Origin of the sequence: Pseudomonas sp. TMW22080 (genome assembly GCF_022496745.1) — a bacterium.
GTDB classification, from domain to species: Bacteria; Pseudomonadota; Gammaproteobacteria; order Pseudomonadales; family Pseudomonadaceae; genus Aquipseudomonas; species Aquipseudomonas bubulae.
This window is the reverse complement of the sequence record NZ_SCFF01000001.1, coordinates 630,533-1,088,241: the sequence shown is the minus strand read 5'-3', so window position 1 is coordinate 1,088,241 and position 457,709 is coordinate 630,533. Positions and strand designations below refer to the sequence as shown.

Genomic DNA, 457,709 nt, shown 5'->3' with positions numbered 1-457,709 from the left:
CCGGTGTGCGGCTCCCACGTTGAGCGCACGCAGCTGATCAAGCGCAGCAAGGGCCGTGAAACCGTCAGCGAAGGTGCGGTGTACCGCTGTGTCGGCCGGCTGGCCTGTGGTGCCCAGCTTAAACAGGCGATCATTCATTTTGTTTCGCGCCGGGCGATGGACATTGAAGGCCTGGGGGAAAAAAGTGTCGAGCAGTTGGTCGATGAGGGCCTGGTGAGTTCGCCGGCAGACCTCTATACCCTGCAGTTCGAGCAGATCGTCGATCTCGAAGGCTTTGCCGAGCTGTCGAGCAAGAACTTGCTGCAGGCCATCGCCGACAGCAAGCGTCCGACGTTGGCGCGTTTTATCTACGCATTGGGCATTCCCGATGTGGGCGAAGAGACTGCCAAGGTGCTGGCGCGTTCATTGGCCTCCCTGGAGCGTGTGCAGCGGGCCTTGCCGCAAGTGCTTACCTACCTGCCGGACGTGGGGCTGGAAGTGGCGCACGAGATTCATAGTTTCTTCAGTGACGCACACAACCAGCAGGTGATTGATCAACTGCTGGAGCGTGGTCTTGAGTTGCAGGATCAAGGTGAGCTGGGTGCCGAGTTTGCCGCCAGCACAACCTTGGGCGGGTTGATCGACAAGTTGCATATTCCTTCGGTGGGGCCGGGCGGGGCGCAAAAACTGGCCGACAGGTTTGGCTCCCTTGAAGGGGTGATCACTGCAGACTGGCTCGATATGCGCCAGGCCTTGCCGGAAAAACAGGCCAAGGCGGTACGCGAGTTCTTCGATAACCCTGAAAATGCCCGTATGGCGCTGGCAATCGAAGCGCAACTGCGTGATTTCGGCATGCACTGGCACAGCGAGAAAAAGGCCGTGGAAGGTTTACCGCTGGCAGGCCAGACCTGGGTGTTGACCGGCTCGCTGGAATTAATGAGTCGCGATGTGGCCAAGGACAAGCTGGAAAGTCTGGGGGCCAAGGTTTCGGGCTCGGTGTCGGGCAAGACCCATTGCGTCGTAGCGGGGCCGGGAGCAGGCTCCAAGCTGGCCAAGGCCAACGAGCTGGGGCTCAAGGTGCTGGATGAAGAAGCCTTTGTCGCGTTTTTGAGCGAACAGGGTATTTCGATTCCGTAATGGCTGTGGCAGCGGGCTTGCTCGCGATGCAGGCGACGCGGTGTCTCAGTTGAGCCGCGCAGAAGCCATCGCGAGCAAGCCCGCTCCCACAAATGACCTGTGCCGGGTTGCGAGGCGGTGTTTCAACCCGAATCCAAGTGCTTGAGCCCATTCATTTTTTTATTCTTGCCGCAGCGGTTGTAAGTTTTTCTCAGACAGGTACAATGGCGCCGTTCGCTGCTAAGCGGATGTTGTTATGGTGACCCTATCGGTCCCCCCGCAACGATTACCCGTGAACCTGGTCAGATCCGGAAGGAAGCAGCCACAGCGGGAACATTGTGTGCCGGGGTGTGGCTGGTGGGGTTGCCTCCATTTTAAACCCGCAGTTCTGTCGGGTTCGAACCAAACTCCAAATCTTGCAGTCAAGCCTTGTTCGACGGTCAAAAGACCGGGCGATGATTTTCTGTGCGTGGGTAAAAAGGTCTATGCCAAGGCTGCGCGCAGTTAAACGTGCGCATCGGATGCAATTTTGCCCTTGCTCCGCTAGCATTAGCCCCCTCCGCTTTTCTGACGCGACGGTTATCAATGAGTTATCAGGTTCTTGCACGTAAATGGCGTCCGCGCTCGTTCCGCGAAATGGTCGGCCAGACCCATGTGCTCAAGGCTCTGATCAATGCCCTGGACAGTCAGCGCCTGCACCACGCTTACCTTTTCACCGGTACCCGTGGCGTCGGCAAGACCACCATTGCGCGGATCATCGCCAAATGCCTGAACTGTGAAACAGGTATCACCTCGACTCCCTGTGGCGAGTGCTCCGTGTGCCGTGAAATCGATGAGGGGCGCTTTGTCGACCTGATCGAAATCGACGCCGCCAGCCGCACCAAGGTCGAGGACACCCGCGAACTGCTCGACAACGTGCAGTACGCGCCGAGCCGCGGGCGCTTCAAGGTCTACCTGATCGACGAAGTGCACATGCTCTCCAGCCATTCGTTCAATGCGCTGCTCAAGACCCTTGAAGAGCCGCCGCCTTACGTCAAGTTCATCCTCGCGACCACCGACCCGCAGAAATTGCCGGCCACGATCCTGTCGCGCTGCCTGCAGTTTTCGCTGAAGAACATGACACCCGAGCGCGTGGTCGAGCATTTGACCCACGTTCTCAGTGTCGAAAACGTGCCGTTTGAAGATGATGCGCTGTGGCTGCTCGGTCGCGCCGCCGATGGCTCGATGCGTGATGCCATGAGCCTCACCGATCAGGCCATTGCCTTCGGTGAGGGCAAGGTACTGGCGGGTGATGTGCGGGCGATGCTTGGTACGCTGGATCACGGTCAGGTGTTCGACCTGTTGCACGCCTTGATCGAAGGTGATGCCAGGGCCATGCTCGAGGCCGTTCGCCATCTGGCCGAGCAGGGCCCGGACTGGAATGGCGTGCTGTCCGAGATCCTCAACGTCTTCCATCGCGTGGCCATTGCCCAGGCGCTGCCCGAAGGCGTCGATAATGGTCACGGCGACCGCGATCGCGTCTTGGCCCTGGCCAAGGCATTGCCTGCCGAAGATGTGCAATTTTATTACCAGATGGGCCTGATTGGCCGGCGCGATTTGCCGCTGGCGCCAGACCCGCGTGGTGGCTTTGAAATGGTCCTGCTGCGAATGCTGGCCTTCCGCCCGGCAGACACCGGCAACGCGCCGAGTCAGCCGCTAAAGCCAGTGGGGATCAGCCAGGCCACAGTTGATTCCGCCCCAACCGTGGCGGCCACGTCCCCTGTCGAGCCAGTGCTGGCCGCGCCGGCACCGGTTGCAGTGCAACCGGTACCGCCTGTGGTCGAAGCGGTTGCCGAGCCTGTGCAGGCGCCCAAGGCTCCGTCAGTGGCGGAAAAGGACTTGCCCTGGAACGAGCCGGCTGCCCCGGTGATCGAGGTCAAGGTTGCGCCCGAGTCGGTACTGGACACCGTTGGCGAGCCTCCTGAGTTGCCGCCGATGCCGCTGCCGACGCCGGACAGTGTGGTGCCGGATGCGCCGGAGTGGATCGCGGCGCCGCTTCCAGAGCCGACCGTCGAGCAGGTGGACGCAGCGGTGTCGGGCATGGATCGTGACGACGAGCCGCCCCTGGACGAAGACTACATTGAGCCGGACATGGATTCGGCGGCCTACAGCTACCTCGACGAGCTGGCCAGTGAGCATGCCAGCGAGCCTGCGCCTGCGCCCGAACCGCTGCCTGCGGCGATGCCGGCGACCGGTCTGGCCCTTGAATGGCTGGAGATGTTCCCCAAATTACCGGTGTCGGGCATGACCGCCAGCATTGGCGCCAACTGCACGCTGATTGCGGTTGACGGTGATGACTGGCTGTTGCATCTGGACCCGGCCCACAGCGCGTTGTTCAACCTGACCCAGCAGCGTCGACTCAACGATGCACTGAACCAGTTCACTCAGCGTACACTCAAAGTCACGATTGAGCTGGTCAAGCCGGAGCAGGAAACCCCGGCCCAGGCGGCTTCGCGTTTTCGCGCAGAGCGCCAGCGTCTGGCCGAAGAGTCGATCCATGCCGACCCGGTGGTCCGGCAGATGGTCGAGCAGTTCGGTGCGGCCGTACGCGAAGATACGATTCAACCTTTAGAGGTGGCTCAGGCTCAAGTGTCGTAACGCCAGAGCAGAAACTTACAGCCCGCAGTCGTTTTGATTGCGGGTGCATTGTCCAAATAACGTTTGAGGTGATTCCCATGATGAAAGGTGGCATGGCCGGCCTGATGAAGCAGGCGCAGCAGATGCAGGAAAAAATGGCCAAGATGCAGGAAGAGCTGGCCAATGCTGAAGTCACCGGCAAGGCGGGTGGCGATATGGTCACTGTGGTCATGACCGGCCGTCATGACGTCAAGCGGGTGAGCATTGACCCGACTTTGCTGGAAGGTGTGAGCGAAGACGACCGCGAAGTGCTGGAAGACCTGTTCGCCGCAGCGGTCAACGACGCCGTGCGCAAGATCGAAGCCAACAGCCAGGACAAAATGTCTGGTGTGACCGCCGGCATGCAACTGCCGCCGGGCATGAAGATGCCGTTCTAAGGCATGCTGAAATGCCAGGCCATGAGCCTGGCATTTTTTTGCCTGTTTTACGGGTATTTGACGCTAGCTCACACCGAGGGTATAAACCGCGTCTCGTTGTTTTGTCGGACCTTTCCTTATGAGCTTTAGCCCTCTGATTCGCCAACTGATCGATGCCTTGCGTACCTTGCCGGGCGTGGGTCAAAAGACCGCCCAGCGCATGGCGTTGCAATTGCTTGAGCGTGATCGCAGTGGCGGCTCGCGCCTGGCCCTGGCGCTGACTCAGGCGATGGAAGGCGTGGGGCATTGCCGTTTGTGCAGAACCCTGACCGAAGATGATCTGTGCCCGCAGTGTGCCGATGTGCGCCGGGATGACACCTTGCTGTGCGTGGTCGAGGGGCCGATGGACGTGTATGCCGTGGAACAGACCGGTTATCGCGGCCGTTACTTTGTGCTCAAGGGGCATTTGTCGCCGCTCGATGGTTTAGGCCCTGAGGCGATAGGCATTCCGCAATTGATGGCGCGTATTGCAGAGCAGGGTACGTTTGCGGAGGTGATCCTGGCCACCAATCCAACGGTTGAGGGCGAGGCCACTGCGCATTACATCGCCCAGTTGCTGAGCAACAAAGGCCTGATAGCGTCGCGTATCGCCCACGGTGTGCCGCTGGGTGGCGAGCTGGAACTGGTGGATGGCGGTACTTTGGCGCACTCGTTCTCGGGGCGTCGGCCGATTACGCTCTGATTGCGATTGCAGGGGAGAGGGGACTCCTGTGGGAGCGGGCTTGCTCGCGATGCAGGCACCGCGGTATTCAGTTGAACCGCGCTGATGCCATCGCGAGCAAGCCCGCTCCCACGTGTCGGTATTACTCGGTCAACGAAAATTCCGTCAGACAGAAAGTAGGCACACCCAAATCCTGCAAGCGCTGCGAACCGCCCAGTTCGGGCAGGTCGATAATGGCCGCTGCTTCAAACACCTGCGCACCCATGCGTCGCACCAGGTTAGCTGCCGCAATCAGCGTGCCGCCCGTAGCAATCAGGTCATCGACGATCAGCAGCGAGTCGCCCTCGCACAGGCTGTCGGCGTGAACCTCCAGAAACGCTTCGCCATATTCCGTCTGATAGCCTTCGGCCAAAACGTCTGCGGGCAATTTGCCCTGTTTGCGAAACAGGATCAGCGGTTTATTGAGCTGGTGGGCCAGTACCGAGCCGATCAGGAAGCCGCGGGCATCCATGGCGCCGATATGGCTGAAGTCAGCCTCGACGTAGCGCTCGATAAAGCTGTCGGCGATCACGCGCATGGCGCGGGGCGACTGGTAGAGGGGGGTGATGTCGCGAAAGATGACGCCCGGCTTGGGGAAATCAATAACCGGGCGAATCAGGGTTTTGAGGCAAAAATCGTCGGAGACCATATCGGGCTGTCCTGGGGAGCGTTAAGCGCGCCAGTATAACCCGTCAGGCCGTGTCAAACCTCCAGCGAACCACCGGCCAGGGCACACAGCTTGATCGGGTCAAGAATATGCACTTCCTTGCCTTCGGCAGTGATCAACTGGTTTTCCTGCAGGCGGGTAAACACGCGGGACACGGTTTCAACGGCCAGGCCCAGGTAATTGCCGATTTCGTTGCGCGACATGCTCAGGCGGAACTGATTGGCCGAGAAGCCGCGAGCACGAAAACGCGCTGACAGGTTGACCAGGAACGTGGCGATACGTTCGTCGGCGGTTTTTTTCGACAGCAGCAACATCATTTGCTGATCGTCGCGGATTTCGCGGCTCATTACACGCATCAGCTGGCGACGCAGTTGCGGCAGTTGCACGGAGAGTTCGTCGAGACGTTCGAAAGGGATTTCGCATACCGGTGTAGTCTCTAGCGCCTGGGCCGATACCGGGTAGGTTTCAGTGTCCATACCCGACAGGCCGACCAGTTCGCTGGGCAGGTGGAAGCCGGTAATTTGCTCTTCACCGTTGTCGCTCAGGCTAAAGGTTTTCAGTGCGCCGGAACGTACCGCGTAAACCGAGCCAAACGTGTCGCCCTGGCGGAACAGGAACTCGCCTTTTTTCAGTGGGCGGCCGCGCTTGACGATTTCTTCCAGCGCATCCATGTCTTCCAGGTTCAACGAAAGTGGCAAACAGAGTGGGGCCAGGCTGCAATCCTTGCACTGTGCCTGAGTGTGAGCGCGCACTTTTACTGGCTCGGACATTTCTTAAATCCTTGTAGGAAAACACACATAAGATGCAAGGGTAACCCAGCGTGGGGGGGCTAGACCAGCCGCACCATGCCAGGGCACTCATCTCATGCTGTAGAGGTCGTGTTTGCGACCTTAGATCACCCGCGAATAGCGCTGACGGGTTTGTTGCTCAAGGTAAGCGTCGAACACCATGCACACCGAGCGCACCAGCAGCCTGCCAGCAGGCAGCACAGTCAGTTGCTGGTCGTCCAGGGCGATCAGGCCGTCGGCGGCCATGGTCTTGAGCGTCGGCCACTGAGGGGCAAAATAGCCGCGAAAGTCGATATTGAACGCCTGCTCCACGGTCGCGAACGGCAGGTGCAAATTGCAGATGATCTGCTGGATGACCTCGCGACGGATACGGTCATCCTGATTGCATACCAGGCCACGGCTGGTGGCGAGCTGGCCGCTGGCCAGGGTGTGCTGGTATTTGGCCAGGTCGCTGTCATTTTGGCAGTACAGGTCGCCGATCTGGCTGATGGCGGAGACACCAAGCCCGATCAGGTCGCAATGGCCGTGGGTGGTATAACCCTGGAAGTTGCGTTGCAGGGTTGATTCTTCCTGGGCGATGGCCAGTTCATCGTCTGGCAGGGCGAAATGATCCATGCCGATATAGCGGTAGCCGGCGCCGGTCAGTTGCTCGATGGTGCGCTCCAGCATCTGTAGCTTGGCGGCAGGCGAGGGCAGGTCGCTGGTGTTGATGCGTCGTTGGGGCATGAAGCGTTCAGGCAAGTGCGCGTAGTTGAACACCGACAGGCGATCGGGCTGCAGGCTGATCACTTCTTCAACGGTGCGGGCAAAGGCTTCCGGGGTCTGCTTGGGCAGGCCGTAGATCAGGTCGATATTGATCGAGCGAAATTGCAGCGTGCGTGCAGCGTCGATCACTGCCCGGGTCTCTTCCAGGCTTTGCAGGCGATTGACCGCCCTTTGCACGTCCGGGTCGAGGTCTTGCAGGCCGATGCTGACACGGTTGAAGCCCAGTTCACGCAACAGGCCCATGGTCGACCAGTCGGCTTCGCGGGGGTCGATTTCGATGCCGTAGTCGCCGGAGTCGTCGTCCAGCAGATTGAATTGCTGACGCAGCTTGGCCATCAGTTGGCGCAATTCGTCGTGGCTAAGAAAAGTCGGGGTGCCGCCGCCAAAGTGCAGTTGCTCGACCTTCTGCCTGGGGTCGAGGTGGCAGGCGATCATCTGGATTTCCTGCTCGAGTTTCTGCAGGTAGGGCTGGGCCCGGCCACGGTCTTTGGTAATGACCTTGTTGCAGGCGCAGTAATAGCAAATATTGGCGCAAAACGGCACGTGCACATACAACGACAGCGGGCGCAGAGCCTTGCGGCTTTCGCGCAGGGCGTGCAGCAGGTCGAACGGGCTGACCTGGCTGTTGAACTGCATGGCTGTCGGGTATGAGGTGTAGCGCGGTCCGGCAAGATCGTAGCGGCGGATCAATTCTGGGTCCCAACGAATGGCGTCGAGCATGCGGGCATTCCCCTGGGATGGCTGGCAATGCTGCGGATTCTAGGGGGTGGGTCGTTGTAGCATCTTGATTTGCATCAACAGCTGTGATTGGCAAGTGCACCTGTGGGAGCGAGCTTGCTCGCGATACCGGCGACGCAATGTGTCAGGCAAATCGCGGTGATGCCATCGCGAGCAAGCTCGCTCCCACGGGTTCTGTCTAATGCCCCATCAACCAGTGCTGATGCGGGCCGGGCAGGGTCCAGATACCGAACAGGATCACCAGTAATCCTCCAGCCATGCGCACGCTGCGTTTGCGCAGCACTGCGGTAACACGTTCTGCGGCAAGGCCGGTGGCCAGCAGTACGGGCCAGGTGCCCAGCCCGAACCCCAGCATCAGTAATGCACTGTCGACTGCGCTGCCCTGGCTGGCGGACCAGATCAGCGTGCTGTACACCAGCCCGCAGGGCAGCCAGCCCCACAGTGCCCCCAGCAGCAAGGCGCGCGGCAGGCTGGTGACCGGCAACAAGCGGCTGGCCACGGGCTGGATATGCCGCCACAGGCCGCGGCCCAGGCTTTCAATGCGGGTCAGGCCGCTCCACCAGCCGGCGAGGTACAGGCCCATGCAAATCAGCAGCAAACCGGCGAGGATGCGCATAAACATGGCCGCCGGGCTGTTGGCCACAGCCCAGCCTGCCAGCCCCAGCAGTAGTCCTGCTGTGGCATAGCTGAGAATTCTGCCAAGGTTGTAGGCCAGCAGCAGCCTGAAGCGTCGGCTGCGTTGCTCTTTGGGGATGGCCAGCGTCAGTGCGCCCATCAGACCGCCGCACATGCCCAGGCAGTGTCCGCCCCCAAGCAGGCCCAGGATAACGGCCGATACCAGCAGCGGGGCCAGCTCAAGCATGGGGCGGGGCTTTTTTGTCGGTGTCGCTGGCCGACTCCGGGTGCAGGTTTTTGGCTTCTTCGACGGCAGCGGTATGCTGCGGATCCTGGTCATCGAACAGGATGCTGTGGGCTGGGCTGTCCAGGTCATCATACTGGCCGCTGTCGACTGCCCAGAAGAAGATAAAGATACAGATGGCGACAATCAGCAGGGCCGCCGGAATCATGATGTAAAGCGCTGGCATAAGGGCTCCAGGTGACCGGGTCAAGCCGGTAGCGGGCGAGAGTGTGGCATGGCTGGAGTATGCGCCTGGGCGGGCATGCGCGTCAGGCGCAAGGCGTTGAGCACCACGGTCAGTGAGCTGATCGACATGCCGATGGCGGCCCAGATCGGAGTAATCCAGCCCAGTGCGGCGAATGGCAGCATCAGGCCATTATAGAGTCCGGCCCACAACAGGTTTTCGATGATCACCCGTCGGGTCCTTCGCGCCAGGCTGAACGCTTGCACCAGCGCGTCCAGGCGGTTGGACAGCAGCACCGCATCGGCGCTGGTTTTCGCCAGGTCGGTCGCCGAGCCCATGGCCACGCTGATATCGGCAGCGGCGAGCACAGGTACATCGTTGACACCATCCCCCAGCATCAGCACCTTGCGGCCTTGGGCGTGCAGTTTTTGCAAGACCTGCAATTTGTCATCCGGGCGCAAGCCGCCCTGAGCTTCATCGATCCCCAGTTCGGCGGCCACGCTGGCGACCATCGGCGAACTGTCCCCCGACAGCAGCAGCGTGTGCCAGCCGCGGGCCTTGCACGCTGCCAGCAATGCCGGGGCATCGTCCCGCAGGCGGTCGTCCAGAACAAACCAGGCCAGCACGCCTTGGGTGTCGCCCAGCAGCAGCCATTGGCCCGGTTCGTCCGGCATGTCCGGGATCGGGCACTGGCTCAGCTCACAGGCAAATCCTGGCTGGCCTATGCGCAAGCGCTGCTCGCCGACCAGCCCTTCAAGGCCCAGTCCAGGCACGCTGCGTACTTCTTCAGCGGCTTGCGCAGCGCGGCCAAACGCACGGGCAATCGGGTGCTCGGAGCGGTTTTCCAGAGCGGCCGCAAGGGCCAGGCAGTGGTCGCTGTCCAGCTCGCGCAAAGGGCGAATGGCCCGCAGCGCCAGGCGTCCTTCAGTCAGGGTGCCGGTCTTGTCGAAAATCACTGTGTCGATCTGGTTCAGGCCTTCGATTACATGGCCACGGGTCAGTAGCAGGCCCAGCTTGTGCAGGGTGCCGGTAGCGGCGGTGAGTGCGGTCGGCGTCGCCAGCGACAAAGCGCAAGGGCAGGTGGCGACCAGCATCGCCAGGACAATCCAGAAGGCCCGTGATGCATCAAGTTGCCACCACCACAGGCCGATACCCGCAGCAGCGATCAATGAGAACAGCAGGAACCACTGCGCGGCCTTGTCGGCAATCTCCGCAAGGCGAGGTTTTTCGCTTTGAGCGCGATCAAGCAGGCGCACGATGGCGGACAGGCGCGTGTCCTGGCCCAGCGCCATGACTTCAACGGTCAGCGCGCCTTCCACATTGAGGGTGCCGGCCGTGACGGCGTCGCCAATCTGCCGTGGTTGTGGCAGGTATTCGCCAGTCAGCAGGGATTCGTCGATGCTGGACTGACCATCCAGGATCTTGCCGTCAGCCGGCATGATTGAGCCGGGGTGCACCAGCACCCGGTCGCCGACCTTGAGTTCAGTCAGCAGAATGCGTTCGCTTTGCCCGTCAGCGCTCAGGCGCAGGCATGAGGCTGGCAGCAGGTTGACCAATTGCGCAGTGGCGGCGGCGGTGCGCTCGCGGGCGCGGCGCTCCAGATAGCGGCCGGCCAGCAAAAACAGGGCAAACATGCCCACAGCATCGAAATACAGCTCGCCGACGCCGGTGATGGCCGTCCAGATCCCGGCGATATAAGCACCGCCGATGGCCAGGGAGACTGACACATCCATGGTCAGGTGGCGGGTGCGCAGGTCGCGCATGGCGCCTTTGAAAAAGGGGGCGCAACTGTAGAACACGATAGGTGTTGTCAGAAACAACGCTACCCAGCGCAGGATGGTGTGCATCTCGGGGCTGAGGTCGATATTGAACTCTGGCCAGGTGGCCATGGTAGCCATCATGGCCTGAAACCACAGCAGCCCGGCGACACCGAGCTGGCGCAAGGCCAGGCGGTTTTCGCTGGCCAATTGTTCGGTGGCACGGTCGGCCTGGTACGGGTGCGCGGCATAGCCGATATGGCGCAGTTCGCTGAGGACTTCACTCAATGGCAATTGGCTATCGTCCCAGCGTACCTGCAGGCGATGGTTGGACAAGTTGAGTCGCGCTTCACTGACGGCTGGCAGATGGCGCAGGTGCTTTTCGATCAGCCAGCCACAGGCGGCGCAGCTGATGCCTTCGATCAGCAGGGTGGTTTCGGCTTGCTCGCCCTCATGTCGGACAAAGGGTTTTTGCACGTCGGGGCGGTCATACAGCGCCAACTCTTCAACCAGTTGCACGGGCAGGGCTTGAGGGTTGGCGGATGCTTCACTGCGGTGCTGGTAATAGCTTTCGAGACCGCCAGCGACGATAGCCTCGGCCACTGCCTGGCAGCCGGGGCAGCAGAACTCGCGAACTTCGCCCAGAACAACGGCGTTAAACCGGCTGCCGGGGGGGACGGGCAGGGCGCAGTGATAGCAGGGAACGGGAGTGGTCATGGTGCTCTATCGCGATATTGTGTCACCAGAAAATACGTCATCGCGGACAAGACCGCTCCCACAGGGTCGCGCATCCCTGTGGGAGCGGGCTTGCCCGCGATGGGGTTATTTCGACTTGTGGTCTTCAGCGCCTTGAATGGGCTCGTCGCCCAGCAGCAGGTCCTTGTCGTGGCCGACCAGTTCTTCTTCGAACAGGCGCCATGTCTTGCCATCTTCAACACCCAGCAGCTCAACAAAGCGGCGACCTTCAATCTTGTCATCCAGTTGGCCGATATAGCGACCCGGTTCCGTTGCGCTCTGGCTCAGGCTGACCTTGCGGTCTTTTTCCGGCTGGGTCGGTGAAATCAGGTTCAGTTCCAGCACTTGCGGCTTGCTGTTGCCCTCAAGCAGCAGCACGACTTCGCCGGTCATTTCATCCAGGCGCAACTTGGCTTTGAGTTGCAGGGTCTGGCCCAGCAGCTCACGGTCCAGTGCCCGATTGATGCCTTTGCCCGCCTCGTAGTAATTATCGTTGACCAGGTTGTCCGGGTTGTTCACGGCAATGGTGACCATCGACAGGGTCAGGGTTACCGAGCAGGCCAGGATGGCAATGATGATCCATGGCCAGATGTGCTTGTACCAGGGGCTGGAAGCATTTGCTGCGGGCATGTCGAGTTCTCTTATCTGATTTGTGGGCCGATGAATCGGCTCTTGGCTTTAACGTTGACGTCGTTGTTGTCGGCGTCCTTGAGGATAAAGAACACCTCGTTGGTACTCGACGGCAGCTTCTCGGGGGCAATTGACAGCTCGACCGGCAGGCTGACGATATCGCCGGCCGCGACCTTGATTTCGCGTTTGCCCTGCAGCTTGAGATCCGGCAGGCCGGTGGCCTCCAGCACGTAGGTGTGGTCGTGCTGGTCCTTGTTCATGATCTTCAGGCTGTAGACGTTTTCGATCCGCCCTTCGGCGTTCTCGCGATACAGCACGCGGTCTTTGCTCACGTCGAAGCCTACCAGCGTGCGGGTAAAGAACGCAGCGGCCAGCAGACCCATCATGGTCAGCAATACCAGGGCATAGCCGATCAGGCGCGGACGCAGCTTATGGGTTTTCTGGCCGGAGAGGTTGTGCTCGGTGGTGTAGCTGATCAAGCCGCGGGGGTAGTTCATCTTGTCCATGATGCTGTCGCAGGCATCGATACAGGCCGCGCAGCCGATGCACTCGATCTGCAAGCCATCGCGGATATCAATCCCGGTCGGGCATACCTGCACGCACATGGTGCAGTCGATGCAGTCGCCCAGGCCCATGGCCTTGTAGTCGGCGTCCTTTTTGCGCGGGCCACGGACTTCACCACGGCGCGGGTCGTAGGAAACGATCAGGGTGTCTTTATCAAACATCACGCTCTGGAAGCGCGCATACGGGCACATATAGATGCACACCTGCTCGCGCAGCCAGCCGGCGTTGCCATAGGTGGCGAGGGTGAAGAAGCCGACCCAGAAATACGCCCAGCCATCAGCCTGACCAGTGAAGAAGTCGATCACCAGTTCGCGGATGGGTGAGAAGTAGCCGACAAAGGTCATGCCGGTGACAAAGCCGATCAATAGCCAGAGTGTGTGCTTGCTGAACTTGCGCACAAACTTGTTGGCGCTCATCGGTGCCTTGTCGAGCTTGATGCGCTGGTTGCGGTCGCCTTCAGTGACCTTCTCGCACCACATGAACACCCACGTCCAAACGCTTTGCGGGCAGGTGTAGCCGCACCACACGCGCCCGGCGTAAACCGTAATAAAGAACAGGCCAAAGGCCGCGACGATCAGCAGCCCCGAGAGCAGGATGAAATCCTGTGGCCAGAAAGTGGCGCCAAAAATAAAGAATTTGCGTTCGGGCAGGTTCCACCACACCGCCTGGTGACCGCCCCAGTTGAGCCATACCGTACCGAAATACAGCAGGAACAACAGCGCTCCGCCACCAATGCGCAGATTGCGGAAAAGCCCGGTAAAGGCGCGGGTGTAGATTTTCTCCCTGGCCGCGTACAGATCAGTGCTTTCAGCGGGTTTTTTGGCAGGTGGAGTGACGTTGTGTACAGGAATCTGATTGCTCATTAGTGCGTCCCACGGCAGTGGAAAATGCCTCGGTCAGTACGTGCCGACCGCGGTCAGAAGGTGTTGCGATAGCGTAATGATACCCCTGTGACTCTAGCTCAAGGGTGCGACCTTTGGTCGCGTTCCGGAAAATGGCAAGTTGGTATAGGAGTTGTAACAACTCATGACATGGATCAATTGACTTACACCTGCAGGTGAGTTGCGTTCTGGCCGAGTCAAAGCTCCCAAGGGTTGAGTACAGGGGCGCCGCTAAAGGCAAAGTCCCGGGTATTGCGGGTAACCACGGTCATGTCATGCACCAGTGCGGTGGCCGCGATCAGGGCGTCGCATTCATTGCTGCGGTCAGGCACATGCAGGCGGGCGCAGCGTCTGGCAACGGCGCCATCGACTGACAGCACGCGCCCGGCAAAAGCAGACATAACATGTACTTCAAGCCAGTTGCGCAAGGGGGCTGCCTGCTCCGGGTCGCGGCGCTCCAGGCGCAAGATGCCAGTTTCGATTTCCAGCAGGGTAATGGCCGAGATATACAGTTTGTAAGCCGGGACGCTGCGGGCCCAGGCCACCACTGCAGGGTCGGCCTGGGTTTTGCGCAGTTCAGAAACTACGTTGGTATCGAGCAGGAACATTAGAAATCCACTGGGCGCGGCGTGATGACTGCGCGTTCGGGTTCGAATTCAACCGGCGTTGTTTCGGGCATCACCAGCAGGTCGACAATGCTGGTGTCCAGGCCGGTTAGCCGTTGGTACTCCTCCATGCATAGCAGTACATGGGCGGGGCGGCCACGGTCAGTGATGTAAACAGGCCCTTGTTGCGATGCTTTTTTGGCACCGCTTGTGTCCTGGTTGAATTCGCGGCTTGAAATGGTGGTGATGGTCATGGGCTGATCCTCCCCAAAAATACAATGTAGAAACGTTACTACCTTGTGGGTGCGTACGGCAATAGCTGCTGCAGCCCTGAAACAAAACGGCCCCGCCAACTGTCGTTGGCGGGGCCATTTTTTGCAGCGTTCAAACTAACGCGTTACTCGTCTGTCTTGGCTTCATCACCATGGGACAGGCTGTACACGTAGGCGGCCAGCAAGTGAACCTTGTCGTTCCCTTGCAGGTCAGCCTGGGCAGGCATCTGGCCCTGACGGCCGTAGCGGATGGTCTGCTGCAGTTGAGCAAAGCTCGAACCGTAGATAAACGCCCCCGGGTGAGTCAGGTTGGGTGCGCCCATCAGCGGGTTGCCCTTGCCCTCCGGCCCGTGGCAAACCGCACAGTTGGTCGCGTAGATTTCCTTGCCTTTGGCAGGGTCGGCTTTCGCACCTTCCGGCAGCTTGCGCCCGTCGAGACTGGTCAGCACGTAGGCGGCCACGTCGCTGACGCCTTGCTCACCGATCACTTCGGACCAGCCCGGCATGACCGCGTGACGGCCGGCCATAATGGTGGTCTTGATGTCGGCAGGCGTCCCGCCCCAGCGCCAGTCGGCGTCGGTCAGGTTGGGGAAGCCATAGGCGCCTTTGGCGTCGGAGCCGTGGCACACCGAACAGTTGGAGGCGAACAGGCGGCCACCCATTTTCAGTGCTTGCGGGTCCTTGGCCACTTCTTCAATGGGCATGGCGGCGAATTTGGCGAAGATCGGCCCAAACTTGGCGTCCGATTTGGCCATTTCCTTTTCCCACTCGTGTACACCGGTCCAGCCGGTCTGACCATTGGCAAACGGCGTCTGCTCTTTGGTGTCCAGGTACTGGTAGCCCGGCAGCAGGCCTTTCCAGTTACCCAGGCCCGGGTACAGCACAAGGTAGCCGAGGGCGAAAATGACGGTGCCCACAAACAGCATGAACCACCATTTCGGCATTGGGTTGTCGTACTCTTCGATGCCGTCGAACGCGTGGCCGACTTTCTCGTCGGTCTGCTCGCTGCGCTGGCCCTTGCGGGTGGCCAGCAACAACCAGGTCAGGGCGAAGATGGTACCCAGAGTGAGGACTGTAACGTACAGACTCCAGAACGTAGTCATTCTTTGTTACTCCTAGAAGCTTGCTCTTGCTCGACGTGCTTGATGGCTTCGGGATCATCCTTGAACGGCAACAGGGTCGCGTCGTCAAATTCTGACTTGCGTCGCGGGCTGAATACCCACAATGCCAAACCGATAAAAGCCACCATCACGACGACAGTGCCCAGGCCACGAATCATCCCGATATCCATTCAGATCACCGTTTGCTTTTGATGATGGTGCCCAAGCCCTGGAGGTAAGCCACCAGTGCGTCCATTTCGGTTTTGCCCTTCACTGCATCCTTGGCCCCGGCGATGTCTTCGTCGGTGTAAGGGACGCCGAGCGTGCGCAAGACTTCCATTTTTTTCGCGGTGTCCTTGCCGTCCAGCTTGCGCTCAACGAGGAATGGATAAGCCGGCATGATCGATTCGGGCACGACGTTGCGCGGGTTGTACAAGTGCGCGCGCTGCCAGTCATCGGAGTAACGCCCGCCCACTCGGGCCAGGTCCGGCCCGGTGCGTTTGGAGCCCCACAGGAACGGGTGGTCCCACACGCTTTCACCGGCAACCGAATAGTGGCCATAGCGTTCGGTTTCGGCACGGAACGGACGGATCATCTGCGAGTGGCAGCCGACACAGCCGTTGGCGATATAAATGTCACGGCCTTCAAGTTCCAGCGCGCTACGCGGCTTCATGCCCTCGACCGGGGTGTTGGTCACGTCCTGGAAGAACAGCGGAACGATTTGGGTAAGGCCGCCGATGCTCACGGCGATAACCATGAAGAAGGCCATCAGGCCGATGTTCTTCTCGATTGTTTCGTGCTTGATCATCAGTGCGCTCCAACTACAGCGATCTTGGTCGCCGCTTCAGCTTCTACCGGGTTCGAGGCACGCACGGTGCGGAACACGTTGTAGGCCATGAACAGCATACCGCTGGCGAAAATGGCACCGCCAAGGGCGCGAACAATAAAGCCCGGGTGGCTGGCTTGCAGTGCTTCGACAAACGAGTAGGTCAGAGTGCCGTCGTCGTTGATCGCACGCCACATCAGGCCCTGGGTGATGCCGTTGACCCACATCGAGGCGATGTAGAGCACGGTACCGATAGTCGCCAGCCAGAAGTGAACGTTGATCAGGCCGGTGCTGTACATCTGCTTCTGGCCATAGACTTTGGGGATCATGTGGTACATGGCACCGATCGAAATCATCGCCACCCAGCCCAGAGCGCCGGCGTGTACGTGGCCGATGGTCCAGTCGGTGTAGTGCGACAGCGCGTTGACGGTCTTGATCGCCATCATCGGGCCTTCGAAGGTCGACATGCCGTAGAAGGCCAGGGATACCACGAGGAAGCGCAGGATCGGGTCGGTGCGCAGCTTATGCCAGGCGCCCGAGAGGGTCATCATGCCGTTGATCATGCCGCCCCAGCTGGGTGCCAGCAGGATGATCGACATCGCCATGCCCAAAGACTGGGCCCAGTCCGGCAGTGCGGTGTAGTGCAAGTGGTGCGGACCGGCCCAGATATACAGGGTGATCAGCGCCCAGAAGTGCACGATGGACAGGCGATAGGAGTAGATCGGACGTTCGGCCTGCTTGGGCACGAAGTAGTACATCATCCCCAAAAAGCCGGTAGTCAGGAAGAAACCTACCGCGTTATGGCCGTACCACCACTGAATCATGGCGTCAGTCGCACCGGCATAAGCCGAGTAGGACTTGAAGAAGCTCACCGGCAGGGACGCGTGGTTGACGATATGCAGCATTGCCGTCACGACAATGAATGCACCGTAGAACCAGTTACCGACATAGATATGCTTGGTTTTACGCTTGGTGATGGTGCCGAAGAACACAATGCCGTAGGTCACCCAGACAATCGCCAGCAAAATAGCCAAAGGCCATTCCAGCTCGGCGTATTCTTTGGTGGTGGTGTAACCCAGTGGCAGGGTGATGATCGCGCCGACGATAACCGCCTGCCAACCCCAGAAGGTAAACGAGGCCAGCGAATCGGAGATCAGTCGTGTCTGGCAGGTTCGCTGCACGACGTAGTAGGAGGTGCCAAACAATGCACAGCCACCAAAGGCAAAGATCACAAGGTTGGTATGCAGGGGACGCAGACGGCCGAAGGTCGTCCACTCGAGGCCAAGGTTCAATTCAGGCCACACAAGCTGTGACGCGATGAAAACCCCGAGCCCCATGCCAAGGATCCCCCAGACCACCGTCATGATGGCGAACTGGCGGACTACCTTATAGTTATAAGCAGTCGGGCTGATTGCTGTGCTCATTCTAAGGTTCCACGGTTTAGGTATTTTATTAGGATAAAAATCGGTCGCAAGTATGTATAAAGCGTAGGGCTATTGCAACGAACCATGACCCCGGTCAATGCTTTCCAAGGCTTGTTCTGCGGCCTTTCCATGCGCGGAGTAAGGTCAAAGTGACCTCGCCAAAAACGCCGCATGCAGGGCAAAAGTGGAGGGGTCGAGGCGGGCGGGTTGAGGTGGGGGCAAGGCGCGGCAAACATCGTAATGCACGATAGCCGGTGCAAACCCACCATTGTGGCCCGTAACGCTGCCCTTCAACTTACCGGTTAGTTTCACTTGACGTGGCGCTGCACAGATCCGGCTCACACAAGCGTTGAGCTTAGTCCTGAATGGCGGGAGAGCAATGGCGGGGCTGAAAGAGGTGCGACACTTGGTCGCGCTTTGAGGCGGGAACTGCCGCACCAAAATGATGCGGCAGGAAATGTCCGGTAATTATTCGGCTGTTTTTTCCTCTTGATTACCGTGTGACAAGCTGAACACGTAGGCCGCCAGCAGCTGTACCTTGTCGTTGCCCAACAAATCGTTTTGCGCAGGCATGTGGCCCTGACGGCCGTGGCGAATGGTTTGTTGCAATTGCGCCAGGCTGGTGCCGTAGATAAAACCGGCAGGTTGGGTCAGGTCTGGCGCGCCCATCAGCGGCATGCCTTTACCGTTTGCCCCGTGGCAGGCCACGCAAGTGGTTTCGTAGGCTTGCTTGCCAGCCGTCAGATCGACAGTGGCGCCTTCAGGGAGGGGCAGGCCCGCCAGGTCGTGGCGTACATAGGCGGCGACGTTTTTGACTCCGTTTTCACCCAGTACTTCACCCCAGGCCGGCATTGCCGCGATGCGACCGCCCATGATGGTGGCCTTGATCGTGTCGGCGTCGCCGCCCCAGCGCCAGGTGTTGTCGGCCAGGTTAGGGAAGCCGAAAGCGCCCTTGGCATCCGAGCCGTGGCACACCGAGCAGTTGGAAGCAAACAGGCGCCCGCCCATTTTCAGTGCTGCCGGATCCTGAGCGACTTGTTCAACGGGCATGGAGGCATATTTGGCGTAGATGGGCCCAAATTTGGCGTCCGCCTTGTCCATTTCCTTTTCCCACTCATGTACACCGGTCCAGCCATTCTCATAGCCGGGCAGCAGGCCTTTCCAGTTGCCCAGGCCCGGGTACAGGATCAGGTAGCCCACGGCAAATACCAGCGTGCCGACGAACAACATGAACCACCATTGTGGCAGCGGGTTGTCGTACTCCTCGATGCCGTCAAAGCTGTGGCCCATGGTTTCGACCGTATCGCTTTTGGTCTCGCCCTTGCGCGTGCTGACCAGCAGCCAGGTCAGGCCGATCAGCGTGCCGATAGTCAGCACGCATATGTACAGACTCCAGAAGGTGGTCATGCTTTTTTACTCCTAGACGCTTGTTCTTTCTCGACGTGTTGAATCGCCTCTGGATCGTCCTTGAATGGCAGTAAGGTCGCGTCTTCAAACTCCGATTTGCGTCGCGGGCTGAACACCCACAGCGCCAGGCCTATAAACGCCACGGCCACCACCACGGTGCCCAGGCCGCGAATCATTCCACTACTCATCTCCAAGACCATGGCTCACCTCTTGCTCTTGATGGCAGTGCCCAGCACTTGCAGGTAGGCGACCAGAGCGTCCATCTCGGTCTTGCCCTGCACGGACTGCTTGGCGTTGGCGATGTCTTCGTCGGTGTAAGGCACGCCCAGGGTGCGCATCACTTCGAGTTTTTTCTCGGTATGGCTGCTGTCTACCGGCGAGGCCACCAGCCATGGGTAAGCTGGCATTTTTGATTCGGGCACGACGTTGCGCGGGTTGTACAAGTGCGCGCGGTGCCAGTCATCCGAATAGCGGCCACCGACGCGGGCCAGGTCCGGCCCGGTGCGCTTGGAACCCCACAGGAAGGGGTGATCCCACACGCTCTCACCGGCTACCGAGTAGTGACCATAACGCTCGGTCTCGGCACGGAACGGACGGATCATCTGCGAGTGGCACTGCACGCAGCCTTCACGGATGTAGATGTCGCGACCTTCCAGTTGCAGTGCGGTGTAAGGCTTCATGCCCTCCACCGGGGTGTTGGTCACGTCTTCAAAGAACAGCGGGACGATTTGCGTCAGGCCGCCCACGCTTACGCACAGGATCATCAGCAACAGCATCAGGCCGATATTTTTTTCAACGACTTCGTGTTTCATTGCCAACTCCTCAGGCCATCTGCGCGGCGGCTACGACTTCAGCGGGCTCGGCGTTACGCACGGTGCGCCAAGTGTTGTAAGCCATCAGCAACATGCCGCTGAAGAAGATTGCACCACCGACCAGTCGCACGACATAACCCGGGTGGCTGGCCACCAGAGTTTCGACGAAGGAGTAAGTCAGCGTGCCGTCTTCGTTGACTGCGCGCCACATCAGGCCCTGGGCAATGCCGTTGACCCACATCGAGGCGATGTAGAGCACGGTGCCGATGGTGGCCAGCCAGAAGTGCGCGTTGATCAGGCCCAGGCTGTACATCTGCGGGCGGCCGAAGATTTTCGGGATCATGTGGTACAGCGCGCCGATCGAAATCATCGCCACCCAGCCCAGGGCACCGGCGTGTACGTGGCCGATGGTCCAGTCGGTGTAGTGGGAGAGGGCGTTGACGGTCTTGATTGCCATCATCGGGCCTTCGAAGGTCGACATGCCGTAGAAGGCCAGGGACACCACGAGGAAGCGCAGGATCGGATCGCTGCGCAGCTTATGCCAGGCGCCCGAGAGGGTCATCATGCCGTTGATCATGCCGCCCCAGCTCGGTGCGAGCAGAATCAGCGACATCACCATGCCCAGCGACTGCGCCCAGTCCGGCAGCGCGGTGTAGTGCAGGTGGTGGGGGCCCGCCCAGATGTACAGGGTGATCAATGCCCAGAAGTGCACGATGGACAGGCGATAGGAGTAGATCGGACGTTCGGCCTGTTTAGGCACGAAGTAGTACATCATCCCCAAGAAGCCAGCTGTCAGGAAAAAACCCACAGCGTTATGCCCGTACCACCACTGCACCATGGCGTCAGTGGCGCCACCGTAGAGCGAGTAGGACTTGGTGAAACTGACCGGAATTTCCAGGTTATTGACGATGTGCAAAATCGCCACGGTCACGATAAACGCGCCGAAGAACCAGTTGCCCACGTAAATATGCTTGGTCTTGCGCTTCATGATCGTGCCGAAGAACACGATGGCGTAGGCCACCCAGACAATGGTGATCAAAATGTCGATCGGCCATTCCAGCTCGGCGTATTCCTTGGAACTGGTGTAACCCAGTGGCAGGCTGATGGCCGCCAGGACGATGACCAGCTGCCAGCCCCAGAAGGTAAACGCCGCGATTTTCGGCGAAAACAGGGTGGCCTGGCAGGTGCGTTGCACCGAGTAGAATGAAGCCGCGAACAGCGCGCAGCCGCCGAAAGCGAAAATCACCGCGTTGGTGTGCAATGGGCGCAGGCGCCCGAAACTGGTCCAAGGCAAATTGAAGTTAAGTTCTGGCCAAACCAATTGCGCGGCGAGAAAAACGCCGAGCCCCATACCGACGATGCCCCAAACCACCGTCATAATGGCAAATTGGCGGACCACCTTGTAGTTATAGGCGGTACTTGTAGAAGTGTTCATGGTTCCCCATCCACGGTTCAGGCGCGTCAAACGCACGCCTGGAGTTATAGGCAGACTAAAAGCGAGGCAAGCATGGTCGTAGCGGGCAAGGCCGGTATTGACGGGGATCAATGGGCGCAGTGCGTGCAGGACAGGGGCTGGCTGTGGAATGGCGCGTCAGCGGGTTCAACCGCGACCCTTATCCTGGCCCACGGCGCGGGTGCGCCGATGGACAGCAGCTGGATGAACGGCATGGCTGCACGCCTTGCTGCACGCGGGGTGAGCGTGTTGCGCTTCGAGTTCCCGTATATGGCGCAGCGCCGTCTCGATAATGGCAAAAGGCCTCCTAATCAGCAGGCGAAACTGCTCGAAAGCTGGCGTGAAGTTTTTACCGAGGTGCGACGGCATGTCGCTGGGCCATTAGCCATTGGCGGCAAGTCAATGGGTGGGCGTATGGCCAGTCTGCTGGCCGATGAGCTGCAAGTGGACGCGCTGGTGTGCCTGGGTTATCCGTTCTATGCCGCAGGCAAGCCGGAAAAACCCCGGGTGGCGCACCTGGCTGAATTGGCAACGCCGACGTTGATCGTACAAGGCGAGCGCGATGCCTTGGGCAACCGCGAAGCGGTAGAGGCCTACACGCTGGCGCCGGGCATTGAAGTGTCGTGGCTGCTATCGGGGGATCACGACCTTAAGCCGTTGAAGGCCTCCGGGTTTACCCATGAGCAGCATCTGGATGCGGCGGCGGACCGGATTGCGCGGTGGTTGCAGCAACCTTGAACAATTTGTGGGAGCGAGCCTGCTCGCGATTGGATCGCTCCCACAAGGCTTAGCGGTTAAACCGCTCCACCAGCGAATACTGGGTGTTGACGGTCTGGGTCAGTTCTTCGCTGAGCAGCGCCGAATGCTGCGCCTGCTCTGAGGTCTGGTCAGCCAGGTCGGCAATGGTGCTGATATTGCGGCTGATTTCTTCAGCCACGGCGCTTTGCTCTTCGGTCGCTGCCGCGATCTGGGTGGTCATGTCGGTGATATTGGCCACCGCTTCGCTGATGCCCACCAGTGCCTGATCTGCTTCCAGTACCCGCGCTACGCCTTCTTCCGCCTGACGATGGCCAGCGTCCATGGTTTGCACCGCGGTGGCTGCTGTCTGCTGCAGCTTGGCGATCAGGCTGTGAATCTGCCCGGTCGAAGCGCTGGTGCGTTGCGCCAGCTGGCGCACTTCGTCAGCCACCACGGCGAAGCCCCGGCCCATTTCTCCAGCCCGTGCCGCTTCGATGGCGGCGTTCAGGGCCAGCAGGTTGGTCTGGTCGGCAATGCCCTTGATCACATCGACCACGCCGCCGATCTCGTCACTGTCCTTGGCCAGTTGCGTTACCGTGGCCCCGGTTTCACCCACCACAACCGACAGGCGCTGGATCGCTTCGCGGGTTTCGCCGGCAATGTCGCGACCGCGACTGGTCAGACGGTTGGCTTCCTGGGTCGCGTCGGCAGTGCGCTGCACATGGCTGGCCACTTCCTGGGTGGTGGCAGCCATCTGGTTGACGGCGGTGGCCACTTGCTCGGTCTCGACGCGCTGGCGCTCCAGTCCGGTCGAGCTTTTGTGCGCCAGAATGTCGGACTGACGGGCCTGGCCGCTGAGGTGTTCGGCGGTATCCTGCAGGCGTGTCAGGCAGGTCTTCAGGCGCGCTTCCTGGCTCAGGATGGACATTTCCAGACGCGCTTGCGGGCCACGGCTGTCGGTGTACATCTGGGCAATCAACGGGTCGGAGGTGGTCTGCTCGGCCAGACGCAGCAGGCGTTTGACCCCGCGCTGTTGCCAGCTCAGGCCCAGCAGCCCCAACGGTATCGACAGCAGGGCTGCCAGGGCAAAACCCCAGCTCGAATTGAGCATGGCGCCAATCATGAAGCTCAATTGGCTGACCAGGATAAAGGGCAGCCAGTCCTGCAGCACCGGCAGCCACTTATCGCGCTGAGGCACCGCGGATTTGCCGCGGTTGAGGCGTGTGTACAGGGCTTCGGCGCGGCGGATCTGTTCGGCCGTTGGCTTGACCCGCACCGACTCGTAACCCACGACCTGCTCATTCTCGAAAACCGGCGTTACATAGGCGTTAACCCAGTAATGGTCGCCGTTTTTGCAGCGGTTTTTGACGATGCCCATCCACGGCGAACCCTTTTTCAGGGTGCTCCACATATGCTCGAAGACTGCTGAGGGCACGTCCGGGTGGCGCACCAGATTGTGCGGCGCGCGTATCAGCTCCTCACGCGAAAACCCGCTGATTTCCCTGAACGCATCGTTGCAGTAGGTGATCACGCCTTTGGCATCGGTCGTGGAAATCAACCGTTGTTGCGCGGGGAATGTGCGTTCGCGTTGAGTGATGGGCTGGTTGTTACGCATGTCGTTTCAATCCGCAAGACTTTGACAGGCTGTCGGCATGCTCAAGGAATTGTTTAATTTATATTTCAGGCCCCTGGCCGTCAGGGGGCGAGCATCGGGTAGGTAAAAAACAGGAAATGCAGCACATTGAGGCCGAAGTGGGTGGCGATCGCTGCACCCAGCCCGCCAAAGCGGTAGGCCAGGCCGTAACCGACACCGGCCAGCCCGGCCAGTAGCATCCATTGCCAGCCGGCGGGTGCATGGGCCAGGCCAAACAGTATCGAGGCCAGCACCAGCGCAATGCTCTGCCCATGGGGCAGCAACTTGAACTTGCGGCTCAGTCCGCCCTGGATGTAACCGCGAAACAGCGCTTCTTCAACCAGGGTGACCAGCAGTAGATTATTCAGCAGCCAGAGGGTGCTCTGATGAGGCCATTTCGGTGCCCAGGCAATCATGCCCAACAGCATTGCTCCGCCCAGCGCTGCAATGGCGGCCAGGGCCAGACCCATTGCAGTGGCCCCCAGGGATACCCGCCAGGCAAAGCGCGGTGCTATCCAGGGGCATACCAGCAGCAGCCAGAAGCCAATCAGCGGTTTGTCCAGATTGAAGTACATCGAGAAGGGCACGGCATCAGGGGTCAGTCGCGTGGGGGTGATGGCGCGACCGTTATGGAAACCTGGCAGCCAGTGCAAGGCCAGCGCCAGCGCCAGCAGCACAAACAAGGCATGCCCGGCATAGCGCAGCAAATGGCTTTTGTTCTGCACAACGGCAAACCCGCTGACAGTCAACAAGGCTAGCGCGATGAGGGTTTGAGCGCCTAATTGCCCGTAGCTGAGGGCAAGGCCGTAGCCCAGGGTCAGTAGTGCCAGATAAGGCCAGGGCAAAGCAATCATGTGAATCCTTGCAATCGTTAAAAAACACCCCGGATCCAGTCCGGGGTGCGCAAGTATAACGATTCGTGGCCCTGTGGGAGCGGGCTCTGGCTGACAGACCGTGTAGTCCGAATCGCGAGCAAGCCCGCTCCCACAAGGTTGAGGTGCGTCTATGAAGCAATCAGCTGACGCAGCACATAGTGCAAAATCCCTCCGGCCTTGAAGTATTCCACCTCGTTAAGGGTATCGATCCTGCAGAGCACTTCGACTTTTTCCTGGCTGCCGTCCTCGCGGGTGATGACCAGGGTCAGGTTCATTCGCGGTTGCAGTTCGGTACCGGTCAACCCGAGGATATCCAGGGTTTCCTTGCCTGTAATGTTCAGGCTTTTGCGGTTCTGATCGAGCTTGAACTGCAAGGGCAGCACGCCCATGCCCACCAGGTTGGAGCGGTGGATGCGCTCGAAACTCTCGGCAATCACCGCCTTGACCCCCAACAGGTTGGTGCCCTTGGCCGCCCAGTCGCGGCTTGAGCCAGTACCGTATTCCTGGCCGGCTATCACCACCAGCGGAGTGCCTGAGGCCTGGTAACGCATGGCCGCGTCAAAGATCGGCAGTTTTTCACCGGTGGGGATGTAGATCGTATTGCCGCCTTCTTCGCCGCCGAGCATTTCGTTGCGAATGCGAATATTGGCGAAGGTACCGCGCATCATCACTTCATGGTTGCCACGCCGCGAGCCGTAAGAGTTGAAGTCCCGTGGTTCTACGCCCTTGTCGCGCAAATAGCGCCCGGCGGGGCTGTCAGCCTTGATATTGCCGGCCGGGGAAATATGGTCGGTGGTGACCGAGTCGCCCAGCAACGCAAGGATGTTTGCGCCTTTGACGTCGGCAATCACCGGTAGTGGCCCGCTGATTTCGTCGAAGAACGGCGGATGCTGGATGTAGGTTGAGTCCTCTTGCCAGACATAAGTTGCGGCTTGCGGTACTTCGATGGCTTGCCACTGTTCGTCGCCGGCAAACACCTCGGCGTATTCCTTGTGGAACATGCCTGTGGTCACCTGGGCCACGGCGTCGGCGATTTCTTTCTGGCTGGGCCAGATATCGCGCAGGTACACCGGTTTGCCGTCTTTTCCGGTCCCCAGCGGTTCACGGCTGATATCAATGCGTACTGTGCCCGCAAGGGCATAGGCCACCACCAGGGGTGGCGAGGCCAGCCAGTTGGTTTTCACCAGCGGATGCACGCGCCCCTCAAAGTTGCGGTTGCCCGACAGCACTGAAGCCACGGTCAGGTCGGACTGGGTAATGGCCTTTTCGATCGGCTCGGGCAGTGGCCCGGAATTGCCGATACAGGTGGTGCAGCCGTAGCCCACCAGGGCAAAGCCCAACTGGTCGAGGTACGGGGTCAGGCCGGCGGCCGCGTAGTAATCGGTGACTACCTTGGAGCCCGGTGCCAGCGACGTCTTGACCCACGGTTGGCGTGTCAGGCCTTTTTCGACGGCTTTTTTTGCCACCAGGCCTGCAGCCATCATCACACTGGGGTTCGAGGTGTTGGTGCAGGAAGTAATGGCGGCAATCACCACAGCGCCGTTTTTCAGGCGATAGGTATGGCCTTCGTAACTGTAGTCCGCTTCACCGATCAAGTCGGCATTGCCCACGGCAACACCGCCGCCACCTTCGCTTTCGAGGCGACCTTCCTCTTTTTTAGTGGCCGGCTTGAATTGCAGGCTGAGAAAGTCGTCGAAAGCTTGCCCGACATCGGGCAGTGCAACCCGGTCTTGCGGTCGTTTTGGCCCGGCCAGGCTGGCTTCGACGGTGCCCATGTCCAGAGCCAGGGTTTCGCTGAAAACCGGCTCCTGGCCTGCGACCCGCCATAGCCCTTGGGCCTTGCAGTAAGCCTCGACCAGTTTGACTGTGGCCTCTGGGCGGCCTGAAAGACGCAGGTAATCCAGGGTGATCTCATCCACCGGGAAAAACCCGCAGGTGGCGCCGTATTCCGGGGCCATATTGGCAAGCGTGGCACGGTCGGCCAGCGGCAGATCCGCCAGGCCATCGCCATAGAATTCTACGAACTTGCCGACCACACCCTTGCTGCGCAGCATTTGCGTCACGGTCAGCACCAGGTCGGTGGCGGTGATGCCTTCTTTGAGCTTGCCGCTGAGCTTGAAGCCCACGACTTCGGGGATCAGCATCGACACGGGCTGGCCCAGCATGGCCGCTTCGGCTTCAATGCCGCCCACGCCCCAGCCCAGCACACCCAGGCCATTGATCATGGTGGTATGGGAGTCGGTGCCTACCAGGGTGTCGGGGAAGGCGTAGGTGCGGCCGTCTTCATCCTTGGTCCAGACCGTGCGGCCCAGGTATTCCAGGTTCACCTGATGGCAAATCCCGGTACCGGGTGGGACCACGCTGAAATTATCGAAGGCATTTTGACCCCAGCGTAAAAACGCATAGCGTTCGCCGTTGCGCTCCATCTCTATATCGACGTTTTGCTCGAAGGCGCTGGCGCTGGCAAACCGGTCGACCATCACCGAGTGGTCAATTACCAGGTCCACGGGGGACAGCGGGTTGATACGTTGCGGATCACCCCCGGCTTTGGCCATGGCGGCGCGCATGGCGGCCAGGTCGACCACTGCCGGTACGCCGGTGAAGTCCTGCATCAGCACCCGCGCAGGGCGGTACTGGATTTCCCGGTCGCTGCGCCGTGCCTTGAGCCAGGCGGCCAGAGCTTTGAGGTCGGGCTCGGTGACGGTTTTACCGTCTTCCCAGCGCAGCAGGTTTTCCAGCAGCACTTTGAGTGACATGGGTAGCCTGCTCAAATCGCCGAGTGATTTGGCGGCGAGGGCAAGGCTGAAATAGTGATAAGTCTTATCGTCGACTTTTAGTGTGGCTAGGGTGTTCAGGCTATCGAGGGAGGACATGAAATGACTCCTTTAGACGGATCACGTGGCACAAGCAGAGCTTCTAACCTAGCTCTGATTAGGGGCTGTGGCTAATAACTGGACTGTCTATGCGGGTTCAAGGTTCCGAACTCGGCTATCATGCCGACCTTTTCGTGACAGTCCTTGCGCCAAATCAAGGATGCGCAGCCGGGCAATTCCTGCCCGCTGCCCAGGAGTAATTCAATGAACACCGTTTTTATGCACTGCCGGCCCGGGTTTGAAGGCGAAGTCTGCTCGGAAATCGCCGAGCACGCCGCCCGCCTTAATGTGGCTGGCTACGCCAAGGCCAAGCCTGGCACTGCCTGTGCCGAGTTTGTGTGCACTGAAGAGGGCGGCGCTGAACGGCTGATGAACAGCTTGCGTTTTGCCGAACTGATTTTCCCGCGTCAATGGGCTCGTGGCGGCTTTGTCGAGCTGCCGGAGACCGACCGGATCAGCGTGATCCTCGAACACATGGCCGACTTCCCGGTGTGTGGCAGCCTGTGGCTGGAAATCGTCGACACCAATGACGGCAAGGAACTGTCCAACTTCTGCAAAAAGTTCGACGGTCATCTGCGCAAAGCGCTGATCAAGGCCGGCAAACTGACTGAAGAAGAGGACGGGAGCAAACCGCGCCTGCTGCTGACGTTTAAAAGTGGTCGTGAAGTGTTTCTTGGCCTGGCCCCGGCCAACAACTCGGCCATGTGGCCCATGGGCATCCCGCGCCTGAAATTCCCCCGCGAAGCGCCTAGCCGTTCAACCCTCAAGCTTGAAGAGGCCTGGCACCATTTTATCCCCCGCGACCAGTGGGACGAGCGCCTGCACAGCGACATGACCGGTGTTGACCTTGGCGCTGCGCCGGGTGGCTGGACCTGGCAACTGGTCAACCGTGGCATGATCGTGACTGCCATCGACAATGGCCCTATGGCTGAAAGCCTGATGGATACCGGTCTGGTGCAGCACTTGATGGCCGATGGCTTTACCTTCAAGCCCAAGCAGCCGGTGGACTGGATGGTCTGCGATATTGTGGAGAAACCGGCGCGCAATGCGGCCATGCTCGAAGAGTGGATTGGTGAAGGTCATTGCCGTGAAGCGGTAGTCAACTTGAAGCTGCCGATGAAACAGCGTTACGCCGAAGTACGCCGTTTGCTCGACCGTATTGCAGACGGTTTCAAGGCACGCGGCATTCAGGTTGAAATCGGCTGCAAGCAGCTGTACCACGACCGTGAAGAAGTGACCTGCCATTTGCGTCGACTGGACGTTAAAAAAACCAAATCTCGCTGATCTGGGAGTAAGTGATGAGTTTTACCGACCTGCCGGTTGACGGCACCCTGGACGCTACCGGCCTGAACTGCCCGGAGCCGGTGATGATGCTGCACCAATATATTCGCGACCTGGCGCCGGGTGGCTTGTTGAAAGTCATTGCGACGGATCCTTCGACCCGCCGCGACATTCCCAAGTTCTGCGTGTTTCTGGACCATGAACTGGTGGGCCAGCAGGAAGAGGCGGGCACGTACCTGTACTGGATCCGCAAGAAGCAGGATTGACGGCGCCCATAGCAATTGCGCCGGTCTTGTGGGAGCGGGCTTACTCGCGATGCAGGCGCCACGGTCTGTCAGGCAAGCCACGCTGATGCCATCGCGGGCAAGCCCGCTGCCACCGCATTTATGTGCGGCGGCGGATATGTTTTTTCGCACTGCGCGCCAACCGCACACCCAGCATCAGTGCCGCGCAGGTCAGGCCAACGATCAAGCCCTGCCATAGCCCGCTCGGGCCATTGGCCGGGCCGAACCAGTCGGTCAGCCCCAGGGCGTAGCCCACCGGCAAACCAATCCCCCAGTAGGCAAACAGGGTCAGGATCATCGTCACTCGTGTGTCCTGATAACCACGCAGGGCACCGGCAGCGGTGACCTGGATCACGTCCGAAAACTGATACAGCGCAGCAAACATCAACAGCATGGTCGCCACCTCGATCACCATGGGATCGGCGGTGTAGACGGTGGCAATCTGCTCACGCAACAACAGAATCAGACTGGCGGAAATCGCTGCCCAGACCAGTGCGGTGCCCATGCCCACGCCCGCTACAAAGCGTGCCTCGCGCGGTTGCTGGCGGCCCAGGGCCTGACCCACGCGCACGGTAATCGCCATACCCAGTGAGTATGGAATCATAAAGACCAGCGAACTGAAGTTCAGGGCGATTTGATGGCCCGCCACCACCGTGGCCCCCAAACTGCCGATCAACAGCGCAATCACCGCAAAAATGTTTGATTCAGCAAAGACCGCGATGCCAATCGGCAAGCCCACACTGAGCAAACGCTTGAGGATCGCCCATTTTGGCCATTCAAAATGGCTGTAGACCTTACTCGACTGGTAGATGGCCCCTCTGAACGTCCAGACCACCATGCCCAGAGCCATAAACCACATCACAATGGCCGTGGCCCAGCCGCAGCCCACGCCGCCCATGGCCGGGACGCCAAAGTGGCCATAGATGAAGATGTAGTTGATCGGGATATTCAGTGCCAGGGCACTGAGCCCCAGGATCATGCTTGGCCGGGTTTTTCCCAGGCCATCGCTGAAATTACGCAACACGCAATACAGCCCCACGGCGGGCATGCCGCTGGCGATCCCGTGCAGGTAACCCATGCTGGGGGTGATCAGCTCAGGGTCGACCTTCATCAGATGCAATAGCGGCTCGGCCGCGATCAGGATCAACGCTGCGCACAGGCCGGTAATCAGTGCCAGCCACAGTGCCTGGCGTACGATGGGGCCGATTTCGCCGTGTGCATTGGCGCCAAACCGCTGGGCGACCTTGGGCGTGGTCGCCAGCAGAATGCCGGACATCAACAAAAACACCGGAACCCAGATCGAGTTGCCCAGTGCCACGGCGGCCAGATCCCGAGGGCCTACGCGCCCGGCCATCACGGCATCGACAAAACCCATGGCCGTGGTTGCGATCTGCGAAATGATGATGGGAAATGCCAGCGCCAACAGCGCGCGCACCTCGGTGCGTACCCGGGCCGGGCGGCTGACAGGGAGGGAAGAGGGGGGGTGAGTCACAGAGTTCACTGGCTTGTATCCACAGGGTTAAACGCGCAAAGCCGGGGATTGTACGCCTGACCATGTGGTCAGTTAATAGCGAGTTGTAGGCCCTTTGTAAGCGTGCCCGCAAGTACCTGCACACCCGGCTGGCCCATTGCGCGTAACAACGCCTACACTGCCACTCCGCGAAAGGAGCCTGCCATGTTGATTGTTGCTGATGAAAATATTCCGCTGATCGAAGAATTTTTTGCTGACTTCGGTGAAATACGCCGCTTGCCGGGGCGCCAGATCAACCGTGCAGACGTTCACGATGCCGATGTTTTGCTGGTGCGCTCGGTGACCAAAGTGGACCGCGAACTGCTCGAAGGCAGTGCAGTGCGGTTTGTCGGAACCTGCACCATCGGCACTGATCACCTGGCGCTGGACTACTTCCAGCAGTCTGGTATCCACTGGTCCAGTGCTCCTGGCTGCAATGCCCGTGGCGTCGTGGACTACGTGCTTGGCAGCCTGCTGACGCTTGCTGAAATCGAAGGCGCCGACTTGACCCAGCGCACCTACGGCGTGATTGGTGCCGGTGAAGTGGGCGGTCGCCTGGTCAACGTCTTGCGTTCACTGGGCTTCAATGTGCTGGTTTGCGACCCGGTGCGGGCGGCGGCCGAGGGCGGTGACTATGTCAGCCTTGAGCACGTGATCGAGCAGTGCGATGTACTCAGCCTGCATACGCCGCTGGACAGGACCGGCGATTACCCGACCTGGCATCTGCTTGATCAGCAGCGGCTGGAACAGCTGAAACCGGGTACCTGGTTGATCAACGCCAGCCGCGGCCCGGTGGTGGACAATGCCGCGCTGCGTGAAGTTTTGACCCGCCGGGATGATCTGCAAGCGGTACTGGATGTATGGGAGGGTGAGCCGCAAGTAGACCGCGAACTGGCGGATCTGTGCGTGCTGGCCACCCCGCATATTGCCGGCTACAGCCTGGATGGCAAACAGCGGGGTACGGCACAGATTTATCAGGCATTGTGCGATTTTCTGGGGCATAGCCCTGAAGTCAAACTGGCCGACCTGCTGCCGTCCCCCTGGCTGGCCAAGGTTGAACTGAGTGCTGATAGCGACCCGGCATGGGCCCTGGCCATGCTCTGTCGCGGTGTGTACGACCCGCGCCGTGACGATGCCGACTTTCGCCGCAGTTTGAGTGGAACCGTCCAGGAGCAAAAGCTGGCATTCGACGGACTGCGCAAAAACTACCCGATTCGCCGCGAAATTGAAGGCTTGCCGGTGCATATCGCGGGTGATTCAGTGGCCCTGAAGCAACTGGTAAAAGCCTTGGGCGCCGTGCCGGTCTGAATGTGCAGGCCTAAAAAAACCGGCCCTACGCAGTAAGGCCGGTCAGTGACGCGAATGCTGTTTAATCATGTACAGGGTCTTGTTGGCAAGGATCAGCCCTTGCGTGATGGCGTGACCAGGCGTTGCTCCAGCTCATGGCAGGCGTCCTGAATCATCGCCTCGGTGATCAGGATCTCCTGACCATTTTCGTCGATAAACGCGCACCCCAGAGATTGCTGTGGCTGGGTACGAATCACCGGTACGGCTTGAGCGTTCTGTTGCAAATCCATGGCCTGTCTCCTCATCAGGGTGTAGCGCTACTTTAGATCCGTTTAATGACCAAGCTGTTACAAACTTGGCGACCACCCCAGTCCAACAGAAATATCCTGAAACTTCCAGCCCGACTTTAGAACATTACTGTCTAGGGTTTGTGGTGACAGGTCATATTCAAAACGAGTGAGAAAGATTTACCGGTTTTAGGCGAACTTCGTTGTAGGCTGTGTAAGGCTTTTTACGCTGATCCTCACTGCGGATACCCTCCCATGCTTTCTTCCCGTCATCGCCGCGCCATTCGTCTGGCAGCGCATTTTATTGCACCCTATCGTTGGCAGGCTCTTGGCGCCCTGCTGGCGCTGATTGTTACGGCGGGTATTACCTTGTCGATGGGGCAGGGCATCCGTCTATTGGTCGACAAGGGTTTCATGACCCAGTCAGCGCATTTGCTAAACCAGTCCATCGGCTTTTTTCTGTTGCTGGTGCTGGGCTTGTCAGTGGGCACTTTCGTGCGCTTTTACCTGGTGTCATGGATCGGTGAGCGGGTGGTCGCCGATATTCGGCGCCAGGTGTTCAATCACCTGATCGGTCTGCACCCGGGGTTCTACGAGAACAACCGCAGCTCGGAAATCCAGTCGCGGCTGACCACGGATACGACCTTGCTGCAGTCGGTGATCGGTTCATCGCTGTCGTTGTTCCTGCGCAACAGCCTGATGGTGATCGGCGGCGTGGTGCTGTTGTTTGTCACCAACCCCAAGCTCACCAGTATCGTGGTGGTGGCCTTGCCACTGGTGCTGGTGCCCATCCTGTTTTTTGGTCGCCGGGTGCGCAGCCTGTCGCGCCAGAGCCAGGACCGTATCGCTGATGTCGGCAGTTATGTCGCCGAGGCCCTGGGCCAGATCAAGACGGTGCAGGCTTATAACCATCAACAGCAAGACCAGCAACGCTTTGCCAGTACCGTGGAGCAGGCGTTTGCCACTGCCCGCAAACGCATCCTGCAACGGGCGTGGTTGATCACGCTGGTGATCTTGCTGGTGCTGGGCGCCGTGGGGGTGATGCTGTGGGTCGGCGGCATGGACGTGATCGCCGGGCGCATCACCGGCGGCGAGCTGGCCGCCTTTGTGTTTTACAGCCTGGTGGTGGGCAGCGCATTCGGCACCCTGAGCGAAGTGATTGGCGAGTTGCAACAGGCGGCGGGCGCGGCCGAGCGAATTGCCGAGCTGTTGCAGGCGAAAAGCTTGATCCTGCCACCGAGCACGGATTTGCGCGTGTTACCCGCACGGGTGAAGGGCAATTTGCAGCTTGAAAACTTGCGCTTTTCTTACCCTTCACGGCCCGAAAGCCATGCGATCGATGGCCTGAGCCTGACGATCAATGCGGGAGAAACCCTGGCGCTGGTCGGCCCTTCCGGGGCGGGCAAGTCAACATTGTTCGACTTGTTGCTGCGCTTTTACGATCCGCAACAAGGGCAAATCCTGCTTGAAGGGCAGCCGATCACTCAGCTTGACCCGCAAGACCTGCGTCGTTGTTTTGCCCTGGTGTCGCAAACACCTGCGCTGTTTTTCGGCACCATTGAAGACAACATCCGGTATGGCAATGCCGGGGCCAGCGATGAGCAGGTCCAGGCTGCGGCGCGAATTGCCCACGCCCACGACTTTATCCTGCAAATGCCCGAGGGTTACAAAACCCACTTGGGTGATGGCGGCCTGGGCTTGTCGGGCGGTCAACGCCAGCGTCTGGCGATTGCCCGGGCGTTGCTGGTGGATGCGCCGATCCTGTTGCTGGATGAGGCCACCAGTGCCCTGGATGCCCAAAGCGAGCATCTGATCCAGCAGGCTTTGCCGAGCCTGATGCAAGGCCGTACCACGCTGGTGATTGCCCACCGTCTGGCCACCGTGCAAAACGCTGATCGTATCGCGGTAATGGATCAGGGCAAGCTGGTCGCCATCGGCACCCATGCCCAATTAATCGCCGCCAACCCGCTGTATGCACGGTTGGCGGCGTTGCAGTTCAACGTAGGGGTGTAGCTGTGGGAGCGGGCTTGCTCGCGATGGCATCAACGCGATTCAACAGACAGACCGGGTCGTCTGTATCGCGAGCAAGCCCGCTCCCACATGGCAGCATCAAGACAGTTGCTGCCAGAGGGAGATTTAGCGGTACTCACACAGGTAGGCGGTATCCACTGCGACCTTGAGCTGAAACTTGCTGTTGGCCGGCACGTTGAACTGGCTGCCGGTCTTGAAGGTTTCATATTCGCTGCTGCCCGGCAACTTGACGCTCAGCTCGCCCGAGACCACGTGCATGATTTCACGCTCGGCGGTGCCGAACTCGTATTCACCTGCAGCCATGACGCCAATGGTGGCCTTGCCTTCGGTTTGGGCGAAGGCAATCGACTTGACGGTGCCGTCGAAGTATTCGTTGACTTTAAACATGGCGATTCCTCGGAATGGGCTAAAAAGGGCTGGCCAGTATGCAGAAGCGGTTTTATCCCGTCACGCCCTTTTATGGCCGTCACCCCTTGAGCACCAGGGGCAATAAACGCGCAGTATTACGGGCATCTTCCAGGGCCCGGTGCTGTTGACCATTGAATTGCATTCCGGCCAGTTGCAACGCGCTGTTCAGGCCCAGCGGCTGCTTTAACTGGCGGGCCCTGGCAAATTGCTGCTTGAGGTTCATATGCGGCAATTGCTGCAGGGCGCTGTGCAGTTGTTTGTGCTGCCATTCCTGTTCCAGTTGTTTTCGGTCGTACTCGCCCCAGCTGGCCCAGCCTTCAAGCTTGGGCAGGTGCTGGCCGAGCCAGCGTTCAAATTGCTCCCAAACCAAAGGCATCGATGCAGCGGCATCAATCTTGGCCTGTGTGATGCGGGTCAGTTGCCGACAGAAAGGGGTCAACAGCGGACGACGTTGCGGGCGAATAAATCGCTGAAAATGATCCACCTCACGACCTGCGCGGGTGACCACGCTGGCGCCGATTTCGATCACTTCCATTTCCTCCAGGGGCCAGCCGCCATCATCGGTAGTGGCTTCCAGGTCAATTACCAGCCAGTGAGGCATGTGCAGCTTCCTTTAACAGCATCGGCGTTGAAGTTGGAGCGTAGCTAAAACACTGAGCACGGTGCTTATTTTGTAGTGGGCCAGTCGACCCCTTGCTTGCTAGTCTATATGCGCTTTAATGGTGTGCGTGCCCGATCTCAGGTCGTGTGTCGATCAATAAGTTCCAGCCATGAACGGCGTCAGGTGTGTATGGTTTTCAAGTGTTCGCCAATTCAATTGGCCCACAGCCTGTTGCTGACCCTGGGAATGGGCTGGCTGGCACCGGTGTGGGCGATTCAGGAAATCAGGGTTGGAGCTGCGCACTTTCCGCCTTATATCGTACGTCCCGAGCGCGGCACCGACACGGGCCTGTTGTCGCAACTGCTTGCAGCCCTCAACCAGTTGCAAGGCGACTACCGCTTTGTCCTTGTGCCCAGTTCCATTGCCCGGCGTGTGCGTGACTTCGAGCGTGGGCGGGTGGACATGCTGATGTTCGAGAACCCGGCCTGGGGCTGGCAGGCGTTCTCCTATGCTGCAGTTGATATGGGCCTGGAAGACGCTGAAGTGTTTGTTGCCCGGCAGCATCCTGACCGTGAACAAAGCTATTTTGATGACCTCAAGGGCAAGCGCCTCGCCCTGTATAGCGGCTATCACTATGCTTTTGCCGGGTTCAACGCCTCGCCGAAATTTCTCACCGAGACCTTCGGCGCAACCCTGACCTATTCCCACGAAAGCAATTTATTGATGGTCTTGAGGGGGCGGGCGGATATTGCCTTGATGACACGTTCCAACCTGATCGACATGCTGGGCTGCGACCCGCAGGCCAAGGCGCAGGTGATGGTGTCAGAGCGTATCGACCAGACTTATCGTCACTTCGCCCTGCTGCGGCCACAGGCACCGATCCAGAGTCAGCAGTTTGCACAAATGCTGCAAAAGCTGCGCGACAACGGCCAGTTGAAGGCGATTTTTGCGCCTTACAAAATTGCCGTGGTTGAGATGTAGGAAGGTGCAAGCCCGGTTGTATCAACGCCGCGCGTAGGTATCTGCGTGGGTGCCCGACACTGCGCGGCAATGGATCAGGGCATCGCGGATCATGAAGTTGACCAGGGTGGGAGATACGCCCAGTTCCTTGGCAATATCTTTTTGCTGTACGCCATGCAGGCGATACATCTCGAAGGCATAACGGGTACGGCTTGGCAGCTCGGTGAGTGCCACCGCGATATGTTCCAGAGTCGAGAAATTGATCAGCGAGGTTTCCGGGGAGGCGCCGTGGATCACCACGTTCATGCCTTCTTCTTCGGTGCCGGAGTATTTTTGCTCCAGCGCCTGCTTGCGGTAGTGGTCAATTGCCAGGTTACGCACGATCTGGAACAGGTAGCTCAGTTGTGCCTTGAACGATGAAGTGATCTGCGGCGCGGACTGCAAACGGAAGAAAGCATCCTGAACCACATCTTCAGCCCGGTATCGGCAGCCCGTTATGCGGGCTGCGATTTTGACCAGGACCAGTCGGTTATCAACAAAGGCTTGAAGTAGGGGTGAGTCGCACTTGCCTGTGGACATTGGTTCCGTCATGGAGATCACCTGCTGCGAATGAGTGAGTGAGGACCTCTTCGTGGGAAGCGTCCTACACAGCTGTTCACAAGCTAGGCTTAATGATAATGATTGTCAATTGAGAAATAGAATTAATAGCGCTGCAGGTGGTGAACTGAGACATGGCTCACGCCAGCATCGGCGTGGGCTGCGAACGCTTTGTAGCGCGATCGCAGCCCTCGGGTTTTACTTGGGCCCCAGGATCTGGACCAGTTTCTCCGGCGATGGCGCGCCTTGCTGCTGTTGCAGGTTGCCTTGTGCGTCCTGGTAGAAAATGGCCGGGGTGGCGGCCACGTCCAGCTCTTCCATCAACTTGGCATTGGCATCGAGCTTGGCTTGAATGTCAGCCGGGATTTTGGCCAGGGGCTTGAGGCTACTGGCCTTGCCGGCTTTTTCGTGTTCGTGCAGGGCTTGCTGCGGGTCCTTGGCGGCCAGCAGGGCGGCAGATTTGGCCGGGCTGTCTTCGCGGATGATGCCCACCATGATATGGCGCAATTGCACTTTGCCCGAGTCAACCCAAGGGCGGGCCTGCTCCCAGAACATGTTGCAGTACGGGCAGTTGGGGTCGCTGAACAAGTACACGATACGCGGTGCATCCGCCTTGCCGTCGGCAATCCAGTTGCTCTTCTCCATTTCGCCCCAGACCTGCTTGGCCATCGGCTCGTACACCAGCTTTTGCAGGGGCGCCAGGCTCAGGTCTTTGCCGTCGGCATCATATAGATTACCCACCAGAACGTTACCGTCCTGGGTCAGGTACAGCGCCATGCCACGGTTCTGGTACTGGGCGGCATAGCCACGCAAGCCGCCGGGAGCATCGAAGCTGCCAATGATTTTTGCACCCTTGGCTTCAATCTTCTTGATCGCCGGCGGCAGCTCTTCTGCCTGCAATACAGGCGATTGCAGGAGCGCAGCTCCCAGCAGGGAGGCCATGCCCAGGGTTAGCAGTTTGCGGTTAAACATTTTTGCTCATTCCTTGCAGGGTCGACCTGTTGGGCCGACATTGAATGGTTCAGATTGAAAGGCTCCATGGCCCGGGCCAGACTGGCTTTTGACAGCTCGCCCAAATGACTGCCCAGCAGTCGACCATCAGCGCTGTAGAACAGCGTAGTCGGCAGGGCCATCGAACCGACTTTTTGTGCCAACTGGCCGCCGCTGTCGAACAGCACGTTGCTGAGGTTCAGACCCTGGGTTTCAAGGAAGGTGCTGACGCTCTGCATGCTCTCGCCCTGATTGACGAACAGGAAGGTCACGTTTTGATGTTGATGCTGGGCGTTTTGCAGCACCGGCATTTCGCGCCGGCACGGCGGGCACCAGGTGGCCCACAGATTGATCACCAGCGGGCCGCCCTGATAGCTGCTCAACTGCACCGACTCGCCATTGGCATTGCGCAATACCATTTCCGGCAGGCGCGTGCCTTTTTCGTAAAGGCTGGACGACAGGCTGGCCAGCAGCCAGAACGCCAGCCCGCTGGCCAGCCCCCAACCCAGCGGGCGACGCAAACCGGCGCGGCGCCAGCCCCAGATAAGCCCACCCAGCAGTACCGCCACCAACCCCGGCCACAGTAAAAAACCGCCATCGCGCAGGTCGAGAATTTGCAGCGGGTCGTCCTTGAAGTAGCGCCAGTAGCTGAGCACAAAGCCGATGCGTGCGCTTAGCAAACCCAGTAAGAACAGGCTGAACAGCACTGATTCGGGGTTTTCACCACCGCGTTTGGCCACACGCCACCCCACCAGTGTCGCCAGGGCAAGGGCCAGTATCAGCAGCAAGTGGTTGATGGCCAGCGCAAACGAACCGATGGTCAGGGTCAGCATTTAGAGGAGTTCCCGAGTGGCGTTCCAGTTATTCAAAAAGGTCTGGGCGTTGACTTCGCCAGTGATGCGTTGTCCGCGCCGCTCAACACCATTGGGGCCGATCCAGACAAAACTGGGCGGGCCGGGTACTTGATAGCGGCTGAGCAGCTCGCGGCTGGCGACATTATCGGCGGTCACGTCAAGACGCAACAGGCGCACGCCTTGCAGGGCATCCATCACCTGGGGTTTGGCAAATACCTGCTTCTCCATGACCTTGCATGACACGCACCAGTCGGCGTAGTAGTCGAGCATCACCCATTGGCCTGCTGCCTTGGCATCTGCCAGCTCGCGGTCCAGGCTGGTAGGGTCCTTGAGGGTGATAAAGGCGTCATGGACGGAGTTTGTCGTGCTCCCCGCCACGGTTGTGGCGGTATACACCTGCAGCGGTTGCCACAGCTCGGTCCCGCCCCCGGCCGCTCCCACCAGCAACAGGCTGCCCCACAGGCCGGCCAGCAGGCTGAGCGGGCGGAACAGCGGTTTGGCGCGAAGGAATGCCTGTGCCTGTTGCCACAGGCTGGACGCCAGAACGACCAGCAGCACGCCCCACAAACCGACCCACAAGGATTCATCGAGGACCGGGCGTACCAGCAACAGCGCAGTACCCAGGAACAAAAAGCCGAACAGGCCTTTCATCAGGTTCATCCACGCACCGGGCTTGGGCAGGAAACGGCTGCCCACGGTGACCAGCAGCAACAACGGCACGCCAATGCCCAGGCCCATCACAAACAGCACCAGGCCACCTTCAACGGCGTTGCCGCTTTGCGCGATATACAACAGGGCACCGGCCAGCGGTGCGGTCATGCAGGGGCCCACCAGCAGGCCAGAGAGAGCACCCAGAATACCCGCACCCAGCAAGCTGCCGCCCTTGCGGCCACGCCCGGCGCTTTCCAGGCGGTCACGCAGGCCGGCAGGCAGTTGCAGTTCAAAAAAACCGAACATTGGCAGTGCCAGCACTACGAAAAGGGCAGCAAAACTACCCAGCAACCAGGGTTGTTGCAGCAACGCCTGCAAGTTGGCGCCGAGCAGGGCCGCCAGCACGCCCAGCCCGGCATACACCAGCGCCATGCTGATCACATAACTGCCGGCCACGGCAAAACCGCGCCCGGCCGTGGCGCCACTGCCCACCACCAGCCCGGCCAGAATCGGCAGCATGGGCAGCGAGCAAGGCGTAAAGGCCAGCAGTAGGCCCAGGCCGAAGAACAGCAGCAGGCTCCAGCCCAGGGAGCGCTGCTGCAAGGTGGCCGCCAGCGACTGGTCCTGGGCCTGACCCTGCGCTGCGGCAGACTGCATGCCGCCCAAATCGATGGTCCGGCTTTGTGGCGGATAGCACAGGCCGGCATCGGCGCAGCCTTGCCAGCTGACCTTGACCTGACCGCTGGCACCTGCCGGAATCACTAGCGCAACGTTGTCGCGATACACCTCTGTGGCGCCAAAAAACTCATCGCTGTGTTCCAGCCCTTTAGGCAACTCGGGTGTGTGTGCGGCATCCAGCCCGTCAAACTTGAAGCGTTTTTGATACAAATAGTACTTGTCGGCTATTTTCCACTGCAGGCGGGTTTCACCAGAGGGCAGATCTTCGCTGCTGAACACAAACGCCTTGGCGACCGGAAGGAAGTCCGGCTTTTGTGCAAACGGATCTTCACTGGCATGCGCCTGGCTAAAACCGGCGACCAGCAGCAGGAGAAAGATAAACAAACGAGACATGCGCCCAACCTTGGAGTGTACGGATACGCCACACCTTGGCGGGCGTTGATTAACCGAGTGTTAATACGCGAGAGGTTCAAGCCGGTTGAGGGCTTAGAGCAAGCAGGCGCGCAGGCGGAATTCGGACAGCAGCGGGTAGTGCTCACGCCACTCATGGGCAATCTCTTTGGCGGTAATGACTTGGGCCGGGCCCAGCTCCGACTCAAGATGATGGAGTTTGTCCTGGATATTATAGGGATTGCTCCCCCGGCCCTTTACCTGGTTGACCAGCCATAACAGGGCATACCCCCCTGTGTAATCGGCTTCGAAACCGCTGACGGTATCGTTATGGGTGCCATCGCTGTTCATGCCGGTCAGGGCCAGGCCATATTGCTGGACAGCATTGATGCTGCCGGCCTGGGCTTCCTTGAGTATCCAGTGTTGAATAAGCGCAAAGTTCCGGCGGTTTTCAATGCGGTTCGCAAACCAGTTCATGGCAGGAGGATATCCACCATAGGCTGAGCTGCTGATCAGCTCATAGATGACTTCTTGGGGATCTTCGGTGCTGGCCAGCATTGTTGGGTTTTTATCGTAGAGGGTTGCCAGCAAGTATTGAGCGATGGCATGTCCTGATGCCGCCGAATGCTTTAGCCAGTTCAAATCCCTGGTCAAGGCATACATGTCCAGCAGTGCTTCGGGGGTATGGACTCGCAAGCCGCTTTCGAGCTGTACGCGCACTTTTGCGTTCCACGCATCACCACCCAGACGCAGCATCGCGTCAATATTGCCGTGCTCCGCGGCAGCCTCGTAGAGGGGCATATACTGCGCCTTGAGGGTGATCTGCAGTCTTTCGATCATCTGTGAGGCCTGTGTTACCAGGTGCCAGTGATGCTCTTTCTGGCGACTGATTTGCGTTATCCCTGCAATTTGTCGCCTGAGCGTGGTGATCTGGGACGAGATTTCAGTAGGGCTATGCTCGATGATGCTGGCCAGTGCAAACTGAGCCTCGGCATCGCCCACCGTCGCGGGTAATTGCAAAAACTGCCGGGCATGTTCAAAGGCGCCAAGGTCGTAAAGACGCATGCCTTTTTGATGAAGTGTGGTGTAGGTGGGGAGCCCTTCGAAGAGCCACGAAAACTCATCACTGGGTGCCAGCATGTGAAGTTCCTTCAGGTTGTTGGCGAGGCGATCTCCAGCTTAGGGATGGATTGGAGTGCGAGTGCGTTACATAAATAGGCACTATCCGCACCGCGCACAGTGCCACGAGCCACGGTTTGCCCAGGCATAATCGGGCCTTAATCCCATGACCTTTTAATCGGCTTATTTACGCGGGTATCAGCATGCATGTACTGGTTTGCGAAGACGACGAACTGATTGCCAGCGGCATCAAGGCCGGGCTGACGGCACAGGGGCTGACGGTTGAGCATGTGAGTACCGCCGCCGCAGCACGGGCCATGCTCAAGGCTGCCGAGTTCGACGTCATGGTGCTCGACCTGGGCCTGCCCGATGAAGATGGCCTCAAGCTGCTGCAGCAGTTGCGCCAGCAGGGCCTTGAATTGCCGGTGCTGATCCTGACCGCCCGTGACTCGGTCACCGACCGTGTCGACGGCCTGCAGGCCGGTGCCGATGACTACCTGCTCAAGCCCTTCGACCTGCGTGAACTCGCTGCCCGCCTGCATACCTTGTTGCGCAGGGTGGCCGGGCGCAGCGTCAACCTGATCGAGCACGGCAGCCTGACCTACGACCCCAGCAGCCGCGTGACCCTTCTGGGCGGCCAGCCGGTGGACTTGTCCCGTCGCGAGCAGGCGCTGCTGCAAGCCTTGCTGCACAACCGTGGACGGGTGCTGTCCAGCGAGCAACTCAAGGACAGCATCTATGGTTTTGGCGACGAGCTGGAAAGCAACGCCTTGAACGTGCATATCCATCATCTGCGACGCAAATTGGGTAACGGTATCGTTGAGACCGTGCGTGGCCTGGGCTATCGCCTGGGCCCGGCCGACAGCGCAGAGTCCGAAGCACGATGAGCTTGCGTCTGCGTCTGAGCCTGACCATCGGTTCGGCGTTTGTGCTGGTGTGGGCTCTGGCTGCAGCCTGGATGCTCAGCGACCTGCGTCAGCAGATGATGTTCTCCCTCGACCAGCGCCTGGTGGCCTCGGCTCGCATGGTCGCCGGGTTGCTGGAGCAGCTGCCGCAATTGCCGGTCAAGGGCGAGGGCACCCATTTCAGTGCCGAGCAACTGACCATCCCCGGCGGCATGGCCTGCCAGGTCAGTTCGCTGCGCGGCGAGGTTCTGGCCCGCAGCCACAACAACCCTGACCAGCCGATGCAATCCCAGGCGGCGGGTTTTCATGATCAGGTCATCGATGGCGCGACCTGGCGTACTTTCACCCTGGACCGTGGCGATGTGCGTATCACCACGGCCGATCGCCAGGTCGAGCGCGAGGCCTTGAACCTGTCGGTGCTGCTGGCGGCCTCGGTGCCGGTGGGCATGGCATTGATCGTCTGTTTGCTGCTGCTGTGGCTGGGGATCGGCCAGGGGCTGGCGCCACTCAACCGCATGCGCGATGCCCTGATGCGGCGTGATGCCGATTCGTTGCAGCCGTTGCACATTTCACCGTTGCCCGGCGAACTGAAACCGCTGCTCGATTCACAGAACCAGCTGTTTGCCCGTATCGCCAAGACCATCGAGCGTGAACGCCGCCTGACCGGCGATGCGGCCCACGAGCTGCGCAGCCCGCTGACCGCGATCAAGACCCACCTGCAAGTGGCGCGCATGACCGACGGCGAGGCCCGCGAACAGTCACTGGCCCATGCCGAGGCCGGTGCCGACCGTCTGCACCGCACCCTGGAGCAATTGCTGTTGCTGGCGCGGGTCGAGGGCAGCCTGTCGTTTGACGACGGGGTCAATTGTTCGGCCGCACAGGTGGCGCATTTCGCGGTGCACGATGCGGCGGCTGGCGATGGTGAGCGTATCTGCCTGCAGCTGCCGCCCGACCTGCCGGACACGGCGCTTGAAGTGCCTTCGGTACTGGCCATCGCTGCGCTGCGCAACTTGCTGGACAACGCCTTGCGTCATACCCCGGCGGGCACCCGGGTGGAGTTGACCGTGGCCGTTGAAGGTTCACAGGTTAAATACCAGGTCCGTGACCACGGCCCCGGTATCCCTGCCGAAACCCTGCAACACATGACCCAGCGCTTCTGGCGCAATGGCAACAGCAACGGCTGCGGCCTGGGCCTGGCGATTGTTCAGGCGATTGTCGAGCGTTGCCGCTGTGAACTGAGATTCGACAGCCAGCCCGATGGTTTGCGGGTTGAATTGCGCATGCCGTTGAAAAGGAGCGCTTGAGGCGCATCCTCTGTGGGAGCGGGCTTGCTCGCGATACAGGCAACGGGGCCTTGCAGGTCGTTTGAGGTGATGCCATCGCGAGTAAGCCCGCTCCCACAATAAAAGCGACTTTCGGCCGCCCACGGTACGAATACGCTCCAATGTACTGATTTCGTTACAACTTCAGTCGGACCATGGTTTACAGTACCCGCGCTCCAATGAACCACCCGCAAACGCTTATTTGTGGAGTGATTCCATTACACACAAACAGACTCCACGGCGCATAAACGGCCCGCTTGACCTCTTGTACGGTGCTGGCACAGAACGTGCTCATGTCCCTTTGTCCGCTCTGGGTAAACATGATGTTTATCTGGTCCAGGGACCCCGTACAAGAACAATAAAGAGGATGATTCATGCAAAATCACCGACCTGATACCCAGGAACCGGAGCTGCAACGCAGCCTGTCCAATCGCCATATCCAGCTGATCGCCATTGGCGGTGCCATCGGTACCGGTCTGTTCATGGGCTCGGGCAAGACCATCAGCCTCGCCGGTCCCTCGATCATCTTCGTCTACATGATCATCGGCTTTATGTTGTTTTTCGTGATGCGTGCCATGGGCGAGCTGTTGCTGTCCAACCTCAAGTACAAATCCTTTATCGACTTCTCCGCAGACCTGCTGGGCCCCATGGCCGGATACTTCACCGGCTGGACCTACTGGTTCTGCTGGATTGTGACCGGCATTGCCGATGTGATCGCGATCTCCGGCTATACCCATTTCTGGTTCCCCGATATCCCGTTATGGCTGCCTGCCATCGGCTGCGTCGCGTTGCTGCTGTCACTGAACCTGATCACGGTGAAGATGTTCGGCGAACTGGAGTTCTGGTTTGCCATGATCAAGATCGTGGCCATTTGCGCACTGGTCTGCACCGGGCTGTATATGGTGACCACGGCGTTTCAGTCACCCACCGGCAATTCGGCATCGCTGGCCAACCTGTGGAATGACGGCGGCATGTTCCCCCATGGGCTGATGGGCTTTTTCGCCGGTTTCCAGATTGCCGTGTTTGCCTTTGTCGGCATCGAGCTGGTGGGCACCACGGCGGCGGAGACCAAAAACCCGGAGCGCAACCTGCCGCGGGCGATCAACTCGATTCCGCTGCGTATCATCATGTTCTACGTGTTTGCGCTGATTGCGATCCTGGCGGTCACCCCGTGGCGTGATGTGGTGGCTGACAAAAGCCCGTTCGTTGAGCTGTTCATGCTCGCCGGTTTGCCCGCAGCCGCAGGCATCATCAATTTCGTGGTGTTGACCTCGGCAGCGTCTTCGGCCAACAGCGGTGTGTTCTCCACCAGCCGCATGCTGTTCGGTCTGGCAATGGATGGCGACGCGCCGAGCAAGTTCAAGAACCTGTCGAGCCGTGCGGTACCGTCCAATGGCCTGATCTTCTCCTGCATCTGTCTGCTGGCGGGCGCGCTGGTGATTTATGTGGTGCCCAACCTGATGGAGGCCTTCACCCTGATCACCACGGTATCGGCCACCTTGTTCATGTTTGTGTGGACCATGATCCTGCTGTCCTACCTGGCCTATCGTAAAAAGCGCGATCACCTGCACCGTGCCTCGAAGTACAAAATGCCGGGTGGCAAGTTCATGGTCTGGGTGTGCCTGACCTTCTTCGTGTTTATCCTGACTTTGCTGGCGCTGGAAGATGACACTCGCCAGGCGCTGTACATGGTGCCGGTGTGGTTTGTGGTGCTGGGCCTGGGCTATCGCACGGTGCTGCGCAACAAGCAGGAGGCTGCGGACCTGGCTTGCCAGACCGACTGATGGCCGCTTCACGACATTGATTCTGCCCGAGGGGCGGCACAGGGCGTGCCGCCCCTCGTTGTTTGCTGTCAGGGAGTGCCAGGCCATGCGAATTCACGTTACCTTCAAAGACCGCGTCGGCATCACCCAGGAAATCCTGATGCTGCTGGGCGCGCGCAATCTCAACCTGGACGCGGTGGAGATGAGCCCGCCGAATGTCTATATCGATGCACCCACTCTGTCGCAAAAAGTGCTGGAGGAACTCCACCACGCCTTGCTGGGGGTAGCAGGGGTGCAGGCTGTGGACCTGGTGGACATCCTCCCGGGCCAGCGCCGCCGCCTGCAACTGGAGGCCTTGCTGGCCGCCATGAGCGACCCGGTGATGGCGGTGGATCCCGACGGCTGCGTGCTGCTGGCCAACCCCGGGCTGACGGATCTTTATGGCAGCGACCCCACCGGTGAGCCGTTGTCGAATCTGTTCGCGGCCCCTGACCTGGCCCGTACCCTGATCGATAAAGGCTTTCGCCTGCCCATGTGCGAAGTGAATTTCAAGGGTCGCGACCTGCTGCTCGATGCCACGCCCATCAGCGGCGGCAGGGATGTTCTGGTGGGCGGGCTGTTGACCCTGTATCCGCCGAGCCGTATCGGCGAGCGGCTGGCGTCCTTGTTGCGCGACCCGGCTGAAGGGCTGGAGGCATTGCTCGGCAAGTCACTTGTGCTGGAAGAACTCAAGACGCGGCTGCACAAAGTGGCGAGCCTGGATGCGCCGCTGCTGATCCAGGGCGAAACCGGCACCGGCAAGGAACTGGTGGCCCACGCCTGTCATGCCATGAGCGCCCGCCGCGATGCGTCGTTCCTGGCCTTGAACTGTGCAGCGCTGCCCGAGAGCCTGGCCGAAAGCGAGTTGTTCGGCTATGCCGCCGGGGCCTTTACCGGTGCCCAGCGTGGCGGCAAACCGGGGCTGCTGGAGTTGGCAGACCGTGGCACGGTGTTTCTCGATGAGGTGGGGGAGATGTCTCCGTACCTGCAAGCCAAGCTGCTGCGGTTTCTCAGCGACGGCTGCTTTCGACGTATCGGCGGCGAGCGCGAAGTGAGGGTCAATGTGCGGGTGCTCTGCGCGACCCACCGCGACCTGGAGCGCATGGTGAGGGAGGGGACTTTCCGTGAGGATCTGTATTACCGTCTTAACGTCCTCAATTTGCTGGTGCCACCGTTGCGCGACCGTGGCATGGACATTCTGCTGTTGGCCGAACACTTTCTGCGCCAGGCCTGCGAACAGATTCACCGCTCGCCCTGTCAACTGGCTGTGGCGACCCATCCGCTGTTGCTGGGCAATCGCTGGGCGGGCAATGTTCGGCAACTGCAAAACGTCATCTTCCGCGCGGCAGCCACCAGCGAGGGCGATGTGATTGATTGTGGGGATCTGGAACTGGCGGGTACCGAGCTGACCGGCCAAAAGGCGGCCAGCGAAGAAGTGACCAGCCTGGAAGCGGCGGTGCAAGGCTTTGAAAAAACCTTGCTGGAGCGTTACTACGTGGCCTATCCATCGACCCGGCAGTTGGCCTCCAGGCTGCAGACGTCGCATACCGCCATTGGCCAGCGGTTGCGTAAATACGGCATAACCTCGCGTTCGTAACCCGCACCGCTGAACGGTAGATACTCTGTTGGAGATCAAGCCCTATTGTGGGAGCGAGCCTGCTCGCGAACGACCTTCGCGAGCAGGCTCGCTCCCACAGTTGCAGTTTTTCCTGTAGCCGCTGAGCTCCTCAGCGGCTGCATTCAGTGCGCGCAGCGTACGTTGGTTCGAGTGGTGTGATTCTGCTCCAGTGGAATGATTTCGCTCCGTACCCATCCTGACCCCGCCCTTGCGGGATCAACCCGCCAGACCCTCTCCAGAGCTGGAGCAGTTTCACTCCACTGCTTTCGTCACAATTCGTTCATTTTTATTTAAGTTATTGATTTTAAAGGTTTTTTAAAACTTGGCATCGCCTTTGCTCTTGTCCTGTCAGTTGCGCCTGTTCGTCCTGCACCAGGACACATTGATAACAAGAGAAAAGTCCATGAGCACTCTGCGTTTTACTCCTGAACACGAATGGCTGCGCCTGGAAGCATCGGGCCATTTGACCGTTGGCATTACCGACTTTGCCCAGCAGGCACTGGGTGATGTGGTGTTTGTGCAGGTACCCGAGCTGGGGGCGTTCGAGGCAGGTCACGAAGTGGCCGTGCTGGAGTCGGTCAAGGCAGCCAGCACTATCACCATGCCGCTCACCGGAGAGGTGGTGGCCGTTAACCAGGCTCTGGCCGATGACCCGGCACTGGTCAATGCCTCACCCATGGGCGAAGGCTGGTTCTTTCGTATTTGCATCGAAGACATGTCGGCTTTCAACGATCTGCTCGACCAGCAGGCCTATGACGCCTTTGTTGCCGAAAACGGCTGATATCGCCGCGCAGGCATTGCTTGAATCTCTAATAAAAAGGAAATCCCTCATGTTCCATAAAAGCCTGACCCTGTCCGATTTCGACCCCGCCCTGTTCGACGCCATTACCCGCGAGGCGCAACGTCAGGAAGAGCATATCGAGCTGATCGCCTCGGAGAACTACACCAGCCCGCAAGTAATGCAGGCCCAGGGCACCGAGCTGACCAACAAATACGCCGAAGGCTACCCGGGCAAGCGTTATTACGGCGGCTGTGAGCACGTGGATGTGGTCGAACAACTGGCCATCGATCGCGCCAAACAACTATTCGGCGCAGGCTATGCCAACGTCCAGCCGCACTCCGGCTCACAAGCCAACGCGGCGGTGTACCTGGCGTTGCTGCAAGCAGGCGACACTCTTCTGGGCATGAGCCTGGCTCACGGCGGCCACCTGACTCATGGAGCCAAAGTCAGTTCATCGGGCAAACTGTACAACGCGGTGCAATACGGCACCGACGCCAATGGCCTGATCGACTATGACGAGGTCGAACGCCTGGCCCTGGAGCATCGGCCCAAAATGATCGTGGCCGGGTTCTCGGCCTACTCCAAGACCCTGGATTTCCCGCGTTTTCGTGCCATTGCCGATAAGGTCGGGGCGTATCTGTTTGTGGACATGGCCCATGTCGCCGGGCTGGTGGCAGTCGGTTTGTACCCCAACCCGCTGCCTTACGCCGATGTGGTCACCACCACCACCCACAAGACCCTGCGCGGGCCGCGGGGCGGGCTGATTCTGGCCAGGGCTGATGCCGATCTGGAGAAAAAACTCAACTCGGCAGTATTCCCCGGCGGGCAGGGCGGCCCTCTGATGCATGTAATCGCTGCCAAGGCGGTGTGCTTCAAGGAGGCGCTGGAGCCAGGCTTCAGGGACTACCAGTTCCAGGTGATCAAGAATGCCCAGGCCATGGCTGAAGTGTTCAAGCAGCGCGGCTATGACGTGGTTTCCGGCGGCACCGACAACCACCTGTTTCTGGTCAGCTTGATCCGCCAGGGCATTACCGGCAAGGATGCCGACGCAGCACTGGGCCGTGCCCATATCACTGTCAACAAAAACGCTGTGCCCAACGATCCGCAGTCACCGTTCGTGACCTCGGGCCTGCGTATCGGCACCCCGGCAGTGACCACCCGTGGCTTGCAGATTCCCGAGTGCCGTGCGCTGGCCACCTGGATCTGCGACATCCTCGACCATCCGGGCGATGCGGCGATCGAGGCCCGGGTTGCCCGTCAGGTCGGTGAGCTGTGCGCACTGTTTCCAGTGTATTCGGCCTGAATGCATACCCGTGTGGAGCCAAGCCATGAATGCACCATTGCCTGTTACCGGCCGCCCGCAGCCCTTGCAGACCGGGGTAAAACTGCGGGGAGCCGAGAAGGTGGCGCGTATCCCGGTGAAGATCCTGCCCACCGAAGAAATCCCGCGCAAGCCAGAGTGGATCCGCGTGCCCATTGCCACCTCGCCCGAGGTGGCACGGGTCAAGGCGCTGCTGCGTAAGCACAAGCTGCACAGTGTGTGCGAAGAAGCGGCCTGTCCAAACCTGGGCGAGTGTTTTTCGGGCGGTACAGCGACCTTTATGATCATGGGTGATATCTGCACCCGGCGCTGCCCGTTCTGCGACGTGGGGCACGGCCGGCCCAAACCTCTGGACAGGGACGAGCCGAAAAACCTGGCGATTGCCATTGCCGACCTGGGCCTCAAGTATGTGGTGATCACTTCGGTGGACCGTGATGACTTGCGCGACGGCGGCGCGCAGCACTTTGTCGATTGCCTGCGTGAAATCCGCAAGCTGTCGCCCGGTGTGCAACTGGAAACCCTGGTGCCCGACTATCGCGGGCGCATGGATGTGGCGCTGGCGATCACTGCGCAGGAGCCCCCCGATGTGTTCAACCACAACCTGGAAACCGTACCGCGACTGTATAAAGCCGCACGCCCGGGGTCGGATTTCGGGTGGTCACTGGATTTGCTGCAGAACTTCAAACACCGGGTGCCCCATGTACCGACGAAGTCGGGGCTGATGCTGGGGCTGGGTGAGACGGACGAAGAGGTGATCGAAGTGATGCGGTGCATGCGCGAGCATGAGGTCGACATGCTGACCCTGGGCCAGTACCTGCAACCTTCGCGCAGCCACCTGGCGGTACAGAGGTTTGTGCACCCTGGCACCTTCGCCTGGCTTGCCGAAGAAGGGTTGCGCATGGGCTTCAAAAACGTCGCCTCGGGGCCGTTGGTGCGCTCGTCCTATCATGCGGATAAACAGGTACAGGGGGGCACATCGGCTTAGCCGGGTGCCACAAGCCCGCTCCCACAAGTACAGGGTTTACTTCTGAACAAGAGCCTTGATGATCGCTTCAAAGTTGCCCTGCAACTCAGTCACGGGATCGGTGCCATCGGCACCGATCACCACCAGCGTGCTGCCACCCTCGGCAATGGCTTTTTGTACTTCGGCTGAAGGCTGGCGATGGTCCAGCACCAACGCCACTTCATTGTTTTTCAGGGTTTGGGTCAACCCTTGCAGTGATTCAGGTGTCCAGGTTTCATCACCCTTGTGATTGACCTCGACCCGCTCCAGATTCAACCCGCCAATCAGGTAATCCAATCGGTCGGACAGGCTCACCACACTCAAGTTGTCCGCCTGGGCCAACTGCGCTTCGCTGTCGGCGCTGAGCTTGAGCAGGCGCTGCTTGAGGCTCGCCAGATTGGCTTCGATCCGCGGCTTGGCATCCGGTGCCAAGCGCACCAGATCGGCAGCGATCACATCCGCCATGCGCCCCATATTGTTGCTGGTCAGCCACGGTTGGCTATTGAGGCCATCGACATGAACACCTGGTTGCACGGCAATGCCCGGCAGGCTGCCGTCCACCGGCCGCGCCGCGTCCACTTCAACAATGCGGATATTGCTGCGCCGCGCCATCGGGTACAGCGGATCGTCGCTCCACACGGAGCGCAGGCCGATCACCGCATCGGCTTTTGTGGCCAGCGAGTGCAGGGCCTGGGCACCACGGCTGCTGAAATAGGCACTCTGGCGGCTGCCCGGCAGGTTGGCCGGTGCTGCCCGTTGCAGTTTCACGCCGCTGTCCTTGAGCAGCAGTTCGCTCAACCCAAAGGTAATCGGCAGGCTGGCCAGTACGGTGGTTTCGGCCAGCACCGGGGTGCTCAACAGACCGGTGAGGGCCAGGGCGAGGGTCAGTTTGCGCAGAGTGAACATTTATCCAATATTCCCTTTCAGGCTGGGCACCACGCCACGGGCGATGGCGGCGAGGGCGAAGGCGATGCCGGCCATCAGAATGATCGCGGCACCGGACGGGATCGGCAGGTCAAACACGATGGGCAGCAGAATGCCGCACAGGGTGCTGACGGTGGCGATCAGCACCGAGATCCAGAAAAACCCCTTCAGCGACTGGCTGAGCAATCGTGCCGCCGCCGCAGGAATCACCAGCAGGGCGCCGACCAGAATCGCGCCGATAACTTTAACGGCGGCGACGGTGATCAGCGTCACCAGAATCACGAACAGGTAGTCCAGCGCCTTCACGGCCACCCCGCGTACAGCGGCCAGTTGCGGGTTGAAGCTGGCCAGCATGATGCGGTTGTACAGCGGCAAGCTGAGGCCCAGCACCAGCGCGCCGACCACGGCCAGTACCAGCAGGTCGTTACCGTTGACCGTCAATACCGAACCGAACAGCACGTTTTCGAGGATATGCACGTTGATCTTGCCGGCCAGAATCAGCAGCAGGCTCGCGCCCAGGGCCAGCGACACCGAGAGGAACACTCCGATCAGCGTATCCGGTGCCAGCCCGGTGCGGTTGCGCAGGTAATTGAGCGAAATCCCGAACAGCAGGCAGTAGCCGAACAAGCTGCCATAGGGGCCGGTGTAGGGTTCGCCGAGCAGGATGCCGATGGCCACGCCGGTCAGTGCGGCATGGCCCACGGCCTCGGAAAAAAACGCAAAACGCTTGACCACTACCAGGGTGCCCAGGCCACCCAGCACGGGGCCGATCAGCAAGCCTGCGAGCAGGGCGTTGACCACAAAGCCATACGCCAGTACTTCTGGCAGATAACCGGCAGACGCCCAGCCCTGGACTAGCAAGCGGAAGGCTTCGTAACTCATGAAAGGGCGCTCCCGTGAGCCTTGGGATGGGTCGAAAACAGCGTGAGCAAACGTTCCGGGCTCAGGGTTTGCTCCGGCGGCCCGTCGAACAGCACCTGGCGGTTGAGCCCGGTGACACGCTCGGCCAGGCGCTTGACGGCGGCCAGGTCGTGTTCGATCCACACCACCGTGACCCCGGCCCGGCGCCAGTCTGTCAGCAGCCGCTCAAACACCTGGGCACCGGCTTCGTCCAGGGCTGACATGGGTTCATCCAGCACCAGCAATTGCGGTGCCGGGATCAGCCCCTGGGCCAGCAGCACCCGCTGGCGTTCACCACCGGACAGCGCGCCCATGCGCCGCTTGCGTTTGTCTTGCATGCCCACCCGTTCCAGCGCTTCGCCGATGGCCGGGGCGACCTTGCGCGACAACCCCATAAAGGCCGGGCGACGCTGGCACATGGCGGCCATAAAGTCATCGACGGTCATCGGCAGGCCACGGTCGAATTCCAGTGCCTGGGGCACATAACCGATCAGCCCCGGCTCACCGGGCCAGTTCAGGCACAGGCGACCCTGATGGGGCATTTGCCCCAGTAGCGTCTTGATTAGCGAACTTTTACCGCCGCCGTTGGGCCCTACCAGGGCATGCACACTGCCGGGGCGGATGCTGAAGCTGACATGATCGAGAATGGGCGTGCGCCCCAGGGTCAGCGACACTTGGTCAAACTCCACCCCCGGCCCGCAGGCCGTGACGCAGAGGCGTTCGGCGGCGGTCATGCGCCGGCCTCCTGGATTGCCCGGACCACGGTATTGAGGTTGCCGGTCATTTCTTTTTCGTACTTGTCGGCGCTGTAGTCACCGTAGGAAATATGCGACAGCGGGTACAGCCTGACCCCTGACTCGCGCTGAATGGTGTCGACGTAAGTGGACGGGAAATCCATCTCGGAGAAGATCACCTTCACATCCAGTTCGCGCAATTGGTCGATGGTTTTCTTCAGTTGGCTGGGGCTGGGCTCGATACCGTGGGCAGGTTCAACCACAGCGGTGACTTCCAGGCCGAATTCCCGTAGCAGGTAGTCATAGGCCGCGTGCACCGTGGCCACGCGCAGGTCGGCATTGGGTGCCTGGGTCAGCTTGGCCAGGGCATCTGCGCGCATCTGGCGCAGGCGTTTGCCGTAGGCGCGGGCATTGGCGGTGTAAGCCTTGGCGTTGGCCGGGTCGAGCTTGCCCAGTTCGCGGGCAATGTTGTTGACCTGAGCGATCGAGGCGCTGATGGACAGAAAGGTATGCGGGTTGACCACCTTGCCTGCACCCCGTGCCGCGTTACCCGTGGCGGCCAGCAGCGGTACGTTCTGGTTGGCCTCGATCACCGGGATCTGCGGTTTTTCGCTGGCCTCGATCATGCGGTCGGCGAAGTCATCATGGCCCACACCATTGAGCACGATGACATCCAGGGTGCCGATGCGCTTGATGTCTTCAGCGCGGGGCTCGTAGGCGTGCGGGTTGAACCCGGCCGGAATCAGCGGCACCACTTCAGCCCTGTCACCGACGATGTTTTTCACATAGCTGTAGTAAGGGTGCAGGGTGATGCCGATACGCAGCGGCTTCGCCAGGGGCGCGGGCGCGGTGTCGGCGCTGACCAGGGGAGACAGGCAAAGGGCGAACAGGCTGGCCAGCAACAAGGTGCGGCGGCGCAATACAGATGAAATCGACATGGCGAGCAGTCTTCTCTCAGGGCAAGCGGTGGGTTCAGTGGCGGTGCTGACGGGTAACCCCGGCATCGAATTGCGCGATCACTTGTTGCCAGCCACTCTGGTTGAGGGCGGCATCGTCAAGGTCGGCAGGGACACTGGCGCCGGGATTGCGGTTAAGCCACACGTCCGGTTGATCGCCAATGCGCAGCAGAAACGAGCCTGCCACTTCAGGGCTGGGGCTCAGGCCCAGGTACGCCTGCTCACCGAGCAACTGCCAGGCGTGGTTGCCACGGCTCACCGAACTGGCGTCTTGGGCAAAGGGCGCGAAGCCTTCTTCGGCCAGTTGCGCGGGTTGGGGCAGGGCGGCGGACTCTTCGCGCAGCAGCAGGATTTCGTCCAGGGTGACCCGCAGGTCGGCATAGATCCCTTGTTCGGCGGCATTCAGGTCGCGGCGCGCATCCAGCTGATGGGCCGCCACCGACGTCACCTCGCTGGATTCATGACGCCAGGCCACCACCGAGCCGGCCACGGTCACAATCAGCAGGCACAACAGCAGCACATACAGGGTTTCATGCCCCGCCCCGGCCGGGCGTACGACTTGAGTACTCATGGGGCCTCGATATCGGCTTGGTCGATTTCAACGATATGGCCGGGGCCGGCGTCGAAGAGCACATAAAACTCGGCATCCGGACGTTTGAAGGTCAGGGTCGAATCGGCCCCCAGCTTGCCGGGTACCAGGATGGTTTCGTCGTAGCCGATCACGTCCAGGGTCACCCCCGGTGCGCCGCTGCCATCAGAAAACCCGCCGGTGCAGCGGATTTGTCCGTCTTCAATGGCCTTGCATTCGCACATCGGGTTGTGGGCCTGTGCCTGGCTGCAAACGCCGATCAAGGCGATCAGGGCCGTTGCCAGGGCAGGTGTTTTAAACAGGCGCGCATGCATTATTTCGCTCCTCGTTGGGCCAGCCAGGCGAGGGTTGCCGGTGAGGCCTGGCTCAGGGGAATGGCGGCCTGGTGCATGGAGCCGTCCCACCCTTCGAGGGTGATCCACAGCTCGGCATCGGCCTTGGTGCGTTCCGGGATGGGCAGGGTGGCGCCCATGCGATAAGGCGTGCCGAAGAAAATCACCCCGGCGGCGCGCAGGCTGCGCGGTTTGCCGATACGCAGGTAGGCGGCCTTGACCTGATCGATGCAGGTGTCACACAGGGCCGCGTTAAAACTTTTCATATAACCTGCCGGGCCATCGGGGCGCGGGGCCTCGTTGCGCAGCTCGGCCAGTTGCAGGCTCCAGGGGCCGACCTGCACGGTGCCGATGTCGCGCTCGCCCAGGCCGCTGTCGCCGCGAAACAGGGAAGCGTCGGCAAAGTACTTGGGCATAAAGCCCAGCGGCACCAGTAACAGCAGGACATTGATGTGAAAGCGCCATTTGTGCCACAGCCGGCTCAGGGTGGACGCAGGCTGTGCAGCCGCTGCCTTGCTCATACATTGGCCTCTTCGTGCTGTGGTTTATGCGCCGAGACGGCGGCTGCCCGCCGGGGTTTTTCGCTGCGTTTGAGGGCATTGGCGGTGGCCAGGGCCGTACGTTTGGTCCAGATCAACAGGCCGCTCAACACCATCATGCTGAGAATCAGGCCGAAGAAGAACCAGATCAGCTTGACCCACAACCCGCCAAAATCGCCGGTGTGCAGCGGGCGCATGGACTCGGTCACCAGCTCCAGCCCGGAGCGGTCGGCAATCATCCGTGAGCCTTCGATTGCGCCGTTGTACGGGTTGATGTCGGCAGTCTGGAACAGCAGCGGGTACCAGCCCGGGCCGCCCACCTCGATATGCCCGTAGGCATTGCTCGGCAGGCTGACAAAGCTGGCTTCCAGCCCCGGGATGTTGTCGGCGGCAATCTTGACCGCCTGATCGAGGCTGATCTGCGGTGCTGGCTTGCCGTCCGGCATAATCGGCACATCCTGGCGGGCCACAACCGGCGGGTTGCCTGCGGTCGAGATGGAGATCTGGTTATCGAACATGAAAGCCTGGATCAGGAACCACAGGCCGGTGATGGAAATCACCGCAATAAACCAAATCGACCAGATGCCGCACAGGCGATGAAAATCCCCCCAAAAAATCCGCGCCCCGTGTTTGAAGCGCAGGTTGGGCTTGAAAAAGCCTTTCCAGAACTTCTTGTAGACCACCAGCCCGGTGATCAGCGATGCCAGCAGCGGCAGGCCGAGGAATGACACCAGGTACCAGCCCCAGCTATAGCCGTTGGTAAAGGGCACCAGCCACCAGCCGTGGAGGGCGCGGGTAAAGGCCTTGAAGTCAAAGCTGGGGCTTTCGCCCTGGATCACCCCGGTATAGGGACTGATATACAACGATGGCGAGCGGCCGTCCGGGTACACCACGCTGGCCACCAGGGCAAAGTGCGACTCGTCCGGGCGGCTGATCGACTGTACGGCCAGCGTCGGTTCGGCCTTGTGAATAGCGCTCAGTACCTGCTCGTAAGTCAGCAGGGGTGCATCATCGGCCGGTTGTGTGGCACGGGCCTCGGGGGTGGCCAGCCAGACGATCTCCTGGCTGACCACAGCCAGCGTGCCGGTCACGCAGACAATCAGCACAAAGAACCAGATGGGCAGGGTCATCCAGCTGTGAACCAGGAACCAGAGTTTTGAACGGGATTTTTTGGACATGGGAAACGGCAAACTCGCGGCGGGGCGGGTGTGTAATCGCCATTGAGAAGCGACTGCTTATCCATGTAGGACGGATGAGAAGAGCAAAACCCGAAGCTAGATATGTAAAAAATTGTTTCTTGTTCTCATTCGCCTGTAGCAGCTGCCGAAGGAACTAGGCTGCGTTCGGCAGCTGCTACAAGGGCCAGTATCACCCTAGCGACCGACCCTGCTTCCAATACCCCATCAAGGTCAGGCCCGAACGGTCCATGCCGCACTCGTGGACGAAAAACCGCCTGATCGCCATCACCGCCATCGATTCCCCGGCTACCCAGGCATAAAACTCATTGTGTTTGGCGCTGGCCCGATCCCACAGGCGCTGGTTATCCAGATCCAGCTCTTGCAGTTCAGCGCACGCCCGGGCCTGCATGCGTCTGGGCGGCAGGCTGGCCAGTTCGCGGGCGGCCAGGAGCATGCCATCGCCATGCTGTTTGCCCAGGCTGGCACGCGGCAACCAGTGCACCTTGGTGTTCGGGCCACAGAGCAAGGGCTGGCAGTCGGCTTCTTGAGGAACTTCAATAAAGGCCTGGACCTGGGGGGTGTCGGGGTGCAGGGCAAGTTCTTCAAGGATGCCGGCAATGGCTGGCAGCGCAGTTTCGTCGCCGATCAGCAACAGTTTGCGCATGCCTTGCGGTGGCTGCCATTCATAGCCACCGGGGTCGTCGGTGCAGGCTGCATTGGGCGCTGCGATCTGCAGGCGATCCCCCGCCCTGGCCTGGCTAGCCCAGCGTGTGGCGGGGCCGGTAACGCCGTGGAGGACGAAGTCGATATCCAGTTCGCCGGCCTCAGCGCGCAGGTTGCGAAGGGTGTAGGAGCGCATGGGTGGCACTGACTCGGGGCTCATATCCCGCAGGGGCGCTCGCCAGTCGCTCTGTTTGGGCAGGTTGGCGGTGGCGCCGTTGGCGCTGGGAAACAGTAGCTTGACCCGTTGGTCGGGTGCCAGGGTGCGCATCAGCGCCACATCGCTACCGCTGAACACAAAGCGCGTCAGTGACGGGCTCAAGGTGATGCGGTGCTTGAGCTGGATATCGAACAGACGATATCCCGCAGGCTTGCTCAGACGATTGCGCAGGTTTTGCACCAGGGTGGCAGCGGTGGACATAACAGCACCTCAATAGCAGGAGTCGTCTTGTATAACGAGCCATTGCGCGCCGAATTTAAGGAGCTGGGGGTTAGGCGCCGAACCCGATCTGTGCAATCAGCCACAGGTTGGCGCAACTGATGACTGCAAACAGAAACCACGCCAGCAGCCGCGTCGGCAGTCGGTTGGCGAACGGGCCCATAAGTCGTTTGTCGCTGGTCATGCGGATCAGCGGGTACAGGGCAAAGGGCAGTTGCAGGCTGAGTACCACCTGGCTGAGGATCAGCAGCTTGCCCACCGCATCGTCGCCCATCAGCCACACGCCCAGGAATGCAGGCACCAGCGCCAGCCCGCGGGTGATCAGGCGCCGTTGCCAGCAGGGAATCTTCAGGTTCAGATAGCCCTCCATGATCACTTGCCCGGCAATGGTGCCGGTGAATGTCGAGCTTTGCCCCGAGGCCAGCAATGCCACGCCGAACAGGATGCTGGCCATGGCCCCGCCCACCAGCGGGTCGAGCATGCGGTAGGCGTCCTGGATCTCGACCACGTCGGTATTGCCGGTCTGGTGGAAAGCGGCCGCAGCGAGGATCAGGATGGCGGCATTGACCAGCAGCGCCAGGGTCAGGGAGCCGATGGTGTCGATGCGCGACAGGCGTACGGCATCCAGTTTGCTGGCGTAGTCGCTGCCGGTCAGGCGTGTCTGGACGATGGAGCTGTGCAGGTACAGGTTGTGCGGCATCACGGTGGCGCCAATGATGCCGATGGCGATGTACAGCGGTGCAGCGTCGCTGATGGCCGACAGTGACGGTTTGAAGCCCTCGAACACGTCGGGCCAGTAAGGTTTGATCAGTACCAGTTCGACAAAAAAACAACCGACGATAGTCATCACCAGCGCCAGCATGATCGCTTCCAGGCGGCGAAATCCCCGGCCTTGCAAGGCCAGCACCAGCAAGGTGTCGAAGGCAGTGAGGGCGATGCCGGTGGTCAGCGAGCAGCCCAGCAGCAGATGGAACGCCAGCGCGCAGCCGAGTACTTCGGCCAGGTCGGTGGCGATGATCGAGATTTCCGCCAGCAGCCATTGCACCCGCGCCGAGCGCTTGCTGTAGCGCTCACGGCACAGCTGCGCCAGATCGCGGCCGGTGGCGATGCCAAGGCGCGAACACAGGCATTGCACGGCCATACCCGCGAGGCTGGCGAGCAGTACCACAAACAGCAGGTGGTAGCCGTAACGTGAGCCGGCTTCGATGGCGGTGGCCCAGTTGCCGGGGTCCATATAGCCGATGCTGATCAGCAGGCCGGGCCCGGCAAAGCGCAGCACGCGCCTGAAAAACGGCGCGCTGGCGTCGACGGGCACGCTGCCACTGACTTCGGAGGGGCAGAAGGGCGCAGTGGCGGTTGTTGGCAGGCGGAATTTCAAGCGCAGGCTCCGGGTCAGGCAGGGTGGGGCAATGGCACCGGGGTGAGAACGGGTTTGCCGGCAAAAAACGCCCGCAGGTTATCGACCACCAATTGCACCGTGGCTTCGACCGCATCGGGTGACTGGCCCGCTACATGCGGGGTCATGACCACGTTGCCGAGGGTCTTGAGCGGGTCGGGTACCCGCGGTTCGTCTTCAAACACATCCAGCCCGGCCCCGGCGATTTTGCCGGCGGTCAGGGCGCTGATCAGCGCCTGGGTATCGACCACACTGCCGCGGGCAATATTGATCAGGTAGCCCTCGCTGCCCAGGGCGTCCAGCACACGGGCGTTGATCAGGTGATGGGTGGCGCTGCCACCGGGGGTGGCGATCATCAGGAAATCCACCGCAGCGGCCAGTTCCAGCACGCTGGCACAGTAGGTGTAGGGCGAGTCGGGGTGCGGCTGGCGGCTGTGGTAGCGGATGCTCATGTCAAAGCCGTGGGCCGCACGTTTGGCGATGGCAGCGCCGATGGCGCCGAGGCCGATAATGCCCATGCGTTTGCCCGACAGTGACGGCTGGCGCACCTTGACCCATTCATTGCGGCGGATGCTGGCGTCGGCCTGGGGGATGCCGCGCACCACGGACAACAGCAGCGCCATGGCGTGGTCGGCAACCGATGAAGCATTGGCCCCGGCGCCAAAGGTCACGGTAATGCCCTGGTTGCTGGCGGCCTGCAAATCGACCTGTTCGAAGCCGGCGCCGATCACGCAGATGATTCGGAGCTGGGGCAGGGCGGCCATTTCATCGGCTTGCAAGCCCAGCGGGCCGCGAGTCAGCACGGCGTCGATGCGGGCGCCGTGTCGGGCTATGGCTTCGGCGCGGCTGGCGGGGGTGGGCGCAAGGATCAGCTCGTAGCCCTGGTTCTCCAGCATATGCAGGTAATCGTTAACGCTCTCTACCAGCACCAGCACAACGTGGGGCATAGGTCTCTCCAGCCAGGGGATGTCGGGAATGAGCCGAGATTAACACCGGTATAGGCTGTTTTTCCCTGTATCAACTCGATACAAACGCTCTATTACAGCTTTTTTCAACCGTGTGGCGGCCGGGCTGAGTCCTGTACTGGAGCCGGGCCGGGTCGGCCTGTTACCATTCGCCCTTTGTATTATCTTCACTTCGAGACCGCCCATGACCACCGTTCGCACGCGCATTGCGCCATCGCCTACCGGCGACCCCCACGTCGGCACCGCTTACATTGCTTTGTTCAACTACTGCTTTGCCAAGCAGCATGGCGGCGAATTTATCCTGCGGATCGAAGATACCGACCAACTGCGCTCGACCCGCGAGTCCGAGCAGCAGATCTACGATGCCCTGCGCTGGCTGGGTATCACCTGGAGTGAAGGCCCGGACGTCGGCGGCCCGCACGGCCCGTACCGTCAGAGCGAACGTAGCGACATTTACAAGAAATACACCCAGCAACTGGTGGATATGGGCCATGCGTTCCCGTGCTTCTGCACCAGCGAAGAACTGGACCAGATGCGCGCCGAGCAAATGGCCAAGGGCGAGACCCCGCGCTACGACGGTCGTGCGCTGCTGTTGTCCAAGGAAGAAGTGGCTGAACGCCTGGCCGCTGGCGAACCTCACGTAATCCGCATGAAAGTGCCGACCGAGGGCGTCTGCGTGGTGCCGGACCTGCTGCGCGGTGACGTTGAAATCCCGTGGGACCGCATGGACATGCAAGTCCTGATGAAAACCGATGGCCTGCCGACCTACTTCCTGGCTAACGTGGTCGACGATCACTTGATGGGCATCACCCACGTACTGCGTGGCGAAGAGTGGCTGCCATCGGCACCCAAACTGATCCTGCTGTATGAATACTTCGGCTGGGAACAACCGCAGCTGTGCTACATGCCGCTGCTGCGCAACCCGGACAAGAGCAAGCTGTCCAAGCGCAAGAACCCGACTTCGGTGACGTTCTACGAGCGCATGGGCTTTATGCCTGAAGCGATGCTCAACTACCTGGGCCGCATGGGCTGGTCGATGCCGGACGAGCGCGAGAAGTTCTCGCTGCAGGAAATGGTCGACAACTTCGACTTGAGCCGTGTATCGCTGGGCGGGCCGATTTTCGACGTTGAAAAGCTGTCCTGGCTCAATGGCCAATGGCTGCGTGATTTGCCGCTGGACGAGTTCGCCAGCCGCGTACAGCAATGGGCGCTGAACCCCGAGTACATGATGAAAATCGCGCCGCTGGTGCAGGGCCGTGTCGAGACGTTCAGCCAGATTGCACCGCTGGCCGGGTTCTTCTTCTCGGGCGGCCTGCAACTGGATGCCAAGCTGTTTGAGCACAAGAAACTGTCCAACGAGCAAGTGCGTCAATTGATGCAGTTGATCCTGTGGAAGCTGGAAAGCCTGCGTCAGTGGGAAAAGGACGCCATCACCGGCAGCATCCAGGCCGTGGTTGAAAGCCTGGAGTTGAAGCTGCGTGATGCCATGCCGCTGATGTTTGCCTCGATCACGGGGCAGGCCAGCTCTGTGTCGGTGCTGGACGCCATGGAAATCCTGGGGCCGGACCTGACCCGTTTCCGTCTGCGTCAGGCGCTGGACCTGCTGGGTGGCGTGTCCAAGAAAGAAAACAAAGAGTGGGAAAAGCTGTTTAACGCGATTGGTTAACAGGGCGTAAAAAACCGTAGCAGCTGCCGAAGGAACGAGGCTGGGTTCGATTGCGAAGCAATCGTAAAATCTAAATGCACGGTTTTTCAGTCAAATCGAGCATTCTGCATTTACGACGGCTATGCCGCCGGACGCAGCCTTCGGCAGCTGCTACAAGGTTTTGGTTGGGGTTTGGCCCCGTATTTACGGGGTATGAAGGGTAAGTGGTTGTTCTCACGGCAAATTTTTTTAAAAAAGTTTAAAAATAAGTTTGACAGCCTACCGATCCAGTCTTAATATGCGCCCCGTCAACACAGCAACACGAAACAAGCAGAACGCAACACGGCAACACCCAAGACTGAAAGTTTGGGGCTATAGCTCAGCTGGGAGAGCGCTTGCATGGCATGCAAGAGGTCAACGGTTCGATCCCGTTTAGCTCCACCAAATTTACTGTTCAATGCCTGGCCACACCGGCATTGAATCGACCAGCACTCAGTGCTGGTCAAGTTAGAAGGTTTGTGTCCCCTTCGTCTAGTGGCCTAGGACACCGCCCTTTCACGGCGGTAACAGGGGTTCGAGTCCCCTAGGGGACGCCAGTTTTACAGAAGCAGCACTTCGGTGATGCTCCGCCGCCAGGCGATAAATCGGGGCTATAGCTCAGCTGGGAGAGCGCTTGCATGGCATGCAAGAGGTCAACGGTTCGATCCCGTTTAGCTCCACCAATTTACAGTTCAATGTCGGGCCACACTGGCATTGGATCGATCAGCACTCAGCGCTGATCACTGTTAGAAGGGTTTGTGTCCCCTTCGTCTAGTGGCCTAGGACACCGCCCTTTCACGGCGGTAACAGGGGTTCGAGTCCCCTAGGGGACGCCACGATTACCCGCTTTGCGGGATTTATAAGGGTCATTCGATTATTGAATGACCCTTTTGTTTGTCTGCAGTTTTTTAATTCCAGCTCTTCAAGTTTCCCGTCGCCTCCTCTGCGTTACACTGCGCTCCTTATTTATGTACAGGGAGACAAGGCATGAGTTGGGATTTGGCAGCGCCGTTTATCATTGACCTGCAGGTGCAGGCCGAAGACATTGACGGGTTTGGTCATGCCAATAACGCGTCCTATGTGGTCTGGCTGGAACGCTGCGCCTGGCGCCACTCGCAGCGCCTGGGGCTGGACCTCACCGAGTACCGTCGCCTCGACCGCGCCATGGCGGTCTCCCGTCATGAAATCGACTATCTTGCCAGCGCCTACGAAGGCGATGAGCTGCAGCTAGCCACCTGGATTGTCGATTGTGACCAGCGCCTACGCATGACCCGTCATTTTCAATTGGTGCGCCCCTGCGATGGTGTGACCCTGTTGCGTGCCCAAACCACCTTTGTCTGCATCGAACTGTCCACGGGCAAGGCCAGGCGCCTGCCGCCCGAGTTCCTTGACGGTTATGGCCCGGCTGTCGTGACGGCCTGACCGTCAGCGCCTGCGCATACCGATTGCCCGCAGAACCGCGTAAACTGCCGCACGTTTTTCATGAGAGTCACCCATGCAAATTGCTTTGGCGCCGATGGAGGGGTTGGTCGACAACATCCTGCGTGATGTCCTGACCCGCACCGGCGGTATTGATTGGTGCGTGACCGAATTTATTCGGGTCACCGAACGGCTTTTGCCCGAAGCCTACTTCCATAAACTCGCTCCCGAGTTGCAGCACGGTGCGCAAACGCGTTCCGGCGTGCCGCTGCGCGTGCAGTTGCTGGGCTCGGACCCGGCGTGCCTGGCCGATAACGCGGCATTGGCCTGTGAGCTGGGCAGCGGAGTGATCGACCTCAATTTTGGTTGTCCGGCCAAGACCGTGAACAAGTCCCGTGGCGGGGCGGTGTTGCTCAAGGAGCCCGAACTGCTGCACGCCATCTTGCTGCAAGTGCGTCGCACCGTGCCTGCGCATATTCCGGTCACCGCCAAGATGCGCCTGGGCTTCGACACGCCCGACAGCGCCAATGAGTGCGCAATCGCCCTGGCCGAAGGCGGCGCCAGCCAGATCGTGGTGCATGCGCGGACCAAGATGGATGGCTACAAGCCGCCTGCGCATTGGGAATACATTGCCCAGGTGCAGGAAGCGGTCAAGGTGCCGGTGTTTGCCAATGGCGATATCTGGTCGGTTGAAGATTGGCGTCGTTGCCGCGAAATCAGTGGCGCTGAAGACATCATGCTCGGCCGTGGCCTGGTGTCGCGCCCCGATCTCGCCGCGCAAATTGCCGCTGCCCGCGCCGGTGTTGAGGTAGTGCCGATGACCTGGGCCGATTTGCAGCCCATGATCCGCGACTTCTGGGCTCAGGCCGAGGCCCAACTGACCCCGCGCTCGGCACCGGGGCGGCTCAAGCAGTGGCTGGCAATGTTGACCCGCAACTATCCTGAAGCGGTGGTGTTGTTCAATGCCATGCGTCGTGAAACAGACTGTGAGAAGGTCCGGCACATGGTCAACAACCCGCCTGTCGATGTAGCTTGAAGCGTCTGAAAAAAATTTCAAAAAAAGCCTTGAAATGGTTTTGACGGTCCCTATCTAAGGGGTACGCGATGCCGAAACCGGGTCGCGTAACAAAGTCTCGCTGAAATCAGGAGGATGAAATTATGAGCAACGCTTTTTCAATGGCGCCACTGTTCCGTAATTCTGTCGGCTTTGACCGTTTTAGTGATTTGTTTGAAACCGCACTGCGCAACGATTCAAGCGGCGGCTACCCACCTTACAACGTTGAAAAACGGGGTGAAGACAGCTACCGCATCGTGGTAGCAGCTGCAGGCTTCCAGCAAGATGATCTGGACCTGCAAGTAGAGAAAGGTGTGCTGAGCGTCAGCGGCAGCAAACGCGAAAGCACCAGCGAAGAAGGCGTGACCTTCTTGCATCAAGGTATTGCACAGCGGGCATTCAAATTGTCCTTCCGCCTTGATGATCATATCGAGATCAAAGGCGCAAACCTGAGCAATGGTTTGCTGAGCATCGACCTGCAGCGGGTGGTGCCGGAAGAGGCAAAAGCCAAACGCATCCCGATCAATGGGGATTCGCAGCCTGCTCTGCAAAACTGATCTGAGCATGTGCCAGGCAAGAACCCCGTCCAGGTGACGGGGTTCTTTCTATCCGCAGTTTGTAACGAGCAGTACGCAGGCATTTGTCCCCGATCCTCTCCCCGGGGCAAGTGCCTGCATTTCATCTCACCCGTACTTCTTCACTTACCCGCCTGACCTGCTGTCAGCTGGTTTTTCTGCAGGTTTTTTTCGGCTTTGTAGCGCAGGGCTACGTCGGGCACACCGCCACTTTTACCGGTTTCCACCCAGTTGCGAATTCGACCGGCATCGGCGAAGTGGGTGTACTTGCCAAAGGCATCCAGAATGACCAGGGACACCGGGCGCCCACCCATTTCAGTGACCAGCACCAGGCAATGACCGGCCTGATTGGTAAAGCCGGTCTTGGTGATCTTGATATTCCATTTGTCTTTTCTGACCAGGTGATCGGTGTTGCTGAAACCCAGGCTGTAGTTGGGTTTGCGGAACGCCACGGTCTTTTCCTTGGTGGTGCTCAACTGGCTGAGCATCGGGTAATGCCGCGCCGCTGCCAGCAGCTTGCTCAGGTCGCGGGCAGTGGATACGTTGTGGATCGACAACCCGGTCGGCTCAACATAGTGAGTGCTCATCATGCCCAGGCTTTTGGCCTTGGCATTCATCGCCGCGATAAAGGCTACATAACCCCCCGGATAGTGGTGGGCAAGGCTGGCGGCTGCCCGGTTTTCCGAAGACATCAGGGTGATCAGCATCATTTCGTGACGCGACAGCTCGCTGCCGATTTTTACCCGCGAAAACACGCCCTTCATCTCCGGGGTGTCGCTGATATTGACCGAAATGGATTCGTCCATCGACTGCTTGGCATCCAGCACTACCATGGCGGTCATCAATTTGGTGACGGAGGCAATTGGCACGATGGCGTCAGGGTTGCTGGCAAAAATCACTTTGTTGGTTTGCAGGTCGATCAGCAGCGCACTGCCTGAGGCGATGTGCAGTTGCGAGGTATCCCGTGGGGCCGAAGTGCTTTCAGCCGCTGCGGCGATTGAAGAAGCACTGGTGCCTGCCAGAACTAAACACAGGCTCAAAATGGAAAGATGAATTTTCACGCAGAATGACTCAAGAAGGGTTGGGAAGTACCGGGCTGCAACGGCTGTTATACACATGACGTTACATTTAGTCAGTATGGATCAGTGGCGGCAGAAATGCCTGATTTTGCAGAGGTTTGTCAGAGAAAATCCGAATATACCGGTAAAAAGGTTGGGTGCCGCGGCGAGCCTAGCAGGAGGATGCTGTTGGTTGGCTGAACGGACTGGAGGCTTTGAAGTGCAGGCAGGCAGAGCCTGGTGCGCCGCCTGCGAGGGCTTGGCCTCGCAGGCGTGCGTGCTTACGATTCCGGTTGATAATGCAGCAAGTCCCCCGGCTGACAATCCAGTGCGATGCAAATGGCTTCCAGGGTTGCCAGCCTGATGCCCTTTACTTTCCCTTGCTTGAGCAGTGACAGGTTCTGCTCGGTAATGCCCACCCTGTGCGCCAGGTCCTTGGATTTGACCTTGCGCATGGCCAGCATGACGTCCAGCTTGATCTCGATCGGCATTTTGGCCTCTTAAACGAACTGCTGATTTTCCCGCGCCAACGAACACGCCTTGTACAGGCTGCGGGCGATGATCATAAGGGAAGCCGAGAGGAACAAGGCAACAAGATGCGACGGCTCGAAGCTGATCGTGAGCAAGCGCTCGCCCGCAGGCCGCAAAATGGTGACCCAGACACTCATGACCGGGGTTAACAGGAGGCTGGCCAGCACCCATATAGAAACGCTTTTACCCACTTTACCCAGCAACTCGGCAGATTCGGTCGAGAAATACTCGCCCTTGCTGTAGGCCAGAAACAGGCTGCGCAGGGCCAGCAAGCCTTTGGCGAGTATCAGCAGGGGGATGCTGGACAGGGTTATGGCACCAGCAACCTGCCACCAGGGCATCAACGGGATGTCGGCCTGCAGTGTTTCGGTCATGGCGCTCAGGTTGAACCCGCCCACATAAGTGCCTATGGCGTTGGGGAAAATCCAGTAAGCGATATTGGCCAGCAACATACCCGCGACAAGTGCCAGCGTGGTTGTGGCCAGGATGCGGCTGCGATTGGCAAGGGGATCGGTTTTCATCGAACAGTCCTTCTGGTTCTGCTTGTGGTTGTAAAAAGCCCGGAATCTGCCCAGGGAAAGCGTATTGCCCTGCGCAGTGAAACTATCGTATTGCGATAAAAAATTACTGTAAAACGATAATATCACCCTCTGTATTAACAAATATTTCCACTGTGCCGATTAGGCAGGGCAGTGCAATTGTGTAAAATGCCGGCCCCTTGAAATTGACCGGTCGGCCTGATGACTCCTGAAGCGTTAACCACCCTGCACCAGCACTTATTGACTGCACTGCAGGCTGTGCCTGCTGAAACCCGGCGTTTGTTCCATGGGCGTGGACGTTGCTGGCCCGGGCTTGAGCAGTTGACGGTGGACTGGTTGCAAGGCGTGGTGCTGGTTTCTCTGTTCAAGGAGCCCGAGGCCCTGCAACTGGCTGCACTCAAGCAACTGCTGCAGGCCATTGTTCAGTCAGCCGCGTGGCAGGCCAGCGGTGCACACACACTGGTGCTGCAACATCGCTATACGCTGCAAAGCGACACCGAATGGCTGGTGGGCGAGGCAATTGACGAATGGACGCTGACTGAAGGCGGATTGCGCTATCGCGTGGACCTGGGCCGCAAACAGAACAACGGCCTGTTCCTGGACATGCGTTATGGTCGTGACTGGGTAAGGGCCAATGCCGGGGGCAAGCGAGTGTTGAACCTGTTTGCCTATACCTGCGGTTTTTCAGTGGCCGCCATAGAAGGCGGCGCCCAGCATGTGGTCAACCTCGACATGTCCCGTGCGGCCCTGAGCCGTGGCCGCGACAACCATCGCCTGAACGGGCATGACATGAGCAAGGTGACGTTTCTGGGTCATGAGCTGTTCAAGTCCTGGGGCAAGGTGAAAAGCACCGGGCCTTACGATCTGGTGATCATCGATCCGCCGTCATTTCAGAAAGGCAGCTTTTTGCTGACCAAGGACTACCAGCGCGTGGTGCGCCGCCTGCCGGAGTTGCTCGGTGAAAACGGCACAGTACTGGCGTGCATGAATGACCCGGCACTGGGTTCGGATTTTTTGATCGATGGCGTGACCCGTGATGCGCCGAGCCTGCGTTTTGTTCAGCGCCTGGACAACCCGCCGGAGTTCCCGGACGCCGATGTCGAGTGCGGCCTCAAGGCGCTGGTGTTCAGGCAGGGCGTTTGACAGGCGAAAAAAAGCCCGCAGGGGAGGTGCGGGCAAGGGGTTCATTGAATGAGCAATGAGCGCAGCGAATATACCGCTCGTTGCGTTCGAAGACTGTGAAACAAAATTCATGGTTCTGCGGGTGCTCGTGACCGTAGCAGCTGGCGCAGGAACAAGGCTGCGTCCGGCGGCGAAGCCGTTGTAAAGTCAGAACACAGGTTTTTACAGATAAACCGCATGCTCAGGTTTTACGATCGCTTCGCAATCGAACGCAGCCTCGTTCCTTCGGCAGCTGCTACGCAGGGGTTATTTGGTACGCGACGACTCAAACAGGAACCACACGCGGCGCTCGGCCTCGTCGATCCAGTTTTCCAGCAGGCTGGTAGTCGCCACATCGCCCAGCTCGGAGCACATGTCGTGAGTCTCACGCATATAGGCGGCCAGCTGGATATTGTCTTCGCGCAGTTCTGCCAGCATGTCTTCCGGCGTCACGAAGTCGGCGTCGTTGTCCAGCAGGCGTTGCAGCTTCTTGATGTGGCCGATGGAGCGGATTGTGGTGCGCCCCAGCTTGCGCACACGCTCGGCGATGGCATCGGTGGTCGCGTAGATCTGGTCAGCCTGCTCGTCGAGCAGCAGGTGGAAATCACGGAAGTGCGGGCCGGACATGTGCCAGTGGAAATTCTTGGTCTTCATGTAGATGGCGAAGGTGTCTGCGAGCAGCGCGTTCACTTCGGCTGCGATATCGATACAGGCTTTTTCGCTCAGTGCCGTAGGTGTCCGCAGATCGGCCTTTCTGCTTTCCTTGGCGGATTTCAGGTCTTTCATGGTGGTTCCTCGTGGCAGCGGTTGATCGGAATTAACGTCTCTTGAATGCGGCTGACTAAAGACCAGGTTTGCTCTCTCGTCAAACGCGGCGGGCTGTTTTCACGCAGGCCGCGTCAAGTTATGAGGGCAGCAGAGCAAGATCGTTCAAGACTTTTTACCTTGATGTTGCGACCCTTTGCCGCTGCTTACTGCCGGAATGTTTTTGATGCCTGATGCCCTTGCTCGAACCGCGTTTATGCGCGGCGCAATTGCCTGCCTGCCGCTGACCCTGGCGTGTGCCCCCTGGGGGCTGCTGGCCGGTTCCACCGCAATCGATGCCCAGCTGACCCCCGCGCAAAGCCAGGGGCTGTCACTGTTTGTGTTTGCCGGTGCGGCGCAACTGGTTGCCATTGGCATGATCAAGGGCGGTGCCAGTGCGATTTCGATTCTGGTCACCACCTTGCTGCTGACCTCGCAACACTTGCTCTATGCCATGCACTTGCGCCCACTGGTGGCGCCGCTCGAGCCCAAATGGCGCTTCGGGCTGGGTTTTTTGCTCACCGATGAGTTCTTTGCCCTGGTCAGCCCCTTCGACCAGAACACCTTCAATCGCTGGTATGCCCTGGGTGTGGGGCTGTGCATGTATGTGGGCTGGAATATTTTCACCCTGCTGGGCGTGGTGCTGGGCAAGAGCATCCCGGGGCTGGATCAGCTAGGGCTGGAGTTCTCGATCGCGGCCACCTTTATCGCGTTGATTACCCCGGTGGTGCGCAATATCCCGACCGTGGTCTGCGTGGCGGTCTCTTTGTTCACGGTGGTGGTGTTCAGTCACTGGCAGTGGGAGTCGGCGATTGTGCTGGCCGGGTTGGCGGGTATGGTCGCGGGCTATGCCTGCAAGCGGCTGGGAGGGTACTGGGCATGATCTGGGCAATTATTGGCGGGATGACGCTGATCCTGTTTTTCAACCGCTACCTGTTTCTGGAGCCACGCTTGCCGATTCGCCTGAATCGCGGGGTGAAGGAGTTTTTGGGCTTTGCCGTACCGGGGATGCTGACGGCGATTTGCGGGCCGATCATTTTCGTCAAGGACCATCAGTTGGATCTGAGCCTGGCCAACCCCTACCTGCTGGCCGGGTTGTGCGCCATCGGGCTGATGCTGTGGAGCCGCAATGTGCTGCTCAGTGTCGCGTTGAGTGTGGCGCTGTTTTATCTGTTTCGCTGGTGGCTTTGAGCTGGGCGGCGGCGCGCGAGGTAAACGGGCCGCTGACGGCAACGCCGTCACTGACCACATACCAGCATGCCAGCAGGCCGTCGGCACGCAGCGGGGCGGGAACGGCACTGCCGATCACCGACATGACATGAATCTTGGGCATACAGACCTCCTTCAACAATGGCGCTACCTTACGGGCTGTGCCGCTGCGCAAGAAATCATTGCGCGTGATAGTGGTCATTGATGTCGATGAGGTGTCAGTCAACCACCTGATCGAGCATGTGCATCACTTCCTGATCACTCAGCAGCCCTTCGCGAACCAGGTGCTGGGTCAGCAGGGAGAGCAGTTTGGCGGTGCGGTGACCTTCGAGCTGCTTGAGCTCGGTCAGAGTGTTGTACACCTTGCTGGAGGTGCAGAGCCCGACGATATGGTGCGGGTTTTGTGTAGGCATAAAGGTCGTCCTTGTTTTTATGAATGTGCCGATTGTTGCGCCAGCCAAGCTGCATGATGCCGCAGTCCGGGGCGTTACGGTGTCTTGTCCGCGACATTCACATGATCTATCCGGACCTGCCGGCAGCTGTCCAAGCCTGCCGGCTGCCAGCACCGGTTACCAGCGCGGCGGGCCGTAGTAACCCCGTGGCGGACCGTAGTACACCGGTTGCGGTCGACCGTAGTAACCCTGATAGTAAACGGGCTGGGGCGGCTGGACATACACCGGTTGCGGTTGGTAATAAACAGGTGGGGCCTGTACGTAAACCGGCTGTGGCTGCACATACACCGGTTGCTGCACATACACCGGGCGCTGTTCGTGGCCAGCGATAACCGAGCCAACCACCGCGGCACCCACCACCGCGCCAAAAATTGCAGGCCCGGGGCCCCAGCCACCATGGGCCGATGCCTGCCCTGCAACAGCCAGGGTGCCGATAAGCAAAGCGATTTTGGGGATGCTACGCATCATGACGATTCCTCGAATTCCCGCCCCGACGATTCGGCCTGCACCAGACCGCAGTTAAACCCGGGGATAACATTAAGACCGTATTTATTTTAAAAACTGCGAAGCGTCCGGGTAAATTTTGTGTAAGGTCTGCGGGCGCTGAGACGATTCAGCGTTGGCGCTCCACTATGATCCAACAAAACTCCCGGTACGGCTTGTGCCGTCCATCTAAAAGCATTCAGCAAGGAGATGAGCATGCAAATGAATCCGGACAAAGACACCCGACTGTGCATATCGTTGTCGGGTCGACCGGGTAATTTCGGGCTGCGTTTTCATAATCATCTATACGAACAACTGGGCTTGAACTTTTACTACAAGGCCTTCAGCAGCAAGGATCTGGCGGGCGCAGTGACCGGTATCCGGGCATTGGGCATTCGTGGTTGCGGCGTGTCGATGCCGTTCAAGGAGGCCTGCATCGAGCTGGTGGACGAACTGGACACGTCAGCCCGGGCCATTGCCTCGATCAACACCATCGTCAACACCGACGGCCACCTCAAGGCCTATAACACCGACTACATAGCCATTGCCCAACTGCTGGGCAGCCATAAAGTACCCAAAGACACGACCTTTGCCCTGCGCGGCAGTGGCGGCATGGCCAAGGCGGTGGCATCGGCCCTGCGCGATGGCGGTTATCGCAATGGCCTGATCGTTGCGCGCAACGAGGCAACAGGGGCGGCGCTGGCAGCAAGTTGCGGTTATGAATGGCAGCCTGAGCTGGGCGAGCGCAGGCCGCACATGCTGATCAATGTTACACCTGTCGGCATGGCGGGCGGGGCCGAGGCCGATGATCTGGCTTTCGAGGCAGATGCCATTGATCGTGCGGATATTATCTTCGACGTGGTGGCGATCCCGGTTGAAACACCCCTGATCGTGCGCGGTCGTGCCCAGGGCAAGCAGGTCATCACCGGACTTGAGGTTATTGCCATTCAGGCCCTGGAGCAGTTTGTGCTGTACACCGGTGTGCGGCCCACCGCCGAGCAGTTCCAGGCGGCCGTGGCATTCGCGCGCAGCTGATGGCGATTGGGGGCGAGTGAGCTCGCCCCCAAAACGCTTTTACTCCAGCTCTGCCAGACGGGCTTCGAGGGCTGCAATGCGCGCCTCAAGGGCTTCGAAACGCTCTATCGAGACTGCCTGCGCGCTTGAGCGTTCTGCAGGTTGCTGGCGTGCAGTCATGATGGTTTCGATATCGGCCGGGTCGCCCAGGGCGTGCATGTAACGGTCTTCTCGCTGGCCGCTCTGACGCGGTACCAGCAGGGCCAGGTCGCGGGCAATCAGGCGTTCCAGCTGATGCTGGACCTGTTCGGTGTCTTCAAAGTCGTGCATGCGCGAACTGCGGGTCAGCAACTCGTTGAGGGTTTGCGGACCGCGCAGAAAAAGCAGGCCCAGCAACACCACTTGCGCAGGCACCAGCTCCAGCGCCTTGTCGACCTTGTGTTCCCAGCGATCAGCGCGGCTGCCCATCACCAGGCGGGTAAAGCCACGCCCTTCGAGGGCGCGCAGGCTTTGCCCGACCTGGCCCTGGGTCAGGTTGAGCACCGGCTCGCGGCTGGTTTTCTGGTTGCACGCCAGCACCAGGGCATTGAGCGTCAGCGGGTAGGTTTCCGGGTTGGTGGCCTGTTTCTCGATTAGGGAGCCGAGAATACGGATCTCGGTACTGTTGAGCAGAGGTCCTGCGTCAGCATCGTTTGGTACCTGTTCTGAGAACTGATCAGCGGGAACGTCCATTTTCATCTCCAATTTGAGTAACCGTTGCCAGCGACCATTGTGGTGTTTTTTGCGCGGTAGAGCGACTGGCATGTCGCCCCGTCTGTGGCAGAGAGTCTTTTTGCGTGTCAGCGGTTAACCACTTTGGCAGGCAGCGCGATCACCAGCAGGCAGCTCACTAGCAGGCAACTGGCGAAGAACCACAACGCGCCGGAACTGCTGCCCGTTACGTCGATGGCGATACCCATCAGGGAATTGCTCACCAGCCCTGCGATATTGGCCAGCGAACACGCGAGGGCGAAGCCGGTAGCGGCAGCACGGCCCTTGAGAAAGGTGGCCGGCAAGCTGAAAAACACCGGTACGGCGCCAATGATGGCGGCCGAGGCAATGGCAAACAGCAAAACGATCACAAGCAGGTTGTCGCTGAAAAAAGTGCTGGCTGCCATCGCGGCCGCGCCAATCACAAAGGGCACAATGATATGCCAGCGGCGTTCTCGATGGTGGTCGCTGCTGGCGCCAATCATCAGCATGCCGATCAGGGCGGCAACGCTGGGCAGGGCGGTGAGCAGGCCAATATGGAAGTTGTCGGCCACACCGGCGTTACGGATAAACGTCGGCATCCAGAATGCCATTGCGTAGGCGCTAAGCAGGATGGAGAAGTCGATACCCCCCAGCATCCAGATCTTGAGGTTAAAGAACCCGTCGCGAAAACTGTGCTTGCTGTTCTGGCCTTCGGCGTTGTCCTGGTGCAGTTGCTGTTCCAGTAACGCTTTTTCGTCGGCGTTCAGCCATTTTGCCGTGTGATGGCTGTCTGGCAGAACCCAGAAGGTCAGGATGCCCAGCAATACGCTGGGGATCGCCTCAAGCACAAACAGCCACTGCCAGCCGCGCAGCCCCGCCGTATTGTCGAAGGCGACCATGATCCAGCCCGACAGTGGCCCGCCGACGACACTGGACAGCGGCATGCCGATCATAAACAGGGCAATGATGCGGCCCCGTCGCTGGGTCGGGAACCAGGTGGTCAGGTAATACAGCACCCCGGGCAGAAAACCGGCTTCGGCCACCCCCAGCAGAAAGCGTACAACATAGAACTGGGCAGGCGTGGTGACCAGCAGGGTGCAGGCCGAAAGCAGGCCCCAGCTGATCATGATCCGGGCTATCCAGACCCTGGCGCCGACTTTCTCCAGAAGCAGATTGCTGGGTACCTCGAACAGGATATAGCCGACAAAAAACAGCCCCGCCCCCAGGCCAAATGCCGTTTCGCTGAACTGCAGGTCACCTAGCATCTGCAATTTAGCGAAGCCGATATTGATCCGGTCCAGATAAGCGGCCAGATAACAGAAGCAGAGAAAGGGAATGAGTTTGCGGGTGATTTTGCGATAGAGCGCCTGGGTCGGGTCCGCTGCTGGAACTGTAGAGGGATGAGCAGAGGGCATATGGGTGTCCAGGGGCTGAGCTTGGGGTTGATCTTCATACACCAGATGGGCGCTGGCGTGTCTATAATCGGCGCACATTGCATTCCTGCCCACAGACTGTCGAGACTTCCATGACTATCTCTCTGTACGCCGCTTCCGTTCCCGTGTTCAAACAAATGCTCAACGCCCTGAGCGGTGTGCTGGCCAAGGCTGAAGCTCACGCAACGGCCAAGAACATCGACCCGAGCGTGTTTTTGCAAGCACGCCTGGCCCCGGACATGTTCCCGCTGGTGCGTCAGGTGCAAATCGCAGTTGATTTCACCAAGGGTGTTTCGGGCCGTCTGGCTGAAATCGAATTGCCAAAATATGACGACAGCGAAGTGACCTTTGCCGACCTGCAAGCCTTGATCAGCAAAGTGCTGGCGTTTGTCGACGGGATCAAGCCAGAGCAAATCGATGGCAAGGAAGGCATCGAAATCATCACCCGTCAGGGCACGCCTAAAGAAAAACGCTTCACTGGCCAGGCTTACCTGCTGACCTACGGCCTGCCGCAGTTCTTCTTCCATGTGACCACGGCTTACGCGATCCTGCGCCACAATGGTGTTGAGATCGGCAAGCGTGACTACATGGGCGCGTTCTAATCAAGCGCACTGTGTCAGCGCCTTGGTCATTCAGACCTACCGGGTTGCAAGCATCGCAGGCAAGCGAGCTCCCACAGGTTCATTGGCACCCTCAGCGTCAGGTGCTGGCCTGATCCACTGTGGGAGCGGGCTTGCTCGCGATGGCAGCGCCCCGGTTATTTAGACAGACCGGGTTGTAAGCATCGCAGGCAAGCCAGCTCCCACAGGTTCATTGGCACCCTCAACGTCAGGTGCTGGCCTGACCTACTGTGGGAGCGGGCTTGCTCGCGATGGTAGCGCCCCGGTTATTTAGACAGACCGAGTTGTAAGCATCGCAGGCTTGCCCGCCCACATGGCCTCAGCCCTGTTGCAGGGGCTTGTCTTCCTGGGCCATACAGGCCGCCGCAGTAAAGAGTACGTCGGTGGAGGAGTTGAGCGCGGTTTCCGCCGAGTCCTGCAGGATGCCGATAATGAAGCCCACGGCCACCACCTGCATGGCAATCTCGCTCGGGATGCCGAACAGGCTGCACGCCAGCGGAATCAACAGCAGCGAACCGCCCGCCACACCCGATGCGCCGCAGGCGCAAATGGCTGCAACCACACTCAGCAAAATAGCAGTCGGAATATCGACCGCAATCCCCAGTGTATGCACGGCAGCCAGGCTCAACACGGTGATGGTAATCGCCGCGCCCGCCATATTGATGGTGGCCCCCAGCGGGATGGACACCGAGTAGGTGTCTTCATGCAGGCCCAGACGCTCGCTCAACGCCATGTTCACCGGAATGTTGGCCGCCGAACTGCGGGTGAAAAACGCGGTAATCCCGCTTTCGCGCAGGCACAGAAATACCAGCGGATACGGGTTGCGACGCAACTTCCAGAACACGATCAGCGGGTTGACCACCAGCGCCACAAACAGCATGCAGCCAATCAACACTGTGAGCAGGTGCAGATAACCCAGCAGGGCACCGAAGCCCGAAGAGGCGAGGGTGGCAGCCACCAGGCCGAAAATGCCCAGCGGTGCAAAGCGGATAACTACGCGCACGATCAGGGTGACACCGTTGGACAGGTCATTGAGTACGGTGCGGGTAGTGTCGCCGGCATGACGAATGGCAATGCCCATGCCGATGGCCCACGCCAGGATGCCGATAAAGTTGGCATTCATCAGTGCGCTGACCGGGTTGTCGACCACACTCAACATCAGGCTTTGCAGTACCTCGCTGATACCCCCGGGGGCGGTAATGGCGATGTTCTCGGTGGCCAGTACCAGATTCGACGGGAACAGCATGCTGGCGATAACGGCCACGACAGCAGCAGCAAAGGTGCCGAACAGGTACAGAACCAGAATCGGGCGGATATGGGTTTCCTGGCCGTGCTTGTGGTTGGCAATCGAGGCCATGACCAGTACAAACACGAGAATCGGCGCAACGGCTTTCAAGGCGCTGACGAACACCTTGCCGATAAAGGCCACCGAAAGCGCTGCCGAGGGCGCAAGCCATGCCAGCAAAATACCTGCAATCAGACCGATCACAATCTGGGTTACCAGGCTGGTGCGCATGAGCTTTTGCAGCAGGGTAGGTGGAGCGTCAGTCATAAAGGTTTCTCTAGTTGTTCTGGGTAGCGCATTGAAAAACTGTGGGGCGATCGGCGGCAAACGGGCAGGCTGATCGACGCAAGTCGGCGGGATACGAACTTTATCATAGACGTGTAGGTGCTTTCCTACGCAGGGGCAATCTGCCACATCCGTGGTTGAACTTGTTTCGGGTTACATCGCTTCAAGGTGAAGCATTCTGTTACCATTGCTCATCCCCCACTTTTCTTCAAATCAGCGGGCCTTTCGGGCTTTCGCTGGCCTCGTTGTCTCTGGAGTTATTCATGCTGTTGCCCATCCTGCTGCTGTCTGCGGCCGGCTTTACCGTGCTCACCACCGAATTTGTCATCGTCGGCCTGCTGCCTTCGATAGCCCGCGACTTGGAGGTCAGCGTGCCCCAGGCCGGTTTGCTGGTGACCTTGTTCGCCTTTACGGTCGCTGCCCTCGGGCCGTTTTTGACCGCCTACTTTGCGCGTTTTCAGCGCAAGCGCCTGTTTATCTCGATTTTGCTGATGTTCGCCTTCGCCAACACCGTGGCGGCGCTGGCGCCGAACATTTGGGTGATGGCTTTTGCGCGGCTGCTGCCGGCATTGGGGTTGCCGGTGTTTTGGGCTCTGGCTAGCGAAACGGCGGTGGATATCGTAGGCCCGGATTACGCCGGGCGGGCGATTGCCAAAATCGGGTTCGGCATCGTTTGTGCGACGGTATTTGGCATTCCTGTAGGCACCCTGATCTCGGATGCTTGGGGCTGGCGCAGTGCCTTCGGTATTCTGGCGGTGGTCGCCCTGGCCAAGGCGCTGTTGCTGTGGATCTATTTACCTGTCACCCGGGCAGTGAAAGAAAGCGTCACCCTGAGTTCGCAGTTTGCCCTGCTGCGCAGCCCATTGATGATTGGCCATATCGTGTTGTCCGTTCTGGTGTTCAGCGGCATGTTTACGGCCTACACCTATCTGGCCGATATTCTTGAGCGCCTGGCAGGCTTTGACGGCACGCTGGTGGGGTGGTGCCTGATGGGCTTTGGCGCCGTAGGCCTGATCGGCAACTCGTTGGGCGGGCGCATGGTGGATCGCCATCCGCTGATCGCCTCGATGGTGTTTTGTGCCTTTATGATCGGCGGCCTGGTGGCGCTGGTGCCGAGCATTCACTCAACCCTGGGCCTGGCGGCGGCCATGGGCATATGGGGGGTGACCCAGGCGGCCATGTTTCTGGTCAGCCATGTGCGGCTGATGAAAGTTGCCCCCCATGCCCCGGCATTTGCCGCGTCGCTGAACATTGCCGGGGCCAATCTGGGGATCGGCCTGGGTGCGATGGTGGGGGGGCGGGTAATCGATAGCTATGGCCTGGGTAACCTGGGGTTTGCTGCCGCCGGGTTTATCCTGGTATCGATTCTGCTGGCGCTGGTGCTGATGACTGCCAAGGCGCCGCCAGTGTGTGCTAGCGCGGGGTAAACAACTCGCGGCGTGCCCCCTCGGTAATCGCAACGATGCCGGGGTGGCGGATCTTGCGCTCCACGGTAATGGCGTAGAAGGATTCGGTGACAGCCTCGGTGTGGCCGATCAATTCAACATCAAACTGACGCATCACTTCCTGGGCAATCACGCTGGGTGCGATAAAGACGCCGATCCCCGACTGACCAAAAGCCTGCATCAGCGCGCTGTCATCAAATTCCCCCACGATTCGCGGCTGGATCTGCTGCTCGGCCAGCCAGCGCAACAAGCGGCTGCGCAGCATGGTTTCGGGCCCGGGGATCAGTAGCGGCGCGCCTTGCAGGCAATGCGGAAAGTTTTCGGCATAGTCTTGGGCCAGCGTCGCAGTAGCAAAAAAACTGATGCCGCACTCGCCCAGTTTTTGACTGAAACCCTTGATATCCAGGTGCGAAGGCATAGGGCTGTCGGAAATTACCAAATCAAGACGCTGAATAGCGAGGTCCGCGAGTAGCCGGTCAAGCTTGTCTTCGCGACAGGTGATGCGAATCGGTTTATCCAGCTCCATGGTCGGAGCAATCAGGCGGTACACAATCGACTTGGGCACCACGTCGGCCACACCCACTCGAAACAAGATCTGTTGTTCCTTGGGCGCCATGCGCAGCATGCTTTCCAGTTCACTGCCGACCTGAAAGATCTGCTCGGCATAAGGCAGCACCTGGCGTCCGGTCTCGGTCAGCTCCAGTTGGCGTCCGACCCGGCGAAACAACGGCAGGCCATAGGTGTCTTCGAGCAGGCTGATTTGCCCGCTGATCGTCTGCGGCGTGAGGTTAAGTTGCTCGCAAGCGCGAACAATGCTGCCGGTCTTGGCCACGACCCAGAAGTAATGCAATTGGCGGTAATTAAGCATCAGCGTCGCAACACTTCGTAAAAACCGAAGTATAGCGTTTAAAAATACGAATTTTCCTGAAGTGTTAGATTCTCTAGAATCCCGCGTTATGCGCAAGCCACTTTGGTGGCCGCCGGTTTAGAGAGGGAAATGACCATGAACATGAAAAAAGCAGCAGTAGCCGTACTGTTATCGGCAGGTTTGCTGACGATTGCGGGTTGCGACCAGGCTGAAAAAGCCGCGCAACAGGTGCTGAGCAAAACCGCTGAATCCGCTAAACAGGCAATTGATGACACTCACAGGGCTGCGGAGCAAGCGCTCAGCGAAGCCACCGGTGGGCTGATTGAAAAAGAAAAGCCTGAGCAAGAAAAGCAAGATTCATCTAAAGCTATTTAACTGGTCTTACTGCAGAGTCCGAACACACCTATGGAATATCTTTTACAACTGGCTGCCAGCCCCGCAGCCTGGGTCGCTTTAGCCACGTTGATCGTGATGGAAATCGTGCTGGGTATCGATAACCTGATCTTTATCTCGATTTTGACCAACAAACTGCCTGAGCAATACCGCACCAAGGCACGCCGTATTGGTATCGGCATGGCACTGATCCTGCGTCTGGGCTTGCTGGGTACCATTGCCTACATCGTGCAACTGACCACGCCGGTATTTGAAGTGCTGGGCAAGGCCTTCTCGTGGAAGGACATGATCCTGATTGCCGGTGGTCTGTTTCTGGTGTGGAAGGCCACCAGCGAAATCCACCACAGCATGACTCCGCAAGTGGAAGAAAAAGCCGACAGCGTGTCGTCGAAAGTCACCTTGGGCTTTGCCGCTGCCATCGGCCAGATCCTCATGCTTGACCTGGTGTTTTCCATCGACAGCATCATTACGGCGGTGGGCATGACCGAGCACTTGCCGATCATGGTGATTGCAGTGGTGGTGGCGGTGATGGTGATGTTGCTGGCTTCGGAGCCTCTGGCCAAGTTCATCAACGACAACCCGACCGTAGTGATGCTGGCCCTGGCCTTCCTGATCATGATCGGCATGACCTTGATCGCTGAAGGGTTCGGTGCCCATGTGCCGAAAGGTTACGTGTATGCAGCGATGGCGTTCTCGGCCACGGTTGAAACACTCAACATTGTGGCGCGTCAGATCCGGGAAAGGCGTCAGGCTGCGCTGATCAAGTAAACGCAGGTTGATGTTAAAAAGCCGTCCACTCTCTTTGGGGTGGACGGCTTTTTTGTGGGTTCAATGTGCGCTTGCTGCGCCAGCTACCGGTTTTTCAGGGATATCTTGCGGTTTTGCCTGCACCTGCGGGTGATGATGGCGGCTAATACGCATCAGGCCCCAGAGCATGGCGCCAGCAACGGCCAGCCAACCGGCGATCAGCAGAAAAATAGTGAGTATCGGGCTCATCAGTGCCTCCTTTGCCCCCTACGGGCTCAAACACACGCTAAGCAGATGACAGTCTAGCCTGTGCGATGTTGCAGTCTATTGACCGAAGGTCGTGTAGGGCTAATCGATTCGCTCTATATCAGCCATTGGGCTGTGGCTTAAGGCTATACCTCGCATTATTGGCGCCCTATGATTGACGGTCATGGCGGACTTTGAGGTCTGGCGTTTATTAAGGGCGAGGCAATATGCGGGCAGTGACAGGGGCAAAATCGGCGCGGCTGTGGCTGATGGGGGTGTTTGCGTTGGCGATGGTGGGCTGCGCCAGTGTCGAACCCCCTGAGTTTCGACGCTTGCCAGAACGGGTAGAGCTCAATGGCGTGCCGTTTTTCCGCGGCAATGCCAACCAGGGTGCCCCGCAAATATTGGCGGGCATGCTCAGTGAGCAAAGAGTCCGCATCACCCCCGGACTTTTGGTCAAACCGCTGCAGTTACCGGGTGCCGAAGCCTCATTGCAATCTAATATCGAGCAGCTTGCGGCGGGTTACGGGCTGATGGTGTACCCGCTGGACAAATCCCTGTCTGCGTTGCTGACTCAAGTGGCAGCCGGCTACCCGGTGATGCTGCGATTTAGCGACGGCACCCTGTGGTCCGAGCCGCGCTACGCGATGCTGGTGGGTTACAACCGCGCCAAAGGCACGGTGTTGCTGCGTTCAGGTATGGAGCGTCGGCGGTTGATGGACTTCAGCAAATTCGAGTCGGCGTGGAAGGATGCTGGCGGCTGGGCCGTGCTGATCCTGTCGCCAACCCAGTTGCCGGCCAACGTCGACAAGACCCGCTGGCTGAAAATTGCCAATGAACTGTCCCGCTCGGGCCAGGAACAGGCCGGGGCTACAGCGATCAAGACTCTGGAGTCCCAAAAGTAAGCGTTGGCATCACCCTGTGGGAGCTGGCTTGCCTGCGATGCAAGCGACGCGGTGTGACTGGCACAACGCAGTGATGCCATCGTGAGCAAGCCCGCTCCCACATAGCCACCACAAGAGTTAAAAGCCGAACTTGTCCCGCAAGCTGTAATACCAGGCACCCAAAGCAGTCAGCGGTGTACGCAACAGCTGTCCGCCGGGGAAAGGGTAGTGGGGCAGATCGGCAAACGCATCAAAACGCTCTGCCTGCCCGCGCAGGGCTTCAGCCAGCACCTTGCCAGCCAGATGGGTATAGGTCACGCCATGCCCGCTGCAACCTTGTGAGTAATAGATGTTGTCACCGATACGACCGACCTGAGGCAGGCGTGACAGCGTCAGCAGGAAATTGCCCGTCCATGCATAGTCAATTTTCACATCCTTGAGCTGCGGGAAAGCCTTGAGCATTTTCGGCCGGATAATCGCCTCGATATTGGCAGGGTCCCGTGCGCCATACACCACGCCGCCCCCGAAAATCAGACGCTTGTCACCGGACAGGCGATAGTAGTCGAGCAAGTAGTTACAGTCCTCAACGCAATAGTCCTGTGGCAACAGAGTCTTGGCCAGCTCATCACCCAGGGGCTCGGTGGTGATTACCTGTGTACCGCAGGGCATGGACTTGGAAGCCAGTTCCGGTACCAGATTGCCCAGATAGGCATTGCCTGCGACGATAATGAACTTGGCTCGCACCTTGCCCTGGGGGGTATGCACCACAGGATTGGCGCCGCGTTCAATGCGAACAGCGGGGGACTGCTCATAAATGGTGCCGCCCAACGACTCCACGGCAGCGGCTTCGCCCAGCGCCAGATTGAGCGGGTGAATATGCCCGCCGCTCATATCCAGCAGCCCGCCCTGATACTGATCACAGGCAACCACTTCACGAATCCGGCGCTGATCCAGCAGCTCCAGTGACGTATTGCCATAACGCTCCCAGAGCTTTTTCTGCGCTTCCAGATGGCCCATCTGCTTGGCGGTGATGGCGGCAAACACGCCGCCGTCTTTCAAATCGCACTGGATCTGATACTTGGCCACACGCTCACGAATGATCTTGCCGCCTTCAAAGGCCATCTGCCCCAGCAACTGAGCCTGCTTGGCGCCGACAGTGCGTTCGATCACATCGATATCGCGGCTGTAACTGTTAACGATCTGGCCGCCATTGCGTCCGGAAGCACCGAACCCCACCTTCGCTGCTTCCAGGACCGTGACCTTGAAGCCGGCCTCCAGCAAAAACAGCGCACTCGACAGCCCGGTATAACCGGCGCCGATAACACACACATCCGTCTCCACCTCGCCCTGCAGGGCAGGGCGCCCAGGGGCTGGATTGGCTGAAGCCGCATAGTAGGACTGGGGATAGGGAGTGTTCGACATTCTGCAGCCTCTGTTTTATATTTTTTACGAGTGAAGCCGATGCTACCTGAGTTGAAAACCGCCCGCCAGCCACTGGCGGCTAAGTGTTTTCGGGTTAAAAATAAAAAATTCGACTATTCATAGGGTTAGCTGCAAAAAAGGTGTTGACACCCCTCCGCAAATCTATAGAATGCGACCCCACAGCAGGCACGTAGCTCAGTTGGTTAGAGCACCACCTTGACATGGTGGGGGTCGTTGGTTCGAGTCCAATCGCGCCTACCAAACAAAATCCGCTCTGCTGGGCGGTCTAGAAGGGCTCACCGAAAGGTGGGCCCTTTTTTGTTGTTCTCGTTTGGCCAATCATTGGGCAAACCACCAACGGCAGCAGTTTCAGATCGGCTTTGACCTTGTGATAGATCACTGCCTCCGGCCCATGCCCGGAATGATAATGCGCCGTCATTTTCACATCGGCATGCCCCATCAAGCCCTGAATGTCATCCTGAGCAAATCCCTGTTGCTCATATAGCCAGGCAGCCAACGCTCGAGTCTCATGAAAGGTTGACCGCTCATTCGCCGGAATGTGGTCATAGGCCTTCGCTTGCCCAAAGCGAGCGAGTCGCTACTTGATTTGTTATTCAGCAGTTGAATACCGGTGCGTAGCGTTCTTCGCGCTTCTTGAAGTGGACAGGTGCCATCGGGACTTTCTCACCGTTCACGAAAATATCCGGAAAGGTTACGGTGAAGTCATCCATATCCCCTTTGCCCAAGGGTGTTCCCTTGAAGCCCGCGTGGAAGATTTTCCTCGGATCAAAACCGGTTTCCAGCTGTTCAACGCTGACCTGATAAGACTGCCCTGTAGCCAGTTGCACGGTGACCATGGGCGATGCGGCACTCACCCAAAGGACGGGCGGGGTCTGTTTGAGCGCCGCGCTGCGTTGTTCCGGGGTGTTCAGGTTGAGCAGGTAAGGCGGTTTGTACAGGCGACCGAAGAGGCGCAGTTCCGTGTCAGTTGAGCGCTTGTTGCTTGGCCAACTGGATGTACCCGGCGGTGCTGCATAAACCAGCACATGAACCCAGTCGAGTTCTTCAGAAAGAGGTGTATAGCTCATCGCCGCCTTTGGCCCGGGGCAGGTACGCTCGAGGAGGGCGTTTTGGCCCACGGCTGATTCTGGATGCAGATAGGGCCCTGTACTGCATCCCGCCAGCAGTACCAACAGCGCATACAAGGTGTGTTTTTTCATAGGGGCAACTCCATTTGCTGCGCGATAAGCCGCTAGTTCGACGTCTGGGCTGCTTGATTCAAGCTAAGAATTTATTTCGAAATTTCAAAATTGAATGCCGGCTCTTGTAGGCTCGCTTTGATCAATGCTGCGAGTTCACGCGTGGCGGGTGTGGGAGCCTCAGTACAGCTATGAATCATGTAACCAAGGTGTGGTACAGGGGGCAAGCCTGAAACGATGTCGAGATGGCCCGGTAGCCCGATGCGGGTTCTTAGCGTCAAGCCTAATCCAGCAGCAACGGCGGCCCATATACCGGCAACGCTGGGGCTGGTCAGGGCGATTCGCCAGGGGATATTCGCGGCATCCAGTGCCTGGGTGGCGGCACTGCGCAACACGCACGGCGCATCAAACAGGATCAATGGCAGCGGTGAGTCATCCATCATGGTTGACAGTCGTGTGTTACGAGCCCCGATCCAGTGCATCGGCGTTTCACCCAGTCTCGTCGCAAGCGGCGAATTGCGCTCCGTGTCCCATGTTAGGGCCAAGTCCAGGCCGGCGCTTTCTACCATTGAAAGTAATTCAGCGTTTCGCGCAATCCTGACTTCAAGATTCACCATTGGGTAGGCTTGAACGAAGCGTCGCAGGATGTCGCTGAGGAAATGCTCCCCAAAATCTTCTTGAACTCCGAAGCGAACGGTTCCGGTCGTCTGGCTTTCATGCAGGCTCAAGAAGATCCCGTCGTTGAGCTCCAGTAGCCGGCGGGCGTGGCTGAGCAGGATTTCTCCCACAGGTGTCAAGACCAGGCCACGTCCTGATCTGGCCAACACCGGGGTGCCCATCTGCTCTTCAAGTTTCTTCAATTGAGCGCTCACTGCGGACGTAGATCGATCGAGGCAATCCGCAGCCTTGGCAAAGCTGTTGAACTCAACGCCGGTAACGAAGGTGCGCAATACATCGAGATCGAAAGTTGGACGGCGCATCGGATAATCCACAAATTTGGAACAGTTGATCCTATTAAATCTGATATTCGCAATTACCGCGACTTGATAGTTTTGTCCGATTGACAAGGTAATTCGGGGATTAAGGTCGTGAATACATTAAAGGATAGCGGGCGAGAGCACGTGGGCAGATTCCCGCAAAAGTTTGCCGATTTAACTGATCAAACCCTGTTTGGTGATATGTGGAAGCGAACGCAATTGACACCCCGTGAGCGCAGCCTGGTGACGGTGGCTGCCCTGGTGGCGCTGTACCGGCTGGAGCAACTGCCGTTCCATTTGAGTCGAGCGCTGGACAACGGTTTGAGTAATGACGAATTGGAGGAAGTCATGACTCATCTGGCGTTCTATTCAGGCTGGCCGACGGCTGCTTCTGGCCTGAAGCAGCTCAGCGATGTGCAAGCCAGTCGTGCTCCCAGCCAAGGGTAACTATTTATGCCATTTGCACGTATTTCACTGCATCGCGGAAAGTCCGCTGCGTATCTGCAGGCGCTATCCCAAGGGGTGCATGACGCTCTGGTCGAGAGTTTTGAGGTGCCTGGCGCAGATCGCTTCCAGGTCATCCATCAGCATGATGTCGGTGAGCTGATTTTCAATCCCGAGTACCTGGGCGGGCCGCGCAGTCATGATTTTGTGTTGATTGCTATCACCGCTGGCCGTTCACGAAGCGTCGAAACGAAACAGCATTTCTACCGCACTCTGGTCGAGAAACTTAACGAGGCTACTGGGCTCAGCGAGGAAGATGTCATGGTGGTAATTACCACCACAGGCAGTGAGGATTGGTCGTTTGCTGGCGGTCGGGGTAACTAGCTCCCGCGCTCTTGATAAAGAAAACAGGTCGGCCCAAATTATCTACGTGTACCAGAGGCCAGAACTTGCATGATTGAGTGGTAGTAAATACGAGTCTGTACGGCTTTTAACAATGTTCTTTAGCTACCTGCTTCTATCGCTCCGCCACCGAGCGAGCCTGCTCTGTGCAAGAACCCATTGGTTGCTGCGTAATGACTGAAGTGGCCCGGTTTCTGCGTATAACGGGCAGTCACCAGACCCATTCAAGGACATAAAATGCTTATCGTCTTCAGCGGCCTTCCAGGCACCGGAAAAACGACTATCGCAAGCGAGCTTGCCGGCAGAACGGGTGCCGTCTACCTAAGGGTCGATACCATCGAACAGGCGATTCGAAACGCCGGCGTTCTTGCAAAAGAGGTGGGCAAGAGCGGTTACATGGTCGCCAATGAGCTTGCTCTGAGCAATCTTCGTTTTGGCCACACGGTTATAGTCGACTGTGTAAACCCGGTCGATGAAAGCCGACAGGCATGGAGTGATATTGCTCAGCGCGCTGATGTGCCCTTGGTCAACATTCAGGTGATCTGTTCTGACAGGCGCGAGCACCAGCGTCGGGTGGAAACCAGGGAGGTCGATATTCCCGGGCTGACGCCCCCAACCTGGCAGTCTGTTCTCGATCATGAATATGAGGCGTGGGGCACTGCTCCATTCAGCATCGACACGGCCTTGACTTCTAAGGCGCAGGCTGTGGCGCTGATCACTGAAACGCTTTTATCCAGGGCGCGTCTGCTCTGAAGGCGTTCAATGCGCCCCCGGTTCTCCTGGAGCCGGTTATCTGTCCGCATCGGAGTGCGATCTGCCTGATGCTTGTCAGCTGCGCTTGTGCGCTGGCCGGCAGCCCCGGATCACACTCCGATGCGACCTCCCGTGAGGGATCGGGCAGTTAGCGACAGGCTGTCGTTGGCGCTGGTTGTTCGGTGCGGTTCTATACCTGTAATTGAAGCTTGATCAGGTCAACTTGCACTGCTTTTTGCAGATTTATTGACCGTCGGTTGTCATTCTGCTCCCCAATTAACCAACACCAGGCAGGCGAAAGTGGTTGGGTCAGGTAGGGCGTGTGCCCCAGTACGCAGTCTTTGCGAGGGCGGGAGCAGCCGCGGGTGTCGAGGAATCATTGGTCGTTTTTATTGTCATATTTATGACCTTTTCTTTCAGGACGCTCAAATGAAGCGCACAACCCTATTGATCCTGGCCGTCTCAGGCGCTTTTCTGCTGGGCGGCTGCGCGCCTGTCTGGTACGACGGGGGGCGGCATGGTCACGATCGAGGTTACGACTCGGGCCGTGGATACGATCGCGGGCATGATGATCGGGGTTATGACCGCGGCTACGATCGTCGCGACAATGATCGCCGTTATGACCGCAATCGCGATCGTGATGACAGGGACGACTGATCCTCTGGTGCTTTAACTGCGCAGCGTGTCATCCACGCTGCGCTTTAGGTTATTAACTGCTGGCTCAATCAATTCCCGCCATTTGTTTCACCTCTGCAATATCCCTGCTTCGCGGAAACAAACCGGACATCTGCCAGCAATTGCGTTCAGGCAAGCTGTGCGCAATTAGTCCCGCCGCGCTCGTTCTGGCACCCGGGGCTGATGAGAACCCTCCTGTAAAACATCGTCCCGGGAATTCCTGCTTCATGCGAACCAGTCTTTCGCTGCCGCTGCTGGCTGCCTTGTCCATTTTGCTTGCGGCCTGTGCCAGCAAGACCATCCCGCCCGAAGAGTTTTCGGGCTATCTGTCCGATTACAGCCAGTTGGCGCAAAAGCAGTTGCCTTCCGGGCAGGCCGTACTGTCCTGGGTAAGCCCTGATCTGGATATCAGCCATTACACCGGCGTCTATATCCAGCCAAGCCAGTTTTACCCGTGGGTGCTACCGACCGGGCGGGGGCCACAGTCCACGCTGTCGGCCGTAACCGGTTATTACGATGCTGCGCTCAAGCGCGAACTGGGCAAGGTCATGACGGTTGTCGCGGCCCCGGGCCCTGGCACGCTGATTGTCAGGCCGGCCATAGTCTCGCTCTCGGCTAGTACCCAGGGCCTGCGGTTTTATGAGTATTTGCCCGTGACCCTGCTCGCCGCTGGGGTCAGCACGGCGGTCGGGATGCGTGATCAGGACAGTGAAATCAGCACCGAGATCGCCGTGATCGATGCCGCTGACCAGCAGGTGGTCGCGCAAGTGGTGCGCAAGGGGACAGGGCTGGCGCTGGAAAATGATTCTCAGGTCATGACGCTGGATGATTTCAAGCTGGTGCTCGATGGCTGGGCGCTTGATATGCGCCGCGAATACTTGTCCAGCCGCCATTGAGAGCCGGTCAAGGGTTGGTCCGGGGCTCGCCGAAAGGCGGGCTTTTTTTTGTCTGCGATTTGTCTGGCTCCTTCACTCGACTTCAAGTGCCGCCTGAATCTGATCGGCGTACTTGCTCAGGTTATTCATCTCTGTCTGTAACTGACCGGAGCTGGCTGAATTCAGCACCTTGGACTGGATCAAGGTCAAAGCCGCCGCGACGGCCAGTTCACGTTTGCCTTCCGGGCTGGCAGCACCAAAGGGGGTATCGCCCCGGAGGTTTTTGAAGTGCTCAGACATGATGCTCTCCTTATCGTTGCGGGTTTGAAACCTGTTATTACCGGTAACCGGTAATAACTAAAGTTTAGGGCAGGATTGATGGCGCGCATCGAAAAGGGCCTGTAAACAGCCCGGTAGACATGGTTGTGCCCGAAAGTACCGGCATGAATCTGAGGATCCGATCAGAGTGACCAGCGGTGCACCGTTAGTCGCTGCGTAACGTTCAACTTTGTTCATAATGGCGCGGTAATTGCTGTCTGTCGGTCCGCCAATGGATCACTCGTCTAATTGATGTGCATTTCCCACGTATTCCCCACTTTCTCCTGTCTCCGCATTCAAGCCCTTTTATTACAAAGGATTGGGTTGATTATTTGAGAGCGATGCGAGCAGCGCCAAATAAAAAAATGCCGAATTCGTCAATAAAATGGCTAATAAGCTAATTGTCTGTGCTTGTAATTACGATATTAATGCAATTTTGTTCAATTTATTGACGATGGCATTGTGATGGCTTATTTTGGCGCCCCAGTTGCTGGCCATGCGTCGTGAATACTCAGTGCGGAAGGAACCTACTTATGAGTCGTACAGACGACATATCGAACTTGTTCAGCAGGTTCGGCGCCACTTCGGACAGTTATCACGAGTTCGACAGTCAGTTCGATTACCCCAATACACCGCAAGTGCAGGATAAGCCCCCTGTGCCTGCTCAGGTCCCGGCCCCGCTACTCGCTGGCCTGTCGCCAGTTGCCCCAGTGCCCCTGTCATCGCTGGCCAACGATCATGCACCGCTGATGAGCACTGCCGACGTTGCCATCCCGCTGCGTAATTTGCTCGCTGAAGTAGCGCTTGCTCGTCAGGCCGAAACCGAGGCCCTGCAGGCACAATTGCGCACGCCGCAGTGCAAGGCTCGTGTCGTGGTGCTGGTCTCGGCCAAGGGCGGCGTTGGCAAGACCACGCTGGCCGCCAGCCTGGCAAGCAGCCTGCGTCTGGAGGGTGGCAAGACCCTGGCCATTGACCTTGATCCGCAAAATGCCCTGCACCATCACCTCGGCGTTGAATCCGGCGTGACCGGCATCGGCAGCGCCTGCTGGAGCAGCAATCTGCAGCAGGGATTCAACGATGTACAAGTGCTGCCCTACGGCGTGTTGAGCGATGACCAGCGCTGTGCCCTGGAGCGCGAAGTAAGCCAGGACCGCCACTGGCTGGCACGGCAACTGGAACGCATGGACCTGGATACACATGACCTGGTGATTGTCGATACGCCCACCGGCCGCTCGGCCTTTCTGCAGCAGGCGCTGGACGTGGCCGATCAGGTGCTGGTGGTCACTGCTGCCGACGCGGCCAGCTTTATTGCCCTGGAGCATATGGACCGTCTACTGGGAGCCGACGTTGCGCGCAGCTATGTGGTCAATCAATTTGAGCCCGGGCGCGAGTTTTCCCGCGACATGCTCGAAGTGCTCAAGCGCCGTCTGGGTGCGCAGTTGATGGGGGTGGTAGTGCAGGATCACGGTTTTGGCGAGGCCTTGGCTTACGGCCGCAATCCGTTGACGGTGCCCGCCCGGTCTGCAGGTGGTGAAGGGGTTTTACTGCTTGGCGAGCAACTCAAAACCGGCTTGCAAAATGCCCGTTCTACAGGGATATCAGCCCCATGAACCCGTCAGGCAGCGCCCCCGGGGTTGCGCAAACTCGTTTCCAGCGTTGGGCCCAGTCGCTGTCTGATCGCCTTGATCAGTTGCCGGTTGCGGCACGCCGTGCAGTGCTTGCCTGTACCGCTGGGGTTTGTGCGGTTTTGGGCCTGCTGATTATCACGGCGCCGTTCGATTTATATGCGCAGTGCATCTTTGCCATTGGCTGCTTTGTTGCGGCACTGGTGCTACGCAGAATTCCAGGGCGCATGACCATCCTGATCATGATCGGCCTCTCACTGACCGCTTCGCTGCGCTACATGTACTGGCGCCTGACCGAAACCCTGGGGTTCGACGACTGGGTCGACATGGCATTCGGTTACGGCCTGGTGCTGGCCGAAATCTATGCCCTGGTGGTGCTGGTGTTTGGCTACCTGCAAACGGCCTGGCCGCTTCGGCGCCAGCCGGTATTGCTCAAGAGCCCGCCAAGCGAATGGCCGGTGGTTGACGTATTTATTCCGTCATACAACGAAGCCCTCGATATCGTGAAGCTGACCATCTTTGCCGCCCAGGCGATGGACTGGCCCAGGGACAAGTTGCGCGTGCATGTGCTCGATGACGGTCGCCGCGAAGACTTTCGCGAGTTCTGTGAGCAGATCAACGTCAACTACATCACCCGCGACAACAACCGTCATGCCAAGGCTGGCAACCTCAACGAAGCCTTGAAGGTCACCAGCGGCGAGTTTGTGGCGTTTTTCGATGCCGACCATGTACCAACCCGATCCTTTTTGCAGGTCAGTATTGGCTGGTTTCTGAAAGACCCGAAGCTGGCGATGCTGCAAACGCCGCACTTTTTCTTTTCACCCGACCCGTTCGAAAAAAATCTCGACACCTTCCGTTCGGTGCCCAACGAAGGTGAGCTGTTCTATGGCCTGGTGCAGGACGGCAACGACCTGTGGAACGCCACGTTTTTCTGTGGCTCCTGCGCGGTGATCCGCCGCAAGCCGCTGATGGAAGTCGGCGGGGTGGCGGTCGAAACCGTGACCGAAGATGCCCATACCGCACTCAAGCTCAACCGCGCCGGTTACAACACCGCTTACCTGGCGATCCCCCAGGCTGCGGGACTGGCCACCGAAAGCCTGTCGAGCCATATCAGCCAGCGGATCCGCTGGGCGCGGGGCATGGCGCAAATTTTCCGTACCGACAATCCGCTGTTTGGCAAAGGCCTGAACCTGGGGCAGCGGCTGTGCTATCTCAATGCGATGCTGCACTTTTTCTACGGTCTGCCACGCCTGGTGTTTTTGACCGCACCGCTGGCCTTTCTGTTTTTTGACGCGCAAATCTTCCACGCCGCCGGGTTGATGATCACGGCCTATGCTTTGCCGCATATCTTCCATGCCAGCCTGACCAACTCCACTATCCAGGGGCGCTTTCGCCATTCCTTCTGGAACGAGGTCTACGAGACCGTACTGGCCTGGTACATCATGGGTCCGGTGCTGGTGGCGCTGGTCAACCCCAGGCTTGGTGGCTTCAACGTTACTAACAAGGGCGGGATCATCGACGAGAAATTCTTCGACTGGAAGCTCGCCCGCCCGTATATCGTGCTGCTGACCCTCAACATGGCGGGCCTTGCGTACGGGCTCGCGCGCCTGGCCATGGGCGAGGAGGGTGCCACCACTACGTTGCTGATCAATCTGGTGTGGACGCTTTACAACGTCATTATCACCAGCGCCGCCGTGGCAGTTGCCAGTGAGACCCGGCAAATCCGTGCCGAGCCCCGGGTTGCCGCGCAATTGGCAGCGCACCTGACCCGTGCCGATGGCAGCGTGATCGAGGGCGTGACCCAGGACTTCTCGCAAAAAGGCGTGGGCTTGCGCTTGCCCGATGGGGTCAGTGTGCCCCAGGGCGAGCGGGTGCAGATTTCACTGTTTCGCAACCAGCACCTGAGCGTGTTCCCGGCGGTAATCGTATTTAGCCGTGGCGAGTTGCTCGGCGCCCAGTTCGATGTCTTGAGCCTGCGCCAGCAAAGCGATCTGGTTCGCCTGACGTTCTCCCGTGCTGACACTTGGGCCAAGACCTGGGGCAGCGGGCAGGTCGACACCCCGATGGTGGCCTTGCGCGAAGTCAGCCGCATCGGCCTGCGCGGTATTCACGAACTCTTCAAAGCCTCGGCCATGGAAGTGCGCAGCTTGCTGCGCCGTCGCCGCGTCACCCCATCCACGCTAGAAAATGTCCTGGACAAGTGATGAACCCTATAACTTCAGCCTTCGCGAATTTACGCGAACCGCGCGGCGCGTTGGCCCGCCTGGCGTGCACCTTGCTGGCTGTTTTGGCTGGCACCGCCAGTGCCGACAATACCCCGGCAGCCGTAGCACCCGGCGCTAAAAGCTACACCGTGACACTCAAGCAATTGGGCCGCAATTACCCGATGAGCCTGCGCGGGGTAGAGTCTACTGACAGCGTCAGTTTCGATGTACGCGCAGACTCGATCGTTACCGGTGCCCGACTCAACCTGCAGTACACCTATTCCCCGGCGCTGCTGGCGGAGCTGTCGCAAATCAACGTGCTGGTCAACGATGAAGTGGCCGCCAGCCTGCCGTTGTCCAAGGACAAGGCCGGGCAACTGCAGCAGCAGGTAGTGCAGATTCCGGCGCATCTGATTACCGAGTTCAACCGCCTGAGCCTGCAGTTTATCGGGCACTACACCATGAGTTGCGAGGACCCTCAGCACTCCAGCCTGTGGGCCAAGATCAGCAACGCCAGCGAACTGGGCATTGATGTGTCCCCCCTGGCCTTGCCTGACGATCTGGCGATCATGCCGCTGCCGTTCTTTGACCGGCGCGATGCCCGAGCCCTGGACTTGCCGTTTGTATTTGCGGCATCGCCCGACAATGCCACGCTGGAAGCGGCCGGTGCGCTGTCGTCCTGGTTTGGTGCCCAGGCCAGTTATCGCGGTGCGCGATTCTCCTCTGCGTTCAACCAGATCCCTGCAAGCGGTAATGCTGTGGTTTTAGTCAGTGGCCCTGATGCTTTGCAGGTGGGCAGCCTGAGCCTGCCGCCCGCCAAAGGGCCGACCCTGACCGTCATGACCAATCCCAACGACGCCAATGGCAAGTTACTGGTGCTCAGCGGTCGCGACGGCACCGAACTCAAGCGCGCTGCGACCGCTCTGGTGCTGGGCAACCAGGCCTTGTCGGGCAATAGCGTGGTCATTGAGCGGATGGAGGTGGTGCAACCGCGCAAACCTTATGACGCACCGAACTGGCTGCCCAGTGATCGCCCGGTAAAACTGGGTGAGTTGTTGCCAGCCAAGGAGTTGAGCGTCGCGGGCTACAACCCGGGCGATATTATCGTGCCGCTGAACTTTGCCCCTGACTTGTTTACCTGGCGCGATGAAGGTGCGCCACTGCACCTCAAGTATCGCTACACGCCGCAAGAACGGTCCAATAATTCGTCGCTGATCATCAGTTTCAACGAGGCCCTGATTCAGTCGCAGAACCTGCTGTCCCAGGAAAAACTCGACGGCGGTGTGCTCAGTGCGCTGAAATCCGATGACAGCCTTGGCCGTGAAACCACGGTGTTGCTGCCGTTGAATTCGGCAGCACTGGAGTCGCGCCTGCAGCTGCGCTACATGTTTGATTACCTCAAGCAGGGCGAATGCAACGACATCATCATCGACAACATGCGCGGTGCTATTGACCCCGAGTCGACCCTCGATGTCAGTGGCTACGACCACTTTATAGCCATGCCCAACCTCGGCGTGTTCAAGGGCGCCGGTTTCCCGTTCACGCGCCTGGCTGACTTGTCGCAGACCGCCGTGGTATTGCCGGAAAACGCCGGTACTGCGGAGCTGGCTGCCTACCTGACGGTACTCGGCCGCTTCGGCCACGCCACCGGGTATCCGGCTACCGGGGTGCAGGTGCTCCAGGCCGCGCAGGTAGCCAGCGCTGCGGACAAGGACTTGCTGGTGCTGGCGTCCGGCAACAATCAGCCGTTGCTTGCGCAATGGGCCGATCGTCTGCCTGCCAGTAATGCCGAAGGGCAACTGCGGTTCCACCTGTCTGATCTGCCGATGCGTGTGCGTGACTGGCTCAGTCCGGACCCTGAAGCCAACCTGCGCAGAACGCGCATGGCCATGGCGTTCTCCGGGGGCACGCACAGCACCTACCTGACCGGTTTCGAGTCGCCGCTCAAAAGCGGGCGCAGTGTGGTGCTTATAGCCAGCGGCCAGCCGCAAGGTCTGGCCGATGTGACCAATGCCCTGATTGGCGGCGAGGATTACACCGAGTCGATCCAGGGCAGTCTGGTGGTGGTGCGTGGCAAAAATATCGAGCCGCTGGTGGCTGATGAACAGTATTACGTTGGCAGCCTGGGGCCGATCAAATACCTGCAGTGGCTGATCTCGCGCCATTTGGTGCTGGCACTGGTGCTCACCGGCCTGGGCCTGATCCTGCTCAGCGGGCTGGCGTATCTGCTGTTGCGTGCGCGGGCCAACAAGCGCTTGCAGGGCGAGCCCGAGCGTGAAATCCATGACTCGAAACCTGACGCCTGATGTGGGCTGGGGGGGATCCCCCACTGTTACTTTTGTGAGCCAGGCCTGATTTTGCTGGGTTTTATGGACAAGTACTTCCCCGTGCAGGGGAAGTAACAATCGATGTGGGAATAAAAATGTCAGCTCGCCGCCACGCCCTAGCGTTCGGGATATTTGCAAGCCTGATGCACAGCGCCAGCCACGCCGCCCTCGACGACGCGGGCAAGGCGCTGTTGCAACAGGGCCAATACTGGCAGGCCCAGGATGATCAGGCGCGGGCCACCGAAGTCTGGAAAAAGCTGTTGCTGATCGACCCCAAGCAGGCCGATGCCTTGTATGGCCTGGGCATGCTCGAGCTCAAGGGAAAACGCATCGACGGTGCCAGCAATTATCTTGGGCAACTGCGGCGCGCCCATCCGGGCGAACGCCCTACCTTGTTGCTGGAGCAAGCCATTGCCCTGCAGACGGGCAACAACGCTGAACAATTGGACACGGCGCGCTTGCTGGTGACCAATGGCGAGCTTGAAAAGGCGGTGCCGATTTACCGCAAGATTTTTGCGGGCAAGGCGCCCCAGGGTGATTTGGCGCTGGAATACTACAATGCCCTGGGCTACACGCCAGGTGGATGGAGCGAGGCACGTCAGGGGCTGGAGCGTTTGCAGCAGCAGACGCCGGACAACGCACGGGTGCGCCTGGCGCTGGCCAAGCTGCTGGTGCGCAACGAAACTACCCGTTCCGAAGGCCTGCGCCGACTGGCGCAATTGTCGACGGTACCGGAATTGGGCGGCCAGGCTACCGAAAGCTGGCGCGAAGGGCTGGTTTGGGTAGGCACGCCACGGCCTGTGGACAAGCCGTTGTTCGAGGCCTATCTCAAGGCCAATCCGGACGATACGGCCATTCGCACGCAAATGAACAGCCGCGGTACCGCGGGTGTGGCGGCGCCGCAGAATCCTCAAATTGCCCGTGGCTTCAAGGCTTTGCAGAGCGATCAACTGGAGGTTGCCGAGCAGGAATTTCTGGCGCGGCTCAAGGAGCAGGCCAGCGACAGCGATGCTTTGGGTGGCCTGGGCGTGGTACGCCAACGGCAGGGGCGTTTTGACGATGCCAATGAACTGCTGCGCCGGGCCATCGGCCGTGGCGGCAACCCGCGCTGGCAAGCAGCGCTGGACGGCAACCGTTATTGGAGCCTGCTCGATCAGGCCGAAAAGGCCCGCGCCGACAATGACCTGGCCAAAGCCCGCAGGCTCTTGCAGCAAGCCATCTCAAGCAAGCCACGGCAGGCCGACGGTTACCTCGCCCTCGCCGGGGTGCAGGCCGAACAGAACCAGCTTGACAGTGCCGAGGCCAGCTACCGTCAGGCCCTGGCCCTGGACACTGACAACCCGGATGCGATGCTGGGACTGATCACCGTGATGGCACAAAACGGCCTGGCCAACCGGGCACTGAAGATGGTCGAAGCCTTGACTGCGGCTCAGCAGCAACGCCTTGGCGATTTGCGCCCGTTGCACGCGGCAGTGGCGGCGGGGCAGGCGAAAAACGCCGAGCGCAGTGGCGACCTCAAGGGCGCGATTACCGCCCAGAAAGAAGCGGTCCGCAACGACCCGCAGGGTGTGTGGACCCGTTATGATCTGGCGCTGTATTACCTGCAGGGCAAAACCCCGCAGTTGGCCCGCCAGACCATGGATGAACTGCTCAAAGCCAGCCCGCAGCGCCCCGAGGCCCTGTTTGCCAGTGCCTTGCTGGCGAGTCAGATGGGGGAGTGGTCGAGCGCACAGAGCACGCTCGAGCGTATACCTGTCAGCCAGCGCACCACGGCCATGCAGCAATTGGCCAGCGAGGTGCAACTGCAATCGCTGGTCAGCCAGGCCACGGCTTTGGCCAAACAGGGCAATGGCGCCCAGGCCCTGACCCTGCTGCGCCGTGCCGAGTTGCTGGCGAACGGCAAGCCGCAGTCGCTGGGTATGTTGGCGCTGGCCTATGTCGATATCGGCGACTCCGAGCATGCTTTGTCCATGCTGCGCAACGCCATCGCGCAAAGCAGCAACCCGCCGCCGGCCTTACGCCTGGCCTATGCAGGGGTGCTGCTGAAAACCGGAGACGATGAACAGGTCAACCAGCTCCTGCATGAGTTGCAGCGCCAGCCGTTGACCCCGGCCGATCAGCGCAGCTACGACGAAGTGCTGTACCTGTACACCGTGCGCCAGGCAGACTTGCTGCGGGAGAAGGGCGATCTGGTGGCCGCCTATGACACCCTTGCCCCGGCCCTGGCCCAGCGCCCCGATGACCCTGTGGCGGTCGGTGCCCTGGCGCGCATGTACCTGGCCAATGGTAACAGCGCCAAGGCCATTGAGCTGTATAAGCCGCTACTGGCCAAAGCCCCGGATGATGCGCAATTGCAGATCGGCTTGGCCCAGGCACTGAGCAAGTCCGGCGACAGGCGCGGGGCTGAAACCGCCACCGAAAGAGCCCTTGCGCTGGCCCCGAACGATGCTCAAGTGTTGGCCAGTGCGGCAGGTATTTTCCGTGCCCAGGGCAAGAACGCCAAGGCCGGCGAGCTTTACGCCCGTGCCCTTGCCCTGCAGTCACCGGTCAAGGCCCAGGCCAATCCGTTTGCCGGAGCGGTTGCCGACAACCCCTTTGTCGGCAAGTCCGGCCAGCGCACTCACTCGCGATTGTCCGAGGCCGATCTTTCACAAATCCCGGAACCGGCCCAGGTGCAGATTGCGGCATTGGTTGACGACATCACACCCGCGGAGCAGGAGTACCACGTTCAGCCATTGCGTCGTGGCCTGGATAACGCCCGCGATGTGACAGTGGCCCGCCCGCTGGATCCCCAGGAGGAAGCGCGCAAGTCGATGCAGAGTGCCCTGGATCAGATCAATCAGGAGCGCAGCCCCCGCATTACCCAGGGCGTGACCATTCGCACCAACGACAGCGAATCGGGCCTGAGCAAAATCACCGATGTTGAAACCCCGCTGGAAATCAGTTTGCCAGTGGGGGATGACCGTATCGCCCTGCGCGTAACCCCGGTGTCACTCAATGCCGGCGCCGTGAAGGACTCGGCCAAGACCCGCTTTGGCGGGCCGAACGATGCACAAATGACGGCCGTGCAAAACCTGCTGGCAACGGCCCCTGATGCTGACCAGCTGAATACGGCCTTGGGTGATCTCAATGGCTCGGCCGGGCGCCAGAAAGACAGCGGCGTCGGTCTGGCGTTGGGCTATGAAATGCCGGCGCTGGGCCTCAAGGCCGATCTGGGTGCAAGTCCCATGGGCTTCCTTTACAGCACGGCGGTGGGTGGCGTGAGCATTGATCGCCCGTTTCGCGAGGGCAGCAACTTCCGTTACGGGGTGAGCCTGTCGCGGCGTGCGGTCAACGACAGTCTGGTGTCCTTTGCCGGCGCCGAGGACGCCCGCAGCGGCCTCAAGTGGGGCGGCGTGACCGCCAATGGCGGGCGCCTGCAGCTGGGGTACGACAACGGAGATTACGGCGTGTACGGCTACGCCGGCCTGTACAGGCTGCTGGGCCATAACGTCGAAGACAACACCCGCGTCGAAGCTGGTAGCGGTATCTACTGGTACCTGCTCAACGACGACACCCGCCAGCTGACCACCGGCCTGGGAGTCACGGCCATCCGCTATGACAACAACCAGGGCAACTTCACCTACGGTAATGGCGGTTACTTCAGCCCGCAGAACTTCTTTTCAATCGGCGTGCCGTTCAGTTGGTCGCAACGTACCGACCGTCTGAGCTACACCCTGCGGGGCTCGGTGGGCCTGCAGCATATCGAGCAGGACTCGTCCCCGTACTTTCCCGGCGACAGCGCCATGCAGGCCCAACTGGAACAGGTCTCGCAGGTGTTTGCCGCGTCCGGCAGCAGCCTGGCTACCCAGTATGCGGGCCAGAACAAAACCGGCATTGGTTACAACCTTGGCGCGGCAGCGGAATACCGCCTTGGCAACAACTACTTCCTGGGGGGCAGCTTCGGCATGGACAACGCTCAGGACTACAAGCAATGGACCGGCGGTTTATACCTGCGGTACATGTTTGAAGATTTCACCGGGCGCATGCCGATGCCGGTCAGTCCTTATCTTTCCCCATATTCTTCGAATTAAGCAGCAGGAGCTTTCACTGTGGCAGCATCGATTCTCGCAGGCATGACCATTTTGATGATTGGCGACAGCCATCTGGCGACGCCTGATTACTTGATAGCCACTCTGCACAACGATCTGGTTGCTCAGGGTGCAAACGTTCACACGCTGGGCGTTTGCGGCGCCAACGCCGGTGACTGGCTCAAGGCAACACCGGGCACCTGTGGCGGTGCAGAACGCCGCGGCAGCGAAAAGGCCGTGGTGCTCGGCGGCAAGGCCGCGACCGTGCCGATCAGCCAGTTGCTGGCCACCGACAAGCCGGACCTGGTGCTGATCGTGATGGGCGACACCATGGCCAGCTACACCAAGCCGGCCTTTCCCAAGGCCTGGCTGTGGCAGCAAACCACCGGGCTGACCAAGGCAATCGCCGCCAATGGCACTCGTTGCGTGTGGGTCGGGCCGAACTGGGGCACGGAAGGTGGCAAGTACGGCAAGAACTTTGCCCGCGTCGAAATGACGTCGAAGTTCCTCGCCGCCAACGTTGCACCGTGCAGCTATATCGACTCGCTGGCTTTCTCTAAACCCGGGCAGTGGGCCACGATTGACGGCCAGCACATGACCGCCACGGGTTACAGGACCTGGAGCAACGAGATCAACAAAGCATTGCTGCAAACCGCGGTCATCAAGGATGCCAAAAAATGAGTAAAGTGTTCGCGGCCCTCGCAGGTGCTCATGCGTTGTCGTTCTGTGTACTGGCAAGCGCGCAGGTGGCGCTGTACCCCACTGGCCCCGATCAGGACGCCGCCTTTATCCGCTTCGTCAACGCCACCGCTGCCCCTCTGGACGTAATGGGCCAGCCCGGGCAACCACCGTTGCGCCTTGAAACGGCAGCGCCTGCTTCATTGTTGTTCCCGGTGGATTCGGGCAAGGCCGTCAAGGGCTCGCTGGCCAGTGGTGCGCACCAGTTGGCCCTGGACCTCAAGGTCGAGCCCGGTGAGTTCGCGACCATTGTGGTGGTGCCGCAAGGCGACGGGATCGAACAAGTCGCGGTGCGCGAAACACCGGATGACTTCAACGGCCTCAAGGCTTCGCTGGCGTTTGTCAATGTCGACAAGTCCTGCAGCGATGCCAGTCTGCGTCCTGCCGGGCGCACGGGCGATCTGTTCAAGGCGGTACCGTTCGCCAGTCTGCAGCGACGTTCAATCAACCCGGTAAACCTGTCAGTGCAACTGGTATGTGCCAACGCCAACACCGGTGCGCCGCTGGACCTGGGCGCACTCAAGGCTGGCGAACGCTACAGCGTGCTGTTGCTGCCATCTGCCAGCGGGCCGCGTTTGTTGAGTACCACGGACACGCTGTCCCACTGATCGGATTCTGCTGCCACCATGGTCTTCGCCTCACTCGAGTTCCTGACGCTGTTTTTACCGGCCTTTATGCTGGTCTACGCCCTGGGCAAGCCGCAGTGGCGCAACGTGATTCTGTTGATCGGCAGCTGGCTGTTCTATGGCTGGTTGAACCCGATGTTCCTCGCGTTGCATGTGGCTTTGACGGTCGTGGCATGGCTTGGCGGGTTGCTCATCGATCGCAGTCGTGAGGACTCCCGGGGCAGGGTGCGGCTGTTGATTGCGTTGATTGTGTTCAACACGGCGGTGCTGTGCTGGTACAAGTACGCCAATATCCTGGCCGCGACCTGGATTGACTGGATCACGTATCCGGGGGCGATGCCGCTGGAATGGCAGCGGGTGGCGCTGCCCGCCGGGCTTTCGTTTATCGTGCTGCAGGCGATTTCCTATCTGGTGGATGTACATCGCCACACCGTGCCGGTGGAGCGCAGCTTCATCAATTACGCCACCTATATCTCGATGTTCGGCCACTCGATTGCGGGGCCGATCATTCGTTATGACTGGGTGCGTCGCGAACTCACCCAACGTTATTTCGACTGGCAGAATTTCTCCCTGGGTGCGCGCCGTTTCATGATCGGCATGTGCATGAAAGTGCTGGTTGCCGACACCCTGTCGCCGCTGGTGGATGTTGCGTTTCACCTCGACAACCCCTCTTTTGTCGACGCCTGGATCGGCTGCCTGGCCTACTCGCTGCAACTGTTTTTCGACTTTGCAGGCTATAGCGCCATGGCCATTGGCCTGGGCCTGATGCTGGGTTTTCATTTCCCGGAAAACTTCAACCAGCCGTATCTGGCCTGCAGCATTCAGGACTTCTGGCGGCGCTGGCACATGTCGTTGTCCAGCTGGCTGCGGGACTATCTTTATATCGCCCTGGGCGGCAACCGCAACGGTGCCTGGAAAACCTATCGCAACCTGTTCCTGACCATGGCCATTGCGGGGCTGTGGCATGGCGGTGACAGCTGGAACTACCTGCTATGGGGCGCGGCCCACGGTATTGCGCTGTGTGTGGACCGGTTGTGGTCGCGTTCCAGCCTGCCGAGCATTCCGTCATGGTTGTCACATACATTGACGCTGCTGTTTGTGTTTATGGCCTGGACCTTGTTCCGCGCTCAGGATTTTGCTTCGGCCCTGAATATGTACGCCGCTCAGTTGGGTTTGCACGAGTTTGCCCTGGGCGACGCGCTGGCCGTGACCCTGCGCTCGGCTCACGGCCTGGCGGCATTGCTGGGGGTGGCGTGCATCATCGCGCCGCTGTTCAAGCGCCGGTATGAAGAGCGTTTTGGTGCGCAATTCTGGTTTGCGCCGATGGCGGCGCTGTGGCCAGTCGCGGGTTTTCTGCTGTCGTTCGCCTTGATAGCGAGCCGTGAAGCGGTGCCCTTTCTGTACTTCCAGTTCTAATGGTCGCGCCCATGTCCTCGTCATCGCCCAAACCGGCTGTAGCCACTGAATTCACTGCCAGTGTGAGCAGATTTGGCGGCGCAGTGTTTGTGCTGTTTCTGGCGGCGAGCTTTGCCTCGTCCCTGTGGTTGTTTGCCAGCGGCAAAATACAGATGCTTGCCCCTGACCTGAGCCGTGATGCGGTGCTGCATGGCGAGGTGACCCACAGAATTGCCAAGCAGTTGTCCGAGTCCGGCGTTGCACAAAAGGCGGCCGATCTGGAGCGTGGCGCCAGCTGGTTGCTGTTCCACGACACCGGCGCGCGGGTGCGTCCGGGCTGTACGGGCTGGCTGTTCTTGACCGATGAAATGCGCATCAATCGTCATGCTCAGGTTAATGCTCAAACCAAGGCAGCAGCGGTGCGTCAAATCCAGCAGCAGTTAGCCGGGCGTGGTATCCGCTTGCTGGTGGCCGTGGTGCCGGACAAGAGCCGGATTGCCAGTGCGCAACTCTGTGATTTACGCCGCCCGGTACAGTTGCAACATCGCGCCGAAGCCTGGGTTGAGGGATTGAACAAGGCAGGGGTGAGCGCTGTGGATCTCGCGCCAGTTCTTCAGTCTGTGGGCAGCGATGCCTATCTGCGCACTGATACCCACTGGAGTGAAGCCGGGGCCTCGGCGGCAGCCAGGGCCATTGCCGTGCAGGTACAGGCAATGGGGATCAGCGCCACGCCGCACAAGCTTTATGAAATTGCCCGGCAAGACCCGGCGCGTCGCCCGGGAGATCTGGTGCGACTGGCCGGTCTTGAATGGTTGCCAGTGGGGTTGCAACCCGCAGTAGAATCGGTGGCGGCCAGCCGGTTCAGTGAGAAAGCCGATTTATCCCAAAGGGATGCTGACAACCTGGATGATCTGTTTGGCGATGACAACCTGCCCAACGTTGCCTTGATCGGCACATCGTTTTCGCGCAACTCCAACTTTGCCGGTTTTTTGCAGCAGGCCCTGGGTGCGCCTATAGGTGACTTTTCCAAGGACGGTGGCGAGTTCTGCGGTGGTGCCAATGGCTACTTCAGCAACCCTGCATTCGTGCAGACACCGCCAAAACTGGTGATCTGGGAAATCCCCGAGCGTGATTTGCAGACGCCTTACAGCGAGCCAATAAAACTGTAACCCGTAGCAGCTGCCGCAGGAACGAGGCTGCGTCCGGCGACGCAGTCGCCGCAAAATCAGGCACTGCGGTGTGCCAGGTAAACCCGACTCGCAGGGTTTACGGTCGCTTCGCAACCGAACGCAGCCTCGTTCCTGCGGCAGCTGCTACGGACGGTCAGCCAAGGTGCTAGTCTGGTGATCAGACACCTGCCCATCACGGTCACGCTACCATGCCCGCAAGCCCGTCAACACACTGCGCTACACCCCGGTTCTGGCGGGACGCGCAGTTGCCCTTTATCGAAGCGCGCTCCATCGCCGATGGCCGTAAGGTCTGCTATGCCCGACACTCCCACGAGATTTTCTCCATCGGCGCCATCACCTCCGGCTGCTGCACTTACCTGCATGAGAAAACCAGTCACGGTATCAGCGCCGGCACCGTGGTGTTGATGAACCCGGGAGATGTCCACGCCTGTAATCCGCTGGACGACCAGCCATGGTCCTATGTGATGCTGTATGTCGATGCGCAGTGGCTGGCAGGCATTCAACAGGCGTTTGACGGTCAGGCCAGCGGGGTGTACCAGCCCCTGGCAGCCACCCACACCCGCTCGCCGGGGTTGTTCAATGGCCTGACCGCCCTGTATGCGCAGCTGGTCGACCCGCACCTCGAGGGGCTGGCCAAGCACGAGTCGGCGGTCAAGTTCTTTTCAGCGATGCAACAGGAACTGGGCGGCCCGCTGGTGCTTCGCAAGAGCGCCAATGCACGGGTGGAGCGCGCCGCCAAATTTATCGACGAGCGTTTCCTGCACACCATTCGCCTGCAGGATATCTGTGCCGCCGCCAGCCTGTCGGAGGCTTACCTGATCCGTGCCTTCGAGCAGCGTTACCATATGACGCCCCACGCCTATCTGATCAATCGGCGCATTCAACATGCCCAGGCGCAACTGCGCGAAGGGGCGTTGATCGCCGATATCGCCCAGCAAACCGGTTTTGCCGATCAGGCGCATTTCCAGCGGGTGTTCAAAAAACACCTCGCGGCCACGCCCGGGCAGTACAAGGGCTAAAACCACAGCAAGGACACCGCGCAGCCCGCCAGCATGGCCGCCATGCCGCGATTGAACAGGCGGATGCGCCGGGTGCTGTGCAGGTAACGGCTCAGAAAGGCGCCGGTGTAGGCCCAGCAGGCCACTGACAGGTAGCAGACTACAAAGTAGATCAGTGCAAATGCCCAGATCAGCGTGGCTTCGCCCCCCGAAACAAACGCGCCCATACCTGCAACCGCCGCCAGCCAGGCTTTGGGGTTGAGCCATTGCATGGCGGCGCCGGTAAAAAACGATGGCTGCCGGGCGTCCCCGCCAAACTCGATGCGGCCGTTATCCATCGCCAGTTTCCAGGCCAGGTACAACAAAAATGCCATGCCGGCCCAGCGGATCAGGTCGGTGAGGATCGGCCACTGCTTGAGCACTTCATGCAGGCCAAAACCGGTAAACAGCAGCAACACCACAAAACCGACGGTGGCCCCCAGCACATGGCGCAGACTGGGCCCCAGGCCGAACTGCATACCCGAACTCAGGGCCACCACATTCACCGGCCCCGGTGAGATGGAGGCTGCCAGGGCGAACGCCGCCATTGAAATCAGCACGCTCATCGTTATTGTTCTCCGCTCCAAGGTTGAGCCCTGAGGTTATGGGGCGCGGACCCAAGCGTATTGAACAAAACTCCCCTGTACGGAGGCATCTTGCGTTTATGAAATTTAATCTGTATTTTTTCATGAAAATAAATGATTTAAATTTCATGGCGGCCCGGGATGAACAAGCAAGAAGAGATGGCCGCCCTGGCCATCCTTATCCACGACCTGCGCAAGCACAAGAAGTACACGCTCAAGGAACTGGCCGATAAAATTGGCCGCTCCGTGGGTTTTTTGTCCCAGGTCGAGCGCGGCCTGTCCCAGCCCACGGTGGCCGACCTGACGGCCATCAGTGAAACCCTGGGTGTGCCCACCACCTATTTCTACAGTTTGCCCAAGCCCAAGCAGTTGCCCTGGGTGACCCGCCCGGACGAGCGACGCACGCTGTACCTGGGCAACGGCATCACCGATATCCTGGTCTCGCCACAAATCCGTGCGTCGTTCTCCATGCTCGAAAGCCTGCTGGAAGCGGGCGCCAGCAGCGGCGAACGGCTTATGACCGACAGCTCGGAGCAGGGCGGCTATGTCATTGAAGGGCAATTGACCCTGTGGCTGGGCGACGACGCTGAGCCTGCCACCCTCAATGCCGGTGACAGTTTCCAGTTCGACAGCCATACGCGCTGTCGCTACGCCAACCTGACACAGCAGCTTGCCCGCGTGCTGTGGGTTTACACCTGATAACAACAAAGGAACCTTGAAGATGGATGCTGCCTGCTCTGATCTGCTGGCCGAAGTGCGTGCGTTTCGTCAGCGCAACCCCGAGGTGCGTTATGTCGACCTGATCTCCCTGGATATCCCCGGGCATTTCTACGGCAAGCGTTACCCCATCGACATGCTGGAAAAAGTCGCGGCCGGCAGCGTCCTGAAACTGCCGCAGAACTGTGTGTTGCTAGGGGTGCAGGGCGGATTGTTCAAGATAGGCGACTATTGTTTCAACGATGGCGACCCGGATGCCGTGCGGCGTCTGGTACCGGGCACGCTCAAGCCGGTGACCTGGGAAGACAAGCCCCTGGGCCAGATGCTGATCACTTCTGACGGCACTGAACAGCCGATCGTCTTTGAGCCCCGCGAAGTCCTGGCCCGGGTGCTGGCCCGGCTGGCGCGCAAAGGCATTCGCCCGGTGGTGGCGTTCGAGCTGGAGTTCTACCTGTTCGACAAGAAGCTGCGCGATGGCTTGCCGCAGTTCCCCCGTGATCACTTGAGCGATGATGCCGACGATCAGCCCACTATGCATATCGAGCGGTTGTCGCGCTTTGCCCCGGTGCTGGATGACATGGTCGATGCGGCCCAGGCCCAAGGGATTGATGCCACCGTGATTACGGCCGAGCTGGGCCCGGGGCAGTTCGAAATCAATTTCGCTCACCTCGATGACGGTTTGCGTGCCGCGGACTGGGCGGCGCTGTTCTGTCGCAGCACCCGCGGGGTGGCGCTCAAGCATGGCTATCGCGCCAGCTTTATGGCCAAACCCTACCTGGAGCACCCGGGCAGCGGCATGCATGTGCATGTCAGTCTGTACGACGCGGGCGGCAACAACTTGCTGGCGGCCAACCAGCAGCAGCCCTTGCGCCACGCTATCGGCGGTTGCCTGGAATTACTGCCGGCGTGCATGCCGATATTTGCACCTAACCACAATGCTTTTCGCCGCCTGGGCGGTACGACCAATATCGCCACCCAGGCCAGTTGGGGGTATGAGGACCGCGATGCGTGCTTGCGTATCCCGGAATCGGACAGTAAAAACCTGCGGGTCGAGTATCGCCTTGCGGGCGCTGATGCCAATCCGTATCTGGTATTGGCGGCGATTCTGGTGGGGCTCGAACACGGGCTGGAAGCGGGCAAGGAGCCGATCCTGCCCCTGAACGAAGACCGCAGCAGCGGCATCGCCTTCCCGCTGGACATGCTTGAGGCCGTGCGCGCCATGCAGCACCAGCCGCAGCTGCGTGAAGGGCTGGGCGGCGAATTTGTCGATGTGTACTGCGAGAACAAGCGCCAGGATCATCTGGCCTTTATGCAGGAAATCAGTGCCCGGGAATATCGCTGGTTTATGTAAAAACCCATACAAGAGTTTTTGATCGCAACAATGCCTACTCCTGACAGCAGGTTTTCAGGTGAGAGCTGCTATACCTAATGATCAAATCAGATGCTGGTCAGTCAGGGCGATGAAAAATACAAGGTTCAATAGAGCTGCAACGGCTTTGCCGCTGTTGCTGTTCGTGCAGGTGGCACATGCTGATCAGCCTGCGGACTCACAATGGTTATTGCTGGCCAGCCCCTTTGTCTGGGCGCCCTCCATGAGCGGGCAGGCGGCGCTTGGCGGGGTCAATACCAAGGTTGATGTTCCGTTTGCGGATGTCTGGGAAAACCTGAGCACGGTATTTATGGGCAATCTGGAATTGACCAATCGCACACTGGGTTTTTATATCGACGGCGTCCACGCTAAAACCGATTAGTCCGAACGGGTGTACGGGCGCAAGGTGGGCCTGGCGATCACCCAGAGCACCCTGGCTGTCGGCACCTATTACCGGGCCTATGAGTATGAGTTGGGTGGTCAAACGATTTTTGGCGAGCCGCGCACCTGGCGTGTCGAACCTACGATCGGTGTGCGCTGGACCAAGCTGTCAACCAAGCTGGACATTGACTCGCTGGGGTTCAGCACCAAGAAAAAAACCGAGTGGACCGACCCGTTCGTAGGGCTGCGCATGCAGGCTGACCTGACCGACCGCTGGACCCTGTCCGGTGAAACCGACACCGGCGGGCTGGATACCTCCTCAAAGAAAACCTGGAACGCCCAGGGCTACCTGGGTTATCGCATGTACCTGGCCGATCACCCCACGATCATCCGCGTCGGCTATCGGGTTCTGGCGCAAAATTACCGCACCACCGACTTTACCGGCAACAAGTTCAAGTACGACGTGACCCAGCGCGGCCCGGTACTGGGCCTGTCCATGCGCTTCTGACAAGTACCGAGGAGACAAGGGAATGCAACTGCTCAAACACACCCGCAACCTGACGCTGGCCCTGGCGGGCTTTATGCTGGCGCTGCCGGTGGCTACTGCCTGTACCCGCCTGGTGTATCTGGGGGACAACGACAGGGTGATTACGGCGCGTTCGATGGACTGGAAAACCGACGTGGCCACCAACCTGTGGATCTTCCCCCAGGGCATGCAGCGCACAGGTGAAGTAGGGCCGGGGTCGCTGAAGTGGACATCAAAGTACGGCAGCGTGATTGCCAGCGGCTATGACATTTCCACCACCGACGGCGTCAACGAAGCGGGGCTGTCGGCTAACCTGCTGTGGCTGGTCGAGTCCGAGTACCCGCCGGTCAATCAGGGTAAACCGGGGCTGAGCATTGCCGCCTGGGCCCAGTATGTACTGGACAATTTCAGCAGCGTTGCCGAAGCGGTGGCGGTGCTCAAGACTGAACCCTTTACCGTGGTTACCGCCAATGTGCCCGGTGAAAGTCGCCTGGCGACCTTGCATCTTTCAATGTCCGATGCATCGGGTGACAGCGCCATCATTGAGTTTATCGATGGAAAGCAGGTGATCCACCATGATCGCAGCTATCAGGTCATGACCAACTCCCCGGCGTTCGATGCCCAACTGGCCATGAACGCCTACTGGCAAGCCATCGGCGGGACGGTAATGCTACCGGGTACCAATCGCTCGGCGGACCGTTTTGCCCGGGCCTCGTTTTACGTCAATGCGGTGCCGAAAAACCAGGACTCGCGCTTGTCGCTGGCCAGTGTATTCAGCGTGATCCGCAACGTTTCAGTGCCGTATGGCATCACCACTCCCGGCGAGCCGAATATTTCCTCGACGCGCTGGCGCTCGGTAATCGACCACAAGCAGGGGCTGTACTTTTTCGAGTCGGCCATTACACCAAACACCTTCTGGGTGGACTTGAACAAGATCGATTTCACCAGGGCTACAGGCGCGGTCAAAAAACTGGATCTGGGCCCGGACCAAAGCACCATTTACTCCGGGGAGGTTTCAAGCCGCTTCAAGGCCACTCCGGCCTTCAAGTTTGAAGGGGCGTAAGGGGTTAACCCTGTTCGGCTGTGTGCTCCGGAACCAGACGAATTTCTACGCGTTGGCCTAATGCCCGTGCGGCGCTGGCCAGGGTGGCCAGGGTCATGCCTGGGTCATTCTGGTCGAGCGCCCGATCCACCGCCGTGCGGCTGGTATGCATGCGGTCGGCCAGGTTTTTTTTGCTGACGTGCTGCTCTTTCATGGCCTGGGTTATCTGCCAGGCAATAACGCGTTTGAGTGCGGCGGCCGAAACCTCTTCTGCAAGGCCTTGTTCCGAGAGAAAGTCGTCAAAGTCGGAGCCGATATGGTTATTCATGCGCTGTACCTCGTAGTTTTGCATGGCGCTGCCTGGCGGTTTGCAGATCCACCGCCGGGGCTTTCTGACTTTTCTTGATAAATCCGTGAAGCAGGATCATCTGTGAGCCGATTACCGTAAAGATTATACGGGCAATGACGCCATCCAGATCAGAGCGAACTTCCCACAGTTTTGGCTCCAGTTTGCGAACAACCGGCATGCCAATCGGCCAGCCAAGTTGCACGGTCTTAATATCGGTGCCAATCAGTCGTCTTTGCTCGCGCCCAAGGCCGATTAACCATTCGCGAACGGGTTCGTTACCGGCTTCGGTGCGAAAAAATGCAACCGTCAGGATGGGAGGGATTCCAGTCATGAACTTGAGTGTACCTAAAATGGTACATCTATCAAGCGCGCCTGATCTCCAGATGACCAGTGGCTCAAGCCCGTGCGATCACCTGTCGTGCTTTTAAAACGTCTGCCCCATGGAGAACTGGAACACCTGTGTTTCTGCATCATCAGGTTTGCGGATGGGCAGAGCGAGGTTGACGCTCAGCGGGCCCATCGGGCTGTACCAGGTCACGCCCACCCCTACGGAACTGGCCATCTGGCTGAGGTCCACGCCGTCACAGCCGGTGGTGGTGCTCAGGTAGCATTTGTCCGAGTACACGCTGCCCACATCCCAGAACAGCGAGGTGCGCAGGGATTTGTTGTCCTTGATAAAGGGCATCGGGAACAGGTACTCGACCCCGCCGGTGATCATGATATTGCCGCCTAGCGCCTCGGTGTCGCGGTCGGAGTAGTACGCCTGCCCGGCGCTGCTATAGGTGCCGGTGGCCGGGGTGTTGCGCGGGCCCAGGGTGCCGCTTTCAAAACCGCGCACCGTGCCTTCACCGCCCGCAGTGTAGTTTTCATAGAATGGCAGGCCATCGGTGGAGCCATAGCCGTTGCCGTAGCCCAGCTTGGTGTGAAAGCGCAGTGAGGTGGATGCACTGACGGGCAGGAAGGTCTGGCCGGTGTAGTCGATCTTGTAGAAGCTCAGGTCGCTGCCGGGCACCGTGACCATCAGGTTAAGGTTTTGCGCATAGCCGCGGGTAGCCAGGATGCCCTTGTTCAGGGTCGATTCCGACCAGCCCAGGTTGGCCTTGAAATTGGTAAATTCCTTGCCTTCGCGGTCGATAAAATCATAGATCTCGTCGGCACTGTAGGTGCCGGGCTCGATGCTGTCGTGCTGCGCGGTGAGGCCGAAACTGATCCGTGAGGTTTCATTGATCGGGTAGCCCAGGGTGGCACCGGCGCCATAACTGTTGATCGAGTAGTACGACACGCCATCGTCGTAGTAATCGTTGTAGTCGGTCTTGTTGTAGAACGCGTTGTAGCCAAGGCTGACGCCATCCTTGGTGAAGTACGGATCGGTAAAACCGATGTTGTACTTGCTCTGGTACTCGGAGCGGGTCAGGCCCAGGCTGGCGGAGTTGCCCGTGCCCAGAAAGTTGTTCTGGGTGATAGAACCACCAAGAATCAGGCCGGCACTCTGGGCAAAGCCGACGCTGGCAGTGATCGAGCCGGAAGACTGCTCTTCAACGCTGTAATTGACGTCAACCTGATCGTCGACTCCCGCCACCGCCGGGGTCTCGACGTTGACTTCCTTGAAGTAACCCAGGCGCTCAAGCCGCGTTTTGGACTGGTCGATCAGGTAGGTCGAAGCCCAGCCGCCTTCCATCTGGCGCATCTCTCGGCGCAAGACCTGGTCTTCGGTCTTGGTATTGCCGCGAAAGTTGATGCGGTTGGCATAGGCGCGCTTGCCCGGGTCGACCACGAATTCGATATCTACCGTGTTGCCGTCCTTGCTCGGGACCGGCACCGCGTTGACGTTGGCAAAGGTATAGCCTTCGTTGCCCAGGCGGCGGGTGATCAGGTCCGAGGTGGAGGTCATCAGCTTGCGCGAAAATACCTGGCCCTTTTGTACCAGCAGCAAGGCGTGGATCTGATCTTCGGGTACTTTAAGGTCACCGCGCAACGTAATGTCGCGCACGGTGTATTTGGCGCCTTCGCTGATATTGACGGTAATGAAGACCTGCTTTTTGTCCGGGCTGATCGACACCTGGGTCGACACGATTTCCATATTGATATAGCCGCGGTCCATGTAGTACGAGCGCAAACGCTCCAGATCACCGGACAGCTTTTCCCGGGCATACTTGTCATCATTCTTGAAGAACGACAGCCAGTTGCTGGTCTTGAGGGTGAACTGATCGTCCAGCTCGGCCTGGTCGAAGACGGTATTGCCCACCACATTGATGTGCTTGATCGCGGCCACTTCGCCTTCGTCGATCCTGATCTTGAGGCCGACGCGGTTGCGCGGCTGGGCCACCACCTCGGCGTCCACCGCGGCCGAGTAACGCCCCTGGGCTACGTACTGACGCAGCAGCTCATTGCGTACACCTTCGAGTGTGGCGCGCTGGAACACTTCGCCTTCGGCCAGCCCCGATTGCTTGAGGCCTTTCATCAGGTCATCGGTGGAGATCGCCTTGTTGCCCTCGATGTCGATACTGGCAATGGACGGCCGCTCGACTACGGTGATCACCAGGACGTCGCCGTCGCGGCCCAGCTGAATATCTTGAAAGAATCCGGTCTTGAACAGTGCGCGTGTGGATTCCACCAGTTGCTGGTCATCGACCTGTTCGCCAACGTTCAAGGGCAGGGCACCGAACACGCTGCCGGCGGACACCCGCTGCAGGCCGTTGATACGGATATCGGCAATCTTGAAGCCCTGGGCGTGGGCCAGTGAGGCATTGAGCAGCAGTGCAACCGAGCAGAGCAGGCGCGCAAAATTCATGTAGATCATTTATCCAGGACACATCGACAAACAGCACAAGCAGGCTGGTGGAGGTCCAGCATAAAAGCTCGGGGCGTATGGTGCGGTTAACCGAGTGTCAAGTTAGGTAAAGGTTGGCTGCAGGCAATGACGCTGCGGGCCGCAAGGACGATAATGGGCAGATCCCCCCTTCAAGAGTTCGCCATGATCCGTGTATTGCTCGTCGACGATGACCAGGAACTGACCGGTTTGCTCAGTGAGTATCTGGAGCGCGAAGGCTTTGAAGCGACTGCGGTGCATACCGGCGAAGAGGGCGAGGTGCAGGCTTTGTCCGGGCAATTCAGCATTGTGGTGCTGGATGTGATGCTGCCGCGACTGTCGGGGATCGAAGTGCTGCGGCGCATTCGCGCGCGCAGTCAGGTGCCGGTGGTGTTGCTCACTGCCCGTGGCGACAACATCGACCGCATCACCGGCCTGGAGCTGGGTGCCGATGACTATGTGCCCAAACCCAGCTCGCCGGGGGAGCTGGTGGCGCGTTTGCGCGCCATCATGCGCCGGGTGCAGCCGGTGGAGCAGGCCACCACCGAGGTGATCAAGACCGGCCCGCTGGTGTTGTGGCCCGGCAAGCGCCAGGCGCTGTGGCAGGGGCGGGAGCTGGGAGTGACCAGCACCGAGTTCAGCCTGCTCGAAGAGCTGGCCCGCAGTGCCGGGCAAGTGGTGAGCAAGCAGGACTTGTCGCTCAATGCCCTGGGCTGCCCGTTGACCCGCTATGACCGGCGTATCGACGTCCATATCAGCAGCATCCGCCAGAAGCTCGGCCCGCGACCAGATGCCAAGGCGTGGATCCAGAGCGTGCGTGGGCTCGGCTATCTGTTGATCGCGGAATGATGAAACCCAGCCGGCTGTTCTGGAAACTGTTCCTGGCCTTCTGGCTGGCTACCAGCCTGACGTTTTTTGTCGGTATCGGCATTATTACCTTGAGCCGCCAGGGCCCTGGCAACCCGCATCTGGATACCATTCTTGAAAGCGAGGAACAGTTGCTCAGCCAGTTTGGTGTCGAGGCTGGCAAGCAGTTGCTGCAGGTATGGCACCACCCCGATGACGAGGCCATTGCGGTGTATGACAGTGGCGGGCAACTGCTGGCCGGGTTGCCGATTGTGCGCCCGGCGTTCGAGCGCACGGTGATCAGCAAGGAAGGCCTCACGCTGTCGCTCAGGTCGACGCGGGTGCCCGGCAATGGCGGTGGTGGGGAGGGCGGACCGGGGCTGATGCCATTGCTTATCGGCACCGTGATGAGCGCGCTGTTCAGCAGCTTTATGGCGTTTTACCTGGCCTGGCCGTTGGCCTATTTGCGTCGGGCGATGAGCGATGTGGCCCAAGGGCGATTCGAAACCCGGGTAAAGCCGTTTATGGGCGCGCGGCGTGATGAAATTGTCGACCTGGCCGAAGACTGCGACCGTATGGCCAACCAACTCAAGCTGCTGGTTGATGCCCAGCAACACTTGTTGCATGACATCTCCCATGAATTGCGTTCGCCCCTGACACGCATGCAGGCCGCCATCGGGTTGTTGCATCAAAACCCGTCCCGCGCCGATATGGTCGAACGCATCGAGCGCGAATCGCAGCGCATGGACACCCTGATCGAAGCCCTGCTGACCCTGGCCCGGGTGCAAGGGCGGCCCGAGAGCATCGCACGCGAGCCGGTGGACATCATCGAGTTGCTGCACTTGATAGTCGAAGACGCGCAGTTCGAAGCGGGCATCAAGGGTTGTCGGGTGATCCTGGAAGGGTGCCCGTCCTTTGTCAGCCGGGTCAGTGGCGAACTGTTGTATCGCTGCTTTGAGAACGTGATCCGCAATGCAGTGCGCCATACCCGTGCCGACAGCACGGTGCTGGTAATGGCTGAAGCCAGCCCGGCGGGCCACTGCCTGACAGTACGGATCAGCGATCAGGGTCCGGGTGTTGAAGAATCGCGGTTGCAGCGGATTTTCGACCCGTTTGAGCGGGGTGTCAGTGAGACGGGTAGCGGTTTTGGCCTGGGTCTGGCGATTGCTTCAAGGGCGGTGGAAATGCACGGCGGCAGCATCAAGGCGAGCAACCTTGCGAGCGGCGGCTTGAGTGTGACAATTACCTTGCCGCTGTAGATACTCTGTTGCAGGTCAAGCCCTATTGTGGGAGCGAGCCTGCTCGCGAACGACCTTCGCGAGCAGGCTCGCTCCCACAGTTGCAGTGTTCCTGTAGATACTACGGGATCGCCGGGGATCTTTACACGAAATTACATTGCCTTGACGGCCCTGTACGCCATGCCCCCGTAGACTTTACCGCTCAATATCGAGCGGAGTTGGGCATGTTTCTGGTGCATAAAAAAGGGTTCGTTGCCGGCAAGAAAATGGTTGATGGCCTGGTGCCTTATGACTTTTTTTGCGAGGACAATCCGGCCATCAATCTGTTTGTGTTTACCGGTGCCGGCGCGTTGGGCAAACCGGTAGAAGAGCAGACGCTATGGGGCTTTACCCGCCTTGAACGCTTTGAAGCGCTGAGCAGTACCCTGGTCGCCAACAAAAAGAACCAGGGCTGGTTTCAAAGCGTCAATGTGCTCACCGGGCCCGCACAGAACGGCACCCAGACAGTGAAGTTCCAGCGGGTGCTGAAGATCATCAAGCATGTCAGCGTCAACAATCGCGTAGCCAGCAAGGCGGGCTACGAGATCCTGACCGAAGAGGGCGACACCTACTTCACCCTCAGGCATGCAGCCGGGCATAGCGCCCAGACCGTGATTTACGCCGCCGATCAGTGATCCAGCGGATTGCGGCTGTGGCTGCCGTTGACCAGACGCTCGATACCCAGCGGGTTGGCGTTTTTCAGCGCATCCGGCAGCAGGCTGTCAAGGTAGTTCTGGTAGCACACCGGGCGCAGGAAACGGTCGATGGCCAGGGTGCCGACCGAGGTGCCACGGGCATCTGACGTCGCCGGGTAAGGCCCGCCATGCACCATCGCGTCACACACCTCGACACCGGTAGGGTAGCCATTGAGCAGCAGGCGCCCGGCCTTGTGCTCCAGCACGGGCACCACCTCGGCGAAGGCTTCAAGGTCGCCAGGTTCAGCAATCAGCGTAGCTGTCAGCTGCCCATGCAGGCTGTGCAGCGCTTGCAGCAACTGCGCCTTGTCCGCGATCTCGACCACCAGGGTGGTTGGCCCGAAGACTTCCTCCTGCAACACCTCGGCACCACCGATCAACAGGCTGGCACTGGCCTGGAACAACTGCGGGCTGGCCTGGTTGCCCTGTTGCGGCGCACCGGCAAGGTGGCGGATGCCATCGACCTGGGCCAGACGCTGGATGCCTTTGCTGTAACTGGCCAGGCCCCCGGCGTTGAGCAGTGTTTGCGCCGGTTGAGCACTGAAGAACTGGCCAAGCGCGGCGACAAAGGCGCTGAATTCGGGGGAGCGGATACCCAGTACCAGACCGGGACTGGTACAGAACTGCCCGGCGCCAAGCATCACCGAACTGCCCAGCTCCTGTGCGATCTGCTCGCCACGCTTGAGCAGTGCCTGGGGTAATACCAGCACCGGGTTGATGCTCGACATCTCGGCAAACACCGGGATTGGCTGGGGTCTGGCGGCGGCCATATCGCACAGGGCGCGACCACCGGACAACGAACCGGTAAAGCCGACGGCCTGAATCGCCGGGTGCTTGACCAGCGCTGCGCCCACACCCGCGCCGAAGATCATATTGAATACACCGGCGGGCATGTCGGTGCGCTCGGCAGCGCGAACTATGGCCAGGGCAACTTGTTCAGCAGTTGCCATATGCCCGCTGTGTGCCTTGAACACCACCGGGCAACCTGCGGCCAGTGCCGAAGCGGTATCACCGCCAGCGGTGGAGAACGCCAGCGGGAAGTTGCTGGCGCCAAACACGGCCACCGGGCCCACGCCGATGCGGCATTGACGCAGATCTGCGCGCGGCAGGGGCTGACGGTCCGGTAGCGCCTGATCGATGCGTGCGCCATAAAAATCGCCGCGCCGCAGTACGTTGGCGAACAGACGCATCTGCCCGCTGGTGCGTCCCCGCTCGCCCTGGATCCGGGCGGCAGGCAGGGCGGTTTCGCGACAGACGATGGCAACAAAGTCGTCACCCAGCGCGTCTATTTCTTCGGCGATAGCTTCCAGAAACTCGGCCCGGCGTGTGGCCGGCAAACTGCGAAAGGCCGGGAAGGCGGTATTGGCCGCGCTGACAGCGGCATCCACTTCGGTTTCGGTGGCCTGCACAAACGCGTATGGCAATGCCTCGCCAGTACTGGCATCCACGCTGTACAGGTGAACGGTGCCGGCGCCGCTGCGCTGACCGCCAATAAAGTTCTGGCCGGTGATGGGGAACATAGGGATTTCCTTTAGGTGGGAAGGCAGAGACGCGCTGTTGCGAGACGAATCATGTCGCCGCTGACGAGCGCAGCGAGGCTGCGGCAAGGCCCGAAGGGCCTTGAACAGGCAGGGGCCGCTAGCAGCCTCGCTGCGCTCGTCAGCGGCTACAGGGGATTGCCACCCAAGTACAGGCAGTGGCAGCGTTTTCGCCGCCTATTGTCGTTATAAGTTGCACCGCAGTTATCCCGATAGCGAGCCATAAGGGCTCTTTCAGGCGACCACTGTAGGTTTTGTCGGGGGCACTGCCCAATGACGAATATTGATTGGCCGATAACCAGCGCTCATCCCTCAGGCGCGCGCGGCATCCCAAGTGCTCATCACCTGGGTGATCGCAGCGTCCAGTACGGCATGGGCTACACCATCCCGGGCCAGGGTGGTCAGGCCCAGCAGAAAACTCTCGAACACCGTGGCCAGCGTTCGCGGATCAGTCTGGGCGGCAAGCTCACCCTCGCAGATGGCGCGCTCGACACAAGCCATAAACCCGGCCCGGTTACGCGCCCTCGCTTCGGCCAGAGGGGCGCTTATCGCCACCGCTTGAGCTGAACTGGCACTCATCAGCCCCAGAGCGACCAGACAACCCCGTGGGTGACCCGGCTCACATTGCATTTTGGCGGAGCTGCGCAACGTTCGCTCGATCGCTTCGCGTGGGGGCAGGTGAGTGTCGAACAGGCTTTCGGTGACCCTGCCATGGCTGTTCAGGTAGCGCGTCATGACCTCTTTGAACAGCGCCTCCTTGGAGCCGAAAGCTGCGTAAAAGCTGGGCGCGGAAATGCCTGAGCCCATATTGGCCTTGAGCTGGCTCAGCGATGTCGAGTCATAACCGTGCTCCCAGAACAGGTGCATGGCCTGGGTGATTGCCGCGTCCCGATCAAATGTGCGCGGGCGTCCCATCTGTGCCATTTGAGTCTCCTTCGTAGCGAGATATAAATACTAGTCGATACAAAAGTCATTGACCAATATTTCCCGTCGCCCTACATTTGTACCTATCGATACATAACTAGCAGGAGCAGGGCATCCATGGGCAAAGAGCAAAACACCACTGAGCGATTACCCATGGGCGCGCTGCTGGCGCTGGCCATGACCGGTTTTATTTGCATTGTTACCGAGACCTTACCCGCAGGCCTGTTGCCGCAAATCAGCAGCGGCCTGCAAGTGTCATCGGCGCTGGCGGGGCAGATGGTTACGGTCTACGCGCTGGGCTCCCTGCTGGCGGCGATCCCGTTGACCATCGCGACCCAGGGCTGGCGGCGTCGCAACGTACTGCTGCTGACGATTGTCGGGTTTCTGCTGTTCAATTCGATTACCGCGTGGTCGTCTCAGTACGGCGTGACCCTGATTGCACGTTTTTTTGCCGGCGCATCAGCCGGGTTGGCCTGGAGCCTGCTGGCAGGTTATGCGCGGCGCATGGTTGCCCCGCAGTTGCAGGGCCGGGCCATGGCGGTGGCGATGGTGGGCACGCCGATTGCCCTGTCACTGGGTGTGCCATTGGGCACCTGGCTGGGTGCGCTGGTAGGGTGGCGTACGGCATTTGGCCTGATGTCGGCCTTGACCCTGGTGCTGATGGCCTGGGTAGTGCTCAAGGTGCCTGATTACCCAGGGCAGTCTGCTTCGCAACGTATCGGCTTGCGACAGGTGCTGCTGACACCGGGAGTGCGCTCCGTGCTTGCCGTGGTACTGACCTGGATGCTGGCGCACAACATGCTCTACACCTATATCGCGCCTTTCGTGGCATCGGCGGGCCTTGCCGATAAGGTCGATATTGTGTTGCTGGTCTTCGGATTGGCGGCGCTGCTGGGAATCTGGCTGACCGGGCGACTGGTAGACCGGCATCTGCGCAAGGCAGTCATGGCTTGCCTGGCGACATTTGCTGCGATTTCGCTGCTGTTCGGTTTCTTCTCGCAGTCGGTGGCTGTCGTATATGCAGGGATTTTTGTTTGGGGGTTGTCCTTCGGCGGTGCCGCCACCCTGCTGCAAACCGCTCTGGCCGATGCGGCAGGCGAGGGCGCCGATGTTGCGTTGTCGATGAACGTGGTGGTGTGGAACAGCGCCATTGCCGCGGGGGCATTGACCGGTGGCATATTGCTCGATCAATTCGGGGTGAACGTCTTCCCCTGGGTGTTGCTGGTGTTGTTGCTGGTCGGGCTGGGGATCGTGTTCAGTGCCCGTGCCCATGGTTTCCCGCAAGGGCACCGGCAGGCGGGGGCGGCGGTTGTCGGTCATTAGGCCGATAGCCGTGTTGGTCAGGCAGCGACTACCAATCGTGCCCGGTTTCCAACGCGTTATCAGCTGACCTGGCCACCACCTTCAAGTACATCATCTTCGGTATTCAGGGCCGTGATTACGGCGATGCGCAACCCTTCCACCTGGGTGGCCAGTGCCATGGACGGGCCACCAGCCACCACCGCCTGTTGCGGCAGAGGCGGGACGTGGATAAAACCACCGCGTACGCCGGTCCCGGCCAATGCATGCTGTAGGCAATAGAACACCTGATTGCAGACAAAGGTGCCCGCCGTATGGGAAACCGACGCGGGAATCCCGCCGGCCCTGATCGCCCGCACCATTGCCTTGAGCGGCAAGGTACTGAAATACGCCGCTGGCCCTTGCGCCACCACGGGTGTATCGATCGGCTGATAGCCAAGGTTGTCAGGGATGCGGGCGTCGTTGATATTGATCGCTACCCGCTCGATACAGATGTCCGTGCGACCGGGGCCAAGCCCGACGGCGATCACCAGCGTCGGGGTGAACTCCTGCAGAAGTTGGCTCAGTCGCTCGGGCGCTCCGGCAAACGTACAGGGCAACTGACGGGCGATGATCTGCGTATCGTCCTGCAAGGTGCCGTCCAGAAGGCGTACGGCCTCCCAGGACGGGTTGACGGTGTCTTGGTCGAACGGCTCAAAACCGGTCAGCAGTACAGTGCGCATGCTGTTCTCACATCAGTACGTAAAGAAGCACGATATTGACCACTAGCATCATCAGAGCGGTGGGCATTTGAGCCTTGATCACGGCGTATTTGTCCGGCAGCTCCAACAGGGCCACGGGCACGATATTGAAGTTGGCTGCCATTGGCGTCATCAGCGTGCCGCAGTAGCCGGAAAACATGCCGATTGCCGCCATGACAGCCGGGTTGGCATCGTAGATGCCGACCAGTACCGGCACGCCGACCCCGCCGGTCATGACCGGGAATGCAGCAAAACCGTTGCCCATGATGACCGTGAACAGCGCCATGCCCAGCACGTAGACCATCACCGCTACCAGGCGATAGTCCATGTTGATATAGGCGGTGGTGACATGAGCAACGGCGGTACCGACCCCGGCGTCATTGAACAGCAGGCCAAGCATGGCCAGCATTTGCGGCAGCACCATGGTCCAGCCCAGGGCTTCGGTCAGGCGGCGCGATTCACGCAGGCCTTGCAGCGGCGTATCACGGGTCAGGATGCAGGCCAGAACCAGGGCCACCATGCAGCCGATGCCCAGGGACACGAACGTGGTGTTTTTCGGGTCAAGCAGCGGTACGCCACCGATCTGGGTGTTTTTCAGCAGGATCGAACCGATCACGGTCACCAGCGGAATCGACAGGGCCGGGATAAACAGCTTGTGCCCCAGACGGCCAGCACTGGCCCGTGCAGCCTTGACATGCAACTCGGCGTGGGTGCCTCGGCCAACACCGCCAACACCGCCAATGCCGGCAATGCCGGCCATGACCAGCACGCCAATACCTACCACGAACGGCGAAAGGCGATCGCCAATCAGGAACACCATGGCGAACAACGCCCAGAACAGGCCACTGGTCCAGCGTTTGGGGTGGGTGCGGTCTGTCAGGATCATGCCCGCGGTGATCAGCAGCAGCACACCGGCCAGCCAGTAGAAGTACTCAATGGAAATAATCATCGTGCCAGCTCCTGAGCTGCGTCAACTTCTTCCCGGGCAACTTCGGCCATGCTGCGCTCCAGCATCAGGTCAAAGCGATACAGGCGCAGGGCATGCACGATAAAGGCGCAAATCGCCGTCGGAATTCCCCAGAAAGCGATGTGCAGCGGCTCGACATCAAGCCCCGAACCCAGCAGGAAGGTGTGCATCAGTGCGATTGCGCCGAAGGCCACAAACACGTCTTCACCAAAAAACAAGCCGATGTTGTCGGTGGCGGCACACATGGCCAGGACTTTCTGCCGCACAGGAGCAGGCAGCTTGCCGTACTTGTTCTCGGCTGCGCCCTCGGCCATCGGGGCCAGCAGCGGGCGGACCATTTGCGGATGCCCGCCCAGACTGGTCAGGCCTACAGCAGCGGTGGTCTCACGCACGAACAGGTACATAATCAGCAACCGGCCGACCGTTGCGCGCTGGAAGCTGGCGATCCAGTTTTGCGCGTGCAGGCGCAGGCCGTGACGCTCCAGCAAGCCGATCACGGCCAGGGGCAGCAGCAGAATCAATTGCAGGGCGCGGGTTTGCAGGAAGCCTTCACCCATTTCACTGATGATTTTTTCCAGCGGGAAGTTGGCAGCAAGGCCGGTGACGATAGCCGCCGCGCTGACCACCAACAGTGGGTTAAAGCGCAGCACAAAGCCGATGATGATGACGAACACGCCAATCAAGGGCCAAAGGTTTACGACGGTTTGCATGAGGGGGCAATCCCTTTAGCTGATTGCCGCAGCACCAGGGCAGGCTGGTGAGGGCAAGTCGAAAGCGGTCAGGCACACTTTCGAAAAATCGGTACGCTGCCGGACTCAGCGTGTTTTTTTATTGTTGAGGCCCTATGGGCCTCATTGCCCGATATGGTTGGTGGCTTTGGGTTGTGCGTCCAGTCAATAAAAGTTGTCACCACCGAACAGAAAAGTTTTATCAATCACCGACTTAAGCCGACTGGCCTGTCCCTGCGGCAAGGGTTTACAGTGCTGCCCTGGTTTTGATTGGGTGGGGCGTCCTGTATGAACATGCGATTTCTTCTGACATTCGTCTGGGTAGCGCGCCTTGGCAGTTTTCGGCTGACCGCCGAAAAGTTATCCAGTACCCAGGCAGCCATTTCGAGCCGTATTTCAGTCCTCGAAACCGAGCTTGGCGTGCAGTTGTTCCAGCGCGATTCCCGTGGTGTCAACCTCACCCGTGAAGGCCATCAGGTGCTGGGTTACGCCGAAGAAATGCTGGCCACCCAGCAACGCCTTCTGCAATCGCTGGGGCAGGCGGACAGGTTTGCCGGGCGCCTGCGCATCGGCGTGATGGACACGGTTATCCATAGCTGGCTGAGCGATCTGATCAGTGCGCTGAGCCGCGACTACCCCCAGGTAGAGGTTGAACTGACCGCCGATACGGCGCTGAACCTTAATGAACAATTGCTTAAAGGTCAGCTGGACCTGATTTTTCAGACGGATTTATTGCGTGCCGACGGCGTGCGCAATGTACAACTGGCCAGTTACCCGTTGAGTTGGATTGTGGCCAGGGACGCAGCTCTGAACCGCAGCTACCGTGACCTGGCGGATCTTTGCGAGGAGCGCTTGCTGACCTTTTCACGCTTGTCGCGGCCGCATCAGGACATGCTCAATTTTCTGCACCAGCACGATATTGCCGCGCCACGCATCAGTTGCATCAACTCGGTGGCGGCGATTATCAAACTGGTGGCGGACGGCTTTGGCATCGGTGCCCTGCCGCCGGTACTGGTCAGTCGCGAATTGCAGAGCGGGGCCATGATTGCGTTGCCGATCGAGACTGCACCGGGCTTTGCGGTATACGCCAGTTGGCGCACGGGGGCGGGGCTGGAGCTGAATGAGGCGGTGGTCAACCTGAGTCAGGCGGTTGTTGCCGAGTACCAACACAGCGTTGAGCCTGGGCATTTTGTGCTGCCGGGCATCTGATCCGTATTTTTTCGCGTTATCTGCACCTGTTATGTGTGCAGTTTGCGGCGCAAAATTTCCTCCAACCTTCCGAGACAGACGAGGACGCGACTACACAGCAGCACCTGTGTGTGGTCGGCAGCTGTTCTGCGCCTGTTTTATGACGAACGACTGACGGGGAAACATCATGAACAAGATGGCTTGGTTTTTGGGCGGTTTTTTGGTGCTGACCATCGGCATCGGTATTTTGGCGACAATTCCGCCGGGTTGATATTTCATCCTGTCCTCCACACGGCTTGTAGCAGCTGACGAACGCAGCCTCGTTCCTCGGCAGCTGCTAGGTCTGAAGGGAATTTTAACTGTGGGAGCGAGCCTGCTCGCGAAAGTCGTTCGCGAGCAGGCTCGCTCCCACAGGGAGGGTTGACCGGCAACAGAGTATCTACAGGGGAGGCTGGCGCTGCCCCCCTATAATGCCTGCTCTATATCCGCCAGCAAATCGGCGACATCCTCCAGCCCCACCGCCAGACGCACCAATCCTTCACTTATTCCGTGTCGTGCCCGTTCCTCCAGGGTGTAGGTAGAGTGGGTCATGCTCGCGGGATGCTGCGCCAGTGACTCGGCCCCCCCCAGGCTGACCGCACGGCTGAACAATTGCAGGGCATTCATAAAGCGCTGTCCTGCAGCCATGCCGCCCTTGAGCTCAAAGGCAATCATGCCCCCCGGCAGTTTCATCTGCCGGGACGCCAGCTCGTATTGCGGGAAAGAGGGCAGGCCCGGGTAGGCCACCCATTCCACGGCAGGGTGATCCTGCAACATATGCGCAATGGCCTGGGCGCTGCTGCAATGGCGATCCATGCGCAGGGCCAGGGTCTTGATACCGCGCATCAGCAAATGCGCATCATGGGGCGACAAGACAGCCCCGGTCAGGTCCTTCAAGCCTTGCAGACGGATCCGGTCAGCCAGGAGCTGGCTGGTGACCACCATGCCAGCGGTGATATCACTGTGCCCGCTCAGGTACTTGGTGGCCGAATGCACCACCACGTCGGCGCCCAGTTCCAGTGGACGCTGCAGATAGGGCGTGCAGTAGGTGTTGTCGATCACCACGAGCAGGTTGTCATGTGTGTGGGCAATCCGCGCTACGGCAGGGATGTCCACCAGTTGCATATTCGGATTGGCCGGCGTCTCGAAGTAGATCATGCGGGTTGCAGGGCTGATCGCGGCTTGCAGTTCGGTCGGGTTGGCCATGTCCACATGTTTGACTACCACCCCGAATTCACCGATGCCGTGGTGCAGCAGGGCAAAGGTGCAGCCATACAAGGTGCGGTTGACGATGATTTCATCGCCGGGCCGCAGCAGGGTCCAGAATGTTGCGGCGATCGCGCCCATGCCGGAACTGAACGCCACACCCGCTTCGCCGTTTTCCAGCGCCGCCATGCGTGCTTCCAGCAGGGCCAGGGTGGGGTTGGAAATGCGGGTGTAAAAATGCCCGTGCTCTTCACCGGAAAAACAGCCTGCGCCGTATTCGGCCGTGGCAAAGGCAAAGGTTGAGGTCATATAAACAGGGGGGATTACCGCGCCGTTGTGTTCCAGCGGGTTATAACCGTAGTGGATGGCGCGAGTAGAAAAGCCGAAGTTGTTGTTCTTATCGTTCATGGTGAACTCTCCGATATTTCCTACAATGCTATGCTTTAAATGAACGTGGAAAATTCCAAATTTACCTGTAAATACACCACTTACCAGAACAAAAAACCGCCACGCTGACCGCTAGGGGCAAAACATGCCAAACGCTCTGGACAGAACCGATAAAGCCTTGCTTTGCGCACTGCAGGGCAATGCCCGACTTACCGTTGCAGAGTTGGCCGAGAGTGTCTCACTGACCACCTCGCCGTGTTGGCGACGGGTCAGAATGCTGGAAGAGAGCGGGATCATTACGGGCTATCAGGCGGTTCTTTCGCCAAAGGAACTGGGATACGGGGTCACGGCGTTTGTCAGCATCATGATGGCCTCTCACTCGCAAGAACTGGCCAGAAGCTTTGAACAACGGTTATTGGAAATTCCCGAAATCGTCGCGTGTCACAACGTGTCGGGTCGTTACGACTTTTTATTGGAAGTCGTGGCCAGGGATCTCGAATCCTTCGGCGAATTTGCCCGTGAAGTCCTGCAGACATTGCCCGCGGTCAAAGAGATTTACTCGAGTTTTTCGTATAAGTCGGTCAAGCCAAGGCGAGAGGTGCCTGTTGAAGGTTGAGTGCATCAAGGGTGCATTCAAGTCGTATCTGTAAAATAACTTTTCGATGAGTTGTAAGTGTTTTCTTTGAGTAGAGTAGTTCTGGCCTGATTACTCTTTTGGTGACGGCAGGTGCGTGGCTTTAGTGCTTGGCTTTTACTTTTAATTACATTGATTAAGAGTAAATCCCCATGTTGAGCCGCGAAGTAATGCTCCAGCTGTTCCCCAAAAGTACGGCCTGCGTCGATCTGTATTTGCCCCTTGTGCAGGCCGTTAGCCGTCAAGTGTTGATCAATACCCCCCGACGCCTTGCTGCATTTCTAGCTCAGGTAGGCCATGAAAGTGCAGGGTTCACGGTACTTGTCGAAAACCTTAATTACAGTGCCGGTGGCCTCGCGGCTACCTGGGGCTCCCGCTTTGCGCAGAAGGATGGCGAAGGTCAATACATTACCGTAACGGACGGCAATCGCTCCCGGCGCGTACCCAATGCTGACGCGCTTATGCTTCAGCGCCGGCCGCAGGCGATTGCAAACCGGGTCTACAGCAACCGCCTGGGCAATGGCTCAGAGGCGTCGGGGGAAGGCTGGTTATATCGGGGCAGGGGATTGATTCAAGTCACCGGTAAAACAAACTACTGCCAGTGCAGCCAGGGGTTGTTCGGGGATGAGCGCTTGCTCACCAGCCCGCAACTGCTGCAAGAGTGGCAATGGGCAGTGGCGTCGGCGGGCTGGTACTGGAACTCGCGCAGTATAAATACCCTGGCAGACGGGGAGGATTTCGAACGCGTGACAAGGGCTATCAATGGTGGTCTCAATGGTCACGCCCAGCGTGCGGCGCTATACCGCAAGGCACTGGTTTTATTGCACGCCTGAGCGGTTCAATCAGGCCATAATGCCCGCGCAGTTTGTTCGCAGCCATCAGGAGCCATAGATCAGTGATGTTCGAGATAAAGCCGATTAACCCCGAGACATATCGTCAGCAAACTCGCCGCAGTACGCTGTATATCGCGTTGACGTTTGTCTTGCTGGCGCTGCTGTTGTCAGGTGTGCTGGTCATGGTTTTGGGTGTCGCCGGTGGCGACAATTTTCGCCTGAATCTGGCCGGGGTCATTGTTGCCCTGATCACGACCTTCCTGCTGGTGCGCTACGTGTTCTGGTCTCAACCCTGGATGGCGCCCGCAGTCTACGGCTGGCAACTCAAGCGTAGCCTGATGAAGGTCACCAATGTCATGCATCACGTAACGGCGGGAGTCATGGCGGGGGATGTGGCGGCGATGAAGCTGCTGCGCTTCTATCATCTGGGCGTGACCCAGATGTACCAGCTGGACGCCAATTCCAGCGCGTTAAGCCAAATGGTTCGCGAGATCGATTTGCACAAGGCACGTCTTGAAGCACTGGGCATCGACACCGGGCAGACCCGGCTCGATCCGCAGTGGATTGATGCGGTGAAAAAGTTTGCGCCGCTGAAGTAATGCTGCTCACCGGACCTGCTGTGTTTGTGTGGGAGCGAGCCTGCTCGCGAAGTTCGTAAGTGATAGCCTGTTTTTACGGGATAAATGCGACGATCTGGAGCTCTTCGCGAGCAGGCTCGCTCCCACCGTCGGGGCATGCGAGCCTTATGGGTGGGGTTCAGCTTACGACGCGATAGCACGGCTCATAGGCCGCACCGCCTGGCAGTTTCATACGGTGCTGCTCAACAAATGCCTGCAGCAGTTTGTCCAGAGGTTTCATCACGGCAGCGTCACCGTGGATCTCGTAAGGCCCGTATTGCTCGATCAGATGGATGCCTTTCTCTTTTACGTTACCCGACACAATCCCGGAGAAGGCCTGACGCAGGTTGATGGCCAATTCATGTGCTGGCATGTCGCTGCGCAGTTTCAGGCTGGCCATGTTGGCGTGGGTCGGGTCGAACGGGCGCTGAAAGCCTTCGTCGATTTTCAGTAACCAGTTGAAGTGGAAAGCGTCGTTGCGCTCGCGGCGGAATTGTTTAACCGCCTTGAGCCCGGCGGTCATATGACGGGCCACTTCGGCCGGGTTGTCGATGATGATCTGATACTGCTGTTGCGCTTCTTCACCCAGGGTAGCGCCGACAAACTCATGCAGTTGCTGCAGATAGGGTTCGGCTTCCTTGGGGCCGGTCAGGACAACCGGGAACGGCACATCTTTGTTCTCCGGGTGCATCAGAATGCCCAGCAGGTACAGGAATTCTTCTGCCGTGCCAGCACCGCCCGGGAAGATAATCACCCCGTGACCGACCCGCACAAAGGCCTCAAGACGCTTTTCGATATCCGGCAGAATGACCAGTTCATTGACGATGGGATTCGGCGCTTCGGCAGCAATGATGCCCGGCTCGGTCAGGCCCAGATAGCGGCCCCCGGTCAGACGCTGTTTGGCGTGGGAAATGGTGGCGCCCTTCATTGGCCCTTTCATCACACCGGGACCGCAGCCGGTACAGATATCCAGGCTGCGCAGGCCCAGTTCGTGGCCGACCTTTTTGGTGTATTTGTACTCTTCGGTATTGATGGAGTGGCCACCCCAGCACACCACGATTTTCGGTTCGACGCCCGGGCGCAACGTGCGGGCATTGCGCAGCAGATGGAACACGTAGTCGGTGATGCCCGCCGAGCTGCTCAGGTCAATGCGTGGGCTGTCCAGGCCGCTCTGGGTATAGACGATGTCGCGCAGGGCGCTGAAGAGCATTTCACGGGTACTGGCGATCATTTCGCCATCCACAAATGCATCGGCAGGGGCGTTGAGCAGTTCAAGCCGCACGCCGCGGTCTTGCTGGTGAATCCGCACCTCGAAGTCCTGATAGGCCTCAAGGATGGTCTTGGCGTTATCGACGTGAGCGCCGGTGTTGAGGATAGCCAGTACGCACTGGCGGAAAAGCGTGTAACTGGTGCCTGAGCCAACCTCGCTCAGCTGTTGTACTTCACGTTGGGAAAGTGTTTCCAGGCTGCCTTTCGGGCTGACCGAGGCGTTGATGACTTGTCTTTGGACCATTGCGAGCTTCCTTGAGCGGGGTCGAAAAATTGCTTGGCGCAGCTTTTGAATTCATGTCATCAGTGCGAGCGAGGCGTCCCGACTCTTGCGTCTTTGGATTGCATTTCTGTAAGCATAGTAGCCTTGGTCCTGTAATTAAAAGAGCCGCAGTTAACTCCAGTTACAGTACCAGCAGTGAGCACGGCAGCGATAAGGTAACCTCGCAAGTCACTGAAACAGAAAATGGACGGGCAGATGATCATCACCACCACACACAGCATTGACGGCAGAAAAGCCACTGAATACCTGGGGATTGTCAGTGCCGAATCGGTTCACGGCATCAATGTGGTACGAGATTTTTTTACCGGAGTACGCGACTTTTTTGGTGGACGCTCTCAGACGCTGGAGCGAGCACTGAAAGAAGCGCGAGCAGAGGTCACGGACGAGATTCGAGACAGGGCCAAAGCCATGGGAGCGGATGCGATTATGGGGCTGGGGTTTGAAATCAGCATGCCGTCAGGGCGTGGCGGCATGCTGGTGGTGTTTGCCACGGGCACGGCTGTGCGCTTGAACTGAGGCACCAGGATTCGACCGCACAGGGCGGTCGAATGGGCTTTACGAATTAAACCGTTTTCGCCAAAGGTACGCCTGCAGTGGTTTTGGACAGCGCGTCCTGCAGTTTTTGCTCTTGTTCCGGGGACAGGGAGGTACGCAGGACCTTGCCCTTGAAGTCCGAGTCTTCCAGTTCCTTCAGCACTTTTTCCGGCTGGAATTTGCGCAGCAGAACGAACAGGGCCGAGGAATCATTCGGAATGGTCTCGCTCAATGACTTGATGAAATCATCATCGATCCCGTAATCGCTCAATGAGCCCGACAAAGCGCCGGTACCGGCACCCAGTGCGCCGCCGATGGCAAAGCCTGCCAGCGGGTTGAGAAACAGCAGCCCGACCAGTGCGCCCCACAGGCCGCCGGTGACCAGGCCTGAAGTAGCCCCGATCGCTGTCAGGTTAACGCTTTGCTTGATATGGATCTTGCCTTCGGCATTACGCACCACAATCACCGCATCTTCCAGCTCGACCAGATGCTCCTTGCTCAGCGAAACCATCTTGGTGAGGGCACGATCTGCTTTTTCGGTGTCTGAAAATCCCACTACGATTAAATCGGACATGTCTTTCATTCCTTGACGGTACAGGTCCAGCCCGGCGAAGGGCTGAAGGGTGGAGGGGTTTCTCAAGGCGGCACAATGCAAACACCCTGGCGCGCAGTGGTTCAGCTTTCTGGAGCCTGCTGCGAGGAATGAGCGTGGTCGCTAACCTTGAAACGGTCAAGTCGACGAGACATATCTCTTGATAAAGAGAGGGGTGCGGCAAGGGGATAATGCCGTGGCAGGTGCAGTGTGCAAATGATTTGAGGAGGGCTGGCTGAGCAGCCCTGACCTCAAGCCTTGGGCTGATACCTCACAGGCTTATGGCTGTTCGTTCTTTTCAGGTGCATTCAGGCCGGCCTGGATACGTTGGTAAATTTCTTCACGGTGAACGGCTACATCCTTCGGCGCATTGATGCCGATTCTGACCTGTTGTCCGCTGACACCTAAAATAGTGATCGTAATATCGTCACCGATGTTTATGCTTTCACCAACTTTGCGGGTGAGTATCAGCATTTTTTTCTCCTTGATGGCTTTGTAAGGCACGTCTCTGAGACGGTGCGGCTTCGGTCATGACTACAGAATACTGCTAAGTACGTATTATTGCGCCGCTCATTACAGACGACATGGCCAGAGGTTTAATTCCCTTTACGGGGAAAATTCTCGCGCATAAGCCTTAAATTGGGGCACTTTGGATTTGTTCAAGGAGAGCAAGGCCGCTGCCCCAGTGATAAAATCTACCCATTCAAACAGACAGGGGAAACGCAGTGCGTATAGTCATCGTGATGACAGCAATATTGGCCTTGACGGCTTGCGGTCAGGAGTCTAACGATAAAATCCAGCGGGCTAAAGCAGCTTCTGAAGCAACGATGGCCCAGGCCCCTGTTGCTCACTGGGCTTTGGAGATCACTGAAGGCCAGAGAGCGACCATTCCGGACACGACCGGCAGGCTTCTTGACAACGGTTTTACTCCTTACATTTACGAGAGTGGCGGGGTTCAGCACTTCCTGATCGGACCATTCACCACCCAGGCTCAAGCGCTTGAGGCCCAGCAAAAGATGAAACTCAAGCCCAAGCTGGACGGTATTGAAACCAACGTGATCGAACTGCCCGCCGCGAAATAGTCTGATACAGCGTCGGGTACCCGCCTGAGCTTAGCTGCCGCTGGCGTTATTCGACGCTTTGTGCAGGAAATATTTGTTCACTCGGCGCACATCAGAGCAACACGACGGCAAGGGCCATCGCCATGAGCAATCACAAGATCGCAATTCGACGCAGCAATGTCGAAAAAATCCTTCTGGGGGCTGAAAAGGTTTTTGCCGAAAAAGGCTTTGCCGGTACGGCGATGGCGGACATTGCGGCGCAAGTCCAGTTGCCACGTTCCAACCTGCATTACTACTTCAGCACCAAGACGGATCTTTACAGCGCGGTATTGCTGGGGTTGCTGGAAGTGTGGAAACAGGATGCGCTGTGTTTCGAGACCTACGACGATCCTCGTCTGGTATTGAGCAGTTACATTCGTGCCAAAATGCACCACTCACGTACCCGGCCCCATGGCTCCAAAGTCTGGGCCAATGAAATGATCCATGGCGCCCCGACCCTGGGTCTTGCGCTTGATGCCAGTTTGTATGACTGGGCCAAGATCAAGGAGGCGAAAATTCGCCAATGGGTGCAAGACAAGCGAATCCTGCCTGTTGAGCCGTCCAGCCTGCTGTATATGATCTGGGCATCAACTCAGCATTACGCTGACTTTGACCATCAAGTGATGATCATCAACGATCACCAGCCGTTGTCCGATATCCAGTTTGAACGTGCGGTGCAGACCGTCACCAGCGTGATCCTGCGCGGGATCGGGCTGGAGCCGTAAGCAACCCTGCTTATCGATCGTGTGGGAGCGGGCTTGCTCGCGATGGCATCACCCCGGTGTACCTGACACACCGCATTGCCTGCATCGCGAGCAAGTCCGCTCCCACAGGGTTGATTTACGAAGCCACGCAGTACGGGTTACGTGGGTCGTGGTTCCAGTCCAGAAATGGCAGGCCATTGTTGTGTGGCACCATCTCGATACAGTCCTCCACCGGGCAGGTTATCTGGCACAGATTGCAACCCACACATTCATCGTCGATCACTTCATACCGATGTGTGCCGTCGGCCTGCTTCAAGCTGGCGATGGCCTGGTGCGAAGTATCTTCGCAGGCAATATGGCAGCGCCCGCAACCAATACAGGCGTCCTGATCGATCCTGGCGATAACCTGATAATTGATATCCAGATATTTCCAGTCAGTAGTATTGGCCACTGCACGGCCGGAAAAGTCCTCCAGGCTGGTATAGCCTTGACTGTCCATCCAACGCGACAAACCGTCTTTCATTTCTTCAACAATTCGAAATCCGTGAAGCATCGCTGCGGTGCATACCTGTACCGAGCCACAGCCCAGGGCAATAAACTCTGCAGCATCACGCCAACTGCCAATGCCGCCTATCCCGCTGATAGGCAAGCCTTTGGTCAGCGGGTCGCGGGCAATTTCCGCCACCATATTCAGGGCTATCGGCTTGACTGCCGAACCGCAATAGCCACCGTGGGTGCTCTGGCTGCCCACTACGGGTAGCGCCACCATGCGTTCAAGGTCGACACTGGTGATCGAGTTGATGGTGTTGATCAATGACACCGCATCGGCGCCGCCACGATGGGCCGCCCGGGCGCTAAGGCGCACATCGGTGATATTGGGCGTCAGTTTGACGATCACCGGCAATGAACAGTAGGTCTTGCACCAGCGTGTGACCATTTCCACGTACTCGGGCACCTGGCCCACGGCCGCGCCCATGCCGCGCTCCGGCATGCCGTGGGGGCATCCGAAATTCAGCTCGATGCCATCGGCACCGGTGGCCTCCACCAGTGGCAGGATGTATTTCCAGGACTCTTCTTCGCAGGGCACCATCAGCGACACGATAAGGGCCCGATCCGGCCAGTCCTTCTTGACCTGGGTGATCTCGCGCAAGTTGATTTCAAGGGAGCGATCGGTGATCAGCTCGATATTGTTGATGCCCATGACTTCGCGGTTGGGGCCGTAGTGTGCCGAGTAACGCGAGGACACGTTAACCGCGGCCGGGTCTTCACCCAGGGTTTTCCAGACCACGCCACCCCAGCCTGCCTCGTAGGCTCGTACCACGTTGTAGGCTTTGTCGGTAGGTGGCGCAGACGCCAGCCAGAACGGGTTGGGGGCCTTGATACCGGCGAAAACAATCGAGAGATCGGCCATTTATGCAGCCTCCTGATCAAGCATGAGTTGGGCATGCATGGCTTCTGCGGCCAGCTTGCCGTGTTGCACGGCCTGTACGGTCAGGTCTTGCCCCAGGGAGGTGCAATCGCCTCCGGCATAGACCCCGGGAATATTGGTGCGCAGGTGTTCGTCGACTTCGATGCGATCGCCCGCGCGCTTGAGTGTTTGCGCCAGCGGATCGCTCAGGGCTGCATCATCAAAGGCCTGGCCTATGGCCTTGAACACCGCGTCTGCGGCCAGCTCGAAGGTTTCACCGGTGGTCACCAGGCGCCCGTCTTCCAGGCGTGTGCGGGCAAAGCGCATGCCGCGCACCTTGCCGGTGTTGTCCAGCAACACGTCCTGTGGCTGTGCCCAGGTCATTAGTCGCACCTGATTGGCCTTGGCAATGTCCTGCTCGTGCCCGGTGGCACCCATGTCCTGCAGCCCGCGGCGATACACCAGATTCACTTCGCGAGCGCCAAGACGGGCCATTTGCACGGCCATATCGATCGCGGTGTTGCCAGCGCCCAGCACAATGCAGCGCTCGGCCAGGGGTAATCGGGTCAGGTCGTCGCTCTGGCGCAACTCGCGGATGTAGTCGGTGGCAGCCAGCAGCCCCGGAGCATTTTCATGGGGCAAACCCAGCTGGCGACTGGCAGCCAGACCCAGCCCGAGAAATACCGCATCGAATTGCTGGTGCAGTTCGCTCAGGCTCAGGTTGTCGCCCAAGCGCTGGCCGTGGCGCACTTCAATGCCGCCAACCTGCAGGACGAAATCCACTTCGCGCTGGGCAAAATCGTCCACCAACTTGTATTTGGCAATCCCGTACTCGTTAAGCCCGCCGGATTTCTCCCGCGCTTCGAAAATCACCACCTCATGCCCGTGCAGTGCCAGGCGATGGGCGCAAGCCAGCCCCGCAGGTCCGGCGCCGACCACCGCGATGCGTTTGCCGGTGGGCGCGGCACGCTTGAACGGATGCTCGCTGAACTGTGCATGATCGACCGCATAGCGCTGTAACAAACCGATCAGTACAGGCGCGCATTCCTGGCTGTTGTTGCGCACGCAGGCTTGCTCGCACAGTACCTCGGTAGGGCACACCCGGGCACAACTGCCGCCGAGGATATTGGCCGAAAGAATTTTCTGTGCTGCGCCCTGGATGTTTTCCTGTTGGATATTGCGAATAAACGACGGGATATCTATATCGCTGGGGCAGGCATTGACGCAGGGGGCGTCGTAGCAATACAGGCAACGTGAGCTTTCCAGCACGGCCTGGCGAGCATTGAGGGGCGGCGCCAGATCGGTAAAGTGGCTGGCCAGGACCTGCGCAGATTCATGGGGGTGGGGTAAATGGTTCAAGGACTTGATCACGGTGCTTACCTCAGGGGTGAGGAGATCTTTGTGCCTCTGTCGGGCAGTGTTTTTATGCTCAGCGTTTAACAGCCACCGGTTGCTGATGCTCGGCGCGCTTTTTCAGCAAGTCGAACACCGCAGGGTAGGCCGGGCGTTCGATATAGCGACCGGCTCCGCGTTCGGCCCGCAGGTCACCGTCAACCCACACCAGGCGACCCTGACTGATGGTATGACTGGGCACACCGCGTACGGTCTTGCCTTCAAAGATGTTGAAGTCGACATTTTGATGGTGGGTTTTGGCGGAAATGGTGCGGGTGCCCTGGGGATCCCATAGCACCAGGTCGGCATCGGCACCGGCCCGGATCGTGCCTTTGCGCGGGTAGATATTGAAGATCTTCGCGGTGTTGGTGGAGGTCAGCGCTACAAACTCCTGCATCGACAGGCGCCCGGTATTCACGCCTTCATCCCACAGCAGCGCCATGCGGTCTTCGATACCCGCCGTGCCGTTGGGGATCTTGCTGAAATCGTCACGCCCGGCGGCCTTTTGTTCGGCGCAAAAGCAGCAGTGGTCGGTGGCGGTAGTGTGCAGGTTGCCCGATTGCAGGCCGTGCCACAGTGCCTCCTGATGCCCGCGAGGGCGGAAGGGCGGGCTCATCACGTAGCCTGCTGCCGTTTGCCAGTCGGGATGCTGGTACACGCTGTCATCCAGCAGCAAATGCCCGGCCAGTACTTCGCCATATACCGGTTGGCCCTGACTGCGGGCGTAGGTGATTTCGTCGAGTGCTTCACGGGTCGAAACATGCACCAGGTACAACGGCGTACCGAGGGTCTGAGCGATGCGGATCGCCCGGCTGGCAGCTTCGCCTTCCACCTGGGAGGGACGTGACAGCGGATGGGCTTCCGGCCCCGTCATGCCCTGGGCCATAAGTTTGCGTTGCAGGTGGTACACCAGTTCGCCATTTTCGGCATGCACGGTGGGCACTGCGCCCAGCTCCAGGCAACGCTCGAAGCTGGCCACCAGGGTGTCGTCTGCGGCCATGATCGCGTTCTTGTAGGCCATGAAATGCTTGAAGCTGTTGATGCCGTGATGGCTGACCAATTCGGCCATTTCTTCACGTACCTGCTCGCTCCACCAAGTGATTGCGACATGAAAGCCATAGTCTGCTGCCGACTTTTCGGCCCAGCCCCGCCACTGATGAAAAGCCTCAAGCAGGGACTGCTGCGGGTTGGGAATGACAAAGTCGATAATCGATGTTGTACCGCCTGCCAGACCGGCCGCGGTGCCACTGAAAAAGTCTTCGCTGGCGACGGTGCCCATAAACGGCAATTGCATATGCGTGTGGGGGTCGATACCACCGGGCATCAGATATTGGCCGCGACCATCGACAACTTCGCAGCCTGGGGGAACATCAAGATCAGTGCCAATCGCGCGGACCAGACCGTCAGCGCAATATACATCCGCACAATAACTTTCATCATGGGTCACAAGCGTAGCGCCACGGATTAACAGCGACATACGGAGTTCCTCGAAGGCTGACCGGCTAGAGCCGGTTCTAACTGTTGTTATTGAAATTTAGTGGGAAGTTTGCATTCCTGCCACTGGTGACAGGAATAAAATCTAGAGGGTTGTTGAAGAATGATCAAACTTTATTTTTAACGAGGTTAGATATGTATAACTATATGATTTTTAAAGTTAATTATTTTAAATCACCAAAATGATGCACGGCCTCACCATTTTGACGCACTTGACAGGATTCAAATATAAGCGAACTTTCTTATGCGAAATCAGGTGCTTGAGCTTGCGGATGAAGGGAGGTGAGTCGATTAAGTTAATAAGCACGCACCGAAGTGTTTCGTTTGGCGATATAAAAAAACTGATAAAGGCCTTTAACGGGAATGAGAGTCATTTGGCTGGTGTTTAAAACGGTTTTAAAAGCAGCGTGTTGCCAGACATGCAGGACGGTTTTAGCAGGCGAGGGAAGTAACACGGCACAGTTCTTGATTGTTGCTGCCATGACCGGGCGGGATAGGCAAGTAAGTGTCCAGGCAAAGGAGCGCTTTGTGTCCATACGCAGCGCCAGGCAGTTCAACCAGGAGCAGCACAACAAGAGAGTGATCGACTATGCAACCGAGCAGATCAAAAGTCACCGAACGTAACGGTTTGTACGAACTGGATGCCGGGCCTGAAGTCCTCGATAGCCCCCGGTACAACCACGATATCGCCCCCACCAAAGTTCATGAGCGCACCTGGAACAAGTGGCATATCACTGCCTTGTGGGTCGGCATGTCCATTTGCGTACCCACCTATACCCTGGGCGGGGTTCTGACAGCCTATTTCGGACTTTCAGTGGGTGAGGCGCTGCTGGCGATTCTTCTGGCAAATATCGTGGTATTGATCCCGCTAACCCTCAATGCCTTTGCGGGCACCAAATACGGCATTCCCTTTCCGGTGTTGCTGCGTTCTTCCTTCGGCATTATCGGCTCCAACGTACCGTGTCTGATCCGTGCTCTGGTGGCCTGCGGCTGGTTCGGGATCCAGACTCTGTTCGGCGGTCTGGCCATTCACCTGTTTCTGGGCTCGGTGTTCGAGGGCTGGAAAAGCCTGGGCGGTACGGGTGAAGTGATCGGCTTCATGATTTTCTGGGCGCTGAACCTGTGGGTGGTATTGCGCGGTGCCGAGTCGATCAAGTGGCTGGAAACCCTTTCAGCGCCCTTGCTGGTGCTGGTCGGTCTGGGCCTGCTGGTGTGGGCACTGCCCAACGTGTCGATGAGCGAACTGCTGGCCCAGCCGCCCAAGCGCCCTGAAGGGGCCAGCGTGTATGGCTACTTTTTTGCCGGCCTGACTGCGATGGTCGGTTTTTGGGCAACATTGTCACTGAATATTCCGGACTTCAGCCGTTACGCAAAAAGCCAGAAAGACCAGATTCAGGGGCAGATTTTTGGCCTGCCGCTGACCATGTTCCTGTTCGCTGCCCTGGGCGTGGTGATGACAGCCGCGTCGGAAAAACTGGTAGGCGTTACCGTGTCCGACCCGGTCAGCCTGATCGGCCATATCCAGAGCCCGGGCTGGGTGGCACTGGCCATGGCGCTGATCATCATCGCCACGCTGTCGACCAATACGGCGGCCAATATTGTGTCGCCCACCAATGACTTCCAGAACATCGCTCCCAAGTTGATCAACCGCACCACGGCAGTGATCTTGACCGGCCTGGTGGGCTTGGCGCTGATGGCTCATGAATTGCTGAAGAAACTCGGCCTGCTGGTCTCGGATGTGAGCCTGGAAACCGTGTACTCCAACTGGTTGCTGGGTTACTCCAGCCTGCTTGGGCCGATTGCCGGGATCATGGTGGTCGACTATTTCGTTATCCGTCAGCAAAAACTCGACCTTGCCGGGCTGTACCGTGACGGGGTGTACCCGGCCTGGAACTGGAAGGGTTTTATCGCTTTTGGTGTACCTGTGGCGCTGACGTTGCTGTCGTTGGGCAGCAGTGCCTTCAGCTGGTTCTATGACTTCGGCTGGTTTACCGGGTCGTTGCTCGGGGCCGTGATTTATTACGGGTTGTATCGCCTGAACAGTCAGCAAGCAGAAGCCGTCAAAGGCACGGTTTGAAGCGCCTTCCTATAAAAACTGCCTGAGGAAACTATCATGAACGCCGCACACGACCTTCAGCAGCACCGCGCGCCATTGATCAACGGCGAGCGCCTGTGGGCCTCGTTAATGGAACTGGCCCAGCTGGGTGCCACGGTAAAGGGCGGTGTATGCCGCCTGGCCCTGACCGACCTGGACCGCCAGGCCCGGGATATTTTTGTACGCTGGTGTGAGGACGCCGGTTGCACCGTCAGCGTGGACGCCGTGGGCAATATCTTTGCCCGCCGCCCGGGGCGTAATCCAGACTTGCCGCCGGTGATGACCGGCAGCCATATCGACACCCAGCCCACCGGCGGCAAGTTCGACGGCTGCTTTGGCGTACTGGCCGGGGTTGAAGTACTGCGCACCCTCAACGACCTCAATATCGAGACTGACGCGCCGCTGGAAGTGGTGGTGTGGACCAATGAAGAAGGCTCACGCTTTGCGCCTTGCATGATGGGTTCCGGGGTTTTTGCAGACAAGTTTACCCTTGAAGAAACCCTGGCCAAAACCGATGCCCAGGGCGTGACCGTGGGTGAGGCCCTGAATGCAATTGGCTATGCTGGCAGCCGCCAGGTCAACGGCCACCCGGTGGGGGCCTACTTTGAAGCTCACATCGAACAGGGGCCGATTCTGGAGGACGAGCGCAAAACCATCGGCGTCGTACTTGGCGCCCTGGGGCAGAAATGGTTCGACCTCAACCTGCGCGGTGTAGAAGCCCATGCCGGGCCTACGCCCATGCACCTGCGCAAGGATGCATTGGTCGGGGCGGCGGCCGTGGTTGCCGCCGTCAACAAGGCAGCTCTTGGCCATCAACCCCACGCCTGCGGGACCGTGGGTTGCCTGCAAGCCTATCCGGGCTCGCGCAATGTTATCCCCGGTGAAGTACGCATGACCCTGGACTTCCGGCATTTGCTGCCCGAGCGGCTGGACTCGATGATCGAGCAAGTGCGTGGGGTGATTGAAGCCACCTGCGAGGAGCATGGCCTGAGTTTCGAACTGACTCCCACAGCAGACTTTCCGCCGCTGTACTTCAACCCTGATTGCGTCAACGCCGTGCGGGATGCGGCCAATGAGTTGGGCTTGTCGAACATGGATATCGTCAGCGGGGCAGGGCACGATGCTATCTTCCTGGCCGAGTTGGGTCCGGCAGGGATGATATTTGTGCCCTGTGAAGGCGGCATCAGCCACAACGAAATCGAAAACGCCGATCCCAAGGATCTGGCAGCGGGATGCGCGGTATTGCTTAAGGCAATGTTGGCGGCGTCGAAAAATGTAGCGCATTGATGCTTATTTAAAGATCCAGCACTTTCTCCTGTCTATGGGAGCGGTAAAAGCCGCTCCTGTTCCCATATTTTCTTGTTCTTTAGATGCCCGCGAGATCGAATATTTGTTTCGTGATGTTTCTTTTCGCCTGCTGTGTCGGCATTTTTGTATTTTAAGTTTGCGCAATAACAATGGCTTAGTTTTGTCCTAAAGATGATTCTGTAAGATGGTGTAGGATCTTTCTATGTATATTTGTTTGCGGCTATGGTCTCTTGAGGGTAATGTTTATTTGAGAGTTTGTTGAATTATTAATAACTGGGAAGTTATCAGGCTTAAGGTTGTGGGGGTTTTATGAATCTGGACGATATTGGCAATACACCACTCGTTGAGCTGATGCGATTTGCCTGCAATGGAGGTCGCTTGTTTTCGAAGTGTGAATATATGAATCCTTCTGGCAGTCATAAAGATCGAACTTATTTGAATATCATCACTTCGCTAGAGCGTGAGGGTGTCATTCGTAAAGGTATGACGCTGGTTGACTGCTCGACCGGTAACGGTGGGGCGGCGCTAGCCTGGATTGGAAAGAAGAAAGGTTATTCCATCAAAATATTCATGCCGGAAGGGATGACATGTGAACGTAAAGAGCAAATAAGAGCGTATGGAGCACATGTGGTCGAAACCCCCAAAGAAAGCTTTTTGGTAGGGGCCGTTGATGCAGCTAAAGAGTATGTGAAAAGTAAAAATTCTAGTGAGGTCTATTTCTTGGATCAGTCGAGCACGCTACTTAATAAGTTGGCCTGGCATACCTGCGGAGAGGAGATTGTCAAAGCGCTTGGTGAGTACAAAGTTGTACCGGATTATTTTGTGTGTTCTTTAGGTACTGGAGGCACGTTCTCGGGTATTGCTGAAGTCTTGAAGCGGCATTATAGAGATATTAAAACAGTCGGTATTGAGGTGGATGCTTCTGCTCCATTGTATGCCGCAAGGCAAGGGCTTGAGTTTGAGCATCGGTCGCATAATCTTATGGGGCTGGGAGCAGGTGTGTTGTCGATTAATACAATCCCTAACTTGATCGACGAAGTGGTTGTCGTGGATGGTGATGAAGCCTGGGAGCAGATGAGGTTGTTTGTGTCAAAAAATGAATATGGCATAGGGCCGACGTGTGGTGCCAACTTGTTAGTGTGTGAAAAGATAGCGGCTATGCAAAGAGGTTTAAATATCGTCACGCTTTTTTTTGATAGTGCGTGGAAGTACAAGAGCTGTTGGGATGGGGTTTATCCAACGTATACGGAGGTCAAATTATGCTGCTGAAAGAGGTATATGAGAGAGCTAAAGTAGTTAGTGTGGGGGCAACAAGAATTACAGTAAATGAATTTACGGATCAGCTGCCGGCTTTGAGGCCGGAGGTGCTCCTCGAAGCGGCACGTGGTGTCATTGAGGTCATGGATTGGCATGTTGATAAAATAGTGACGGAGGAAGATAAGGGCGCACCGCTGGCGACAGCAGTCTCCATATTGACGGGTATTCCAATGGCTATTGCACGATGGTACACATATAGCCTTGAAGATGTGAATGATGTGTGTGTGGATCTTGAATCAGAATATTATCAAGGGAAGCTTTACCTTAATGGAGTTGTTGCGGGTGATAGAGTGGTCATTGTCGATGATACTCTGAGTACGGGAGGTGCTGTTATATCGTTGGTGGAGGCTGTTCGGCGTAGTGGGGCTGAAGTGGTCGATGTCGTGTGTGCAGTAGAGAAAGTACAAAATAATGGTAGGGAGCAGGTTTTGAATAGTACGGGTGTTGCAGTTAAAACGCTCGTTAGGATTGTGTTGTCTGAAGATAGGGTTCGGGTGTTGGACTGATCCAGAAAAGCTCGCTAGGCGTGAGGGGAAGTAAGTAGGAAGGGTTGTCTATGAAGCCTGAAAACTTGGGTGTTATATTAGGGTTGTTCTTTTGTTTTATCAGCGCCGCCTTTGACGTGTATGTCGCGTTTATAACGCAGGTACTTGATACCCTGGTGGTTGTTTTCTATTGCTTTGTTTCGTCTGCTGCATTGTTTATGATGTACAGCCTCCGTGCAGGCAGGCATAGCTTGATGGACAAGATCCGGCAAGACTGGCCATTGGTGGTATGGATCAATCTGTCGGTATTGTTGAATTGGGGCGGTCTTTTTTATGCCCTGCGATTTCTGGAACCAGCGGTAGTAGGGGTAGCCTCAGTAGCCTGCGGCCCAGCATTGACTTTGCTGGTGTCGAGCTTTGTAAAAGGTGCTGGCAAGGCCACTGCACTCGAAACCCTGATTGCCGGATTGGTATTGCTCTCGGTTGCCATAATGCTGTTTCAGTCTTTGGTCGGGGAAAGTGGTATTTCTTCGACTTCCATAGAACAGAGAATTATCGGTATTGTCAGTGTAGTGCTGTGTGCAATGGGCACGGTATTTTATACGATTGTTTCCAAAAAGATGTTTTATTGTCGTTGGAAAACTTATGACATTCTGGCTGTGAGGAGCGTCATGATGGTAGTTGTTTGCAGCCTATTTATCAGCTTCAGCGACACCTCATTCAGTCTCGCCCCCCAGTGGATCTTGCCGCTGTCAGTTCTGGTTGTCGTCGGCCATCTGTTGCCTGTCTACCTTATTCAAAAAACCATTTTTCATCTCAGTCCAATAGCGGTGTCATTTGTATTGCTGACGTTGCCGGTTTTTACCTTGCTACTTCAATACCTGGATTCGCGGGTGGCGATTTCAATGCCGAGCATCCTGGCCGTCTGTCTTATTGTTGGACTGCTGGCCTGGCTGGCTATATCAAACAGGCGAGGTGCGAAATGATAAGAGTTGTAGTGGTTGACGGATTTTCGTCGGGTAAATTCCTGGCAAAGAAATTGTACGAAAATGAATGTGCTTTATTTCATGTTGCGTCCAGTTCTGATCTCGATGGCTATTATTATGCCGGATTTGATTCGTCTATTTACGAGCGATCCATCGTTCATACGGATACGACGTTCACGTTGGCGGAGCTCAGGCATTTTAATCCCGATGTTATTATTGCTGGGGCAGAAAGCGGGGTGTTATTGGCCGATCTGTTGAATGAACAGTTGGGGCTGGATTACGCCAATGAGTTTTTCAGGAGCAGGGCTCGCAGAAACAAATACGAGATGATTCAGTGCGTTACCGAAGCCGGTTTATCCGCCCCTGCCCAGTGCGCAGTGGATACGTGGAGCGACGGTAAAGACTGGGTGGCTGCCCATGGCAGGTTTCCGCTAGTCGTAAAACCCCTGGAAAGCGCAGGGGCGGACGGGGTTTATATTTGCCGCGATCTGGCAGCGTGCAAGGGGGCATTCAAGGCGCTGTTGGGTACGCGCAACAAGTTGAGTCTCGAAAACAGCCAGGTGCTACTTCAGGAGTATTTGGTGGGCACTGAGTATGTCGTCAATATGGTGTCCTTGAATGGGTATCAGTTGGTCACAGAGGTGGTGAAATACACCAAGCGTGTGCTGGAAACAGGCAGCATCGTATATGACATCGATCAACTGCTTGCTTGCACCGACGCTCCGTATGCCGAGTTGGTGGCCTATACCCGTAAGGTGGTGAAGTGCCTGGGTATCCGTAATGGCCCCAGCCATGCCGAGGTTATGTACACCGAGGACGGGCCAAAACTGGTGGAGATTGCAGCACGTACAGACGGGATTCTAAGGCCCGGTGTCTCGGCACTGACCACCGGTCTTGGACAGATTGATGCATGTGCACTGTCCATTACTCGGCCCCTTGAGTTTGAGCAGCTACTGGCCGGCAATCAGGACTATGTACTGTCCAGGCACACTTACAATGTGTGCCTGATCAATCATTCGGAAGGTGTTTTCTGTACCGGGGCATTTGTGCAGCAATTGCGCAGCCTGGCGTCTTTTTTCGAGGTGGTGTTCTACGTCGAAAATGGTCAGCGAATTGCGCCTACCCGGGATGTATTCAGTCAGCCGGGCACTGTTTATCTGGTTCATACCGATCTGGCGCAGATCGAAGCCGATTACGCTCGAATCCGTGAAATGGAAGCAGCCGGGATCTATCTACAAGAGAAGAAATAAGACAGACGCCCCAACCTGTGGGAGCGGGCTTGCCCGCGATGCAAGCACTGCGTTCTGTCAGGCAAATCGCGGTGTTGCCATCGCGGGCAAGCCTGCTCCCACTGATGCGCAGGGCGTCAGCCCTGCCAACCACCCCCCAACGCCGTCAATAACCCTACGCTGGCCTGTAACTGTCGGGTGTGCAATGCCTGCACCTGGCGCTGGGCCTGCAGGGCGGCAGTCTGTGCGGTGACTACGTCCAGGTAACTCACCGCGCCGGCTTCATAGCTGTGGGTGGCGATTGCCCGGGTGTGTTCGGCGGCGTTGGCTGCGGCCTGTTCATCGAGGCTTTCCTGTTGCAGGTCACGCAGCTGGGCGAGGTTGTCTTCAACTTCACGCACCGCGTGCAGCACCTGGCTACGGTAATGGGCTGATGCTTCTGCAAATTCGGCCCTGGCCTGGCGTTCCTGGCCATCGAGCCTGCCGCCGTCAAAAATCGGCAGGTTGATCAACGGCCCCAACGCCCAGAACCTGTTACCGGCAGACAGCAAATTGCCGCTACCCTGGGTTTGCCCGCCAAGCAGGCCGGTCAGGCTGAAGTCCGGGTACCAGGCGGCCTTGGCTACGCCGATCCCGGCATTGGCGGCGAAAACCCGGCGCTCGGCCGCGGCGATGTCGGGGCGCCGTTGCAGCAGGGTACTGGGCAGGGTGCGCGGTTGATCAGGCAGGTTTAGCGTTTGCGAGTTGGCCACCAGCTGAAAGTTGCTGGCAGGTTCGCCCACCAGTTCACCGATGGCGTGTTCGGTCAGGTTGCGTTGGGCGCGGACGTCATCCAGCTGCGCCTCGGCTTCGGCCAGTTGGCTTTGGGCACGGGTCAGGTCGAGTTCCGAGGCGATCTGCCCCTGATAGCGCGAGCGGGTCAGTTGCAGGGCCTGAGCGTAATCATCCAGCGAGCGGGTGAGGATTTGCTGCTGCGCATCCAGCCCGTCAAGTTGCATATACAGGCTGGCCAATTGGCGTTGCAGGCTCAAACGCGCGACGGCCAGGTCATCCGCCGAGGCCTGGGCTTGAGCATCACCCGCCGCCACCTGATTGCGGATTTTGCCCCACAGGTCGAGGTCGAAATTCAACGCAAACCCCGCCGTATTGCTGTTGTAGACCGATGGCTGGGTACTGCCGCGCAATGGACGGTTGTCCGATTGACGCTGGCGCAACGGCTGGCCACTGGCGGTAATTTGTGGGAACAGCCCAGCGTGCAACTGGCTGGCATACGCCTGCGCCGCATCGGAGTGGGCCAGTGCCGCGGCCAGATCCGGATTGGCCTTGAGCAACTGCTGTTGCAGGCTGTTCAGGCGTTCATCCTGGTATACCCGCCACCACTGTGGTGAGAGCTGGTCGGCAGGTTGCGCGCTGTGCCACGGGCCGTCGCTGGTTTGCTCACGGTAGTGCTCGGGCAACTTGAGGTCGGGTGTCTTGTAGCCTGGTGCCAGTGAGCAACCCTGCAACGCCAGGGTCAGTAACAGGGCGCTGCGTTTAAGCCTTGGCTGCATGGGGGGCTCCTGCGTCGGCCAGCTTGACCGAGTCGCCTTCGCGCAAGGCGTCGGGCGGATTGTCGATGACGGTGTCGGTGGCCGTAAGGCCTTGATCGATCACCAGTCGTTCGCCCAGATCAAGGCCGATATGGATCGTTTGCAAATGCACATGCCGGGCCTTGTCGAGCACTGCCACCTGTGTGCCCTGGGCACGGAAAATCAGGGCGCTGGCCGGGATACTGACGCCATGGGTATCGGCCGGGATCGACAGCAGCGCCTCGGCATAGTCGCCGGGCATCAGCGCGTCACCAGGGTTGAGGGCGACGAACTGGGCCATCAGGGTGCCGGAGCGCTGGTCAATTGCTGTCGAGTTGCCGATCAGTTTTGCATTGAACATTTGCCCCGGATGTTCCGGCACACTGAGTTGTACCTGCATGCCGGGGCGGATCACGCTGGCGTAGTTCTGTGGCACTGGCACATACAGGCGCAGCTGGTGCGTGTCGGCCAGATCGAACAGCTCGGTATCGCTGTCGGTGTCGGCCTTGATCAACTGGCCGATATCGGTATTGCGCGCGGTGATGGTGCCTGCAAAAGGTGCGCGAATGGTCTTGTAGGCTTCCAGCGTCGACAGTCGTGCGTAATCCGCCTCAGCGGCTTGGGCATTGGCCTTGGCGGCGGCAGCATTGGACAGCTTTTCGTCAGCCTCCTGGCGCGACACCGAATGGCTTGCCAGCAGATTTTGCCAGCGTGTGGCCGTAGTGGCCGCGAGCCGGGCGTTGGCTTGCTCCTGGAGCATATGGGCGCGGGTCTGCGCCAGTTGCTGATCCAGATCCGGACTGTCGATAACCGCCAGGACCTGCCCGGCCTTGACCTTGCTGCCAATGTCGGTTTGCCAGCTTTGCAGGTAGCCGTTGACCCGGGCATGGATCGGCGCCTTGCTCCAGGCCTCCAGATGCGCGGGCAGGCGCAGGGTATCGCCATGGGCGTTCTGCAGGGGCTGGAATACGTTGACAATCGGCAGTGCGGCCGCTTCGGTCCATTGGCTCACCGCGTGCTCATGGCGACTGCGGGCGGCCAGCCCATTGGCGACCAGCAAGGCGGCCAGGGTCAGGCCACCGATGCCCAGGTATATCAAGCGCTTGCGCGAGGGTTTTTGATCAGACGACATGGGAAGTTTCTCCAGCAGCAGCTCGATTTTTTTCACGGCCGTGCACCAGGCTAAAGACCACGGGCACGAACAGCAGGGTGGCAACGGTGGCTAGCATCAGACCGCCAATAACGGCGCGTCCCAGGGGGGCGTTCTGTTCTTCTGACAAGGCCAGCGGGAGCATGCCGATCATCATCGCCAGTGCGGTCATGCACACGGGTCTGAAACGTGTATAGCCCGCTTCCATTGCTGCCTTGAGAGCGTCGCCATGTTCGGCCAGGCGTTCGCGGCAGAAGCTCACCACCAGGATCGAGTTGGCGGTAGCCACCCCCATGCACAAAATAGCTCCGGTCAAGGCGGGCACCGACAGCGAGGTACCACTGAGAAAAAGCATCCACACAATCCCGGCCAGGGCCGCGGGCAGGGCAGTGATGATCACAAAAGGATCGAGCCACGACTGGAAGTTGACCACGATCAGCAAGTAGATCAGCACCACCGCGCCGAGCAGGCCGAAGCTCAGGCCGCTGAAGGCTTCATGCAGGGCATCGATCTGGCCGTGAAGGCTGATGATTGCGCCTTTGGGCCGCAGGTTGGCAGCGCCATCAATTACTTTTTGCACATCGGCCGCCACCGAGCCCAGATCGCGACCCTGAATATTGGCGTAGAGGTCCAGCGTCGGCTGAATGTTGTAGTGAGTGACCACGGCCGGGCTTTGCACACGGCTGATAGTCGCCAGCCCGCCCAGGATTTGTGACTGGCCGTTACTGCCGGTCACGGGCAGGGCTTCGAGGGCCGGCAGGCTGTCCAGACGATACTGCGGCGTTGCGGCTACCACACCATAAGACACACCGTTCTGCGGGTTGAGCCAGAAGGTCGGTGCCACCTGGGAGCTGCCCGCCAGGGAGGCCACCATGCTGTTGGTCACATCCCGTTCGGTAATCCCCAGGCCATTGGCGCGCAGGCGGTCCACCTTGACCTGCAGCGACGGGTAACCCACCGACTGCTGAATACGCAGGTCGGCAATTCCCGGTACATGTTGCAGGCGACGTTGCAGCTCCAGGGCATAGGCGCGGTTGGCCTCGTCATCACGCCCGGAAATTTTCACGTCCAGCGGAGCCGGTGCTCCGAAATTGAGGATCTGGGTGCTGATATCTGCAGGCATAAAGGCGAACTGGCTGCCGGGGAAACTCTCCGGCAAGGCTTCTCGCAAGCGTTTTACATAGTCAGCCGTCGGGCTGTGGCCTTCTTTTAGAGTCACCTGAATATCGCCGTCCTGCGGGCCGATAGTGCCACTGCTGCTGTAGGCCATATCGATGCCGCTAAGCGGAATGCCGATATTGTCGATCACTGTGTCCAGTTGCTCGGCCGGGATGATTTCTCGAATCCGTGACTCGATGCGATCGAAGTCCGCAGCGCTTTCTTCGATGCGCGTGCCCAGCGGCAAGCGCACATGCAAGGCCAGGGCACCGGCATCGGTGGCCGGGAAAAAGTCCTGGCCCAGGCTTGGCAGCAAGGCAAAGGAGGCCAGTACACAGGCCATAAAACCCAGCAGAAAGCGTTTGCGATTGGCCAGGGCCAGTTCCAGTACGGCGTAGTAAGCGTCCCGTACTGCCGAAAAACGGCGCTCGAATCCAGCCTGAAAGCTCAGCAGTGCACGCACTGGTGCCGAGTGCTGGCGGGTGTGCTGATCGCCCTCGTGATGGTTGATGTAGCCGTCTTCCGGGTGATGCCCTGAACCTTGTTCCGGCACATGTGGCTTAAGCAGAAACATCGCTAGGGTCGGCACCAGAGTGCGCGACAGAATAAAGGAACTGCCCATGGCGAAAATCACCGACAGCGCCATCGGCCGGAACAGATAGCCAGCAATGCCCTGCAACATGAACATCGGCACAAACACGATGCAAATACACAGCAGCGACACGAACGCCGGGCCGACAATCTGCTTGGCGCCGTCCAGGATCGCATCGCGCACCGACTTGCCTTGCTCGAGGTGCCAGTTAATGTTCTCGATGGTTACTGTGGCATCGTCCACCAGAATCCCCACCGCCAGCGCCAGTCCGCCAAGGGTCATGACATTGAGGGTTTGCCCGCTCAGGGCCAGCAGGGCGATGGCCGACAGCACGGCCAGGGGGATCGACACGGCAATGATCAGGGTGGAACGCCAGCTGCCGAGGAACAGCAGAATCATTGCGCTGGTCAGCAGGGCGGCAATGATGCCTTCCTGGGCCACGCTGCCCACCGATTGCTTGACGAATACCGAAGCGTCGCCCAGCAACGAAGTTTTCAGTGACGGCGGCAAGGTTTCGTTGATGCGCGGCAGCATTGCGCGAATACCGTCGACGATCGACAGGGTCGAGATATTGCCGTTTTTCAGCGCCGGCATCAGCACCGCACGATGGCCGTCGACGCGCACGATATTGGTTTGCGGCGGCGAGCCGTCACGTACGTGGGCCACTTGGCCGATGGTGATCAGCGCGCCATTGACGGTCTTGATCGGCAGGTCATTGAGTTCGTCGATGGCCTTGGGGCTGTTGTTGAGCAACACCGTGTATTCATAGGTGCCAAGCTTGGCGGTGCCCACCGGGATGATCTGGTTTTGCGCTGCCAGGGCATTGCCCACATCCTGTGCGGACAGGCCTTTGGCAGCCAGTGCCTGGGGGTCAAGGTCGAGGGTGATCTGGCGTTGCTTGCCACCCATCGGCGTCGGCATGGCCAGGCCCGGCAGGGCGCTCAGGGGCAGACGGATATTGTTCTGCACCAGGTCGCGGATTTTGGCTTCCGAAAGTGTCGGGCTGGAGAACGCCAGTTGCAGGATCGGCACCGTGGACGCGCTGTAATTAAGGATTAGCGGCGGGGTAATCCCCGGCGGCATCTGCTTGAGCACGGTCTGTGACACGGCGGTCACTTGCGCGTTGGCGGTGCGAATATCGACGCCGGGCTGGAAGAAAATTTTCACGATGCCCATGCCGGGCAATGACTGCGACTCGATATGTTCGATGTCGTTGACCGTGGTACTCAGCGAGCGTTCGTAGGTGTAGATCACCCGGCCGGCCATGTCGGCAGGTGCCAGGCCGGTGTATTGCCAGACCACGGCGACTACCGGAATGCCAATATCAGGAAATACATCAGTAGGGGTCCGCACAGCGGCAAGTGGCCCGATGATGCAGATGAAAATCGCCAGCACGATAAACGTGTACGGCTTGTGCAGTGCGGTCTTTACCAGCCCGAGCATGCCAGAACCTCCGAGGAGTGGAATTGCAAACCTCGGCAGTCTCACCGCTCAAACCTAACGTTCAGCTTTCAGCAACGTGAAGGATCCTTTAGGAAAGGGCTGAAATTCCCTTCATTTTCATTCATTTGGCGCAAGGCGCGAGGCGCCGCAAGCTTGCGGCCTACTCTATTGTTTCGAGGCTCGACTGCGATGAACCTTAAACCGCTTCTGCTGATTCCGTCCCTGAGCCTGGTGCTGTTGCTGTCGGCTTGTGCAGGGCCCATGCCCAAGCAGGACCCGGGCGAAGCCTGGATCGGACTGAAGGAAGAGGGCAACAGTGACCTGATGGCCGAGCGTGTAGACGGCAAAAGCATCAACGATGGCCGCTATTTTGAAGTCACGCCTGGTGCCCACCGGCTGGACGTGACCCTGTATGAAGGTGCCACGGGTGATGAAAACCAGGTGGATTGCCAGGGCAAGGTCAACTACAGCGGGTTTAAAGCGGGTGAGCATTACGAATTGATCGAATCGAGCCTGGGGCCTGAAGTGAGTGCACGCCTGGTGGATGGCCACGGCAAGGAAGTGGCCCACACGGCGGACTTCACCTGTATGCCGGGGTGAGATTGCGATCCCTGTAGATACGCTGTTGCCGGTCAACCCTGCCTGTGGGAGCGAGCCTGCTCGCTCCCACAGTTGAAATGTCCTTCAGACTTTGTAGCCACTACCGAAGGAACGAGGGCATCAAGTGAACGATTTGACGATTTTGCCCAGGGTCTCCATGGCCTTTTCGCAGGCAGCGTCCCATGGGCTGCCGTAGTTCAGGCGGATGCAGTTTCTAAAACGTTGGGTAGCCGAGAAGATCGGCCCCGGCGCAATGCTGATACCTTGGGCCAACGCCATCTGAAACAGCTTGAGCGAGTCCATTTGCTCGGGCAGCTCCAGCCACAGAAAGTACCCTCCCGATGGCTGGCTGACCCGGGTTTGTGCCGGGAAATAACGCCCTATCGCTGCCAGCATCGCGCTTTGCTGCTCTTCCAGGGCATAGCGTAATTTACGCAGGTGGCGGTCATAGCCGCCATGTTGCAAATAGTCGGCAATCGCCGCCTGGGCTGGCATGGAGGCGCACAGCGAGGTCATCAGTTTAAGCCGCTCGATTTTCTGCGCGTAACGCCCCGCAGCCACCCAGCCAATGCGATAGCCCGGGGCCAGGCTTTTGGCAAACGAGCCGCAATGCATCACCAGCCCTTCGGTATCAAACGCCTTGGCCGGCTTGGGCGGGTGCTGACCGTAATACAGCTCGGCATACACATCGTCTTCGATCAACGGCACCTGATGGTCACTCAGCAACTTCACCAGTGCCTGTTTCTTGGCCTCTGGCATGGTCGCGCCAATCGGGTTCTGAAAGCTGGTCATGCACCACACGGCCTTGATCGGGTGGCGCTCAAGGGTTTGTGCCAGCACGCCGAGGTCGATGCCATCTCGCGGGTGCACCGGGATTTCCACGGCCTTGAGCTTGAGCCGTTCCAGCACTTGCAGGCAGGCGTAGAACGCCGGGGCTTCGATGGCCACCAGATCACCGGGTTCGGTGACGGCCTGCAGGCATAGATTGAGGGCCTCCAGCGCACCATTGGTGATCAGCAGTTCCTCCATCGGCAGCATCAGCCCGCCGACCATATAGCGCAGGGCGATTTGCCGGCGTAATTGCGGGTTGCCGGGGGACATGTCGGTCACCACCATGCGCGGGTCCATTTCGCGGCTGGCGGTGGCCATCGAGCGGGCCAGGCGTTGCAAAGGGAACAGCATCGGGCTGGGGAAGGCCGAGCCAAAGGGTACGGTGTGCGGATCCTTGATCGAGTCCAGCACCGAAAACACCAGGGCGCTGACATCCACCTGGGTGGACTCGGTGACGTGGCTGCTGAACACTGGCTCGCAAAACGGACTGGGTGCATGGGTGTTGACGAAATAGCCTGAGCGCGGCTTGGCCCGGATCAAACCGCGACGCTCCAGCAAATAATAGGCTTGAAAAACCGTCGAGGGGCTGACGCCGTAGGTCTGGCTGGCATAGCGCACCGAAGGCACGCGCTGGCCGGGGCCGAGCACCCCGGAGCGAATCAGTTCGGCAATATCGTCGGCAAATTTTTCGTAGCGTTTCATGGAATAAGGCTCGGTCCGGCGTTGGGTTACTGGCGGGGCAATGGTGTGGGAGCGGGCTTGCTCGCGATGGCCTGACTGCGATTTGCCTGACACACCGCAGCAATCCTGTCGCGAGCAAGCCCGCTCCCACACAAAGTATTTGCAGCTTAACGGTTCAGCGGGGCAACAAAACGGCTTTTGGCCACACTGCGCACGCTCGGTTCATCAGTGTCAGTGACCACAAACTCGATGGTCTGCGAGCTGCTTTTCGGGCGCTCGGCCAGCAGGGCCACAGACACCGGTACGTCGACAATCTCGCCGGGGGCCAGGGTCAGTTCGGTTTTGCCCTGCAACTGGAAATCCTCGCCGTCCTGCAACGAAACCCGGTAGTGCTGAGGCTCCTGGGTCTTGTTGATGATTTTCAGGCTGTAGATATTCTCGATCTGGCCCTGGCTGTTCTCACGGAACAGACCGCGATCCTTGATCACATCCAGGGACACCATGGTGCGCATATTCAGGGCCATCACCAGCGCGCCGATCATCACCACCAGCACCACGGCATAGCCGATCAGGCGCGGACGCAGCAGATGGGTCTTGCCGCCTTGCAATTCGTGCTCGGAGGTATAACGCACCAGGCCCGGAGCGTAACCCATTTTCTCCATCACCGAGTCGCAGGCATCGATACAGGCCGCGCAGCCGATGCACTCCATCTGCAAGCCATCGCGAATATCTATCCCGGTGGGGCATACCTGCACACACATATAGCAATCGATGCAATCACCCAACCCGGCCTGCTTGGGTTCGACCCCGCGTTTGCGCGGGCCGCGGTTTTCGCCGCGGGCCACATCATAGGAAATGGCCAGGGTGTCCTTGTCGAACATCACGCTCTGGAACCGTGCATACGGGCACATGTGCATGCACACTGCCTCGCGCAGCCAGCCGGCGCTGATATAGGTGGCGCCGGTGAAAAACAGCATCCAGAACAGGCTGATACCGGCGATCTCCAGGGTCAGCAGCTCTGTGGCCAGTGGCCGTACCGGGGTGAAATAACCGACAAAGGTCAGTGCCGTCATCACGCTGATGGCCAGCCACAACGAGTGCTTGGCCGTTCGGCGCAGGATCTTGTTCAGGCGCCAGGGCGCTGCTTGCAGCTTTATGCGCTGGTTTCTGTCACCTTCGGTGATCTTTTCGCACCACATAAACAGCCAGGTCCAGGTGCTCTGCGGGCAGGTGTAGCCACACCATACGCGCCCGGCAAATACCGTGATTGCAAACAGGCCAAAGGCGGCAATGATCAGCAGTGCCGAAAGCAGGATGAAATCCTGCGGCCAGAAGGTAGCGCCGAATATATGAAACTTGCTTTCAGACAAGTCCCACAGCACTGCCTGACGGCCGTCCCAGTTGAGCCATACGGTGCCAAAGAACAGTAAAAACAACAGGCCTGCTCCCACGATTCGCAGTGTGCGAAACAGGCCGGTGAAACTGCGGGTATGAATCAGGTTGTCGCTGGACTTGTTATTGGTTTTTGCGGCTCTTGGTCGGGGAGCCTCAAATGATTCAAGTATCTGGACGGGAATTTGTTCGCTCATGGTCTTTCGCTCATCAGCCTCCATCAGGCCCGAGCACTATGCCCAGCGAACTGTTTGCATAACAGACTCAGTTATTTGAATTAAAAGCGGATCAGATGGCGCTTTCAGGCGGCCTGCGACAATCGGCTGCACCCGAGGTTCTGCCCCGGTTTTGCTGGCTTTGCACGCCTGTAACGCAGTTGGGTGGTACAGGGGGTGATCGGGGTCAAGAAAATCTGCGAATCACGGTCTGATGGGTTGTGATGACTTGTGCATGTCAGCCCCACATGCGGCCTTGATAAAGGCTTGATCGAGGGTGCTGGCCTGATAGTGATATTTGAACGCTTCACCGTCTTCAAAGTGTAGGAATTTCTGTTGGCTGATCATGTAAAAGCCTTGGCAGTTTTCGCTGATTTCATCGACATTGTGCGAGGACACAAGGATTGCCGCCCCGTCCTGTGCCGCACCGCGCAGGCATTGCCAGATATGAAAGCGAAATTCCGGATCTACCCCTGCAGTGGGTTCATCCAAAATGTAGAAATCAGCTGCGACCGACAGCAGTGAAACGGTGAAGAACCAGCGTTTTTCACCGTAACTGCACAGAGAGGATTTTTTGCTCCAGATCTCGTTATAGCGGTCAAGGATTCGAGGGCTCCAACGGGCCAGCTTCTCTTGTATATGGCATTTGTTAATGGGGGCGGGCGAGCAGAGTAAGGCCGTCATTTTGAAAATGTCATACATGCGCAACGCGGGAGGTGTCATTAGTGTCTGAGATAAATAAAGTTGTTGAGTAAAAGGGTTTATGATCTGGCCATTATCTGGTTTTTTTAAACCGCATAAAATATCAAAGAACGTGGTCTTGCCTGCACCATTAGGTCCTAGTAAACCAGTCATTGAGCCTGAGCAAACCTGCAGGCTAGCTTGGCTGAAAAGCGGTTTTTCTGGGTAGCGGAAATCAATGCAGTCTGCCTGTAAAATACTCATTAGTAGCGGCTCCATACTGGATTGATACGCAAGTACTTGCAGGCCAATAACAAGGCGATGATGAAGGTCGCAAAAATGCTGATAATGATTTTCCATAGCGGTTGTATGCCCTGTTGCATAATGCTTTTGCCAAGGCTTAGAGGGTTGAATAATTCAATTGGGAAATAGGTGGGTTCAGGAAGGGCAGCTTGTGCTACCCCGAGGGCAAGCATGATAAAAGATAAGATTGAAAAAACAGCGTTGGCCGTTTGGAAGTTGAGTGGTAGTGCGGTAATGAGCAGGCCGGGTGAGCAGAATAAAATAAAGCAACTATAAAATCGGATCATGAGTATTGAGGCTTCATAAGTGGAGTAACCCCCAAAAGGGAGCCGTGTCATCATGTAAAAAAACAAGCAGTACAAGCAGGCGATTGTGGAGTAAGCGATGAGTTGCGCTATCAGGAACACTGCTCTGGCGTGTGGCGTATAAATGAATGAACGGATGAAACCACTTTCTCGACGGCCAATGATATAAAAAGAAAATCCAAAGAACGCTACGCTTGAAGATATATAGGCATAAAACCATGCGGTGACAGCGCTGTAATCTTGATTGAAATTATCGTCTCCTTTCGAGTAGATCAGCAGATAGAAAACAGCACCGGGCGACAGTAATATCCAGAACAGTGCAGTCGGTTCCTTGAGCTGTTCCTTGATAAAAATCATAGCCAGTTGAAAGGCTCGAGATCCTGTATTCTTGTGCATGTGGTACCTGCTAAGGGAAGGGCACCATGTTTATTTGGCGCGAAGGGAGAATATCGCCCTGGAAAATGGCAGAGTAGTCATTGTCCAGGTTGATATGCCTTGAGTTGTTCATGTGCATAAAGAGTTGAGGTGATATGAATTTGCAGAAGACGCATCTCTTATCTTCAATATGTGAAGGTTTTAAGTATAGGTACCCTTGTATTTTCTGATGGGCCAATGAGTTGAGTAACTCGTTTGTAGTGAATCGCCGTGCGAGTTGGCTAGTAGAACGACAGCCTGCTTCGCATGAGGTGATTTCCTTGAAGGATTCGTAGGTGTTGCAATTGAAAAAATGCTTTAGGTAAGGATCTTTAAGCGTGTTCTTGTCGCCTTTGCAATGTGTAAATAAATTCATGAATCGGTAGGTTTGCCACAATTCTTCGAATGCTTTCTCCAAGGCATGTGTTTGCGTATCTGAATAGGCCATGCCGGTACAATAGTTGACATGATGGCTACGATTTTTTTGGCCATAACACGCGATTATGCACCGGCCTGGAAATGAGGGGTCGGAAATGTCAAAAGCAATAATGTCTCCCGCTTTGTTTAAACTGCTCGCCAGCGCTAAAATATTACTTTTCGTTAGTTGGTCTATTATTGATTGAGCGCTTATGCGTTTCTGGTAGTGGGCTGTGAGCCAAAAACGGTTTAAGAATTGGCGTTCCAGACATTCCTTGAGTGCGCAGAAAATCGCTTTTTTTGCATCCCAGTGGAAGCTGCACCCGCATGTGTCCCTCAATGGGTAAATGGTATTGTCTTCCCCCAAGCCGTAGTGTGTTAAAGAGAGGCATGCCGTGGGGATATAGCATTCAGTGAGATCAGATATTCGTATGACTTTTGTTAAGTGGTACGTATGTTCCAGCAAGTTATCCAGCTGACGTGTCGGATAAGACGTTTGCGAAAAGGCGTGTACAAATTGATAGGCTTCGTCCGGTCTCAGAGAATAGGTGAGCTTATTTTGTGTGTCTGAAAGAATTTCTGTATAAAAATGCTTTCTTTCGTAGTATTCACCCAAGGCCGTTTTCAGTGAGTTAGATCCACTGCCGATCCCGGATCCTGCCACAGACCAAGCATCACTGACTTCAGTGCAGGAAGGAAAGTCCAACATGCAAGCAGGTTGGCAGTAAAGTCTTCTTGGTACATGCCGAGTGGGATGCATACAGGTAATGTTCATTTGCCTTGACCTATAAAATGGACGCAGAGAGGGGAGAAAAGCGCTGGATTCAAACCCAGTGACTTACAGAGCATCGAATCAGTGAAACCGGACCATAGACGACATCTCAGATCGAGGGCCTTTGCTTGTAACTCAATAAGCATATACATCGAGCCTGCTTCCATAAGCGCTAGTCGGTAACCGCGATATCTATATTTGAAAAGGGTTTTAGGCCAGTATGCAACATAAACAAGTGCCAGGGCTGGGGTGCCTATGGTTGAAGGAGGGCAAAGTATTGAGTCTTTAAGGTGTTTGCTGCTTAAAGTATTCTGTACAGTTTCGAGTGCGCGCGAATAAGGTAGGAGATGGAGGACCTTTTCAACAAAAGGCCAGTGTTCAGGACTTTCATTTAAAGAACAAATAAATACTTCTACAGGGTACAGTGCCCCGCCGCTCGGGTAGCCGCGCTTGTGGTTGGTTGGATGGGTGTTGAGTAACGGAGAAATGAGCTGTTCAATTGTCGAGAATGCAATGTTGCTCTTCTTGAATGTGACGCAGGATTCATTTCTCATTAAAGCGTGATGCGTTATTGATGCCCTATGTAAGGGTGTGGACAGGTTCATGTCCGGGTACAGATGAAGCTCTTTACCTGTCAAACTATCCAGGTCGAAGGGGGTGAGTGAGTGCAGGTAACTCATATGCTTGAATGCGCTATGAAGGGTGTAGTTTCCCTTGTTGTGAAAGGCTTGAATGTCAGACAATACTTCGCTGTCTGTGAACTTCAAGTAGTAGTCATGTGGCATGGTGGTCATTTTATAGGCCTCAGGCAGTCACACATTTGCCAATGGGTAACGTGTTCTTCGGTAATTTGGCCATTAAATAAGTTGATGTGTGACGACAACATGATTCTGTCTTGGGTTCTATGTCCGGAGCCTGGACAAGTCCAGAGCTTTATTCGTTCTACTAACAAACCCGCCATCAGTGCGAATTGCAGTTTTGTCATTGGCTGTTCAGGCAGGGCAATATGGCTATCGGTGCAAAAATTGAACAGTGATGACCAGTTATTAAAGGTAGGGCGGACACGTTCCGTACGAGCTATGTTGTCAAAATTGCAAAAGTGGCACGGCCCCCCAATTTCGGATAAGTAGGGTTGGCTGATATAGAAAGAATCACCTGTTCGTAAGGCTACGCAGAGACAACAGGCCGGGTGCTTTTTTGCGATTTCGAAATAGATATGTTTGATCTTATGGTGGTCATATTTTGTTGGCATGATTATGACGAGGCTTTCGCTTAGCTGTGTCTGTTTGGTCAGATGTGTGTTGATGGGGAGTGCAAAGAAGGCCTCTTTGAATTCTGAATTGAGGATGTTGTCGAGTTCGCAGCCCCATTCGTGTGCGATAATAATTTTCTTGAAATGTTTTTCAGTAACCGCTTTGATGTGAATTGCTTGCTCCAGGAAACTGAAAGCTTCATCCGGAGCAAGGTTGAATTCTTCGAGCGTGTGCAGTATGTGTTTCTTGGTTTGCTGCGTTGATGTGAGAGTGCTCAGTTTATGCAGCGCTTTTATTAGTGGGCGAGATTTGATAGTGGTCACCCCCTTCTCGGAAATGACTATTGTGTGCTCCTTTAATTTGATGACTTGAAACTCTGAAATGATCAAATTCATGGTTGTTGCGCCGTGATGGTTAATAAATGAGGTTTCTGGTAGGGCGCCAGAAACCTCACGGGCTAATCCTCTTGCAGAGGGTTTATTGCGTTGCCACCACCGCAACCGCCGCTTCCCCCGCTTCCGCCATTGCATCCGCCGCCGCCCCCACATCCGCCGCTTCCGCCGCAGCCCCCTGCGCTACCTGAACCTCCATTATTTACTTGAGAGTTAACATCGAAGTCGGATTCTTTGTTAAACAGGAAAATAATTTCGCCAAACTTATTGTTCATATTGATAGCTCTGTAGTGTATTTTTTGTGTTTTGTGTTTTGTGTTTTGTGGTCTGGGGCCAAAATAAGTCTCAGGCAAGCGTAGGTTTAATACTTGATTTCAGTATTGTCAAAGATCCTCATCTGTAGTTTGAGATTATTCCTACAGCAAAAGAGGAGTGTTACTTGCTAATTAATAGCACTCGCTGTAGCGCTTGCGGCGATCTAAATTTTTTGTTTGAAAGATATTTATATATGTTGTCTGGAAATATTAAAAATTTCAAACGCTTGTAAGTGTTTTCTTTTTTCGGGCTGGTATGTTTAAAGGGATATTTGTAAGGCTGTTCTGTAGTATGGCAATTGCTTTTTTTTCAAAAAAAGGGACGAGCGGCATGCTGTTTGAATGTGCGCTGCAATACCGCTCCTTGTTAATTGCCGTAATTAGAACTTTTCAGTCTTTACCTTTCGCGGCACTTGCTCACAGGGCGGGTCACCCATGGGTTGCGGGTCACGCTCGGGCGGCTCCTGTTGCGGTTGTGGCTCGGGAACGGGCGGCAAAGCTGGCTGGTCGATATTGGGGTCAGGGGTTTCAGGTGCAATGGGGATACTCATCACGATGACCTCTCGGTGGCGGGATGTAGAGGGCTGTCGGAAGGTTGACCGTGTGATGGCAGGTTTGATTCCGCTCACGTGACCGACGGCGCACTGCGCTGCGCGTACCGCAATATTTGCATGGGTTTTGCATAAACCAAGGGTAATTAGCCCTCACGGGGTGCCCCACAAGAGCTAGTCTTGGTGGGACTGTGGATTCAGGACATAGGCCAAGTCGAAGACCGAAACGTATGCACAGGCATGCACAACCTTTACCAGACGGAGAGCAGCATGAGTTCGAGCATGGATACTGGTAAAGGTAAAGACTCGCTGTTACCCGCCCCTACAGACATCGACGCACTGACCAAAGCCGAACACCCCGATCCGTTTGCGGTGCTGGGGCCTCACGCCGATGCTGCAGGCGGGCAGTTTGTCCGGGCTTTTTTGCCCGGCGCGGTCAGTGTCAATGTACTCGCCAGGGATACCGGTGAAGTACTCGGGCGCCTTGATGACGCACAAGTCACCGGCCTTTTTGTCGGGCATTTCACACAGGCGCGGCCGTACTTGCTCCAGGTTGATTGGGGCAATGCCGTGCAAACCAGCGAAGATCCTTACAGTTTTGGTCCGTTGTTGGGTGAGATGGACTTGTACCTGTTTGCCGAAGGCAACCACCGTGATTTAAGCAGCTGCTTCGGGGCGCAATTGCTGGAGGTTGATGGCGTGCCGGGGGTGCGCTTTGCCGTGTGGGCGCCAAATGCGCGGCGGGTGTCTGTGGTAGGCGATTTCAATGGTTGGGATGGCCGTCGCCACCCCATGCGCCTGCGCCACGCCAACGGCGTGTGGGAGCTGTTTGTGCCGCGCCTGCAGGCGGGCGAGGCGTACAAATACGAAATCCTTGGCGCCCACGGCATCTTGCCGCTCAAGGCCGACCCTGTGGCGCTGGCCACTCAGTTGCCGCCTGATACGGCGTCGAAGGTGGCGTCACCCCTGGCCATCGACTGGCAGGATGGTGACTGGATGCAAGCCCGTGAGCAGCGTCAGCGCCGTGACGCACCGTTGTCAATTTACGAGTTACATGCAGGGTCATGGCAGTGCGAGACCGATGATGTTGGCGACATCGAGCGTCAGTACAGCTGGCCCGAGCTGGCCGAGCGCCTGATCCCTTACGTGCAGCAACTGGGTTTCACCCATATCGAGCTGATGCCGATCATGGAGCACCCTTTTGGTGGCTCCTGGGGCTATCAGCCTCTGTCACAATTTGCGCCGACGGCCCGTTATGGTTCGCCTGATGATTTTGCCGCGTTCGTCAATGCCTGCCATATGGCCGGTATCGGTGTGATTCTGGACTGGGTGCCGGCGCATTTTCCCAACGATACCCATGGGCTGGCGCAGTTTGATGGCACGGCGCTGTACGAATACGCCAACCCTCTTGAAGGTTTTCATCAGGACTGGAACACCCTGATTTACAACCTGGGCCGTACCGAAGTGCATGGTTTTATGCTTGCCTCGGCCTTGCATTGGCTCAAGCACTTTCATGTCGACGGGTTGCGGGTGGATGCGGTGGCGTCCATGTTGTACCGCGACTATTCGCGCAAGGCCGGGGAGTGGGTACCCAACCGGCATGGCGGGCGGGAAAACCTCGAAGCGATAGAATTTTTGCGCCATCTCAATGATGTGGTTGCCTACGAGGTGCCGGGTGCGCTGGTGATTGCCGAAGAGTCCACGGCCTGGCCCGGCGTCAGCGAAAGCACCGATCAGGGCGGGCTGGGGTTTTCCTACAAATGGAACATGGGCTGGATGCACGATTCGCTGCATTACATCCAGCAAGACCCGGTGTACCGCGCCCATCATCACAACGAACTGAGCTTTGGCCTGGTGTACGCCTGGACCGAGCGCTTTATCCTGCCGATCTCCCACGATGAAGTGGTGCACGGCAAACACTCGCTGATCGACAAGATGCCCGGTGATCGCTGGCAGAAATTCGCCAATCTGCGTGCTTACTTGAGTTTTATGTGGGCACATCCGGGTAAGAAACTGCTGTTTATGGGCTGCGAATTCGGCCAGTGGCGTGAATGGAATCATGATCAGCAACTGGACTGGTATTTACTGCAATACCCCGAGCACCGGGGGGTGCAAAAACTGGTTGGCGACTTGAATCGTTTGTACCGGGAGCAGCCAGCGCTGTATGAGCAGGATGATGTATCGCAGGGTTTCCAGTGGTTGATTGGCGATGACGCAGCCAACAGCGTTTATGCGTGGCTACGCTGGAGCAAGGACGGTTCGCCCTTGCTGGTGGTGACCAACTTTACCCCGGTGCCGCGCGAAGGTTATCGGATCGGTGTGCCATTTGCCGGTACCTGGCAGGAGGTTATCAACAGTGATTCGGCGATCTATGCCGGTTCCGATTATGGCAATGGCGGCGGGGTGGTGACCCAGGAGGTAGCCAGCCATGGTCAGGGCGTATCGCTGGCCTTGAATCTGCCGCCGCTGGGGGTGCTGATATTGCGGCCGGTGACGGGGTAGAGCAACAGCGCCCTTACCCAGGCCTCACCCTCGGGAGAGGGTTGGGGTGAGGGCAGGCGGGCACCTCGGTATTACAGATGCACCTCAACCGCCAACGGTAAATGATCGGATAAATGGCTCCACGGCTTATTGCCAAGGATCTCTGGATTGTGGCTGCGGGCATTGCGCAAGTAGATACGATCCAGACGCAGAAGTGGCCAGCGCGCGGGATAGCTCTTGGCCACTTGGCCGTGATGGCGCTCAAACACCTCATGCAGGTCGTCACGCTGGCGCAGGGCAGCATTGCCTTGCTGCTTCCAGTCGTTGAAGTCACCGGCAATGATCACCGGCTCATGGGGCGGCAAGGATTTGAGCAGTTGGTTGAGCAACACGATCTGCAGTTGGCGATGGCTTTCCAGCAGGCTCAAATGCACGCAAATGGCATGCACATTGTCATGCCCCGGCACATCCAGCACACAGTGCAGCAAGCCGCGCCGCTCAGGCCCGGTGATCGACACATCGAGATTGCGCGAAGCCTTGATCGGGTACTTGGACAACAGGGCATTGCCGTGATGACCGTCGGGGTAAACGGCATTTTGCCCGTAGGCAAAGTCGCTCCACATGCTGTCGGCGAGGAATTCGTACTGTGAGGTGGCAGGCCAGTCTTCATAACGTGAGGCGTGCTTGCCGTGCTCGCCGAGCACTTCCTGCAAAAACACCAGATCGGCACCGGTGCTGCGCACGGCTTCGCGCAGTTCGGGCAGGATGAAGCGGCGGTTGAAGGCGGTAAAGCCCTTGTGTGTATTGACCGTCAGCACCTTGATTCGATGCACGGCAGGTGCTGTTGCCGGGGTGGCAGATAAAAGTGTATTGCCGACAGCTTGTTCGGTAGGCATGGTCACTCCTCTGTCAGGGGCAGTTTCAAAGCGGCAAGTTACAGTCACAGCTTGCCGCTTTTTATGGGGGTGCACTTGATATTTATCAATACATTCACGACACCTCGGTGTGTTGCAATTCAAACAGCACCAGCGAACGCCCGGTGACATTGTAGGGTTTGTTGAAGGGCAGATGCTGCGGGCCCTTGATGCTCGGGTCAGTGGTGTCGAGCCGGCATGACCAGCTGATGCCGTGGGGCACTTTGGGCAGGTTGAAGTTGACCGGGTCGTGGTTGGCATTGACCACGATCAGCAAGGTGGCATCAGCGCCGGCGCGCTGCACCCCGGATACCTGCGCCCGGCCATCGAGCAGCATGCCCATGCACCGGGCCTCGGCGTCCTGCCACTGTTCGGTGGTCATCTCGTTGCCATCGGCGGCCAGCCAGGTCACGTCCTTGTACTCGGGCGTGTCAACGGAGTGCCCCACCAGGAACAGGCCGCGCCGCAGGATCGGGTACTGCATGCGTAACTTGATCAGGCGTTTGACAAAGGCCAGCAGGGATTTGCCGGTCTTGTCCAGTTCCCAGTTGATCCAGCCGATTTCGCTGTCCTGGCAGTAGGCGTTGTTGTTGCCGTGCTGGGTGCGGGCGAATTCGTCGCCGGCCACGAGCATCGGCGTGCCCTGGGCCAGGAACAGGGTGGCCATGAAATTGCGCATTTGGCGCTGGCGCAAGGCGTTGATTTCGGGGTCGTCGGTGGGCCCTTCGACGCCGTGGTTCCAGGAAATATTGTTGTTGCTACCGTCCTGGTTGTTTTCGTCGTTGGCCTCGTTATGTTTATCGTTGTAGGACACCAGGTCGTGCAGCGTGAAGCCGTCATGGGCGGTAATGAAGTTGACCGAGCTATAGGGCCTTCGGCCCCGGTGGTTGAACAGGTCGGCCGAACCGGTCATGCGCCCGGCAAATTCAGCCAGTTTGCCTTCGTCGCCTTTCCAGAACGCGCGCACGGTGTCGCGGAAGCGGTCGTTCCATTCCGCCCAGCCGGGCGGGAAGCCGCCGACCTGGTAGCCACCGGGGCCACAGTCCCAAGGTTCGGCAATCATTTTTACCCGGCGCAGCAGCGGGTCCTGGCGACAGGCCACCAGAAAGCTGTGACGTTCGTTGAAGCCGTCGTGATAGCGCCCCAGAATCGTCGCCAGGTCGAAGCGGAAACCGTCGACGTGCATCTCCCGGGCCCAATAGCGCAGCGAGTCAGTGACCATCTGCAAGACGCATGGATGGCTAAGGTCCAGAGTGTTGCCGGTGCCGGAATCGTTGATGTAGTAGCGCTTGTCCTCGGGCATCAGGCGATAGTACGAGGCGTTGTCGATGCCGCGCATGGACAGGGTCGGACCTTGTTCGTTGCCTTCGGCGGTGTGGTTGTAGACCACATCCAGAATCACCTCGAGGCCGGCCTTGTGCAGGCGCGCCACCATCTCCTTGAACTCGGCAATCTTGCCGCTGGCCAGATAGCGCGGGTCGGGGGCAAAAAAAGCGATGCTGTTGTAGCCCCAATAATTGGTCATGCCTTTTTGCAGCAGATGCTGGTCATTGACGAAGGCATGCACCGGCAATAGCTCGATGCTGGTTACGCCCAGGTCGGTGATGTGCTCGACCACTTCATCGATCATCAAGCCGGCAAAGGTACCACGCACCGCATCCGGCACGGCGGGGTGGCGCATGCTGATGCCGCGCACGTGGGCCTCGTAGAAGATGGTGCGTTCCCAAGGCACGCTCAAGCGGTGGTCATGACCCCAGGTGTGCGCCGGGTCGATGACCTTGCACTTGGGCACGAAGGGCGCGCTGTCCCGTTCATCAAAGCTCAAGTCGGCATCCGGGTGACCGATGGTGTAGCCAAACAGGGCCTCGGACCACTTCAGTTCACCCACCAGCTGTTTGGCGTAGGGGTCGATCAGCAGTTTGTGGTGGTTGAAGCGATGGCCATTTTCCGGGTCGTAGGGGCCATGCACGCGATAACCGTAGACCTGCCCGGGATGGGCGTCCGGCAGATAGCCGTGGAAGGTCTCGTCGGTGTACTCGGGCAGCTCGATACGCTCCAGCTCGACCTCGCCTGCGGCATCGAACAGGCACAGCTCGACCTTGGTGGCATTGGCCGAGAACAGGGCAAAGTTGACGCCCAGGCCATCCCAGGTGGCCCCAAGGGGGAAGGGCAGCCCTTCGCGGATGCGCAAGGGGTCGCCAGTGGGCGGTGCTGACGTGTGTTTACTCATGACCTGCTCCTGCACAACCGGATTTTTGGGTGTAGGTGGCCTGTGGGGGCGGGCTTGCGATTGCACTTCTGCGGTTCAATCCGTTGGCCGGGTTGAGGCAATCGCGAGCTGGCGCTCCCACAAGGGGGAAGGTGGACTCAAGACGAGGCAGGCTTGCGCGGTGCCCGGGGCTTTTTCTCCCCAGCAGGTTTTGCTGCGGCCTTGGCCTTGGTGGCCTTGGGGGCTGCCTTGGAGGGGGCCAGGGCTTGTGCCTGGGCCAGTTTGTGGGCCATTTCCCAGTGACGCGCCTCCTGGCCCTCCGGGCGACCTTCAGACTCCCAGATCTGATAGGCAAATTCACGAATGTGCTTGTCGTCATTACTCATGGTGAAGCTCCTTGCTCATGGGTGATTTAGCGGTCTCGCTCGTGGGCTTGCTGGCGGGCGCAGGCCAGCAGTTCAAAACGTTGAGTGGCATCGATGGCGTCCAGCAAGGTATTGCCGTCGCCCGGCAGACGTCGGCACCAATTGGGGTGGCCGCTGACGGTGCCGGGCAAGTTGGCTTGCTCCTCGAGCCCCAGTGCATCTTCGATTGGCAGCAGTACCAGCGGCGCACGGGTGTGCCCCAGATAACGGATGCTGGCGTCCAGTGTCGGAGCGTTGCCCTGGGCTTCTTCCTGAAAGTTTTGCGGATCCAGGCGCAAGGCCAGATCCAGGCCTTCGCACTCGCGCTGACGGCTTTCGCGCCAGTGGTGTGCAGTGACCGGGTCAATCAGGCCCAGGCGTTCATTCCAGTCGATATCGCGTCCGTGCAGCCAGCCGGTGAGTGTCGGCAGGTCGTGGGTGCTGGTGGTGGCCAGGGCATCGTCCGGCCAGTCCAGAATCGGTTTGAAGCGCGCGCCGTAGTCCTGCTCGAACAGCAGCACGCGAATGCCCAGGATTGCCCGCTCGCTGAGCTTTTCCCGCAGGCCGTCAGGTACGGTGCCAAGGTCCTCGCCCAGCACGATGGCCTGGTGGCGCACCGATTCAAGGCACACCAGGCGCAGCAGGTCGTCGATCGGGTAATACAGATAGGCGCCTTCATCGGGCGAAGCCCCCAGGGGTATTACCCACAGGCGCTGCAAACCCAGCACATGGTCGATGCGCAGCCCGCCAGCATGGGCAAAATTGGCCCGCAGCATCTCGATAAAGGCACGAAAACCATTGCGCTTCAGGCCTTCGGGGGAAAACGCCGAGATGCCCCAGCCCTGGCCCGCGCGGTTGAGTGCATCGGGTGGCGCGCCCACGGTCAGTTGCGCCAGCAGTTCATCCTGGCGGCACCAGGCCTGGCTGCCGGCACCATCGGCACCCACGGCCAGGTCGGCGATCAGGCCGATGGCCATGCCGCTGCTACGCGCCGTGGTCTGGGCCCGGTCCAGGCAGCGGGCGATCAGCCATTGGCAAAAGGCGTAATAACCGATGAGCGCCTGGTGCCCCTCGGCAAACCGCAGTAGCGCCGGGCTGTCCGGGTTGCGCCATTGTTCGGGCCACTCGCGCCAGTCGAAGCTGTGATGCCCGGCCACACAGGTTTCCTGCAGGGCCTCAAAGCGGCAGTGGTTTTCCAGTGCTTCGCCACCCAGCTCGCGAAAGTGATTGAAGTCGGCCAGCAGCGGGTGTTCGTCCCGGGCAAAGTCGTTGTAGAGCTGACGCAGCAATGTCTGTTTGGCCAGGGTTGCGGCTGGCCAGTCGATCAGCGGCAACTGTTCAAGGCGTTGCAGTTCGTCTCTCAGGCCTGTGGCTTCAATGGCCCTGTGCAGTGCCTCCTCGCCAAGGATACTGGCGGGTGCTGCATACAGGCTGTTGAGAAACAGGCGACTGGAAGGTGAGTACGGGCTGTAATGTTTGGGCGCGCTGCTGAACATGGCGTGCAGGGGGCTGATCGCCAGCGCATCGGCGCCGCGCTCACCCACAGCCTGCAACAGGGTTTCGAGTGCCCGGGTATCACCAAAGCCGCCATCGCCGTGGCGCCGCAGCGAGTACAGTTGCACGCTGACACCCCATGCCCGTGGCGCTGTCTGATGCAGGGCATCGCCGATACTGAAGCACCTGGCCGGGGCCACGGCCAGGGTGAACTGTTGATCTTCCAGCTGCACCCGGTGGTAGCCGACGGGGATCATGCCCGGCAACATGGCGTCGGCATCCAGCTGGATTGGCAACGCATCGCCGTTCTCCAGATGCACGATGCACTGACTATGGGCGTGAAAGTAGCGTGACAAGTCCAGGGCCTTGCCGACGTCTGCCGTGAGCAAGGGCGGCAGGCGTTTGTTCTGCTGCTCCAGTTGCAGGTTGAGCAGACTGGTTTCGATGGCTTCGGCGCTGTCGGCGGGCAATCCCAGCCCCGCCAGAATGGCCTCCAGCACCTGTGGCCTGACCCTCTGTGGCTGGCCGTTGGCATCAATCCAGTCAACGGCCAGTCCGGCCCGGCCGGCGAGTACTTCAAGTTGCGCTTCGCTCATTGGCGGTTCCCTTGATGGCGATAAATGAACGAACGTCAGGCAGATCCGCAGGGCTCATGGCTTCACGGTGCGAAGCAATGACTTGGCAACCAGTTGCTCATACAGCTCGGCATAGGGTTCCACGGCCTTGCACCAGTTGAATGGAGCGGCCATTGCGCGGCAGCGCATGGCATTCAACAGTTTGGGGTAGCTGAACACCTTGAAGGCGCGCTTGAGTGCTTCCTCGTAGCTGGCCACGGTGGACTCGTCGAACAGAAAACCGGTCACGCCGTTTTCGATGGTGTCCGCCAGGCCGCCGGTGTTGCGCGCTACTGGCAGCGAGCCGAAGCGTTGTGCATACATCTGGCTCAAACCGCAGGGTTCATAGCGCGAGGGCATCAGCAAAAAGTCGCTGCCCGCGAACATGCGCCGTGCATCGGTTTCATTGAAACCGATGCGTACTCCGATCTGACCCGGGAAGCGCAAGGCAAGTTCACGCATGGCCTGTTCTTCTTCGGGTTCACCGCGGCCGATGATGCAAATCTGCCCGCCCGAAGCGACGATAAAGGCGGCCACGGCTTCGGTGAGGTCCAGGCCCTTCTGGTAAACCAGGCGCGACACGACGGCAAACAATGGCCCTTTGGAAGGGGTGAGGCCGAACAGGGTACGCACATGGGTGGTATTGACGGCGCGGGCATCCCAGTCACCGATACCGAAGGGCGCCACCAGATGGGGGTCGGTGGTGGCTTCCCAGCTTTCATCGATGCCATTGGGAATACCGCTCAACAGGCCTTGCTGGGTCTTGCTGGCCAAAAAGCCATCGAGCCCGCAGCCAAAGGCCGGGGTGGTGATTTCGGCGGCGTAGGTCGCGCTGACCGTAGTGATGTGGCTGGCGTAGGCCATGCCGGCCTTGAGAAACGACAGTTTGCCGTAGAACTCCATACCGTCCTGTTGCAGGGCATGGTGCGGGATGCCCAGCTCCGGGCAGCAGGCGCGGCTGAATACGCCCTGGTAGGCGAGGTTGTGAATAGTGAACAGGGTGGGGGTGCGTTGCCCGCGCCAGTGCATATAGGCCGGGGCCAGCCCTGCAGGCCAGTCGTGGGCATGCACGAGGTCGGGTTGCCAGTGTATCTGTGCCAGATTGGCAGCGATATCGGCTGCAGCCAGCCCCAGGCGGGCGAAACGGATGTGGTTGTCGGGCCAGTCGCGGCCATTGTTGGCGCCGTAGGGCGTGCCTTCGCGCTCATAAAGCTCAGGGCAGATCAGTACATAGATGACCAGGCCGTCGGTCATGTCCATGCGTCCGATCTTGCAGGCGGGCAGGGCGGCATGGCCACCGAGTTCACCGATGATGTGGATCGGGTTGTCGCTGTTGAGCACTTGTGGGTAGCCGGGGATCAGCACCCGTACATCATGCAAGTGACGCATGGCCCGCGGCAGTGCTGCCGACACATCACCCAGGCCACCGGTCTTCACCAGGTCGGCCAGTTCGGAGGTGACAAACAGCACCTTCTTTTTATTGGGATTGGCGTTTATCACCGCCAGCGCGGGCCTCCCTGCAGGGGCCAGATCTGGCAGTGAAATCAGCTCATTCACAACTTGCGGGGTCAGACGTTCTTCTTGATGTGGCGCAGCAGCACTGATCATGAATCTCTCCCGTTGTATTTATTGATCTGCTAACGGCCACCCGGCCGGCACTTCCCCACTGACTGATCGGCCATGTCATCCACGGCAAAAATGCGTAAAAGATGATTTGGGCACTGCAAGGAATGCACCAACAGCTGCAACCCAGCCCCAAGTTGGCCTATCACGGGCGAAGAAGATCCGATTATTCAAATACGACAAATACACGCCGTAGATGCGACAGCGTTGAGTGTAGAAGAGATGGGTCAAGCTGCTAGCTAAAGTCAGTGTTTTTTGTAAGACAATGAGAGTTGTCTTGTAGGAAAAGTATCTATCACAAAGTCTGTTTCAGTTTTTGTAGCAGCTGACGAGCGGAGCGAGGCTGCGCAGCAGCCGTAAAATCAGACACTGCGATATGCTAGCCCAATCGGGTTCGCAGGGTTCACTGCCGCTACGCGCCCGAACGCAGCCTCGCTCCGCTCGTCAGCTGCTATGGGGATGGGGGGCGGTTCTGCAAAATAACAGGGCGCGCGCACCGATGTGGTGCGCGCGCCTCGCGTATTTCAGTTGCCAGGGTACTCGGCGATCACCTGGTCTTTACCGTCGTTGTCCAGGCCGATCACCTGGTAGGCGTCCTTGCGGTCACCCATTTCCATACCCGGCGAGCCCATTGGCATGCCCGGTACAGCAATACCCTTGAGGTCGTTGCGCTGGGTCAGTGCCACCACTTGTTCGGCAGGCACGTGACCTTCAACGAACTTGCCGTTGATCACTCCGGTATGGCACGACGCCAGCCGGGGCTGCACGCCGAGGCGCTGTTTGACGCTGGCCATATCCGTTTCTACATGGTCATTGACCTTGAAGCCGTTGCTCTCAAGGTGAGAAATCCAGGCTTTGCAGCAGCCGCAGTTGGCATCGCGGTGCACATCAATGGTCAGTTGTTCGGCCGCTTGCGCCAAAGAGGTCAACAACAGGGCCGAGAGTGCGAAAAGGCGCAATGGAGTCTTCATCGAGATCCTCTATACGAAAAAACGTCAGCCTGAGCGACAGGGACTGTCAGGCAACTGATGGACAGATGACAAATCTGTCAGGTTGGGGCGCTTTGGGTGGAATCAAGGCACTATAACCTCGTTCCCTTAATCGCTCACTTTTCTGATGTGTACCGTATATGGCGCTTGCCGTTCCACCCGATTTGTCTGACACCGATGTGCGGGTACAACCCTTGGCGCGTACTTATCCCCGTGGCCTGTATATCGAGCCGCATCAGCACGAGTGGGGGCAGTTGCTCTACGCAAGCAGCGGCGTGATGTGGGTCGATACCCCGGATGAAGCCCTGGCCGTGCCACCACAGCGGGCGGTGTGGTTGCCGCCGCAGGTGCCCCACGGGATTCGCGTGGTGTCGGATTTGCAGATGCGAAATATCTATTTGCCACCCAAGCTGGCCAGCACCCTGGACCGTCGTGTGCAGGTGATTGAAGTCGGCCGCTTGCTCAGAGAGCTGATTATCAAGTTGGTGGAGCGGGCGGACGGGCAAACGTCCTACACCGAGGCTCTGCTCAATCTGACGTTGCTGGAATTGCAGCGGGCCCGCCGAACCCAGCTTAAGGTGCCCATGCCCGATACCCCGGACCGGCGCCTGCTCAACCTGTGCCAGTCGGTCATGGCCAGCCCTTCGCTGGATATCGCCTTTGAGCAACATGCCGAGAACGCCGGGGCCAGTGTACGAACCCTGGCCCGTCTTTTTCAGGGCGAACTGGGCATGGGCTTCGCCCAGTGGCGGCGGCAGGTGCAATTGGCAACCGCCGCGGCCGAGCTGATCCAGGGCGCTTCTGTCAGCCAGATCTCACGTTCGCTTGGTTATTCGCCCAGCAGTTTCAGCGATATGTTCCGACGCGAGCTGGGTGTGAGTCCTTCTTTGTATGCCTCAGGTCAGGTAGCAGAGATCTGAACTTGTCCGGCAGACAGAAGGCATTGGCAGAAGCACCACGCTTGTCGGCCATAAACTGGGGCATCTCTACAGCATCCAGAGGGCTGAATATGAAAGCACTGCAATTTTCCAAAACCGGTGATCTGGCGGCGCTGAACCTCGTTGAGTTGCCGCTGCCGGTACCTGGTGCCAATGAAGTGCTGGTGCAGGTCAGGGCTGCGGGCCTGAACCCCAGCGATGTGAAAAATGTACTCGGCCGTTTTCCCTACACCACCTTGCCCCGCGTGCCCGGTCGGGATTTTGCCGGGGTGATCGTGGATGGACCGCAGGCGTTGGTGGGGCAGGAAGTCTGGGGTACGGGTAAGGAACTGGGGTTCTACCGGGACGGTTCTCATGCGAGCTATTTGGTCTTGCCGATTGAAGGCGTTGCGCTGAAACCCAAGTCGCTGAGTTTTGAGCAGGCCGCCAGCCTGGGCGTGCCTTACACCACGGCGTGGGATGCTCTGCAACGAACGGGTGTAGGCGCGGATACCCGTTTGCTGGTGATCGGTGCCAATGGCGCGGTAGGCACCGCGGCTATCGCGCTGGCGAAAGTGCTTGGCGCGCGGGTGCTGGCGGCGGTGCGTCGTATCGAGCAGGCGCAGGTGCTGCTGGAGCAGGGCCTTGAAGTGCTGGTTCTGGATAAACCGGAGTCGCTGGGGGCTCAAGTGAGTGAAGTATTTGCAGGTGGCGCTGAAGTGATTTTCGACACCACTGGCCATTGGTTGCCAGCGGCAGTGTCGGCGTTGCGCACTTTCGGGCGAATCGCCTTTATTGCCGCACCGCTGGACGGTCATGTGCATTTGCCTGCGCTGGCCCTGTATCGCAAGGGCGGGTCGCTGGTCGGGGTCAACACGCTGCTGTATAGCTGCGGCGATTGCGCGCAGAGGCTCAATCAGTTTGGCCAGTACTTCGATCAAGGGCTGTTGCCGGCACCGGGTGGTTTTCAGGAAGCGGCCCTGGCGGATGGACTGGCCTGTTATGCGCAGGTCAATGAAGGTGCGTGCGCCAAAGTGGTGCTGATCCCGTAGGCACTGCCTGAACTGTGGGAGCGAACAGGCTCGTTCCCACAGAGGCAAGTGCTACCCGGTTATTGCCCCAGCCGCAAGCTGGCGCGAATGCCATTGACCTCAGGCTCGTTGGCTTTGTAGCCGTCAGCCGGGCCTGCGTAGGAAAGGGCGTAGGCGCTGTTGCCCTGGGTGGCGGCCACCAGGGTCTGGGTGATCACGTGGTTGCCGTTCTGGGTGATCTTGCAGGTGGTTTGCAAGGCGTCCAGCCCGCCCAGAGTGCTGCTGTGGATCTTGTTGCAAGCGCTCTGGTAACCGCCTTTGGCGAAATTCTGCTGCAAGGTTTTGCGCATTTGCAGCAACACCGCCTCCATATTGACCTTGTGCTCGGGCACCAGGGTCGACTGAGTCAGCTCCATAACCATCTGCGGGTCACCATTGGCATCGTTCTTCACCGCCCGCTGGCGCACACTGCTGTCGTCCGGGGCAGTGGGGACGGCCTGCACTTCCCAGCCGCCGGGCCAGGTAATCATCAGACCGTCGGCGCTGGCCATGGGCGCTGCAGCCAGCAGGCACAAGCCGATAAAAACGGGATAACGTCGGGCAAAATGCATGGTTCTCGGGCCTTTTGAGCGATGGGGGGACTTCAATAGTGTATCAATTGGTGTCCAGGTATTGCTTTGCAACGTGACATCATTTCGACCATTGCTCAGCTAAACCTTTGCTTCTTATGTCTAATCCCGGACAATCGCGCCCCTCTTATGGCCGGGGCGATGTCAGCAAGATGTTTCTTGTCCGCCCCGGCTGCGTGGTAACGACCGGCTAGCGGAGATTCGACCGGATGAATGACCAGGCTAACAGCGTCGACGAACGCTTCGACGAGACACCAGCGACCCTCACTCGCTGGAATCGTCATGACACCACCTGGATGCTGGGCCTGTTTGGCACGGCGATTGGCGCAGGTACCTTGTTTTTGCCGATCAACGCTGGGCTTGGCGGCTTTTGGCCGTTACTGATCCTGGCGCTGCTGGCGTTCCCGATGACCTTTTACGCTCACCGCGGCCTGACCCGCTTCGTTCTCTCCGGGCGTGAAGGCTCAGATATCACTGACGTGGTTGAAGAACATTTCGGCCTGCGTGCAGGTGCTGTGATTACGTTGCTGTACTTCCTGGCCATCTTCCCGATCCTGCTGATCTATAGCGTAGCGCTGACCAACACGGTTGGCAGCTTTATGCTCAACCAGATGCATATCACTCCACCTCCACGGGCAATCCTGTCGCTGGTGCTGATTCTGGGCTTGCTGATTGTGGTGCGCTGCGGCGAACAGGTGATCGTCAAGGCCATGAGCATGCTGGTCTACCCGTTTATCGTGGCGTTGCTGTTTTTGGCGGTGTTTTTGATCCCGCACTGGAACGGCGGCATTCTCAGTACCGCGACTACGCTGCCTGCGCCTTCGGTATTGCTGCATACCTTGTGGCTGGCGATTCCGGTGATGGTTTTCTCCTTTAACCATTCACCGATCATTTCGGCGTTCGCCGTAGACCAGAAGCGCCGGTATGGCGCCAATGCCGATGAGCGCAGCTCGCAGATCCTGTCCCGTGCTCACCTGCTGATGGTAGTGATGGTGCTGTTCTTCGTGTTCAGTTGCGTGCTGACCCTGTCGCCGGAACAACTGGCCGAAGCCAAGGCGCAGAACCTGTCGATCCTGTCCTACCTGGCCAACCATTTCAGCAACCCGACCATCGCTTTTGCCGCGCCACTGATTGCTTTTGTGGCCATTGCCAAGTCCTTTCTGGGCCACTACATCGGCGCCAGCGAAGGCCTTAAAGGCCTGGTGCTGAAAACCGGCAAGCGCCCGGGCGCGAAAAACCTGGACCGCATGACGGCCGCTTTCATGCTGGTGGTGTGCTGGGCTGTGGCCACGCTCAACCCGAGCATCCTGGTGATGATTGAAACCTTGGGCGGGCCGGTGATTGCAGCCATTCTGTTCCTGATGCCGATGTACGCGATTCGCCGGGTGCCGTCTATGCGCCAGTACTCGGGGCAGATCTCCAACGTGTTCGTGACGGTTATCGGCCTGATTGCGATCTCCTCGCTGGTGTACTCGCTGATCCCTTGATGCATGCCCCTGGCGCCGCCGTCCTGGCGGCGCCAGGGCGCTGATTGACCCGCGCAAGCCGTCCAGGGCTTGAGTCTGGCCGGTACTGCGAATATGATTGCGACCCATTCCTATTCGCAGTGTGCCCACGGCACGTCCCGAGGGTTTCCGTGTCGCCATCCCCGCCGAACCCGCCGTTGCTGCACGCAGATGTGCAAAGCCTCTACAGCGATCACCATGGCTGGCTGCTGAACTGGCTGCGCAGGCGCCTGCGAGATACCGACAATGCTGCCGACATGGCGCAGGACACCTTTCTCTATGTGCTGGGCAAGCCGGAACAGGTTGCGCATTTGCGCGAGCCACGGGCCTGGCTGAGCACCATTGCCAAGGGCCTGTTGATTGACCGCTTCCGCCGCCAGAAAGTCGAGCAGGCCTATTTGCAAGCGCTGGCTCACTTGCCCGAGCAGCACATGCCTGCCGCCGAAGAACGTTTGATCCTGCTGGAAACCCTGACCCGCATCGATGCGTTGCTCGAGGGCCTAAAAGCCAATGTACGCACTGCCTTTTTGCTGTCACGCCTTGAAGGGCTTGGCTATCAGGCTATTGCCGAGCGCCTGGGGGTGAGCGTGAGTTCAGTGGAAAAATACATGGCCACGGCCATTCGCCATTGTTTTCTGATGCGTAACGCCCTGTGAGCGCTGGTTCGTCGCCGCCAGGATTCGCCCCCCATGTCCTTGACCAGGCGATTGACTGGCTGGTCAAAACCCAATCCGGTGCGGCGCCGCCTCAGGTATTTACAGCGTGCGAGCAATGGCGTGCAGCCGATGCCAGCCATGAAGCCGCGTGGCAAGCCCTGCAAATGACCGAAGCGACCTTGCGCCAGGCCTCGGTGCTGCCGGGTCGTGTGGCTTTGGACACCCTGGCCGGCAGTGGCCGCCTGCGCTCACGGCGTCAGGCCCTCAAAGTGCTCGGCCTGGGCATCCTCGGCGCAGGCGCGGGCGGCCTGGTACTGCAACAGCAGCCCTGGCGGAGCGTGGGTGCCGACTATGCGACCGGCGTGGGAGAGCGGCATTCGTTCAATCTGCTCGATGGCACGCGCTTGCAGCTCAATACCGACAGTGCTGCTGATGTGCTGTTCACTGCGCAACAGCGCCTGATTGTGTTGCGCGAAGGCGAGATATTTATCCGTACCGGTCAGGATCCGGGATCTGCGAGCGGGCGCAGGCCATTCTGGGTGCATACCCGTGAAGCGCGCCTGCAGGCTATTGGCACCGCATTCGATGTACGTCAGGAGTCAGGGCGTACTCGCTTGATGGTCGAGGAGGGCGTAGTGGCGATTCACTTGCCCGATACCCGACCAGTGCTGGTACAGGCGGGCAGCGAGTACCTGATCGATCCACGTTCTGCGCAGTTGCAACCTGCGCCCGTGTTTAGTGCCAATGGCTGGGTCAGCGGTGTGCTGGTGGCCAGGCAGATGCGCTTGCAGGATCTCGTGCAAGAACTGGCGCGCTATCGCCACGGCTGGTTGCAGTGTGATCCGGCGGTGGCTGAATTGCGGGTTTCCGGGGTGTTTCAACTCCAGCGCATTGACCATGCGCTGGAGGGTTTGAGCCAGTCGCTGGCGGTGCGTATTGAGCGCCGGACACGGTTCTGGACACGCATTGTGGCGGCTTAGTAGTGTGGAAGCGAGCCTGCTCGCGAAAGCCATTCGCGAGCAGGCTCGCTCCCACAGCGCAAATTTCTTTGCGGGTTTTCGGCTGGCCTTCGACAGATAGGCATAAGACTTATCCATTGCAGGAGCCCCGCGCCAATGTCCCGTGTTTTTCGCAACCCTTCATTGCCTCCCCGCAACCGCCTGGCCATGGCCTTGCATATCGTTTTACTGAGTACCGTGGCGCAGCCGCTATCGCTGGTCAGTGCTGCGCCCTTGAGTGTTCAGCGCAGTTTCGACGTGCCCGCTAGCACGCTTGAAGATTCACTGAACCGCTTCGCCCAGCAGGCCAATATCTCCCTGCCTTATGACCCGGCGCTGGTGCAAGGCAAGCAGGCGTCAGCCCTCAAGGGCCGCTTTGATGTGCCCCAGGGCTTGCAGCAACTGCTCAAGGGCAGCGGTTTGACGGCCACCGAAGGCGCCAGCGGAGTCTGGACCCTGTACCCACTGACTTCCGCCAATGTGGACGGCCAGTTGCAATTGCAAGCCACCAGCGTCACGGGTCTGGCGTTGGGCAGCACCACTGAGGGCAGTCACTCCTACACCACGGGTGAAACCAGTACGGCGACCAAGTTGCCGCTTTCGCTGCGTGAAACGCCGCAATCGGTGACGGTCATTACCCGTCAGCAAATGACTGACCAAGGTTTGGGCAGTATCGCTCAGGTATTGGCGCAAACCCCCGGCATCACCGTGGTGCATGACGACAGCGAGCGCTACAACTTTTACTCTCGCGGTTTCACCCTCGATAACTTTCAGTACGACGGTGTGCCGACCTCGGATTTCACCACCAATACCAATGGCCTGGGCATGCGTGACATGGCCATTTACGATCGCGTAGAGGTGGTGCGCGGTGCCACCGGCTTGATGAGCGGTGTGGGTAGCCCGTCGGGGGCCGTGAACCTGGTGCGCAAGCGTCCCACCAAGGAGTTTCAGGGCTATGTATCAGGCAGCGGCGGCTCATGGGACCGCTATCGCAGCGAGCTGGATTTGTCCGGGCCGCTGACGGAAAACGGCGCACTGCGCGGACGTGTCGTCGCCGCCCACGAAGATGGCCGTTCCTTTATCAATCGCTATTCCTCGACCAAGGACGTGTTCTATGGCATCGGCGAAGCGGATTTGACCGACGACACCACTCTGTACGCCGGTATCGACTATCAGCGGATCAATTCCAACGGCTCGAGCTTTGGCCAATTGCCGCTGTATTACAGCGATGGCAGCCGCACCCATTTCAAGCGCTCGATGAATCCCGCCGCCAAGTGGGCGTATGCCGACAGTGAAAGCACCAAGTATTTCGCCGGTGTTGAACAGCGTTTTGCCAACGACTGGCTGCTCAAGGTCGAGGCCAGCCACTGGAAGGGCAACACCGAGCAGTTGCAGGGCAACCTGGTGGGCTGGGGGCCTTTTCCGGACAAGGCCACCGGCCAGGCGCAGTTCATGAGCGGGAGCAAAACCTTCGAAATCAATACCGATACACTGGACGCCTATGCGACCGGGCCGTTTGAGCTGTTGGGGCGTACCCATGATCTGGTGGTGGGGATGAACGTCAGTGACCGGCGCACGGACTACCTGGCAATGAATGCCGATGACCTGACCGTCAACTACGAAAACTGGAACAATGACGCGCCGCGTCCTACTGATCTGAGCCAGGGGTTGAAGCAAAAGTACAAAACCAAAGAGTCGGCAGCCTACGCAGCATTGCGCCTCAAACCTGTGGACGACCTGTCGATCATCCTGGGAACCAGGGTAGTGGACTACGATCGCAAAGGCACAATGACCTATAACGCGGCGCAAACTGTGCCAACCACGGATAACAGCAAAAAAACCGGGAAGATGATTCCTTATGCCGGGATCGTCTACGACCTGAACGAAAACCACTCGGTCTATGCCAGCTACACGGATATCTTCACGCCGCAAAGCTACTTCGACCGTGACGACAAGGTTCTGCCGCCGATGACTGGCCAAAGCTATGAAGCGGGTCTGAAGTCCGAGTATTTCGGCGGGGCGCTGAACACCAGTTTTGCCCTGTTCATGATCAAACAGGACAACTACGCCGAATACGATGGTGTGCGGGATGATGGCCAGGATGCCTACAAGGCAATCAGCGGTACCAAGACCAAGGGCATCGAGGCCGAAATATCCGGCGAAATCATGACCGGCTGGCAATTGCTGGCGGGCTACACCTACGCCCAGCCACGGGACAAGGACGGCAAGCGGATCAACAGCAACCACCCTGAGCAATTGTTCAAACTGGCCACCAGCTATCAACTGACCGGCGACCTCAAAGACCTTAACGTGGGCGGCAACCTGACCTGGCAGGGCTCGACCTACAGCGAGCTGGATTCAACAATCAAGACCGAAGCCAAGGAAGGCAGCTTTGCCGTGGTCGGCTTGATGGCCCGCTATGACATCACCAAGAACCTCAGTGCGTCAGCTAATTTAAACAACGTTTTCGATCGTGAATACCTTAGCGGTTACGGTTTGTACTCGACTTATTACTACGGTGACCCGCGCAACCTGATGCTGGGCATGAAGTACCGTTTCTGACGAGGTTTTCATCTCGCGTGTGCCCTGGGTCGACTATGGTTAAAAACCACGAAATCGGAGGCTGGCAATGAGCGATACCACCATCCACAAGGCAGCAGCAGATGGTTACAAGCAGGGCGCCGACACCTATGTGCGCGGGCGCCCGGATTACCCGGCGGGTGTGACCGCATGGTTGTCCGAAACCCTTGGCCTGGGGCCCGGGCAAACCGTGCTTGAAGTTGGAGCCGGTACCGGCAAGTTCACCACGCGCCTGTTACAGACGGGCGCGCGGGTGATTGTGGTCGAGCCGGTGCAGGCCATGCTCGACAAGCTCTCCAGCAGCTATCCGCAAGTCGAAACCCATCAAGGCACTGCCCAGGCCATTCCTCTGGCCGATGCCAGTGTCGATGTGGTGGTGTGCGCGCAGGCTTTTCACTGGTTCGCCACCTCTGCAGCGCTGACCGAGATTCATCGCGTGCTCAAGCCTGGCGGGCAACTGGGGCTGATCTGGAACCTGCGCGATGCCAGTGTGCCGTGGGTGGCGCAACTGGATGCGCTGGTCAATCAGTGGGAAGGTGATGCCCCGCGCTTCTATACCGGCGCGTGGCGTCAGGCATTTCCTCATCCGGGTTTTGGCCCTTTGCGCGAGCAGAAACTGAGCCATTCCCACGACGGACCGGTAGAGGACGTAATCTTCAATCGGGTGCGTTCGACCAGCTTTATCTCGGCTCTGATACCGGCCGAGCGTGATCGCCTGGAACAGCAACTGGCGGCTTTTGTCGCCTCGCATAACGCGTTGAATCACGGTGGCACCGTCAGCGTGCCGTATGTCACGTCGGCATTTGTCACCCGCAAGGACGCTTGACCTGCATCAATGCTGACGCGTCGCACAGGCATAGCCTGAGCTCAACTCATGTTCCAGGAGGTAGCCATAGATGAGCATCATCGTGACCGGAGCTGCCGGGTTTATCGGCAGCAATCTGGTGAAGGCCCTGAACCGACGCGGCGAGCGCGACATCATCGCCGTCGACGATCTGACTGACGGCGACAAGTGCCGCAATCTAGCAGACTGCGATATCGCTGATTACTTCGACAAGCGTGAATTCGTACAGCGCTTTACGACCCATCAACTGGGCGAAGTGCGTGCCGTGCTGCATCAGGGCGCCTGTTCCAGTACGGTAGAAAGTGATGGCCGGTTGATGATGGACAACAACTACCGTTACAGCTGCGACCTGCTGCAAGCCTGTCAGGAACAGTCGGTACCTTTGCTGTATGCCTCTTCGGCGGCGGTCTACGGCGCGAAACGGGAGTTTCGTGAAGCCCGCGAGTACGAGCAGCCTCTGAATGTCTATGCCTACTCAAAATTCCTCTTCGACCAGCGGGTACGCCAGTTGCTGCCCAGGACGCGCAGCCAGATTGTGGGCTTGCGCTACTTCAATGTGTACGGCCCCCGCGAACAGCATAAAGGGCGCATGGCTTCGATGGTCTGGCACTGTTTTAACCAGTATCGCGATCATGGCCATGTCGAGTTGTTTGGCGAGTACGGCGGCTACCCGGCGGGCGGGCATGAGCGCGATTTTGTCTCTGTGGAGGATGTGGTCAAGGTCAATCTGCATTGGCTGGACCATCCGCAAACCAGTGGTGTTTTCAACCTGGGCACTGGGTGCGCGCGGTCATTCAATGACCTGGCACTGGCGACCATCAACAGTGTACGCGCTACCGAGGACAGACCGCCCCTGACCCTTGAGACGGCCTTGCTGGACGGAGTGTTGCGGTATTGCGAGTTCCCTGACGGGCTCAAGCACAAGTATCAGGTGTACACCTGCGCAGACCTCGGGCAGTTGCGCGAAGCGGGGTATCGCGAGCCAATGCTGGGGCTGGAGGAGGGCGTGCAGGGCTATTGTGCAGGGCTTCTTGCATCTTAGGTCGTGGGAGCGAGCCTGCTCGCGAAGGGCATTTCGCTAGCAGGCTTGCTCCCACAAGATGAAGTTATTTACCTGACAGCAGTGCTTCCAGCTTTTCCTGGTCACGGGCGAATTGGCGGATGCCTTCGGCCAGTTTTTCGGTGGCCATGGCATCTTCGTTGGAGGCCCAGCGGAATTGTGCTTCGTTCAGGCTCAGGCGTGGTTCGCCTTTATTGCCCGGAGCCAGTTTGCGTTCCAGTTTGCCGTCGTCCAATGCCAGTTTTTCCAGCAGGTCGGGGCTGATGGTCAGGCGGTCGCAGCCGGCCAGCTGTTCGATCTGGTTAAGGTTGCGAAAGCTCGCGCCCATCACCACGGTGTTATAGCCGTTGGCCTTGTAGTAGTTGTAGATGCGGGTCACGGACTGCACGCCCGGATCATCGGAGCCGGTGTAGTCAATGCCGGTGGACTTCTTGTACCAGTCGTAAATCCGACCCACGAACGGCGAGATCAGGAACACCCCGGCATCGGCACAGGCAGCGGCCTGGGCAAACGAGAACAGCAGGGTCAGGTTGGTTTGAATGCCGTCCTTTTCCAGTTTCTCGGCAGCGCGGATGCCTTCCCAGGTCGAGGCCAGCTTGATCAGCACGCGGTCGCGACCTACACCGGCCTTGTCGTAAAGCTCGATCAACTGGTGGGCTTTTTGCAGCAGGGCAGGCTCGTCGAACGACAGGCGGGCGTCGACTTCAGTGGAAATGCGCCCCGGAATCACGTTCAAGATACCGCTACCCACAGACACCGCGAAGTGGTCGCAGGCCTGACCTACATCACCTTTGGCGTGGCTGATGGCGTTTTGCAGCAGTTCTGCGTAGCCGGGCATCGCGGCGGCCTTGAGCAGCAGCGACGGGTTGGTGGTTGCATCCACGGGTTTGAGGCGGGTAATCGCGTCGAGGTCGCCGGTGTCTGCGACCACGGTGGTGAACTGCTTGAGTTGTTCCAGCTTGGAAGTCATGAGCGTCTCTGTCGGAAAGGTATTAATGGCAGTACAGATTGAGTGCGTCTTCGATCATTAGTTCGTTGAACGGTAAGTGGCAGAATGCCGTTGAATACGCCCGCAGTGCAACTAATGGTGCAGATTTAATCTGTCGCAGTGCCATTACCCTGCTTTCACAGGTCGAGCGTGCCCCATCCCGGCTTGCGCAGCTCTGGTTCGGCGGTCTGCACGGCGCTGACGGTTTTGCCGGTGGCCAGCTCGACCCGGCGTGCTACTTCCGGGTCATCGGCAAAGGGAATCAGGCTGGCGTCGTCGAGGTCGTTTTCGGTCTTGTGTTTCAGGCACCAGCCTACGGCAAAGTAAAGGCTGATAACCGCGGCGCTGTTGAGGGCGATGTCGAGCATGGGCAAGGTTCCTTGCTGTAGGGCACCGCAGGCCCTGGGGCTTGCGGTGCAGCGTGGTCAGGCGATGTGTGCGGTCAGTTCGGCCTGCTTGAGGTTGCCTGCACGCACCGTGCGCCAGACGTTCCAGGCCATGAGCAACATGCCGCAGAGGAAGAACAATCCGCCCACCAGGCGAACTACGAAGCCCGGGTGGCTGGCCTGCAACGATTCCACAAACGAATAAGTCAGCGTGCCGTCATCGTTGATAGCTCGCCACATCAGACCCTGGGTGATGCCATTGACCCACATCGAGGCGATGTAGAGCACCGTGCCGATGGTGGCCAGCCAGAAGTGCAGGTTGATCAGGCTGGTGCTGTACATCTGCTCGCGGCCGAAGATTTTCGGGATCATGTGGTACAGCGCGCCAAAGGTGATCATTGCCACCCAGCCCAGGGCACCGGCGTGGACATGACCGATGGTCCAGTCGGTGTAGTGGGAGAGGGCGTTGACGGTCTTGATCGCCATCATCGGGCCTTCAAAGGTCGACATGCCGTAGAACGCCAGGGACAGCACCAGAAAACGCAGGATCGGGTCGGTGCGCAATTTATGCCAGGCGCCCGAGAGAGTCATCATGCCGTTGATCATGCCGCCCCAACTGGGTGCCAGCAGGATGATCGACATGGCCATGCCCAGAGACTGCGCCCAGTCGGGCAAGGCGGTGTAGTGCAAGTGGTGCGGACCGGCCCAGATATAGAGAGTGATCAGTGCCCAGAAATGCACAATCGACAGGCGATAGGAGTAGATCGGCTTGCCAACTTGTTTGGGCACGAAGTAGTACATCATCCCCAGAAAACCGGTGGTCAGGAAGAAACCTACGGCGTTATGCCCGTACCACCACTGCACCATGGCATCGGTAGCGCCGGAGTACACCGGATATGATTTAAACCAGTCCACCGGAATGGCCAGGTGGTTGACCACATGGAGCATGGCGATCACCAGGATAAAGGCGCCAAAAAACCAGTTGCCGACATAGATGTGCTTGCTTTTGCGGCGTACCACCGTGGTGAAAAACACGATGGCGTAGGCCACCCATACCACCGTCAGCCAGACTGCGCCGGTGAATTCGATTTCGGCGTATTCCTTGGTTGTGGTGTAGCCCAGGGGCAGGGTGACCAGCATGATCACGATCACCGACTGCCAGCCCCAAAAAGTGAAGGCTGCGAGTTTGTCCGAATACAACCGCACCCCGCAGGTACGCTGTACGGCGTAGTAGCTGGCGGCAAATTGCGCGCTGCCGGCAAAGCCGAAAATCACCAGGCTGGTATGCAGCGGGCGCAGGCGGCCGAAGGTGGTCCAGGGCAGGTCGAGGTTCATCTGCGGCCAGGCCAGTTGTGAGGCGATCCACACGCCCATGGCCATGCCGACAACGCCCCATACCACGGTCATGATGGCGAATTGGCGGACGACCTTGTAGTTATAGGCCTGCCCGTTCAGTGCTGTGCTCATGCTCAAGTCTTCCACGGTTCAAAGTCCTGCCAGGCCTCATGGTCTGGCGCAGGGGGAACTTTAGGAATCAGGGCAAAAACAAAACAGATTCAGAAAACGAGAATTAATGCAGATCACAATTTTGCGCTGGATCAGGCGAATATTTACCCATCTGATCTGGTTTTAGAGTGTTTCTTGACAGCCAAATAGAACTGAGCTGTAAAAAGTATGCCGATGTGTATTGAGCATTCGATCACAATCGCCGTCGGATCAATTCGGGTTCTGCGGCGATTGTTCAATGCTTGGCTATACCTATAGGGCGCGTTTCTACGGCTGCGCCCCCTACAGGAGCTACAGAATGAAGCTTGGTCTAATGATCGGTACGTTGTGCATTGCATCAATCGGGATGGTCGGTTGTGCGAGCAAGGTCCAGCAACCTGACGAATATTCCGGATTCTTGAAGGATTACAGCCGCCTCAAAGAGGCCAAGTCGCCCTCTGGTGCTGAGGTGATGCGCTGGATTGACCCCAAACTGAAGCCAGGACAGTACACCAGCGTGTATATCGAGCCGACCCAGTTATATCCGGCGCCAAAACCGACAGAAAAGATCCCGCAAAGCACCCTCAATGGTATTACCCAGTATTACGACCAGGCGCTCAAGCGCGAACTGAGTAAATCATTGCCACTGGCAAGTGCCCCTGGGCCGGGCGTGATTGTGGTGCGTGCAGCCATCACTGCGGTGAGCAGTGAAACCGAAAGCCTGGCACCGTATGAGTACATTCCGGTAGCGCTGGTGGCGGCTGCGGTGAGCACAGCGTCGGGGATCCGCGACCAGGAAACCCAACTGGCCACCGAGGCGGTGTTTATCGACGGGAAAAGCCAGGATGTAGTGGCCCAGGTAGTGCGCAAGGGCACAGGCAAGCCCCTGGCCAATGCCAGCCAGGCGATGAAGGCCGATGACGTGAAAAACGTGATCGATACCTGGGCTTCGGACTTGCATCAGTCGTATTTGAAACTCAACAAGTAAACGTACCCGGTGTAGCCGCCAGACCCGGATATTGCGTAGCAGCTGACGAGCGGAGAGAGGCTGCGTTCGGCGGTGTAGCCGTCGTAGAACCTGAATCCAAGGTTCTACGACCATACCGTGCACCCTGGCATTACGAAGGCCGCACTACGCGGACGCAGCCTTCGGCAGCTGCTACGGAGCTGTTTGGCTAACCACCGGCGTTAGCAAGGGCATTTTCCATGCACCGCTGGCGACCTCGGGCTTGGGCATGTAAATGCGCAATACACCATAAAACGGTCCGTCAGGTGCTGGCAGCCAGTTGTTTAGCCACTCCCCGGCGGGCGGCTGGTTCTGCACATACAGAGTCAAGCTGCCATCAGCGTTGCGTTTGAGATCTGACAGCATGCGCGAGTTGATCAGGTAGCGATTGATCGGGTTTTCGACCAGCAGTTTGGTTTTGCCGTCATACATTGTCAGCGACCAGAACGCATTGGCGGGCGGCAGTGCATCCTTGTTGAAATGCAGGGTGTAGCGATCCCTGGAGGCGTCGACAGGGTGCTGCTGATTGTCGACGAAGTAACCGATGTAATTGGCCTCCGCGGCCGAGTTGCCGAAAATCCCCATATTGGCGCCCGCATAGCGGTACAGGTAATTGTTGTTCAGGTGTTCGCGGGAGCCGAACAGGTCACCGCTGGTGATTTTATGGGTGTCTACCTTGTCATGCTTGAATTGTGCGAACTCGGCTTTGCCTGCCGCAATTCCATCCTCCAGTGAAGTGCGCTGCTCAAGGGTCAGTTCATTGAGGTTGAAGGGCTGGCCCGGTTCAATCCCGATTTTCCTGAAACGCTCGCGCAATGCCGCTTCGCTGGGCTGGGGCTGGGCAAACGCGAGCATGAAACTCAGGTACCTGAACAGCTCGGGGCTGTCGCTCATATCGGCAACAGGTGCGGGCCAGTCCACGGCGGGCGCCGCAGCTGGCGTGGGTTTGCCCAGGAACTGGCTCAGGGGCCGGACCTTGTAACCGCTCTGGATGTGCTTGACCTTGGCCAGGTCTTTGTCATCGAACAACTGGGTGCGGTACAGGCCGTAGGCAATGGCACTCTCGCTGGGAATCACGGCGTCGATACCGGCCGGTTTTTCCCCTGTCCAGCCAGGCCCGGCGATCATGTAATTGCCGCCTTTATTGCCTGTGGTGCGGGTGCCCAGGTACGCGAAGTTTTGTGTGTACAGGTCGATCAGTTGCGTCGAGTAGTAGCGGCCGTCCTCGATGGCAGGCAGGGTCAGAACCAGCGGCTCTGCACGCAGGTCCATCCACAGGAATGAGTAGGGCGTGTCCGAGTTGGGCGTCACGAATGCGGTATCCCTGGGGGTAAATACCATGGCGGTATTGCCGATTTCATTGAACGGCGCCTTGAAGTTTTTGCCCTGCGTGTCCACGGCCTGGGTGTAGAGGGTCTTGTACATTTCCACCACGGGGAAGCCGTACAGGTAGGCCTCCCTGGCGATGCTGGCAGCCTCGGTGGGTGAGGCACTGAAATTGATGGCGTCAGCATTGCCCGCCCCCAAGGAGAGGCAGGCAGCGAGCAGACAGGCGGGTGGCTTTATGTGCATGGCAGGTTCCTATTTTCCGAAGGTGACGTTGATCCCGGCAAACAGGGTGAACTGGGGCAGGTCGTCGCCCTTGCGTTCCACGGTCCATTGCGGCTCAACGAAGGCATTGAGGATGTTGCTTCCGGCTTTCCAGGCCTTGCCCACGCCCAGCCCGACGGGGATGTAGTGGGTGTTGTTTTTCAGGTCCCAGGTCCAGGTGCCGGTGGAGCGCAAATACCACCCCTTGGGCAGGTTGTGGATGATAAAGGGCTGGAACGTGGCGCTCTCGACATGCTGGCGGTCGCTGTCCCCGGCAAACGAGCTTTGATACTGCACCAGTGCGCCCAGCAGGCCCCGTGGCGAAGCATCGATGGCAATGGCCGCCAGGCCGGCTTGCCACTTGCCGGTGCCCAGTTCGTCATGCTCGGCAGTGGGTGCGGTTATCTGCGGGCCAATGCCCAATTGCACGCCTTCGGTTTTGAGCAGGAAAATATCGAACAGGTTGAGGTCGCCGATCCCGGTGCTGTAGCCACCGTGCGGGTCTGGACGGGTGCTGACCGGAAGCGTCACGCGCAACAGTTGCGGTACACCGATAACGTCGTTGGGTGCCACGGGCAGGGCGCCGCGCAGCAGGGCGTCATTGGTGTGGATATTGCTGTCGTACACCTGCGGCGTGTAGTAGTCCTGCAGATTGACCCCCGGGGCCAGATTCAGCGGGTTGTTGCTCTTGTTGGCGGTCTCGGCATTATCTGCCAATGCATCGGCAGCCGGGTACAGGGCCAGGGTGAGCAACAGACTTGAGGCAAGGCGAGTGATGGGCATGCGATCCTGTTCCTTGGGCGCTAGCCATGTACGCTAGCAGTTGGCAGGGAACTGGCGCTTATGTCGGGGCTATTTGCGTCTTTTTTGCGCACCCGGGCACAAAAATACAGCTAATAACTGCGGTGCATGGCGCCTTGTAGGAATCGTCTTTTAGTGCCGCAGAGCATAAGATTTTTTGTTCGATCCATAGGTCAGCCCGGCTGATTCATGTTTAACTTCGGCCTCTTCAACAACCTGTCAAAAAGGACATCGTTCATGGCTCAAGTGACGCTTAAAGGCAACCCTGTTCAAGTCAACGGCGAATTGCCTGCAGTAGGTTCCAAGGCACCAGCGTTTTCGCTGGTTGCGGGTGATTTGTCCGATGCAACACTGGCGAGCTTTGCCGGCAAGCGCAAAGTGCTGAACATCTTCCCAAGCGTTGATACGCCAACCTGCGCTACTTCGGTACGCAAATTCAACGCCGAAGCCAACGCTTTGCCGAACACCGTTGTGCTGAACATCTCGGCTGACCTGCCATTCGCCCAGGCCCGCTTTTGCGGTGCTGAAGGCCTGGAAAACGTGCAAAACCTGTCGACCCTGCGCGGCCGCGAGTTTATCGAGAACTACGGCGTGGCAATCGCTGATGGCCCGTTGGCCGGCCTGACTGCCCGTGCGGTGGTGGTGCTGGACGAAAACGACAACGTGCTGCACAGCGAGCTGGTTAAAGAAATCGCTGAAGAGCCAAACTACGAAGCAGCCCTGGCTGTTTTGAAGTAAGTCGTACTGCAAGACCTGAAGCGGCCTGGCACTTAAGTGCCAGGCCGTTTTTTTTGTACGACCTGTTGATCGGTGGGAGCGAGCCTGCTCGCGAAATCTTCAAGCACCATCGTCGGCTGCCTTCGCAAGCAGGCTCGCTCCCACACAGATTCCACAGATTTCGTCGATCTTCATCTCAATGCCATCTCTATAACGTAAATAGCGGGTAAAGAGCCTTTTCATAACGGCCCGCACTGCTTATCGTTCCACCTCCTGAAAATTATCGCTCGCGCTAATGGTTGATCACTCCATGCAATCCTCTGTTTCCCACAAATCCCGTTTCTGGCTGTTTGGCCTGCTGGTCTTGCTGATAGTCCTTGGCCTGTGCTGGTGGCTATGGCCGTCTGCCGCAAAAAAAGCTGCGACCGATCAGCCCGCCGGGCACACCGGTCGCTCGGGCATGATGCGCCCGGGCTTTGGTGGCTCGACCCAGCCCGTGCCGGTGCGGGTGTCGGAAGTAACGCAGGGCGATTTCCCGATTTACTACAAGGCGCTGGGCACAGTGACCGCATTGAACACCATCAATGTGCGCAGCCGTGTAGCAGGGGAACTGGTCAAGGTCTATTTCAAGGAAGGGCAGATGGTCAAGGCAGGCGAACTGCTGGCTGAGATCGACCCGCGCAGTTATCAAAATGCCCTGCTGCAAGCCGAAGGCACGTTGCTGCAGAACCAGGCCCAGCTGAAAAATGCCCAGGTTGATGTGCAGCGCTACCGCGGGCTGTACGCCGAGGACAGTATCGCCAAACAGACCCTGGACACCGCCGAAGCGCTGGTCAGCCAATATCAGGGCACGGTGAAGACCAATCAGGCGGCGGTCAACGATGCGAGGCTGAACCTGGATTTCACCAAGATCCGCGCACCGATCAGCGGCCGTGTGGGCCTGCGTCAGCTGGACGTCGGTAATCTGGTAGCTGCCAACGACGCCACGGCCTTGGTGGTGATCACCCAGACCGAGCCGATTGTGGTCAGTTTCACCTTGCCCGAGACCAACCTGGCGCTGGTCCTTGAGCGTTATCGCAGCGGCGCGAAAATGCCGGTGCAGGCCTGGAATCGTGGCGATACCAAAGAGCTGGCAGTCGGTGTGTTGAGCAGCATCGACAATCAGATTGATATCACCACCGGTACCCTGAAGTTCAAGGCATTGTTCGAGAACCGCGATCAGGCGCTGTTCCCTAACCAGTTTGTCAATGTACGCCTGTTGGCCGACACCCTTGAAAACGTGGTGCTGGCTCCCACTGCAGCGATTCAGTACGGCACCAACGGCTCGTTCGTGTATGCCATGGACGGTGACAACAAGGTCAAGATTCGCAGCATTAAAGTGGGTGCCACCGATGGCGATGTGACCGTGATCGAAGAAGGCCTCAAGCCCGGTGATCGTGTAGTACTCGAAGGTACCGACCGTCTGCGTGATGGTGGCGCGGTGGAAGTGGTCAACGACAGTGCCGACGTACCGGAAACGGCTGCCGGGCAACTGCTCGATGGCGGTGCCGATACCGATGCCACCCCGGCCGCGCACAACACCAAGTCCAAGGCCCGCGAATGAACCTGTCGCGCCTGTTTATCCTGCGCCCGGTTGCAACCACGCTGTGCATGCTGGCCATCGTGTTGTCCGGGATCATCGCCTATCGCTTGCTGCCGGTATCGGCCTTGCCCCAGGTGGATTACCCGACCATCCGCGTGATGACCCTGTACCCCGGGGCCAGCCCGGATGTGATGACCAGTGCAGTGACGGCACCACTTGAGCGTCAGTTCGGGCAAATGCCGGGGCTTACGCAGATGGCCTCCACCAGTTCCGGTGGTGCTTCGGTACTGACCCTGCGTTTCAATCTCGACATCAATATGGATGTTGCCGAGCAACAGGTGCAGGCTGCGATCAACGCCGCCAGCAACCTGCTGCCCAAGGATTTGCCGGCACCGCCGGTGTACAACAAGGTCAACCCGGCGGATACCCCGGTACTGACCCTGGCCATCAGCTCCAAAACCATGCTGTTGCCCAAGCTCAATGACCTGGTCGATACGCGCATGGCGCAAAAAATTGCCCAGATCAGCGGCGTGGGCATGGTCAGCATCGCTGGCGGGCAACGCCAGGCGGTGCGGATCAAGGTCAACCCTGAAGCGCTGGCTGCCAATGGCCTGAACCTGGCCGATGTGCGCACCCTGATCGGCGCGTCCAACGTCAACCAGCCCAAGGGTAACTTCGACGGCCCTACCCGGGTGTCGATGCTGGACGCCAATGACCAGCTGAAAACCCCGCAAGAATACGCCGAACTGATTCTTGCCTATAACAACGGCGCACCGCTGCGACTCAAGGACGTGGCCGAAATTGTCGACGGCGCCGAGAACGAGCGCCTCGCAGCCTGGGCCAACGAAAACCAGGCGGTGCTGCTCAATATCCAGCGCCAGCCCGGTGCCAACGTGATTGAGGTGGTGGACCGGATCAAGGCACTGCTGCCAAGCATTACCGACAACCTGCCCGCCGGCATCGATGTCACGGTGCTGACCGACCGTACACAAACCATTCGCGCCTCAGTGCGCGATGTGCAGCATGAATTGCTGATCGCCATCGCCCTGGTGGTGATGGTGACCTTCCTGTTTCTGCGCAGGGCCAGCGCCACCCTCATTCCGTCGATTGCCGTACCGCTGTCGCTGGTCGGCACCTTTGGCGTGATGTACCTGGCCGGGTTTTCCATCAACAACCTGACGCTGATGGCCCTGACCATCGCCACCGGCTTTGTGGTCGATGATGCCATCGTCATGCTGGAGAACATCTCGCGCTATATCGAGGAAGGTGACAGCCCGATGCAGGCGGCGCTCAAGGGCGCCAAACAGATCGGCTTCACCCTGATCTCGCTGACCCTGTCGCTGATCGCGGTATTGATCCCGCTGCTGTTTATGGCCGATGTAGTGGGGCGCCTGTTCCGCGAATTTGCCATCACCCTGGCGGTGGCGATCCTGATCTCGCTGGTGGTCTCGCTGACCCTGACCCCGATGATGTGCGCGCGCCTGCTCAAGGCCGAGCCCAAGCCTGAAGAGCAGGGGCGTTTCTACCGTGCCAGCGGCGCGTTTATCGACTGGATGATCGCCGAGTACGGGCGCATGTTGCAGTGGGTGCTCAAGCACCAGCCGCTGACCCTGCTGGTGGCCATCGGTACACTGGCCTTGACCGTGTTCCTGTATATGGTGGTGCCCAAGGGCTTTTTCCCGGTGCAGGACACCGGGGTGATCCAGGGCATTTCCGAGGCGCCGCAATCGATTTCGTTCAGTGCCATGAGTCAGCGTCAGCAGGAGCTGGGCAAGATCATTCTGCAAGACCCGGATGTCGAGAGCCTGTCCTCCTATATTGGCGTGGACGGGGATAACCCGACCCTCAACAGCGGTCGCATGCTGATCAACCTCAAGCCCCACAGCGAGCGCAGCGACAGTGCCATCGAGGTGATTGCGCGGCTGCAGCCGCAACTGGACAAGCTGTCGGGCATCCGCCTGTTTATGCAGCCGGTGCAGGACCTGACCATCGAAGACCGCGTCAGCCGTACCCAGTACCAGTTCAGCCTGTCATCCCCGGATGCTGACATGCTCAGCACCTGGACGCAGAAACTGGTCACCGCGTTGTCCAATCAGCCTGAACTGGTCGATGTGGCCAGTGACCTGCAGGACAAGGGTCTGCAGGTATACCTGGTGATCGACCGCGATGCGGCATCACGCCTGGGCGTGTCGGTGGCCAATATTACCGATGCCCTGTATGACGCTTTCGGTCAGCGGCAGATTTCGACCATTTACACCCAGGCCAGCCAGTACCGCGTGGTCTTGCAGGCCAAGGACGGCGAGAAAATCGGCCCGCAGGCGCTGGATCAGATCCACGTCAAGACCACCGATGGTGGCCAGGTGCGGCTGTCGAGCCTGGCCCGGGTCGAGGAGCGTCAGGCACAACTGGCCATTTCCCATATCGGCCAGTTCCCTTCGGTAATGGTCTCGTTCAACCTTGCGCCTGGCGTGGCATTGGGCCAGGCCGTGGAACTGATCGATCAGGTGCAGAAGGACATCGGCATGCCGGTGGGGGTCAAGACCGAATTCCAGGGTGCCGCGCAGGCGTTCCAGGCTTCGTTGTCGAGCACTTTGCTGCTGATTCTGGCGGCGGTGGTGACCATGTATATCGTGCTGGGGGTGCTCTATGAGAGCTACATCCACCCGATCACCATTCTCTCCACCCTGCCATCGGCAGCAGTGGGTGCCTTGCTGGCGCTGATCCTCAGCGGCAATGACCTGGGCATGATTGCGATTATCGGCATCATCCTGCTGATCGGTATCGTCAAGAAAAACGCAATCATGATGATCGACTTCGCCCTCGACGCCGAGCGTAACCAGGGCATGGCACCGGAGCAGGCGATCTATCAGGCGGCACTGTTGCGCTTCCGGCCGATCCTGATGACCACCCTGGCAGCGTTGTTTGGTGCCGTACCGCTGATGCTGGCCACCGGTTCCGGGGCAGAATTGCGCCAGCCCCTGGGTCTGGTGATGGTCGGTGGTTTGCTGGTGAGTCAGGTCTTGACCCTGTTTACTACCCCCGTGATCTATCTGTACTTCGATCGTTTGGGGCGTCGCTGGCGCGGTGATGCGGCCCAGGCTGAGCAGGCGTCGGTATGAACCTGTCCGGCCCGTTTATCAAACGCCCGGTAGCCACCATGCTGCTGAGCCTGGCAATCATGTTGCTGGGCGGGGTGAGCTTTGGTTTGCTGCCGGTGTCGCCGTTGCCGCAAATGGATTTCCCGGTGATCGTGGTGTCGGCCAGTTTGCCCGGGGCCAGCCCCGAGGTGATGGCATCTACCGTGGCCACGCCGCTTGAGCGGGCCTTCGGTGCGATTGCCGGGGTCAATACCATGAGCAGCAATTCAAGCCAGGGCTCGACCCGGGTGATTTTGCAGTTCGATCAGGACCGCGACATCAACGGCGCGGCGCGGGAGGTGCAGGCGGCGATCAACGCCTCGCGCAACCTGCTGCCCAGCGGCATGAAAAGCATGCCCACCTACAAGAAGATCAACCCCTCGCAAGCACCGATCATGGTGTTATCGCTGACCTCCGAGGTGTTGTCCAAGGGCCAGCTCTATGACCTGGCCTCGACCATTCTTTCGCAAAGCCTGTCCCAGGTGCCGGGTGTAGGTGAAGTGCAGATTGGCGGCAGCTCGCTGCCCGCCGTGCGCATCGAGCTGGAACCGCAACTGCTCAACCAGTACGGCGTCTCGCTGGATGACGTGCGCAACACCATTGCCAATGCCAACGTGCGCCGGCCCAAGGGCGCAGTGTCCGATGGCGAGCGCAACTGGCAGATCCAGGCCAACGACCAGCTGGAAAAGGCCAAGGACTACGAACCGCTGATCATCCGTTACCAGGATGGCGCGGCGCTGCGCCTGAGCCATGTGGCCAAGGTCAAGGACAGTGTTGAAGACCGTTACAACAGCGGTTTTTTCAATAACGATGCGGCGGTGCTGCTGGTGGTCAACCGCCAGGCCGGGGCCAATATCATCGAGACCGTGAACGCGATCAAGGCCCAGTTGCCGGCCTTGCAGGCGGTGCTGCCGGCAAGCGTGCAGCTGAACCTGGCCATGGACCGTTCACCGGTGATCAAGGCTACGCTGCACGAGGCCGAAATGACCCTGCTGATCGCCGTGGCGCTGGTGATTCTGGTGGTGTTCCTGTTCCTCGGCAATTTCCGCGCTTCGCTGATTCCGACGCTGGCGGTGCCGGTGTCGTTGGTGGGCACTTTTGCCATCATGTACCTCTACGGCTTCTCGCTGAACAACCTGTCGCTGATGGCGCTGATTTTGGCCACCGGGCTGGTGGTGGACGACGCCATCGTGGTGCTGGAGAACATCTCGCGGCATATCGACGCCGGTGTGGCGCCCATGAAAGCGGCCATGCTGGGCGCCAAGGAAGTCGGTTTTACCCTGCTCTCGATGAACGTGTCACTGGTAGCAGTGTTCCTCTCGATCCTGTTTATGGGCGGGATTGTCGAGAGCTTGTTCCGCGAGTTTTCCATCACCCTGGCCGCTTCGATCGTGGTGTCGCTGGTGGTGTCCCTGACCCTCACGCCCATGCTTTGCGCACGCTGGCTAAAACCCCATGTGCCGGGCACGGAAAACGCCATGCAGCGCTGGAGCATCCGCCTTAACCAGCGCATGGTCAGCGGCTATGCACGCAGCCTGGACTGGGTGCTGCGGCACAAGCGCCTGACATTGCTCAGCCTGCTGGTGACCATTGGCGTTAACGTGGCGCTGTATGTGGTGGTGCCGAAAACCTTTATGCCGCAACAGGACACCGGGCAACTGATCGGTTTTGTGCGCGGTGACGACGGCCTGTCGTTCAGCGTGATGCAGCCGAAGATGGAAATCTTCCGCAAGGCGGTGCTGGCCGATCCTGCGGTAGAGAGCGTCGCCGGTTTTATTGGCGGCAATGGCGGCACCAACAACGCCTTTATGATCGTGCGTCTCAAGCCGATCTCGGAACGCAAGGTGTCGGCGCAAAAGGTCATCGAACGGCTGCGCGAGAGCATGCCCAAAGTGCCCGGCGGCCGCCTGATGCTGATGGCCGACCAGGACCTGCAGTTTGGCGGTGGGCGTGACCAGACCAGCTCGCAGTACTCCTACATCCTGCAAAGCGGCGATCTGGGCGAGTTGCGCACCTGGTATCCAAAAGTGGTGGCCGCGTTCAAGGCATTGCCTGAGCTGACCGCTATCGATGCCCGTGAAGGCCGCGGTGCCCAGCAGGTGACCCTGGTGGTTGATCGCGACCAGGCCAAGCGCCTGGGGGTGGATATGGACATGGTCACTGCCGTGCTCAACAACGCCTACAGCCAGCGGCAGATTTCCACCATCTACGACAGCCTGAACCAGTATCAGGTGGTGATGGAGGTCAACCCCAAGTACGCCCAGGACCCCGAAACCCTGAATCAGGTGCAGGTGATAACCGCCGATGGCCAGCGTATTCCGCTGTCGGCCATTGCCCACTATGAGAACAGCCTGCAGAACGACCGGGTATCCCACGAGGGCCAGTTCGCCTCGGAGAGCATTGCGTTCGACCTGGCCCCCGGTGTCACCCTGGAGCAGGGTACGGCAGCCATTGAACGGGCGGTGGCCAAGCTCGGTCTGCCGGAAGAAGTGATCGTGAAAATGGCCGGTACGGGCGATGCTTTTGCCGCCACGCAAAAAAGCCAGCCGTTCATGATTCTTGGCGCCTTGGTAGCGGTGTACCTGGTACTGGGGATTCTCTATGAGAGTTACATCCACCCGTTGACCATTCTGTCGACCTTGCCGTCTGCCGGTGTTGGTGCGTTGTTGAGCATTTACCTCACGGGCGGGGAGTTCAGCCTGATTTCACTGCTGGGGCTGTTCCTGTTGATTGGTGTGGTAAAGAAAAACGCGATTTTGATGATCGATCTTGCCCTGCAACTGGAACGTCATTCGGGCCTCGACCCGCAAGCGTCGATCCGCAGTGCCTGCCTGCAACGTTTAAGGCCGATCCTGATGACCACCCTGGCGGCCATTCTCGGTGCCTTGCCACTGATGCTGAGCAGCGCCGAAGGCGCGGAAATGCGCCAGCCCCTGGGCCTGACCATTATCGGCGGGCTGATCTTCAGCCAGATTCTGACCCTTTACACCACGCCTGTGGTTTACCTCTATCTCGACCGCCTGCGCCATCGCTTCAACAAATGGCGCGGCGTGCGCACTGATGCTGCTCTGGAAACTCCGCTATGACCTCTCGTTCGTTTTTCCTTGCCCCGGCGTTGTCCGTTGCGCTGCTTAGCGGCTGTGCCATCGGCCCGGACTACCAGCGCCCGCAAACGGCGGCGCCCCTTGAGTACAAGCAGGCAGCCGGCTGGACCCAGGCCAATCCGAGCGACTCACTGGCCCGAGGTGCCTGGTGGGAGCTCTATGGCGACCCGCAGCTCAATGCGCTGGTCGACAAACTCAACAGTGCCAACCAGAGCGTTGCGCAGTCTGAAGCCCAGTTCCGTCAGGCCCAGGCCTTGGTGCGCAGTGCGCGCGGGGCGTTCCTGCCCAGCGCCGACCTTAGCGTGGGCAAGACCCGTTCCAGCCAGGGCACCGGCAGCTCAAACTCCAGCTTGACCAGCTCCAGCAGCGGCATACGGGACACCTTGAATGCCCAGGTCGGGGTGAGCTGGGAGGCCGACGTTTGGGGCAAGTTGCGCCGTGGTCTGGAAGCCAACGAGGCGAGTGCCGAGGCCAGCCTGGCCGACCTCGCGGCGATGCGCCTGAGCCAGCAGTCGGAGCTGGTGCAGAACTACCTGCAATTGCGGGTGATCGATGAGCAGAAGCGTTTGCTCGAAGCCACGGTCGAGGCCTATCAACGTTCACTGAAAATGAGCGAAAACCAGTACCGTGCGGGAATTTCCGGCAAGGATGCGGTGGCTCAGGCGCAAACCCAGTTGCGCAATACCCAGGCCAGCCTGATCGACCTGATCTGGCAGCGGGCGCAATTTGAAAACGCAATAGCGGTGCTCACCGGTCAAGCACCAGCAGGGTTCAACCTGGCGGAAATTAAAAACGTACCCAAGTTGCCGCAGATCCCGGTCAGCCTGCCGTCGCAACTGCTGGAGCGGCGTCCTGACATCGCTTCGGCGGAGCGCTCGGTGATTGCTGCCAACGCCAACATTGGTGTAGCCAAGGCGGCTTACTACCCCGATTTCAGTTTGAGCCTGTCGGGTGGCTACAGCAGCAGTCAGTATCAGGACTGGATCAGCGTGCCCAACCGCTTCTGGTCGGTGGGGCCGAAAATCTCCCTGCCGTTGTTCGATGGTGGCCAGCGCTCGGCAGAAGTCGATCGCAATGAAGCCGTGTATGACCAGACGGTGGCCAAGTATCGCCAGACCGTGCTCGACGGTCTGCGGGAAGTGGAAAACTACATGGTGCAGTTGAAGGTGCTGGGCGATGAGTCGGTGGTACAGGAGCAGGCACTGGAGTCGGCCCGCGAGTCGTTGCGCCTGACCAGTAACCAGTACAAGGCGGGCTTGATTGCTTACCTGGACGTGGTTTCGGTGCAAACAACAGCCCTGAGCACCGAGCGCAGCGTACTTAACTTGCTGCAGAGCCGTCTGATTGCCAGTGTGCAACTGATTGCGGCGCTGGGTGGCGGCTGGGATGGCAATACCGAGTTGAGCGACTGACGCAGACCCCTCACCCCAGCTTGATCCGCTTTTGCTCTTGGTTCCCTCTCCCTCTGGGAGAGGGCCAGGGTGAGGGGCTTTTGATCCGGCTCAATACGGCCAGCTCGCCGAATTACGCTATATCCCCCGATCTGCCAGCCGCTCACGAATAAAACGTAAACCTGTCCTTGCCGTCATGCTTGGAGCCGTACAGCGCCTTGTCGGCCTTGGCCAGCGCCTGGTTGAGGGTGTCTTCCTCTTCGACCCGGGCCAGGCCGATACTGATGGTCACTGGGTGTGCGTCGGGATCTTCACGCACCCGGCGACACAGGCTCTGCGCCAGTACTTCGACGTCTTCGCGGCGCACGCCGGGCAGGTACACGGCAAACTCCTCACCACCCAGCCGTGCGTACGCAAAATCAGCCATCACTGCCTTGATGCTGGCGGCCGTACGCTTGAGCACCTCATCGCCAATATCATGGCCGTACTGGTCGTTGACCTTCTTGAAATTGTCGATATCGATCATCGCCAGATAGTGGTCGTGCTCCCTGGGGCGGGTCAGCAGTACATGCCCGGCCTGAAGCATGAAAGAGCGCCGGTTGGGGATCTCGGTCAGGGCATCGATGTAGGCCTGGGCCACCAGTAACTTGGACATGGTGTAATTGTGCAGCTTGATCCGGCGCAGCTTGAAAAAACTGTAGGTGGTCAGGCTGCACAAAAAGGTGAAGTAGCAGAGGATCAGCAAGCCGCGCAGATCCATGACCGAGACATCGGCCATCAGGAAAGGGTTGAGGGTGACACAGCTGATGGCGGCAACGGCGAGAAACGCCCAGCGGCTGAGCGGCAGCACCGACGCGCTATAAAGAATGCTTGAGGTGGCGAGTGCCAGCCAGATCGGCTGGGTCTCGGCTGGCAGGCCGAAAATGATCAGGCGCAAACCGAGTGTGATGATGGCTACGAAAACCGTATTGAGTACATCGAAGTGCCGGTAATTGCCGACAAAGCCCAGAATAATGGTCAACCCCACCATGACGCTGATAAACAGCAGGGACAGGCCGGTAAACCCCTGGCCGCCCTTGGTGCTGACAATCAGGTTGAACAGTAACCAGATAGCAATGCTGGTGATATAGGTCAGGCTGCAAAAATTGCGCAGCTTTTCGAAATCATGTTGGGCAAATTCAGCTTGCAAGGCGGGCGGGGCGGCCTGTTTCGAGATCTCATTTTCAATGGTTTTGAGCATTGCGAGCCTTGATCACTGTCGGATGGCGGAATCCGGGTGATCAGGCACTCAAGCATGTCTGCCGCCCAGGTTACCTCGTTAACCCTAGCAGGAGTTGGGCGCTTATCGATACAGGGCAAGCAGGGCAGGCAGCGCCCCAGGCTCAACCGTTCTGGCTGAACACTTCACCGATACTGCGCCGGCGCGCATGCAGCTCGCTGGCTCGAATCAACTCTTCGAGATCTTCGGGGGTAACGTCGATAAATGCGTCCATTTGCTGCAACGCATGGTGCAAATCTTCAGCACTGATGCCCGGGTTGATCGGTGCCTGATCGGTGCTGGCCGCAGGGCTCGGCTCGGACGGTTTTTTCGGGTAACGCACGCGGGTCAGGTTGTTATAGGCCAGCGCCGCGAGCAGCATGCACACTGCGCCGAGCATCACCGGTGCAAGCATGCCCCAGCCAAGACTGGCACTGTCCGGGTCGGCCAGTACCACCAGCAGCGCCAGTGCACCTGCAGGCGGGTGCAGGCAGCGCAGCAGGCACATGCTGATCATTGCCAGACCTACGGCCAGGCACGCGCTGTCGAGGCTGCGGCCAAGAAAATGCACCACCCCCAGCGACACGACCGTGGCGCACAGATAGCCGCCGACAATCGACCAGGGTTGCGCCAGTGCACCCGAGGACACGGCAAACAGCAAAATGGCCGAAGCGCCCAACGGGCCGATCAGGTGCATGGCCACGGGCAGGCCATAGAACAGGCTGCAGAACCACACACTGAATAGTGTGCCAAGGGACACGCCAATGGCGGCACGGCTCCATTCGGTGGGGCGGGTGTTCGTAGCCGCAGGCAATAGGCGGCTGATCCAGCGGGTTTGCATGGTCAGGTAAATCCGGTTTTGTGAAGCAGGAAGGTAAAAAAAGGGCCTGGCGGGTTAACCGGCAAGCCCTTGAAAATGTTCCTTCATCTGGGGGAGGAACGCGAGCAGTCTGCCCAGCCGTTAACCAATACGCAAATGCATAATAATGATGGTTAAGTGCATTTAAATTGATGTTTGGTGGGGTGGAGCATTACCTGGGCATGGCTGCCCGGTTTCCCGGGCGAGCCAGCCATGAAAAGTTGGCCCAATACGCGCTCATGCACCCCATTGCTTACTAAACGTCGCTCGATCTGGTTGCACACGGCAGGGCTGTATTGGCCAGTGGTTCTTTTATTACGAGCAGGGCATTTCGCGGTTTTATCGGCGTGCCCGGTTCGGGTGCGCGGGTCTCGCCCTTAACAATATAGAGATGACCCACCAGCTGTGGGTCATCGCACCTGGCAGGGGATTTTCAGCCTGCGCATTGAATTTCTTGCTATAAACGCACTCCATTAGCCCCGCTGAGCACGTTTTTCGTCACTTTCCAGGTTTTGCTGGACAAATAGGTGTGTTTTCAGTTGCTGAGTCGATAACTCGGCCTTAGACTGCCGGCCCTCGTAAATTGAGTGCCGGGTGGCGCTTGAAATAGATGGCACCTAACTGGTTGGGATGAAGATCGGTCAGAACGCTCCCTAATTCGCCTTAATGCACGTATTTTTTATAGAGAAATCAATGACAAAGGATAAGTTGCTGGCCATGCCGGCGGATGACTACATGAATGCCGAGCAACATGCTTTTTTCAGCGAGTTGCTGCAAAACATGAAGGTCGAAACCCACGAGCGTATCGAGCAGAACCGCATCGCGATCGAGAGCCTGGACACTCCGGCTGACCCGGCCGACGCTGCTTCGGTTGAAGAAGAGCGCACCTGGCTGGTGAACGCCATCGACCGTGATCAGCGCATGCTGCCCCAGCTCGAACAGGCGCTGGAACGTATCAAGGATGACAGCTTCGGCTGGTGTGATGACAGTGGCGATGCAATTGGCCTCAAGCGCCTGCTGATCAGCCCTACCACCAAGTACTGCATCGAAGCTCAAGAGCGTCACGAGCAAATCGACAAGCATCAGCGTCAAGCCTGAAGGCTTGACCTTGCCGGAGCCGTGTCCTGCGGTTCCGGTAGCTTGGGCTGCGCAGCCGTCCGCGCTGTCGCCCTGGCCTCTGTTGTAATTCCCCGTAAAAATTTAAACCTGACGTTGAGCTGAGTGTTTTGGTCATGCCCCTTTATATTTGGCACGGCGTTTCCACGCGAAGCTGAAAAGAACGAGGGCCAGTGTCATGAGTCACTCAAGCAATACGGGGTATGTATTGCGTGTCGGTATTTTTTTTGATGGCACGGCCAATAACCAGTTCAATATCCTCTCGGGCCGCGAGCGCCAGGCCCGGGGCCTCAAGGTCGAACCCGTCAGCAGTTATGCCGGTGAACCCACCAATATCGCCCGCCTGCACCGGCACTACCCTGTGCAAACGACGTTCAAGGATTCACAGGCGCTGACTTCGCTCTACGTCGGCGGTATTGGCACAACCACAGGGGCAGTTGATACCTCCTTCCCGGGCCTGACCTATGGCCGTGGGCGCACCGGGGTGCTGGGCAAGGCCGATGAGGCCCTGGAGCAACTGAGCCAATGTCTGGCGCAATTTCTACGGCTGGCTCCCGCCAATACCCTGAGCCGTCTGCAACTTGACCTTTTTGGCTTCAGCCGCGGCGCTGCCGCAGCCCGCCACTTTGCCAACAAGGTGCATGCCACGGCCTTCACGCAGCAGTTTGCGCTGGCTTCTGACTTCAAGTGCAGCATCGAGTTTATCGGGCTCTTCGATACTGTTGCAGCCATGGGCGGGCTGGAGGACCTGGGTGATGTGGGGGATGACATCAATCCGGGGCTCAATCTGTATCTGGGGCCTGACTGCGCGCAACAGGTGGTGCAACTTTGTGCGCGGGATGAATACCGACGCAATTTTTCCCTGACCCGCATTGCCCCGCAATGGCCGCTGGATATATCCCTGCCCGGAGTCCATGCCGATCTTGGCGGCGGTTATCCGGTCGAGATGCAAGAGCAGGTGCAGTTGACGCGCTGGCAAAGCAATCTGGTCAGCCCGTCCACACCCATCAGGCTGACCAGTGCCTGGAAGCTGGCCCAGGCGCAGTTGCTGGACTGGCAAGCAAGGGATTTGATTGATCCGCTCGCTGAGCAGGACTTCGTGCAAGTGCGCACCGAAGAGCAGAAGGCCGGCAGCCGCCAGGACCCGATGAAGCGCGTCCAGGCCGCCGTCTTTATGCAGCGCCGGGTGCTGGGTCATCTTTCCCGTGTGTATCTGCGCATCATGCATTCGCTGGCATGCAAACAGGGTGTGCCCTTTGCCGCCTTGAACAGTGCCCAGGATGCCTTGCCTGATGAACTGTTGCCCATCGCTGCAAGGCTCGAAGCGCAGGTACTGAAAAGTACAATCAAGCTCACCCCTGCCCAGGAGCGCTTGTTGCGTCAGCGCTACGTTCATCAATCGGCCAATTTCAATGCCAATGTGGGCCAGGGGCTAGGGGTACTCGACAAGGCGTTTTTCAATATTGCCCAAGAGGGCGGGCGCAATGTTTTCGAGCAAAAACCGCCGGTTTGAGCCCGCATGCAGGGGATATTGTTACCGCTGATGCAATGCAGCTATGCAGGGCATAGCTTTTTCCAGCGTCCTTAACTCTTTAAGATGGCCGACATCGTTAGGTGACTAACTAAATAGTTGGAGTATCCACCATGTCCAATCGGGTAGATGTTGCCGTGATGATCGGCTCGGGTGTCCCCAAGGGGTTGCGGGCCACGGGGCAAAAGGCCTGCTGGGTTGTGCTGGTCAACGGCGAGCAACGCGGGACGGCGTTCTCCAGCCGCATGGAAGCTGAAGAGTGTCGCGCTGCCTGGCTGGCGCAGCTGAGCGCTAGCGCGTGCGCAATGCAGGCTCGGGCTCAGCGTGCTTGACGGGTTACGTCAAGATGCGTTCAGGGCGCCTGCGTCCACTGCGAGCTTCAATTCCTGCGCCGAACCCCTGGCGGCAATTTCAGCCTGCTCGGCGGTCTTGAACCAGCGGTCTTTCTCGACCTGATGGTAAGTCACGGTTTTCAACGGTGGCTTGGCGCGCATCACGATCACGGCCTGAAACTCACCATCGACTTCTTTGGACTCGCCGCGGATAAAAAATTCGCCAATATCAAATTCCGTCACGTGTCGCTTTCCCTTCGAGGTAATGAAGCCGGACAACCCGGCGGCATGGGCCAGGCTGATTTTTCGGCCAGTATGGCAGTTGTTGACAGCCAGCGGCGCAGTTAACGACGAAAGCCCTGTAGAACCGGGCCTCAATCAAGAAAAATTTACGGATTCCCTGACTGAGAAGTGGATGTGTATACCCAACTTCGGGCATGAGCCGGTAGAATGGTGGTCCTGTCGTATTTTTAGTCTTGATGTCACATGCCACTCCTTGCCCCATCAGCCAGGAGATTTTGCTGTACCCGGTTTTTTAATAAGTGGGCTGAGGCCTTTTTTCTGCTGCCTGTTATTTGTTCTGGTAGCGCCACTTCACGTTTTCGAGGGTTTTTCGTTGGCAGTCAGCAATCTGGAAATGCATGCGTTGTTTGTTCTGGGTGATTTGCGGGCACGTTTGGTCAAACTGTTCCAGTCCCGCTTTGTGTACGTTACCGAGCAGAACGCTGAAGGTATTTACATCGCTGAAATCGATACTGAATCAGCGCTGGTGGTAGATGACAAGCCGGGTCTGGGGCTCAAGGTCGGTGATCATTTTCGCGCAGCACTCTTGCCCAGCCGCGAAGGTGGCAAGTTCGAAATCAAATTTCGCGATATCAAAATGACGATCTACGGCATCGGTGACTACGCCTATGTCAGCTCGCCTCTGGGCGAAGGTATCGTGTTCAAGGAAGGTCAGACCGTGATGCTGATCTTCGCAGCCCAGGAGCAGCTCAAGGAAGGCCTGAGCAAGACCCTCAAGGCAGTGACCGCCAAAGCGGCCAAATGGCCCAAGGGCGAGCTGGCGTTCAAGGCCAGCAAAGAGTGACCGAAACCTGAGCAAAACACCTGTTGCAGTTGACGAGTAGAACGAGGCTACGTCCGGCGGCGAAGCCGTCGTAAACCCGGTGAGCCGGGTTTGACTGGCAGACCGCAGTGCCTGTTTTGGGGCTGCTGCGCAGCACAACGCAGCCTCGTTCCTACGCCAGCAGCTACAGAATCACTGCAACTGTGGGAGCGAGCCTGCAACAGAGTCTCTCCAGAGACTGCCAGCTCACGTTTTTCGGGATTTTTCGTACAGGTTTGTCAATTGCTGCGTGACGGTTGAGGCCTGCTTGATCTTGTTTGTTTAACTGATACGTTGAGTACATATCCGGCATTTGTGTCTAACTGAGACTATGGTTTCGACCTTACGTCGAGTCCCTTTTGGAAGGACCCAAAAGGAACCAAAAGGTCCTCGCCCCATCGTACGGCCTTCGCTGCGCTCAGGTTCCCTCGCTCCGGTCCTGCTCCGTGGGCACGCCGCCACGGGCCATCCATGGCCCCGTCGCGGCTCTCCCGGCATCCATGCCGGTCGACCCACTCCTCAGCACCTCCTCTCGGCCTCCCGGGAGGGCTGGCAGATCAAAAACACTGCGCCCCGAGGCGGCCGACCGGCCGGCCTGTTCGGTTCGCGTGTACTGCGCAATCTCTGTAGATACTCTGTTGCAGGTCAAGCCCTATTGTGGGAGCGAGCCTGCTCGCGAACGACCTTCGCGAGCAGGCTCGCTCCCACAGTTGCAGTGTTCCTGCAGCAGCCTTCGTTCCTCGGCAGCTACAGGGGCAGTTGCCCCATCCCTCAAACAGCCTAACCCTTACGGACGATGTTCAAGGCCCGGCCCCGTCTGATTATCGCGATCACTTTCAACCAGTGTGCGAGGGACCGCGAGCATGGGCGCTTTTGTCTTGTCATCGGCTGTGCAACGCTGCGCCGAGCAGTTGATGGCCCGGCGCAAAGCCTTGCTCGGCTTTTTTCTGTTGCTCACCCTGGCCTTGGGCTACAGCGCCACCCAGGTTCGCCTGGACCCCGGTTTCAACAAGCAGATACCGGTGCGCCATGCCTACATGATCAACTTCCTGGACTTCAGCCGTATCTTTACCGGCGCCAATCGCCTGCTGGTCAGCGTGCACTGGAAAGGCGAGGGGGATATCTATAACCCCGAGTTCCTCCAGACCCTGCAAAACGTCACCGATGACGTGTTTTATCTCTCCGGGGTCAGCCGCCCCAGCGTCACCTCGCTGTTTACCCCCAACGTGCGCTATATCGAAATCACTGAAGACGGCTATGTCGGTGATCTGGTGGTGCCGCCGCAATACGCCGCCACCCCCGCAGATTTGCAACAGGTACGCAGTAATGCCGCGCGCTCCGGGCAGATCGGCCGGCTGCTGGCCAATGACCTCAAATCCGCGCTGGTGCGCGCTGACCTGCAGGACATCGATCCGAAGACCGGCCAGCCCGTAAGCTACATACAAATTGCCCGTGGCCTGGAAGACATCCGCGCCAAATACGCCAGCGACGATATCGAAATCAATATCGTGGGCTTTGCCAAACTGGTCGGCGACGTGGTCGAAGGGCTGAACACGGTGATGGGCTTTTTTGCCATCGCATTTCTGATCACCGCTGCGCTGCTGTGGTTGTATTCACGCTCGTTACGCCTGACCCTGGTGGCGCTGTTTGTCGCCTTGCTGCCGGTGATCTGGTTGCTTGGCCTGCTGCCGTTGCTGGGCCTGGGTATCGACCCGATGTCGATTCTGGTGCCGTTCCTGATCTTCTCCATCGGTGTGTCCCATGCCGTGCAAATGACCAACGCCTGGAAGCAGGAAGTACTGGCCGGAAGTGATTCAGTGAGTGCGGCCAAGGTGGCGTTCAGCAAGATTTTTATCCCCGGCGCGCTGGCGCTGCTGATGAACGCCCTGGGCTTCGGGGTGATCATGCTGATCGATATCCCCATCGTCCACGAGCTGGGCGTCACGGCCTGTATCGGTGTGATGCTGATGATCATCACCAACAAAATCGTTCTGCCGCTGCTCATCGCCCATCTGCAACTCGAGCCGCACCTGATGACGGCCAGGGCGCGCATTGCCAGCTCGCGTCACCCCCTGTGGTGGCGATTGTCGGCGCTGGCCACACCGGTACCGGCACTCTGGGTGTTTGCCCTGAGCCTGCTGCTGCTGGCGGCAGGCGCGTTCAAGGCCCGCGAACTGGCCACTGGTGATATCGGCACCGGCGCGCCGGAGCTGCGGGCCGACTCGCGCTACAACCAGGACAACCAGAAAATCATCAGCAGTTACGCCATCGGCCTGGATGTGCTTTCGGTGTTTCTGACCATTCGCGATCGCAGTGAAGCCTGCCTGGACCCGGCCGTCATGCGAGCGGTGGAAACATTCGACTTCAAGATGCGTGAAGTCCGCGGTGTGCAATCGGTGCAGAGCGTAGCGGGGATGAGCAAGCAGGTGATTGCCGGCAACAACGAAGGCAACCCGCGCTGGGCGGCCATCCCCGGTTCCGCCCAGGGTTTGCAACAGGGCGCCTACGCCTATTCACCGGACTCGGGGCTGGTGACGGACGGCTGCCAGAAAATGCAGATCCTGGTGTTCCTGACCGACCACGAAGGCGCCACCGTGGCCCATGTGCTGGATGAGGCCAGGCGCATTATCGCTGCGATTGCCGTGCCGGGGGTGGAGTTCAAGCTGGCGGGGGGCAATATCGGCGTGATGGCGGCGTCCAATGAAGCGGTCAAGCAGGCCGAAGTGGTGATGCTGGCGGCGTTGTTTGTGTCGGTGGCGCTGTTCTGCCTGCTGACCTTTCGCTCGGTGCGCGCAGTGCTGTGCATTCTGGTGCCCTTGGCGATTGTCGCGGTGCTGTGCAATGCACTGATGGCCCTGCTGGGTATTGGCCTCAAGGTCGCGACCTTGCCGGTAATGGCGCTGGGTGTGGGGGTAGGGGTGGACTACGGCATCTATCTGTACGAGCGCATCGAGCATGAGATGGCCGCGGGGCATGACCTGCGCGAAGCCTTCTACCGCGCCATGTGCCAGCGCGGCACGGCGGCGGTGTTTACCGCGCTGACCATGTCGCTGGGGGTGTGCACCTGGGTATTTGCGCCCCTCAAGTTCCAGGCCGACATGGGTGTGCTGTTGGCCTTCATGTTTATGGTCAACGTGCTGGGGGCGATCTTCCTGCTGCCGGCACTGGCTGCGTGGTTCAACCTGGGCAAGCCGCTGGTGGAACCCGCGATGCTCACGATTGCGCAATCAGCCAGAGCGTGAGTGGGCGCCAGGTTTCAGGTGGGAGCGGGCTTGCTCGCGATTCAGGCGCCGCGATGTATCAGCCAGACCACGTCGATCCAATCGCGGGCACGCCCGCTCCCACCAGTAAATGTGCATGACCAATAAAAAGGAGAACTCCATGGGACGCATCACCCATATGGGCGGCTGGCTGTCAGTTGCCCTGGCATTGCAGGGTTACAGTGCTCTGGCGCTGGCCCAGGCCCCTGCCGACCAGATCACCCGGCTGGGCAAGGACCTGACCTGCGTCGGCGCCGAAAAGGCGGGCAACGCCGCAGGCACCATCCCTGCTTTTGGCGGCCAATGGCTGGGCGCGGCACCGGGGATGAAGTTCGAGGGCACGGGCAAGCATCCCGTAGACCCTTACCCCAACGAAAAGCCGCTGTTTGTGATCACCGCGCAAAACCTCAGTCAGTACGACGGGCACTTGTCCGAGGGGCAAAAGGCCCTGTTCAAACTCTATCCGCAAACATTCCGCATGCCGGTTTACCCTTCGCACCGTGACTTTCGTTTTTCTGACACGGTGTGCAAGGCCACCCTGGAAAATGCCTCGGTCGCCAAACTGGTCGACGACGGCGAAGGCGTGGTTGCCCGCACTGGCGGGGTAGCATTCCCGATACCGCAAAACGGTATTGAACTGCTGAAAAATGCCTCGCTGTTTACCGTGCGTGCCTGGACCGAGGAATACACTTCGGACAACGCCTATGTGCTCAAGGATGGCAATATCAACTGGGGCCGCGTGCACTCGCGCAACATGGCGCCGGGGCTGGAGCCGGGCAAGATTGGCGACACGGTGGGCAATTCGTCTTTCTACCTTAACGAAACCCTGCTGCCACAGCGCGACAAGGGTGAAATCAACACCGGTACCGAGTACTGGAACGACAAGACCGAGCCGCGCCAGAGCTGGCGCTACGATCCGGGTACGCGGCGTGTGCGGCAGTCGCCGGGTTACGGTTTTGACATGGCCTTTCCGGGCTCCGGCGGTTCGATCACCGTCGACGAAGTACGCATCTTCAACGGCTCGGCCCAGCGCTATAACTGGAACATCGTCGGTAAAAAAGAGCTGTATATCCCTTACAACACTGCGCGCCTGCACGCCGGTGACCTGAAGTACGCGAGCATGCTCACTCCCGGTCATATCAACCCCGACAACATGCGTTACGAACTGCATCGCGTGTGGGTGCTCGAAGGTGTGCTCAAGCCGGGTAACCGCCATCTGTACGGCAAGCGCACGCTGTATATCGACGAAGACAGCTGGTTCCCGATCATGGGTGACAACTACGACAACCGCGGCGAGTTGTGGCGCACCTCGATGGTCAATTACTTCTATGCCCCGGAAACGCAAACCTGGCAGGCCGGTGTTGGCCTGTATCACGACCTGAACGCTGGCAGTTATCTGGCCTTCAACCTGATCAACGAACAACGCAACGGCTATGTGCTGAACAAAGGCGGTTTTGCTGCTGGCGATTTTGGCCCCGAAGCGGCACGTCGGGCCGGCAAGTAACGCCCTGACGCCATCCTGCTGTCTGCCACGGGCCCTGCCTGTGCGCAGGTGGCCGGGCGGAGCAAAACAACAATAACAAGGAGCAAGGCATGTTCAAGCAATACACGCGTGTTGTCGGGACCGGTTTATTGTCGGGGCTGAGCGGTCTGGCCCTGGCGGCACCTACCCTCGAGCTGGGCGAAAACACCACCCTCGACTCTTCCCTGACCGTCAACTACACGGCCTCGATGCGTACCGCAAAACCGGATCACGAATACCTGAACAACATCAACTACGATGATGCCACGCGCAACTTCAAGCGCGGCTCGCTGATCAACAACCGGGTCAGCGTATTTGGCGAGTTGATGCTCAAGCACGACAACCTCGGCGCCGTGGTGCGCGGCAGTCATTTCTATGACGAGGTCTACCACCAGCGCAACGACAACGACTCACCGGACACGGTGAACAAGACCGGACGCTACAACGACTTCAGCCAGGACACGCGCAAACTCAGCGGCAGCAAGGCGCGGCTGCTGGATGCTTATGTGTATGGCGACTTTACCGTCAATGATGACCAGTACCTGTCACTAAAGGCCGGGCGGCATCTGGTGGCCTGGGGCGAGAGCCTGTTCTGGCCCAACATCAGCCAGGGCCAGGCACCGGTGGATTCGACCAAGTTCAACGTGCCCGGCACCGAAGCCAAGGATGCCTACTTGCCGGTGGGGCAGATATCGGGCGCGTGGTCGGTGAACGAAGACCTGACCCTGCTCGGGTTCTACCAGTACAAGTGGGAAGAAACCCAGCTCAACCCCGTGGGCGACTACTTTGGCAGCGATACCTTTGGCCCGGGGGCCGAGTTTTTCCGGCTCGCCCCGGGCATCGTCGACCACCTGCCCAACGGGGCCGCAGTCGGCTACGCCGGCTCGGTCAAACCGGGCGACAGCGGCGAGTGGGGCCTGGGCACCCGATACCGGGTGACGCAAAACACCGAGGTCGGCCTGTTTCATTACCGTTATCACGACCGCGTCCCGGCACTGTTCTTCGACTTTACCGGGCAGACCCATTACTCGTCCCTGAACAAAGTGGGTGGCAACGGCAATGGCCCGAGTTACCAGCTGGGTTACTTTGACAACATCAAGCTCACCGGCATCAGTTTCACCACCAAAGCCGGTGATTCGGTGCAGTTCGCCGGTGACCTGAGCTATCGCGACGGCGCGGCGGTGTACCTGAGCAACGGTGCGCCGGCGCGGGGGCAGGTGTGGCAGGGAAACCTGAATGCCGTGTACATGATCGGGCCGACGTTTATGGCGCAGCAGACCACCCTGATGACCGAGGTGGTGCACCAGCGCATCCAGGGCGTGGATGACCTGACCATTAGCGGTGGCGGGGCGGGCACGGACGGGACTTTCAATAAATATGTGTATGACGGTCAAACACGGGGTTCAAGCCTGTTGGGGATCGGCGCCTATTTCGATCACCCCAGCGTATTCAACGGCTGGGACTTGACCACCAAGGCCACCTGGACCCAGAACATTGACGGCAGTGCCTATTCGGGGTTGGGCCGTGCTGAAAAGCGTCTGACAGTGGGTGGTGATTTCAAGTACCTGGGCAACTTTCAGCTGGGGCTGACTTATGTGGCGTATTTGAGCTCGGCCGATATTGCCCAGGGACGGACAATGGCGGATCGGGATTACCTGTCGTTCAATGGCAAGTACACCTTTTGACCCGGGCCCTCACGGCAACCCTCTCCCGGAGGGAGAGGGGCGGGATGAGAGGGCTTGTGATTCTCAGCCCGTCTACCGGGCCTCCCGCGGCATCCCCAGCGCTCGTTCGGCAATGATATTGCGCTGAATCTCATTACTGCCGCCATAAAGGGTATCCGCACGGGTAAACAGAAACAGCGCCTGCAACCGTGTCAGCTCATAAGGCGCCCCGGCCAGCAACTCGGCCTCTGGCCCCAGTACATCCATCGCCAGCTTGCCCAGGGCCACATGCCAGGTCGACCAGGCCAGTTTGTAGATCGTCGCTTCAGGCCGCAGGCTGCCATCCTGTACCCCGGACAACATGCGCAACGAGTTGTAGCGCAACACCCGCAAGCCGCTCCAGGCCTGTGCGATGCGCTGGCGCAGCACCGGGTCTTGCGCCGCACCATTGGCCTTGGCAATACGCACCACTTCGTCCAACTCATTCTGAAACTGCATTTGCTGGCCCAGGGTCGATACCCCGCGTTCAAACCCCAGCAGCGCCATGGCGATTTTCCAGCCATCACCCGGTTGGCCGATCAGGTTGTCTGCCGAAGCCCGCGCCTGATCAAAAAAAACCTCGTTGAATTCACTGGTACCGGTCAATTGCCGGATCGGCTGTACCCGTATACCCGGCTGGTCCATCTCCACCAGCAAGAACGACAGGCCGCGATGGCCAACACTTCCCGGCTCGGTACGTGCCAGCACAAAGCACCAGTCCGATTCATGAGCCAGTGAGGTCCAGACCTTTTGCCCGCTGATCAACCATTGCCCGCGGTCTTCATCGAAACTGGCGCGGGTCTTTATATTGGCCAGGTCCGACCCGGCACCCGGTTCGGAGTAGCCCTGACACCAAAAGTGCTGGCCCGCCAGTATCGGCGGCAAAAAACGTTGCTGCTGTTCCTGGCTGCCAAAGGCCGCAATCGTCGGCCCTACCAGCCCTTCGCCGATATGGCCCATACGTCCCGGGCCACCCGCCCTTGCGTACTCTTCGAAAAAGATCACTTGCTGGCTGATGCTCAAGCCACGGCCGCCATGCTCGGTGGCCCAGCCAGCACCCACCCAGTGGCCTTGGGCCAAGACCTGTTCCCAGCGCTTGCGCAACCCGGGAGCAAAGTCCTCATCCCCCGGGCCACCGCGAAAGCGCAAAGCTGCAAAGTCACCGCTCAGGTGCTGCTGCATCCACTGCGCAACCTGTTGGCGAAACTGCTCATCTGCTGCGCTAAAACCGATATTCATGTGCACTCTCCGAAAATCTGCCGGGCCAATTGCTCGCGATGAAACGCCGGGGTGCCGAGCATCTGCTCACTGGCCCGGGCTCGCTTGAAATACAGATGCGGGTCGTATTCCCAGGTAAAACCCACGCCACCGTGCAACTGGATGGACTCGGCGGCACACTGGAAAAAGCCTTCGCTGGCAAAAATTTTCGCAGTGGCCGCGGCTTCCCCAAGTTGCTCACGGATACCCGGATCACCATCGATATTCAGGCACTCGGCGGCAATGCAGGCAGCGTAGTAACTGGCCGAGCGCGCGCATTCGATGGCCAGCATCAAATCGGCACAGCGGTGCTTGATGGCCTGGAAACTGGCGATAGTGCGACCAAATTGTTCGCGGCCGCTGATATAGGCCAGAGTGATGTCCAGCGACTGCTGTGCGCCACCGGTCTGCTCGGCCGCCAGGCCAACACAGGCTATATGCAGCACATCGCGCAGCATCGGCCAGCCTTGCCCGGGTTCGCTGAGCAACTGATCGTCGTGGACGACTACATCGTTCAGGGTGATGGTAGCCAGGCGGCGGGTCTGATCCAGTGTCGGTTGCCACTGGCAAACAATCCCGGGAGTATCGGCAGGCAGTGCAAACAGGCGGATACCGGCTTCGCCGACGCTGCCCGGCGTGCGTGCGGCAATGATCAACAGCTGGCAATCGCTGCCATCGATCACATAGTGATACTCGCCATTGAGGCGATAACCCCCCGCATGGCTCTGCGCATACACCTGCACGGCGCTGTCGTCCCAGCGAGGCGCGCTGGTGTAGGCGAGGCTGGCGCGAATCTCACCGGCGGCAATCAACGGCAGCCAGCGTTCCTTGAGTGCTTCATTGCGACTGAGCAGCAGGGCAGGGGTGGCCAGGCAGCAGGTTGCAAAGAATGGTGTGGGCAGCAGGCAGCGCCCGAGCTGTTCCTGGAGCAGACTGACTTCGACAAAGCCCAGGCCAAGACCTCCATAGGCCTCGGGGATCGCCAGTGCGGGCCAATACAGCTCCCTGGCCATTCGCGCCCAGGTAGCGGTGTCGTACCCCTGATCGCTGGTCATGGCCGTGCGCACCGCAGCGGAGCTGGCCACTTGGTTCAAAAAACGTTCGGCGGATGCCTGAATCATTCGCTGTTCGTCTGTCAGGGCAAGCTCCATATGGGCCTCGTCGTAAAAATACGGATCAAGGCGCCAGCATGAAAGCGCGCAGCACGGGTGCAATCCCTGAGCCGGACTAGTCCGTTTGATTAGCCCGAGTCAGATTTCGGAGTCCCAGACTACCGTGATATTCCCGGAATACTTGCCTTGCTCGGACAACATCTGCAGGACATGCTGCCTTTGTATTTCAAAATGCAGCGTGGATGGCTTGTTATCGACATAGTGCGTGGACTTGAACAGCAGTCCAGTTGAAGCCCTCAGGGGTTCTCGAGAGACCGAGGAGTCATCATCATTGCCGATGCCATTGGGCATGCTAACCAGTACATCGACTGGAACTGCGTGGCCGCTGCTGGTATTGCTGATTGCGCAGGTATCGCCTACCAACCGGTCACAGGCCAGTTGCATCTTGAAACGTGAGCTGGCAGAAATCATGAAAGGCTGATCCCGAAAAAGTTTCTCGGGCGTGCGGCCATTTTGCATCCATTCTTGCCAACTACCCTTGGGTGTCAGTTCTACTTTATTGCCGCCGGGTGGAATATCCACTTTAAGGGTGTGCTGGACATTAAGCAGGAATTTGATCGTGAGTATATTGTCGCTGGGGAGCATATTGTCTCCCATGTCAATGTCTTGGTAAGGCCCCACGGTATAGTTGATTTCACCATTATAATCACCCGATGACATTCCGAGTGGGTTGGGCGTCTTCATTTCATAAGAGAAGTCCAGGGTTCGATAAGTGAAGTTGGGGATGTCGTACAGTGCTGCTCTACTACAGGTTGCTCCGGAAACAGGTGTTGTCCAGTAGATCGGGATTCCGAACCAGTTAGCGACGAATGTCGTCGCACCAATGCAGGTGCCAGCCCCCCGCCATATATAACCTCCCACCCATAATTTATTGAGACCATCCGACCAGCTGCTTGCATTGGGTACCAAGGTATGGATGTTCTGTGGTTCGATAGATGTATATGTTCCAATGCCGGTGATACGAACCTGTAACTCTTCAGTTTCCAGCGTTTGAGCATGGGTGACGATCAGAGTACGCCAATCACTGTTTGCCCGAATCATCATGCCTTGCCTGGGGTCTGGGTTGTTGGCAATTATCCGGCTGGAGTTGCGAAAGGAAATAGGGGCGGAAATGCTGATAATGCCTTTATTGATACAGGTTTGAGGCACGTAGCTGCAGTAGTGGCTATTGCTGGGTGTTTTGTTTGTGAATGTATTTTGGTGTGGAAGTGCCGGGTCGGGCTTGAACTCGGCCCGCACATTGACGTTCGCAGCATACACAGGCTGAAGAAAACCAAGTGTCAATACAAAAATGGCCAATACACAAGTTTGCCGATATATTGAGAATGGTACGTTATTCAAAGGAGTGGGGTTGTAATCAATGACAGAGGCCCTGGAGGGTTTATTCTTCATGCTATTACCTGAGTGCTGTTTATTGAGCTGCAGAAGGCGTCGGCCCATCAAACATGATTTGGACACTGCCAAAGTATGCCCCTGGCTTAAAACCTGTTTCAGGCTTGATCGCCTCGATTCGTAAGGGAACCCTGTAACCCGTTTTGGCTTCGTTGTCGGGCACGACCACTGTGTCGGTCAGCGCAAGTTCGTGGCCATTGAACTTGACCCGCAGGCTGATCAGATCCCTTCCGTTGGACAGCATTGATTCATGGCCCAGGCGTGCGGTAATGGCGCCACTGCGACTGCGTACATCGAATGACGCCTGCAGGGGCTCCAGATACCCGCGGGCAAGGTTCCACTTCATTATTTGTGTGCGCTCTAGAAACTGCGACTCCACGGGCAATATATAGAAGTCCGGGGTCGGAATAGTGACACTCACTTCAAAGATGTGTTCTTCGCGCGCTGCAAACCCCGCTTGCATCCAGAGTGCCAGGCTTGCCGCGACAGTCAGGCATGAGATTTTGCACGCAGATAGATGCATCAGCCTTTAACCTCCATGGGTTTATTGTTACTGCCCTCAATCAGGATAAAGCGATAATGACGGCCAGCTTTTTTGGTAAAGCTGAACAGGCGACCCGGCAAGATATGGTTTTTGGTAACGGGCTCGCACTCCAGCGGGTTCTGGACGGAGCAGTCTTTGAATTCATCAAGCAGCATGATGGTATTGCCGTTGTTTTTGACTGAGTACTGTTGTGCGGTGTCGTTTATCTGGGTATCAAAACCGGCGTTTTCAGGGCGTACAACAAAGAAGGTGCCATAGCCTGCGAGCACGTTGATCCCGGCCGACAGGGTCTTTTTATAGACGTCGGTTTCTTCGGTGGAAAGGGCAAATTCATCTTCTTTTTCCGGCACGACCGGCACAAAACGCACGCGAAAATACCGCTCTTGGTCTCGTATCCCCTTGAACAGCAGGCGGGTGCCCTGGGTGCCGCTGGCAGGGATTATCAGCCGTGCCGGGCTGGCGATCAGGCCATCACGCATGGCTGCATTGCCTTGGGTTTTCAGCGGTACTTCTTCTGAAGTGCCGTCGGCTTTGTAGACTATCTCCAGTATGGAAACGCGAACAAAGGCGGTGCTGCCGCCGCCGTTATACACCCGCTTCAAATAGGTGCTTTTATCGCCATCCATATAGTCAAAGACGGTTCCGACGTTGATACTGGGGCCCGCGATGGCACCCAATGAGATACCCCATAGACTGAGTATGGCACTTGCAAGTTTCATGGTAAGTTCCTGTTTTCTCTATTGACTACCCGGGAGTCTTAAACTTCCGAATCCCAGATGACGGTCACATTTCCTTTATAGGTGCCTGCCTGGTCGAGCATTTCATTCACGTATTTCTTTTCGATTTCGAAGTGCAGTACCCCGGTTTTTCCATCCACATATCGGCTGGGCTGGAACAGTTCAGTACCCTGGCCGCTTGTAAGCAAGGGCTTACGGGTGATCGAAGCGCCGTTTGAATCGGTAATGCCGCCGGGCAGACTGACAAATATATTGATCGGCACGTTGTGGCTCACGTTGTTGCTGAGTGCGCAGGTGTCGCCCATGACTCTTTCGCAGCTCAACAGCATCTTGAAACGTGAACTGGCGGAAACACTAAAGGATTGGTCGCTGGCAAGTGTTTCCGGTACTCGAGCTATGAGCAACCATTGATACCAGCCGCCTTTGGGAACCAGCTCGACCCTATTACCGCCCGGGGGGATATCAACTTTTAAGGTGTGCTGAACGTTCAGGTTAAAATTGAGATTCAGCACGGAGCTGTTAGGGATCAACAAATCACCCATGTCGAAATCCTGGTAAGGCCCTATTGTGTAAGCCAAGTTTCCGGAATAGTCACCTGCTGACATGCCTAATGGATCAGGTGTCTTTAATTCGTAGGCGAAGTCCAAAGAGTGGTATGCCAACTTTGGGATGTTGTAAAGTGCCTTTTTGGCACAGGTTACATCGGCCTCCGGTGCTCCCCAAAAGAACCAAAAATTTCCACCGGTGTAGAGGGGCGTCGATTTTCTGGTGCAGGGTGACGGCGGTATCGACCAGTTACTTCCGGACCACAGTTTGTTATGCCCGTCCCCCCAGCTTGTCGCACCAGGAACCAGGGTGTGTACGGTGTCGGGGTCAATGCTCAGTACTGTACCAAAACCGGTTATACGGATCTTCACTTCCTCTGTTTCCAGAGTCTGGTTGTGCCTGACGGTTAATGTCCGCCATGCTCCCGGGATTGTCACCATCGCACCTTGACGCGGATCTGTGTGATTGGCTACTACAGGCACCGCAGACCTGAAAACTACGGGGGCGGCGATGCCGAACACGCCTTTGGAAGCGCAGTCAGCAGGGTTGTAATAGCAATATTGACCGGTATTCGGTGTTTTATTCGTAAATACATTGCGGTTGGGAAAGGCGGGGTCAGGTTTGAACTCTGCATTTATTGTTATCTCTACCCCGTGAGTATTGGGCGGGGCAACAAGGCCACAAACAAAAATCAATACAATACCGGCAGCGGTTTTTGCCATCCGATTTAGCCTGCGGCTTTGTACCAGACTCAATAAACACTTTACGTTGAAGTCCGCTAGATTGTTCCGCTTCATCCTGCTGCCTCAACATTATTAGCCGATTCTGCCAACGTGTCGGGATGGCAACGCAGGTCGCCGATTTCCAGCACATTGTTCTGCCTGAGGGTTTTGGTGATGTCGATACGGAATTGGCAGAGTAATGCTTCGTCCTTGCGCACTTCCAGAGTGGGAGTGCCGGCGTTCATCTCCATTGAGAAGAAACCGTCCACTTCACTGATGCCGCGGCTGGTGGTGTTGATGATGTGATAACCCTTGAGCGGGTTACCGTCCGCGTCAATCAAGCGGCCAAGAACGGTGACGGTATTCACCACGTTGATCTTGCGGTAGCCCACGCCGCCCTTGTTCAGGTGATAACGGGCGCGAGGTGGCTGGATCGCAGCGGCGGGCACGTGGTTGCCCTGAAAGTCGAAACTGACTGAGCTGCTCTCGTACGCGGTGAGGGGAATATAGTTGCGGCCGGGGCGCAGCATGGTGCTGCCACCGCTGAGGTCATCGGCACGCAAGGCAATGTTGGCGATATCGGACTCGACGTCGACGATCATTCCGGCCCCGCGCCCGGAGGGCTCACTGCTCATGGCCATGGTCAAGCCGCTCAGGGCGATGGTGCTGTCCAGGTTAAGGCCACCGCTTAGGTAGCCGTTATAAGACGAGCGTTGCACAAAGGTATCGGCGCTGAGGCTGTCGGTCAGGAAGGTGGCCCGGCCATTGACGCCCACTCCGTAGGTATCGGTACTTGCGGTGGCAGCCACGCTTTGCAGGACGTGGCCTTCGATATTTTTGCTGTAACTGAGGGAGGCATTGTTGTCACGCTCACCGTCCCGGCCGGTGCGTGACCCCAGGCTGGCTGACCAGCGTTCACCCGGGCCGCCGAGGGCCAGGCTGATGCTCAGGTCGACCCCGCGATTGCGCTTGTTGCCGGAACTGAGGCTGCCGGGTCGATCAAAGACCGACAAACGCCAGTTACCGTCGCTGCCAAACAGGTGCGTGGGTTGCGCCCAGCCCACGTCCAGGCCGTAGCCGCGGCTATAGCCATTGCTGTGGGAGAGGCGGGCACTCAAGGTGCTTTGCAGGCCGAAGCGATGGTTCAGGGACAGGGCGGTAGTGCTGGTCTGGCCCACATAGCTGGACTTTGTGCGCAGGCGCGTGCCGTCCGGCAGGGTTTCGTAGGTGTTACGGGTGTCGAGCCAGCTGCGGTTGTGGTTGAACACGACATTGCCGAGGCCGTAGTGGTACTGGCCGTTAAAGTCGACACCGGTGCCGTAGCTTTGAGTCTTGTAAAGATTGGCATAAAAGGTGAGATTGCTGGCCAGCGTCCAGTCAATGGCGGTGCCCCATTGCATCCTGTTTTTTACCTGGCGCGCAGACAGACCCAGGATGGCGCGCGGGTGCAGCAGGTAATTGAGCGAGGCGCCGGCGGTCATGTCGCCGGTGGCCTGGTCGTCCCAGTTGCTCAGCAGTTTGCTTTCGCGTCCGGCGAACAGGTTATAGCGCCATGGGTCGTCGTAGTTGCGCCAGTTGGACGGTTTATAGATCAGCTCCGAAGACGTGCTGCTAACTCGGCCGTCTTCGACCAGGCGAACCTCGACTTCGTAAATACCGCTGGGCAAGGGGCGGGTATCGAGGCTCTGCAAACCGGCGGCAACCAGCTGGGAATTGATCAACAGGCCGTTGCGGTAGATTTGTGCCGTTGCCGGACGACTGGCGGTGACATACACCGGGTATACGCCGGGTTTGGCTTGATCGATGACCAGGCTGTCGGAACTGCCATACATGATGCCCACTGTGGTATCGGGGCTGGCGCCAAAAGTGCGAATTTGCCGGGTCAAACCTTCGGAGCCTGGAGTGAAATAGCCCAGGCGCAGAAATGTACCTTCCAGTTCACGCTGGGTGTGGGCTTCATAGACAGCATGTTTGAGCTGACTTTGGTCCGGACCATCCATGCGTGTGAGTTGCAGGTTGAGCGTTTGGCTCCAGTGGCCGATGCTGCCGCTGGCCTCCAGGCCATAACGACCGTCAACTTGCTCTCGCTGGCCGGCGGTGAGGTTTAGCTGATTGCGCACAATCAAACCGCCGCTGCCGCCGCTGGGCAATTCGTGATAGCGGCTCTTCTGATAATCCTGTTCCGCCCTGGCGGTCAGCAACGAGACCATGGAGTTTTCCAGGTTGTAATGAACCGCCATTAACTGTTCGGGGCATTTGCCAGTGCAGGCTCCCAGTTGCACTCCTTGCTGGAGAAACTCCGACCAGGTGTCGCGCTCACTGGCCGGAATCTGGCTGGCGTTGAAGTCGGTGAACTCAAGGAGGGTCAGACGATCATCGCGGGTCAGTACGACCATGGCTTCACCCACCAGTTGCGAGTTGCGCTCGACCTGAACGGCCAGCGGTACATCGAAAAGGTGCTCTTCGAAGTCAGCCGGCAAGCCTTTGGCCTGGGCAAGCAAACTTCGGGGTGTACTGACTTCTGCGGCTGCCATTGATGCTGCAGGGAACAACAAGGCCAGCGTCACCGCGATGCGAGTCATCGGGAACATAAACGCAATACTCTAATAACGGACAGTCAATCCAGAAGAGGCGCCCGGTCGAAAACCGGCCGGGCGCGGGTATCGCCAGATGAATCAACGGTGTTGGCAGATCAGGGGGTGGGTGGCGTGCTGTCGAACATCACGGTAAATGCGGTACTGAAATTGCCAGAGGCACCTGTTGGTATGGCGCCAGCAGATACCTCCAGCTCTGCAGTACCGCCTGCGGCGGAGGCGGGGGCGGTTGCCACCTCCAGGGCTGCAGCCGTAAGGGTCACACCGTTGAATTTGGTGGTCAGAGGGATGTTGTGTGCGGTGTTACCGTTGAACAGCGCCCGTGGCCCGCCATCGATATACGCGCGCAATGCACCGCCTGTGCTCTTGTAGGTGAAGTTTTCACGAAGGCTGTTGATTTTGTTTTGGCCGATGTCATAGCCCATTACTTCAGCCTGACCGAAGGTCGGGCTAGAGGCTTGTGCATAGAAAGCAGTGCTTGGAACAGTGGCGCTGATATTAATCTGGGTACTTGTACTGTCGGCAGCCCATGCACTGGAAACACCGAACACCATTACGGCCGCAGCAACCAGAGCGGTTTTGTTTATTAACATTTTGTTTACCTGTTGTATAATAGGTGTAAAGGAACATGCATTTGTGGAAACAGAGTGTTTTCCAATCGGCCGAGGATGATTAAGTTTGAATTCCGTCCAGATATCTGGCGTTTGTCATCAGGCTGGAATGGGCTTTCGACCCCCGGCTGGTCAAGCTGGATCAGAATATTAGAATTTCAGGATGGTTAAAGTAGCCAAGTGCGAACGTTTAAGTGGCTTTGGTCTTGCGATCTTGCGGCTTTCTTTCTTTGATAGTTGAGTGAATAATCCTGCTTGTATGAGTTCCTCCTGTAAGTGCAGGCTATGGCAACAAGTTGTATTGTTTGAGCTTTGTTATTTTCTGCTGGGTCGGCTGATCTGTTTTTATAAGAGAGTGCTGTGTTGTTTGAGTGAAATATCCAAGTGAAACGTAAGTTCATTAGTTCTTATGGCGTAGGGTGTGATTAATTAATGATGATTGATCGCTGCCGCGGTCATTTACTTGTGGCTATAAGGGCGTGCGCCTGTGGCTCTGTGTCTTATGTTTAGTCTCAACGGACGATGATCCGCCTCGCGCGCCTTCCCATACTGCTCCCATGGTTTTTTTGCCAATCCAGGAGCACATGTGAACAGCGCAGCCCATACCGCATTTCAGACCAGTATCGACGCGGGCGTCGCTGAACTGGTGATCGACCGGCCACCGGTCAATGCCCTCGACAGCCAGGAATGGCTCGATCTGGCACGTACTCTCGAAGCATTGGGGCAAGACCCGCAAGTGCGAGTCATCGTGATCCGCTCCGAGGGCCGTGGCTTCTGCGCCGGGGTCGATATCAAGGAACTGGACGCCCACCCCGAACGTATCGTGACCGTCAATGCCGGCAACTACGCCACCTTCAAGGCCATTCACCGCAATCCGGTGCCGGTGATTGTTGCCGTGCATGGCTATGTGCTGGGTGGCGGGATCGGTATTACCGGCGCTGCCGATATTGTCGTTGCCTCCGATTGCGCCAGTTTTGCCTTACCCGAAGTGGATCGCGGCGCCATGGGCGGCGGGGCGCATTTGCAGCGTCTGTTCCCGGTGCAGAAAGTCCGTTATCTGTTTTTGACCGGCGACAAGATCAGTGCCGTTGACGCCCAGCAATACGGCTTTATCGAGCGCGTGGTGCCCCTTGAGCAATTGCGTGAAACCGCGCTGCAAATTGCCCGCAAGATCGCCAGCAAAAGCCCGGACATGATCCGCATCGCCAAGGAGGCCCTGAACGGTATCGAAGACGGCAACCTGGAAGACAAATACCGCTGGGAACAGGGGTTCACGCTGCAGGCCTACAACAGCACGGACTCCGCCGAAACCCGCCGCGCATTCGTTGAAAAACGCGACGCCAACTTCTGAGGAGCTGACGATGGATCTGACCTACTCCCCCAAACAAAAGGCCTTTCGCCAGGAGGTGCGCCAATGGCTGGCGGACAACCTGCCGACCACGCCGCTGGCCAGCTACGATACCCGCGAGGGCTTCGAGCAACACCGCCAGTGGGAAGCCAAATTATTCGAAAACCGTCTGTCGATGGTCATGTGGCCCACCGAGCTGGGCGGGCGCGGCTGCGACCTGATCGAGTGGCTGATTTTCGAAGAGGAATATTACGGCGCCGGCGGGCCGATGCGGGTCAATCAGAACGGCCAGCTGTTGCTCGGCCCGACGCTGATGGAGTTCGGCACCGAGGCGCAAAAACTGCGTTTTCTGCCGCGCATGGCCGCCAGTACCGACATGTGGGCCCAGGGCTGGTCCGAACCGAACGCAGGTTCCGACATGGCCGCTATCACCAGCAAGGCCACCCGCGATGGCGACAGCTACGTGCTCAACGGCCAGAAAACCTGGTCCACACGAGCGATTTTTGCCGACTGGCTGTTCGGCCTGTTCCGTAGCGATCCGTCGTCCAGCCGCCATCACGGGCTGTCCTTCGTGATGGTGCCGCTCAATGCACCGGGTGTCACCGTACGCCCGATCAAGGCCCTGAACGGCAAGGATGCGTTTGCCGAAGTGTTCTTTGATGACGTGCGCATCCCGCTGGAAAACCGTATTGGCGATGAAGGCCAGGGCTGGCATGTGGCAATGGCCACTGCCGGCTTCGAGCGAGGTCTGCTGCTGCGTTCCCCGGCCCGTTTTCAATACACGGCGCGCAAATTGGTGGAGCTGTACCAGGCCAACCGCACCAGCGCCGATCGTGATCCGAGCCTTGGCGAGGCGGTGTGCAAGGCCTGGTCGGACGCCCAGGCTTACGCCCTGTCTGCGTACCACACCGTGGGCCGCCTGAGCCGCGGGGCACAGATTGGCGCCGAGTCGAGCACCAACAAAATATTCTGGTCGGAGCTGGATCTGCGCATGCACGAAACCGCCATGCGCATTCTCGGCGCCAGTGGCGAGCTGACCGGTCAATCGGAGGGCGGCTACAGCTGGCTGGACGGCTTTTTGTTCGCCCAGGCCGGGCCCATTTACGCCGGCACCAACGAGATCCAGCGCAACATTATCGCCGAGCGCATGCTCGGCCTGCCGAAGTGAGGCCGGGCATGGACTTTACCTTTACCGAAGACCAGATCTCTTTTCGCGAGGCCATCAGCCGTTTTCTGATGACCGAAGCGGCCCCCGAAATGCTCCGTGAAATCTGGGAAACCGATGTCGGTCGCTCCCCGGATTTGCGCAACAAGATCGCCGAGCAGGGCCTGACCGCATTGTCGATCCCCGAGGCTTTCGGTGGCCTGGGCATGGACGATGTGGCCTGGGCCCTGATGACCCAGGAACTGGGTTACTACGCCATTCCTGATTCCCTGGGTGATACCGCTTATGTGGCCAGTGCGCTGATCGCCGGGCTGGATGACGGCGTAGCCCGTCGCGGCGAATGGCTGGAACGCATTGCCGACGGCAGTTTGCGGGTGGCCATCGGGCACCCGGTCAATCCGCTGGTGGCCGATGCCGCCCACGCTGACTTGCTGCTGCTGGCCCATGGCGATGAAGTCCACGCCGTGCCGCGTAGCCAGGTGGATGTGCAAAATCACGCCAGTATCGATGCCTCTCGGCGCCTGGCGCAGGTCAGTTGGCAACCCGGCGCAGCCACCCTGGTGGCGCAGGGCGAACAGGGCCGCCAGCTGTGGGCGCAAACCCTTGATCGTGGCGCGCTGTCGGTAGCCGGGCAGTTGCTCGGGCTGGCTCAGCGCATGCTGGATTTATCGGTGGACTACGCCGCGCAGCGCAAACAATTCGGTAAGCCCATCGGCAGTTTTCAGGCAGTCAAGCATCATCTGGCCGACGTGGCTACTGCGCTGGAGTTCGCCAAACCGGTGCTGTACCGCGCCGCTTACGCGCTGGCACACAACGAACCGAATGCCGCCGTGTGGGTGTCCCAGGCGCGTCTGGCCAGTTGCGAAGCCAGCTGGCTGGCGGCCCGCCACGGCATCCAGGTGCATGGGGCGATGGGTTACACCTGGGAAGTCGACCTGCAAATGTTCATGAAGCGCGCCTGGGCACTGGACAGTGCCTGGGGCGACCGTGCGCTGCACAAGGCCCGTGTGGCCGAATATGTATTGAGTGGCGCGGCGCCTCTGGGCTGCGGTCACACCTTCGAGGATTGACCGATGCCCCAAGCCTATATTGTTGATGCATTGCGCAGCCCCACCGGCAAGCGCAAGGGTGGCCTGGCCCATGTCCATGCCATCGACCTCGGCGCCCATGTGCTCAAGGCACTGGTGGAGCGCAACGCAATTCCGGCCGACGAATATGACGACGTGATTTTTGGGTGTGTCGACACCATCGGCTCCCAGGCCGGTGATATCGCCCGCACCAGCTGGCTGGCCGCCGGTTTGCCGCTGAACGTGCCGGGCACCACCATCGATCGCCAGTGCGGTTCATCGCAACAGGCGCTGCACTTCGCCGCGCAGGCGGTGATGAGTGGCACCCAGGATGTGATTGCCGTGGGTGGCGTGCAGACCATGACCCAGATTCCGATTTCCTCGGCGATGCTGGCCGGGCAGCCACTGGGCTTTGCCGACCCGTTCTCTGGCAGCAAGGGCTGGCAAGCGCGCTTTGGCAAACAGCCGGTCAACCAGTTCTACGCTGCCCAGCGCATCGCCGATCACTGGGGGATCAGCCGCCAGGACATGGAAGCCTATGCCCTGGAGAGCCATCGCCGGGCGCTGGCCGCCATGGCCGACGGCCGTTTCGTCAACGAAATCGTGCCCTGTGAAGGGGTAAGGGACGACGAGACACCGCGCCAAACCAGCCTGGCCAAAATGGCCGAACTGGAGCCGGTGTTTGCCGAGTTTGCGTCGATCACCGCTGCGGTATCCAGCCAGACCTGCGATGCCTCGGCCGCCTTGCTGGTGGTCTCCGAGGCGGCGCTCAAACGCTACAACCTCACGCCACGGGCGCGGATCCATCACCTGTCGGTGTTGGGCGACGACCCGATCTGGCACCTCAGGGCCCCGATTGCCGCCACCCGTGCCGCACTGAAAAAGGCTGGCATGGGCATGCAGGACATTGACCTTGTTGAAATCAACGAAGCCTTCGCCTCGGTGGTGATGGCCTGGGCCAAGGAGCTGGATTTCGACCCGGCCAGGACCAACGCCAACGGCGGTGCAATTGCTCTCGGCCATCCGTTGGGGGCAAGCGGTGCACGGTTGATGACCGGCCTGCTCAACCAGCTTGAGCACAGCGGTGGCCGCTACGGTTTGCAGACCATGTGCGAAGGCGGCGGTCAAGCCAACGTGACGATTATTGAACGCCTCTAGGAGCAACGACATGGCAATTTGTGCAGAACGTACCGTCATCATTACCGGCGCGGGCGGCGGTTTGGGCCGCGCTTACGCGCTGGCGTTCGCCGGGCAGGGCGCCAATGTGGTGGTCAACGATATTCGTCGCGAAGCCGCCGAAGAGGTCGTGGCAGAAATCCTCCAGGCCGGTGGGCAGGCCATTGCCAATGCCGATGACATCACCACCCTGGCCACGGCACAGCACATCGTCGACGCCGCCCTGGCCGCGTTTGGCGAAGTGCATGTGCTGGTCAACAACGCCGGAATCCTGCGTGACCGCATGTTTATCAGCCTCGCTGAAGAGGACTGGGATGCGGTCATGCGTGTGCATCTCAAGGGGCATTTTTGCCTGGCCAATATCCTTGGCAAGCGCTGGCGCGACCTGGCCAAGGCCGGCCGGCCGGTGGCGGCACGGATCATCAACACCAGTTCCGGCGCGGGCCTGCAGGGTTCGGTGGGGCAGTCCAACTACAGCGCAGCCAAAGGCGGGATTGCCGCGCTGACCCTGGTGCAGGCAGCCGAGCTGGGGCGCTACGGCGTGACGGCCAATGCCCTGGCGCCGGCGGCGCGGACCTCGATGACCGAAAGCGCGATGCCGGACATGGTGAAAAAACCTGAAGACGGTGGCTTTGATTCATGGGCACCGGAAAACGTCGCGCCGCTGGTGGTATGGCTGGGCAGCGAACTGTCGGGGGATGTTACCGGGCAGATCATCGAAAGCCAGGGTGGGCGATTGTCCCTGGGCGATGGCTGGCGCACCGGGGTGACCCGCGACAAGGGCGCGCAATGGCAACCCGAAGAAGTGGGGGTTGCCCTGGGCCAGATTCTGGCCGAAGCGCCTGCACCGCAGCGGGTGTGGGGTAGCTGATACCGCTGGCCCTCACCCCAACCCCTCCCTTTGGAAGAGGGCCAGGGTGAGGGGCTTTTGATTTGCCGCTTAACAAGAGAATTCAACCATGAGACAAGCACCTCCCTATGTCCCCGGCCACCAGTTACTGGCTGGCAAGTCGATTTTGATCACTGCCGCAGCCGGCGCCGGTATCGGTTATGCCGCGGCCAAACGCTGCGCGGAAGAGGGCTGTCGCGCCCTGATGATTTCCGATATCCACCCGCGTCGTCTCGAAGAGGCAGTCGAGCGGCTAAAGGCCGAAACCGGCTTGCAGGCGGTCTACGGGCAGCTGTGCAACGTCACCGTCGAAGCCGACGTGCAAGCCCTGGTCGCCGCCGCTGAGGATGCGCTGGGCGGTGTCGATGTGCTGATCAACAACGCCGGGCTTGGCGGTCAGGTACGCCTGACCGAAATGACCGATGAGCAGTGGTCGTCGGTACTGGATATCACCCTGACCGGCACCATGCGCATGACTCGCGCCATGCTCCCGCATATGGAGCGTCGTGGTGCCGGGGCCATCGTCAACAACGCCTCGGTACTGGGCTGGCGCGCGCAAAAGGAGCAGGCCCACTACGCTGCGGCCAAGGCCGGAGTCATGGCCCTGACCCGCTGCAGCGCCCTGGAAGCCGCCGAAAACGGCGTGCGGATCAACGCTGTGGCGCCGTCGATCGCCCTGCACGACTTTCTGAAAAAAGCCGCCAGCAGCGAATTGCTCGACCAGCTCACCAGCCGCGAAGCCTTTGGCCGCGCCGCCGAAGTGTGGGAAGTGGCCAATGTCATGGTGTTTCTGGCCAGTGACTATGCCTCGTACATGGTCGGCGAAGTGCTGCCCGTCAGCTCGCAACAAGCGTGAGGAACAGAGCATGAGCACAGTTTTCAGCAGCACCGGGCAGTTGCTGGCGGCCGAGGGCATGGATCTGGGGCGCACAGACTGGCTGCTGCTGACCCAGGAACGGATCAACCTGTTTGCCGAAGCCACGGGCGATCACCAGTGGATCCATGTCGACCCTCAGCGCGCCGCCACCGGGCCATTTGGCGCCTGCATCGCCCATGGTTACCTGACCCTGGCCCTGGCCAATCTGTTTATGCCGCAACTGATGCAGTTCGAGAACCTGGCCATGGGCGTCAACTACGGCAGTGACCGGCTGCGCTTCCCTGCGCCGGTCAAGGTCGGTTCGCGGATTCGCGGCCATGGCCAGTTGGTGCGGGTCGAGATGCAGGGCCAGGCCGTGCAGGCTGTAGTGCGCATGAGCGTCGAAATCGAGGGCAGCGAACGCCCCGGCTGCGTGGTGGACACCATCAGCCGCTACACCTTCAACCCCCTTGAACAGTGAGCCTTGAACATGAATTTGAATGACGTTGTGATCGTATCCACCGCCCGCACTGCCTTGACCAAATCCTTTCGTGGCTCGTTCAACGATACCGAGGCGCCTGTGCTGGGCGGTCACGTGGTGCGTGCCGTGGTCGAGCGCGCGGGTATCGAGCCGGGTTCGGTGGAAGACGTGATCATGGGTGCCGCCGCCCAGCAGGGCACTCAGAGTTACAACATCGGCCGCCTGTGTGCGTACACCGGCGGTTTGCCCGATACTGTGCCGGGCATGGCGCTCGATCGCATGTGCGCCTCGGGCCTGATGAGTATCGGCGTGGCGGCCAATGGCATCATGACCGGCGAAATGAAGATTGCCGTGGCCGGTGGCGTGGAGTCATTGTCGCTGACCCAGAACAAGTACAAAAACACCTACCGCGCCCAGTCCGAGGCCGTGCTTGAGTGCATGCCGACGGCTTATATTCCGATGCTCGAAACCGCGGAAATCGTGTCGCGGCGCTACAACATCAGCCGCGAGGTACAGGATCAGTATGCGTTGCAGAGCCAGCAACGTACTGCCGCCGCCCAGGCTGAGGGCCTGTTTGCCGATGAGATCGTGCCCTTGGCGGCGCGCAAGCTGTGCTTTGACAAGGAAGGGCCCGCCGGTCATCAGGACGTGATCGCGGACCGTGACGAATGCAACCGTCCCTCCACCACCCTTGAAGACCTGTCGACCCTCAAACCGGTGTGGAAAGACGGCAAGTGGATTGAACAGGGTGAGTTCATCACGGCAGGCAACGCCTCGCAGTTTTCCGATGGGGCCGCTGCGGTATTGCTGATGAGCCGTGCCGAAGCCAGGCAGCGCGGTATCGAAGCGCTGGGCGTGTATCGCGGGATTGCCGTGAGTGGTTGTGCACCGGAGGAAATGGGCATTGGTCCGGTGTATGCGATTCCCAAGTTGCTCAAGCGTTTTGGCCTGACCGTTGCGGATATTGACCTCTGGGAGATCAACGAAGCGTTCGCCTGTCAGGTGGTGCATTGCCGTGACTTTCTGCAGATCCCCAATGACCGCCTGAACGTCAATGGCGGGGCGATAGCCATTGGTCATCCGTTCGGCATGTCGGGTGCACGGATGGTGGGTCACAGCCTGCTCGAAGGTCGCCGCCGTGGTGCGCGGTTTGTCGTGGTTGCCATGTGCATTGGCGGCGGGATGGGGGCGGCGGGGTTGTTTGAGCTGAGCTGAAGGCAGGGGGACAGTTTCTTTGTGGGAGCGGGCATGGAGCTTAAGGATTTAGTCGCGCGGATAGGTGCGTAAATGCAGGGAAGCAGTACAATTGCGCTTCTTTACCGGGCATGGACGCTGTTCGGCATCTGTTCACGAGTAGGCCCATGGTTTCCGCTAGTTACTCCCCCGCGCTGGTCCTGATTTCCCTGTGTGTGGCCATTCTGGCCTCTTATACCGCCCTTGACCTGAGTGGTCGCATCGCCACGGCGCGCGGCCGTACCCAGTACCTGTGGATTGCCGGCGGTGCACTGGCAATGGGCTTTGGCGTGTGGTCGATGCACTTTATCGGCATGCTCGCGTTGCAGTTGCCACTGGCGCTGGGCTACGACCTGGGGCTGACCCTGTGGTCATTGCTGGTTGCCATCCTGTCTTCGGGCTTTGCCTTGTGGCTGGTCAGCCAGCCGCGTTTGCCGGCGCTGCAGTTGTTGTTTGGCGCCCTGATCATGGGCGCGGGCATCAGCGCCATGCACTACAGCGGCATGGCCGCGTTGCGCATGCAGCCGGGCATCGATTACGACCCGGCACTGTTTGGCCTGTCGCTGGTGATTGCGGTGGGGGCCTCGGCGGCCGCGTTGTCGATCGCGTTTCGTCTGCGCCGGCAAACCCCTTACGTGCGGCTGATGCGCGGTGGTGCTGCGGTAATCATGGGGCTGGCCATTGTCGGCATGCATTACACCGGTATGGCTGCGGCGAATTTTCCCATCGGCAGTTTTTGCGGTGCCGCTATCGACGGTCTGAGCGGTAACGGCCTGGACAATCTGGTACTGGTTTCCAGCCTGGCGGTATTGGTCATCGCCCTGCTGACCTCTATTTTTGATGCCCGCCTCGATGCCCGTACAGCTGCCCTGGCGGACTCCCTGACCCTGGCCAACGAAGAGCTGACCCAACTGGCGCTGCACGACACCCTGACCGGGTTGCCCAACCGCATCCTGCTGGCTGACCGTATCGGTCAGGCGATGAGCAAGGTGGCGGAGCAGGGCGGCTGCTTCTCGCTGATGTTTATCGACCTCGATGGCTTCAAGCCGGTCAACGATGCCTTTGGTCATCATCTGGGCGACCGTTTGCTGCGGGAAGTTGCCCTGCGCCTGCGCGAGCAGTTGCGCAGCCAGGACACCCTGGCGCGTATTGGCGGCGACGAATTTGTGCTGCTGGTGCGTCTGCTGGAGCCTGATGACGCACCGCAAGTGGCAGCGCGGCAGGTGGGTCTGTTGTCCAGGGCGTTTCGGGTCGATGAGCATGAGCTGCTGATCTCCGCCAGTGTCGGTATCGCCCTGTACCCCGGCAATGGCCTGACCGCCGAAGAGCTGCTGATGAACGCCGATGCGGCGATGTATCACGCCAAGGGCGCGGGCAAAAATGGCTACAGCTTTTTCGACGCGTCGATGAACACCAATGCCCGCAAGCAATTGCAGCTGCTGCAGGACTTGCGTCAGGCCCTGGAGCTGCAGCAGTTTCGCCTGCACTACCAGCCCAAGTTCGATGCCAGCAACAGCCGGCCGGTGGGGGCCGAAGCGCTGTTGCGCTGGGAGCATCCGCAGCAAGGGTTGCTGCTGCCGGAAAATTTTATCGACCTGGCGGAAAAAACCGGCCTGATCATCCCCATCGGTGACTGGGTGCTCAATGAAGCCTGCCGCCAGATGCGCATATGGTTCGATCAGGGCTATAGCCACTGGCGCATTGCGGTCAACCTGTCGGCATTGCAGTTCTGCTATTCAGGGCTGGTTGACAGCGTGGTCGCGGCGCTCGAGCGTCATCGGTTGCCGGCCAACAGCCTGACCCTGGAAATCACCGAAACCACCGCCATGAGCGATGCCGATGCGAGCATGGTGGTGTTGCAGCGGTTGTCGCAAATGGGCGTGGACCTGTCCATCGATGACTTTGGCACTGGCTATTCCAGCCTGATGTACCTCAAGCGCCTGCCCGCCAATGAACTGAAAATCGACCGCGGTTTTGTGCGCGACCTGGAGCACGACAGCGACGATGCGGCGATTGTCTCGGCCATTGTCGCGCTGGGCCAGGCCCTGGGTTTGCGTATCGTCGCCGAAGGGGTGGAGACCGATACCCAGCAAAGTTTTTTAACCACGCTTGGCTGTGATGCCCTGCAAGGTTTTCTGCTGGGCGAGCCGCTGCCGGCGGAGCAATTCATGGCCGATATCCAAGGTGCCGAACCCGCCGGGCCGGGCAACAAAACAGCGACCTGACAAAACCGGGCCTTCGCGGTTATTCTGACAGCCAGATTTGGATCGGTGTAAGGGGAACACGTATTTATGGATAAAGTCATCGTGATCACCGGCGGCAGCCGCGGCATAGGCGCTGCCACGGCCTTGCTGGCTGCAAAGCAGGGTTATCGGATCTGCATCAACTACCTGACCGATGATGCTGCGGCCCATGAGGTGCTGGCGCAGGTTCGCGCCATGGGCGCCAAGGCCATTGCCGTGCGTGCCGATGTCAGCGACGAAGAGGAAATCATTCGCCTGTTTCTCGAAGTTGACGAACAGTTGGGGCCTGTTACCGCGCTGGTCAACAACGCCGGCACCGTGGGGCTCAAATCGCGGGTCGACGAGCTGACCGACCTGCGCATCATGCACACCCTGAAAACCAATGTGCTGGGGCCCATTCTGTGTGCCAAGCATGCCGTGCTGCGCATGTCGCCACGTTACGGCGGGCAGGGCGGTAATATCGTCAACGTGTCGTCGGTGGCGGCCCGCCTGGGTTCGCCCGGTGAATACGTCGATTACGCCGCCTCCAAGGGCGCGCTGGACACTTTCACCCTGGGGCTGTCCAAGGAACTGGCGGGCGAGGGGATCCGGGTCAACGCGGTGCGGCCGGGCTATATCTTCACCGATTTTCACGCCTTGAGCGGCGATCCGGGCCGGGTCAGCAAGCTTGAACCTATCATCCCCATGGGGCGTGGCGGGCGGCCGGAAGAAGTGGCCGAAGCCATTGTATGGCTGCTGTCGGACAAGGCGTCGTATACCACCGGCACCTTTCTCGACCTGGGCGGCGGGCGCTGAAGGTCGTGCTTTTGTGGGAGCGGGCTTGCTCGCGATGGCATCAGCGCGGTCAGGCTGAATAACCGCGCCGCCTGCATCGCGGGCAAGCCCGCTCCCACATGGCTTGCATTTATGCTTGATCCGACGATAATGCGACTTATTGCTATTTAAGTATGGTTATCTATCGTGTCGAGTCCTGTGGATCCCCAAAGGCTGCTGGCCAGTCTATATCACGACAATCACGCGTGGCTGCGCGGCTGGTTGTCGCGACAGGTACGATGCCCGCAGGATGCGGCCGATCTGGCCCAGGACACATTTTTGCGCGCTTGGGATGCCCGCCAACTGGAACGTATTCAGGAGCCTCGGGCTTACCTGAGTACCGTTGCCCGGCGCTTGCTCTGCTCACTGTGGCGGCGGCGCAAGCTTGAGCAAGCCTATCTCGACCAACTGGCCGAGCTGCCTCTGGCCTACGCACCTTCTGCAGAAGACATTGCCCTGGTCCGAGAGGCGATCGAAGCCATTGATTGCCTGCTCGAAGGGTTGCCATCGCGGGTCAAGCGCGCCTTTTTGCTCAATCGTCTTGAAGGCATGCCCCAGCAGGCCATTGCCGAGCAATTGGGCGTATCCCTGGCCACCGTTGAGCGCGACTTGCGCCGCGCTTTTGTTCATTGCCTGTCGCAAACGGCGGAGAGCCCATGAGTACAGCCAAGGTTGACCCGACCACCCGTGCCGCCATTGACTGGATGCTGCGCCTCGAGTCCGGCCAGGCCTGCCCGTCGGAGCGTCAGGTGTTCAAGGCGTGGCTGGCCGAAAACCCGGCACATCTGGCTGCGTGGCAGCGGGTCGCCGGGGTGCTCAAGGCTCCCGTAGCCGATCTGCAATCGGTTGAGCGGCGCAGCCCGGGGCAATTGCAGGCGGTACGTCGGGCGCTGCTGGCCGGTACATCGCCATCGGGCAAAAAGACCCTGCAAGGCGGCCTGCTGCTGTTGTTGCTCGGCCTGGGTGCCGCGGGTCTGGTGGATCGCGTGACGCCCCTGACGGGGTTGACGGCCGATTACCAGACGGCCACCGGCGAGCGCAAAACCGTCGAACTGGCCGATGGCAGCCTGCTCACCCTCAACGCCCGCAGTGCGGTGGATATCGACTTCAATAGCGATCAGCGCCGGGTGCACCTGCGTGAAGGCGAGTTGCAGGTGGATGTGGCAGCCGACGCCCAGCGTCCTTTTGTGGTGAGCACTGCCCAGGGCCAGGTGCAAGCCCTTGGCACGCGCTTTATGGTGCGCCAGGGCAGCACTGAAAGCCTGGCCAGCGTGCAACAGCACAGCGTGCAGTTGCACACCCTGGGCGGTCAGCAACTCCACCTCGAAACCGGTCGGGCGGCGTCATTTACCGCCACCCGGATAGATCCGCAAACCCCGACATCCCGTAGCCAGCCCGACTGGCTCGCGGGCCGGGTCGAGCTGCACGACGAACCTCTGTCAGCCCTGGTCGAGGCGCTGCGGCCCTACCAGACCGGCATGCTGCGTATCAGCCCGGAAGCCGCGCGGGTGCGGGTATTCGGTGTATTCCCGCTGGACAACACCGCACACACCCTGAATACGCTGGCGCAAACCTTGCCGATCAAGATCACGCGCTATGGGCCGTGGCTGACCCTGATCGATGTGCGCCAGTAAAAACCAATGAATGCGAATTAATTGCAGATAAGGTGAGGGGAAAGGCTTTCTCGTTGGTCAAGGTTACAACTGCCTACCTTGCAACGAGAAAGGATGCCCCATGCCGTACGCCCATCCCAAAACCTGCCTGCTGGCGCTGGCCATCACCCTGAGCATTGGCGGTTACCCGCTGAGCGCGGTGGCCGAAACCCTGTCTGGCGAGCAAAATGCCACGCGTTTTTTTGACTTGCCTGCCGCGCCCCTGGGCGTGACCCTGAGCCGCATTGCCCGCGACAGCAACCTGACCCTGTCGGTGGCTCCGGCCTTGTTGCAGGGTAAAACCTCCGCGCCGGTCAATGGCATGTACACCCCGCAACAGGCCGCCGAACGCGCGCTGGCGGGCAGCGGGCTGGGCCTGGGGGTGACCGGTAGCGGTGCCTTGAGTGTCTACCCCAATGCCGGTGACGGGGTACTGAATCTGGGCGCAACCAACGTGTCTGCGCGTCTGGGTGAGGATGGTCGTGGCCATGTTGACGGCTTTGTCGCCACCCGTTCGGCCACCGCCACCAAGACCGACACACCGATCCTCGAGATTCCGCAAACCATCAACGTGGTCACTGCTGATCAGGTTGAAGTGCAGGGCGCCCACGATCTGACCCAGGCCCTGCGCTACACCCCGGGGCTGAGCACCAACGGCTATACCGACCGCAACACCATTGCCGATGAAATCACCAGCCGCGGTTTTGCCCCGACCCTGCTCTACCTTGATGGCGCCTATCTGCCTTCGGCGGGCAGCCTGGGCGGCACCCCGCAGATCGACCCCTACACCCTGGAGCGCATCGAAGTGCTCAAGGGGCCGTCCTCCGTTCTGTACGGGCAAAACCAGCCGGGGGGCATGATCAATATGGTGGCCAAGCGCCCGAGCACCGAGGCCAGGCATCAAATCAAGGTCGGCACCGGCAGCTTTGACCGTTACAACCTGGCCTTCGATACCACCGGCCCGCTGGATGAAGGCAAAACCCTGAGCTATCGGCTGATCGGCGTCGGCAACACCGGCAGCGAGCAAATCGACTACACGGAAGATTCCCGCATGCTGCTGGCGCCCAGTCTCACCTGGGCGCCGGATGACCGCAATGAACTGACGGTCTACGCGCAAGTGCAACGGGACGATGCCCTGGCCGACTACCAGTCCTTGCCGGCCGTGGGCAGTCTGTACCGCAACTCCCAAGGCAACAAGATAGATCGAGACTTCTTCTCGGGCGACTCGAAATGGAACGACTACAAGCGCGATCAATATGTGCTCGGCTACCAGTTTTCCCATGCCTTCAACGAGGTCATGACCTATCGCCAGAGCCTGAGCTACATCGACGTCAATGACCGTTACAAGGGCTTTTACCTGAACCGTTTCGTCACCGCCCCGGGCGGCGCCACCGATACCCATGCCAGCCGCACCAAGCTCGACTGGCGCCAGCAAAACAGCTCTTATACTTTCGACAACCACCTGCAAAGTGACTTCACCACCGGGCCTGTGCAGCACACCCTGCTGGTGGGGCTCGACTACCGTGACTTCACCCGCAAGTTCCAGGGCTACAACCTGTCCGGCAGCGAGGTGATTGACCTCTACAACCCCACCAACTACCGCACCACGGGTGTGCCGACCCTGACTACCAAATGGGATAACAGGGTCAAGCAGACCGGTTTTTATGTGCAGGACCAGATCAAACTGAACAACTTTATCCTGACCATTGGCGGTCGCCAGGATTGGGCCAAGGTCGACAACAATGACTTGCTGGCCAACTCCCACGAGATCCAGAGCGATAGCAAGTTCACCGGGCGTGTGGGCCTGACCTATGTCACTTCGTTTGGTCTGGCGCCGTATATCAGTTACACCGAATCCTTTCTGCCTTCCGTGGGCACTGCGGCACCGGCCCGAGGTGGCAAGGCGTTCGTGCCCATGACGGGCAAGCAATATGAAGTGGGGGTCAAATACCAGCCCGATGAGAGCACTTTGCTCAGCGCCTCGGTATTTGAAATCACCCAGCAAAACGTCCTGACCGGTGACTTGCAGTACCAGGAGTATCAAATCCAGGAAGGCGAGGTCCGGTCGCGGGGGATCGAACTTGAAGGCAAAAGCAGTTTCAGCAACATCGACCTGATCGCCTCGCTGTCGTATCTGGACGTGTTCTACACCAAGTCCAACTATGGCAATGAAGGCAACCGCAGCGAGGCACAGGCACCCTGGGCAGCCAGCGTGTGGGCCGACTACCACTTCACCGGACAGGCCCTGGCGGGCGTGACCCTGGGCGGCGGTGCACGTTATACCGGGAAAAACTTCGGCGACTCGGACAACACTTTCAAGACGCCGTCGTTTGTGGTGTATGACGCAACGCTCAGCTATGACCTGGCGGCCCTGGATGCGAGCTTCAAGGGTGTCAGTACCCGGCTGAACGTGCAGAACCTGTTTGATCGAGAGTACGTATCTTCGTGCAACTACAGCTTTGGCTGCTACTACGGCCAGCAGCGCACGGCGTCGCTGGAGGTTAAATACGATTGGTGAGGGAGCGCTCTGCTACGGGGGCGGGATTGCTCAGCGCCGCAGCTTGAGCGCGCTGGCCAGGCTGATAGCCAACGGCAAACGGGGCAGCAGCGTGGCCTGGTAAGCATGGTAAAGGTCCGGCTTGCCCGGCCAGATGTTTTGCGAAGGCAGGTTGTCGATCCCCAGTTCGTGATGCCAGCTGCCGTTCTGGCGGTCGATCATGTACAGGTCGATATAGTCCCAGAACTGTTGATACCAGACTTCGTATTCATGCTCACCGCTGCGTTGCAACAACGCCGCCGCAGCTGCCGAGGCTTCGGCCAGGGTCCAGTGCAGACGCTCACGCACCAGCGGCTGGTGGTTCCAGTCCACGGTGTAGACGATTCCGCAGTCACCATCGACGTTCCAGCCGAACTGGCATGCACTGGCGAATAACCGCCGCGCGTCTTCCAGCAGCCATTCGGGCGCCGCCAGGCCGCGTTGCTTGCGTGCCGCCTCGAGGTGCAACAGCAGGCGCGCCCATTCGAAGGCGTGGCCGGGCGTTTTGCCGAACGGGCGAAAACCGTCTGCCGGGTTGTCCCGGTTGTAATCGGGCAATGGCTGCCACTGGCTGTCGAAATGCTCCACGGGCAGGTAGCCGGATTGCGCTGCATGCTGGTGAACAAGCTTTTCGGCAATCGACAGGGCGCGATCGAGCCACAGGTCTTCATCGAGGACATCGGCCAGGGCCAGAAAAGCTTCGACACCGTGCATATTGCTGTTGGCTCCGCGATACGCCTCGCAGTCACTCCAGTCGCCAGCAAAGCTTTCCAGCAGGGCGCCTTCTGCCTCGGACCAGAAATTGCCTTCAAGAATGGCCACCGCATCGCCCAGCAACTCGGCCGCACCACCGCGCCCGGCCACCGCTGCAGAGCTGGCGGCCAGCGCGACAAAGGCATGCAGATAGGCCGCTTTGCGCGTGTTGCCGTCCTGCGCGCCGGGGCGGGCAAACCAGCCGCCATGCACGGCATCACGCAGCGGCCCGGCCAGTGCGGCCAGGCCGTGGTCGATCAGCGGCGCGCAACCGGGCAGGCCTTGAATATGGGCCAGGGCAAAACTGTGCACCATGCGTGCGGTGGTGATGGTGTCTGCCGGGGCGTTGTTCGGGCGGCGACCAAACGGGTCGAGCGCGGCGAAGCCGCAGGGCACGCGGGCGGCCTTGGCGAAATCCACCAGCGCCTGGCCCTGATCGCGCAGCCACTGTTGATGGGTCGGCGATGTCAGCCAGCTTTCGTTGGCCCGGGTTAGGTCGGTCATGTGCCACCTGTATTGTTTTTATGGGTGATTCAACGCTCGCAGACTAAGGGATATGACACAAAGCTGAAAGCTTTCATCCGGAGCCTGGCGACTTAAATTTCCGGCTCCCGGGGCTGTGACCAGTCGCTGTCCTGTCTGACGATTTCGCGCAGCAGCGCGATGCCCTGTTGCAAGGCTGCGCAGTCACGCTCGCGGGAGTACACCAGGTAGGTGGGGTAGCTGAATTCCGGGGCCTTGGGCACCCGTTCCAGGGCACCGCTGTCCAGATAGCGCTCGACCACACGGGTGCGGAAGTAGCCGCTGCCGCCGTTGTCGAGGATGTAATGCAAGGCCACCGGGCCCAGGTTGAAGCTGATGGCCGCTCGCGCCCTGTCGGGCAGGGCGGCGTCATGCTGGCGGCGAAAACCCTCACCCCATTCGACGTATACATAAGGTTCAGGTTGTTCGGGGCGGCGGATCTGGATCAGTTTTTCCTCCAGCAACTGCTCCACTTGCACACCGGGCCAGTAGGCGGGCTGATAGACCAGCGCGGCATCCAGCAGGCCCATCTCGATCTGACGCAGTAATTGTTCGGCATCGCTGATTTGTATGCGCAAGGCATGGGTGGTGAGGTGCTGACGCAGGGCTTTGGCCCAGTTGAGGATCAGCGGGTTGCACAGGCTGACTTCCCCGCCGATATGCAGCAACTGATGCAAGCCTTCGGGGCGCGGCAGATCGCGCCGTGCGGCTTCCCAGGTGTGCAGCAACTGGTTGGCGTACACCACAAAGGCCTCGCCTTCGGGGGTGAGTTTTGCGCCGGCGCGGTTGCGGGTAAACAGGGTGACGCCGAGCAGGCTTTCGAGCTTGTGTACCCGTGCGGTCACGGCCGTCTGGGTAACGTGCAGCTTTTCGGCCGCGCCCACCAGGCTGCCGTAGCGGACAATTTCAAGGAAAGTACGGGCCAGGTCGAGGTCCATAAGCGCGCCAGTGTGCAAGGGGCTTGCAGTGTAAGGGTAATGGCTGGAAAACACATGAAACGCGACGTTTATTGGCACGCATCAATGTTTGTTTTCAGGAGCAGGCTAAGGTCGTCGGCCCTGGTACCCGGTGCCAGTGATTGACCGGGCAACACCACATAAAAAGGATGACAGACATGGATGACTTGAAGCGACAGTACGATATTCAACCCTTGAGGCAGGCCGACATGTCCATTCTGGTCAATGGTCAGCCAGTCAATGCCGCTCAAGGTGAAACCGTGCTCAGCGTGTTGAACTCAGTGGGTGTGCGGCAACTGTCGCGCAACGACCACGGGCGGATGACGGGCGCTTATTGCGGCATGGGCGTGTGCTACTGCTGCCTGGTGAATATCGATGGCAGGCACAAGCGTCGCGCCTGCCAGACCGTGGTAAAGCCCGGTATGCAGGTCGAGACCGGGATCAACCGCGTCGCCAGCCAGGAGCTGGTGCTATGAGCGCCCGTACGGTGATTGTCGGTGGCGGACCGGCAGGGATGTCGGCGGCAATAGAGCTGGCGCAGCATGGCGTGCAAAGCACGTTGTTCGAAGAAGCCTCGCGGCTGGGTGGTGTAGTTTATCGCGGGCCTTTGCGCGACGGTGTCGAACTCGACTATCTGGGAGAACGCTACAAGGCTGCGCTGCACAAGTTGCACGGCGAATTTTCGGTCATTGCCCACTCAGTGGATGTACGCCTCAACCATCGCGTTGTCGGCGGGCAAGGTCAGCAAAGCCTGCAAGTGCTGGATGAGCATGAGCAATTGCAGCAAATCGGCTTCGATCAACTGCTGCTGTCCGCTGGCTGCCATGAGCGCAGCGTGCCGTTCCCGGGTTGGACCACCCCGGGTGTGATCATGCTGGGTGGCCTGCAGCTGCAGATCAAAAGTGGTGTTGTCAAACCCCATGGGCCGACGCTGATTGCGGGCACCGGGCCCTTGCTGATGCTGGTGGCGTGCCAGTTGCACGCAGCGGGTGTGGAAGTGGCCGGGGTATATGAAGCGTGCGAGTTTGGCCGCATTGCCAAGGAAAGCCTGGCGCTGCTCAACCAGCCCCAGTTGTTCCTCGACGGCCTGAGCATGCTGGTTTACCTCAAGCGCCATGGCGTGGCCGTGCATTACGGCTGGGGTGTGGTGCAGGCGTTTGGCGAAGGGGAACTGAGCGAAGTGATCGTGGCTCCCTATTCCAACACCTGGCAGGCCGACATGAGCCAGGCGCAGGCGGTGAAAGCCTGCACCCTGGCGGTGGGTTATGGCTTTATTCCACGCACTCAGCTCAGCCAGCAGATGGGTCTGGATCATGCTTACAACGTCGACGGTTATCTGGCGGCCAAAGCCGATAACTGGCAGCAGAGCAGTCAGGCATCAATCCACCTGGCCGGTGATGTCACGGGCATGCGCGGGGGCGAGGCAGCGATGCTCACGGGGCGGATTGGCGCGTTGTCGATCTTGCAGCAGCGTGGGGTCCTGAGTGCAAAGCAGGCGCTTGAACAGCGCCGCGAGTACCTATCCAGGCTCAACACCCTCATGCGCTTTCGCGGCGGGATTGATCGTTATACCCGGCGTGGTACGCGCCAGATCGATCTGCCCCAGGCCGACACGGTGGTATGCCGTTGCGAGCATGTCACCCGCGCCGATATCGACCTTGCGCTCAGCCAGGGCGTGCAGGACATGGCCAGCCTTAAAATGCGTACACGCATAAGCATGGGCGACTGCCAGGGCCGCATGTGTGTCGGTTATTGCAGTGACCGCCTGCGTGAAGCCACCGGGCGCAAGGATGTGGGCTGGTTGCGCCCGCGATTCCCGCTGGAACCCGTGCCGTTCTCGGCTTTTATCAACGCGAGCAAGGATGCCTGACATGATCAAGACCTATGACGTTGTCATCGCCGGTGGCGGTGTTATTGGCGCCTCCTGTGCGTATCACCTGTCCCGGCGCAAGGATCTTAAAATAGCCCTGATCGACTGCAAGCGCCCCGGCAATGCCAGCCGCGCGTCGGCAGGCGGGCTGTGGGCCATCGGCGAGTCCGTGGGGCTGGGCTGCGGGGTGATTTTTTTTCGCATGATGTCTGCCGAACGCAAGCGTGAAGCCCAGGGTTCGGCCGTGATTGTCGACGCCAGTACCCCGCATATCCTGCCAGCGTGTTTTTTCGACTTTGCCCTGCAATCCAATGCCTTGTACCCCGGCTTGCACAAGGAACTGCTGGAAAACCACGGGATGGATTTCAAGTTCGAGCGCACCGGGCTCAAGTACGTGATTTATGACGATGAAGACCGGCTCTATGCCGAGCATATTGTCGCCAATATCCCGCATCTGGCCGATGAGGTGCGCTGGCTCGACCAGGCGGCCCTGCGCGAGGCGGAGCCGAGCGTCAGCCACGATGCGCAAGGTGCGCTGGAGTTTTTGTGCGATCACCAGGTGAGCCCGTTCCGGTTGACCGATGCCTACACCGAAGGGGCCCGGCAAAATGGAGTCGATCTGTACTTCAACACCAACGTCATCGAGGTCATGCGTCAAGGCAGCAAGGTGACCGGCGTGCGCACCGACAGCCAGGGCGCGTTCCACTGCAAAACCCTGATTAATGCCGCTGGCGCCTGGGCGGCAGAACTCAGCGTGATGGCCACTGACGTGAGTATCCCTGTGGCCCCGGTCAAGGGGCAGATTGTATTGACCGAGCGCATGCCCAAGTTGCTGAACGGCTGCCTGACCACCAGTGATTGCTACCTGGCGCAAAAGGACAACGGCGAAATCCTGATTGGCAGCACCACCGAAGACAAAGGCTTCGACGTGACCACCACCTTCCCTGAAATCACCGGGCTGGTACAGGGAGCGATGCGCTGTATTCCCGAACTCAAGGACGCCAACCTGAAGCGTACCTGGGCCGGGTTGCGGCCAGGCTCCCCCGATGAGCTGCCGATCCTGGGGCCCATGAAGGGGATTGAGGGGTATTTGAATGCCTGCGGGCATTTCCGTACCGGCATCCTGACTTCGGCGATCACTGGTGTCATGCTCGACGCACTGGTGCGGCAAGAGCCGCTGCCGCTGGAGGTCACGCCGTTTCTGGCGGAGCGTTTTGACTTGCAACCGGTGGCGCTGAAAAAAGCCGTGAGTGCCTGACACGGTCTGCTCGCGATGCGCTTGGCCTTCGCGAGCAGGCTCGTTGCCGCTGCTGACTTAGAAGGTGTACTTGGACGTCAGCATCAGGCTGCGTGGTTCGCCATAGTAGGTGGTGTTGAAGTTACCCAGCCCCGACAGGTACTTTTTATCGAACACGTTGTTGGCGTTGAGGTTAAACGTCAGGTGTTCGTTGTACTCGTAGCGGGTCATCAGGTTGACCAGCGCGTAGCTGTGCTGCTCGATGATGTCGTAGTCGCCCTTGGCATCGTTGTAGATCTTGCCGTAGAACGGGCTTTGCCAGTTCACGCCACCGCCCACGGTGACTTTGTTCAGCACCCCCGGCAGGCGGTAAGTGGTGAACAGACGCGCCACGTTTTCCGGCTTGGTGGTTTCCAGCGGGTAGCCGTAGACACGTTCGCCATCATCAGAGCGGGTGCGGGCGTAGGTGTAGCCGGCGATCAGGTTCCAGTCCGGCATCAGTTCACCGGCCAGTTCCAGCTCGATGCCGTTGGTGGTCGCACCATCAAGGGATTCATAGATGCCCAGGTTGGTGTTGGCGTTGGTGCCGACCTGAATCGGTACATTTTTTTGCTCGGTACGGAAAACGGCCGCACTGGCATTCAAGCGGCCATCAAAGTACTCGCCCTTCAAACCGAGTTCGTAGCTGTTGCCTTCTGTGGGGGCCAGGGTGGCACCGGAACTGCTCTGCTCGGTAAGAGGTTTGTAGATCGAGGTGTAGCTGCCGTACACCGAATAGTTGTCGTTGATGTCGTAGACAACCCCGGCGTAGGGCGTCACCTCGCCGTGCTGTTTTGCCGTGGTCTTGTTGTCCTGGAACGTGCTGGTCTGCTCGTAGTACTTGTAGGTGCTGTTGTACTGGAAATCACTTATGCGGCTGCCAAGGATAATCGACCAGTCGTCTGCCGGCTTGAAGCGTGCGGCGATATAGGCGCTGTTTTGATTTTGGTTGGTTTCGTATTTGCCGTTTTTCGGGAAGTCCGGTCTCGGGTATTTGCCGTTCCAGTCAAAGATGCTGCTCGACAGTTCACGGAATTCGCTGCCGTCGAAGGTCGCGCCGGTCTGGCGGGAGGTCTGGGAGGTTGCTCCCACTACCAGTTCATGTTCGCGGCCAAACAGGGTAAACGGGCCGGTCGCATTGATATCGAAGGTGTTCTGGACGCGATGGCCTTCCCACTGGCCCCAGTAGAAGAACATGCCGTCACCCGTGACCGGATCTGGCATCCCGCCGCTGGCCGAACCCAGCAGGGTGTCGTGGTCGTTGGTTTGCTGGGTGAGGGTGCCTTTGACTTTCCAGTCATTGGCGAAACGGTGCTCCAGGGAGGCGAAGGTGGACTGGATCTGGACGTCGCGGCGGCTCCAGTCGGTGGCCGGGTTGAACGAGCGGCTGAAGTCGGTTTTGGTGTAGTTGGAGAAGTAATACGGGTTGCCGGTCCAGGACGAGCCGCGAGGCTTGATATTCTGGTAGTCCATGCCGAAGGTGAACAGGGTGTCGGGGGTGAGGTCGGCCTGGATGATGCCGTAGAACACGTCATTTTTACGTGAGTAGTGGTCGCGGTACGAGTCGGCATCCTGGTAAACCGCCACCATTCGCCCGCGCACGCTGCCATCGTCATTCAACGGCCCGGAGATATCACCTTCGGTGCGATAGTTGTCCCACGAGCCCGCGCTGGCAGTGACCGATGCCTTGAAGTCGCGGGTCGGTTTTTTGCGAATCAGGTTGACCGTGGCCGACGGCTCGCCCGAGCCGGACAACAGGCCGGTAGCGCCCTTGACGATATCGACGCGGTCATACAGGGCCATATCGACCTTGGTCGCACCTTCATCGAACACGCCGTCATACAGGGTGTTCACCCCGTCGTACTGAAAGTTGGTGATGGCATAGCCGCGGGCCGAGTACTCCATGCGGTCGCTGTCGTAGGCCTGGGTGGAAATGCCCGGCGCGTTGCGCAGTACATCGCCGATGCTCTGTGCGGCTTGATCGTCCATCAGTTGGCGGGTGACTACTGTGACGGTCTGCGGGGTTTCGCGAATCGACAGCGGCAGTTTGGTCGAGCTGTTGCTGGCGCCGGTGGTATAGGAATGGGTGTCTTCGGTGGTCAGCGAATCGCCCAGGCCCTGGCCTGTGACAGTGGTTGCACCCAGTTCCAGACCTTTGCCTTGGGGGGCGCTCAAAATCACCGTGTCGCCGTTGAGCTGATACGAGATGCCGCTGCCCTGCAGCAGGGACTCCAGTGCCTTGACCGGCTCCAGCGAACCGCTCACTGGACGCGACTTGATGCCTTGCACCTGATCCGGGCTGTAGAGGATCTGCAGGTTGGCCTGCTTGCCCAGTTCATTCAGCGCGCTGGCCAGGGCTTGCGACGGAATGTTCAGGGCCACCGGCGCCGCGCTGGCAAGGGATGCCCCCAGCATGACCGAGGCCATCAGGGCACTGGACAGCAAGGTGTGACGTACCGTCCGGCGTTGGGTGGCGATCGAAAGAGGGGTCCGGCTCAAGTTGGGTCGTTGCATCGCGTGCCTAGGCTCCGAAGTAAGAAATTTCATTCTTGTTAATAGGAATAGTTATTAGACGCAGCACGATTGATAAACCAGAAACAAGTTTCTGATTTAGTTGGTTTTGCTCCGGCCATTACAGGCTTGACCCGCTGATGCAGGGCGGAATAATTGTTCCATCCATAGAACGATCAGTACCAAAAAACCTGTCTAGTCTTATAGGTGCGACGAATCTATAGTTGTTGCCATGATTTACAGGAGGTGCAACATGAAAAAAATGCTTGGTGTTTATCAGGCCCCCCGCCCTCATTGGGTCGGCGATGGTTTTCCGGTTCGCACGATGTTTTCCTACGACAGCATGGGCAAACACATCAGCCCGTTTCTGTTGCTGGATTACGCCGGGCCAGCCGAGTTCACGCCCACTACAGAGCGTCGTGGTGTAGGCCAGCACCCGCACCGTGGTTTTGAAACGGTGACCATCGTCTACAAGGGCGAAGTGGAACACCGTGACTCCACCGGCAACGGCGGGGTGATCGGCCCGGGTGATGTGCAGTGGATGACCGCAGCGTCCGGCATCCTGCACGAGGAGTTCCATTCCGAGGCGTTTGCCCGCAGTGGCGGCCCGCTGGAGATGGTGCAGCTATGGGTCAACCTGCCTGCAAAGGACAAAATGGCCGCGCCGGGGTATCAGGGCATCGTCGACCGTGACATCCCCGACCTGGCGCTCAAGGACGATGCCGGCCGTTTGCGCCTGATTGCCGGTGAGTTCGATGGCAAACGCGGCCCGGCCCATACCTTTACGCCGATCGACGTGTGGGATATCCGCTTGAATGCGGGCAAGTCGACTACGCTGGATCTGCACCCGGGCCGCAACACTGCGCTGGTGGTGCTGCATGGTGCGGTCGAGGTCAACGGTCAGGACGTGGTGCGTGAAGGGCAGCTTGCGCTGTTTGAGCGTGATGGCTCGAGCATCCGCCTTGAAGCCAATAACGACGCCGTGCTGCTGGTCCTCAGCGGCGAGCCGATCGACGAACCGATCGTGGGCCATGGGCCGTTTGTAATGAACACCGACGCCGAAATCCATCAGGCGTTTGTGGACTTCCAGTCGGGCAAGTTTGGCCGCATGCCCGCGTAGCAATGCTGCACCGAAGCGCAATGCCAGGCCATGAGGGTCATGGCCTGGCCTTTTCTGTCTTATCCCAGAGAGGTAAACCCTGTGACAACTTCTTACAAGCGTTTGGACAAGGACAATGCCGCCGTTTTGTTGGTGGACCATCAGGCGGGTTTGCTGTCGCTGGTGCGGGATATCGAACCGGACAAATTCAAGAACAACGTGCTGGCGCTGGCTGATCTGGCCAAGTACTTCAAGTTGCCGACCATTTTGACCACCAGCTTCGAAACCGGACCCAACGGCCCGCTGGTGCCCGAGTTGAAGGCGCTGTTCCCGCAAGCGCCCTATATCGCCCGCCCGGGGCAGATCAATGCCTGGGACAACGAGGATTTTGTCAAGGCGGTCAAGGCAACAGGTAAAAAGCAACTGATCATCGCAGGGGTGGTCACTGAGGTCTGCGTGGCATTCCCGGCACTGTCGGCACTGGCTGAAGGCTATGAGGTGTTTGTGGTGACGGATGCGTCGGGTACGTTCAACGAAATCACCCGCCATTCGGCCTGGGATCGCATGTCATCCTCGGGTGCGCAACTGATGACCTGGTTTGGTCTGGCCTGTGAGCTGCATCGCGACTGGCGCAATGACATTGAAGGCCTGGGCGCGCTGTTCTCCAACCATATCCCGGACTATCGCAACCTGATCACCAGCTACTCCACGTTGACAGCCGGTAAATAACCGTTGGGCCCGTAGCGGCTGCCGAAGGAACCAGGCTGCGTTCGGCGGCAGTTGCTACGAGTTTTGGTCGTGTTTCACACCCGCTCGAAAATCACCGCTATGCCCTGGCCGCCGCCAATGCACATGGTCGCCAGGGCATAACGACCCTGTGTCCGATGCAGCTCATGGATGGCCTTGGTCGCGATGATCGCGCCCGTGGCCCCCACCGGGTGGCCCAGGGCGATGCCCGAACCGTTGGGGTTGACCCTGGCCGGGTCCATATCCAGTTCCTGCATCACGGCACACGCCTGGGCGGCGAAGGCAATGTTGGCTTCGATCACGTCCATGTCACCGATCTTCAAGCCAGCCCGCTTCAATGCCAGCCGCGTTGCCGGTATCGGCCCCAACCCCATCAGCTCGGGCTCAACCCCTGCATGGGCGTAGGCCACCAGCCGCGCCATAGGCGCAAGATTGCCCGCCTGTACTGCCGCGCCACTGGCCAGCACCAGCGCCGCCGCCCCATCATTGAGCCCCGATGCATTGCCTGCAGTCACGCTGCCGTCTTTCTTGAAGGCCGGTTTCATCAGCGCCAGCTGCTCCAGGGTAGTGGCCCGCGGGTGCTCGTCCTGGCTGAACATCACACTGCCTTTGCGGCTGCGTACCTCGACGGTGGCGATCTGGCTGTCGAAGTAACCTTGCTCGATAGCCCGGGCGGCGCGTTGCTGGTCTTCAAGCGCCAGAGCGTCCTGGGCCTGGCGGCTGATGCTGTTGCGTTGGGCGATATTCTCGGCCGTTACACCCATATGAATGCCGTGGAACGGGTCGTGCAAAATACCCAGCATGTAGTCGAGCATTGGCGTATCGCCCATGCGCGCACCCCAGCGGGCGGCGGGCATCAGGTAGGGGCCGCGGCTCATGGCTTCGGCCCCGGCGCCAATGGCGAACTCGGCGTCGCCGAGCATCAGGGTATGGGCGGCAGAAATGATCGCCTGCAAGCCCGAACCGCACAGGCGGTTGACGTTGTAGGCCGGGGTTTCCTTGGGGATCCCGGCATTGATCGCCGCAACCCGCGCCAGATAGGCATCCTGGGGCTCGGTGGGAATCACGTTGCCCATCACCACATGACCGATGCGCCCGGGATCGACCTGGCTGCTGTGCAACGCGGCCTTGACCGCAGTGCTGGCCAGCTCGGCCAGGGGCACGTCCTTGAGCGAGCCGCCAAAGGTGCCGATGGCCGTGCGCCGGGCGCTGAGGATGAAAATTTCAGGAATTTGCATGGCGGGTCCTTATTGTTTTATCGGGCCAAATGCGCGGGATTATTTCACCGGTGTACGGTTTGGGCGTCGTCCGTTTGTGCGGGCAGGGCATCTACCTGGGCATCGAGCAGGGTCATAAAGGCATGGGCCGCATTGGACAAGGTGCGTTCGGTATGCAGGATATACCCCAGCTGGCGGGTCAGCTGGATGCCGGGCAGGGCAATCGATGCCACCTGTTCATCCAGCATGGTGCGCGGCAACACGCTCCAGGCCAGGCCGATGGACACCATCATCTTGATGGTCTCCAGGTAATTGGTGCTCATGGCGATGTTGGGCGTCAGGCCCTGGGCTTCAAACAGGCGATGGACAATATGATGGGTAAAGGTATTGCCGCCGGGAAACACCGCTGGATGGCGTGCAATATCGGCCATGCTTACGGCTTTTTGCCGGGTCAGGCGGTGCTCCGGGGCCACCACGAAATCCAGCGGGTCATCCCAGACCGGTACCGCGCGAATCAGCGAATGGGGCTCCGGCGCCAGGGTGATCACAGCCAGTTCTGCGCGACCATGCAGAATCTCGTCGTAGGCCACTTCGGAATCGAGAAACTGAATATCCAGCGCGACCTTGGGGTAAGTGCGGGTGAACTCGCGCAGTAAAGGTGGCAGGCGGTGCAGACCGATATGATGGCTGGTAGCCAGGGTCAGGCGCCCGCTGACTTCGCCATTGAGGTTGTTGAGTGCCCGGCGCGTGTCATCCAGTACGTTGAGGATCTGGTAAGCGCGCGGCAGCAAGGCCCGGCCGGCTTCGGTCAGGCTGACCTCACGGCCCAGCCGGTCGAACAGCCTGAGCTTGAGTTGCTGCTCGATGCTGGCAATGCGTTTGCTGATGGCTGGCTGGGTCAGGAACAGCCGTTCGGCGGCCCCGGAAAAACTGCCGGTTTCAGCAATTGCAATAAACGCATTGAGATTCGCGAGATCCATCTATTCGAATTCCTGTTGGTTATCCAAAGCATAAAAATTATGAATTTGAGTTATTCACTGTAACCCCATAGGATCGACCTCACAAGCCAAGTGGTTATTGGCACAGAAAAGTAGCTGATGAGGAAACCGTCTGATGGCCGGCAAAACGCTCTACGACAAGCTCTGGGATTCGCATTTGGTCAAGCAGCGTGACGATGGCTCGGCGCTGATCTACATCGACCGTCACATCATTCACGAAGTGACCTCGCCGCAAGCCTTTGAAGGCCTGCGGCTGGCCGGGCGCAAGCCTTGGCGTATCGATGCCAACATCGCCACCCCGGACCACAACGTACCGACCACGCCGGAGCGTAAAGGCGGGATCGAAGCGATTGCCGATCAGGTTTCCCGTCTGCAGGTGCAAACCCTGGATGACAACTGTGACGAATACGGCATTACCGAATTCAAGATGAACGACGTGCGTCAGGGTATCGTCCATGTGATCGGCCCGGAGCAGGGCGCGACCTTGCCGGGCATGACCGTGGTCTGCGGTGACTCGCACACCTCGACTCACGGCGCCTTCGGTGCATTGGCCCACGGTATCGGCACTTCCGAGGTCGAGCATGTGCTCGCCACCCAGTGCCTTGTCGCCAAAAAAATGAAGAACATGCTGGTGTCGGTCGAAGGGCAATTGCCGTTCGGCGTAACCGCCAAGGACATCGTACTGGCCGTGATCGGCAAGATCGGCACCGCGGGCGGCAATGGTCATGCCATCGAATTCGCCGGCAGCGCGATTCGTGACTTGTCCGTCGAAGGCCGCATGACCATCTGCAATATGTCCATCGAAGCCGGTGCCCGTGTAGGCCTGGTGGCCGCCGATCAGAAAACTGTCGATTATGTAAAGGGCCGTCCGTTTTCGCCTAAAGGCGCTGAATGGGACCTGGCGGTCGAAGCCTGGAAAGACCTGGTGTCCGACAGCGATGCGCAGTTCGACACCGTGGTTGAACTGGACGCTACGCAGATCAAGCCGCAAGTCAGCTGGGGCACTTCGCCCGAGATGGTTCTGGCGGTTGATCAGAACGTGCCGGATCCGGCACAGGAAACCGACCTGGTCAAGCGTGGCTCGATCGAACGTGCATTGAAGTACATGGGCCTGACCGCCAACCAGGCGATCACCGATATCCAGCTCGATCGCGTATTTATCGGCTCGTGCACCAACTCGCGGATCGAAGACTTGCGTGCTGCGGCAGTAATTGCCAAGGGGCGCAAGGTGGCGTCCACCATCAAACAGGCGATTGTGGTGCCGGGCTCGGGTCTGGTTAAAGCCCAAGCCGAGGCTGAAGGTCTGGACAAGATCTTTATCGAGGCCGGTTTTGAATGGCGTGAGCCGGGTTGTTCGATGTGCCTGGCGATGAACCCGGACCGCCTTGAGTCGGGCGAGCATTGTGCCTCGACCTCCAACCGCAACTTTGAAGGCCGTCAGGGCGCCGGTGGCCGTACTCACCTGGTCAGCCCGGCCATGGCCGCTGCCGCCGCCGTGAATGGTCGTTTTATTGATGTCCGTGAATTGATCCAGGGGAGCGCAGCATGAAGGCTTTTACTCAGCACACCGGTCTGGTCGCGCCTTTGGATCGTGCCAACGTCGATACCGACCAGATCATTCCCAAGCAATTCCTGAAGTCGATCAAGCGTACCGGCTTTGGCCCTAACCTGTTTGACGAGTGGCGTTACCTGGATGTGGGCCAGCCCTACCAGGACAACTCCAAGCGCCCGCTGAACAAGGATTTTGTGCTTAACGCCGAGCGTTACCAGGGCGCCAGTGTGTTGCTGGCCCGGGAAAACTTCGGTTGCGGCTCCAGCCGTGAGCACGCGCCGTGGGCGCTGGAAGAGTACGGTTTTCGCAGCATCATCGCGCCGAGCTACGCCGATATTTTCTTCAATAACAGCTTCAAGAACGGTTTGTTGCCGATCATCCTGAGCGACGCCGAAGTCGATGAGCTGTTTGCCCAGGTTGAAGCCGAGCCGGGTTACCAGCTCAAGATCGACCTCGAGGCGCAAACCGTGACCCGCCCGGATGGCAAGGTGCTGGGCTTTGAAATCGATGCGTTTCGCAAGCATTGCCTGCTCAACGGCCTGGACGATATCGGCCTGACCTTGCAGGACGGCGATGCAATTGCCGCGTTTGAAAGCAAGCACCGTGCGAGCCAGCCGTGGTTGTTTCGCGACGCTTGAATGGCCTCTTTGCGGGCAAGCCCGGCACCCACAGGGGAATGCATTTCAAATGTGGGAGCGGGCTTGCCCGCGATGACGGCAGTGTGGACAACCCAAGTCTTGACGCTAAAAGGAAGTTTTAATGACCAGTACCGCCCAGCACACCCAGGTCGTACAAAGGCAGTTCGGCGAACAGGCGTCGGCCTATCTGAGCAGCGCCGTGCATGCGCAAGGCACCGAGTTCGGTCTGCTCAAGGCCGAGCTGGCGGGTAAAGTTGAAGCGCGGGTGCTGGACCTGGGGTGTGGCGCGGGCCATGTAAGCTTTCATGTGGCTGCACTGGTCAAGGACGTGGTGGCATACGACCTGTCGCAACAAATGCTCGATGTGGTCAGTGCTGCCGCCAGCGATCGCGGGCTGGGCAATATCAGCACCGTTTGCGGCGCGGCAGAGCGTTTGCCGTTTGCCGATGGCGAGTTCGACTATGTGCTCAGCCGTTACTCGGCCCATCACTGGAGCGATCTGGGCGTTGCCCTGCGCGAAGTGCGCCGGGTGCTCAAGCCGGGTGGCGTAGCGGCATTTATCGATGTGATCTCACCCGGCAGCCCGTTATTCGACACCTACCTGCAAAGTGTCGAAGTGCTGCGCGACACCAGCCATGTGCGCGACTATTCGAGCGCCGAATGGCTGCGTCAGGTCAGCGAAGCCGGTTTGCACGTGCGCAGCACACAGCGTCAGCGTTTGCGTTTAGAGTTCAGCTCCTGGATCGAGCGCATGCGTACGCCACAGGTTATGAGCGCGGCCATCCGCCAGTTGCAGCAGTCGATGGGCGCCGAAGTACGCGATTATTTTGAAATTGAAGCCGATGGTTCGTTCAGCACCGATGTGCTGGTGCTGTGGGCCGAGAAGTAACCTGAATATTTCCGGGTGCGCCTGCGGGGGCATCAACAGACAAGAAAGAGGAACCCATGAGCAAGCAGATTCTGATTCTCCCTGGCGACGGTATTGGTCCGGAAATCATGGCCGAAGCGGTCAAGGTGCTGGAGCTGGCCAGTGACAAGTTCAACCTGGGCCTGGAGCTGACCCACGACCTGATCGGCGGCGCAGCCATCGACAAGCATGGCGTACCGTTGGCCGACGAGACCCTTGAGCGCGCCCGTGCGGCCGACGCTGTCTTGCTGGGCGCCGTGGGTGGCCCGAAATGGGACAAGATCGAGCGCGACATTCGCCCCGAGCGCGGCCTGCTGAAAATCCGTGCGCAACTGGGCCTGTTCGGCAACCTGCGCCCGGCAATCCTGTACCCGCAACTGGCTGATGCATCGAGCCTCAAGCCGGAAATCGTTTCCGGACTGGATATCCTCATCGTTCGCGAATTGACCGGTGGTATCTACTTCGGCGCCCCCCGTGGCACCCGCGAGCTGGAAAACGGTGAGCGTCAGGCTTATGACACCCTGCCGTACAGCGAAAGCGAAATCCGCCGCATTGCCCGCGTCGGTTTCGACATGGCCCGCGTGCGTGGCAAAAAGCTCTGCTCGGTGGACAAGGCCAACGTGCTGGCGTCCAGCCAGCTGTGGCGTGAAGTGGTCGAGCAAGTGGCCAAGGACTACCCGGACGTCGAGCTGAGCCATATGTACGTCGACAACGCGGCCATGCAACTGGTGCGCGCACCCAAGCAATTTGACGTGATCGTCACCGAAAACATGTTCGGTGACATCCTGTCCGACCAGGCTTCGATGCTCACCGGCTCTATCGGCATGCTGCCATCGGCATCCCTGGACACCCACAACAAGGGCATGTACGAGCCTTGCCACGGTTCGGCGCCGGACATCGCGGGGCAGGGCATTGCCAACCCGCTGGCGACCATTTTGTCGGTGTCGATGATGCTGCGTTACAGCTTCAACCAGACCGCTGCTGCCGATGCCATTGAGCAGGCCGTAAGCCTGGTTCTGGACCAGGGTTTGCGTACCGGTGATATCTGGTCGACGGGTTGCACCCGGGTCGGAACACAGGAAATGGGCAATGCAGTAGTCGCGGCGCTGCAGAATCTGTAATCTCTCGGGCCCGTTACTTCCTGTTGGTGGAAGTAACGACCCCACTTTTTGTTAAAGGTGTAGTTGCGATGAAACGTGTAGGTCTGGTCGGTTGGCGCGGTATGGTTGGTTCCGTGCTCATGCAGCGGATGCTGGAAGAGCAGGATTTCGATCTGATCGAACCGGTGTTTTTCACCACTTCCAATGTCGGTGGACAAGGTCCGTCCGTGGGCAAGGATATTGCCCCGCTCAAGGATGCTTACAACATTGAAGAGCTGAAAACCCTCGATGTAATCCTGACCTGCCAGGGCGGCGACTACACCAGCGAGGTGTTCCCCAAGCTGCGTGAGGCGGGCTGGCAAGGTTACTGGATCGATGCAGCGTCGACCCTGCGCATGCAGGATGATGCGGTCATTATTCTGGACCCGGTCAACCGCAAGGTCATCGACCAGCAGCTGGATGCCGGCACCAAAAACTATATCGGCGGCAACTGCACTGTCAGCCTGATGCTGATGGGTCTGGGCGGTCTGTTCGAAGCCGGTCTGGTAGAGTGGATGAGCGCCATGACCTACCAGGCGGCCTCGGGCGCCGGTGCGCAGAACATGCGCGAGCTGATCAAGCAGATGGGCACCACTCATGCGGCGGTCGCCGATCAACTGGCCGACCCGGCCAGCGCGATTCTGGATATCGACCGTCGTGTGGCCGAGGCCATGCGCAGCGATGCCTACCCGACCGAAAACTTCGGTGTGCCATTGGCCGGCAGCCTGATCCCGTGGATCGACAAAGAGCTGCCGAACGGTCAAAGCCGTGAAGAGTGGAAAGCGCAGGCAGAAACCAACAAGATCCTGGGTCGCTTCAAGAACCCGGTTCCGGTGGACGGTATCTGCGTACGTATCGGTGCGATGCGTTGCCACAGCCAGGCCTTGACCATCAAGCTGAACAAAGATGTGCCTATCGCCGATATCGAAGGTTTGATCAGCCAGCACAACCCCTGGGTCAAGCTGGTGCCAAACCAGCGTGAAGCCAGCATCCAGGAACTGAGCCCGACCAAGGTTACCGGCACCCTGAATGTACCGGTTGGCCGTCTGCGCAAGCTGAACATGGGTTCGCAGTTCCTCGGTGCCTTTACCGTGGGCGACCAGTTGCTGTGGGGCGCGGCAGAACCGCTGCGCCGCATGCTGCGGATTTTGCTGGAGCGTTAATTCGCCTCTGGCAGGTTCAAGCCCGCGTCTCGCAAGAGGCGCGGGCTTTTTATTGGATGATCAGCTGCTACGAGTTGTCATCATCCATCAAATAGGCCGGGCGCGTTGCCTGTCGGGGTTGTGCCCGGTACAGTGCCGCTCCCCACGTTTCGCCTGAGGTAGATACATGAACCAGTCCTTTGATATCGCCGTCGTTGGCGCCACCGGCACTGTCGGCGAAACCATCGTACAAATGCTCGAAGAGCGTGATTTTCCGGTTGGCAAGTTGCACTTGCTGGCCAGCAGTGAATCTGACGGGCATTCGGTGCCTTTTCGCGGTAAAAACGTCAGGGTGCGCGATGTCGACGCGTTCGATTTCAGCAGCGTACAGCTGGCATTCTTTGCCGCAGGCCCTGCCGTGACCTTGAGTTTTGCTGCCAAGGCCAGTGCAGCCGGCAGCATGGTGGTCGACCTGTCCGGGGCTTTGCCGTCTGCACAGGCGCCGCAGGTGGTACCTGAAGCCAACGCGCAGGTGCTGGCAACCTTGAAAAAGCCACTGCAAGTCAGCAGCCCGAGTCCTTCGGCCACCGCACTGGCCGTGGTGCTGGCGCCTTTGCTAAGAGTGCTGGAAATTCAGCGAGTCAATGTGACGGCCTGCATGGCAGTTTCCGCTCAAGGCCGTGAAGCGGTCTCGGAGCTGGCACGCCAAACCACCGCGCTGCTGAACCTGCATCCGCTGGAAACCAGCTTCTTTGATCGTCAGATGGCCTTCAACGTCCTGGCCCAGGTCGGCACGCCGGACGCACAGGGCCATGTGCCGCTGGAAAAACGTTTGGTCAATGAGCTGCGCGAAGTTCTGGCTATGCCTACGCTGAAGGTATCGGCCAGCAGTGTGCAAGTGCCGGTATTTTTTGGTGACAGCTTCAGCGTGTCCCTGCAACTGGCCGGGCCGGTGGATCTGGTTGAAGTCAATGCCGCCCTCGAGGCAGGTGAGGGTATCGAGCTGGTGGAAGCCGGTGACTACCCGACTGCTGTTGGCGATGCCGTAGGTCAGGATGTGGTGTATGTCGGTCGAGTGCGTCACGGTGTGGACGACACATCTGAACTTAATCTGTGGCTGACGTCAGATAACGTACGCAAGGGTGGCGCATTGAACGCCGTGCAGTTGGCTGAGTTGTTGATAAAAGACCAACTGTAAAAGATACTTGGCTGCTATACAGGTCTCGTGGGACGAGGCCTGTACCAATAAGGAAGAGGCTATGGTTCAGGTTCGCAAATTGGTGTTGGCAATCGCTGCCGCTTCGGCGCTGTCATCCGGTATGGCGCAGGCGCTTGAGCTTGGGGAGCTGACGCTCAAGTCGGCGCAGAACCAGCCGCTGCTGGCAGAAATCGAGCTGCTCGATGTCAAGGACCTGACTGCTGCGCAAGTGGTGCCAAGCCTTGCCCCCGAACAGGAGTTCAGCAAAGCCGGAGTTCCGCGCCCGGCGTTTCTGGATGATTTGCGCTTTACCCCGATCATCAACGCCGATGGCAAGAGCGTATTGCGCGTCACCTCCAGCCAGCCGCTGTCCGAACCTTTTGTGAACTTCCTGGTGCAGGTGATGTGGCCCAACGGCCGCTTGATGCGCGACTACAGCGTGTTGCTCGATCCCGCCCGATTCTCGCCGCAGGCCGCGTCGGCGGCATCAACGTCTGCGCCTGCCGCGCCCGTGCAGTACACCACCACGTCCCGTGACACACTGTGGGAGATCGCCGCCAAGGCGCGCAACGGCGGCTCGGTGCAGCAGACCATGCTGGCAATTCAGGCCCTGAACCCTGATGCGTTTATCAACGGCAATATCAACCGGCTTAAAACCGGTCAGGTGCTGCGCCTGCCAGATGCCTCGCAAAGTGTGCAATTGCCCCAGGCCAGGGCCATCAACGAAGTGGCGTCGCAAAATGCCGACTGGCGCAGTGGCCGTCGCACCGTACCGTTGGCCCAGCAACTCGATGCAACCGGTCGCAAGCCTGTACCGGCGCCTGCCGCCAAGGCTGTGCATCAGGATGCCTTGAGTCTGGTTTCCGCTCAGGCAGGCAAGGGTGCTGCCGGGGATGCGAAAAAACTGGCTGACCAGCTGGCGATGACTCAGGAAGGTCTGGACAGCAGCCGTCGTGAAAATGCCGAGCTGCAAGACCGGATGAAAGACCTGCAAAGCCAGTTGGACAAGCTGCAGCGTTTGATTGAATTGAAGAACGATCAACTGGCCAGGCTGGAGGCCGGCAAAGGTGCGCCTGTCGACCCGGCAGTTGCGTTGGCCGGCGTGCAGGCCGCGGATGCGCCTGAAGCCGATATTGCGCCGGCAATCGAAGGTGCACCGGCCACTGCAGTGGCACCAAGTCCTGAAGACACCGGGGCGACGCAAGGCCATGAGCGAAACATTCAGGACCTGCTGAACAGCCCGCTATTACTGGGGCTTGTCGGCGGCGGGGCGGTCTTGTTGCTGCTCTTGCTGTTGTTGCTCGTGCGTCGGCGCAAGGCGCTGCAAGAAGCACAAAAACATGCGCGAATGGCTCGGGATCTTGAAAATGAGTCCGGGTTTGCAGCCGATCTGGATCTGCCGCAAAGCAGTTTTGAGGGGCTTGAAACGCCGTCGCGCAGTATCGATCCTGCACCTGCACCTGCACCTGCACCTGCACCTGCACCGGTCGTGGAGGCAGTAGCTCCGGTGGTCGCGCCGGTTACCCTGGCCAAGCCTGCGGCTGATGTGCTGGATCAGGCCGAGCGGTTGATTGAGCAGCGTCAGTTGAGCGAGGCCGTTGTATTGCTCAAGGCTGCGATCGATCGGGAGCCCCAGCGCAGTGATTTGCGTCTTGAGTTGATGCGGGTTTACGCCGAACTGGGTGATCGTGACGCTTTTATCGCTCAAGAGCGCCAACTGGTAGCCAATGGCAAGAATCACGCTCAGGTCGAGCAGCTCAAAAATCGTTATCCTGGCATGGCGGTGGCGGCAGCGGCCGGCATTGCTACCGCAGCGGTGGCCACCCAGCTGCAAGCGCAATTTGTCCAGGACATGATGCGCGACGATCGCGAGGTCGAACCTCAGCCGGAGCCTGCTGCACCTGCACCTGCAGCGTTCGATCACGATTTTGATCTGAGCCTTGATGAACTGGAAGCGGCTTCCCCTGCGGTGGTGACGCCAGAACCTGCAGGGCTCGACAAGCCGGCGGCAGACAGTTTCGAAGCGGTGCTTGAACAGCAGGCTCAGGTTCAGGCAGCTCACGAAGGGGCGTCGGACTTTGATCTGGACCTGCCGGCGGACTTTGACCTGTCCCTGGCTGAAGAAAGCGCTCCACCCGCTGTGGCGGCGGACAGCTTTGCCCTTGAGCTGGACAAGGTCAATGCCGAGTTGCATCGCCTGTCGCAAAGCCTTGAGCAATCATCGCTGGAACAGCCCTTTGCCGATGATGAACCGGAATTCGACTTCCTCTCGGGCGCCGATGAAACGGCCACCAAACTCGATCTGGCCCAGGCCTATATCGATATGGGTGACGACGAAGGTGCGCGGGATATTCTGACCGAGGTCATGGAGGAGGGTAATCCACAGCAGCAGGCCGAAGCCCTGGAAATGATGGCACGCCTGACCTGAGTGAAACTCCTTTAGATATTCTGTTGCCGGTCAACCCTCCCTGTGGGAGCGAGCCAGCTCGCGAACGACCTTCGCGAGCTGGCTCGCTCCCACAGTTGAAATGTCCTTTGGCAGCTGCTACGAAGCCTGGTTTGTCTGACGTTCCGGTGAAATGTTTCATGGCGTCTTGCCGGGTGCGCCCTATAATGGCCGCCTTTGCGTTTATGAGCAGGCTGCAAGTCCTTGGCAAATATAGATAACCCGGCCGCTGAAATGGCCGCGGAAGGTTTTTACCGAATCGCCCTTGGGGTGGAATACAAAGGTTCGCGCTACAGCGGCTGGCAGCGCCAGGCCAATGGTGTGCTGACCGTCCAGGAAACCCTGGAAAACGCCCTGTCCAAAGTGGCCGCCTCACCGGTCTCCCTGATGTGCGCCGGGCGTACGGATGCCGGTGTGCATGCCTGCGGGCAGGTGGTGCATTTTGACACCCGGGCCGAGCGCTCACTGAAAGCCTGGGTCATGGGCGCCAATATCAATTTGCCCCATGACATCAGCGTCACCTGGGCCCAGGTCATGCCCGCGCACTTCCATGCCCGCTTCAAGGCCATCGCCCGGCGCTATCGCTATGTGATCTACAACGATCAGATCCGGCCAGCCCATCTGAATCAGGAAATCACCTGGAACCACCGCCCGCTGGATGTCGAGCGTATGGCCGAGGCAGCTCGACACCTGTTGGGCGTGCATGATTTCAGTGCCTTTCGCGCCGGACAGTGCCAGGCCAAATCCCCGATCAAGGAAATGCACCATCTGCGCGTGACCCGTCACGGCAACATGATTGTGCTGGATATTCGTGCCAGTGCCTTTCTGCACCATATGGTGCGCAATATCGCCGGGGTGCTGATGACTATCGGCACGGGCGAGCGGCCGGTGGAGTGGATCAAGGAAGTGCTGGAGAGCCGCGAGCGGCGCTCGGGCGGTGTGACGGCCCATCCCTACGGCCTGTATCTGGTGCAAGTTGAATACCGCGACGAGTTCCAGTTGCCGGAACGTTACATTGGTCCACATTTCTTGACCGGTTTTAGCGGCCTGGACGGCTGACGCCCGGATAAGCATTTGTTACCATCCGGGGCTTTCGCGTTCGGGGTGTTATCGAGATGTCCGTTGTTCGCAGCAAGATCTGCGGTATTACCCGCATAGAAGATGCACTGGCTGCGGTCGAGGCCGGGGCTGACGCCATAGGCTTCGTGTTCTACGCCAAGAGCCCGCGGTCAGTCACGGCCGCGCAGGCGCGGGCCATTATTGCCGCCTTGCCGCCTTTCGTGACTTCGGTGGGGTTGTTCGTCAATGCCAGCGCCTGTGAGCTGAACGAAACCCTGGATGCCGTGCCGCTGGATCTGCTGCAGTTTCATGGCGATGAAACCCCGGAGCAGTGCGAAGGCTATCACCGTCCTTATATCAAGGCGTTGCGGGTCAAGGCCGGTGATGACATCGCCGGTGCCTGCAAGGCCTATGCAGGGGCCAGCGGTATTTTGCTCGATGCCTATGTTGAAGGTGTACCGGGTGGAACTGGTCAGGCATTTGACTGGTCTTTGATACCTCAGGGTTTGCACAAGCCGATTATCCTGGCCGGCGGCCTGACGCCCGGCAACGTTGCAGACGCCATCGCCCGGGTGCAGCCCTACGCCGTGGATGTCAGTGGCGGCGTTGAAAAGAGCAAGGGCATCAAGGATCACGACAGGATTCGTGCCTTTATGCGGGCAGTGCGCACGGCAAACTGATGCGGATGTGACGGCTGGCACTCTGCCGCCGTCCATCAATACCGCTCTGCGAAGCAGGCGGGCCCGGTGAGAAGACGGGCAGAAATTTAAGTGGCGGCCGCTCTGGTGCGTGCTGTCGGTAAGGCTGAGGGTTGCAGGGTTTTGCTGGTTTGCCGAGTGCGGACCGCGGTTCCGGCAATTATCGCCACACACCTGATTAATTTAGCTCAAGGGCATACACGGGGCCTGAACTGAACTGTTCTGGCCACCGGTACTGGAGAAAGAAAGCATGAGCAACTGGTTGGTAGACAAGCTGATTCCTTCGATCATGCGTTCCGAGGTCAAAAAGAGCTCGGTACCTGAAGGCCTGTGGCACAAATGCCCGTCCTGCGACGCTGTGCTTTATCGTCCGGAGCTGGAAAAGACCCTGGACGTTTGCCCGAAATGCAATCACCACATGCGTATCGGCGCCCGCGCCCGCATTGATATCTTCCTGGACGCCGACGGCCGTGCCGAACTGGGTGCAGACCTGGAGCCGGTTGACCGTCTCAAGTTCCGTGACAGCAAGAAGTACAAGGACCGTCTGGTCGGCGCGCAAAAGCAGACCGGCGAAAAAGACGCCCTGATCTCCATGAGCGGTACCTTGCTGGGCATGCCGGTGGTGGTATCGGCCTTCGAGTTCTCCTTCATGGGTGGCTCTATGGGTGCCATTGTTGGCGAGCGCTTCGTGCGTGCGGCCAATTACGCCCTTGAACACCGCTGCCCGATGATCTGCTTCGCAGCCTCGGGCGGTGCGCGGATGCAGGAAGCCCTGATCTCCCTGATGCAAATGGCCAAGACCTCGGCGGTACTGGCGCGTCTGCGTGAAGAAGGCATCCCGTTTATCTCGGTACTGACCGACCCGGTATACGGCGGTGTTTCGGCCAGCCTGGCGATGCTGGGTGACGTGATCGTGGCTGAGCCAAAGGCGCTGATCGGTTTTGCCGGCCCGCGTGTTATCGAGCAGACCGTTCGCGAAAAACTGCCGGAAGGTTTCCAGCGCAGCGAGTTCCTGCTGGAGCACGGCGCCATCGACCTGATCGTTGCACGTCAGGAGCTGCGTCCGCGCCTGGGCAACCTGCTGGCGCAAATGATGGGCTTGCCGACACCGGTGTTCGTGGCCGCGCCTGTTGAAACCATCGTTGTTCCGCCGGCACCTGCGAACCTATGACCCAGCGCACCCTTGGCGAGTGGCTCGCCTATCTTGAGCAGTTGCATCCATCGGCCATCGATATGGGTCTGGATCGCGCACGCGAGGTAACGAACCGCTTGGGGCTGCAAAAGCCTGCGCCTCGGGTGGTGACGGTCACGGGTACCAATGGCAAGGGCTCGACCTGTGCGTTTGTGGCTTCGTTGCTGCAGGCGCAAGGGCTCAAGGTGGGGGTTTACAGTTCGCCCCACCTGCTGCGCTATAACGAGCGCGTACAAATTGAGGGTGTTGAAGTCTCGGACGAGCTGCTTTGCGAGGCCTTTGCGGCCCTGGATGCAGGGCGCGGCGAGACATCCCTTACATATTTTGAAATGGGTACGCTGGCAGCCTTCTGGTTGTTCGAGCGTGCCCAGCTGGATGCCGTGGTGCTGGAAGTCGGCCTGGGCGGGCGCCTGGATGCGGTCAATCTGGTGGATGCCGACCTGGCGCTGGTGACCAGTATCGGTGTCGATCATATTGAGTATCTGGGCAACACCCGCGAATCCGTGGGCTTTGAAAAGGCCGGGATTTTCCGTGCCGGCAAGCCGGCCCTGTGTGGCGACCTGAACCCGCCGCATACATTGCTCGACAAGGCCGAGGAGCTGGGTTGCCCGCTGTTTCTGCGTGGTCGTGACTTTGATCTGGCCAGTGCTGACCAGGTCTGGCATTGGCGTGGTCAGGATGCCCAGGGGCAATTGATCGAGCTGCGCGATATTCCGCTGCTGGATCTGCCGATGGAAAACGCGGCGCTGGCCGTGCAGGCCTACGGGTTGACCGGTCTGCCCTGGCAGCCGGAGCGCATTGTCGCGGCGCTGGCAGGTACTCGCATCACGGGGCGCCTGGATCGTCGCCAGTTCAGCTGGAAGGGCAAGCCCTTGCATATACTGCTGGATGTAGGGCACAACCCCCATGCCGCCGAGTATCTGGCGCGGCGTCTGGCGCAGCGGCCGGTGGCAGGCAAGCGCCTGGCGGTGTTCGGTTTGCTGGCCGACAAGGACCTGGATGGCGTAGTGTCACAACTGACGGGTTCGGTCGCGCATTGGGCTGTTGCGCCGCTGGATACCCCGCGCACGCGCCCGGGCGCTGAAGTCGAGGCCGCGCTGCAGGGTTTTGGGGCGGCTGTTTCGGCTTATGCCAGCGTGGAGCAAGCGCTTGAGGCGCAGTGCGAACGGGCCACGACTGACGACGAAATCCTGTTGTTCGGATCATTTTATTGTGTTGCCGAAGCGCTCGAGTGGTTGGAGCGGCGTGCCACGCAGGAGGCTGCAAATGGCTTTGCTGGATAAGGCGTACAAACAACGGATGGTGGGTGCCCTGGTGCTGGTGGCGCTGGCGGTTATTTTTCTGCCGATGCTGTTCTCCCGGCAGGACGAACTGCGTCAGATTGAGGTGGATGCACCGAGCGCCCCTGAAATGCCGGTAATGCCGCAGGTCAAGGTCGAGCCGGTTGCCGTGCCTGAGCCTCAGGTGATCCCTGAGGAACCGGCTCCGGTTGAGCAGCCGGTTGTCGAGCAGCAGGCACCAGCCCCGGTCGCACCGGTCGTGGCAAAGCCTGCAGTGGCTGCGCCCAAGCCTCCGGCTGTCACGCCGGCGCAAACCGTTGCCCAGGCACCGGCCAAGCTGGACACCACGCAAAAGCGTGTCGACCCCAATGGCTTGCCAATCAGCTGGTCGGTGCAACTGGTGAGCCTGTCCAATCGGGCCAGTGCTGATAACCTGCAAAAAACCCTTCGCAATCAAGGCTATAACGCTTATGTGCGATCTTCCGGCGGGATGAACCGGGTTTTTGTCGGCCCATTGCTGGAGCGTGCAGAGGCCGATCGCCTGCGCGATTTGCTTGGCAAGCAGCAAAACCTCAAGGGTTTTGTGGTGCGCTTCCAGCCTGAACGTGGCTGACAGCGTAAAAAGGTTCAATCTGATTGCACAAGCACGGATAAATCGCCTTACCTGAGCGGCGGCGCTCTGCTAAAATGCGCCGCCTCATCTATCCGTAGGCTGAACTGTGCCATTTACCTGGGTTGACTGGGCGATCGTTGCAATCATCGCCATCTCCGCTTTGATCAGCTTGAAGCGCGGCTTCGTAAAAGAAGCATTGTCGCTGTGCACCTGGATCATTGCCGGGGTCGTTGCCTGGATGTTCGGCGGTTCGTTGTCGCAATACCTCTCCGGATACATCGAAACACCTTCCGCCCGCGTTATCGCAGGGTGCACCATCATGTTTGTGGCCACCTTGCTGGTAGGCGCAATGATCAATTTTCTTATCGGCGAACTGATTCGCGTCACCGGCCTGTCCGGGACCGATCGTTTTCTCGGCATGGCTTTCGGCGCTGCGCGTGGCGCATTGCTGGTGGTCACTGCGGTCGGGCTGTTGAGCCTGGGGCCGGTACAGCAGGACTCATGGTGGCAGGAGTCACGGCTCGTGCCACAATTTCTATTGGTTGCCGACTGGTCCAAAAACCTCATTCTGGGGTGGAGCAGTCAGTGGCTGGCCAGCGGAATCAGCGTACCCGCTGACATTCCGTTCAAGGAGCATCTCTTGCCGGCTACCCAGCCCAAGTGAGTGGTGTTCAGTTCAGATCCATTAAGTAGGGGTTGCGTCGCATGTGTGGCATCGTCGGTATCGTCGGTAAGTCGAACGTCAATCAGGCGCTGTATGACGCGCTAACCGTCCTCCAGCACCGCGGCCAGGATGCTGCCGGTATTGTGACCAGCCATAATGGCCGGTTATTTCTGCGCAAGGACAACGGGCTGGTTCGTGACGTCTTTCATCAGCGTCATATGCAGCGCCTGGTCGGCAACGTGGGCATTGGTCACGTGCGCTACCCAACCGCGGGCAGCTCGACTTCAGCTGAAGCTCAGCCGTTTTATGTCAACTCGCCGTATGGCATCACCCTGGCGCATAACGGCAACCTGACCAACGTTGAACAGCTGGCCAAGGAGATTTACGAATCTGATTTGCGTCACGTCAACACCAACTCCGATTCGGAAGTGTTGCTTAACGTTTTCGCTCACGAACTGGCGCAGCGCGGCAAATTACAGCCGACTGAAGAAGACGTGTTTGCTGCCGTGACTGACGTGCACAACCGTTGCCGTGGCGGTTACGCCGTGGTTGCGATGATCACCGGTTATGGCATCGTCGGTTTCCGCGACCCGAACGGCATTCGTCCGATTGTCTTCGGTCAGCGTCATACCGACGAAGGCGTCGAGTACATGATCGCCTCCGAGAGCGTTTCCCTGGATGTACTGGGCTTTACCCTGATCCGCGATCTGGCGCCGGGTGAAGCGGTTTACATCACTGAAGACGGCAAGCTGCACACCCGTCAGTGCGCGGTAAACCCGAAACTGACCCCGTGCATCTTCGAACACGTGTATCTGGCGCGCCCGGACTCGATCATCGACGGCGTGTCGGTGTACAAGGCCCGTCTGCGCATGGGCGAGAAACTCGCCGAGAAGATCCTGCGTGAGCGTCCTGAGCACGATATCGACGTGGTGATCCCGATTCCGGACACCAGCCGCTGCGCTGCACTGGAACTGGCCAACCATCTGGGCGTCAAGTTCCGCGAAGGCTTCGTGAAAAACCGTTACATCGGTCGTACCTTCATCATGCCGGGCCAGGCTGCACGTAAAAAATCCGTGCGCCAGAAGCTCAACGCCATCGAACTCGAGTTCCGCGGCAAGAACGTGATGCTGGTGGATGACTCGATCGTGCGCGGTACCACCTGCAAGCAGATCATTCAGATGGCCCGCGAAGCCGGCGCCAAGAACGTTTACTTCTGCTCGGCGGCCCCGGCGGTTCGTTACCCGAACGTGTATGGCATCGACATGCCAAGCGCTCACGAACTGATCGCCCATAACCGCAGCACCCAGGAAGTGGCTGAGCTGATCGGCGCCGACTGGCTGATCTATCAGGATCTGCCTGACCTGATCGACGCTGTCGGTGGTGGCAAGATCAAGATCGATGCGTTCGATTGTGCAGTGTTTGACGGCAAGTACGTCACCGGCGATATTGACGACAACTACCTGGAGCGAATCGAGCGTGCGCGCAACGATGCTTCCAAGGTGATTGCCCAGGGCGTCGGTGCGACGATAGGCTTGTACAACAACTAAGTGTTCACCAAACCGGCCCTGATGGGCCGGTTTGCGTTTATCCAATACAAAGTAGAGCAAGGAGTGGGCAGCATGAGTCAGGATTGGGATGCGGGTCGGCTGGACAGCGACCTTGAGGGCGTAGCGTTCGACACCCTGGCGGTGCGTGCTGGCCAGCACCGTACGCCGGAAGGTGAGCACGGTGATGCAATGTTCCTGACCTCCAGCTACGTGTTCCGCACGGCGGCAGACGCGGCAGCGCGGTTCTCGGGCGAGGTGGCAGGCAATGTTTATTCGCGTTACACCAACCCCACCGTTCGTGCTTTCGAAGAGCGCATCGCCGCCCTTGAAGGTGCCGAGCAGGCTGTAGCCACGGCCACGGGCATGGCAGCCATTCTGTCGGTGGTGATGAGCCTGTGCAGCGCCGGCGACCATATCCTGGTCTCGCGCAGTGTGTTCGGTTCGACCATCAGCCTGTTTGAGAAGTACTTCAAGCGCTTTGGCGTGCAGGTCGATTACGTGCCGTTGGCCGAACTGGCTGGCTGGGACGCGGCGATCAAGCCCAACACCAAGCTGCTGTTTGTCGAGTCGCCGTCCAACCCGCTGGCCGAGCTGGTCGATATCGCCGCGCTGGCTGAAATCGCCCACGCCAAGGGTGCCTTGCTGGTGGTCGACAACTGCTTTTGCACGCCAGCCTTGCAACAGCCGCTGAAGCTGGGTGCAGACATCGTGGTGCATTCGGCAACCAAGTTCATCGATGGCCAGGGTCGTTGCATGGGTGGGGTAGTGGCCGGTCGTGGCGAGCTGATGAAAGAAATCGTCGGTTTCCTGCGTACCGCCGGGCCGACTCTGAGCCCGTTCAACGCGTGGATCTTCCTCAAGGGTCTGGAGACCCTCAACCTGCGCATGCGCGCTCACTGCGCCAGTGCCCAGGCCCTGGCCGAGTGGCTGGAGCAGCAGGATGGCGTAGAGAAGGTTCACTACGCCGGTCTCAAGAGCCATCCACAGTACGAATTGGCCCAGCGCCAGCAGCGCGGCTTTGGTGCCGTGGTCAGTTTTGAGGTCAAGGGCGGCAAAGAAGGCGCGTGGCGCTTTATCGACGCGACACGTCTGATCTCGATCACTGCCAACCTGGGTGACAGCAAAACCACGATTACTCATCCGGCGACCACTTCCCATGGTCGCCTGGCACCGCAAGAGCGTGAAGCGGCCGGTATTCGTGACAGCCTGATCCGCATCGCCGTAGGCCTGGAAGATGTCACGGACCTGCAAGCCGACCTCGCACGAGGCCTGGCCGCGCTGTGACCGACTGGATGCTCGAGGCGCCGGTAAGCGGCAATGGCCGTGTAGCACTGGTCACCGGTGCTGCGCGGGGCATTGGCCTGGGCATTGCAGCCTGGCTGGTCAGTGAAGGCTGGCAAGTGGTGCTCAGCGACATTGACCGCGCCCGGGGCACAAAAGTGGCCAAGGCGCTGGGCGACAGTGCCTGGTTTGTGCGCATGGATGTGTCGGTTGAAGACGATGTCATCCAGTGTGTCGCGCAAGTGCTGGGGCAGTTCGGACGGCTGGACGGGCTGGTGTGCAACGCCGCGATTGCGGACCCGCACAACACGCCCCTGGAAAGCCTCGATCTGGAGCAGTGGAATCGCGTGCTGGCGGTCAATCTCACCGGGCCGATGTTGCTGGCCAAGCATTGTGCGCCGTATCTGCGTGCCCATTGCGGGGCGATCGTCAACCTGGCTTCCACCCGTGCGCGCCAGTCGGAGCCTGATACCGAGGCTTACGTGGCAAGCAAGGGCGGGTTGCTGGCATTGACCCATGCGCTGGCCATCAGCCTTGGCCCGCAAATCAGGGTCAATGCTGTAAGCCCGGGCTGGATCGACGCCCGTGATCCATCTGTAAGGCGTGCAGCGCCGTTGACGGACGCCGATCACGCTCAGCACCCTGCTGGCAGGGCAGGGGTTGTGGAGGACGTTGCCGCGATGGTTGCCTGGTTGTTGTCGCGCAACTCCGGTTTTGTCACGGGTCAGGAGTTTGTGGTGGATGGCGGCATGAGCAAGAAGATGATCTATGGCGATTAAGGCCAGGCCACTATTTTTGCTTGTTTTGAAAAAAACCAATCTTGTCCTTGACTTAGCTTCGATAGGTGCGTAAATTTCGCGGCCTCAACGAAGCAAAGGGTGATTAGCTCAGCTGGGAGAGCATCTGCCTTACAAGCAGAGGGTCGGCGGTTCGATCCCGTCATCACCCACCACTTCTTGAGATTCTCGCAAGAGAAAGGTCGTTCCGAAAGGAGCTGCCACCGACGCGCAGCGGTAGTTCAGTCGGTTAGAATACCGGCCTGTCACGCCGGGGGTCGCGGGTTCGAGTCCCGTCCGCTGCGCCATATTTGTACAAGTCAGGTTCGCCTGGTTTGCGATTGAAAAGCACCGAAGCTCTTCAGTCACAGGTTTTAAAGTTTCAAACGGACGCAAGTCCGAGCGATACGCAGCGGTAGTTCAGTCGGTTAGAATACCGGCCTGTCACGCCGGGGGTCGCGGGTTCGAGTCCCGTCCGCTGCGCCATATTTGCTTCAGGGCCCTTGAACTCCCTGAAGCTACAAAAAAAGCGACCCCAGGGTCGCTTTTTTTGTGCCCGGGATTTTGTACGGACCCAGCCACTGTGGGAGCGAGCCTGCTCGCGAAGATGCCGGACTTGCCGGATAACCGCGAAGCTCTTGGCGCCTTCGCGAGCAGGCTCGCTCCCACAGTGGGGTCGAATGCGGTTTCAGGCCGCGATCCACGATCAGATGCGACAAACTGCCCGCGATTATCACCACTTGATGCACAATACGCCCCGTACCGTTCTCTTCAGGATTTTCAATGCTTATGTCATTCCCCGTGCGTGCCGTGGTAGTCGCTCTCGTGCTGACTGGCCTGGCAGGTTGCTCGTCGAAGAAAACTGCCATCTATGAACATGAAAACTTCGATGACTCCGGTACGTTCTCGCGCAATTACCCGGTGACCGACAAGACAGCCTGCGAATCAGCGCGGCGCGCCTTGCTTAGCCAGGGCTATATCATCACCAGCAATGACCCGAAAATGATCAGCGGCCACAAGAGCTTCCAGCAAACCGGCGAAAGCCATCTGGAGATCAGCTTCAACATTGTGTGTGCCGACGATGGCGGTTCTGAGCATCACGCCACCATGTTTGCCAATGCGCTGCAGGACCGTTACGCCCTGAAGAAAGTCAACAACTCTGCCAGTCTGGGTGTCGGTGTGCTGGGTTCGGTGTCGATGCCGATTGGTTCAACCGATGATTCGATGGTCAAAGTCGCCAGCGAGACGGTGTCTTCGGCGCAGTTCTATGACCGTTTTTTTGGCCTGGTCGAAGTGTTCCTGCCCAAGCCCAAGGAAGTCGTGAAAGCGGTAAAGGCGCCGCTAAAAGCCAAGCCTGATCTGGGCGTGCCTGAGCCAGCGCCAGTGCCGACTGAAGTGATTGTGCCTGCACCCCAGCCGGTTATTGTGCCCGAGCCAGTTGTGGCGCCTGCCAGCGAGCCTGTGCTGCTGCCCCCGGCCGCAGCCGAACCTGTTCTACCTGTGCTGGAGGCCCCGGTAACGGTACCTGCAGTGGTGGCGCCAGTCACGCCTGTGGTCGAGCCTGTGACCGAACCTGCCATCACCCCCGTACCTGCCGCCGTAGAGCCTTCCCCCGTTCAATAACTGTGCAGTAAATCTCAAAAGCTCTGCTACGTTTAACGATGAGTATTGACAGTGCCCGCGAAGGTGTCATTTTTCCTTCATGCGGGCACTTTATGCTCAGGCATGACTTAAACAAACAGACTGAAAAGGGATGCTGTATGGACGACTATCAGGAAGAGCTGCTTGAATACCAGGCCTTTGAACTGGACCCGCTGGAACCTGCCGACGATGCGACCGAGCTTTGAGCCCGGTGCAGCATCAGGCAGTCTGGCGCTGACGCCGTCGGTATTCTCCCGGCGTCTGCGCATTCCAGCGCTTGAAGGCCCGCTGAAACGCCTCGGCTGAGGCAAACCCCAACAAATAAGCGATTTCCCCGAAGGCCAGCTCCGTATCACGGATATAGGTCATGGCGAGGTCGCGGCGTGTGTCGTTGAGAATGGCGCGAAATTGCGTGCCTTCTTCGGCCAGCTTGCGGCGCAAGGTCCAGGTCGGCAGCTTGAGGCGTGCCGCCACTTCCTCCAGGTCGGGTTCGCGACCGCCATTGAGCAAAGGCCCCAGCAGTTGCGTAATGCGCTCGCGCAGGCTGCGGGTGCGGGTCATTTGCTCCAGTTCGCGCTCACACAGTTGCAACAGGTAGGCCCAGGTGCTGGGGCAGTGCTGCGGGTTGCGCAGGTCGAGGGTGGCGTGATTGAGGCGCAGCTGGTTGGTTTCTGCACGAAACTGCAGGGTCGAGCTGCCCAGCCCGTTGTAGCATTGGGCGTAATCCGGTTCGCTGAATTCGATATCGATCTGCTCGCAGCTCAAGGGCCGGGCTGCAACCGCGGACAGGTGCTGCAACCAGCCGGCAATGATCGAGTCCACCACAAAGCGGTTATAGGCGTTGTACGGGCTGATGGAGTAAAACCGCAGCCAGGCACCCTGGGCGTCTTCGTGCAGGCTTGACTGCCCGCGGTAGTTGGAGCCGTACAAGGGTTCGAAACGTATCAGGGTGCGGGCCGCTTCGCGCACTGTGGGTGCCTGGGCTGCGGTGACGCCGGCCAGGCCCACCTGGCCCAGACGGCTGAGTTGGCCCATACGCAGGCCCAGTGCCGGCTCGCCGGTCAGCATAATTGCGGCGTGGCCCAGGCGCATATAGCGCGGGATCGACAGGCGTGCCAGAGGCTGGGCCAGACGGGCCGGGTCAAGGCCGAACTGGTCGAGCAGGGGGGCCGGGTCGTGGCCGCAACTGCGCACGGCGTCGGCCAGGGACTGAACGAACCCGACCGATAGATCGCCCAGGCGCATCGGCAGCGGTTTCATCATTCTATAACCAGAGGTTCAGCAGTCGTGCACCGCTGCCAGGCTGGTCCGGGCTGGTCTGGCCGTTGCGGCTGATAAAGCCCTGGCCGGTGCTGTGCTTGTCCCAGAACTTGCCGCGCAAGAACACGGTGACGCCAGCGTTGGCGGTGCTGATGGGCAGGCTGCTGGTGAAGGTCAGGCGATGCCAGGCATCGCCCTCGGTGACTTCGCCGGGCTTGAGGCTGATTTCACTGGGCGTCGACACGCTTTTGTAACCGCCCCAGGGTTTGTCCCAAGTGGTTTTACCGACGATAAACGCGGGCACTGCGATCAGTTGCGCGCCTTTTTCGTTCAGCGTGCGGTAGTTCTCGGGGTACCAGCTGTCGCTGCCGATCAGGATGCCCAGGCGCCCGGCCGGGGTGTCGACCACATTCAGCTCATGATCGGGGCTGGGCTGGATATAGCTCTGTTCTTCATAGGTGGGCAGCAATTGGCGCTGCGGAGTGCCGATGGCGGCACCCTCGCGGTCAAACACCACGCTGCTGTTGTATAACGCGCCGGTGCCGACCAGCAGTTTGCCGTGTTCAATGCGCGGGTCGGGCAAGGCGATGCTGCCGGCCACCAGGGTTACCCCGAACTCTTTGGCCAGGCCGCCAAACAGGGTCTGGTAATCGTCGGCCATGCTGTTGGCTTTCATGCGCAGATGAGCATCGTTGACCCGGCTTTCGCCGTCAGCGCGCAACCATGCATTGGCAAAGGCCAGCGGGTTGCTGATGGCCAGCCAGTGCATCGCTTGATTGAGGTTGGCGGCTTGATACAGCTGGATTTTTTCACCGCGAAACATCAACCAGGAACCGATATGTTCCGGCAGTACCACTACGGTTTTGCCGTTGACCAGCCCGGCATCGCGGGCGCTGTTCAAGTAGGCCGCCAGTTTCAGATGGACCAGCGCCAGGCTTTGGTAGTCGCGGGGTGACAGGTCGGGCTCGATGCCCAGCAGGTTGCCGCGATCATTATTCACACCCTCGTTAATCGCGAGCTCGATGCGCAAGTCAGAAAGGTAGTGGCCAACATCCCGTTGCGTGGTCCACCAGGCATAACCGCCTGCAGCAGCAAAGAGGGCAATCAGTAAGGTGCAGCCAATTATTTTGCGCATATAAATAAAACAGACAGCTTTCAGCGGAATTCAATCTACAGGGTAGGCGGCGGTTGTTGGCTTGCCAAGGGGTGCTGCGCATTTGGGTTAATAATTTGTAACTTTGGGTCATTGAGTGGGGTCGGTTGAGTCTTTACTGTGCCTCAGATCAACGACGGGAGCCGCAGAGCATCCCGCGTTCCGTGATTTCGCCCGTTGTGGAGCCTACTGATGACCGCCACTCGCTACCCGCACTTGCTCGCCCCGCTGGATCTGGGTTTTACCACTTTGCGCAACCGCAGCCTGATGGGCTCGATGCACACCGGCCTGGAAGAAAAGCCCGGTGGCTTTGAACGCATGGCCGCCTACTTTGCCGAGCGTGCCCGGGGTGGCGTGGGCCTGATCGTCACGGGCGGCATTGCGCCCAACGACGAGGGTGGGGTGTACAGCGGTGCAGCCAAGCTGAGTACGGTGGAAGAGGCCGAAAAGCATGTGGTTGTGACCCGCGCAGTACACGATGCCGGCGGCAAGATCTGCCTGCAGATCCTCCACGCCGGGCGTTATGCCTACAGCCCGCGCCAGGTCGCGCCGAGTGCGATCCAGGCGCCGATCAACCCGTTCAAACCCAGGGAGCTGGATGAAGAGGGCATCGAAAAGCAGATCAGCGACTTCGTGACCTGCGCCAGGCTGGCCCAGAGTGCCGGCTATGACGGTGTCGAAATCATGGGGTCCGAGGGTTACCTGATTAACCAGTTCCTGGCGGCGCACACCAACCAGCGTACTGACCGTTGGGGTGGCAGCTACGAAAACCGCATGCGCCTGCCCGTGGAAATCGTGCGTCGCGTGCGCGAAGCCGTTGGCCCGAATTTCATCATTATCTATCGTCTGTCGATGCTCGATCTGGTGGCAGGCGGCAGCGTCTGGGAAGAGATCGTGCAACTGGCCAAGGCGGTCGAATCGGCCGGTGCGACCCTGATCAACACCGGTATTGGCTGGCATGAAGCGCGCATCCCGACCATCGCCACCAAAGTACCCCGTGCCGCGTTCAGCAAAGTCACCGCCAAGCTGCGCGGTTCGGTGAGTGTGCCGCTGATCACCACCAACCGCATCAACACCCCGGAAATCGCCGAGCAGATCCTGGCCGAAGGCGATGCCGATATGGTGTCGATGGCGCGGCCGTTTCTGGCTGATCCGGAGTTCGTCAACAAGGCGGCTGCCGGGCGCAGTGATGAGATCAACACCTGCATCGGCTGCAACCAGGCCTGCCTGGACCACACCTTCGGCGGCAAGCTGACCAGTTGCCTGGTCAATCCCCGAGCCTGCCACGAAACCGAACTCAATTATTTGCCGACCATTGCGGTGAAAAAAATCGCCGTGGTCGGTGCCGGCCCGGCCGGTCTGTCTGCGGCTAGCGTGGCGGCTGAGCGCGGGCATGAAGTGGTGCTGTTTGACGCAGCCAGCGAGATTGGCGGGCAGTTCAATGTGGCCAAGCGCATACCGGGCAAGGAAGAGTTCTTTGAAACCCTGCGTTACTTCAAGCGCAAACTGCAAACCACCGGTGTCGAGGTGTGCCTGAACACCCGGGTGGATGTGCAGCAACTGGTCGAAGGCAAGTTTGACGAAATCATCCTGGCCACCGGCATCGCACCGCGCACGCCGGCGATCCCGGGTATCGACCACCCCAAGGTTCTGAGCTATCTGGACGTGATCCTGGAGCGCAAGCCGGTGGGCGGTAAGGTTGCAGTGATTGGCGCGGGCGGTATTGGTTTTGACGTGTCGGAGTTTCTGGTGCACCAGGGGGTGTCTACCAGCCAGGACCGTGAAGCGTTCTGGAAAGAGTGGGGCATCGACACCGAGCTTGAGGCTCGCGGCGGTGTGGCCGGGATCAAGCCTCAGGTGCATGCCCCGGCGCGTCAGGTGTACTTGCTGCAACGCAAGGCCAGCAAGGTGGGTGACGGGCTGGGCAAGACCACTGGCTGGATCCATCGCGCCGGGCTGAAAAACAAGCAGGTGCAGATGCTCAACAGCGTGGAATACCTGAGCATCGACGATGCCGGTTTGCATGTGCGTATTGGCGAGGGCGAGCCGCAGGTATTGCCTGTAGACAATATTGTGATTTGCGCGGGGCAGGATCCGTTGCGTGAGTTGCAGGATGGCCTGGTTGCAGCGGGGCAGAGCGTGCATTTGATCGGCGGTGCCGATGTGGCGGCGGAACTGGATGCCAAGCGTGCGATTGATCAGGGGTCGAGATTGGCGGCGCAGCTGTAAAGCGCCCTCACCCTAACCCTCTCCCGGAGGGAGAGGGGACTGATTTGTGGCGTTGCGAAGATCTGCTTTGGCCTTTAGCCCCCTCTCACTTTGGGAGAGGGTTGGGGTGAGGGGCTTTGCTCTTAATGCACGATCTGGGCTAAAAACGCCTTGGCCCGCGGGCTTTTCGGGGCGTTGAAAAACTCCTCGGGCGGCGAGTCTTCAATCACCATGCCGCCATCCAGGAACAACACCCGCTCCGCCACCTGCCGGGCAAAACCCATTTCATGGGTCACGCACAACATGGTCATGCCACTGCCCGCCAGGTTGACCATCACATCCAGCACTTCGCTGACCATTTCCGGGTCCAGCGCCGAAGTCGGCTCATCGAACAACATGATTTTCGGTTCCATGCACAACGCCCGGGCAATGGCCACACGTTGCTGCTGGCCGCCGGACAACTGGCTCGGGTATTTATCAGCCTGGCTGGCAATGCCAACCTTGGTCAAAAAATGCTGGGCCAGTTCGATGGCTTTCTTGCGCGACAGGCCGCGCACCGACATCGGCGCCAGGATGCAGTTGTCCAGCACACTCATGTGCGGGAACAGGTTGAAATGCTGGAACACCATACCGATCTCACTGCGCACTTTCGCCGCTTCACGGGTTGGCAGCGCCAGGTCGGTGTCGTTGATCAGGATGCGACCCTGCTCGGCAATTTCCAGGCGGTTGATGCAGCGGATCAGCGTCGACTTGCCAGAGCCGGACGGGCCGCACAGCACAATGCGTTCACCTTCGCGCACCTTCAGGTCGATGCCCTTGAGCACGTGAAAAGCGCTGTAATATTTGTTCAGTCCGGCGATATCCACGACGACCTTGCGGGTGTCAGTGACTGGCGACACAGGATGAACGTAAGCAGGTTGTGCAAGCATGGTGTGTCTCCAGTGATCAGTGAAAACGCTCGGCGCTGTAGGGCGCAGGGTCGGTGAAAGGTTTTTCCCCGGTCATCATTTCGGCCAGCAGACGCCCGCTGACCGGGCCCAGGGTCAGGCCGTGGTGGGCGTGGCCAAAATTGAACCACAGGCCCTTGTGGCGGCTGCCAGGGCCAATCACCGGGCACATGTCCGGCAGGCACGGGCGCCGGCCCAGCCAGGGTTCGGCATCCACACGCTCACCCAGCGGGTACAGGCGTTGGGCGCGCTCCTCGCAGCGGCGCAACTGGATTTCGTTGATCGGGTCATCGCTGTCGGCAAATTCGATCCCGGTAGTCAGGCGAATACCGCCCACCATCGGTGCCAGCACATAACCGCCCACTGAATCCAGAATCGGGTGCTGCATGGTGTGGCCGTCTTTGGCCGCGTAATGCATGTGATAGCCGCGCTTGATTGCCAGGGGAATGCGATAGCCCAGCGGTTCGAAAATCGCCCGTGCTTGCGGGCCGAGGGCAATCACCACTTCGTTGCCGACGATCAGGCCCTTCTGGCTCTCGACCTGCCATTGCCCGGCCGTTGCCCGCAGGCTGGTGGCGTCACCGATGACAAAGGTGCCTCCACGCTTTACAAACAATTCGGCATAACCACGGGTCAGGCCGCCCGGGTCACTGACGGTCTTGGGATCGAGCCAGTGAATGCCTCCGATCACATCGTTATGCAGGCCCGGCTCCAGGGCGTGCACCTGCTGTTCGCCCAGTACCCGGTAGTTGAGCCTGTAGTCGCTCAAGGCCGCCGCATCGCGTTGGGCCTTGTCGAAGTCGGCCTGGGTGCGATAGACCTCGATCCAGCCGCTGTCATCGATCAGCGCAGTCACCCCGGCGGGCTCGGCCAGCAAGTCGTGTTCGCTGACGCATTGTTCAATCAGCGGCAGCATGGCCCGGGTGGCCCTGGCCAGCGCCTTGGGAGCGGATTGCTGCCAGTACTTCAACAGCCACGGCCCGGCCTTGGGCAGGTGCTTGAGGCTGTAGCGCACGTCTGATTGCTGGTTGAGGCCGTAGCGCAACAGGCGCGAAAGTTCCCGCGGGAACGAATAGGGGATCACGCTGGCGCGCTCGATCAGCCCGGCATTGCCGTGGCTGGTGCCGCTGCCTGGCTGGGCGCGGTCAAGCAGCACGACGCTGCGCCCACGAGCCTGGAGTTGCAACGCGGTACTGACGCCGACAATGCCGGCGCCCAGAACGATAGTGTCGCAGTGCATAAACAAATCCTTAAAACAGGGGGCCGTGTGCGCAGCCCGGGCAATGGGCTTACTGCAAATGGCGGCCGAGGCGGCCTTCGATCAGTTTCAGGCTGCGCCGCACCACTTCCACGATCAGCAGATACAGCACGGCGGCCCACAGGTAGACCTGAAAGTCGAAACTGCGCGAAAACGCCATCTTGGTCACGCCCATCAGGTCGTAAATGGTTACCAGCGAGGCAATCGCACTGGCCTTGATCATCAGGATCAGTTCATTGCCCAGCGGGCCGATGGCCACCAGCAACGATTGCGGCAGAATGATCTTGCGAAAGGTGGTCCAGCGCGACAGGTTCAGCGCTTTGCAGGCCTCACGCTGGCCCTGGGCCACGGAGAGGATACTGCCGCGCAGGATCTCGGCCTGGTACGCCGCCGTGTTGAGGGTGAAAGCCAGCAGGGTGCAGAACCACGCATCGCGGAAAAACCACCACAGGCCCACGTCCTGCCAGAAGCCCTTGAACGAGCCGAGGCCGTAGTACAGCAAAAACAGTTGCGCCAGCAGCGGTGAGCCGCGGAAAAAGTACACGTAGGCACCGGTAAAACTGCGCAAGAAGCGGTTGCTCGACAAACGCCCCAGGGCGATCAGCAAGCCGAGCAAAGCCCCCAGGGTAAAGGAAATCGCCACCAGTTTGCCGGTGACCAGCAGCCCGTCGATAAACCGCGGGCCGTAGCGTTCCAGCAGGTCGGGGTTGAGAAACATGTTTTGCAGATCCGCCAGACTCATGGCTGCGCGCTCCGTTGATGGCGGCTGAAGTAGCGTTCAAGAAAGGCGAACAGACGCCCGGAAATCGCCGAGAAAAACAGATAACCCAGGCAAGCGACGGTGTAGAACAGCATCGGCTCTTTGGTCACGCTGACCGCCAGGTTGGTCTGGCGCATCAGGTCCACCAGGGAAATGGTCGACACCAGCGAGGTGTCCTTAAGCAGCGACAGCCAGTTGTTCGACAGCCCCGGCAGGGCGATGCGTGCCAGTTGTGGCAGTACCACCTTGCGAAAGGTGGTGAATTTGCTCATGCCCAGTGCCGAGGCCGCTTCGAACTGGCCCTTGGGAATGGTTTTAAACGCACCCAGCCAGATCTCGCTCGAGAAGGCGGCAAATACCAGGCTGAAAGCCACCATCGCAGCGACGAAGGTATTGATCGTCACCTGCGCGTCGTAGCCCATCATGGCGAGCAGCTTTTGGGCGGCGATCTGGCAGCCGTAATAAATGATCAGCAGGGTCAGCAGTTCCGGCAAACCACGAAAGACCGTGGAAAAGGTCGTCGCCCACGCCCGCAGCCAACGGTTTTTCGAGCGTGCCGCCACCGCCACGACCAGGCCCAGGGGCAAGCCGATAGGCAGGCAGCTCAAGGCCAGGGCAATGGTCACCAGCGCGCCGGCGAGCAACGCCGAGCCCCAGCCGCCACTGGCAAAAGAAAGAAGTGAGAGTTGATCGAGCATGCTCGAATCCCCGGGCAAAAGTGGGCCGAAGTTCAGCCGCCGCGCACGTTACGTGCGCAGGGCAGGGTCATTGGCAGGGAGGCCCTCAAGCGAGGGCAGGCGACTCAGTAAATGTCGAAGTCGAAGTACTTGCTGCTGATCTTTTTATAGGTGCCGTCAGCCACGATTTCGTCCAGCGCCTTGTTGAAGCGCTCGCGCAGCACGGTATCGCTCTGGCGTACGGCAATAGCGGCGTCGGCATTGGTGCCGTTAACGTCACCGATGATTTTGCAGCAGTCGTCGCTGGCTTTGTTGATCCATTCCAGCAGCGGGAATTTGTCGGCAATCACCGCATCGACACGACCGTTTTTCAGCTCGGCGTTGGCCTCGTCCAGGGTCGGGTACAGGTTGAGCTTGGCGCCGGCTTTTTCGTAGTGGTCTTCGGCGTAGATACCCTGGGTTGCAGCGCCCTGGGCACCGATGGTGCGGCCCTTGAAGTCGATCTGCGCATCGGTGATATCAGAGTCTTTAGGCACGGCGATCGACAGCGGGGTGCGGTAGTAGTGATTGGTAAACGCGATCTTCTTTTTGCGTTCATCGGTCACGATCATCGACGCGACGATGGCGTCGTATTTTTTCGCCATCAGCCCCGGGATAATACCGTCCCAGTCCTGGGCAACAATCTTGCATTGCGCGTTCATGCGCTCGCACAGGGCATTGGTGATGTCGACGTCAAAGCCGGACACCGTGCCGTCCGAGTTGGTGGTGTTGAAGGGAGGGTAGGCGCCTTCGGTGGCGATAGTCAGCGTGTCGGCCTGAGCGTTGGCTGCAACGGCGGCCACCAGTGCGCATGCACTTGCAAAGCGAATGACGTATTTCATCTAGCACCTCGTTTTATTGTTTTGATCCGGGTGAGGATGTGTAGCCCACGAACTCATTGTGTAAGGCCGCGGTTGCCTCAAGACGCTTTTCAACGTCAGGCCCCAGTTGTTTGCACACTTCATTGATCAGCAAATGCACCAGCGACAGCATGGCCGCGGTGGACTCCCAGAACAGGTTGAACTCGGTGGGCACGCGAAACACTTCATTGGCGCTCTGGTCGGCCCAGTCGCAGAAGGTATCGGTGACCAGCGTGACTTCGATACCGGCCTCGCGTGCCTTGCGGCACAATAACTGGGCGTGGCGCGAGTAGCGACGGGCTTCAAACACCACCAGGGCGCAGTCTGCGGGCGGGCACAGCAGTACATCGGCGTAATGCCCGGCGGCGCCGTCGACCAGCTGCACGCCATCGCGCAGGTATTGCAGTAAATGCACCATCGAGGCGGCGATGCCGCGCTCGGTCTGGAAGCCTGCGACAAACACCTTGGGCCGCGTGGCCAGGCGCTGGCTGACGGCACGCCACTGCGGGGTGAGGCTGTATTCGTAGACCTTGACCAGCGCCCCGACTTCCAGCTCGAAGCTGCGCGGCAGGGCCTGCGGGCTCTGGCTCGACTGCTGGCGGAATTCTTGCAAGCGATCACCGACCAGCCACGGGCCATCGCCCAGGTCGTCCTTGAGATCGTTTTTCAAATCCTTGAAATGGCTATAGCCCAGGGCACGGCAAAAGCGCCCCACACTGGACTCGCTGACCCCCAGTTTGCTGGCGATGTCGGCGGCGGTCTGAAAGGGCAGCTCGTAGAGATTGGCCAGCATGTAGCTGGCAATCGCCCGGCCCGAGGGGGCGGCGGTTGACAGACTGCTTTCAAGGCGTTGTTTAATCGGCTGGCTCACGACTGCTTCCTGTTTTTATTTCAGCGCGTTGCAGAAAGTGAATGTTTTCTGTCATTAAGTCAACAATTGACAGAGAACTGTCATCGAAGGATAGTTTGCCTCAGACAAAAATAATCAGACTGGAGCCCCAGAATGTCATCCACGCAGTCGCTTTCCCTCGCCGAATTGACCGCCTTGCTGCAACGGATTTTTGAGCGTCATGGCACCTCGCCGGAGGTTGCCGAGGTACTGGCGGACAACTGCGCCCGGGCGCAGCGCGATGGTTCCTATAGCCATGGGGTATTCCGCATTCCGGGTTATCTGTCATCACTGGCCAGCAACTGGGTCAATGGCCAGGCGGTGCCGGTTGTAGAAGACGTTGCCAGCGGGTTTATCCGCGTGGATGCGGCGGGGGGCTTTGCCCAGCCTGCATTGGCGGCCGCCCGCGAGTTGCTGGTGGCAAAAGCCCGCAGTGCCGGGATTGCGGTGCTGGCGATTCGTAACTCCCATCACTTCGCCGCGCTCTGGCCGGATGTCGAGCCGTTTGCCGAAGAAGGCCTGGTGGCCTTGAGCGTGGTCAACAGCATGACCTGCGTAGTGCCTCACGGTGCACAAAAACCGTTGTTTGGCACCAACCCGATTGCCTTTGCCGCACCCTGTGCGGATGGCAATCCGATCGTATTCGACCTGGCCACCAGTGCGATTGCCCACGGCGACGTGCAAATTGCCGCTCGTAAAGGCCACTCGTTGCCTGCCGGCATGGGCGTAGACAAGCAGGGTGAGCCCACTGAAGACCCGAAAGCCATCCTCGACGGCGGCGCTTTGCTGCCCTTTGGCGGGCACAAGGGCTCGGCGCTGTCGATGATGGTCGAGTTGCTGGCGGCGGCGCTGACGGGGGGTAATTTCTCGTTTGAGTTTGACTGGTCGAAACACCCGGGTGCACAAACCCCGTGGACCGGCCAATTGCTGATCGTGATCGACCCGAGCAAATCTGGCGGCAACAGCTTTGCCCAGCGCAGCGCAGAACTGGTTCGGCAGATGCATGCAGTAGGGCTTGAGCGCATGCCGGGTGACCGGCGCTTTATCGAGCGGGCCAAATCGTTGAGCGAAGGCATCCCGCTGGGGGCTGAAGAGCTGGCCAAATTGCGTGAGCTGGCGGGGTAACTGCGCCAAGGATCCGTTTGGTAAACGCCGCTAAACCTGTGGGAGCGGGCTTGCTCGCGATAGCATCACCGCGGTTTTCCAGATAACCGGCGTGGCCTGCATTGCGAGCAAGCCCGCTCCCACAATCCACCTGCGCGCATCAGGTTTGGGGAGTGGCTTACAACGCCAGAAACTGCCGTATCAGATTGGGCGTACACCCCGTCCAGCGTTTCAGGGCCCGGCGAAAGTTCGCCGGGTCGTTGAAGTTCAGGTACTCGGCCACCGCTTCATTGCTCAGCCCCTTGATCTGGTAAAGATACAGCGCCATATGCTTGCGCGCCTGATCCTGCTGGGCCTGAAAGTGGGTGCCGTGCTTGTTCAGCTTGCGCTTGAGGGTGGCCTGGCTCACCGAAAAATGCTGCGCGGCCTGCTCAAGGCCCGGAGCCTCCCGGGCATTGTTGCGCAAGTACACATACAGCCGGTCAAGCAGGCTGGCGCGAAAGCCCAGGCTGTGCAACTGCTCCTGTGCCTGTTGATAGGCCACTTGGCGGGCAATGGCCGAGGCATTCGGCCAGGGCCGGGTCAGGTATTCACGGGGCAGGCGCATCATGTCCAGCTGGCAGCCAAACTGGGTGTTCTCCCCCAGATGTACCCAGTACTGCTCCACATAATGCGGCTCGGCATGGCTGAAACTGCATTCCCACGGCAGGCGCTCGCCACTGAGCCACTGACTCATGGCCATCAGCGCCGTCATACTGGCCTCCAGTACAAAACGCAATTGCTCCTGGGCCCCACAACTGTCGAGCCAGTACACATAGGCGTATTTGTCGTCCAGCAACAGCCGCGGGGTGAGCAAGGGGCTGAGCAGGGCGCGGTGATGGATCAGGGTTTCCAGGGCCTGCTGCAGGTTCTGTGCCTGCTGCAGGGCGTGGCTGGCCGGGCCGTAATGCCCCGGCCACAGGCGCTGGCCAAACAGAAAACTGCTGTCATCGGCTTCGAGTAAGCGTTGTGCATTGGCGATCAGGGTAAAACACTGCTGGGGGCTGAGGCGCGTGTGCCCGGCGACGATGTCCTCGTAAAACAGCCCGGTACCGCGCAGCAGGCGATGGCTGTCGATATCCCGCGACAACGCCAGATCAATCAGGGTCGCAGGTTGATAGTGCCCGGCAATAAAGCGGCTGTCGGCTTCGTACCAGCGGCTGTCCAGGGTCATGCGCGTTTGCTCCGTGGCGGCTTGGCCCGCACCAGTGTCAGGTTCAGGCGCTTGAGCAGCTCATCGGGCGCTTCGTTGACGGCCATCACCACCGCGGTACTGGCCGACAGATACACCCGTTCACCCTGTTGGCGGGTTTTGTGGGCCAGGCTCTGTACCGCCTGCTGCAGTTCCAGCGCCAGCAAGCGGGCCTGACTCTCGCCGGTATTAGGCAACAGCACCACAAAACGGTCACCGGCCAGCCTGCAGAGCAGATCGTGGCGACGCAGGTTGAGCAGCAGCAACTGGCTGAGGGCCTGCAACACGGCATCACCTTCGGCGTGGCCGTAATGCTGGTTGATGGACGTGAAATCGTCGATATCCAGCGCCAGCAGTGACAGCGGCTGTTGCTGCTCGACGCTTTGCGCCAGGCAGTCGCTGACCTGGTGCTTGAGGTAACCGGCGCCGCCCAGAGGGGTGAGTTTGTCGAACAGCCGGTGCTCGCGAAATACCCGCTCGCGCTTCTCCATCTGTTGATTGATAGCCTGCTGCTCGCGGTGCCAATGAAACAGGCCGATGGTCAGCAGAATCATGCCGACGGGCATGGGTGCCGACTCCATCCAGTGATCCCAGCCAATATGTTTGGGCAGGCGGATAAACTCGTCGAGCACATCCACCCACCAGGAAAAAAACATAAAGCACAGGCCGTACGCCAGGTAGTTGGTGACCCGCCCGGTGGGCCGGCTTTTAATCACCAGCCCCAGCCAGAACAGCATAAACAGGGCGGTGCCGCCTTCGCCGAAGATATCCAGCCAGTGCCATTCGCTGAAGGCCTTGGGCGTGCCGAATGCCAGGTTGAGCAGTACCGCGGCATTGGCGGCCAGCAGCAGTAAACCAAGCTTGTAGCGATGGTGTTTAAGGACGTTTAACCAAGTCATCACAGTTCTACCCAAACCTATTGCCGGTCAGCAGAGCAGAGCGGTGTGACAACTGTATGACGGGGCTTGCGGGTCGAATCAGCTCAGGTGTGTGGTGAAAAAAAAGTTAAACGCAAGCTCGTGGTTGCACCCGATTTCGTAGCAGCTGCCGAAGGAACGAGGCTGCGTTCGATTGCGCAGCAATCGTAAATGCGGGGTGTCGGACTGACCTTAAATACCGCACAACCTGATTTTACGACGACTCCGTCGTCGAACGCAGCCTCGTTCCTTCGGCAGCTGCTACGGGGGGCGATCCTTTCGTAATCAGGTCAAATCAGCTCATTTACCCCTTTCTCACTACTTGAAACCTTTTGTTTCGGGCGTTTCGCCGAACACTGTCACAGCGCTGTCATCCGCCGACCCTAGCTTTCGCTCCCAAGTTGTCGGGCCATTTGCCCGGCCTGACGTGCGATTTTGGGGGAGCACCAACATGTACAAGTGTCGCAGCAAGGCGCAGTGGGTCGGCTTTACGGTCAGTGCATTGGCCCTGGCAATCGCCAGCGAACGTTTGAGCGCCGCCGAGACATCGGCCATCGGTGCCACTGAACACGTCGAGGTAGTCGGTCAGGCCGTCAGCCTGGACAAGGCACTCAAGCAACAACGCAACTCGGACACCATCGAAAGCGTGGTGCATGCCGATGGCGTGGCGCAGTTGCCCGACGCCAACGTGGCCGAGGCGGTGCAGCGCCTGCCCGGTATCAGCATTGAGCGCGATCAGGGCGAAGGCCGCTTTGTCAGCGTGCGCGGCCTGGGCCCGGACCTCAACAGCGTGACCATCAACGGCACCCTGGTACCGTCCCCGGAAAGCGCCCGCCGCGCCGTGGCCCTGGATGTGTTGCCCTCGGAACTGGTGCAGTCGCTGTCGGTGATCAAGACCCTGACCCCGGACATGGACGCCAACTCCCTGGGTGGCACGGTAGACGTACAAAGCCTCTCGGCCTTCGACCATGACGGCCTGTTTTTCACCGGCAGCACCGAGGCCGGATACAACAAGAACAGCCACAAGACCAGCCCCAAGGTGTCGGGCGCCATCAGCGACCGTTTCAGCCTGGGTGACGGTGTCGACAACTTCGGTGTGGCCGCAGCCCTGAGCTGGAACAAGCGCGACTTTCGCTCCGACAACGTCGAAACCGGCGGCGATTGGGATTTCACCGACGGCGCCCGTCTGAACAGCTTTGAACAGCGTGTTTACGAGATCAGCCGCGAGCGTGCCGGTGGCGGCCTCAACTTTGATTACAAGCCCGACGACGACACCAGTCTGTACCTGCGCACCCTGTACAGCCGCTTTGAGGACAACGAAACCCGCAACTCCACCGCCTTTGAATTCTCCGACCCCCAGGCCGAAGACGTGGTGGGTAAAACCAAGACCAAGCGCAAGCTCAAGCAGCGCGAGGAAACCCAGGAAATCCAGTCCTACGTATTCGGCGGTGAACGCACCATGGGCCTGTGGACCCTCAGCGGACAGGCCGGTTACAGCGAGTCCAGCGAAGACAACCCGGGGGGCATCGCCGGGGCCACCTTCAAGGGCAGCTCGAGCATTGGCAACGGCGGTTTCTACGACACCGAAAAACCGCGGCCGATCATCGGCGCTGGCTTTTATGACCCGACCAACTTCAGCCTGGACAAGGTGGACTGGCAAGAGCAGCACACCAAGGACACCGAGAAAAATATCCGCCTGGACCTGGCCCGCGACTACGACGTGCAGGGCTATGCCTCCCAGGTCAAGTTTGGCGGCAAGGTCAGCCGGCGCAACAAGGACAACGATCTCAATGCCTGGACCTACAAGGACTTCTCCGACCTGGGCTTCAGCGACGAGCAACTGAGCCTCAATGCGTTCAACAAGGGCAACCTGCACTACAACCTTGGCCAGTACGGTCCGGGCATCAGCGGCGGGGCGATCAAGGACCTGATCGGCGGCCTCAACCGCGACGACTTCTACAACGAGCAGGACTCGCGGGCCAATGACTTCAAGATGCGCGAAGACATCAATGCGGCCTACCTGATGAACACCCTGGATATCGATGACTGGCGCTTTATCGCCGGCATGCGCTACGAGGGCACCGAGTTCGAGGCCAAGGGTACGGGCGTGCGCGATGGCGTCTTTGCAGACCAAAACACCCAGCGCGATTACCACCACTGGCTGCCGGGCCTGCATGCGCGCTATCAGTTGGCGAAAAACACCCAGGTGCGGGCGGCCTGGACCAACACCGTCGTGCGCCCGACCTTTGGCCAGCTAGCCCCGGGCTTTGTTATCGAAGATGACAAAGCCGAGTTCGGCAACCCCAACCTCAAGCCGCTGGAATCGAGCAACTTCGACCTTGGCATCGAGCACTTTATGGGGCAGGCGGGCACGGTGTCGGCGTTCCTCTTCTACAAAGACATTAAAAACTTCGTCTACAACAACGACCTGGCGGGCAGCGGCGAATGGGTCGACTTCACCGAAGCCCACAGCTATGCCAACGGCGACAGCGCCAAGCTCTATGGTCTGGAACTGGCCTACTCGCAAAAATTCGACTGGCTGCCGTCACCCTGGAACGGTTTGATCCTGGGCGCCAACAGCACGTTCAGCCGCTCCAATGCCAGTATCAAGGGCGTTGACGCAGCGACCGGAGCCAGCCTCAAGCGCGATATCGATTTGCCCAACCAGTCCAAGACCGTCGGCAACCTGATGCTCGGCTGGGAAGACGACAAGCTGAGCCTGCGCCTGTCGGCCAACTACAAGTCGGACTACCTCTACGAACTGGCCGGGGTCAACGACAAGGCCCATGACACCTATGTCAATGCCCAGACCTTTGTCGACTTCAGTGCCCGCTACTCGCTGACCAAGAACCTGCAAGTCAAGTTCGACGCCCAGAACCTCACGGACCAGCCGTACTTCACGTACAGCGGCAACAGCCGCTTCAACAACCAGTACGAAGAATACGGCCCGACCTACTCACTGGGCCTGACCTACACCCATTTTTAAGGCTTCGATGCCCCCCCCCTTGTGGGAGCGAGCCTGCTCGCGAAGGCGGTAAGTGATGTTGAGACCTTCGCGAGCAGGCTCGCTCCCACTGAAGCGCCATTGTTTTTTTGAACAGAATTCAGGATTGATCACTCATGTTCACACGCAAACCCCGCCTCCTGCCCTTGCTGGCCTGCCTGACCGCAGGCAGCGTCCAGGCAGCTACCGATATTGCTGCCCCGACATTGCAGCAATGGTCCACCAGCAAGGCCCAGGCCCTGAGCTTTTTACCCGGTAGCACAGGTGACGAGCGCCTGGCGGCAAGCAAGCGTGAAGGCCTGTTGTTGCTTGATAAACAGGGCAACACCCTGAGCCGGGTCCAGGGCGCCTTTGCCGGGCTGGACAGCCGCGCCCTGGGCGACCAGGTGCTGGTGGCCAGTAACGACAAGGACAAGCAGCAGGTTGCGCTGTTCAATCTCGACCCCAAGAGCCATCAATGGCAGGCGCCATCCTATCTGCCCACCCGCGACTACGCGGTGAATGGCGTGTGTCTGTACCAGGACGACGCGAGCAATATCTACCTGTTTACCGTGGGCGAAGAGGGCAGGGGCGAGCAATGGCTGGTTGCCGCTGACAACCGCCGTCTGCCGACGCCGCTGCTGGTGCGCAGCCTGCCCCTGCCGCCGCAGGCCAAGTTCTGCAAGGTCGATGACGCCGCGCAGAACCTCTTCGTCAACGAAGAGAATGTCGGTTGGTGGGCCTACCCGGCCCATGCCGAGGCCGACGTCGAGCGTGTGCCGGTGGCGATGGTCGAGCCATTTGGCAACGTAAAAAAATCCACCGGGGACATGGCCCTGGTGCCGGGCGGTATGCTCGGCCTCGATCCCGAGGCGGCACAACTGAATCTGTATCAGCAGCAGGGCAAGGGCTGGGCAGCCGTTGCCAGCTTGCCCCTGGCCGGGGTCCGCGAGCCGGAGCATCTGGCCCTGCGTCAGACGCCGCATGGCCTGCAACTGCTGGTGCAGGACGGTGCCAGCAGCAAAATGTACGAAGGCGCATTGGGCTGGAAGGCCACCCCGGCCAGCCACCCCCCTGTGCTGGTCAGCGTAAAACCTGCGGTGCAAACCGACGTGGTGATGAGCCAGGGTGATGCCGCGGATGACCCGGCCATCTGGGTACACCCGAAAACCCCTGCTCTGAGCCGGGTACTGGGCACCAACAAGCAGCAGGGCCTTGAGGTGTACGACCTGCAGGGCAAACGCGTGCAGCATCTGCCTGTGGGCCGCCTGAACAACGTCGATGTGCGCCCGGGTTTCGAGCTGGGCGGACGCACTGTGGATCTGGCCGTGGCAACCAATCGCGATCACAACAGCCTCAGCGTGTTCAGCATCGACCGCGCCACCGGCACCTTGCAGGAAGCGGGCGAGATTGCCACGCCGGTCACCGATATTTACGGCCTGTGCCTGTTCAAGGCCCCTACCGGCGAGATCTACAGTTTCACCAACGACAAGGACGGCACTTTTTTGCAGCACCGCTTGTACGCCAAGGGCGACAAGGTGCAGGGCGAGCTGGTGCGCCAGTTCAAGGTGGCCAGCCAACCCGAAGGCTGTGTAGCGGACGATCGCAACCAGCGGCTGTTCCTCGGTGAGGAGGATGTGGCGGTGTGGGCGGTGGATGCCCGGCCTGACCAACCGGCCACGCTCACCAGCGTGATCAGGGTGGGTGAACAGGTGCATGACGATATCGAAGGCATGGGCCTGTACCAGACCGACAAAGACAACTACCTGGTGATCTCCAGCCAGGGCAACGACAGCTATGTGGTGGTCGATGCCGAGCCGCCGTATGCCCTGCGCGGTGCGTTCCGGGTGGGGGTCAATGCGGCGGCGGGCATCGACGGCGCGTCGGAAACCGATGGCCTGGAAGTGACCTCGGCCAACCTCGGCGGCCCGTGGCACAAAGGCATGTTGGTGGTTCAGGACGGTCGCAAACGCATGCCCGAGCAGGCGCAGAACTTCAAGTACATCCCCTGGGCTGAAGTGGCCAAGGCCCTGCACTTGCCATAACCCGGTCATTTAAGACGCTTATAAATACCCCTTTACTGGAGCAACAACATGCACGCAACCATGGAACATATGACGATCTGGGGCCTGATCAGCGACGCGAGTCTGCTAGTCAAGGGGGTGATGCTGATCCTGCTGCTGGCCTCGCTGTTGAGCTGGTTTCTGATTGTGCGCCGCAGCGCCATCCTGCGCCGTAGCGAGCGCGACATGGACAACTTTGCCGGGCGCCTGCGTGGCCAGGGCGAACTCAATGCCCTGTACCGCGAAAGCCGCGACGCCAGCCAGGAAGATGCCGGTGCCGAGCGAGTATTCGCCGCTGCCTACAGTGAATACGCCCAACTCAAGCAGCAGCCGGGAGTGGATGCCGAAGGCGTGATGCAAGGGGTGGAGCGGGCGCTGTATGTGGCCATCAGCGAGCAGGAGATTCGCCTGGAGAAAGGCCTGCAGTTTCTCGCGACCGTCGGCTCGGTGAGCCCCTATATCGGACTCTTCGGTACCGTGTGGGGGATCATGAACTCCTTTATCGGCCTGTCCCAGGTGCAACAGGCGACCCTGTCCACCGTCGCCCCGGGCATCGCCGAAGCCCTGATCGCCACCGCCATCGGCCTGTTTGCGGCGATCCCGGCCGTGATTGCCTACAACCGTTTCTCGGCCCGTAGCCAGACCCTGCTGACCCGTTACTACAGCCTCGGCAATGAAGTGCAGATGCGCTTGTACCGCAGCCTGCATGCCGGTTCGCGGAACATGTCCGCCGTCGCTTGAAAGGGAGTTTCATCATGCTTGCTCGACCACAGCGCAAACACGGGCCCAAGGCCGAAATGAACGTAGTGCCTTACATCGACGTGATGCTGGTGCTGCTGGTGATCTTTATGGTGACCGCGCCGATGTTGACCCAGGGGGTGAAAATCGAACTGCCGAAAGTGGCCAGTGAAGCCCTGGTCAATGACAGCCAGCAAAAAATCCTCACTCTGTCAGTCAAGGCCGAAGGTGGCTACTACTGGAACCTGGGCAGTGAACTGGACACCAAGAACCAGACCGACAGCGCCGTCAGCCTTGAGGAGTTGCAGGCCAAGGTCGGCCAGGTGGTGGCGCAGGACAGCAACACCCAGGTGTATATCCGCGCCGACAACGAGGCGGGTTATGGCAGCGTGGTCAAGGCGATGGCGGCCCTGCAGCAAGGTGGCGTGAGCAACCTGGGGCTGGTGACCGAGGCGCCACAATGAGTGCCGCGTTGATGCACGGCGAGCTGGCGCCTGCACAGCCGTTGCCCTGGTCGCGGATGTGGCATAACAGCCAGGCGCTGGTGGTCAGCGTGGCTCTGCACAGCGCTGTGGTGGCGTTCCTGGTGCTGGGCTGGAGCATGGAGCAATCGCTGCCGGAGCCTGTGCCATCGACCCTGAAAACCCGGCTGGTGATGCTGCCCGCCGAACCGGTAATGGCGCCTCCTGCGCCGGAGCCGCTGCCGGTGGTGACTCCGGCACCGGTGGTTGAGGCCAGGCCCGAGGTGGTCAAGCCTAAAGTGGACCCGCAGATCCAGGCGCGCAAACTGGAACAGGCGGCACTCGCACGCAAGCGGGTCGAGGAGCAGAAGCAGGCGCAAGTGGAGCAGCAAAAAGCCGCGCAGCAGCGCGCCGAGCAGGTTGAGGTTCAGCGTCAGCAGGCCGTGGCTGAACAGGCCCGGGTTGCAGCGGCGGATAATGCCCGGCGAGCGCAGCAGGCGGCTGCGGCAGCGGATGTGCGCCAGTACCTGCCCATCAGTAAACAAGCCCCGGACTACCCGCAACGGGCACTGGACAAGGGCATTCAGGGCGATTGCACGGTGGAGTACTCGGTGACGCCGCAGGGCAAGGTCGACAACCCCAAAGTGGTGGGCAACTGTCACCCGGCGTTTATCCGGCCGTCTTTAGTGGCGGCGGCGACGTTCCGCTACCAGCCACGCATGGTCGATGGCCAGGCGGTGACGGTGCCGGGGGTGCGTAATACCTTTCACTACAAGATCCAGTAGCCCAAAGCCCCCTCACCCTAACCCTCTCCCAGAGGGAGAGGGGACTGATTGGCGTTGAGTTTGAATCCGCGTGCGGTCAGCTCCCTCTCCCTCTGGGAGAGGGTTGGGGTGAGGGTGCCTCTGAGCTGATCAATATCAAAACCCATCCGCCGCTCTTGACCTATGCTCCACGGGTTTTCAAGCTCAAGGAGATGGCCATGAATGCGCCTGCAACCAGCCCCACGCCTGCGACGGCAAAAGCAAAACTCCCCATTGGTCTGGTGATAGCAGTCCTGGTCATGATCGGCATTCTACTGTTGCCACTGCCCGCCGACTTGCCGGTAGCCGGTCATCGCATGCTGGCGATCCTGGCATTTGCCGTGGTGGTATGGATCACTGAAGCGGTGTCGTACGAAGCCAGCGCCATCATGATCACCTCGCTGATGGCGTTTTTAATCGGCATGGCGCCCACCCTGGCGGACCCGTCCAAGCTCTACGGCACCTCTGCTGGCATCACCATGGCCCTGACCGGGTTTTCCAATGCTGCCCTGGCCCTGGTGGCGGGTGCCCTGTTTATCGCGGCTGCTATGACCCACACCGGCCTTGACCGGCGCATTGCCCTGGTCACCTTGTCGCGTATTGGCACCAGCACCCGACGCATTTTGCTGGGGGCGATTGCGGTCACCATTTTGCTCAGCCTGGTGGTGCCCAGTGCCACGGCGCGCAGTGCCTGCGTGGTACCGATCATGATGGGGGTGATCCTGGCCTTCGGCGTGGACAAACGCTCCAACATTGCTGCCGGGATCATGATTGTCGTGGCCCAGGGCACCAGTATCTGGAACGTCGGCATTCAAACCGCGGCGGCACAGAACCTGCTGACCGTGGGCTTTATGGACAAGATGCTCGGTGCGCGGGTGAACTGGCTCGACTGGCTGATCGCCGGTGCACCCTGGGCCATTATCATGTCGGCGGTGCTGCTGTTTGTGGTGCTGAAAATGCTCCCGCCAGAGAGCGACAGCATCCCCGGCGGCAAGGAGGCCGTAGAAAAATCACTGGCCGAACTGGGCCCCATGACCGGCCCGCAGAAGCGCCTGATGGGCGTATCGATCGCCTTGCTGCTGGCCTGGGCCACCGAGGGCAAACTGCACAGTTTTGACACCACTTCGACCACCTATGCCGGCCTTGTATTCTTGCTGCTGCCGCGCTTTGGCGTGATGACCTGGAAAGACGTGCAGTCGCGTATCCCCTGGGGCACGGTGATTGTGTTCGGGGTGGGTATCAGTTTGGGTACGGCCTTGCTCACCACCCAGGCCGGGCAATGGTTGGGCGGGCAGGTGGTGGCCAATACCGGGCTGGATCAGGTAGGGCCGCTGGGGATCTTTGCGATTCTGGGCGCGTTTTTGATATTGATTCACCTGGGCTTTGCCAGTGCCACGGCATTGACCTCGGCCTTGCTGCCGATTCTGATCGCGGTGCTGCAAACCTTGCCGGGCGAATTCAACCGCCTGGGCATGACCATGTTGCTGGGCTTTGTGGTCAGCTACGGTTTTATCCTGCCGATCAACGCCCCGCAAAATATGGTGTGCCTGGGCACCCAGACCTTTACCGCGAAACAGTTCGCCAAGGTCGGGTTGATCGTTACGGCGGTGGGTTATCTGCTGATGCTGCTGTTCGGTGCCACGTACTGGAGCTGGCTGGGCTGGATGTAGCCCAGTGGGTGGGAGCGGGCTTGCCCGCGATGGGCGCACTGCGGTCTGACAGACACACCGCGTCGTTCCTATCGCGAGCAAGCCCGCTCCCACAGGTTCAGTTAGCGTTTTCGCTACGCCCGCCGCTGCTGACTTCCGCCGGTACATCCTCGCCTGCCATGCGCTTGCGAAACAACGAAGTCCGCGCCAGCAGCAAGGTGGTCACCGGTACGGTAATCGACAACAGGATCGGCATCAGCCAGGCATGCAGTACCGGGGTCGATTTAAGGGCGGAAAAGTACAGAATCGAGGCCAGGGCCACGCCCCAAGCGCCAAGGGTTGAAGCCAGTGCCGGCGGGTGCATGCGCTGAAAAAAATCCTTGAGGCGCAACAGCCCGATAGCGCCGCACAAGGCAAACAGGCTGCTGAGCACCAGCAGCACAGCCACCGATATTTCGATCCAGAGACTCATTCGATCACCTCGCCACGCAGCAGGAATTTGGCCAGCGCAAACGAGCCGACAAAGCCAAACAGGGCAATCAGCAGTGCGCCTTCAAAGTAGGTGTCACTGGCGTATCTGATACCCAGCACCAGCATCATCAACATGGCCAGGATATACAGGTAGTCCAGCGCCAGAACCCGGTCCTGGGCCGAGGGGCCCTTGAACAGGCGGATCACGGTCAAGACCATTGCCAGGCTGAAAATAAACAGGCTGAGCAGGATGGCATTGGTGAGCAGGGCACTCATTCAAAAATCTCCATCAATGGGCGCTCGTAGGCGGTTTTGAAGTGCTCGATAAACGACGCCTCGTCATCCAGGTCGAACACGTGCAGCAACAGCACGCTGCGGTCCAGCGCCAGTTCCGACCAGATGGTGCCGGGCACCACGGTGGTGATCATCGACAGGGCGGCAAGACCGTTGGCATCGCGCAGGTCCAGGGGGATTTTGATAAACCGCGAACGGGGCGGATTTTTGCCGGCGCGCAGTACACCCCAGGCCACGGCAATATTGGAGGCCACCACATCGCGGCCTACCAAAAAGAACAGCTTGATAATCACCCCGGGACGGCGAATGCGCACCGGCAGCGGACGCAGCGGCGCAAACATCACCGGCGCCAGAATGGCCAGCGCCGCGCCCAGCAGCAGATTGCCGGCACTCAGGGACAGGTTGAGCAACAGCCACAGTGCCCACAGTGCCAGGGACAGCCAGGGAGCAGGGAACAGGCGCCTCATGGTTGCACCTCCTGTAGTGCCGCCTTGGCCTGCGGGCTTGGTACAGGGCGGGTGGCGATCACGGCCATGACATAACGCTCGGGGTTGTTCAGGGTGTCGGCAGCGGCCTTGGTATAACGCAGGACCGGCTCGGCCTTGAACGTCAGCACCACACACAGCCCCAGCAGCAGCACGATGGGCAGGCATTCAATGCGGCGCAGGATTGGTGACGGGCGCTCAAGGGGGGTCCAGAAACGCTGGATGCCCATACGTGAAAAGCCGATCAACGAGGCCAGCCCGGAAAGAATTAACAAGGCCAGCAGGCTCCAGGCCGCGGTTGAGATTGGCGCATCGGTGGCATTGCCCAGCCCCAGCGGATTGAGCAGGGCATTGAGCAGGCCGAGTTTGCCGATAAAGCCCGACAGCGGCGGCATGCCGATGATCAACAGCGCGCAGGCGATAAAGCTCAGGCCCAGAAAGGCCATCGTCCACGGGATGACCAGCCCGACCACCACTTTCTGTTCGTCGTCCAGGTTGCTGCCCCGGGGCGGGGCCGTGGGCTCGCTGAGGCTGGGCGTGACCTCGACATCATCCTCAAGCACCAGGTCGGCAGAAGAACGCGAGCGTTCAATCAGCTCGGCCAGCAGGAACAGCGCACTCAGGGCCAGGGTGGAACTGACCAGATAGAACAGCGCGGCGCTGGTCAGGTTGGGCTGGGCGAAACCCACGGCTGACAACAGGATCCCGGCAGACACCAGAATACTCAGGCTGGCCATGCGCTCCAGGCGCTGGGCGGCGAGGATGGCGATGGCGGCGCAAACAATGGTGGCCATGCCGCCGTAGATCAGCCAGTCACCGGCAAAGTACGCCGATGCCCCGGCTTGCCCGGAGAACAGCAGGGTCCACAGGCGCAGCACGGTATAGATACCGACCTTGGTCATGATCGCAAACAGCGCCGCCACCGGCGCACTGGCCGACGAGTACGCCGGTACCAGCCAGAAGTTAAGCGGCCACATGCCGGCCTTGGCCAGAAAGGCCACCGCCAGAATGGCCGTGCCTGCATGCAGCAAGCCGCGATCGGCCTCGGGCACCAAAGGGATTTTCAGCGCCAGATCGGCCATGTTCAAGGTGCCGGTCACCCCGTAGATCAACGCCGCCCCAATCAGGAACAGCGATGAAGCCAGCAGGTTGATCGAGATGTAATGCAGCCCGGCAGAGACACGCGCCTTGCCCGAACCATGCAGCATCAAGCCGTAGGAGGCGGCCAGCAGCACTTCGAAAAACACGAACAGGTTGAACAGGTCGGCGGTCAGGAAGGCGCCGTACAGGCCCATCAACTGAATCTGGAACAACGCGTGGAAACTGGCCCCGGCGCGATCCCAGCGGGCCATGGCGAACAGCAGGGCGCAACTGGCGATAATGCCGGTCAGCACCAGCATCAAGGCGCTCAGGTGATCGACCACCAGGGCAATCCCGAACGGCACTTGCCAGTTGCTCGGCAGGTACACGCCAATCGAAGCCGGAATCGCCTGCTCGCGAGTCCACAGCAACAGCATCACCGAAATACCCAGGCCGAGCAGGGTCGAGACCAGGTTGATCCGCGCCTTGAGCGGGCGGTGTTTTTCCCCCAGCAACAGCATGCAGGCAGCGGTCAGCAGTGGCAGCAGAATGGGCGCGACAATCAGGTGCGGCATTACATTCATTCTTTTGGCTCCCGGCCATCAACGTGGTCGGTACCGGTCAGGCCCCGAGAGGCCAGCAAGACCACCAGAAACAGCGCGGTCATGGCAAAACTGATGACGATGGCAGTGAGTACCAGTGCCTGGGGCAGCGGGTCGGTGTAATTGAGCAAGTCCTGGGGCACGCCGTCCTTGATCACCGGCTCCTTGCCGATAAACAGGCTGCCCATGCTGAAGATAAACAGGTTAACCCCGTAAGACAGCAGGCACAGGCCCATGACCACCTGAAAGGTTCGCGGGCGCAGAACCAGCCAGGTGCCCGATGCGGCCAATACTCCGATAGCGATGGCGATGACTTCTTCCATCAGGCGGCTCCTTCTTTGGATGCAAGAGGCGGTTGCAGGGCAGGCAGCGGGGCAAGCTGATTGCTCGGGCGATGGGCGCGCACCGACTGGTGAGCCAGTGCCGTCAGGATCAGCAGCGTTGCACCGACCACCACCGCATACACGCCAATATCGAAGAACAGGGCGCTGGCCACATGAATATCGCCCAACAGCGGCAGGCTGAAGTGAGCGGTGTGGGTGGTCAGGAACGGATAGCCCAGGGGGATCGAGCCCAGCCCGGTCAGGGTTGCGCACAGCAGCCCGGTACCCATCCAGCGCAGCGGTCGCAGGCTCATTTGCGCCTCCACCCACTGCGTGCCGGCAACCATGTACTGCAGGATAAACGCCACACTCATCACCAGGCCGGCGACAAAGCCACCGCCGGGCTGGTTGTGACCGCGCATGAACAGGTACATCGACACCACAAAGGCGATCGGCAGCAACAGGCGCACCAGCACCGCCGGCACCATCATAAAGCCCAGGGCGGTGTCACTGGCGCTGCGCGGGTTGACCAGGTCGGTCATCACGTCCTTGGCCAGCAAGCGCTGCTGGGCAGGCAATTGCATGCTCTCTTTCGAAGGGCGGAAGCGGCGCAGCAGGGCAAACACGGTCAGCGCCACGGCGGCCAGTACGGTGATCTCGCCCAGGGTATCGAAGCCGCGGAAGTCCACCAGCATCACATTCACCACATTGCTGCCGCCGCCTTCAGGCAGGGCGCGGCTGAGGTAGAACGAGGAGATATCGTTGGGTGTCTGACGGGTCAGCATCGCGTAGGACAGCAACGCCATGCCGCCACCGACCGCGGTGGACAGGAGCAAGTCGCGCAAGCGACGGACCTGGGCCTTGCGCAACGTGCCCGGCAGCGGTGAAACCTCTTCGATCCGTCGCGGCAGCCAGCGCAGGCCCAGCAGGATCAACACCGTGGTCACCACTTCAACCACCAGTTGGGTCAACGCCAGATCAGGCGCCGAAAACCATACGAAGGTCACGCAGGTCATCAGGCCGCATACGCTGACCATGGTCAGGGCTGCTAGACGGTGGTACTTGGCTTGCCAGGCGGCGCCCAGGGCGCAGGCAATCGCAATCAGCCACAGGGTGATAAACACGATCGAGCCCGGTATTTTCGGGCGGTCGCCCCAGCCCAGCCCGCTGTACAACATCGGGATCAGCCCGGCGATCACGGCGACCAGAATCAACAAAAACAGCTGGGTTTGCAGGCGCTGGGTGCTGATGCGGCGTTCCAGGCGCCGCGCGCCGCGCATGATCACCACCAGGCTGCGCTCGAAGAAGCGTTTGCCATTGAAATACTGGATCAGCGGCGGCAGCGGGAAGCGGTCGAGCTTGAGCTGCTTGCGCAACAGCACATACAGCACGATACCGCCGGACATGGCGATCAGGCTCATGATCATGGGGGCATTCAGGCCGTGCCAGATGGCCAGGCTGTACTCGGGCAACTCACCCCCCACCACGGGTTGAGCCGCTGCAGCAAGCAGCGGGCCGACGGTTTGCGCCGGGAAAATCCCCACGGTCAGGCAGGTCAGCACCAGCAGTTCAACCGGGGCACGCATCCAGCGCGGTGGCTCGTGGGGTGTATGGGGCAAGTTGGTCGCGGGTGGGCCGAAGAACACATCCACCGTAAAGCGCAGGGCATAAGCCACGCTGAAGGTACCGGCGATGGTCGCAATCACCGGCAGGGCGATTTCTACCCAGGCCGTGGAATTGATAAACACGGTTTCGGCAAAGAACATCTCTTTGGACAGGAACCCGTTCAGCAGCGGCACCCCGGCCATCGAGGCACTGGCCACCATGGCCAGGGTCGCGGTGTAAGGCATGAGCTTGAACAGGCCGCTGAGCTTGCGGATATCCCGTGTGCCGGTCTCATGGTCGATAATCCCCGCCGCCATAAACAGCGACGCCTTGAACGTGGCGTGGTTGAGGATATGGAACACCGCAGCCACAGCGGCCAGCGGGCTGTTCAGGCCCAACAGCAGGGTAATCAGGCCCAGATGGCTGATGGTCGAGTAGGCCAGCAGGCCTTTAAGGTCATTTTGAAACATCGCGCAATAGGCGCCCAGCACCAGGGTGCAGGCACCGGCGCCACTGACAATCCAGAACCACTCTTCGCTGCCCGACAGCGAAGGCCACAGGCGCGCAAGCAGAAAGACCCCGGCCTTGACCATGGTTGCCGAGTGCAGATAGGCCGATACGGGGGTTGGCGCCGCCATGGCGTGGGGCAACCAGAAATGGAACGGGAACTGCGCGCTCTTGCTTAGGGCGCCGATCAGGATAAGCGGCAGCAGGATCGGATACAGGCTGTGGGCGCGGATCTTGTCGCCCGCAGCCAGCACGGCATCCAGATCATAGCTGCCGACGACATGGCCGAGCAGCATGACCCCCGCCAGCAGACACAACCCCCCAGCACCTGTCACCATCAGCGCCATATAGGCGCCGCGGCGGGCATCCGAGCGGTGGTGCCAATAACCAATCAGCAAAAATGAAAAGAGGCTGGTGAGCTCCCAGAAAAACACGATCTGGATCAGGTTACCCGACAACACCAGGCCCAGCATGGCCCCCATAAACGCCAGGAAAAACGCAAAAAAGCGCGGGACCGGGTCCTCGGGTGACATGTAATAACGGGCGTACAGCGACACCAGCGTGCCGATGCCAAGCACCAGAATCGAGAACAGCCAGGCGAACCCGTCCAGGCGCAGAACGAAATTCAGGCCGAGGCTGGGCAGCCACATGAACTCTTCACGGATAACCCCACCGTGGGCAATCTGTGGATAGAGCAGGGCTACTTGTACAGTACCGATCAAAGCAATCAGACCGGCCAACAGTGATTCACTGTTGCGTGCGTTATGCGGCAAAACAGCCGCCAGACAGCTGCCGATAAAGGGCAGAAGCAGTAGAACTATCAGGGACATAGGCTTCTAATCTGCAGGAGTTTGTAAGCGATCATACGGGGCGGGCTGCAGATCACCAACAGCAAACCTGTGGCTGAATCCTACAAAGACTGTCGATAACCTGTCTGGTTTCCTACAGCTCTACCCCTATATAAGCGCTTGTAAGTAAAAAAAATCGTACCGTCTTTCAGGCTTGCAGCTTTAATCGCAGGCTTGATCGCCTTGCTTGTCCTCAAGCGCTTCGGGCTTTTTACCCTTGGTTTTTAACTCACTGACGATCACCGCTGCAACAATCAATACGGCACCCAGCAAGGCTATGCCTGGCAAACGCTCGCCCGCCAGGCGCCCGGCAATGCCTGCCCAGACCGGCTCGCCGGCATAAATCAGGGTGGCGCGGGTGGGTGAAACGCTTTTCTGTGCCCAGTTCATGGCCACCTGAATCACCGCACTGGCGCCACCCAGGCCGACAGCACTGGCTAACAATAGCCATGAAAAGTCAGGAATGGCCTCTTGTGTTGGAATAATCATCAAAAAGGCCAGAATGGACGCAGTACTGAGCTGCACCACCGTGACGCGGCGCACATCCACCTTGCCTGCATAAGCACTGATCAGAATAATCTCCGCCGCTATGGCAATGGCACTGATCAACGTGGCGATCTCCCCCGGGCTGAAATCCAGCGATGCGCCGCCGGGGCCGGACAGCAGCATCAGCCCGGTAAAGGCCAGCATGATCCCCAGGCTCGGCATCAACCCGGGCCTGCGCCCCAGCACCAGCCATTGCAGCAGGGGCACGAACGGCACATACAGCGCGGTAATAAACGCCGACTGGCTGCTTGGAATGGTTTGCAGGCCGATGGTCTGCAAACCGTAGCCGAGCATGATCGACACCCCGATAAACATCCCGGCCTTGAGCTCGAACAGCGTGATGCCACGCAAACTGCGCAGAGAAAACAGCGCGACCATGGCCGCCGCGGCCGCAAAACGCAGGCCGACAAAAAACATCGGCCCACTTGCCGTCAAGGCATGTTGTACCAATAGAAAGGTGATGCCCCAGACCATGGTGATCAGGATCAGCACACACTCCGCTTTACTGAAGCGGGACGTCAATGACAGCAACCCGGGTAGTTTCAATGACATTGCAACCTTGCGTGTGACGGGAATGGAGACGCACAATGCGCCAAAGCTGGGCAGTATACTGCGCAGCCCCACAAGGTGAGCAATATAGTGCCCAAAGAAAATTCACAACGCGCATCCGTTCTCCAGCACGTCAGCCAGAACGTACGACGTCTCAGGCTGCTTGCGCACCTGAGCCAGAGCGCATTGTCAGAACAGTCCGGGGTAAGCCGGCGAATGCTGGTGGCGATCGAGGCAGGCGAAAAGAACGTCAGCCTGAGCACCCTTGACCGTGTGGCGGAGGCGTTGAACGTAGCCTTTAGCGACCTGATCCAGGCCCCGGGTTCCGCGGACCCGAGCCGCATCAACGAAGTGGCCTGGACGGGCACGCGGGTGGGCAGCAAGGCAGTTCTACTGTCCAAGGCCACCGCCACACGGGAAGTAGAACTGTGGGAGTGGACACTGGAGCCGGGTGAGGAATACCACTCCCAGGCGGATGCCGAGGGCTGGAGCGAACAGCTCTACGTATTTGAGGGTTGCCTGACCCTCGTGATGGACGACCGGACGCTGCATATAGCGGCGGGCGAGTTCCATATGTACGCCAGTAACCGCCCCCATGCCTACCGCAACGAAGGCGACGGACTACTTCGCTTTGTACGCAACGTCGTGATTTGAAAACGGGGGGCTGAAAAATAACTAAAAATTATTAGAATTCAGGGGGTTGCCAGCTTCCAGCTTCTAGTACATAATGCGCGCCATCAGCCCGGGGGCAACAACCTGAAGTGCTGAAGAATCAAATGCTTGTAGCGATATAGTCGCAGTAACACACTCTTGTTTTTGATGTTTCCAAGGAATCATCAAGCACAATTGGCCGAATAGCAAAATGGTTATGCAGCGGATTGCAAATCCGCCCACGCCGGTTCGATTCCGGCTTCGGCCTCCACATTCGAAAGCCCCGTAGATTAACGTCTACGGGGTTTTTTTATGCCTGCGGAAAAGGGGGGATGTGTTCCGCATATTTGGTAGGTGTTCCGCATGGAGGTATCTAAGGCGGGAAGTCAAATGGGGGGGGGTGGTATTTCTGGCGGCGAAAACTGAATTTCTCTTTTTTTTTGCGAGCGCTAAATTACTACTCAGTGATTTTTTTGAAAGCTCATAGTCAGGATATTTTCTGGACATGGAGGCATTTGGCCATCTAAAATATGACGGTTCAGGTGTGCTAGGTATATTGTATTTAGAAAATTCTCTGAAGATTATTTTGATGTTTGATGCGGGAGATCACAGTTGGTCTGATTACTGTTGAATTCCTTAAGAAATAGTTAACGCTGGGCGATAATAATTATGACACCCGCAACTTATGCGGCGATACTGCCATTGTTGTTGATACTTGCTTCATTCATGCTTAAATTGTTGGTTGGTAAGTCTATAAAAGAGATAGAGCTACTAAAGTGTGTCGTAGAACTCCCTGTAGACATATCAGTTTTTTGTGTTTCGACAATCATTAGTTTGATTATAACGATAAAGACAGGAGAGGTTGTTGCGTCTACACTTGCTTTCTTGTTTGGTGCTTTCATATTGAAAGTTTTTTCTATTTCGTTGTGGCGGTACTGTCTCTCAGCATTGGATGGGAAGCCAGAAGGTGCTAAAGGGGTCGCTAAGATATATTGCACAACAGTGTTTAATCTGACGCTGACTAGCTTTATGGGATATTATTCTGTGATGTTGTTGCTGGGAGAGACTCATGCACCTTGAGTATATGTCTGATGCATTTTATTTTGCAGGTATTGTAGCTTTCGTGCTTTCTTTTCCGCTTGTATATTTGCTGGTTAAAGTTAAGCAATCTAAGACAAAGTATAATCATGCTCTTGGGAAGGTAGAGCTGGGGGCTGTGAGGTCCTCTCTAGAGGGGAGTATTTATAAAATAAATGAAAAGTTCCAGAAGGATCATGCAGGTTGGCAAGAGTTAAATCATTTAGTCGTTGATGGTGGAGATGCTGATATTAAGCACTCTGGAGCTGCTGAAAATAATCACGGTGTAGATCAATTCAGATTTATTAAAAATCTCGGTATAGACTTTCAAGCTATTCAAGAAAAAGATGATAAGGTATTTCTGATAACCCCATTCCATGATGCTTACAAGGATGAGCATTTGGCTATTAAAGAAGCCTGCGGGATGCTAGGGTTGGTTTGCGTGAGAGGGGATGAAGTTTTTAAAGAGGGGAATATTCTTAAGCATATTGTAGAGCAAATATTATCTGCAAGATATGTGATAGCCAACCTGAATGGACGAAATCCGAACGTTTATTATGAAGTAGGTATTGCTCAGTGCCTTGGAAAGGCTGTTGTATTGGTGTCATCAGGCTTCGAAGAAATCCCCTTTGATTTGCAGAGTCAGCGTATATTGACTTTTGTTGATTTGAAAGAGCTCAAGGCAAAATTATATGTAAAGCTTTTTCAACTTAATAGAGACTAGTTTCAGGGTTCGCTCTGCGAGGCTTCTGATATATTTTTGTCACCAATCACTTAATTTTGAAGCTGGTATTTTTAATGCTGGCTTCCACTTTGTATGATCGTGTTTTCTTGTGAGGGTGATTTGTTGGTTTTTATTGGGTGGGTCGTACAACCTCCCCAACCAGCCGATATACTTTGCGAGTCATTTCTTCTTTGGAATGCCCCAACAGTCGGCTGGCATGTTTTAACCCAATCTCACTGGCGGCTTTAGGCCGAATATCCCTGAATTGAAACTGTCGAATACTTGCTGCCAGTTCATGATTGTCATCAGCAACGGCTTGTTTAGCCGCTTTTAAACGAGCCTCAACCCAGCGGTTGCGCAACATTTGTGAACTCATGCATAACCCTCCGGAATTTGTGATTAGTCGGGAGTTCCGAATTCCGCTCAGCATCCGGCGCTCCATCGGGTTGTCTATAAATATACTCAGCTTGGTTGGACTGCCCCCTACACCATAGACATCTACAGCAGGGGCAGCGTGCCGTATTGAAATCTGAGGACTAAAAGTGAAATTGACTCCTGAACGCTTGGTCACGATAGCGATGACCAATCCGATTAACGCGCAGATTGCAGAGCGGTTGCCTTCGCTTGGGCTGAGCCAATGCATGCTGACAGCAGGCTGTCTATTTCAGGCCGTCTGGAATCACCACTCGAGTCTGCCACCGGAATCAGGCGTAAAGGACTACGACATTTTTTACTTCGACACGGATCTGTCCTGGGAGGCCGAGAACGACGTTATTCTCCGTACCCAGCAGCTTTTCCAGGATCTGGGCGCAAAGGTTGATATCAAGAATCAGGCTCGTGTCCATCTCTGGTACGGTGAACGCTTTGCTAGGGCTTATCCTCAGCTTGAGTCGGCCAGGGACGGAATTGACCGGTATCTAGTTGCGGGTACCTGCATTGGCCTGGACCCTGGTACGGGTGAGGTGTATACGCCTTATGGGTTGGATGATGTCGCACTGGGGTATCTGCGGCCCAACACCAAAAATATCCAGCCTGACTTGTTCCATCAAAAGACCACAAGCTATCAGTCGCGCTGGCCGTGGCTGCGGATCGTTTAGTCCAGCGGATAGGGCCAGAGCCTGTACACGTTGACTAAAACGATGGTTGATCTATCTCGATAGGGGAAACTGATGCTCATTGTTTTTAGCGGCCTGCCGGGCACCGGAAAAACAACTATTGCTCGCGCATTGGCGGCCAAGTTGGGGGCTGTCTATCTGCGTATCGACAATATTGAGCAGGCAATTCGTAATGCGGGAGTCTTGAGAGATGAAGTCGGTCGCAGCGGTTATTTTGTCGCGAATGAACTGGCGCTAAGCAATCTTGGGCTGGGGCAAACGGTCATAGTGGATTGCGTCAATCCCGTTGCCGAAAGCCGGGAAGCATGGCGCGAGATTGTCAGTAGGGCAGGTGTCCCATTAATGGATATTCAGGTGATTTGCTCGGACCAGGATGAGCACCGTCGTCGTGTGGAAACCAGGCAGGTCGGTGTCCCAGGACTGACTCCCCCAACTTGGCAATCTGTCCTGAGTCATGAATACGAAGTGTGGGACTGCGTGCCTTTTACTGTGGATACTGCAAACATGCCGGCAGATCAGGCAGTGGCGTTAATCAGAGGGAAACTTTCTGGCTGAGCGGTGACACGTGTTGAGGGTGGTTCAGTATTTTGACGCTCATCCCCACGTGTCTTTCAGCACTGAACGAAACAGGTCTGAAAGTAACGGTTCTACTCCTTTGCGGTCTCCACGTTGTGGTTTGATGCTTTCGAGCCGCTGCAGTTCACGCTCAACGAATTGTTGGATCGGTGCAATCTGGGGGGATAGCCCCATTTCTGGTGATGCTCGTTTGAGCATAAGCAAGTCGTCTATGGCCTGCTGGAGCGCTAGCTCCCGGTCGATCACAACGCGCAGTTTTTCAAACTCGATAGGGGCGGGCTTGCCAAATTCTTCAAGCCAGCGGACTGATAACAACGGGCGAAGCACGTAGAAGTACTTTTTTAGTGGTACTTGTGGGCCTTGCAAGTACCCCCTGTAATTGGTCTTGGCCATGCTGCGGTAGTGGTAAATACCGCTCTCGACCGAGTAAACCTCGGGTAATAACGCCTTAGCACGTTCGTGGAATGATCCGGAGCGTTCGTACACGATTGTCGATTGCACCCACTCAACAAACCCGGGGTTGGACTTCCAGAAAAGCCTCAGGGCTTTGCGCAGATCCCAGCCATTGATATCCATCTCGTCAATGATCGGGTACTCAATGACGTCACGTTGCTCTTCAAGGCCAACAGAAAGATACCAGTCAGGTTTATTGACGTAGATGAGCCGTGCGTCGTAGTCGCTATTGGGAGACGCGAACCCCCAGGCCCGGCTTCCTGACTCAACGGCCAAAAGCACTTTTACCTCATGCTCTTCCTCCGCACGGCGAAGGCGCTGTCGGACTTCCTCCCTAACTGCTGCAGAAACCATTACCTGACCCAATTAAGTGATATTTGACTTAGACGCTACTGCGCAGAAATCAGACTGTCTAGGGGGGGGCGTTCCAGGCTGGTTAGTTACTTCGTTAATGTATGTTTCATATTGAGAATCGAAAAAAAGTACTACATGGACGCTCTAAAACGGTTCCGCATCCAAAATCCGGATGGCTCAAAATTAGTTATTTCAGCCTGTCGATACAAACTCAAGTGTGGTTCCGTAACGATCGTAACTATATGAAAATAAACAATATTTACCGTGGAATGCAAATCCGCCCACGCCGGTTCGATTCCGGCTTCGGCCTCCACATTCGAAAGCCCCGTAGACCTTGGTCTACGGGGTTTTTTTATGGCTGCGATTTGGCGGATCACTTCCGCAATTTTTCGGATCGCTTGCGCAACCTGGGGAATGACCTAAATCATGCGGCTTGTGGTCAGCTCGATGAAATCAGCGTGGTAATTGTTGGGGATGCAAGTTGTTGAAGGCTAGGTGTTAAGCGGGAGGTAGAGCGCTCGTACCTCACTTTTTCGAGCGTCACACCACCTCTGACAAAATTGCGTCTGCTTGCCATTTCTTCGACCCGCCGGCCTTGGGGCAAAAGCGTGTCACCCTGACATAACGGACTAAAACCCGAAGGGTTGGTCGGCAATCTTTGAGCGCTGGCTGCGGATTATGGGCATTCGTCCATACCGAGCTGCAGCAGCCGGTTTTGCCAGAGTTGCTCTCTGTCCCGCCATGGCTTGTCGATCTCAATGGCGCAGGCCAAGCCTGTGCCTGGGCACACTCAGAACAGCCGCCCCTGCGACAGGTCGTCCTGGCGCGCGCTGATCACAGGCCTGGATCCTAAATAGCGGAGAAAAGCTGCTGGCGACTCGGTGGCCTGTTCGAGGTGGTTTCTCTGCTGCAGGGAAACGAAAAGTGCAACCGAGTAAGCCTGGCAATTGATGGATTTTTGCGGGCTGAACTCAATGTCGGTGAACGCAGAATATTCGGATAGCTGATCCGCCAGGTCCGCCCGGTGTTTCAGCGCGCTGATATACAGCCAGTCATAAAATGCTGTTTGCGGTTCCAGAGGCCATTGCACGTTGGCGAAATCAAAGCCTGTCAGCCTGCCAGAAACACGCAGCCGTTCATCTCGCTTTGCCTCGCGGGAGGACATTGCATAGATATCGGTGAAAGGCCCACCCTGAACGAATACCTTGCTGCCCTGGAAAGCGCATTCGACACTCAACGAGTGACCGAGCACCGAGTGAGCAAAGCACAGATTGAAAGCACTGAGGGCGGCGCCCAGAGGTTCTGTGGATTTAGTGGACACCTCCAGCACCTTATTTACACCAGGTATTGCATGGGCTGCCTGATGCAGTGCGGTGACGGATTTCTGCTTCTGGGACAGGCTCAGACCTGCAAACCATCGAAAGGCCAGGGTCTGTGTACGCACCAGCGCTTGCCCATCAAGGTCAGGGATAAAAACGGGTCTGCTGGCCATCAATAAGTCCATCCGGTTTTGCGCGCATAAGTTCTTGCGCCGAGAAAGCCGTGGCTCTCAGTGTGCAAGTGCGCAGGCTTGCCCGCAATGCAGTCTTTATACGTTTGCAGGTTGTGCGGGTCACTGAAAACCACACCGTTGATAAGCTCGGGTAGTAACGTGTCGAAGATTAAAACCTCGGCTTGTACATCCGTAGGGTCGAAGGGCAGCAATCTGCTGTCCTCTCGAGAGGGCAGGGTACTCAGCGGCATAAAAAGGCTGTCGAAGGCCGCCAGGGTTTTAAGGTCGCCGAGGGGGCGTTGGCGAATTCGGTGATCTGCTGCGTTGTGATTGCAGAATGCTGTATCCAGTGACCATAAGGCGCAGCGATCAATCACAAGAACGGCCCAGCCTTGCTCGGGGCTTTTCCAGCGGTAACTGGCGAACATTTTGTCATTGGGATGGCCGATAGACAGGCAAATGGCATGGGGCTGACCTTCAAGGCGCAGATGATCGTTAAACCTGAAGTCGATCTGTTTGTCATTAAGGGTAGTGATGGAGCACAGGCCATGCTGCATGATCGAAGGCAGGTTTTCGACGCGAGTGAAATGAACCAGATAGGGGAGTTCCAGCACCCGCGCGCGAGTCTGGAGCGCTTGTTTTAGCAGGAACCCTGGCAAAAAGCCGATTGATTCACGGCCTTGTAACACGGGTGTCGGGCGATCCGCCGTTGATGTCTGGACCTTGCCCAATATGGCTCCAAACATAAGGCGCGCAAGGGGTTTGTGGGTGAATTCAGCCTGGCGGGAAATGCACGCCCAGGTCTCGTGGCCGCCCACCTTGCTCAGCTCATCAGCCATGGCAATGCGAAGAGAGAGATCAGCCCAGACTTGCTGAGCAATATCGCTGAAAAACCTGTCGCGTTCCCCTTGCAGCTGGCGTTTTTTGGCCTCTATGGCAATCGCCAGCGGGGTATCACCCTCCCTGGCGCTGGAAAAATCGATGTGCCTCCACTCGGGCAGTGGCGCGGCTACAGCGGCGTTGGCACTGGAGTCGAGCGCTTTGGTGTATATGGCCTGCGCTTGCAGATAATGCGCCCAGGCTTTCTCGCCATGCTCCTGGCGCCAGGCAGCCAGCTTTAAAGCCGCGCGCGCGTGCTCCAGCGCTTTTTCGGTGCAAAGCTTCTCGGTAAACAAGACGGCTGCGAGCGAGGCGGTTGCCTTTTGAACCTCAAGGCTCAAACAGACCGAGTCGTTGAAGGATGAGAGTGCATTGTTTAGGGTGTCGAGCGAGCGAAGAAAGCCGCCGTCCGTGGGTGGACTCTCAAGAGGCGTTGAGGCTACAGGCACCAAAAGCAGCGGCGGGGTCGGCGTAGGGCCGGATACTGCAGGCCTCTTTTCGGCATGCGTTGTTGCAGGTGCCTCTGCGGCGTGGTTTGTTTTGCGCTTCAGAAACCAATAACAGCCTGCCCACAGGGTAAACAGTTGGAGCAGAATCACGCCGGGCAGAAACCCGTTCGAAAGGCTGAATATGGACCATGCACAACAGACAATAACCAATGACTTTTTACCCAGGCGGCGCGCGAGATAAAGAGTAAAAATAATCAAGATCTGAAAATAAAGAATGGCCATCCATTGCACCTGACAACTGGGTAAGGGCTGCCCTCGGCACCCGGGGTAGCAGGAAGGGGCCGCCGTATGGCAAAACAGCGAGCGTTAAAAAGTGCCAGGGGTTAATCGACAAGCTCTTCTGCAGCTTTTGCCGGGACCTGCGGGGCGGCGTCGGGTACTGGAACAGTTACCTGGGTATAAGGCGTTAAATCCCCCGATGGCCAGCGCTGGAGCCGGTGCATCTTTACCCGAACCCATAGCCAATAGCTGAAGCTCAGGAACGCAACCCCGGCCCCTATCTGCAGGCTGAGTGTTTCCAGCAAGGGCACACCCTTTTGCGCATTGGCGCCATACCAGGACAGTACAGGCACCGCCAGCAAGGCCCAGGTGGCGAACCAGGCCAGCACGCCGGCAAGCAAGGTTCTGACAATCATTTTGTAAGGGCTGCTGAATGCGCGATTGCGCAGCACGTTGTGCTCTTGGCCGGCAGGCCGTACAGCGGCGATAACCAGCGCTTTATTGAACCCGGGGGCGTAAAACCAGAGCCGGCTTTTACCACTGCGGTCAGCGCCCATCAGGTGGTGATAAAGGTCATGGGTCATGGCCAGGCGCTTGGCCGTACGACCATTAATACGGGCAGAAAACTCATCGCGGTGAAAGTCTATTTGTTTAAGATCGGTTATTACGCAGTCCGTGTAAAAGAACTTCGGCACACAAAACATCCTGTTTGGGTGGGGCTTGCTTGTCGGGGTGATATCATATAGCCATGTATGTTTTCTGTCGAGACGATGAGGCTGTTTTGTTGTGTGTTTAGAGTGGGTTAATTAGAGGGTATATTGACGCCAATTTAATGGCTGGCAACTAAAGATGGATAAGAGTATTGAAGTTGCTATTGCGGAGGGGGTGTTGAGTGCGAATTTTAAGGAAGAGTCACGGAGGGAGTAAGGGGCGGGAGGTACGGGGGGAGTGAAGCTATTAAGTGGGTGGGAGCGAGCCTGCTCGCGAAGTTTTAAATAACATCGCGAGCAGGCTCGCTCCCACAGAGGTAGGGCGCTTTACTGTCAGTAAATATCTTTAGAGATCAAGGTAAGCGGGGTTTTGATCATGATTTTGATATCGAGCCACAACGACCAGTTGTTGATATAGTCGAGGTCGATCTCAACCCGCTTCTGCATCTTTTCAATGGTATCGGTTTCGCCTCGGCAGCCACTGATTTGCGCCAGGCCGGTAATGCCGGGCTTGATACGGTGACGGGCCATATAAGCGTGGATCTTGCCGGTGTAATAGTCGTTATGGGCAACGGCGTGAGGGCGAGGCCCCACTAATGCCATATCACCATGTAACACATTGAACAGTTGAGGCAGTTCGTCGAGCGAGGTACGGCGGATAAAGCGGCCAACGGCTGTTACGCGTGAATCGTTGCGGCTGGCTTGCTTGACGTGTTTGTCATCATGAACTTGCATGGAGCGAAATTTCCACACCTTGATTACCTTGCCATTCCAGCCATGCCGATGCTGTTTAAACAGGATCGGGCCAGGGGAGGATAACTTCACGGCAATGGCAATCCCTGCAAGCACCGGGCTTAGGCAGATAATGGCCGCCAGTGACAGCGAGCGCTCCATCAATGCCTTGCTCAAGGCTGCAGTTGGATAGCTGGTAAGCGGGCTTTCATTCAAATGGATAGCAGGGCGGCCGCCAATTTCACTGACCGAATGGTTAAGCAACATCATGCTGTCCAGGTCAGGTACCCAGACAACGTCGACATTCAAATCAAGCAGGTCGATATACAGTGCTTCAATACGCTGAGCTTCTTGCAGGGACAGCGAAATATAAAGCCGGCGGATGTTATGTTCGGTAATCAGTGAGCGTAACTGGGTCAGTTCACCCACGATAAGTGGGGAATTGGTCGCGTCTTCAAAGGGGGAAGCGCTGACCACTCCGACTAATGGAAAGTGGTTTTGTTCAATAAAACTGTCAGCCAGTTTCAGGGCCACACCATCAGAACCAATAATAAGGCTGTTGTAATGATGGTTATTGCGCTGGTGATAAAACCTGGACAGCCGATGCAGGATCAAATACGGCGGCACTTGAATCAGAAAGCCCAAGGCGGCCCAACTGAGCAGGGTTTCCCGGGAAAATAGTGCGCCGGATTTTGTTACGAAGCCGATGGTGCACAGGCACGCCAGGGTCAGCATCCATCCAAGAAACAGGCGCACACAGCCGTTAAAAAGGGAGTGCCTTTTGTAGTAAACATGGGTGGCAGAATAGGCGGGCACTGATACCAGCAAGGTCAGAACGGCGAGGATGCGATAATGGAAATCGACGCTGCCAAATTTGGTATAGACCAGTGCTACCAACAAGGCGATGACAAAGGCCATGGCGACAGACCACTGGCCCCAAAAAGTCAGCCCTCTGGCCACGGTTTTACGATCTAGACGTGTATGAATCAAGGTAGCAGCCTTGTGATAATGACTTGACTATAGGGGAGTAACTGACGGGAATAAATCACAGCACTCTTCCATGTGCAGGCGTTGAGTGGCGCTATATCTGAAAAGGTATCGGCCACACGAAACGTTGATAATAAAGGTTCTCAGTAACAAGGGTTCGACGTTTTATAACAAGGCATTGAGCGGATGTTATTTTTAATAGAGCGATAAAATACGACTTGCAGTGATGTCGATATAATAGCTAATTGCCTGTATCGGTCGGTTGCGTGATTGCTTTATGCCAGTTATTCGGCCATTTGCACATCTTGTACCAGGCAATAACCGCGGTTGCGTACCGAGCGAAACAGTCGCTCGCCAAATACACCTTTAAACTTGCTCTGGAGTCGGCTGAGGCACATTTCCAGGCCACTGTAGCTGGATGCATCTTTATTGATGCCGATAATAAGTTCCTGTTTGCTGCAAACACGCTCATCTCTTTGGGCCAGAGTCTTGATCAGCAGCGACTCTATGGCAGTAAGCTGAATACAGGTGTTGTTATTGCACAGGCGATGTGTTGTTGAGCAAAACAACCAGGTATCAGGACTGTTGGAATAGCGTGCGCTAGGCGCAAGGGCTGGAGAGGTCAGGGGAGTTTTCAAAGTAGGAATAACAGTCAGGCCCAGAGAGCAGGGGTGGATGTTCAGCAAGTGAGGCTTTATTGCCGTTATCAAGCTGGCTGCGTTGGATACATGATTGTTAGCAGGCACCATGCCACGCTGTGCATTTACCCAGCTATCCAATTGCAGCGTACGCCACTGCGAACTACTGCGTTCGCCGGTCTGTTGGCTAGCAGGGCTTTGTTTAAGGGCTGCGCTGGATAAGCTATATGCAATCCAGTTGTTATTGGCCGAGGGTATGTAAGCTGAGTATCTGAGTGTTACCTTCATGCTTCAACGTCTCCATTCGTCGGTGTCAGGCGGGTGCCAGTTGGCGAACTACAGCGCGCTGCAGCGCAGTTCATGAAGTAATTGTTTTATTCCTGAATAGTGCCCCGGCGCAGTCGATAGCCGAATGCGCGAACACTAAAGATCAATTCCAGGTGGTAGTATTTTTTTATCTTGGTTCTCAAGCGGCTAATGGTTTTTTCCAATGCTCGCGGGTCATAAAATACAATGTTGGGGTCCAGGGTTTTAGCAATGCTGTCCTGACTCAGTGCATGCTGCGGCGCCTGTAACAGTGCGTCGATAATGATCATTTCAGTGTATGAAATATCAATTTTTTGACTGGCGCTGCATAATAAAAGCCGAGTGCGGTCAAGGGTCAGGTGGGTAGTTGTGGCCCAGTGTGACTCCGCTAAAGTGCGTGACAGTAATGCCTGCTTTTCCAGTGGATCAATCGGCAACTTAATACAGTGATCCGCGCCAGCTAGATAATAATGGGTGCTGTTGAACGATTTGTTATGGGTTACCAATATATAAATACAGGCGGCCTCATTGATTGTACGGATATGCTTAAGCAACTCCAGGCTGTCATTAACAGCTTCAGGAGCATTCACCTCAATAAAAGCGGCTTCTGTGGTACTAAAATCGCAAGCCATATTCCCCAACGTGTCGCAGGCGTCGAGATGTCTCACTTCAGCAGTGACAAGCTGATTTATATCATCGACCAGCGCTTGGCTATAGACAAAATTAAGCGCTTTGGGGGCCTGAATATCGGTAGTGCATCCTGCAGCAAGCATATCACCTAACCCAAGTACTTAGAGGCTGTGGGATTTTGCCATACAAGACAATATCGAATCAGACATTTTATAACATTTGCTGCATTTAGTGTTATTCCTGCTGGCAATTTTCAAGTTTGTGCATATCGAAGGTCGATTTATCGAGATAAATCGCGTTGTTGGCAGTATAAATTATTGGCGATAGCATGAATTCACATATTATTCAATGCGAGTTTACGGGGCGCGAGAAGCGCCAAGCCACAAGCAGGCCCAGTGCCACCCCGGCAGTATTGGCAAGTGCGTCGTAAAATGACGCCGTGCGCAATGGAATAAGGGCCTGGGCATATTCAATCAACACCCCGGCCAGTACGCAGCCGATGGCGATCCAGTGCAGCTTGACAGGCAAAAACGCAAGGCGGCAACTGAATGCCAGGGCGAAAAAACCAATAAAGTGATGCAGCTTGTCTTCCTGGGCAAAAAGCTCCGGAATCGGCTGGCTGCGCAAGCCTGTAAACAGCAGGCCTGCGCACACGGCCAGAAACAGCAGTGCGCGCAGCCAGAAGGGCAGTTCAACTATGCGTTGAATCAGCGGCTTCATTCGGTGATCTTCTCGAAGTTTTCATAGAAGGCATCACGGTTGCGGCCATCGGTCATGGTATGCAACGAGTACTGGCGATGCAGCATGGCGCCACCGTCCCGCGTCAGCGGTGCCCAGGCGATATTGGCGCGGCTCATGGTCGACACACTCATCATTTCGTCGAACGGAATCGAGATATAAATACCTTTGTCGAAACTACCTTCGCCGTATTCCTCACTGGATGCCGTGGTGCGGGTTACCCAGCCACCGAATTTCACGCCATTGGTGAATTCGCGGGAGATATCGATGGTGGTACCCCAGTCTCGGGCTAGATAACGGCCGACGCTGACTGCGGCGTCCAGATCGAACGGCAGCTTGGTGTAAGTGGTGACATGACCGGTTACTGTCCTGTAATCACGCAGGCCAAAGCCCTGGTCAAACTCCCGTTGGCGTACATAGTTCAGATCGGCACCGATCGACCAGCGCTCGCCCATTGGGCGATACAAGAGTTCGCCGCCGACACCGGCATACATCGATTCCAGATAACCGCCGTAGACCATGCCATACAGATCCTGGTCCAGTCGCTTTGCCTTGTTAAGTTGTAAGGCTGGCATGGTGACATCGGAGGTTGTGACATATTGGCGCAAGTCGGTACGCACACGCGGCATGTTGCTTGGCGCGTCATAAGTGAACTTGTCATAGTTGTTCAACAGGTTGACGCTGACGCCGCCACTTGCCCATGTATTAGGCGTGAAGCGATATTGCCCTTCAGCATAGGCGCTGATCTGGTAGAGCAGGAAGCCGTCCGGTCCACCCAGATTTTGCTGGTAACCCAGGCCAAATCCATAGGTGAACGGGTCAGGCTTTTGCTGATACAGGGTTTTATCATAGTGGGCCGTGGCACGGTTGACCTCGGTGGTGCGGTGCAGGTTGACCAGATCCTGCTCGTTATTGACGACGTCGCGAAAGGTTGAGCGCGGAACGCTGACTTCTTCCACTGGCATGTCATAACGCTTGTTCACCATGGTGAACCACTGGATCTCATCGTTGGCAGTATTGTCCAGAATCCGGCTGGCCCGGCCCGCGCCTTTGGCGGTGTAGAAGTACTTTGACTGCTCGCCATACACCATCAGTTCGGAATCACGTTGGGCGATGCGCTCGACTTTATAGCCTGCGTTTTTCTCCAGTTTTTGCGATACCGCAGCCCAGTCGATCTCTTCCAGAGGTGCGACAGGTGCCTGAGTTGGGAGCGGCTGCGCCGGTGGATCAAAGCTCTTGACGGGTGCCTTGCGGCTGACAAAATTGGTATGCAGGGTAATACCGAACAGGGCGGTATCGCCGCGTTCCCAGCCTGCAGTCAGGTCGATATTTTCGTTAAGTTTATAGACTGCGCCGATATTGATTGGGGACTTCTGAGCTTGGTTGTTATTTCTCGGTTCGTGCTTGTAGTCGTTGCCATCGTACTCCAGCTTAAGGCTTAAAGGTGCCCACGGCGTTTGGTAAGCTATACCACCAAACAAGCTTGGTCTGCCCCGGAAATACGAGCTAGTATTTACATCCCCTGTTCCTACGGTCTCGGGACGGGTGTCAAAGCGGTCATCGATATAGCCCAGCGGGTTATCCAGATCGCCCCGATTACCTATGTATCCCCAAGCAATCCCGAGGCTGAAATCCAGGTTCTTGTAGCGTTTGTTGGCCACAAAGTACTCACTGGAGAACAGGCCAGTACCGCCGATATCGCGGAAACCCAAAGCTACTTCAGGCAGCCAGTGGCTTTCTTGCCAAAGTCGGGCTTTTGCGTCTACTGCTTTGTCCTTATAGCTCTGATTACCTGTGGCGTCGGCTGCACCGTATTTGATGTTAGTAATAGCGGTGTAGCGGAATGTCCCTTCGAGCCAGTCAAGGGGCTGCAAAGAGAGGCTATAACGTGAATAAGGCTCTGTACGGTTGGCGTTAAGACTGAGTTCGCCAGCAGGAGCCATGCGTGCAGTCGGTGTTTGCAACAGACCAACGCCACCAAAATCATTCTGTGTATAGCGCGGTTCCGCATGGGCCAGGCTATAAGGTAACAAGGCGACAACAACAAAACGTAACTTCAAGGTGCAACCTCAGCCAGCGGTTGGGTGGCGAGGAACTGCGCCAACTGCTCGTTTAAATCAGGTGTGGGCAAATCGGCATTGTCGTTGCGCACGGGCACCAGAATCTTGCTGCCCGCCACGGCATATACGCCGTCCTCACGGTTCCAGGCAGCAATGGCAACACGCTTGAAAGTGCCATCAGGGTGAATCAACCACAAGAAATCCGCTTCTGCCTCTTTGAGGCGCGGGCAGCCGTCGAGATAGTCACGTACTTCCAGCAGGGGCTGATAGGGCAGGGTGCAGTCATGTTCAACTGCGCCTACCACGGTCACACTATTGGTGCGCGTAGGGTAAGTTACCTTATCGCCATCACTGAGCAGATAGTTGTGGGCAAAGCCGACTTCCAGCGCGACCGGGTCAAGGTTGACCACTTTGCGGCCAGTAACCGGTAATTGGCTGATGTCCTGGTGCAGGCGCGCCGCCACAGCCGCGAGGCTGACGTTGTTATTGAGCAAGGCGCCGCGTTGCAGCATTTTCAGGTCGAATAGCACACCAGCCTTGAGCCGTACCTGCTTTTCAACTTCTGGCTGATGCAGCCATGCGGCTGCCAGCCAGTAGCTTTCAGGGTTGGGCTGGGCCTTGCTGATCACATCCAGCAAGCGCATGCCTGGCTTGAATGTCATGCTGAGCGGCTTGAGCACATCACCGCTGACGGACACGGCGGCTTGACTGATTGCGGCATGACTGAGCAATACGCACAGTGCCAGTTTTTTCAAAGAGATCACTGGGCAGCCTCCCAGTCAGGTCGCAGATGCACAATGCGCAGCTCAAGCCCTGGGGTGACGTACTGCTCGCTTTGCAGTATCACGCCATCTGTGGGCCTGACCCAAAAATGGTTGGTGCCGCTAAAATCAAGGGCCGGAATTTCAAATTTTTCATCGATACGCTGCAGCATATAAGGCTTGTCGAGAATGGTCACGGTTTCCAGGCCTTTACGCACAAAGCGGCTATTAACCGCCAGGCCAACCTGCTCAACCTGATACATATCGATCCAGCGCGTGCTGCGCTCGCCGTCCGCCACCAGATGCAGGCCGCGCTTGAACGGTGACTGCCCGTCGAAACGGGTACCGTCCAGGGCGGGCTGCAGCCCGGTGGTACGAACCACCAGGCCGTTACGCATCAGCAACACTTGCTTGCCCGAGGCGACCCAGTACTGCAAGTCACCCTGCTGACGAAGCTTGGCCATCACCCCTTCACTGGAAGGCGTGGTCACCAGGATTTGCGCATAAGGCACCGCCGCGACGTCCGCCGCGGTCAATTCCAGCTGCACGGGGCCTTGAACGGCGGCCTTGAAGGTATCGAGCGAGCCTTGCATCAGCGGGCTACAGCCACACAGCAACAGGCACGCCACCAGGCATGAGCGGTTACGAAGAGTTTTCAAAACGGCTCAAACCTTATCGGCTGTTGGCTTCACTGAGGTTATTACCGGCGGCGGCGCCTGTGCCCAGAATGGTTGCAGAAGGCAGCAACTGGCTGATCAGACGGTTCCAGCGGGTGACTTGCGCAGGGCCAACGTAAACGATGTCCTGGGGCTTGAGCTCAAAATGGCTGGCAATTGCAAAGGCCGTTGGCGACTCGGCATCCAGCTGGAACACCTGGGCCGGTTCGGTTTCAAGGTTCTCGGCACCACGGATCACATACAGCGCATTGCCGTTGGAGGTGGTTTGATTCAAACCGCCCACCGAGCCGACAACATCCGCCAGGTTCATACGCTTGGTCTTGAACTTGACCGCTTGCGGTACAAGCACTTCACCCATTACATAAATCTTCTTGCGATCGTTGTAAGGCAGATAGAGCTGGTCGCCATCCTTCAGGAACACATTGTGCAGCTGTGCGCCCTGACCATTGAGCGAATCCATGTCCAGCGCGTACTGACGGCCATCACGAGTGAGTACAAGGCCCGACAGGTCAGCATTCAGAGGATCGATCTCGGAGGCGCCAAGTGCTTCCACAACACTCACAGGGGAAGTGGTGATCGGAATCGGGCCGGCTTTAACAACGGCGCCTGCCAAAATTGCCTTTTGGCTGGCAAAGCGCAGAACGCTCAGGTCCACTTGCGGGCTGTCGACGAACTGCGCCAGGCGTTGTGCAATCGTAGAGCGCAGTTCTTCAATGGTTTTACCCGCTGCATCGAGCTTGCCGATATAGGGGTAGAAAATAGTACCGTCCGGCCGCACCAGGCGACCATTCGCATCAATTTGTTGTTGCGGGCCCGAGGGCGCCGTCAACTCGGGATGGTCCCAGACGGTGATATACAACACATCGTTGGCACCGATCCGGTAGGCCTGAGGCTTGAATGCCAGCAATTCTGCCGGCACCGAGCTTGACACGTAGGTCGCCGCGTTTTGCGCAATCAGCTTCGGAGTGATAGGGATCAGCTCGACCCGACTGCTTTCAGGTGAGCCTTCAGTTCCGATCTCACTGGTATCCAGGTACTGACCGGGCGCAAACATACAACCTTGCAGGGCGAGCCCTGCAAGTACCGCGAGCGACAAACTACGAATCATCATTGAGGACACTTGTAAAGGAAACACATCAAAATCAAATGCCTGGAATTATCCAGGTGGTTTAGTCCTTTCGACCTGGCAGGTACTTAGTTGGTACCGGTAGTGCCCGTGGTGCCAGTAGTGCCCGTGGTGCCAGTAGTGCCGCCGTTACCACCGCCACCGCCGCCGCCACCGCCCGAAGCTGCGGCCGCAATGCCGGCTGCTGCGGCAACGCCCACCCCAACGGCGGTGGTAGTGCTTACGCCACCCAGAACGCCGGTTTCAGTTGCCAGGGAACCGGCTTCTGCAGCAGGCGCTTCAACAGCTGCGTCGTCAGCAGATACTGCAACAGGTTCGGCGGCGAAAGCGGTAGAGCTCAGAGCCAAGGCGAGTGCGGAAACGATAAATTTATTCATTTGAAAATCCTTTTGTAAAAGTCTGTATTGGCGATTGTGCCGGAGCGCCTATGTCCAAGGCTATGAACGTCGAACCCTGGATATGCTTGTAGCACCTGGAGGGGCTACACATGTGGCACTCGAGTGATTCTTTACAGGCATTTTAGTGTGCAATAGCGATTCAAGAATACCCGTGTAGAGCGTTTCGGGTGCCTGACGTTTTATAACGTGCCTGCAAATAAAGCATTGGTTTTGACCGCATTAAACATCTCAGCGCCTGTGCTGTATTAAGCAAGTCGCCTGAGTATACCCGACAACGTTTCAGCATTATGGCAGCTAGGCTGAACGGATCATTGCCACTCTTCGGGGCAATCTTTTTTCCAGTCTGCAAACGCAGTCTGCAGGTTGAATCTGTACTCATAGCCGTTGTCGACCAGATAACCTGGGTGGATGTCGTTGGAACGTACCAGTTTACGAATCCGCACCGGGCTGAACGGATGCTTGATACCTAGCGGACGGGCAATGACCTCGATCGCGTATGCGCAACCCAGCATCACCGGGTAGGGGATGGCCGGGACCTTGCGTTGAACACCCGCCACCTTGCATACCGCCTCCACATATTCCTGAATTGAGGGGCCAGGATTCATGGACATATTAAATAGCGTGAAATGCTGACCCTGATCTTTCTGGCGCTGCAATGCCCACTCTATGGCGTTGCACAGCTCCTTCACATAAGTACCGGCCTTGCGGGTATCACGGTTGCCCATATAGAAAAAGTAACGTTTCATGACGGCTTTGATCAGGCGAGATACGTTGCCGCCTTCTCCCGGGCCGAACACGACGCCGGGGCGCACGATCACCAGGTGGCGCTGTGTGCTGTCTGCCGCCAGCCAGATCTGATGAATTTTTTCTGCTACCAGTTTCGAACCACCGTACGCTGTGACAGGCACGGGCAGGGATTGTTCCGTTTTTTGTTGCTCACTGGGGCCATAAGGTGAAATTGAACTGGTGAAAACCATTTCGTTGCAGGCTACCTTTTCTGCCCATGCGCAGACATTCTCGGCCCCCAGCAAGTTGGTTTCGTAGTATTCAAAATCTTCATGCCCCGGTTCACGGTGAATGGCAGCAAAGTTGACCGTAAGCGAGACTTTCTCTTCAGGTTGCCAGGTAATGCTCTGGCGAACATCGCCCTTGACCTCGACGATCCTTGCATCGTCACGAACCAGTTTGGTGCGATAAGGGAACGGCTTGTCAGCGACCTGTTCTCGGTCATACAAATAAACTTTAGTGGCGCGACCGGACGCAAGCAGTTGCTTGGCAAAGAAGACACCGATAAAACCGGAGCCTCCGAAAATGACAGCAGAGCTCATGTAAATCCTTCAAAGGTAATTGAGTTGTTCACTCGGATTCAGCCAGCAGCGGTTCACGCAGAACCGCTGCCGGGTCGTCATTTATGCGCGGCCGTATTTATCTTCAAAACGCACAATATCGTCTTCGCCCAAATAAGAGCCGGACTGCACTTCAATAAGCTCCAGGTTGATAACACCCGGGTTTTCCAGTGCATGGATCTGGCCGATCGGGATATAAGTCGATTCGTTTTCGCAAACCAGATAGGTACGTTCGCCATTGGTAACCTTGGCCGTACCGCTGACCACGATCCAGTGCTCGGCACGGTGATGATGCATCTGTACCGAGAGCTTGGCTCCGGGTTTTACCGTTATGCGCTTGACCTGGTAACGGTGCCCGTTGTCGATCGAATCGTACATCCCCCACGGGCGATACACTTCACGGTGGTTGATATGTTCCTGACGGCTGCCGTGCTTGATCTGCTCAACGATTTTCTTGACGTCCTGAACCTTGTCCTTGTGGGCGACCAGAACGGCGTCCTTTGTCTCTACCACGACCAGATCGTCGACACCGACCAGTGTCACCAGCCGGCTATCGGCGTGAACATATGAGTTTTGCGATGCCTGGCTGAGCACGTCACCCTTGAACACATTGCCGTGTGTATCTTTCGGGCTAACATCCCACAGTGCCGACCAGGAACCGATATCACTCCACCCGGCGTCCAGCGGAACCATTACAGCATCTGCTGTTTTTTCCATCACGGCGTAATCGATGGAATCGTCCGGGCACGCAGCGAATACGTCACTGTCCACGCGAGTGAAATGCATGTCCTGCGTACCCCCCTCAAGGGCTTTGCGGCAGGCTGCAAGAATCTGCGGCTGGAACCGCTCAAGCTCCTGCAGATAGCGGCTGGCCTGGAACATGAACATCCCGCTGTTCCAGAAGAAATTGCCGCTGGCCAGATAGTCACAGGCGGTAGCGAGGTCTGGTTTCTCCACGAAGCGACTGACCGCAAAACCGCCCGTACCGACAGCCGGACCTTTCTCTATATAGCCATAACCGGTTTCAGCACGGTCGGGTACCACGCCGAAGGTCACCAGCTTTCCGTCTTGCGCGAGAGGGAGTGCCGCTTGAATGCTGGCATGGAAAGCCGGAACATCCTGGATCAAATGGTCAGCCGCCAACACCAGCAACACAGGGTCCTGGCCGTCCTTGCAGGCCTGCAGCGCCGCCAGGGCTATGGCAGGTGCGGTATTGCGGCCCACCGGTTCCAGCAGAATGCTGGCGTGTTCCATATCCAGTTGGCGCAACTGCTCTGCGGCAAGGAAACGATGCTGTTCATTGCAGATCAATTGTGGCGTCGCAGCATCCAGCCCACGCAGGCGCAGGATAGTGGCCTGCAGCATCGACATCTCGGCATCGGCCAGTGGCAAAAACTGCTTTGGGTTGAGTTGACGAGATAGCGGCCACAGGCGCGAGCCTGTACCGCCAGCAACGATTACTGGAAGAATCATCTGGAACATCCTGTTATTCAGAAACCAGTAGGCACTGGCCGTATGTTTACAACGAGGGCAGAGGCAACAAGGTTCAGGCTTCTGACAGCGCCTTGTCGACAAAGTTTTTGATCTTTTGCTTGAATACGGATTTGTCGAAACCGGCTGCATGCTCGTGCAAGTGTGATGGTGTAAACACAAACTGCCCCGATTCGACTTGTTGCACAGCAGCTATCAATGCTTCCACGGACTGTTCATGGAAATGCACGCCCGTGTGGCCGTGGATCACCGTTTCCAGTGCTCCGCCCTTGGCGAAGGCAATTACGGGTGCACCAGCCGCCATTGCTTCGACCGGCACAATGCCAAAGTCTTCCACACCCGGGAAAATCAGGCCGCGGCAACGCTCAAGCAAATCCTTGATCACAGGAAATGGTTGGCGGCCCATCAATGTCACGTTATCACCGGCGCAAGCTTTCAAGGCTTCGAACAATTCGCCTTCACCCACCACTATCAGAGGCAGACCCAGCTTGTTAAAGGCATCAACCGCAATGTCAGCCTTTTTATAAGGCACCAGTTGCCCCAGGCACAGATAGAAATCGCCCCGCACTTGCTCATGGGAGAATTCGGTGGTATTGACCGGCGGATAAATCACATCGGCATCGCGGCGATAAAACTTCCTGATCCGTGAAGTAATAAATTTGGAGTTGGCAATAAAGTGATCAACACGGTCTGCTGAAAGGCGGTCCCACATACGCAGATAATGCGCAATAAACGGGAACAGCGCTTTGACAACGCGGCCAGCGGTTGAGCGGTACTCGTGGTACATGTCCCATACATAACGCATGGGCGAGTGGCAATAACAAATATGCACGGCATCGGGGCGAGTGATAACACCTTTGGCCGGGCCTGACTCGCTGCTGAGGATCAGATCGTAGGCGCTGAGGTCCAACTGCTCCAATGCGAGAGGCATCAGAGGGAGATATTTTTGATAGTGTTTTTTTGCTCCGGGAAGTTTTGATATGAAAGTCGTGCTGATCTTTCCTACATGGTTAGCAGGTAATGAATTCTTAACCGTATCCTCATTACATACGTGAAGGTATAAATCTGCATTCGGGTAAATCTCAGTAAGCGCAGAAACCACTGCTTCGCCACCGCGATTGCTGAGCCACCAATAGTGGATTATTGCAACTTTCATTTTTTATTCCAAAGGGTCTAAGAGAGCGTGTTTGTTTGATCGGCTTTTTTTGTAATCCGCTTAGATTTGATTAGGAAGGCAAGAGGTATGGCTGAGATCATTGCGTATTGTCCTCCCCCAGAGGTAAAAAGATTTACGACAAAGACAAATGGCAAAAAGGCACTAAATATTAAATATAAAGGAGCCCAGCTAATTTTTTGCTTATAGATTAATCGATGTAATAGTCCGGTTAGACCTCCAAAGAAAAAGCTCGCAAAGGCCCCTCCTGTTGGACCGAAGTCATAAAGTAAGGGGCCAAAGAATGTAGTGTAAACTCCAGGTCTCAATACACCACTTGCATTCAGTGTTCCGACATCTGGGCCGCCAAAGATAGTGGTAACTATTTTTGCAGGTATATATAAGGTTTGAAGGCCGAAGGTTGTTGCTGAATTTGTATTTGCTGCCAGATAAAAAAACTCATACATTCCGTGCAAAAAATATTGGCTGAAGTTTACTGCTGAAAATAAGAGCCCGGAAACTATACTGCTTTTGTCGTTGGTTAAATAGGTTAGTACAGTATCGCTTGCAGGTGCAAAAATGGCATAGCCTGACGTTTGCATTGATGCAATTGGGTCTAGGCCGAGCTGTATTGTTCTTTGCCAAAAAATTGAGCCACCAAACCAAATAAAAGCAATTGATAAAAATGCCACCAATATAGTTTTTTTAATATTGAACTTAAGTAATCCAGTTGTTATCGCTGAGATAGCGAATATGCTTATGTACATTACCAGGCTGCTTCTTGAGCCTTGAAAAGCCACGTCGAATAATGGGTTGAGAAGAGATGCCAATAGTAAGAAGTAGTGATATCTGTAGCGGAATCCAGTAGCGCGGGCGAGGAAAATAAAGAACGGGAGGAAATAAAGAAATGATGACAATAAAGAACCGATTAGTGCAATGCTACCTGAACCTCCAGCTGAGATCATCTCCCTATTCGCAATAAAATCGGTACTGATTGCTCCGCCGGAACGAATGAAAATACGCTCAAAACAACGAATTAGCAGGCCTATACTGCCTAGCCAAGAAATAGTGTTTATTAGTGAGAGTATGTTTTTTTTGTTTACAGGTATGTGTGTTTTTGATTCGCTTTTGCGTCTGTATCCGGCGCTTAGGCCTAGAGCAAATAACAAATTGTAAAAGAAAAATAGTACGACGGAGTCTGCGTCCCCTTGGAAGTTAAAGTCGATCGGGGATAGAACCCACAGAGCAAGATAGACGGATAGGCCGAGAAAATATATTTTCAACGGGCTAAGTATTCTAAGTGTGGCTTGAGGAGCGTTCATTTTGTCTTTTCGCTTGGGGGTTGCTTGTAGGGTATTTACTTTTTTGAGTGCTTAGTGTTCGCTTTTTTGTTAATTGTTTATGACTTTCTCTATCGTTTTAGCTAGCTTTTCTTGAAAGCTGTTGTTGAAATGAAAAAAATCAAAATTACGATTGTTTTTATAGTGTTTTTCAGATATCGCATCATCCTTTATTAGATTTCTGTGATGGGAGTTGTAGAGGTGTCTGTTTATGTTGTTCGCGTTAAGGTTGTGGGTTTTCCCATAAATATGTTCGCTAACCTTGAAGATTGGAAGAATATGTAACTGCTTTGTTTTGGTTGAAAGTAGCTCTATGGTTTTGGATATTAACTGCTCGAGTTCTGGGGCTGATGTGTAAGTTTCTATGCGCAATCTGACTGTGAGGATTCTAACTAAAAATAGCGGTAGTCTTAAAAGGTAACTTAGATTGATATTTGGGGGGACAGAGAAGTATGAGTCTCTAGCTGAAGAAAACCCTAGTCTCTTGAGCAAGCCAATGACAGCGCGTGGCATTCGCGGGTGCACGTCAGGATTACCTATGCCCAGCAGTATTGCGTCGAACTGATTGAGCTCTTTATCACATAGCAAAGAATGAATTTTTTTTAGGCTTATACCTGGGTAAGCTAAAATTAGGGTGTTCCATTCATCATTGAGTAGTGATTTTAGTCTGTTCGCATAGCCCACGCATCCCCAGTCTGTACCATGCGAGTCACATATTATTAATAATGTTTTTTTATTCATGTTTTTTTATGCACTCCAAAAATGCGCTCCCAACATTCATTATGTTTTCTTCGGATATGCAGTTTGGATAACTTACAGGGTCACTTATTGAGCCGATAAATGAATTTGAAATTATAGACGATAAGGTTTCTTTAAGGTTTGAATCTGGATCGGCAATAAGCGGAGCTGAAAGAATTTCAGGAATCATGTCCGGAGATTTTATATAGTGACAATTACTTATTTTATTGAAAAACATTGGTGCGAATGTAGCTGATTTCTTGCCATATAGTGCTGCTTCGAAAGCTATGGTTCCTGAGATGGTAATGACGAGTTCAGATTTTTTTATCAGTAAATGTGAGTCAAAAGTGGGATTTATTAGTCGGACATTCGGGATTTTTTTTATGGTATCTAAATAGTTAAGTGGGCGTTCCCCAATAGCGTTTGAGTGTTCTTTTACGTATATTCTAAAATCTCTCGGTGTATTTATAGATATGTTTCTTATTAGCTCTATTTGGTTGGAGTACGCCGTTCCTAGAACATCAATGGAGGCTTCAGGTTGCTTGTGCAGTGTGTAAAGTATGAATTTTTCACCCTCAATTGGATCTTCGAATTGATTTGATTTTGAAGATATTAGAGATTTTAAAGGGGTTAGAAATTTTTGTTCTATGAATAGGTGGTGATAAATGCTTTTTTCGGATGCATTTTTTTTAGGTTCGATGTAGGAGTCTGGTATTTTTTTGATTGCCGAAGTAAGAAATTTTTTGTCAAAGTAGTTTGGTCTTTTGTTGTTGATGTAAAAATAATCAGGTTTCTGGTTTTTTTTAGTGACAGATATTATTTGCTGTTCAGCTTTTTCAATGTCGATACTAGACGGCAGCGTGTCTTCGGTAGCGAAATTGTTTTCTAGGTAGCCTTTGAAGAAAGCAAAATGTGTAGTGGGGATTCGTATGGTATGTGGTTTAAGAAAAGCGACAGCGTTAGCTTCACAAAGGAATGCTGTTAATACCTCATGCAGAGCAGTAGCTTCTCCGAATACTATTTTTATTTGGTTAGTTGAAAGAGAGTCATGTATTTTTTTTGTGGCTAATAATAAGTATTCTTCTGCTTTATTATGGTTCCAGTGATTTATTATTCGATCAGAGAGAAATATGAAGTTTGCTGATTTTTTATTTTTATGCTCGGCAAAGGATATTAGTTGTTTTGCTTTCTCCTCCTCTGCAGGTAGTAGTTTTTCGTCAGCATTTATTTGTGTGATGTTTTCAGGGTTCGTTCCATTATCGATCAGATATTGACTCCATTTTGGGGAGGTAGAGAGCCAATATATTGTAATTTCTGGATTTGTTTCCTCTAAGTAATCAGATATTTTTTTGAAAAAAATAGTTTTGTTGAAACAGGTAATGAAGCATATATTCATTTTATTTATATAGTTCGCAGGTTGCTGGTGTATTGGCTTTAATATTTCTTGTTGCTTTTTTGCCGATAATATCATCCGTCATTTTTGGAGGTAATCCATAGCCAGGACGAACGCTGCGTATCGATGACTTAGTAATAATATCTCCTTCATTCAGAGATTCGACAAAATAAAGTGACCGTCGAAATTTAACATTTCCCTGTTCACTTGATTTACGACCGTAATCGACTTGACCCAACGACGCCCAAGCAGTCTTGCTGTCACGGCACAAGGCTGCCAGTTCAGCAGGCTCGAGCGAGAAACTGTCATCGGGGCCGCCGCCACTGCGATCAAGGGTAAAGTGCTTTTCGATAACCGATGCACCCATCACTACACTGGCAATGGCTGTCGTGTTGTCCAGGGTGTGATCGGACAATCCGGTAACCAGGCCGAAGCGGCTCATCATGTCGGGTATGGTGCGCAGGTTGTAATCCGCCGCAGGGGCAGGGTAGCCACTTACGCAGTGCAGGATGGCCAGCTCTTTGCAGCCACCGTCGCGGGCGGCCTGGATGGCTTCCTGAATTTCATCGGCATCAGCCATGCCGGTCGAGATGATCATCGGTTTGCCGGTGCTGGCAACGTATTTGATCAATGGCAAGTCTACGGCTTCGAAAGAGGCAATTTTATAGGCCGGTGCGTTGAGGCTTTCCAGCAAGTCGACCGCTGTGTTGTCGAACGGGGAGCTGAAAATGGTGATGCCCAGTTTGCGTGCATGTTCAAACAGGATCGAATGCCATTCCCAAGGCATTTGTGCTTCTTTGTATAGCTGATACAGGTTTTTACCGTCCCACAGCCCACCATGGATCTGAAACTCTTCCGAGTCGCAATCCAGGGTGATGGTGTCTGCGGTGTAGGTTTGCAGTTTGACCGCGTCGGCACCGGCCTTTTTCGCCTCTTCGATGATTTTCAGTGCGGTTTCAAGCTTGCCATTATGGTTGGCAGAGAGCTCGGCAATGATATAGGGGGCGTGATCGGGCCCGATCGGGCGGCCAGCAATCGAAATAGTCGGATTCATGCGCTTTTTCCGGAAAGTTTGATTAATTTGTTCAACATATCGGTGCGTTTTTCTGCCCACTCTGTTTCCAGCAGGCCTAACCGATAGATATCGATAAAGGTGTCATCGATTTTATGATGCTCGCGCAGGATGCCTTCTACGCTAAAACCGAACTTTTGATGCAGCTTGATAACGGGTGCATTAAAGGCGAGCACTTCACAGTAAAGTTTGTGCAGGGCAAGTTGATTGAATGCACACTCCAGTGCCAAGAACTCCATTTTGCTGCCGGTGCCTTTTGGCGCCTCGGGTGAGGCATAAAAAGCCCAGGATGAGTTTTCACTGGTTTTGTCGATCCCTACAAAGCCCACGATACCCAGTGGCGTATCATCAGCTTCGTACATGAAATACTGCTGATCGTCACGTTTTTGTACCCGTGCCCACCAGGCCAGATGTTCCTCCAGGCTTATTTCGTGGCGGGTATACATATTGGCCCGCACATTGGGTGCGTTGCGCCAATCAAGCATCAACTCAAGTTCATGCTGTTCTATCGGGCGTAGCTGTCCAAGTTGCTGCATAACCTGCTCCATTAAATTTGGCTCAACACATTCAGCTGGCGGGCGACATGCTGACAGCCTGTGCCGTCGGTAATGTTTTTGGCGTGTTCAGTCATGCTTTCAAGGCGATTTGAGTCATGGGTGAGCGTACTGACTATCTGTTCAAGCTCGCTTGCCAGTTGCTCATCCAGCGCAAGCTTGATAACAGCCTGTGCGTTATCAAGAATCTGTGCGGCCAGGGCCTGGTTATCCGCCAGCACCACCATAATGGTCGGCAACCCCAGGCAGCAGCGCTCCCATGACGTTGCGCCCGCCGCACCAATAGCCAGATCGCTTTCGGCCATCAGTTGTGCCATGTCGCTGATACCGACTTTCACCGTGGTCGGCCAGGGCATTTGCCCGGCCAGTTGCTGAACTTCTGCCAGCCATGGCGCGGTACTGCCCATCACCACGCTGAAATGACAATCCGCCGGCAGATCCGTGTTTTTCAGTGCCTGCAGGATTTTCCCGGTGGCGTTGTCCTTGTCCACACCGCCCATGGTGATCAGCAGGTGTTGCAGTTGCGGGTTGCGCCGACGCTCGAGGCTGAAGTCTCGCAAGGCTGCGAATTCGGGCCGCAGTAGCGAAAATTGCGAGCCACAGAGCAGGGTGCATGTCTGCGGGGTCCAGGGGGCATAGTCGCTGGCGTCTCGGCCGAAGGTCTGATCCAGCAGCAGGTCACTGATATGTGGCCGGTCTGCCAGGTCGTCGATCACCATCAATTTGCGGTAATACGCCGCCAGCGCGGCTTCCCATCGGGCATCCAGCGCGTAGTGATCTACGATCAGCCAGTCGGGTTTGAGCTGACGAATAATGGATGTGCATTGCTGCGCATCTTCTTCTTGCGTGGCCCCGAGCCAGGCAGCATGTGCCAGTACGGGGCCATCGATGGCTATCGAACCCGTAGAGGGCAGTTCATGCACATCAAAACCCTGGCTGCGGATATGTCCGATCAGGTTGCCAGCATGTTCCCTGCAGATGAATTCGCATTGATTGCCTTGCTGCTTGAGTACGTTGGCCAGGGTCAGGCAGCGCATGACATGACCTGTGCCCATTTGCAGCGAGGCATCGACACGCAAAACAATCTTCATCGGGGTTGTGCTCACTGCGCTTCGGCCTGCATGGCCTTGAACAACCACTCGGCACGTACCCAATCTTCGGGTGTGTCGATATCCTGTACCCGGTGACGCGGTAGCGGCACAGGCACCGAGCCAGTACCGAAGATCATTCGCCCTTGAAGCCACGCATCTGCGGTGCCCCAGTAGAACTGACCGGCATCGTGAAACGCCTCTTCAAGATCCTGGGAGCGGATGTTGAAGTACTCGGGATTGAACATCTGCACCCGACCTTCATCATTGAGGCGAATTGCCCGCTGGATGGGGAAGGCATAGCTGGTCACTGAGAAGGCGTAATCGCTTTGGGTGGCGTCCAGGATGTCAAGGCCGCGATTGATATCTTCAGCGCTGACAAAAGGGGCCGTGGCATACAGGCAACATGCCTGCTCGACGGGTTGGCCCTGGGCATTGACCCATTCAATGGCATGCTGGATCACCGGAACAGTACCGGTGTGGTCGTCAGACAGTTCGGCTGGGCGCATAAAAGGCACCGTTGCGCCGTACTGACGTGCGACCTCGGCAATCTCTTGATCATCAGTGGACACTATGACCTGATCAAAGCAGCCACTTTGCAGGGCTGCATCAATGGACCAGGCGATCATCGGCTTTGCGCAGAACAGCTTGATGTTCTTGCGTGCAATACGCTTGCTGCCTCCGCGTGCGGGGATGATCGCCAGTTTCATGCCTGCACCGCTACGCGCAGAGCAGCAATTACTTCATCCTGCTGCTCATCCGTCATGGTTTGAAACATCGGGATGCTGATTGCTTCCTGATAGTAAGTTTGCGACTGCGGGAAGTCGTCCGGTTTAAAGCCCATGCGCTCATAATAAGGCTGGGTGTGTACCGGAATGTAGTGCAGGTTTACGCCGATACCCAATTCGCGCAGCGCTTCGAACACCTGGCGATGGGTCTTCTGGATCTTGTCCAGTTGCAAGCGGATTACATACAGGTGCAGACCGGAGTAGCTGTCGGCATGCTGCCATGGTGCGGTTACGGGCAAGCCGGTCAGCAGGTCGTCATAGCGACGGGCCAGTTGATGGCGGCGAGCAACGTACTGGTCCAGGCGCTCCATCTGGGTCACGCCCAGAGCGGCCTGCAGTTCGGTCATGCGGTAGTTGAAGCCCAGATCGATCTGCTGGTAGTACCAAGGACCATCCGCTTCGCGGGTCATCAGCGCCGGGTCACGGGTAATGCCGTGGCTGCGCAGCAGGGCCATTTTATTGGCCAGTGCTTCATCGTTGGTCAACGCCATGCCGCCTTCGGCGGTGGTGATGATTTTTACCGGATGAAAGCTGAATACGGTGATGTCGCTGTAACGGGAGTTACCGATGAACTCACCCTGGTATTTGCCACCAATGGCGTGAGATGCATCTTCAATAATCTTGAATCCATAGCGCTGGGACAGAGCATGGATGGCTTGCATATCGCACGGCTGGCCACACAAGTGAACGGGAACGACGACTTTAGGCAGAGTGCCTTCGCGTTCGGCCTGTTCCAGCTTGAGGGCAAGCGCCTGCGGGCAGAGGTTGTAGGTGCGTGGGTCGATATCGACAAAATCCACGTCGGCGCCACAGTACAGCGCGCAGTTGGCCGAAGCCACGAACGTGATTGGCGTTGTCCACAACCGGTCGCCCGGGCCAAGCCCGAGGGCCAGGCAGGCAATGTGCAATGCCGAGGTGGCACTGTTGACAGCCAGGGCATGGGTGGCACCCACATGCTGCGCCACGCTTTGTTCAAAGCGGGGGACCATGGGGCCCTGGGTCAGAAAATCGGATTGCAGTACCCCCACGACCGCATCGATATCGGTCTGGGTGATGTCTTGGCGGCCGTAGGGAATCATGCTTTAGATGCTCCCGATCTTGGCGCGGTTGATTTCGATCCAGTTTTCCAGATCGGCATCGCTCATCCACTCAGTGTTGTTGTCACTGGCGTAGACGAAGCCTTCAGGTACCCGTACACCATCCTTGATGCGTTTAGGGCAATCCGCCCAGCCGTTGATGGTCGGCAGGATCTTGAAGTGCTCAGGGTATTCGTAGGTGTAGTAGGCGTCTTCAGCGCTGATCATCTGCTCGTGCAGTTTCTCGCCCGGGCGAATACCGATGACTTTTTGCTCTGCTTCAGGGGCGACTACGCGGGCCAGATCCGTGACTTTCATCGACGGGATCTTTTTAACGTAGATCTCGCCGCCTTCCATATCTTCAAAGGCGTGCCAAACCAGTTTCACTGCATCTTCCAGTGAGATCATGAAACGGGTCATGCGCTCATCAGTAATCGGCAGCACGCCTTTGTCCTTGATGGACATAAAGAATGGGATGACCGAACCGCGCGAACCCATTACGTTGCCGTAACGCACTACGGAGAAGGTTGAGTCATGGCTGCCGGAGTAGGAGTTGCCAGCCACGAACATTTTGTCGGAGGCCAGTTTGGTGGCGCCGTACAGGTTGATCGGGCTGCTGGCTTTGTCGGTGGACAAAGCAACGGTGCGATGAACGCGCTTGTCGATGCAGGCATCGATAAGGTTCATGGCGCCATTGATATTGGTTTTTACGCATTCGAACGGGTTGTACTCGGCAGTCGGTACAATTTTGGTGGCTGCGGCATGTACCACATAATCCACGCCGTCCAGAGCACGGTACAGACGCTCCTTGTCACGCACATCACCGATGAAGAAGCGCACGCGGGAGTCGCCTTCAAACTTCTTGGCCATATCCCACTGTTTCATCTCGTCACGGGAGAAGATGATGATTTTTTTCGGGTTGTACTTGGCCAGGGTCATCGGTACGAAGGTATTACCGAAAGAGCCGGTGCCGCCAGTGACAAGAATCGTTTTGTTGGTAAGCATTCAACAGGTTCCTTTGTGAAATTCTTTAAGGGTTGGATGAGGTGTCAGCGGTACTGCGCCGGGGTTAAACGGACAAACGCCAGGCATTTCCACAGCAAGATAAACAGGAAGGCTATGCACAGGCCTGCAGGTACTGCTTGCAGGGGCCAGTAACGCGACAATAGCCAAGTGACTGGAATAAAAATCAGCAAGCTGGCGATATGGCTATGAATAATGGGGCGATCTAGGCCCTGGGCATATAAGGCGTAGTGCGGGATCATACTCAGTGAGTAGAGTAGGGTGATTAATAGTGTCCATAAGAAAATGCTTTTGTGCGCAAGATATAAAGGTTTGTTAAGCCAGATTAATAGGGGGTCTATTGCTACGAGTGCAGTGGCTACAAAGATGCAGGAAAAAATTAGTGTTTGGAGTAGTAGCGTTTTTGATTTGAGGCGGAAAGCGATTGCGTCTTTGTTGTGGTGTGCGCTGATCATTGCAGGGTATAGAAAAGCGAATACTCCTGCATCTAAAAAAGATAATAGCGCGGTGCTTACCCCCATAAATAGAACGTAAGCTCCCAAGGTTTCCAGATTTGTCAGCTCTGCAAACCAATAACGGTCTACCGTGAGAATTCCGCGAACAGCTAAGGTAGCAACTAAGAGGGGGATGGCGGTTTTCAGTCCCCTGAGAATCCATTTCCAGTCAATATGTTTATGCCATCCGGTAATGTTCAATTGTTTTAAGCGATAAATACCTAAGCATAGCGCAGCCAAGCTTCCAAATGCCCAGCTAATAAGAACAATATTGAGTTCGCGTGTGTCCGGTCGCATGAGCATTAAAAACGTTACAAAAACAGCCCAGATTCCAGAGCGTAGAAACAACATCACGCTTGCAAGCAATTGCTCTGATACGGCTATTAGGAGGCGGCCAAGTTCTTGAGTTATATGTTCCAAAACTAGTAAGGTGAAAAACCAACCCGCTACACTCCAGGGCAATAGGTCTTTAATAAAAATCAAGCTGAGTATCGGGAAAATTGCAAGGTACAGAATTATTGAGAGCACGCTTTGATTTTTGAGTATTCCGCCCCAGTTGCCCTTTTCTTGTTTGATCACTTCTCGTGTTGTGAAGGTGTAGAAGTCGAAGCCAAGCAGATATAAAGCATAGCCAATTGTAACAGTAAGCAAACCATATAGGCCTAGTTCTTCCGGCTCAAGAAATTTGGCGAGAAAGAAAATCAACAAGAACTTGCTGGCGAGTGTTATGCCGCGCAGTGCGATATTGATAAAGCGTATGAGGCTTTGCTTCGGCATAAGTCGTGGTGTCATTTAATTTAGGTTCTGAGTGTTGGAGTTGCCAAGCAGGTACTATCACTGTGCTATTTGTCGCTACCCGGAATTTACGGTCGTTCAGGCACGCTACCGCCACAAGATTAATCGCCAGTCCTTGAGGGCGGTATATTTGATGGAGATGTATTGTTGCTTGTGGTTTGAGGCATTAAAAGAGCACCTGGAATATTGCAGGTGCTCGGGGTTGTTTCAGGCTGCTGTAATTAAACGCTGTCAGACTTGTATTCGTAGTTGTAATAACCGTATGCACCATAACCATATTTGGCCGAAGCGCGCTTTTCAACACCATTGAAGATGGCGCCTTTTAGATCAATGCCGTTTTGCGCAAAGCGTCGCATGGTCAATTCTACTTCGCGGGCCGGGTTCAGTTCAAAGCGGGTGACAATCAAGTTGGTGCCAGATTGGCGACCTACAATGGCAGCATCTGTCACTGCCAGGAAAGGCGGAGTATCGAGGATTACCAGATCGTAGTGAGCACTTGCTTGTGCCAGGAAGTCGCTGAAGTTCTTATGCATCAGCAGTTCGGATGGATTTGGCGGGATCTGGCCACGGCCAATTACATCCAGGTTTTCAACTTCAGTTTTGTGAATGGCTGTACTGAGCTCACAACGCTTGGCCAAATAATCAGATAAGCCATTTTCAACTGGGATACCAAACATTTTATGGATATAGCCTTTGCGCATATCCACATCGACCAGCAATACGCGCTGGCCGGATTGCGCAATTACCGCTGCCAGGTTGGCAGAGATAAAAGACTTGCCTACCCTTGGGCTTGGGCCGGAAATCATCAGGCGATTATTGTCTGCCTCGAGCATGGCAAAGTGCAGGCTGGTACGCAGGCTGCGCAGCCCTTCGATAGCCAGGTCGGTAGGGTGGCTGCTGGCCAGGAGTGGTGTTACCCGGGTACCGCGACCGCCAGGGCTCTTTTCGTCTTCGACTTTTTGCAACGAGCTGAAGGGGATCGAGGCGTAAACCGGCAGGCCGAGCTTTTCGATATCGTCGGGGTTTTGCACGCCTCGGTTCAGTGCCTTGCGGAACAGCACGTAACCGATGGCCAGGAAGGCGCCGAGCAAGGTGGCGATCAATACGATCAGGGCTTTCTTGGGTTTGACCGGGAAGCGAAGGTCTACGTCTGCGGTATCGATCAGGCGAACGTTACCCACTGCGCCGGCGCGCATTACATCCAGCTCCTGGGACTTGTTAAGTAACTGGGTATAGATCTCGGTGCTGACTTTCAGGTCGCGGGTCAGGCTCAGCAGTTCCTGCTGTGTGCTTGGCAAGCCTTCAACTTGTTTGGCCAGACGGTTTTGTTTTGCGGTCAGCTCAGCCAGTTGCCCCATCAGCGCGCGGTAGGCCGGATGCTGAGGCGTAAATTTGCGGTCCATTTCGGCTTGTTGAAGTTTCAGGGTTGAGATGCTGGTGTCCAGAGCCACGATCTGGTCGAGGATGGCTTTGGCTTCCAGGCTGATATCGATCGACTTGCTACGAATCTGGAAGGCATTCAGTGCGTTTTCGGCTTTTTCCAGATCTTTGCGAACCTGTGGCAATTGATCTTTCAGGAAACCCAGGCTTTGTGCGGCCTCGGCCGAAGTACGCTCGATGTTTTGCTGCACATAGAGGCGGGCAATTTCATTGAGGGTCTGGATGGCGATGGCAGGATCCGTATCTTCCAGCGCCATGCCAATCATGCCAGACTCTTTACCGCGCTCGGAGATGTCCAGTGCTTTCTGATAAGCCAGGATGGTGGTCAAGCGTGGCTGTCGAACAACGCTAAATGTAGTTCCGGGGTTCGCTTGAAGTGTCTCTACCAGCAGCTTGACGCCATTTTCATTAATGGCCGTACCCACTTGGCCTTTGGCCAGTAAGTTGTCGTCTTCATCCAGCAGGGTAAAGCTGCCTGCGTCACCACTGATCAGTGTCAGCTCTTTGCCCAGCAATTCCTTCGGCAATTCCAGCTCGGCAATTTTCAGCTCTTCACCACCCCAAGCGAAGCTGTTCATACCGAACAGTGGGCTGGCTACAGCATTTTCCGCATCCGGCTTGAACCGTCGCGCCATAAACTCGCCAATCAGCGGAAAACGATTAGGCTCTACCTCAATATCCAACTTCAGATTATCGACAGCAGCACCAATATTTCTGCGGGACTTGATCAGCTCGATTTCTGTAGCGGATGGCGACTCTTTACCCAACATGCTGCTGATATCGGAGAAGCCCAGCGGATCATTCTTCTTGGCCTCCACCTGAATCAACGCATTCGCCTGGTATACCGGCGTTGCCAACAGGGCATAAGCAACCCCCGCAGCCATAAACACGCCCGTGACGCCGGCAATCAGCCATTTATGGTCGATCAGCGTACCCAACAACCCCATCAGGTCGATTTCGTCGTTGTCGTCATCTTGTTCATGGGGCTTTGTCACGGGTGTTTGCTGCATAAGTCGGTTTCTTATCTTCACAGGTAATTCGAGGAATGACTCAGCGTTTGATCCGCTGGGCCCATGCATTTACGGCGGCGTCAATCAGTGCGTACGCATGCACAAAAGCAGGCTTGCCCTGGCGGTACGGGTCGTTGATTTCGCGGTTGTCTTGCCATTTGCCCAGCAGAAAAACTTTGCCCCGAGCCTCTGGAGCGAGGCTTAGGACACCATTAATATGATGTTGTTCCATGACCAAAATAAGATCGGCTTCATTTATTTTGGCGGCGGTCAGCTGGGTGGAGATATGTTCAGGCACAGTGTGGCCATGTTCTTCTAGAACGGCCGCCGCTGTGGCTTCGATGGGCTTGCTTTTTACGGCGCTCAGGCCTGCGGAGCTCACGACGATGTCGGTAGGCGCAAGGGCGACCCGCAAGAGATGCTCGGCGGTAGGGCTGCGGCAAATATTGCCAATGCAGACAATCAAGATTCGTTTAAACAAGGCAGCTTCCTTTGTGCCATACATGCTCAGCCGGCGAGAGCACTTAACGAATCGTCACGACCAATACTCCCTGTCCAGGGAGTGGCTGTGCCTATCAATAAAGGCTGCCGGCATCAGTATGATGTGGCGATGGCCTGGGCAGGAGCACAGTTGCTCCGGCTTTATTACAGATAAAGGGTCGGTACGAAATTGAACGGGCAAAATATTAACTGCGAACCGATTGCAATATCAACCTTTAAATCTGCAGGCGATTTTGTTTGAGCTATATAGCTGTATTTCAATATCTATTGTTCGACAATAAATAACATTTCGGCCATTTTCGACTAAAAATAACTCCGCTCAATGGCAGGTCTCTTGAGCCGGGCCCTTTGTTGGCGGGCGCTGCCGCGGACTTGGGTGCGGCCCTTGCCGGGGCCGTGTACAGACGGGTGGTGTGCGCAGGCCGGTGTTCAGGGGCCCGAAATCGGGTGTTTTTACCGCAGGTGTGTGGCACGGCCTAGCCCTGCCAGGGCTCGGTCGGGCGGGATAGTGGCACTATGATATGTCTGTGTAAATAGTGTTTTAGAACTTGTTTCGGGGCAGGGCAGGCATGGCTTATAACCCTGGAATAATAGTTCTGACTATAAAGCTATATAATTTAAATGATGGCTTAGTTGCTGCATTAAGTTAGTGCATGTTTCAAAGTTGTGCCCGGGATTGTGTCAGTACAGTGACTTGAATATGGCTTATGGTCGCGATAGGGGCGGCGCAGGGGTGAATATTCACAGTTTGCTGCTTGGGAGGTGGGTTGTCGTTGTTGGGTGGTACGGGGCCAGGTGGGGTTTTTTGACCTTTGTTTTCAGGCGTTTCGTACGACGTTTCGCTTTCATTGCCGTGAAACATCCTAGAAAATCCCCCTGGCTTGCGCCTGTCCAGTTCGGGGCATAGTCTCGGCCCATCGCTGCCTTTCAGCGGTCGGGTTTAGTCGCCCGGCTGGTAAACTTGACGCAAAATGCCATTGTTATGGTGGCCGTGCGTAGGGCACCTTCGTGTGCGCCGGTTTCCAAGTTTTCCGGTCGACTAACCTGCGTACGGCTGCCTTCCCATTCGTTTAGTCGCGATCAAGGGCAGCTCCATAAATTTGGAGAACCCCATGAAAAAGATCACCCCCGATCCACCCGTGTTAGCCCTCGCTGCTGCTGAGGCTAACGACCCGTTGCTGGACCGTGCCGCCGCTGAGCGCGCGCTCAATTACTACCTGCAAAACCATAAGCCTCTTCGCCCCTTGGGCACGGCCTTGTTTGCCATCCCGCACAGTGTCAATTCAGAAGCGGCCCTGGCCCAGGCGTCAGACTTGTTGCGCTGTGCGGGTGCCTGCGCGAATGAGGCGGGGAATGGCTTGAGCGGGCCCGCGCGCGATCTGGTGTTGTCGGTCATGCACTTGGTGGAGCTGGCCAAGGGGTATGTCGACAAGTCGCTGGATACGCTGGCAACGCACTGAAGCAGCACGCGCCTGATTGGCGACAGGCGCGTTATTTAGCTTTAAATAACAGATCCACCGGGTACATATCCGGCATTTGTGTCTAACTGGAATATTGGTTTCGCTCTTACAGCGAGTCCCTTTTGGAAGGACCCAAAATGAACCAAAAGGTCCTCGCCCCATCGTACGGCCTTCGCTGCGCTCAGGTTCCCTCGCTCCGGTCCTGCTCCGTGGGCACGCCGTCACGGGCCATCCATGGCCCATCACGGCTCTCCCGGCATCCATGCCGGTCGACCCACTCCACTGAACCTCCTCTCGGCCTCCCGGGAGGGCAGGCAGATCAAAAGCACTGCGCTCCGAGGCGGCCGACCGGCCGGCCTGTTCAGTTCGCGTGTACTGCTCTATTGCTGTAGTCGCTGACGAGGAACGAAGGCTGCGTTCGGCGTGATGCGGCACTCCGACGAAGTCGTCGCAAAATCAGGCAATGTGTTGTGTCTGTTAAATCAGGTTCTCAGGTTCTCAGGGTTTACGGCTGCTGCGCAGTCGATCGCAGCCTCGTTCCTTCGGCAGTTGCTCCAGGAGCGGGGCGCTTGGCCGCGGGTTATGCGCAAAAGCACAACACTTCACGCGTAAAAGCCGGATAATGGCCGCCATTATTTGTTAGCAACTCTGGTAATCCCGCATGGAAATCAAGGTCAACTTTCTCGACAACCTCCGACTTGAAGCCAAGTTCGATGACTTCACCGTGGTTGCCGATCAGCCCATCCGCTACAAGGGCGATGGTTCGGCTCCTGGTCCGTTCGATTACTTTCTGGCTTCGTCGGCGCTGTGCGCGGCTTACTTTGTGAAGTTGTACTGCTCGACGCGCAATATCCCCACCGAGAATATTCGCCTGTCGCAGAACAATATTGTCGACCCCGAAAACCGCTATAACCAGATTTTCAAGATTCAGGTCGAGTTGCCTGCGGATATTTCCGAGAAGGACCGCCAGGGCATTCTGCGTTCCATCGACCGCTGCACGGTGAAGAAGGTGGTGCAGGCCGGCCCCGAGTTTGTCATTGAAGAGGTGGAAAACCTCGACGCCGATGCCCAGGCCTTGTTGATGCCGGCGTCCGGTTCTGAAGGCGGTACCTTTATCGCCGGCAAGGATCTGCCCCTGGAGCAGACCATCGCCAATATGTCTGCCATTCTGGCGGGCCTGGGGATGAAGATCGAAATCGCTTCGTGGCGCAATATCGTGCCCAATGTGTGGTCGCTGCATATTCGCGATGCGCAGTCGCCGATGTGCTTTACCAACGGTAAGGGCGCCACCAAGGAGGGCGCGCTGGCGTCGGCCCTGGGCGAGTTTATCGAGCGCCTGAACTGCAACTTCTTCTATAACGATCAGTTCTGGGGCGAGGAGATCGCCAATGCCGAGTTTGTGCATTATCCGGACGAGCGCTGGTTCAAGCCGGGGCCCGAGGATGAGTTGCCGGGCGAGATTCTCGACCCGTACTGCCTCAAGGTTTATAACCGCGAAGGTGAGCTGCGCGGCTCCCATCTGATCGATACCAACTCGGGTAATGAAGCACGCGGGATCTGTTCGCTGCCTTTCGTGCGCCAGTCAGATGGCGAAGTGGTGTACTTCCCCTCCAACCTGATCGAAAACCTGTTCCTGAGCAATGGCATGAGTGCCGGTAACACCCTGGCCGAAGCCCAGGTGCAGTGCCTGTCGGAGATTTTCGAACGGGCGGTCAAGCGCGAAATCATCGAGGGTGAGTTCGCCCTGCCGGATGTACCCCAGGCTGTGCTGGCCAGGTACCCGTCGATTCTGGCCGGGATCCAGGCGCTGGAAGAGCAGGGCTTCCCGGTGCTGGTCAAGGATGCGTCGCTGGGCGGTGAGTTCCCGGTGATGTGCGTGACCCTGATGAACCCGCGTACCGGTGGGGTGTTCGCTTCGTTCGGGGCGCACCCGAGCCTGGAAGTGGCGCTGGAGCGCAGCCTGACCGAGTTGCTGCAGGGCCGCAGCTTTGAGGGGCTTAACGATTTGCCACAGCCGACCTTCGAAGGTCAGGCGGTAACCGAGCCGAACAACTTCGTCGAGCACTTTATCGATTCCAGCGGTGTGGTGTCGTGGCGCTTCTTCAGTGCCAAATCCGATTACGAGTTTGTCGACTGGGATTTCACCAGTCAGGGCGAAAACGCCAATGCCGAAGAAGCCGCGACCCTGTTCGCGATTCTCGAGGGCATGGGCAAGCAGGTGTATATGGCGGTGTACGAGCATATCGGCGCCAAGGCCTGCCGCATTCTGGTTCCGGATTATTCGGAAATCTACCCGGCTGACGATCTGATCTGGGACAACACCAACAAGGCGCTGTTTTTCCGTGCCGATATCCTTGACCTGCATCGCCTTGATGAAGAAGCGCTGCAGGGGCTGGTCGAGCGCCTGGTGGAAAGCGAGCTGGATGATTACACCGATATCACCACGTTGATCGGTATCGAGTTTGACGACAATACCGCCTGGGGCCAGTTGACCATCCTGGAGTTGAAGCTGCTGATCTGGCTCGCCCTTGAGCAGTATGAAGAGGCGAAAGAGGCGGTGGAGATGTTCCTGCAGTACAACGACAACACCGTGGAGCGCGGTTTGTTCTACCAGGCGGTGAATGCGGTGCTGGAGATGAAACTGGACGAAGATCTGGAGCTGGAAGATTACGAGGCCAATTTCCGCCGTATGTTTGGTAACGAGCGTATGGACGCCGCCATCGGTTCGGTGAACAGTACAGTGCGTTTCCATGGTTTGACCCCCACCAGCATCAAGCTGGAAGGGCTGGACAAGCATCTGCGCCTGATTGACAGCTACAAGAAACTGCATGCTGCGCGGGCCAGGGCAGCGGGCCTGGCCGGCTAAGCCGTAGCGCAGGCAAAAAAGCACCTCCGGGTGCTTTTTTTGTTTTTGGCGTTCATGGTGAAGCGCGGGTATCGGTGCTTTACTGGATCTTTAAACGGGCACGGGTCGCTAGCCAGGGAGGCCGGCGGATCAGGCACCTAACAGCCTCTTATTTGAGCGCGTTCCATGTCCAATACAGCTGCCACACTCTTGATCGTGGATGACGATGTTCATGTTCGCGAGCTGCTTGAAGCCTTGCTGCAAGAGCAGGGTTACCACACGCTGACGGCCAGTTCGGGTGAGCAGGCCTTGAGTACGGTTGCGCAACAGCAGCCGGATCTGATTTTGCTCGATGCGATGATGCCGGGCACTGACGGTTATCAGGTTGCCCGCCAGCTCAAGGCCAATTCATCCACGGCCAATATCCCGATCATCATGCTGTCGGGGCAGGGCGAGCAGAGTGCGCGCCTGCTGGGGCTGGAAGCGGGCGCAGAAGACTTTCTGTGCAAGCCTGTGAGCAGTGACGAGTTGTGGTTGCGGGTGCGCAATCTGTTACGGCTCAAGGCGTTTGGCGATTATCAGGCGGTGCATACCCTGATGCTTGAGCAGCAGCTTGAAAAACGCACCAGCGATCTGGAGCGTTTTCGAACGGCAATGGGGGCTGATGAGCGGCTGCTGAAGATGGCCAATTACGACCCGCTGACGGGCTTGCCCAACCGCGACCTGTTTTACACCACCTTGCAGATGGGCCTTACCCAGGCGGTGCTGCGCGGCTGGCAGCTGGCGGTGGTGACGGTTGGCCTCAATGACTTCAAGAATATCAACCTGACCTGGGGCCATTTGATGGGGGACAAGGTGTTGGCCGAGTTCAGCCAGCGCCTGTCCAATTGCCTAAATGTCAGCGATACCCTGGGACGGATGGACGGTGACGAGCTGGCCTTGATCCTGATGATCCGCAAGGGGCAGCCCGGCCCGCGGCAGATGGTTGATCGTATCCGCGAGGTGCTGCGCGAGCCGTTCAGGCTGCAGGGGCATGACACGCCGATGACGGCCAGTTACGGGATTGCCCTGTATCCGGATGACGGTGCCGAGGCGCACCGCCTGATCAAGCACGCCAATACCGCCATGGGCCTGGCCAAGCAGGCGGGCAAGGACACTTACCGGTTTTACACGGCCCAGATGAATGTCGAGGTTCTGGCCCGGCAAGAGCTGGAAACCGCGCTGCGCGATGCGGTGCGCAAGCAGGCCTTCGAGGTCTATTACCAGCCCAAGATCAGCCTCAAGGACGGCAGGATTTGTGGCGTCGAGGCGCTGTTGCGCTGGCACCGGCCAGGGGTTGCGACGATTTCGCCTGCGGTTTTTGTGCCGCTGCTGGAAAGCCTCGGGCTGATTTCCCGGGTGGGGCAGTGGGTGATTGACCGGGTCTGCAGCCAGATTGCCCAATGGCAAGGTGCGGGGCTTGGCGGGGTGGAAGTGGCGGTCAATGTGTCGGCACAACAGATTTGTGAAGGCGACCTGGTCAGTGATATCGAGCGTTCGCTCAAGGCCCATCAACTGGATCCGCACTTGCTCGAGGTGGAGCTGACGGAGGGTTCGCTGATGGAAAACACGCCCCATACCGTGGCCAGCCTGCTGACGCTGCGCGATATGGGGGTGAAAATTTCCATTGATGACTTTGGCACGGGGTATTCGAGCCTTGCTTACCTGAGCCGTTTCCCCATCGACAAGTTGAAGATTGATATTGCGTTTATCCGTGAAGTCACCTTGAGCCCTCAGGATGCGGCTATAGCCCGGACGATTATCGAGTTGGCGCACAGCCTGAGTTTGCAGGTGATTGCCGAAGGTGTAGAGACCCGGGAGCAGCTGGCGTTCCTGACCGACAACGGTTGCGACCAGGTGCAGGGTTATCTGTTTTGCCGACCTTTGCCGGCCGAGGAGCTGGAGGTCTTGCTGCGCGAGCCGCGCAGTTTTATCTAAGCCCTAGGTCTGTAGCAGCTGCCGAAGGATACGGATATGGATATGATTTCAGTGACCATGCACTAGCCCGTTACCCCAGGTTACGGCCGAAATTTCCTTTAACTGTTGCCTTGACCCAACAGTGAAGGATACCCCTGTGAATACAGCCGATTTACCCGACACCCGGCTGCTCCAGCAAGCCGTGGCCAGTGAGTTTGCCTTGCGCCCCAATCTGCGCAGCGTGGTTCACCAGTTGCTCCTCCAAAAATTGACCGAGGCCTTTGCGCCGCAGGTCTTCGATATTTTTCATACCTGGCTGGTGCATACGGTGGCCCCGGACGGTACTGCGCTTGAGCAGCCCGGCTATCGGTTGCTGAGCAATGTGCTGCTGGAGCATATCGCCAGCCAGCAACCGCTCAACGACGACTACTACTCCGGCGAAGAGTGTTTTATCGGGGTAAGAACCGCCCATTCGCAGATGAGCCCTGTCGCGCCCATCAGCCGGGTCGTAGCACTGATGCGCAACGTGGTGCAGGGCTGGCGTGTGGCGCTGCAACAAGCCCTGGTCGAGTACTGGAATCAACCCGCCGATGCCGGGCCGAGCCGTCTGATCTGGTTGTCGCGCCTCATTCAGGATCAGCTACTGGCCAGTGCCGAGACCACGGTTAACCTGAGTGCCCGGCAGCGCGCCGTGCTGCGCTCGGTGTTCAGTTACCCCGACCGGCTCGATCGCTACGGTTTGCCCGGCCTCGACAGCAGCACCTGGGTCTACACGGTGGCCGCGAAGATGATGGCCGCGGGCAAGACCTGGGAGGTGCTGACCCCCGATGTGCTGATTGTGCATGGGCTCAGTGGCGAAAATGGCGTTTTCCACTGCAAGGTGGACGGTACTATCCAGGCTTTCGCGTCCATCAGCGGCTTTACTCAACACTGGGGCGGCGACATGGCGGCGCGCTATGCACTGGACTCCATAACCCGCGTGCTTTATGAGCCTGAAGGTAACTTCGTGCAGGCCCAGGCCATGTGCATACTTGAACGTCATCTGGATGCCATTATGGCGCCCGTGCCGCCGGCAAGTACTGATGCCCTGGAAGTTCAGGTGCTGGACATTACCGACACCTCAGCCGTGTTCAGCGCCACGCAAGCACGTGCGCCGCGGGACCTGTCGAGCCTCTACGCCAGCCTGCCCGAGTGGTTGCGCCAGGCATCTGCAGCTGACCGGTTTGCTTATCGCAGCCATCTGACGGCGTTGGCCAGCACCAATCAGCAGGCCAATGGCCGTCGTTTCAACGACGATATCCCCAGCCTGCATGACTTCACCGTCGATGCCCTGCGCCGGCGGATGCGCCGGGATCAGCCACTGGCACCGGGCTATAACCCTGATGAGGTCGTGCTGACCTTTAACCAGCCGCTGGGCCCGGGCGGTGAGGGCACGGTCGGCACGCTCAACCCTTACACCCTGACCCTGACCGAGCTGGCCGTGCAAAACCTCAGGGGCGCACTGAGCCGCCCGGTGCGCATCAGCCATGCCAAAGGCCAGTTGATCCAGGACTGGTGGATGACCCCGGACTATGTCCGGCGCCTGGTCCAGGCGGTCGATATTGGCCAGAACTACCCGCAATGGATCAGGCGCTGCCTGCTGGGCAACCCCGAGCATGCCCAGGCAAGGGAGCGGTTGTTTGTCGATGAGCTGCGGGTGCACTTACCTTTGCAGGCGCTGGAATGCAAATTGCGCCAGCGCTGCAACTTTACCGAACGCGGTTATCAGTGCGTAAAGGGCCTGATGATGCTCGACCCTGCGTTGCGCACGATGCCCGGGCAGGCGGTGGTGATCCGGCCGCTGGCTTTTTTGGCAGCGCCCACGGCGCGGGCGGATGTGGTGCGCAACATGTTCGTGATCGGCCCGCAACAGGTCTCGGCGGGGCCCCATGTGCTTTATCGGCCCTTGTATAAGGATGCGCTGCTGGAGTTTCCGTCCTGGGCGGCACTCAGGGCGTCCATTGTGGCGCCGGGGCCGCTGCAGCAGAGCGTCCTTGACTGGCTGCCTGCCGGTGTTCGGGAGGGCTATGCGGTCGCTGGCTTCAACCGCGCTTTCCCGGCATCGTCATGGGTGTTTGACGAGTTTCCCGTGCCGCCTGTTTCCCGCCCGGCCCAGCTGGGCGAGGACGCCCTCGAGGGCGACTTCGGGCATACGTTATATACCGAAATGGCCCTGGCACTGAGCGAGCTGGCAGACCGGCAAACCCTGTCCAACAGTGAGCGCCGCTGGGCCTCACTGCTGGAAGGGGGCTGGCTGCTGTTCAATACGGTGGTGCCCATGCTCAAGTTGCCAGGGGCGCTGCATGTGCTTAATGCGGTGGTGATGACAGTGCTGGCGTTGCAAACGGATGTGCAAAGCCTGCGCAGCCCTGACTCAACCTCCAGGGCGCCGGCGCTGATCGATCTGCTGTTCAATGTCGGGCTGACCCTGTTGCATCTGCGACCCACCCAGGTACCGTTACCGGCAAGGGTGCTACACCCCGATACCGCGCTGCTGCCGCCTGAATTTCAGCAGCGACGCATTGCCCCCGAGGCCGAACCCCCGGTGCCTGCAGTTATCCGCGACGGTGTGACTTTCCTGCCCGCAGTGCCGTTGGGCAACCATAAAAGCCAGCTGGACCATGCCTGGTTCAACAACAATTGGGTGCATATCAAGCCTTCCCATCTCGAATGGCTTGATCGCAACCGGGGGGAATGGTCCGCCACGCAAAATATGTATGTGCGGGAGGGGGTCTATAAGGGGTTGTACATACTGAACGGCAAATGGCATGCCCTTGTTGAGGATTTCCCCTATCAAATCGGAATGGATTCGTCAGGGGTCTTTCTGGTCAGTCCACGTAACCCTTCCGAGCGGGGGCCGCGTATTCAGGGTGATCACGAGGGGGTGTGGCGGTTTTCCCGCGAGGCAGGGCTGCGGGGAGGCAGCGATGAGCCCCAGGTTCTGCCCAGAGGCGTCGCCCGTATCAAGCGCATCAATGAATTGCGCAAAAAAATGGCGCTCTACAATGAGCGGGTGCCGGTTCTGCAGGCTGAAATTAACCAAGCCACCCTGGCTTATGAACAACTCGGCGCCCAGGGTGCGCCACCGACTGCCTGTATCCAGGCGCTGGAGCGCTGTATTGCGGTGTTTGAAAAGCAGCTGCCGGAATACCTTGAGGCGCTGGATCATCTGCTGCAAAAGCACGGGCTGCTGGTGGAAGACCATGACCATGTGATCGTGTCGCAGCAGTACAAGAACCTGATCCTGCTGACGGCGCATCTGTTCGACTCGAGAGTGAGTATCTGCCGTTCTCTGCAGGAAATGCACCCCGAGGTGTTCAGGGGCGAGAAGCAGGTAGTGGATGCCGCGATGTTCAAAACGGGGGCTTATCGAGCCGATTGCCTGAGGATTTTCGAACAGCTGGAGGGCGCCGTTAATGACTTCAAGGCCATGCAGGGGTATCTGGAGAAGCTGCGCGGGGTGCCAAAGTCGGGTTTCAGGGAGGCGCAGGATGCGCGCAGGCGCTATTTCGGCTATGAGGTCGAGATTGAGGGTGAGACGGTCACCCGTTACCGCTCCGATGTGCTGTGCCGATCCCATCAACTGGTGGTGCTGCGTGATCTTGTACCGCTGGAGCCGCTGGGCGATGACCGTCGCGCCGTGGATGAGATTGTCGGGCCGCTGTATTTCAAGGCTAAAAACCAGTCCGAACTTGAAGACGAAACCTTGTTCAGCCGCAGTGAACGCCTTGAAGTCCTCAGTGATGTGCGCGAGCACTACGCTGCGGCTGATGATGCGTTGAGCATTTTTCTTATGCGCCCGGGGACACGGCTCGATCAACGTCAGGTTGGGCAGGTCAGGGCGGTGATCAAGGCCCTGGATACCCGGGCCGAGGCGATGCAACTGGAGCAGGCCCGGGCCCGGGATGAATGGCTGCCGGCGCAGCCGGGGCCTTCCCGTGTGCCTAACGCCAGGCGCAAAATCGTGCGCACGCGCAACAAGGGACTGCTGATCGGAACCGTCAGGGCCAGCCCGGTACAGGGCGAGGCGTCAATTGTCGATATCGGCGACCTGCCGGTGGCCCGTGCGGCGGGTGGTCTGTCGACGAATGTCTCGACGGCCTATCAACAGACGGCGGCGGATCAATGGGTCGAGCTGCACACACCTGAGGTCGCGCCGGTACGCCCCTATGGCACGGTCAGGACCCAGGCTGCCACCCTGTTAAAGCAGGTCAATGGCGAAATTCATCGCGTAAAAAGCCACGTCAAACGCACGAAGTTCCCGCCGGAGCTGTATGGCTCTCTGGATCGCTTTGCCCATAACCTTGACCGGCTCGTGGCTGAAATCAAGGCGTTGCATCCCGATCGGGGGCCCGCGGCGGTGCCCGTGCCCGATACGCCCCAGGCATTGATCGGCCGTCTTGAGGCCGCATCAACCCGGTTGCGCGCCGAGGGGCTGGGCATCCTTCTGGGCATGCCGCCGACCTCGGTGACGGTGGATTTTTTGCTGAAGCAGGGCCAGGTGCAATTGGCCAAAATCAATCAGCGCATCGCCATGACCGGTGAGCGGCAGGATTTCGTGCAGGAATATGCCGTGCAGGATCGCGCCGGTCAGGTGCTCTGGTACGCGCATTTGCACTATGCCCAGGCGCGTGGCGGGGACGAGCACCCGACGGCGGCCCACTTCAAGCTGCCCGGCCAGCGCATGGACAGTAAAAAGAGCCTGGAGGCCAAGGCCGGGCCCGGGCAGAAAGTGCCCGAGGTGTATTACGCAACGATCAGCGAACAGTTGCTCAAGACGCATTTTTTTGGCAAAGAAGCCTGATCGCGCATCGGGTACGTGGGTTCCCGGGCCCAATTGACCTATCATTACGCCTTTCCAACAGGTGATTGATCAATGAGCGATTCAAACCAGACCTTGCGCACAGCCCTTGAAACCAGCGATATGCTGGTGATTGACGGGCTGCATGCCTGGGATTTCTCTCTGGACGATGTGCAATTGCTCATCAAGTGCATGGACGGACGTGCTGAAAAGCGCTGGCATTTCACTGCGCCACAGATTGATGCGGCGCAGTTTGACCAGGGTTTGCAAAGCTGGACCCTGGTGGGCGACTCGGGCGAGCATCGCCTGGTTTGCCTGAGCGCCTTGAGCGCAAACAACGACGACGATGAAGCCGAGGCCGAAGATGAAGTTTAAATCGCTGCCAATGCTGATGGCGCTGAGCGTGGGCGCGATGTCGGCCCAGGCCGAGTCCCGCGATGAAGTCGAACTGCTGGTGGGTTCCTATACCCAGGGCAAAAGCCAGGGTATCTACCGCCTGCAATTTGACAGTGCCAAGGGGCATATCACCCCTGAGCCGCTGCAAGTGTTCAAGGCTGCCAACCCTTCGTGGCTGACCCTGTCCAAAGACCAGACCCGCCTGTTTGTGGTCAATGAAAACGGTCAGGGCCAGGCCGATGTGGTCGGGCGCGCCAGTAGCGTTGCCATCGATCCGAAAACCAACGCGCTGACGCTGATCAACCAGGTCAAGACCTTGGGCGAAGAGCCGACCCACTCCAGCCTGAGCGCCGACGAGCGTTATCTGTTTGTGGCCAACTACGGGGTTCACGCCGACCCTGGCGGCAGCCTGGCGGTATTGCCGATCGACGCCGAAGGCCAGTTGCAACCTGTGACCCAGATGAGCAGCCACCCGGCCAGTCGGGTCAACCCCGAGCGGCAGATGTCGGCGCATGTGCATTCGGTGGTGTCCTCGCCCGATGGCAAGTTTGTGTACGCCAGTGACCTGGGTGCAGACAAGGTGTTTGTCTATCGTTACGACCCGGTAGCCAGCCCGGAGCATCCACTGGTAGCCGCGGCACCGGCCTTCATTGAGTTGCCGGCAGGTAGCGGGCCGCGTCATCTGCTGTTTTCCAAAGATGGCAAGCATGCGTACCTGACCACTGAAATGAGTGCCCAGGTGTTTGTGTTCGACTATGCCGATGGCCAGCTCAAGCAGCGTCAGGTGGTGGAGCTGGCTCAGGGTATGCCTGCGCAAAACCGTGCCGCCGGTGCTGTGCATGCTTCACCTGACGGCCGTTTCCTGTATGTCAGCAACCGTGGCAAGGCCAATGAAATCCTGGTGTTTGCGATCGATCCGGGCAATGGCGAGTTGACTGAAGTCCAGCGCCGCTCGGTGGAGGGTGATCACCCGCGCGAGTTTGCCCTGAGCCCCAATGGCAAGTTTTTGCTGATTGCCAACCAGATGAGCAATGCCATTGTGGTGCTTGAGCGTGATCCTGCCAGCGGCAAGCTGGGCAAGGCCGTGCAGTCCCTGGCAATGGACGCGCCGTCTGATGTGAAATTTATCAACCGCCCGTAATCAAGGGCGTGCTGGCCTCTATCAATTGCGCTGATAGAGGCTAGTGCTGCAATGAATTTCTGCACGATCGCCCTTGGCGTTAAGTTGGTTGCACGGCCTGAAAAGGCAAGCAAACCAACTGAATCGTCGAGGGTTAGTGCCATGAACTTCAATCTGTTCTCTGTAATTGCTGCTTCAGCCATCTCCGCTACTGTGGCTTTGCCTGCCAGCGCGACCCCGGTGCTTGGCGACAAAAAGTCTGCGGCCTATACCCAGAAATACCTGCAACAAAGCGCCCATTTTTATGCGGCGCTGAATCATAAAACCCGCTCTTGAGAGCACGCTATCCGTAGCAGCTGCCGAAGGAACGAGACTGCGTTCCTTCGGCAGCTGCTACGAAATACTTGTGCGCCGTTTAAAGCTTCACCGTCTCCAGCAACCCGGCCGGGCCAACCATGGCGTAGTTGTAGCCAGGGCCGGACCAGTACTGGGCCTGCAGTTCGCCATCCTGGCGGTTACCCCGTGGCAACAGGCTGTTGTGTGGCCCAGGCGGACGGATATAGAAGCTGATCTGGCGCCCTTGCCGATCCTGGTATAACACCATCGCTGCGCCGCCCTGGTCGGTGGTCAGCAGGCGACTGCTCACCGGTCTGAAGCCTGCGCCCGTCAGATCCGGCAAGCGTTCGGCGTGGCTGAAGTAACGGTCAACCCAACCTTGCATCTCGCTGCTTTGCACGACGTTATAGTCCGCGGGCAAAAAACCCTGCTCGGCAAACATGCGATGAGCTGCCAGGGCGTCGCTCATGGGCAGGCTGCCAGGCTGGATGATTTGTCGGGCTTGCCAGCCCCCCAGCCCACCCACACTCACGGCAATCAGCAGCACCGCCGCACTGGCCCAGTGGCGCCGTGATTGTCGGCGCTGGCGCTGGCGCAGGGCCGTCGGGTCAAGTGCCGGGTTGGCCGGTTGCAGCAAGTCTTGGTTCAACGCAGAGCGCAGGTTCTGTGCATCGCGCTGCCAGGCTTCGACCTGGGCGGCGATAGGCGGGTTGGCTTGCAGATAAAGCTCAACTTGATGGCGTTGAGCATCGCTGAGCGCGTGATCGACGTAAGCATGAAGATCGCGCTCGCTGGGCGGGATGCTGATCATTTGAGTCTCCGCAGGGCAGGGCGGGTGATTTCGCCCTCGCTGAGTTGGCGCAAGGCGTTGCGCGCTCTGGACAGGCGCGACATAACGGTGCCGATCGGCACGTCGAGTATTTCGGCCACTTGTTTGTAGCTCAAACCCTCCACCGACACCCACAACAGCAGGGCGCGCTGTTCGGTGGCCAATTGGTCGAAGGCTTCGAGTGTCGATTGGGCAAGTACCGTGCGCTCAGTCGAAGGCTGGGTGTCATCGCGGCCGGTAAAAAATTCCAGCATGCGCGCATAGCGCCGTGACCGCCGGTGGTTGTCGACAAACTGGCGATACAGGATGGTGAACAGCCAAGCGCGCAAGTCACCGTCAGGGCGTTTATCGGCAACGCTGCCGAGGGCTCGCTCCAGGCAGTTTTGCACCAGGTCGTCGGCATTGCTGGCATGACGGGTCAGCGACAGGGCGAAGCGCCGCAGGCGCGGGATCAGTTCACGCAGTTGCTCATCAAGTGAGGTCATCGTCTGGCCAAATGACTGGGTGGGTGCAGGCAAGACGTTCAGGATGAGGCCTTATTCCCGGTGTTGTCGAAAAAAATTAATCGTTCATGGCTGGAATAAGGTTTTGCGGCCTGCGTCCTATAGGTCATTCACCTCACGGTCCTGTGGCCCCGGAGTTTTATATGGTCGATCAATTGCCGCCTGTGCGGCCCGCCACCCCCCCGTTGCGTCCTGCCAGTGTGCTGTTGCGCCTGGCGGGCATCGGAGGGGTGGTGGCGGTTATCCTCGGCGGGTTCTATTACGTCAACGGCACGCTGGACCCGCAGCGTTTGAGCCCCGGCAAGCTGGTCAATGCGCTGGAACACAATAACGGCGTGCATCCAGGTTACCGGCGTAACCATGCCAAGGGCCTGTGCGTGGCGGGTTATTTTGAGGGCAGTGGTGCTGCGCAGGGGTTGTCTACCGCGCAGGTATTCGGTACCGGGCGTACGCCGGTGGTCGGGCGCTTTGCCTTGCCCAGTGGCAACCCCTATGCCCCCGACAGCAGTGTGCCGATCCGCAGTTTTGCCCTGCGCTTTACCCAGGCCAATGGTCAGCAATGGCGTACCGGGATGAACAGCATGCCGGTGTTCCCGGTGGGCACGCCTGAGGCGTTCTACCAGATGCTGCAAGCCGGTGCCCCAGAAGCGGCCACGGGCAAGCCTGCGCCCGGTGCCATGCCGGCGTTTTTTGCCGCGCACCCGGAAACGGCGGCCTTTTTGCAATGGGTCAAAACCGCGAAACCCTCGGCCAGCTATGCCACCGAGAGCTATAACGGGATCAATGCGTTTTATCTGGTCAACGCAGCCGGGCAGCGGCAGGCGGTGCGCTGGGGTGTGGTGCCGTTGGGGCAGGACGCGCCGGGTGCTGCGGCGCCCGACGATGCCGATTATCTGGAGCAGGATCTGGATAAACGCCTGGCGGCGGGGCCTTTGAAATGGCAGTTCAACCTGACATTGGCCGAGGCGGGTGACCCGACCACTGATGCCAGCAAGGCCTGGCCAGCGGGGCGCAAGGTGGTGGATGCAGGCACCCTGGTACTGGTTAAGGCCCAGGCGCAGAACGACGGCGAATGCCGCGATATCAATTACGATCCGCTGATTTTGCCCAGTGGCATAGAGGGCTCGGCTGACCCCTTGCTGGCGGCGCGCTCGGCGGCCTATGCCAGTTCCTATGTACGACGCACCAGCGAAGTTGACCAGCTACCCAAGGAGACACGGCCATGAGCGCACCCACTAAGCATTTCGCCCCGGTGGCGCGCCTGCTGCACTGGCTGATGGCGCTGATGATTATTGCCATGCTGTTTATCGGGGCAGGTATGGCGGCTTCGGTGTCGCAGCGGCATGAATGGCTGCTCAATCTGCACAAGCCCTTGGGTATCGCCATCCTGTTGCTGGTGGTGGTGCGCCTGTTTGTGCGTTTTGCTACCCGCCAGCCGCCGTTGCCTGCAGATCTGCCTGGGGTACAGGTGCTGGCTGCCAAGCTGTCCCATCTGTTGCTGTATGCCTTGATGCTGGTGTTGCCGCTGGTGGGCTGGGCGATGATTTCGGCAGCGGGGGATCCGGTCATGCTGGGCGGTTCATTGCAGTTGCCGGGTATTCTGCCGGCTGATCCCAGGGTGTTTGCATCGTTGCGCAAAGCGCATACGTTTCTGGCTTATTTGCTGTTTTTTACCGTCCTGGCCCATTTGGCAGCGGCGCTGTTTCATGGCTGGGTGAGGCGCGACGGGGTGTTGCAGAGCATGGTGCGGGGCAAGCAGGGTTGAGCCTGAATCAAAAGCCCCTCACCCAGCCCTCTCCCGGAGGGAGAGGGAGCTGATTATCAGTGGTCATGAAGTCGCGTGTGCTCAGTCCCCTCTCCCTCCGGGAGAGGGCTGGGTGAGGGGCTTTTGGCCATCGCCGAAGCAAACAGGTCAGAAGCCAGAAACCGCTCCAGCCAGGCATTCAAGTGCGGCAAGGGCGCCTGCGCAAACCACTCGCGATCGACATGGGCAAACTGCCGAACAAAAGGCGCCAGAGCCACATCGGCAAGACCCAGCGCAGACCCTGCAAGGTACGGCGTGTGCGCCAGCACATCTTCCAGCCGCTGCAAATACTCGACACCCTGAGCCCGGTAATGCTCCATCGGATGCTCCGGGTAGCGAATGGCGTATTTGTAGCGATCGAGGAGTACCTTGAACACGCTGTCATTCGCCTCGATCAGCCCCCTGTGATCCGCTTGCAACCAGTTGTCCGGGTCATGTTGGCCCAGCGCCCAGAGCATGATCTCCAGACTTTGTTCGATTACCCGACCATCAGCACAGACCAGCACCGGCACCGTGCCCTTGGGCGAGGCCGCGAGCATTTCGGCCGGCTTGGCCTTGAGGCTGACCTCGACGATCGATAACGGCACGCCGCTGTAACGCAAGGCCATGCGGGCCCGCATGGCATAGGGGCAGCGGCGGAAGGAATAAAGCAGGTGCCGGTTCATTTCACCTCCACGGTGCTCAAGCCGTTGCCCTGGCGCTGCACCTGGATTTGCACCGGGATGCGTTCATGCATTTCCTGCACATGGGAAATCACCCCCACCTTGCGCCCCTGGGCCTGCAGGCCGTCCAGGGCGTCCATGGCCAGTTGCAGTGATTCGGGATCGAGGCTGCCAAAGCCTTCGTCGATAAACAGCGATTCGATTTTCAGGGTGCTGGAGGCCATCGACGCCAGCCCCAGGGCCAGGGCCAGCGACACCAGGAACGTTTCACCCCCCGACAGCGAATGCACCGAGCGCAGCTCGTCACCCATTTCGGTGTCCATCACCAGCAGGCCAAGCATGCTGCCGCCACGCTTGAGGCGGTAGCGGCGTACCAACTGGCGCAATTGCGCGTTGGCGTGATGCACCAGCAGGTCGAGGTTGTAGGCCTGGGCGATCTTGCGGAATTTGTCGCCGCTGCCCGAGCCGATCAGCTCGCTGAGGCGCGCCCAGCGTTGCCATTCGCTATCGGCTTGGGCGATACGTTGCCCAAGCGCCTGATTGACGTCCTGGCGCCTCTGGTCTTCTGCCTGTTGTGCGCGCAGTTCGGCGATCTGCTGTTCGCTGGCGCTGATCAGCGCAGTGAGTTCGGCCAGTGCCTGGTTGAGGGCGTCGGCGTCCAGGTTGCCATTGGCTTGCGCCTGGTGTTGGGCCAGGCGCTGTTCGCGCTCCTGCAGCAGTACGCGGGCTTGCTCGACGGCTTTTTCGCCGTTTTGCAGTTGCTGACGCAGTTCGCGCACCTGTGTGTCGTCGTAACTGAGCAACTGTTGCAGTTGGTTGTCATCAAGTTCGCTGTGCAGCGCGCGCCATTCGCTGAGCCGGGCGCTCAGGTTGGCGTGTTCCTGCTGCAAGGCCTGCAGGCGCTCCTGGCCGGATTTGAGCTCGGCGGCCAGTTGCAGCAACTGGTTGGCGGTGACCTGCAAGGTTTGCCCGGCCTGGGTCTGGACCGTGCGGGCCTGTTCGACAGCCTGCTCCAGGGCCTGCTGCCACTGTTCGGCGCTGCTGTAGTCACCCAGCAACGCCTTGAGGCTGTGCTGGCTGGTCTGTTGCTGGGCCTTCAGTTCGCTGACGCTGCGCTGCAGGGCGTCCAGTTCCTTGCTGCGATTGGCTTGCTGATACTGCTCGCGCTCGATGCTGCTGGCCCGCTGCGCCTGCTCCGCCTGTTCGTCGCGCTGCTGATCGAGTTGGGCCACTTGCTCAGCCACTTGCTGGTCGAGGCTTATAAAGCAGGCGGATGCGTTGTCGCGCAGGGCATTGAGGGTGGCCGGAGGCAGCAGGCTGGCAAATTCGCGCAGCTCGTCCTCAAGGCGCTGGCTGTCGGCATTGAGGTGTAATTGCTGCTCTGCCAGTTGCTGGCCAGCGAGCTGGCTGGTCTCGCTGCAGCGCTGCACTTGTTGCTGCAGGTGGGCCGCTTCCTTTTGCAGGCCAAGCAGGACGTTCTGGCGCTGCTCGTCCTGGCTGATGCTGTGCTGCAACTGGTTCAGGCGCAGGGTCAGCCATTGTGCGCGCTTGTCCGGGTCCTGGGCCTGCCACTGTTGATGCAGTGGATGCGCTTCAAGGCTCGGCGCGAGGGCCTGTTGTTCTTCAATGAGGTGTTGATGTTGCACACGCAGTTCCTGGATCTGCGCTTTCATTGCGCTGAATTTATCGCGCAACTGATCCAGTGTTTCTTTAAGCCCGTCTACGGTTTGACGGGCGTTGGTTTCTTCCCGTTCATCGTGGCGGGACAAGCTGTGCAACAAGGCTTCGGGCTGGTGGTAGGGGTGTTCGTGGCTGCCGCATACCGGGCAGGGCTGATCGTCCTGCAGTTGTTCGCGCAGCTCTTCAACGCTGGCGCTACGGGCCAGGCGCTGGCGCTCCAGTAGCTGGCGGGTGATTTGCAGGGCTTGCTCGGCAGCCTCGTACTGACTTTTGGTCTGGTTGCCTTGCTCGACCAATGTTTCGCGCTCGGCGTGCAGTGCCTGCAGTTTGGTGTGTAACGCCAGCAGGCGATTGTCGAGGGTCTGCCGGGTGCTGCTCAGGCGTTGCAGCTCTTCAAAGGCGCGCTGCTGCTGGCGGTTGTCCTGGAGCAGGCTACCCAGGGTCTGGATTTGCTCGTTGACCGCATGGGGCTCGGCGCCTGCTTCCTGGAACAGGATTTCCAGGCTGTTGCGCAGCTCGGTCAGTTGTTGCGTGGCCTGCTGGGCGCGTTGTTCAAGGCCGGGCAGTTCCTTGCGCCCGGTAGTGAGGTTATTGCTCAGCCGCACCAAGTGTTGCAGCCGGGGGCGATAGGCGTCCCAGGCGCTGGCCAGTGGCGCCAGTTCGCGGTTGTGTTCGAGTTGTGTGGCTATGTGCGCCAGGCGTTCGGTGCCTTGCTGCTGGCGCTCAAGCAGGGCATTGAGTGCCTGCTGCCCAGTGCCGCAGGCCTGTTCAGCCTGCTGCTGGAGGGCTTGTTGGGTGCTCAGCGCCTGGGTCAGGCGATCGAAGTTGGCTTGTTCCAGCAGGGCTTGCTGGACCTGCGGTGCGGCTTCCCGTTGCTGCGTCTGTGCCTGGGTTGCCGCCAGCGTGGCGCTTTGCACCTGGGCTTGCAGCTGGACCTGGCGCTGGCTCAGTTCGGTCTGTTGCTGCAGCTGGGCGCCGATGTGCTCGGCCAGCGGGTTCAGTTGCCCATTTAGCTCGGCAAGGCGGGCAAATTGATGCCGTTGCGGCGCCAGTTGCTCAAGCAGATGCAGGGTCTGGCGCTGTCCGGCCTGGCTGTCGAACAGGGTTTGTGCCTGTTGCAGTTGCTCGGCCGCGCTCTGGCGCTGTGCTTGCAGTTCGCCCAGGGTGTTGAGCCAGGTCTGTTGCAGCTCTAGCTGTTTGAGCTGGCCCTGCCGGTTTTTCAGCTGTTGCTGCGCTTCGTTGAACTGTCGGTCCAGTTCGGCACGGGCTTCGGGTTCCAGGGGGGTAATGCCCACAGCCTGGTCTTTGAGTTGCTTGAGCGCTTCCCGGGCTTCTTTGGCCTTGTCGAAGGCACGCTTGCCCAGGCGCGTATAAAGGGCCGTGTCGGTGAGCTTTTCCAGCAGTTCACTGCGCTCGTTGTCATCGGCCTTGAGAAAGGCGCTGAATTCGCTTTGCGCCAGCATCACCGCACGGGTGAACTGTTCGAAGTTCAAGCCCAGGCGCGCTTCGAGCTGGACTTTGTAATCGCCTTTCTGGCTGGCCAGCAGTTGGTCGCTGTCCAGGTCGCGCAGGCTCTGGCGGCTGGCCTGCAGCTTGCCGGTGGCCTTCTCGCGGGCGCGGTTGGCCTCCCAGCGGGCGCGGTAGCGGCGCCCGTCGATGCCAACAAAATCCACTTCGGCATAGCCTTCACCGGTGCCGCGGCGCAGCAGGGTGCGCGGGTCGCCGGTGGCGATTTCTCCGTCGGCATCCGGCACTTTGGCATCGCGACCGGTGTTGTTCAGCCGTGGCACGGCGCCAAACAGGGCCAGGCACAGGGCGTCGAGCAGGGTGCTTTTACCGGCGCCGGTGGGGCCGGTAATGGCGAACAGGCCGGCACTGGCCAAAGGTTCGGCGGTAAAGTCCAGTTCAAAGGGGCCCGCCAGGGAGGCAAGGTTTTTCAGGCGAATGGCGAGGATTTTCATGGCTGTTCACCTTCTAGCTGTACTTCCTGCAGCAACACGGCAAAGTCCTTGAGGGTCTGTTCGTCGACTTCGCTGCCGTAGCTTTCCTGCCAGGCGCGGCTGAACAGTTCCTGGGGGGTGAGCTGGTCGAGTTCGATCAGGCGGGTGGCATCGTCATCGCCGTGGCGGCTGCCGCTGCCGGCATAGTCGGCGGCGATGCGCACCAGGCGTACGGACTTGCCCTGCAGCGCGGTTTCGATCTGCTGGCGTAAATCGGGCTGCGGTTCGTCGAGGGTGACCCGCACTTCGAGCCAGGGCTGGCGCTGGGTATCGGCGAGCAGGTCGATATCAGGCAGTGCGGCCAGGTGGGTGAGGATTTCAGCCAGTGGCAGCGGGCCAATGCGTTGCAGGTTGACGGCGCGGGGAATCAACAGCGGCTCAACGCTGACCAGGGTTTCGCCTTTGAGGGTGACATCGAGGATCTGGTGCTGATAGCCAATTTCCGAGAAGGACAACGGGATCGGCGAGCCGCAATAGCGGATGCGTTCTTCGCTGTTGACCCGCTGCGGCTTGTGTAAATGGCCCAAGGCCACATAGCTGATATCGGGCCCGAACAGGCTCGCGGGCAGGGCTTCGGCATTGCCGATGATCAGGCTGCGCTCGGAGTCTTCGCTGACCGAGCCGCCCGCCATATGGGCATGGCTGATGGCGATCAGGGCCTGGCCCGGCTTGCGTTTGGCGTTGGCGGCTGCGATCAGCCATTCATGCACCTGGCCGATACCGCGCAGGTAGTCATCGCCCAGGTGGGCGCCGGTGACTTCGGCGGGGCGCAAAAACGGCAGGGCCAGGCACCAGGCGGCAATTTTGCCCTTGGCATCGGGCAAGGGGATCAGCAGGCGTTCGGCATCGAGCTGGCCGTCGTCGAGCCACAGCACCCGGCCCAGGGCATGGGTGCGCAGACGACGCATCAAGGGGGCGGGCAGTTCGATCCGCGAGCCGGAGTCGTGGTTGCCGGCAATCATCACGATGGTCAGTTTGGGCTGTTGCTCATGGGCGCTGACGATAAAGTCGTAGAGCCGCTCCTGGGCTTTGACCGGCGGGTTGACGGTGTCGAAGATATCACCGGCGATCAGCAACACATCGGGCTTGTGTTCTGCCAGCCGGGCCAGTAGCCAGGTGAGAAAACAGGCGTGTTCGAAGTCGCGGTCCTGGCCGTGGAGGTTTTGCCCCAGGTGCCAGTCGGAAGTGTGAAACAGGCGCATGACAGAATCCGTTTTCAAAGGTGCAGGCAGCCCGTTCGCTCAGGCGGTTCAGGGGCTGCCTTGAATTTATTTGGGGTAAAGCGGCGGCAGGCTGCTCGGCTCGGCGCTGTCTTGCTGCTCGCGCTCGGCGGCAGGAATACTGCGGATGGCCTTCCACAGTTCTTCGCCTTGCCAGTGCTGGCCGGTTTCGCTGTAGAGCGCCCCATTGAGGCCGTCGAGGGCATCGGACAGTAATACAAAACGAGCGGCCATGTCGGCCAGGGTTTCCGGCTGTTGCCGCGCCCAGGCATCCAGGGCCTGGCGGGTGGCTTGCGGGTCGTTGGCCAGGCTCGCGCGCTTGAGGTCGTCCAGCAGGGTGCGCGGGCTCGGGCCGGTTTGCGCGGCGCGCAGGATTGCCGGTTGCCAGCGGGCACGCCACCACAGGCCCAGGCTCGCCAGGGTGGTGAATGCCAGGAACAGGGTGCTCAGTTGCCAGATCCACAGCGAAGACGTTTCGTTCAGGGCTGCGGGTGTGCCGCTGGCAGGCGTGTCCACGGCCAGATTGGGATTGGCCGCCGCCATCAGGGTGCGGGCGGGCAGGTAAGTGCGCTCCAGATGATCTTCGTGGGTGTTCCACCACACCACTTCGACTGCGGGCAGTTCAATCTGGCCAACCCGGGTCGGGACCAGTGCTTCGCGTTCTTCGCGGCTGCCGATCAGGCCGTTTTCGGTGATCTGGTTGCTCAGTTGCGGCAGGTCAGGGTAGCGCCGCAGGCCGTTGACATCGGTGGCAGGCAGGGGCGGCAGCTGGGCGCTGGACAGGCCTTCGGCCTTGAGCGTGAGGGTGCGGGTCAGGGAGTCACCGACGAGTGTATGGTCAGGTTCCGGGTTCCAGGTTTCGCTTATGCTCAGGCTGCGCGCAGGCAACCAGGGAGCCGTGGCTGGCCAGGCGTCGGGCTTGGGCAACACGTTCAGGGGGATTTCAGCCGAGGTTACGTGGACCATCTTGCCGGGTGTTGGCCCCAGCGGGGCAGGGGCCGTGGCTTGCTGGCTGTCGACCTGGGTGGCGCTGAAGGTTTGTGCCGGGATGATCAGTTCGCCGCTGCGCTGCGGGTAGATGCCGTAGCGGCGTTCGATCACACCATGGCGCACGCCGTTGATAAGCTTTTCATAGGTGCGCGACTCGCCCAGTTGCTCGACGATGGCGTCGTCCAGGTGCAGGGTGGTCAGGCTGCTGTCGTCGTACAGCGCTACGGAGTGGTAAATGCGCAGGGTCAGCAGCGCCTGTGCCTGCACATAGACCTTGGGCTGGTCGAGGCTGGCCTCGATAAACACCGGTTCCAGTTCGCTTTCGCTGGCCACGCTCTGGGTCACGGTGAGGGTGATCGGCTGGCTGTGGTAGTCGCCGATTTGCAGTGACGGGATGATCACTGTGCCGGTCTGTCTGGGTTGCAGGGTGATGATCCAGCGGGTGGTGCCCTTGTTGTCGTCGCTGAGGCTGTTGAGCTGGTTGACCTGGCGAGTGCCGCGCACTTCGAACAGCCCGTCCAGCGGGGTGAGGTCGGGCTTGCCGAACTGGGTGACGTCGTCGGATTCCAGGGTCAGTTCGACGGTTTCACCGGAGTTGAGCTGGTCGCGATCAACACTGGCGATCAGGCCCAGGGCGTTTGCCGGCAAGGTCCAGCAACACAGCAAAAGAAGCAAAACACAGAGGCGGTTCATTTGGGCGTGTCCTGATGGAGCTGCTGTTCGTACCAGAATTTGCGGCGTAACAATTCGGCAGGGTTGTCGGGGATCTGTCTGAGCCATTGTTCCAGGGCCTGGCGTTGTTCTTCTGCGGTCTGGTTGGCGGCCGGAGCGGGCGGGCGCGTGGTGGGCCCGTCGTCCGGTTCGCCGTCGGCGTGCGGAGCAGTGTCGGGGTCGAGCTGCTCGTGCGGCGCAGGCTCGGTGGTGGGGCTGGTGGCCGAGCTGTTGTCTTCATTGCGGGTGCTGCTGGTGGCACCCTGTGCGCTGCTGCTCAGCGGGGTTTCAGTCTCGGCTGGCGCGGGCGGCTCGGGGGGGTGTTCGGCTTCGGCTTCAGCTTCGGCCTGGGCGCGTTGCTGCTCGAGCAGCTGTTCGACCAGGGCTTTGTTCTGTGCCGCAGCCTCCAGCTCGGGTTGCAGTTCCAGCGCCTGTTCCCAGGCATCGATGGCCGCTTCCAGCTCGCCGTTCATGGCCAGTGCATTGCCGCGATTATAGTGCGCGCTGGCGCTGTTGACTTCGGCAAAGCGTCGGGCTGCACCCGCATAGTCACCCGCCCGGTACAGGGCCACGCCCTGCCAGAGCGGGTCGCTGAAATGCTCCACGGCCAGCAGCGGCTTGTTTTGCTGCAACAGGCGCAGGCCCTGTTGGTCGGGACGCAGCCACAGGTCGGTAAAGCTCATGGCCTGCGCGGGCTGCGGTTGCAGCATAAACAGCAGGGGCAGGCAGAACAGCCAGCCACGGCGGCCCGCGCAGGCCACCAGCAGCAGAAGCGGCAGCAACAGCCAGTAACCCTGGTCGGCCCAGGTATCCAGTTGCAGGGTCTGGCCGTCATTGCGCAGGTTGCGCGGGCCGTCGAGCAGGCCCAGGCCGCGCAGGTCGTTGTCATCCAGACGCGCCTGGCGGTAGCGACCACCCACATCGAGGGCAAAGGCGCGCAGGCTCGGGCTGTCGAGACGCGGCAGGAGAATGGCACCCTGGTCGTCCTGGAGAAACTGCCCGTTTTCATCCACCACGGGGGCGCCTTCGCGACTGCCAATACCCAGTATCAGCAGTTGCGGTGCATGGCCGCTCAAGGCCTGGCGGATGCCGTTGCGCTCCAGTTCACTGAGCGATGAGGTGATCAGCAGCAAGCGGCCCTGGCCCAGTGCGCTCTGATCCAGCAGTTCAAGGGCTTTGCCAATCGCCAGGTCGGCGCGATGGCCCGGCTGCGGCATGATTGACGGCTTGAGGGCTTCAAGCAGGTTGCGGCTGGTGGCCATGTCATCGGACAGCGGCACCAGGGTATGGGCGCTGCCCGCGTAGACGATCACGGCGGTTTGCGCGTCGCTGCGGTTTTGCAGCAGGTCGTAGATTTTGCGCCGTGCCTGCTCAAGACGGTTGGGCGAACTGTCGGTGGCGAGCATTTCGGGGGTCAGTTCGAGCATCACCACCAGCGGGTCTTCGGGTTTCTGCGAGGACTGCTCGACGCGCTGCCAACTGGGTCCGAGCAGGGCCAGCAGGGCCAGCAGCCAGCCGAGCCCGAGGGCGATCCATGGCAATTTGCTGCTACGCCCGGTGCCGCCGCTGAGCAGCACCCGATGAAAGGCCGGCGGCAGGATTTTCTGCCAGCGGCCCGCGCGTTTTTCCCGGTGCCAGCGCTGCCACAGCAACCAGCCGAGTAGCGGCAGGATGAGCAGCCATTCGGGGCGGAACCAGTGCGGCCAGAGCGTGCTCATCGACGCCTCCGCAGGCGCAGGCGTGTGAGGCGCGCACGCCAGTCAGGATGTTGCTGCAGAAAATGCTCCTTGCTCAGCCAGCGCTGCAGCGGGTTGTTGGGCCACAGTTCGCGGATCACCAGCAGCATACTGAGCAACAGGGCCGCAGCCAGTGGCCAGCTGTAGAGTGCCTGCGCCGGACGCGCCTGGGTCGGTTGTTGGGCCACAGGCTCCAGTTGGTCGAGGGTGTCCTTGATGGCCGCCAGCTCACCACCGTTGCGGGCGCGGAAGTAGCGGCCACCGGTGACTTTGGCGATTTCTTCGAGTGCCGGCTCATCGAGGTCGACCCCGGGGTTGATGCTGAGCAGGCCCTTGCTGCTCTCGTCCGGGTCTGCGCCGATGCCGATGGGGTAGATTTTGACTCCCTCTTCGGCAGCCAGGCGAGCGGCGGTCAGCGGGTCGATATGCCCGCCGTTGTTGGCGCCATCGGTAATCAGGATCAGCACCCGGCTTTGTGCCGGGCGTTGGCGCAGGCGCTTGAGGGCCAGGCCAATGGCGTCGCCGATGGCGGTGTTCTTACCGGCGATGCCAATGCGTGCTTCGTCGAGCCAGGTATGCACGGTGTGGCGGTCGAAGGTCAGCGGCGCTTGCAGGTAAGCCTGGCTGCCGAAGAGGATCAGGCCGACGCGATCGCCCTCACGGTTTTCGAGGAACTCGCCGAGCAGGTTTTTGACCAGGTCCAGGCGGGTTACGTCTTCGCCCTGCCATTGCATGTCGGGGTAGTCCATCGAACCCGAGACATCCACGGCCACCAGCAAGTCACGGCCGCTGGCGGCAATCGGTAAAGGTTCGCCCAGCCACTGCGGGCGGGCAGCGGCCGTCAGCAACAGCAGCCAGAGCAGGATATGGGGGATTTGCTGGCGCCAGGAAGGCAGGGTGGCGCGGGCCTTGCGCCGGGTCAGTTGTTCAAGGTCACTCAAGAAACTGACCTGCAGCGCCGCCTCCCCGCTGTCGGCAGGCGGCAGCACCAGGCGCATCAACCAGGGCAGGGGCAGCAGGATGAAGATCCACGGCCAGGCAAATTCAAACATGTTTGCGAATCCAGGTTTCGACCGCCTGATTGAGCCCGGCAATGGCCTTGTCGTCGAGCTTGCACTCGGGCTTGTAGGCACCTTCGACCAGCACCATCCAGCGGGTCAAGCCGGCAGCCGGGCAGCGGTTGTCCAGGAACGCCAGCCACTTGCGGCCATTGAGGGTGTGGCTCTGGCTGTAGGGGTAGTGGTTGCGGCACAGGCGCTTGAGCAGGCCGTTGAGCTGTTGCAACCAGGCGCCGGCCGGTGCGCCATCGTAGGGTTTGGGGAAACGGGCCAGTTCTTCCAGGGCAGCCAGGCGTACCGGGTCAAGCGGTTGTTCGGTGCGTGCCGGCAGGCGTTTGGCGGGCAGGTAGCGACGCAGCCACCACAGGCCCCATCCCAGGGCGGGCACCACGAGCAATAATAGCCACCAGCCCGGCGCTGGCGGCCAGATGCCGAGTGCAGGCGGCAGGATCAAGGGTTGCAGTTGTTCAAGTTCTTTCATGAGGCTTTGCCGGGGCGTTTGGCGTTCAGGTATTCGCGCAGCTGTTCGACCATCTCGCTTTGAGTGCTCAGCGGCATCAGCAACACCCGCAGTTTTTGCGCCAGCAGTTCCCAGCGGGCGATGCGGGCCTCGGCCTGGGCGCGGTAGGCCTGGCGCAGATCATAGTTGAGGGTGTCCAGTTCCAGTTGCGCGCCGCGCTCGGCAAAGCGCAGCAACCCTGCCGCGGGCAAGGCGTGGTCGAGAGGATCGGACAACGGCAGTAGCATCAGGTCGCAATGGCGTGACAGCAGGCTCAGTTGCTGCTCGGCGGCGTCGGTGAGGCCGCGTTCATCACAGATCACGATCACCAGGCTGCCGGGGCGCAGTACTTCACGGGCGCGGATCAGGGCCATGCCCAGCGCGTCGCGGTCCGATTGCACTTCGGTGTGCAGCGACTGGTTGACCCGCACCAGGCGGTTCAGCAGCTGCAGTAGGCTCTGCTTGCTGCGCCGTGGTTTGATTTCGTAGTGTTCATGGTCGCCAAATACCAGCCCGCCAACACGATCGTTGTGACCCAGGGCGGCCCAGCCGATCAGGCTGGCGGCCTGGGCGGCAAGCACCGACTTGAACATCAGCCCCGAGCCGAAAAACAGCCGCCGGCTTTGTTCGGCAAGGATGAAAATTGGCCGCTCGCGTTCCTCATGGAACATCTTGGTATGCGGTTCCTGGGTACGCGCCGTGACGCGCCAGTCAATGGTGCGCACATCGTCACCGGCCTGATAGACCCGCACCTGATCGAAGTCGACCCCGCGTCCGCGCAGTTTCGAGTGATGCAGGCCCACCAGCGGGCTGCGCTGGCTGGGCGAGGCGAACAGCTGCACTTCACGCACCCGATGGCGCATCTCGATCAGTTCCGCAAGGGTGACGCGGATGCCGGGCTCGGCGGGCAGGGGGGTGTTCATGGGTCAGGCAACGGCCACGACGTCGAGGATGCGTTGCACCACGCGGTCCTGGTCGATACCGGCGGCTTCGGCTTCAAACGACAGGATGATGCGGTGGCGCAGCACGTCAAACAACACAGCCTGGATATCTTCGGGGCTGACGAAGTCGCGCCCGGCCAGCCAGGCGTGGGCCCGTGCGCAGCGGTCCAGGGCAATCGAACCGCGGGGACTGGCGCCGTAGGCGATCCACTCGGCCATTTCCGGGTCGAACTTGCCCGGGGTGCGGGTGGCCATGACCAGTTGCACCAGGTACTCCTCCACGGCATCGGCCATGTACAGGCCGAGGATTTCCTTGCGCGCGGCGAAGATGGCCTGCTGGCTGACCCGGCGCTCGGGCTTGGTTTCCCCGTTAAGGGCTTCGCCACGTGCCTGCTGCAGAATGCGGCGTTCGACGGCGGCATCCGGGAAACCGATTTTGACGTGCATCAGAAAGCGGTCGAGCTGGGCTTCGGGCAGCGGGTAGGTGCCTTCCTGCTCAATGGGGTTTTGCGTGGCCATGACCAGAAACAGCGGCGACAGCTCATAGGTACTGCGCCCGACACTGACCTGGCGCTCGGCCATGGCTTCAAGCAGCGCCGATTGCACCTTGGCCGGGGCGCGGTTGATTTCGTCTGCCAGTACCAGGTTATGGAAGATCGGCCCTTGCTGGAACACGAAGCTGCCGGTTTCCGGGCGATAGATCTCGGTGCCGGTGATATCGGCAGGCAGCAGGTCGGGAGTGAACTGGATTCGATGGAACTGCGCTTCAATACCTTCTGCCAGCTCCTTGATGGCCTTGGTCTTGGCCAGGCCGGGGGCGCCCTCGACCAGCATATGGCCATCAGCGAGCAAGGCGATCAGCAGACGGTCGATCAGTTTTTCCTGACCGAGGATCTGGGTTGAAAGAAAGGTTCGCAGCGCCAGTAGCGCTTCACGATGTTCCATCGATGACTGTTCCTGAAAAGGACACCGGCGGCGCAGAAATTACACCGGGGCTGGGGGCGTTACTTTAATCCATTGGAGGCTCTGCGGACTAATGGCGGTGGGGATTTTTACAGGAAAAACCTGAAATGCCCGGGCTTGTTGAGATTGGTGCTCATCTGCACGGGGTCTTGTAGCCGCTGATGAGCGTAGCGAGGCTGCGAACGGCTGCGCAGCAGTCCTAAATCCCGGCCATCCGATAGTTCGGCTGCACCGCGTCTATCGGATTAGCGAACGCTTTGCGTTCGATCTTGGCCTCGCTACGCTCGTCAGCGGCTACAGGATTAAAAGCCATAAAAGCTGCGTGCGTTATGCCACAGGGCTTTGTGTGCGCCATCTTCGCCAAGGGCCTCTACCAGCAAGGCGATATCGTTGTCCTCAAAGGCCCGTGGCGCCCGGGTTGATGGCAGGTCCGTAGCAAACATCAGGGCGTCGGGGTTGATGCTATGGATCTGTTGCAGTACTTGCGGCACGGCAAAATCAACCCGGCCAAAACCGCAGGCCTTGATCCGCACGCCGTGCTCCGCCAGGCGCAGCAGGCTGGGCAGGCCCTCATGGCTTATACCCAGGTGGTCGATGCTCAGCGCCGGCAGGCGTCGCAACCGGTCTTCCAGCCCTGACAGTTCCCGTGAGTCAACGTACAGCTCGGAATGCCAGCCCACTTGTTCATGCACGCGCATGGCCAATGATTCGAGCTGGTCAAGTTGTTCGGAGCCTCCGCGCTTGAGGTTGAAGCGCAGGGCGCGGATGCCCTGCCGGCGCAGGGTCTGCAGCTCGGCATCGGTGACACTGGCGGGCAACTGGGTCACGCCCACAAACCCCGGGCCTAAACGCTTGAGTGCAGCGATCAGGTAGCTCTGGTCGTAGCCCTGAAAGGAACCCGATACCACGGCACCGCCCACGATACCCAGGGGGGTGGCCCGGGCCAGGTAGTCATCGACACTGAAGAACTCGGGCACATAGCCATTGTTGGGAATCAGCGGGTAGGCGCTGTCAATGATATGGCAGTGGGCATCGAAGATCGGGCGCATGGTGGTGAGCTCCAGTGGAAGTGTATGACTGTGGGAGCGAGCCTGCTCGCGATGGTATCAGTGCGCTGGGCCAGACAGATCGCATCGCCTGCATCGCGAGCAGGCTCGCTCCCACAATGTGCCCTGCAAGACTCCCTTCCTCATGGAGGATTAATTCAGATCGCTGATATAGGTACCGGTGCCCTTGAGGATGTTCTGCAGGGTCTCTTCGACTTCGCCAAGGTCTGCCGCAGGGGTGTTGTGGAGGATTTCCAGGTGGTCATCGCCCTTGAGAACGTCCGCATCACCCGCGCCGATTTCGATCAGCAGGCGGGTAGGGCTCAAGGTGACCTTGACGCCGTCCAGGGTCGAAGGCTCGTCCTCCAGGGTGATTTCCAGCTCGTCTTCGTCCGGGTAACGGGTCATCAGAAACATTTCGCCGCTGTCGGTGTGGCAGCACAGCATGGCCATATTGTCTTCTTCGTCGTCGCACGGGTTGGCGAGCAGGTGGTCGGTGTTCATTTGCATGGGTAATTCCTGGCGCTCTGGGCGCGGGTAGGTCGATCAGAGGCCAATTTTGCCAGCCTGAACCGATTTGTGCAGGTTTGAATGGAACAACTGGGCAAATGGTCAGTCATTTCTGTTGCTCGCTACGGAAACTACGGTGCTTTTATGAAGGTTTTTCGCTTGCCGATGCTAGGGTTGTTCTATGTCCGCCCTGGCGGTTGCGTCCCGATGACCGAATATGTCGCCGCACCGTAAGCAGGCCGTACAGCGCAATCGTTAAGCTGCGCGGTGATTGTTATCTCTAAAGACACAGCCTGTTCAACCGGCAGTCGTTTTTGTAGATCACCATCCTTGCAGGTGAATGTGACCCGTGGGTCACGGCCAGCTTCACCTCCTCACGCGGGAACAACACGCGACGCTTCTCTCAATAACAAGCCCAAGCGGAGTACCACAGATGGCGTTCTTCACCGCAGCCAGCAAAGCCGACTTCCAGCATCAACTGCAAGCGGCACTGGCGCAGCACATCAGTGAACACGCACTGCCACAAGTGGCGCTGTTCGCTGAGCAATTCTTCGGCATCATTTCTCTGGATGAACTTACACAGCGGCGCATGTCCGACCTCGCCGGCTGCACGCTGTCGGCGTGGCGCCTGCTGGAGCGTTTCGACCCGGCCCAGCCGCAAGTGCGGGTATTCAACCCCGACTACGAGCGCCACGGCTGGCAGTCCACCCACACGGCAGTTGAAGTCCTGCACCACGACCTGCCGTTTCTGGTGGACTCGGTGCGTACCGAGCTGAACCGTCGCGGTTACAGCATTCATACCCTGCAAACCACGGTGTTGAGCGTGCGTCGCGGCGGCAAAGGCGAGTTGCTGGAAATCCTGCCCAAGGGCACCACGGGGGAAGGCGTCTCGCAAGAGTCGCTGATGTACCTGGAAATCGATCGCTGCGCACACGCCGCCGAATTGAATGTGCTGAGCAAGGAACTGGAGCAGGTTCTGGGTGAAGTACGGGTTGCCGTGGCTGACTTCGAGCCGATGAAGGCCAAGGTGCAGGAACTGCTGGCCAGTGTCGACAACTGCCAGTACGCCGTCGATGCCGATGAGAAAGCCGAAGTCAAAAGCTTCCTGGAATGGCTGGTGGGCAACCACTTCACCTTCCTGGGCTATGAAGAATTTGTGGTGCGTGACGATGCCGATGGCGGTCATATCGAATATGACCCCGACTCGTTCCTGGGCCTGACCAAGCTGTTGCGCGCCGGGCTCACCGCCGAAGACCTGCGTATCGAAGACTACGCCGTCAGCTACCTGCGCGAGCCGACCCTGTTGTCGTTCGCCAAGGCCGCGCACCCAAGCCGCGTGCATCGCCCGGCGTACCCGGACTATGTGTCGATTCGCCAGATCGATGCCAGCGGCAAGGTCATCAAGGAGTGCCGCTTTATGGGCCTGTACACCTCTTCGGTGTACGGCGAGAGCGTGCGGGTGATCCCTTATATTCGTCGCAAGGTGGCAGAAATCGAGCGCCGCTCGGGCTTCCAGGCCAAGGCTCACCTGGGCAAGGAACTGGCCCAGGTGGTGGAAGTCCTGCCCCGTGACGACCTGTTCCAGACTCCGGTGGACGAACTGTTCAACACCGTGATGTCGATCGTGCAAATCCAGGAGCGCAACAAGATTCGCGTGTTCCTGCGCAAGGACCCGTACGGCCGCTTCTGCTATTGCCTGGCCTACGTACCGCGGGATATCTACTCCACCGAAGTGCGGCAGAAAATCCAGCAGGTGCTGATGGAGCGTCTGCAGGCGTCGGATTGCGAGTTCTGGACCTTCTTCTCGGAGTCGGTGCTGGCCCGCGTGCAGCTGATTCTGCGGGTTGACCCGAAAAACCGCATCGATATCGACCCGCTGTTGCTGGAAAAAGAAGTGGTCCAGGCCTGCCGCAGCTGGCAGGACGACTACGCCAGCCTGGTGGTCGAAAGCTTTGGCGAGGCCAATGGCACCAAGGTGCTGGCCGATTTCCCCAAAGGTTTCCCGGCAGGCTATCGCGAGCGCTTTGCTGCACATTCGGCCGTGGTCGACATGCAGCACCTGATGAACCTCAGCGAAAAGAACCCGCTGGTGATGAGTTTCTATCAGCCGCTGGGGCAAAGTGCCGGTCAGGAGCTGCATTGCAAGCTGTATCACGCCGATACGCCGCTGGCCCTGTCCGATGTCCTGCCGATTCTGGAGAACCTCGGCCTGCGCGTGCTGGGCGAGTTCCCGTACCGTTTGCGGCATGCCAATGGCCGTGAGTTCTGGATCCATGACTTCGCCTTTACCGCTGGCGAAGGCTTGAACCTGGATATCCAGCAACTCAACGACACGCTGCAGGATGCGTTCGTGCATATCGTACGCGGCGATGCCGAGAACGATGCGTTCAACCGCCTGGTACTGACTGCCGGCCTGCCATGGCGCGACGTGGCGCTGCTGCGTGCGTACGCGCGTTACCTGAAGCAGATTCGCCTGGGTTTTGACCTGGGTTATATCGCCAGCACCCTGAACAACCACACCGACATCGCCCGCGAGTTGACCCGGCTGTTCAAGACCCGCTTCTACCTGGCGCGCAAGCTGACGGCCGAAGACCTCGAAGACAAGCAGCTGCGTCTGGAACAGGCGATCCTGACAGCGCTGGACGATGTGCAGGTGCTCAACGAAGACCGCATCCTGCGTCGTTACCTGGACTTGATCAAAGCCACGTTGCGCACCAACTTCTACCAGCCGGATGGCAACGGTCACAACCGTTCCTACTTCAGCTTCAAGTTCAACCCGCACCTGATCCCCGAGCTGCCAAGGCCGGTGCCGAAGTTTGAAATCTTCGTCTACTCGCCGCGGGTTGAAGGCGTGCACTTGCGCTTCGGCAACGTGGCCCGTGGCGGCTTGCGCTGGTCGGACCGTGAAGAAGACTTCCGCACCGAAGTGCTGGGCCTGGTAAAAGCCCAGCAAGTGAAAAACTCGGTCATTGTGCCGGTGGGTGCCAAAGGCGGCTTCGTGCCGCGCCGCCTGCCGCTGGGCGGCGGCCGTGATGAAATCCAGGCCGAGGCGATTGCCTGCTACCGGATCTTTATTTCCGGCCTGCTGGACATCACCGACAACTTGAAAGACGGCGCATTGGTACCGCCGTTGAACGTGGTCCGTCACGATGATGATGACCCGTACCTGGTGGTGGCTGCCGACAAGGGCACCGCGACCTTCTCCGATATCGCCAACGGCATTGCCATCGATTACGGCTTCTGGCTGGGCGATGCGTTCGCTTCGGGCGGTTCGGCCGGTTATGACCATAAAAAGATGGGCATTACCGCCAAAGGTGCCTGGGTTGGCGTGCAGCGTCACTTTAAAGAGCGCGGGATCAACGTTCAGAAAGACAGCATCAGCGTGGTCGGTATCGGCGATATGGCCGGTGACGTGTTCGGCAACGGCCTGCTGATGTCCGATCAGTTGCAACTGGTCGCGGCGTTCAACCACCTGCATATCTTTATCGACCCGAACCCGGAGCCTGCCAGCAGCTTCGCCGAGCGTCAGCGCCTGTTCGATCTGCCGCGTTCGGCGTGGTCGGACTACGACACCGGCATCATGTCGGCGGGCGGCGGGATCTTCTCGCGCAGCGCGAAAAGCATCGCCATCTCCGCGCAGATGAAACAGCGCTTCGCGATTACCGCTGACAGGCTGACCCCCACCGAACTGCTCAATGCCTTGCTCAAGGCCCCGGTGGACCTGCTGTGGAACGGCGGTATCGGCACCTACGTCAAGGCCAGTAGCGAAAGCCATGCCGATGTCGGCGACAAGGCCAATGATGCATTACGGGTCAACGGCAATGAGCTGCGCTGCAAGGTGGTAGGCGAGGGCGGCAACCTGGGCATGACCCAACTGGGCCGTGTCGAGTTCAACCTCAATGGCGGCGGCTCCAACACCGACTTTATCGATAATGCCGGCGGTGTGGACTGCTCTGACCACGAAGTGAATATCAAGATCCTGCTCAATGAAGTGGTGCAGGCCGGCGATATGACCGAGAAGCAGCGTAACCAGCTGCTGGGCAGCATGACCGATGAGGTGGGCGGCCTGGTCCTGGGCAACAACTACAAGCAGACCCAGGCCATTTCGCTGGCCGCGCGCAAGGCCTATGAGCGGATTGCCGAATACAAGCGCCTGATGAACGATCTGGAAGCCCGTGGCAAGCTGGACCGTGCCATCGAGTTCCTGCCGTCAGAAGAGCAGCTCAACGAGCGCGTAGCGGCGGGCCACGGCCTGACCCGTGCCGAGCTGTCGGTGCTGATCTCGTACAGCAAGATCGACCTTAAAGAGGCGCTGCTCAACTCCCGGGTGCCGGATGACGACTACCTGACCCGGGACATGGAAACCGCGTTCCCGCCGATGCTGGTGAGCAAATTTGCCGAAGCCATGCGTCGCCATCGCCTGAAGCGTGAAATCGTCAGCACCCAGATTGCCAACGATCTGGTCAACCATATGGGCATCACCTTTGTCGAGCGCCTGAAAGAGTCGACGGGGATGAGTGCTGCCAACGTGGCCGGCGCCTACGTCATCGTGCGTGATATTTTCCATCTGCCGCACTGGTTCCGGCAGATCGAGGCGCTGGACTATCAGGTACCGGCTGAAATCCAGCTGGCACTGATGGATGAGTTGATGCGTCTGGGGCGCCGCGCTACACGCTGGTTCCTGCGCAGCCGTCGTAACGAGCTGGATGCTGCACGGGATGTGGCGCATTTCGGCCCGCATCTGGCGGCATTGGGCCTCAAGCTCGACGAACTGCTGGAAGGGCCGACCCGCGAAGGCTGGCAGACCCGCTATCAGGCCTACGTCGAGGCGGGCGTGCCGGAGTTGCTGGCGCGCATGGTAGCGGGTACCACGCACCTGTATACCCTGTTGCCGATTATCGAGGCTTCGGATGTCACCGGGCAAAATGCTGCGGATGTGGCCAAGACGTACTTCGCCGTGGGCAGTGCGCTGGACCTGACCTGGTACTTGCAGCAGATCAGCAACCTGCCGGTGGAGAACAACTGGCAGGCCCTGGCCCGCGAGGCGTTCCGCGACGATATCGACTGGCAGCAGCGGGCAATTACCATTTCGGTGTTGCAGATGACCGAGGCCGGGGAAAGTATCGAGGCACGGCTGGCGCTGTGGCTTGAACAGAACCACTCGATGGTTGAGCGCTGGCGCTCGATGCTGGTGGATCTGCGTGCCGCCACCGGCAGCGACTATGCCATGTACGCGGTGGCCAACCGCGAGCTGCTGGACCTGGCGTTGAGCGGTCAATCAGGGCTCTGACAGCCTGAGTTGCAAAACAAAGCCCCGGCTCATGTGCAATGAGTCGGGGCTTTTTTGTTTCTGGGGGTTACCGGAAATCAGATGCCGATATTGCCCAAGGTTTGCACGATGCTGCGCAGGGTAACGGCGAGAGTGGGATGATCGACCTCAAAGCGCTCTACAGCGAGGTTGACGCTGTCGGCAAGGCTGGAATCGTTGGTCGCTTTTTCGATGTCGATCTGAGCCTGGATTTGTGTGGCGAGCTGGTTCAAGTGTTCACGCTCTTCCTGGGTGAGCGGCGGGTTCTGTTCCAGTTGCTCGCGCAAGGTATTGAGTTGTTCTTGCAGATCGCGGGCAGGCATAGCATTCATCCTTTATTGATAGGCTCTGGTGTAGACCTTCGAAGTGAGCAAAAGGTCTGCCTCTAGATTAATCCACTCGCGGGCGAAGTGCATGATCTCTATCAAAATCCCCGGTGCGTGTTTTTGTCGTTCAGGCGGGTGGTTTTAAAAGAATCGGCAGCGGGGGGAACGTCTATCTTTTATACAAGTCTGTTTAGGCGATTGCTTGGGGGCTGCCTAAAAGCCATTTGCCGTTATACTGATGTTCAGACTCAGGGCATAGCGCCCAAGTGTTGAGTAACTTCAGGGAGTTTTGCTATGCGCTGGACTGTTCGTCTCGCCCCATTGTTTGTCTGTGCCGGTGTGGCCATGATGCCGTTTGCTGCCAATGCCGCCACCGAGGATGACCCGTGGGAAGGGTTTAACCGGGTTGTGTTCAAGTTTAACGACACCCTCGACACCTATGCCCTGAAGCCGATTGCCCAGGGCTACCAGTTCATCACTCCGCAGTTTCTGGAGGATGGCATCCACAATATGTACCGCAACGTCGGTGACGTGCGCAACCTGGCCAACAACGTGCTGCAGGTAAAACCCCACGCTGCGGGCGTGGATACCGCCCGTTTGCTGATGAACACCATTATCGGTGTCGGCGGCTTCTTTGATGTGGGCACCAAGATGGGCCTGCAGCGCAACGACGAAGACTTTGGCCAGACCCTTGGCTACTGGGGGCTGAGCAGTGGCCCTTACCTTGTATTGCCGCTGCTGGGCCCAAGTACGGTGCGAGATGCCCTGGGCATCTACCCGGACTCCTATGCCGAACCTTACCGCTACATGCATGACGTTTCAGCACGTAACACCGTTGCCGGGATGAAAATCATCGATGCCCGCGCCAATCTGCTGTCGGCCGAAAAATTGATCACAGGGGATAAATACATCTTTATCCGCAATGCGTATCTGCAAAGCCGTGAATTCAAGGTCAAGGACGGGCAGGTTGTCGACGACTTTTGAGTCGTTTGACCGATGCGCAAAAAACGGCCCTTGTGGCCGTTTTTTGTATGGGTGCAGATGAGAATCAATCGGCTTTGCGGCCTTTGTTACCAAGGTTTTAGTTGCCGTAAACGTGGTTCTTATAACCCGCAGTAATTTAACGTGACGAACACCTCAAGCCGCTATCGGCCTGAGCTTGAAACACCCCGCGGATGGGAGTACCGTCTGCGCCTTACACGGGCACCTTTGTAGGATCGAGCAATACAGTCGATTTGAATCAGGGATGTTCACAAGCCATTTCAGTTGTTGAGCCCGACGTTTACGAGCTTCAACGACAACCTAATTCTGGCGCCATTTGCCCACATGCAAAAAACCAGTGCCACGCTGCTGATCATTGATGACGACCAGGTAGTACGCGCAAGTCTGGCGGCCTACTTGGAAGACAGCGGCTTCAGCGTCCTTCAGGCCAATAATGGCTTGCAAGGCCTTCAGATGTTCGAGCAAGAGCAGCCAGATCTGATCATCTGTGACCTGCGCATGCCGCAAATGAGTGGCCTGGAGGTGATTCGCCAGGTTGCCCAGCGGTCGGCGCAAACGCCGGTGATCGTCATCTCGGGCGCAGGCGTGATGAGCGATGTGGTCGAGGCTTTGCGCCTTGGCGCTGCCGACTACCTGATCAAGCCGCTGGAAGACCTTGCCGTGCTGGAGCATTCGGTTCACCGAGCTCTGGATCGTGCGCGGTTGCAGCTTGAGAACCAGCGCTACCGTGAGAAGCTGGAGTCGGCCAACCGGGAACTGGAAGCCAGCCTGCATTTGCTGCAGGAAGACCAGAACGCCGGCCGGCAGGTGCAGATGAACATGCTGCCGGTCAGCCCCTGGACCACTGATGAGTTCAGTTTTGCCCACAAGATCATCCCGTCACTGTATCTATCCGGGGATTTTGTCGACTACTTCCGGGTTGACGAGCGTCGGGTCGCTTTTTATCTGGCGGATGTTTCCGGGCACGGCGCCTCTTCGGCCTTTGTCACGGTGCTGCTCAAGTTCATGACCACGCGCCTGCTGTTCGAGTCCAAGCGCAATGGCACCTTGCCGGAGTTCAAGCCCTCCGAAGTGCTTGGGCATATCAACCGTGGTCTGATCAACTGCAAGCTGGGCAAGCACGTGACCATGGTGGGCGGTGTGATCAATGAAGAAAGCGGCGAGCTGACCTATAGCATTGGCGGGCACTTGCCGCTGCCGGTGCTCTACACTCCAGACAGTGTCCGTTATCTGGAAGGGCGGGGTTTGCCCGTTGGCCTGTTCAACGAAGCCACCTATGAAGACCAGGTTATGAAATTGCCTGAAGCTTTCAGCCTGACTCTGATGTCGGACGGTATCCTGGATCTTTTGACCGAGCCGACGCTCAAAGAGAAAGAAGCTGCTTTGCCGCAACGGGTGAAAGCAGCAGGCGGCAGCCTGGATGGTCTGCGCAAAGTGTTTGGATTAGCTACGCTAGGGGAGATGCCGGATGATATCGCCTTGTTGGTGTTGAGCAGGAATCTTAAATGAGTACCGGTAGAATTCAGTTCGCCGAACAGGACGGCACTTTTGTCCTGAAGTTTGTGGGTGAAGTGCGTCTGACGTTGTGTTCGGCACTGGATGCGACGATCGAGAGGATTTTCACGGCGTTGAATTTCAATGCCATCGTGATTGACCTCACCGAAACCCGCAGTATCGACAGCACCACCTTGGGTTTGCTGGCGAAACTGTCGATATTGTCGCGCCAAAAAACAGGCCTGTTACCGACTGTTGTCACCACCCACGAAGACATCACCCGGCTGCTGGAGTCGATGGGCTTCGATCAGGTGTTCAACATCATCGGCAAGCCGATCCCTTGCCCGGATTGCCTGACCGACCTGCCTTCGCAGGATCAGACAGAAGAAGTTGTGCGGGTAAAAGTGCTGGAAGCGCACAAGATTCTGATGGGGCTCAACGACTCCAACCGTGAAGCTTTCCATGATCTGGTGAATGCACTCGAGCGGAATTGATTTCCGGTCGCCTCATCCCGCAGGTTGTCAAAGATCAAAAGCCCCTCACCACGCCTCTCCCTCCGGGAGAGGCGTGGTGAGGGGCTTTTAGCTTTTTATGTTACAACCAACCATGGTATTTCCCGGCGCTGATAACGGTGCGCGCGGAAGATCGCGTTGTTTTCACCCGGCAGATAGGCTCTGGAGGCTGCATCCGGGTACGGGGCAAAGAAGGGATTGATATATTCCCAGACCACTTCTCCCGTCGGCGTGATTTCAAACAGTCGACCAAAATTGGCCTCGGTCACCAGCGTATTGCCGTTGTGCAGGCGTTGCGCGCCGCCCATGAACGGGGTGAAAAAGGCATAGCCCGGGGTATCGGCGTACTGCCACACGATCTGTTGGCTGAGTGGCTCTATTTCCAGTATTCGTGAGTGCGGCATGCTGGTATGTGGCCGAAAGATGCCGTTGTCGAATACCAGCACGTTGCCGTTTTCCAGCTCGCTCGGGCAGTGCTGTTGCGCAACCAGATCATGGCCCAGGCGCCACAGCACCTCACTGCTGCTGCGCGAAATGGCAATCACCGCAGAGACGCTGCGCAGGCTGAGAATGATTTTGCCATCGCGGCCCGGCGAGACGGCGTTGGTCATCGGCCAGTGGTAGCGTTCAAACGCAGCATGCAGCGGATAGTCTTCAGGGCGCAGGTGCTCCCAGCTGCGCCACTCCCACACCACATGGCCCTGGCGGTCGACTTCTTTGACCACATCGGCATAGATCACCCCGCCGGGTGCTTCGCTGCCAGGAATGCCACCCACCACGCGCGCGGCCAGATGCGGGCTCAGCGGTTCAACGGTGGTGTAGAGCAGATGACCGTTGTCCAGCCATTGGGCATCGTGATGGTGCATCAGGTCAGTGTGTTCCCAGACCACTTCTCCCTCGGCAGTGACTTCGCTGAAGGCGCCGCCGTGCCAGACTGACCAGCCCGTAAACAACTCTGGCGAGTCGGGGTGGTTGCCGTTGTATCCCAGGTTGCCGTTGCGCAGTATTACGGCGTCGCGGCCGGGGCGCCAGGGCAGCTTCCAGCGGTGTACGATTTCGCCTTCCAGATCGATCAGGAACACATTGCCATCTGCCGTTTGCGGGGCGAACAGTGTGTAGCCACCGGCGCTACGGGCGTGGTCGACGCCGACCAGACCGGTCTTGTGGCGCTTCAGGGTGGTGTTGTGCAGTTTTGACATGGTGCCACTCCCACTAGGTTCCACTGGTATTGTGCGCGGCAGGGGAGCATTGTCGGTCTCCCCTGTGTGCGTGGAATCGAGTATGTCGAGGCAAACCGTGGCGCTCCATGCCAAACACCCCTCTTTTGCTGCCATGCCGGACGCTACGCCGCGTACGGTGGTGGTGCTGGCATTCGATGAGCTGTTATTGCTCAACGCCGCGGGGCCACTTGAGGTCTTCGCCGCGATACCGCGGCTGTTGGGCGGCACTTTTGCCAGCGATCCACCTTATCGGCTGTTGCTCGTATCGCCCATGGGAGGCCAGATAACCTCGGTTTCCGGGATCAGCGTCAATACACTGTCCCTGGAACAGATCGACCAGCAAGCGGACGTTATCGACACCCTGATCGTGGCAGGGGGGCCGGGTGTGGCAGCACTTGAAGCCAGCGTACCTGTGTGCAGCTGGTTGCGCCGCCGCGCCACGGCCGTACGCAGGCTGTGTTCCATAGGTACTGGCACATTCGCCTTGGCCGCTGCCGGTCTGCTTGAGGGGCGCAAGGTGGTGACCCACTGGAAGTTTGCCGAAGAACTGCAAGCCCGCTATCCGGCGCTCCAGTGCCAGACTGAAGGGTTGTACCTGCATGACGCGAATCTGTGGACGTGCGCGGGAGCTGCTGCCGGTATCGACCTGGCGCTGGGGTTGGTGGAGCAGGATCTCGGCCCCCATGCGGCATTGGAGCTGGCGCGCTATTTCACCGTTTTCGTATGGCGCTCGGCGGCTCAACCCCAGCTCAGCGCTTCGCTCAATGCCCAGTCCCTGGCCTTGCGTACCGCCCCTGACGTGCGCCTGGTGCGTCTGCATGCCTGGATTGCAGCCAACCTGCAAAGCGACCTGCGTGTGGAAACACTGGCGGAGCAATTTGGCATGAGTGCGCGCCACTTTGCCCGTGCCTACGTGGCCACTACTGGCCATACACCTGCACATGCGGTAGAGCTCTTACGTATTGAAGCTGCCTGCCAGTTGCTGAAAACCACCAGCGAGCCGATCAAGCGGATAGCCGAGACCGCAGGTTTTGGTCGGGAAGAGCGTATGCGGCGAGGGTTTCACAAGCACTTGGGCATCGGCCCGCAGCATTACCGCAACCAGAGTCGATGCGCTGCACCGCAAGGCTGATCTGACGGCTTATCGCATGCCGGGTCTGATCGCTGGCCAAGGATATCGGTGCAGGACTAATTGCCAGGCTCAACGCTCTTGTGATGCTCCAGCACCCTGTTGATCAAGGCCCGGGTCACCTTGGGCAGTGCCTGCAGGTCGCGCACCAGAATGCTGCGTTCGCGCACCCGCCAGGGCTCGTCCAGTTCGATCACCGACAGGCCCATGGTCTGCTGGTGACGACGGGCCGAAGACTCCGGCAGGATGGCGATACCCACCCCGGCTTCGACCATCCGGCACATCGCTTCGAAGCTGTAGACCTTGATGCGCATGTTCAGGGTATTGCCGTGCAGGGCGACCTGCTCATTTAAAAATCGCAGCAGGGTAGTGCCTTCGTGCAGGCCGATATGCGGATAGGCCAGGGTTTCGGCCAGCTTGATCGACCTGGAGTGGGCCAGGGGGTGATCCAGTGAGGTGACCAGGATCAATTGGTCGGTGCTGAAGTGGATGACCTGCAGGCTGTCAGCCTCGACCGGACCGGCGATGATGCCCATATCGGTTGAGCCATCCATGACCCCGCGGACGATATCGCGGCTCAGGCGCTCTTGCAGGTCCACTGTCACACCTGGGCGTTCGGCAAGAAAACCGGCCAGGATACCGGGCAAGAATTCCGTGGCTGCCGTGGTGTTGGCAAAGATCCTGATATGCCCCGACGCGTCGGTGTCGTACTCGGTGAACTCGCTTTTCATATAGTCCACCTGGCGCATGATCATCCGCGCATGGTGCAAGAACAGTTCACCGGCGGGGGTCAGTTCAACCCCGCGGCTGTCGCGGTACAACAGGCGGCTGGCCAGGTTCTCTTCCAGGCTCTTGATCCGTGCACTGGCGGCTGGCGGCGAGATAAACGCCTTGCGCGCACCCTGGGTGAGGCTGGGGGATTCGGCGATATGAATAAACAGGCGCAGGTCGACAAGATCAAAATGCATGGCTGATTTCCGTTGGGCTTGAGCGTTAAGTAAAACCGAACGCCCCCTTACCGAAACGCAGATTCACAGATCGCCCGGCTTTTGGCAATCATGGCCAAAATAACAAGCCACGGGGCAATCACCGATGAGCGATAACGCACTGGCCGACTGGATCGGTCGTACTGAAGAAATCCATGACGTTCTTAGCCTGAACCTGGTCACCCGTATCGCCGCGACCTTCGGTGAGAAGGTGCCGCAGGCCGGGGAGCCTCTGCCGGCGTTGTGGCAGTGGTGTTTCTTTCAGCCCACGGTAGAGGAACAGGGGCTGGGTGATGATGGTCACCCGGCCCGGGGCGGCTTTTTGCCTCCGGCCCACAACCGCAACCGCATGTGGGCGGGCGGGCGTGTCGAGTTCTTTACTCCGCTCAGGGTGGATGCCAGGGCGACGCGTTTTTCCACTATTCTCGATGTTCGGGAAAAACTCGGTAAAACCGGCTCGCTGCTGTTTGTCACTGTCCAGCATGATTATCTGCAGGACGGCCAACTGGCCATTCGCGAAGAACAGGACATTGTCTACCGCGAACCAACCCCGCCCAAGCTGGCAGAGGGCGAGCCCTTGCCTGCGGGCATCTGGCAGGAGTCGATCACGCCGAGCCCCACCTTGCTGTTCCGCTACTCGGCGGTCACCTTCAATGGCCATCGCATCCATTACGACTGGCCTTATGCGACCGCAACGGAAGGCTACCCGGGGCTGGTGGTACACGGGCCGCTGATGGCCACCCTCAGCCTGCGCGCTTTTTGCCGCGCCAATCCCCAGGCCCAAGTGCGGCGCTTTGCCTATCGCGGCGTGCGGCCGTTGATTGCACCTCAGCCCTTTGTGCTGCGGGGGCGTGTCGTGGCGGCGGGCAAAGCCGAGTTGTGGGTGGGCAACGCAGAGGGTATCGCCCAGCAGGGCGAAGTGAGCTTCGACTAATAACGACAACAAGGAGCGCTAATGAATCCGTATCTGAACGAAGACTATAACGCCATTCGCGAGGGTGTCCGCGCCCTGTGTGCGGAGTTTCCAGCCGAGTACTGGCGCAAGATTGACGAAGACAAGGGCTTTCCTGAAGCCTTTGTCGCCGCCATGACCGAAGCCGGCTGGTTGTCGGCGATGATCCCCGAGCACTACGGCGGTTCGGGCCTGGGGCTGGCTGAGGCCTCGGTGATTCTTGAGGAAGTGAACCACTGTGGCGGCAACTCCGGCACCGTGCATGGCCAGATGTACAATATGTTTACCTTGCTGCGTCACGGCAGCGAGGCGCAAAAAAGTTATTACCTGCCCCGGCTGGCCAGTGGCGAGCTGCGTTTGCAGTCGATGGCAGTGACCGAGCCAACCACGGGCACCGACACCACGAAGATCAAGACCACTGCCGTGCGCCAGGGCGACACGTATGTGATCAATGGCCAGAAGGTGTGGATTTCGCGGGTTCAGCATTCCGACCTGATGATCCTGCTGGCCCGCACCACGCCGTTGGCCGACGTGCAGAAAAAAGCCGACGGCATGTCGATCTTTCTGGTCGATCTGCGCGAAGCCATCGGCAACGGCCTGACCGTGCAGCCGATTGCCAATATGGTCAATCACGAAACCAACGAGCTGTTTTTCGACAACCTGGTAATCCCCGCCAGCAGCCTGATCGGCGAAGAGGGCAAGGGCTTTCGTTATATCCTCGACGGGCTCAATGCCGAGCGCACGCTGATCGCCGCTGAATGCATCGGTGATGGCCGCTGGTTCAATGAAAAGTCTGCACAGTACGCCCGTGATCGTGTGGTATTCGGTCGTCCGATCGGGCAGAACCAGGGCGTACAGTTCCCGATTGCCGAAGCCCATATCGAGCTGGAAGCCGCTGACCTGATGCGCTGGCGCGCCTGCGAAGAATACGACAGTGGGGGTAAAGCCGGGGCGGCGGCCAATATGGCCAAGTACCTGGCAGCCAAGGCCAGCTGGGAAGCGGCCAATGCCTGCCTGCAAACCCACGGCGGTTTCGGTTTTGCCAATGAGTATGACGTCGAGCGCAAGTTTCGCGAGACCCGTCTGTACCAGGTGGCGCCCATCTCCACCAACCTGATCCTGTCCTATGTGGCCGAGCATCTGCTCGAGTTGCCGCGTTCCTTTTAATTAACGGAGACAGAACATGCAGATCAGTCATCTGGACCATCTGGTCCTGACAGTACGGGATATCCCCACAAGTCTGGATTTTTACAGCCGGGTGCTGGGCATGCAGCCCGTGGTGTTCGGTCAGGGCCGCCATGCCCTTGGGTTCGGCCAGCAAAAGATCAACCTGCACCAGGCCGGTGCCGAGTTCGAGCCCAAGGCCAGCCAGCCACTGCCGGGTTCGGCAGACCTGTGTTTTATCGTCGCGACCCCATTGGATGCTGTGATCGAGCAGCTGCACGGCCTGGGTGTTGCCATCCTCGAGGGGCCGGTCATGCGCACCGGTGCCCAGGGGCCGATTCGCTCGATTTACCTGCGTGACCCGGATCTGAACCTGATCGAGTTGTCCAATCGAGTGGAGAGCGCGGCATGAGTCAGCACACGCAAGCGCTCACCCGTTTTTTGGCCAGCCTGGATTACCAGCAATTACCCGAAGCCGTTATCAGCCGTACTGAAGAGCTGTTTCTCGACTGGCTGGGATCGGCCCTGGCCAGTCAGGGCGCGCACCCGATCCCGTTGTTTGAACGCTACGTGGCGAAGATGGGCCCGGGCACCGGGCCTGCCGGTATTCTGGTCAATGGCCAGACCACCTCGGCGTATTTTGCCGCGCTGGTCAATGGCGCCAGCTCCCATTTGGTGGAGCAGGACGACCTGCATAACAGCTCCGTGCTGCACCCGGCGACCGTGGTGTTTCCTGCGGTGCTGGCGGCGGCACAGGACCTGGGAAAATCGGGTCGCGATCTGATTGTCGCCGCCGTCGCCGGTTATGAAGCGGGCATTCGCATCGGTGAGTTTCTTGGCCGTTCGCATTACCGCATCTTTCACACCACGGCTACGGTCGGCACCCTGGCGGCAGCGGTGGGGGTCGGCAAGCTGATGGGGTTCAACCCGCAGCAGTTCACCCACCTGCTGGGCACTGCCGGGACCCAGGCCGCGGGCCTGTGGGAGTTTCTGCGCGATGCCGCGGACTCCAAGCAGCTGCATACCGCCAAGGCCGCCGCTGATGGTTTGCTGGCTGCTTACCTGACGGGCGAGGGTCTGAGCGGTGCGCAAAATATTCTTGAGGGTGAGCAGGGCATGGCTGCCGGCATGTCCAGCGACGCCAACCCGGCGTGCCTGTCCGATCGCCTGGGCAGCCGCTGGGCGCTGACGGAGACTTCGTTCAAGTTTCACGCCTCGTGCCGCCACACCCACCCGGCGGCCGATGCGCTGCTGGCGTTGATGCAGCGGGAGGGGCTTGGAGCAGAGGACATCGCCAGTGTCACCACCCGCGTCCATCAAGCCGCCATCGATGTATTGGGCCGCGTAGAGGTGCCGCAGAGCGTGCACCAGGCCAAGTTTTCCATGGGCACGGTGCTGGGCCTGATTGCCGTCTATGGCAAGGCCGGCTTGCCCGAGTTTCATCAACATGCGCTGAGCGATGCGCGCGTTGGCGCGTTTCGCGACAAGGTGCGCATGGTCCTCGATAACGACGTTGACGATGCGTATCCACAACGCTGGCTGGGCCGGGTGCTGGTGACCACGGTGCAGGGGCGCAGCCTGCAGGGCAGCATCGATGAGCCCAGGGGCGACCCGGGCAATACGTTGAGCCGCGCCGAACTGGAAGACAAGTTTCGCCGCCTGCTGGCCTTCTCGGGAGCGCGTAGCGACGAACAGGCCAGCGGGCTGCTCGAGCAGGTCTGGCACCTGCGCCATCTTGACGACTTGAGTGTACTGACCTGCATCGGGAGACCATCATGACCGCCACCGCGCACAAACCCCGGCCGCTGGACGGCATTACCGTGATCAGCCTGGAGCACGCTATCGCCGCGCCGTTTTGCACCCGCCAGCTGGCTGACCTCGGTGCACGGGTGATCAAGATCGAGCGCCCCGGCTCCGGCGACTTTGCCCGCGACTATGACGGGCGGGTCAACGGTCTGGCCTCGCACTTTGTCTGGACCAACCGCTCCAAGGAAAGCCTGACCCTCAACGTCAAGCAGCAGCAAGCTGCGGACGTGCTCGACAAGCTGCTGGCCACGGCCGATGTGCTGGTACAGAACCTGGCGCCGGGGGCGGCAGAACGTATGGGGTTGTCGTTTGCAACCCTGCATGAGCGTTTCCCGCGGTTGATCGTCTGCGATATTTCCGGTTACGGCGAAGGCGGACCCTACGAGCAGAAAAAGGCTTACGACTTGCTGATCCAGAGTGAAGGCGGGTTTTTGTCGGTGACCGGCGGGCCGGATGAACATGACATGGCCAAGGCCGGTTGCTCGATTGCCGATATCGCTGCAGGCATGTATGCCTACACCGGAGTGCTTTCGGCGCTGCTGCTGCGGGACAAGACCGGGGAGGGCAGCCGTATCGATGTGTCGATGCTCGAAAGCCTGGTGGAGTGGATGAACTACCCGCTGTATTACGCCTACGACGGTGCCGCGCCCCCGCCGCGGGCGGGGGCCGCGCATGCCACCATCTACCCCTACGGCCCGTTCCCTGCCGGCGACGGTGGCACAGTGATGCTTGGCCTGCAGAATGAACGCGAATGGCAGCAATTTTGCGACAGGGTGTTGCTACAGCCAGACCTGGCGAGCAACCCGCGCTTTAATGCCAATGCGCGGCGCTCAGAGAATCGCAGCGAGTTGCGGGCCATCATTGTCGAAACCTTTGCTGGAATGGGTACCGATGAAGTGATTGCCCGGCTCGACGGGGCATCGATTGCCAATGCCCATGTCAACGATATGGCCGGTGTGTGGGCTCATCCGCAACTGGCCGCCCGTAAACGCTGGCGCGAAGTGGACAGCCCGGCGGGCAAGTTGCCGGCGCTGCTGCCACCGGGGTGCAACACCGCTTTCGAGCCACGTATGGAGGCGGTTCCCGGTCTGGGCCAGCACACCGACAGCCTGCTGGGTGAACTGGGTTATGGCGCGGACGAGATCCAGCGTCTGCATCAACTAGGAGCGGTATAAGGCATGGAGCATCGTGATGGATAACACCAGCATTCGTTCAGCGCTGTTCGTCCCGGCTACTCGCCCCGAGCGGATACCCAAGGCGCTGCAAAGCGGCGCCGATCAGGTGATCGTCGATCTGGAAGACGCTGTGGCCGAGGACCTCAAGGCCCAGGCCCGCGCCAGTCTGGATGCTTTCCTTAATGACAATCCGCAGGCCAGGGTGCTGGTGCGGATCAATGCGCCGCAGCATCAGCAGCAGGCAGCCGATATCGAGTTGTGCCGTCGCCAGCCCGGCGTGGTGGCGGTATTGCTGCCCAAGGCCGAAAGCGCTGCACAGGTCGAACAGGCTGCGGCGTGTGGCAAGCCGGTGTGGCCGATTATCGAAAGCGCCAGGGGCTTGCTTGAATTGCCGGCCATTGCTCGGGCTCGCGGGGTGGAGCGCCTGAGTTTCGGTGCGCTGGACCTGGGCCTGGACCTGGGCCTGGCCAGCGATACGGCTGGCGCGCAGCGCATTCTCGATCAGGCCCGCTACGCCATTTTGCTGCACAGCGTCCTGGCGCAACTGGCGCCGCCGCTGGACAGTGTATTTGCGGACATCAACAACAGCGCCGGCATGGCCCACATGGCCGCCGATGCCAGGGATATGGGCTTTGGCGGCCTGCTGTGCATTCATCCGGGCCAGGTGGCAGTGATTCACGCCGCTTTTATGCCGCGTCAGGACGAGTTGGACTGGGCGCGGCGGGTTCTGGATGCGGTTGCATCCACAGGCGGGGTGTTTGTGCTCGACGGGCAAATGGTCGATGCCCCGGTCATCGGCCTTGCCCGGCGGGTATTGCGCCGGGCCGGTCTGCCTTGTAACTGAGGCCAGGCGAAGCGGTTAAACGCAGCACAGGCAACACCAGGCACTACCAAATCTATAACAACAAGAGGTATGTCCCATGTTCAAGCACACTCTCAAGGCTCTGGCCTGCGCATTGCCATTATTCGCAGGTTTTGCGGGCGCTGCCGACCCCATCAGCATCAAATTCGCCCACGTTGTCGCCGAGCACACACCCAAGGGGCAGGGCGCGCTGTTGTTCAAGAAACTGGCCGAGGAACGCCTGCCCGGGCAGGTCAAGGTCGAGGTCTATCCGAACTCCTCGCTGTTTGGCGACGGCAAGGAAATGGAAGCGCTGCTGCTGGGTGACGTGCAACTGCTGGCGCCGTCGCTGGCCAAGTTCGAGCATTACTCCAAGCCGATCCAGATTTTCGATTTGCCCTTTCTGTTCACTGATATCCAGGCCCTCGACCGTTTCCAGCAAAGCCCGCAAGGTCAGGCTCTGCTCAAGTCGATGGAAGGCAAGGGCATTACCGGGCTTGGTTACTGGCATAACGGGATGAAGCAACTGTCCGCCAACAAGGCGCTCTACGAGCCCAAGGACGCCCGCGGCCTGAAGTTCCGCGTACAGGCTTCCGCCGTGCTGGATGAGCAGTTCAAGGCCCTGCGCGCGGCGCCACGCAAGATGAGTTTTGCCGAGGTTTATCAGGGCTTGCAGACCGGTGTGGTGAATGGCACCGAGAATACCTGGTCCAACTACGAAAGCCAGAACGTCTATGAGGTGCAGAAGTTCTTCACTGAGTCCAACCATGGCGCCATCGATTACATGGTGATCACCAATACCAAGTTCTGGAATGGCCTGCCTGAAGAGGTGCGCAACACCCTGGATGCGGTCATGGCCGAGGTCACCGTGGAGGTGAACAAGCAGGCCGAGGCGCTTAACCAGGCTTCCCGCCAGCGCATTGCCGATTCCGGCAACAGCGAAATCATCATCCTTACCCCGGAACAGCGCGAGTTGTGGCGTGAAGCCATGCGCCCGGTATGGAAGAAGTTCGAGAGCGACATCGGCCCTGATGTGATCGCGGCCGCCGAGCAGGCCAACCAAAGCAGTTAATAGTCGCCAGCGCTGATTGCCGTCGGTGGTCCCGCAGGGGATCGCCACGGCAACCTTTGCTTTGTCGTTTCTCGACCGTTCTTTCAAGGGAGATTACCCATGCACGCAGCCGTTCGTGTCTGGAATCACGCGGAAGAAATGCTGGTGGCATTCCTGCTTGCAGGCATGACCCTGGTCACCTTCGCGTATGTCGTATTCAACAACCTCTATGGTGTTTTCTATTCCCTAGGGGACTCGCTGCCGTTCGCCAACGAGACCCTGCTCGGCATCGGCGACAGTATTCTCTACGTCGCCCAGGAGATGACCTGGAGTGTGGCCCTGACCAAGGCCATGTTCGGCTGGCTGATTTTTGTCGGCCTGGCCTGGGGCGTGCGCATTGGCGCGCATATTGGCGTCGACTTGCTGGTGCGCCAGTTCAAGCCTGCCAATCAGCGGCGGGTGGCCTTGCTGGCAGTGGCCATTTGCCTGGGCTATTGCGTGCTGATGGCGTACTCCAGCGAGCAGTGGGTGGCCACGTTGTATGCCGTTGGCACCAGTGCCGAAGACCTGGACCGCTTCGGTATCAGGCAATGGCAAATCGTGATGATCGTGCCGATCGGTTTTGCCTTGATGTTTGTGCGTTTTCTGCAGGTTTTTATCCGCATCATTCAGGGCAAGCAGCAAGGCCTGGGCTTGCACAGTGAAGTGGACGACGCCGTCAAACTGGCGGAAAACGACCAGCAGGGGACTCCAAAATGACTATTGCCTTCCTTTTTGTCGCCCTGTTCGTGCTGATGTTTGTCGGTATTCCGGTGGCGATTTCCCTGGGCTTGTCCGGGGCCATGACCATTCTGTTCTTCAGTAACGACTCGGTGCGTTCGCTGGCGATCAAGCTGTTTGAAACCAGCGAGCACTACACATTGCTGGCGATCCCGTTTTTCCTGCTATCGGGTGCATTCATGACCAGCGGCGGCGTGGCCCGGCGCCTGATCGATTTCGCCAACGCCTGCGTCGGGCATATCAAGGGTGGCCTGGCCATCGCCGCAATCCTGGCCTGCATGCTGTTTGCGGCGCTGAGTGGCTCTTCTCCGGCCACGGTGGCGGCGGTGGGCTCGATCGTTATCGCCGGCATGGTCCGTTCTGGCTACAAGCAGGATTTTGCTGCCGGTATCGTCTGTAACGCCGGGACCCTGGGCATCCTGATTCCGCCGTCGATCGTCATGGTGGTTTACGCTACCGCCACCGAAACCTCGGTGGGCAAGCTGTTTATGGCCGGTGTTGTGCCGGGTCTGTTGCTGGGGCTGGTATTGATGGTGACCATCTACATCCTGGCGCGGGTCAAGGACATGCCATCGCTGCCCCGGGCCTCGTTCAAGGAAATCGTCACCGCCGGGCGCCGTGCCGGCTGGGGCCTGATGTTGATCGTGATCATTCTCGGCGGTATTTACTCGGGCATGTTCACCCCTACCGAAGCGGCTGCTGTGGCAGCGGTGTATGCAGCGTTCGTGGCGATCTTTATCTACAAGGACATGACCGTCCGCGAATGCCCGAAGGTGATTGTCGAGGCGGGCAAGCTGAGCGTGGTGCTGATGTTTATCATTGCCAACGCCATGCTTTTTGCCCATGTGCTGACCACCGAGCAGATCCCGCAGTCGATTACCGCCTGGGTGGTGGAGCAGGGTTTTACCCCGATTGAGTTCCTGTTGGTGGTCAATATTGTGCTGTTGGTTGCAGGGACTTTTATGGAGCCTTCGGCAATCATCCTGATTCTGGCGCCGATCCTGTTCCCGATTGCCATGCAACTGGGCATTGATCCGATCCATCTGGGCATCATCATGGTGGTGAATATGGAAATCGGCCTGATCACCCCACCCACCGGGCTAAACCTGTTTGTCACCTCGGCGGTCACGGGCATGCCGCTCACTCGAGTGGTCCGTGCGGTATCGCCGTGGTTACTGGTGATGCTGGCGTTCCTGGTGCTGGTGACCTATGTGCCGTTTGTGTCGCTGGCGTTGCCGAATTGGCTGGGGATGTAGCGGGCGGGCGCAGGGAATAGTGTGGGAGCGGGCTTGCATCGCGATGCAGGCGACGCGGTCTGGCAGGCTCACCGTATGGATGCCATCGCGGGCAAGCCGCGCTCCCACAGGTTTTGTGGCGTACTTAAGAGCTGCGGTTTGCAGGATTCATTGTGATGCAGGCGGCGCGGTCTGGCAGGCTCACCGTATGGATGCCATCGCGGGCAAGCCGCGTTCCCACAGGTTTTGTGGCGTACTTAAGATCTGCGGTCTGCAGGATCCATGTGGGAGCGGGCTTGCTCGCGATGCAGGCGGCGCGGTCTGGCAGGCTCACCGTATGGATGCCATCGCGGGCAAGCCGCGCTCCCACAGGTTTTGTGTCGTAGTTAAGAGCTGCGGTTTGCAGGATTCATTGTGGGAGCGGGCTTGCTCGCGATGCAGGCGGCGCGGTCTGGCAGGCTCACCGTATGGATGCCATCGCGGGCAAGCCGCGCTCCCACAGGTTTTGTGGCGCACACATGAGTTGATGCCTGCATGCACGCTACTTGGGTCAAACGCGGCCGACTGCCGCAATCAATTCCTCAGGCTCCACCCGTTGCGCGTAGTCCAGGTTGACGAACGCTTCGCGTATTACCGCATCCTGGTCGATTACAAATGCACTGGCCAGTGGCAGTGTCAGCGAGTCAGACCCGTTGACGCTCTTGAGGTCCGCACCCAGGGAACGGTAGATTTCGTCCAGTTCGTCCTCAAGCTCGAAAACAATGCCGTACTGACGGGCAAGGTGGTTGTCGATATCACTGAGCAGCAGGTAAGTGATCCCCAGCGCTTCACGGGTTTTACCCGTGAACTGCGGCGTCTGCGCCGAGACGGCAACCAGCGTCGCCCCCGCGGCCGTTAGATCACTGACCATCTGCTGGTATGCACTCACGGCCCCATGTCGAGAAAATCGCGCAGATCGACGTTCTGCCCGTTCTCGTCCTTGAGTATCGCCAGCGGCGCCTTGTCGTTAGCTTGCAACGCCTTGCTACTCAAATGGCTATCGACCAGCTTTTGTAGCGAGGTCGAGCGCTTGGCTGGCCGAGAGGCAATAGATCGACTCGGCCAGGGCCTGGCGTTGCCCGGGAGGCAAGTCCTGGATCATTCCGCTGATCCAGGCGGTGTGCTCGACAAAAACGTCATCGACCACGCGCTTGCCTTGCGCGGTCAGCGTAATAATCAATTTGCGCCGGTCCGTTGGGTCGGTTTTGCGCTTGATCAACGCGGCGCGCTGCAAACCATCGAGCAGCCCGGTGACCGTTCCCGTGGTAATCGACAATCGGGTCGCCAGTTCCAGAGGGGAGAGCTTGCCTCCCGCGTTTTTGAGGGTCAGCATGATGACAAAACGGCCCTCCGACAGGTTGTAGCTGGCCAGCCGTGTTGCGCAGGCGCGATTGATCGCCGCTGCCGCCGAGAGCAACTCGAAGCACAGCTTTACGCTGTCCCTGACCTCGGGCGCTGCGCTCTCTAGTTCACGCAGCATGATGTGGTGCTTGTTCTCTAAAATATTCATAAGGCGCAGTTTATCTTGGCGCCTTACTAAGTCAAACGGTTAGGCCGCAGCCCCGCCTGGGGTATACTTTGCCGCCACGCAATTCAGCCAAATCATACGTATCGGGATTTCCATGAGTCGTTCTCTTTCCATAACCCCTGGGCGCAAACCGCTTGCGCCGCTGTTGGCCTTTATCTTGTTGCTGCAGGGCGCTGTTTTCCTGCAAAACAATGTCGGTACGCGCCAGGTGCTGTTGCTGATCGTCGGCGCGGCGCTGGGCTTGACCCTTTATCACGCTGCATTCGGTTTTACCTCGGCCTGGCGAGTCTTTATCAATGATCGCCGTGGTGCTGGCCTGCGCGCGCAAATGGTGATGCTGGCCGTGGCTGTGGTGCTGTTTTTCCCCGCGCTGGGGGCGGGCACCCTGTTTGGCCAGCCGGTCGTCGGGCTGGTGGCGCCGATCGGTGTGTCGGTGGTGTTCGGTGCGTTTATTTTCGGCATCGGCATGCAGTTGGGCGGCGGGTGTGCGTCCGGCACCCTGTTCACTGTCGGCGGCGGCAATGCGCGCATGCTGGTGACCCTGTTGTTCTTTATCTGTGGATCATTAATCGCCACTCAGCATGTTGACTGGTGGTTTGCCCTGCCTGCGTTTCCGGCGACCTCTATCGTTAAAAGCTTCGGGGTGGTTCCCGCCTTGCTGCTGAGCCTGGCCGTGTTCGCGATCATCGCCGCAGTGACCGTACGCCTGGAGAAATCCCGTCACGCCAGCCTTGAAGCAGGGGTGACCAGTGAACATCAGGGCCTGCGCCGCTTTTTGCGTGGGCCGTGGCCTCTGGTCTGGGGGGCGATAGGTCTGGCGCTGCTGAACTATGCCACGCTGGCACTGGCCGGGCGGCCGTGGGGTATTACTTCGGCGTTCGCGCTGTGGGGCGCCAAGGCGGCAAGCGGACTGGGGGTTGATGTTGGCAGTTGGGGGTTCTGGCAGATGCCGGGCAATGCCAAGGCACTGGCCGCGCCGGTGTGGGAAGACATCACCAGCGTAATGGATATTGGCATCGTTCTCGGTGCGTTGTTGGCCGCCGGCCTGGCCGGGCGTTTTGCTCCCAGCCTGAAAATCCCGCCGCGCTCGCTGCTGGCGGCAGTGATTGGTGGCCTGCTGCTCGGGTATGGCTCGCGTCTGGCCTACGGCTGCAATATTGGCGCGTACTTCAGCGGCATCGCCTCGGGCAGCCTGCATGGCTGGGTATGGCTGGTGGCAGCGTTTATCGGCAACACGGTGGGCGTGCGCCTGCGACCACTGTTCTTTACCGGCGAGCGGCCACAGGCGGCGTTGAGCGGCTGCTAAAAAAGGTACAGGGGCTGCTTTCTCGGCAGCCGTTTTTTTCAGCGACGATAGTCGCGGTGATGGTTGTCGTAACGCTGGTGCATGGCCCGGTCATGACGGCGGCGCTCGGCTTCGCGGCGGGCTTGCTCCCGACGCCATTGATCGCGACGCCAGTTTTCTCTGCGGCGATCGTCTCTGCGAGCTTGCCAGCGGTTGTCATACCGGTGGTGGTCGTCACGGGCAAGCAGGGGCGCTGTCTGTTCAGCGGCCAGCCTTGGCCAGGGATTGGCAGCCGTCGTCTGAACGGCTCCAGGTTCAGTAGCAAAAACCGCGGGCGGGGTCTTTGTCGGTGTAGCTGATGCCGAGCCCATTGCCGCAAACGCGAACAGGCTCAAAAGCACCATCCGTGGGGCGTGGAATTTCATGAGCGAAGATAACCTCTGAATATCATTCGAATGTGTCGCCATCTGCTGACTGACGCCTGGAGCTCGCGCTTGTCGCGCAGATACGCGTACTCACATAGACAGATAAACAGGGAAAAGTTCGCAAGCCGGCTGCTTGTGTAAATCGGCGCAGTATGCAAAACGGCGCCTGAGCGCCGTTGTGCCGGGTTTAAGGCAGGTTAGTGTTCTTGCTCGAAGCTCTTTTTACGCAAGGGCGGGGACTGTTCGTAGTGCTCGTCGGACTCCACCACGGGTACTTCCTTGCCATTGCAGTCGAACAGCTTGCCATCGCGAAATACATCGCCATCGTTGAGGCAGCTGATATCCCGGGAGCGCAGGATACGGTCGCTGGCGGCGACGAATACCGACTGCTGGTCGGAGTTGCCGGCCCGCAGATGGTTGAACAGCAGGTTGAGCAGGATGGCCATGATTGCGGCCGAGCTGATGCCGGAGTGGAAGATGGTCTCGAACCAGGTCGGGAAGTGCTGGTAGAAGTTGGGCGCTGCAATGGGGATCATGCCGAAACCGATCGATGTGGCGACGATGATCAGGTTCATGTTGTTGCGATAGTCCACCTGCGCCAGGGTGCGGATGCCGCTGGCGGCGACGGTACCAAACAGGACCAGACCAGCACCGCCAAGCACGGCAGTGGGCACGGCGGCGACCAGGCGACCCATCACCGGCAGCAGCCCCAGTGTCACCAGGATCAGGCCGCCGGTGGCCACCACATAACGGCTCTTGATACCGGTCACGGCGACCAGGCCAACGTTCTGTGCAAAGGCGCTCTGGGTAAAGGAGCCGAACAGCGGCGCCAGGGCACTGGAAATCATGTCGGCGCGCAGGCCGTTGCCAAGGCGTTTGGCGTCGACCTTGGTGTCGATGATTTCGCCCACTGCCAGGATATCGGCGGAGGTCTCGACCATGGTCACGATAATCACGATCAGCATCGACAGGATGGCTGCGAGGCGGAACTCGGGCATGCCGAAGTGCAGCACCTCGGGCAGTGCGACCAGCGGGCCTTCCAGCACCCGGGAGAAGTCGGTCATGCCCACGGCCGTGGCAACCAGTGTGCCGATAACGATAGCCAGCAGAATCGACAGGCGTGAAATACTGGCGCTGCCCAGCTTGCTGAGCAGCAGCACGAGCACCAGGGTGATTGCCGCCAGGCCGATGTTGGCCATGCTGCCGAAGTCAGGTGACTGACTGTTGCCGCCCATGGCCCAGCGCGCCGTGACCGGCATCAGGGTCAGACCGATGGTGGTGATGACGATGCCCGTCACCAGGGGCGGAAAGTACTTGGTGATGCTGGAAAACAGCGGTGTGATCAGCAAGCCGATCACGGAAGCCACGATCACCGCCCCGAACACCACCGGCAGGCCTCCTGCGCCGTCACCGCCAATGATGGCGACCATGGTGGAGACACCGGCGAAGGACACCCCCTGCACCAGCGGCAGGCGACAGCCAAAGAAAGGGATACCCAGTGTCTGCAACAGTGTGGCCAGGCCACCGGCGAACAGCGAAGCGGCGATCAGCAGGCCAACGTCGGCCGATGAAAGGCCGGCTGCCTGGCCAATGATCAGGGGCACCGCAATGATGCCCCCATACATTGTCAGGACGTGCTGCAGGCCGTAGGCCAGGTTGGCGCCAGTACCGAGGTTTTCGTCTTCTGGACGAGGGGAAGCGGTAGAAGTCATGGTGAGTAGCTCGCTTTTGTTATTTTAGATGCGTCTAACAGCACGTTCTCAGTTGCATCCGTTGAGCCCTGTCAGGAACTCAACGGCCTGAAGGGGTTATTCACCGCTGACCAGCTGGTGGGCCAACTGGTTGTGGCGTTCCAGCACCCGCGGCAGGTCGACGGTGGTGAGGTGGCCATCCCTGACCACCACGCGACCATTGATCACGCTGGTATGGACCTGGGTCGGGGTACAGAACACCAACGCTGCCAGCGGGTCGTGATGGGCTCCGGCGTAGGCCAGATGGCCCAGATCGAAAGCGACAAAATCCGCCACCATGCCCGGTGCCAGTGCACCAATATCATTGCGGTTAAGCACCTTGGCGCCCCCCAATGTGGCAATTTCCAGCGCCTCGCGGGCGGACATCGCATCGGGGCCAAAACCCACCCGCTGCAACAGCAGGGCCTGACGTACTTCACCAATCATGCTGGCGCCATCGTTGGACGCAGAACCGTCAACCCCCAACCCCACCGGCACGCCGTGGTCGCGCATCCTGCGAATCGGCGCGATCCCCGAAGCCAGGCGCATGTTCGAGCACGGGCAGTGGGCGACCCCAGTACCGGTGCGGGCGAACAGCTCGATGCCGTGCTGGTCGAGTTGTACGCAATGGGCGTGCCAGACGTCGTGGCCGACCCAGCCCAGGTCTTCGGCGTACTCGGCAGGGGTCATGCCGAACTTCTCGCGGCTGTAGGCGATGTCACTGACGTTCTCGGCAAGGTGGGTGTGCAGTGAGACCCCGTACTGGCGGGCGAGCACTGCGGCCTCGCGCATCAGGTCGCGGCTGACCGAGAAGGGCGAGCAGGGCGCCACGACCATGCGCAGCATCGAGCCATGGCGGGGGTCGTGGTAGTCCTCGATCAGACGCTGGGACTCTTTGAGAATATGGCTTTCTTTCTCAACCACCGAGTCGGGCGGCAAGCCGCCCTGGCTACGGCCCACGCTCATGCTCCCGCGTGCGGCGTGAAAGCGCATGCCGATCTCTGCAGCGGCATGGATGCTGTCGTCCAGCTTGCAGCCGTTGGGGTAGATATACAGATGGTCACTGGAAGTGGTGCAGCCAGAGAGGATCAGCTCGGCCATTGCTGTTTGGGTCGAAACCGCGATCATTTCCGGCGTGAGACGCGCCCAGATTGGATACAGGTTGTTGAGCCAATTGAACAACTCGCCGTCCTGGGCTGCCGGTACAACGCGGGTCAGGCTCTGGTACATATGGTGGTGGGTGTTGACCAGGCCCGGGATAACCACCTTGCCGGTCATGTCCAGAATCACGTCGGCCTGTTGCGGCAGGGATTCGCTGGGGCCGACCTGCTTGATCAGGTTGTCTTCGATAAACAGGCCGCCGCGCCGGATTTCCCTGCGTTCACCATCCATTGTGACCAGCAGTTCTGCGTTCTTGACCAGTAAAGTCTTTGCCATGGGTATTCCTCTTCCGTTTGGAGTTTGCTTTCAACGTGATGCGGTTGCAGGCATCGGTTTTCGGCTTGAGCCAAGCCCTGGCAGCCGGATGCAGCATGGCTGGGCAGGGGCGGTCGGTTCACTGGCACACCCATGGGCGCAGTGAATACGCGATGACATGCGCCGGTAAGGCGCGTTGAATTGAAGCGGCCGTGCAAGCTGCATGGTGTTTGACCATCGCAATACGCAGCGGCGATTGCCGGAGTCGTAGGCGTGCAATGATGTAACCAGAATTGGTTATTATTGTATACAACTAAAAATGCAGTGATGTTGTCGATTGTGACCGGGGGCTGGCAGGGGAGAAGATTTACTGGAGTCTGGAGAGTCGATCAGGAGCGGGTGCGGGGGCGGGTAATGTGGGAGCGAGCCTGCTCGCGATGCAGGCGACGCGGTCTTTCGGGTAAACCGCAGGGATGTCTTCGCGAGCAGGCTCGCTCCCACAGGAATTGCGGGGTGTTTTTACCACCCGGTGCGAGGGCGGGACCTATGAGCGGCGCTGCTCACAGATCCCGCCCATGCCATCACGTCAACGGCGGTGTACGCGGCGGGATCATGCGTTTGCTGCCGGTTGCCTCAAATGCCGAAGCAAAGCGCAGCAATGTCGAATCGTCATAGGCGCGACCGGCAAACGTCAGCCCCACCGGCATGCCGATGTCGGCCATCACGCCCATGGGCACGGTCACGGTCGGTACGCCCAGATGGCGGATGGCCAGGTTGCCGTTGGCCACCCACACGCCGTTGCTCCAGGCGATATCCGCCGACGCCGGGTTCACATCCGCATCTGCCGGAGCCACATCGGCCACGGTCGGGAACAGCACGGCATCCAGTCCCAGGCGGTCCATCCAGTCTTCCAGGTCGATGCGCCGGGTTTTTTCAAGGCCGCGCAGACCGTCTGGCACGCTACTGATCTGATCCCACGGGGTAATCCCGCGCTGGGCCATGCGCACGTATTCGTCCATGCCTGCCGCCAGTTCGTCTTCACGGTTGGGCAGGGTGCCCGGGTCGTGAGGGAAAATCAGCGGCCCATCGACGTCGGCCAACCGGTTGAGTTTAGGGTCACCGTTGGCGCGCAGGAAATCATCGAATGCCCACGCGGACAACTCCCAAAGCTCGTCATGCATAAACTCTTTGGACACCAGCCCGCGGGTGAACACGGTTGGCGCGCCGGGGCGATCGCCTTCGCAGTTGGAGACCAGCGGGAAGTCCACTTCAATCACTTCTCCGCCCTGGGCCTCGATGGCCTTGCGCGCGGCTTGCCACAGGTCGATCACCGAGGCACGGGTGATGATGCGTTGCCCGGTGGGGCCGCCGATGCCCGGTGCTTCGGATGTGCCGGCCTCGGGGTCGGCATTGATATACATGCGCGGTACGCCAAAGCGTTTGCCGGCCAGTGCTTCGCTGCCGGCATTGAGTTGTGCATAGGAGGCCGGACGCACCGAAGCCACACTCGGAATCGGTACCCAGGGCTGCAGGCGCCACAGGTCTCCACGGGTATCAGTATCTTCAGCCACGACCACATCGAGGACTTCGAGCAAGTCGGCCATGGTGCGGGCAAAGGGCACCACCACGTCCATGGTCGGCGTCAGCGGCCAGTTGCCACGTACCGAAATCACGCCCCGTGAAGGGGTGTAGGCGCACAGACCGTTGTTGGACGCCGGGCCGCGCCCGCTCGACCAGGTTTCTTCCGCCAGGCCGAAGGCCGAGAAGCTGGCCGCCGTGGCCGTGCCCGCACCGTTGGACGAGCCGGAGGCAAAAGGTGCCGTCAGGTAGTGGGCGTTGTACGGGCTTTCAGCGCGGCCATAGACCCCGCGCTGCATACCGCCGTTGGCCATGGGCGGCATATTGGTCTTGCCCAGGCAGATGGCACCGGCACCGCGCAGGCGCTCGATGGTGAATGCATCGCGGTACGCCACCAGGTCCTTGAAGGCGGGGCTGCCCGACGCGGCGGTCAGGCCCTTGACCAGGTAACTGTCCTTGGCGGTATAGGGGATGCCGTCCAGCGGGCCGAGGGTCTGGCCCTTGGCCCGGCGGTCGTCGGAGGCCTGCGCCTCGGTCATTGCCAGGGGGTTGCGCACCACCACCGCATTGAGGGCGGTGGGGGTGTCAGCTGTGTCGTAGGCGTCGATCCGCGCCAGATAAGCCTGTACCAGTTCTACCGCCGTGGTCTGGCCGGATTCGAGCGCGGCGCGCAGTTGGGCTATGGACACCTCGGTGACTTCAATCATGGGCTTACCGCTTGAGGACAATGGGAAACCGCAGAGCTTAGCGAAACTCCTGCCTGCACAGCCAGCCCATGTGATATTTGATGTCGTAAATATGTACCGTGCCTTGTGGGAGCGGGCTTGCGCATCAGGTGGATTTTACAACCGCTGCCAGAGCGCTTCTGCCTGGGGGTTGCGGTTGTCACGCCAGCGCACCAGGATCACTTCCAGATGGTCGGACTCCATGTCCGGGTACACGCGCACCAGTTCACCGCGCTCAATCAGCGGCGCCACCATGCTGTGGGACATGCACGCCACCCCCTGGCCACTGGCGACCATCGGTTTGAGTGCCTCGGACACCGTGGCCTCGAATACCTGCAGCAAACGCTGAGGCTGGGGGTGACGGTTGATCTGGGTACGCGACAGTTCATGCAATTGCGCACTGCGCGAATAGCTGAGCAGCGGGATCGGTTCGTCGGTCTGGGTGCAATGCGCCGCCAGTTGCGGAGTGGCCACCCAGTACAGCTCGTCATGACCCAGGGACTTGACCTCGAACTCGCTCTGGCGCGAGTAGGGTGCGGTCTTGGTGTCGCGATAGAACAGGATGAAGTCGCAGCGCCCGGACATCAGCGCCATGTAGTAGTCGTCGGTGCTGCGATAGCCCGTGTCGATACGGGTGAACAGCGGCGCCTGCGGGCTGTTCAACTGGCTGATCCAGCCCGGGAAAAAGTTGCACGCCAGGGTATGCAGCGAGGCAAAGGTCAGCGGCCGGTTGAGCACCTTGACGCTTTGCTCGCAGTCGCGGGCCATGCGTACCAGCTCAACGGCATTGGGCAGCAGCGCTTCGCCAGCAGCGGTCAGGCGCACCGGGTTGCGCTCGCGGTCGATCAGGGTCGCGCCCAGGTGGGCTTCCAGCAATTGAATGCGTCGGCTCAGCGCCGATTGCGATGAGTTGCGCATGCTGGCCGCGGCCGTGAACTTGCCGGTATCGGCCAGGGCGAGAAAATCTTCGTACCAGTCAATGTTCATAGACTTATTCCAATATTCGATAGCCCGTCCAGCATAGTGGATCAATTGCCGCTATCCGCGCCATGCCGCCGTCTTTATTGTGCACCTAAACCGCCACCTGCCGTTGGATTGTGGTTGACAGGCATAACAAGAAGAATTTTAAAAGGGCAATGATATGCACAAATTGAATAGGGCCAAGCTTTTGCTGGGGGCTCCGCTGTTGGCCCTGCTGTTGACCGGTGCCCAGGCTGCCCAGGCAGGTGTGCTGGACAAGGTCAAGGCCCATGGCAGCGTGCGCTGCGGGGTCGCAGGTGACAAGCCGGGGTTTTCGCTGATCGATGACAAGGGCCGCTGGACCGGTATGGACGTAGACCTGTGCCGCGCTGTGGCCGCTGCGGTGCTGGGGGATGCAGACAAGGTCGAGTACCTGACCACCACCGCCAAAAACCGCTTTACCGCCCTGGCTTCCGGGGAGATCGACATTCTGTCCCGTGCCGCTTCCTGGACCGCTGAACGCATAGCCAACCTGGGCGTGGACTTCACCACGGTCTGGTTCTACGACGGCCAGGGCTTTATGACCCACGCTGCCGACGGCATCGAGAAACTCACCGACCTGGACGGTGCCACTTTCTGCCTGTCACCGGGCACCACCTCCGAGCAAAACCTGGAGGACTATTTTGGCCGCCGTGGCCTGACTTACAAAACCGTGGTCATCGAAAAAAGCCCCGAACTCTACGCTGCCTTCCAGCGCGGGCGCTGTAACGCCATTTCCAATGACTCTTCGGGGCTGGCGGCGCGTTTGGCGCTGATGAACAACCCCAAGGACTATGCGCTGCTGCCCGAGGTGATTTCCAAGGAGCCGTTGGGGGCCTTTGTCGCACAGGGTGATACGGTCTGGCGCAATATTGTGACCTGGACCGCCTATGCCCTGATGACCGGCGAAGAACTGGGCGTGACCTCGGATAACGTCGACGAGTTGCGTGGCAACAAGAGCGCATCCACCGATATCGCCCGTTTGCTGGGCACTGAAGGCACCATCGGCAAGTCCTTTGGCCTGGACAGTGACTGGGCCTATCGCGCCCTCAAGCAAGTCGGCAACTACGCGCAAATCTACGACCGTAACCTCGGCCAGCAGACGGCATTGAACATCCCGCGCGGCCTCAACCGCAGCTGGAAAGACCATGGCCTGATGTACGCGCCGCCGATTCGCTGAGGGGATTTCTGTGATGTCGACCCATCGTTCGCCCAATCTGCGCCTGTCGAGCGTGCTGCAGCAGGGGCTGGTACTGGCTCTGGTTGCCGCGGTGTTTTATCTGCTCTCCAGCAACGCCGCGCTGAACTTGAAGAACCTCAATATCGCCTCGGGATTCGGTTTTCTGTCCCAGCGCGCAGGCTATGACATCAGCTTCTCGCTGATTGATTACACTCCGGATGCAACCTATGCCCGCGCCTATCTGGTGGGCTTGCTCAACACCTTGCTGGTGTCGGTGCTGAGCATTGTGCTGGCGACCCTGCTGGGAGGTGCGCTGGGCATGGCGCGCGTCTCAGACAACTGGCTGATCAAGCGCCTGAGCGGCACCTGCATCGAATTTTTGCGCAATGTGCCGCTGGTGGTGCATCTGGTCTGGTGGTACGGCCTGGTGCTGGCGCTGCCCGGGGTCAAGCACTCGGCCTCGCTGTTTGGCGTGGTGTTTCTGAACAACAACGGCCTCACTCTGCCCTGGCTCGAACAGGGCAGTGTGGTCGGCTGGGGGCTTTTCCTCATGCTGCTGGGCACGTTGCTGGCTTATGTGTTTTGTCGCTTGAAGGAAGCCCGCGGGCCGTGGCGCGGTTTTGCCTGCAGACGCTGGCCCGCGCTGTTGGCCGGGGCGGTGCTGCTGCCCGTGCTGGTGTATGCCTTGAGTGATGCCCATGTGCAATGGGAAGTACCGGTGCAGCGCGGTTTCGGTTTCAAGGGCGGAATCACCCTGGTGCCGGAGATGCTTGCGTTATGCCTGGCCTTGTCGTTCTACAGCGCCAGTTATATCGCCGAGATTGTGCGTGGCGCGATTGAGTCGGTACACCGCGGCCAGTACGAAGCGGCCAGGGCGCTCGGCTTCAAATCCGGTTCCACAATGCGCCAGTTGATCGTCCCCCAGGCCATCTACCCGATGATCCCGCAGATCACCAACACGTACCTGAATATCGTCAAGAACTCTTCACTGGGGGTGGTCATCGGTTTTATGGAACTGGTGTCGTCCACCGGCGGAACAACCCTGAACCAGACCGGCCAGGCCATTGAATGCATCGCGCTGGTGATGGGCACTTACTGCCTGATCAGCCTGGTGATCTCCCTGGGGATGAACATCTACAACCACCGTATCGGCCAGAGGGGGCACTGAACATGACCGCAATGAATCAGGCACTGGCAGTCCCGCTGGCACCGCCGCGCTTGCCCTGGGTACAGCGCGCCGCAGCCTGGAGCCGCAGCCAGTTGTTCCCCAGCGTGGGCCACAGCCTGCTGACCCTGGGCGTGCTGGCGCTGCTGTGCTGGTGCATTCCTGCTGCGCTGAACTGGCTGGTATTCGATGCCACCTTCATCGGCAGCAGTGCCAAAGACTGCAACCCCGGCGGCGCCTGCTGGTTGCCGATTACCCAACGCTGGAACCTGTTTGTGTACGGCTTCTATCCGCAAGCCGAACAGTGGCGGGTAAGCCTGGCACTGGTGCTGGCAGGGGCGGCGTTTGTCTTGCTGTTTTTCAAGCGCCTGGACCGTCGCCTGCTGCTGGCGTATCTGGCGTTGCTGCCGATCGTGATGTGGTGGCTGCTCAAGGGCGGTGCCGGTTTGCCCGAGGTGTCTTCGACCAAGTTCGCCGGGATGCTGGTGACAGTATTCCTGGGCACCGCCGGGATGATTTTCGCGCTGCCGCTGGGGATTTTGCTGGCGCTGGGCCGACGTTCGAAATTGCCGGTGGTGCGCATGCTTTGCGTGCTCTATATCGAGCTGGTGCGCTCGGTGCCGGTGATTTCGCTGCTGTTTATGGCTTCGCTGATGATTCAGCTGTTCCTGCCGCCGGATTCGGCCTTCGACATCCTCTTGCGGGTGCAACTGGTGCTGATCCTGTTTACCGCCGCCTATATGGCTGAAACCCTGCGCGGCGGTTTGCAGAACCTGCCCAAGGGCCAATACGAGGCGGCCATGGCGCTGGGTTTTGGTTACTGGAAAACCATGGGCCAGATCATTTTGCCGCAAGTGCTCAAGCAATCCATTGCGCCCTTGCTCACGCAGTTTATCGGCCTGTTCAAAGAGACCACGCTGGTGATGATCGTCGGCGTACTGGACATCGTCGGTATCGCCATGAGCACCGCCGTCGCCCCGGAATGGGTTGAGTACGGCCACGAAATCTACGTCTTCCTGGCGATCTACTTCTTCGTCATCTGTTTTGCACTGTCGCGCTATGCCCGACACCTTGAACAACGTATGGAGCAAAGCCGCTCATGATCAGCAAACCCAAGGCTGATGCCGCCGCAATGGTACGCATCGAACAATTGAACAAGTGGTTCGGCAATGCCCATGTGCTGAAAAACATCTCGCTGAATGTCCATGCCGGGGAAAAAGTAGTGATCTGCGGGCCTTCGGGCTCCGGCAAGTCAACTCTGATCCGCTGCATCAACCAGCTGGAACAACACCAGCAGGGCCTGGTTGTCGTGCTGGGCGAGGAACTTGACGGCAACCTCAAGGGGCTTGAGCGCATCCGCCGCCAGGTGGGCATGTGCTTCCAGCACTTCAACCTGTTCCCGCACCTCACGGTGCTGAAAAACTGCACGTTACCGCAGACTTCCAACCTGGGCGTGCCCGAGGCTGAGGCCATTGAACGAGCGCTGGGCTTGCTGGACAAGGTCAAGATGCGCGACCACGCCAACAAGTTTCCGTCGCAGTTATCCGGTGGTCAGCAGCAACGAATCGCCATAGCCCGGGCGCTGTGCATGCAACCCAAGGTCATGCTGTTTGACGAGCCGACCTCGGCCCTGGACCCGGAAATGATCGCGGAAGTGCTGGACGTCATGACCGGCCTGGCCCAGGAAGGCATGACCATGATCTGCGTGACCCACGAAATGGGTTTTGCACGCAAGGTAGCCGACCGCATTGTCTTTATGGATCAGGGTGAAATCATTGAAGAGGCCCCCCCGGAGCGGTTTTTCTCAGCCCCTGAATCACCTCGAACCCAACGTTTTTTGAGCCAGATCATCAATCACGGAGTGCATGCCCAATGACCCAATCCATTGCGATGGCCTTGCATGGCGGTGCCGGTGTGCTGATGCCCGGTGTTTTGACCCGCGAAGACGAACAGGCGATCCACGCAGCACTGCTGCAGGCGCTCAAGGCGGGTGTCGATGTCCTGGAAAAGGGAGGCAGCAGTCTGGATGCGGTACAAGCCAGTGTGGTTGAGCTTGAAGAGTGCCCCTGGTTCAACGCCGGCAAAGGCGCGGTGTTTACCCACAGCGGTGACCACGAACTGGACGCCGCGATCATGAACGGGGCCAACCTGGAAGCCGGAGCCTTAGCCGGCGTGCATCATGTGCGCAACCCGATATGCGGTGCGCGGGCGGTGCTGGAGCATAGCGAGCATGTGCTGCTGGCCGGTGCCGGGGCGGACTTGTTCCTGTCCGAACAGGCGGGTCTCGAACATGTCAGCAATGACTGGTACGACACGCCTTTGCGTCGTCGCCAGTGGGCTGCGCAACAGCAGCAACCGGAGACGGTGTTGCTGGAGCCGGGAGGTGTGGAGAAAAAATTCGGCACTGTGGGGGCTGTCGCCCTGGACCGTCACGGCCATGTAGCAGCAGCCACCTCCACCGGGGGCATCACCAACAAACGCTACGGCCGGGTGGGTGACTCGCCACTGATTGGCTCCGGCACCTGGGCGGATGACCGCAGCGCGGCGATTTCGGCGACCGGCCACGGCGAGTTCTTTATGCGCACCGTGGTGGCCCACAATATTGCATCGCGCATTCGCCTGGTGGGTTCGAGCCTGGCAGACGCCTGCGAGCAAGTTGTACAGGGCGAGCTCAAGGAGCTCGGTGGTAACGGCGGCGTGGTCGCCGTGACACCGGGCGGCGAGACCGTGCTGAGCTTTAATACGCCGGGCATGTACCGCGCCTGGCTGGATACTGACGGCGGCCTGCACACCGCCATTTATGCCGAGGACGACTGCCTGCATCGACTTTGAGTGAATTGACCCGCGGGGCGGCTGGAGATTAGTCTCGATCTCCTTTCGCCCCGTGGAATGCATCGATGATCACCTGCTACCTGCGTTACGTGATTGACCCTTACCAACTGGCCGAATTCGAGGCCTATGCCAAAGTCTGGATCCCGCTGGTAGCCAAATTTGGCGGCCAGCATCACGGTTACTTCCTGCCCTCGGAAGGTGCCAATAACATTGCTCTGGCCATGTTTACCTTCCCCAGCCTCGCAGCCTATGAAGACTACCGCGAACGCTCAAAAACGGATGCCGAATGCATTGCCGCGTTCAAACTGGCTGAAGATAATCGCTGTATCCTGAGTTACGAGCGCAGCTTTTTCAGGCCGGTTTTCGACTAACCCCCACTTCTTCAAAGAGGCATGCCCCTATGGCAACTGCATCCGCATTTATTGATATTCCCGCTTCACCCGATCAGGTCTGGCAATTGATCGGTGGTTTCAACTCGCTGCCGGACTGGTTGCCCCTGGTTGCCGTCAGCGAAGCTGGCGAAGGCGGGCGCTTGCGCCATCTGCAGACCGTGGATGGCACGGTGATCGTTGAGCGCCTGCAAACATTCGACAATGCCGGCAAGACCTACAGCTACTCCATTGTCGAGGCGCCGTTTCCGGTGACCGACTACCTGGCGACCTTGCGCGTTGAAGCGCTGGGCGACGGCGCCCGTGTGACCTGGTCGGGGCAGTTCACCCCGGCAGGTGTAAGCACTGAAGCTGCCGAAGAGCTGTTTACCGGGGTCTATCAGGGTGGGCTGGCGGCGCTGAGCGGCAATTTCGCAGGCTGATTTGTTGTGGGAGCGGGCTTGCCCGCGATGGTATCGACGCGGTTCGACGGGCACACCGCAGCGCCTGAATCGCAGGCAAGCCAGCTCCCACAGGGCATGTTGTGCTCACATAAATGAGGTTTGCCTGATCATTATTGTGGGAGCGAGCCTGCTCGCGAAGGTATCGATGCGGTCTACCAACTGAACCGCGTCGCCTGAATCGCTCGAGCCCAGTTCCCACATTAAATGCAAGCGCAAAAGTGGGTTGAAAATACCCGTTATCCGTGCCGTGATGGCCATTTCAAATCAACTAAATCTTAAAAAGTGTGGCTATTTAATGACTTAGGTCAGTATTGCCTTGAAATAAAATGTGCAGAATCACTTGTTACTGATTGTTACGATAGGGTAAGATCGCCCTGCGTTCACCTACCACGGTTTATGCATTTTTAAGCCCCAAGTTTCCATCAGCTACTTGGGCTTTTTTTTGCCTGAAATTTGATATTGGATCCAATTTTCGGGCAATAAAAAGGCGCCAATCGCTGGCGCCTTGTTGCAGTTGCCACGCTCTAATAAGCGACTCAGCGCACCAGGCAGGGTTTTTTGTTGTCGTATTTCCAGCCGGGAATCATGTACTGCATGGCCACGCTGTCATCCCGGGCACCCAGGCCCATGCCTTTGTACAGTTCGTGAGCCTTGGCCACGGCGTCCATGTCGATGTCCACGCCCAAGCCAGGCTTTGTCGGAACCTTGATATGGCCGTCGACAATTTTCAGCGGTTCACGGGTCAGGCGCTGGCCGTCCTGCCAGATCCAGTGGGTATCAATGGCGGTGATGTCCCCCGGCGCTGCAGCCGCAACCTGGGTGAACATGGCCAGGGAAATGTCGAAGTGGTTGTTGGAATGCGAGCCCCAGGTCAGGCCCCATTCGTGGCACATCTGCGCAACGCGTACCGAGCCCTGCAGGGTCCAGAAGTGCGGGTCGGCCAATGGGATGTCCACGGCCTGCGATTGAATCGCATGGCCCATTTCGCGCCAGTCGGTGGCGATCATGTTGGTGGCGGTGCGCAGGCCCGTGGCGCGGCGGAACTCGGCCATGACTTCACGCCCCGAATAGCCGTTTTCGGCGCCGCAAGGGTCTTCGGCATAGGCCAGTACCCGGTGCTGGTCGCGACACAGGGCGATGGCTTCCTTGAGAGACCAGGCTCCATTAGGGTCCAGAGTGATGCGGGCATCGGGGAAACGCTCGGCCAGTGCAGTGACCGCTTCGATTTCTTCGCCGCCGCGCAGCACGCCGCCCTTGAGCTTGAAGTCGTTGAAGCCGTAACGGGCTTGTGCCGCTTCCGCCAGGCGCACGATGGCCTGTGGGGTAAGGGCTTGTTCATGGCGCAGGCGTGTCCAGTCATCGCCATCCGCTTCACTGCGGTAGGCCAGATCGGTGTGTTGACGGTCGCCAATATAGAACAGATAGCCGAGCATCTTCACGGCATCCCGTTGCTGGCCTTCACCGAGCAAGGCGGCTACCGGCACGTGCAGAAATTGACCGAGCAAGTCGAGCAGGGCGGCTTCCATTGCCGTCACGGCGTGGATGGTGATGCGCAGGTCGAAGGTTTGCAGGCCGCGCCCCGCCGAATCCCGTGCGGCGAAGGTGCTGCGCATGGCGTTGAGGACAGCCTGGTAATTGCCGATGGGCTGGCCAATCACCAGGCTACGGGCGTCTTCCAGGGTTTCGCGGATGCGCTCGCCACCGGGCACTTCACCCACGCCGGTATTGCCGCTGCTGTCCTTGAGGATAACGATATTGCGGGTAAAGAAGGGGCCGTGGGCGCCACTCAGGTTGAGCAGCATGCTGTCATGGCCCGCCACCGGGATCACCTGCAGGCTGGTCACGATCGGAGCTTGGCTGGCGTGGTGTTGATGGTCGGCATTCATGGTCTGGTCCTTGTCAGGCAGTTTGCAGGGCGGTGGGGGTCACGGCCGTGGGTGTGGGTTTGGTTTTGGCAAAGAGCACAATGAGTGCCGCAATGATCGACGTGCCGGCCAGGCCATAGAGCCCGCCCTGGATCGAGCCTGTGGTTTGTTCCAGAAACCCGAAGGTGGTGGGGGCGACGAAGCCGCCGAGGTTGCCGATGGAATTGATCAAGGCAATGACTGCCGCCGCGATACGTGCATCCAGGTAGCCTTGGGGAATGGGCCAGAACAGCGCCGAGGCCGACTTGAAGCCGATGGCGGCAAAGCAGATGGCGATAAACGCAAAGATCGGCCCGCCGGTGGTGGACATAAACATGCCGATGGCGGCAATCACCAGGGCGGCCGCCACCCAGGCCTGCTGGAACCTGAATTTGCTGGCCAGCGAGGCAAAGGCATACATGGCAATGATTGAAATCAGCCACGGGATCGAGTTGTAGAAGCCCACCTGGATATCGCTCAGGTCACCCATTTTTTTGATGATGCTCGGTAGCCAGAACGTGGCCGCGTAAATGGTCAGCTGGATACAGAAGTAAATCGCGCAGAACAGCATGATCTGGCGGTCCTTGAGCAGCATGCCCAGGGTCGGCTTGACGGTGTTGGCGGCATCGCGTTCACGCTGTTCGCGGTCAATTTCGTTAACCAGCGCATCTTGCTCTGCAAGGCTGAGCCATTTGGCGTCATGGGGTTTTGAGTCCAGCCAGAACCACACAAACACGCATAGCACCACCGAGGCCATACCTTCGATGATGTACATCCACTGCCAGCCGTGCAGTCCCATGCCGGTGATTTGCAGCAGCAGGCCGCTCAGTGGTCCCGAGATCAGCGAGGCCAGTGCCGAGCCGCTGAGGAAGATGGCAATCGCCTTGCCGCGTTCGGCGCCCGGCAGCCAGCGGGTGAAGTAATAGATCACGCCCGGGAAGAAGCCCGCTTCGGCGACGCCAAGCAGAAAACGCAGGATATAGAAGTGGGTTTCGTTCTGGATAAAGGCCATCAGGGTGGCGGTGATACCCCAGGTGAACATGATCCGGGTGAGCCAGATGCGGGCGCCAACTTTTTGCAGCAGCATATTGGACGGCACTTCAAACAGTGCGTAGCCAATGAAAAACAGCCCCGCACCGAAACCATAGGCGGCGGCACCAATGCCCAGATCGTGCTCCATGTGGCTGCGTACGAAGCCGATGTTTACCCGGTCGATGTAGTTGACGATAAACATGATGACGAAAAGTGGCAGTACATGCCTCTTCACTTTTTGGATCGCGCGCGCCAGGACGGGGTCGTTGGCGTACGCAGCAGACGGATTGCTGGAAGTGTTCACAATTCAGAGCCCCACTGATTATTTTTATGCGGGTTGTGTGTGCTGCAGATGGCTCTGCAGTTGCCAGACATCATACGAGTTGGTTTTTTCCCTAGCAATGCCATGAAACAAACGAAAAAGTTATAAAAGATGCAGCTTTAGATACCTTTTATGAGGTTTTATCGCTGTTTAGAGCGTTTTAAAGCCTGATGTCAGGTTCGGAAACGTATCTACCTGGGGGCAGAGCTCGTTCAAAACCCAAGGTTTACTGAGATTTATATAGCTTGTCATACATGTTGGGGTGCTAGTATCAAGCGGTCTTGTACGAATGGATTTGCCCCATGCATGACCCCCAGAATGCGCCGCTGCGCAAGCGTTCACCGGGCCTGGCCCACGACATCGTGGCCGAGCTGACCCAGCGAATTTTGCTGGGCCAACTGGCGCCCGGCGAGAAGCTGCCTTCCGAGTCGGCCATCGTGCGCGAACACGGTGTTAGCCGCACGGTGGTGCGTGAAGCGATTTCAAAATTGCAGGCATCCGGGCTGGTCGAAACCCGTCACGGCATTGGTACCTTCGTGCTTGAGCGCGATCCGCGCCAGGGTATCCACCTGAGCCGTGATACCGCAGCCAGCGTGCGCGGTATCGTCGAATTGCGCCTGGGCCTGGAGACCCAGGCTGCGGCGCTGGCCGCGAGGCGGCGCACGGAGGAGCAACTGCTGCAGATGCGCCAGGCGCTGGATGACCATCAAAGCTCACTGGCCAACAACGACAGCAGCGTCGAGCCGGACCTGCGTTTCCACCAGTTGATCGCTCAGGCCACGGGCAACGCTTATTTCACCGATATCATTGCCCAGTTGGGGCGTTCGGTGATTCCGCGTACCCGGATCAATAGTGAAGAGCGCGGTGATGCCGATCTCAAGCAGTTGGGGCAAATGGCTGTGCTGGAACATGAGGCGATCTTGCGCGCGATCCGCCGTCAGGACCCCGACGCCGCCCGCGCTGCCATGCTGCTGCATTTGAGCAACAGCCTGGAGCGCATGGCGGGGGAGTGAGGGCAAAGCAGATCTCTCCCGGAGGGAGAGGGGGCTAAAGGCAAAAGCAGATATGAGTAACGCCATCAATCAGCTCCCTCTCCCTCCGGGAGAGGGTTGGGGTGAGGGCTGTCACTTCAACGCCATATCCTCAGGATTGATCTGTTTCCAGGCTTGCAGCACCACCTGCGCTTTGGGCTCCTGGCCGCTGTCGAGGTAGAACTGGATCAACGCCAATCGCGCATCGCGAAACGCCGGCTGGCGCTTGAGCAGTTCTTCCATTTGCGCGCAGGCCTGTTCGAGCTGGCCGCTCTGGTGCAGGGCCACCGCCAGCACATAGCGGTACTGGCTGTTGTCCGGTTCCAGTTTTACGGCCTGCTGCAAAGCTTTCATCGCTTGTTCGGGCTGGCCACCGCGAATCAATGCCAGCCCCAGGCTGTGTTGCAACAACGCTGCCTGCGGTTGTGCCTTGATCGCGTCGTTGAGCAGGGTCGAGGCCTCGGCACTGCGCCCACTGGCCTCCAGCCATTGGGCCAGAGTGACCAGCGCCGGGTAGAAGTCCGGGTCGCGCAGCAGGGCGGCGCGCAGTCTGGCCTCGACCTCGGCATTGCGCCCGCTGGCCTGATACAGCATGGCCAGGTTGAGGTTGGACTCGGCCCGTTCGGCCAGGCTCAGCTGCACGCTTTCGTATTCACCGATGGCCTTGTCCCACGCCACTTGATTCGTGCCCAGGCCATTGCGCGCAGCGCCCTGCAAGTTGCGCGCGGCGATGATGCGCACTGCACGCACGCTGTCACTCAACAATGGGCTGAGCAACGCGACCCGCTCTGCCGGAGGCAAGAAAGCGCTCACTGCCCGCACCGCGCTTTCACGCACTTGCGGGGCAGGGTGGTTGAGGTCCTTGCTGGCCAGTTGCAGTGCGGATTCGCTGGGGTAGTTGGCCAGTTCAGCCAACAACGTGGCGCGTTGAATCGCTGGCAGGTTGCTGCGCCGCAATTGCTCGTAGAGCGCCTGCGCAGCACCCGGCCGGCCGCCGCGGATCAGCCACAGGCTTTCATCGTACCGGGCTGCTTGCGGTGCATCGTGGGCGGTCCAGAGCTTGAACTGCTCCGTCACCCTGTCACCGGCCTTGCCCTGATGGCAGCCCAGGCAGGCATCCGTTGTGCCCAGGGCTTTGGCCCGCACCGGGTTGGGGATGCTGAAGCTGTGGTCATGGCGATAGTCGTTGCCCATGTAGAACTTGCCGGGCATATGGCAATCCACACATTGCGAGCCCGGTTGGCCTTCGGCATGGCGATGGTGGTCGATGGCGTCATAGTTCTTCGCTTGCAGGCCCTTGCCATCAATCCCGGCAATGGCTGCTTTGCCGGCCGTGTTGTGGCATTGCTGGCACAGTGCATTGCCCGCTGCCTTGAGTTCGGTGCTGTGGGGGTTGTGGCAGTTGCTGCAACGCACGCCCTTGTCGAACATCTTGCTTTGCAGGAACGAGCCGTGTTCGAACACCTCGTCCTTGATCTTGCCGTCCAGTGCGTACAGCTCGCGGGTCAGTACGCTGGGCAGGTAGTCGTCCATCAGCCGCTTGCCCACGGTAAAGCCATCGCCCAGCGGGGCGCGGCGGGCATGGCAGCGGGCGCAGGTTTCGAGTTCTACCGTGGCGTCCTTGCTTTTAAGGTCGACGTCAAAGCCGCTGTGGGGCAACGGGTTGTTTTCCGTGACAGCACGCAGATGGCTGGACGCCGGGCCGTGACAGGCCTGGCAACCGACGCCGAGACTGTTCCATTGGCTGTTGAAGCTGTTGCTGGCGGCATCAAAGTTACGTTTGTAGCCGGTGGTGTGACATTCGACGCACATAAAGTTGGCGTTCTGGTTCGGTTTGCTCCAATGCAGCGGGTTCTTGAAGCTCACCCCCTGGCCTGGGTACAGATGGAACCAGCGGTGTTTTTCGGTATCCCAGGCCACCCCCAGGGCTTGCAGTCTGCCGTCGCCAACTTCGATCAAATACTGCTGCAACGGCGCAATGCCGAAGGTGTAAGCGACCTTGAAGTCGGCGGGTTTGCCATCCAGCCCCGGCGTATTGACCCAGAACTCGTCGCCCTGGCGAAAAAACCGGCTGTTTTCGCCTTCGCCCTTGAACGTGGCATTGCTGAAGTCGGCCAGTACGGTCTGCGGCGCGGCCACCTGCATGGCCAGTTGATGATGAGAGCCTTGCCAGTCCTTGACCTGGGCGTCGTGACAACCCTGGCACTGTTGCTCGTCGACCATCTGCGCCGGGGCGACGGGCTCGGCCACCGCAGCCGTGGCCAGCACCTTGGGCTCATACACCGGCGCCGGGCGGCTGAGATAAAACCATAACCCGCCCAGCACCACCAGCAACACGGCAGCGCTTACGGGTAACAGGTAACGGCTCATCAGGGTGGGGCGCGAATCAGGTGGGTTTGCAGCTTTTATAGTTTTAGTTTTGGGCATTGCGACTTCCGTATCCAAAAGGCTCTAGCGTTCACCGACAAACCAGCGGTAATAGGGGTTGGCGCCATCGCCACGCATTACTTCACGGATATCCCGGCTCCATGCCTCGCGGTCGCCATCATAGGCATGCAGGCTGGAACGGTAAAACTGCATCAGGCGTTGCTGTTGGCTGTGCATGCGCTCGACAAACTCCGGGGCGGCGTTGAGCAACGGTATCGGTTGGCGCAGATCGAGCAGCGCCGGCAGCACCCGGCTGATTTCTTTGCTGCGCACCCACGGAGCGTACTCGATACGCGGTTGGTCGTCCGTGACGGCCGGCGCATCTGCAGCAAAGCGCACCAGCCCTTCACGGTCGGTCACCCAGGTTGCCAGCAGTGCCGCTGGCGAAGCGACGCCCACATCCTGCAGGGCGTTGCGTACACCCGGTTGCCCGAAACGGGCGCTGATGCGCGCGGCATCCAGTTCAATGGGCTGCAATGAACCCACCAGCAGCATTTCGTGAAACTCGCTGGTCCATAGCGTGGCGTAAGGGAATACGTCGAGAAAACTGCGCACCAGCGAACGCGAGTCGTCGATATTCTGCGTCGGCAACGGCAGCCATTGCGCAACTATCCCTTGCGGGTGCAGGCGCTGTGCAGCCAGTTGATAGAAGTCCCGCGAGTACAGATTGACTACGCCGGCGGCGGAGGGCGGTGGTGGTTCGAGGGTGATCAGGTCATAGCGCTGTTCGCTGCGCAGAAGTTCCTGGCGACCGTCGCGCAAACGCACCTGCAAGCCGGGGTTGGAAGCCGCAGCGAAGTTGCCTTTGAACAGGGTTGAAGCCTTGACCACCGAGGGCAATAACTCGGCCACCACCCGTTGTTGCAGTCCCGGGTAACTCAACAGGGCCCCGGCAGTGATCCCGGTGCCAAAGCCGATCACCAGCGCCGAGCGTGGTTCGCCGTTGTGGATCAACAGCGGCAACAGGGCCTGGATACGCATGTAGCGCAGTGAAGGCATGGCATCACCGGTGTTGGACACGCCCTGGATATACAGGCGATGGAAGCGGCGTTCACCCTTGCCCTGGGCCACGACGGCGACGGTGCCGCCGCGACCTTCCTGGTAAAACACCAGCTCACCGTTACGGGCTCCGGGCAGCAGTTCGGCGAGGCGCTCAACCGGCGTTAAGACGGCTACCAGCAGCGCTGCCAGGCTGAACGCAACGACTGCCTGGCGATGGCCTTTCTTGACCCGGTGCCCCTGCTGTACCGCGATCAAACCTACTGCAGCGGCGATGACTGCCAGCATGCCGAGCGTATGTACCAGCCCCAGCCAGGGGATCAGGACAAAACCGCAGAGGGCAACGCCGACGATCCCGCCCAGCGTGTTGAACGCCACGACTGCACCGACATCCCGCCCGATCCGGCCGGGGCCGACGCACAGGCGCAGGGCTATCGGGAACGCTGCGCCCAACAGCAACGTAGGGATAAACACAATGCTCAGTGCAGCCACTGCGAAGCGGGCGCTCATGCCCAGCAACACACTGCCACCCAAGGCCAGTGCCGCAGTCTCTGCCTGGGTTTGCAGCAGGATCAGCCAGCGTCCGAGCAGGGCAACTTCCAGCAGGGCAACCAGTCCGGCCCCGGCAATCAGCAAGGCAAACACACCCCAGGGATCGCGTAGCCGATCAACCCGTCGCGCCATCAGGCTGCTGCCGATAAACAGTCCGGTCAGGTAAGTGGCCAGCACCACGGCAAAGGCGTAGGTACGGGTGCTCATGAACTGAACGATCGATTGCGACCAGACCACTTCGTAGCCCAGTGCCACACCGCCCGCGATGGCATACAGGGCCATGGCCAGCCGGGCCGGATTGTGTGCCGCGCTGGTCGCCACCGGATCGGCGACAATGGTGTGCTGCCCGCGTTGCAACCACAGGGCACCCGCGGCGGCAATCAGGTTGAGTACGGCGGCTACAACGGCACTGGCGAAAACACCGAGGCTGGCAATCAGGATAAAGGCGGTCAGCAGAGTGCCGACAATCGCCCCGCCGGTATTGGCGGCATACAGGCGGCCACCGGCCTGGCCCAGATGTTGCGGCTCGGATGCCAGTGCGCGTATCAGCACTGGCAGCGTGCCGCCCATCAAGAGGGCGGGCAGCCCCACCAGCAGCAATGGCAGCAACCAGGCGGGCAGGCCGATCCGTTGTTCGAGCCAGGCAAATGGCGCCGCGGCCATACCCAGCCCCAGCGTGGCGCCGATGCCGAGCACGGCCACACCCACTTCAAGGCCCGCATATAACAGCAAGGGTTTGCCCAGGCGGTCGGCGCAGCGGCCAAACAGCAGCCCGCCAAGGGCCAGCCCGGCAAAGAAGGCGCTGATGCCGGTGGTGATGGCGTACACCTCGACACCGATCACCAGCGACAGTTGTTTGATCCACAGCACCTGATAGATCAGGGCGGCAGTACCGGAAATAAATAGCAGCAAGGCAGTGGCAGACAATGCAGTACGGCTGGGCGGTAAGGGTGACGGCATTGCGCGGGAGCCTTGTGCAGAAGGAATTCGGGAAGGAGTCGTTACCCCGTGTGGGAGCGGGCAAGCCCGCTCCCACAGGGCAGGTTTACTGCGCTGGCTGATTTTTCATTTTTTCCGCAATCTTGGCGTCTACCGCTGCCCGTACCTGATCGATACTGAAGCTTGGCGGCTTCTGGCTTGGCGGGTAATCGACGAAGGTTTCCAGGAAGTTGGCCGCCTTCATGATTGCCAGTTCGTTCAAGTAGACGTTTTTCGTGCTCCAGTCGTAATACTGATCGGAGACCACGTCAGCCCGTTCGAACGGGTCCATGCGCAGGTTGAAGATTTTCGGCACCCGCAGGCATACGAAAGGTTCGCTCCAGACCTTGAAACCGCCCGGTTCGCGTTGCTCGCAGAACACCACTTTCCAGTTGTCGAAACGCATCGATACCAGCATGCCGTCATCGTTGAAGTAGTAGAACTCGTTGCGGTTGCCCTTGGGTTGTTCGCCGGTCAGGTACGGCAGCTGGTTGAAACCGTCCAGGTGTACCTTGAAGTTGTTGCCACCTGCCACCGGGGCCCAGCCCTTGAGCAACTTGTCTTTGACATCGGCATCGCCAGCCACCGCGAGCAGGGTCGGGAACCAGTCCAGCCCCGAGAACATCTCGTTACTCACTTCGCCAGCCTTGATTTTCCCCGGCCAGCGCACGATCGCCGGGACACGGAAGGCACCTTCCCAGTTGGAGTTCTTCTCGTTCCGGAACGGCGTGGTGGCCGCGTCCGGCCAGGAGAACTGGTTCGGCCCGTTGTCGGTGGTGTAGACCACGATGGTGTTGTCGGCGATTTTCAGGTCATCGAGGGTTTTCAGCAGTTTGCCGACGTCGCCGTCATGCTCAAGCATGCCATCGGCGTACTCGTTGCCGGGCATACCACTCTGGCCCTTCATCGAGTCGCGCACGTGGGTAAAGACGTGCATGCGCGTGGTGTTCATCCACACAAAAAAAGGCTTGTCGGCCTTGGCCTGCTTTTCGATGAACTCCTGCGCGGCCGCGGTGGTTTCGTCGTCGATGGTTTCCATGCGCTTGGCGGTCAGGGCCCCGGTGTCTTCAATCTTGCCGTCGGCAAAACTGTGGATCACGCCACGGGGCGAGGTGGCCTTGACGAAAGCCGGGTCATCCTTGGGCCAGTACGGGCGTTCGGGTTCTTCCTCGGCATTGAGGTGGTAGAGGTTGCCGAAAAACTCGTCAAAACCATGATTGGTCGGCAAGTACTCGTCGCGGTCGCCCAGGTGGTTTTTACCGAATTGTGCAGTGGCGTAGCCCTGGGATTTGAGCGCCTGGGCGATGGTGATATCGCGCTTTTGCAGGCCTACCGGTGCTCCCGGTATGCCGACTTTGGACAGGCCTGTGCGCAGCGGCGTCTGCCCGGTGATAAACGACGAGCGCCCGGCGGTGCAGCTGTTCTCTGCGTAGTAGTCAGTGAACTCACTGAGGTGGCTTGGAGACCAGATGGGGTGGGCACCATAGCATGTGGCATCACCATTTGATACTGCCTTGTCACACTCTATGAGCCGCTCTTGGGGTCCTTATCGTGCGCCCGTGCCTGAGCCTTATCGTGCGCCTGCGAGGGTCCCTATCGCGCCTATGTGCGCCTGAGGGCCTACGGGGGTAAACCCAGCCATAAGGCATTAAAGGTGGTCACTCACATTTTTCTCCCAGATTCTCAAAGAGGACCTCAAGGGTTCTTTTCGATCATCGGTAAGGCGCTCCTGTGTGAAATCTCGTGGGCAATCACCCTGCTCAGTTATCAGATTTCACACAGGAGCGCCCTAAGGAAAGGTCATTGAGACCAACACTGCATCATTATCACCTATTGCCGTCATGGCCTCAGAGAGGACCTCAGCGATCAACTCAGCGAGTCCTTCAGGTACAGCAAGGCCGGACATCACAGCGACCAATGCTATGGTCTTCCAGAAGCTCTTTGAGCCAAGGACTGATCGCATTACTTTGATGGTCATTGTCGTCACGGTTTACCTCCTTTATACGTGATGAAATAACGTAACACTAAGAAGACCCCAGAGGACCCTACGAGAGGTCCTTTGAGGCATTCGTTATTGCGTCACACATTAGGCCAGGCTGACCCGAGTGATCATAGGGAAGTCGACCAATTCAACTTGGAGTTTCTCTTTAGGGTCGGCAGGGTTTGCCAGCTTGAGCTGCACCTTGGCCTGAGCCACGACATCAGCCACACCAATGACCTCAACGTCCCACGCCATAGCGTTAGAGTTACGGGTCGCATGGATCTGCCACACAGCGCCATTGGAGTCCTTACGGAAGCTCAGCGAGGCCATGCCCTTAGGCAACATAAAGATGCCCATGTCTGCACCCGAGTAGAACTGAGAGCCACAGCCCAAGAGGTCCTCTACATCTGACAGGCCAGCACGCTGAGCAGCACGCTCAAGACCAGCAACTTCTTTGGCAGGGATCAGCAACACGAAGTCAGACAGCGAGGTGCCGACTGCTTGGTTGATGTTCATGGTCAGGCCGTCAATGATGTCCTCAGCGCGTTCGCGTGGGTTCTTAGAGAGGCCAGTCAGGGCCTTGGTCTCGGTCGATGGCGAGGTGAGCAGGATCTTGGCAATGGTCGCACCACAGGACAACTCAAAGTCCTTCAAGAGCTTGTCAGCGGTCTGAGCCAAGCCATTGAGAGTGAAGCCCGACATGATGTGGTGATCCAAGAAGGTCTGACGAAACGAGAACAGCGCAGCCTGAGGGGTGGCCTCACAGAACAGGAAGTCGCCAGCGACAGCTTCACCTTTGACGAACGATGAGTTGTCGTAGATGGACTTGCGTGGGTCGAACTCGACACTACGATCTTGCATCAGAACGATCTGCTGGGTGGTCGGCTCGGTGCCCTTAGGGCGGAACTCACATGGGATTGCTTCTTCAGCACCTTCTTCCCAGTCACCACCGTTGAAGTACTCATCGAGGCCTTCGGTCAGGGTCTTCACATAGGCCGCTGCATCAGTGCCTGAGCCATCCTTAATGGAGGCCCCTGTGTTGAACTGAATGGTCCCACCTTGTTCGGTGATAGCGGTCGACCAAGTGGTTGGTTTTTCGTATTGGAATGGTTTCATGTTTGATAATCTCCTGAATTGAATTCTGTTTATGGAAGCCCCAGAGGGATCTCAAAAGGCTCCTGTACGGTCAACTGTTAGTTGCGACGAGCTGCACGGATGTTGTTCCCGTGTTCCCGGATAGCCGCAGCGCGCTTCTCTTTCTCTTCACGAGCACGGGCCACCTCAAGTCGGGTTGGCGGCGCATAGGAAGCAAAGCGGTCGGCATGGAACTTGGCATCACGTTGGCGAGCAGCTTCACGCTGGGCAGCCTCATGGATCTCTTGGCGGGCCACTGAGGTTTGATCAGGGAATGCTGAGGTACTTAGGCCAGCCTCCATGAACTGCTTGATGATCGAGGTGATAGCGCCGTGGTTCTTGCCCACAGCAGCCAGTAGCCCGGCCAGCATCACGCCTTCAGCATAAGCCTTGGTCACAGTTTGACCTTGAATGGTCAGGGTCTTATCGGTGTGTACGATGTCGAGTTTCATTTTAGGTTCTCCTTTGAGGAACCCTTAAGCCAAGCCTTGCCGCCACGATCACATGACCAATGGGAAAAGGAGACCCGCATGGGATCAACAAGGCTTGCTTAAAGGTATTGGGTTTGAGTGTGTTCACAGTCCTTGAGTGGATCATTGGCGGGGACTGTAGGAATGCCTCTGTGCTGAATGGCGGACAGCAAAGAGGTTCCGGTGTGGTGCATAGATTGCCCACTACTGACGCTTAGGGCGCCTCGTGGGACTTTGAGGAGACCATGGGTGACTGATTCCCGTGGCCTTAGTGAGGGTTTTTACGACACCAATGTTTACTGGCCCAAAGGGACCTCAGCAAGCATCCTTGTAGGCCACGACGATTGGCTGATTAGACATCGGGATCTGTAGGTCACAGCGGATCAGAGTCTTGAGTGGCAGACCAGCCTCAAGGGCTTCTTTGAGAGCGCCCGTGAAGGACGTACCCATAGTGCGATCGGTGTATGCATAGACCACATCCATGTCATAGATGGTGCCCAACTCAGGACAACGAGAGCGGCCCGGGGCGGTAGCCTTTGTGAGTGCTGTGCGTAGCTCAATGAGGCGGGAGCGGCGCGGCTTAATGAAGAACTGATTGATGATGCTCAAATCAGCTTCAGTGGGGATGGTCTTACCGTAGTTCGTAGGGGTGGTCATTTGGTTCTCCTTGAGGTGGACGTAAAGGATCAGTGAAGACTGCGTGTTGTCATGCCTTCGGTGTTGTCACCTGTGATAGCGATCGTATAGCCATGCTCATCGACTACAGCCTTAGGGCGGCTCGCTTCGAGGACCGATGCGTTGATCTCACAGGCATTCGCTGAGAGCCACTCTGTGAGGCCCTTAGAGGTGACCTTGAAGAGATGCCCACCGTTGGCCTTGACGATCAGATTAGAAGGCTTGAGCACAGTCACATAGCCCTTCTTGACGTAGCTCGGGTTGATCTCAGTGTGCCCGTGGAGGTTCTTTCGGGCCTTCTTATAGCGGATCATCAAGGCCATGAGCTTGTCAGGGTGATCAATGCCAGCGAGTCGACAGGCCTCACGCCAGCTATAGCCAACTGAGCGACCCTTACGGACGTGCTCTTCGTAGGCTGGGGCCATTGCATCGACTCGTGTTTGTAGGTCAATGAGGGTCGCAGTGATGGCCTGAGAGGCGAACGCTGGGTTAGCTGCTTGCTCCAATTCGATCCATCGACCAATGACTGTGTAACGCAATGCAGTGTCGTAGCCGGTGATGAGCGTGAAGACCAGATGCTTATTGAGGACCAGCATTCGATATTGCTTACCTCGGTTCTCAAAGGTTCCTTCAGTTGCGTCTACGTCCTTACTTTCAATTTGGCTCCTCAGATTTGAGGCGCGAGATTTGTTGACCAGTTCAATTTGGCTCCCCAGATTTGGGGCGCGAGATTTCATGACCAGTTCAATAGCCCGGTCTGCATCCCGAAGTACATGGTCGTGTCGCTTGCCTGTCATTGCGGCAATCTCAACGGTGGTCATGGTGATCGTGTTCAAGGTGGTCATGGTGTTCTCCTTATGTGCTCAAGGTTCTCTCTTAGAGGTCCTCTTTGAAGAGGGTGATATTCATCACAATCCCTCTCTCAATGAGACTGGTCGATAAGTGGTCGATGCTCCTCCTCAGAGGGCCCTAAAGTTTTCTTTTATATATTCCGTCGTTAAGCCTGAGAGCCCCGGAATAGAGCCTCCGCGCTCACTTCAGCTTCAACTTCAGCCTTCAACTCTGGGTGTCGGTCCACGTAGGAAGCGATGCCATGGGCAGCATGTCGAGCGGCCTTCGCCACACGCTGGGCAGTCCTCAAGCTGATCTCCTGAGTCTTGCAGACCTCCGCTGTGATGTCCTCAGCGAACAAGGCCCCGATCACTGCCCTGGTCTTCACGTTGATCTTGCCGTTGCTAATGCCAGCACTGGTGATGATCGACCCTTTGATGATGTCGTCCACCCAGGGCAGTAAGTAAGGAACTGCGAGGAGGTGCATATAGGCAGCTACTGGATTCTTGAAGGCGGCCTTAGGGCGACCACGACCACGCACAGGCTCCTCAGAGATGACTGCTTGAGCATCAGGCGCAACGACTGGGCTTGTCTTCAAGTGGTCCTCAGCGAGGCTCTCACAGGCTTGACGCTCGGTGGCCCATGCCTTGAACTGGTCCTCTTTGGACTTGGGGAGAACCATCGTGTGGCTCTTTAGGATCTGCCCGGTGATTGGGTCAACGTGAAGGATGATGCCGGTGTCGTGGTCAACGTGGCGATGATGTGGTCCGGGTTGGGTGAGCAAGGTCATGGTGTCCTCCTAAGGTCAGTTGGTGTGCTGTAGCCTTAGTGAGGGTATTTAACGCCACCCCGTATTCATTGACCCAAAGGGCTCCTTAACGAACCGATGTTTCCGGTTTGTTCACACATCTCGGTCTATCGTTTGCCGATAGGCTTGCTCTACGCCACTGGTGCAGGCTAAACGAATGGAAGCTATGCAAAATTTGCACACCTCACCGTTGGAGCAGGCTCATAGCTTCAAATGCCATCAGTCTTTCCAAAGAGAAACCTCGCAGGCCCTTAGGAAGGCTTACATCCTTGAGAGATGGAAGGCCCTCAGGGACATTAATACAGAACTTCTGTATCAATGGTCCAAGTGATACCGCTATGTACCCAATGAGCAGCCATTGGGCTCTTTAGGTAGACTCATGGCTTCAAATGCCATCAGTCTTTCCAAAGAGAAACCTCGCAGACCCTTTGAACGGTGAGCATTTGCAGCTCCAGCAGGGTCTACATATTTTATATAGACCGGGCGGGTCCCGATCGGACTCACTTCAAGGCCACCTTCAAGGCCTCAGCCATACGCCCCACTTCAACTGCACTCCCCGCACCATAGAGGTCATAACTAATCGACCCCGACGAGTGCCCAAGGATTGCCTCAGCGGTCCCCACAGGCACCTCAGCGGCCTTCAAGGCTCCAGCCAATGAGTGTCGCAAGGAATGAAACGATAGGCTCGCCTTGCCTTTGTCTAACCCAAGGGTCTTCTTGATGAACCTGTTGAGCCTCTCTTGGGTCGCTGAGCGTGAGCCGCTACAGAACAGAGCGTTGCCTTCAGGTGACCCAGCAACAAACTCAAGGAGGTCTTTGAGGTCAAACCCGTAGGCCTCATCGGTCAACGGCACAACCCTAAGGGAACTCTTTGTCTTCACTGACTTACCATCATCAGCATTGATGCTCACGACCCACTGACCATTGACCTCAACGATGTCCTTACGGGTCAACTGAAGGACCTCAGCGATACGGGCACCTGTGAGAACCCCTACAGACACTGCCCAGCGGGTCTCATCGGTCACAGGCAACGAGTTGGTAGCAACCATGAGCCGAGCCACTTGGTCCTTAGAGAACGCTCTACGGGAGCTGTCAGCATCCTTGGTCAACTTAAGTCCTTTGTCGAAGCTCTTATCAAGGTAGCCATTGTTCACAGCCCATGACATGACAGTTGATAGGCGAGTCAATAGCTTGTTCACAGTGGAGCCTTGACGATCAACCATGAGGGCACCTTTGAGAGCAACCATATCCGCCCGAGTGTGCCCCTTAAGATCCAACCCAGCGAAGGCCCCCGAGAGCGTCTTACAGACAGAATGGATATCCCGCAAGGTGGCAGGCTCAACGTTGGCCTTATGTTCCTCTATGTAGAGTGTGGAGAGCTCATTGAAGGTGATACCCGAAGAGGTTCCTTGAGAGGTTCCTTGAGATGCGCTTACAGATAGGGACACACAAGGAGAAGCATGTGAGTGGGGTGCCCCAAGCTCAGTGACCAGATCAGCCAGAGCCCCAGAGTCACCATGAAGACGACCATGAGCAGCCTTGAGTACCTCTTGAGCCTTAGAGAGCCCTTGTTGCTGAGTACTGGTCATTGCCATTTGGCTTGATGCTTTCCTAAGGTTATCGCTTAGATCCCCGTAGATCGACTCATAGGCGACCAGAGAGCTATCACCATGTGCCATGGTCAGGGCTTCCTCTGCGATAACGTAGAGGTGATCGCGTAGCTCATCCCAAGTTGCCCCGGTGTTGTCCAGATGGAACACAGCGAGAGCCGAAAGGATGTCCTGAGAGATGGTCATGGCTGTGGCCTTATCGTTGGTCAGCAAGGAGACCGAATGGTAACCCGTAGAGGACCCTTGGGGACGCAGCCTGAGGTAGTAACGACCAGACCTACGATAGTGGTAAGGCTTAGCTAAGGCAGTCTGTAACAGCTTTGGTGCAGTTTGAGGGATCATCGAGGTTGTCATATGGATCAGGCCCTTTGTCTACTGGGTGATCTCTTCGGTCCTCAGAGTTGTCAGTGAACATCATGCCTTCTTTGGCAATCCGGTCGATGTTGGGGGTTTTGTAGCCCACCACACCCATGGAGTAGGCGCTGATATTGGACTGGCCAATGTCATCACCAAAGATCACCAGGATATTGGGTTTTTCGGCGGCCACGGCGGTGGCGGACAACGCCATCACCGAAGCCGCCACGAGGGCTAGCCGGGGGAACCACTTGGCTGTTCGAGTCATGCAACTTGCTCCTTGTTGACCTGGTTGGTGCACTGCTGACGGCTGTTTTTCTTATTGCTGTTGCTCGTTGGCACTGGTCTCGAACGGGTAGATCCGTCGCCATTGCGACGCCATATCGACGATAGTCCAGTCCTGCTGTTTTGCCTGATCGAGCGCCTTGTCCAGGCGGCCGATTTTCGAGTCCTTGTCATAGGCCCATTCGCGTTTGGCGTCGGTGTGATGCACCAGCCCCATCAGGCGCGGGCCGTCGCCGGCGGCGGTCCACTGGAGCATCTGCAGGTCGCCGTCGGAGTTGCCGAAGGCGAGGATCGGTCGGCGGCCAATCACGCTGTCGATACTTACCGGCTTGCCGGGGCCGTCATCGTTGTGGGCAATTTTGGCGGTGCGCAGGATTGACGGTTTGCCGTCCTTGACCTGGTATTCGGTGACAAACGTGGAGCCGATCACGTGCTCTGGCGGTATGCCATAGACCTCTTCGGCAAATACGCGCATAAAGCCGGTATCGCCGCCGGACACGATGTAGGGCTTGAATCCCTGGCTGCGCAGGTAGGTCAGCACTTCCAGCATCGGCTGGTAGACCATTTCGGTGTAGGGCTTGCCGCTGGTGGGGTGGCGTGCGCTGCTTAGCCAGCGCTGGACGTTGTCGCGGAACTCATCGGTGGTGAGCCCTGCGTGGGTCGTCATGAAAATGTTCAGCAGGCCCTCCATGCCGCTTTCGGCCAGGGCCTTGTGGTCGTTTTCCAGCACCGCCTTGAACGGTTGCTGGTCTTTCCATTCCGGGTGTTGGGGGGCCATGCGTTTGATTTCGTCGAAGGCAAACAGCTCCTCGAAATAACCAGGTTGCTCGCTCCACAGGGTGCCATCGTTGTCGAACACGGCGATACGCGCTTCGGGTTGTACAAAGCCCTTACTGTCTGGCGTGGTAACCGTCTCGACAAATTCGATGATGCTTTTTTTCGCCGGCCCTTGGTTCCAGGAGGGCAACGGGTCGGCAGCCAGGGCGAACAGGGGCAGGGCGAATAGCAGAGTCGCTGCCGTTCTTGCTGAGATCCTTTTGCTCCAGTGGGAGCGAGTCTGCTCGCGAAGGCCATTCGCGAGCAGGCTCGCTGCCACGGCTACAGTTTTTTGTTTATTCATTTTTGGAAGTCCTTTTCATGTCTTGGGTTGAGCGGGCGCAAACCATAGTTTTTGCGCGGCGGGCGGTTGTGTTTCCACTGACGCATGGCATTGAAAGCGTGGAGCAAGCGCCGCCGGTTCACAGAGAGGGCAACGGCCAGCAGCAATAACCCGATGCCAACCAGCAACGTGGCGGGCAGCCGCAGCCGGGTGGGTTGGCCCATTTGCCTGAGGTCGTCAACGATCGAGAACACCGGGGTGTAGCTGCTGCTGGCTGTGGCCTTGAAGGTGACGGCCGGGAGTTCGCCGAAACGGATTTGGCGGTTCACGCTGTCCCACCATTTGACGCGGATTGCCGGCAGCTCGAAATCGCCTTCGCGCTCGATGCGATAACTGATCCGGTCAATGCGCTGACCGCCATTGAAACCGCCCCGGCCGTCGTCCAGATTGCTCACCTGCGGGGTCTGCGGGTAGGCACCGAGTCCGGCCACCGAGCCCCGGGGCGGAGCGGGCAGGGCCAGCCCCGGGGTACCGTCGGCCTGTAACGTCACGCTGCGGGTCAGGCTGTCACCCACCTTGAACGGGCCGCCTGGCGGGGTCAGGGTCTGGCTCAGGCGCAACGCGCTGGCCACCAGTATCGGTTCGCCGGGGCTGAACCCTTCGGGCAGACTGGCACGAAAGGTCAGCACCGGGGTTTGCCCCGACAGCTCATGGCTGGCCTGCGCCGGGGTCGCGCGCACTGTCAGTGGCGCGATCGAGAACGCTTGCGCCTGCGTCGGGGTGATTCGATAGGTGTAGCGCAGGCCGCTGAAGGTCTGGCCCTGAATCGTCTGCGACAGGTGCCCGGCCTCACCATTGGGCGGTGTCACATCGGTACCGTCCAGGTTCAGTTCGGGTAATGACGCACCACGGGTGAACCAGCTGTCGGTGAGCACATCGACCTGCAACTGCAAGGTCTCGCCCACCACCACGGCATCACCCGGTACCAGCCGGGCCTGCACCAACAGTTGCGGTTCGTTGGCCTGTGCCAGGCCGACGCACATCAGCAGTACCAGAGCGCAGGGCTTCATGGCGCCACCTTTTGGTCTTGCAGGCTGAATTTTTGCCGCAGGAAATTGGCCGGAGAGGTGGTCAGGTTTTGCAGCCATTGTTCGTCGCTGGCCGCCTGCGGGGTTTGCAGCGGTTTGCTCTGGCCTTTGCCTGGCGGTTTGTCGAATTTGATCGCGTCAGGTTTGACTTCGGGGGTGTTCTGCTCGGCGCTGTCGGTATCTTTTTCCAGGGCAATGGCCAATGCCAGGTTGGCACTGGCTTCGGGGAACTGCGGTTGCAGGGCCAAGGCCTGGCGATAGGCGGCAATCGCCTGATCGAACTTGTAGCGGCGTACGTAAATATTGCCCAGGTAAAAGTACGCCGGGGCGGTGTTCAACCGGGCAAAGCTGGCCAGTGCCAGATCGAAATCGGCGGCGTTATAAGCTGCGATGCCTTTCCAGTAAGGATCGACAAATAACTCGGCTGCTGCGGGGTAGTGCTGGTGCTCAAAGGCCCAACGCCCTTGCTGATCCCGGGTGAAGAAGGCATCGGTCAGTGCGTTGGCCTGCGCCGGTGACGGTTGCAGGGCCAGCCCTGCGCCCAGCAGCAGAACGGCGTTCCAGTTGAGGCTCCAGCCACGGCGCACCGAGAACCAGGCAAGCAATAGCAGGGGCCCGCATAACCAGTAACCGGCGTCTTTCCATTGCAGCTCGCGCTGCTCGTCGCTGGCGGCCTGGAAGTGCTGCTGGGCGTGGCCTTCGACCCAGTCCAGATCATCGTTGTTTATGGTCAGGCTGCCCAGCGGTGCATTGGTGGCCGCGGCCAGTTGCTTGAGCGCGGCGCTGTCGAAGCTGCCCAGTTGCGGGCGACCGGAACTGTCGGTGCGCGGTTGGCCGCTGGCATCACGAATGATCCCGCCATTGCTGCTGCCCACTGCCAGTATCAGCACTTGCAGGACACTGCCCGGCAACAGGGTTTTAAGGCTGTCCAGTTGGGTGGTGTCGGCACCGTCGGTGATCAGCAACAGGGTGCCGGGTGCTTTCTCGGCCTGTAGCAGGCGCTTGGCCTGTTCGATCACCGCCGCCACGTTTTTGCCGGGCCGGGCGATCAGGTCGGTGCCCAGGGCCTGGATAAAACTGTCGAGCAGCGCCGGGTCGTCGGTGGCGGGCAACACCAGATGGGCGCTGCCCGCGTAGGCGATCAGGGCCGTGCGGGCACCGCTGCGGCGGGCAGTCAGGTCATGCAATTTGTGCTTGGCGGCTTCCAGCCGGGTGGGCTGCACATCGCTGGCATCCATTGACGGGGACAGGTCGAGGGCAATGATCAACGGCGCGCGGTTTTGCAGGAATGCCGGGCGGTCCTGTTCCCAGGTGGGGCCTGCGGCCGCAATGGCGCCGATGATCAGCAGGGCAGCGGTCAAATGCACCGGGCGCAGGCGGTGGCTGTCGGGCGGGGTGACCAGCAAGTGTGGCAACAGGTGGGGAGCGATGATCGCCCGCAAACGCCGTTGCTGGTCATGGCTGCGGCGCCACATTAGCGGTAGCAGGGCACCCACAATCGCCAACAACAGCCAGGCCGGGCGCAGAAAGTGGAAGTCACTCAGGTTGATCTCCATTTCAGGCCTCCCGCGGTGGTGAGCGCGGGTGGCGCCGTGCGGCCAGCAGTGCGAGCAGATGATACAGCGCTATCAGGCTGATGGCGGCCGCTACGGGCAACCAGAACAGGTCACGTTTGGGCTGGTGGCTGAAGGTTTGCACCCTGTGCGGGGTGAGCTGGTCGAGGGTGGCGTAGACCTGGTTCAGGCTGTCACGGTCTTCTGCGCGAAAGTACTGGCCGCCGGTGCTTTTGGCGATGCTCTGCAGGGCTGCAAGGTTGACCTTGGCTTCGCCGTCGGCATTCGGATCGCCTATGCCGATGGTGTGGATCACTACCCCTTTGGCCGCCGCCATGGCCGTGGCACGGGGCACGGGGATGGCGCTGCTGGTGTCGTTGCCGTCGGTGAGCAGGATCAGTACTTTCTCCTGCTCGTGTGCCTGGTCGAGCAGTTTCAGGCTCAGGCCGATGGCGTCGCCGATAGCGGTGTCGGGCCCGGCCATGCCGATGCCGGTGTCGTCCAGCAGCAGCGACAGGCTGGCGTGGTCGAGGGTCAGTGGCGCTTGCGGATAGGCAGCGCTACCAAACAGGATCAGGCCGATGCGGTCGTCCTTGCGCCGGGCGATAAAGTCCTGCACCACGTGTTTGACCGCGCTCAGGCGGTCGATCCTCTGCCCGCTGGCGTCGGTGAAATCCGTGGTTTGCATCGATTGAGAGATATCGATGGCAAGCATCAGGTCGCGCACCGGTTGCTGGCGCTCGATGGGTTTTTCGACCCATACCGGTCTGGCCACGGCCACCACCAGCAATGTCCACACCAGCAGGTTGAGCAGCAATTGCCAGATGTTGTGCTGCGCACCTGCGATCTGTGGTGCTTGATCGACAGCGCGGCTCATGGCGTTGAAAAATGGCACGCGTACCGCACTGCGGGCTTCGCGGTATGCGGGCAGCCAGCGGTAGCCGAACCACGGCAAGGGCAGCAACAGCAGCAACCAGGGATAATCAAACTGCCACATGGTGCAGCTCCACCCAGCGTGTACAGGTGTCGACCAACTGCTGGCGTTGTGCGGCGGGCAGGGCGAGCAATTGCTCATCCTGGGCGTAGGCCAGAAACGCCAGTTGCTGGCTGAAATCCTCGGGCACAGGCGGTGGGCCGTGGCGTTGTAAAAAGTCCTGCCAGGCCTCGCCCTGCAGAGGCGCCGCTGCCTGCGGGACGGGCATGGACAGTGCCACCCGTTTAAGCAGCGTGGGCAGTTCGCGCAAGGTGCCCAGCGGATCGTTGGCCGCGCGCAGTTGTGCCAGCCGTTGCAAGGCCTCGCGCCGGTAGCGGTCACGCCGCCACTGCCAGCAGGCGCGTGCCGCCCAGACCGCCAGGCCGGTCAGCACAACCCCAAGCAAGGCCCACCAGCCCCAGGTCTGCGGCAGGTAGCTGACAGGTGCAGGCAGGGCCAGGGTTTGCAGTTGGTCAATGCTGGGGATAGGACTGGTCATGGCCGCGCCCCGCCCAGTTTGCCCAGTTCGATTCGCAGCTGGCTGTGAGTATCCTGCGCGGTGCTGAACATCATCAGCGGCACCTGGCTGCGGCGCAGCAGGCTGGCGATGTCCTTGAAGCGCCCGCTGAGGAAGTTGCCCAGCGGCTGGCGTACGTGTGCGTGCTCTACCGCCAGCTCCACTTGCAACTGGCCCTGGGTAACCAGCAAGCGCCCGGTGTCGGGCAGGTCCAGCGCCAATGGGTCGTACACCTGCATGGCGATGACATCGTTGTGCACTGCCAGTTGGCGCAGCAACTGCAGGGTGTGCGGCCCGGCCCCGGCGAAATCGCTGATCAGGCAAATCAGGTGGTCGTGACCGGCGATGGCCAGGCACTGTTGCAGAACCTTGTCCAGTTGGTCGGCGTCTTCGCAGTCCGGTTGAGTGGCATTGAGTTCCTGGTTTTGCCGGGCAATTTTGCTGCACAACGCCTCCACCCGTTTGCGGCTGCGCAGCGGGGCAATGCTGTCGATGCGCTGGTCGTTAAAGATCAGCCCACCGACCCGGTCGCCGGCGTTGAACACCATCCATGCGGCCAGTGCACCCAGTTCGGCAGCGGTGGCGGATTTGAAGCTGCGGCTGGAGCCAAAAAACATCGACATGCGCTGGTCGACCACGATCAAGGCCGGGCGGTCGCGTTCTTCGGTAAAGGTACGCACCACTGGCTTGCCAGTGCGCAATGAGGCGCGCCAGTCGAGGTGGCGCAGGTCGTCACCGGGTTGATAGCGGCGTAGTTCGTCAAAATTCAGGCCGCGGCCACGCAAGCGCGAAGCATGGTTGCCCGAGAGGATACTGCCGTGGGGTTGGCGGGCGACAAAACTCAACGCCCGCGCTTTGAACTCCAGCGCCATCAGTTGCGCAAGCGAGACGTATACCAGGCCGTCGGCCTCCTGCCGTTGGGCGTGCATCAGGCAGGTATCGCGACTTTGTCGAGTATGCGTTGCAGTACCTGATCAGCGCTGACGCCATCGGCCACGGCGTCGTAGCTCAGTTGCAGGCGGTGGCGCAGTACCGGATACGCCACGGCGCGCACGTTGTCCGGGGTGACAAAGGCCTGGCCGCGCAGCCAGGCGTCGGCACGGGCGCAGCGGTCAAGGCCGATACCGCCGCGGGGGCTGGCGCCGATACTGATCCAGCGGGCCAGATCGGCGTCATAGTCGGCAGGACGGCGGGTGGCGTTGATCAGGTCGATCAGGTAAGCATCGATGGCGGGGGACACGGCCACTGTGGCGACTTCGCGGCGAGCCGCGAAAATCACCTCCTGACCCAGGGTAAACGGCGGGGCTGTATCGGCCGTGGCGTGCTGCACCTGTTCCTCAGCGCGCAGCATGCGCAGCACCCGGGATTCATCTGCCGGGCTTGGGTAGTCGAGCAGCACTTTCATCACAAAGCGGTCCATCTGCGCCTCGGGCAGCGGGTAGGTACCTTCCTGTTCGATGGGGTTTTGCGTAGCCAGCACCATAAACAGTGTGGGCAGCGGGTGGCTGTTGCCGGCGACGGTGATCTGCCGTTCTTCCATGGCTTCAAGCAGGGCCGCCTGCACCTTGGCCGGGGCGCGGTTGATTTCGTCGGCCAGGATCAGGTTGCCGAACAACGGCCCGGGTTGAAAACGGATCAGGTTCTGGCCGTCCACCTGGTGCAGCACCTCGGCGCCGGTGATGTCCGATGGCAGCAGGTCAGGGGTGAACTGGATACGGCTCATCTGCGCCTCCAGGTGCCTGGCCAACGCCTTGACGGTGCGGGTCTTGGCCAAACCTGGCAGGCTTTCGAGGAGCAGATGACCGTTGGCCAGCAAGCCGACGATGATCTGGCGGATAACCTCGTCCTGGCCCAATACCGCTTCGGCGATGCTGGCTTGCAGGGCATTCAGATCGTTGAGCGCTGTCATAAAGCATTCCTTGCTTGAGCACGATTACCAGGGGGCGGGGACCACCACAAACTGCACGTTGCCACCCACATAGCGGGGCTGATACCAGGTTGGTCCGCAGTGTTGATACGCCACATTGTTGGCCACGACCGATACGCAGTCCGCAGGCACGCTGGTGACTTGCGAGCCGATGGCTATTGCCGTGGCCGTGGTTGCACCCACCACGGCGGCGGCTGCCCACGGGTGATACCAGTTGTCCGGTGGTGGTGGCGCAGGCAAGGGCCGTGGCGGAGGTGGCATGGGCCGTGGTGCCGGGTAGGGATGCGGTTGGGGGGCCGGCTGCGGGTAGGGGTGCGGCCCCGGCTGTGGATGCGGCTGTGGATGCGGCTGTGGCTGTGGCATGGGGTGCGGCGCTGGGTGTCCGCCAGTGTGCGGCAGCACAAAAGTCCGTGCGCCGCCACCACCGCGCAGTTGCCAGGCCAGGGCGACAGAGGTGTGCAGCAGGCAGGCGCTGAGCACGCCACAGAACAGCCAGTGCAGACGCTTCATGGTTGCGCCTCCAGGCTGTATTTGCTCGGGGCCCACTGCAACGGCACTTCCTGGGCACCTGCGGGCGGATCAAAATCAAAGCTGTGGGCGCTGATTGCCGGTGTGAGCTGCCAGGTAAAGTCGACGCTGTGACGCGGCTGCTCGGGTATGTCGCGGCGGGTGATGGTCAGGCGGCACGGCAGGCGCTGTTCGCCCTCACGCAGCCACATCTGCCAGTCGATAGCATCCTGACGCAAGGCGTAATGATCACAGCGCTGGCCGTCCAGCGTCTCACTGCCAATCAGCACGGCCGAACGCAAACCGGCCTGTCTGACGATGTTGGCGTTCCAGCGAAACAGGTCGGCCAGCGGCAACTCGATGCCATAGCGACTATTGAGCAGGTCGATCAGTGCGTTGATGTTCGCCGGAGCGGGGGCGCTTGCGTAGTAGGGGCTGGGGCTCTGGTAGAGGGTGAAGCGCTTGCCGTTGTAATAGAGGGTGCGGTGTATGCCCTGATTGTCCACCGAGACCAGCAGCTTGTCCGGCGGTTGGGCCAGCAGTCGGGTGGTGTGCCGAAATTCGACGGTCTGGCCGTTATCCAGTACCTGGTCTGTCTGGCTGCGGGCCTCGACGCCAAACTGCTTGAGGCTGCGCAGGTAACTGCCCATCTGCTCCAGGGCCTGCACAGCTGCGGGCTCGATGGCGTACGGGTCGCCGGCATGGGCGTGCAAGGCCAGGGCCAGTAACAGGCCTGGCACTACGCGACGTACCCGAGGCATGGTCACGACGCTTACCAGACGTACTGCATGCGCAGCGTCCAGGTGGCGATATCCGGTGAGCCTTTGCGCTCGCTCACGGTGTCGGTATAGGCCAGCAGGCCGCCGAATTGGGGGGTGAGCATAAAGCCCATGCTGGCGCCTGCCAGGGTGCTTTCCTGTTTGTTGTCCTGCCAGTCGCCGTCAATTTTTGTCTCGCCGCCCCGGCTATAGGTGGCGTCCAGCGAAGCCCACAGGGCGCGGTTGAAGTCGTAGCTGTAATGGCCTTCGATGGCATACAGGGGTTTTTGTTCGAGCTTGCTGTTGCCCTGGTATTCATCGTTGGACCCGAACAACGACACCATGGTGTTGATCTCCAGCCAGGTGGGGCCGATGGGGGTGCCGAAACCCAGTTCGGGTTTGTACACCCAGCGATTGGCACCGATATTGATCACCCGGTTCTTGTCATAGTCGCCGGTGGGGGTGGTGACTGTCAGGGCTGCCGTGAGAAAGGTCTCGGGAGTCCATTTGGCGAACTCCTCCTTGCTCAGGGCGGGGCCGCCAAAGATGTTGTGTGCGAACACCAATTGGGTGTCACCCATGCCACCGTTGTGTTTGGTACCGGTGAAATAGCGGGCGTTGTCGAATGATGCGGATAGATCGGCGTAAGGCTGCAGGATCTCGAAGGCACTGTTGCGCCCGTCGATACCGAAGCTACGGGCATAACGCAGGATATACAGGTCGGCATTGAGGGACAGACCGTCGATGGGTAGCGAGGTGTCGATGGGGGTATTGGAGTCGACGCGGTTGTAATAGCCGAACAGCATGTTCAGGTCGGTGGGGGTGTTTTGCCAGTCACGGGCGTTGTCGGCCCAGCCCGCCAGCGGCGTCAGGATCAGGGTGAGGGCGGTAAAGCTGGCCTTGCGAGCGGTACTTGCTCCCATCGTAGTGCTCCTTCAATCGCTCTTTGGCGGTTTATCGTCCGATGCCCGGCGTGTTTATTTGTTTACTGAAGCTAGCAGCAACCGCGAAATTCGCTGGCTGGCGACGCAAATGCTGCTGATTCTGTGGGCTGGGTCTCTTTTAAATGACGAGCGGTTATAGGTGTTGCGCTCGGGGAGCAGGGTTGGTGTTGTTCAAATTTTTGCTTTTGCTGTAGCCACCCCCAGGAATGGATTTGTCCCCGGTGGTTTTAACTGCAATACCGGCGACATATTTTCTCTGTGGGACCAAGCCCATTCAGCGGACTACTGGTTATTTAGCCACCTATGGGCACTGGCTGCGTGATATCGTATTGACCTTTATCCAGAGGCTATCCAATGCGAATGCTGATTAGCGTCATGAGTCTGGCCATGCTGGCCGGTTGTGTGTCTCCTGCGATGGACACTGCCCGTAGCCAGGCCCCGACCCGGGTGCTGGTTTCGGAAAAAGCCACGGCGCTGGTCGCCGAATGCATCAAGTTTTCCTGGCAGGATGAAAGCGTGTTCGGGGTCGATGCCAGTGCCTATATCAATAACGACAAGGCTGGCAAACAGACCGTCTACACCCGTGGCGCCGAGTCCTTTGCCGATCTGACGCCCCAGGGCACCGGCACGGCAGTGAGCTACTACGCCCAACAGCCGGGTGATGCTGCTGCCATGCGCCGCCTGGCGATGCTGGCGACATGCCTGTAACCGCGTAATGGACTTGAGGCAGGGCTTTGTCCTGACCCGGCACTGGCGTGATACGCCGTCGGGTATCGAGGTCGACTTCTGGTTGGCCACCGATGACGGGCCGCAGCAGGTGCGCCTGCCTTACCAAACCTGCACCGCGTTTATCCCCAAGATTCAGCTTGGCCAGGCCCAGGCTCTGCTGCAGAACGAGCGCGATATCGAATGGCGTGAGTTGGCGCTGTGTGATTTTCAGTCGCGCCCGGTGATCGGCCTCTACTGCCGCCAGCATGCCCAGTTGATGGACATCGCCCAGCGCCTGCGCCGCGCCGGGGTCGATGTGTACGAGGCCGATATACGCCCGCCGGAGCGGTTCCTGATGGAGCGTTTTATCACTGCGCCGGTGAGCTTTGGCGGCCGTGTACAGGGCGATGGCCCGCTGCTGGACGCCCGGATCAAGCCGCATCCCGACTACCGGCCACGGTTGAAACTGGTGTCCCTGGATATTGAAACCAGCGAGCAGGGCGATCTGTATTCCATTGCCCTCGAGGGCTGTGGCCAGCGCCAGGTGTATATGCTGGGCAAGGCCACCGCGGCCGATACCCCGGTGGATTTCGACCTGGAGTTCTGCGCCAGCCGCGGCGACCTGTTGCTGCGTCTTAACCAGTGGATGGCCCGGCATGACCCCGACGCGATCATCGGCTGGAATGTGGTGCAGTTCGACATGCGGGTGTTGCACGAGCATGCCCGGCGCCTTGGTATCCCGTTGCTGCTGGGGCGTGGCAGCAGTGAAATGCAGTGGCGCGAACACGGCACGCGCAAAAACCATTTTTTCGCCAGTGCTGCGGGCCGCTTGATCATTGATGGCATCGAGTCGTTGCGCTCAGCGACTTGGTCGTTCCCGTCTTTCAGCCTGGAAAACGTCGCCCAGACCCTGCTTGGCGAAGGCAAGGACATCAGCACGCCGTACCAGCGCATGGACGAAATCAACCGCATGTTTGCCCACGACAAACCTGCGTTGGCGCGCTACAACCTCAAGGACTGCGAACTGGTCACGCGGATTTTCGCGAAAACCGAGCTGCTGACCTTTTTGCTGGAGCGCGCCTCGGTCACGGGGCTGGAGGCCGATCGCAGCGGTGGCTCGGTGGCGGCCTTTTATCACCTGTATATGCCGTTGATGCACCGTCAGGGCTTTGTCGCCCCCAATCTGGGGGACAAACCGCCCCAGGCCAGCCCCGGCGGCTTTGTCATGGAGTCCGAGCCGGGGTTGTATGAGTCGGTGCTGGTGCTCGATTACAAAAGCCTGTACCCGTCGATTATCCGCACTTTTTTGATTGACCCGCTGGGGCTGGTTGAAGGCTTGCGCGAGCCTGGCGATGAAACCTCGGTACCGGGCTTTCGCGGTGCGCGTTTCTCTCGCACCCGGCATTGCTTGCCGGCCATTATCGAGCGCGTGGCCAAGGGGCGCGAAGTGGCCAAGCGGGACAAAAACGCGCCCCTGTCACAGGCCCTGAAAATCATCATGAATGCGTTTTACGGGGTGCTGGGCTCCAGCGGTTGCCGGTTTTTTGATACGCGGCTGGCATCCTCGATCACCCTGCGCGGGCATGAAATCATGCTCAAGACGCGGGCACTGATCGAGGCCCGGGGCTATAGCGTGATCTATGGCGACACGGACTCCACCTTTGTCTGGCTGCGCAGTCAGCACAGTGAGGAGGACGCGGCGAGTATCGGCCGTGAGCTGGTGCAGTACGTCAACGACTGGTGGCAGGCCCATGTGCGTGACGAGTATGGGCTGACCAGCGCACTGGAGCTGCAATTCGAGACCCACTACAGCCGCTTTTTCATGCCCACCATTCGTGGCGCCGAAGAGGGCAGCAAAAAGCGCTATGCGGGGTTGGTGGTGCACGCCGACGGCCGTCGGGAGATGGTCTACAAGGGGCTTGAGACCGTGCGCAGCGACTGGTCACCGCTGGCCCGGCAGTTCCAGCAGGCGTTGTACCTGCGCATCTTCAATCGTCAGCCCTGGCAGGCCTACGTGCGTGACTTTGTGCGTGCCACCCTGGCGGGTGAGCATGATGAACTGCTGATCTACCGCAAGCGCCTGCGCCGCCCGCTCAGTGATTACGAGCGCAATGTGCCGCCCCATGTGCGGGCGGCGCGGCTGGCCGATGAGTATAACGACCGGCAGGGGCGGCCCCGGCAGTACCAGAATGGCGGGACGATCAGCTACGTGATCACCGTGGCCGGCCCCCAGCCGTTGGAGAACCGCACCGCAGAAGTGGATTACGAGCACTATCTGTCGCGTCAGCTGCAACCGGTGGCCGACGCGATTCTGGTGTTTGTCGATGACAACTTCAGCGCCCTGGTGGGCGGGCAACTGGGGTTGTTCTAAGCGTCGCTGGCAGGGCTGGCGGCGGCCTTGGAGCGGGCACGATCCTTGGCGGCCTTGGCTTCGGCGGCCAGGCATTCCAGGCAGAACTGCTCGGCATAGCTCATCAGGATTTCGGTGGTGTCGCCCTTGATCGTGCGGGACCCAGCGAGGATATAGCGCATGCGTTTTTCCGTGACCCCGAGGCGCAGGGCAATCCAGGCCGGGGTCTGGCCGATGCGGTCGACCAGTTTGTTGGCGTATTCGGTGGAGTGGTTGTAGCGTTCAGCGTTGGGAAACATAGGGGTTCCATGGGGCGATAGGATGAAGCCGGAGGGCATGGTACTCCTTTTCACCCGCGCCCATGATTTTGCCTACCCCGGCGGTCACGACTTGACCGGCTTGATCAGACTCTCTGCCGGGATGCCAAACATCTCATGCAGCTTCCAGATCATGGGCAGGGTCAGGGAGCGCTTGCCGTTGAGCACTTCATACACCCGGTTCTGCCGGCCGATCGCAGGCACCAGGTCAGCCGCTGACAACCCGGACTGCTCCATCCTGAAGCGGATGGCATCCACCGGGTTGGGCAGGTCGACGGGAAAGTGCTTGGCTTCGTAGGCTTCGATCAGGGTGATCATAACCTCCAGGTAATCGCCCTCAGGTGTCCCGGGCTGCGGTTCATTGTCGAACAGCGGCGAAACCGACTTCAGTGCGTCTTTGTAGTCCTGCTCGGTGCGAATTGGACGAATATTCATGGCTTACTCCATTTCCACGGTGTTGGCATCGATGGCGTCGTACTGCTGGTGAGTGCCTGCGAATTTGATATAGATGGCGCTGAAGCGGTAGGCCACAGCTACCACGAGCCGATAGTCGTTACCTTTGATGTTGAACACGACCCGGTTGCTCTTGAGAATGCTGGCATGGCGAAACGGCGCCTTGATGTCGGCCGGCGTTTGCCAGTTTGCCTTTTTCGCTTCATCTATCCAGCAGAGGAAGGATTGCTCTGAGCCTGGGTGCTGTTGCCAAAAAATCTTGAGCTGACTGACTGCGATGATTCTCATAAAACGATCCTGGTCCCATGATGGGACTTTTGCAAGTTGGCTTTACGTCCTGTGCTGCTCAAATACCCTGCAACTCTCAGGAGCGCCAGTTTGAAAGCTTGAGCAAATATGAGCTGCGCCATTCAGGCCTCACTGCCCCCGGCATGGACTCTTCTGTAACAGCGAAAGACCCGGCCCAAGTCATGCCCGCCCGCTGTTTTATGAACTAGAGTTTCCCCCACTCACCAACAGACACGAGAGGGACTTTCATGACTGCGCTGGATGTTTTCTGGGTCGGGCTGGGGGGCGGGCTGGGCTCGCTGTTGCGCTGGTGGATCGGTTTGCGGGTAGGGCAGTTCTATAAGGGGCCGTTTCCGCTGGGTACATTTTTGATCAACGTCAGCGGCGCCTTTGTAATCGGTTACCTGAGCATCCTGTTTACCGTGGACTGGCGCGACCGCTACGGCGACTTCCTCAGCGCCGCGGTGCTCACCGGTATCCTGGGCGGTTACACCACATTCAGCAGCATGCAGCTGGATGCCTCGAAACTGGCCAAGGCCAGGGATCGTGCATGGGCCGCAGGTTATCTGATCATCTCGGTACTGGTCGGCCTGGCCGCCGCCGCTTTCGGCGCCTGGCTGGCGCGCTGACTCAGGAGTCACACCATGCTCAACATGATTATTCTGATTTTCGTCGGTGGTGCGTTCGGCGCCATGTGCCGCGAGTTCGTCATGCTCTCGGTGCCGCGCCTGGCCGATGGTTTTCCCATGGATATCTTTGTCGCCAATATCGTCGCCGCGTTCCTGCTGGGCGTGGCCACGTCGCTGTTCAAGAGCAACCGCATCAACCAGTACGTGCACGTGATGGTCGGCACCGGGATCATGGGCGGGTTATCCACGTTCTCCAGTTTCGTGTTTGGCGCAGTCGAGATGATGCAAGACCCGGGCAGTGTTTTTGTCTCCATCTGCTATCTGGTGATCAGCCTGGTAATCGGTTTTGCTGCCGTCGAACTGGGTCTGATTGCCGGGGCCAAGGTTACGCCGCTGCCTGCATCCGATACCCCGCAATAAGCCCTTGCAGCGCCCATGAAAAAGCCCTCGTCAGAGGGCTTTTTTTATCCTGCCAAGTCTCAGGCCAAAGACGTACGCTTGCCGAAGAACATCTCGGTGATCAGATCATTGTTGATTTGATCGCCCTGCAGGGTACGCACCAGCAACTCACTGCCCAGCAACGGCAACGACAGCACCATGGTCGGGTTGACGCGTTTGACCTTGGGCATGTTCCGCGTTTCGTTGACCAGTGCGATGATCTGGGTTTCGTCGCCTGCCACTTCCTTGGCCGCGAGGATGGTGAACACGTTTTCGGCGTCGCTGTCGCACAGGGTGACGATGTACTTGGCGTCCGCTGCTCCGGCCAGTTTCAGGGTCGACGCGGCCGACGGGTCACCTTCAATGATATCGGCCTTTTCCGGCAGGTCATGCTGGCTGCCGGCCGCGCATACCACCGTGACGTGTTCGCCGCGATCGGTCAGACCTTTGTAGACGTTTTGTGCCAGGGAACCAACGCCAACGAGAATGTAGTGATTTTTACGCGCCATATGGGTAATCCTGCCTTTAACAATACGTTGGATGTTGTTGCTGATCAGCGGGCCGGCAATGGACGCCACCGAAATCGCGAAGATGGTGATGCCCAGGATGATCACTGTCAGGGTGAAAAAACGCGCATCGGTGGTATGCGGGACGATGTCACCAAAGCCTACGGTGGACATCACCACGATGGCGAAGTAGAACGCCGATGGCAGGTCCGTCACCGGCGGTGCAAAGCCATCACCGATGTAGAGCGTGCCCAGCGTGCTGTAGACGATCAGTGAGGCGATGCTGACCACCGCAAAGAAGCTGCCCGAGGCCAGGCTGTAGTGGTCAAAACGGCGCCAATAGAAGGCCAGCACGGCAATGGTGACCAGCGAGAAGAAGGTCACGCCGTCAGGTTTTTTCAGAATGAAAAAATCCACGCAGACCGTGGCCACCAGCAGCAGCAGGGAAAAAAACCAGCTGATGCGTGACTTGATCAACAGCCCCAGTGACATCAGCAGGAGTACAAGCCCCACCACAAACCCGGGGATTTCCAGCAAGGCTAAAAAGCTTAATGCCTCCTTCCAGGTATCAAAGGAGCCGGATTTGGCATTGGCATGGGCAACGCCACGTTCCAGCACCGGCAGAAACAAAAGAAAGCCGTTGATCGCAACCAGCAAGGCGACCCCATAGGCAAAGGAGATCCGATTTTTTACGTCCTGTAATAAAGTCATGGCACCTACGACGCGTCAGTTAAGGGGTGAGGGGAGTGTAGGTCAGGTTTATCGGGCTGCCACCAGCAGCCCGTGTGCTTGAGCCTCTGATCAGGCGTTGGCAGGCAGTTGGTCATAGCCGCGGATGTAGTAATTGAGGGCCGAAATCAGCCAGCACAGGACAAACATCCCGATGATCCAGTAGCCAATCTCGCCAAAGTTTTCACTGATGGCATTGATCGGCGTCCATATCCCGCCGGTGAGTTGCAGTTTTTCGGCAATCAACCCCAGCGCTTCGACACCACCAATAAACAGGGCCACCACCACCGAGGCGGCAGTGATGGTGATGTTGTAGTAGAGCTTGCGCACCGGTTTGGAAAACGCCCAGCCGTAGGCACCGATCATCACGAAGTTGTCCAGTGAATCGATCAGGGCCATGCCCACCGCAAACAGCACCGGGAACACCATGATTGACCACAGGCTGATGCCGTGGGAGGCGCTGGTGGCGCTGATGCCCAGCAAGCCGATTTCGGTGGCAGTGTCAAAGCCCAGGCCAAACAGAAAGCCCACCGGGTACATGTGCCAGCTTTTGTTAACCAGGTTGAACACCCGACCAAAAATTCGCGCCATCAGGCCACCCTGGTGGGTGGTGATCAGGTCCAGTTCTTCGGGGGGCAGGGTGTGGCCGGCCTTGACCTGTTTGAACTTCTTGTACACCGAGATCAGGATGACCAGGTTGAGCACGCCGAACAGCAGCAGGAATACCGAGGACACCAGGGTGCCGATCAGGCCGCCGGTTTCATGGAACCACTCCATATCGTCCTTGAACGCCATTGCCGTGGCCGCAATCGCGAAAGACGCCAGCACCACAATGGTCGAATGCCCCAGGGAGAACCAGGTGCCTACGGCTATCGGGCGTTTGCCCTGTTGCATCAGCTTGCGGGTGACATTGTCGATGGCGGCAATATGGTCGGCGTCCACGGCGTGGCGCAGGCCGAAGCCGTACGCGAGCAATGCGGTGCCCATCAAGACCGGGTTGTTGCCGAACTCGATAAAGGCCCAGGCCCAAGCCAGCAGGTTGGCCACGATCAGGCCGGTCAGCAGATAAATGGCGCGCCGTGTGGTGTTCGACGGCTCGGCATTTGTCAGGGGGTAGGCAATCGCGGTCATGGAAAGACTCCGGCAAAGGGATCGAAATTATTGACGGTGGGCCGGCATGACGTCTTTGTTGGGCACCAGAAACAGCCAGGAAGCCAGTACAAAGGGCATGGTCAATGTCGGGATGCCAACCGGGGCCAGTACTGTATTCAAGGCGCCTTGCACAAATACAGTGAAAACCACGCCAATCAGGGTGTAGATCAACACGCGCCAGCTGGGCTTGTTGAAGGTCGAACCCAGGGCGATGGCAGTCAGCACGGCGCTGAAGGCATACAGGCCGTTATTGATGCTGGCGTGTTCGGCTTGCAGCACCACGGCCACCAGCACCGCCAGCAGCGAGCCCAGCAGGCCGAACACCGCGGCCCACAACGATGACACCGCCAACCCGGCGAGAAACAGCACGCTGCCGATCACCGTGCTGATCAAGAACACTTCGGAGATCCCGTAGAACGTGCTCTTGAACAGGTCGATACCATCGAACAGGCTGGTGTTGTACGCGACCAGATCATGGGGCAGGTTGGGCACGGGCAGGGCGCTGGTGTTCAGGCCGCCAAAGGCATAGCTGGCCAGCAGCATGGTCCAGGTCACCAGCACGAAGGGCGCCGTGAGGGCGGCGACTTTCCAGGTCTTCAGAATATCGGCGATGCAGATGGTGACGATTACCGAGACCACACTGCCGAGGATAATGCACAGCCACAGGATGGGTGTGACAGCGAGGAAGGTAGGCAGGGCAGCGCCGACCAGGCAGCCGTTATAGCCATAGAGGCCGGCCTTCCAGGAAGTGCGGTCCTTGAGGTGCATACCGGTAAGGGTTGCCACGACCGTGCCCAGGACACTGCCGAAGGCCATGGCCGGGTTGCCTTCGCCAAACGCGCCGACAAAAATGGCGGCAAAAAACAGTAGCCCGGTCAGCGGGTTATTCTGGAACATGACCTGAGCACAACCACGCAGGGTGACGTCGATAAACTCAAGGACGACGTTGCCATCCACGATTTTCGACCACTTGGATGCAGCTTCCATATTGACTCTCCCAATTGAGCATTTGGCCAGGATCAGCTTGCGTAGCAGCTGCCGTAGGAACGAGGCTGCGTTCGGCGGCGCAGCCGTCGCAAAATCAGGCACTGCGGTGTGCCAGTCAAACCCTGTCCTCAGGAATTACGACGGCTGCGCCGCCGGACGCAGCCTCGTTCCTTCGGCAGCTGCTACACAGCTACTTCCACAAAAACGCCGGTTGCAGGGTCACGCCCAGGATTTCTTCGCGGGCCACCTTCCAGAACTCGCGGATTTGCGCCTTGACCTCGCCACTGTCGTTGCCCAGCACCTTGAATATCAGCCCGCAGTCGTTGGGCAGGCGGGTCACCCCGCTGGCCAGCCCGGCCTGCATGTCAAACAGCGCCGGGATGCGCTCGACAATCCGGTCGTGATGCTCCCTGGGCGTGAGCAATACCACGTTGCCGAACACATCGAAGGTCTGCATCACGCCAATGGCGTCCAGGCTCTCTTTTTTTGGCTCAAGAATGTACTTCTCGACAAACAGCTCGCGACCCTCGAGGTTCTCGGCGCGCACCCGGGAGGAGTAAACGTCAAAGCCGAAACGCTCATCCGCATGGTGATACTTGCGCCCCGACATCAGGATTTCGCAGTAGATGGCCGTCGCCGTGGGGTGGATCCTGATTTGCGTGTCGGTGATAAACCGTGCATTGCGATGGGGGATCAGCGGGTCGGGCATAAACTCCAGGTAGCCGCCTTCTTCGATCGTGAAGTGCTGGATTTGCGAGGCGTAGTTGGCATTCATCGAATGCACTTTGGTCGCCGACTGGGTGGTGACGTGCCCGCAGGCACCCACCCCCACGTTGACATCTGTGGCCAGGCGGTCGCCCTGCAGCACGCAGCCCGAAGTTGAAATCATGGTCACACAGGGCAGCTCGGGCATTTCCTCGTCCCAATACAAGGCCCGTTGCACCAGCGATGGTACGCGGCGCTCCATGTCCGCCAGCACGCTGCGGTTACCGCGCTTTTCAAAACCCAGGCGCAGGTAGCCGCTTTTACCCACGGCACCGCTGTGCATTTGCGCCGGTTCGTCCTGGTACTGCGACAGCTCCGGCGCATCAATGCCGAGTGAGTGAGCGCGTAGCCGTGACGGGTTGTTCACGATCTGGCTCTGCGCTGTCATGCACTGACCCCGCTTTTGACCGCCGGTTTTTGTGCGAACAGGAACATGTGCTCGATCATGTCCACCAGTTCTTCAATGCCCTGGCCGGTCTTGCAGTTGGTGAGGATATACGGGCGGTTGCCGCGTACCACTTTGGTGTCGCTTTCCATCACATCAAGGCTGGCGCCAACGTAGGGGGCGAGGTCGATCTTGTTGATGATCAGGATATCGGCCTGCACCAGCCCCGGGCCATTTTTGCGCGGGATTTTCTCGCCTTCGGCGACGTCGATCACGTAGATATAAAAGTCGGCCAGGGCCGGACTGAAGGTCAGGGTCAGGTTGTCACCGCCGCTCTCGATCATGATCAGGTCGCTGTCGGGGAACTTCTCTTCCATTTCCTCGACCGCGGCAATGTTCATACTCGGGTCTTCACGCACTGCGGTGTGCGGGCAGGCACCCGTTTCCACACCGAGGATCTTGTCTTCATCGAGGATACCCTTGAGGGTACGTTTGACCTGTTTGGCATCTTCGGTGGTGACGATATCGTTGGTGATGATCAAGGGCTTGTAGCCACGGTTGATCAGGATCGGAGTGATCACTTCGATGATCGCGGTTTTACCTGAACCGACCGGGCCGCCAATACCAATACGAGTAATCTTTTTCACGGTTATTTCCTTACCAGATAGGGGAGCGGAAGCTGCGTCGACACATGCCGACGCAGCCCGGGGTGTCAGTTCATGAATAGCCGTACATGTGCCTTGACGTGCACGGCGGCGAGCACATCGACTATCGGGACATAGGAGGACATCTGCTCGATATCGCCGACTTCGGCGATATCGCAGAACGCTTCAATGTCGTGGTTGAGTTCGAACAGGATGTGCTGGGTGTCCAGGTGCGTGACCCGCATCAGGCGCATGGCCGCGCTGAGGATGGTCATGGCCACGCCGTACTGGTGCATCACCACGACCTCACGGGCACCGATGCCCTGGGTCGACATCACCACGGCCTGGGTGACGGGGTAGGTGCCTGCCGCGTTGCCGGCCTTGATCTGTTCAAGCCACCAGCGCACCAGCGGTTTTTCGACGACATGGATCGACATTTCCGCCAGTTTTTTGCCCATGCGCGTGGCCATCAACCGGCTTTCTTCATTGAGCTTGCGGTTATTCACCGCCCAGTCGGCGCGTAAAATGCCGTCGCGGTCTTCTGCCACGGCAGCCCGGTGCGCAGCGACCACGCCCATGCCGTCACAGCTGGCCGCCTGCTTGAGGGCGGTGAGCACAAAACCCTTCAGGGTCGGGACATCGTGGACGATGCCTTTTTGAATGGCCGATTCCACGCCGTTGGAGAACGAAAAGGCACCGACCGGCAATACGGAATCGCCAAACTGCATGATGCGAATTAGATCTGATGCGTTCATCTATGCGCCTTCTTGCCGGGTTCAGTGCTTATGGCTGTGAAACGTATGGCCGTTGTCGTGACTGTGACTGTGTGCGTCATGGCTGTGCACGCCCTGGATCTTCAGGGCGGCAGCGTCCAGCTTGTCTTGCGGGCTGGCCACGTGAACATGGGTGTCGGTTTCTTCGGCACCGCCAAACAGCAGGCGCGCCTCGGATGTGGTCAGCAGCGGCAGGATTTCGGCGCCGCCAACAAAAGCGTACGGCAGGTGTTGAAAGCCGTGGGTGCGCATCACCGAGTCCATCATTTTGGTTTCGACGGTGAGCGGGATATAGACCTCGTTGTTTTTGGTCACGGCTTTCCAGTGCTGGTTGCCCAGGGCATGGCCGAGCTCGAAGCTGGTTTTGATCAGCACGTCCAGGGGCTGTTTTTTCAGCTCCTTGAGATCGATGACCATCACGTCGCGCAGGTTCAGTTGCACCACCACGGCGGTGTTGGAGCCTTCATCCCAGAGCAGCACATCGCCGTCCGAGAGCACCACGTTACGTTCCAGCGAAATGCCCAGGTCAAGACCGCCGAGGCTGGTGCGCCGGCAGCGACTTTTTTGCGCTTCACGCTGGTCGAGCACCAGCAGGTCAACCTTGGCGCCTTCGAGTTTGTGTTGCCAGTGCGGGTCTTTCTTGGCGTTGCCGAGTATGTGTTCAATCAAAATCACGTCGCAAACTCCTTCCCTGAATCATGTGCCGGGCGTGTGCCACCGGGTGCAGGTGCCCCCGGTAGCGGCCCGTTCAGGCATTAGCCAAAGAAATAACGCTGGTTCATGGTGGCCACATCGATGGGCTTGCACGTGGCGTGTACGCCGTCGACTTTTACCGCGAAAGTTTCCGGATCAACGTCGATATGCGGGGTCTGGTCATTGCGCACCAGGTCCTTTTTGGACACGGTGCGGCAACCGCGCACCGCCATGACCTGACGCTCCAGCCCGGCCTTTTCTTTCACGCCGTCTTCCAGCGCCGCTTGCGACACGAAGGTCACGCAGGTGTCTTGCAGGGACTTGCCGAAGGCACCGAACATCGGACGGTAGAACACCGGCTGCGGGGTTGGCAGAGAGGCGTTCGGGTCACCCATGGCGGCCCAGTTGATCATGCCGCCCTTGATCACCATTTTCGGTTTGGCCCCGAAGAAACGCGGATCCCACAGCACCAGGTCGGCCATCTTGCCGACTTCCACCGAGCCCAGCACATGGCTGATACCCTGGGCCAGTGCCGGGTTGATGGTGATCTTGGCCACGTAACGCAGCACCCGGAAGTTGTCGTTATCGGCGCTGTCTTCCGGCAGTTTGCCACGCGACACTTTCATCGCATGGGCGGTTTGCATCACCCGCAGCCAGTTTTCACCGACCCGGCCCATGGCCTGGGAGTCACTGGAAAACATGGAGATCACGCCCATGTCCTGCAGCACGTTTTCGGCGGCAATGGTTTCCGGGCGTACGCGGCTTTCAGCAAACGACACGTCAGCCGGCACGTTCGGGTTGAGGTTGTGGCAGACCATGATCATGTCGAACAGCTCGGCCTGGCTGTTGACGCCGTAAGGCAGGGTCGGGTTGGTCGAGCTTGGCAGTACGTTGCTCTGGCTGGCCACCTTGATGATGTCGGGGGCGTGACCACCACCGGCGCCTTCCGTGTGGAAGGTGTGAATGGTGCGACCTTCGAAAGCATCAATGGTGTCTTCGACGTAGCCACATTCGTTCAAGCTGTCAGTGTGCACCGACACCTGCACGTCCATCTCGTCGGCGGTACGCAGCGCATGGCGCAGTGCGTTTGAGGTTGCGCCCCAGTCTTCGTGAACCTTGAGCCCGGCGACACCGGCGATGATCTGTTCGGCCAGCGGCTCGCGGCCAAAGGAGTTGCCCTTGCCCAGCATGCCGACGTTGATCGGCAGCCCTTCGAGCGAACGCAGCATCTGGCGGATGTTCCAGGGGCCGGCAGTCACGGTGGTGCCGTTGGTGCCATCGGTAGGGCCGATACCGCCGCCGAAGAAGGTGGTGATGCCGTTGGACAGCCCGTGGTAAGCCTGCTGCGGCGAGATCAAGTGAATGTGGGTGTCGATCCCGGCTGCAGTCAGGATCAGGTGCTCGCCGGAGATGGCGTCGGTGCTCACACCCACGACCAGGCCGGGGGTCACGCCGCTCATGATGCCCGGGTTGCCGCTTTTGCCGATCCCGACGATCTTGCCGTCACGGATACCCACGTCGGCTTTGATTACGCCCTGGATCGCGTCGATGATGGTGACGTTGGTGATAACCAGGTCCAGTACGCCGTTGTCGCGGGTCAGGGTATTGTCGGCGCCCATGCCGTCGCGCAGGGATTTGCCGCCGCCGTAAACGGATTCTTCACCGTAACCGCGCAGGTCCTTTTCAATCTCGACAAACAGGTTGGTGTCACCCAGGCGGATTTTGTCGCCCGTGGTTGGGCCGAACAGGCCTGCGTATTCTTTGCGTGAAATGGTTGGCATCGGTGGCTCCTTTTCTAATGCCGCGCGAGCGTCAATGGTTCAACGGCGCGAGTGCAAAGTATGAGAATGCGTGGTTACTTGTCGTTGACGGGCTTGGACGGCTTGGCCGGCTCGGAGAACTTGAAGCCGCGATCGACTGCGCGCTGGATGGCCTGCAGTTTTTCCGGGCGCTCATGGTTGCTGGTGAGCTTGTCCGGTACCCAGCCATCGACCAGGTTGTTGAAGCCGTAAAGCGTTTGCTTGCCACCGTAGGGGATCAACGGCACTTCGATTTCGTCGCCCGGCTCGAAGCGGATGGCTGTGGTGGCCGTGATGTTCAGGCGCTTGCCAAAGGCGGCGGCGCGGTCGAATTCCAGGGCACGGTTGACTTCAAAGAAGTGAAAGTGCGAGCCGATCTGGATCGGACGGTCACCGGTGTTGCGCACCTTTACCTTGGTGACGGGGCGGTCTTCGTTAAAGGTGATGGGCGTGCTGGCGTAAATCGTGCCGCCCAGAGGCACATCGGCTTCATTGCCCTTGCTGACGCCACCGGGGTTCTTGGCGTGGGGGATGCTGTGGTTCGGGTGAGTATCCTGGTGCGGGCCTGCTGTCTCTTTGGTGCTCATGACTGATTCCTCAAAACGTGAAAGTTTTGCGTTTACCGGGTTTAAAGCAGACGGTTACTTGATCGGGTCGTGGACCGTGACCAGACGACTGCCGTCGGTGAAAATCGCTTCAACCTGAACGTTGGGAATAAGGTCGCTGACGCCTTCCATCACGTCATCCTTGGTGAGTACTTTGCTGGCCTCGGTCATCACATCCTCAACCGACTTGCCATCGCGTGCGCCTTCCAGGGCGGTCACGGTGATAATTGAAACAGCCTCTGGATAGTTCAATTTCAAGCCGCGAGCCTTGCGCCGGAATGCGACGTCCGACAGGGTGTAAACCATCAGCTTTTCGACTTCTCTGGGGGTGAGCTGCATAAGCCCTCCTATCTACAGTGCGGTAAGAATTAACGTTCTGGAGTGCCGCTCAGGCGTGCGCGCATGCAAAACACTCCACACGATGGGTACGTGTGAAGGCGGGTTGACGAGTGAGTGGGTTTTTTTAATGCCTGTTGTCGTTTCATAAGCTCAACCGTTCAAATCCATTAATACGGGTGCGAGCAGAGCCTAGACCATAATTTCAGGCAGGCCAGGTGTTGCAGGCGTGCGGGTCAGAGGTTGTTGACACAAAATGAAATACAAGGTTTTGTTAAAAACTTCTTACAAAACAATTTGTTATATGTTTTGAGTTTGTGGTTTAAGCGTCGTTAATCGCTGAAAATTACATGTTTATGTACGAAGATTCTTCATCTTTAGTGCGATAAGTCATCTAAATGAGTCGGATGTAACTTTTTGCTGTGGGTGTTACGTTATTTTTCGTCGGGCAACTTGTCGTTTTTAAACAAATGCCGATGGCCGCAGTGGTACAGCGCGGCATGCAACTGGTCATTGAGTTCGGTCAATTGCCTGAGCATCTCCAGGCTTAGCCAGACATAGGCATAAAAGGGTGTCTCGGTGATCTTGCCGTCCAGGCTCTTGAGCACAAGCTCCTTGAGATCGTGGGCTTTCTGGCGCAGTTCGCCGCTGATCTGGTTGTTGGAAATGCCCATACACAGCTTGTTCTGCAGCGATTCGAGCGCTTGCGGGATCAACTGGTGCAGACCGTTCAAGGCGGGCTCGCTTTCGATCAGCAGGTGGCTTTCCCGTGATGACCAATACGCATCGATCATCAGGCTCATGGTGGCCAGCAGGTTGCGGTGCAGGGTTTGCAGGGACTCGAACACTTGTGGCTTGAGGTTGCTTTCGTTGCTGGCAGGGGTGATGTAGTTGCGCAACTTGATGACCGCGTCCAGTTCATTCTTCAGTTGATCATCCAGATTGGGGCGTTCGGGGATTCGCGGGGAGAAGTATTGCGAGTACAGGGTATTGATCTTGCCCAGGCTCTCGCTGAACTTGATCCGCAGGTCGGTATAGGCCCGCTGTGGGTAAATGCTGGTGTAGAGCATGGCCAACAAAGAACCTGCCAGCACATAGCCGCTGCGGGTGAGTGCCGACTCCATGTCATTGGGCGGGGCGCAGCTGACCACCGCCAGGGTTGCTCCGATCAGCAGGGCCATATAGGGGTGTTTGCCCAGGGTCAGGTAGCCGGCAATAAACATCATCACCGCGCACCAGAGCAGCATCAGGCTAAAAGAGTGCATCTCCAGATACAGCGCCACCAGCCCGGACAGCGCGCCCAGTACTGTGCCGCCGGTACGCTGCAGGGCCCGGGAGAATACGTTGCCCCAGTAGGGCTGTGGTCCCATGACAATGAGCATGGTGATCAGGGCATAGGAGGCGCCGTCGAGCTTGAAGAAGCGGATGACAACAAAGGTAATCAGGAACGCCAGGCTGATGCGGGTGGCGTGGATCCAGCGGTAATTTTTGCAGACCAACTGTTCCAGATTCGAAATCTTTTTACCCAGCCGCATAAAGTCCCCAATTGCTGTAGTGGATTGGGCTGGCAGCGTAGTTCAGGTCTGGCGGGTCCACCACTGGGGATGGCTCTATCGTGGGGCAGGAAAAGCGGCAGGCGTAAAAAAGGCCATTACCATCATGGGGATCCGGTAATGGCCAAAAATCTCAACCAAAGAGAGCGTCAGGCGCAAACCTGACGAGCGGCAATGTATCAATGCCACTCTTAGTTAGCTAGCTAAGAGTGAGCGAAACTGTTTTACCTGCTGCGCAACAATGGTGCATTGCTGGTTGGCTAGGCAGGGGGAGCGTTAGCCGATACCCTTTGCTCCATGCAAATACCTGACTTGAATCTGCTGGTTACCTTGAATGTCTTGCTCGAAGAGGGCTCTGTGGTGGGTGCTGCCCGACGCATGAACCTGAGTGCCCCGGCCATGAGCCGCACCCTGACCCGGATTCGCGAGGTCTTGAACGACCCCATTCTGGTGCGTTCAGGGCGTGGCCTGGTGCCCACGCCCCGTGCCCTGGAGTTGCGTGAACAGGTGCGCGGTGTGGTGGAGCTGGCGCACGGGGTGTTCACCCAGAGCCAGAACAGTGATTTGCGTGAGCTGGAGCGTACGTTCAGCATTCGCGCCAATGACGTGTTTTTTGGTGTGTATGGCGCAGCACTGCGCCAGCAAATGGCCCTGGAGATGCCCAAGGCTACGTTGCGGGTGGTACCTGAGGGTTTTACTGATGACGAGGCACTGAATGAAGGTCGCATTGACCTGACTATCTGCGCCACTAACCGCTTCAGCCCGGATATCAAGGTCCAGAGGCTGTTTACCTGTCCGTTTGTGGGGTTGGCACGGGAAGGGCATCCGATTTTTGATGAGCCCGTTACGGCCCGGCGCTTTGCCGGTTTTGACCACATCAGTGTGTCCCGCAGGGGCCATGCCCGCGGGCCGATTGATGCGCTGCTGGCCGAACAGGGGCTGGAGCGTCGGGTGTCGTTTACCACGCCGACGTTCTACTCGGCGATTTTTGCCCTGGCAGGGGAGGATCTGATCCTGCCGCTGATGCCCCAGGTGCTGCTCAAAAACCTGGAGCCACTGGGCCTCAAACTGCGCCCGTTCGAGCTGCCGATCACCCTGCAGCCGGTGGATATCGTCCAGGCCTGGCATCCGCGGCTGGACAACGACCATGCCCACCGCTGGCTGCGTCGTACCCTCAAGACCTTTTGCGACAACGCGGTGATTTGACCGCAACCTCTGTAGCCGCTGCCGAAGGAACGAGGCTGCTGCTACGGGGAGGGAGTCAACATTACAATGGTTGCGTCTGACGCACTCCACAGTTAGTTATTTATCAATTTTTATAGCTATGCCGGCTGATTAAACTTTCTGTCATCTATCAAGACGACGGAGTCAGCCATGTATTGGCGGTTTGACCATGGGCGCAGTCTGGCGCCTGGAGCTGCGCTGTGACGGCGCTGGTTGCGGGTGCCGTGGCTCCCACCCCGGCCCCGGCCCGCAGTGCGGCGTTTGGCCTGCGGATTTTTACCGGTCTGCTGGGCGTTTTGCTCGCCGTGCTGGTGTCGGGGCTCAACGAAAATGTCACCAAGGTGGCCATGCCCGATATCCGCGGGGCGATGGGTATCGGTTATGACGAAAGCACCTGGCTGCTGGCGGTGTATTCGGCCACGTCCATCAGTGCCATGGCCTTTGCGCCGTGGTGTGCAGCCACCTTTTCCCTGCGCCGTTTTACCCTGTGTGCCATCGGCGCCTTTTTACTGTTGGGCATTCTTTGCCCTCTGGCCCCGAATGTTGATGCGCTGATGCTGCTGCGCACCTTGCAAGGCTTTGCCGGTGGGGCCTTGCCGCCGATGTTGATGTCAGTGGCGTTGCGCTTCCTGCCGCCGGGCATTCGCCTGTATGGCCTGGGCAGTTATGCGCTGACGGCCACTTTCGGGCCCAGCTTCTGCACGCCGTTATCGGCCTGGTGGGTGGAGTACGCCGGGTGGCAATGGGCGTTCTGGCAAATCATCCCCCTGGGCCTGTTGTCGATGGCCTGCGTGGCCTGGGGCTTGCCGCAAGACCCGTTGCGTCTGGAGCGTTTCAAGCAGTTTGACTGGCGCGGCCTGCTCCTGGGTTTGCCGGGGTTGATCATGCTGGTACTGGCGCTGGAGCTGGGTCAGCGCCTGAACTGGTTCGAGTCGCCGATGATCCGTTTTTTTATCGTCGCCGGCACGGCCCTGATGGTGCTGTTCTTTATCAATGAGTGGTCCCATCCGCTGCCGTTTTTCAAGCTGCAACTGCTGAAAATCCGCAATCTTGCCCATGCATTGTTGACGCTGGGCGGGGTGTTGTTTGTGTTGCTGGCAGTGATCAAGATTCCGTCCAGTTACCTCGCTCAGGTGCAGGGCTATCGCCCCCTCGAAACCGCGCCGGTGATGTTGCTGGTGGCCTTGCCGCAATTGATTGCGCTGCCACTGGTCGTTGCGTTGTGCAATCTGCGCTGGGTCGATTGTCGCTGGGTGCTGGCCATTGGTCTGGGGTTGCTGGCGCTGGCCTGCGGCATCGGTTCGCAAGTTACCTCGGTGTGGAACCGGGAAAATTTTTACGGCTTGCAGGCGATACAGATCATCGCCCAGCCCATGGCAGTGATTCCTCTGCTGATGCTCGCCACCGGCGGCCTGAACCCGGCGGATGGCCCGTTTGCATCGGCCTGGTTCAATACCGTCAAAGGGTTTTCGGCGGTGGCAGCAAGCAGTGTGCTGGGGGTGCTGACGCTCAATCGCGAGCACTACCACTCAACCATGTTGCTCGATCGGCTGGGCAACTCGCCGCTGGTCAATTCCGGCACAGACCTGGCGCGTCGGGTTCACCAGCAGGCCGTGGTGCTGACCAGTTCTGATCTTTATCTGTACATGGCCGTCCTGGCGCTTTTTCTGATTGTGTTAATTCCTTTTGGCCCCACGCGGATCTACGCGCCGGGCACAGCTGCTGGAGTTGTGAAATGAGTACAACAAACGGGCGCAAGCCCTGGGTTCTGGTCGGCGCAGTCGCGTTGGCAGTGATCGTGCTGTACGGGTTGTGGCGGTTGGTCTTTGCCACGGGCACCGTGCAGAACACCAATGATGCCTTTGTCAGCGCCGATTACACCTTGATTGCGCCAAAAGTGGCGGGGTTTATCGACGAGGTGCTGGTGCAGGATAACCAGCCGGTCAAGGCCGGTCAGTTGCTGGCGCGGATCGATCCGCAGGACTACCGCGCTGCCGTGCAGGCTGCGCAAGCCAGCGTGGCGACGGCACAGGCACAACGGGTCAATGCCCTGGCGATGCTGGAACGCCAGCGTTCGTTGATCGAGCAGGCCAAGGCCACGGTCGATGCGGATCTGGCGCAGGTCGAATTTGCCGAGCATGAGTTGCAGCGTTATCAGCATCTGGCCGGGCAGGGCGCAGGCACGCTGCAGAACTCCCAGCAGGCGAAAAACCGTTCGCTCACCGCGCGTGCCGAGTTGGCACAGCACAAGGCTGCACTGGAAGCTGCTCGCCAGCAAACCCGGGTACTGGCCGCCCGGGCTACGGCCGCGCAAGCCTCGGTGCAGTATGCCGAGGCCTTACTGGCACGGGCCGATCTGGACTTGTCGCATACACAACTGCTGGCACCGTTTGACGGTGTGGTGGGGCGTCGCAGTGTGCGCCTTGGCGCTTACGTCAAACCCGGCGACACCGTGCTGGCGGTGGTGCCGCTGGCCGACGCCTATGTGGTGGCCAACTTTCTCGAGCACCAGCTCACCAACATGCAGGCAGGGCAGCGTGTGACGATCAAGGTCGACAGTTTTCCGGGGCAGACCCTGCAAGGCACCGTGGACAGCATCGCCCCGGCCACGGGGGTGACGTTCTCGGCGATTGCCCCGGATAACGCCACGGGCAACTTCACCAAAGTGGCGCAACGTATTGCGGTGAAAGTCACTCTGGATCACGGGCAGTTACTGGCCAGCCAATTGCGCCTGGGGATGTCGGTGGATGCCTCCATCGACACGGCAATGGCTCACGATCAGCAGGTCAGCACTCGATGAACAAAACTGCAGTGGCCCTGGCTGTGGCCTGTTACAGCGTACTGAGCCTGAGTGGTTGCGTGGTCGGCCCGGACTTCAAGGCTCCCGTGCCCAAGTTGCCTGCGAACTGGGCGTCGGTACCCACTGAGGCAGGGCACAACCATGCGCTGCAAACAGCGGTGGACCTGCACTGGTGGGACCGTTTCGGCGACAGGCAATTGTCGGCGCTGGTGCGCGAGGCGCAGCAGCGCAACTTTGATGTGCAACTGGCTGCAAGCCGCTTGCAACAAAGCCTGGCTATCCGCCGTCAGATCAACGCCGACACCTTGCCCGAGGTCGGTGCAACGGCGGCTTACAGTCGGAGCCGTAACAGCCAGAAAGGTTTGAGTGACCCTTCCGGGCACAGTGGCAAGCAGGCTTTCAACCTGTGGAATGGTGGCCTTGGGTTCAGTTGGGAGGCTGACCTCTGGGGCCGGGTCAAGCGTTCGGTGGAAGCGGCTGATGCCTCGGTACAAGTGGCGGTGCAGGACCGCAACGCGGTGCAACTGTTGGTGATCGTGCAGACCGCGCAGCACTATATTCAGTTGCGCGGCACTCAGCAGGCATTGGCCGTGGTGGAGCAAAACCTGCAAATCGCCCGCCGCAGCCTGGAACTGACCCGGTTGCAGCTGCGGGAGGGCGTGGCTACGGATTTGCAGGTGTCTGAAGCTGGCGCCCAAGTGGCCGAGATCGAAGCACGTCAGGCCCCCTTGCAGCAACGCAGTGCACAGTTGATCAATGCTCTCGGCTTGCTGCTGGCCCGCGAGCCAAGAGCCTTGCAGGCGCAATTGAGCGCAGCGGCAGGGGTGCCGGCCTATGGCGCCGATGTGCCGATCGGTCTGCCCAGCGAATTGGCGCAACGGCGGCCCGATATTCGTCGTGCCGAGGCCCGATTGCATGCAGCCACTGCAGCGATCGGCATGGCCGAGGCGGACTTCTATCCGCGGATTACCCTGTCCGGCAGTATCGGTTTTCAAGCCACGCAGCTGTCGGATCTGGGCAGTTGGGGCTCGCGCAATTTTGCATTCGGCCCGGGCTTGAGCGTACCGGTGTTCGAGGGCGGGCGTTTGCAGGGGGCCTTGCAGTTGCAGGAAGGGCGCCAGCAGGAGGCGGGCATTGCCTACCAGCAAACCGTATTGCGCGCCTGGCATGAGGTGGACGATACGCTGGTGGCGTATCAGGCCAGCCAGCGCCGGCGCGACAGCCTGCAGCAGGCGGTGATGCATAGCCAGCGGGCGCTGGACAGCGTGCACCAGCAATATGCCCAGGGTACGGTGGACTTTCTCAACGTACTCACGGTGCAAAACGCGTTGCTGGCCAACGAAGCGGCGCTGGTGGACAGCACTGCGCAGGTCTCGTTGTCCCTGGTGGATGTGTTTGCGGCGCTGGGTGGGGGGTGGCAGGGCTAGCTGCTTGCAGATTCTGGTGGGAGCGGGCGCATCGACGAAGTTATCCCGGCAAACCGCAGTGCCGGCATCGCAGGCAAGCCAGCTCCCGCAGGTAATGAGTGATTGCCCACAGGTTTTGCTATGCTCGCGCCTTCGACCGCAAACGCCAATATAGGCGTGCCCCGTTCATATTGAGCCTATTTATGTCTGCCGATACCCAAGCCACAACGGTGCGTTTTTCCCGTTCCGACTACAGAACCCTGGGCCTTGCTGCCCTGGGCGGGGCGCTGGAGATCTACGATTTTATCATTTTCGTGTTCTTTGCCCTGACCCTCAGCCAGCTGTTTTTTCCCCCGGACATGCCCGAATGGCTGCGTCTGCTGCAAAGCTTCGGGATTTTTGTGACCGGCTATCTGGCGCGTCCGCTGGGCGGGATTCTGATGGCGCATTTTGCCGATCACCTGGGGCGCAAACGGGTATTCAGCCTGAGCATCCTGATGATGGCGCTGCCCTGCCTGCTGATCGGCATTATGCCCACTTACGCCGAAATCGGTTACTTCGCCCCGCTGATCCTGCTGGCCCTGCGCATCCTGCAGGGCGCAGCGGTCGGTGGCGAAGTGCCCAGTGCCTGGGTGTTTGTGGCCGAACATGCGCCGGCCGGTCGCCGCGGCTTTGCCCTTGGTTTTTTGCAGGCCGGGCTGACTTTTGGTTACTTGATCGGGGCCTTGACCGCCACACTGCTGGCACAGCTGTTTACCCCGGCAGAAATCCTCGATTACGCCTGGCGCTTTCCGTTCCTGCTCGGTGGCGTGTTCGGCGTGATTGGCGTGTGGTTGCGCCGTTGGCTCAGTGAAACGCCGGTGTTTCTGGCCCTGCGTGAACGTAAAGAGGGCCGGGCCGAGTTCCCCTTGCGCACAGTATTGCGCGAGCACCGGGCTTCATTGCTGCCGGCAGCGCTGCTGACCTGCGTGCTCACCAGTGCCGTTGTGGTGTTTGTGGTTATCACGCCGACCGTGATGCAGCAGCGCTTCGGCATGACTGCCAGCCATACCTTTGCGTTGAGCAGCCTGGGTATCGTATTTTTGAATATAGGCTGTGTGCTGGCCGGGTTAATCGTTGACCGTATCGGCGTATGGCGCAGCATCGCACTGTACAGTCTGCTGCTGCCGCTGGGCATTGGCGTGTTGTATGCCAGCCTGGTCGGGGAGTGGGTTTTGCCCGGCCTGGCCTATGCGTTCGCCGGCTTGACCTGCGGGATTGTCGGGGTGGTGCCGTCGGTGATGGTCGGACTGTTCCCGGCCCCGATCCGGGTTTCGGGGATTTCCTTTACCTATAATATCGCCTATGCGCTTTGGGCCAGTACCACGCCGTTGCTGCTGATCGCGCTGATGCCGTGGAGTCCCTGGGTGTGCCTGGGGTTTTGTGCGCTGATGGGGCTGGTGGGCCTGTCAACTGCATGGCGTTACGGTTTCAGCGGTGTTACAGCGGTTGAGAGGCGTTTGCTGGCCAAGGCCGAAATGTAGTGCGAAGACCTTCTGTCATCCGGGTGATTGCTGGCTCTAATAGGAAGCATTACTATTCGCGCCCCACCTGTGCAGTCCTGTGCGATGACTCAGAAAGTGCCCCGTAGAACGGGCTTCTTTGAACACTACGAAGAGTTGATCGGCACCTGGACCCGGCGCCTGCGCAATCGGCAGCAGGCGCAAGACCTGGCCCATGACACCTTTGTCCGCGTGCTTGAATCCAACCCGGATGCGGTTGAGCAGCCACGCGCCTATTTGCATCAGACTGCACGCAATATTGCGGTAGACGGTTTTCGCCGCCAGGAGTTACGCGACGCCAAGGAGCTGGCTGCCGTTCCCCCAAGTTCGTCGCAAACCGGCGATCCGGAGCAGTATATGCGCGCTATCCAGTTGGCTGAGTCGGTCGAAAGGGCTTTGCAGGAACTGCCGCTCAATTGTCGCAAGGTTTTCGTCTGGCAGAAAATCGAAGGCCTGACCCAGGCCGAGATTGCCGAACGCCTGGGGCTGTCCAGGAACATGGTGGAAAAGTATATGATCCGCACCCTGCGCCATCTGCGTGAACGGGTGGAGGCGCCGTGATGACATCGGTAAAGGATTGCAGGATGGATACACGAGACTGTACCTGTGGCAGCGCCAACGTGCGTGATGCGGCGGCCACCTGGTTTACCCGGGTGCAAGCACAAACCCTGGGTGCGTGCGAGCAGGCCGAGTTTGAAGCCTGGCGTACGCAGCATGCCAGCCATGAGGCGGAGTATCAGTGGCTGGCCAGCCTGTGGTCAGCCGCCGATCTCTTGCCCCGGGCCCGCATGCGGGCGCTGTGTGAAGTGCCGGTGGCGAAGCCGACACGCCTTTCGTTACTGGCTTGCGGGCTGGCCGCAGGTATTGTGGCCGTGGCGGCGGGGGCGGGTGTATGGATGCAACTGCAGTCGTCGGCGGGTTATCACGCCGAATTTGCCACGGTGTTGGGAGAGCACCGCACCCTTGATTTGCCTGATGGCTCGAGCATTGAACTCAATGGTCGCAGCCGTGTGCGCGTCAGCTTTGCGCGTGAGCAGCGCAATGTTGAACTGGAGCAGGGCGAAGCCATGTTCAGTGTGGCCCATGATCCGGAGCGGCCATTTGTGGTGCAGGCCGGGGCCGGCAGGGTAACGGTGACCGGTACCCGTTTTGATGTGCTGCGCGAAGCCGAGCAGACGCGGGTTGCGGTGGAATCAGGGCATGTGCGGGTCCAGGGAGGCAATCCGGATGCACAGGTCAACCTGACTGCCGGGTTGGGTACCGTGGTCGATGCCCGGGGCCATGTAGCGGCCGCGCAGGCAGTTAATACCGGGGCGCTGACGGCCTGGCGCAAGGGGCAACTGGTATTTGAAGATGCCAGTCTGGGCGAGGTGGCCGCCGAGGTCTCGCGCTATCGCGACAAGCCGCTGCACGTCAGCACCCCAGCGCTGGCGCAAATGCGGCTTTCCAGCGTATTCAAAACCGATGACACCGATGCCCTGCTCAAGGCGTTGCCGCAGATCCTCCCGGTGGCTATCAAAACCCGCGCAGATGGCAGCCAGGAGATCATTGCCAGAAAATAATTGCGCTGGGGATTCAGGTTTTTTTCGAGTTCTTCGTCTTCTTGATCAACTGCAACTGGTTTGTATTAACAGTTGCACTCAAGTGCGATCCATAGGGCAAGACTCGACGTGAAAAACAACAATCTTCGTGGGCGACTATCCTCGCTTGAAACACCCCTGAGCATTCCATCTTCTGTCGCCCGGACGCGCCTGCTACCGCTGGCGTTGGCCCTGGCGGTGAGCGCGGCAATGCCCTGTGCTTTTGCTGGCGAATCTGCGCCGGCTGTGATCCATATTCAATCTCAGCCCCTGGGCTCGGCCCTGAGCCAACTGGCGCAGCAAACGGCATTGCAAGTGTTTTTCAGCCCGCAGCTGGTGGCTGGCAAGCAGGCTCCGGCGGTGAATGGCAACCTGTCGCCAGAACAGGCGCTGGCCCGACTGCTGCAGGACAGTGGCTTGAGCTACGAGCTTGACGGTGATGCTGTAACCCTGCGTGCGGCGCCCACGGTCAGTGCTGCTGCGCCAGCGTCCGGGCCGCTGGAACTGGGGCCGGTGGATGTAAAGGTGGTCGGCAACTGGCTGAGCGATGCCAATGACGCGGTGGTGCAGAACCACCCGGGGGCGCGGACAGTGGTGCGTCGCGAAGCGATGGTCGAGCAGGGCACGATGAACGTCAGTGATGCCCTCAAGCGTATCCCGGGTGTTCAGGTGCAGGAGTCCAACGGCACGGGCGGCAGTGATATCTCGCTGAACGTGGGGGTGCGGGGTTTGACGTCGCGTCTGTCACCGCGCTCCACCGTCCTGATTGACGGTATTCCGGCAGCGTTTGCACCCTACGGCCAGCCACAATTGTCGATGGCACCGATTTCATCGGGCAACCTGGACAGCATCGACGTGGTGCGGGGTGCCGGCTCGGTGCGCTACGGGCCGCAAAACGTGGGCGGGGTGATCAACTTTGTGACCCGGGCCATCCCCGAGACCTTCCAGGGCGAGGTCGGCACAACCCTGGAAACCTCCGAGCGTGGTGGCTGGAAACATATTGAATCGGCATTTCTCGGCGGCACGGCGGACAACGGTATCGGTGCTGCATTGCTGTATTCCGGAGTCAAGGGTGATGGCTATCGCGCGCGCAACAACGACAACGATATCGATGACGTCTTGCTCAAGACCCACTGGGCACCCACCGACCAGGATGATTTCACCCTCAATTTCCACTACTACGACGCCACCGCGGACATGCCCGGTGGCCTGACCCAAAAGCAGTTTGACGCTGACCCGTACCAGTCGCTGCGTGACTACGACAACTTTACCGGGCGACGCAAGGATGTGTCCTTCAAGTACCTGCGTCAGATCGACGACCAGACCCAGTTTGAAGTCCTGACCTATTACACCGACAGCTTCCGTGGCAGCAACATTGCAGCCCGCAATCTGCAAACCCTGGCTTCGTATCCGCGCAGTTACCACACCTTCGGTATCGAGCCGCGGGTGTCCCATGTGTTCACCTTGGGGCCGGTCACGCAGGAAGTGGGGCTGGGCTATCGCTACCTCAAAGAGGCGATGCATGAAGAGGCCAGCCAGGTGTACCTGGTCGATAACGTGCCTGTGCCGGGGCCCGGGGCAGACGGTCATGTGTATCAGGATCGCACAGGTGGCACCGAGGCCAACGCGTTCTATATCGATGACAAGATCGATGTGGGTAACTGGACGGTCACCCCGGGTATCCGCTTTGAGCGGATCAGCACCAACTGGCACGACCGCCCGGTACTGGGCAATAACGGCAAACCAGTGCAGGAAAAAAACCGCAGCATCGACAGCAGCGAAGCACTGCCGGCCCTGAGCGTGATGTATCACCTGTCGGACGCGTGGAAACTGTTTGCCAACTACGAGACCTCGTTCGGCAGCCTGCAGTACTTCCAGCTGGGCCAGGGCGGTGTCGGCGATGCGACCGCAGCGGGTTTGCGTCCTGAAAAGGCCAAGACCTATGAGCTGGGTACGCGTTACGACAATGGTGTGTGGGGCGGTGAAGTGACGCTGTTCTACATCGACTTTGCCGACGAGCTGCAATATGTGAGCAACGATGTGGGCTGGACCAACCTGGGCGCGACCAGGCACCAGGGTATCGAGACCTCGGTTCACTACGATATGTCGGCACTGGACGCACGCCTTGACGGCCTGTCGGTCAATGCGGGCTTTACCTACACCAAGGCGACGTCCGAGGGTGACATTCCCAACTTCAAAGGGCGTGATCTGCCGCTGTATTCGCGCCAGGTGGTCAACCTCGGGGCGCGTTACGTGGTCAACCGCTGGACCTACAACCTGGACATGTTTGCCCAGTCCCAGCAGCACGCGCCGGGCACTGGCGGGGTGTACATCACTGATCCGACCCCGGATGGCCAGTACGGCGATATTCCTGGGTATGCGACCTGGAGCACCCGAGTCGGTTACGACTTCGGCCCTGAAGCGTCAAACCTGAAAGTGGGAGCGGGGATCAAGAACCTGTTCAACCAGGAGTACTACACCCGCTCCAGCGACAACAACGCGGGGATTTACCTGGGCGAGCCGCGTACGTTCTTTGTGCAGGCGAGTGTGGGTTTTTAAGCCAAAATGACCCTCTCCCTGAGGGAGAGGGGACTAAAAGCAGAAGCAAATTTGTGCAACACCACCCATCGGCCCCCTCTACCGCCGGGAGAGGGCTGGGGTGAGGGGCTCGCTCTAAACCCGCAAAATCCGCCCGCTGATGGCTACGGCTATCAGCATGGCGGTGATCAGCAAAAAGGCCGCGCCCAGGCTGCTGGCATGGGCGATAAAGCCGATGGCCGCAGGCCCTGCCAGAATCCCCGCATACCCCAGGGTGGTAATGGCTGGCACGGCGATATGTTCCGGCATTACGGTCTGTTTGCCCACGGCGGTGTACAGCACCGGCACGATATTCGAACACCCTGCGCCCACCAGCGCATAACCGAGCAATGCTGACTCCCAGTTCGGTGCCAGGGTTGCCAGGGCCATGCCCGCGGCGGCAAACAACCCACCCAGGACAATCACCAGCCGCGCACCCAGACGCTTGACGATGGTATCGCCCATCAGTCGGCCCGCGGTCATGGTCAAGGCAAACGCGGCATAACCCAGCCCGGCATAGGCATCGCCAATGCCTTTCTCGGAGGTCAGGAATACGGCGCTCCAGTCGAGCATTGCGCCTTCGGCCAGGAACACGGTAAAGCACAGCAAGCCGATAAAGAGCACCACGCCGTGGGGCACGGCAAACGCCGGGCCGTTGCTTTCGCTGCCATAAGGCAGCAGGTGCGGAGCAGCCTTGAGCAGGGCTGCGAGGATCAATGCAATCACCACCACAATTGCCCACAGCGGCGTCAGGCCCAGCGCCAGCAGGGCGCTGACCCCGGCCGCGCCGGCAATCCCGCCGACGCTGAACAGCCCGTGAAAACCCGACATCATGGTGCGCCCGCTGGCACGCTCGACGATCACGGCCTGCAAGTTGACGGTGGAGTCGACGGCGCCGAGCCCAGCGCCAAACAAGAACAGTGTGGCGATCAGTAGCGGTATGGCACTGACCGTCGCCAGCAGTGGCAGCGCGAGGCAGATCAACAGCGTGCCGCCCACCAGCACCCGGCGGCAGCCATAACGGCTGGCGAGGATGCCGGCAATGGGCATCGCCAGGATTGAGCCCGCGCCCAGGCACAGCAATAACAAGCCCAAAGTGGCCTCGTCCAGTCCCGCACGGGCTTTGGCGTAGGGCACCAGTGGCGCCCAGGCGGCGAGGCCAAAACCGGCGATGAAAAAGGCAATGCGGGTCGACATTTGTTCGAGGCGCCCCGGCACAAGGGGCATTTGGGTGGTGATGGCAGTCATGGTCATCCTTGGAAAACGGCTTTGGTGCGCTGCGGCGTAACATCCTTGCATATTTGCGGCCTGTGTCGCGAGGGCGCTGGCGTACGGCTTGGCGAGAGTGGTTGAATAGCGCGCTTGCTTATCCCACTGCCACTGGTGCGTATTTTATGGACAAGAATTCTGACTCCGCAGTGCTGTTGCTCAACCCCGTCGGGCTGTATGACCCTGCGCCCAACGGTTACTCCCATGTTGCCCGTGTGGCCGCGAATGTGCGGCTGGTGTACACCGCCGGCCAGGGCGGCGAGAACGCCGACAGTGAGCTGTCGACGGACTTCGCCGAGCAGGTGCGCCAGGCCTTTGCCAACCTGCAGATCGCCCTGGCAGCGGCCGATGCACAGATCAAGGACGTGGCCAAGATCACCGTATTGATCGTGGATCACAGCCTGGAGCGCTTGCAGATTTTGGGCGCCGAAGTGAAGCGGGTATGGGGGGAGCTGCCGGCCCCGGCCTGCACCTTGATCCCGGTGCCGCGCCTGGCGCTGGATGAGATGTTGTTTGAGGTCGAGGCGGTAGCGGCGGTAGCCGTCTGAGAGATTGCCCTGTGGGAGCGGGCTTGCTCGCGATAGAAACGGCGCGGTTTACCTGATACACCGCATCGATCCAATCGCGAGCAAGCCCGCTCCCACAGGGACAATGTGGGGCGTTAAACCTGCAATAACCGCTCGCGCAGTTTGCCGATTTCGTCGCGCATTTGCGCTGCCGCCTCGAATTCGAGATCGCGGGCCAGGGCGTACATTTTTTCTTCCAGTTGGCGAATGCGCTTGCTGATCTCGCTGGGCGAGCGCAGCTCGTTCTCGTACTTGGCGTTTTCTTCCGCGGCCTTGGCCATGCCTTTGCGCTTTTTGCTGCGCGAACCCGGCACCACCGCACCCTCCATGATATCCGCGACATCCTTGAACACGCCTTTGGGCGTAATGCCGTTGGCGAGGTTGAAAGCGATCTGTTTCTCGCGCCGGCGTTCGGTCTCGCCAATGGCGCGTTCCATCGAGCCGGTGATGCGATCAGCGTACAGAATCGCCCGGCCATTGAGGTTACGCGCCGCCCGGCCAATGGTCTGGATCAACGAGCGTTCGGAGCGCAGGAAGCCCTCCTTGTCGGCGTCCAGGATCGCCACCAGCGACACCTCGGGCATGTCCAGCCCTTCACGCAGCAGGTTGATCCCCACCAGCACGTCAAATACGCCCAGGCGCAGATCGCGGATGATTTCGACGCGCTCCACGGTGTCGATATCCGAGTGCAGATAGCGTACCCGCACGCCATGGTCGGCCAGGTAATCGGTGAGGTCTTCGGACATGCGTTTGGTCAGGGTGGTGACCAGCACACGCTCTTCCAGCGCCACGCGCTTGGCAATCTCGGAGAGCAAATCGTCGACCTGGGTGAGGGCCGGACGCACTTCGATCTGCGGATCGACCAGGCCGGTGGGGCGCACCACCTGCTCGACCACGCGGCCCGAATGTTCGGCTTCGTAGTTGCCAGGGGTGGCGGAAACAAAAATGGTCTGCGGGCTGATGCGTTCCCATTCGTCAAAACGCATCGGCCGGTTGTCCAGTGCCGAGGGCAGGCGGAAGCCATATTCCACCAGGGTCTCTTTACGCGAACGGTCGCCTTTGTACATGGCGCCCACTTGCGGCACGCTGACGTGAGACTCGTCGATCACCAGCAGCGCGTCGGCCGGCAGGTAGTCGAACAGGGTCGGTGGCGGGGCCCCGGACTCGCGGCCCGAAAGGTAGCGCGAGTAGTTTTCGATGCCGTTGCAGTAACCCAGCTCCATGATCATTTCCAGATCGAAGCGGGTGCGCTGTTCCAGGCGCTGGGCCTCGACCAGCTTGTTGTTGGCCCGCAGGTATTCGAGCCGCTCCTTGAGTTCTTCCTTGATCCCTTCCACGGCGTCGAGCAGGGTTTCGCGCGGTGTCACATAGTGGCTCTTGGGGTAGAAGGTAAAGCGCGGCATCTTGCGGATGACTTCGCCGGTCAGCGGGTCAAAGGCACTGATGCTTTCGACTTCATCATCGAACAGTTCGATGCGCACCGCCTCCAGATCCGATTCGGCAGGATAGATGTCGATCACATCGCCGCGCACGCGGAAGGTGGCGCGGGCAAAGTCCATATCGTTGCGGGTGTATTGCAGATCGGCCAGGCGGCGCAGCAACTCGCGCTGGTCGAGCTTATCGCCACGGTCGACGTGCAACACCATCTTCAGATAGGTCTCGGGGCTGCCCAGGCCATAAATGCACGACACCGTGGTAACGATGATCGCGTCCTTGCGCTCCAGCAGGGCCTTGGTTGCGGACAGGCGCATCTGCTCGATATGGTCGTTGATCGAGGCATCCTTCTCGATAAAGGTATCGGAGGAGGGCACGTACGCTTCGGGCTGGTAGTAGTCATAGTACGAGACGAAGTACTCCACCGCGTTGTTCGGGAAGAATGACTTGAACTCGCCGTACAGCTGGGCAGCCAGGGTTTTATTGGGCGCCAGCACCAGGGTGGGGCGGTTCACATGGGCGATCACGTTGGCAATGCTGAACGTCTTGCCCGAACCGGTTACCCCGAGCAGGGTCTGGTGCGACAGGCCGGCTTCGATGCCTTCAATCATCTGGCGAATGGCTTCGGGTTGATCGCCTGCGGGCTTGAAGCGGGTAACAAGCTGAAAATCGGGCATGAAGGACCTCAGGGTTTGCTTCTATAAAAGCAGTAGCCTTTATAAGTGCATGCGACTCAGGCCGCAGGAAAAAACAGGATACGGCTAAATATGGAGGTCATGTCCGACTGTTTCAAGGTACAGCTCTGATACGGGCATATCGGCAAAGATTGCAATTAGACCAGTGGCCTGAAAATAAACTCAAATACTTGGGTAAAACCGGCAATAGGCTGTTGCCCGAATCCTGATCGGGCTTATACTTGCTCCCCGTTTGTGCACCGCTCTAGTGCAATCGGCTGGAGCGTTGTCACCCCCTCCATTCCCCATTCAGAGCCGCCGTAATAATGAGCCTGTTCTCCGCTGTCGAAATGGCACCACGCGATCCTATCCTGGGCCTCAACGAAGCATTCAACGCCGATACCCGTACCAGCAAAGTGAACCTGGGGGTTGGTGTTTACTGCAACGAAGAGGGACGAATTCCGCTCTTGCGTGCCGTTGTCGAAGCCGAAACGATCCGGGTTGCCCAGCACGCGTCGCGCGGTTATTTGCCGATCGATGGTATTGCCGCCTACGACCAGGCCGTGCAAAAGCTGTTGTTCGGTGCCGAGTCGCCGTTGCTGGCAGCTGGCCGGGTGATCACCACTCAAGCCGTTGGCGGTACGGGCGCGCTGAAAATCGGTGCTGACTTCCTTAAGCAACTGCAGCCAGGCGCAGTAGTCGCGATCAGCGATCCAAGCTGGGAAAACCACCGTGCACTGTTTGAAGCTGCCGGTTTTCCAGTGCAGAACTACCGTTATTACGACGCCGCCAGCCATGACGTCAACCGTTCCGGCATGCTCGAAGATCTGAATGCCTTGCCCGCCGGCTCCATTGTTGTGCTGCACGCTTGCTGCCACAACCCGACCGGTGTCGACCTGACCCCGGCCGACTGGCAGAACGTGCTGGACGTGGTCAAGGCCAAAGGCCTGATCCCGTTCCTGGACATGGCCTACCAGGGTTTTGGCGACGGCATCGACGAAGACGCAGCTGCAGTGCGCCTGTTCGCCGGCTCGGGCCTGAGCTTCTTTGTTTCCAGCTCGTTCTCCAAGTCGTTTTCTCTGTATGGCGAGCGTGTCGGTGCACTGTCGATCATCACCGAATCGAAGGAAGAGAGCGCCCGTGTGCTGTCCCAGGTCAAGCGCGTGATCCGTACCAACTACTCCAACCCGCCGACTCACGGTGCAACCATTGCTGCAGCCGTGCTTAACAGCCCTGAGCTGCGTGCGATGTGGGAAGACGAGCTGGCAGAAATGCGTCTGCGCATTCGTGGCATGCGTCTGCAAATGGTTGAGCTGCTGTCGAAAAAGGCTCCTGGGCATGACTTCAGCTTTGTTGCACGTCAGCGTGGCATGTTCTCGTACTCCGGTCTGACCGTTGAACAAGTAACGCGTCTGCGTACCGAATTCGGTATTTATGCCCTTGATACCGGCCGAATCTGCGTGGCTTCTTTGAACCAGCGCAACATTGAGGCGGTAACCGACGCCATTGTTCAGGTCATCTGAATAATGCAGGGAGAAGTCAGCAAAAGTGTTGACTTCTCTTTTTATATCAGTAAGATAGACGCCATTCCGCGATAGCTCAGTTGGTAGAGCAAATGACTGTTAATCATTGGGTCCCTGGTTCGAGTCCAGGTCGTGGAGCCAGATAGTAAAAAAGCCGCTAGCGATAGCGGCTTTTTTTTGCCTGAAATTTGGCAAGGTCCAGATTCTCCCTCCTGGACCTGGACCTCAGCAAAACAATGGCTTATGGCCATTTTCCTACAACCTGAAACGTTTTTTTTAAGATGTTCGTCACGAATATCGCTATTCGATAATAAAAATCGTTTACCTATATCTGAGAATGATTATTATTGGCACCAGTGCTGCCTCGCTAAAAGGACCTGTGTCAGTGATAAAAACTTCTCCGGTTTTTTCCCGGCTACAAGACGGGAAAGTTGTTTACGGCATGCTCAATTCCCTGCCTTCACCCATGCTTTGCGAGATGCTCGCGTTTGCCGGCTACGACTTTGTAATTCTTGATCTGGAGCACTTGCTGCGCTCCGAAGAAGACATCATGCATTGCGTTCGGGCATGTGAGGCCGCAGGTATTTCGCCCTGGCTGCGCATGGCGCAAGTGGACGAGAAACTGATCGGCAGGGCGCTGGACGCCGGTATCGAAGCCATCGTGCTGTCACGCACCGAAAGCGCCGTACAGGTTCAGCGCGCCATTGAGGCGGCCTTTTTTCCGCCCCTGGGCAAGCGCGGCATGACCGGTGGGCGCATCACCGGCTTCGGTCGCCTGCCACTGCCCGAATACATCGATCTGGCCAACCGCCAGACCCCCATCATTCCCATGATCGAAAGCCGCGCCGGTGTTGACGCGCTGGGCGACATCCTGCAACTGGACGGGGTCGGCATGATCATGGAAGGCGCCCTGGACCTGGCCCTCGATCTCGGCCTGGGGCCTGATCCTCTCAATCCTCGGGTCTGGCAAACCCTGCAAGGCATGGCCGACGCCTGTCTTGGCGCCGGCGTCGCTTTTTGCGCCAACCCCCGCACCGTCGAACAGAACGCGCTATGGCGCGCCCGCGGCGTGCGCAGTTTTCTGGCCGGTGAAGACCGTGGCTTGCTGCATAACGCACTCAAAGCCCGCCTGCATTCTCTCCAACAGCAATAATGAGTCGACGTAGTCCAATGAAAACAATATCCCTACACTTTTCACTGAGCCTCATGACACTGGGTATTTGCCAGGCTGCCATGGCCGCCGATCAACAACCCCCCGGCCATAGCGTTGAGCTGGCGCCCATGACGATTGAGGGCGATGTACTGGGTGCCGCCAGCGATCAGGAAGTGCGTACCTATGCCGGGAGTCGCAGCGTCATCGATTCGAGCGACCTGAAAAAAGCCAGCACCCGTGGCCTGGATGATGCGCTGCAACGGGTTCCGGGCATCAAGATTTTCGACGAGACCGGTACCGGTGCGCTGCCCCAGATTTCGGTGCGCGGCCTGTACGAGAGCCGCAGCGGACGCATCCAGGCCTTGTCGGACGGCATCCCGCTCGCGTTGGCACCCTACGGCCAGACCGGCCTGTCGCTGTTCCCAATGACCATGGCCACGGTCGACCGTGTTGATATCGTGCGCGGGGGCGCAGCGGTGCAATACGGTCCAAACAACGTCGGCGGGGTGATCAACTTCATCAGCAAGCCGATTCCCCGCGAATGGGAAACCACCCTGCAGGAGAAAACCACGTTCAATGCTGGCGGGCGCCAGTTGTGGGATACCTATCTGGGCACCGGCGGCTACCTGACCGACAACTTCGGGCTGCAACTGGACATCAATACCCTGAGCGGCGAATACGGGCGCGAACACTCTGATACCGATGTGCAGAACTACCGCCTGCGCGGCCAATGGAACATCGATGATGACCGGGATCTGAGTTTCGGCGTTCAGCATTACAAGGCCGACATGGACCTGGCCGGAGCCCTCAGCGTCAAGGACTACAAGGACGACCCGCGTCAGTCAACGCGCCCGCTGGACCGCTTCGAGGGTGACACGGATCGTGTGTGGGGCACTTACACCCAGCGTCTTGGCACCATGGGGCCGTTCGATTCGGTGGAGTTCAGCTGGACCAACTTTGCCCACAACAGCTACCGCAATTTCGTCGTAGGACTGCCGTTCACTCCGGACGGTACGGCCGTGACCAAGCAGGACGGCCCGCGTGACTTCAAGGTTTGGGGTTCGGAGCCGCGCATCAGCGCCACCATCGATGGCGACACCGTCGGCCAGACCTGGCTAATCGGTGCCCGCTATGTCAGCGAAGACATCAGTTACAAGGTCAACCGGCAGAGTCTGGCTACGGGTGTGACTGCACCGTTTCGCGACTGGAAATTCGATGACAGCGCCCGTGCCTTCTACATCAGCAACGCCATCAGCCTGCTTGATCATCGCCTGACCATCACCCCCGGCGCGCGCTATGAAAACGCGCGCATGAACTACAGCGATGGCATCACCGGGTTCGAGCGCGAGAACAAGTCTGAAGAATGGCTGCCGGGCCTGACCGTGGGTTACCAGGCCAACGACGCCTGGTATGTCTATGCCAACGCGCAGAAGTCCCTGCGTCCACCTCAGGTTACGCAGATCGTCAAGGAAGGCGCGGTCGGTGCCGAGCTGGCCTGGAACTACGAGACCGGTGTGCGTTACACCCCGTGGGAGGGCATGCGTGTCGACTTCAACCTGTACCGCATCGACTTTGATGACCAGATTGTCTACAACGCTACCACCGACCGTTTCGACAACCTTGGCAGCACACGTCATCAGGGTTTCGAGACCGATATTTTCTGGACCCCGCAGGCCATGCGTGATCTGGACCTGCATGCCGGTTATGCCTACCTCGATGCCAAACAACGCAACGGCACTTACAAAGACAACGAAGTGCCGTACTCCTCGCGAAACCAGTTTATGGTGGATGCCCGCTACCGTTTTGCCGAGCACTGGACCTACAACCTCGACGGTCTTTACATCAGCAAGGCCTACACCGACGCTGCCAATACCCGCGAAGAAAACGCCTCTGCCAGCGTGGGTGAACTGCCTTCTTACTGGGTGTGGAACACGGCTATCGAACGTGAGTTCCCGCTGGCCGACAAGAGCATCCTGACCGCCTCGGCGGGCATCAGTAACCTGTTCAACCGCGAATACTATTTCCGAGGTATCGACACCAGCCCTTGGGGTCGTCAACCCGCGCCAGAGCGTTCGCTCACCTTAGGCGTCAATTACCGCTTCTAAACCGCGCACACGCGCTTTTGTAAATCAGTTGCCCATCCTGCGGGACGGGCAACTGTTGCCCCCAGGAAAGTGCCATGCAACGTCCATTCGTCATCCTTGCTCACGTCACACACCCAGCCATTCTCGAGGGCTTTATGCCAGCCGCGCAGCAGCGCGGGCTGCCAATTGTGCTGATCACCGATCATGCTCAGGAACATCGTCGCCTGCTTGCCGGCTCGTCTCTTTCGCCGGACCGGCTGCAGGTGATCGAATGTGATGTATTCAACCCGCTGGCGGTCATCGAAACCCTCAATGGCCAGGGTTTGCGCCCGGTTGCCGTATTTTCCAACAGCGATCACCTGCAAACCGCGACAGCAGTCGTGGCGGAGGCGTTCGAGTGCCCCGGCAAGAACTGGCGGTTGTGCCATGCCGCCAAGAACAAGGCCGCCATGCGTGAGCGCATGCAGCGTCTGGGTCTGCCCGGGCCGTGGTTCCAGGTGCTTGCCTCGGGCTGCGCGTTGCCTGCTGATGCGCCATGGCCAGTGGTGGCCAAGCCCCGTGAAGGGGTGGCCAGCCTGGACGTGCGCTTGTGTCACAACGCCGCTGAACTGAGTGCTTACTGTGAACGGTTCTGGGAGCAGCAACCGGACCGTGCACTGCTGCTGGAGGCTTACCTGGAAGGGCCACTGTTCACCCTTGAGACCCTCGGTGACGGTCGTGGCCTGCAAGCCATTGGCGGCTTTGACGTAAGCCTTTCTGCGCCGCCCCATTTTGTCGAACTCGCTGCCCGCTGGAATGGCCCGCTAAGCAGCGCACAGCGTACCGCGGCGCTGGCGCAAGTGGCGGCATTCGGGGTCAATTTTGGCGTTTGTCACAGCGAATTCATCCTCACCGCACAAGGCCCGGTGCTGGTCGAGATCAACTATCGCAGTATCGGTGACGGCCGCGAGTTTTTGCTGGACCGGCTGCTGCCACAGGGCTGGTTTGACCGAATCGTTGCCCTGCATCTGGGGCAGGCGCTGGTCGACGCACAACCGGCTCGGGCCCAGGCAACCGTGCACTATCTGGTGGCCGAGCGTTCGGGGCGGCTGGATCAGGCCAGTGCCAGTTTCAATGTCGAATCCGCAGACCACTGGTGCGATTACCGGGCGCTGCAACATCCCGGCGACACGGTGACCATCAGCCACTCCAACAAGGACTACG

Annotated in this window: 407 protein-coding genes, 10 tRNA genes, 1 other RNA gene and 2 pseudogenes (2 of these 420 running past the window's edge); 197 read left to right on the top strand and 223 right to left on the bottom strand. The window is 58.9% G+C overall.

Annotated features, from left to right (window positions below; genetic code table 11):
- The 5 genes from ligA to recR form a co-directional block, all read left to right on the top strand.
- Positions 1 to 1,116: the 3' end of an NAD-dependent DNA ligase LigA gene (gene ligA / locus EQV96_RS04785; protein WP_095002767.1), read on the top strand. 1,245 nt of this gene lie to the left of the window's left edge; the window shows 1,116 of its 2,361 coding nt (coding positions 1,246-2,361); its start codon lies off the left edge, out of view; its stop codon occupies positions 1,114 to 1,116.
- 245 nt (positions 1,117 to 1,361) lie between these two features.
- Positions 1,362 to 1,458: signal recognition particle sRNA small type (gene ffs / locus EQV96_RS04780), an RNA gene on the top strand.
- A 222-nt stretch (positions 1,459 to 1,680) separates the two neighbouring features.
- Positions 1,681 to 3,732, top strand: coding sequence for a DNA polymerase III subunit gamma/tau (gene dnaX / locus EQV96_RS04775; protein ID WP_150627977.1), 2,052 nt, complete (start codon positions 1,681 to 1,683; stop codon positions 3,730 to 3,732).
- A 77-nt stretch (positions 3,733 to 3,809) separates the two neighbouring features.
- The gene (locus EQV96_RS04770) at positions 3,810 to 4,148 is read left to right on the top strand and encodes a YbaB/EbfC family nucleoid-associated protein (protein ID WP_095002765.1); all 339 of its coding nucleotides are present in this window, start codon (positions 3,810 to 3,812) and stop codon (positions 4,146 to 4,148) included.
- Between the two features lie 118 nt (positions 4,149 to 4,266).
- Complete coding sequence (recR, locus tag EQV96_RS04765) at positions 4,267 to 4,869, top strand: recombination mediator RecR (RefSeq protein ID WP_016780292.1); 603 nt, start codon at positions 4,267 to 4,269, stop codon at positions 4,867 to 4,869.
- 121 nt (positions 4,870 to 4,990) lie between these two features.
- On the opposite strand, the gene EQV96_RS04760 is transcribed toward recR, so the two are convergent.
- The 18 genes from EQV96_RS04760 to ccoN (EQV96_RS04675) all read right to left on the bottom strand — a co-directional run bounded on the left by EQV96_RS04760 (position 4,991) and on the right by ccoN (EQV96_RS04675) (position 21,375).
- The gene (locus EQV96_RS04760; RefSeq protein ID WP_095002764.1) at positions 4,991 to 5,536 is read right to left on the bottom strand and encodes an adenine phosphoribosyltransferase; all 546 of its coding nucleotides are present in this window, start codon (positions 5,534 to 5,536) and stop codon (positions 4,991 to 4,993) included.
- A 53-nt stretch (positions 5,537 to 5,589) separates the two neighbouring features.
- Positions 5,590 to 6,324: a fumarate/nitrate reduction transcriptional regulator Fnr gene (fnr, locus tag EQV96_RS04755; protein ID WP_029611340.1), complete on the bottom strand. Its 735-nt coding sequence runs from the start codon at positions 6,322 to 6,324 to the stop codon at positions 5,590 to 5,592.
- Between the two features lie 120 nt (positions 6,325 to 6,444).
- The gene (gene hemN, locus EQV96_RS04750) at positions 6,445 to 7,827 is read right to left on the bottom strand and encodes an oxygen-independent coproporphyrinogen III oxidase (protein ID WP_095002763.1); all 1,383 of its coding nucleotides are present in this window, start codon (positions 7,825 to 7,827) and stop codon (positions 6,445 to 6,447) included.
- Positions 7,828 to 8,023: 196 nt separating this feature from the next.
- Complete coding sequence (locus EQV96_RS04745) at positions 8,024 to 8,707, bottom strand: sulfite exporter TauE/SafE family protein (RefSeq protein ID WP_095002762.1); 684 nt, start codon at positions 8,705 to 8,707, stop codon at positions 8,024 to 8,026.
- On the bottom strand, positions 8,700 to 8,930 hold the full coding sequence (ccoS, locus tag EQV96_RS04740; RefSeq protein ID WP_095002761.1) for a cbb3-type cytochrome oxidase assembly protein CcoS: 231 nt from the start codon (positions 8,928 to 8,930) through the stop codon (positions 8,700 to 8,702). The genes EQV96_RS04745 and ccoS overlap by 8 nt, the downstream gene beginning before the upstream one ends.
- Before the next feature lie 20 nt (positions 8,931 to 8,950).
- On the bottom strand, positions 8,951 to 11,401 hold the full coding sequence (locus EQV96_RS04735) for a heavy metal translocating P-type ATPase (RefSeq protein ID WP_240881464.1): 2,451 nt from the start codon (positions 11,399 to 11,401) through the stop codon (positions 8,951 to 8,953).
- Positions 11,402 to 11,506: 105 nt separating this feature from the next.
- The gene (locus EQV96_RS04730; RefSeq protein ID WP_095002759.1) at positions 11,507 to 12,049 is read right to left on the bottom strand and encodes a FixH family protein; all 543 of its coding nucleotides are present in this window, start codon (positions 12,047 to 12,049) and stop codon (positions 11,507 to 11,509) included.
- Positions 12,050 to 12,060: 11 nt separating this feature from the next.
- The gene (ccoG, locus tag EQV96_RS04725) at positions 12,061 to 13,476 is read right to left on the bottom strand and encodes a cytochrome c oxidase accessory protein CcoG (RefSeq protein WP_095002758.1); all 1,416 of its coding nucleotides are present in this window, start codon (positions 13,474 to 13,476) and stop codon (positions 12,061 to 12,063) included.
- A gap of 215 nt (positions 13,477 to 13,691) precedes the next feature.
- A complete protein-coding gene (locus EQV96_RS04720; RefSeq protein ID WP_095002757.1) occupies positions 13,692 to 14,102 on the bottom strand; it encodes a type II toxin-antitoxin system VapC family toxin in 411 nt (136 codons plus the stop codon).
- Positions 14,102 to 14,353 carry a type II toxin-antitoxin system Phd/YefM family antitoxin gene (locus EQV96_RS04715; protein ID WP_095002756.1) on the bottom strand — a complete coding sequence of 84 codons (252 nt, stop codon included), beginning with the start codon at positions 14,351 to 14,353 and terminating at the stop codon, positions 14,102 to 14,104. The genes EQV96_RS04720 and EQV96_RS04715 overlap by 1 nt, the downstream gene beginning before the upstream one ends.
- Before the next feature lie 143 nt (positions 14,354 to 14,496).
- On the bottom strand, positions 14,497 to 15,474 hold the full coding sequence (gene ccoP / locus EQV96_RS04710; RefSeq protein WP_095002755.1) for a cytochrome-c oxidase, cbb3-type subunit III: 978 nt from the start codon (positions 15,472 to 15,474) through the stop codon (positions 14,497 to 14,499).
- Positions 15,471 to 15,662, bottom strand: a complete 192-nt coding sequence (locus EQV96_RS04705; RefSeq protein ID WP_003447209.1) for a CcoQ/FixQ family Cbb3-type cytochrome c oxidase assembly chaperone — start codon at positions 15,660 to 15,662, stop codon at positions 15,471 to 15,473. The genes ccoP (EQV96_RS04710) and EQV96_RS04705 overlap by 4 nt, the downstream gene beginning before the upstream one ends.
- A 5-nt stretch (positions 15,663 to 15,667) precedes the next feature.
- Positions 15,668 to 16,279 (bottom strand): cytochrome-c oxidase, cbb3-type subunit II, encoded by a 612-nt coding sequence (gene ccoO, locus EQV96_RS04700; RefSeq protein ID WP_016780305.1) that lies wholly within the window; start codon positions 16,277 to 16,279, stop codon positions 15,668 to 15,670.
- On the bottom strand, positions 16,279 to 17,721 hold the full coding sequence (gene ccoN / locus EQV96_RS04695) for a cytochrome-c oxidase, cbb3-type subunit I (protein ID WP_095002754.1): 1,443 nt from the start codon (positions 17,719 to 17,721) through the stop codon (positions 16,279 to 16,281). The genes ccoO (EQV96_RS04700) and ccoN (EQV96_RS04695) overlap by 1 nt, the downstream gene beginning before the upstream one ends.
- A 468-nt stretch (positions 17,722 to 18,189) precedes the next feature.
- On the bottom strand, positions 18,190 to 19,128 hold the full coding sequence (gene ccoP / locus EQV96_RS04690; protein WP_095018988.1) for a cytochrome-c oxidase, cbb3-type subunit III: 939 nt from the start codon (positions 19,126 to 19,128) through the stop codon (positions 18,190 to 18,192).
- Positions 19,125 to 19,316 (bottom strand): cbb3-type cytochrome c oxidase subunit 3, encoded by a 192-nt coding sequence (locus EQV96_RS04685; RefSeq protein ID WP_095002822.1) that lies wholly within the window; start codon positions 19,314 to 19,316, stop codon positions 19,125 to 19,127. Before EQV96_RS04685 ends, ccoP (EQV96_RS04690) begins: the two co-directional genes overlap by 4 nt.
- A 15-nt stretch (positions 19,317 to 19,331) precedes the next feature.
- Positions 19,332 to 19,940, bottom strand: coding sequence for a cytochrome-c oxidase, cbb3-type subunit II (gene ccoO, locus EQV96_RS04680; protein ID WP_095002752.1), 609 nt, complete (start codon positions 19,938 to 19,940; stop codon positions 19,332 to 19,334).
- A gap of 10 nt (positions 19,941 to 19,950) precedes the next feature.
- On the bottom strand, positions 19,951 to 21,375 hold the full coding sequence (gene ccoN, locus EQV96_RS04675; protein ID WP_019826669.1) for a cytochrome-c oxidase, cbb3-type subunit I: 1,425 nt from the start codon (positions 21,373 to 21,375) through the stop codon (positions 19,951 to 19,953).
- 72 nt (positions 21,376 to 21,447) lie between these two features.
- Here ccoN (EQV96_RS04675) and EQV96_RS04670 point away from each other — a divergent pair, with 72 nt between their 5' ends.
- On the top strand, positions 21,448 to 22,131 hold the full coding sequence (locus EQV96_RS04670; RefSeq protein ID WP_095024089.1) for an alpha/beta fold hydrolase: 684 nt from the start codon (positions 21,448 to 21,450) through the stop codon (positions 22,129 to 22,131).
- A 49-nt stretch (positions 22,132 to 22,180) separates the two neighbouring features.
- Here EQV96_RS04670 and EQV96_RS04665 read toward each other — a convergent pair whose 3' ends face one another.
- The 3 genes from EQV96_RS04665 to acnA form a co-directional block, all read right to left on the bottom strand.
- A complete protein-coding gene (locus EQV96_RS04665; RefSeq protein ID WP_095002750.1) occupies positions 22,181 to 23,746 on the bottom strand; it encodes a PAS domain-containing methyl-accepting chemotaxis protein in 1,566 nt (521 codons plus the stop codon).
- Positions 23,747 to 23,826: 80 nt separating this feature from the next.
- Complete coding sequence (locus EQV96_RS04660) at positions 23,827 to 24,618, bottom strand: CPBP family intramembrane glutamic endopeptidase (protein ID WP_095018986.1); 792 nt, start codon at positions 24,616 to 24,618, stop codon at positions 23,827 to 23,829.
- A 149-nt stretch (positions 24,619 to 24,767) separates the two neighbouring features.
- Positions 24,768 to 27,512, bottom strand: coding sequence for an aconitate hydratase AcnA (gene acnA, locus EQV96_RS04655; RefSeq protein ID WP_095020214.1), 2,745 nt, complete (start codon positions 27,510 to 27,512; stop codon positions 24,768 to 24,770).
- Positions 27,513 to 27,716: 204 nt separating this feature from the next.
- Here acnA and rlmM point away from each other — a divergent pair, with 204 nt between their 5' ends.
- Together rlmM and tusA are read left to right on the top strand one after the other, a co-directional pair.
- A complete protein-coding gene (rlmM, locus tag EQV96_RS04650; RefSeq protein ID WP_095018984.1) occupies positions 27,717 to 28,796 on the top strand; it encodes a 23S rRNA (cytidine(2498)-2'-O)-methyltransferase RlmM in 1,080 nt (359 codons plus the stop codon).
- 14 nt (positions 28,797 to 28,810) lie between these two features.
- Positions 28,811 to 29,059 carry a sulfurtransferase TusA gene (tusA, locus tag EQV96_RS04645; RefSeq protein ID WP_095002746.1) on the top strand — a complete coding sequence of 83 codons (249 nt, stop codon included), beginning with the start codon at positions 28,811 to 28,813 and terminating at the stop codon, positions 29,057 to 29,059.
- 118 nt (positions 29,060 to 29,177) lie between these two features.
- Here tusA and EQV96_RS04640 read toward each other — a convergent pair whose 3' ends face one another.
- Positions 29,178 to 30,578: an MATE family efflux transporter gene (locus tag EQV96_RS04640; protein WP_240881463.1), complete on the bottom strand. Its 1,401-nt coding sequence runs from the start codon at positions 30,576 to 30,578 to the stop codon at positions 29,178 to 29,180.
- Between the two features lie 174 nt (positions 30,579 to 30,752).
- Between EQV96_RS04640 and pdxB the strand changes: the two genes are divergently transcribed.
- On the top strand, positions 30,753 to 31,895 hold the full coding sequence (gene pdxB / locus EQV96_RS04635) for a 4-phosphoerythronate dehydrogenase PdxB (protein WP_095002744.1): 1,143 nt from the start codon (positions 30,753 to 30,755) through the stop codon (positions 31,893 to 31,895).
- A 92-nt stretch (positions 31,896 to 31,987) separates the two neighbouring features.
- Here the strand turns inward: pdxB and EQV96_RS04630 are convergent, their stop codons facing one another.
- On the bottom strand, positions 31,988 to 32,164 hold the full coding sequence (locus EQV96_RS04630) for a PA1571 family protein (RefSeq protein ID WP_165446486.1): 177 nt from the start codon (positions 32,162 to 32,164) through the stop codon (positions 31,988 to 31,990).
- Between the two features lie 252 nt (positions 32,165 to 32,416).
- Between EQV96_RS04630 and EQV96_RS04625 the strand changes: the two genes are divergently transcribed.
- Entirely contained in the window at positions 32,417 to 34,174 is a 1,758-nt protein-coding gene (locus tag EQV96_RS04625; RefSeq protein WP_240881462.1) for an ABC transporter transmembrane domain-containing protein, read from the top strand.
- A gap of 123 nt (positions 34,175 to 34,297) precedes the next feature.
- Here the strand turns inward: EQV96_RS04625 and EQV96_RS04620 are convergent, their stop codons facing one another.
- Positions 34,298 to 34,579 carry a pyrimidine/purine nucleoside phosphorylase gene (locus EQV96_RS04620; protein WP_016780320.1) on the bottom strand — a complete coding sequence of 94 codons (282 nt, stop codon included), beginning with the start codon at positions 34,577 to 34,579 and terminating at the stop codon, positions 34,298 to 34,300.
- 79 nt (positions 34,580 to 34,658) lie between these two features.
- Entirely contained in the window at positions 34,659 to 35,201 is a 543-nt protein-coding gene (locus tag EQV96_RS04615) for an exonuclease domain-containing protein (protein ID WP_095018981.1), read from the bottom strand.
- A 189-nt stretch (positions 35,202 to 35,390) separates the two neighbouring features.
- Between EQV96_RS04615 and EQV96_RS04610 the strand changes: the two genes are divergently transcribed.
- On the top strand, positions 35,391 to 36,182 hold the full coding sequence (locus EQV96_RS04610; RefSeq protein ID WP_240881460.1) for an ABC transporter substrate-binding protein: 792 nt from the start codon (positions 35,391 to 35,393) through the stop codon (positions 36,180 to 36,182).
- A 21-nt stretch (positions 36,183 to 36,203) separates the two neighbouring features.
- On the opposite strand, the gene EQV96_RS04605 is transcribed toward EQV96_RS04610, so the two are convergent.
- The 5 genes from EQV96_RS04605 to EQV96_RS04585 all read right to left on the bottom strand — a co-directional run bounded on the left by EQV96_RS04605 (position 36,204) and on the right by EQV96_RS04585 (position 41,461).
- Entirely contained in the window at positions 36,204 to 36,752 is a 549-nt protein-coding gene (locus tag EQV96_RS04605) for an RNA polymerase factor sigma-70 (protein ID WP_095002740.1), read from the bottom strand.
- A 204-nt stretch (positions 36,753 to 36,956) separates the two neighbouring features.
- A complete protein-coding gene (gene dsbG / locus EQV96_RS04600) occupies positions 36,957 to 37,730 on the bottom strand; it encodes a thiol:disulfide interchange protein DsbG (RefSeq protein ID WP_095002739.1) in 774 nt (257 codons plus the stop codon).
- Positions 37,709 to 38,581 (bottom strand): TlpA disulfide reductase family protein, encoded by an 873-nt coding sequence (locus EQV96_RS04595; protein ID WP_095002738.1) that lies wholly within the window; start codon positions 38,579 to 38,581, stop codon positions 37,709 to 37,711. Before EQV96_RS04595 ends, dsbG begins: the two co-directional genes overlap by 22 nt.
- On the bottom strand, positions 38,582 to 40,324 hold the full coding sequence (gene dsbD, locus EQV96_RS04590) for a protein-disulfide reductase DsbD (RefSeq protein WP_240881459.1): 1,743 nt from the start codon (positions 40,322 to 40,324) through the stop codon (positions 38,582 to 38,584).
- Between the two features lie 93 nt (positions 40,325 to 40,417).
- On the bottom strand, positions 40,418 to 41,461 hold the full coding sequence (locus EQV96_RS04585) for a hypothetical protein (protein ID WP_095032200.1): 1,044 nt from the start codon (positions 41,459 to 41,461) through the stop codon (positions 40,418 to 40,420).
- 182 nt (positions 41,462 to 41,643) lie between these two features.
- Between EQV96_RS04585 and EQV96_RS04580 the strand changes: the two genes are divergently transcribed.
- The 7 genes from EQV96_RS04580 (at position 41,644) to lipA (ending at position 50,174) form a co-directional block, all read left to right on the top strand.
- Complete coding sequence (locus tag EQV96_RS04580) at positions 41,644 to 42,327, top strand: response regulator (RefSeq protein WP_095002735.1); 684 nt, start codon at positions 41,644 to 41,646, stop codon at positions 42,325 to 42,327.
- Positions 42,324 to 43,649: an ATP-binding protein gene (locus EQV96_RS04575; protein ID WP_095002734.1), complete on the top strand. Its 1,326-nt coding sequence runs from the start codon at positions 42,324 to 42,326 to the stop codon at positions 43,647 to 43,649. Before EQV96_RS04580 ends, EQV96_RS04575 begins: the two co-directional genes overlap by 4 nt.
- Before the next feature lie 392 nt (positions 43,650 to 44,041).
- Positions 44,042 to 45,451 (top strand): D-serine/D-alanine/glycine transporter, encoded by a 1,410-nt coding sequence (gene cycA / locus EQV96_RS04570; RefSeq protein WP_095002733.1) that lies wholly within the window; start codon positions 44,042 to 44,044, stop codon positions 45,449 to 45,451.
- An 85-nt stretch (positions 45,452 to 45,536) separates the two neighbouring features.
- Entirely contained in the window at positions 45,537 to 47,066 is a 1,530-nt protein-coding gene (locus tag EQV96_RS04565) for a sigma-54-dependent transcriptional regulator (protein ID WP_095002732.1), read from the top strand.
- A gap of 424 nt (positions 47,067 to 47,490) precedes the next feature.
- A complete protein-coding gene (gcvH, locus tag EQV96_RS04560) occupies positions 47,491 to 47,868 on the top strand; it encodes a glycine cleavage system protein GcvH (protein WP_095002731.1) in 378 nt (125 codons plus the stop codon).
- Between the two features lie 49 nt (positions 47,869 to 47,917).
- Positions 47,918 to 49,171, top strand: coding sequence for a serine hydroxymethyltransferase (gene glyA, locus EQV96_RS04555; protein WP_150627983.1), 1,254 nt, complete (start codon positions 47,918 to 47,920; stop codon positions 49,169 to 49,171).
- Positions 49,172 to 49,196: 25 nt separating this feature from the next.
- Entirely contained in the window at positions 49,197 to 50,174 is a 978-nt protein-coding gene (lipA, locus tag EQV96_RS04550) for a lipoyl synthase (protein WP_240881454.1), read from the top strand.
- Between the two features lie 36 nt (positions 50,175 to 50,210).
- Here the strand turns inward: lipA and EQV96_RS04545 are convergent, their stop codons facing one another.
- The 11 genes from EQV96_RS04545 to EQV96_RS04495 all read right to left on the bottom strand — a co-directional run bounded on the left by EQV96_RS04545 (position 50,211) and on the right by EQV96_RS04495 (position 59,846).
- Positions 50,211 to 51,098 carry a zinc ABC transporter substrate-binding protein gene (locus EQV96_RS04545; RefSeq protein WP_240881448.1) on the bottom strand — a complete coding sequence of 296 codons (888 nt, stop codon included), beginning with the start codon at positions 51,096 to 51,098 and terminating at the stop codon, positions 50,211 to 50,213.
- Positions 51,099 to 51,998 (bottom strand): metal ABC transporter permease, encoded by a 900-nt coding sequence (locus EQV96_RS04540; RefSeq protein ID WP_095018972.1) that lies wholly within the window; start codon positions 51,996 to 51,998, stop codon positions 51,099 to 51,101.
- Positions 51,995 to 52,750 carry a metal ABC transporter ATP-binding protein gene (locus EQV96_RS04535; protein WP_095025034.1) on the bottom strand — a complete coding sequence of 252 codons (756 nt, stop codon included), beginning with the start codon at positions 52,748 to 52,750 and terminating at the stop codon, positions 51,995 to 51,997. The genes EQV96_RS04540 and EQV96_RS04535 overlap by 4 nt, the downstream gene beginning before the upstream one ends.
- Positions 52,747 to 53,688, bottom strand: a complete 942-nt coding sequence (locus EQV96_RS04530) for a metal ABC transporter substrate-binding protein (protein ID WP_095025035.1) — start codon at positions 53,686 to 53,688, stop codon at positions 52,747 to 52,749. Before EQV96_RS04530 ends, EQV96_RS04535 begins: the two co-directional genes overlap by 4 nt.
- A gap of 34 nt (positions 53,689 to 53,722) precedes the next feature.
- Positions 53,723 to 54,277, bottom strand: a complete 555-nt coding sequence (locus EQV96_RS04525) for a DUF6162 family protein (protein WP_095002724.1) — start codon at positions 54,275 to 54,277, stop codon at positions 53,723 to 53,725.
- Positions 54,274 to 54,609, bottom strand: a complete 336-nt coding sequence (locus EQV96_RS04520; RefSeq protein ID WP_095002723.1) for a hypothetical protein — start codon at positions 54,607 to 54,609, stop codon at positions 54,274 to 54,276. The genes EQV96_RS04525 and EQV96_RS04520 overlap by 4 nt, the downstream gene beginning before the upstream one ends.
- Complete coding sequence (locus EQV96_RS04515; protein ID WP_095002722.1) at positions 54,609 to 55,148, bottom strand: thiamine pyrophosphate-binding protein; 540 nt, start codon at positions 55,146 to 55,148, stop codon at positions 54,609 to 54,611. Before EQV96_RS04515 ends, EQV96_RS04520 begins: the two co-directional genes overlap by 1 nt.
- Positions 55,145 to 56,344, bottom strand: coding sequence for a PepSY domain-containing protein (locus tag EQV96_RS04510; RefSeq protein ID WP_095024078.1), 1,200 nt, complete (start codon positions 56,342 to 56,344; stop codon positions 55,145 to 55,147). Before EQV96_RS04510 ends, EQV96_RS04515 begins: the two co-directional genes overlap by 4 nt.
- Before the next feature lie 190 nt (positions 56,345 to 56,534).
- Positions 56,535 to 57,485 (bottom strand): siderophore-interacting protein, encoded by a 951-nt coding sequence (locus EQV96_RS04505; protein ID WP_240881440.1) that lies wholly within the window; start codon positions 57,483 to 57,485, stop codon positions 56,535 to 56,537.
- A gap of 70 nt (positions 57,486 to 57,555) precedes the next feature.
- Positions 57,556 to 58,881 carry an Nramp family divalent metal transporter gene (locus tag EQV96_RS04500; RefSeq protein ID WP_095032209.1) on the bottom strand — a complete coding sequence of 442 codons (1,326 nt, stop codon included), beginning with the start codon at positions 58,879 to 58,881 and terminating at the stop codon, positions 57,556 to 57,558.
- 14 nt (positions 58,882 to 58,895) lie between these two features.
- Entirely contained in the window at positions 58,896 to 59,846 is a 951-nt protein-coding gene (locus EQV96_RS04495) for a 2-hydroxyacid dehydrogenase (RefSeq protein WP_240881438.1), read from the bottom strand.
- 202 nt (positions 59,847 to 60,048) lie between these two features.
- On the opposite strand from EQV96_RS04495, the gene gltX reads away from it, so the two are divergent.
- The 8 genes from gltX (at position 60,049) to EQV96_RS04455 (ending at position 64,578) form a co-directional block, all read left to right on the top strand.
- Entirely contained in the window at positions 60,049 to 61,530 is a 1,482-nt protein-coding gene (gltX, locus tag EQV96_RS04490) for a glutamate--tRNA ligase (RefSeq protein ID WP_095002717.1), read from the top strand.
- A 347-nt stretch (positions 61,531 to 61,877) separates the two neighbouring features.
- A tRNA-Ala gene (locus EQV96_RS04485) sits at positions 61,878 to 61,953 on the top strand.
- A gap of 76 nt (positions 61,954 to 62,029) precedes the next feature.
- Positions 62,030 to 62,105: transfer RNA gene (locus EQV96_RS04480), tRNA-Glu, on the top strand.
- Between the two features lie 50 nt (positions 62,106 to 62,155).
- Positions 62,156 to 62,231 (top strand) — tRNA-Ala (locus EQV96_RS04475).
- 77 nt (positions 62,232 to 62,308) lie between these two features.
- Positions 62,309 to 62,384: transfer RNA gene (locus tag EQV96_RS04470), tRNA-Glu, on the top strand.
- 151 nt (positions 62,385 to 62,535) lie between these two features.
- The gene (locus tag EQV96_RS04465) at positions 62,536 to 62,970 is read left to right on the top strand and encodes a thioesterase family protein (protein WP_095002275.1); all 435 of its coding nucleotides are present in this window, start codon (positions 62,536 to 62,538) and stop codon (positions 62,968 to 62,970) included.
- Between the two features lie 73 nt (positions 62,971 to 63,043).
- Complete coding sequence (locus EQV96_RS04460; protein WP_095018966.1) at positions 63,044 to 64,003, top strand: tRNA-dihydrouridine synthase; 960 nt, start codon at positions 63,044 to 63,046, stop codon at positions 64,001 to 64,003.
- Between the two features lie 122 nt (positions 64,004 to 64,125).
- Entirely contained in the window at positions 64,126 to 64,578 is a 453-nt protein-coding gene (locus EQV96_RS04455) for an Hsp20 family protein (RefSeq protein ID WP_016780349.1), read from the top strand.
- Between the two features lie 140 nt (positions 64,579 to 64,718).
- Here the strand turns inward: EQV96_RS04455 and pbpG are convergent, their stop codons facing one another.
- The 3 genes from pbpG to EQV96_RS04440 all read right to left on the bottom strand — a co-directional run bounded on the left by pbpG (position 64,719) and on the right by EQV96_RS04440 (position 66,706).
- A complete protein-coding gene (gene pbpG / locus EQV96_RS04450; protein ID WP_095018965.1) occupies positions 64,719 to 65,657 on the bottom strand; it encodes a D-alanyl-D-alanine endopeptidase in 939 nt (312 codons plus the stop codon).
- A 278-nt stretch (positions 65,658 to 65,935) separates the two neighbouring features.
- Positions 65,936 to 66,145: a helix-turn-helix transcriptional regulator gene (locus EQV96_RS04445; RefSeq protein ID WP_095002278.1), complete on the bottom strand. Its 210-nt coding sequence runs from the start codon at positions 66,143 to 66,145 to the stop codon at positions 65,936 to 65,938.
- 9 nt (positions 66,146 to 66,154) lie between these two features.
- Complete coding sequence (locus EQV96_RS04440; RefSeq protein ID WP_095018964.1) at positions 66,155 to 66,706, bottom strand: DUF2975 domain-containing protein; 552 nt, start codon at positions 66,704 to 66,706, stop codon at positions 66,155 to 66,157.
- A gap of 219 nt (positions 66,707 to 66,925) precedes the next feature.
- Here EQV96_RS04440 and EQV96_RS04435 point away from each other — a divergent pair, with 219 nt between their 5' ends.
- On the top strand, positions 66,926 to 67,867 hold the full coding sequence (locus tag EQV96_RS04435; protein WP_095024552.1) for a class I SAM-dependent methyltransferase: 942 nt from the start codon (positions 66,926 to 66,928) through the stop codon (positions 67,865 to 67,867).
- A 285-nt stretch (positions 67,868 to 68,152) separates the two neighbouring features.
- Here EQV96_RS04435 and EQV96_RS04430 read toward each other — a convergent pair whose 3' ends face one another.
- Positions 68,153 to 68,671, bottom strand: coding sequence for a DNA starvation/stationary phase protection protein (locus EQV96_RS04430; protein ID WP_095002281.1), 519 nt, complete (start codon positions 68,669 to 68,671; stop codon positions 68,153 to 68,155).
- Between the two features lie 205 nt (positions 68,672 to 68,876).
- Here EQV96_RS04430 and EQV96_RS04425 point away from each other — a divergent pair, with 205 nt between their 5' ends.
- Together EQV96_RS04425 and EQV96_RS04420 are read left to right on the top strand one after the other, a co-directional pair.
- The gene (locus tag EQV96_RS04425; protein WP_095002446.1) at positions 68,877 to 69,572 is read left to right on the top strand and encodes an AzlC family ABC transporter permease; all 696 of its coding nucleotides are present in this window, start codon (positions 68,877 to 68,879) and stop codon (positions 69,570 to 69,572) included.
- Entirely contained in the window at positions 69,569 to 69,880 is a 312-nt protein-coding gene (locus EQV96_RS04420) for an AzlD domain-containing protein (protein WP_095002282.1), read from the top strand. Before EQV96_RS04425 ends, EQV96_RS04420 begins: the two co-directional genes overlap by 4 nt.
- On the opposite strand, the gene EQV96_RS04415 is transcribed toward EQV96_RS04420, so the two are convergent.
- The 3 genes from EQV96_RS04415 to EQV96_RS04405 form a co-directional block, all read right to left on the bottom strand.
- Positions 69,828 to 70,022, bottom strand: coding sequence for a hypothetical protein (locus tag EQV96_RS04415; protein ID WP_095002283.1), 195 nt, complete (start codon positions 70,020 to 70,022; stop codon positions 69,828 to 69,830). The genes EQV96_RS04420 and EQV96_RS04415 overlap by 53 nt on opposite strands.
- A 94-nt stretch (positions 70,023 to 70,116) precedes the next feature.
- Entirely contained in the window at positions 70,117 to 70,311 is a 195-nt protein-coding gene (locus EQV96_RS04410) for a hypothetical protein (protein ID WP_016780355.1), read from the bottom strand.
- Between the two features lie 156 nt (positions 70,312 to 70,467).
- On the bottom strand, positions 70,468 to 70,818 hold the full coding sequence (locus EQV96_RS04405) for a hypothetical protein (protein WP_095002284.1): 351 nt from the start codon (positions 70,816 to 70,818) through the stop codon (positions 70,468 to 70,470).
- 231 nt (positions 70,819 to 71,049) lie between these two features.
- Here EQV96_RS04405 and EQV96_RS04400 point away from each other — a divergent pair, with 231 nt between their 5' ends.
- Positions 71,050 to 71,868 (top strand): shikimate 5-dehydrogenase, encoded by an 819-nt coding sequence (locus EQV96_RS04400; protein ID WP_095018962.1) that lies wholly within the window; start codon positions 71,050 to 71,052, stop codon positions 71,866 to 71,868.
- 39 nt (positions 71,869 to 71,907) lie between these two features.
- On the opposite strand, the gene EQV96_RS04395 is transcribed toward EQV96_RS04400, so the two are convergent.
- Together EQV96_RS04395 and EQV96_RS04390 are read right to left on the bottom strand one after the other, a co-directional pair.
- A complete protein-coding gene (locus EQV96_RS04395; RefSeq protein ID WP_095002286.1) occupies positions 71,908 to 72,579 on the bottom strand; it encodes a DUF480 domain-containing protein in 672 nt (223 codons plus the stop codon).
- A 107-nt stretch (positions 72,580 to 72,686) separates the two neighbouring features.
- Entirely contained in the window at positions 72,687 to 73,994 is a 1,308-nt protein-coding gene (locus EQV96_RS04390) for an MFS transporter (protein WP_095025102.1), read from the bottom strand.
- Between the two features lie 110 nt (positions 73,995 to 74,104).
- Here EQV96_RS04390 and EQV96_RS04385 point away from each other — a divergent pair, with 110 nt between their 5' ends.
- On the top strand, positions 74,105 to 74,614 hold the full coding sequence (locus EQV96_RS04385) for a DUF1993 domain-containing protein (protein ID WP_016780360.1): 510 nt from the start codon (positions 74,105 to 74,107) through the stop codon (positions 74,612 to 74,614).
- Between the two features lie 337 nt (positions 74,615 to 74,951).
- Here the strand turns inward: EQV96_RS04385 and sstT are convergent, their stop codons facing one another.
- Positions 74,952 to 76,184 carry a serine/threonine transporter SstT gene (sstT, locus tag EQV96_RS04380; RefSeq protein ID WP_095018960.1) on the bottom strand — a complete coding sequence of 411 codons (1,233 nt, stop codon included), beginning with the start codon at positions 76,182 to 76,184 and terminating at the stop codon, positions 74,952 to 74,954.
- Positions 76,185 to 76,465: 281 nt separating this feature from the next.
- On the opposite strand from sstT, the gene EQV96_RS04375 reads away from it, so the two are divergent.
- Positions 76,466 to 77,629 (top strand): MFS transporter, encoded by a 1,164-nt coding sequence (locus EQV96_RS04375; protein ID WP_095024555.1) that lies wholly within the window; start codon positions 76,466 to 76,468, stop codon positions 77,627 to 77,629.
- Here EQV96_RS04375 and nhaR read toward each other — a convergent pair.
- Positions 77,616 to 78,515: a transcriptional activator NhaR gene (nhaR, locus tag EQV96_RS04370; protein WP_095002289.1), complete on the bottom strand. Its 900-nt coding sequence runs from the start codon at positions 78,513 to 78,515 to the stop codon at positions 77,616 to 77,618. The genes EQV96_RS04375 and nhaR overlap by 14 nt on opposite strands.
- Positions 78,516 to 78,650: 135 nt before the next feature.
- Here nhaR and EQV96_RS04365 point away from each other — a divergent pair, with 135 nt between their 5' ends.
- Positions 78,651 to 78,890, top strand: a complete 240-nt coding sequence (locus tag EQV96_RS04365) for a hypothetical protein (RefSeq protein WP_095039186.1) — start codon at positions 78,651 to 78,653, stop codon at positions 78,888 to 78,890.
- A gap of 30 nt (positions 78,891 to 78,920) precedes the next feature.
- Positions 78,921 to 79,676, top strand: coding sequence for a TerC family protein (locus EQV96_RS04360; protein ID WP_095002290.1), 756 nt, complete (start codon positions 78,921 to 78,923; stop codon positions 79,674 to 79,676).
- 60 nt (positions 79,677 to 79,736) lie between these two features.
- Here EQV96_RS04360 and EQV96_RS04355 read toward each other — a convergent pair whose 3' ends face one another.
- Positions 79,737 to 79,904: a hypothetical protein gene (locus tag EQV96_RS04355; protein WP_165446485.1), complete on the bottom strand. Its 168-nt coding sequence runs from the start codon at positions 79,902 to 79,904 to the stop codon at positions 79,737 to 79,739.
- A gap of 224 nt (positions 79,905 to 80,128) precedes the next feature.
- Between EQV96_RS04355 and EQV96_RS04350 the strand changes: the two genes are divergently transcribed.
- Positions 80,129 to 80,806 (top strand): hypothetical protein, encoded by a 678-nt coding sequence (locus EQV96_RS04350; protein ID WP_095021187.1) that lies wholly within the window; start codon positions 80,129 to 80,131, stop codon positions 80,804 to 80,806.
- Positions 80,807 to 80,923: 117 nt separating this feature from the next.
- Here EQV96_RS04350 and EQV96_RS04345 read toward each other — a convergent pair whose 3' ends face one another.
- On the bottom strand, positions 80,924 to 82,207 hold the full coding sequence (locus EQV96_RS04345) for an FAD-binding oxidoreductase (RefSeq protein WP_095021186.1): 1,284 nt from the start codon (positions 82,205 to 82,207) through the stop codon (positions 80,924 to 80,926).
- A gap of 184 nt (positions 82,208 to 82,391) precedes the next feature.
- On the opposite strand from EQV96_RS04345, the gene EQV96_RS04340 reads away from it, so the two are divergent.
- Positions 82,392 to 82,468, top strand: a tRNA-Val gene (locus tag EQV96_RS04340).
- A gap of 25 nt (positions 82,469 to 82,493) precedes the next feature.
- Here the strand turns inward: EQV96_RS04340 and EQV96_RS04335 are convergent.
- From EQV96_RS04335 to EQV96_RS04325, 3 genes are all read right to left on the bottom strand, one after another.
- Positions 82,494 to 82,766 carry a tyrosine-type recombinase/integrase gene (locus tag EQV96_RS04335; RefSeq protein WP_346769608.1) on the bottom strand — a complete coding sequence of 91 codons (273 nt, stop codon included), beginning with the start codon at positions 82,764 to 82,766 and terminating at the stop codon, positions 82,494 to 82,496.
- A 55-nt stretch (positions 82,767 to 82,821) separates the two neighbouring features.
- Entirely contained in the window at positions 82,822 to 83,427 is a 606-nt protein-coding gene (locus tag EQV96_RS04330) for a hypothetical protein (protein WP_095002312.1), read from the bottom strand.
- Between the two features lie 71 nt (positions 83,428 to 83,498).
- Positions 83,499 to 84,386 carry a LysR substrate-binding domain-containing protein gene (locus EQV96_RS04325; RefSeq protein WP_240881435.1) on the bottom strand — a complete coding sequence of 296 codons (888 nt, stop codon included), beginning with the start codon at positions 84,384 to 84,386 and terminating at the stop codon, positions 83,499 to 83,501.
- Positions 84,387 to 84,494: 108 nt separating this feature from the next.
- Here EQV96_RS04325 and EQV96_RS04320 point away from each other — a divergent pair, with 108 nt between their 5' ends.
- The 5 genes from EQV96_RS04320 to EQV96_RS04300 all read left to right on the top strand — a co-directional run bounded on the left by EQV96_RS04320 (position 84,495) and on the right by EQV96_RS04300 (position 87,553).
- Positions 84,495 to 84,830 carry a carboxymuconolactone decarboxylase family protein gene (locus EQV96_RS04320; RefSeq protein WP_346769603.1) on the top strand — a complete coding sequence of 112 codons (336 nt, stop codon included), beginning with the start codon at positions 84,495 to 84,497 and terminating at the stop codon, positions 84,828 to 84,830.
- A 6-nt stretch (positions 84,831 to 84,836) separates the two neighbouring features.
- The gene (locus EQV96_RS04315) at positions 84,837 to 85,211 is read left to right on the top strand and encodes a tautomerase family protein (RefSeq protein ID WP_095002315.1); all 375 of its coding nucleotides are present in this window, start codon (positions 84,837 to 84,839) and stop codon (positions 85,209 to 85,211) included.
- Between the two features lie 255 nt (positions 85,212 to 85,466).
- Positions 85,467 to 85,982 (top strand): AAA family ATPase, encoded by a 516-nt coding sequence (locus EQV96_RS04310; RefSeq protein ID WP_133144365.1) that lies wholly within the window; start codon positions 85,467 to 85,469, stop codon positions 85,980 to 85,982.
- Between the two features lie 429 nt (positions 85,983 to 86,411).
- On the top strand, positions 86,412 to 86,639 hold the full coding sequence (locus tag EQV96_RS04305) for a hypothetical protein (protein WP_095002317.1): 228 nt from the start codon (positions 86,412 to 86,414) through the stop codon (positions 86,637 to 86,639).
- A gap of 245 nt (positions 86,640 to 86,884) precedes the next feature.
- On the top strand, positions 86,885 to 87,553 hold the full coding sequence (locus tag EQV96_RS04300; protein ID WP_240881434.1) for a DUF3313 domain-containing protein: 669 nt from the start codon (positions 86,885 to 86,887) through the stop codon (positions 87,551 to 87,553).
- A 72-nt stretch (positions 87,554 to 87,625) separates the two neighbouring features.
- Here EQV96_RS04300 and EQV96_RS04295 read toward each other — a convergent pair whose 3' ends face one another.
- A complete protein-coding gene (locus EQV96_RS04295; RefSeq protein WP_095024252.1) occupies positions 87,626 to 87,832 on the bottom strand; it encodes a hypothetical protein in 207 nt (68 codons plus the stop codon).
- 551 nt (positions 87,833 to 88,383) lie between these two features.
- Between EQV96_RS04295 and bcsQ the strand changes: the two genes are divergently transcribed.
- The 9 genes from bcsQ to EQV96_RS04250 all read left to right on the top strand — a co-directional run bounded on the left by bcsQ (position 88,384) and on the right by EQV96_RS04250 (position 103,044).
- Positions 88,384 to 89,460, top strand: coding sequence for a cellulose biosynthesis protein BcsQ (bcsQ, locus tag EQV96_RS04290; RefSeq protein ID WP_240881433.1), 1,077 nt, complete (start codon positions 88,384 to 88,386; stop codon positions 89,458 to 89,460).
- Positions 89,457 to 91,679 (top strand): UDP-forming cellulose synthase catalytic subunit, encoded by a 2,223-nt coding sequence (gene bcsA / locus EQV96_RS04285; protein WP_240881430.1) that lies wholly within the window; start codon positions 89,457 to 89,459, stop codon positions 91,677 to 91,679. The genes bcsQ and bcsA overlap by 4 nt, the downstream gene beginning before the upstream one ends.
- Entirely contained in the window at positions 91,679 to 93,985 is a 2,307-nt protein-coding gene (bcsB, locus tag EQV96_RS04280) for a cellulose biosynthesis cyclic di-GMP-binding regulatory protein BcsB (protein ID WP_240881428.1), read from the top strand. The genes bcsA and bcsB overlap by 1 nt, the downstream gene beginning before the upstream one ends.
- A gap of 116 nt (positions 93,986 to 94,101) precedes the next feature.
- A complete protein-coding gene (locus tag EQV96_RS04275) occupies positions 94,102 to 98,079 on the top strand; it encodes a cellulose biosynthesis protein BcsC (RefSeq protein WP_240881427.1) in 3,978 nt (1,325 codons plus the stop codon).
- A 54-nt stretch (positions 98,080 to 98,133) separates the two neighbouring features.
- Positions 98,134 to 98,757 (top strand): SGNH/GDSL hydrolase family protein, encoded by a 624-nt coding sequence (locus EQV96_RS04270; protein WP_095002451.1) that lies wholly within the window; start codon positions 98,134 to 98,136, stop codon positions 98,755 to 98,757.
- Positions 98,754 to 99,422 carry an alginate O-acetyltransferase AlgF gene (locus EQV96_RS04265; RefSeq protein ID WP_240881425.1) on the top strand — a complete coding sequence of 223 codons (669 nt, stop codon included), beginning with the start codon at positions 98,754 to 98,756 and terminating at the stop codon, positions 99,420 to 99,422. The genes EQV96_RS04270 and EQV96_RS04265 overlap by 4 nt, the downstream gene beginning before the upstream one ends.
- A gap of 18 nt (positions 99,423 to 99,440) precedes the next feature.
- Complete coding sequence (locus tag EQV96_RS04260; RefSeq protein WP_130871696.1) at positions 99,441 to 100,856, top strand: MBOAT family O-acyltransferase; 1,416 nt, start codon at positions 99,441 to 99,443, stop codon at positions 100,854 to 100,856.
- A gap of 11 nt (positions 100,857 to 100,867) precedes the next feature.
- Positions 100,868 to 102,004, top strand: coding sequence for a cell division protein FtsQ (locus EQV96_RS04255; protein WP_240881423.1), 1,137 nt, complete (start codon positions 100,868 to 100,870; stop codon positions 102,002 to 102,004).
- A gap of 209 nt (positions 102,005 to 102,213) precedes the next feature.
- Positions 102,214 to 103,044, top strand: coding sequence for an AraC family transcriptional regulator (locus tag EQV96_RS04250; protein ID WP_240881422.1), 831 nt, complete (start codon positions 102,214 to 102,216; stop codon positions 103,042 to 103,044).
- Here the strand turns inward: EQV96_RS04250 and EQV96_RS04245 are convergent.
- The gene (locus EQV96_RS04245; protein ID WP_095018815.1) at positions 103,041 to 103,628 is read right to left on the bottom strand and encodes a LysE family translocator; all 588 of its coding nucleotides are present in this window, start codon (positions 103,626 to 103,628) and stop codon (positions 103,041 to 103,043) included. The two genes, EQV96_RS04250 and EQV96_RS04245, sit on opposite strands and share 4 nt — an antisense overlap.
- Positions 103,629 to 103,787: 159 nt before the next feature.
- Here EQV96_RS04245 and EQV96_RS04240 point away from each other — a divergent pair, with 159 nt between their 5' ends.
- The 5 genes from EQV96_RS04240 to EQV96_RS04220 all read left to right on the top strand — a co-directional run bounded on the left by EQV96_RS04240 (position 103,788) and on the right by EQV96_RS04220 (position 107,702).
- Positions 103,788 to 104,345: a helix-turn-helix domain-containing protein gene (locus tag EQV96_RS04240; RefSeq protein ID WP_095002329.1), complete on the top strand. Its 558-nt coding sequence runs from the start codon at positions 103,788 to 103,790 to the stop codon at positions 104,343 to 104,345.
- 22 nt (positions 104,346 to 104,367) lie between these two features.
- Positions 104,368 to 105,714 carry a glutamine synthetase family protein gene (locus EQV96_RS04235; RefSeq protein ID WP_095002330.1) on the top strand — a complete coding sequence of 449 codons (1,347 nt, stop codon included), beginning with the start codon at positions 104,368 to 104,370 and terminating at the stop codon, positions 105,712 to 105,714.
- Between the two features lie 109 nt (positions 105,715 to 105,823).
- Positions 105,824 to 106,114, top strand: a complete 291-nt coding sequence (locus tag EQV96_RS04230) for a hypothetical protein (protein ID WP_240881421.1) — start codon at positions 105,824 to 105,826, stop codon at positions 106,112 to 106,114.
- Between the two features lie 9 nt (positions 106,115 to 106,123).
- Positions 106,124 to 106,621, top strand: coding sequence for a hypothetical protein (locus EQV96_RS04225; RefSeq protein ID WP_240881420.1), 498 nt, complete (start codon positions 106,124 to 106,126; stop codon positions 106,619 to 106,621).
- Between the two features lie 22 nt (positions 106,622 to 106,643).
- On the top strand, positions 106,644 to 107,702 hold the full coding sequence (locus EQV96_RS04220; protein WP_095031856.1) for a linear amide C-N hydrolase: 1,059 nt from the start codon (positions 106,644 to 106,646) through the stop codon (positions 107,700 to 107,702).
- Between the two features lie 4 nt (positions 107,703 to 107,706).
- Here the strand turns inward: EQV96_RS04220 and EQV96_RS04215 are convergent, their stop codons facing one another.
- From EQV96_RS04215 to bamA, 3 genes are all read right to left on the bottom strand, one after another.
- Positions 107,707 to 108,009, bottom strand: coding sequence for an XRE family transcriptional regulator (locus EQV96_RS04215; RefSeq protein WP_165484571.1), 303 nt, complete (start codon positions 108,007 to 108,009; stop codon positions 107,707 to 107,709).
- The gene (locus EQV96_RS04210) at positions 108,002 to 108,361 is read right to left on the bottom strand and encodes a type II toxin-antitoxin system RelE/ParE family toxin (protein WP_095002334.1); all 360 of its coding nucleotides are present in this window, start codon (positions 108,359 to 108,361) and stop codon (positions 108,002 to 108,004) included. The genes EQV96_RS04215 and EQV96_RS04210 overlap by 8 nt, the downstream gene beginning before the upstream one ends.
- 93 nt (positions 108,362 to 108,454) lie before the next feature.
- Positions 108,455 to 110,821 carry an outer membrane protein assembly factor BamA gene (gene bamA / locus EQV96_RS04205; RefSeq protein WP_240881419.1) on the bottom strand — a complete coding sequence of 789 codons (2,367 nt, stop codon included), beginning with the start codon at positions 110,819 to 110,821 and terminating at the stop codon, positions 108,455 to 108,457.
- Between the two features lie 183 nt (positions 110,822 to 111,004).
- Here bamA and EQV96_RS04200 point away from each other — a divergent pair, with 183 nt between their 5' ends.
- The 3 genes from EQV96_RS04200 to EQV96_RS04190 all read left to right on the top strand — a co-directional run bounded on the left by EQV96_RS04200 (position 111,005) and on the right by EQV96_RS04190 (position 113,597).
- Positions 111,005 to 111,688 carry a response regulator transcription factor gene (locus tag EQV96_RS04200; RefSeq protein WP_095002336.1) on the top strand — a complete coding sequence of 228 codons (684 nt, stop codon included), beginning with the start codon at positions 111,005 to 111,007 and terminating at the stop codon, positions 111,686 to 111,688.
- A complete protein-coding gene (locus EQV96_RS04195; protein WP_095039167.1) occupies positions 111,685 to 112,944 on the top strand; it encodes an ATP-binding protein in 1,260 nt (419 codons plus the stop codon). The genes EQV96_RS04200 and EQV96_RS04195 overlap by 4 nt, the downstream gene beginning before the upstream one ends.
- Positions 112,945 to 113,147: 203 nt before the next feature.
- Positions 113,148 to 113,597, top strand: coding sequence for a hypothetical protein (locus tag EQV96_RS04190; protein WP_095002338.1), 450 nt, complete (start codon positions 113,148 to 113,150; stop codon positions 113,595 to 113,597).
- Here the strand turns inward: EQV96_RS04190 and EQV96_RS04185 are convergent.
- Together EQV96_RS04185 and EQV96_RS04180 are read right to left on the bottom strand one after the other, a co-directional pair.
- Entirely contained in the window at positions 113,591 to 115,177 is a 1,587-nt protein-coding gene (locus EQV96_RS04185) for an aldehyde dehydrogenase (NADP(+)) (RefSeq protein ID WP_240881418.1), read from the bottom strand. The genes EQV96_RS04190 and EQV96_RS04185 overlap by 7 nt on opposite strands.
- 330 nt (positions 115,178 to 115,507) lie before the next feature.
- Positions 115,508 to 116,119, bottom strand: coding sequence for a TetR/AcrR family transcriptional regulator (locus EQV96_RS04180; RefSeq protein ID WP_240881417.1), 612 nt, complete (start codon positions 116,117 to 116,119; stop codon positions 115,508 to 115,510).
- A gap of 117 nt (positions 116,120 to 116,236) precedes the next feature.
- Here EQV96_RS04180 and EQV96_RS04175 point away from each other — a divergent pair, with 117 nt between their 5' ends.
- The gene (locus tag EQV96_RS04175) at positions 116,237 to 117,442 is read left to right on the top strand and encodes an MFS transporter (protein ID WP_095002341.1); all 1,206 of its coding nucleotides are present in this window, start codon (positions 116,237 to 116,239) and stop codon (positions 117,440 to 117,442) included.
- Between the two features lie 59 nt (positions 117,443 to 117,501).
- On the opposite strand, the gene pcp is transcribed toward EQV96_RS04175, so the two are convergent.
- From pcp to EQV96_RS04160, 3 genes are read right to left on the bottom strand one after another with little or no spacing between them, the layout of a single operon-like run.
- Positions 117,502 to 118,140 (bottom strand): pyroglutamyl-peptidase I, encoded by a 639-nt coding sequence (gene pcp, locus EQV96_RS04170; RefSeq protein WP_153379937.1) that lies wholly within the window; start codon positions 118,138 to 118,140, stop codon positions 117,502 to 117,504.
- A 7-nt stretch (positions 118,141 to 118,147) separates the two neighbouring features.
- The gene (locus EQV96_RS04165) at positions 118,148 to 119,107 is read right to left on the bottom strand and encodes a DUF979 domain-containing protein (RefSeq protein ID WP_240881416.1); all 960 of its coding nucleotides are present in this window, start codon (positions 119,105 to 119,107) and stop codon (positions 118,148 to 118,150) included.
- On the bottom strand, positions 119,104 to 119,835 hold the full coding sequence (locus tag EQV96_RS04160) for a DUF969 domain-containing protein (RefSeq protein ID WP_095002344.1): 732 nt from the start codon (positions 119,833 to 119,835) through the stop codon (positions 119,104 to 119,106). The genes EQV96_RS04165 and EQV96_RS04160 overlap by 4 nt, the downstream gene beginning before the upstream one ends.
- 306 nt (positions 119,836 to 120,141) lie before the next feature.
- Here EQV96_RS04160 and EQV96_RS04155 point away from each other — a divergent pair, with 306 nt between their 5' ends.
- Complete coding sequence (locus EQV96_RS04155; RefSeq protein ID WP_095002345.1) at positions 120,142 to 121,062, top strand: LysR family transcriptional regulator; 921 nt, start codon at positions 120,142 to 120,144, stop codon at positions 121,060 to 121,062.
- A 90-nt stretch (positions 121,063 to 121,152) separates the two neighbouring features.
- On the opposite strand, the gene EQV96_RS04150 is transcribed toward EQV96_RS04155, so the two are convergent.
- Positions 121,153 to 121,320 carry a hypothetical protein gene (locus EQV96_RS04150; RefSeq protein ID WP_165446484.1) on the bottom strand — a complete coding sequence of 56 codons (168 nt, stop codon included), beginning with the start codon at positions 121,318 to 121,320 and terminating at the stop codon, positions 121,153 to 121,155.
- A gap of 186 nt (positions 121,321 to 121,506) precedes the next feature.
- A complete protein-coding gene (locus tag EQV96_RS04145) occupies positions 121,507 to 122,694 on the bottom strand; it encodes a methionine gamma-lyase (protein WP_240881415.1) in 1,188 nt (395 codons plus the stop codon).
- A gap of 124 nt (positions 122,695 to 122,818) precedes the next feature.
- Here EQV96_RS04145 and EQV96_RS04140 point away from each other — a divergent pair, with 124 nt between their 5' ends.
- The 3 genes from EQV96_RS04140 (at position 122,819) to EQV96_RS04130 (ending at position 124,739) form a co-directional block, all read left to right on the top strand.
- The gene (locus EQV96_RS04140; protein ID WP_240881413.1) at positions 122,819 to 123,289 is read left to right on the top strand and encodes an Lrp/AsnC family transcriptional regulator; all 471 of its coding nucleotides are present in this window, start codon (positions 122,819 to 122,821) and stop codon (positions 123,287 to 123,289) included.
- A gap of 170 nt (positions 123,290 to 123,459) precedes the next feature.
- Positions 123,460 to 124,140, top strand: a complete 681-nt coding sequence (locus EQV96_RS04135) for a glycoside hydrolase family 19 protein (RefSeq protein WP_095002349.1) — start codon at positions 123,460 to 123,462, stop codon at positions 124,138 to 124,140.
- Positions 124,141 to 124,205: 65 nt separating this feature from the next.
- Positions 124,206 to 124,739: a DUF3087 family protein gene (locus tag EQV96_RS04130; protein ID WP_095002350.1), complete on the top strand. Its 534-nt coding sequence runs from the start codon at positions 124,206 to 124,208 to the stop codon at positions 124,737 to 124,739.
- Positions 124,740 to 124,896: 157 nt separating this feature from the next.
- On the opposite strand, the gene ppnN is transcribed toward EQV96_RS04130, so the two are convergent.
- Positions 124,897 to 126,270 (bottom strand): nucleotide 5'-monophosphate nucleosidase PpnN, encoded by a 1,374-nt coding sequence (gene ppnN, locus EQV96_RS04125; protein ID WP_095002351.1) that lies wholly within the window; start codon positions 126,268 to 126,270, stop codon positions 124,897 to 124,899.
- Between the two features lie 234 nt (positions 126,271 to 126,504).
- Here ppnN and EQV96_RS04120 point away from each other — a divergent pair, with 234 nt between their 5' ends.
- Entirely contained in the window at positions 126,505 to 126,825 is a 321-nt protein-coding gene (locus tag EQV96_RS04120) for a YbjQ family protein (protein ID WP_095002452.1), read from the top strand.
- 46 nt (positions 126,826 to 126,871) lie between these two features.
- Here EQV96_RS04120 and EQV96_RS04115 read toward each other — a convergent pair whose 3' ends face one another.
- Positions 126,872 to 127,417 (bottom strand): DUF1269 domain-containing protein, encoded by a 546-nt coding sequence (locus tag EQV96_RS04115; RefSeq protein WP_016780418.1) that lies wholly within the window; start codon positions 127,415 to 127,417, stop codon positions 126,872 to 126,874.
- A 297-nt stretch (positions 127,418 to 127,714) separates the two neighbouring features.
- Positions 127,715 to 127,909 carry a carbon storage regulator CsrA gene (gene csrA / locus EQV96_RS04110; RefSeq protein ID WP_016780419.1) on the bottom strand — a complete coding sequence of 65 codons (195 nt, stop codon included), beginning with the start codon at positions 127,907 to 127,909 and terminating at the stop codon, positions 127,715 to 127,717.
- Positions 127,910 to 128,160: 251 nt separating this feature from the next.
- Here csrA and EQV96_RS04105 point away from each other — a divergent pair, with 251 nt between their 5' ends.
- Together EQV96_RS04105 and EQV96_RS04100 are read left to right on the top strand one after the other, a co-directional pair.
- Entirely contained in the window at positions 128,161 to 128,517 is a 357-nt protein-coding gene (locus tag EQV96_RS04105) for a hypothetical protein (protein ID WP_095002352.1), read from the top strand.
- Positions 128,518 to 128,639: 122 nt separating this feature from the next.
- Complete coding sequence (locus tag EQV96_RS04100) at positions 128,640 to 129,260, top strand: TetR/AcrR family transcriptional regulator (RefSeq protein WP_240881412.1); 621 nt, start codon at positions 128,640 to 128,642, stop codon at positions 129,258 to 129,260.
- A gap of 115 nt (positions 129,261 to 129,375) precedes the next feature.
- On the opposite strand, the gene preA is transcribed toward EQV96_RS04100, so the two are convergent.
- The 4 genes from preA to EQV96_RS04080 form a co-directional block, all read right to left on the bottom strand.
- Positions 129,376 to 130,650 carry an NAD-dependent dihydropyrimidine dehydrogenase subunit PreA gene (gene preA / locus EQV96_RS04095; protein ID WP_095018827.1) on the bottom strand — a complete coding sequence of 425 codons (1,275 nt, stop codon included), beginning with the start codon at positions 130,648 to 130,650 and terminating at the stop codon, positions 129,376 to 129,378.
- Positions 130,651 to 132,018: an NAD(P)-dependent oxidoreductase gene (locus EQV96_RS04090; protein WP_095018828.1), complete on the bottom strand. Its 1,368-nt coding sequence runs from the start codon at positions 132,016 to 132,018 to the stop codon at positions 130,651 to 130,653.
- A 58-nt stretch (positions 132,019 to 132,076) separates the two neighbouring features.
- A complete protein-coding gene (hydA, locus tag EQV96_RS04085; protein WP_240881410.1) occupies positions 132,077 to 133,516 on the bottom strand; it encodes a dihydropyrimidinase in 1,440 nt (479 codons plus the stop codon).
- 313 nt (positions 133,517 to 133,829) lie between these two features.
- Entirely contained in the window at positions 133,830 to 134,069 is a 240-nt protein-coding gene (locus tag EQV96_RS04080; RefSeq protein ID WP_240881408.1) for a hypothetical protein, read from the bottom strand.
- Between the two features lie 53 nt (positions 134,070 to 134,122).
- Between EQV96_RS04080 and EQV96_RS04075 the strand changes: the two genes are divergently transcribed.
- From EQV96_RS04075 to EQV96_RS04050, 6 genes are all read left to right on the top strand, one after another.
- Positions 134,123 to 135,610, top strand: coding sequence for an NCS1 family nucleobase:cation symporter-1 (locus EQV96_RS04075; RefSeq protein WP_095039160.1), 1,488 nt, complete (start codon positions 134,123 to 134,125; stop codon positions 135,608 to 135,610).
- 36 nt (positions 135,611 to 135,646) lie between these two features.
- Positions 135,647 to 136,915 carry a Zn-dependent hydrolase gene (locus EQV96_RS04070; RefSeq protein ID WP_095002358.1) on the top strand — a complete coding sequence of 423 codons (1,269 nt, stop codon included), beginning with the start codon at positions 135,647 to 135,649 and terminating at the stop codon, positions 136,913 to 136,915.
- Between the two features lie 330 nt (positions 136,916 to 137,245).
- Complete coding sequence (locus tag EQV96_RS04065; RefSeq protein ID WP_240881406.1) at positions 137,246 to 138,205, top strand: PLP-dependent cysteine synthase family protein; 960 nt, start codon at positions 137,246 to 137,248, stop codon at positions 138,203 to 138,205.
- Positions 138,196 to 138,759 carry a phosphoribosyltransferase family protein gene (locus EQV96_RS04060; protein ID WP_095018887.1) on the top strand — a complete coding sequence of 188 codons (564 nt, stop codon included), beginning with the start codon at positions 138,196 to 138,198 and terminating at the stop codon, positions 138,757 to 138,759. Before EQV96_RS04065 ends, EQV96_RS04060 begins: the two co-directional genes overlap by 10 nt.
- Before the next feature lie 50 nt (positions 138,760 to 138,809).
- A complete protein-coding gene (locus EQV96_RS04055; RefSeq protein ID WP_095024269.1) occupies positions 138,810 to 139,724 on the top strand; it encodes a DMT family transporter in 915 nt (304 codons plus the stop codon).
- A gap of 11 nt (positions 139,725 to 139,735) precedes the next feature.
- On the top strand, positions 139,736 to 140,974 hold the full coding sequence (locus EQV96_RS04050; RefSeq protein ID WP_240881404.1) for an ATP-grasp domain-containing protein: 1,239 nt from the start codon (positions 139,736 to 139,738) through the stop codon (positions 140,972 to 140,974).
- 116 nt (positions 140,975 to 141,090) lie between these two features.
- Here the strand turns inward: EQV96_RS04050 and EQV96_RS04045 are convergent, their stop codons facing one another.
- Genes EQV96_RS04045 through EQV96_RS04035 form a run of 3 tightly spaced genes read right to left on the bottom strand, consistent with a single transcriptional unit; the run spans position 141,091 to position 146,864 of the window.
- Positions 141,091 to 142,503 carry an efflux transporter outer membrane subunit gene (locus EQV96_RS04045; RefSeq protein WP_240881402.1) on the bottom strand — a complete coding sequence of 471 codons (1,413 nt, stop codon included), beginning with the start codon at positions 142,501 to 142,503 and terminating at the stop codon, positions 141,091 to 141,093.
- A complete protein-coding gene (locus EQV96_RS04040; RefSeq protein ID WP_095002363.1) occupies positions 142,487 to 143,653 on the bottom strand; it encodes an efflux RND transporter periplasmic adaptor subunit in 1,167 nt (388 codons plus the stop codon). Before EQV96_RS04040 ends, EQV96_RS04045 begins: the two co-directional genes overlap by 17 nt.
- Entirely contained in the window at positions 143,643 to 146,864 is a 3,222-nt protein-coding gene (locus EQV96_RS04035; protein WP_095018836.1) for an efflux RND transporter permease subunit, read from the bottom strand. The genes EQV96_RS04040 and EQV96_RS04035 overlap by 11 nt, the downstream gene beginning before the upstream one ends.
- A gap of 189 nt (positions 146,865 to 147,053) precedes the next feature.
- Here EQV96_RS04035 and EQV96_RS04030 point away from each other — a divergent pair, with 189 nt between their 5' ends.
- Positions 147,054 to 147,464, top strand: coding sequence for a hypothetical protein (locus EQV96_RS04030; protein ID WP_095018837.1), 411 nt, complete (start codon positions 147,054 to 147,056; stop codon positions 147,462 to 147,464).
- A gap of 120 nt (positions 147,465 to 147,584) precedes the next feature.
- Here the strand turns inward: EQV96_RS04030 and mapR are convergent, their stop codons facing one another.
- The 8 genes from mapR to EQV96_RS03990 all read right to left on the bottom strand — a co-directional run bounded on the left by mapR (position 147,585) and on the right by EQV96_RS03990 (position 155,985).
- On the bottom strand, positions 147,585 to 148,997 hold the full coding sequence (gene mapR / locus EQV96_RS04025) for a GntR family transcriptional regulator MpaR (RefSeq protein ID WP_095002453.1): 1,413 nt from the start codon (positions 148,995 to 148,997) through the stop codon (positions 147,585 to 147,587).
- A gap of 146 nt (positions 148,998 to 149,143) precedes the next feature.
- Entirely contained in the window at positions 149,144 to 150,565 is a 1,422-nt protein-coding gene (gene ccoG / locus EQV96_RS04020; protein WP_240881400.1) for a cytochrome c oxidase accessory protein CcoG, read from the bottom strand.
- A gap of 222 nt (positions 150,566 to 150,787) precedes the next feature.
- Positions 150,788 to 151,528 carry an AAA family ATPase gene (locus tag EQV96_RS04015; protein ID WP_095025076.1) on the bottom strand — a complete coding sequence of 247 codons (741 nt, stop codon included), beginning with the start codon at positions 151,526 to 151,528 and terminating at the stop codon, positions 150,788 to 150,790.
- Complete coding sequence (locus EQV96_RS04010) at positions 151,528 to 152,268, bottom strand: ABC transporter permease (RefSeq protein WP_095002368.1); 741 nt, start codon at positions 152,266 to 152,268, stop codon at positions 151,528 to 151,530. Before EQV96_RS04010 ends, EQV96_RS04015 begins: the two co-directional genes overlap by 1 nt.
- 10 nt (positions 152,269 to 152,278) lie before the next feature.
- A complete protein-coding gene (locus EQV96_RS04005) occupies positions 152,279 to 153,478 on the bottom strand; it encodes a YcaO-like family protein (protein WP_240881398.1) in 1,200 nt (399 codons plus the stop codon).
- Positions 153,475 to 154,269 carry a SagB/ThcOx family dehydrogenase gene (locus tag EQV96_RS04000; RefSeq protein ID WP_240881395.1) on the bottom strand — a complete coding sequence of 265 codons (795 nt, stop codon included), beginning with the start codon at positions 154,267 to 154,269 and terminating at the stop codon, positions 153,475 to 153,477. The genes EQV96_RS04005 and EQV96_RS04000 overlap by 4 nt, the downstream gene beginning before the upstream one ends.
- Positions 154,266 to 155,258, bottom strand: coding sequence for an McbB family protein (locus EQV96_RS03995; RefSeq protein WP_240881394.1), 993 nt, complete (start codon positions 155,256 to 155,258; stop codon positions 154,266 to 154,268). Before EQV96_RS03995 ends, EQV96_RS04000 begins: the two co-directional genes overlap by 4 nt.
- A 556-nt stretch (positions 155,259 to 155,814) precedes the next feature.
- Entirely contained in the window at positions 155,815 to 155,985 is a 171-nt protein-coding gene (locus EQV96_RS03990) for a hypothetical protein (RefSeq protein WP_170943739.1), read from the bottom strand.
- A gap of 270 nt (positions 155,986 to 156,255) precedes the next feature.
- Between EQV96_RS03990 and glgB the strand changes: the two genes are divergently transcribed.
- Positions 156,256 to 158,487 carry a 1,4-alpha-glucan branching protein GlgB gene (glgB, locus tag EQV96_RS03985; protein ID WP_240881392.1) on the top strand — a complete coding sequence of 744 codons (2,232 nt, stop codon included), beginning with the start codon at positions 156,256 to 156,258 and terminating at the stop codon, positions 158,485 to 158,487.
- Between the two features lie 71 nt (positions 158,488 to 158,558).
- Here the strand turns inward: glgB and EQV96_RS03980 are convergent, their stop codons facing one another.
- From EQV96_RS03980 to EQV96_RS03955, 6 genes are all read right to left on the bottom strand, one after another.
- Positions 158,559 to 159,362, bottom strand: coding sequence for an endonuclease/exonuclease/phosphatase family protein (locus EQV96_RS03980; protein WP_095002370.1), 804 nt, complete (start codon positions 159,360 to 159,362; stop codon positions 158,559 to 158,561).
- 94 nt (positions 159,363 to 159,456) lie between these two features.
- The gene (glgX, locus tag EQV96_RS03975) at positions 159,457 to 161,610 is read right to left on the bottom strand and encodes a glycogen debranching protein GlgX (RefSeq protein WP_095002371.1); all 2,154 of its coding nucleotides are present in this window, start codon (positions 161,608 to 161,610) and stop codon (positions 159,457 to 159,459) included.
- A gap of 137 nt (positions 161,611 to 161,747) precedes the next feature.
- Positions 161,748 to 161,975, bottom strand: a complete 228-nt coding sequence (locus EQV96_RS03970; protein ID WP_095002372.1) for a DUF2934 domain-containing protein — start codon at positions 161,973 to 161,975, stop codon at positions 161,748 to 161,750.
- Between the two features lie 26 nt (positions 161,976 to 162,001).
- The gene (gene malQ, locus EQV96_RS03965; RefSeq protein ID WP_095002373.1) at positions 162,002 to 164,083 is read right to left on the bottom strand and encodes a 4-alpha-glucanotransferase; all 2,082 of its coding nucleotides are present in this window, start codon (positions 164,081 to 164,083) and stop codon (positions 162,002 to 162,004) included.
- A 54-nt stretch (positions 164,084 to 164,137) separates the two neighbouring features.
- A complete protein-coding gene (glgA, locus tag EQV96_RS03960; protein WP_095031872.1) occupies positions 164,138 to 165,709 on the bottom strand; it encodes a glycogen synthase GlgA in 1,572 nt (523 codons plus the stop codon).
- A 539-nt stretch (positions 165,710 to 166,248) separates the two neighbouring features.
- Entirely contained in the window at positions 166,249 to 166,695 is a 447-nt protein-coding gene (locus EQV96_RS03955) for a DUF411 domain-containing protein (RefSeq protein ID WP_095002375.1), read from the bottom strand.
- 158 nt (positions 166,696 to 166,853) lie between these two features.
- Between EQV96_RS03955 and EQV96_RS03950 the strand changes: the two genes are divergently transcribed.
- Together EQV96_RS03950 and EQV96_RS03945 are read left to right on the top strand one after the other, a co-directional pair.
- Positions 166,854 to 167,633, top strand: coding sequence for a helix-turn-helix transcriptional regulator (locus EQV96_RS03950; RefSeq protein WP_095024276.1), 780 nt, complete (start codon positions 166,854 to 166,856; stop codon positions 167,631 to 167,633).
- Between the two features lie 89 nt (positions 167,634 to 167,722).
- Positions 167,723 to 168,682, top strand: coding sequence for a zinc-binding alcohol dehydrogenase family protein (locus tag EQV96_RS03945; RefSeq protein WP_240881386.1), 960 nt, complete (start codon positions 167,723 to 167,725; stop codon positions 168,680 to 168,682).
- 59 nt (positions 168,683 to 168,741) lie between these two features.
- Here EQV96_RS03945 and EQV96_RS03940 read toward each other — a convergent pair whose 3' ends face one another.
- Positions 168,742 to 169,272: a DUF4946 domain-containing protein gene (locus tag EQV96_RS03940; protein ID WP_240881384.1), complete on the bottom strand. Its 531-nt coding sequence runs from the start codon at positions 169,270 to 169,272 to the stop codon at positions 168,742 to 168,744.
- 227 nt (positions 169,273 to 169,499) lie between these two features.
- Between EQV96_RS03940 and EQV96_RS03935 the strand changes: the two genes are divergently transcribed.
- The 6 genes from EQV96_RS03935 (at position 169,500) to rfaD (ending at position 176,915) form a co-directional block, all read left to right on the top strand.
- A complete protein-coding gene (locus EQV96_RS03935) occupies positions 169,500 to 170,777 on the top strand; it encodes a serine/threonine transporter (protein WP_095002379.1) in 1,278 nt (425 codons plus the stop codon).
- 149 nt (positions 170,778 to 170,926) lie between these two features.
- On the top strand, positions 170,927 to 171,451 hold the full coding sequence (locus EQV96_RS03930; RefSeq protein WP_095002380.1) for a sigma-70 family RNA polymerase sigma factor: 525 nt from the start codon (positions 170,927 to 170,929) through the stop codon (positions 171,449 to 171,451).
- The gene (locus EQV96_RS03925) at positions 171,448 to 172,431 is read left to right on the top strand and encodes a FecR domain-containing protein (protein WP_240881382.1); all 984 of its coding nucleotides are present in this window, start codon (positions 171,448 to 171,450) and stop codon (positions 172,429 to 172,431) included. The genes EQV96_RS03930 and EQV96_RS03925 overlap by 4 nt, the downstream gene beginning before the upstream one ends.
- Before the next feature lie 135 nt (positions 172,432 to 172,566).
- The gene (locus EQV96_RS03920) at positions 172,567 to 175,011 is read left to right on the top strand and encodes a TonB-dependent receptor (RefSeq protein WP_240881381.1); all 2,445 of its coding nucleotides are present in this window, start codon (positions 172,567 to 172,569) and stop codon (positions 175,009 to 175,011) included.
- A 67-nt stretch (positions 175,012 to 175,078) separates the two neighbouring features.
- Complete coding sequence (locus tag EQV96_RS03915) at positions 175,079 to 175,855, top strand: class I SAM-dependent methyltransferase (RefSeq protein WP_095002383.1); 777 nt, start codon at positions 175,079 to 175,081, stop codon at positions 175,853 to 175,855.
- Between the two features lie 70 nt (positions 175,856 to 175,925).
- On the top strand, positions 175,926 to 176,915 hold the full coding sequence (gene rfaD / locus EQV96_RS03910) for an ADP-glyceromanno-heptose 6-epimerase (protein ID WP_240881380.1): 990 nt from the start codon (positions 175,926 to 175,928) through the stop codon (positions 176,913 to 176,915).
- A gap of 64 nt (positions 176,916 to 176,979) precedes the next feature.
- On the opposite strand, the gene tal is transcribed toward rfaD, so the two are convergent.
- From tal to ccoN (EQV96_RS03895), 3 genes are all read right to left on the bottom strand, one after another.
- A complete protein-coding gene (gene tal / locus EQV96_RS03905; protein WP_095002385.1) occupies positions 176,980 to 177,903 on the bottom strand; it encodes a transaldolase in 924 nt (307 codons plus the stop codon).
- Between the two features lie 155 nt (positions 177,904 to 178,058).
- On the bottom strand, positions 178,059 to 178,289 hold the full coding sequence (locus tag EQV96_RS03900; RefSeq protein WP_095021206.1) for a hypothetical protein: 231 nt from the start codon (positions 178,287 to 178,289) through the stop codon (positions 178,059 to 178,061).
- A 57-nt stretch (positions 178,290 to 178,346) separates the two neighbouring features.
- Complete coding sequence (gene ccoN / locus EQV96_RS03895; protein ID WP_095021219.1) at positions 178,347 to 179,774, bottom strand: cytochrome-c oxidase, cbb3-type subunit I; 1,428 nt, start codon at positions 179,772 to 179,774, stop codon at positions 178,347 to 178,349.
- 337 nt (positions 179,775 to 180,111) lie between these two features.
- Here ccoN (EQV96_RS03895) and EQV96_RS03890 point away from each other — a divergent pair, with 337 nt between their 5' ends.
- Positions 180,112 to 180,780: a DUF3313 domain-containing protein gene (locus EQV96_RS03890; RefSeq protein ID WP_095018852.1), complete on the top strand. Its 669-nt coding sequence runs from the start codon at positions 180,112 to 180,114 to the stop codon at positions 180,778 to 180,780.
- A 171-nt stretch (positions 180,781 to 180,951) separates the two neighbouring features.
- On the opposite strand, the gene EQV96_RS03885 is transcribed toward EQV96_RS03890, so the two are convergent.
- Both EQV96_RS03885 and EQV96_RS03880 read right to left on the bottom strand, forming a co-directional pair.
- Entirely contained in the window at positions 180,952 to 182,370 is a 1,419-nt protein-coding gene (locus EQV96_RS03885; RefSeq protein WP_095018853.1) for a DUF1254 domain-containing protein, read from the bottom strand.
- A 9-nt stretch (positions 182,371 to 182,379) separates the two neighbouring features.
- The gene (locus EQV96_RS03880) at positions 182,380 to 183,171 is read right to left on the bottom strand and encodes a hypothetical protein (RefSeq protein WP_095002390.1); all 792 of its coding nucleotides are present in this window, start codon (positions 183,169 to 183,171) and stop codon (positions 182,380 to 182,382) included.
- Positions 183,172 to 183,426: 255 nt separating this feature from the next.
- Between EQV96_RS03880 and tpx the strand changes: the two genes are divergently transcribed.
- The 5 genes from tpx to EQV96_RS03855 all read left to right on the top strand — a co-directional run bounded on the left by tpx (position 183,427) and on the right by EQV96_RS03855 (position 193,141).
- Positions 183,427 to 183,927 carry a thiol peroxidase gene (gene tpx, locus EQV96_RS03875; RefSeq protein WP_095002391.1) on the top strand — a complete coding sequence of 167 codons (501 nt, stop codon included), beginning with the start codon at positions 183,427 to 183,429 and terminating at the stop codon, positions 183,925 to 183,927.
- A gap of 274 nt (positions 183,928 to 184,201) precedes the next feature.
- Complete coding sequence (locus EQV96_RS03870) at positions 184,202 to 185,509, top strand: MdtA/MuxA family multidrug efflux RND transporter periplasmic adaptor subunit (RefSeq protein WP_095002392.1); 1,308 nt, start codon at positions 184,202 to 184,204, stop codon at positions 185,507 to 185,509.
- Positions 185,506 to 188,607 carry an MdtB/MuxB family multidrug efflux RND transporter permease subunit gene (locus tag EQV96_RS03865; RefSeq protein WP_095018855.1) on the top strand — a complete coding sequence of 1,034 codons (3,102 nt, stop codon included), beginning with the start codon at positions 185,506 to 185,508 and terminating at the stop codon, positions 188,605 to 188,607. The genes EQV96_RS03870 and EQV96_RS03865 overlap by 4 nt, the downstream gene beginning before the upstream one ends.
- Complete coding sequence (locus EQV96_RS03860) at positions 188,604 to 191,711, top strand: efflux RND transporter permease subunit (protein ID WP_095018856.1); 3,108 nt, start codon at positions 188,604 to 188,606, stop codon at positions 191,709 to 191,711. The genes EQV96_RS03865 and EQV96_RS03860 overlap by 4 nt, the downstream gene beginning before the upstream one ends.
- The gene (locus EQV96_RS03855; protein ID WP_095021211.1) at positions 191,708 to 193,141 is read left to right on the top strand and encodes an efflux transporter outer membrane subunit; all 1,434 of its coding nucleotides are present in this window, start codon (positions 191,708 to 191,710) and stop codon (positions 193,139 to 193,141) included. Before EQV96_RS03860 ends, EQV96_RS03855 begins: the two co-directional genes overlap by 4 nt.
- A 142-nt stretch (positions 193,142 to 193,283) precedes the next feature.
- Here the strand turns inward: EQV96_RS03855 and EQV96_RS03850 are convergent, their stop codons facing one another.
- Together EQV96_RS03850 and EQV96_RS03845 are read right to left on the bottom strand one after the other, a co-directional pair.
- Positions 193,284 to 194,360 (bottom strand): GGDEF domain-containing protein, encoded by a 1,077-nt coding sequence (locus EQV96_RS03850; protein ID WP_095002396.1) that lies wholly within the window; start codon positions 194,358 to 194,360, stop codon positions 193,284 to 193,286.
- A 142-nt stretch (positions 194,361 to 194,502) separates the two neighbouring features.
- Positions 194,503 to 195,219: an HPP family protein gene (locus tag EQV96_RS03845; RefSeq protein WP_095002397.1), complete on the bottom strand. Its 717-nt coding sequence runs from the start codon at positions 195,217 to 195,219 to the stop codon at positions 194,503 to 194,505.
- A 711-nt stretch (positions 195,220 to 195,930) separates the two neighbouring features.
- Between EQV96_RS03845 and EQV96_RS03840 the strand changes: the two genes are divergently transcribed.
- From EQV96_RS03840 to EQV96_RS03830, 3 genes are all read left to right on the top strand, one after another.
- Positions 195,931 to 196,335, top strand: coding sequence for a TraR/DksA family transcriptional regulator (locus EQV96_RS03840; RefSeq protein ID WP_016780464.1), 405 nt, complete (start codon positions 195,931 to 195,933; stop codon positions 196,333 to 196,335).
- A gap of 196 nt (positions 196,336 to 196,531) precedes the next feature.
- Positions 196,532 to 197,866 (top strand): DUF2235 domain-containing protein, encoded by a 1,335-nt coding sequence (locus EQV96_RS03835; RefSeq protein ID WP_240881379.1) that lies wholly within the window; start codon positions 196,532 to 196,534, stop codon positions 197,864 to 197,866.
- 131 nt (positions 197,867 to 197,997) lie between these two features.
- Positions 197,998 to 198,216, top strand: a complete 219-nt coding sequence (locus tag EQV96_RS03830; protein ID WP_095002399.1) for a hypothetical protein — start codon at positions 197,998 to 198,000, stop codon at positions 198,214 to 198,216.
- 9 nt (positions 198,217 to 198,225) lie between these two features.
- On the opposite strand, the gene EQV96_RS03825 is transcribed toward EQV96_RS03830, so the two are convergent.
- Positions 198,226 to 198,459 (bottom strand): hypothetical protein, encoded by a 234-nt coding sequence (locus EQV96_RS03825; RefSeq protein WP_095002400.1) that lies wholly within the window; start codon positions 198,457 to 198,459, stop codon positions 198,226 to 198,228.
- Between the two features lie 373 nt (positions 198,460 to 198,832).
- Here EQV96_RS03825 and EQV96_RS03820 point away from each other — a divergent pair, with 373 nt between their 5' ends.
- The 4 genes from EQV96_RS03820 (at position 198,833) to EQV96_RS03805 (ending at position 205,788) form a co-directional block, all read left to right on the top strand.
- A complete protein-coding gene (locus tag EQV96_RS03820; protein ID WP_240881378.1) occupies positions 198,833 to 199,303 on the top strand; it encodes a hypothetical protein in 471 nt (156 codons plus the stop codon).
- Between the two features lie 881 nt (positions 199,304 to 200,184).
- Positions 200,185 to 202,563: an efflux RND transporter permease subunit gene (locus EQV96_RS03815; RefSeq protein WP_240881377.1), complete on the top strand. Its 2,379-nt coding sequence runs from the start codon at positions 200,185 to 200,187 to the stop codon at positions 202,561 to 202,563.
- A 139-nt stretch (positions 202,564 to 202,702) separates the two neighbouring features.
- Positions 202,703 to 204,085: a DUF1329 domain-containing protein gene (locus tag EQV96_RS03810; RefSeq protein WP_095002403.1), complete on the top strand. Its 1,383-nt coding sequence runs from the start codon at positions 202,703 to 202,705 to the stop codon at positions 204,083 to 204,085.
- An 89-nt stretch (positions 204,086 to 204,174) separates the two neighbouring features.
- On the top strand, positions 204,175 to 205,788 hold the full coding sequence (locus EQV96_RS03805; protein WP_095021215.1) for a DUF1302 family protein: 1,614 nt from the start codon (positions 204,175 to 204,177) through the stop codon (positions 205,786 to 205,788).
- A 72-nt stretch (positions 205,789 to 205,860) separates the two neighbouring features.
- Here the strand turns inward: EQV96_RS03805 and EQV96_RS03800 are convergent, their stop codons facing one another.
- The 8 genes from EQV96_RS03800 to EQV96_RS03765 all read right to left on the bottom strand — a co-directional run bounded on the left by EQV96_RS03800 (position 205,861) and on the right by EQV96_RS03765 (position 215,363).
- Positions 205,861 to 207,045, bottom strand: coding sequence for an acyl-CoA dehydrogenase family protein (locus EQV96_RS03800; RefSeq protein WP_095018862.1), 1,185 nt, complete (start codon positions 207,043 to 207,045; stop codon positions 205,861 to 205,863).
- The gene (locus EQV96_RS03795) at positions 207,042 to 208,214 is read right to left on the bottom strand and encodes an acyl-CoA dehydrogenase family protein (RefSeq protein WP_218722907.1); all 1,173 of its coding nucleotides are present in this window, start codon (positions 208,212 to 208,214) and stop codon (positions 207,042 to 207,044) included. Before EQV96_RS03795 ends, EQV96_RS03800 begins: the two co-directional genes overlap by 4 nt.
- 99 nt (positions 208,215 to 208,313) lie before the next feature.
- A complete protein-coding gene (locus EQV96_RS03790; RefSeq protein WP_240881376.1) occupies positions 208,314 to 209,627 on the bottom strand; it encodes a hypothetical protein in 1,314 nt (437 codons plus the stop codon).
- A gap of 19 nt (positions 209,628 to 209,646) precedes the next feature.
- Positions 209,647 to 210,150, bottom strand: a complete 504-nt coding sequence (locus EQV96_RS03785; RefSeq protein WP_232527606.1) for a CS1 type fimbrial major subunit — start codon at positions 210,148 to 210,150, stop codon at positions 209,647 to 209,649.
- On the bottom strand, positions 210,150 to 210,890 hold the full coding sequence (locus EQV96_RS03780) for a pilus assembly protein (protein WP_095024488.1): 741 nt from the start codon (positions 210,888 to 210,890) through the stop codon (positions 210,150 to 210,152). Before EQV96_RS03780 ends, EQV96_RS03785 begins: the two co-directional genes overlap by 1 nt.
- A gap of 38 nt (positions 210,891 to 210,928) precedes the next feature.
- Positions 210,929 to 212,176 carry a hypothetical protein gene (locus tag EQV96_RS03775; protein ID WP_240055542.1) on the bottom strand — a complete coding sequence of 416 codons (1,248 nt, stop codon included), beginning with the start codon at positions 212,174 to 212,176 and terminating at the stop codon, positions 210,929 to 210,931.
- Between the two features lie 71 nt (positions 212,177 to 212,247).
- On the bottom strand, positions 212,248 to 214,767 hold the full coding sequence (locus EQV96_RS03770; RefSeq protein WP_095021349.1) for a CS1-pili formation C-terminal domain-containing protein: 2,520 nt from the start codon (positions 214,765 to 214,767) through the stop codon (positions 212,248 to 212,250).
- 101 nt (positions 214,768 to 214,868) lie between these two features.
- A complete protein-coding gene (locus EQV96_RS03765) occupies positions 214,869 to 215,363 on the bottom strand; it encodes a CS1 type fimbrial major subunit (RefSeq protein ID WP_232527604.1) in 495 nt (164 codons plus the stop codon).
- Positions 215,364 to 215,967: 604 nt separating this feature from the next.
- On the opposite strand from EQV96_RS03765, the gene EQV96_RS03760 reads away from it, so the two are divergent.
- The 13 genes from EQV96_RS03760 (at position 215,968) to EQV96_RS03700 (ending at position 230,822) form a co-directional block, all read left to right on the top strand.
- Positions 215,968 to 216,732, top strand: coding sequence for an enoyl-CoA hydratase family protein (locus EQV96_RS03760; RefSeq protein WP_095018868.1), 765 nt, complete (start codon positions 215,968 to 215,970; stop codon positions 216,730 to 216,732).
- Positions 216,733 to 216,742: 10 nt separating this feature from the next.
- Positions 216,743 to 217,897 (top strand): acyl-CoA dehydrogenase family protein, encoded by a 1,155-nt coding sequence (locus EQV96_RS03755; RefSeq protein ID WP_095018869.1) that lies wholly within the window; start codon positions 216,743 to 216,745, stop codon positions 217,895 to 217,897.
- Between the two features lie 8 nt (positions 217,898 to 217,905).
- Positions 217,906 to 218,964, top strand: coding sequence for an acyl-CoA dehydrogenase family protein (locus EQV96_RS03750; protein ID WP_095002412.1), 1,059 nt, complete (start codon positions 217,906 to 217,908; stop codon positions 218,962 to 218,964).
- Between the two features lie 3 nt (positions 218,965 to 218,967).
- Positions 218,968 to 220,119, top strand: coding sequence for an acetyl-CoA C-acetyltransferase (locus EQV96_RS03745; protein WP_240881374.1), 1,152 nt, complete (start codon positions 218,968 to 218,970; stop codon positions 220,117 to 220,119).
- Positions 220,120 to 220,129: 10 nt separating this feature from the next.
- Positions 220,130 to 221,008: an SDR family oxidoreductase gene (locus EQV96_RS03740; protein WP_095018872.1), complete on the top strand. Its 879-nt coding sequence runs from the start codon at positions 220,130 to 220,132 to the stop codon at positions 221,006 to 221,008.
- An 88-nt stretch (positions 221,009 to 221,096) separates the two neighbouring features.
- Positions 221,097 to 221,882, top strand: a complete 786-nt coding sequence (locus tag EQV96_RS03735) for an SDR family oxidoreductase (protein WP_095002415.1) — start codon at positions 221,097 to 221,099, stop codon at positions 221,880 to 221,882.
- A gap of 10 nt (positions 221,883 to 221,892) precedes the next feature.
- Positions 221,893 to 222,363, top strand: coding sequence for a MaoC family dehydratase (locus tag EQV96_RS03730; protein WP_095002416.1), 471 nt, complete (start codon positions 221,893 to 221,895; stop codon positions 222,361 to 222,363).
- 9 nt (positions 222,364 to 222,372) lie between these two features.
- A complete protein-coding gene (locus EQV96_RS03725; RefSeq protein WP_240881372.1) occupies positions 222,373 to 223,578 on the top strand; it encodes an acetyl-CoA C-acyltransferase in 1,206 nt (401 codons plus the stop codon).
- 146 nt (positions 223,579 to 223,724) lie between these two features.
- Complete coding sequence (locus EQV96_RS03720; RefSeq protein ID WP_095002418.1) at positions 223,725 to 225,821, top strand: bifunctional diguanylate cyclase/phosphodiesterase; 2,097 nt, start codon at positions 223,725 to 223,727, stop codon at positions 225,819 to 225,821.
- A 66-nt stretch (positions 225,822 to 225,887) separates the two neighbouring features.
- Entirely contained in the window at positions 225,888 to 226,634 is a 747-nt protein-coding gene (locus tag EQV96_RS03715) for an SDR family oxidoreductase (protein ID WP_095002419.1), read from the top strand.
- Between the two features lie 177 nt (positions 226,635 to 226,811).
- Positions 226,812 to 227,312, top strand: a complete 501-nt coding sequence (locus tag EQV96_RS03710; protein ID WP_095002420.1) for a sigma-70 family RNA polymerase sigma factor — start codon at positions 226,812 to 226,814, stop codon at positions 227,310 to 227,312.
- Positions 227,309 to 228,286, top strand: a complete 978-nt coding sequence (locus EQV96_RS03705) for a FecR family protein (RefSeq protein ID WP_240881370.1) — start codon at positions 227,309 to 227,311, stop codon at positions 228,284 to 228,286. Before EQV96_RS03710 ends, EQV96_RS03705 begins: the two co-directional genes overlap by 4 nt.
- Before the next feature lie 100 nt (positions 228,287 to 228,386).
- Positions 228,387 to 230,822 carry a TonB-dependent siderophore receptor gene (locus EQV96_RS03700; RefSeq protein ID WP_240881368.1) on the top strand — a complete coding sequence of 812 codons (2,436 nt, stop codon included), beginning with the start codon at positions 228,387 to 228,389 and terminating at the stop codon, positions 230,820 to 230,822.
- Between the two features lie 30 nt (positions 230,823 to 230,852).
- On the opposite strand, the gene EQV96_RS03695 is transcribed toward EQV96_RS03700, so the two are convergent.
- Positions 230,853 to 232,097 carry an AGE family epimerase/isomerase gene (locus tag EQV96_RS03695; RefSeq protein WP_095021357.1) on the bottom strand — a complete coding sequence of 415 codons (1,245 nt, stop codon included), beginning with the start codon at positions 232,095 to 232,097 and terminating at the stop codon, positions 230,853 to 230,855.
- Between the two features lie 92 nt (positions 232,098 to 232,189).
- Positions 232,190 to 233,053 (bottom strand): LysR family transcriptional regulator, encoded by an 864-nt coding sequence (locus tag EQV96_RS03690; RefSeq protein WP_095002424.1) that lies wholly within the window; start codon positions 233,051 to 233,053, stop codon positions 232,190 to 232,192.
- 176 nt (positions 233,054 to 233,229) lie between these two features.
- On the opposite strand from EQV96_RS03690, the gene hcnA reads away from it, so the two are divergent.
- The 3 genes from hcnA to hcnC are packed head-to-tail and all read left to right on the top strand — an operon-like array spanning position 233,230 to position 236,199.
- On the top strand, positions 233,230 to 233,547 hold the full coding sequence (gene hcnA, locus EQV96_RS03685; protein WP_095002425.1) for a cyanide-forming glycine dehydrogenase subunit HcnA: 318 nt from the start codon (positions 233,230 to 233,232) through the stop codon (positions 233,545 to 233,547).
- Positions 233,544 to 234,941 carry a cyanide-forming glycine dehydrogenase subunit HcnB gene (gene hcnB, locus EQV96_RS03680; protein ID WP_240881366.1) on the top strand — a complete coding sequence of 466 codons (1,398 nt, stop codon included), beginning with the start codon at positions 233,544 to 233,546 and terminating at the stop codon, positions 234,939 to 234,941. The genes hcnA and hcnB overlap by 4 nt, the downstream gene beginning before the upstream one ends.
- Position 234,942: 1 nt before the next feature.
- Positions 234,943 to 236,199, top strand: coding sequence for a cyanide-forming glycine dehydrogenase subunit HcnC (gene hcnC, locus EQV96_RS03675; protein ID WP_095025094.1), 1,257 nt, complete (start codon positions 234,943 to 234,945; stop codon positions 236,197 to 236,199).
- 57 nt (positions 236,200 to 236,256) lie between these two features.
- On the opposite strand, the gene EQV96_RS03670 is transcribed toward hcnC, so the two are convergent.
- Entirely contained in the window at positions 236,257 to 238,731 is a 2,475-nt protein-coding gene (locus EQV96_RS03670; protein ID WP_095027198.1) for a TonB-dependent siderophore receptor, read from the bottom strand.
- Positions 238,732 to 238,981: 250 nt separating this feature from the next.
- Here EQV96_RS03670 and EQV96_RS03665 point away from each other — a divergent pair, with 250 nt between their 5' ends.
- Both EQV96_RS03665 and ycaC read left to right on the top strand, forming a co-directional pair.
- Positions 238,982 to 239,848: a pirin family protein gene (locus EQV96_RS03665; protein WP_095018879.1), complete on the top strand. Its 867-nt coding sequence runs from the start codon at positions 238,982 to 238,984 to the stop codon at positions 239,846 to 239,848.
- An 81-nt stretch (positions 239,849 to 239,929) separates the two neighbouring features.
- Complete coding sequence (gene ycaC, locus EQV96_RS03660; protein ID WP_095002456.1) at positions 239,930 to 240,556, top strand: isochorismate family cysteine hydrolase YcaC; 627 nt, start codon at positions 239,930 to 239,932, stop codon at positions 240,554 to 240,556.
- Positions 240,557 to 240,630: 74 nt separating this feature from the next.
- Here ycaC and EQV96_RS03655 read toward each other — a convergent pair whose 3' ends face one another.
- Positions 240,631 to 241,812: an acetyl-CoA C-acyltransferase family protein gene (locus tag EQV96_RS03655; protein ID WP_095025096.1), complete on the bottom strand. Its 1,182-nt coding sequence runs from the start codon at positions 241,810 to 241,812 to the stop codon at positions 240,631 to 240,633.
- A gap of 44 nt (positions 241,813 to 241,856) precedes the next feature.
- Entirely contained in the window at positions 241,857 to 242,771 is a 915-nt protein-coding gene (locus tag EQV96_RS03650; RefSeq protein ID WP_095002430.1) for a LysR family transcriptional regulator, read from the bottom strand.
- A 133-nt stretch (positions 242,772 to 242,904) separates the two neighbouring features.
- On the opposite strand from EQV96_RS03650, the gene leuC reads away from it, so the two are divergent.
- The 21 genes from leuC to EQV96_RS03545 all read left to right on the top strand — a co-directional run bounded on the left by leuC (position 242,905) and on the right by EQV96_RS03545 (position 262,768).
- Complete coding sequence (gene leuC, locus EQV96_RS03645) at positions 242,905 to 244,338, top strand: 3-isopropylmalate dehydratase large subunit (protein ID WP_095021360.1); 1,434 nt, start codon at positions 242,905 to 242,907, stop codon at positions 244,336 to 244,338.
- Positions 244,335 to 244,979 carry a 3-isopropylmalate dehydratase small subunit gene (gene leuD / locus EQV96_RS03640; RefSeq protein ID WP_095002432.1) on the top strand — a complete coding sequence of 215 codons (645 nt, stop codon included), beginning with the start codon at positions 244,335 to 244,337 and terminating at the stop codon, positions 244,977 to 244,979. The genes leuC and leuD overlap by 4 nt, the downstream gene beginning before the upstream one ends.
- A 121-nt stretch (positions 244,980 to 245,100) precedes the next feature.
- A complete protein-coding gene (locus EQV96_RS03635) occupies positions 245,101 to 245,868 on the top strand; it encodes a class I SAM-dependent methyltransferase (RefSeq protein WP_095002433.1) in 768 nt (255 codons plus the stop codon).
- A 56-nt stretch (positions 245,869 to 245,924) separates the two neighbouring features.
- Complete coding sequence (gene leuB / locus EQV96_RS03630) at positions 245,925 to 247,007, top strand: 3-isopropylmalate dehydrogenase (protein WP_095002434.1); 1,083 nt, start codon at positions 245,925 to 245,927, stop codon at positions 247,005 to 247,007.
- 68 nt (positions 247,008 to 247,075) lie between these two features.
- Positions 247,076 to 248,188 carry an aspartate-semialdehyde dehydrogenase gene (asd, locus tag EQV96_RS03625; RefSeq protein ID WP_095002435.1) on the top strand — a complete coding sequence of 371 codons (1,113 nt, stop codon included), beginning with the start codon at positions 247,076 to 247,078 and terminating at the stop codon, positions 248,186 to 248,188.
- 166 nt (positions 248,189 to 248,354) lie between these two features.
- Positions 248,355 to 249,365: an aspartate-semialdehyde dehydrogenase gene (locus EQV96_RS03620; RefSeq protein ID WP_095025097.1), complete on the top strand. Its 1,011-nt coding sequence runs from the start codon at positions 248,355 to 248,357 to the stop codon at positions 249,363 to 249,365.
- A gap of 61 nt (positions 249,366 to 249,426) precedes the next feature.
- Entirely contained in the window at positions 249,427 to 251,793 is a 2,367-nt protein-coding gene (locus tag EQV96_RS03615; protein ID WP_133144406.1) for a FimV/HubP family polar landmark protein, read from the top strand.
- Positions 251,794 to 252,015: 222 nt separating this feature from the next.
- Complete coding sequence (gene truA / locus EQV96_RS03610; RefSeq protein ID WP_170943740.1) at positions 252,016 to 252,870, top strand: tRNA pseudouridine(38-40) synthase TruA; 855 nt, start codon at positions 252,016 to 252,018, stop codon at positions 252,868 to 252,870.
- Between the two features lie 56 nt (positions 252,871 to 252,926).
- Entirely contained in the window at positions 252,927 to 253,550 is a 624-nt protein-coding gene (locus EQV96_RS03605; protein ID WP_095002439.1) for a phosphoribosylanthranilate isomerase, read from the top strand.
- A gap of 268 nt (positions 253,551 to 253,818) precedes the next feature.
- A complete protein-coding gene (gene accD, locus EQV96_RS03600; RefSeq protein ID WP_095002440.1) occupies positions 253,819 to 254,739 on the top strand; it encodes an acetyl-CoA carboxylase, carboxyltransferase subunit beta in 921 nt (306 codons plus the stop codon).
- Positions 254,736 to 256,043 carry a bifunctional tetrahydrofolate synthase/dihydrofolate synthase gene (folC, locus tag EQV96_RS03595; protein ID WP_240881364.1) on the top strand — a complete coding sequence of 436 codons (1,308 nt, stop codon included), beginning with the start codon at positions 254,736 to 254,738 and terminating at the stop codon, positions 256,041 to 256,043. The genes accD and folC overlap by 4 nt, the downstream gene beginning before the upstream one ends.
- Positions 256,027 to 256,653, top strand: coding sequence for an SPOR domain-containing protein (locus tag EQV96_RS03590; protein WP_095002442.1), 627 nt, complete (start codon positions 256,027 to 256,029; stop codon positions 256,651 to 256,653). Before folC ends, EQV96_RS03590 begins: the two co-directional genes overlap by 17 nt.
- A 106-nt stretch (positions 256,654 to 256,759) precedes the next feature.
- A complete protein-coding gene (locus EQV96_RS03585) occupies positions 256,760 to 257,317 on the top strand; it encodes a CvpA family protein (protein WP_095002443.1) in 558 nt (185 codons plus the stop codon).
- 41 nt (positions 257,318 to 257,358) lie between these two features.
- On the top strand, positions 257,359 to 258,864 hold the full coding sequence (purF, locus tag EQV96_RS03580) for an amidophosphoribosyltransferase (protein WP_095002444.1): 1,506 nt from the start codon (positions 257,359 to 257,361) through the stop codon (positions 258,862 to 258,864).
- A 72-nt stretch (positions 258,865 to 258,936) separates the two neighbouring features.
- A complete protein-coding gene (locus tag EQV96_RS03575; protein WP_095002457.1) occupies positions 258,937 to 260,148 on the top strand; it encodes an O-succinylhomoserine sulfhydrylase in 1,212 nt (403 codons plus the stop codon).
- Positions 260,145 to 260,924 carry an SDR family oxidoreductase gene (locus tag EQV96_RS03570; RefSeq protein ID WP_130871643.1) on the top strand — a complete coding sequence of 260 codons (780 nt, stop codon included), beginning with the start codon at positions 260,145 to 260,147 and terminating at the stop codon, positions 260,922 to 260,924. Before EQV96_RS03575 ends, EQV96_RS03570 begins: the two co-directional genes overlap by 4 nt.
- Before the next feature lie 97 nt (positions 260,925 to 261,021).
- A tRNA-Val gene (locus EQV96_RS03565) sits at positions 261,022 to 261,097 on the top strand.
- Positions 261,098 to 261,152: 55 nt separating this feature from the next.
- Positions 261,153 to 261,229: transfer RNA gene (locus EQV96_RS03560), tRNA-Asp, on the top strand.
- Between the two features lie 101 nt (positions 261,230 to 261,330).
- Positions 261,331 to 261,407 (top strand) — tRNA-Asp (locus EQV96_RS03555).
- Positions 261,408 to 261,704: 297 nt separating this feature from the next.
- The gene (locus tag EQV96_RS03550; protein ID WP_095024521.1) at positions 261,705 to 262,544 is read left to right on the top strand and encodes a DUF2242 domain-containing protein; all 840 of its coding nucleotides are present in this window, start codon (positions 261,705 to 261,707) and stop codon (positions 262,542 to 262,544) included.
- A 38-nt stretch (positions 262,545 to 262,582) separates the two neighbouring features.
- The gene (locus EQV96_RS03545; RefSeq protein ID WP_130871641.1) at positions 262,583 to 262,768 is read left to right on the top strand and encodes a hypothetical protein; all 186 of its coding nucleotides are present in this window, start codon (positions 262,583 to 262,585) and stop codon (positions 262,766 to 262,768) included.
- A 13-nt stretch (positions 262,769 to 262,781) separates the two neighbouring features.
- Here EQV96_RS03545 and EQV96_RS03540 read toward each other — a convergent pair whose 3' ends face one another.
- Both EQV96_RS03540 and EQV96_RS03535 read right to left on the bottom strand, forming a co-directional pair.
- On the bottom strand, positions 262,782 to 263,822 hold the full coding sequence (locus EQV96_RS03540; RefSeq protein ID WP_095019774.1) for an AraC family transcriptional regulator: 1,041 nt from the start codon (positions 263,820 to 263,822) through the stop codon (positions 262,782 to 262,784).
- A gap of 4 nt (positions 263,823 to 263,826) precedes the next feature.
- Positions 263,827 to 264,957 carry a carbon-nitrogen hydrolase family protein gene (locus tag EQV96_RS03535; protein ID WP_095024522.1) on the bottom strand — a complete coding sequence of 377 codons (1,131 nt, stop codon included), beginning with the start codon at positions 264,955 to 264,957 and terminating at the stop codon, positions 263,827 to 263,829.
- 210 nt (positions 264,958 to 265,167) lie between these two features.
- Between EQV96_RS03535 and EQV96_RS03530 the strand changes: the two genes are divergently transcribed.
- Entirely contained in the window at positions 265,168 to 267,204 is a 2,037-nt protein-coding gene (locus EQV96_RS03530) for an NADPH-dependent 2,4-dienoyl-CoA reductase (protein WP_095000606.1), read from the top strand.
- Positions 267,205 to 267,326: 122 nt separating this feature from the next.
- On the opposite strand, the gene EQV96_RS03525 is transcribed toward EQV96_RS03530, so the two are convergent.
- The 6 genes from EQV96_RS03525 to EQV96_RS03500 form a co-directional block, all read right to left on the bottom strand.
- The gene (locus EQV96_RS03525) at positions 267,327 to 268,112 is read right to left on the bottom strand and encodes an amino acid ABC transporter ATP-binding protein (RefSeq protein WP_095000605.1); all 786 of its coding nucleotides are present in this window, start codon (positions 268,110 to 268,112) and stop codon (positions 267,327 to 267,329) included.
- Positions 268,113 to 268,128: 16 nt separating this feature from the next.
- Complete coding sequence (locus EQV96_RS03520; RefSeq protein ID WP_095000604.1) at positions 268,129 to 269,370, bottom strand: FAD-dependent oxidoreductase; 1,242 nt, start codon at positions 269,368 to 269,370, stop codon at positions 268,129 to 268,131.
- 49 nt (positions 269,371 to 269,419) lie between these two features.
- On the bottom strand, positions 269,420 to 270,130 hold the full coding sequence (locus tag EQV96_RS03515; RefSeq protein WP_095000603.1) for an ABC transporter permease subunit: 711 nt from the start codon (positions 270,128 to 270,130) through the stop codon (positions 269,420 to 269,422).
- Positions 270,127 to 270,846 (bottom strand): ABC transporter permease subunit, encoded by a 720-nt coding sequence (locus EQV96_RS03510; protein ID WP_095032465.1) that lies wholly within the window; start codon positions 270,844 to 270,846, stop codon positions 270,127 to 270,129. Before EQV96_RS03510 ends, EQV96_RS03515 begins: the two co-directional genes overlap by 4 nt.
- Before the next feature lie 104 nt (positions 270,847 to 270,950).
- Positions 270,951 to 271,706 carry a transporter substrate-binding domain-containing protein gene (locus EQV96_RS03505; RefSeq protein ID WP_095000601.1) on the bottom strand — a complete coding sequence of 252 codons (756 nt, stop codon included), beginning with the start codon at positions 271,704 to 271,706 and terminating at the stop codon, positions 270,951 to 270,953.
- A gap of 13 nt (positions 271,707 to 271,719) precedes the next feature.
- Positions 271,720 to 272,595, bottom strand: coding sequence for a MurR/RpiR family transcriptional regulator (locus EQV96_RS03500; protein ID WP_095024524.1), 876 nt, complete (start codon positions 272,593 to 272,595; stop codon positions 271,720 to 271,722).
- A gap of 132 nt (positions 272,596 to 272,727) precedes the next feature.
- Between EQV96_RS03500 and EQV96_RS03495 the strand changes: the two genes are divergently transcribed.
- The gene (locus tag EQV96_RS03495; protein ID WP_240881362.1) at positions 272,728 to 273,738 is read left to right on the top strand and encodes an Ldh family oxidoreductase; all 1,011 of its coding nucleotides are present in this window, start codon (positions 272,728 to 272,730) and stop codon (positions 273,736 to 273,738) included.
- Positions 273,739 to 273,895: 157 nt separating this feature from the next.
- On the opposite strand, the gene EQV96_RS03490 is transcribed toward EQV96_RS03495, so the two are convergent.
- Together EQV96_RS03490 and EQV96_RS03485 are read right to left on the bottom strand one after the other, a co-directional pair.
- A complete protein-coding gene (locus EQV96_RS03490) occupies positions 273,896 to 274,930 on the bottom strand; it encodes an AraC family transcriptional regulator (RefSeq protein ID WP_095000598.1) in 1,035 nt (344 codons plus the stop codon).
- A complete protein-coding gene (locus tag EQV96_RS03485) occupies positions 274,927 to 275,847 on the bottom strand; it encodes a GGDEF domain-containing protein (protein WP_095000597.1) in 921 nt (306 codons plus the stop codon). Before EQV96_RS03485 ends, EQV96_RS03490 begins: the two co-directional genes overlap by 4 nt.
- 469 nt (positions 275,848 to 276,316) lie before the next feature.
- On the opposite strand from EQV96_RS03485, the gene EQV96_RS03480 reads away from it, so the two are divergent.
- The 6 genes from EQV96_RS03480 (at position 276,317) to EQV96_RS03455 (ending at position 284,583) form a co-directional block, all read left to right on the top strand.
- Positions 276,317 to 278,851 (top strand): TonB-dependent receptor, encoded by a 2,535-nt coding sequence (locus tag EQV96_RS03480; protein ID WP_240881360.1) that lies wholly within the window; start codon positions 276,317 to 276,319, stop codon positions 278,849 to 278,851.
- A 134-nt stretch (positions 278,852 to 278,985) separates the two neighbouring features.
- Complete coding sequence (locus EQV96_RS03475; RefSeq protein ID WP_240881358.1) at positions 278,986 to 280,893, top strand: phytase; 1,908 nt, start codon at positions 278,986 to 278,988, stop codon at positions 280,891 to 280,893.
- A gap of 48 nt (positions 280,894 to 280,941) precedes the next feature.
- Entirely contained in the window at positions 280,942 to 281,652 is a 711-nt protein-coding gene (gene tolQ, locus EQV96_RS03470; RefSeq protein WP_095032463.1) for a protein TolQ, read from the top strand.
- A gap of 14 nt (positions 281,653 to 281,666) precedes the next feature.
- Positions 281,667 to 282,113, top strand: coding sequence for a protein TolR (tolR, locus tag EQV96_RS03465; protein ID WP_016780534.1), 447 nt, complete (start codon positions 281,667 to 281,669; stop codon positions 282,111 to 282,113).
- On the top strand, positions 282,110 to 282,895 hold the full coding sequence (locus tag EQV96_RS03460; protein WP_240881352.1) for an energy transducer TonB: 786 nt from the start codon (positions 282,110 to 282,112) through the stop codon (positions 282,893 to 282,895). Before tolR ends, EQV96_RS03460 begins: the two co-directional genes overlap by 4 nt.
- A gap of 197 nt (positions 282,896 to 283,092) precedes the next feature.
- Entirely contained in the window at positions 283,093 to 284,583 is a 1,491-nt protein-coding gene (locus tag EQV96_RS03455; RefSeq protein ID WP_130871634.1) for a DASS family sodium-coupled anion symporter, read from the top strand.
- 97 nt (positions 284,584 to 284,680) lie between these two features.
- On the opposite strand, the gene EQV96_RS03450 is transcribed toward EQV96_RS03455, so the two are convergent.
- The 7 genes from EQV96_RS03450 to EQV96_RS03420 form a co-directional block, all read right to left on the bottom strand.
- On the bottom strand, positions 284,681 to 285,034 hold the full coding sequence (locus EQV96_RS03450) for a Na+/H+ antiporter subunit G (protein WP_095000591.1): 354 nt from the start codon (positions 285,032 to 285,034) through the stop codon (positions 284,681 to 284,683).
- Positions 285,031 to 285,309, bottom strand: a complete 279-nt coding sequence (locus tag EQV96_RS03445) for a K+/H+ antiporter subunit F (RefSeq protein WP_048358261.1) — start codon at positions 285,307 to 285,309, stop codon at positions 285,031 to 285,033. The genes EQV96_RS03450 and EQV96_RS03445 overlap by 4 nt, the downstream gene beginning before the upstream one ends.
- Positions 285,306 to 285,794, bottom strand: a complete 489-nt coding sequence (locus EQV96_RS03440; protein WP_095000590.1) for a Na+/H+ antiporter subunit E — start codon at positions 285,792 to 285,794, stop codon at positions 285,306 to 285,308. Before EQV96_RS03440 ends, EQV96_RS03445 begins: the two co-directional genes overlap by 4 nt.
- Positions 285,791 to 287,476 (bottom strand): monovalent cation/H+ antiporter subunit D, encoded by a 1,686-nt coding sequence (locus EQV96_RS03435; protein ID WP_240881349.1) that lies wholly within the window; start codon positions 287,474 to 287,476, stop codon positions 285,791 to 285,793. Before EQV96_RS03435 ends, EQV96_RS03440 begins: the two co-directional genes overlap by 4 nt.
- Positions 287,473 to 287,817 carry a Na+/H+ antiporter subunit C gene (locus tag EQV96_RS03430; protein ID WP_003446102.1) on the bottom strand — a complete coding sequence of 115 codons (345 nt, stop codon included), beginning with the start codon at positions 287,815 to 287,817 and terminating at the stop codon, positions 287,473 to 287,475. Before EQV96_RS03430 ends, EQV96_RS03435 begins: the two co-directional genes overlap by 4 nt.
- The gene (locus EQV96_RS03425) at positions 287,817 to 290,759 is read right to left on the bottom strand and encodes a monovalent cation/H+ antiporter subunit A (RefSeq protein ID WP_095019769.1); all 2,943 of its coding nucleotides are present in this window, start codon (positions 290,757 to 290,759) and stop codon (positions 287,817 to 287,819) included. Before EQV96_RS03425 ends, EQV96_RS03430 begins: the two co-directional genes overlap by 1 nt.
- Positions 290,760 to 290,939: 180 nt before the next feature.
- A complete protein-coding gene (locus EQV96_RS03420; RefSeq protein ID WP_240881347.1) occupies positions 290,940 to 291,875 on the bottom strand; it encodes a DMT family transporter in 936 nt (311 codons plus the stop codon).
- A gap of 87 nt (positions 291,876 to 291,962) precedes the next feature.
- On the opposite strand from EQV96_RS03420, the gene EQV96_RS03415 reads away from it, so the two are divergent.
- The 3 genes from EQV96_RS03415 to EQV96_RS03405 all read left to right on the top strand — a co-directional run bounded on the left by EQV96_RS03415 (position 291,963) and on the right by EQV96_RS03405 (position 294,324).
- Positions 291,963 to 292,526, top strand: a complete 564-nt coding sequence (locus EQV96_RS03415; protein WP_095021036.1) for an XRE family transcriptional regulator — start codon at positions 291,963 to 291,965, stop codon at positions 292,524 to 292,526.
- Between the two features lie 194 nt (positions 292,527 to 292,720).
- A tRNA-Cys gene (locus EQV96_RS03410) sits at positions 292,721 to 292,794 on the top strand.
- Between the two features lie 798 nt (positions 292,795 to 293,592).
- The gene (locus EQV96_RS03405; RefSeq protein WP_240881345.1) at positions 293,593 to 294,324 is read left to right on the top strand and encodes a hypothetical protein; all 732 of its coding nucleotides are present in this window, start codon (positions 293,593 to 293,595) and stop codon (positions 294,322 to 294,324) included.
- 130 nt (positions 294,325 to 294,454) lie between these two features.
- Here EQV96_RS03405 and EQV96_RS03400 read toward each other — a convergent pair whose 3' ends face one another.
- Complete coding sequence (locus EQV96_RS03400; RefSeq protein ID WP_346769600.1) at positions 294,455 to 294,700, bottom strand: integrase; 246 nt, start codon at positions 294,698 to 294,700, stop codon at positions 294,455 to 294,457.
- Positions 294,701 to 294,866: 166 nt separating this feature from the next.
- On the opposite strand from EQV96_RS03400, the gene EQV96_RS03395 reads away from it, so the two are divergent.
- Both EQV96_RS03395 and EQV96_RS03390 read left to right on the top strand, forming a co-directional pair.
- Complete coding sequence (locus EQV96_RS03395) at positions 294,867 to 295,421, top strand: nucleotidyltransferase family protein (RefSeq protein WP_095025677.1); 555 nt, start codon at positions 294,867 to 294,869, stop codon at positions 295,419 to 295,421.
- A gap of 72 nt (positions 295,422 to 295,493) precedes the next feature.
- Entirely contained in the window at positions 295,494 to 295,994 is a 501-nt protein-coding gene (locus EQV96_RS03390) for an AAA family ATPase (protein ID WP_240881343.1), read from the top strand.
- Between the two features lie 39 nt (positions 295,995 to 296,033).
- On the opposite strand, the gene EQV96_RS03385 is transcribed toward EQV96_RS03390, so the two are convergent.
- The 28 genes from EQV96_RS03385 to EQV96_RS03250 all read right to left on the bottom strand — a co-directional run bounded on the left by EQV96_RS03385 (position 296,034) and on the right by EQV96_RS03250 (position 326,966).
- Complete coding sequence (locus EQV96_RS03385; RefSeq protein ID WP_240881341.1) at positions 296,034 to 296,822, bottom strand: nucleotidyltransferase domain-containing protein; 789 nt, start codon at positions 296,820 to 296,822, stop codon at positions 296,034 to 296,036.
- 790 nt (positions 296,823 to 297,612) lie between these two features.
- Positions 297,613 to 298,314: a hypothetical protein gene (locus tag EQV96_RS03380; RefSeq protein ID WP_240881339.1), complete on the bottom strand. Its 702-nt coding sequence runs from the start codon at positions 298,312 to 298,314 to the stop codon at positions 297,613 to 297,615.
- Entirely contained in the window at positions 298,314 to 299,924 is a 1,611-nt protein-coding gene (locus EQV96_RS03375; protein WP_240881337.1) for a DarT ssDNA thymidine ADP-ribosyltransferase family protein, read from the bottom strand. The genes EQV96_RS03380 and EQV96_RS03375 overlap by 1 nt, the downstream gene beginning before the upstream one ends.
- Before the next feature lie 101 nt (positions 299,925 to 300,025).
- Positions 300,026 to 300,616, bottom strand: a complete 591-nt coding sequence (locus tag EQV96_RS03370; RefSeq protein WP_240881335.1) for a hypothetical protein — start codon at positions 300,614 to 300,616, stop codon at positions 300,026 to 300,028.
- Positions 300,617 to 300,964: 348 nt separating this feature from the next.
- Positions 300,965 to 302,281, bottom strand: a complete 1,317-nt coding sequence (locus EQV96_RS03365; RefSeq protein WP_240881333.1) for an undecaprenyl-phosphate glucose phosphotransferase — start codon at positions 302,279 to 302,281, stop codon at positions 300,965 to 300,967.
- Positions 302,282 to 302,634: 353 nt separating this feature from the next.
- A complete protein-coding gene (locus tag EQV96_RS03360; RefSeq protein WP_240881325.1) occupies positions 302,635 to 303,276 on the bottom strand; it encodes a winged helix-turn-helix domain-containing protein in 642 nt (213 codons plus the stop codon).
- A gap of 86 nt (positions 303,277 to 303,362) precedes the next feature.
- A complete protein-coding gene (locus tag EQV96_RS03355) occupies positions 303,363 to 304,067 on the bottom strand; it encodes a helix-turn-helix domain-containing protein (RefSeq protein WP_095000578.1) in 705 nt (234 codons plus the stop codon).
- A gap of 202 nt (positions 304,068 to 304,269) precedes the next feature.
- The gene (locus tag EQV96_RS03350; protein ID WP_240881324.1) at positions 304,270 to 304,644 is read right to left on the bottom strand and encodes a VanZ family protein; all 375 of its coding nucleotides are present in this window, start codon (positions 304,642 to 304,644) and stop codon (positions 304,270 to 304,272) included.
- Positions 304,641 to 306,722 (bottom strand): YjbH domain-containing protein, encoded by a 2,082-nt coding sequence (locus tag EQV96_RS03345; RefSeq protein ID WP_240881322.1) that lies wholly within the window; start codon positions 306,720 to 306,722, stop codon positions 304,641 to 304,643. The genes EQV96_RS03350 and EQV96_RS03345 overlap by 4 nt, the downstream gene beginning before the upstream one ends.
- Positions 306,719 to 307,486: a capsule biosynthesis GfcC family protein gene (locus tag EQV96_RS03340; RefSeq protein WP_240881320.1), complete on the bottom strand. Its 768-nt coding sequence runs from the start codon at positions 307,484 to 307,486 to the stop codon at positions 306,719 to 306,721. Before EQV96_RS03340 ends, EQV96_RS03345 begins: the two co-directional genes overlap by 4 nt.
- Positions 307,483 to 308,142, bottom strand: coding sequence for a YjbF family lipoprotein (locus EQV96_RS03335; RefSeq protein WP_276616741.1), 660 nt, complete (start codon positions 308,140 to 308,142; stop codon positions 307,483 to 307,485). The genes EQV96_RS03340 and EQV96_RS03335 overlap by 4 nt, the downstream gene beginning before the upstream one ends.
- Positions 308,143 to 308,155: 13 nt before the next feature.
- The gene (locus EQV96_RS03330; protein ID WP_346769607.1) at positions 308,156 to 309,268 is read right to left on the bottom strand and encodes a polysaccharide biosynthesis/export family protein; all 1,113 of its coding nucleotides are present in this window, start codon (positions 309,266 to 309,268) and stop codon (positions 308,156 to 308,158) included.
- Positions 309,269 to 309,354: 86 nt separating this feature from the next.
- Entirely contained in the window at positions 309,355 to 309,663 is a 309-nt protein-coding gene (locus EQV96_RS03325) for a hypothetical protein (protein ID WP_095039230.1), read from the bottom strand.
- A 329-nt stretch (positions 309,664 to 309,992) separates the two neighbouring features.
- Positions 309,993 to 311,012 (bottom strand): NAD(P)-dependent oxidoreductase, encoded by a 1,020-nt coding sequence (locus EQV96_RS03320; RefSeq protein ID WP_240881316.1) that lies wholly within the window; start codon positions 311,010 to 311,012, stop codon positions 309,993 to 309,995.
- Positions 311,013 to 311,093: 81 nt separating this feature from the next.
- Positions 311,094 to 312,503 carry a mannose-1-phosphate guanylyltransferase/mannose-6-phosphate isomerase gene (locus tag EQV96_RS03315; protein ID WP_240881314.1) on the bottom strand — a complete coding sequence of 470 codons (1,410 nt, stop codon included), beginning with the start codon at positions 312,501 to 312,503 and terminating at the stop codon, positions 311,094 to 311,096.
- Between the two features lie 73 nt (positions 312,504 to 312,576).
- Positions 312,577 to 313,677, bottom strand: a complete 1,101-nt coding sequence (locus EQV96_RS03310) for a glycosyltransferase (protein ID WP_240881312.1) — start codon at positions 313,675 to 313,677, stop codon at positions 312,577 to 312,579.
- A gap of 17 nt (positions 313,678 to 313,694) precedes the next feature.
- A complete protein-coding gene (locus tag EQV96_RS03305; RefSeq protein WP_240881311.1) occupies positions 313,695 to 314,996 on the bottom strand; it encodes an oligosaccharide repeat unit polymerase in 1,302 nt (433 codons plus the stop codon).
- A 69-nt stretch (positions 314,997 to 315,065) separates the two neighbouring features.
- Positions 315,066 to 315,755, bottom strand: coding sequence for a hypothetical protein (locus EQV96_RS03300; protein WP_240881309.1), 690 nt, complete (start codon positions 315,753 to 315,755; stop codon positions 315,066 to 315,068).
- Positions 315,748 to 317,223, bottom strand: coding sequence for a hypothetical protein (locus EQV96_RS03295; RefSeq protein WP_240881307.1), 1,476 nt, complete (start codon positions 317,221 to 317,223; stop codon positions 315,748 to 315,750). The genes EQV96_RS03300 and EQV96_RS03295 overlap by 8 nt, the downstream gene beginning before the upstream one ends.
- Positions 317,150 to 318,199: a pseudaminic acid synthase gene (gene pseI, locus EQV96_RS03290; protein WP_240881304.1), complete on the bottom strand. Its 1,050-nt coding sequence runs from the start codon at positions 318,197 to 318,199 to the stop codon at positions 317,150 to 317,152. Before pseI ends, EQV96_RS03295 begins: the two co-directional genes overlap by 74 nt.
- Positions 318,196 to 318,753, bottom strand: coding sequence for a UDP-4-amino-4,6-dideoxy-N-acetyl-beta-L-altrosamine N-acetyltransferase (pseH, locus tag EQV96_RS03285; protein ID WP_240881302.1), 558 nt, complete (start codon positions 318,751 to 318,753; stop codon positions 318,196 to 318,198). The genes pseI and pseH overlap by 4 nt, the downstream gene beginning before the upstream one ends.
- 11 nt (positions 318,754 to 318,764) lie before the next feature.
- Positions 318,765 to 319,862 (bottom strand): UDP-2,4-diacetamido-2,4,6-trideoxy-beta-L-altropyranose hydrolase, encoded by a 1,098-nt coding sequence (gene pseG, locus EQV96_RS03280; protein ID WP_240881300.1) that lies wholly within the window; start codon positions 319,860 to 319,862, stop codon positions 318,765 to 318,767.
- A gap of 11 nt (positions 319,863 to 319,873) precedes the next feature.
- On the bottom strand, positions 319,874 to 320,569 hold the full coding sequence (gene pseF / locus EQV96_RS03275; RefSeq protein WP_240881291.1) for a pseudaminic acid cytidylyltransferase: 696 nt from the start codon (positions 320,567 to 320,569) through the stop codon (positions 319,874 to 319,876).
- Positions 320,566 to 321,726, bottom strand: a complete 1,161-nt coding sequence (pseC, locus tag EQV96_RS03270; protein WP_240881290.1) for a UDP-4-amino-4,6-dideoxy-N-acetyl-beta-L-altrosamine transaminase — start codon at positions 321,724 to 321,726, stop codon at positions 320,566 to 320,568. Before pseC ends, pseF begins: the two co-directional genes overlap by 4 nt.
- 3 nt (positions 321,727 to 321,729) lie before the next feature.
- Complete coding sequence (gene pseB / locus EQV96_RS03265) at positions 321,730 to 322,728, bottom strand: UDP-N-acetylglucosamine 4,6-dehydratase (inverting) (protein WP_235574709.1); 999 nt, start codon at positions 322,726 to 322,728, stop codon at positions 321,730 to 321,732.
- Positions 322,729 to 322,772: 44 nt separating this feature from the next.
- Positions 322,773 to 324,017 carry an oligosaccharide flippase family protein gene (locus EQV96_RS03260; protein ID WP_240881287.1) on the bottom strand — a complete coding sequence of 415 codons (1,245 nt, stop codon included), beginning with the start codon at positions 324,015 to 324,017 and terminating at the stop codon, positions 322,773 to 322,775.
- Positions 324,018 to 324,256: 239 nt separating this feature from the next.
- On the bottom strand, positions 324,257 to 326,485 hold the full coding sequence (locus EQV96_RS03255) for a polysaccharide biosynthesis tyrosine autokinase (RefSeq protein ID WP_240881279.1): 2,229 nt from the start codon (positions 326,483 to 326,485) through the stop codon (positions 324,257 to 324,259).
- Between the two features lie 40 nt (positions 326,486 to 326,525).
- Complete coding sequence (locus EQV96_RS03250; RefSeq protein WP_179291896.1) at positions 326,526 to 326,966, bottom strand: low molecular weight protein-tyrosine-phosphatase; 441 nt, start codon at positions 326,964 to 326,966, stop codon at positions 326,526 to 326,528.
- A gap of 1,132 nt (positions 326,967 to 328,098) precedes the next feature.
- On the opposite strand from EQV96_RS03250, the gene EQV96_RS03245 reads away from it, so the two are divergent.
- From EQV96_RS03245 to EQV96_RS03215, 7 genes are all read left to right on the top strand, one after another.
- The gene (locus EQV96_RS03245; RefSeq protein WP_095018130.1) at positions 328,099 to 328,446 is read left to right on the top strand and encodes a DUF3077 domain-containing protein; all 348 of its coding nucleotides are present in this window, start codon (positions 328,099 to 328,101) and stop codon (positions 328,444 to 328,446) included.
- 661 nt (positions 328,447 to 329,107) lie between these two features.
- A complete protein-coding gene (locus EQV96_RS03240; RefSeq protein ID WP_095018129.1) occupies positions 329,108 to 331,312 on the top strand; it encodes an OsmC domain/YcaO domain-containing protein in 2,205 nt (734 codons plus the stop codon).
- A 165-nt stretch (positions 331,313 to 331,477) separates the two neighbouring features.
- Positions 331,478 to 333,268: an EAL domain-containing protein gene (locus EQV96_RS03235; RefSeq protein WP_240881270.1), complete on the top strand. Its 1,791-nt coding sequence runs from the start codon at positions 331,478 to 331,480 to the stop codon at positions 333,266 to 333,268.
- 136 nt (positions 333,269 to 333,404) lie between these two features.
- Positions 333,405 to 338,090, top strand: a complete 4,686-nt coding sequence (locus tag EQV96_RS03230) for a DUF6543 domain-containing protein (RefSeq protein WP_240881268.1) — start codon at positions 333,405 to 333,407, stop codon at positions 338,088 to 338,090.
- Between the two features lie 72 nt (positions 338,091 to 338,162).
- Entirely contained in the window at positions 338,163 to 338,462 is a 300-nt protein-coding gene (locus EQV96_RS03225) for a DUF5629 family protein (RefSeq protein WP_095000562.1), read from the top strand.
- On the top strand, positions 338,452 to 339,624 hold the full coding sequence (locus tag EQV96_RS03220) for a lactonase family protein (RefSeq protein ID WP_240881266.1): 1,173 nt from the start codon (positions 338,452 to 338,454) through the stop codon (positions 339,622 to 339,624). The genes EQV96_RS03225 and EQV96_RS03220 overlap by 11 nt, the downstream gene beginning before the upstream one ends.
- Before the next feature lie 51 nt (positions 339,625 to 339,675).
- A complete protein-coding gene (locus tag EQV96_RS03215; protein WP_130871612.1) occupies positions 339,676 to 339,939 on the top strand; it encodes a hypothetical protein in 264 nt (87 codons plus the stop codon).
- Between the two features lie 79 nt (positions 339,940 to 340,018).
- Here EQV96_RS03215 and EQV96_RS03210 read toward each other — a convergent pair whose 3' ends face one another.
- Positions 340,019 to 340,750 carry an anti-sigma factor gene (locus tag EQV96_RS03210; RefSeq protein ID WP_095026882.1) on the bottom strand — a complete coding sequence of 244 codons (732 nt, stop codon included), beginning with the start codon at positions 340,748 to 340,750 and terminating at the stop codon, positions 340,019 to 340,021.
- Entirely contained in the window at positions 340,747 to 341,253 is a 507-nt protein-coding gene (locus EQV96_RS03205; protein WP_095000559.1) for a sigma-70 family RNA polymerase sigma factor, read from the bottom strand. The genes EQV96_RS03210 and EQV96_RS03205 overlap by 4 nt, the downstream gene beginning before the upstream one ends.
- A 161-nt stretch (positions 341,254 to 341,414) precedes the next feature.
- Here EQV96_RS03205 and EQV96_RS03200 point away from each other — a divergent pair, with 161 nt between their 5' ends.
- Both EQV96_RS03200 and EQV96_RS03195 read left to right on the top strand, forming a co-directional pair.
- On the top strand, positions 341,415 to 342,497 hold the full coding sequence (locus tag EQV96_RS03200) for a catalase family peroxidase (RefSeq protein WP_150628705.1): 1,083 nt from the start codon (positions 341,415 to 341,417) through the stop codon (positions 342,495 to 342,497).
- Positions 342,494 to 343,036, top strand: a complete 543-nt coding sequence (locus tag EQV96_RS03195) for a cytochrome b/b6 domain-containing protein (RefSeq protein ID WP_095018124.1) — start codon at positions 342,494 to 342,496, stop codon at positions 343,034 to 343,036. Before EQV96_RS03200 ends, EQV96_RS03195 begins: the two co-directional genes overlap by 4 nt.
- 56 nt (positions 343,037 to 343,092) lie before the next feature.
- Here the strand turns inward: EQV96_RS03195 and EQV96_RS03190 are convergent, their stop codons facing one another.
- The 11 genes from EQV96_RS03190 to EQV96_RS03140 all read right to left on the bottom strand — a co-directional run bounded on the left by EQV96_RS03190 (position 343,093) and on the right by EQV96_RS03140 (position 357,091).
- Positions 343,093 to 343,740: a glutathione S-transferase gene (locus tag EQV96_RS03190; protein WP_095026001.1), complete on the bottom strand. Its 648-nt coding sequence runs from the start codon at positions 343,738 to 343,740 to the stop codon at positions 343,093 to 343,095.
- A complete protein-coding gene (locus EQV96_RS03185; RefSeq protein ID WP_240881264.1) occupies positions 343,737 to 347,378 on the bottom strand; it encodes an AAA family ATPase in 3,642 nt (1,213 codons plus the stop codon). The genes EQV96_RS03190 and EQV96_RS03185 overlap by 4 nt, the downstream gene beginning before the upstream one ends.
- Positions 347,375 to 348,619, bottom strand: a complete 1,245-nt coding sequence (locus EQV96_RS03180) for an exonuclease SbcCD subunit D C-terminal domain-containing protein (RefSeq protein ID WP_095018121.1) — start codon at positions 348,617 to 348,619, stop codon at positions 347,375 to 347,377. The genes EQV96_RS03185 and EQV96_RS03180 overlap by 4 nt, the downstream gene beginning before the upstream one ends.
- Before the next feature lie 66 nt (positions 348,620 to 348,685).
- The gene (locus tag EQV96_RS03175) at positions 348,686 to 350,320 is read right to left on the bottom strand and encodes a BatD family protein (RefSeq protein WP_095039211.1); all 1,635 of its coding nucleotides are present in this window, start codon (positions 350,318 to 350,320) and stop codon (positions 348,686 to 348,688) included.
- The gene (locus tag EQV96_RS03170) at positions 350,317 to 352,056 is read right to left on the bottom strand and encodes a VWA domain-containing protein (protein WP_240881262.1); all 1,740 of its coding nucleotides are present in this window, start codon (positions 352,054 to 352,056) and stop codon (positions 350,317 to 350,319) included. The genes EQV96_RS03175 and EQV96_RS03170 overlap by 4 nt, the downstream gene beginning before the upstream one ends.
- Entirely contained in the window at positions 352,053 to 353,126 is a 1,074-nt protein-coding gene (locus EQV96_RS03165; protein WP_240881260.1) for a VWA domain-containing protein, read from the bottom strand. Before EQV96_RS03165 ends, EQV96_RS03170 begins: the two co-directional genes overlap by 4 nt.
- Positions 353,119 to 353,613 (bottom strand): DUF4381 domain-containing protein, encoded by a 495-nt coding sequence (locus EQV96_RS03160; RefSeq protein ID WP_095000550.1) that lies wholly within the window; start codon positions 353,611 to 353,613, stop codon positions 353,119 to 353,121. The genes EQV96_RS03165 and EQV96_RS03160 overlap by 8 nt, the downstream gene beginning before the upstream one ends.
- On the bottom strand, positions 353,610 to 354,554 hold the full coding sequence (locus tag EQV96_RS03155; protein ID WP_095000549.1) for a DUF58 domain-containing protein: 945 nt from the start codon (positions 354,552 to 354,554) through the stop codon (positions 353,610 to 353,612). Before EQV96_RS03155 ends, EQV96_RS03160 begins: the two co-directional genes overlap by 4 nt.
- A gap of 3 nt (positions 354,555 to 354,557) precedes the next feature.
- Positions 354,558 to 355,517, bottom strand: coding sequence for a MoxR family ATPase (locus EQV96_RS03150; protein ID WP_016780594.1), 960 nt, complete (start codon positions 355,515 to 355,517; stop codon positions 354,558 to 354,560).
- 320 nt (positions 355,518 to 355,837) lie between these two features.
- The gene (locus EQV96_RS03145; protein ID WP_095018117.1) at positions 355,838 to 356,584 is read right to left on the bottom strand and encodes an amidohydrolase family protein; all 747 of its coding nucleotides are present in this window, start codon (positions 356,582 to 356,584) and stop codon (positions 355,838 to 355,840) included.
- A gap of 150 nt (positions 356,585 to 356,734) precedes the next feature.
- Entirely contained in the window at positions 356,735 to 357,091 is a 357-nt protein-coding gene (locus EQV96_RS03140; protein WP_240881259.1) for a hypothetical protein, read from the bottom strand.
- A 433-nt stretch (positions 357,092 to 357,524) separates the two neighbouring features.
- Here EQV96_RS03140 and EQV96_RS03135 point away from each other — a divergent pair, with 433 nt between their 5' ends.
- On the top strand, positions 357,525 to 362,381 hold the full coding sequence (locus EQV96_RS03135) for an NAD-glutamate dehydrogenase (protein ID WP_240881257.1): 4,857 nt from the start codon (positions 357,525 to 357,527) through the stop codon (positions 362,379 to 362,381).
- A 77-nt stretch (positions 362,382 to 362,458) separates the two neighbouring features.
- On the opposite strand, the gene EQV96_RS03130 is transcribed toward EQV96_RS03135, so the two are convergent.
- A complete protein-coding gene (locus EQV96_RS03130; RefSeq protein WP_095000540.1) occupies positions 362,459 to 362,722 on the bottom strand; it encodes a DUF4404 family protein in 264 nt (87 codons plus the stop codon).
- 297 nt (positions 362,723 to 363,019) lie between these two features.
- Here EQV96_RS03130 and EQV96_RS03125 point away from each other — a divergent pair, with 297 nt between their 5' ends.
- The 3 genes from EQV96_RS03125 to rssC all read left to right on the top strand — a co-directional run bounded on the left by EQV96_RS03125 (position 363,020) and on the right by rssC (position 365,715).
- A complete protein-coding gene (locus EQV96_RS03125; protein ID WP_095000539.1) occupies positions 363,020 to 363,709 on the top strand; it encodes a VacJ family lipoprotein in 690 nt (229 codons plus the stop codon).
- A 342-nt stretch (positions 363,710 to 364,051) separates the two neighbouring features.
- On the top strand, positions 364,052 to 365,236 hold the full coding sequence (rssB, locus tag EQV96_RS03120; protein ID WP_095000538.1) for a two-component system response regulator RssB: 1,185 nt from the start codon (positions 364,052 to 364,054) through the stop codon (positions 365,234 to 365,236).
- A complete protein-coding gene (gene rssC, locus EQV96_RS03115) occupies positions 365,233 to 365,715 on the top strand; it encodes an anti-sigma factor antagonist RssC (RefSeq protein WP_095000537.1) in 483 nt (160 codons plus the stop codon). Before rssB ends, rssC begins: the two co-directional genes overlap by 4 nt.
- 95 nt (positions 365,716 to 365,810) lie before the next feature.
- Here the strand turns inward: rssC and EQV96_RS03110 are convergent, their stop codons facing one another.
- Positions 365,811 to 366,932 (bottom strand): aryl-sulfate sulfotransferase, encoded by a 1,122-nt coding sequence (locus tag EQV96_RS03110; protein ID WP_240881255.1) that lies wholly within the window; start codon positions 366,930 to 366,932, stop codon positions 365,811 to 365,813.
- Between the two features lie 82 nt (positions 366,933 to 367,014).
- Between EQV96_RS03110 and EQV96_RS03105 the strand changes: the two genes are divergently transcribed.
- Positions 367,015 to 368,085, top strand: coding sequence for a helix-turn-helix domain-containing protein (locus EQV96_RS03105; protein ID WP_095018114.1), 1,071 nt, complete (start codon positions 367,015 to 367,017; stop codon positions 368,083 to 368,085).
- Positions 368,086 to 368,141: 56 nt separating this feature from the next.
- Here the strand turns inward: EQV96_RS03105 and EQV96_RS03100 are convergent, their stop codons facing one another.
- Positions 368,142 to 369,050 (bottom strand): LysR family transcriptional regulator, encoded by a 909-nt coding sequence (locus tag EQV96_RS03100; protein WP_095000534.1) that lies wholly within the window; start codon positions 369,048 to 369,050, stop codon positions 368,142 to 368,144.
- 124 nt (positions 369,051 to 369,174) lie between these two features.
- Here EQV96_RS03100 and EQV96_RS03095 point away from each other — a divergent pair, with 124 nt between their 5' ends.
- From EQV96_RS03095 to dctM, 9 genes are all read left to right on the top strand, one after another.
- Positions 369,175 to 370,002, top strand: a complete 828-nt coding sequence (locus EQV96_RS03095) for a MaoC family dehydratase N-terminal domain-containing protein (RefSeq protein ID WP_095026873.1) — start codon at positions 369,175 to 369,177, stop codon at positions 370,000 to 370,002.
- 21 nt (positions 370,003 to 370,023) lie between these two features.
- Entirely contained in the window at positions 370,024 to 371,187 is a 1,164-nt protein-coding gene (locus EQV96_RS03090; protein ID WP_095000532.1) for an acyl-CoA dehydrogenase family protein, read from the top strand.
- 16 nt (positions 371,188 to 371,203) lie between these two features.
- Positions 371,204 to 371,596, top strand: a complete 393-nt coding sequence (locus EQV96_RS03085; protein WP_095018112.1) for a VOC family protein — start codon at positions 371,204 to 371,206, stop codon at positions 371,594 to 371,596.
- Entirely contained in the window at positions 371,593 to 372,963 is a 1,371-nt protein-coding gene (locus tag EQV96_RS03080; RefSeq protein ID WP_095025855.1) for an MmgE/PrpD family protein, read from the top strand. Before EQV96_RS03085 ends, EQV96_RS03080 begins: the two co-directional genes overlap by 4 nt.
- Entirely contained in the window at positions 372,960 to 374,165 is a 1,206-nt protein-coding gene (locus EQV96_RS03075) for a CaiB/BaiF CoA-transferase family protein (protein ID WP_153380695.1), read from the top strand. Before EQV96_RS03080 ends, EQV96_RS03075 begins: the two co-directional genes overlap by 4 nt.
- Positions 374,166 to 374,181: 16 nt before the next feature.
- On the top strand, positions 374,182 to 375,009 hold the full coding sequence (locus tag EQV96_RS03070) for a CoA ester lyase (RefSeq protein ID WP_095026871.1): 828 nt from the start codon (positions 374,182 to 374,184) through the stop codon (positions 375,007 to 375,009).
- Positions 375,010 to 375,085: 76 nt separating this feature from the next.
- Positions 375,086 to 376,078 (top strand): TRAP transporter substrate-binding protein, encoded by a 993-nt coding sequence (locus EQV96_RS03065; protein WP_095000527.1) that lies wholly within the window; start codon positions 375,086 to 375,088, stop codon positions 376,076 to 376,078.
- 99 nt (positions 376,079 to 376,177) lie between these two features.
- Positions 376,178 to 376,816 (top strand): TRAP transporter small permease, encoded by a 639-nt coding sequence (locus tag EQV96_RS03060; RefSeq protein WP_095018108.1) that lies wholly within the window; start codon positions 376,178 to 376,180, stop codon positions 376,814 to 376,816.
- The gene (gene dctM, locus EQV96_RS03055) at positions 376,813 to 378,093 is read left to right on the top strand and encodes a C4-dicarboxylate TRAP transporter large permease protein DctM (protein ID WP_095000525.1); all 1,281 of its coding nucleotides are present in this window, start codon (positions 376,813 to 376,815) and stop codon (positions 378,091 to 378,093) included. Before EQV96_RS03060 ends, dctM begins: the two co-directional genes overlap by 4 nt.
- Before the next feature lie 529 nt (positions 378,094 to 378,622).
- Here the strand turns inward: dctM and EQV96_RS03050 are convergent.
- Together EQV96_RS03050 and EQV96_RS03045 are read right to left on the bottom strand one after the other, a co-directional pair.
- Positions 378,623 to 379,000 (bottom strand): redoxin domain-containing protein, encoded by a 378-nt coding sequence (locus EQV96_RS03050; RefSeq protein ID WP_176465225.1) that lies wholly within the window; start codon positions 378,998 to 379,000, stop codon positions 378,623 to 378,625.
- 108 nt (positions 379,001 to 379,108) lie between these two features.
- Positions 379,109 to 379,591, bottom strand: coding sequence for a MarR family transcriptional regulator (locus EQV96_RS03045; RefSeq protein WP_170943704.1), 483 nt, complete (start codon positions 379,589 to 379,591; stop codon positions 379,109 to 379,111).
- Positions 379,592 to 379,733: 142 nt separating this feature from the next.
- On the opposite strand from EQV96_RS03045, the gene EQV96_RS03040 reads away from it, so the two are divergent.
- The gene (locus EQV96_RS03040; RefSeq protein WP_095000522.1) at positions 379,734 to 380,945 is read left to right on the top strand and encodes a YeeE/YedE family protein; all 1,212 of its coding nucleotides are present in this window, start codon (positions 379,734 to 379,736) and stop codon (positions 380,943 to 380,945) included.
- Positions 380,946 to 380,983: 38 nt separating this feature from the next.
- On the opposite strand, the gene EQV96_RS03035 is transcribed toward EQV96_RS03040, so the two are convergent.
- From EQV96_RS03035 to EQV96_RS03015, 5 genes are all read right to left on the bottom strand, one after another.
- Complete coding sequence (locus EQV96_RS03035; protein WP_165484574.1) at positions 380,984 to 381,349, bottom strand: hypothetical protein; 366 nt, start codon at positions 381,347 to 381,349, stop codon at positions 380,984 to 380,986.
- 197 nt (positions 381,350 to 381,546) lie between these two features.
- Positions 381,547 to 383,061: a nucleobase:cation symporter-2 family protein gene (locus EQV96_RS03030; protein ID WP_095000520.1), complete on the bottom strand. Its 1,515-nt coding sequence runs from the start codon at positions 383,059 to 383,061 to the stop codon at positions 381,547 to 381,549.
- A 96-nt stretch (positions 383,062 to 383,157) separates the two neighbouring features.
- Positions 383,158 to 384,516, bottom strand: coding sequence for an 8-oxoguanine deaminase (locus EQV96_RS03025; RefSeq protein WP_095000519.1), 1,359 nt, complete (start codon positions 384,514 to 384,516; stop codon positions 383,158 to 383,160).
- 560 nt (positions 384,517 to 385,076) lie between these two features.
- Positions 385,077 to 386,780 (bottom strand): amidase, encoded by a 1,704-nt coding sequence (locus EQV96_RS03020; protein WP_130871598.1) that lies wholly within the window; start codon positions 386,778 to 386,780, stop codon positions 385,077 to 385,079.
- A gap of 135 nt (positions 386,781 to 386,915) precedes the next feature.
- Positions 386,916 to 387,785 (bottom strand): LysR family transcriptional regulator, encoded by an 870-nt coding sequence (locus tag EQV96_RS03015; RefSeq protein WP_240881253.1) that lies wholly within the window; start codon positions 387,783 to 387,785, stop codon positions 386,916 to 386,918.
- A gap of 154 nt (positions 387,786 to 387,939) precedes the next feature.
- Here EQV96_RS03015 and EQV96_RS03010 point away from each other — a divergent pair, with 154 nt between their 5' ends.
- The 7 genes from EQV96_RS03010 to EQV96_RS02980 all read left to right on the top strand — a co-directional run bounded on the left by EQV96_RS03010 (position 387,940) and on the right by EQV96_RS02980 (position 393,785).
- Positions 387,940 to 388,977 (top strand): amino acid ABC transporter substrate-binding protein, encoded by a 1,038-nt coding sequence (locus EQV96_RS03010; protein WP_095000507.1) that lies wholly within the window; start codon positions 387,940 to 387,942, stop codon positions 388,975 to 388,977.
- Between the two features lie 13 nt (positions 388,978 to 388,990).
- Positions 388,991 to 390,145: an ABC transporter permease subunit gene (locus EQV96_RS03005; RefSeq protein WP_095018094.1), complete on the top strand. Its 1,155-nt coding sequence runs from the start codon at positions 388,991 to 388,993 to the stop codon at positions 390,143 to 390,145.
- 2 nt (positions 390,146 to 390,147) lie between these two features.
- Entirely contained in the window at positions 390,148 to 391,245 is a 1,098-nt protein-coding gene (locus EQV96_RS03000; protein ID WP_095000505.1) for an amino acid ABC transporter permease, read from the top strand.
- Complete coding sequence (locus EQV96_RS02995) at positions 391,242 to 392,018, top strand: amino acid ABC transporter ATP-binding protein (RefSeq protein ID WP_095000504.1); 777 nt, start codon at positions 391,242 to 391,244, stop codon at positions 392,016 to 392,018. Before EQV96_RS03000 ends, EQV96_RS02995 begins: the two co-directional genes overlap by 4 nt.
- On the top strand, positions 392,015 to 392,974 hold the full coding sequence (locus tag EQV96_RS02990; RefSeq protein WP_240881252.1) for an isoaspartyl peptidase/L-asparaginase: 960 nt from the start codon (positions 392,015 to 392,017) through the stop codon (positions 392,972 to 392,974). The genes EQV96_RS02995 and EQV96_RS02990 overlap by 4 nt, the downstream gene beginning before the upstream one ends.
- Positions 392,975 to 393,039: 65 nt before the next feature.
- Entirely contained in the window at positions 393,040 to 393,345 is a 306-nt protein-coding gene (locus EQV96_RS02985; protein ID WP_095000502.1) for an NIPSNAP family protein, read from the top strand.
- A gap of 29 nt (positions 393,346 to 393,374) precedes the next feature.
- Positions 393,375 to 393,785: an SRPBCC family protein gene (locus EQV96_RS02980; RefSeq protein ID WP_095000501.1), complete on the top strand. Its 411-nt coding sequence runs from the start codon at positions 393,375 to 393,377 to the stop codon at positions 393,783 to 393,785.
- 557 nt (positions 393,786 to 394,342) lie between these two features.
- Here EQV96_RS02980 and gudD read toward each other — a convergent pair.
- Together gudD and EQV96_RS02970 are read right to left on the bottom strand one after the other, a co-directional pair.
- A complete protein-coding gene (gene gudD, locus EQV96_RS02975; protein WP_095000500.1) occupies positions 394,343 to 395,692 on the bottom strand; it encodes a glucarate dehydratase in 1,350 nt (449 codons plus the stop codon).
- 13 nt (positions 395,693 to 395,705) lie between these two features.
- Positions 395,706 to 397,046 carry an MFS transporter gene (locus EQV96_RS02970; RefSeq protein ID WP_240881250.1) on the bottom strand — a complete coding sequence of 447 codons (1,341 nt, stop codon included), beginning with the start codon at positions 397,044 to 397,046 and terminating at the stop codon, positions 395,706 to 395,708.
- A 320-nt stretch (positions 397,047 to 397,366) separates the two neighbouring features.
- On the opposite strand from EQV96_RS02970, the gene EQV96_RS02965 reads away from it, so the two are divergent.
- Positions 397,367 to 398,077, top strand: coding sequence for a FadR/GntR family transcriptional regulator (locus EQV96_RS02965; RefSeq protein ID WP_240881248.1), 711 nt, complete (start codon positions 397,367 to 397,369; stop codon positions 398,075 to 398,077).
- Between the two features lie 111 nt (positions 398,078 to 398,188).
- Here the strand turns inward: EQV96_RS02965 and EQV96_RS02960 are convergent, their stop codons facing one another.
- The 21 genes and pseudogenes from EQV96_RS02960 to EQV96_RS02860 form a co-directional block, all read right to left on the bottom strand.
- The gene (locus EQV96_RS02960; RefSeq protein WP_240881246.1) at positions 398,189 to 400,522 is read right to left on the bottom strand and encodes a tetratricopeptide repeat protein; all 2,334 of its coding nucleotides are present in this window, start codon (positions 400,520 to 400,522) and stop codon (positions 398,189 to 398,191) included.
- A 24-nt stretch (positions 400,523 to 400,546) separates the two neighbouring features.
- Positions 400,547 to 403,033 carry a fused MFS/spermidine synthase gene (locus EQV96_RS02955; RefSeq protein WP_240881244.1) on the bottom strand — a complete coding sequence of 829 codons (2,487 nt, stop codon included), beginning with the start codon at positions 403,031 to 403,033 and terminating at the stop codon, positions 400,547 to 400,549.
- 85 nt (positions 403,034 to 403,118) lie between these two features.
- Positions 403,119 to 404,495, bottom strand: a pseudogene (locus EQV96_RS02950) (arylsulfatase); the annotation flags it as partial.
- Positions 404,496 to 404,840: 345 nt separating this feature from the next.
- On the bottom strand, positions 404,841 to 405,038 hold the full coding sequence (locus tag EQV96_RS02945; RefSeq protein ID WP_240881243.1) for a hypothetical protein: 198 nt from the start codon (positions 405,036 to 405,038) through the stop codon (positions 404,841 to 404,843).
- A gap of 99 nt (positions 405,039 to 405,137) precedes the next feature.
- Positions 405,138 to 406,148, bottom strand: a complete 1,011-nt coding sequence (locus tag EQV96_RS02940) for a hypothetical protein (RefSeq protein WP_240881242.1) — start codon at positions 406,146 to 406,148, stop codon at positions 405,138 to 405,140.
- Between the two features lie 77 nt (positions 406,149 to 406,225).
- The gene (locus tag EQV96_RS02935; protein WP_240881241.1) at positions 406,226 to 406,618 is read right to left on the bottom strand and encodes a hypothetical protein; all 393 of its coding nucleotides are present in this window, start codon (positions 406,616 to 406,618) and stop codon (positions 406,226 to 406,228) included.
- 333 nt (positions 406,619 to 406,951) lie between these two features.
- Positions 406,952 to 407,293, bottom strand: a complete 342-nt coding sequence (locus EQV96_RS02930; protein WP_240881240.1) for a hypothetical protein — start codon at positions 407,291 to 407,293, stop codon at positions 406,952 to 406,954.
- Positions 407,294 to 407,322: 29 nt separating this feature from the next.
- A complete protein-coding gene (locus tag EQV96_RS02925) occupies positions 407,323 to 408,156 on the bottom strand; it encodes a Rha family transcriptional regulator (RefSeq protein ID WP_240881239.1) in 834 nt (277 codons plus the stop codon).
- 152 nt (positions 408,157 to 408,308) lie between these two features.
- On the bottom strand, positions 408,309 to 408,932 hold the full coding sequence (locus EQV96_RS02920; RefSeq protein WP_240881238.1) for a hypothetical protein: 624 nt from the start codon (positions 408,930 to 408,932) through the stop codon (positions 408,309 to 408,311).
- A gap of 518 nt (positions 408,933 to 409,450) precedes the next feature.
- Entirely contained in the window at positions 409,451 to 410,746 is a 1,296-nt protein-coding gene (locus EQV96_RS02915) for a tyrosine-type recombinase/integrase (RefSeq protein ID WP_240881236.1), read from the bottom strand.
- A gap of 217 nt (positions 410,747 to 410,963) precedes the next feature.
- Positions 410,964 to 411,182 (bottom strand): annotated as a pseudogene (locus tag EQV96_RS02910) (arylsulfatase); the annotation flags it as partial.
- Positions 411,183 to 411,233: 51 nt separating this feature from the next.
- Positions 411,234 to 412,319, bottom strand: a complete 1,086-nt coding sequence (locus EQV96_RS02905; RefSeq protein WP_232527599.1) for an HAD family hydrolase — start codon at positions 412,317 to 412,319, stop codon at positions 411,234 to 411,236.
- Positions 412,316 to 413,368, bottom strand: coding sequence for a BatD family protein (locus EQV96_RS02900; protein WP_240881235.1), 1,053 nt, complete (start codon positions 413,366 to 413,368; stop codon positions 412,316 to 412,318). Before EQV96_RS02900 ends, EQV96_RS02905 begins: the two co-directional genes overlap by 4 nt.
- The gene (locus EQV96_RS02895) at positions 413,365 to 414,942 is read right to left on the bottom strand and encodes a VWA domain-containing protein (protein WP_240881234.1); all 1,578 of its coding nucleotides are present in this window, start codon (positions 414,940 to 414,942) and stop codon (positions 413,365 to 413,367) included. Before EQV96_RS02895 ends, EQV96_RS02900 begins: the two co-directional genes overlap by 4 nt.
- A 1-nt stretch (position 414,943) precedes the next feature.
- Complete coding sequence (locus EQV96_RS02890) at positions 414,944 to 415,936, bottom strand: VWA domain-containing protein (RefSeq protein WP_095020973.1); 993 nt, start codon at positions 415,934 to 415,936, stop codon at positions 414,944 to 414,946.
- Positions 415,923 to 416,411, bottom strand: coding sequence for a DUF4381 domain-containing protein (locus EQV96_RS02885; RefSeq protein WP_095023535.1), 489 nt, complete (start codon positions 416,409 to 416,411; stop codon positions 415,923 to 415,925). The genes EQV96_RS02890 and EQV96_RS02885 overlap by 14 nt, the downstream gene beginning before the upstream one ends.
- Entirely contained in the window at positions 416,408 to 417,358 is a 951-nt protein-coding gene (locus EQV96_RS02880) for a DUF58 domain-containing protein (protein WP_095026861.1), read from the bottom strand. The genes EQV96_RS02885 and EQV96_RS02880 overlap by 4 nt, the downstream gene beginning before the upstream one ends.
- On the bottom strand, positions 417,358 to 418,338 hold the full coding sequence (locus tag EQV96_RS02875) for a MoxR family ATPase (RefSeq protein WP_218723692.1): 981 nt from the start codon (positions 418,336 to 418,338) through the stop codon (positions 417,358 to 417,360). Before EQV96_RS02875 ends, EQV96_RS02880 begins: the two co-directional genes overlap by 1 nt.
- Before the next feature lie 24 nt (positions 418,339 to 418,362).
- Positions 418,363 to 418,866: a hypothetical protein gene (locus EQV96_RS02870; RefSeq protein WP_240881233.1), complete on the bottom strand. Its 504-nt coding sequence runs from the start codon at positions 418,864 to 418,866 to the stop codon at positions 418,363 to 418,365.
- Entirely contained in the window at positions 418,863 to 419,624 is a 762-nt protein-coding gene (locus EQV96_RS02865; protein ID WP_240881594.1) for a DUF2092 domain-containing protein, read from the bottom strand. The genes EQV96_RS02870 and EQV96_RS02865 overlap by 4 nt, the downstream gene beginning before the upstream one ends.
- Positions 419,625 to 419,635: 11 nt before the next feature.
- The gene (locus EQV96_RS02860; protein WP_095000488.1) at positions 419,636 to 420,544 is read right to left on the bottom strand and encodes a transporter; all 909 of its coding nucleotides are present in this window, start codon (positions 420,542 to 420,544) and stop codon (positions 419,636 to 419,638) included.
- Between the two features lie 375 nt (positions 420,545 to 420,919).
- Between EQV96_RS02860 and EQV96_RS02855 the strand changes: the two genes are divergently transcribed.
- Positions 420,920 to 421,273 carry a hypothetical protein gene (locus EQV96_RS02855; RefSeq protein WP_240881232.1) on the top strand — a complete coding sequence of 118 codons (354 nt, stop codon included), beginning with the start codon at positions 420,920 to 420,922 and terminating at the stop codon, positions 421,271 to 421,273.
- A gap of 7 nt (positions 421,274 to 421,280) precedes the next feature.
- Entirely contained in the window at positions 421,281 to 423,644 is a 2,364-nt protein-coding gene (locus EQV96_RS02850; protein WP_095023539.1) for a DNA polymerase II, read from the top strand.
- On the opposite strand, the gene EQV96_RS02845 is transcribed toward EQV96_RS02850, so the two are convergent.
- From EQV96_RS02845 to EQV96_RS02835, 3 genes are all read right to left on the bottom strand, one after another.
- Positions 423,641 to 423,922, bottom strand: coding sequence for a hypothetical protein (locus tag EQV96_RS02845; RefSeq protein WP_016781210.1), 282 nt, complete (start codon positions 423,920 to 423,922; stop codon positions 423,641 to 423,643). The genes EQV96_RS02850 and EQV96_RS02845 overlap by 4 nt on opposite strands.
- Before the next feature lie 84 nt (positions 423,923 to 424,006).
- Positions 424,007 to 424,375 carry a transcriptional regulator gene (locus EQV96_RS02840; protein WP_095025844.1) on the bottom strand — a complete coding sequence of 123 codons (369 nt, stop codon included), beginning with the start codon at positions 424,373 to 424,375 and terminating at the stop codon, positions 424,007 to 424,009.
- Positions 424,376 to 424,378: 3 nt separating this feature from the next.
- The gene (locus tag EQV96_RS02835; protein ID WP_095018082.1) at positions 424,379 to 424,681 is read right to left on the bottom strand and encodes a type II toxin-antitoxin system HigB family toxin; all 303 of its coding nucleotides are present in this window, start codon (positions 424,679 to 424,681) and stop codon (positions 424,379 to 424,381) included.
- Positions 424,682 to 424,929: 248 nt separating this feature from the next.
- Here EQV96_RS02835 and crcB (EQV96_RS02830) point away from each other — a divergent pair, with 248 nt between their 5' ends.
- Together crcB (EQV96_RS02830) and crcB (EQV96_RS02825) are read left to right on the top strand one after the other, a co-directional pair.
- Positions 424,930 to 425,310, top strand: a complete 381-nt coding sequence (crcB, locus tag EQV96_RS02830) for a fluoride efflux transporter CrcB (protein ID WP_095018081.1) — start codon at positions 424,930 to 424,932, stop codon at positions 425,308 to 425,310.
- Between the two features lie 15 nt (positions 425,311 to 425,325).
- Positions 425,326 to 425,730 carry a fluoride efflux transporter CrcB gene (gene crcB, locus EQV96_RS02825; protein WP_095018080.1) on the top strand — a complete coding sequence of 135 codons (405 nt, stop codon included), beginning with the start codon at positions 425,326 to 425,328 and terminating at the stop codon, positions 425,728 to 425,730.
- 59 nt (positions 425,731 to 425,789) lie between these two features.
- Here crcB (EQV96_RS02825) and kch read toward each other — a convergent pair whose 3' ends face one another.
- The 11 genes from kch to EQV96_RS02770 form a co-directional block, all read right to left on the bottom strand.
- The gene (gene kch, locus EQV96_RS02820; RefSeq protein WP_095000483.1) at positions 425,790 to 426,965 is read right to left on the bottom strand and encodes a voltage-gated potassium channel protein; all 1,176 of its coding nucleotides are present in this window, start codon (positions 426,963 to 426,965) and stop codon (positions 425,790 to 425,792) included.
- A gap of 90 nt (positions 426,966 to 427,055) precedes the next feature.
- The gene (locus EQV96_RS02815; RefSeq protein ID WP_095000482.1) at positions 427,056 to 428,114 is read right to left on the bottom strand and encodes a HoxN/HupN/NixA family nickel/cobalt transporter; all 1,059 of its coding nucleotides are present in this window, start codon (positions 428,112 to 428,114) and stop codon (positions 427,056 to 427,058) included.
- Positions 428,115 to 428,141: 27 nt separating this feature from the next.
- Positions 428,142 to 429,122, bottom strand: coding sequence for an urea transporter (gene yut, locus EQV96_RS02810; RefSeq protein WP_095018079.1), 981 nt, complete (start codon positions 429,120 to 429,122; stop codon positions 428,142 to 428,144).
- A 190-nt stretch (positions 429,123 to 429,312) separates the two neighbouring features.
- Positions 429,313 to 430,275: an urease accessory protein UreD gene (locus tag EQV96_RS02805; protein ID WP_240881231.1), complete on the bottom strand. Its 963-nt coding sequence runs from the start codon at positions 430,273 to 430,275 to the stop codon at positions 429,313 to 429,315.
- Positions 430,272 to 430,919 (bottom strand): urease accessory protein UreG, encoded by a 648-nt coding sequence (ureG, locus tag EQV96_RS02800; protein ID WP_016781201.1) that lies wholly within the window; start codon positions 430,917 to 430,919, stop codon positions 430,272 to 430,274. The genes EQV96_RS02805 and ureG overlap by 4 nt, the downstream gene beginning before the upstream one ends.
- Before the next feature lie 65 nt (positions 430,920 to 430,984).
- Positions 430,985 to 431,671: an urease accessory protein UreF gene (locus EQV96_RS02795; protein WP_095000479.1), complete on the bottom strand. Its 687-nt coding sequence runs from the start codon at positions 431,669 to 431,671 to the stop codon at positions 430,985 to 430,987.
- A gap of 21 nt (positions 431,672 to 431,692) precedes the next feature.
- A complete protein-coding gene (ureE, locus tag EQV96_RS02790; RefSeq protein ID WP_095018078.1) occupies positions 431,693 to 432,364 on the bottom strand; it encodes a hypothetical protein in 672 nt (223 codons plus the stop codon).
- Positions 432,365 to 432,444: 80 nt separating this feature from the next.
- Positions 432,445 to 434,163, bottom strand: coding sequence for an urease subunit alpha (locus EQV96_RS02785; RefSeq protein ID WP_095000477.1), 1,719 nt, complete (start codon positions 434,161 to 434,163; stop codon positions 432,445 to 432,447).
- Between the two features lie 74 nt (positions 434,164 to 434,237).
- Positions 434,238 to 434,768 carry an urease subunit beta gene (locus EQV96_RS02780; RefSeq protein ID WP_153328757.1) on the bottom strand — a complete coding sequence of 177 codons (531 nt, stop codon included), beginning with the start codon at positions 434,766 to 434,768 and terminating at the stop codon, positions 434,238 to 434,240.
- A gap of 54 nt (positions 434,769 to 434,822) precedes the next feature.
- Positions 434,823 to 435,125, bottom strand: a complete 303-nt coding sequence (locus EQV96_RS02775; protein ID WP_016781195.1) for an urease subunit gamma — start codon at positions 435,123 to 435,125, stop codon at positions 434,823 to 434,825.
- A gap of 431 nt (positions 435,126 to 435,556) precedes the next feature.
- Positions 435,557 to 436,657: an FUSC family protein gene (locus EQV96_RS02770; RefSeq protein ID WP_095000476.1), complete on the bottom strand. Its 1,101-nt coding sequence runs from the start codon at positions 436,655 to 436,657 to the stop codon at positions 435,557 to 435,559.
- A gap of 315 nt (positions 436,658 to 436,972) precedes the next feature.
- Here EQV96_RS02770 and EQV96_RS02765 point away from each other — a divergent pair, with 315 nt between their 5' ends.
- The 8 genes from EQV96_RS02765 (at position 436,973) to EQV96_RS02730 (ending at position 447,785) form a co-directional block, all read left to right on the top strand.
- Positions 436,973 to 437,881, top strand: a complete 909-nt coding sequence (locus EQV96_RS02765) for a LysR family transcriptional regulator (protein WP_240881230.1) — start codon at positions 436,973 to 436,975, stop codon at positions 437,879 to 437,881.
- Between the two features lie 218 nt (positions 437,882 to 438,099).
- A complete protein-coding gene (locus tag EQV96_RS02760; protein WP_240881229.1) occupies positions 438,100 to 439,638 on the top strand; it encodes an MFS transporter in 1,539 nt (512 codons plus the stop codon).
- Positions 439,635 to 440,699, top strand: coding sequence for an HlyD family secretion protein (locus tag EQV96_RS02755; protein WP_095000473.1), 1,065 nt, complete (start codon positions 439,635 to 439,637; stop codon positions 440,697 to 440,699). The genes EQV96_RS02760 and EQV96_RS02755 overlap by 4 nt, the downstream gene beginning before the upstream one ends.
- The gene (locus EQV96_RS02750; RefSeq protein ID WP_095000472.1) at positions 440,696 to 442,126 is read left to right on the top strand and encodes an efflux transporter outer membrane subunit; all 1,431 of its coding nucleotides are present in this window, start codon (positions 440,696 to 440,698) and stop codon (positions 442,124 to 442,126) included. The genes EQV96_RS02755 and EQV96_RS02750 overlap by 4 nt, the downstream gene beginning before the upstream one ends.
- Positions 442,127 to 442,308: 182 nt before the next feature.
- Positions 442,309 to 443,628 (top strand): MFS transporter, encoded by a 1,320-nt coding sequence (locus EQV96_RS02745; protein WP_095018075.1) that lies wholly within the window; start codon positions 442,309 to 442,311, stop codon positions 443,626 to 443,628.
- Positions 443,629 to 443,712: 84 nt separating this feature from the next.
- Complete coding sequence (locus tag EQV96_RS02740; RefSeq protein WP_095000470.1) at positions 443,713 to 444,207, top strand: sigma-70 family RNA polymerase sigma factor; 495 nt, start codon at positions 443,713 to 443,715, stop codon at positions 444,205 to 444,207.
- Between the two features lie 23 nt (positions 444,208 to 444,230).
- Positions 444,231 to 445,208: a FecR family protein gene (locus tag EQV96_RS02735; protein ID WP_095018074.1), complete on the top strand. Its 978-nt coding sequence runs from the start codon at positions 444,231 to 444,233 to the stop codon at positions 445,206 to 445,208.
- A gap of 228 nt (positions 445,209 to 445,436) precedes the next feature.
- Complete coding sequence (locus tag EQV96_RS02730; protein ID WP_240881228.1) at positions 445,437 to 447,785, top strand: TonB-dependent siderophore receptor; 2,349 nt, start codon at positions 445,437 to 445,439, stop codon at positions 447,783 to 447,785.
- Between the two features lie 114 nt (positions 447,786 to 447,899).
- On the opposite strand, the gene EQV96_RS02725 is transcribed toward EQV96_RS02730, so the two are convergent.
- Complete coding sequence (locus EQV96_RS02725) at positions 447,900 to 449,051, bottom strand: MFS transporter (RefSeq protein WP_095000468.1); 1,152 nt, start codon at positions 449,049 to 449,051, stop codon at positions 447,900 to 447,902.
- Positions 449,052 to 449,197: 146 nt separating this feature from the next.
- On the opposite strand from EQV96_RS02725, the gene EQV96_RS02720 reads away from it, so the two are divergent.
- Positions 449,198 to 449,620: a RidA family protein gene (locus EQV96_RS02720; RefSeq protein WP_095024768.1), complete on the top strand. Its 423-nt coding sequence runs from the start codon at positions 449,198 to 449,200 to the stop codon at positions 449,618 to 449,620.
- A gap of 113 nt (positions 449,621 to 449,733) precedes the next feature.
- Here EQV96_RS02720 and uvrB read toward each other — a convergent pair whose 3' ends face one another.
- Positions 449,734 to 451,749, bottom strand: coding sequence for an excinuclease ABC subunit UvrB (uvrB, locus tag EQV96_RS02715; protein ID WP_095000466.1), 2,016 nt, complete (start codon positions 451,747 to 451,749; stop codon positions 449,734 to 449,736).
- A gap of 323 nt (positions 451,750 to 452,072) precedes the next feature.
- Between uvrB and EQV96_RS02710 the strand changes: the two genes are divergently transcribed.
- From EQV96_RS02710 to EQV96_RS02690, 5 genes are all read left to right on the top strand, one after another.
- Positions 452,073 to 453,269: an amino acid aminotransferase gene (locus EQV96_RS02710; protein ID WP_095023547.1), complete on the top strand. Its 1,197-nt coding sequence runs from the start codon at positions 452,073 to 452,075 to the stop codon at positions 453,267 to 453,269.
- Positions 453,270 to 453,334: 65 nt separating this feature from the next.
- A tRNA-Asn gene (locus tag EQV96_RS02705) sits at positions 453,335 to 453,410 on the top strand.
- A gap of 301 nt (positions 453,411 to 453,711) precedes the next feature.
- Positions 453,712 to 454,422, top strand: coding sequence for an aldolase/citrate lyase family protein (locus tag EQV96_RS02700; RefSeq protein WP_095018072.1), 711 nt, complete (start codon positions 453,712 to 453,714; stop codon positions 454,420 to 454,422).
- 17 nt (positions 454,423 to 454,439) lie between these two features.
- Complete coding sequence (locus tag EQV96_RS02695) at positions 454,440 to 456,527, top strand: TonB-dependent siderophore receptor (protein ID WP_169917016.1); 2,088 nt, start codon at positions 454,440 to 454,442, stop codon at positions 456,525 to 456,527.
- Between the two features lie 74 nt (positions 456,528 to 456,601).
- On the top strand, positions 456,602 to 457,709 hold the 5' portion of the coding sequence (locus EQV96_RS02690) for a siderophore biosynthesis protein PvsA (protein WP_240881227.1). Its footprint extends 92 nt past the window's final position; the window shows 1,108 of its 1,200 coding nt (coding positions 1-1,108); it begins with the start codon at positions 456,602 to 456,604; its stop codon lies off the right edge, out of view.

Bases quoted from the DNA above. Each gene is read 5' to 3' on its own strand.
- dnaX (WP_150627977.1), top strand. From the start codon at position 1,681: ATGAGTTATCAGGTTCTTGCACGTAAATGGCGTCCGCGCTCGTTCCGC.
- EQV96_RS04770 (WP_095002765.1), top strand. From the start codon at position 3,810: ATGATGAAAGGTGGCATGGCCGGCCTGATGAAGCAGGCGCAGCAGATG.
- recR (WP_016780292.1), top strand. From the start codon at position 4,267: ATGAGCTTTAGCCCTCTGATTCGCCAACTGATCGATGCCTTGCGTACC.
- EQV96_RS04760 (WP_095002764.1), bottom strand. From the start codon at position 5,536: ATGGTCTCCGACGATTTTTGCCTCAAAACCCTGATTCGCCCGGTTATT.
- fnr (WP_029611340.1), bottom strand. From the start codon at position 6,324: ATGTCCGAGCCAGTAAAAGTGCGCGCTCACACTCAGGCACAGTGCAAG.
- hemN (WP_095002763.1), bottom strand. From the start codon at position 7,827: ATGCTCGACGCCATTCGTTGGGACCCAGAATTGATCCGCCGCTACGAT.
- EQV96_RS04745 (WP_095002762.1), bottom strand. From the start codon at position 8,707: ATGCTTGAGCTGGCCCCGCTGCTGGTATCGGCCGTTATCCTGGGCCTG.
- ccoS (WP_095002761.1), bottom strand. From the start codon at position 8,930: ATGCCAGCGCTTTACATCATGATTCCGGCGGCCCTGCTGATTGTCGCC.
- EQV96_RS04735 (WP_240881464.1), bottom strand. From the start codon at position 11,401: ATGACCACTCCCGTTCCCTGCTATCACTGCGCCCTGCCCGTCCCCCCC.
- EQV96_RS04730 (WP_095002759.1), bottom strand. From the start codon at position 12,049: ATGCCCGCAGCAAATGCTTCCAGCCCCTGGTACAAGCACATCTGGCCA.
- ccoG (WP_095002758.1), bottom strand. From the start codon at position 13,476: ATGAGCAATCAGATTCCTGTACACAACGTCACTCCACCTGCCAAAAAA.
- EQV96_RS04720 (WP_095002757.1), bottom strand. From the start codon at position 14,102: ATGTTCCTGCTCGATACCAACGTAGTTTCTGAACTGCGCAAAACCCAG.
- EQV96_RS04715 (WP_095002756.1), bottom strand. From the start codon at position 14,353: ATGACCATCACCACCATTTCAAGCCGCGAATTCAACCAGGACACAAGC.
- ccoP (WP_095002755.1), bottom strand. From the start codon at position 15,474: ATGACTACGTTCTGGAGTCTGTACGTTACAGTCCTCACTCTGGGTACC.
- EQV96_RS04705 (WP_003447209.1), bottom strand. From the start codon at position 15,662: ATGGATATCGGGATGATTCGTGGCCTGGGCACTGTCGTCGTGATGGTG.
- ccoO (WP_016780305.1), bottom strand. From the start codon at position 16,279: ATGATCAAGCACGAAACAATCGAGAAGAACATCGGCCTGATGGCCTTC.
- ccoN (WP_095002754.1), bottom strand. From the start codon at position 17,721: ATGAGCACAGCAATCAGCCCGACTGCTTATAACTATAAGGTAGTCCGC.
- ccoP (WP_095018988.1), bottom strand. From the start codon at position 19,128: ATGACCACCTTCTGGAGTCTGTACATATGCGTGCTGACTATCGGCACG.
- EQV96_RS04685 (WP_095002822.1), bottom strand. From the start codon at position 19,316: ATGAGTAGTGGAATGATTCGCGGCCTGGGCACCGTGGTGGTGGCCGTG.
- ccoO (WP_095002752.1), bottom strand. From the start codon at position 19,940: ATGAAACACGAAGTCGTTGAAAAAAATATCGGCCTGATGCTGTTGCTG.
- ccoN (WP_019826669.1), bottom strand. From the start codon at position 21,375: ATGAACACTTCTACAAGTACCGCCTATAACTACAAGGTGGTCCGCCAA.
- EQV96_RS04670 (WP_095024089.1), top strand. From the start codon at position 21,448: ATGGTCGTAGCGGGCAAGGCCGGTATTGACGGGGATCAATGGGCGCAG.
- EQV96_RS04665 (WP_095002750.1), bottom strand. From the start codon at position 23,746: ATGCGTAACAACCAGCCCATCACTCAACGCGAACGCACATTCCCCGCG.
- EQV96_RS04660 (WP_095018986.1), bottom strand. From the start codon at position 24,618: ATGATTGCTTTGCCCTGGCCTTATCTGGCACTACTGACCCTGGGCTAC.
- acnA (WP_095020214.1), bottom strand. From the start codon at position 27,512: ATGTCCTCCCTCGATAGCCTGAACACCCTAGCCACACTAAAAGTCGAC.
- rlmM (WP_095018984.1), top strand. From the start codon at position 27,717: ATGAACACCGTTTTTATGCACTGCCGGCCCGGGTTTGAAGGCGAAGTC.
- tusA (WP_095002746.1), top strand. From the start codon at position 28,811: ATGAGTTTTACCGACCTGCCGGTTGACGGCACCCTGGACGCTACCGGC.
- pdxB (WP_095002744.1), top strand. From the start codon at position 30,753: ATGTTGATTGTTGCTGATGAAAATATTCCGCTGATCGAAGAATTTTTT.
- EQV96_RS04630 (WP_165446486.1), bottom strand. From the start codon at position 32,164: ATGGATTTGCAACAGAACGCTCAAGCCGTACCGGTGATTCGTACCCAG.
- EQV96_RS04625 (WP_240881462.1), top strand. From the start codon at position 32,417: ATGCTTTCTTCCCGTCATCGCCGCGCCATTCGTCTGGCAGCGCATTTT.
- EQV96_RS04620 (WP_016780320.1), bottom strand. From the start codon at position 34,579: ATGTTTAAAGTCAACGAATACTTCGACGGCACCGTCAAGTCGATTGCC.
- EQV96_RS04615 (WP_095018981.1), bottom strand. From the start codon at position 35,201: ATGCCTCACTGGCTGGTAATTGACCTGGAAGCCACTACCGATGATGGC.
- EQV96_RS04610 (WP_240881460.1), top strand. From the start codon at position 35,391: ATGGTTTTCAAGTGTTCGCCAATTCAATTGGCCCACAGCCTGTTGCTG.
- EQV96_RS04605 (WP_095002740.1), bottom strand. From the start codon at position 36,752: ATGACGGAACCAATGTCCACAGGCAAGTGCGACTCACCCCTACTTCAA.
- dsbG (WP_095002739.1), bottom strand. From the start codon at position 37,730: ATGTTTAACCGCAAACTGCTAACCCTGGGCATGGCCTCCCTGCTGGGA.
- EQV96_RS04595 (WP_095002738.1), bottom strand. From the start codon at position 38,581: ATGCTGACCCTGACCATCGGTTCGTTTGCGCTGGCCATCAACCACTTG.
- dsbD (WP_240881459.1), bottom strand. From the start codon at position 40,324: ATGTCTCGTTTGTTTATCTTTCTCCTGCTGCTGGTCGCCGGTTTTAGC.
- EQV96_RS04585 (WP_095032200.1), bottom strand. From the start codon at position 41,461: ATGCTGGCACCCAGTGATGAGTTTTCGTGGCTCTTCGAAGGGCTCCCC.
- EQV96_RS04580 (WP_095002735.1), top strand. From the start codon at position 41,644: ATGCATGTACTGGTTTGCGAAGACGACGAACTGATTGCCAGCGGCATC.
- EQV96_RS04575 (WP_095002734.1), top strand. From the start codon at position 42,324: ATGAGCTTGCGTCTGCGTCTGAGCCTGACCATCGGTTCGGCGTTTGTG.
- cycA (WP_095002733.1), top strand. From the start codon at position 44,042: ATGCAAAATCACCGACCTGATACCCAGGAACCGGAGCTGCAACGCAGC.
- EQV96_RS04565 (WP_095002732.1), top strand. From the start codon at position 45,537: ATGCGAATTCACGTTACCTTCAAAGACCGCGTCGGCATCACCCAGGAA.
- gcvH (WP_095002731.1), top strand. From the start codon at position 47,491: ATGAGCACTCTGCGTTTTACTCCTGAACACGAATGGCTGCGCCTGGAA.
- glyA (WP_150627983.1), top strand. From the start codon at position 47,918: ATGTTCCATAAAAGCCTGACCCTGTCCGATTTCGACCCCGCCCTGTTC.
- lipA (WP_240881454.1), top strand. From the start codon at position 49,197: ATGAATGCACCATTGCCTGTTACCGGCCGCCCGCAGCCCTTGCAGACC.
- EQV96_RS04545 (WP_240881448.1), bottom strand. From the start codon at position 51,098: ATGTTCACTCTGCGCAAACTGACCCTCGCCCTGGCCCTCACCGGTCTG.
- EQV96_RS04540 (WP_095018972.1), bottom strand. From the start codon at position 51,998: ATGAGTTACGAAGCCTTCCGCTTGCTAGTCCAGGGCTGGGCGTCTGCC.
- EQV96_RS04535 (WP_095025034.1), bottom strand. From the start codon at position 52,750: ATGACCGCCGCCGAACGCCTCTGCGTCACGGCCTGCGGGCCGGGGGTG.
- EQV96_RS04530 (WP_095025035.1), bottom strand. From the start codon at position 53,688: ATGTCGATTTCATCTGTATTGCGCCGCCGCACCTTGTTGCTGGCCAGC.
- EQV96_RS04525 (WP_095002724.1), bottom strand. From the start codon at position 54,277: ATGAGTACTCAAGTCGTACGCCCGGCCGGGGCGGGGCATGAAACCCTG.
- EQV96_RS04520 (WP_095002723.1), bottom strand. From the start codon at position 54,609: ATGCATGCGCGCCTGTTTAAAACACCTGCCCTGGCAACGGCCCTGATC.
- EQV96_RS04515 (WP_095002722.1), bottom strand. From the start codon at position 55,148: ATGAGCAAGGCAGCGGCTGCACAGCCTGCGTCCACCCTGAGCCGGCTG.
- EQV96_RS04510 (WP_095024078.1), bottom strand. From the start codon at position 56,344: ATGTCCAAAAAATCCCGTTCAAAACTCTGGTTCCTGGTTCACAGCTGG.
- EQV96_RS04505 (WP_240881440.1), bottom strand. From the start codon at position 57,485: ATGTCCACCGCTGCCACCCTGGTGCAAAACCTGCGCAATCGTCTGAGC.
- EQV96_RS04495 (WP_240881438.1), bottom strand. From the start codon at position 59,846: ATGCCCCACGTTGTGCTGGTGCTGGTAGAGAGCGTTAACGATTACCTG.
- gltX (WP_095002717.1), top strand. From the start codon at position 60,049: ATGACCACCGTTCGCACGCGCATTGCGCCATCGCCTACCGGCGACCCC.
- EQV96_RS04465 (WP_095002275.1), top strand. From the start codon at position 62,536: ATGAGTTGGGATTTGGCAGCGCCGTTTATCATTGACCTGCAGGTGCAG.
- EQV96_RS04460 (WP_095018966.1), top strand. From the start codon at position 63,044: ATGCAAATTGCTTTGGCGCCGATGGAGGGGTTGGTCGACAACATCCTG.
- EQV96_RS04455 (WP_016780349.1), top strand. From the start codon at position 64,126: ATGAGCAACGCTTTTTCAATGGCGCCACTGTTCCGTAATTCTGTCGGC.
- EQV96_RS04445 (WP_095002278.1), bottom strand. From the start codon at position 66,145: ATGCCGATCGAGATCAAGCTGGACGTCATGCTGGCCATGCGCAAGGTC.
- EQV96_RS04440 (WP_095018964.1), bottom strand. From the start codon at position 66,706: ATGAAAACCGATCCCCTTGCCAATCGCAGCCGCATCCTGGCCACAACC.
- EQV96_RS04435 (WP_095024552.1), top strand. From the start codon at position 66,926: ATGACTCCTGAAGCGTTAACCACCCTGCACCAGCACTTATTGACTGCA.
- EQV96_RS04430 (WP_095002281.1), bottom strand. From the start codon at position 68,671: ATGAAAGACCTGAAATCCGCCAAGGAAAGCAGAAAGGCCGATCTGCGG.
- EQV96_RS04425 (WP_095002446.1), top strand. From the start codon at position 68,877: ATGCCTGATGCCCTTGCTCGAACCGCGTTTATGCGCGGCGCAATTGCC.
- EQV96_RS04420 (WP_095002282.1), top strand. From the start codon at position 69,569: ATGATCTGGGCAATTATTGGCGGGATGACGCTGATCCTGTTTTTCAAC.
- EQV96_RS04415 (WP_095002283.1), bottom strand. From the start codon at position 70,022: ATGCCCAAGATTCATGTCATGTCGGTGATCGGCAGTGCCGTTCCCGCC.
- EQV96_RS04410 (WP_016780355.1), bottom strand. From the start codon at position 70,311: ATGCCTACACAAAACCCGCACCATATCGTCGGGCTCTGCACCTCCAGC.
- EQV96_RS04405 (WP_095002284.1), bottom strand. From the start codon at position 70,818: ATGATGCGTAGCATCCCCAAAATCGCTTTGCTTATCGGCACCCTGGCT.
- EQV96_RS04400 (WP_095018962.1), top strand. From the start codon at position 71,050: ATGCAAATGAATCCGGACAAAGACACCCGACTGTGCATATCGTTGTCG.
- EQV96_RS04395 (WP_095002286.1), bottom strand. From the start codon at position 72,579: ATGGACGTTCCCGCTGATCAGTTCTCAGAACAGGTACCAAACGATGCT.
- EQV96_RS04390 (WP_095025102.1), bottom strand. From the start codon at position 73,994: ATGCCCTCTGCTCATCCCTCTACAGTTCCAGCAGCGGACCCGACCCAG.
- EQV96_RS04385 (WP_016780360.1), top strand. From the start codon at position 74,105: ATGACTATCTCTCTGTACGCCGCTTCCGTTCCCGTGTTCAAACAAATG.
- sstT (WP_095018960.1), bottom strand. From the start codon at position 76,184: ATGACTGACGCTCCACCTACCCTGCTGCAAAAGCTCATGCGCACCAGC.
- EQV96_RS04375 (WP_095024555.1), top strand. From the start codon at position 76,466: ATGCTGTTGCCCATCCTGCTGCTGTCTGCGGCCGGCTTTACCGTGCTC.
- nhaR (WP_095002289.1), bottom strand. From the start codon at position 78,515: ATGCTTAATTACCGCCAATTGCATTACTTCTGGGTCGTGGCCAAGACC.
- EQV96_RS04365 (WP_095039186.1), top strand. From the start codon at position 78,651: ATGAACATGAAAAAAGCAGCAGTAGCCGTACTGTTATCGGCAGGTTTG.
- EQV96_RS04360 (WP_095002290.1), top strand. From the start codon at position 78,921: ATGGAATATCTTTTACAACTGGCTGCCAGCCCCGCAGCCTGGGTCGCT.
- EQV96_RS04355 (WP_165446485.1), bottom strand. From the start codon at position 79,904: ATGAGCCCGATACTCACTATTTTTCTGCTGATCGCCGGTTGGCTGGCC.
- EQV96_RS04350 (WP_095021187.1), top strand. From the start codon at position 80,129: ATGCGGGCAGTGACAGGGGCAAAATCGGCGCGGCTGTGGCTGATGGGG.
- EQV96_RS04345 (WP_095021186.1), bottom strand. From the start codon at position 82,207: ATGTCGAACACTCCCTATCCCCAGTCCTACTATGCGGCTTCAGCCAAT.
- EQV96_RS04330 (WP_095002312.1), bottom strand. From the start codon at position 83,427: ATGAAAAAACACACCTTGTATGCGCTGTTGGTACTGCTGGCGGGATGC.
- EQV96_RS04325 (WP_240881435.1), bottom strand. From the start codon at position 84,386: ATGCGCCGTCCAACTTTCGATCTCGATGTATTGCGCACCTTCGTTACC.
- EQV96_RS04315 (WP_095002315.1), top strand. From the start codon at position 84,837: ATGCCATTTGCACGTATTTCACTGCATCGCGGAAAGTCCGCTGCGTAT.
- EQV96_RS04310 (WP_133144365.1), top strand. From the start codon at position 85,467: ATGCTTATCGTCTTCAGCGGCCTTCCAGGCACCGGAAAAACGACTATC.
- EQV96_RS04305 (WP_095002317.1), top strand. From the start codon at position 86,412: ATGAAGCGCACAACCCTATTGATCCTGGCCGTCTCAGGCGCTTTTCTG.
- EQV96_RS04300 (WP_240881434.1), top strand. From the start codon at position 86,885: ATGCGAACCAGTCTTTCGCTGCCGCTGCTGGCTGCCTTGTCCATTTTG.
- EQV96_RS04295 (WP_095024252.1), bottom strand. From the start codon at position 87,832: ATGTCTGAGCACTTCAAAAACCTCCGGGGCGATACCCCCTTTGGTGCT.
- bcsQ (WP_240881433.1), top strand. From the start codon at position 88,384: ATGAGTCGTACAGACGACATATCGAACTTGTTCAGCAGGTTCGGCGCC.
- bcsA (WP_240881430.1), top strand. From the start codon at position 89,457: ATGAACCCGTCAGGCAGCGCCCCCGGGGTTGCGCAAACTCGTTTCCAG.
- bcsB (WP_240881428.1), top strand. From the start codon at position 91,679: ATGAACCCTATAACTTCAGCCTTCGCGAATTTACGCGAACCGCGCGGC.
- EQV96_RS04275 (WP_240881427.1), top strand. From the start codon at position 94,102: ATGTCAGCTCGCCGCCACGCCCTAGCGTTCGGGATATTTGCAAGCCTG.
- EQV96_RS04270 (WP_095002451.1), top strand. From the start codon at position 98,134: ATGATTGGCGACAGCCATCTGGCGACGCCTGATTACTTGATAGCCACT.
- EQV96_RS04265 (WP_240881425.1), top strand. From the start codon at position 98,754: ATGAGTAAAGTGTTCGCGGCCCTCGCAGGTGCTCATGCGTTGTCGTTC.
- EQV96_RS04260 (WP_130871696.1), top strand. From the start codon at position 99,441: ATGGTCTTCGCCTCACTCGAGTTCCTGACGCTGTTTTTACCGGCCTTT.
- EQV96_RS04255 (WP_240881423.1), top strand. From the start codon at position 100,868: ATGTCCTCGTCATCGCCCAAACCGGCTGTAGCCACTGAATTCACTGCC.
- EQV96_RS04250 (WP_240881422.1), top strand. From the start codon at position 102,214: ATGCCCGCAAGCCCGTCAACACACTGCGCTACACCCCGGTTCTGGCGG.
- EQV96_RS04245 (WP_095018815.1), bottom strand. From the start codon at position 103,628: ATGAGCGTGCTGATTTCAATGGCGGCGTTCGCCCTGGCAGCCTCCATC.
- EQV96_RS04240 (WP_095002329.1), top strand. From the start codon at position 103,788: ATGAACAAGCAAGAAGAGATGGCCGCCCTGGCCATCCTTATCCACGAC.
- EQV96_RS04235 (WP_095002330.1), top strand. From the start codon at position 104,368: ATGGATGCTGCCTGCTCTGATCTGCTGGCCGAAGTGCGTGCGTTTCGT.
- EQV96_RS04230 (WP_240881421.1), top strand. From the start codon at position 105,824: ATGAAAAATACAAGGTTCAATAGAGCTGCAACGGCTTTGCCGCTGTTG.
- EQV96_RS04220 (WP_095031856.1), top strand. From the start codon at position 106,644: ATGCAACTGCTCAAACACACCCGCAACCTGACGCTGGCCCTGGCGGGC.
- EQV96_RS04215 (WP_165484571.1), bottom strand. From the start codon at position 108,009: ATGAATAACCATATCGGCTCCGACTTTGACGACTTTCTCTCGGAACAA.
- EQV96_RS04210 (WP_095002334.1), bottom strand. From the start codon at position 108,361: ATGACTGGAATCCCTCCCATCCTGACGGTTGCATTTTTTCGCACCGAA.
- bamA (WP_240881419.1), bottom strand. From the start codon at position 110,821: ATGAATTTTGCGCGCCTGCTCTGCTCGGTTGCACTGCTGCTCAATGCC.
- EQV96_RS04200 (WP_095002336.1), top strand. From the start codon at position 111,005: ATGATCCGTGTATTGCTCGTCGACGATGACCAGGAACTGACCGGTTTG.
- EQV96_RS04195 (WP_095039167.1), top strand. From the start codon at position 111,685: ATGATGAAACCCAGCCGGCTGTTCTGGAAACTGTTCCTGGCCTTCTGG.
- EQV96_RS04190 (WP_095002338.1), top strand. From the start codon at position 113,148: ATGTTTCTGGTGCATAAAAAAGGGTTCGTTGCCGGCAAGAAAATGGTT.
- EQV96_RS04185 (WP_240881418.1), bottom strand. From the start codon at position 115,177: ATGTTCCCCATCACCGGCCAGAACTTTATTGGCGGTCAGCGCAGCGGC.
- EQV96_RS04180 (WP_240881417.1), bottom strand. From the start codon at position 116,119: ATGGCACAGATGGGACGCCCGCGCACATTTGATCGGGACGCGGCAATC.
- EQV96_RS04175 (WP_095002341.1), top strand. From the start codon at position 116,237: ATGGGCAAAGAGCAAAACACCACTGAGCGATTACCCATGGGCGCGCTG.
- pcp (WP_153379937.1), bottom strand. From the start codon at position 118,140: ATGCGCACTGTACTGCTGACCGGTTTTGAGCCGTTCGACCAAGACACC.
- EQV96_RS04165 (WP_240881416.1), bottom strand. From the start codon at position 119,107: ATGATTATTTCCATTGAGTACTTCTACTGGCTGGCCGGTGTGCTGCTG.
- EQV96_RS04160 (WP_095002344.1), bottom strand. From the start codon at position 119,835: ATGCAAACCGTCGTAAACCTTTGGCCCTTGATTGGCGTGTTCGTCATC.
- EQV96_RS04155 (WP_095002345.1), top strand. From the start codon at position 120,142: ATGAACATGCGATTTCTTCTGACATTCGTCTGGGTAGCGCGCCTTGGC.
- EQV96_RS04150 (WP_165446484.1), bottom strand. From the start codon at position 121,320: ATGAAATATCAACCCGGCGGAATTGTCGCCAAAATACCGATGCCGATG.
- EQV96_RS04145 (WP_240881415.1), bottom strand. From the start codon at position 122,694: ATGAACGATAAGAACAACAACTTCGGCTTTTCTACTCGCGCCATCCAC.
- EQV96_RS04140 (WP_240881413.1), top strand. From the start codon at position 122,819: ATGCCAAACGCTCTGGACAGAACCGATAAAGCCTTGCTTTGCGCACTG.
- EQV96_RS04135 (WP_095002349.1), top strand. From the start codon at position 123,460: ATGTTGAGCCGCGAAGTAATGCTCCAGCTGTTCCCCAAAAGTACGGCC.
- EQV96_RS04130 (WP_095002350.1), top strand. From the start codon at position 124,206: ATGTTCGAGATAAAGCCGATTAACCCCGAGACATATCGTCAGCAAACT.
- ppnN (WP_095002351.1), bottom strand. From the start codon at position 126,270: ATGGTCCAAAGACAAGTCATCAACGCCTCGGTCAGCCCGAAAGGCAGC.
- EQV96_RS04120 (WP_095002452.1), top strand. From the start codon at position 126,505: ATGATCATCACCACCACACACAGCATTGACGGCAGAAAAGCCACTGAA.
- EQV96_RS04115 (WP_016780418.1), bottom strand. From the start codon at position 127,417: ATGTCCGATTTAATCGTAGTGGGATTTTCAGACACCGAAAAAGCAGAT.
- csrA (WP_016780419.1), bottom strand. From the start codon at position 127,909: ATGCTGATACTCACCCGCAAAGTTGGTGAAAGCATAAACATCGGTGAC.
- EQV96_RS04100 (WP_240881412.1), top strand. From the start codon at position 128,640: ATGAGCAATCACAAGATCGCAATTCGACGCAGCAATGTCGAAAAAATC.
- preA (WP_095018827.1), bottom strand. From the start codon at position 130,650: ATGGCCGATCTCTCGATTGTTTTCGCCGGTATCAAGGCCCCCAACCCG.
- hydA (WP_240881410.1), bottom strand. From the start codon at position 133,516: ATGTCGCTGTTAATCCGTGGCGCTACGCTTGTGACCCATGATGAAAGT.
- EQV96_RS04080 (WP_240881408.1), bottom strand. From the start codon at position 134,069: ATGGACACAAAGCGCTCCTTTGCCTGGACACTTACTTGCCTATCCCGC.
- EQV96_RS04075 (WP_095039160.1), top strand. From the start codon at position 134,123: ATGCAACCGAGCAGATCAAAAGTCACCGAACGTAACGGTTTGTACGAA.
- EQV96_RS04070 (WP_095002358.1), top strand. From the start codon at position 135,647: ATGAACGCCGCACACGACCTTCAGCAGCACCGCGCGCCATTGATCAAC.
- EQV96_RS04065 (WP_240881406.1), top strand. From the start codon at position 137,246: ATGAATCTGGACGATATTGGCAATACACCACTCGTTGAGCTGATGCGA.
- EQV96_RS04060 (WP_095018887.1), top strand. From the start codon at position 138,196: ATGCTGCTGAAAGAGGTATATGAGAGAGCTAAAGTAGTTAGTGTGGGG.
- EQV96_RS04055 (WP_095024269.1), top strand. From the start codon at position 138,810: ATGAAGCCTGAAAACTTGGGTGTTATATTAGGGTTGTTCTTTTGTTTT.
- EQV96_RS04045 (WP_240881402.1), bottom strand. From the start codon at position 142,503: ATGCAGCCAAGGCTTAAACGCAGCGCCCTGTTACTGACCCTGGCGTTG.
- EQV96_RS04040 (WP_095002363.1), bottom strand. From the start codon at position 143,653: ATGTCGTCTGATCAAAAACCCTCGCGCAAGCGCTTGATATACCTGGGC.
- EQV96_RS04035 (WP_095018836.1), bottom strand. From the start codon at position 146,864: ATGCTCGGGCTGGTAAAGACCGCACTGCACAAGCCGTACACGTTTATC.
- EQV96_RS04030 (WP_095018837.1), top strand. From the start codon at position 147,054: ATGAACCTTAAACCGCTTCTGCTGATTCCGTCCCTGAGCCTGGTGCTG.
- mapR (WP_095002453.1), bottom strand. From the start codon at position 148,997: ATGAAACGCTACGAAAAATTTGCCGACGATATTGCCGAACTGATTCGC.
- ccoG (WP_240881400.1), bottom strand. From the start codon at position 150,565: ATGAGCGAACAAATTCCCGTCCAGATACTTGAATCATTTGAGGCTCCC.
- EQV96_RS04015 (WP_095025076.1), bottom strand. From the start codon at position 151,528: ATGAGTATTTTACAGGCAGACTGCATTGATTTCCGCTACCCAGAAAAA.
- EQV96_RS04010 (WP_095002368.1), bottom strand. From the start codon at position 152,268: ATGCACAAGAATACAGGATCTCGAGCCTTTCAACTGGCTATGATTTTT.
- EQV96_RS04005 (WP_240881398.1), bottom strand. From the start codon at position 153,478: ATGAACATTACCTGTATGCATCCCACTCGGCATGTACCAAGAAGACTT.
- EQV96_RS04000 (WP_240881395.1), bottom strand. From the start codon at position 154,269: ATGACCACCATGCCACATGACTACTACTTGAAGTTCACAGACAGCGAA.
- EQV96_RS03995 (WP_240881394.1), bottom strand. From the start codon at position 155,258: ATGCAATGGCGGAAGCGGGGGAAGCGGCGGTTGCGGTGGTGGCAACGC.
- EQV96_RS03990 (WP_170943739.1), bottom strand. From the start codon at position 155,985: ATGAGTATCCCCATTGCACCTGAAACCCCTGACCCCAATATCGACCAG.
- glgB (WP_240881392.1), top strand. From the start codon at position 156,256: ATGAGTTCGAGCATGGATACTGGTAAAGGTAAAGACTCGCTGTTACCC.
- EQV96_RS03980 (WP_095002370.1), bottom strand. From the start codon at position 159,362: ATGCCTACCGAACAAGCTGTCGGCAATACACTTTTATCTGCCACCCCG.
- glgX (WP_095002371.1), bottom strand. From the start codon at position 161,610: ATGAGTAAACACACGTCAGCACCGCCCACTGGCGACCCCTTGCGCATC.
- EQV96_RS03970 (WP_095002372.1), bottom strand. From the start codon at position 161,975: ATGAGTAATGACGACAAGCACATTCGTGAATTTGCCTATCAGATCTGG.
- malQ (WP_095002373.1), bottom strand. From the start codon at position 164,083: ATGAGCGAAGCGCAACTTGAAGTACTCGCCGGCCGGGCCGGACTGGCC.
- glgA (WP_095031872.1), bottom strand. From the start codon at position 165,709: ATGATCAGTGCTGCTGCGCCACATCAAGAAGAACGTCTGACCCCGCAA.
- EQV96_RS03955 (WP_095002375.1), bottom strand. From the start codon at position 166,695: ATGAAGACTCCATTGCGCCTTTTCGCACTCTCGGCCCTGTTGTTGACC.
- EQV96_RS03950 (WP_095024276.1), top strand. From the start codon at position 166,854: ATGGCGCTTGCCGTTCCACCCGATTTGTCTGACACCGATGTGCGGGTA.
- EQV96_RS03945 (WP_240881386.1), top strand. From the start codon at position 167,723: ATGAAAGCACTGCAATTTTCCAAAACCGGTGATCTGGCGGCGCTGAAC.
- EQV96_RS03940 (WP_240881384.1), bottom strand. From the start codon at position 169,272: ATGCATTTTGCCCGACGTTATCCCGTTTTTATCGGCTTGTGCCTGCTG.
- EQV96_RS03935 (WP_095002379.1), top strand. From the start codon at position 169,500: ATGAATGACCAGGCTAACAGCGTCGACGAACGCTTCGACGAGACACCA.
- EQV96_RS03920 (WP_240881381.1), top strand. From the start codon at position 172,567: ATGTCCCGTGTTTTTCGCAACCCTTCATTGCCTCCCCGCAACCGCCTG.
- EQV96_RS03915 (WP_095002383.1), top strand. From the start codon at position 175,079: ATGAGCGATACCACCATCCACAAGGCAGCAGCAGATGGTTACAAGCAG.
- rfaD (WP_240881380.1), top strand. From the start codon at position 175,926: ATGAGCATCATCGTGACCGGAGCTGCCGGGTTTATCGGCAGCAATCTG.
- tal (WP_095002385.1), bottom strand. From the start codon at position 177,903: ATGACTTCCAAGCTGGAACAACTCAAGCAGTTCACCACCGTGGTCGCA.
- EQV96_RS03900 (WP_095021206.1), bottom strand. From the start codon at position 178,289: ATGCTCGACATCGCCCTCAACAGCGCCGCGGTTATCAGCCTTTACTTT.
- ccoN (WP_095021219.1), bottom strand. From the start codon at position 179,774: ATGAGCACAGCACTGAACGGGCAGGCCTATAACTACAAGGTCGTCCGC.
- EQV96_RS03890 (WP_095018852.1), top strand. From the start codon at position 180,112: ATGAAGCTTGGTCTAATGATCGGTACGTTGTGCATTGCATCAATCGGG.
- EQV96_RS03885 (WP_095018853.1), bottom strand. From the start codon at position 182,370: ATGCACATAAAGCCACCCGCCTGTCTGCTCGCTGCCTGCCTCTCCTTG.
- EQV96_RS03880 (WP_095002390.1), bottom strand. From the start codon at position 183,171: ATGCCCATCACTCGCCTTGCCTCAAGTCTGTTGCTCACCCTGGCCCTG.
- tpx (WP_095002391.1), top strand. From the start codon at position 183,427: ATGGCTCAAGTGACGCTTAAAGGCAACCCTGTTCAAGTCAACGGCGAA.
- EQV96_RS03870 (WP_095002392.1), top strand. From the start codon at position 184,202: ATGGTTGATCACTCCATGCAATCCTCTGTTTCCCACAAATCCCGTTTC.
- EQV96_RS03865 (WP_095018855.1), top strand. From the start codon at position 185,506: ATGAACCTGTCGCGCCTGTTTATCCTGCGCCCGGTTGCAACCACGCTG.
- EQV96_RS03860 (WP_095018856.1), top strand. From the start codon at position 188,604: ATGAACCTGTCCGGCCCGTTTATCAAACGCCCGGTAGCCACCATGCTG.
- EQV96_RS03855 (WP_095021211.1), top strand. From the start codon at position 191,708: ATGACCTCTCGTTCGTTTTTCCTTGCCCCGGCGTTGTCCGTTGCGCTG.
- EQV96_RS03850 (WP_095002396.1), bottom strand. From the start codon at position 194,360: ATGCTCAAAACCATTGAAAATGAGATCTCGAAACAGGCCGCCCCGCCC.
- EQV96_RS03845 (WP_095002397.1), bottom strand. From the start codon at position 195,219: ATGCAAACCCGCTGGATCAGCCGCCTATTGCCTGCGGCTACGAACACC.
- EQV96_RS03840 (WP_016780464.1), top strand. From the start codon at position 195,931: ATGACAAAGGATAAGTTGCTGGCCATGCCGGCGGATGACTACATGAAT.
- EQV96_RS03835 (WP_240881379.1), top strand. From the start codon at position 196,532: ATGAGTCACTCAAGCAATACGGGGTATGTATTGCGTGTCGGTATTTTT.
- EQV96_RS03830 (WP_095002399.1), top strand. From the start codon at position 197,998: ATGTCCAATCGGGTAGATGTTGCCGTGATGATCGGCTCGGGTGTCCCC.
- EQV96_RS03815 (WP_240881377.1), top strand. From the start codon at position 200,185: ATGGGCGCTTTTGTCTTGTCATCGGCTGTGCAACGCTGCGCCGAGCAG.
- EQV96_RS03810 (WP_095002403.1), top strand. From the start codon at position 202,703: ATGGGACGCATCACCCATATGGGCGGCTGGCTGTCAGTTGCCCTGGCA.
- EQV96_RS03805 (WP_095021215.1), top strand. From the start codon at position 204,175: ATGTTCAAGCAATACACGCGTGTTGTCGGGACCGGTTTATTGTCGGGG.
- EQV96_RS03800 (WP_095018862.1), bottom strand. From the start codon at position 207,045: ATGAATATCGGTTTTAGCGCAGCAGATGAGCAGTTTCGCCAACAGGTT.
- EQV96_RS03795 (WP_218722907.1), bottom strand. From the start codon at position 208,214: ATGGAGCTTGCCCTGACAGACGAACAGCGAATGATTCAGGCATCCGCC.
- EQV96_RS03790 (WP_240881376.1), bottom strand. From the start codon at position 209,627: ATGAAGAATAAACCCTCCAGGGCCTCTGTCATTGATTACAACCCCACT.
- EQV96_RS03785 (WP_232527606.1), bottom strand. From the start codon at position 210,150: ATGCATCTATCTGCGTGCAAAATCTCATGCCTGACTGTCGCGGCAAGC.
- EQV96_RS03780 (WP_095024488.1), bottom strand. From the start codon at position 210,890: ATGAAACTTGCAAGTGCCATACTCAGTCTATGGGGTATCTCATTGGGT.
- EQV96_RS03775 (WP_240055542.1), bottom strand. From the start codon at position 212,176: ATGGCAAAAACCGCTGCCGGTATTGTATTGATTTTTGTTTGTGGCCTT.
- EQV96_RS03770 (WP_095021349.1), bottom strand. From the start codon at position 214,767: ATGTTCCCGATGACTCGCATCGCGGTGACGCTGGCCTTGTTGTTCCCT.
- EQV96_RS03765 (WP_232527604.1), bottom strand. From the start codon at position 215,363: ATGTTAATAAACAAAACCGCTCTGGTTGCTGCGGCCGTAATGGTGTTC.
- EQV96_RS03755 (WP_095018869.1), top strand. From the start codon at position 216,743: ATGGATCTGACCTACTCCCCCAAACAAAAGGCCTTTCGCCAGGAGGTG.
- EQV96_RS03750 (WP_095002412.1), top strand. From the start codon at position 217,906: ATGGACTTTACCTTTACCGAAGACCAGATCTCTTTTCGCGAGGCCATC.
- EQV96_RS03745 (WP_240881374.1), top strand. From the start codon at position 218,968: ATGCCCCAAGCCTATATTGTTGATGCATTGCGCAGCCCCACCGGCAAG.
- EQV96_RS03740 (WP_095018872.1), top strand. From the start codon at position 220,130: ATGGCAATTTGTGCAGAACGTACCGTCATCATTACCGGCGCGGGCGGC.
- EQV96_RS03735 (WP_095002415.1), top strand. From the start codon at position 221,097: ATGAGACAAGCACCTCCCTATGTCCCCGGCCACCAGTTACTGGCTGGC.
- EQV96_RS03730 (WP_095002416.1), top strand. From the start codon at position 221,893: ATGAGCACAGTTTTCAGCAGCACCGGGCAGTTGCTGGCGGCCGAGGGC.
- EQV96_RS03725 (WP_240881372.1), top strand. From the start codon at position 222,373: ATGAATTTGAATGACGTTGTGATCGTATCCACCGCCCGCACTGCCTTG.
- EQV96_RS03720 (WP_095002418.1), top strand. From the start codon at position 223,725: ATGGTTTCCGCTAGTTACTCCCCCGCGCTGGTCCTGATTTCCCTGTGT.
- EQV96_RS03715 (WP_095002419.1), top strand. From the start codon at position 225,888: ATGGATAAAGTCATCGTGATCACCGGCGGCAGCCGCGGCATAGGCGCT.
- EQV96_RS03705 (WP_240881370.1), top strand. From the start codon at position 227,309: ATGAGTACAGCCAAGGTTGACCCGACCACCCGTGCCGCCATTGACTGG.
- EQV96_RS03700 (WP_240881368.1), top strand. From the start codon at position 228,387: ATGCCGTACGCCCATCCCAAAACCTGCCTGCTGGCGCTGGCCATCACC.
- EQV96_RS03695 (WP_095021357.1), bottom strand. From the start codon at position 232,097: ATGACCGACCTAACCCGGGCCAACGAAAGCTGGCTGACATCGCCGACC.
- EQV96_RS03690 (WP_095002424.1), bottom strand. From the start codon at position 233,053: ATGGACCTCGACCTGGCCCGTACTTTCCTTGAAATTGTCCGCTACGGC.
- hcnA (WP_095002425.1), top strand. From the start codon at position 233,230: ATGGATGACTTGAAGCGACAGTACGATATTCAACCCTTGAGGCAGGCC.
- hcnB (WP_240881366.1), top strand. From the start codon at position 233,544: ATGAGCGCCCGTACGGTGATTGTCGGTGGCGGACCGGCAGGGATGTCG.
- hcnC (WP_095025094.1), top strand. From the start codon at position 234,943: ATGATCAAGACCTATGACGTTGTCATCGCCGGTGGCGGTGTTATTGGC.
- EQV96_RS03670 (WP_095027198.1), bottom strand. From the start codon at position 238,731: ATGCAACGACCCAACTTGAGCCGGACCCCTCTTTCGATCGCCACCCAA.
- EQV96_RS03665 (WP_095018879.1), top strand. From the start codon at position 238,982: ATGAAAAAAATGCTTGGTGTTTATCAGGCCCCCCGCCCTCATTGGGTC.
- EQV96_RS03655 (WP_095025096.1), bottom strand. From the start codon at position 241,812: ATGCAAATTCCTGAAATTTTCATCCTCAGCGCCCGGCGCACGGCCATC.
- EQV96_RS03650 (WP_095002430.1), bottom strand. From the start codon at position 242,771: ATGGATCTCGCGAATCTCAATGCGTTTATTGCAATTGCTGAAACCGGC.
- leuC (WP_095021360.1), top strand. From the start codon at position 242,905: ATGGCCGGCAAAACGCTCTACGACAAGCTCTGGGATTCGCATTTGGTC.
- leuD (WP_095002432.1), top strand. From the start codon at position 244,335: ATGAAGGCTTTTACTCAGCACACCGGTCTGGTCGCGCCTTTGGATCGT.
- EQV96_RS03635 (WP_095002433.1), top strand. From the start codon at position 245,101: ATGACCAGTACCGCCCAGCACACCCAGGTCGTACAAAGGCAGTTCGGC.
- leuB (WP_095002434.1), top strand. From the start codon at position 245,925: ATGAGCAAGCAGATTCTGATTCTCCCTGGCGACGGTATTGGTCCGGAA.
- asd (WP_095002435.1), top strand. From the start codon at position 247,076: ATGAAACGTGTAGGTCTGGTCGGTTGGCGCGGTATGGTTGGTTCCGTG.
- EQV96_RS03620 (WP_095025097.1), top strand. From the start codon at position 248,355: ATGAACCAGTCCTTTGATATCGCCGTCGTTGGCGCCACCGGCACTGTC.
- EQV96_RS03615 (WP_133144406.1), top strand. From the start codon at position 249,427: ATGGTTCAGGTTCGCAAATTGGTGTTGGCAATCGCTGCCGCTTCGGCG.
- EQV96_RS03605 (WP_095002439.1), top strand. From the start codon at position 252,927: ATGTCCGTTGTTCGCAGCAAGATCTGCGGTATTACCCGCATAGAAGAT.
- accD (WP_095002440.1), top strand. From the start codon at position 253,819: ATGAGCAACTGGTTGGTAGACAAGCTGATTCCTTCGATCATGCGTTCC.
- folC (WP_240881364.1), top strand. From the start codon at position 254,736: ATGACCCAGCGCACCCTTGGCGAGTGGCTCGCCTATCTTGAGCAGTTG.
- EQV96_RS03590 (WP_095002442.1), top strand. From the start codon at position 256,027: ATGGCTTTGCTGGATAAGGCGTACAAACAACGGATGGTGGGTGCCCTG.
- purF (WP_095002444.1), top strand. From the start codon at position 257,359: ATGTGTGGCATCGTCGGTATCGTCGGTAAGTCGAACGTCAATCAGGCG.
- EQV96_RS03575 (WP_095002457.1), top strand. From the start codon at position 258,937: ATGAGTCAGGATTGGGATGCGGGTCGGCTGGACAGCGACCTTGAGGGC.
- EQV96_RS03550 (WP_095024521.1), top strand. From the start codon at position 261,705: ATGCTTATGTCATTCCCCGTGCGTGCCGTGGTAGTCGCTCTCGTGCTG.
- EQV96_RS03545 (WP_130871641.1), top strand. From the start codon at position 262,583: ATGAGTATTGACAGTGCCCGCGAAGGTGTCATTTTTCCTTCATGCGGG.
- EQV96_RS03540 (WP_095019774.1), bottom strand. From the start codon at position 263,822: ATGAAACCGCTGCCGATGCGCCTGGGCGATCTATCGGTCGGGTTCGTT.
- EQV96_RS03535 (WP_095024522.1), bottom strand. From the start codon at position 264,957: ATGCGCAAAATAATTGGCTGCACCTTACTGATTGCCCTCTTTGCTGCT.
- EQV96_RS03530 (WP_095000606.1), top strand. From the start codon at position 265,168: ATGACCGCCACTCGCTACCCGCACTTGCTCGCCCCGCTGGATCTGGGT.
- EQV96_RS03525 (WP_095000605.1), bottom strand. From the start codon at position 268,112: ATGCTTGCACAACCTGCTTACGTTCATCCTGTGTCGCCAGTCACTGAC.
- EQV96_RS03520 (WP_095000604.1), bottom strand. From the start codon at position 269,370: ATGCACTGCGACACTATCGTTCTGGGCGCCGGCATTGTCGGCGTCAGT.
- EQV96_RS03515 (WP_095000603.1), bottom strand. From the start codon at position 270,130: ATGAGTCTGGCGGATCTGCAAAACATGTTTCTCAACCCCGACCTGCTG.
- EQV96_RS03510 (WP_095032465.1), bottom strand. From the start codon at position 270,846: ATGCTCGATCAACTCTCACTTCTTTCTTTTGCCAGTGGCGGCTGGGGC.
- EQV96_RS03505 (WP_095000601.1), bottom strand. From the start codon at position 271,706: ATGAAATACGTCATTCGCTTTGCAAGTGCATGCGCACTGGTGGCCGCC.
- EQV96_RS03495 (WP_240881362.1), top strand. From the start codon at position 272,728: ATGTCATCCACGCAGTCGCTTTCCCTCGCCGAATTGACCGCCTTGCTG.
- EQV96_RS03490 (WP_095000598.1), bottom strand. From the start codon at position 274,930: ATGACCCTGGACAGCCGCTGGTACGAAGCCGACAGCCGCTTTATTGCC.
- EQV96_RS03485 (WP_095000597.1), bottom strand. From the start codon at position 275,847: ATGACTTGGTTAAACGTCCTTAAACACCATCGCTACAAGCTTGGTTTA.
- EQV96_RS03480 (WP_240881360.1), top strand. From the start codon at position 276,317: ATGTACAAGTGTCGCAGCAAGGCGCAGTGGGTCGGCTTTACGGTCAGT.
- EQV96_RS03475 (WP_240881358.1), top strand. From the start codon at position 278,986: ATGTTCACACGCAAACCCCGCCTCCTGCCCTTGCTGGCCTGCCTGACC.
- tolQ (WP_095032463.1), top strand. From the start codon at position 280,942: ATGCACGCAACCATGGAACATATGACGATCTGGGGCCTGATCAGCGAC.
- tolR (WP_016780534.1), top strand. From the start codon at position 281,667: ATGCTTGCTCGACCACAGCGCAAACACGGGCCCAAGGCCGAAATGAAC.
- EQV96_RS03460 (WP_240881352.1), top strand. From the start codon at position 282,110: ATGAGTGCCGCGTTGATGCACGGCGAGCTGGCGCCTGCACAGCCGTTG.
- EQV96_RS03455 (WP_130871634.1), top strand. From the start codon at position 283,093: ATGAATGCGCCTGCAACCAGCCCCACGCCTGCGACGGCAAAAGCAAAA.
- EQV96_RS03450 (WP_095000591.1), bottom strand. From the start codon at position 285,034: ATGAGTCTCTGGATCGAAATATCGGTGGCTGTGCTGCTGGTGCTCAGC.
- EQV96_RS03445 (WP_048358261.1), bottom strand. From the start codon at position 285,309: ATGAGTGCCCTGCTCACCAATGCCATCCTGCTCAGCCTGTTTATTTTC.
- EQV96_RS03440 (WP_095000590.1), bottom strand. From the start codon at position 285,794: ATGAGGCGCCTGTTCCCTGCTCCCTGGCTGTCCCTGGCACTGTGGGCA.
- EQV96_RS03435 (WP_240881349.1), bottom strand. From the start codon at position 287,476: ATGAATGTAATGCCGCACCTGATTGTCGCGCCCATTCTGCTGCCACTG.
- EQV96_RS03430 (WP_003446102.1), bottom strand. From the start codon at position 287,817: ATGGAAGAAGTCATCGCCATCGCTATCGGAGTATTGGCCGCATCGGGC.
- EQV96_RS03425 (WP_095019769.1), bottom strand. From the start codon at position 290,759: ATGTCCCTGATAGTTCTACTGCTTCTGCCCTTTATCGGCAGCTGTCTG.
- EQV96_RS03420 (WP_240881347.1), bottom strand. From the start codon at position 291,875: ATGTCATTGAAACTACCCGGGTTGCTGTCATTGACGTCCCGCTTCAGT.
- EQV96_RS03405 (WP_240881345.1), top strand. From the start codon at position 293,593: ATGCACCTTGAGTATATGTCTGATGCATTTTATTTTGCAGGTATTGTA.
- EQV96_RS03400 (WP_346769600.1), bottom strand. From the start codon at position 294,700: ATGAGTTCACAAATGTTGCGCAACCGCTGGGTTGAGGCTCGTTTAAAA.
- EQV96_RS03390 (WP_240881343.1), top strand. From the start codon at position 295,494: ATGCTCATTGTTTTTAGCGGCCTGCCGGGCACCGGAAAAACAACTATT.
- EQV96_RS03385 (WP_240881341.1), bottom strand. From the start codon at position 296,822: ATGGTTTCTGCAGCAGTTAGGGAGGAAGTCCGACAGCGCCTTCGCCGT.
- EQV96_RS03380 (WP_240881339.1), bottom strand. From the start codon at position 298,314: ATGGCCAGCAGACCCGTTTTTATCCCTGACCTTGATGGGCAAGCGCTG.
- EQV96_RS03375 (WP_240881337.1), bottom strand. From the start codon at position 299,924: ATGGCCATTCTTTATTTTCAGATCTTGATTATTTTTACTCTTTATCTC.
- EQV96_RS03365 (WP_240881333.1), bottom strand. From the start codon at position 302,281: ATGGCCTTTGTCATCGCCTTGTTGGTAGCACTGGTCTATACCAAATTT.
- EQV96_RS03360 (WP_240881325.1), bottom strand. From the start codon at position 303,276: ATGAAGGTAACACTCAGATACTCAGCTTACATACCCTCGGCCAATAAC.
- EQV96_RS03355 (WP_095000578.1), bottom strand. From the start codon at position 304,067: ATGCTTGCTGCAGGATGCACTACCGATATTCAGGCCCCCAAAGCGCTT.
- EQV96_RS03350 (WP_240881324.1), bottom strand. From the start codon at position 304,644: ATGAAGCCGCTGATTCAACGCATAGTTGAACTGCCCTTCTGGCTGCGC.
- EQV96_RS03330 (WP_346769607.1), bottom strand. From the start codon at position 309,268: ATGATTCGTAGTTTGTCGCTCGCGGTACTTGCAGGGCTCGCCCTGCAA.
- EQV96_RS03325 (WP_095039230.1), bottom strand. From the start codon at position 309,663: ATGAATAAATTTATCGTTTCCGCACTCGCCTTGGCTCTGAGCTCTACC.
- EQV96_RS03320 (WP_240881316.1), bottom strand. From the start codon at position 311,012: ATGAGCTCTGCTGTCATTTTCGGAGGCTCCGGTTTTATCGGTGTCTTC.
- EQV96_RS03315 (WP_240881314.1), bottom strand. From the start codon at position 312,503: ATGATTCTTCCAGTAATCGTTGCTGGCGGTACAGGCTCGCGCCTGTGG.
- EQV96_RS03310 (WP_240881312.1), bottom strand. From the start codon at position 313,677: ATGAAAGTTGCAATAATCCACTATTGGTGGCTCAGCAATCGCGGTGGC.
- EQV96_RS03305 (WP_240881311.1), bottom strand. From the start codon at position 314,996: ATGAACGCTCCTCAAGCCACACTTAGAATACTTAGCCCGTTGAAAATA.
- EQV96_RS03300 (WP_240881309.1), bottom strand. From the start codon at position 315,755: ATGAATAAAAAAACATTATTAATAATATGTGACTCGCATGGTACAGAC.
- EQV96_RS03295 (WP_240881307.1), bottom strand. From the start codon at position 317,223: ATGATATTATCGGCAAAAAAGCAACAAGAAATATTAAAGCCAATACAC.
- pseI (WP_240881304.1), bottom strand. From the start codon at position 318,199: ATGAATCCGACTATTTCGATTGCTGGCCGCCCGATCGGGCCCGATCAC.
- pseH (WP_240881302.1), bottom strand. From the start codon at position 318,753: ATGCAGCAACTTGGACAGCTACGCCCGATAGAACAGCATGAACTTGAG.
- pseG (WP_240881300.1), bottom strand. From the start codon at position 319,862: ATGAAGATTGTTTTGCGTGTCGATGCCTCGCTGCAAATGGGCACAGGT.
- pseF (WP_240881291.1), bottom strand. From the start codon at position 320,569: ATGAAACTGGCGATCATCCCCGCACGCGGAGGCAGCAAGCGTATTGCA.
- pseC (WP_240881290.1), bottom strand. From the start codon at position 321,726: ATGATTCCCTACGGCCGCCAAGACATCACCCAGACCGATATCGATGCG.
- pseB (WP_235574709.1), bottom strand. From the start codon at position 322,728: ATGCTTACCAACAAAACGATTCTTGTCACTGGCGGCACCGGCTCTTTC.
- EQV96_RS03260 (WP_240881287.1), bottom strand. From the start codon at position 324,017: ATGCCGAAGCAAAGCCTCATACGCTTTATCAATATCGCACTGCGCGGC.
- EQV96_RS03255 (WP_240881279.1), bottom strand. From the start codon at position 326,485: ATGCAGCAAACACCCGTGACAAAGCCCCATGAACAAGATGACGACAAC.
- EQV96_RS03245 (WP_095018130.1), top strand. From the start codon at position 328,099: ATGAAAAAGATCACCCCCGATCCACCCGTGTTAGCCCTCGCTGCTGCT.
- EQV96_RS03240 (WP_095018129.1), top strand. From the start codon at position 329,108: ATGGAAATCAAGGTCAACTTTCTCGACAACCTCCGACTTGAAGCCAAG.
- EQV96_RS03235 (WP_240881270.1), top strand. From the start codon at position 331,478: ATGTCCAATACAGCTGCCACACTCTTGATCGTGGATGACGATGTTCAT.
- EQV96_RS03225 (WP_095000562.1), top strand. From the start codon at position 338,163: ATGAGCGATTCAAACCAGACCTTGCGCACAGCCCTTGAAACCAGCGAT.
- EQV96_RS03220 (WP_240881266.1), top strand. From the start codon at position 338,452: ATGAAGTTTAAATCGCTGCCAATGCTGATGGCGCTGAGCGTGGGCGCG.
- EQV96_RS03215 (WP_130871612.1), top strand. From the start codon at position 339,676: ATGAATTTCTGCACGATCGCCCTTGGCGTTAAGTTGGTTGCACGGCCT.
- EQV96_RS03210 (WP_095026882.1), bottom strand. From the start codon at position 340,750: ATGATCAGCATCCCGCCCAGCGAGCGCGATCTTCATGCTTACGTCGAT.
- EQV96_RS03205 (WP_095000559.1), bottom strand. From the start codon at position 341,253: ATGACCTCACTTGATGAGCAACTGCGTGAACTGATCCCGCGCCTGCGG.
- EQV96_RS03200 (WP_150628705.1), top strand. From the start codon at position 341,415: ATGGTCGATCAATTGCCGCCTGTGCGGCCCGCCACCCCCCCGTTGCGT.
- EQV96_RS03195 (WP_095018124.1), top strand. From the start codon at position 342,494: ATGAGCGCACCCACTAAGCATTTCGCCCCGGTGGCGCGCCTGCTGCAC.
- EQV96_RS03190 (WP_095026001.1), bottom strand. From the start codon at position 343,740: ATGAACCGGCACCTGCTTTATTCCTTCCGCCGCTGCCCCTATGCCATG.
- EQV96_RS03185 (WP_240881264.1), bottom strand. From the start codon at position 347,378: ATGAAAATCCTCGCCATTCGCCTGAAAAACCTTGCCTCCCTGGCGGGC.
- EQV96_RS03180 (WP_095018121.1), bottom strand. From the start codon at position 348,619: ATGCGCCTGTTTCACACTTCCGACTGGCACCTGGGGCAAAACCTCCAC.
- EQV96_RS03175 (WP_095039211.1), bottom strand. From the start codon at position 350,320: ATGAACCGCCTCTGTGTTTTGCTTCTTTTGCTGTGTTGCTGGACCTTG.
- EQV96_RS03170 (WP_240881262.1), bottom strand. From the start codon at position 352,056: ATGAGCACGCTCTGGCCGCACTGGTTCCGCCCCGAATGGCTGCTCATC.
- EQV96_RS03165 (WP_240881260.1), bottom strand. From the start codon at position 353,126: ATGTTTGAATTTGCCTGGCCGTGGATCTTCATCCTGCTGCCCCTGCCC.
- EQV96_RS03160 (WP_095000550.1), bottom strand. From the start codon at position 353,613: ATGAAAGAACTTGAACAACTGCAACCCTTGATCCTGCCGCCTGCACTC.
- EQV96_RS03155 (WP_095000549.1), bottom strand. From the start codon at position 354,554: ATGAACACCCCCCTGCCCGCCGAGCCCGGCATCCGCGTCACCCTTGCG.
- EQV96_RS03150 (WP_016780594.1), bottom strand. From the start codon at position 355,517: ATGGAACATCGTGAAGCGCTACTGGCGCTGCGAACCTTTCTTTCAACC.
- EQV96_RS03145 (WP_095018117.1), bottom strand. From the start codon at position 356,584: ATGCGCCCGATCTTCGATGCCCACTGCCATATCATTGACAGCGCCTAC.
- EQV96_RS03140 (WP_240881259.1), bottom strand. From the start codon at position 357,091: ATGCAAATGAACACCGACCACCTGCTCGCCAACCCGTGCGACGACGAA.
- EQV96_RS03135 (WP_240881257.1), top strand. From the start codon at position 357,525: ATGGCGTTCTTCACCGCAGCCAGCAAAGCCGACTTCCAGCATCAACTG.
- EQV96_RS03130 (WP_095000540.1), bottom strand. From the start codon at position 362,722: ATGCCTGCCCGCGATCTGCAAGAACAACTCAATACCTTGCGCGAGCAA.
- EQV96_RS03125 (WP_095000539.1), top strand. From the start codon at position 363,020: ATGCGCTGGACTGTTCGTCTCGCCCCATTGTTTGTCTGTGCCGGTGTG.
- rssB (WP_095000538.1), top strand. From the start codon at position 364,052: ATGCAAAAAACCAGTGCCACGCTGCTGATCATTGATGACGACCAGGTA.
- rssC (WP_095000537.1), top strand. From the start codon at position 365,233: ATGAGTACCGGTAGAATTCAGTTCGCCGAACAGGACGGCACTTTTGTC.
- EQV96_RS03110 (WP_240881255.1), bottom strand. From the start codon at position 366,932: ATGTCAAAACTGCACAACACCACCCTGAAGCGCCACAAGACCGGTCTG.
- EQV96_RS03105 (WP_095018114.1), top strand. From the start codon at position 367,015: ATGTCGAGGCAAACCGTGGCGCTCCATGCCAAACACCCCTCTTTTGCT.
- EQV96_RS03100 (WP_095000534.1), bottom strand. From the start codon at position 369,050: ATGCATTTTGATCTTGTCGACCTGCGCCTGTTTATTCATATCGCCGAA.
- EQV96_RS03095 (WP_095026873.1), top strand. From the start codon at position 369,175: ATGAGCGATAACGCACTGGCCGACTGGATCGGTCGTACTGAAGAAATC.
- EQV96_RS03090 (WP_095000532.1), top strand. From the start codon at position 370,024: ATGAATCCGTATCTGAACGAAGACTATAACGCCATTCGCGAGGGTGTC.
- EQV96_RS03085 (WP_095018112.1), top strand. From the start codon at position 371,204: ATGCAGATCAGTCATCTGGACCATCTGGTCCTGACAGTACGGGATATC.
- EQV96_RS03080 (WP_095025855.1), top strand. From the start codon at position 371,593: ATGAGTCAGCACACGCAAGCGCTCACCCGTTTTTTGGCCAGCCTGGAT.
- EQV96_RS03075 (WP_153380695.1), top strand. From the start codon at position 372,960: ATGACCGCCACCGCGCACAAACCCCGGCCGCTGGACGGCATTACCGTG.
- EQV96_RS03070 (WP_095026871.1), top strand. From the start codon at position 374,182: ATGGATAACACCAGCATTCGTTCAGCGCTGTTCGTCCCGGCTACTCGC.
- EQV96_RS03065 (WP_095000527.1), top strand. From the start codon at position 375,086: ATGTTCAAGCACACTCTCAAGGCTCTGGCCTGCGCATTGCCATTATTC.
- EQV96_RS03060 (WP_095018108.1), top strand. From the start codon at position 376,178: ATGCACGCAGCCGTTCGTGTCTGGAATCACGCGGAAGAAATGCTGGTG.
- dctM (WP_095000525.1), top strand. From the start codon at position 376,813: ATGACTATTGCCTTCCTTTTTGTCGCCCTGTTCGTGCTGATGTTTGTC.
- EQV96_RS03045 (WP_170943704.1), bottom strand. From the start codon at position 379,591: ATGCTGCGTGAACTAGAGAGCGCAGCGCCCGAGGTCAGGGACAGCGTA.
- EQV96_RS03040 (WP_095000522.1), top strand. From the start codon at position 379,734: ATGAGTCGTTCTCTTTCCATAACCCCTGGGCGCAAACCGCTTGCGCCG.
- EQV96_RS03035 (WP_165484574.1), bottom strand. From the start codon at position 381,349: ATGAAATTCCACGCCCCACGGATGGTGCTTTTGAGCCTGTTCGCGTTT.
- EQV96_RS03030 (WP_095000520.1), bottom strand. From the start codon at position 383,061: ATGACTTCTACCGCTTCCCCTCGTCCAGAAGACGAAAACCTCGGTACT.
- EQV96_RS03025 (WP_095000519.1), bottom strand. From the start codon at position 384,516: ATGGCAAAGACTTTACTGGTCAAGAACGCAGAACTGCTGGTCACAATG.
- EQV96_RS03020 (WP_130871598.1), bottom strand. From the start codon at position 386,780: ATGATTGAAGTCACCGAGGTGTCCATAGCCCAACTGCGCGCCGCGCTC.
- EQV96_RS03015 (WP_240881253.1), bottom strand. From the start codon at position 387,785: ATGAACATTGACTGGTACGAAGATTTTCTCGCCCTGGCCGATACCGGC.
- EQV96_RS03010 (WP_095000507.1), top strand. From the start codon at position 387,940: ATGCACAAATTGAATAGGGCCAAGCTTTTGCTGGGGGCTCCGCTGTTG.
- EQV96_RS03005 (WP_095018094.1), top strand. From the start codon at position 388,991: ATGTCGACCCATCGTTCGCCCAATCTGCGCCTGTCGAGCGTGCTGCAG.
- EQV96_RS03000 (WP_095000505.1), top strand. From the start codon at position 390,148: ATGACCGCAATGAATCAGGCACTGGCAGTCCCGCTGGCACCGCCGCGC.
- EQV96_RS02995 (WP_095000504.1), top strand. From the start codon at position 391,242: ATGATCAGCAAACCCAAGGCTGATGCCGCCGCAATGGTACGCATCGAA.
- EQV96_RS02990 (WP_240881252.1), top strand. From the start codon at position 392,015: ATGACCCAATCCATTGCGATGGCCTTGCATGGCGGTGCCGGTGTGCTG.
- EQV96_RS02985 (WP_095000502.1), top strand. From the start codon at position 393,040: ATGATCACCTGCTACCTGCGTTACGTGATTGACCCTTACCAACTGGCC.
- EQV96_RS02980 (WP_095000501.1), top strand. From the start codon at position 393,375: ATGGCAACTGCATCCGCATTTATTGATATTCCCGCTTCACCCGATCAG.
- gudD (WP_095000500.1), bottom strand. From the start codon at position 395,692: ATGAATGCCGACCATCAACACCACGCCAGCCAAGCTCCGATCGTGACC.
- EQV96_RS02965 (WP_240881248.1), top strand. From the start codon at position 397,367: ATGCATGACCCCCAGAATGCGCCGCTGCGCAAGCGTTCACCGGGCCTG.
- EQV96_RS02960 (WP_240881246.1), bottom strand. From the start codon at position 400,522: ATGCCCAAAACTAAAACTATAAAAGCTGCAAACCCACCTGATTCGCGC.
- EQV96_RS02955 (WP_240881244.1), bottom strand. From the start codon at position 403,033: ATGCCGTCACCCTTACCGCCCAGCCGTACTGCATTGTCTGCCACTGCC.
- EQV96_RS02940 (WP_240881242.1), bottom strand. From the start codon at position 406,148: ATGAAACCATTCCAATACGAAAAACCAACCACTTGGTCGACCGCTATC.
- EQV96_RS02935 (WP_240881241.1), bottom strand. From the start codon at position 406,618: ATGAAACTCGACATCGTACACACCGATAAGACCCTGACCATTCAAGGT.
- EQV96_RS02930 (WP_240881240.1), bottom strand. From the start codon at position 407,293: ATGACCACCCCTACGAACTACGGTAAGACCATCCCCACTGAAGCTGAT.
- EQV96_RS02925 (WP_240881239.1), bottom strand. From the start codon at position 408,156: ATGACCACCTTGAACACGATCACCATGACCACCGTTGAGATTGCCGCA.
- EQV96_RS02920 (WP_240881238.1), bottom strand. From the start codon at position 408,932: ATGACCTTGCTCACCCAACCCGGACCACATCATCGCCACGTTGACCAC.
- EQV96_RS02915 (WP_240881236.1), bottom strand. From the start codon at position 410,746: ATGACCATCTCTCAGGACATCCTTTCGGCTCTCGCTGTGTTCCATCTG.
- EQV96_RS02905 (WP_232527599.1), bottom strand. From the start codon at position 412,319: ATGAATAAACAAAAAACTGTAGCCGTGGCAGCGAGCCTGCTCGCGAAT.
- EQV96_RS02900 (WP_240881235.1), bottom strand. From the start codon at position 413,368: ATGAAGCCCTGCGCTCTGGTACTGCTGATGTGCGTCGGCCTGGCACAG.
- EQV96_RS02895 (WP_240881234.1), bottom strand. From the start codon at position 414,942: ATGGAGATCAACCTGAGTGACTTCCACTTTCTGCGCCCGGCCTGGCTG.
- EQV96_RS02890 (WP_095020973.1), bottom strand. From the start codon at position 415,936: ATGTGGCAGTTTGATTATCCCTGGTTGCTGCTGTTGCTGCCCTTGCCG.
- EQV96_RS02885 (WP_095023535.1), bottom strand. From the start codon at position 416,411: ATGACCAGTCCTATCCCCAGCATTGACCAACTGCAAACCCTGGCCCTG.
- EQV96_RS02880 (WP_095026861.1), bottom strand. From the start codon at position 417,358: ATGCACGCCCAACGGCAGGAGGCCGACGGCCTGGTATACGTCTCGCTT.
- EQV96_RS02875 (WP_218723692.1), bottom strand. From the start codon at position 418,338: ATGACAGCGCTCAACGATCTGAATGCCCTGCAAGCCAGCATCGCCGAA.
- EQV96_RS02870 (WP_240881233.1), bottom strand. From the start codon at position 418,866: ATGAAGCGTCTGCACTGGCTGTTCTGTGGCGTGCTCAGCGCCTGCCTG.
- EQV96_RS02865 (WP_240881594.1), bottom strand. From the start codon at position 419,624: ATGCCTCGGGTACGTCGCGTAGTGCCAGGCCTGTTACTGGCCCTGGCC.
- EQV96_RS02860 (WP_095000488.1), bottom strand. From the start codon at position 420,544: ATGGGAGCAAGTACCGCTCGCAAGGCCAGCTTTACCGCCCTCACCCTG.
- EQV96_RS02855 (WP_240881232.1), top strand. From the start codon at position 420,920: ATGCGAATGCTGATTAGCGTCATGAGTCTGGCCATGCTGGCCGGTTGT.
- EQV96_RS02850 (WP_095023539.1), top strand. From the start codon at position 421,281: ATGGACTTGAGGCAGGGCTTTGTCCTGACCCGGCACTGGCGTGATACG.
- EQV96_RS02845 (WP_016781210.1), bottom strand. From the start codon at position 423,922: ATGTTTCCCAACGCTGAACGCTACAACCACTCCACCGAATACGCCAAC.
- EQV96_RS02840 (WP_095025844.1), bottom strand. From the start codon at position 424,375: ATGAATATTCGTCCAATTCGCACCGAGCAGGACTACAAAGACGCACTG.
- EQV96_RS02835 (WP_095018082.1), bottom strand. From the start codon at position 424,681: ATGAGAATCATCGCAGTCAGTCAGCTCAAGATTTTTTGGCAACAGCAC.
- crcB (WP_095018081.1), top strand. From the start codon at position 424,930: ATGACTGCGCTGGATGTTTTCTGGGTCGGGCTGGGGGGCGGGCTGGGC.
- crcB (WP_095018080.1), top strand. From the start codon at position 425,326: ATGCTCAACATGATTATTCTGATTTTCGTCGGTGGTGCGTTCGGCGCC.
- kch (WP_095000483.1), bottom strand. From the start codon at position 426,965: ATGACTTTATTACAGGACGTAAAAAATCGGATCTCCTTTGCCTATGGG.
- EQV96_RS02815 (WP_095000482.1), bottom strand. From the start codon at position 428,114: ATGACCGCGATTGCCTACCCCCTGACAAATGCCGAGCCGTCGAACACC.
- yut (WP_095018079.1), bottom strand. From the start codon at position 429,122: ATGGAAGCTGCATCCAAGTGGTCGAAAATCGTGGATGGCAACGTCGTC.
- EQV96_RS02805 (WP_240881231.1), bottom strand. From the start codon at position 430,275: ATGACAGCGCAGAGCCAGATCGTGAACAACCCGTCACGGCTACGCGCT.
- EQV96_RS02795 (WP_095000479.1), bottom strand. From the start codon at position 431,671: ATGAACGCATCAGATCTAATTCGCATCATGCAGTTTGGCGATTCCGTA.
- EQV96_RS02785 (WP_095000477.1), bottom strand. From the start codon at position 434,163: ATGCCAACCATTTCACGCAAAGAATACGCAGGCCTGTTCGGCCCAACC.
- EQV96_RS02780 (WP_153328757.1), bottom strand. From the start codon at position 434,768: ATGAGCACCAAAGAGACAGCAGGCCCGCACCAGGATACTCACCCGAAC.
- EQV96_RS02775 (WP_016781195.1), bottom strand. From the start codon at position 435,125: ATGCAGCTCACCCCCAGAGAAGTCGAAAAGCTGATGGTTTACACCCTG.
- EQV96_RS02770 (WP_095000476.1), bottom strand. From the start codon at position 436,657: ATGCGGCTGGGTAAAAAGATTTCGAATCTGGAACAGTTGGTCTGCAAA.
- EQV96_RS02765 (WP_240881230.1), top strand. From the start codon at position 436,973: ATGCAAATACCTGACTTGAATCTGCTGGTTACCTTGAATGTCTTGCTC.
- EQV96_RS02755 (WP_095000473.1), top strand. From the start codon at position 439,635: ATGAGTACAACAAACGGGCGCAAGCCCTGGGTTCTGGTCGGCGCAGTC.
- EQV96_RS02750 (WP_095000472.1), top strand. From the start codon at position 440,696: ATGAACAAAACTGCAGTGGCCCTGGCTGTGGCCTGTTACAGCGTACTG.
- EQV96_RS02745 (WP_095018075.1), top strand. From the start codon at position 442,309: ATGTCTGCCGATACCCAAGCCACAACGGTGCGTTTTTCCCGTTCCGAC.
- EQV96_RS02740 (WP_095000470.1), top strand. From the start codon at position 443,713: ATGACTCAGAAAGTGCCCCGTAGAACGGGCTTCTTTGAACACTACGAA.
- EQV96_RS02735 (WP_095018074.1), top strand. From the start codon at position 444,231: ATGGATACACGAGACTGTACCTGTGGCAGCGCCAACGTGCGTGATGCG.
- EQV96_RS02730 (WP_240881228.1), top strand. From the start codon at position 445,437: ATGCCCTGTGCTTTTGCTGGCGAATCTGCGCCGGCTGTGATCCATATT.
- EQV96_RS02725 (WP_095000468.1), bottom strand. From the start codon at position 449,051: ATGACTGCCATCACCACCCAAATGCCCCTTGTGCCGGGGCGCCTCGAA.
- EQV96_RS02720 (WP_095024768.1), top strand. From the start codon at position 449,198: ATGGACAAGAATTCTGACTCCGCAGTGCTGTTGCTCAACCCCGTCGGG.
- uvrB (WP_095000466.1), bottom strand. From the start codon at position 451,749: ATGCCCGATTTTCAGCTTGTTACCCGCTTCAAGCCCGCAGGCGATCAA.
- EQV96_RS02710 (WP_095023547.1), top strand. From the start codon at position 452,073: ATGAGCCTGTTCTCCGCTGTCGAAATGGCACCACGCGATCCTATCCTG.
- EQV96_RS02700 (WP_095018072.1), top strand. From the start codon at position 453,712: ATGCTCAATTCCCTGCCTTCACCCATGCTTTGCGAGATGCTCGCGTTT.
- EQV96_RS02695 (WP_169917016.1), top strand. From the start codon at position 454,440: ATGAAAACAATATCCCTACACTTTTCACTGAGCCTCATGACACTGGGT.